The organism is Citrobacter sp. LST-B2, assembly GCF_057983045.1.
In genome coordinates this window covers 2,703,617-3,159,835 of the sequence record NZ_CP192598.1, presented here as the reverse complement: position 1 = coordinate 3,159,835, position 456,219 = coordinate 2,703,617, and the positions used below count along the sequence as shown (strand labels likewise).

The following is a 456,219-nucleotide window of genomic DNA, read 5'->3' as shown; positions in this document are numbered from 1 at the left end:
CCGCGCAGCAAACGTCCGGCGTCAATGCCGCGATGGCCTACGGTACGGATGGTCCGGTCGCCGCGCTGGGGCTACAGACCTTAAGCGATCCTAAAGGCGTTCAGCCCATTTATGCGCCAGCGCCTGTGGTGCGTGAGGCGGTACTGAAGGAATACCCGCAGATGGCGGAATGGCTGCAACCGGTGTTTGCCAGCCTCGATGAAAAAACGTTGCAACAACTTAATGCCAGCATTGCCGTTGAAGGGTTGGACGCCAAAAAAGTGGCGGCGGACTATCTGAAACAAAAGGGATGGGTGAAGTAAACGGACTGAAAAAGGTTGGGTGACGTGTCAAAAGTCAGTATTCAGCGCGTACTGTTGCTGCTGGTTATTCTTTCAGCCGCTGCTGTCGCGCTGCCGTTTGTGAACTATGCGCCGAATCGCCTGGTATCGGGAGAGGGACGCCAGCTCTGGATGCTCTGGCCAGGTTCGGTGTCGATGCTCACCGGCGCGGGTTGCGCCATGTTGACCTTGTGCTTTGTGCCGGGAAGAAAGGGGGCCGTGTGCACGCTGGTGGTGGCGCAACTGCTGGTGATCCTGATGTTGTGGAGCGTCGGCAAGGCGGCGACGTATCTGGCTGAAACCGGGACGCCGCTGGCGCGAACCAGTGTGGGAAGCGGTCTGTGGCTGGGGCTTGCGCTCGGATTGCTCGCCTGCAGCGATGCCATCCGGCGGATCACCGTGCAACCTCTCTGGCGCTGGGCGTTACATACGCAGATAGCGATTGTTCCCGTCCTACTCCTGTTGACGGGAACGTTCGACGATCTCTCGTTACTCAAAGAGTACGCTAACCGCCAGGATGTCTTTGATGATGCACTGGCTCAACATTTGACGCTGTTGTCAGGTACCGTATTGCCCGCGCTGGTGATTGGCATTCCCCTCGGTATCGGATGTTATTTTTTCCCGTCCAGCCAGGGACCGGTGTTTACCGTCCTTAATGTGATCCAGACCGTTCCTTCCGTTGCCCTGTTTGGCTTGTTGATTGCGCCGCTTGCCGGACTGGTAAAAGCGTTCCCCTGGCTTGCCACGGTGGGCGTGGCGGGAACCGGTTTGACCCCGGCGTTGATCGCGCTGGTGCTGTATGCGCTTCTGCCACTGGTTCGTGGCGTGGTGGCCGGGCTGAATCAGGTTCCCCGTGATGTTCTGGAAAGCGCACGCGCGATGGGCATGAGCACCGCTCAGCGTTTCCTTCACGTGCAGTTGCCGCTGTCGTTGCCGGTCTTTTTACGTAGCCTGCGGGTGGTGATGGTACAGACCGTCGGGATGGCCGTCATCGCGGCGCTGATTGGCGCTGGCGGTTTTGGCGCGCTGGTGTTTCAGGGACTGCTCAGCAGTGCCGTCGATCTGGTGCTGCTGGGGGTGATCCCGGTTATCGCGCTGGCGGTACTGATTGATGCGCTGTTTGATTTAGGGATCGCTCTGCTGAAGGTAACCCACCATGATTGAATTTAGCCACGTAAATAAAGCCTTTGGTGAGCACAACGCGGTTAGCAACCTGAACCTGCACATTCAGGAAGGCAGTTTCTCAGTACTGATTGGTACCTCGGGCTCGGGGAAATCCACGACCCTGAAAATGATTAACCGACTGGTGGAGCATGACAGCGGCAGGATCCGCTTTGCAGGCGAAGAAATCCGCAGTCTGCCGGTGCTGGAACTGCGCCGACGGATGGGCTACGCGATTCAGTCGATTGGCCTGTTTCCGCACTGGACGGTGGCGCAGAACATCGCCACCGTGCCACAACTGCTGAAGTGGCCGCGCAAAAAAATTGATGAGCGGGTGGCAGAATTAATGGCGTTGCTCGGGCTGGAAGAGGGATTGCGCGAGCGCTATCCGCACCAGCTTTCCGGTGGGCAGCAGCAGCGCGTGGGCGTGGCGCGGGCGCTGGCCGCCGATCCGCAGGTACTGCTGATGGATGAACCGTTTGGCGCGCTGGATCCCGTCACGCGTGGGGCGTTGCAGCAAGAGATGACCCGTATCCACCGTTTGCTGGGGCGAACCATTGTGCTGGTGACGCACGACATTGATGAAGCGCTGCGACTGGCGGAGCATCTGGTGCTGATGGACGGCGGCGAGATAGTCCAGCAAGGGACACCGTTGGCGATGCTGACGGCCCCGACGAATGACTTTGTGCAACAGTTTTTCGGTCGCAGTGAACTGGGGGTGCGACTGCTGTCACTGCGCACCGTGGCGGACTATGTTCGCCGGGATGAGCGCATTGACGGAGAGACGCTGACGGAAGCGATGACGCTGCGCGATGCGCTTTCAGCGTTTGTCGCGCACGGCCGCGATGTGTTACCGGTGGTCAACCGGCAGGGCATGGTTTGCGGGACGCTGCATTTTCGCGATCTGCTATCGGAGACGCTGACGCATGAAACGACTGCGTGACCCGCTGCTCTGGCTGATCGCACTTTTCCTGCTGATGCTGGCAGGTTTACCGCACAGTCAGGCGATTTTCGCCAGCCTGTTTCCCGAACTTCCACGTCCGGTCTATCAGCAGGAGAGCTTTCTCGCGCTGGCGCTGGCCCATTTCTGGCTGGTGGCCGTGTCAAGCCTGTTTGCGGTGGTGATTGGTGTCGGCGCCGGGATTGTGGTGACCCGACCATGGGGAAGAGAGTTTCGTCCGCTGGTGGAGACCATTGCCGCCGTTGGACAAACCTTCCCGCCCGTCGCGGTATTGGCGATTGCGGTGCCGGTGATGGGGTTTGGTCAGCAACCGGCCATTATTGCGTTGATTCTGTACGGCGTGTTACCCATCCTCCAGGCGACGCTGGCGGGGATAGGATCGATCCCGGAAAGTGTGTGCAGCATTGCCAGTGGCATGGGGATGAGTCCGGGACAACAGTTACGCAAGGTTGAGCTGCCGCTGGCGGCACCGGTGATTCTGGCAGGTGTGCGAACGTCGGTGATTATCAATATTGGCACCGCGACTATCGCGTCGACGGTAGGTGCCAGCACGATCGGTACACCGATTATCATTGGTCTGAGCGGGTTCAATACGGCGTATGTCATTCAGGGGGCGTTGCTGGTTGCGCTGGCGGCGATCATCGTAGACCGCCTGTTCGAACGGTTAGTGCAGCACCTTAGCCGGCACGCAAAATGAAGGTATAGCCTGCAAGCATCACGCCGCCAATACCGCCAATGGCCATGAGTAAAAAGAGGGTGATGACACCGATTTTCGCTACGCTCATGATGTTCTCCTTATGTTAACCCAGAGATTATACAGAGAAGCGTAGCTGTTAATGAATCATTAAATGCCAAGCGGGTAAATATCATGCCCTTCCGCACGCCAGGCATTCAGTTGCTGTTGCTGCGCCGATGTCTGATTTTCACCGCACCACACCAGTAAGGTGCGCCCTTCGAACAGGTCCGGGCGAAACTGGCTCAGCGAATGGGCCAGAACGTCAACCCGCCATCCCTGCTGACTGGCGACCCAGCCTTCCAGCCACAAACGCGTGGTATCGTGAATATTCCAGCCCACCACCAGCGCATCTTTCCCCTGTTTTTTTCTGGCTGAGGCGAGGCAAATGGCGACGTAATTGATCAGTACGCCATCAAGGATCCCCAGTAGCGCCAGTAGCGTCGGCTGTTGGCACTGCAATCGTCGACGTAGCGGAAGAAAAAGATGGGTGGTCAGCGTTTGCGCGGGGAAATCCTGGCCACGCTCTTTCAGCCAGACCCGCAGGTTGTGCAGATTGTTGTTTTGCAGATAGTGCAACAGGATTTCCTGTTGTTCACGCCAGCCGTTTTGCAGGTCTACGTTCTCATTGCTCAACAGCATTTTGACTTTGCTGACCTGCACCCCGTTATCTATCCAGTGCTTGATTTCGCGGATCCTGTCGATATCCGAATCATTGAACAGGCGATGCCCCCCGTCGGTACGCTGGGGTTTCAATAATCCATAACGCCGTTGCCACGCGCGAAGCGTAACGGGGTTAATATCACAAAGCAAAGCCACTTCACCTATGGTGTAAAGCGCCATTATTTTATCCTTGCTCGCGAGGTCCCAGTCTAACTTTAGTCGCTCTTTTTCGAACCAGGTAGTTTTGTCTGTTTTTTGTTCAGGTGAGGGGTGGTTTTATCAGTACACCGGTACTTTTTGTGTGATATCCCTTACTAATTTCTCATTTTATGCAACAGTTCAAAGACAGATCCCGCGAGTCGATGTATGTTACGCGGTTTTAGTTGATGTGTGGTCTGCAGGTATGTACGAGTTTAATCTGGTGTTGTTGCTGCTTCAGCAGATGTGCGTGTTCTTGGTTATCGCATGGCTGATGAGTAAAACTCGTTTATTCATACCATTGATGCAGGTAACCGTTCGTTTGCCGCACAAACTGCTGTGCTACGTAACCTTCTCCATTTTCTGTATCCTCGGCACCTATTTCGGTCTGCATATTGACGACTCTATCGCCAACACACGGGCAATTGGCGCGGTGATGGGCGGTCTGCTTGGCGGGCCGGTCGTGGGTGGACTGGTGGGGCTGACCGGGGGTCTGCACCGCTACTCAATGGGCGGCATGACGGCGCTCAGTTGTATGATCTCCACTATCGTGGAAGGATTGCTGGGTGGCCTGGTGCACAGCGTGCTGACGCGGCGAGGACGCACGGATAAAGTCTTTAATCCGCTGACGGCCGGGGCGATCACATTTGTCGCCGAAATGGTACAGATGCTGATCATTTTGCTGATAGCCCGGCCGTTTGACGATGCTTACCGACTGGTCAGCAATATCGCCGCTCCCATGATGGTCACCAACACCGTCGGTGCGGCGCTGTTTATGCGTATTTTGCTCGACAAGCGGGCGATGTTTGAAAAATATACCTCTGCGTTTTCCGCTACTGCGCTGAAAGTGGCGGCCTCCACCGAGGGGATCTTGCGCCAGGGATTCAACGAAGTGAACAGCATGAAGGTGGCGCAGGTGCTGTACAAAGAACTCGATATCGGCGCGGTGGCAATCACTGACCGCGAGCGGCTGTTAGCCTTTACCGGGATTGGCGACGACCATCACCTGCCGGGCAGGCCGATCTCCTCCGGTTACACGCTGCGGGCCATCGAGACGGGCGAGGTGGTTTACGCTGACGGCAACGAAGTGCCGTATCGCTGTTCGCTGCATCCACAGTGCAAGCTCGGTTCTACGCTGGTCATTCCCTTACGCGGAGAAAACCAACGGGTGATGGGCACCATCAAACTCTATGAAGCGAAAAACCGGTTGTTCAGTTCCATTAACCGAACGCTGGGTGAGGGGATTGCGCAGCTACTTTCCGCACAGATCCTTGCTGGACAATATGAACGTCAGAAAGCGATGTTGACGCAGTCAGAAATTAAGCTGCTGCATGCGCAGGTCAATCCGCATTTTCTGTTTAATGCGCTCAACACCATCAAAGCGGTGGTGCGCCGCGACAGTGAACAGGCGAGCCAACTGGTACAGGATCTCTCTACCTTTTTCCGTAAGAACTTAAAGCGCCCGTCGGAGATCGTCACACTGGCCGACGAAATTGAGCACGTGAATGCCTATCTGCAAATTGAGAAAGCGCGATTCCAGTCGCGGTTGCAGGTGAGTTTAAACGTGCCGGATGCGCTGGCGCATCAACAGTTGCCAGCCTTCACCCTGCAACCCATAGTCGAAAACGCCATTAAGCATGGGACATCGCAACTACTGGGCACGGGGGAGGTGTCCATCACCGCCCGTCAGGAAGGGCAGTATTTGATGCTGGATATTGAAGATAACGCCGGGTTGTATCAGCCCTCCGCGAACGTCAGCGGTCTGGGCATGAATCTGGTGGATAAACGCCTGCGTGAACGGTTTGGCGATGATTATGGTATTAGCGTCGTCTGCGAACCGGATTGCTTTACCCGAATAACCCTACGACTGCCCCTGGAGGAGACGCATGATTAAAGTGCTGATTGTGGATGATGAACCGTTAGCGCGGGAAAATCTGCGGATCCTGTTACAGGAACAAAGTGATATCGAGATCGTTGGCGAGTGCGCCAACGCCGTAGAAGCGATTGGCGCGGTGCATCGACTGCATCCGGACGTGCTGTTTCTGGATATTCAAATGCCGCGTATCAGCGGGCTGGAAATGGTGGGTATGCTCGACCCGGAGCATCGGCCGTATATTGTTTTTCTGACCGCTTTTGACGAATACGCAATTAAAGCCTTTGAAGAACACGCTTTTGATTATCTGCTTAAACCGATAGAAGAGGCGCGGCTGGAGAAAACCCTTAGCCGCCTGCGCCAGGAGCGGAGCAAACAGGACGTATCGGTATTGCCGGAAAACCAACAGTCGCTGAAGTTTATCCCCTGTAGCGGCCATAGCCGGATCTATCTGCTGCAAATGGATGATGTCGCTTTCGTCAGCAGTCGCATGAGCGGTGTTTATGTCACCAGCAGCGACGGCAAAGAAGGCTTTACTGAACTGACGCTCAGAACGCTGGAAAGCCGCACGCCATTGCTGCGCTGTCATCGTCAATATCTGGTTAACATGGCGCAGTTACAGGAAATTCGTCTGGAAGATAACGGTCAGGCGGAACTGATACTGCGTAATGGGTTAACTGTTCCGGTCAGTCGCCGCTATCTGAAAAGTTTGAAAGAGGCGATTGGCCTGTAAAACTGATACACTGCGCGCCATTGCATTATCGACAGTTGAAGGCTCTATGCTAAGTAACGATATTCTTCGTAGCCTGCGCTACGCCCTGAAAGCCAATAATAACGACATGGTGCGCATTCTTGCGCTGGCCGACATGGAATCCACCTCTGCGGGTTTCGACACCTGGATGACCAGGGAAGATGAAGAGGGGTTTGTCCGCTGCCCGGATATTATCCTCTCCGGATTCCTGAACGGCCTGATTTACGAGAAGCGCGGCAAAGATGAGTCTGCGCCTGAACTGGCGCTTGAGCGTCGGGTGAACAACAATACGGTGCTGAAAAAGCTGCGTATCGCTTTTTCACTGAAAACGGATGATATTCAGGCGATTATGACCCAGCAGAACGTTCGCGTTTCAATGCCGGAAATCACCGCCATGATGCGTTCTCCGGATCATAAAAACTACCGCGAGTGTGGTGATCAGTTTATGCGTTATTTCCTGCGCGGATTGACGGCGCGTCTGCACGGCAATAAAGGCTGATAGAAAGCGACGACCCGGCTGGATGCCAGGTCGTCGTCGTTTGATTATTTCACTTCTTTAAAGCCAGCGGTTTCCAGCATTTTCTGGCTCTGTTTCATGCTAATGCCGTTGCTTGGGTCACCCGAGAATTGCGTACCCATCACGCCCTGCAGCTTTTTAAAGTCAACTTTTTCCATGTCAACAGAAACGGTTTCTTCCGCGTAGCCATCCTTATAGGTCAGCTTTTCTTCCACGCCAGGAATGTTTTGATATTTTTCGCTGATCGGATCGAGGATTTTCGCCGCATCTTCTTTGGTTTTTACCCCGATAGAGGCGTAGTTGATTTTGTTCTCTGAGGTCTGCTTAATGACTTTGTCACCCTTGTAGGTATAGGTCATTACGATCTCAGTGCCATTGACGTCCGCTTTGAATGTTTTGCTTTCTTCCTTGTCGCCACATCCTGCCAGAGAGAAAACGAGAACTGACGCAAAAACGACCGAAAAAAACGTATTTAATGCTTTCATGTAAAACTCCATTTTATTAAACGTCTGCTGCTCAAAAATAAACCTTGCAGGGTATGTATACCAGAAATGAGGCAGGAGAGGGGAAAATGGCTACTGAATATGTCTGATAATGATCATTGAAAAATCTGAAATCATGCGAGTTATTGCCTGGATTAATATGACGCAAAAGAAAAAGCGCCGTGAGAGCGGCGCTTTAGAAAAGCTTATTTAACCTGGTGTCCAGGCTTTGCGCCTTCATCCGGGGTCAGCAGGAAGATGTCTGTCCCGCCAGGACCTGCGGCCATCACCATCCCTTCTGAGATGCCAAAGCGCATTTTACGCGGCGCCAGGTTTGCCACCATGACCGTATGACGACCAATCAGCACCTGCGGGTCCGGATAAGCAGAGCGAATGCCGGAGAAGACGTTACGCTTCTCGCCACCCAAATCCAGCGTCAGGCGCAGCAGTTTATCGGAGCCATCAACGAATTCAGCGTTTTCAATCAACGCTACGCGCAGATCGACTTTCGCGAAATCGTCAAAGGTAATGGTTTCCTGAATCGGGAAGTCCGCCAGTGGGCCGGTTACCGGAGCTGCCATAGCTTTCACCTCTTCTTTAGAGGCTTCCACCAGCGCTTCCACCTGCTTCATATCGATACGGTTATACAGAGCTTTGAAAGTATTGACCTTATGGCCCAGAAGCGGTTGCGCAATAGCATCCCAACGCAGTTCGGTGTGCAGGAATGCTTCAACGCGCTCGCTCAGCGTCGGCAGCACCGGCTTCAGGTACGTCATCAGCACGCGGAACAGGTTGATGCCCATCGAGCAGATCGCCTGCAGATCGGCGTCGCGACCTTCCTGTTTCGCCACCACCCACGGCGCCTGTTCATCAACATAACGGTTCGCGACATCCGCCAGCGCCATGATTTCACGGATCGCTTTGCCGAACTCACGGCTTTCCCACGCCTCGCCAATCACAGCCGCTGCATCGGTAAAGGTTTTATACAGCGCAGGGTCAGCCAGTTCAGCCGCCAGTACACCATCGAAACGTTTGTTGATAAAGCCAGCGTTACGGGAGGCGAGGTTAACCACCTTGTTGACGATATCGGCGTTTACGCGCTGGACGAAGTCTTCCAGATTCAGGTCGATATCATCAATGCGCGAAGAGAGCTTCGCAGTGTAGTAGTAACGCAGGCTGTCTGCATCAAAATGGTTCAGCCAGGTGCTGGCCTTAATAAACGTGCCGCGGGATTTGGACATCTTCGCGCCGTTGACCGTGACATAACCATGCACGAACAGGTTCGTCGGTTTACGGAAGTTGCTGCCTTCCAGCATGGCAGGCCAGAACAGGCTATGGAAATAGACGATATCTTTGCCGATGAAGTGATACAGTTCGGCAGTAGAATCTTTCTTCCAGTATTCGTCGAAGCTGACGGTATCGCCGCGCTTATCGCACAGATTTTTGAAAGAGCCCATGTAGCCGATTGGCGCATCCAGCCAGACATAGAAATATTTGCCCGGCGCATTCGGGATTTCAAAACCAAAGTAAGGGGCATCGCGGGAGATATCCCACTGCTGCAGACCGGATTCAAACCATTCCTGCATTTTGTTCGCCACCTGCTCCTGCAGCGCGCCGCTACGGGTCCACGCCTGTAGCATTTCGCTGAAAGAGGGCAGGTCAAAGAAGAAGTGTTCGGAGTCACGCATCACCGGCGTCGCGCCAGAGACCACAGACTTCGGCTCGATCAGCTCCGTCGGGCTATAGGTCGCGCCGCACACTTCGCAGTTGTCGCCATACTGATCCGGTGATTTACATTTCGGGCAGGTGCCTTTCACAAAACGATCCGGCAGGAACATACCTTTTTCCGGATCGTAGAGCTGAGAAATGGTGCGGTTCTTAATAAAACCGTTCTCTTTCAGACGGGTATAGATGAGCTCAGACAACTCCCGGTTCTCGTCGCTGTGCGTGGAGTGGTAGTTGTCATAGCTGATGTTGAACCCGGCGAAATCCGTCTGGTGCTCCTGACTCATTTCACCAATCATCTGCTCCGGAGTGATGCCAAGCTGCTGTGCTTTCAGCATGATCGGCGTGCCGTGGGCGTCGTCGGCGCAGATGAAGTTGACCTCGTGGCCGCGCATTCGTTGGTAACGGACCCAGACATCAGCCTGGATGTGCTCCAGCATATGGCCGAGGTGGATTGAGCCGTTGGCGTACGGCAGCGCGCACGTTACCAGAATTTTCTTCGCGACTTGAGTCATAGTAGATGTTACTTCTTCTCTGTTGAAAGGGGGTTCTGATGTTACCTGAAAGGGAATAACTACGCCAAGAATTAAGGGCATCAAACCACAAATGAATAATTGTTACCGCTGGAGTACACTACCTCACTACAATTGACCTTTTCAGAACAACAAAAAGGAGTCGGGATGAACGCACAATCCCAGGCCAAATCACCAGAAACCCTGCGCGCCATGGTCGCCGGGACGCTGGCGAATTTTCAGCACCCCACCCTGAAGCATAACCTGACGACACTTAAAGCGTTACACCACGTCGCCTGGATGGATGACACGCTGCACGTTGAACTGGTCATGCCGTTCGTCTGGCACAGTGCCTTTGAGGTGTTAAAAGAGCAATGTAGCGCTGATCTGCTGCGAATTACCGGGGCGAAGGCGATCGACTGGAAGCTTTCTCACAACATCGCCACCCTGAAGCGCGTGAAAAATCAGCCGGGTGTGAACGGCGTGAAGAACATTATCGCCGTCAGCTCCGGCAAAGGCGGCGTCGGTAAATCGTCGACTGCGGTAAACCTGGCGCTGGCATTAGCGGCAGAAGGGGCGAAAGTAGGGATTCTGGACGCCGACATTTATGGTCCGTCGATCCCAACTATGCTGGGGGCGGAAAACCAGCGCCCAACCTCGCCGGATGGTACCCATATGGCACCGATCATGTCTCACGGGCTGGCGACGAACTCCATCGGTTATCTGGTCACTGATGATAACGCGATGGTGTGGCGTGGGCCGATGGCCAGTAAAGCGCTGATGCAGATGCTACAAGAGACGCTGTGGCCGGATCTGGATTACCTCGTGCTGGACATGCCGCCGGGTACTGGTGATATCCAGCTGACGCTGGCACAAAACATCCCGGTCACGGGGGCCGTTGTGGTGACCACGCCGCAGGATATTGCGTTGATTGACGCTAAAAAAGGCATTGTCATGTTCGAAAAAGTCGAGGTGCCGGTGCTGGGCATTGTCGAAAACATGAGCATGCATATCTGCAGCAACTGCGGTCATCATGAGCCGATCTTTGGTACCGGTGGCGCGCAAAAACTGGCTGAGCAGTATCACACGCAACTGTTGGGACAAATGCCGTTGCATATTAGTCTGCGTGAAGATCTCGATCGCGGGACGCCAACCGTGGTCAGCCGTCCGGACAGTGATTTCACCGTGATGTATCGCGAACTGGCGGGACGTGTTGCCGCACAGCTTTACTGGCAGGGTGAAGTCATCCCCGGCGAAATTGCCTTTCGCGCCGTCTGATTTCGGCTAATCGGTTTTATTCTTTCTATTCACCGCATTGATTTTATATCGGTGTGGTGAATATCTAATTTGAATAACGCTATCTGAGTTATGCAGAGCCACTGAATAACGTGGGCGTTCTTCTTAAATCTGACCGTCTGTGCGGGGTTATCCTGATGACCTTAACGATAAAATAAGCGTTGGATTCCCCCTCAGCCCGAGGGGGGCGAACCTCAACGATGATAGAAAATCTCGCCGTCGTAAGCTTTAATAATTTTACCGTCAGCGTCATTGATCAGCACATAGGCACCGCCCATGTAGGTCCAGTGTGTCCCGGCATCTGGCGCAGGTAAATTACGCAGATTCCACTGTTTGATGGTGTACTCGTCAGTGCGATACATCTCTGGCACCGTATCGCCAGGCTTGAAGTGGGTAAAGTCGGCGATGAAACCACTGAGTTCATATTGATCAATCCCCTTCGCGGGGACGGCTGTAGCTGGTGCGGCCCAGACCGCGCTGGATGCGAGCAGCAGCGCGCCTACCACCAATTTATTCTTCATACTTCTACGCTCTCCACTGTTAGGACCCTCAAAATCAGTCGTGTATCTTTCCCGGCCTTCATGATAACTGACAAGCGCGGGTTTGTTAGATTCCCGAAAAATTCGTAAAAAATGTAAAATTTATTAGTCTGACATGCACTATAGAAGAAAATCGCCAAATACGGGGAGAGTGGCGATGCCTTTCGGAACACAGGCTAACAGTGGATTAGCCCCATATGCAAAAATGCAGACGTTCAGCGTACATCACGCCTGCAATAAAACCCGCACTGATGATAAGGGTGTGCAGGAAAAAATGAAAAATAATTAACTTCACTATCCGGAGGCTCATTTTTAAATACGTATTACAGACGATGTTGTTGAGAATTGTCTATCTATAACAATTAATTAATGTCAACATATAAACAGATTGAAATAAAACTATGGATCGTTTCTGAATTTCCAATATTGATAAAGATCATGGAAAACCCGCTGAATAGCAATTAAGAATCATCGTTTTGATGACATTAGTCTTTTGTATTTGTTACGTTAATTAATTGCAAATTTGAAGACGGGGAATAACTATTTTCTTCGGATTTATCCTGGTGTCATGCATCCTCTAAGTTATTTGATCTTAATTTCCCTAAATTATATTGACAGATGAAAGCGGCCTAAATATTCTGCGCACTAAATAGTGATATAAAAACACGCTGCTTTTGCAGGGTGATATTATTTTGTTAATTAATGATGGTGATGGCAGTGATGAAACAGTTAACTATAAAAAAGGCGGTATTTTCGCTTTTGGTTGTCAGTATTCTGTCCGGCTGTGTGTCGGAAGAGCAGCGCCTGGCGCGCTGTGAAGCCAAAGGCGTCAGTCGTGATGTCTGCTATCAGGTAGAACAGTCTAATCAACAGATGATTATCAATAACGCGGAGCAAAACGCGTATGTGAATGCACGTGAAGCGGTAAAGCAACACGCTCAGGCGGCAAAGAAAAAAAACATATATCACTTTGAAGGCATGGAAATTAAAAAGGTGAGCACCGGGCTTGATATTGATGGAGCTCATGCTGCAGTTATCGAGAAAGAGGAAAAGGCGACGGTCTATCAACAAGGGTTGCACTATTTTGTCGTGTACACCAACGGACGGTTAGCCGTGCTGAACGAACAGAGACAGTTTTTGGGGTGGGCGAAATGAGAAATTATCTGTTAGCGCTTATTCCGCTAACGTCCTTTTCCGCAGATGCTTCTGATATTGCGCAGGCACAACAAGCCGTTGCTCATGCCCAACCAATGGTTGACGCGGTATAAGAGGATATTGCCGCCGTGCGGGTGGCGGCTTTCACTATTGATGTTCAGGCTGAACAGGTAAATGCAGAGTAGCGAAAGGGTTACAAATCGGGGCAGTGAGGGTATCATCACGCGAGTGACCTGACCGTCACGCAGAAAAATTTCGTTAATGACTCGGGGTGCCCCTTTTCACGAAGGGCTGAGAAATACCCGTACCACCTGATCTGGATAATGCCAGCGTAGGGAAGTCAGACACTGCTCGTGTCCCTTCTTCGCGCGGGCAGGAGCGTAACCATGCAGCCTGACCTGCACAGCCGCGAACATGCGGTTCGTACCTTACAAGATTTTCGTACCCTTTCTCCGTTAACACATTGTATGACCAATGACGTCGTGCAGAGTTTTACCGCCAATACGCTACTGGCGCTGGGGGCTTCTCCGGCGATGGTGATTGAGCCCGAAGAAGCTCGCCAGTTTGCAGCCCTTGCCAGCGCGTTGCTCATCAACGTCGGCACGTTGACACAACCGCGTGCACATGCAATGCGGGCGGCGGTTGAGCAGGCAAACAGCGCCAAAACTCCATGGACACTAGACCCGGTTGCCGTAGGCGCGCTTGAATACCGTCGCCGTTTCTGCCTAGAACTCCTTGCCTTAACACCGGCTGCCATTCGCGGTAACGCCTCTGAGATCCTGGCGTTAGCCGGTGAAAGCGCTGGCGGGCGTGGAGTGGATGCTACCGACCCGGTTGCAACGGCTCTGCCGGCGGCGCAGATTCTGGCACGCCACACCGGCGCTGTTGTGGTAGTCACCGGCGAAGTGGATTACATCACCGACGGCGAGCGCACTCTGAGCGTCACCGGCGGCGATCCGCTGATGACGAAAGTCGTGGGCACTGGCTGTGCGCTTTCTGCCGTGGTCGCCGCCAGCTGCGCGCTACCCGGAAACCGGATCGAAAACATCGCGTCCGCCTGTGGATGGATGAAACTGGCAGGACAGCACGCCAGCAAAATCTGTCACGGACCCGGCAGTTTTGTTCCGGCGTTTCTTGATGCGCTCTACACCCTGGATGCGGAGGTCGCAGCATGAAGCGGGTTAACGCACTGACCATTGCCGGTACCGATCCCAGCGGCGGCGCCGGTATTCAGGCCGATCTGAAAACCTTCTCGGCGCTCGGCGCTTACGGCTGTGCGGTAATTACCGCGCTGGTGGCGCAGAATACACGCGGCGTGCAGTCGGTGTATCGCATTGAACCGGATTTTGTCGCCGCGCAGCTCGATTCGGTGTTCAGCGATGTGCGCATCGATACCACCAAAATCGGTATGCTGGCGGAAACCGATATCGTTGAGGCGGTGGCGGAACGACTGGAACGCCATCAGGTGCAGAATGTCGTACTCGACACAGTCATGCTGGCGAAAAGTGGCGATCCGTTATTGTCGACTTCCGCCGTTGAGACATTGCGCAGGCGACTGTTGCCACAGGTTTCACTCATTACGCCTAATCTGCCCGAAGCGGCAGCGCTGCTGGATTGCCCGCACGCACGAACAGAAAAAGAGATGCTGGAACAGGGGCGAGCGTTGCTGGCGATAGGCTGTGGCGCAGTGTTGATGAAAGGCGGTCATCTGGACGATGAACAAAGTCCTGACTGGCTCTTTACAGCGACCGGTGAACAGCGCTTTACCGCACCGCGGGTGATGACCAAAAACACGCACGGCACCGGATGTACGCTCTCTGCGGCGCTGGCCGCGCTGCGTCCACGACATGCTGACTGGGCCGGGACAGTGCAGGAGGCGAAAGTCTGGCTGTCGGCGGCGCTCGCGCAGGCTGACACGCTGGAGGTTGGACACGGCATCGGGCCGGTTCATCATTTCCACGCGTATTGGTAGCGTATATACTGGCAGCAGACTGGCTGTCAGGAAAAAGACTCATGGAACAAGCGCATACTCAACTTATCGCGCAACTGAACGAACGTATTTCAGCGGTGGATAATACCCCGCTGTATATCAAGTTTGCCGAAACGGTGAAAAATGCCGTGCGCAGTGGTGTGGTTGCGCATGGCAACATTTTGCCTGGCGAACGCGATCTCAGTCAGTTAACGGGCGTTTCGCGCATCACGGTGCGCAAAGCGATGCAGGCGCTGGAAGAAGAAGGCGTGGTGACGCGTGCTCGCGGCTACGGCACGCAGATCAACAACATCTTTGAATATTCGCTGAAAGAGGCGCGTGGGTTTTCTCAACAGGTGGTGCTGCGCGGGAAAAAACCGGACACCTTATGGGTCAACAAACGGGTAGTTAAGTGTCCGGAAGAGGTGGCGCAACAGCTGGCGATTGCCGCCGGCAGCGATGTGTTTCTGCTTAAGCGCATCCGCTACGTTGATGAGGACGCGGTTTCTATCGAGGAGTCGTGGGTGCCCGCGCATCTTATTCATGATGCCGATGAAATTGGTATATCGCTGTACGACTATTTCCGCAGCCAGCATATCCATCCCCAGCGCACGCGCTCACGGGTGAGTGCAAAGATGCCGGATGCTGAATTCCAGTCGCATATCCAGATGGACAGCAAAGTGCCGGTGCTGGTGATCAAACAGGTAGCGCTTGACCAACAGCAGCGGCCCATCGAGTACAGCATCAGCTACTGCCGAAGCGATTTATACGTCTTTGTGTGCGAGGAGTAACTCCTCGCGAAACGGCGCACAGTCACCGCCGCGATGTCCTACCACCCACGATGCCACGGCGTTGCCGAGCAGCACGGCATCCGCCAGCGACCAGCCCGACGCCAGCCCGGCCAGCATGCCGCCCGCGTGGCTGTCACCGGCGCCAATCGTGTCAACGACCGTTGTCGGGAAGGCGGGTACGCATCCGGAAGATTGCGCGCTGAAGTACCAGGCGCCTTCTTTGTCATGGCGCACGATTAACGGCGCAGAAAATTGCTTCACCCATTGCGCACCTAAGTCTTCCACATCCTGGCTGAGACCAAACCGCTCCGCCGCGATTTCGGCTTCCTGACGATTGAGCGACACCAGAGGGCGACAAGCCAGAATGCGTGACATCAGTGCATCAGGAATATCGCCAATGCGCGGGCCAAAATCGATAAACGGCATAACGCGATCCAGCCCTTCCAGCCACTGCACCAACAGCTCGCCGCAGGGTGAGGAGAGTTGATAGCCCGAAAGATAAATCAGGCTGTCAGGTGGGATGGTGAGCTGGGCCAGCCAGTCGGTATTCCACTGGTTCTCCACGCCGCTGAATGACATAAACGTGCGCTCGCCATCCGGTTCGACCAGCGCAAGGCACCAGCCGTTGTCACCTTGTGTGGTCTCGATGAGGCTGTGTAACCCTTCTTTCGCCATCCGGTTACGAATGATCTCGGCCCATACGCCCTGGCCCAGCGGCAGGGCGTTACCGGCATCAATACCCAGCCGTTTCAGCGCCACGGCGATGTTCAGCGCGCAGCCGCCGACGTTAACGCCTTGCTGTTTGAGTTCAATGTCACACCCGCGCCAGGGCAGGGCATAGGCATCAGCGATGACATCGATGACCGCCGCGCCGATAACCGTGACCGGATGGCGGGTCGTTAACCCCGGCAACAGTTCGGCTAAACGTGAAGTGTTCATGACGCCTCCCGACGTTGGCGCAGACGAGCAAGCGCCGTCGCATAGCGGTTGAAATCGAGCTGATTGACCGTATCCAGCTCTTGTTTCCATACCGGGTTGATGGCACCTATACCCTGCAACGCGCCGCAAATGGCCGTTGCCATTGCTCCAATGGTATCGGTATCGCCGCCGAGGTTGGCACACAAAATGGCGCAGCGATTGGGATCCGTTTGCGCCAGTTCGACCATCGCGATGGCGCAGGCCACCGATTCGATCGTGCTGGTTCCGGCGCCAATCACTTGATACAACTGTTCGCTGGCCGCTTCGGCTCCGTCAGCATTGCGCACAATTTTCAGCGCCATCTCCAGACGCGCACAAAGCGATGCGCTGAACGTAGTAATGCGCTTTTGCTGGGCGTGCAGGGCGATGGCGGGAAGCGAGTCAACAATTGCGGCCCAGGAATCACCCTCAATCGCCCGTGAAATCGCCCATGCCACCACCACCGCACCGGCGATAGCCAGATCGGATTTGTGCGTCGGGCTGGAGGCCAGCGCGATATCCTCAATAAACGCATCCAGATCGCGGGCGGGCAGCAGGCATCCCAATGGCGATACGCGCATGGCCGCGCCGTTGGTGACGCCGTTATTCTCCAGTTCTGCTACCGGTTTCCCGTCGCGAATCGCGTTCAGGGCGATTTTCGACGTCGGCCCGAGAACGTTTTTATTGAAGGCGTCAAAGCGCAACGCCCAGTCGAGAATGTTCCGTCCAATCAGGTCCGGGTCGATCTCGCCGTCACGTTCCAGCAGAGCATCCGCCAGACAGAGCGCCATTGAGGTATCGTCGGTAAATTCTGCGCGGCCAAAATAACAGGCCGCATTATTTTCTTTTGGGCCCGGCAGAAAGCGGTCAATCCAGCCAAAGTGTGCTTTGACGCGGGTTCTTGGCCACAGTTCTGACGGCATACCCATCGCATCCCCTAACGCCTGCCCGTAAAGAGCACCGAGAATACGTTCTGCTTTCATTTTACTTCCCCTTGTGTCAACGCAGTCTCGCGAACCTCAATAGCGGTAATTTCTTTGTCCGATTCGCGAAAGAAAATCATGAATAGTACGGCTATCACGGCGATCATCACCGCACCGAATGTCCACATGCCCGCCCAGTTGAAGGTCAGGCCATTGACCGGCTCCGGATAAGCAAACATTTTTTCCATCATCACGCCGCCGAGACGGTAGCCCAGCAGGCTGCCGAAGCCCTGACAGCAGAGCGTAATCAACCCCTGTGCGGCGGTACGCATATGCACTGGCGCTTTTTTATCGACGTAGATGTATGCCGTCACGTAATAGAAGTCATAGCTCACGCCGTGCAGCAAAATACCGAGGAACAGCAGGGCATAGGTGAAATATTCGTCTGCGCTGCCGTAGATGAAAAAGCCGTAGCGGATCGCCGCCGTGATAAGACCAAGTAGCAATACCTTCTTAATACCAAAGCGTTTCGTAAAGAAAGGCAGCGCCAGCATAAAGAAGATTTCGGAGAACTGACCGAGGGTCATCCAGCCGGTGGCGTTTTTCATCCCCACTTCGGTCAGATACCCATTGGCGAAGATGTAATAGAACGCCAGTGGCATCGCGAACAGGAACGAGCAGAAGAAAAAGACGAGGAAGTTTTTATCACGCAGCAGGATCAGCGCATCCAGGCCCAGCATGACTTTGACGTCCATCTTGCCGGTGCTTTTCGGCGGGGTATCCGGCAGAAAGAAGGCAAACACACCCAGCAGCGCAGAGCTGGCCGCCGTCACCAGCAGCGGGATGTTGGTTGGCGAGATGTCATTATAGCCCAGCATCTGTGGCAGAAATCCACAGGCGAGACCAGAGGCAATCCAGCCGATGGTGCCCATTACGCGGATGCGCGGGAAGTCACGCTCCACGTCCGGCACGTTAGCAAACGCGATGCTGTTGGTCAGCGCAATGGTTGGCATATAGGTGAGCGAATAGGCCAGCAGCAGCGGGAAGAATCCACCGAACGTCGTCTGCTGAGCGGCAAAATACATCAGTACCGCACCGGCGAACATCAGTACTGCCAGCACTTTTTGCGCCGAGAAGAAACGGTCGGTCAGCGAGCCCACGAGGATCGGCGACAGAATTGCGGCGATCGCCGTACAGGCATAAGACCAGCCAATCTCACCGGCGGTAAAACCACTTTTACTCAACCAGAGCCAGAGCGGAACAAACCAGGCTCCCCAGATAAACCATTCAACGAACATCATGAACGACAGTTTCACTGTAGTTTTCATCTTTAAATCCTTCATGACAGGTAAGGTACGCCATGACAGTACCACTTAATAATACCTTTTAAATACCTTTAAGGTGAAACCTTGACCGTCTTAACACTTTATCGTCAGTGAATCGTGCCAGCAGATAGCGCTGAAAAATCCCCGAAAGATGGAAAAAATGGCCGGTCGGTACCAGACTTATGGCTGCCCGCAAAACGCGGGTCAGGACAATCCACATTCCGACGCATTCGGAACTTACGGGAGCATAACTATGACTGATATTGCGCAGTTGCTTGGCAAAGACGCCGACAGCCTCTTACAGCATCGTTGCATGACCATACCCTCAGACCAACTCTATCTGCCCGGACATGATTACGTCGACCGCGTGATGGTGGACAACAACCGTCCGCCTGCGGTACTGCGTAACATGCAGACGTTGTATAACACCGGGCGTCTGGGGGGAACGGGTTACCTGTCCATTTTACCGGTCGATCAGGGGGTGGAACACTCGGCAGGGGCGTCGTTTGCCGCCAACCCGCTCTATTTCGACCCGAAAAACATCGTTGAACTGGCGATCGAAGCCGGATGTAACTGTGTGGCCTCAACCTATGGCGTACTGGCTTCCGTCTCGCGTCGTTACGCGCATCGCATTCCGTTTCTGGTGAAACTCAACCATAACGAAACCCTTAGCTATCCGAATACCTACGACCAGACGCTGTATGCCAGCGTAGAGCAAGCGTTCAATCTGGGGGCGGTGGCCGTAGGCGCAACCATCTACTTTGGTTCAGAAGAGTCACGTCGGCAGATTGAAGAGATTTCCGCCGCCTTTGAACGGGCGCATGAGCTGGGTATGGTCACCGTACTGTGGGCCTATCTGCGAAATGCCGCGTTCAAAAAAGAGGGCGTCGATTACCACGTCTCCGCCGACTTAACCGGGCAGGCGAACCATCTGGCGGCAACCATTGGTGCGGATATCGTCAAACAGAAAATGGCGGAAAATAACGGCGGATACAAAGCCGTGAATTATGGCTACACCGACGATCGCGTCTACAGCAAACTGACCACAGAGAACCCGATCGATCTGGTGCGCTATCAACTGGCAAACTGCTATATGGGGCGTGCCGGGTTGATTAACTCCGGCGGCGCGGCAGGCGGCGAAACTGACCTGAGCGACGCGGTACGTACGGCGGTAATCAACAAACGTGCAGGCGGGATGGGGTTGATTCTGGGTCGTAAAGCTTTCAAAAAATCGATGGCTGACGGCGTGAAATTGATCAACGCCGTGCAGGATGTCTATCTCGATAACAAAGTGACGATTGCTTAACGCAGTAGCGGGCAATCTGGCGGCAGTCGACACCGCAACGCGGCGGGCAGGATTTCGATATGAAATTCCTGTCCGCTCAGCGGTTCGCCATCAAGATTAAAGGTAATGTCATGCGGTGCCCGGATATCAAACCAGGCTGAAGCGCCGTCGATGATATTGGGGTTTTCCTCCTGTGGTTTCAGGGTGGAAAATAGCGCGGGCAGGATCTCTTCCCCGGTGAAAATCCGCAGTTGCAGCAAACCGTCGTTGATCAACGCATTCGGACACAACTGCTGACCGCCGCCAGCCTGACGCCCATTACCAATCCCAATCACCAGCGCATCACCCTGCCAGTGGAAGTTCTCACCACGGATTTCGCAACGGTCCGGTTTTAGCGTATCCATGCGCATCAGGCCGTGAATGATGTATGAGACGCCGCCCAGCGCCGCTTTCAGTTTTTCCGGCGTCTCGGTGGTGATACGCGTACCAAAACCACCGGTTGCCATATTGATAAAACAGGTTTTATCGTTAACTTGCACCATATCAATCTCAATGGCGTTACCGACAATCGCCAGCTTCAGCGCCTTATCTAACTCCTCGGGGATCCCGACGCTGGTGGCAAAGTCATTGGCGGTGCCCAGTGGCAGAATGCCCAGTGCGGGAATATCGGCCCCCTCACACTGGATCAGCGCTGTCGATACTTCGTTAATCGTGCCGTCACCGCCGCCGGCGATCACCGTTTCAACGCCCAGACGACGAGCCTCTTCGACATAGCGCTGCGCATCGCCTTTTTCCCAGGTAACGCGAACGTGAATCTCTACTCCTTCGTCACGGAGCAGCCCAATGGCGTCCCGCAGAACGGGGTTATCAGCACTTTTACCATTCAGAATCAATACGCTGGAGGGAAAATGATCCATTCCTTTTTTGCCTGTTTGTTTTTGGAATCTATGAAGAAAGTGTATAGCAGAAACGAAAAGGGGAGGTCAGAACAGGCTTAAAATACGCACACAATATACGATTCAGGCCGCAAAAAAATAAGCCTGCGTAAGGGAGATTACGCAGGCTAAGGAGGTGGTTCCTGGTACAGCTAGCATTTATGGGTTATGTTTTTCAGCGAAACGGATAATACCCTTAATGAACGAAGCGGTATGTGATCGGTTTCTAAGATTCCTCCTGGCGTGAAAAAATAACCCTGATTAACTATTTAGCGTGCGGATTTCGCGTCGATTCGCCGGAAAAATTGCGCATTAACAGTGCATAATCCAGCATCAGATCCTGTGGAACAGGGATCCATACGGTATAACCGTCCCCCGGCGCCACTGGCATTGGCTCGCCTTTGGCGTTTTCCATCTGCGCTAACGTGAAGTTCACGTTGCCCTGTGGGGTCATCAGTTCCAGGCTGTCGCCGACGGAGAATTTATTTTTCACTGCCACGGCCGCGAGGTCGCCATTGCGCTCACCGGTAAACTCACCCACGAACTGCTGACGCTCGGATACCGAGTAACCGTATTCGTAGTTCTGATAATCGTCATGGGTGTGGCGACGCAGAAAACCTTCGGTGTAACCACGGTGCGCCAGACCTTCCAGCGTTTCCAACAACTGCGGATCAAACGGCTTACCGGCAGCGGCGTCGTCAATCGCTTTACGATAAACCTGTGCGGTACGCGCGCAGTAGTAGAAAGATTTGGTACGGCCTTCAATTTTCAGCGAGTGCACGCCCATCTGCGTCAGGCGCTCAACGTGGGCGATGGCACGCAGATCTTTCGAGTTCATGATGTAAGTGCCGTGCTCGTCTTCGAACGCGGTCATGTATTCGCCCGGGCGCTGGGCCTCTTCAATCATAAACACTTTATCGGTTGGCGCGCCGATACCCAGCGTCGGCTCCACGTTTTGTACCGGGATCGGCTCGTATTTGTGGACGATATTACCGACCACATCTTCTTTGCCTTCCTGTACGTTATATTCCCAGCGGCAGGCGTTGGTACAGGTGCCCTGGTTCGGGTCGCGCTTATTGATGTAACCGGAAAGCAGGCAGCGACCAGAATAGGCCATGCACAGTGCGCCGTGAACGAAGATCTCAATCTCCATCTCCGGTACCTGGTTGCGGATCTCTTCAATCTCTTCCAGCGACAGTTCGCGCGACAGAATCACACGGGTCAGCCCCATCGATTGCCAGAATTTTACCGTCGCCCAGTTCACGGCGTTGGCCTGGACCGAGAGGTGAATCGGCATTTCCGGGAAATTCTCACGTACCAGCATGATAAGACCCGGATCGGACATGATCAGGGCATCCGGACCCATTTCCACCACCGGCTTCAAATCGCGGATAAAGGTTTTCAGCTTCGCATTGTGCGGGGCGATGTTGACCACCACATAGAATTTTTTCCCTAGCTCATGGGCTTCATTAATGCCGCGCTGCAGATTCTCGTGGTTGAATTCGTTATTGCGCACGCGCAGCGAGTAGCGCGGCTGGCCCGCATAGACGGCATCTGCGCCATAGGCGAAAGCGTAACGCATATTTTTCAGCGTTCCCGCCGGGGAAAGGAGTTCCGGTTTAAACATAATGTTCTCGTTCTGATGACAGGTCAGATCCGCTTCACCTGATGAAGCGGCTAGAGGAGAGTCCTCACGTTAAGGGCGGGCATTGTAGCGCTGCGGGCAAATGAGGTAAAGGAAAACGCCGGGCCCGATAACGCGGCGTTATCGGGCCACTATTTGCGCTACCGTGTCAGACAATCCGGCAGGCATCCGCTTCCCAGCGATAGCCGACGCCATACACTGCACGGATAAACGACTGCTCTTCGTCAAGCGCTTCCAGCTTGCGACGCAGGTTTTTGATATGACTGTCGATGGTGCGGTCGGTCACCACGCGATAATCATCATAGAGATGATTCAGCAACTGCTCACGGGAAAACACTTTCCCCGGTTCGTGAGACAGCGTTTTCAGCAGGCGGAACTCCGCAGGCGTCAGGTCGAGCATTTTATTACGCCAGGAGGCCTGAAAACGGCTTTCATCGACGATCAGCGGGCTTTCGGCGTCCAGTTGCTGTAATTCACGCTGCGGCTTACAGCGGCGCAGAATGGTCTTCACGCGGGCGACCACTTCGCGCGGACTGTAGGGTTTGCAGATGTAATCATCCGCACCAATTTCCAGTCCCAGCAGGCGGTCGATCTCCTCAATTTTGGCGGTGACCATCACGATTGGCACCTCGGAGAAACGACGGATTTCGCGACACAGGGTCAGGCCATCGGTACCCGGTAGCATCAGATCCAGCAGGATTAAATCCGGCGGCGTCTGGCGCACATAAGGCAGTACCTGATCGCCATGGCTAATCAGCGTCGGGGCATAGCTCGCGGCGCGCAGATAGTCGATAAGTAACTGTCCCAGCTTGGGTTCATCTTCCACAATCAGAATGCGTGGCGTGTTTTCATCAATGGGTAACTCAGTCATACGTCTCTCTGTAAATCGCGTTCCAGCGGTAATTCTACTGTAATGCTTACCCCGCCAAAAGGCGAATGGGCAGCGTGGATGCGGCCATTATGGGCCTCAACGATGTTGACGCAGATCGCCAGTCCCAGTCCGGACCCTCCGCTGGCGCGGTTGCGCGATCCTTCGGCGCGGTAGAATCGCTCGAACAGTTTCTTAAGCTGATCGTCACTGACGCCCGGCGCGGAGTCGGCGAAGGTGATCAGCACGCGTTTGTCGCGCAGCTCTGCGCTGATACGTAAGCTGCCGCCGCTATCGGTGTAACGAAGGCTGTTTTCTAACAGGTTGTTGAATAACTGCATCAGGCGATCGCGATCGCCGAACACGGTAACGCTATCGGGCAGGGAAAACTGTAGCGTCAGATCCCGGCTGGCAAAACGTTCGCGGAATGCGCCGCCCGCCACTTCCAGCAGTGGGATCACGTCGACGGTAGTTTTTTGGTAGGCCAGCGCGCCTTCGTCAGACATCGAAAGCTGGTGCAGATCGTCGACCAGTTTGGTCAGTGTCCCCACTTCCGCCTGTAACGAGGCCACCGATTCCGGCGTGAATTTTCGCACGCCGTCCTGAATCGCTTCCAGTTCACCGCGCAGGACTGCCAGCGGTGTGCGCAGCTCATGCGAGATATCGGCCATAAAATCGCGACGCATCTGCTGATTCTTTTCCAGGGTACTGGCGAGCTGATTAAAGTCCTGCGCCAGTTTGCCCAGCTCATCGGCGCTGGTGGCGGCAACACGGGTGGTGAAATCCCCCGCAGCCAGTTTGTGCGTGCCTTCGACCAGCCGTTTGACCGGGGCCAGCAGTCCGCGCGCGAGTGGAAAGGTCGCCAGCGCCGCCAGCAGGGTTGAGAGCGCCACAATCAGCCAACTGGTGCGCCGCTGCTGTTTATCGAAATTAATGTCGGTGTTACGCGTCAGACGTTCAACAGGGGAGGCAATGACGGCGCCGACCTCCTGACCGTTAACCAGAATGGGCCGCCGCGTACCGTCTGCGGGAACCGGGCCGCGCGGGCCAACCATGACATGCGCATCCTGGTCCACCACCCAGAACTGCGTGCGCCAGCCGTGTGGCGGCATACCAGGGCCTTGTTTATCATCGTCTTTGTCATGTTCAAAGGAGCGGAGGATCTGAAACACAAAGCGGTCATTATTGCGCAAAAAGCGCCAGCTGCCGTGCTGTTGGTACTGTTCACCTAACGCGTCGCTGAGCATGGTCAGACGCTGCTCGTTGCCGTTTTTGATGTAGTCAATGAACCCTCGCTCGAAGCTGATGCGTACCGCCCAATGCATACTGATCAACAACACGATGCAGGTGGCGAAAATCGCCAGAAACAGTTTGCCGGTAATGCCGGGTCGCCAGAGCTTCATCAGGTTCTCCTTTTGCGTCGCGCAATGACGACATTTTTATGGGTATCGTTTGGGACGCGGGCAAAGATCACGGCGGGCAACGCAATGATAAAAGCCATGCACAGCCAGGTGTACATAAAGACGGTATGCGACGTTCCGCTATCCACCGTAAACTGTTGTTGTCCGAACATCCCTAGCAGCAGACCGGCAACGGTGACGCCGATACTCATTGAGAGTTGCATAATCATCGACAGCAGGCTGTTCCCGCTGCTGGCCAACTCATCCGGCAGATCTTTCAGGGTCAGGGTGTTCATGGAGGAGAAACGCGTCGAATTGACCATGCCCTGAACAAACAGCACCAGCGGCAGCACGTAATACCAGCCCAGCAGCGCAGTGGACATAAACAGCAGGGTTACCACCGACAACCCAAGCGTCGTGGCGACCAGCACCCGACGGTAACCAAAGCGGTTAACCACCTGTACAACAATGCGTTTCATGCCCATGCTACCCAGCACCATCGGGATCATCATCAGCCCGGCGTGAAACGGGGAAAAGCCGAGACCAATCTGCAAAAAGACCGGCGTCATGAAAGGCAACATGCCGCTGCCGATGCGTCCGGCAAAGCTGCCGAACAGCCCCAGCGAGAAGGTTGGCGTGCGGAACAGGTGGAGACTGAACAGCGCTCGCGGGTTAGCTTTGGCGTGTTTCAGGTAGAGCAAAATGGCCGCCACACCGCCCACTACCAGCGCGCCGAGCGCGAACGACGACATCCCCATCCCTTTGCTGCCGTCCAGCGCGATGGTCAGAACCGCCATCCCCGTCGCCAGTAGCAGAAAACCCGAGAGATCAAAGCGTCGGGTTTGCATGGTGTAGTTGGGCATCAGCAGCAGCGTGGCGATCGCGCCGACAATACCGACCGGCAAATTAATCAGGAAAATCCAGTGCCAGGAGGCATATTCCACGAGGATCCCGCCCAGCGCCGGGCCCAGCAACGGGCCTATCTGACCTGGCAGCGTGACAAACGTCATCGCCGCCATGTACTGTTCGCGCGGGACAATCTTCATCACCGTCAGCCGGCCGACCGGTACCATCATGGCACCGCCAACGCCCTGTAACACCCGCGCCATGACCAGTTCATTGAGCGTGCCGGAACCGGCACAAAACAGCGAGCCCAGGGTAAACAGCACAATGGCGGTAAAGAAAATATTCCGCACACCGATTTTGTCTGCCAGCCACCCGCTGGCAGGCAGCATGACCGCCACGGTCAGCACATACGAAACCACGACCATGTGCATATGCAGCGGGCTTTCCCCGAGGCTTTTTGCCATCGAGGGAAGCGCGGTATTGACGATGGTGGTATCCAGCGACTGCATAAAGAAGCCGAATGCCACAATCCACAGTTGCCAGCGGGTGCTGTTGGGGAGTTCTGTCATGTCTCAGTTATCGGTTTACGGTGTTTACGCGAAAAACGCAGCCGCAGACGGTCGAAGAAGAGGTACACCACCGGAGTGGTATAGAGTGTTAACAACTGGCTCATCACCAGACCGCCGACAATGGTAATCCCCAGCGGCTGACGCAGTTCAGAACCGTCACCGCCGGAAAGCACCAGCGGCAGCGCGCCAAACAGCGCGGCCAACGTGGTCATCATAATCGGGCGAAAACGCAGCAGACAAGCCTGGAAAATCGCCTGTTCTGGCGTGAGGTTGCCATGCCTTTGCGCCTCCAGCGCAAAATCGACCATCATGATGGCATTTTTCTTCACGATGCCAATTAAGAGCATGATCCCTATCAGGGCGATGAGGCTGAACGGGGCATCGAAAATCTCCAGCGCTAAGAGCGCGCCCACCCCCGCGGAGGGAAGCGTGGAGAGGATGGTTAGCGGGTGGACATAACTTTCATACAGCATGCCAAGCACAATATAGACCGTGGCGATCGCGGCAATAATCAGGATCACCTGGGAATTCATGGTTTCCTGGAAGACCTGCGCGGTCCCGGCAAAACTGCCGCGCACGGTAGACGGCACGCCCAGTTGGGTCATCGCCCGATTAATGGCGTCACTGGCTTCTGACAACGAGGAACCCGTAGGCAGGTTGAAAGAGACGGTGGACGCTGCCGACAGCCCCTGATGATTCACCGACAATGGCGCGTTCGCCGGTTGCCATTTGGCAAACCAGGAGAGCGGAATCGCCTTACCGTCACTGTTAATGACGTACATTTTCTCCAGCGCGCTGATGTCCTGGGTGTAACGCGGGTCGACTTCCATCACCACTTTATATTGGTTCATCGGCTGATAGATGGTGGAGATCTGCCGCTGACCAAAAGCGTTGTTTAACAGGCTGTTTGCCGCCTGCACGTCAATACCCAGGCGCGCCATGGTTTCACGATCGTAGGTAAGATTCATCTCCGCGCCGTTATCCTGTTGATCAGAGTTGACGTCCGCCAGTTGGGGCAGGGCGGCTAAGGCTTTACGAATCTTCGGTTCCCATTCGCGCAGCGCCGCCAGATCGTCTGACAGCAAGGTGTACTGATAGCTGGCATTGGACTGGCGTCCGCCGACACGAATATCCTGCACCGCCATCAGGAACAGATTGGCACCGGGCTCTTTTGCCAGTTTCACCCGCAGACGGTCGATCACCTGCTGCGCGGTCTCCCGGCGTTCATCGCGGGACTTAAGGGTGATAAACATCATCCCGCTGTTGACTCGCGAGCCGCCGGTAAATCCGGTGACATTATCCACTGCCGGATCATCGCGAATAATCTTCATAAAGTCCTGAAGCTTACCGCGCATCGCCTGAAACGAGATGCTCTGGTCAGCCTGAATCCCGCCCATCAGTACGCCGGTGTCCTGTTCCGGGAAGAAGGTTTTCGGAATCGAAATGTAGAGCCAGATATTCAGCGCAATAGTGCCGAGCAGCACCACGCCGACCAGTCGCGTATGGTTGAGCACCCATTTCAGCGACTTACCGTAGCCCTGTTGCAGCGCGACCAGCATGAGGCCAAATCCGCGCAGCCGCTTCTGCTCCCGTGGCTGGCTGGATTTTAGCATCCAGCCGCACATCATCGGGGTGAGCGTGAGCGACACCAGCAGCGAGATACCAATCGCCACCGACAGCGTGACGGCAAATTCACGCAGTAATCGTCCCGGCAGCCCGCCCATCAGCAGCAGCGGCAGGAACACGGCGACCAGTGACAGGCTCATGGACAGCACGGTAAAGCCCACTTCACGCGTGCCCTGAAGCGCGGCCTGCAAAGGTTTCATTCCGGCTTCCAGGTGGCGCGAGATATTTTCCAGCACCACGATGGCGTCATCGACCACAAAGCCGGTGGCGATGGTCAGCGCCATCAGCGACAGGTTATTGAGACTGAATCCGCACAGATACATCGCGGCAAAGGTGCCAATTAACGAAACCGGAACCGCCACGGCGGGGATCAGCGTGGCGCGTCCGGATCGCAGGAACAGAAAGACCACCAGAATGACCAGCGCCACGGAAATGACCAGCGTCTGCTCAACTTCCTCCAGCGAGGCGCGGATGGTCGGCGAGCGATCCTGCGCGATTTGCATATCAATCGACGCCGGGATGGTGGACTGCAACTCCGGGAGTCTGGCCCGAATGCTGTCGACCGTCTGGATAATGTTGGCTTCCGGCAGTTTGCGGATCATCAGCAAAATCGCCGGCTTGGCGTTGGTCATCCCGGCGTTGCGGACATCCTGTACTGAGTCCGTCACCGTGGCGACATCACCCAACCGTACGGCGCCGCCATTATTGTAGTGAATCACCAGTGGTTGATATTCCGCTGCCGTTTTGAGTTCGTCATTGGTCTGGATCTGCCAGCGATGCGTGGAATCTTCCAGCGCCCCTTGCGGTTTGCGCACGTTGGCGTTGCTGATAGCGGTGCGTACCTCATCCAGCGAGACGCCCTGATTAAACAGCGCCTGCGGATTCAACCCGACGCGCACGGCGGGCAGCGAGCTGCCGCCTACGTCGACGTCGCCGACACCGTCGATTTGCGCGATGGTCTGCGCCAGTTGGGTTGAGGCGAAGTCGTAGAGCTCACCTTGTGAGTATGTCTCCGAGGTTAGCGTCAGAATCATGATCGGCGCGTCGGACGGATTGGCTTTGCGGTAAGTTGGGCGGCTTGGCATGCCACTTGGCAGCAGACTTTGCGCCGCATTTATCGCGGCCTGCACATCTCGCGCCGCGCCGTTGATATCGCGATCGAAGTTAAATTGTAAAATGATGCGCGTGCTGCCGAGGGAACTGCTTGAAGTCATCTCACTGACGCCGGCAATGCGCCCCAGTGAGCGCTCCAGCGGCGTTGCGACGGATGACGCCATGGTCTCCGGCGAGGCTCCGGGCAGCGAGGCACTGACCATAATCACCGGAAAATCAACCTGCGGCAGCGGGGCGACAGGCAACAGTCGAAATCCCAGCACGCCGCAGAGCGTGATGGCGAGAGAAATTAAAATCGTCGCCACCGGGCGGTAAATGAAGAGAGCGAAAAACTTCATTTACGCCTCCTCTTCCCGGTGAGAGAAGCGGTTTTTCATATACAGTGACAGGCGGTCAAACAGCAGATAGATAACCGGGGTGGTGAACAGCGTCAGCACCTGGCTGACCAGTAAGCCGCCCACCATACCGATCCCCAGCGGACGGCGCAGTTCTGCCCCCACGCCGGTGCTCAGCATCAACGGTAGTGCGCCCAGCAGTGCCGCAAGCGTGGTCATCAGGATCGGACGAAAACGCAGCAGACAGGCCTGGAAAATCGCCTCGCGCGGCGCCATCCCTTGTTCGCGCTCAGCGGCAAGGGCAAAGTCGATCATCATGATGGCATTCTTCTTCACAATGCCGATCAGCAAAATAATGCCGATAATGGCGATCACGCCGAGTTCACTACCGGCAATCATTAGCGCCAGCAGCGCGCCGACTCCAGCCGTGGGCAGCGTAGAGAGAATGGTGATTGGGTGAATAAAGCTTTCGTACAGCACGCCGAGCACGATATACATCGCCACCACCGCCGCGACAATCAGCCAGATGGTGCTGCTCAGCGCCGCCTGGAAGGCGAGGGTGCTACCCTGGAACTGAGTGGTGATATCCACTGGCAGATTCAGCGTTTTTTCGCTGTCCAGAATCGACTGGACCGCATCGCCCAGCGAATAACCGTCCGGAACGTTGAACGAGATAGTGGTGACCGGGAATTGATCCAGATGGTTAATCGAGAGCGGCGCAAAGCGTTGTTCAACCTTAGCGATCGCGCTGAGCGGCACCATGCCGCCGTCGCTGCTGGTCAGACGGATTGAATCCAGCGCTGCCAGTCCAAGCGTCGTTTCCGTATTGTGTTCCAGCACCACGCGATACTGATTCGCCTGAGTGTAGATCGTGGAAATCAGGCGCTGACCGAAAGCGTTATACAGTGCGTTATCGACATCCGCCATGCTGATCCCCAGCCGACTGGCGCTGTCGCGATCGACATTCACATACGCCACCAGCCCCTGATCCTGCCAGTCGCTGCTGACGTCAGAAAGCTGCGGCAACGCCTGTAGTTTTTCCATCAGTTGCGGCACCCAGGTGCTGAGGGCATCCAGCGAGGTGGCCTGCAGCGTGAACTGATACTGCGTGCGGCTGACCTGTGTATCGATCGTCAGATCCTGCGTCGGTTGCAGATACAAGTCGACGCCCGGCACTCTCGCCACGGCGTCCTGCAAACGGGCGATCACTTTCTGGACGCGGTCATCACGTTCGTCGAGCGGCTTCAGGTTGATTTGCAGACGCGCGCTGTTCAGCGACGGGTTGGTGCCATCGACGCCCACGAAGGAGGTCAGGCTCTCAACCGCCGGATCTTTCAGTATCACGTCCGATACCTGCCGCTGGCGCTGGGCCATACTGGTAAAGGAACTGGACTGCGGTGCCTGCAACGTGCCCTGAATGATGCCGTTATCCTGGATCGGGAAGAAGCCCTTCGGAATAAACACCCACAGCATGATGCTTAACAGCAGGGTGCCGAGCGCCACGCTCAACGTCAGCCACGGATGGTTCAGCACCTTCGCCAGCCAGTGTCCGTAACCGGCAATCACCCGGTCAAACATTTTCTCCGACGCGCGGGAGAAGCGGTTTTGCTTACGCAGTGACTCCTGGCTCAGCATTCTGGCGCACATCATCGGCGTCAGGGTTAACGACACCACGGCAGAGATTAAAATCGCCACTGCCAGCGTCACAGCAAATTCGCGGAACAGACGTCCGACGATATCGCCCATGAACAGCAGCGGGATCAGGACCGCAATCAGCGAGAAGGTCAAGGAGATGATGGTAAAACCGATTTCTCCGGCTCCTTTCAGCGCGGCTGTCAGCGGCTTTTCCCCTTTTTCGATATAGCGCGAAATGTTTTCGATCACCACAATCGCATCATCCACCACAAAGCCGGTGGCAATGGTCAGCGCCATAAGCGTCAGGTTGTTGATGGAGAAATCGAGAAACACCATTACCGCAAACGTGCCGATCAGCGACAGCGGGACGGCGACGCCCGGAATAATGGTGGCGGGAATATTGCGCAGGAACAGATAGATAATCATCACAACCAGCGCAATAGCCAGCATGAGCTCAAACTGCGTGTCGCTGACCGAGGCGCGGATGTTAGTCGTGCGGTCAGACAGTACCGTCACGTTTACCGATTTTGGCAGGCTCTCTTTAAGCTGTGGCAACATCTGATGAATGCTGTCCGCCGTTGAGATGATGTTCGCGCCAGGCTGGCGCTGGACGTTCATCACAATAGCCTGTTCTTTATTTGCCCATGCGCCGAGCCAGCTGTTTTCCGCCCCTTGTTCTACGGTCGCGACATCGCCCAGACGAACCGGCGCGCCGTTCTGGTAAGCAATAATGAGCTGACGGTATTCGTCGGCAGACTGCATCTGATCGTTCGCCGAGAGCGTCACCGCGCGGGTGGGGCCATCAAGGCTACCTTTGGCGGAGTTGACGTTTGCGCCGGTAATCGCCGTGCGGACGGTTTCACTGGTCAGGCCCAGCGCGGCAATGGCCTGTGCATTGAGCTTCACGCGGACCGCCGGACGTTGACCGCCGGAGAGCGTCACTAACCCGACGCCGGAGACCTGGGAGATTTTCTGCGCCACGCGGGTTTCGACCATGTCTTCGACCTGGGTCATCGGCATGGCGGTAGAGGTCACCGCCAGCGTCATGATCGGCGGATCGGCAGGGTTGACCTTGCTGTAGACCGGCGGGTTCGGCAGGTCGCTCGGCAGCAGGTTGGTGGCGGCGTTAATGGCCGCCTGAACTTCCTGTTCGGCCACATCCAGCGGCAGGGTCAACTGGAACTGGAGCGTCACCACCGACGCGCCGCCGGAGCTTTGCGACGACATCTGTTTCAGCCCGGACATCTGGCCGAACTGCCGTTCCAGCGGCGCGGTGACCGCAGAGGTCATCACATCCGGGCTGGCGCCAGGATACAACGTCACCACCTGAATGGTGGGATAGTCCACCTCCGGCAGCGCGGAGACGGGCAGAAAACGATAGCCGATGATCCCGGCGAGGAGAATCGCCACCATCAGCAGCGTGGTGGCGACAGGACGCATAATAAACAGGCGCGACGGGCCGCCTGTGCTGCTCGGAGGTAACACCTGCATCAGGAGCGCGCTCCTTTCTGACCGTATTCACGGCTGGTGGCTTTTGTATCGGTGGTGACGGCGGCTTGCGCTTCCACCACTTCCACTTTCGCCCCTTCCGTCAGGCGGTCAATCCCGTCGGTGACGACGCGGTCACCGGCCGAAATCCCGGCGCTGATCACCACCTTCTGACTGTCCTGAATGCCCGTTTTGACCAGATGCTTACTGACTTTGTTTTCATCGTTCAGCACCCAGACGAAGTGTCCTTCGTTGCCCATTTGTAGAGCGGCTGTCGGGATCACCACGGCGTTTTGTTCCGTGTCGACCAGCATGCGGGCATTCACAAACTGATTCGGGAACAGCGCGTCATCCTGGTTATCAAAGCGAGCTTTTACTTTGATCGTCCCGGTCGTGACGTCGATCTGGTTGTCCAGACTCAGCAATACGCCCGCGCTGAGCTTTTTCGAATTGGTGCGATCCCAGGCTTCAACAACCAGCGGTTGTCCGCTTTTTTGCGCCTGCACGACGGTGGCGATATCGCTTTCCGGTAGGGTGAAAATCAGGTCGATGGGATGTGTCTGGGTGATCACCACAATACCGTTGGTATCACCACTGGAAATCTGATTGCCGACATCTACCTGTTTCAGACCAACCCGACCATCAACCGGTGCGGTGATGCGGCTCCAGTCGAGTTGTAGCTGCGCGCTGGCGACGCTGGCCTCATCGGCCTTAATCGTGCCTTCGGATTCGCTCACCAGCGCCTGCTGGGCGTCCAGCTCCTGGCGGGAGACTAAGTTGCTTTTGACCAGTTGCTGGTAACGAGCCAGATCGCGACGCGCGTTAGCGAGGGTGGCTTTGTCTTTCGCAAGGACGCCCTGCGCCTGTGCCAGTGCCACTTTAAACTGGCTGGGATCGATCTCCGCCAGCAGGTCACCGGCTTTAACCTGTTGACCCTCCTGGAAATGAAGCGCCAGTAGTTGTCCATCCACGCGGCTACGTACGGTGACGGTGTTGGCTGCGGTCATCGTGCCCAGACCGGTGAGATAACGCGGAACGGCCTGCTCCGTGGCGGTCGCGGCCTGTACCGGCGCGAGTGGACCTGAGCGCATACCACGACGACCTGCGCCAGCCGTGGGTTTCGTTTGTCCGGTTGCGCCGGGCGCGCTGCTCTGCGGTTCGCTCCGGTTCTGCCAGAACCCGTATGCGGCGATGGCGGCGATGACCACCACGATGGTGATTACCCAGCGGGATTTGTGACTGCCTTTCATCGTTATGAGTTTCTCATCCTGAAACGTTTCGCGGAATGATACTAGTTTAGCCAGCCATCAAGGGAGAAAAATGGAGGAATTATGAAACCCTGTACGGATTCATCCGAATGGCGGCGCGCTTTGCGAGGCGTTACGCAACAATCATCGCTGAAAAAGGCGCATGAAAAATTGTGCGCTACAGTGGCGGCACGGCAAAAAGGAGGTAAGCCACGGATTTCAGCAGGACGCTGAAACGGGAAAGCCCCTCCCGAGGAAGGGGCCAAAATAAGGAAAGGGTTATGATGAAGGTAGTCATCATACTGGTGATACTCTTAGTCATTAGCTTACCGGCTTACTAAGACACCAGGGGGAGGGGAAACCCTCCCTTACCCTCACTCCTGAAACTAAGCCACATGAACCTTAATGTCAATCCATCCGCGTTCAGCTTGCGAGGCGTTTAGCGGAATACCACTTCAGCCCAGCGGGCCAGACCGGCGGTGACGGAGCCGAAGTCATCGCCACCGGCAATGGGAATACCCGGCAGTTTGGCGGCCAGCGCTTTTTTGATCAGCGGCGAGCGTGCGCTGCCACCGGTCAGATAGATGACGTCTGGCTTTTCCTGGGCGTTATCCAGCGCCAGTTGCACCTGTTCCAGTATCCGGGAAAGCGGCTGATCCAGCGCGCGCTCCAGCCCCTGTTGGCTGATGACGGCGGCCAGATCGTCGCGGATAAACGGGAGCACTGCATTAACTTCGGCTTGTGCAGACAGCGTAATTTTGCTCTCTTCGGCGCTGCGGACCAGCCGATAACCGAGACGCTGACGCCAGACTTTCAGCAGCAGCGCCACCTGCTCCGGTTCGCGGGCATCGCGTACCAGGTCGTTCAGCAGACGCCCCGTGGCGCTGCTGTAGAAATCGCTTTGTGCCGGAACGTCGTTGATCGCCACCGCGTTCCACCACGGCAGCACCGGTAGGGCGATCCCTTTCTCGGTTTCGCCCCCCATCCCCAGCAGCGGCATCAGGTGTTTAAACGCCAGCGCGATATCCAGATCGTTCCCGCCAACGCGACAGCCGCTGTGACCCAGCAGGCTGGATTCGCGGTCAGCGCGGTGATGCCATTGTGGCCCCATCAGCAGTAACGAACAGTCGGTGGTCCCCCCGCCGATATCCACCACCAGGACACGTTTCTCTTCCTGTAATGTCGCTTCGTAATCCAGTCCCGCCGCCACCGGCTCATACTGGAAAATGACATCCTGAAAGCCAGCTCGTTTTGCCGCTCGTTCCAGAATACCCTGCGCCTGGCTGTTCGCCTCATCGCCGCCTAATCCCTGGAAGTTAATGGGACGTCCGATCACGGCCTGGGTGATGGCTTCGGGGAGCTGGTTTTGTGCCTGTTGACGAATGTGCAGCATCATTGCGCAGACTAAATCTTCGAACAGCGCGACCTGTTGCGGTTTTAGTCCGCTGGCGCCGAGGAAGGATTTCGGCGACTTAACGAAGTACACCTCTTCCGGGTCGTCAATATAGTGTCCAAGCGATGACAGGCCAAACTGTACGCTGCTGGCGTGAACGTCAATGTCCTCGTCGCGATTGAAGCGAATGGCCCGACGCAACAGCGCCTGCGTTTCATCGTCTGGTGTCGGAACATCATGATGGCGGTAGAGCCATTCGCTCACCGATTCACGCGTCGGCGCGCAAAGCATGGAAGGCAGCAGCGTACTGCCATTTTCCATTTTCAGCAGTTGCGGCTTGCCGTCGCGCATGATGGCGACAGAACAGTTAGCGGTACCGTAATCAAATCCAATAAACACCTTGAAAATCCCCATGCCAGTGAAGAAGGGGCGTGACTTTAGCGAAATGTCGTCGTCGCGACAACTGGAATATGAAAGCAAAGCACAACGCCTGAATAGCGATTATGCTGAAGGTTTGCAGAAAAAGGAGAGGATGATGTTTACCCTGAACTGGCAACCGCCTTATGACTGGTCATGGATTCTGGGTTTCCTTGCCGCCCGTGCGGTCGACGGGGTGGAAACCGTCGAGGCGTTACGCTACACGCGAAGCCTGGCGATAGGACAACATAAGGGAATCATCGCCGCCGTTCCCGACACCGCGACGAACACGCTTCAGGTAACGCTGAGTGAAGGGCTGTTGCCGGTCGCGGATATCTGCCTTGAAAAAATGGAGCGACTGTTTGATTTGCGCTGTAAACCACAGCAGATCAGCCATGCGTTAGGTGAACTGGGCGCAGCGCGTCCGGGACTGCGCCTGCCCGGTTCGGTGGACGCCTTTGAGCAGGGCGTCCGGGCGATTCTGGGCCAACTGGTGAGCGTGGCGATGGCGGCAAAGCTGACGTCGAAGGTTGCACGATGGTATGGCGACGTGTTAGCGGACAGCCCGGAGTACGTCTGTTTCCCAACGCCTGAACAGCTAGCCGCAGCCGATCCGCTGGAACTGAAAGCGTTGGGCATGCCGCTGATGCGCGCCAACGCGCTTATCTATCTGGCGCAGGCCGCCCGGGATGGAATACTGGTAACCCAGCCGCCGGAAGATATTGAACAGGGAATCAAAATGCTACAGGGATTTCCGGGGATTGGTCGCTGGACGGCAAACTATTTTGCCCTGCGCGGCTGGCAGGCGAAGGACGTGTTTTTGCCTGACGACTATCTGATCAAACAACGTTTCCCGGGGATGACTCCCGCGCAGATCCGTCGCTATGCGGAGCGCTGGAAACCCTGGCGCTCCTACGCGTTATTGCACATCTGGTATACCGAGGGATGGCAGCCGTCAGTTGATCGCGAAATAACTGGTGTTGAGTAGCAGATCCAGCGGTTGCGCTTCGGCGATGATATCGCCATAAATCTGGTCGATACCAATACCTGACAGCGTATCCATGACGATCGGCGTTTGCACCGGCCCGGCAATGGTTTTCATCCCCAGGCGCTGGGCGTGGCCCTGGATGATCGACACCAGCATTTCATCCATCATGTTGCCGTGAATGCTGGCGCTCAACTCACTGTCGAGCAGCAGGTAATCCGCCAAACTTTTGGTCATCAGATTGAAGATCTGCAGATCGCGGCCAATCTGGCTCACAATGATGTGACACCCTGCCTGGCGTAATGTCTGAATTGCTTTGGTGCTCTCCTGTGGGTTCAGTAACAGCGCTTCCGCAGGCACAATCAGATGTAGCAGGCGTCCCGGCAGAGTGCTCTGCTCCAGTTGAGCCAGAAGTTCGTCAATCAGCGTTGTGCTGATTAATCCCGCCACCGAAAGCGGCAGGGCGACGCTGAGTCCTTTGCTGGCAACCGCCGGCGCTGCATGATGGAAAAATTCATGGAGCACGCGGCGATCCAGCGCATGGCTGAGCGCCGGATCGGCTAAGCTTGCCCGAAAGGCCTGCTCTTCCATGACTTCTCCTTCACTGGTCCACAGTCGCAGCGAGATCAGCCAGAAATTACGTGCTTCGGGAATGCGTGGTGACGCAACGCCGCGGGCGACCATCAGCAAGTGGTTATCTTTAATCATCCGCCATTGCTCATCCAGCGACATCATCGCGCGCTCGTGATGCGCCTGCTCTTGTTGTGGTTCATACACGGTCACCTGGCCGCGCCCGCCATTTTTAGAGGCATAGCAGGCGATATCTGCCTGCGACATCACCTCAACCGCCTGGCAATTGTTCTCGTCGATGAGCGTGATCCCGGCGCTGGCACCAATGCGATGCAGGCGGCCTTCCCACATAAAGTGGTAATCATTGACGGCGTTAACGATCCGCGTGGCGATAAAGCGCGCGCTTTCAATATTACACTCCGGCAACAGCAGGCCGAACTCATCACCGCCCAGACGCGCCAGCACGTCGCTGGAACGCAACATGCTGAGCATCAGTTGCGCCAGTTCGCGCAGCAGCGCATCGCCCGCCGCGTGACCGGCGCTGTCATTTACCGCTTTAAAACGATCAAGATCGATAAAGACCAGCGCGTGGCGCTGATGCGCACTGCGGACGGTTTGCAGCAGCAGTTTCAGCTTGTTTTCAAAACTAGCCCGATTGGTCAGGTGGGTGAGGGCGTCGTGGGTGGCGCTGTAGCTTAGCTGGCGCAACATCTTACGTGACTCGGTGACATCCTGAATCACCAGCACTGAACCGATATTTCCACCGTCCAGGGTGCTAAGCGGGGTTATGCTGTAGTGAATGTCGTAACTGCCGCCGTTGCGACAATGGAGAACCACATCCTGTTCGATGGCGGAGCGGGACATATCAGCACTGTAGATGTTCTCCATCAGCGGGCCGTTATCGCCAAAGGTGATGCGCAGTACCGTCAACAGCGGTACGCCAATGGCATTCTCCTGCTGCCAGCCGCTCATCTTCTCGGCGACCGGGTTCATAAAGGTAACTTTCAGATCAACGTCAATACACACCACCGCTTCCCCGATGGAGTCGAGAGTAATGTGCAAACGCTCTTTTTCCTGAAACAGCGCTTCATTCAACTGCTTCACTTCGGTCATGTCCATATTGATACCGAGCAGTCGTTCGACTTCGCCATCTTTATTTAACACCCGATTCGCCAGCGAGCGGATATGGCGGACGCCGTCTTTCACCGCAATGCGGAATTCCATCTTAAAAGGCAGGCGCGCGGCTAAGGAGTCACGAACCACCTTTTCTGCATACTCGCGGTCTTCCGGGATAACGCAGTCGTACCAGAGCGACCAGGTGGGCTTAACATGAGCGGGAACCTCATACAGTTCGAACATACGCTTATCCCAACTGATGACGTCGGGTTGCAGTTCCCATTCCCAGATCCCAATGCCGCCAGCTTCGTTTGCCAGCGTGATGCGTTCCATCAGCCGTTTGTTAACCCATTCGGTATGTTTGAGATCGTTGATATCTTCAATTTGGGCAATAAAGTAAAGCGGCGTGCCGTCAGAATGGCGGACCAGCGAGACGGTCAGCAGCGCCCAGACGATCTCGCCCGTACGGGTGTAATAGCGTTTCTCCATCGAATAGCTATTAATGTCGCCGCTCACCAGCATGGTGAGTTGCTCCAGATCTTTATGCAGGTCTTCCGGCCAGGTGAGCTGCTGAAAGGTCAGCGCGCGTAACTCATCCTGGTTATAGCCGAGAAACTGGCATAACGCTTTGTTGGCCTGCAGCCATTGCCCTTCTGTACCGACCAGCGCCATACCGATCGCTGAATACTCCATCGCGTTGCGAAAACGTTCTTCGCTTTCCGTAATGTGCTTACGTTCGGCGCGAAAGGCGTACATCACCATGGTCATGATGTTCGCGGGTAAGAGAATCATTAAGAACGGCAGCCACGGCAGGTTGTTCATGACATGCACTTTGGGGGTGACCAACAGTGACGGGTCGGCCGCCATCATCAGCGATACCATCATGACGGTAGCGAGGAAGATGAGAAAGGCTTCCATCCGTGGCAACCGCACGGCGCTCCACATCAGCAGTACGATCACTAACGTAAAGGGCCATGGAACATACTTCATGGCGAACCAGCTCAGAACCAGGGTAACGACTAGCGTCAGCAATGTTTCCAGGAGCAGACGCGGGTTGCGGTGGCGCAACAGGTAGTGTGGTTTGAACAATAATCCCAACGGTACCAGCGCCAGCGCGCCGATGGATTCCGACAGCACCCAAATCAGAAACGCTTTCAACGGCGTTTCATTCGGCGACATAATCCACACCAGAATACCGCCCAACAGCGGCGGGATAACCGCACTGCCGAAGGCAAGACGTAGCCAGTCATTGAGATTCTGTAACGGGTTGTACCAGGGTAACAGCTTACGTAACAGCATGGCACCGACGACGGCTTCAATGATGTTGATCGCGGTGTAGGTAAAATTCAGCGCGCTGGGCGGGAACAAGACCAGCGATGCGCCGATGCTCCCTAACGAACAGGCGAGCGCAATTCCGGGCCACATCCGTCCGGCGTGACGGTAAAAGGCCACCATCATGATCGACGTCGGGAACCAGAGCGGGGCGAGTTGGGTGCCAAACTGGGATAATTCCAGTGAGAAAAGGGTAAAAATAAAAGCCGTCAGCCCTAAACTGACGAAGCGCAGCAGAGGATGCGGCAAGGTAACTAAAACATGTTGGGATGGTTTACTCATTACCCTGTATCCGAGTGGCCGGAACGTCGCGGAACGCCCGGACGCATCGTGATATTCTCTGTTTATGCTAGTACAAACAATTTACAATTTATATCCCGGTTGCTCATTATTTGACATTATATGGCGATTAATTACTGCGAAACCGGGTTAATTCCGCGGGGTGCTCTAAATCTGAACAAATAAATTTGCGACAGGGAAACGTTGGGCGCGAAATACACTCCCTGCTATCTCGACTGGTATCGCACGCCCGAAATCCCTATAATTGCCGCGTTTGACGCCCATGCGGTGTCGTCCTTCCTAACCAGGTTATTCAGGTCGCTAAATTTATGACTGATCAGTCCCATCAGTGCGTCATTATCGGTATTGCTGGCGCATCGGCTTCCGGCAAGAGTCTTATTGCCAGTACCCTTTATCGCGAGTTGCGTGAACAAGTCGGTGACGAACATATCGGCGTTATTCCCGAAGACAGCTATTACAAAGATCAAAGCCATCTGTCGATGGAAGAACGCGTTAAAACTAACTACGACCATCCGAATGCGATGGATCACAGCCTCCTGTTTCAGCACCTGCAGGCCCTCAAACGGGGTTCGGCGATTGAACTACCGGTATACAGCTACGTCGAACACACCCGCATGAAAGAGACGGTTCGTGTTGAGCCAAAGAAAGTCATCATTCTTGAAGGGATTTTGCTGCTGACCGACGCGCGTTTACGCGAAGAGATGAACTTCTCTATTTTTGTCGATACCCCGCTGGATATCTGCCTGATGCGCCGTATCAAGCGTGATGTTAACGAACGTGGTCGTTCAATGGATTCCGTGATGGCGCAGTATCAGAAGACCGTGCGTCCGATGTTCCTGCAATTTATTGAACCATCTAAACAATACGCCGATATTATCGTGCCGCGCGGTGGGAAAAATCGCATCGCCATTGATATTCTGAAAGCGAAAATCAGTCAGTTCTTTGAATAAGCCCGGCGAATTGTGTACCGTTCAGTGATAACCTGGTTTGCCCTTAATGCACAATGCGTTAAGCGCCCGATGCACGAAAGGAGAAAGTGCCATGCGTCTGTGTGACCGAGATATTGAAGCCTGGCTTGATGAAGGCCGTTTGTCGATCAACCCGCGTCCGCCCGTTGAGCGCATTAATGGCGCAACTGTGGATGTGCGCCTGGGCAATAAATTTCGTACATTTAGTGGACATACCGCTGCCTTTATCGATTTAAGTGGACCGAAGGCAGAAGTGAGCGCTGCGCTGGATCGCGTTATGAGCGATGAGATCGTCCTGGCGGAAGGGGATGCATTTTACCTGCATCCTGGCGAACTGGCGCTGGCAGTGACCTATGAGTCGGTGACCCTGCCGGCGGATCTGGTGGGGTGGCTGGACGGTCGCTCTTCACTGGCGCGCCTGGGTCTGATGGTTCATGTGACCGCGCACCGTATCGATCCGGGCTGGTCTGGCTGTATCGTGCTGGAATTCTATAATTCCGGTAAATTGCCGCTGGCTCTGCGCCCAGGGATGCTGATCGGCGCGTTGAGTTTCGAGCCGCTATCGGGGCCTGCGCTTCGACCTTACAACCGTCGTGAAGATGCGAAGTATCGCGATCAGCAGGGCGCTGTCGCCAGCCGGATTGATAAAGACTGAGTCTACTCCATTGAGGATAGCATGAGACGATTTCTGACGACGCTGATGATTTTGCTGGTCGTGTTGGGGGCCGGCTTCTCCGCGTTAGTATTGTTAGTCAATCCGAATGATTTCCGCGCTTATATGGTGCAACAGGTAGCTGCGCGAAGCGGTTATCAACTGCAACTGGACGGCCCACTGCGCTGGCACGTCTGGCCGCAACTCAGCATCCTCTCCGGGCGTATGGTGTTAACGGCAGAAGGGGCCGCTGAACCCCTGGTTCGTGCGGATAATATGCGTCTGGATGTCGCACTGTGGCCGCTGCTGAGCCATCAGCTCAGTGTCAAACAGGTGATGCTCAAAGGCGCAGTGATTCAGCTAACGCCGCAAACGGAAGCGGTACGCCGTGAAAACGCCCCGGTGGCCCCGAAAGACAACACCTTGCCAGATGTTGCCGAAGATCGCGGTTGGTCGTTTGATGTCGCCAGTCTGCGTGTAGCGGACAGCGTACTGGTCTTTCAGCATGAAGATGATGAACAGGTAACCGTTCGCGATATTCGTCTGCAGATGGAGCAGGATGCACAGCATCGCGGCACCTTCGAATTTTCAGGCCGGGTGAATCGCGACCAGCGCGACCTTACCCTTGCTTTCAACGGTACCGTTGACGCTTCCGACTATCCGCATAACTTCACCGCGGGTATTCAACAGTTAAGCTGGCAGTTGCAGGGCGCCGATCTGCCGAAACAGGGCATCCAGGGGCAGGGACAACTGCAGGCGCAGTGGCAGGAAGAGAAGAAAACGCTCACCTTCAGCCAACTCAATGTGACGGCGAACGACAGCGCCCTGACCGGAAACGTGCAGGTGACGCTGAAGGAACAACCGGCATGGCTCGTCAACCTGCAATTTGCCCGCCTGAATCTGGATAACCTGTTAGCGCCGCCCGAAAATGCCAGCAGCGCCAACGGCGCGGTGGCGCAGGGGGGAAGTCAGCCGCCGCTGGCGCGTCCGGTGATTTCAAGTCGTGTGGATGAACCCGCCTATCAGGGGCTGAAAGGCTTTAGTGCCGATATCGCGCTGAAAGCGGATAACGTGACCTGGCGTGGGATGAATTTTACCGACGTCAGTAGCCGTATGACGAATCAGTCCGATGTGCTGACGATCGCTGAACTGCAAGGCAAACTCGATGGCGGGATGATATCGCTGCCGGGGACGCTGGATACGCGTGCGCAAACGCCACAAGTGGTATTCCAGCCGCGTCTGGACGACGTTGAAATCGGTACGATCCTCAAGGCATTCAACTATCCGATTGCCCTGACCGGCAAGATGTCGCTGGCGGGAGATTTTTCCGGTGTGGATATCGATGCCCAGTCATTCCGTCACAGCTGGCAGGGGAAAGCCCATGTTGACATGCGCGACACGCGGATGGAGGGCATGAACTTCCAGCAGTTGATTCAGCAGGCCGTGGAACGCAGCGGCGGCGATGTACAGTCGATGCAAAGCGTTGATAACGCGACGCGTCTGGCCCGCTTTGTCACGGACCTGACGCTGGATCACGGTAAACTGACGCTGGATAACATGGCAGGCGAGTCCGCAATGTTGTCCCTGACGGGGCAGGGGACGCTCGACCTGGTCGGGCAAACCTGTGACACGCAGTTTAACGTGCGGGTGCTGGATGGCTGGAAGGGAGAAAGCAAGCTGATCGATTTCCTGAAGGCGACTCCGGTTCCGCTGCGAGTTTACGGTAACTGGCAGGCGCTGAATTACAATCTGCAGGTGGATCAGTTACTGCGTAAGCATATGCAGGATGAAGCGAAGCGTCGTCTGAACGACTGGGCGGAGCGAAATAAAGATTCCCGCAACGGCAAAGATGTGAAGAAGCTGCTGGATAAACTCTGATTCGGTAGGGCGTGTGTACCGGATGGCGACGCTTCGCGTCTTAATCCGGCCTGGAAACGGATAATGGCCATATGCCGGGCGGCACATTCGTCACCCGGCATTGTTTCATATTAAACCTCGTAATCCATCTCATCCTCATTGCGTAAAGGCATAATTTGAACCTTCTGTACGCGATGGCTTTCCACCTGCAACGTTTTGAGCAGGAAATCGCCCACCTGGACTTCTTCTCCCGGCTTCGGCACGCGCTGCAATTCTTCCATCAGCAGACCCGCAATGGTGTGATATTCCCGTTTTTCATCAAGCGGCAGCGGGACATATTGCACCAGATCTTCCAGCGGCATGTGGCCGTTGACGGTCCATGAGCCGTCCGGGTTTTTCTGGATGTCATGGCGGGCATCTATCTCTTCCGCCTCGTTCGGCAGATTACCGGCTATGGTTTCCGTGACGTCACTGAGCGTCACGATCCCTTCCACTGAGCCGAATTCATCAACGACAAAAGCAAAGTGCGTTCGCGCATTGCGGAACTGCTCCAGCGCCGGAAGCAGAGGTAGCGTTTCCGGGAACACCAGCGGCTGACGAATCAATACCCGCAGGTTCAGAGGTTCACCGCGCAGCGACTGTTGTAGCAGGTCAATCACGTGCACCACGCCCAGCAGATCTTCCTCATCGTGACCACCGGTCACCACCAGGCGCGTATGCTGGTTTTTTTCCAGCAGCGAGCGAATCTCTTCTTCCGGCGCGGTGAGGTCGATATGCTCGATGTCATGGCGCGAGGTCATAATACTGCTGACCGTGCGCTGATTGAGGTTGAGTACGCGCTCAATCATTCGACGCTCTTGCGGGTTGAAAATCTGGCTGTCGTCATGGTCAACCAGCAGCGAGGCGGTTTCCGCATCCAGTTCGGCTTCTTCTTTCTGGCCGCTCAACAGACGCATTACCGCCTCGGTCGTCCGTTGGCGCAGGGTGTGATTGGCCGACAGGAAACGACGACGGTTAAAGATAGCCAACTGGTTCAACGCTTCGATCATCACCGAGAAGCCAATGGCGGCGTACAGATACCCTTTCGGGATCCGGAAGCCGAAGCCTTCCGCCACCAGACTGAAGCCGATCATCAGCAGGAAGCTGAGACAGAGGATGACAATGGTCGGGTGGCTGTTCACAAAGCGGGTGAGCGACTTACTCGCCAGTAGCATCAGGCTGATGGCAATAATCACCGCCGCCATCATCACCGCCAGGTGATCCACCATACCGACGGCGGTGATCACGGAGTCGAGCGAGAAGATGGCATCCAGCACCACAATTTGCGCCACCACACCCCAGAATTTCGCCCCTTTACGCTGAGTGGGGTTGTTGCTGTCTTTCCCTTCGAGCCGTTCGTTCAGCTCCATTGTGGCTTTAAACAGCAGGAAGAAGCCCCCAAACAACATGATCAAATCGCGGGCGCTAAAGCTCAGACCGTGCACGCTAAACAGCGGTTTGGTCAGCGTGACCAGCCACGAGATTGATGCCAGCAGCAGCAGACGCATCAGCATTGCCAGGATAAGCCCGGTCACGCGCGCACGGTCGCGCTGCGCAGGCGGCAGTTTCTCTGCGAGGATGGCAATAAAGACTAGGTTATCAATGCCGAGGACTAATTCGATCACGACCAGCGTGACCAGTCCGGCCCAGATTGACGGATCGGCGATCCATTCCATAGTAAATGTAATACCTTTCGTTATATGACAATTGTCACAATTCGATCATGGATAAAGCGGACGGAAAATGCAATGGCGAGAGGGGATTTCTCATGTATTCACCTTGCTGATTGCGCTGAAAATAACCATAAAGTTTCTGTCGGGAATAATTAAATATGGCAAAAAGCTATTTAGGAAATATCGCAGGGTGAATAGAGGAAATAGATTCTGTCAATATCAAGTAATTCCTAAAATCTGGCCAATATATCGCTTAATATTAATCTTAAAAACAGAGAATAGCAGGCGTGTTACCTTGCCTGCAATTACGTTAGCTGTAACAATTCTTCCAGCGTTAATGATGGACGAGTAAATATATTACGTGGGGTTCCGGTTCATTAATGGCTGACATTCAGAATGCCTTAACATTTTCTCTGTTACGACAAACAGTGAAATAACAAGGCTTATAAAAACATAACCTAATCAGTGTATTGGTAGCTAAAAAGCCAGGGGCGGTAGCGTGCCTGAACGCCTGATGACGAGTCTGCATTATTCTGTCAATAGCTTACGGATGAATTCAATTTTTTTAGGACTGATGCCAGTTAAATTTCTTTTCAATTAACTGCAATGTAAATGTGTACGGCGAAGTCGCTATTTAAATTGCACAGGATAATTACTCTGCCAAAGTGATAAATAATCAATGATGAAATCCAAAATGAAATTGATGCCATTATTGGTGTCGGTAACCTTGATAAGCGGTTGCACAGTACTTCCGGGCAGCAATATGTCTACGATGGGCAAAGACGTGATTAAACAGCAAGACGCTGACTTTGATCTCGACCGGATGGTGAACGTGTATCCACTCACGCCACGACTGGTAGAACAATTACGCCCGCGCCCGAATGTCGCCCAGCCGAATATGTCGCTGGACCAGGAGCTCGCCAGCTATGAGTACCGTGTCGGGGCAGGGGATGTGCTGAGCGTGACCGTCTGGGATCACCCGGAACTCACTACGCCTGCGGGCCAATACCGTAGCTCCAGCGATACCGGTAACTGGGTTCAGCCCGATGGCACCATGTTTTACCCGTACATCGGCAAGGTCAGCGTAGTCGGAAAAACCCTGGCAGAAATCCGTAGTGATATTACCGGGCGCTTAGCGAAGTACATTGCTGACCCGCAGGTGGACGTTAATATCGCCGCTTTCCGTTCGCAAAAAGCCTACATCTCCGGGCAGGTGAATAAATCCGGGCAGCAGGCGATCACCAACGTGCCGTTGACCGTGCTGGACGCCATTAACGCCGCCGGCGGCCTGACGGAAGTGGCTGACTGGCGCAATGTGGTGCTGACGCACAAAGGCAAAGAACAACGCATTTCACTGCAGGCGCTGATGCAAAACGGCGATCTCAGCCAGAACCGTCTGCTTTATCCCGGCGATATTCTCTATGTGCCGCGCAATGACGACCTGAAAGTGTTCGTGATGGGTGAAGTGAAAAAACAGAGCACCCTCAAAATGGACTTCAGCGGCATGACGCTGACCGAAGCGCTGGGTAACGCCGAAGGCATCGATCTGACCACCTCCAACGCCAGCGGCATCTTCGTGATCCGTCCGCTGAAAGGCAAAGGCCCTGGCGGCAAGATTGCCAACATCTATCAGCTCGATATGTCTGATGCGACCTCTCTGGTCATGGCGACGGAATTCCGTCTGCAGCCGTATGACGTGGTGTATGTCACCACCGCACCGGTCGCGCGCTGGAACCGTCTGATCAATCAGTTGCTGCCGACCATCAGCGGTGTCCGTTACATGACGGATACGGCCAGCGACCTTCATAACTGGTAATCGTCATGTTTAACAAAATATTAGTGGTTTGCGTGGGGAACATTTGTCGTTCCCCGACGGCAGAGCGTTTGCTTAAACAATATCACCCGCAGATAACGGTGGAATCCGCCGGTCTGGGCGCGCTGGTGGGAAAAGGCGCTGACGCTTCAGCGGTGAGCGTGGCGGCAAGTCATGATCTTTCTCTGGAAGGACACTGCGCGCGTCAGGTCACCGGGCGGCTGTGCCGGGACTATGACCTGATCCTGGCGATGGAAAAAAGACATATCGCCTCTCTGCACGAACTGGCGCCCGAGATGCGTGGCAAGGTCATGCTTTTCGGGCACTGGGACGATGAACGCGAAATTCCCGACCCGTATCGTAAAAGCCGTGAGGCGTTTGAAGCGGTGTACGCCTTACTTGAACGGTCTGCTCGCCAGTGGGCGCAGGCATTGAACGCAGAGCAGGTAAAATAATGACAGAAAAAGTAAAACAGTCTGCCGCACCGGTAACGGGCAATGATGAGATCGATATCGGTCGTCTGGTGGGAACCGTTATTGAAGCGCGCTGGTGGGTGCTGGGCATTACGGCGGTCTTTGCGTTATGCGCGGTGATTTACACACTCTTCGCCACGCCGATCTACAGTGCGGATGCGCTGGTACAGATTGAACAAAACACCGGCAACTCGCTGGTGCAGGATATCGGCTCTGCGTTATCCAACAAGCCGCCGGCTTCGGAAGCGGAAATTCAGCTCATCCAGTCGCGTCTGGTATTAGGCAAAACGGTGGACGATCTGGATCTGGATATTTCGGTCACCAAAAACACCTTCCCGCTGTTCGGCGCGGGCTGGGAACGGCTGATGGGGCGACAGAATGAATCGGCAAAAGTCACCACCTTTACCCTGCCGAAAGGGATGAACGAGCAGACCTTCACCCTGACGGTGCTAAGTGACAAAGACTACCAACTGACCAGCGACGGCGGCTTCAGCGCGCGCGGACAGGTCGGGCGGACGCTGAGCAAAGACGGCGTCACGATAGTAGTCAGTGAAATTCATGCTCGACCGGACACGGAATTTACTGTCACCAAATTCTCCACGCTGGGGATGATCAATAACCTGCAAAACAACCTGACGGTAGTCGAAAACGGCAAAGATACCGGCGTGCTCAGCCTGAGCTTTACTGGCGAAGACCGCGATCAGATCCGCGACATTCTCAACAGCATTACCCGAAATTATCTGGAACAGAACGTTGAGCGCAAATCTGCCGAGGCGGCGAAAAGCCTGGCCTTCCTGGCGAAACAGCTGCCGGAAGTGCGCCAGCATCTGGACGTGGCAGAGAATAAACTCAATGCGTTTCGTCAGGATAAAGACTCCGTCGATTTGCCGCTGGAAGCGAAAGCCGTGCTGGACTCAATGGTTAACATTGATGCGCAGCTTAACGAACTGACCTTTAAAGAAGCGGAAATATCGAAACTCTTCACCAAAGCGCACCCGGCGTACCGCACGCTGCTGGAAAAACGTCAGGCGCTGGAAGATGAAAAAGCCAAACTGAACGGGCGCGTGACGGCGATGCCGAAAACGCAGCAGGAGATTGTGCGCCTGACGCGTGACGTTGAGTCGGGTCAGCAGGTCTATATGCAATTGCTGAACAAACAGCAGGAGCTGAAGATCACCGAGGCCAGCACCGTGGGTGACGTGCGGATCGTTGACCCGGCCATTGCCCAGCCTGGCGTGCTGAAGCCGAAGAAAGCGCTGATCATTCTCGGCAGCATCATTCTGGGCCTGATGCTCTCTATCGTTGGCGTGCTGCTGCGTTCACTGCTCAACCGCGGTATCGAAAGCCCGCAGGTGCTGGAAGAGAATGGCATCAGCGTATACGCCAGCATTCCGCTGTCGGAATGGCAGAAAGCGCGGGATAGCGTCAAGACCATTAAGGGTGTTAAGCGTTACAAGCAGAGCCAACTGCTGGCAGTGGGTAACCCGACCGATCTGGCGATTGAAGCCGTGCGCAGCCTGCGCACCAGCCTCCACTTCGCCATGATGCAGGCACAAAACAATGTCCTGATGCTCACCGGGGTTAGCCCGTCTATCGGGAAGACCTTTGTCTGCGCCAACCTTGCGGCGGTGATCAGCCAGACCAACAAGCGTGTACTGCTGATCGACTGCGATATGCGTAAAGGCTATACCCACGAACTGCTCGGCACCAATAACGTCAACGGTCTGTCCGAGATTCTGGTCGGCAAAGGGGATATCGCCTCCTGTGCGAAACCGACGTCCATTCCTAATTTTGACCTTGTACCGCGCGGTCAGGTACCGCCAAACCCGTCTGAGCTGCTGATGAGCGAACGCTTTGCTGAACTGCTGCGTTGGGCGAGTAGCCACTATGACCTGGTGCTGATCGATACGCCGCCAATCCTGGCCGTCACCGACGCCGCGATTGTCGGACGTCACGCAGGCACGACGTTGATGGTCGCTCGCTATGCCGTCAATACCCTGAAAGAGGTGGAAACCAGCCTGAGCCGTTTTGAGCAAAACGGCATTCAGGTGAAAGGGGTGATCCTCAACTCCATCTTCCGGCGCGCCACCGGGTATCAGGATTACGGGTACTACGAGTACGAATACAAGTCCGACACAAAATAAAAAATCGTGAGTGGCCTACACGTTGGGCCCTCCGGCATCACTTCCTGGGAAAAGAGCATGAATACAGAAAATCCGCTGATCTCCATTTATATGCCAACCTGGAACCGGCAGCAGCTCGCCATTCGGGCAATTAAATCGGTGCTGCGTCAGGACTATCCCCACTGGGAGATGATCATTGTTGATGATTGCTCTTCCTCTTATGAACAGCTACAGCAGTTTGTTGAGGGATTAAACGACCCGCGCGTACGTTACACCCATAATGAGATCAACTCTGGCGCCTGCGCGGTGCGTAATCAGGCCATCGTCCAGGCGCAAGGGCATTACATCACCGGTATTGATGATGATGATGAGTGGACGCCAAACCGTTTGAGCGTGTTCCTTGCCCATAAACATCAACTGGTGACTCACGCTTTTTTGTACGCCAACGATTATGTCTGCGAAGGCGAAGTTTACTCGCAGCCGGCGAGCCTGCCGCTGTATCCGAAATCCCCTTACTCGCGCCACCTGTTCTATAAACGCAACATCATAGGCAATCAGGTCTTTACCTGGGCGTGGCGGTTTAAAGAGTGCCTGTTCGATACCGAACTGAAAGCCGCGCAGGATTACGACATCTTTCTGCGGATGGTGGTGGAGTATGGCGAACCGTGGAAGGTGGAGGAGGCGACGCAGATCCTGCACGTTAATCATGGCGAAATGCAGATCACCTCGTCACCGAAGAAATTCTCTGGCTACTTCCATTTTTACCGCAAGCATAAAGATAAATTTGACCGCGCCAGTAAGAAATATCAGCTGTTTACGCTCTACCAGATCCGCAATAAGCGCATGACCTGGCGCACGTTGCTGACGCTGTTTTCACTGCGCAACGGCAAGCGTCTGGCTGACGGGCTGCGAGGACGTTAAGCATGCTGGAAGATATTCGCGCGAACAGCTGGAGCCTGCGCCCGTGCTGCATGGTGCTGGCCTACCGGGTTGCTCATTTCTGCTCCGTCTGGCGCAAAAAAAACGTGCTGAACAATCTGTGGGCCGCGCCGGTGCTGGTGCTATATCGGCTGATAACCGAATGCCTGTTCGGCTATGAAATCCAGGCGGCGGCCACCATCGGACGACGCTTCACCATTCATCATGGTTACGCCGTGGTGATTAACAAAAACGTGGTGGCCGGTGACGATTTCACGGTTCGTCATGGCGTCACTATCGGCAATCGTGGTGCTGACAGCCTGGCCTGTCCGGTGATAGGCAACGGCGTCGAACTGGGTGCCAACGTGATCGTGCTGGGTGACATCCGCATCGGAAATAACGTGACGATTGGCGCAGGCAGCGTGGTGCTCGACAGCATCCCGGACAATGCGCTGGTGGTGGGCGAGAAGGCCCGGGTGAAGGTAATTAAATGAATATTGTGCAATTTAATGTGCGACTGGCGGAAGGCGGTGCGGCTGGAGTGGCATTAGATCTGCATCAGCGCGCACTGCAAAAAGGGCTGACTTCGCAATTTATTTACGGCTACGGCAAGGGCGGGAAAAAGAGCGTCAGCCATAGCCACTATCCTCATGTCATCAAACAGACGCCGCGTCTGACGTCAGTGGCTAATATCGCCCTGTTTCGCCTGTTCAATCGCGATCTGTTTGGCAATCTGAACAATCTCTACCGTACCGTGACCCGCACGTCAGGCCCGCTGGTGCTGCATTTTCACGTTCTGCATAGCTACTGGTTGAATCTGGCTGACGTGGTAGCGTTCTGCGAAAAGGTGAAAAACCACAAGCCGGACGTCACGCTGGTCTGGACACTGCACGATCACTGGAGTGTGACCGGGCGCTGCGCCTTTACCGACGGCTGCGAGGGGTGGAAAACCGGCTGCCAGAAATGCCCAACGCTGAGTAATTATCCGCCGGTGAAAGTTGACCGCGCGCATAACCTGGTCGATGGAAAACGCCAACTGTTCCGCCAGATGCTGGCGCTGGGTTGCCAGTTTATCTCTCCAAGCCAACACGTTGCCGATGCGTTTAACAGCCTGTACGGCGTGGGGCGCTGCCGCATTATCAATAATGGGATCGATGTGGCGACCGAAGCGATTCTGGCAGAATTGTCTCCGGTCAATGAGACCCCGGGGAAACCGAAAATTGCGATTGTGGCCCATGACCTGCGCTATGACGGAAAAACTAATCAGCGTCTGGTGCGCGACATGATAGCGCTGGGCGATAAGGTTGAACTGCATACCTTTGGCAAATTCTCGCCGTTTGACGGGGCAAACGTGGTGAATCACGGCTTCGAAACTGACAAACGCAAACTGATGAGCGCGCTCAACCAGATGGACGCGCTGGTGTTCAGCTCCCGCGTGGATAACTATCCACTGATTTTATGTGAAGCGTTGTCAATCGGCGTGCCGGTGATCGCCACCCACAGCGACGCGGCGCAGGAAGTGCTGCGCAAGGCGGGCGGAAAAACGTTTGCCGCTGAAGAGGTGCTGTCACTGGTGCAGATGAACAAAACTGACATCGCGCAGACGGTTTTTGGTACCTCGCTCAGCGCCTTCCGCGAGCGCAGTCGTGCGGCGTACAGTGGTCAACAGATGCTGGAGGAATATGTCTCGTTCTATCAGAATCTGTAGCTATCTGCTGCTGCCGCTGATCTACCTGCTGGTCAACGTCAAAATTGCCCAACTGGGCGAAAGTTTCCCCATCACTATTGTCACTTTTTTACCCGTTTTACTGCTGCTGTACGTTGAACGAATCAGCATTAAGAAACTGATGATTGCATTAGGGATTGGAGCAGGGCTGACGGCGTTTAACTATCTGTTCGGTCAGTCTCTGGACGCCAGCAAATACGTCACCTCAACGATGCTGTTTGTCTATATCGTGATCATTATCGGTATGGTCTGGAGCATTCGCTTCAAAACCATCTCACCGCATAACTACCGTAAGATCCTGCGCTTTTTCTATCTGGTGGTGGCGCTGGTGGTGGTGCTGGCGGCGGCGGAAATGGCGCAAATTATCCTGACCGGCGGCAGTAGCCTGATGGAAAGCATTTCGAAGTACCTTATTTACAGCAATAGCTATGTGTTGAATTTTATTAAATTTGGCGGCAAGCGAACCACCGCGCTCTATTTCGAACCGGCATTTTTTGCTCTGGCCTTAATCTCAATTTGGCTCAGCATCAAACAGTTTGGTATCAAAACGCCTAAAACCGATGCTATGATTCTGGCAGGGATAATATTATCAGGATCGTTTTCAGGGGTAATGACATTTATCCTGTTTTACCTGCTGGAATGGGCGTTCCAGTATCTGAATAAGGATGCGATAAAGAAAAAACTGCCGCTGGCGATAATCTCATTAGCCGTGTTTTTAGTAGGGGTGATATTTGCATTTCCTTATATCTCCACACGTCTTGGAGATTTAGGAACGGAAGGGTCGTCTTCTTATTATCGTATTGTCGGCCCGTTAGTGATGGTCGGTTATTCTTTAACCCATATCGATGGCGTCGTCAGATTTGGCTCACTTTATGAATATGTCGCATCATTCGGAATCTTTAACGGTGCAGATGTCGGGAAAACAATAGACAATGGTTTGTATCTGCTGATTATTTATTTTTCCTGGTTCGCGGTGTTAATGACGCTGTGGTACATGTGGAAAATCTTAAAAATGACGTTAAATGCATTTGGCGATAATCGGAATTTTCGGGTGCAACTTTATCTTTTTACACCGGTGTCACTGTTTTTTACCGGTTCAATATTTAGCCCGGAATATGCATTTTTAATCGTTTGTCCGTTTATTTTGCGCAAGGCGCTGAATATGACAAAAGTATGATGAGGTTAATTCTATGCTGCTCAGTATTATCACCGTCGCGTTTCGCAATCTGGACGGCATCGTCAAAACCCATGCGTCGCTGGCGCATCTGGCGAAGGCGACCGACATCCGCTTTGAGTGGATCGTGGTGGACGGCGGTTCAAATGACGGTACGCAAGAATTTCTGGAAAACCTCTGCGGTAACTACCACTTACGTTTTGTCAGCGAACCGGATAACGGCATCTATGATGCGATGAACAAGGGCATTGAAATGGCGCGTGGCAAGTTCGCGCTGTTCCTTAACTCCGGCGATATCTTTCATCCGGATGTCGCCCACGTTGTACGTCAGTTACAGACACAAAAAGATGACGTGATGATTACCGGTGATGCGCTGCTCGATTTTGGCGATGGTCATAAAACGAAGCGTAGCGCGAAACCCGGTTGGTATATCTATCACAGCCTGCCGGCCAGCCATCAGGCAATCTTTTTCCCGCTGGCGGGACTAAAAGTCTGGCACTACGACCTGCAATATAAAGTGTCATCGGATTATGCGCTGGCCGCCAGATTGTATAAAGAAGGTTATGACTTTAAAAAACTGGACGGTCTGGTCTCTGAATTTTCAATGGGCGGTGTGTCAACGACGAATAATCTGGAATTATGCGAAGACGCCAAAAAAGTGCAGCGTCAGATATTACGCGTGCCGGGTTTTTGGGCTGAATTATCGAAGCTATTACGCTTACGTACGACAGGTAAAACGAAAGCCTTATATAACAAAGCCTGAAATATAAGGATTAATGATGCAGGATTTACGTGGTTTCTCCGTACCGAAAGGATTTCGCGGCGGAAATGTAATTAAAGTGCAATTGTGGTGGGCCGTACAGGCAACATTATTTTCCTGGTCACCGCAGGTGTTATATCGCTGGCGCGCTTTTTTGCTCCGTCTGTTTGGCGCGAAAATAGGAAAAAACGTAGTCATTCGACCGTCGGTGAAAATTACCTATCCGTGGAAATTAACCATTGGTGATTATGCCTGGGTAGGGGATGACGTCAATTTATATACGCTCGGCGATATTACGATTGGTGCCCATGCGGTGGTTTCGCAGAAAAGCTATTTGTGTACCGGCAGTCACGATCATACCAGCGCGCATTTTGATATTAACGCCACCCCGATTGTGATTGGCGATAAATGCTGGCTGGCAACGGATGTGTTTGTGGCGCCAGGCGTAACGATAGGCGATGGCACTGTCGTCGGTGCGCGCAGCAGTGTTTTTAAATCGCTACCGGCAAATATGATTTGCCGTGGCAATCCCGCAGTTGTGATACGCGAACGCGTTGAAAAGTAATCAGTTTCCCCGTCATGTTTCGGGCTGTAGCAGTGTTGGCTTTCCTTGATTATCCGGTCACTTACTTCTGTAAGCTCCTGGATAAGCGGCGTCACCGCCTTGCTATAACCCGAACGATTTAGGGGATAATTAAGAGGTAATAAAATGTCTAAAGTCGCTCTCATTACCGGCGTTACCGGGCAGGATGGTTCTTACCTGGCAGAACTTCTGCTGGAAAAAGGTTATGAGGTTCACGGTATTAAGCGTCGTGCGTCTTCATTTAACACCGAGCGCGTGGATCACATCTATCAGGATCCCCATGCGAGCAACCCGAAATTCCATCTGCACTACGGTGACCTGACGGACTCCTCCAACCTGACGCGTATTCTGCAGGAAGTGCAGCCGGATGAAGTCTACAACCTGGGTGCGATGAGCCACGTTGCGGTTTCCTTCGAATCGCCGGAATACACCGCCGATGTGGATGCGATGGGAACGCTGCGTCTGCTGGAAGCCATCCGCTTCCTCGGTCTGGAAAAGAAAACCCGTTTCTATCAGGCATCGACCTCTGAGCTGTACGGTCTGGTGCAGGAAATCCCGCAAAAAGAGACCACGCCATTCTACCCGCGCTCGCCGTATGCGGTCGCCAAACTTTACGCCTACTGGATCACCGTCAACTACCGTGAATCCTATGGTATCTACGCCTGTAACGGCATCCTGTTTAACCATGAATCGCCGCGTCGTGGCGAAACCTTCGTCACCCGTAAAATCACCCGCGCGATTGCTAACATCGCTCAGGGGCTGGAGTCCTGCCTGTATCTCGGCAACATGGATTCCCTGCGTGACTGGGGCCATGCGAAAGACTACGTCAAAATGCAGTGGATGATGCTGCAACAGGAACAGCCGGAAGACTTCGTGATCGCGACCGGCGTGCAGTACTCCGTGCGTCAGTTCGTCGAAATGGCGGCGGCCCAGCTGGGGATCAAACTGCGCTTTGAAGGCGAAGGCGTGGAAGAGAAAGGGATTGTGGTTTCTGTCACCGGTCATGACGCGCCAGGCGTGAAACCGGGTGATGTGATTGTGGCCGTTGATCCGCGCTACTTCCGTCCGGCAGAAGTGGAAACTCTGCTGGGTGACCCGAGCAAAGCGCATGAGAAACTGGGCTGGAAACCGGAAATTACGTTGCAGGAAATGGTCTCCGAGATGGTCGCTAAAGATCTGGAAGCGGCGAAGAAACACTCCCTGCTGAAATCTCATGGCTACGAGGTTGCCATCGCGCTGGAGTCCTGAGAATGAGCAAACAACGTATTTTTATTGCTGGTCATCGCGGAATGGTGGGTTCCGCGATTGCCCGCCAGCTTGCGCAGCGTGGTGATGTGGAGCTGGTGCTGCGCACCCGCGATGAGCTGAACCTGCTGGACAGCAAGGCAGTGCTGGATTTCTTTGCCACTGAGCGTATCGATCAGGTTTATCTGGCGGCGGCGAAGGTAGGCGGTATTGTTGCCAATAACACGTATCCGGCCGATTTCATCTTTGAAAATATGATGATGGAAAGCAACATCATTCACGCCGCGCATCTGCATAACGTGAATAAGCTACTGTTCCTCGGTTCGTCCTGTATCTATCCCAAACTGGCAAAACAGCCGATGGCGGAGAGTGAACTGTTGCAGGGCACGCTGGAACCAACCAACGAGCCGTATGCCATTGCCAAGATTGCCGGTATCAAACTGTGCGAGTCATACAACCGCCAGTACGGGCGCGACTATCGTTCCGTGATGCCGACCAACCTGTATGGTCCACATGACAACTTCCATCCGAGCAATTCGCACGTGATCCCGGCGTTGCTGCGTCGTTTCCACGAAGCGACCATGCAGAATGCGGCGGACGTGGTGGTGTGGGGCAGCGGGACGCCGATGCGTGAGTTTCTGCACGTCGATGATATGGCCGCCGCCAGCATCCATGTGATGGAACTGGACAGCGAAGTCTGGCAGGAGAACACCCAGCCGATGCTGTCGCACATTAACGTCGGTACGGGCGTGGATTGCACCATTCGCGAACTGGCGCAGACCATCGCTCAGGTTGTGGGCTACAAGGGCCGCGTGGTATTTGACGCGACGAAGCCGGACGGTACGCCGCGAAAACTGCTGGATGTGACCCGTTTGCATCAGCTGGGCTGGTATCACGAGATCTCACTGGAAGCGGGCCTTGCCAGCACATATCAGTGGTTCCTTGAGAATCAGCATCGGTTCCGGGGGTAAACATGTTTTTACGTCAGGAAGATTTTGCTACCGTCGTGCGTTCCACGCCGCTTGTCTCCCTCGATTTGATCGTGGAAAACGCGCAGGGGGAATTTCTGCTGGGTAAACGACTGAACCGACCGGCGCAGGGCTTCTGGTTCGTGCCCGGTGGCCGGGTGCAAAAAGATGAGCCGCTGAGTGCGGCCTTCGAACGCCTGACCGAAGCCGAACTGGGGCTACGTTTGCCGCTGTCTGCCGGGGAGTTTTATGGCGTCTGGCAGCATTTCTATGACGACAACTTTTCCGGTGAAGACTTCTCAACGCATTACATCGTGCTCGGTTTCCGACTGCGGGTGCAGGCGCATGATTTGCCTCTGCCTGACGCGCAGCACGGCGCTTACTGCTGGCTGACGCCCGCGGCGTTGCTGGCTAGCGACAACGTCCATGACAACAGTCGGGCGTATTTTTTGCCGGAATGTCAGGCTAAGGCGCTGGGATTATGAGGATCCTTGTGTATGGCATCAACTACTCACCGGAGTTAACCGGCATCGGTAAATACACCGGTGAAATGGTGGAGTGGATGGCGCGCGAAGGCCATGATGTGCGGGTTATCACCGCGCCGCCATATTACCCGCAGTGGAAAGTGGGCGAGCGCTATTCAGCCTGGCGCTATCGCCGGGAAGAGGGGGATGCCACTGTCTGGCGCTGCCCACTGTATGTGCCAAAGCAGCCGTCAACACTGAAACGATTACTGCATCTGGGCAGCTTCGCCCTCAGCAGCTTTTTCCCGCTGATGGCGCAGCGTCGCTGGAAGCCGGATCGCATTATTGGCGTGGTGCCCACGCTGTTTTGTACGCCGGGAATGCGGCTGCTGGCGAAACTCTCAGGCGCCCGCACGCTGCTGCACATTCAGGATTATGAAGTCGATGCGATGCTGGGGCTCGGTCTGGCAGGCAACGGTAAAACCGGCAAAGTGGCACAGCTGGCGACCGCTTTCGAGCGTAGCGGTCTGCATAACGTCGACAATGTCTCCACCATCTCCCGCTCAATGATGAATAAAGCCCAGGCGAAAGGGGTGGCGGCAGAGAAAGTGATCTTCTTCCCTAACTGGTCAGAAGTCGCCCGTTTTCAGAATGTTAACGATGACGAGGTTATCAGCCTCCGCCAACAGCTTGGTTTGCCGGATGACAAAAAAATCATTCTTTACTCCGGCAATATCGGCGAGAAGCAAGGGCTGGAAAACGTGATTGCGGCGGCGGAACAACTGCGTGAGCAGCCGCTGGTTTTCGCTATCGTCGGGCAGGGCGGCGGCAAAGCGCGTCTGGAGAAAATGGCCCGCGAGCGCGGTCTGCGCAACGTTCTGTTTTTCCCGTTGCAGCCTTACGAGGCGCTGCCTGCGCTATTGAAGATGGGCGATTGCCACCTGGTGGTGCAAAAACGCGGGGCGGCGGATGCCGTTCTGCCCTCCAAGCTGACCAATATTCTGGCGGTGGGCGGCAATGCGGTGATTACCGCAGAACCTGAGACGGAACTCGGCCAGCTTTGCGACCGCTATGCAGGCATTGCGGTGTGCGTTGAGCCGGAATCGGTCGATGCGCTGGTGGCAGGGATAACGATGGCGCTCACCATGCCAAAAAACAACACGGTGGCACGTGAATATGCCGAACGCACGCTCGATAAAGAGAATGTGCTACGTCAATTTATGAATGATATTCGGGATTAAATTATGAGTCAGACAACACTCTATCCGGTTGTGATGGCCGGTGGCTCCGGTAGCCGCTTATGGCCGCTTTCCCGTGTACTTTATCCTAAGCAGTTCCTGTGCCTGAAAGGCGATCTCACCATGCTGCAAACGACCATTTGTCGTCTTAACGGCGTGGAGTGCGAAAGTCCGGTGGTGATCTGCAACGAGCAGCATCGTTTTATCGTCGCGGAGCAATTGCGTCAGCTTAATAAACTGACGGAGAACATTATTCTTGAACCGGCGGGACGTAATACCGCGCCGGCCATTGCATTAGCGGCGCTGGCGGCAAAACGTCACAGTCCGGACTGCGACCCGCTGATGCTGGTGTTGGCGGCAGACCACGTGATTGCCAACGAAGAGGCCTTCCGCGACGCGGTGCGCAACGCGATGCCGTACGCCGAAGCCGGAAAGCTGGTCACGTTTGGTATCGTTCCGGATCTGCCGGAAACGGGCTACGGCTATATCCGTCGTGGCGATGTCACCCCCGGCGTTAACGATGCCGTGGCGTTTGACGTTGCGCAGTTTGTGGAAAAACCGAGTCTGGAAACAGCGCAGGCCTATGTCGCCAGCGGTGATTATTACTGGAACAGCGGGATGTTTCTGTTCCGCGCCGGACGCTATCTGGAAGAGCTGAAAAAATACCGTCCCGATATCCTGGAAGCCTGCGAAAACGCGATGAGCGTGGTCGATCCGGATCTCGATTTCATTCGCGTGGATGAAGCATCATTCCTGGCGTGTCCGGAAGAATCTGTCGATTACGCAGTAATGGAACGCACGGCGGATGCGGTGGTGATGCCGATGGATGCGGGCTGGAGCGATGTCGGCTCCTGGTCCTCGCTGTGGGAAATCAGCGCCCATACCGCCGAGGGAAACGTCCATCACGGCGACGTCATCAGCCATAAAACCGAAAACAGCTACGTCTATGCCGAATCGGGACTGGTGACCACCGTCGGCGTGAAAGACCTGGTGGTGGTGCAGACCAAAGACGCGGTGCTGATTGCCGACCGTAACGCGGTGCAGGACGTAAAAAAAGTGGTTGAACAAATCAAAGCCGATGGCCGCCACGAACACCATATTCACCGCGAAGTGTACCGTCCGTGGGGGAAATATGATTCCATCGACGCCGGTGACCGCTATCAGGTCAAACGCATCACCGTGAAACCAGGGGAAGGGCTGTCGGTACAGATGCACCACCACCGCGCCGAACACTGGGTGGTGGTGGCGGGTACCGCTAAAGTCACCATTGACGGTGAGATCAAACTGCTCGGTGAAAACGAGTCTGTCTACATTCCGCTGGGAGCCACCCACTGTCTGGAAAACCCAGGGAAAATTCCACTCGATCTGATTGAAGTGCGCTCAGGTTCTTACCTCGAAGAGGATGATGTAGTGCGGTTTGAGGATCGCTACGGCCGGGTGTGACGCCCTAACCATCATCTTTCGCGCCGCAGATGCGTTGGCTTCCTTTACGCACCCCGGTCACTTCGTTGACTAAGCTCCCGGGGATACGCGCAATCGCCGCCTTCCTGCAACGCGAAATCTAATGGTTATGTACTTTACAAAAAATATCTCCAGTCCGGAGAGGGACAACTGTTGCCTGAATAAGGGTAAAAACATGACAAAATTAACCTGTTTCAAAGCCTACGATATTCGCGGCAGGCTGGGCGAAGAGCTGAATGAAGAGATTGCGTGGCGGATTGGTCGCGCTTACGGCGAATTTCTGAAGCCGAAAACCATTGTGCTGGGCGGCGACGTGCGTCTGACCAGTGAGGCGCTGAAGCTGGCGCTGGCAAAAGGGTTGCAGGATGCCGGCGTTGACGTGCTGGATATCGGCCTGTCGGGCACCGAAGAGATCTACTTCGCGACTTTCCACCTTGGCGTGGACGGCGGGATTGAAGTCACCGCCAGCCACAACCCGATGGACTACAACGGCATGAAGCTGGTGCGCGAAGGCGCGCGTCCCATCAGTGGCGATACCGGTCTGCGTGACGTGCAGCGTCTGGCCGAGGCCAACGACTTCCCGCCGGTGAACCCCGCGCAGCGCGGAAGCTATAAGCAAATCTCCCTGCGTGATGCCTATATCGACCATCTGTTCGGCTACATCAATGTTAAAAACCTCACCCCGCTGAAGCTGGTGATCAACTCCGGTAACGGCGCGGCAGGCCCGGTGGTGGACGCCATCGACGCGCGCTTTCAGGCGCTGGGCGTGCCGGTAGAATTGATCAAAGTGCATAACACCCCGGACGGCAACTTCCCGAACGGCATTCCTAATCCGCTGTTGCCGGAGTGTCGCGCCGATACCCGCAATGCGGTGATTGAACATGGCGCGGACATGGGGATTGCCTTTGACGGTGATTTCGACCGCTGCTTCCTGTTCGACGAGAAAGGCCAGTTCATCGAGGGTTACTACATTGTCGGCCTGCTGGCGGAAGCGTTCCTCGAAAAACAGCCGGGCGCCAAAATCATTCACGACCCGCGTCTGTCCTGGAACACGGTGGATGTGGTGAAAGCGGCGGGCGGCACGCCGGTGATGTCGAAAACCGGTCACGCTTTCATTAAAGAGCGGATGCGCCACGAAGACGCCATCTACGGCGGCGAGATGAGCGCCCACCACTATTTCCGTGATTTTGCTTACTGCGACAGCGGAATGATCCCGTGGTTGCTGGTGGCGGAACTGGTGTGTCTGAAGGGACAGTCACTGGGTGAACTGGTACGAGACCGGATGGCGGCATTCCCGGCGAGCGGCGAAATCAACAGCAAGCTGGAGGAACCGGCGGCAGCGATTTCTCGGGTGGAACAACACTTTGCCAGCGAGGCGCTGGCGGTGGACAGAACCGACGGCATCAGCATGTCGTTCGTCGACTGGCGTTTCAACCTGCGCTCCTCCAACACCGAACCGGTGGTACGCCTGAACGTGGAGTCACGCGGCGATATTCCGCTGATGGAAGCGCGAACGCGCACTCTGCTGGCGTTACTGAATCAGTAAGGTCAGATCTTCCCTTACCCGCTGGCGGGTAAGGGGCTAATAACAGGAACAACGATGACAAATCTAAAAAAGCGCGAACGGGCCAAAACCAATGCATCGTTAATCTCTATGGTGCAACGCTTTTCAGATATCACCATCATGTTTGGCGGGCTGTGGGTTGTCTGCGAAGTCAGTGGACTGCCTTTCCTGTATATGCACCTGTTGGTGGCGCTGATCACGTTGGTTGTTTTCCAGATGCTGGGTGGCATAACCGATTTCTATCGCTCATGGCGCGGCGTCAAAATTTCCACTGAACTGACTCTCCTGCTGCAAAACTGGACGCTGAGCCTCGTCTTTAGCGCCGGTCTGGTGGCATTCAATCAGGATTTCGATAACCGCCTCGCGGTCTGGCTGGCGTGGTATCTGCTGACCAGCGTCGGACTGGTCTTCTGCCGATCGTTTATTCGCATCGGTGCAGGATGGCTACGCAACCGTGGCTACAACACGCGTCGGGTGGCCGTCGCGGGCGATCTGCCTGCCGGACGGGCGCTGCTCGATAGCTTCCGCAACGAACCGTGGTTAGGTTTTGAGGTAGTTGGCGTTTATCACGATCCGAAACCGGGCGGCGTTACCTCTGACTGGGCAGGTAACCTCGAACAACTGGTTGAAGACGCGAAAGCGTCACGCATCCATAACGTCTACATTGCGATGGCGATGTGCGACGGCGCGCGGGTGAAAAAACTGGTGCGCGAACTGGCGGATACCACCTGTTCGGTGATTCTCATTCCGGACGTGTTTACCTTCAACATTCTGCATTCCCGCATCGAAGAGGTGAGTGGCGTGCCGGTGGTGCCGCTGTATGACACGCCGCTGTCGGGTATCAACCGTCTGCTTAAGCGTGCGGAAGATATCGTGCTGGCGTCGCTGATCCTGCTGCTGATCTCACCGGTGTTGTGCTGCATTGCGCTGGCGGTGAAGCTGAGTTCGCCGGGGCCGATCATCTTCCGTCAGACCCGTTATGGCATGGACGGTAAACCGATCAACGTGTGGAAATTCCGCTCAATGAAGGTGATGGAAAACGACAAGGTCGTCACACAGGCGACGCAGAACGATCCGCGCGTCACCCGAGTGGGGAATTTCCTGCGTCGTACCTCGCTGGATGAACTACCGCAGTTTATTAATGTGCTGACCGGTGGCATGTCTATCGTCGGGCCGCGTCCGCATGCGGTGGCGCATAACGAACAGTATCGTCAACTGATTGAAGGCTACATGCTACGCCACAAGGTGAAGCCGGGGATCACCGGTTGGGCGCAAATCAACGGCTGGCGCGGTGAAACTGACACGCTGGAGAAAATGGAAAAACGCGTGGAGTACGATCTGGAGTACATCCGCGAGTGGAGCGTGTGGTTCGACATCAAGATCGTTTTTCTGACGGTGTTTAAGGGCTTTGTTAACAAAGCGGCGTACTGAGGAACGGTCATGAGCTTACGTGAAAAAACCATCAGCGGCGCGAAGTGGTCGGCGATTGCCACGGTGATCATTATCAGCCTTGGGCTTATCCAGATGACGGTACTGGCGCGGATCGTCGATAACCACCAGTTCGGCCTGCTGACCGTGTCGCTGGTGATCATTGCGCTGGCCGATACGCTGTCTGACTTCGGTATTGCCAACTCCATTATTCAGCGCAAGGCGATAAGCCATCTTGAGCTGACCACGCTGTACTGGCTGAACGTCGGGTTGGGAATCATCGTCTGTGTGGCGGTCTTCCTGCTTAGCGATGTGATTAGCAATGTGCTGCATAACCCGGATCTGGTGCCGCTGATTAAAACGCTGTCGCTGGCGTTTGTGGTGATCCCGCACGGGCAGCAGTTCCGCGCGCTGATGCAGAAAGAGCTGGAGTTCAACAAGATTGGGATGATTGAAACCAGCGCTGTACTGGCAGGTTTTACATTTACCGTTGTCAGCGCGCATTTCTGGCCGCTGGCGATGACGGCCATACTCGGTTACCTGGTAAATAGCGCGGTGCGCACGCTGTTGTTTGGCTATTTTGGCCGCAAGATCTACCGTCCGGGTCTGCACTTTTCGCTGGCGTCCGTTTCGTCGAATTTGCGCTTTGGTGCGTGGCTGACGGCGGACAGCATCATCAACTACGTCAACACCAACCTTTCCACGCTGGTGCTGGCGCGTATTCTCGGTGCCGGCGTCGCAGGGGGCTATAACCTGGCGTATAACGTGGCAGTGGTGCCGCCGATGAAGCTCAACCCCATCATCACCCGCGTGCTGTTTCCGGCATTTGCCAAAATTCAGGACGACACCCAGAAGCTGCGCGTGAACTTCTACAAACTGCTTTCCGTGGTGGGCATTATCAACTTCCCGGCATTGCTGGGCCTGATGGTGGTTGCTAATAATTTTGTGCCGCTGGTCTTTGGCGAGAAGTGGAACAGCATCATTCCTGTGCTGCAACTGCTGTGCGTGGTGGGGTTGCTGCGCTCGGTTGGTAATCCGATTGGTTCGCTGTTGATGGCGAAAGCGCGGGTAGACATCAGCTTTAAATTCAATGTGTTTAAAACGTTCCTGTTCATCCCGGCGATTATTGTCGGCGGGCAGATGGCGGGCGCAATTGGCGTGACGCTGGGCTTCCTGCTGGTGCAAATTATCAACACCATTCTGAGCTATTTCGTGATGATCAAACCGGTGCTGGGTTCCAGCTACCGCCAGTACATTCTGAGCCTGTGGCTGCCGTTCTATCTCTCATTGCCGACGCTGGCGGTGAGCTACGGTCTGGGTATCGCGTTACAGGGACATCTGTCGCTCGGTGTGCTGCTGGCGACGCAGATTGCCGCCGGTGCGCTGGCGTTCGCGGTGATGATCGTGCTCTCACGCCATCCGCTGGTGGTGGAGATGAAGCGCCAGTTTTGTCGCAGCGAAAAAATGAAAACCTTGCTTCGTGCAGGATAAGTTTTGCCGGATGGCAACGATTTTAAGAGGGTGAAATGAAATTATTGATTCTGGGCAACCATACCTGCGGCAACCGTGGCGACAGTGCGATTTTACGTGGTCTGCTGGACGCCATTCACCGCCTCGAGCCTGACGCGGAAGTGGATGTGATGAGCCGCTACCCGGTGAGTTCGTCCTGGCTTTTGAACCGTCCGGTGATGGGCGATCCGCTCTTTTTACAGATGAAACAGCACAACAGCGCGGCTGGCGTAGTGGGGCGGGTGAAAAAAATCCTCCGTCGTCGCTATCAGCATCAGGTGCTGCTTTCCCGCGTTACCGATACCGGCAAGCTGCGTAATATCGCGATTGCTCAGGGTTTTACCGATTTCGTGCGTTTGCTTGCGGGTTATGACGCTATCGTTCAGGTGGGTGGTTCGTTCTTCGTCGACTTGTACGGTGTTCCGCAGTTTGAACACGCGCTGTGTACCTTTATGGCGAAAAAACCACTGTACATGGTCGGTCACAGCGTCGGTCCGTTCCAGGATCCGCAATTTAATCAACTGGCTAACTATGTTTTCGGCCACTGTGATGCACTGATCCTGCGGGAGTCGGTCAGCCTGGAGCTGATGAAACGCAGTGACATCACCACTGAAAAAGTGGAGCACGGCGTGGATACCGCCTGGTTGGTGGATCATCACGATGAAGATTTTACGCCGGGCTATGCCGTTCAACACTGGCTGAGCGTAGCGGCGCAGCAGAAAACGGTGGCAATTACCCTGCGAGAACTGGCGCCGTTTGATAAACGCCTGGGCACCACGCAGGAGGCTTATGAGAAAGCCTTCGCTGGTGTGGTCAACCGCATTCTGGATGAGGGCTATCAGGTTATCGCACTGTCTACCTGTACCGGCATTGACAGCTATAACAAAGATGACCGCATGGTGGCGCTGAATCTGCGCCAGTACGTCAGCGACCCGGCGCGTTACCACGTGGTGATGGATGAACTCAATGATCTGGAGATGGGCAAGATCCTCGGCGCATGCGACCTGACGGTTGGCACACGCCTGCATTCCGCCATTATCTCGATGAACTTCGCGACGCCTGCTATTGCGATTAATTACGAGCACAAATCGGCGGGCATCATGCAGCAACTGGGGATGCCGGAGATGGCGATAGATATCCGTCATCTGCTGGATGGCAGTCTGCAAGCGATGGTGGCGGATACGCTCGGACAGTTGCCGCAGATCAATGAGCGTCTTGCGCAGGCGGTGCGTCGCGAGCGTGAACAGGGATACCGTATGGTGGAGTCGGTGTTAACGCGCATCGGGGAGGGGAAATGAAGGTCAGCTTTTTTTTACTGAAATTTCCGCTGTCGTCGGAAACCTTCGTCCTCAACCAGATTACCGCGTTTATCGACATGGGTTTTGACGTTGAGATTGTCGCCCTGCAAAAAGGTGACACGCAAAATACGCATGCCGCCTGGGAAAAATATGGCCTGGCGGCCAGAACGCGCTGGCTACAGGACGAGCCGCCGGGACGTCTGGCAAAGCTGCGCACTCGGGCAGTGAAAACGCTGTCAGGACTGCACCGGGCGACGACGTGGAAATCGCTCAACTTCTCTCGCTACGGCGATGAATCACGTAACCTGATCCTCTCTTCAATCTGTGCGCAGATAAGTCAACCCCTGCGTGCGGATGTCTTTATCGCCCACTTTGGTCCGGCCGGCGTAACGGCGGCGAAGCTGCGAGAGCTGGGCGTTATTCAGGGCAAGATTGCGACGATTTTTCACGGTATTGATATTTCCAGTCGGGAAGTTCTTAACCATTACACGCCGGAGTACCAGCAATTGTTCCGTCGTGGCGATCTGATGTTGCCGATTAGCGATCTCTGGGCTGGAAGGCTGAAAAGCATGGGCTGTCCGCCGGAGAAGATTGCCGTTTCACGGATGGGCGTGGATATGACACGCTTTACGCACCGGCCAGCGAAAGCCCCCGGTACGCCGCTGGAGATTATCTCTGTTGCGCGACTGACTGAGAAAAAAGGACTGCATGTGGCGATAGAGGCCTGCCGCCAGTTGAAGGAGCAGGGTGTGGCGTTTCGTTATCGCATTCTGGGTATGGGTCCCTGGGAGCGGCGATTGCGCACGTTGATTGAGCAGTATCAGCTTGATGACGTGATTGAGATGCCGGGATTTAAGCCCAGCCATGAAGTGAAAACGATGCTGGATAACGCGGATGTCTTTCTGTTGCCGTCGATTACCGGCACGGATGGCGACATGGAAGGCATTCCCGTTGCGTTGATGGAAGCGATGGCGGTGGGGATCCCGGTGGTCTCTACCGTTCACAGTGGGATCCCGGAGCTGGTGGATGCCGGGGAATCCGGCTGGCTGGTACCGGAAAACGACGCCCATGCGCTGGCGCAACAGATCGCGTTGTTCAGCCAACTTGATCACCAGACGCTGGAACCCATCATCCAGCGCGCGCGTGAAAAAGTTGAACATGATTTTAATCAGCAGGTGATCAATCGTCAGTTGGCCAGCCTGCTGCAAACGATGTAAACCGAGGTTGTATGCCAGAGAAAACACTCTCCCGACGTACCTTCCTGACGGCAAGCTCCGCGCTTGCCGTACTTCCTGTCCTCCATTCACCTTTTGCCCGCGCTGTTGCGTCCCGCAAAACCGTCAATATTCAGGATTACAATGCGAAAGACTGGATTGCCTCCTTTCGACAGGCCTTCAGCGACGCAGAGACCGTGGTGGTGCCAGCGGGACTGGTGTGCGAGAACATCAATACCGGCATTTTTATCCCACCGGGAAAAACGCTGCATGTGCTGGGCCGCCTGAGCGGTAATGGGCGTGGTCGCTTTGTGTTGCTGGAGGGATGTCAGGTCACTGGCGAGAAGGGGGGGAGCCTGCACAATATTACGCTGGATGTACGCGGTTCCGATTGTGTGATTAACGGCCTTGCGATGAGCGGTTTTGGGCCGGTGACGCAGATTTATATTGGTGGGAAAAAGCCGCGCGTGATGCGCAATCTGGTCATCGATAATCTCACCGTGACCCAGGCCAACTATGCGATTCTGCGTCAGGGATTCCACAATCAGGTCGATGGCGCGCGTATTACCCACTGCCGTTTCAGCGACTTGCAGGGTGACGCCATCGAATGGAATGTCGCTATTAACGATCGCAATATCCTGATTTCTGACCACGTCATTGAACGGATCAACTGTACCAACGGCAAGATTAACTGGGGGATTGGCATTGGGCTTGCGGGGAGCACCTACGACAACACCTATCCGGAGCAGCAGACGGTTAAAAATTTTGTGGTCGCCAACATTACCGGATCAGATTGTCGGCAACTGGTGCATGTCGAGAACGGCAAACATTTTGTGATTCGCAATGTGAAGGCGAAGAACATCACCCCGGATTTCAGCAAAAAGGCAGGCATCGACAACGCGACGGTTGCCATTTACGGTTGCGATAATTTTGTGATTGATAATGTCGATATGGTTAACAGTGCCGGGATGCTCATTGGCTATGGCGTGGTCAAAGGGAAATATCTCTCCATCCCGCAAAATTTCAAACTCAACCATATCTCCCTTGATAACACGCAGCTTGAATATAAATTGCGCGGCATTCAAATTTCCTCCGGTAATGCCACCTCCTTCGTTGCACTGACCAACATCGAGATGAAGCGGGCGACGCTGGAGTTGCATAATCAGCCGCAGCATCTTTTTCTGCGCAATATCAAGGTGATGCAAGAGTCAGCAACGGGACCGGCGCTGAAGATGCACTTTGATCTGCGCAAAGACGTGCGCGGTAAGTTTATGGCGAAAGATGACACGCTGCTGTCGTTGGCAAACGTACATGCGGTGAATGAGAAGGGGCAAAGCTCAGTGGATATAGACCGCATAAACCATCATGTGGTGAACGTTGATGCGATCAACTTCCGCTTACCGGTGGGGAGGGGGTGAATTTGCGACCATTCCTGGCGAAATCGGTCCATACTTAAGATTATAGCTACTGCAATTTATCAGTGACCGGCGTAGCATCAGTGACAAAGCAGCGATGATTTCCTCTAACTAATTCATGCTGGCTAAAACGAGTCAAAAGGCTATAATTCAGCAACCATTTTACAGGTGGATGAAATAATGAGTAATTTGAAAGCAGTTATACCGGTAGCGGGTCTGGGTATGCACATGTTGCCTGCCACCAAGGCAATTCCCAAAGAGATGCTACCGATCGTCGACAAACCCATGATTCAGTATATCGTTGACGAAATCGTAGCTGCAGGGATCAAAGAAATCCTCCTGGTCACACACGCGTCTAAAAACGCCGTTGAGAACCATTTCGACACCTCTTATGAACTTGAGTCACTCCTTGAGCAACGCGTGAAGCGTCAGTTGCTGGCGGAAGTGCAGTCCATTTGTCCTCCGGGCGTGACCATTATGAACGTGCGCCAGGCGCAGCCGCTGGGGCTGGGTCACTCCATTCTTTGCGCGCGTCCGGCGATTGGCGATAATCCTTTTGTGGTGGTATTGCCTGATATCGTTATTGATACCGCCAGTGCCGATCCGCTGCGCTATAACCTTGCGGCAATGGTTGCGCGTTTTGAAGAAACTGGCCGTAGTCAGGTTCTGGCGAAACGTATGCCGGGTGACCTTTCCGAGTACTCCGTCATCCAGACGAAAGATCCGCTGGATAATGAAGGCAAGGTGAGTCGCATTGTTGAGTTTATTGAGAAACCGGATCAGCCGCAAACGCTGGATTCCGATCTGATGGCGGTAGGGCGTTATGTCCTCTCAGCGGATATCTGGGCCGAACTCGAAAGAACCGAACCGGGCGCCTGGGGCCGTATCCAGTTGACCGATGCAATTGCAGCACTGGCGAAAAAACAATCCGTTGACGCCATGCTAATGACCGGCGACAGCTACGACTGCGGTAAGAAATTGGGCTACATGCAGGCGTTTGTGAAGTACGGACTGCGCAATCTGAAAGAAGGGCCTAAGTTCCGTAAAGGTATTGAGAAGTTGCTTAGCGAGTAAGTTTAAAGAATCGACGGTCCGTCAGATCGTAAAAACACATAACGGTAGTTAACATTCGACGCGGTGATGCAGATATGCCCGGAATGTTGCTACCGTTTTTTCATCTTCGAAAAATATTTATGATTTCATTGGGTTAACTACAAAATTTAGCACCGCTTTTTATAAGATTTCTTCTTGTTTCTGACATCAATTGGTAAGACAATTAGGGTTTGAGTTTAGCAGCTTTGCGCGAGAGAAAGCAGAGCTCAACACGTCTGTGAGAGTACGCAGTGCACTGGTAGCTGTAAAGCCAGGGGCGGTAGCGTGCCTCACATTACGTATTATGTAAGCTTAAATCGGCATTTTAATGCTGATATCATCGAATATCTGGATTAATAAAAGTGAAAATACTTGTTACCGGTGGGGCAGGTTTTATTGGATCTGCTGTCGTTCGGCATATTATAAATAATACTCAAGACAGCGTAATTAATGTCGATAAATTAACGTACGCAGGTAACCTCGAGTCACTGACTGAAATTGAGAATAGCGAGCGTTATTCATTCGAACATGCTGATATTTGTGATTCAAATGTAGTGGCGCGTATTTTTGAAACTCATCAACCGGATGCCGTCATGCATCTTGCTGCTGAGAGCCATGTGGATCGTTCTATTACCGGCCCTGCAGCATTTATTGAAACGAATATCGTTGGCACCTATATTCTTCTCGAAGCGGCTCGCCGGTATTGGTCCGGGTTGGACGATGTAAAAAAAGCTAAATTCCGTTTTCATCACATTTCTACTGACGAAGTCTATGGCGACCTGCCTCATCCGGATGAAGTAGCGCAGGGGAGTATTCTTCCTCTCTTTACTGAACAAACCGCCTATGCGCCGAGTAGCCCGTATTCGGCTTCAAAAGCCTCCAGCGACCATCTTGTTCGCGCCTGGTTGCGTACATACGGTCTACCGACAATGGTGACAAATTGTTCGAATAACTATGGCCCATACCACTTCCCTGAAAAGTTGATTCCCTTGGTTATTCTCAATGCTCTCGAAGGAAAATCGTTGCCTATTTATGGTAAAGGCGATCAGATTCGTGACTGGCTCTATGTTGAAGATCATGCCCGTGCGTTATATACCGTGGTGACGAAAGGAATCCCTGGTGAGACCTACAACATCGGTGGCCATAACGAGAAGAAAAATATCGATGTTGTGCATACCATCTGTGACTTGTTGGATGAGATCGTACCTAAAACGGCGTCATACCGAGAACAAATCGCCTATGTTGCCGATCGTCCAGGCCATGACCGTCGGTACGCGATCGATGCGGATAAAATCAGCCGTGAACTCGGTTGGAAACCGCAAGAGACGTTCGAAAGTGGGATTCGAAAAACGGTTGAATGGTATCTGGCAAACACCTCATGGGTTGAAAATATCAAAAGTGGGGCGTACCAAACCTGGATTGAGCAGAACTATGGGGAACGCCAGTAATGAACATTCTTTTGTTTGGCAAAACAGGGCAGGTCGGTTGGGAATTACAACGCTCGCTTGCTCCGCTTGGTAATGTGATTGCGCTGGATGTCCATTCAACGGATTACTGTGGAGATTTCAGCAATCCTCAGGGGGTTGCTGAAACGGTCCGTCGCATTCGACCAGACGTTATCGTAAACGCAGCAGCCCATACGGCAGTGGACAAAGCTGAATCTGAAATTGAATTTGCTCAATTGCTCAATGCAATCAGCGTTGAAGCTATTGCTAAAGAAGCCGCTGAAGTAGGGGCATGGGTCGTTCATTATTCGACAGATTACGTTTTCCCCGGGACAGGGACGACGGCCTGGAGAGAAACGGATGAAACATCACCATTGAATGTCTATGGCGAGACTAAACTTGCTGGTGAAAAGGCTCTGCAGCAACATTGTCAAAAGCATCTGATATTCAGGACCAGCTGGGTTTATGCGGGTAAAGGGAATAATTTTGCGAAGACCATGCTGCGTCTGGCAAAAGATCGTACAGAGATGTCCGTTATCAACGATCAGTATGGCGCGCCGACAGGGGCTGAGTTGCTTGCTGATTGTACAGCACATGCTATTCGTGTCGCGCTGAACAAACCTGATGTCGCTGGCCTCTATCACTTAGTGGCTGGTGGCACGACGACCTGGTATGACTTCGCCTCTCTGGTTTTTGCTGAAGCTCGCAATGCAGGTATTGACTTAGCGCTGACTGATCTTAAGGCTGTTCCAACCAGCGCTTACCCTACACCCGCGCGCCGCCCAGGCAACTCACGATTAAATACTGAAAAATTTCAGCATAATTTTGGCCTTGTCTTGCCGCAGTGGGAAAATGGTGTCAAACGTATGTTAAATGAGTTGTTTACAACTACAGCTATCTGATTCTGGTTTTAATGCCCGCAACAGGGCATTTTGTATTTAAGAGATAATGATATGAAAACGCGTAAAGGGATTATTCTTGCCGGCGGTTCCGGCACTCGTTTGTACCCTGTGACGATGGCAGTGAGTAAACAGTTACTGCCCATTTATGATAAGCCGATGATTTACTACCCGCTGTCGACACTGATGCTGGCGGGAATTCGGGATATTCTTATTATCAGCACCCCGCAGGATACACCGCGCTTTGAGCAGTTACTCGGTGACGGAAGCCAGTGGGGGCTTAACCTTCAATATAAAGTTCAGCCAAGTCCGGATGGGTTAGCCCAGGCCTTTATTATTGGTGAAGAGTTCATCGGTAATGATGATTGTGCATTAGTGCTCGGCGATAACATCTTTTATGGACATGATTTACCAAAACTAATGGATACTGCCGTTAATAAAGAAAATGGGGCTACGGTATTCGCATACCATGTGAACGATCCTGAACGCTACGGTGTAGTTGAGTTTGATAAGAATGGGACCGCGGTTAGTCTGGAAGAGAAACCCCAGGAACCCAAAAGTAACTATGCCGTGACAGGTCTTTATTTTTACGACAATAGCGTCGTTGATATGGCAAAGAATCTCAAGCCTTCGGCGCGTGGTGAACTGGAAATCACGGATATTAACCGTATCTATATGGAACAAGGGCGTCTGTCTGTCGCCATGATGGGGCGCGGGTATGCATGGTTGGATACGGGGACGCATCAAAGTTTGATTGAGGCCAGTAACTTTATTGCTACGATTGAAGAGCGACAGGGGTTGAAGGTCTCTTGCCCGGAAGAAATTGCCTACCGCAAAGGGTTTATTGATGCAGCACAGGTAAAAAAATTGGCTGAACCGCTCAAAAAAAATGCTTATGGTCAATATCTACAGAAAATGGTTAAAGGTTATTAATTGATGGAAATTATTAAAACTGATATTCCAGACTTATTGATTATTAAGCCAAAAGTATTTGGCGATGAGCGGGGTTACTTTTATGAAAGTTATAATCAAAAGATTTTTGAGGAGGCAATAGGACGTAAAGTTGATTTTGTTCAAGATAATCATTCTAAATCAACGAAGGGCGTACTACGAGGGCTTCATTATCAATTAGAACCTTATGCTCAAGGAAAATTAGTTCGCTGTGTCGCTGGGGAAGTCTTTGACGTCGCTGTTGATATCCGTAAAACGTCTCCAACTTTTGGCCATTGGGTCGGAATCAACCTGTCTGCTGAGAATAAGTGCCAACTTTGGATTCCTGAAGGATTTGCACATGGCTTTCAGGTGCTGAGTGAAAGTGCTGAGTTTGTTTATAAAACGACTAATTACTATAGCCCAGGCAATGAAAGAGGTATTTTTTGGAATGATCCAGAGTTGAAGATAAACTGGAAAGAAACAGAAGCGATGACCCTTTCGGAAAAAGATAAAATATTACCCCTTTTTAGCAGCATCAGATAGCTTTCAATGAAAACGCAATCAGTCAAAAGTGGATTTGTATGGAGTGCAATTGATCGCATTTTCACTCAGGTAGTGCAGTTAGCTATCATGTTGGTTTTGGCCAGGAGATTAGGGCCCGAGGCATTCGGTTTAATCGGCATGCTGGCGGTATTTATTGCAATAAGCCAGGTGTTTGTTGATAGTGGGTTCAGTTCAGCGATTATCAGGAAAACGGACAGAAATGAATCTGACTACTCAACTGTATTCATTTTCAATGGAGTCATAGCACTAATATGTTATGGGATTTTGTGGACTGCGGCGCCACTAATTTCTGAATTCTATGATAAACCCGAATTAACTTCATTAATGCGCTGGTTGGGACTTGTTGTACCCATCAATTCGCTAGGTGTTGTGCAGAGGGTTAGACTTAGCGTCTTGCTCAATTTCAAAGCGCAGGCAAAGGCATCAATTACAGCTGCTTCTATAAGTGGCGCTTGTGCAATTCTTTTGGCATATTTTTTTGATTTTGGTGTATGGGCATTAGTATCGCAAACACTGCTGCTTTCAATAATTAATGTACTAATATTGAATTTATTAAACCCATGGATACCAAAGACAGGGTTTTCTGCCGATTCATTTAAAACGTTATTTAATTTCGGGTATAAGTTATTACTTTCTTCGCTACTAGAGTCAATATACGCGAATATCTATCCGCTAATAATTGGCAAATGGTATGATGCAACTAAGCTAGGATTCTATACTCAAGCAAATCAGCTATCAAGTGTGCCGGCGATGACAATGACGAATATTATACAGCGGGTATCATATCCGCTGTTAAGCAATATTCAAAATAACGTTGAGGAACTTGAGGGAAAATATTTAATCATCATCAGATTATCATGTCTTGTCGTATTTCCAGTCATGGCTAGTTTGGCAATAATTGCAACGCCATTATTGACTTTTCTGGTTGGCGAACAATGGCGATCTGCCGGAATACTGGTTTCAGTTTTGTGTGCAGGATATTTACTTTACCCATTACATGCCATAAATCTAAATTTACTCCAGGTAAAGGGCAGATCTGATTTATTTTTGAAACTTGAAATTATCAAAAAAATAATGAACACAATAATATTGCTTGTAAGTTTACCATATGGTGTAACTGCATTATGCTATGGGATCGCTATAAATTCATATTTTGCACTTTTAATAAATTCATATTATACAGGAAAGTTATCGTCAATTGGTTTTAAGGTTCAGGTAAAAACAATCTTTCCATCATGGATGATATGTTTTTCTTTTATTATGCTCTTGGTTTTTTTTAATAGCGCGTCTTTAACGATTATGAAGAATGTCACTATTTTGTTAGCTTTTTTATTTAGTTATACTACATATTTGATACTTTATCAGAAAGAAAATATTAAAGCCATAATGGCTCTTAAAAAACAAAGATTTTGATAATCTAAATTAATGTTAGGAGTTACAATGTCAAAGCAAATTCCGGTGACAAAACCATTTTTACCTGAGCTTAGTGAGTTTGTACCTTATCTTGAAAAAATATGGGAAAATCAATGGTTGACTAACAACGGTCCATTTCATCAGCAACTAGAAACTGAATTATGTAAGTACCTGGGTGTCAAGTATATATCTCTATTCAACAATGCTACTATTGCCCTTGTAACCGCACTGCAAGCATTGCGAATTTCAGGAGAGGTTATTACAACGCCCTTTTCATTTGTAGCAACAAGTCATTCCATTATCTGGAACTCACTCAAGCCTGTTTTTGTCGATATTGATGAGGAAAATTTCAATATTGATCCAGACAAAATAGAACAGGCCATAACTCCTGAAACAACAGCAATTATGCCGGTACATTGCTACGGAAATCCGTGCGATGTGGAGCGAATTCAAAAAATAGCAGATAATTATGGTTTGCGTGTCATCTATGATGCCGCGCATGCCTTTGGAATTAACTATAATGGCGACAGTCTTTTGAATTTCGGAGATTTATCCATTTTAAGTTTCCATGCAACAAAAGTTTTTAACACCTTTGAAGGTGGAGCTATCATATCGCATGACATCAAAACTAAAGAACGAATAGACCGATTAAAAAACTTTGGTATTGCCGATGAAGTAACGGTTACAGCACCAGGAATAAATGGCAAAATGAGCGAAGTAAATGCAGCATTTGGCTTGTTACAGCTCAAGCATATTTCAGAAGCAATGGCTGAACGGAAAAAAATAGACTCAAGGTATCGAAGCGAGCTTATAAGCTTAAAGGGAATAAAGATACCAAAACTTTCTACTTTATCAAATAGCAATCATTCTTATTTTCCTATTATCATTCAGGATGGTTTTTCTAAATCGCGAGATGAGCTCTATGCTCATTTGAAAAATCATGGTGTATTATCTCGCAGATATTTCTATCCGCTAATAAGCAACATGCCAATGTATCGCGGTATTAAGTCCTCAGCGATTCAAAATCTACAAGTGGCAAATTATATCTCAGATCGAGTATTGTGTTTGCCAATTTTTGCGGGCATGACTTCTGAAGAACAAAGCCTAATTATTGAGTTACTGAAGGACTAATATGGGATTTTACTCTGAATCTGAACTTAGTTCCCTGGGGTTCAAATCGATAGGTAGCAATGTGAAGCTTTCGAAAAAAGCATCCATTTACAGGTCTCAGAATATATCGCTTGGTGATAATGTAAGAATCGATGATTTTTGTGTTCTATCTGCAGGGGATGGTGGAATAGAAATAGGAAGGAATGTTCATGTTGCAGTCTATACTTCACTGATCGGTGTAGGGAAAATAGTTTTATCGGATTACTGTAATATTTCTTCTCGAGTATCAATCTATTCAAGTAGTGATGATTTTACTGGGGCATTTATGTCTAATCCTACGGTTCCCTGTGAGTACACTAATGTTTATTCGGCATCGGTGACACTTCATGAGCATGTATTAATTGGGGCCGGGAGCGTTATTCTACCGGGCATTACGCTTGGAAAAGGCGTAGCAGTTGGTGCTCTATCTCTAGTCAAGAATGATATGCCGGAATTTGTAATATGCGCAGGTCAACCAGCGAAAATTATTAAAAATCGCAAGCGAGATCTCCTGATTTTTCAGGCGAAAATGGAAGCTAATGGATAGTCTTATCACATTACATATTGTACCGGATGATAAATTTTCAAACATGGTACATCGTGATTTTGAACGATTTGGGAAGAATAACAGATATATCTGTTTCAATAACTCCGCGTGTCTAAAATATATCAACGGATGGAAGCCTGATAGAATCACTAAAGGAAAATTAAATAAATATATTGCAGCGAATAATATCAGCATCATAGTTTTCCATTCTTTGTTAGACAAATATATTGTAACAAGTCTATCCAGTCATTTAGTTGTAGTATGGTGTGGGTGGGGGTATGACTATTATTCATATCTATTATCGAAATATTATCCACAAGGAATGATACTAGAGCATACAAAATCAATCTTTGATAATTCCAGAAAGCAAAAAAAAATCACTTTCATGGATTTTTTAAAAGGAGGATATAGAGTTGCAAGAAGGAAAATATTGAATAAAATATATCCTCCGCAAAAGGTCGTTGCTCATATTGATTTTTTTATACCTGTTATTGATACAGAATTTAAGTTAGTGAAGAAACTGAACCCATGGTTTTCATCTCAATATATACCCTGGAACTATGGTACATTAGAAGAAGATTATACAGTTGATAATTATAGTTTATCTGATTCCGGAAATATCTTGGTCGGCAATAGTGCAACCCCCGAAAATAATCATATCGAAGCTTTTGAGTTTATTTTTCTGCACATTGATTGGAAATCCCATAAAATATACTGTCCACTCAGTTATGGAGATTTGGAGTATGCACAAAGAATAAAAAATATTGGCATCGAATTTTTTGGGGATAACTTTATTCCGTTGATGAATTTTTTGGATAAGGTGGAGTATAACAAAATTTTATCTTCATGTAGGATAATGGTGTTTAATCATGTGAGGCAGCAAGCACTTGGCAATATTATTAGTGGATTGGCAATGGAGAAAGTAATTCTTCTTAATAAAAGAAATCCTCTTTGCGAATGGCTTGATGAAAATAAGATAAGCTATCTAACTCTTGATAGTAAAAATAATAATATAGATCTTACGGCGATAGATACTGCCAAGAATAAGAAGCAAATCATGAGTATTTGGTCAAGAACTGTTATTGCTGAGAAAACGATGAAAATGATTGAAATTACTCATGATGCGGCAAAGCGAAAAAAACATGGAGAATAGTATGAAATTATCTGATAAGAAAGTAGCTATCATTGGTTTGGGTTATGTAGGGTTACCTTTAGCCGTTGAGTTTGGAAAGTTATACGAAACCAGTGGCTTTGATATCGACACCAATCGCGTTAGTGAGTTAAAAAATTTTGTTGATGTAACAAATGAATGTACCTCTGAAGAATTAAGGCAAGCGTCTAAGTTAAAATTCACTACTGAATTGGATGATATACGTTTGGCTGATATATATATTGTAACAGTGCCTACTCCTGTTGACAGACATTTTAAGCCAGATTTAAGTCCATTAATTAAGGCAAGTCAGATGCTAGGCAAGGTAATTGCGCCTGGCAATATTGTTATATATGAATCAACCGTTTATCCTGGGGCCACTGAGGATGATTGTATTCCTGAGATTGAGCGTGTATCAGGATTAAAATACAATGAAGATTTTTTTGCTGGCTATAGTCCTGAGAGAATTAATCCTGGCGATAAGATTAATCGCTTAACAACAATAAAAAAAGTTACCTCGGGTTCAACTAAAGAAGTGGCCAAAATCGTTGATGACCTTTACAACACGATAATTTCAGCTGGTACATTTCCTGCAACGTCCATTCGTGTTGCAGAAGCTGCTAAAGTTATCGAAAACACCCAGCGAGATGTAAATATTGCGCTGATGAACGAATTTGCAATGATGTTTAATAAAATGAACATTAGCACTTTTGATGTGTTAGAAGCAGCGGGGACTAAGTGGAACTTTATAAAACTGCAACCGGGATTGGTTGGTGGTCATTGCATTGGTGTTGACCCATATTACTTACTTCAGAAAGCAAATGAATATAATTATGCTCCTGATATGATGCGGTCTGCTCGCGAAATAAACAACAGCATGGCGGGGTTTGTTTGCTCACAGATAATTGATCAAATGGCACTCAATTCAATTGATGTTCCTAAATCAAAGGTTCTGATTCTGGGGGCTTCGTTTAAAGAGGATTGCCCTGACATCAGGAACACAAAAGTAGTTGAGCTTGTAAAAGCACTACAAAAATATAACATCACTGTTGATATTTATGATCCACTTATTGATGCTAATGAATTTTTTAAAGAATACCATGTTAATGTGCTTTCAGCTAAAACTAACGATATCTATGATGTAGTTGCTTTGATTGTTCCTCACAAAATTTTCTTGAATGATAAATCAATAATTACGAATATTAAACCAAATGGTTTTGTTTATGATTTAAAGTCAAGACTCGCTGAACTTGATGGAATTAAAATTGTTACTCTGTAGCTTTATGTGATGCTACTAAAGGTAGCATCATTTATTTTAGAGACCCAAGATGATCAATATACTTTACATTCCTTATCGTGATTTATATTTTTGGCATGACTTTGGTTCTGCAGTTCGTGATCTTCAGTTCCTTGAAATAGTAGCAAGTTTTGAATCAGTAAATAAGTTAACCGTTATAAACAGACCCGTAAGTATCTATGAACGTTTTTTAAATAAAAGGAAAAAAGTAAAAGAGTATCCAGATATTAATATCATTGATAAAACAAGTTTTGATCTGATTGGTCCATTGAAAAAAAGAGCCTGGACTGTTGGATGTTATACCGATATTATAAATGATTACATTAACAGATATTTGGAAGATCCTGACGCATTACCTCTGTTGGTTATCGATTTCACCCCAATGGCCATTGTTCCTGTGATAAAGAATAAAAAGGTCTATTATTGGTATGACATGATTGATAATTTTACAAAACACAACTGCTATAGTACTTTGGATAAAAAGTTAGTTGAGCAAAAATATAAATATGTAGCCCAGAATTATGATTTTATGACTTCTGTGACTCCAGAAGCTGGATTGTCAATAATCAAACATGGCAATATTGAATCTACAGTAATTACAAATGGTGTTTTTACCAGTAAATTTACAGATAATATAAAGCAAAATTTAACCAGAAACCAGGTATATGATTTTGGTTTTGTTGGTTTTATAACAGATAAATTTGATGTTGATTTTGTCCGTGAATTGTCGAAAAAATACACTGTAATAGTCTATGGTGAAGTATACAATAAATCAGTTATTGACGATCTCTCCAACTGTGGGGTAGTCTTCAAAGGTAAATTTAAATATTCTGAGTTACCTCAGCTCATTGGAACTTTTAGAGTGGGTCTCCTGCCATATTTAGTGGAAAAAAGTCATGATGGGTCGCCTCTTAAAATGTACGAATATCTTAAAAACGATAAACCATGTTTGACTTCCATCGATTATGAGTTTTCATGTGAGTATGTTGTAAACTACAATTCAAACCGAAATTTGGATGAAAATATAAGAAAGTTAATTCAGAGCTCTGGAAGTAATGATATTCATCAGACCTTACCTGATAATACTTTCTTGCAGAATAAAATTTCCGCTGCATTTGATTCATTTATCAAACGGATTAATTAAATGGTAACTGTGCAGAAGTTATATTCGCGTATCTTTCTTGTATGTTTCTTTATTTCAATTGCAGCGCCTATATTCCCCGGAGTGACTGGCGGGATGATGTATCATGTCCTGCTTATTAGTCTGATACCATCAGTAATGCTGCCGTGGGTTCTTAAGATGAAAATGAATTTTGTCTTAGGCTTCATGTTGTCTTTTTTTGTCATTTTTGTAATGACCTGTGCGTCGCTATATAATGAAGAAAATGTTAATATTTCTTCTGCATTATCTTCACTGAAAATACTATATTTTGGTATATATACATTGATGGGTTATGCTTATGTTTCATGCTCATCTCTCAATATCGAATTATTTAGCAGAACATATTTTTGGTTGGTAATAGTCGCATTCATTGTCGGTATTATAGAACTTACTATGCCTTCGGTAAGTTACTTATTGTATAAAAGAGAATCAATGGAAATTCTCGATGATAAGCTTTCTTCTATTTTTAATACTACTTATCATTTGGCTTTTTTTCTATTCTTTGGGTACTTGTGCTATCTCCAGTATTTCATCCGCTCATTGCAAAATCATGCAAGTTCCAGTGCATTATCGGCTTTCATAATGCTCCTGATTATTATGTCATTTATCCTCCTTACTCAAAGTAGAATGTTTGTGATGATGGCTGTTTTAATATCTGTGCTTCTGATTTCGATTCTCTTACTTAAAAGAATAAACAAGCCAAATATATTACTTTCAGTAACCATTATGTTTATCACTATACTGGGTGCAATCTTTACTTTTTGGGATGTTTTGGCGGAAAAATTTTACTATATTGTTTACGGTGTTGATTTTTTACTTTCAGGACAACTAGACTTCTCTGGTGATGGTATTGGATCCTTTAATACCAGAATTAACCAGATTTTATTTAGTATTGAACAGATTCATAATAATCCTTTTATCGGCGTTGGTTCCGGTAAGGATATTTATCTTGAATCATTGTACGCATATTTGCTTTACAAGTATGCTGTTCCTGGTGTGGTTTTCTATTTTATTATATTGTACTTTTTAGTCAAAAAAATCAATGTTATCCTTAAGGGAAATAATTCTTTTAAAGAACAAGTCTTTTTTAATGCTTGCTATTGGTTTTTTATTTTGTCACCGTTCTATTTTTTGAGTGGTCCCTTGTTTGAAGTCCCAAAATTATCATTATTCTTTTTTGTATTAATTGGTGTTGTGTATGGCTATGATAAAGTGGAAAAGTAAAATGGAAGATAAATCTAGCCCTAAATATGCTGTTGTTGGAGTAGTAGGCGTTCCAGCTAACTATGGTGGCTTTGAAACATTGGTTGAGAATTTAGTTTCAGACGGCGATGTTTTATCAGGGAATAGAACCGAAAAAGATTTCTTGGTTTTCTGTTCTGGTAAGGCTTATAGTGAAAAAAAAGATTCATATAAAAATGCAAAACTTGTTTATATTCCGGTTTATGCTAATGGGATATATAGCGTCCTTTATGATATTTTATGTTTAATAATGTGCATTTTTTATCGACCCAAAACAATATTGGTGTTAGGTGTCTCGGGCGCTATATTCATACCTGTGCTTAAATTGTTCTTCTATGGCAAAATTGTAGCTAATATTGATGGGCTGGAATGGCGCCGTGCTAAATGGGGGCGGATTGCGAAACGATTTCTCAAGTTATCAGAATCTATAGCAGTAAAGTTTTCAGACATTGTCATTTCCGATAATAAAGCAATCGCTGATTATGTTCGAGAGGAGTATGATAAAGATAGTTTAGTCATTGCTTATGGTGGAGATCATGCAGTTTCTCTTTGCCATGATGATATCGCCGTTAAAGATAATGCTTTTTCACTTTGTCGTATTGAACCTGAAAATAATGTACATCTTATTCTTGAGTCTTTCTCTCAAACAGATGTGAAGCTTACATTTGTAGGCAATTGGGATTCAAGCGAATATGGTAGAATGTTGAAAGATAAATACTCAGCATTCAAAAATATAACTATTCTTGATCCGATATATGATATCCACAAATTGTTTGCACTACGTAGCGCATGTCGTTTTTATGTCCATGGACATTCTGCTGGAGGCACAAATCCGTCATTGGTTGAAATGATGCATTTTTCAAAGCCAATATTATGTTTTGACTGTGCATATAACAGAGCTACAACCGAAGAACAGGCCCTCTATTTTCAAGATGTACATTCTCTCCTTCACATTATTTCTGATGCTCGTTTTCCTGATGATATGGGCGAAAAGATGCTTGAAATTGCGACCAGAAGATATCGATGGAGTATTGTTCGACAACAATATCTGGATGCTATGAAATAAGTGTTGGGTGTTCGTGCTTAAGTGCTACCTATCTACATTTTCATGAGTTAACATCTGCAATACATTCAAGCCGCGCATACGTCGCGCGGTGACCACACCTGACAGGAGTATGTAATGTCCAAGCAACAGATCGGCGTCGTCGGTATGGCAGTGATGGGGCGCAACCTGGCGCTCAACATCGAGAGCCGTGGTTATACCGTCTCCGTGTTCAACCGCTCCCGTGAAAAGACCGAAGAAGTGATTGCCGAGAACCCGGGCAAGAAACTTGTGCCTTACTACATGGTGAAAGAGTTTGTTGAATCCCTCGAAACGCCTCGTCGTATCCTGTTAATGGTGAAAGCAGGCGCGGGTACCGATGCAGCCATTGATTCTCTGAAACCGTATCTGGATAAAGGCGATATCATCATTGATGGTGGTAATACTTTCTTCCAGGACACCATTCGTCGTAACCGTGAACTTTCTGCTGAAGGTTTCAACTTCATCGGCACCGGTGTTTCCGGTGGTGAGGAAGGTGCGCTGAAAGGGCCGTCTATCATGCCGGGTGGGCAGAAAGAAGCCTACGAACTGGTGGCTCCGATTCTGACGAAGATCGCTGCAGTCGCTGAAGATGGCGAGCCTTGCGTGACCTATATCGGTGCTGATGGCGCAGGCCATTACGTGAAAATGGTTCACAACGGTATCGAATATGGCGATATGCAGCTCATCGCTGAAGCCTATTCTCTGCTGAAAGGCGGCCTGAATCTCTCTAATGAAGAGCTGGCCAGCACCTTTACGGAATGGAACAACGGCGAGCTTAGCAGCTACCTGATTGACATCACTAAAGACATCTTCACCAAAAAAGATGAAGAGGGTAAATACCTCGTTGATGTCATTCTGGACGAAGCGGCAAACAAAGGTACCGGTAAGTGGACAAGCCAAAGTTCTCTGGATCTCGGCGAACCGCTATCTTTGATCACTGAATCCGTTTTTGCGCGTTACATCTCCTCGCTGAAAGACCAGCGTGTTGCGGCTTCTAAGGTCCTGACCGGTCCGAAAGCGCAACCTGCAGGTGATAAAGTTGAGTTTATTGAGAAAGTTCGTCGTGCGCTGTACCTTGGTAAAATCGTTTCCTATGCGCAGGGCTTCTCTCAACTGCGTGCGGCGTCCGATGAGTACAACTGGGATCTGAATTACGGTGAAATTGCGAAGATTTTCCGTGCAGGTTGCATTATTCGTGCGCAGTTCCTGCAGAAGATCACGGACGCCTACGCGAAGAATGCAGGCATTGCCAATCTGCTGTTAGATCCGTACTTCAAGAACATCGCTGATGAATATCAGCAGGCGCTGCGTGATGTTGTTGCCTACGCTGTTCAGAATGGCATCCCGGTACCGACCTTCTCTGCGGCCGTTGCCTACTATGACAGCTATCGTGCTGAAGTACTGCCAGCTAACCTGATCCAGGCACAACGTGATTACTTCGGTGCGCATACCTATAAGCGTACTGATAAAGAAGGCGTTTTCCATACCGAATGGATGGATTAAATACATTGTCTGTCAGAAGCCCGGTCTAAAGACCGGGCTTTTTTTTATCCTGATTCTTATTGCATAATCTTCATCGCTTAATATTAACTTAATATTGTCCCTTTAGGATGATAAAGATAATCCTAATTGTATTAGGCTTCGTTGACACATTATTCGCTCAGACGCTAAAACAATAATAACGTGTCAGGATGTGAATACATCATGATGTCTAATTAAGTTAATTCTGAGAGTATGCAATGAAAATCACCATCTCCGGTACCGGATATGTCGGGCTGTCCAACGGTCTGCTAATCGCACAGCATCATGATGTGGTTGCGTTAGACATCATCCCCTCTCGTGTTGAAATGTTGAATGATCGGATATCTCCGATTGTCGACAAAGAAATTCAGCAGTTCCTGACGTCGGAGAAAATTAATTTCAAAGCCACACTGGATAAGCATGACGCTTATCGAAACGCAGATTATGTTATTATTGCGACGCCGACTGATTATGATCCGAAGACCAATTACTTCAATACTTCAAGCGTCGAGTCTGTCATTCAGGATGTGATAGCGATTAATCCAAATGCGGTAATGATAATTAAGTCTACCGTCCCGGTTGGGTTTACCGCTGCGATGGGTAAGAAATTTAAAACGCAAAATATTATTTTTTCCCCGGAATTTTTGCGTGAAGGTAAGGCGCTCTATGACAACTTATATCCATCGCGTATTGTCATCGGCGAGCGCTCTGAACGGGCAGAGCGGTTTGCCGCTTTGCTTCAGGAAGGGGCGGTGAAGCAAGATATTCCTACGCTGTTTACGGATTCTACTGAAGCAGAAGCGATCAAGCTTTTTGCTAACACCTATCTGGCGATGCGCGTGGCCTATTTTAACGAACTCGATAGCTACGCTGAAAGTTTAGGTTTAAATACCCGCCAGATCATCGAGGGGGTTTGTCTGGATCCGCGTATTGGAAATCACTACAACAATCCCTCATTTGGTTACGGCGGTTATTGCCTGCCAAAGGATACCAAGCAGCTTCTGGCTAATTATCAGTCAGTCCCGAATAACATTATTTCAGCGATCGTTGATGCCAACCGCACCCGTAAAGACTTTATCGCTGATGCCATTCTCGCCAGAAAACCAAAGGTTGTAGGGATATATCGTCTGATCATGAAAAGCGGCTCGGATAACTTCCGCGCATCGTCCATTCAGGGGATCATGAAGCGCATTAAAGCCAAAGGTGTTGAAGTGGTGATTTATGAACCTGTGATGCAGGAAGAGATGTTTTTCAACTCGCGTATTGAGCGTGATTTGACACAGTTTAAACAACAGGCTGACGTCATTATCTCGAACCGGATGGCTGAAGAACTCAAAGATGTATTCGAGAAAGTCTATACCCGTGATCTTTTTGGCAGTGATTGATTAGTCAACTGAGGGGAAGGGAGTCCCTGATAATGGGTTAAAGACCTACCAGAATTTTCGCAATCCTGTCAAATTTCCTATGGCATAAATTACGTTTCCCGATAAACTGTGGCGAGTTTAGAGCTTTCTTGTTTAGGGCAATGATGACAGTGGAAAATAACAACCTATCCGGACGCAGCAACGAACCGGAACAGATTGATTTAATTGACTTAGTGATTCAGATTTGGCACGGCAAAGTGACAATAATCATCTGCATTATTGTGGCTATTGCTCTGGCTGTAGGCTACCTGGCGGTGGCGAAAGAAAAATGGACCTCAACGGCGATTATTACTCAACCTGACGCTGGCCAGTTGGCAACGTATACCAATGCCATGAGTATCCTTTACGGTCAGGATGCGCCAAAAGTGAACGACGTTCAGTCCAGTGCTATTGGGCGTTTTAACTCGGCATTTTCCGCCCTTTCTGAAACGCTCGATAATCAGGAAGAACCAGAGAAGCTGACCATCGACCCGTCTGTAAAAGGCCAGCCTCTTCCGTTGAAAGTTTCCTATCAGGCAACCTCGGCTGAATCCGCGCAAAAAACGCTGGCGCAGTACATTCAACAGGTTGATGAAGCGGTCTCCAAAGAAATTAATACTGACCTCGCGATGAGCATTAAAACACGTGCTTCTGACTTAGAGCATTCGCTCGTAGCGCAGGAAAAGGTCGCTCAGGAACAAAAAGCACTGCGCATTGCCCAGATCAACCAGGCGCTTTCCGTCGCGAAACAGGCCAACATCAAGCTGCCGCAGGTTCAGCAGGCCGATCAGGTCTCCCAGGACACTATGTTTATGCTGGGGAGCGATGCGCTTTCATCGATGGTGAATAACGAAGCGACCCGACCGTTAACGTTTTCTGATAACTACTACCAGACCCGTCAGAACCTGCTTGCCGTTAAGGCGCTGAAAGTGCAGCCTGACAGTATTCATGCTTATCGCTACGTGATGAAGCCGACGTTGCCGATTCGTCGCGATAGCCCGAAAAAAGCGATCACTCTGATACTGGCGACACTGCTCGGTGGAATGATTGGTGCCGGCGTGGTGCTGGGGCGTAACGCGCTGCGTAACTACAAACCCAAAGCGCAGTAATATTACCCCCTCAAGAAAAACCGGGCCAGTTCAACTGGCCCGGTTTTTTTACGCCTTACGATCACTGATGGCGCTTGCGCAGATTCTCAATGACCGTCGTCAGGTCGAGATCCTGATCCTGCAGCAGGACCAACAGGTGATACATCAAATCCGATGCTTCGTTGGTCAGTTCGGATTTGTCATGTACCGTGGCTGCCAGCGCGGTTTCGACACCTTCTTCACCCACTTTTTGTGCAATGCGCTTGGTGCCGCTGGCATACAGTTTCGCGGTATAGGAACTTGCCGGGTCGGCTGTTTTGCGTTCAGCGAGTAGCTGTTCAAGTTGATACAAGAACAGCCACTGATGACTGGTCTCGTCGAAGCAGCTACTGGTGCCTTTGTGACAGGTGGGTCCGACAGGATTTACCAGTACCAGCAAAGTATCGTTATCACAGTCTGGCGCAATGCTGACCACGTTCAGAAAGTTGCCCGACGTCTCGCCTTTGGTCCACAGGCGCTGTTTGCTGCGTGAGAAAAAGGTGACTTTGCCGGTTGCAAGGGTTTTATCCAGCGCGTCCGGGTTCATATAGCCCAGCATCAACACTTCACCCGATACCGCGTGTTGTACGATGGCGGGCATCAGTCCGTCGGTCTTTTCCCAGTCCAGTTGGCTGCGTTGTTGCTCTGTTAACATATCCTGATCTCCACGCCCTGCGTTGCCAGGTACGCTTTTAATTCACCAATATTGATTATCTGTTTGTGGAAGACGGAGGCGGCAAGCGCGCCATCGACATCAGCATCGCGGAAAGCCTCGAGGAAGTGTTCCATGGTTCCCGCACCGCCGGACGCGATCAGCGGTACGCGGCAAACGTCACGTACCTTTTTCAACTGTTCGAGGTCGTAACCGTTACGCACGCCGTCCTGGTTCATCATGTTGAGGACGATTTCTCCGGCACCGCGCTTTTGCACTTCCTGTACCCAGTCAAGAGTTTCCCAGGTGGTAACGCGGGTGCGGCTTTCGTCGCCGGTATACTGATTGACATGGTACTTACCGGTTTCAGCGTCGTACCAGGTATCAATACCCACCACAATACACTGTACGCCAAAGCGATCTGCCAGACGGGTAATCAGCGTCGGGTCAGCTAGGGCTGGCGAATTGATGGAGATTTTGTCTGCACCAAACGAGAGAATTTTGGCCGCGTCGTCAACCGACTTGATCCCGCCCGCCACGCAGAAAGGAATGTCGATCACTTCCGCGACGCGCGAAACCCAGCTTTTATCGACCACACGACCATCGCTGGACGCGGTAATATCGTAAAACACTAGTTCATCGGCACCTTCATCGGCGTAGCGTTTCGCCAGCGGGACGATGTCGCCGATGATTTCGTGATTACGGAACTGCACGCCTTTCACGACCTGACCATCGCGAACGTCGAGGCAAGGGATTATACGTTTTGCCAGCATTGGATCGCCTCCTTAACGGTGAATTTGCCTTCCAGCAGCGCACGCCCGACGATCACGCCGCGCACGCCGGTTCCGCGCAGGGCCGCAACGTCATTGATGTCGCCAATGCCACCGGAGGATTGAAAGGCAATTTGCGGGTATTTTGCACAGACTTCTTCATACAAGGAGACATTCGAGCCCGCCAGCGTGCCATCGCGAGAAATATCCGTACAGAGCACATGTTTCAGGCCCACTGGCAGATAGGTTTCGACCAGTTCTTCGAGCGAAACGCCGGAGTTTTCCTGCCAGCCGCTCACCGCCACCTGTTTGTTTCCTTGCTCATCTATGCGGACATCGAGCGCCAACACCAGGGCATCAGCGCCAAAACGCGCGAACCAGCCTTTCACCATGTCTGGCGACTTTACCGCCGTGGAGCCAACCACCACACGAGCGACACCCGCTGCCAGCAGGGCCGCAACGTCGTCTTCAGTACGTACGCCGCCGCCGACCTGGACTGGTACGTTCACGCCAGCTACCAGGGTTTTTATCAGCGGGATCTGTCGTTTCGCCGGATCTTTCGCGCCGGTTAAGTCAACCAGGTGTAACACCTCGGCACCCTGCGCTGCGTAATCCTGTAAACGCGGTAGTGGGTCGGTGCCATAATCGCGCTGCTGTGCATAATCGCCCTGATGGAGACGCACGACGGTGCCGTCGATCAAATCTAAAGCCGGAATAATCATCACATCTCCAGAAAGTTTTTCAGCAACTGTGCGCCAGCGGCACCCGAACGCTCCGGGTGGAACTGCACGCCAAAGAAGTTATCTTTTTGTACGGCGGCGGTGAACGGTTCGCCGTAGTGGCATTGGGCGATGGTCCACGGATTGACCGGCATGGCATAGCTGTGCACAAAATAGAAATACGCGCCGTCTTCAATGCCCTGGAATAACCGGTTGCCTGCCTGCGGGTAGACGCGGTTCCAGCCCATATGCGGCAGCGGTAAACCGAAATCGGTCATCTTCGGTACGTCCTGATCGACGATGCCCAGCAGGTCGACGCCGTTCGTCTCCTCACTTCGTCGCCCCAGAATTTGCATTCCGAGGCAAATGCCCAGCACTGGCTGCGTGCAAGCTTTTATCAGCTCGATCAGTTCGCGCTCGCGTAACTGGTCCATTGCCGCCTGTGCCGTACCGACGCCGGGGAGAAAAAGTTTATCGGCCATTAACACCACGTCCGGGTCGCGGCTGACCACCGGATCATAACCGTGACGCGCGACTGCGGATTTCACCGAGTTCAGGTTGGCGCAGCCGGTGTCGAGGATCACCACGTTCATCACAGCACTCCTTTGGAGGAGGGAAGGGTATCACCCTCAACGCGAATGGCCTGGCGCAGGGTACGGCCGAAAGCTTTGAACAGACTCTCCACGCGATGATGGTCGTTTTTACCTTTCGTTTTCAGATGCAGCGTCACGCCCATGGTGTAGGAGAGTGATCGGAAGAAGTGTTCGATCATCTCGGTACTCAGATCGCCGACGCGCTGATAGGTGAACTCGGCACGGTATTCGAGGTGCGGACGCCCGGAGATATCCAGCGCACAGCGCGCCAGGCATTCGTCCATCGGTAGCACAAAGCCAAAACGGTTGATACCGCGCTTATCACCGAGCGCCAGTTTTAACGCTTCGCCCAGCGCCAGACCAGTGTCTTCCACGGTGTGGTGATCGTCGATGTAAAGATCGCCTTTGACGGTGATCTCCATGCGGAACCCGCCGTGTGTCGCAATTTGATCGAGCATATGGTCGAAGAAGCCGACGCCGGTGTTAATTTTGCTGCCGCCTTCACGGTCCAGCCACACTTTGACGTCAATCTGCGTCTCTTTGGTGACGCGCTCAACGTGGGCGTAGCGATCGCGTTTCGTCAGTTGCTCGCCGATTGCCGTCCAGTTCAGCGTCTCACGATGGTAACGGAGCCCGGTAATCCCCATGTTTTCAGCCAACTGGATATCAGTAGCGCGATCGCCAATCACGTAGCTGTTGGCGCTGTCCATCGCCTGCTCAGCGAGATAGCGTTCGACCAGCTTCACTTTCGGCTTACGGCAGTCGCACTCATCTGCAGGCAAGTGTGGGCAGATCAGCACTTCATCAAACTGCACGCCCTGAGAGGTCAGGATTTGCATCATCAGATTATGCGGGCCGTCGAAATCGGCTTGCGGGAAGCTTTGCGTTCCCAGACCGTCCTGATTAGTGATCATCACCAGCTTAAAGCCCGCGTTTTGCAGCTTCAGCAGCACCGGCACTACGTCGGGCTCGAAGGCGAGTTTGTCAAAGCGATCCACCTGGAAATCGCTCGGCGGTTCGGAAATCAGGGTTCCATCACGATCGATAAAGAGATACTTCTGGCTCATACTTGCTCCGCACGTAAAGCGTCAATGACGCGCTGGCTTTCTTCACGGGTACCAACAGTAATACGCAGACAGCCGCTTAAAGAAGGTTGCTTGTTCTGGTCTCGTAAGATAATGCCCTGATCCCACAAAGATTTAAATACGCTACTGGAGGCGGTAAAGCGCGCCAGAATGTAGTTGGTTTCGGAGTCAAAAACCTGTTCAACGCAGGCAATCTCTTTAAGCGCTTTCACCAGGTACTGACGCTCAAGCAGGATCTGCGCCACGCGTTCGCGCATAGCATTGACGCCTTGCGGGCTCAGCGCTTGTTCGGCAATGTCGGCAACAGGGGTAGAAAGCGGGTAGGGAGCGATCACTTTCAACAACAGGTTAATCACCTCCTCATTCGCCAGCGTAAAGCCGCAGCGCAGACCAGCGAGGGCAAACGCCTTGGACAGCGTGCGCAGAATGACGAGGTTAGGATACTCAGAAAGCCAACCCGCCAGCGTTGCCTGCGGGCAAAACTCGATATAGGCCTCGTCGGCGACCACAATGGCTTTGTCGCGCGTCAGTTCCAGCAGCGTGCGCAGATCCTGCGGGTTAATCAGTTGTCCGGTGGGGTTATTGGGACTGCACACGTAAACCACCTTCACGCCATCCAGATTGTCAGAAATGGCCTGCATATCCAGTTGCCAGTCGGCGAGCGCCGGTACGGTACGGCATTCGACGCCAATGGTTTCGGCGCTGACGCTATACATCCCATAGGTGGGCGGGCAGAAGAGAATCGCGTCTTTCCCCGGTTCGCAGAAGGCGCGGATAAGCAGCTCAATGCCTTCATCTGCGCCACGACTGACCAGTACCTGCTCCGGTTTAACTCCGGCGTACTGCGCATAATTTTCAATCACCGCTTTCGGCTGGCATTCCGGGTAACGGTTCAACGTTTGTCGGGTGAGTTGATATTCAACCGCTGTCGGGAATTCGTTGGCATTGAGCCAGACGTCGCCGTTGCCGCCCAGACGACGAGCAGATTGATACGGCGTCAGATTGCGGACGTTTTCACGGGCTAAGTCGGTGACGCTGAACGTGTTTTCAGTGCTCATGCTTGCTCCTTCAGGGCGTTAACGCGCAGGGTGACGGCATTTTTGTGAGCGGTCAGGCGTTCCGCCGCCGCCAGTGTCTCGATGGTTGAAGCCAGCGCGGAGAATCCCGCTTTCGACAGTTCCTGAACTGTCATGCGCTTCTGAAAATCCGCAAGCCCGAGGCTGGAACAGGTGGCGGTATAGCCGTAGGTCGGCAGCACGTGGTTAGTCCCGGAGGCGTAATCACCCGCTGACTCCGGCGACCAGTCGCCGAGGAACACCGAACCGGCACTGGTGATGTCATCAACCAGCTCGCGGGCATGACGGGTTTGAATAATCAGGTGCTCAGGTCCATAGAGGTTAGAGATGGCAATACACTGCGCCAAATCTTTCGTCACGATTAATCGACTGGCGCTGAGCGCCTGACGCGCCGTTTCTGCGCGCGGGAGTTCAGCCAGTTGACGTTCAACGGCTTCGGCAACGCGACGGGCGATGTCGGCATCCGGGGTCAGCAGAATGACCTGGGAATCCGGACCGTGTTCCGCTTGCGAAAGCAGATCGGAGGCGACGAAATCCGGCGTGGCGCCGCTGTCGGCAATCAACAGTACTTCGGACGGTCCGGCTGGCATATCAATCGCCGCGCCGTCAAGACGCTGGCTCACCTGACGCTTCGCTTCGGTCACAAATGCGTTTCCAGGGCCAAAAATTTTGTCTACTTTCGGCACGGATTCGCTGCCAAACGCCAGCGCGGCAATGGCCTGTGCACCGCCAACATTAAAGACTTCCTGCACACCGCACAGCTGCGCCGCGTAGAGAATTTCATCGGCAATCGGCGGCGGGGAACACAGCACCACCTTCTTACAGCCCGCAATACGTGCCGGGGTGGCGAGCATCAGCACGGTAGAAAAGAGCGGGGCGGATCCGCCGGGAATATACAAACCGACGGACGCCACCGGACGCGTCACCTGCTGGCAGCGGACGCCTGGCTGGGTTTCCACATCAACGATCGGTAATTGTTGCGCGTTGTGGAAGGTTTCAATGTTTTGCACCGCGACAGCCATCGCCTGTTTGAGATCGTCGCTCAGTCGTGCGCTGGCGGCGGCTATCTCTGCTGGGGTCACCTTCAGCGCCGCAACCTCGGTTTTATCAAACTTCGCGCTGTACTCGCGCAAGGCGTCATCGCCACGGTTTTTGACGTTATTCAGAATCTCGCTCACGGTGCGGGTGATGCTGTCAGACGCGGAAATCGCCGGGCGCGTCAGTAATTCACGCTGCTGCTCAGGGGAACAGTCGTTCCAGTTAATGATTGTGCTAAAGCTCATGGCCATCACTCCATCATCTTCTCAATCGGCAGCACCAGAATCGAGCTGGCGCCGAGCGCTTTCAGTTTTTCCATCGTCTCCCAGAACAGGGTTTCGCTGCTGACCATGTGCATCGCCACGCGTTGCTGATCGCCAGCCAGCGGCAGAATAGTTGGGCGTTCGGCGCCTGGCAGCAGCGCGATGACCTCTTCCAGACGCTCGCTTGGCGCGTGCATCATGATGTATTTCGATTCGCGAGCCTGGATAACGCCCTGAATACGGGTCAGCAGCTTATCGACCAGTTGCTGCTTGGCGTCGGTCATCTCACCGTCACGCTGGATCAGACAGGCTTTAGAACGGTAAATCACTTCGACTTCGCGCAGCCCGTTGGCTTCCAGGGTCGCGCCGGTCGAGACCAGATCGCAGATGGCATCGGCGAGGCCCGCGCGCGGAGCCACTTCCACAGAACCGTTCAGCAAGCAGGATTTAAAAGAGACGCCTTTCTGGTCGAGATAACGTTTGAGCAGGTGCGGATAAGAGGTGGCGATGCGCTTGCCATCCAGCGCGGCGGGGCCATCCCAGGCTTCATCCACTGGCGTTGCCAGGGAAAGGCGGCAACCGCCAAAGTCGAGACGACGCAGCGTAAAGTAGCGAGGATCTTCACCCTGGGCGCGGCGGTTCAGCAGTTCTTCTTCCAGAACGTTCTCACCGATGATGCCCAGGTCAACCACGCCGTCCATCACCAGACCGGGGATATCGTCGTCACGCACACGCAGAATATCAATTGGCATATTCTCTGCCATCGCAATCAGGCGCTGAGTGTGTAAATTAATTTTAATCCCACAGCGGGCGAGTAATTCGCGTGAGTCATCGCTCAAACGACCTGATTTCTGAATAGCTATGCGTAAACGGCTGTTGTCTAACATTCTCTTTTCCTCTTTATCCTGTCTGAACCTGTCTGAACCTGTCTGAACCTGTCTGAATTTCGCGCCAAAAAAAAAGCCCCCGGAAGATGATCTTCCGGGGGCTTTCTCATGCGTTCATGCACCACTGGAAGATCTGAATGTCTCCCAGCACACATCGCCTGAAAGACTAGTCAGGATGATGGTGATGATGGTGATGTTTAAATTGAACGCGTGTCATAAAATTCTCGATGAATGCTTATTCATGTGATGCCTTTTAAGCTAAACCACTTTAACGTCTTAAAGCAAGCGCTTTTTTTAATTCCTATTTATAGTATGAATTGTCAGTCTTAAAGCGCTGGCGTAGCCTTATAGACATAGTGCTGGAGTCAGGAGAAAACGGATGAAAAAGGTCGCAGTTGTCGGTTTAGGATGGTTAGGCATGCCGCTGGCGATGTCGCTCGCTGCCAGAGGCTGGCAGGTGACGGGGAGCAAAACCACCCAGGATGGCGTGGAAGCGGCCAGAATGAGCGGGATCGAAGGATATCCGCTACGGCTCGAGCCTGAATTGGTGTGTGAAACAGACGATCTGGATGCGCTGATGGATGTCGATGCCCTGGTGATTACCTTACCGGCTCGACGCAGCGGTCCGGGAGAGGACTTCTATTTGCAGGCGATGCAGGAGCTGGTGGACAGCGCGCTGGCGTATCGTATTCCGCGCATTATCTTTACCAGTTCGACCTCCGTCTATGGTGATGTCCAGGGGACGGTAAAAGAGGGAACCCCGCGCAATCCGGTCACCGCCAGCGGTCGTGTGTTAAAAGAGCTGGAAGACTGGCTGCATAATTTACCGGGTACCTCAGTTGATATCTTGCGACTGGCCGGGTTGGTAGGGCCGGGGCGTCATCCAGGTCGCTTCTTCGCGGGCAAAACCGCGCCTGACGGCGAACACGGCGTCAATCTGGTGCATCTGGAAGATGTGATTGCCGCCATTACGCTGCTGTTACAGGCACCGAAAGGGGGACACATCTATAATATATGTGCGCCTTCGCATCCTGCACGCAATGTGTTTTATCCGCAGATGGCGCGTCTGTTGGGAATGGAGCCGCCGCAGTTCCGCGATTCTGCGGATAACGGTAAAGGTAAAATTATCGATGGCAGCCGGATTTGTAATGAGCTTGGGTTTGAATACCAGTATCCCGATCCGCTGGTGATGCCGTTGGAGTAATGCATACCGCCAGCAGTTAGTCGCCATACAACGCAAGGGGGCGTGTATGAAACCACTGCTGGACGTGCTCATCATCCTTGATGCCCTTGAGAAAGAGGGCAGCTTCGCGGCGGCGTCCGCCAAACTGTATAAGACGCCGTCAGCTCTCAGCTATACCGTCCATCGTCTGGAAAGCGACCTCAACATTCAGATCCTCGATCGCAGTGGCCATCGCGCCCGGTTCACGCGCACGGGGCAAATGCTGTTAGAGAAAGGGCGAGAAGTTCTGCATACCGTGCGGGAACTGGAAAAGCAGGCGATAAAACTCCACGAAGGCTGGGAAAATGAACTGGTGATCGGCGTGGACGATACCTTTCCTTTTTCCCTGCTCGCCCCCCTGATTGAATCCTTTTATCAGCACCACAGCGTCACGCGCCTGAAATTCATTAACGGCGTGTTGGGGGGATCGTGGGATGCGCTGATCCAGGGCAGGGCGGATATTATTGTTGGCGCGATGCATGAACCTCCTTCATCCAGCGACTTTAGCGTTGCGCGCCTGGGTGAGCTGGAACAGATTTTCGCCGTTGCGCCACACCATCCGCTGGCTGAAGAAGCCGAGCCGCTGAGCCGCAGTACCATCAAACGCTATCGCGCGATTGTGGTCGGCGACAGTTCGCCTCTCGCTGCTGCAACGGCGACGCAACTGCTTGACGATCAAGAGGCCATCACCGTCTTCGATTTTAAAACCAAACTGGAACTGCAAATCAGCGGTCTGGGATGCGGTTATCTTCCGCGTTATCTGGCGCAGCGCTTCCTGGAAAGTGGGGCGCTGATCGAGAAAAAAGTGGCGGCGCAAATTCTCTTTGAACCAGTATGGATGGGGTGGAATGAGCAGACGGCGGGGCTCGCCAGCGCCTGGTGGCGGGACGCGATTTTAGCAAATAGTGCTATTGCGGGGATCTATAAAAAAGACGATAGCGAAAAATCAAACATTTAAGAAAAAATAGTTCGCGACAAGCTACTCATTCTCTTGTCTTTTCGCCTCATTTTAGTGCACAATGCGCCGCTTGCAAAAAATGACATTAACCGACGTTTTAATACGCGTCGGTTATTTTTTTGCATCAAACCAATCATTCATACAAAGAGGCCGGGCTTCGTACCGGATAGATATTTACTAAAAACCGACAGTTGTTGTCGCTGAGGAATCCAGAAGATGGGGCAATTTTTTGCTTACGCGACGGCATTCGCCGTAAAGGGGAATGACCATGTCGCATAACGCTACTCCAAAAACCTCTCGCGTGGAATTGCGTAAAACGCTTACGCTGATTCCGGTTGTCATGATGGGCCTTGCCTATATGCAGCCAATGACGCTGTTCGATACGTTTGGTATCGTTTCAGGCCTCACTGACGGTCACGTTGCAACGGCGTATGCCTTTGCGCTGGTCGCTATTCTTTTTACTGCGTTGAGCTACGGTAAACTGGTTCGCCGTTTCCCGTCCGCTGGCTCAGCGTATACCTACGCCCAGAAATCCATTAGTCCGACCGTCGGCTTTATGGTTGGTTGGTCATCTCTGCTGGACTACCTGTTCATGCCGATGATCAACATCCTGTTGGCAAAAATTTATTTTGAAGCGCTGGTGCCGTCCGTACCGTCGTGGATCTTTGTTGTCGCGCTGGTGGCCTTTATGACCATTTCCAACCTGCGCAGCATCAAGACCGTGGCAAACTTCAATACCCTGATTGTGATCCTGCAGATGGGCATTGTGGCGGTGATTGTTGGCCTGATCATCTACGGCGTTTCGAACGGTGAAGGCGCTGGTACGCTGACCAGCACGCGTCCGTTCTGGTCGGAAGGTGCGCACGTCGTGCCAATGATTACCGGAGCAACGATTCTGTGCTTCTCGTTCCTGGGCTTTGACGGTATCTCTTCGCTGTCTGAAGAGACCAAAGATGCAGAGCGCGTGATCCCGAAGGCTATCTTCCTGACGGCGCTGATTGGCGGCCTGGTATTCATCGGTGCCTCTTACTTCCTGCAACTGTACTTCCCGGATATCTCTCGCTTTAAGGATCCAGATGCCTCTCAGCCTGAAATCATGCTGTATGTGGCGGGTAAAACCTTCCAGTGGGGCGTGCTGATTTTCTCCAGCGTGACCGTTCTGGCGTCCGGTATGGCGGCACACGCAGGCGTCTCTCGTCTGATGTACGTGATGGGCCGTGACGGCGTATTCCCGACGCGCTTCTTTGGTTACATTCATCCGAAGTGGCGTACCCCGGCATGGAACGTGCTGCTGGTGGGGGCAATTGCGCTGATGGCGATTAAATTTGACCTGGTGACGGCGACGGCGCTGATCAACTTCGGTGCGCTGGTGGCGTTTACCTTCGTGAACCTGTCTGTGATTTCACAGTTCTGGATCCGCGAAAAACGCAACAAGACGCTGAAAGACCACTTCAACTATCTGGTGCTGCCGGTATGTGGCGCGCTGACTGTTGGGGCGCTGTGGATCAACCTGGAAGAGAGCTCTATGGTTCTGGGGCTGATCTGGGCCGGTATTGGTCTGGTGTATCTGGCCTGCGTGACCAAAAGTTTCCGCAACCCGGTTCCGCAGTACGAAGATATCGCCCAGTAATTCATAAGGTTTGTAGACCCGGTAAGCGAAGCGACACCGGGCAGGAAGCCGGAGTTAACCACTCCGGCTTTTTTTATGTCGCTGGTTTATTTCCCGTCATTATTCATAACCATTAGTTCTAAATTAGAGAATTTCGTTATTGGTTCCCGGCCGCATGCTCAGGAATAATTTCCTGATTGATATTCTTCAGGCTAATGAATTTATGTTTTCAATGATTTTAAGCGGGGTTATCTGCGGCGCGCTGTTGGGCTTTGTGATGCAACGTGGTCGATTCTGCCTGACCGGCGGTTTCCGCGACATGTATATCGCTAAAAACAACCGTATGTTTTATGCGCTGCTGATTGCGATTTCCGTGCAGAGTGTCGGTGCCTTTGCGCTGATTCAGGCGGGAGTGATTCGTTACGATGCGGGCGCGTTCCCGTGGCTCGGTACCGTTGTTGGCGGTTATATCTTCGGGATTGGAATTGTCTATGCGGGCGGATGTGCCACCGGAACCTGGTATCGTGCGGGTGAGGGGCTGATCGGCAGCTGGATAGCACTGGCGACCTACATGGTGATGAGCGCGGTAATGCGTTCGCCCCATGCCAGCGGTTTAAACCAGACGTTAAAAACGTACAGCACGGAGCACAACTCCATTGCTGACACGCTGAACCTTTCCGTCTGGCCGCTGATCGCCGTTCTGCTGGTGGTGACGCTCTGGGTAGTCAGTAAAGAACTGAAAAAGCCAAAGCTGAAAGTCGCCTCTTTGCCGCCGCGTCGTACCGGGCTTGCACATATTTTGTTTGAAAAACGCTGGCATCCGTTCGTGACGGCGGTACTGATTGGTCTTATCGCGCTGCTGGCCTGGCCGCTGAGTGAAGCTACCGGGCGTATGTTTGGGCTCGGGATCACCTCGCCGACGGCTAACATTCTGCAGTTCCTGGTGGCGGGAGACAGCAAATTCCTTAACTGGGGCGTTTTCCTGGTGTTGGGGATTTTCCTTGGTTCGTTCATCGCGGCGAAAGCCAGTCGTGAATTCCGCGTGCGGGCTGCCGATGCGGCAACCACGCTGCGCAGCGGCTTCGGCGGGATCCTGATGGGATTTGGCGCCAGTATTGCCGGTGGTTGCTCTATCGGTAACGGTCTGGTGATGACGGCGATGATGACCTGGCAGGGCTGGATTGGCCTGGTATTTATGATCCTTGGCGTCTGGACCGCGTCATGGATTGTGTTTGTTCGACCGCAGCGTAAAGCCCGTCTGGCAACCGCTGCGACAAATTAAGCGTAAGGATTAATGATGGCGATTAAAAAACTGGACGTGGTCACACAGGTTTGCCCGTTCCCACTGATTGAAGCAAAAGCCGCGCTGGCTGAAATGGTGAGCGGTGACGAACTGGTAATTGAGTTTGACTGCACACAGGCGACAGAAGCGATCCCACAGTGGGCTGCTGAAGAAGGGCATGCGATTACAGATTATCAGCAGGTTGGCGATGCCGCCTGGAGCATCACCGTCCAGAAAGCGTGATAACAGGCCCTCCGCCGTGGCGCGGAGGGCGATTCTCAGACGATCTCTTCAGCGTACTGCCACAGCGCCTTCAGCAGTACCTGCTTCTCTTTATCATCCGCATATTCCTGATACAACATCTGCAACTCGTCGGCGTAGCGCTGCAAATATTCCGGCGTAAAGACCTGACGACGGTGCTCCAGCCAGCGCTGTTGCTCCGCTTCATCCAGCGTGCCGGGGAAATTACGCGCCCGATAGTTGAACAGCAGTTTCTCAATACGTGGATCGACAAAGGTGATGTCCAGTGCCGGCAGGTTTTGCGGGTCGGTTTCCAGCACAATTTTCATTGCCGCACGGTCAGCATCGCTAAAGAAACCATTATAAAGCTGGGCATCGACGTTGTCAGACGGCGTGAACGGCTCGGCTTCGGCAAAGATGGCGACCACTTTGTCACGCACCTGCGGATTTTCACGCAGGACTTTCAGATTATCGAGACAGTGCTGGCGATTAATCCCCAGACGGTCGGCATCTTCCGGGCGCAGCGTGTTCGCCTGCGCCAGCACCGGGCATTTGTTGATGTGCACCAGCTTCAGCGGCACGGCGGCGGTATCGCCCAGATCGGCTTTGGCGGTGTACAGACGTTCGCGCAGGGTGTCGCTGTCCAGCTCCAGCAACGGCGAAATATCACCGGCCAGGTCGACCATGATCACCGCATTACGGTTATCCGGATGCCAGGCCAGCGGTGCAACCCAACTGGTGTTGCCGCGCCATGCGCCAAACATGCCGGAAACATGCACCAGCGGTTTCATTTGCGGCACGTCAATCAGCGCGGCCAGCTTGTGCTTATTGCGGTGCGTATAGAGATACTCAAACAGACGTGGCTGCCGTGACTTCACCAGTTGCGCCATCGCAATGGTGGCATAGACATCCGCCATCGCATCGTGCGCGTTGCTGTGCTCAATACCGTTTGCTTTCGTCAGATGCTCCAGGCGAAAGCTGGGGAGGCCGTCGTCATTTTCCGGCCAGTTGATGCCTTCCGGGCGCAGGGCGTAGCAAGCGCGCATCACGTCCAGCAGATCCCAGCGCGAATTATCATGCTGCCAGCTCCAGGCGTAGGGATCGTAGAAGTTACGGTACAGCACGTTGCGCGTAACCTCGTCGTCGAAGCGCACGTTGTTGTAGCCAATAATGCAGGTTTTCGGCACCGTAAACAGGGCGTGGATCCGCGCGGCAAACGCAGCTTCATTATCACCTTTCTCTCGTGCTTCCTGCGGGGTGATTCCGGTGACCATCACCGCGCCCGGCTGGGGCAAATAGTCATCCGCCGGTTTGCAGTAAAAAACCTCAGGTTCACCGATGATGTTGAATTCGCTATCGGTACGCAGAGCGGCAAATTGCGCAGGTCTGTCGAGCGCCGGATGAATGCCAAAGGTTTCGTAATCGTGGAAGAGAAAGGTGGGTTGTTGCTTGCCGTCATTCATAAATAAGTGGGTTCCGTGACTTCTGGTTGCGCGCTGCCTGGACTGCACAGAGTACCAAAATTCGGCGTGGTAATCAGCCTGACTCACAGAGAAGAAAGACAGAAAGCGGCTGGAGATTAGGTGCAACGGATCAATCAAACAGGGATCAATGTGCGATAAGTCACATTTTCTTGCAATTATTCCCTGTTCGTTTATCAGAATTTCCGTAAAAAGGACGGCTCTTTTGAAACGTCTGAGGACATGCTGTTGAAACCCCGTCTGTTTATTACCGCTTCTTTACTCGCGATGCATCTCTCTTCTGCACTTGCTGCCGGTACGGCTGACTTTGCGCCACCGCCACCTGGCATTGAAGCCGGTTCATGGGTGCTTATGGATTACACCACGGGGCAAATTCTCACGGCGGGTAATGAACATCAACAGCGCAATCCTGCCAGCCTGACCAAGCTGATGACCGGTTACGTGGTTGACCGCGCCATTGACAGCCAGCGCATTACCCCGGACGACATTGTCACCGTGGGACGCGACGCGTGGGCGAAGGACAACCCGGTGTTCGCCGGATCCTCATTGATGTTCCTCAAAGAAGGGGACCGGGTGTCCGTGCGCGATTTAAGCCGTGGGTTGATTGTTGATTCCGGTAACGACGCCTGCGTAGCGCTGGCAGATTACATCGCTGGTGGGCAACCGCAGTTTGTCGCGATGATGAACAATTACGTCAAGAAGCTCAATTTGCGGGACACCCATTTTGAGACGGTGCACGGACTGGATGCCCCTGGTCAGCACAGTTCAGCTTACGATCTGGCGGTGTTGTCCCGGGCAATCATTCATGGTGAGCCGACGTTTTATCACATGTACAGTGAGAAAAGCCTCACCTGGAACGGTATTACCCAGCAAAACCGTAACGGACTGCTGTGGGATAAAACCATGAACGTTGATGGCCTGAAAACCGGGCACACCTCAGGCGCGGGGTTCAATTTGATTGCTTCTGCGGTGGACGGTCAGCGCCGACTGATTGCCGTGGTGATGGGCGCGAATAGCCCAAAAGGGCGTGAGGAGCAGGCACGTAAACTGCTGCACTGGGGACAACAAAATTTCGACACGGTGCAGATCCTGCGTAGAGGTAAGCAGGTCGGAACGGAGCGTATCTGGTACGGTGATAAAGAGAAAATCGCGTTAGGTACCGAACACGATTTCTGGATGGCGCTGCCAAAGGCGGAAATCCCGCACATCAAAGCGAAGTACATCCTGGATAAGAAGGAACTGGAAGCGCCGCTTGCCGCCCATCAACGGGTCGGGGAAATCGAACTCTACGACCGCGACAAACTGGTCGCTCACTGGCCTCTGGTCACGCTGGAAGCCGTCGGTAAGGGAGGCGTCTTCTCCCGTCTGAGTGATTATTTCCACCACAAAGTCTGAATCGTACTGACAGAGACTGGCAGGAGTTCGGTTCCGCTCACATAATAACCACAAAGTGCTTGTGACGGCGGTTTAGTCTTCGTTATGCTGTATATAAATACAGTGTAACGATGGAGGCAACATGAATTACGAGATCAGAAACGCTGATAAGCGCACCGTTGCAGGTTTCCACCTGGTGGGACCGTGGGAGCAAACGGTGAAACAAGGCTTTGACCAGTTGATGATGTGGGTCGATGGCAAGCAGGTTGTAGCGCAGGAGTGGATCGCCGTTTACTTCGACAATCCGGATGAAGTGCCCGCCGAAAAACTGCGCTGTAGTACAGTCGTTTCCGTGCCTGCTGATTTTGTCATCCCGGAAAACAGCGAAGGCGTGACGCTCAGCGAAATCGACGGCGGTCAATATGCGACGGCAGTTGCACGCGTCGATAATAATGATTTTGCCACGCCGTGGTATCAGTTCTTCAATAGCCTGATGCAGGACAAGGCATATGAAATGGCATGCAAACCCTGCTTTGAAGTCTATCTGAATAACGGTTGCGAAGACGGTTACTGGGATATCGAGATGTATATCGCGGTGCAACCAGCCACGAAGTAAGTCTAAAACCAGGCGGACCGGCGCGGAGCGACTACGCTTAGCGAGATGTCCTGTCCGCCACAGTGAACTTCTGCGCGTAAAAACAGGTACAATCATTTTTTGCTTTTCCTGATGGAGTGCATGAGTGCGTGCCGACAAGTCACTGAGTCCATTTGAAATCCGCCTGTATCGCCATTACCGCATTGTGCATGGTATTCGCATTGCACTGGCCTTCATCCTGACTTTTTTGCTTGTTCGTTTATTTAACATTCCGGAAGGGACATGGCCCTTGATTACGCTGGTGGTGATTATGGGGCCGATCTCGTTCTGGGGAAACGTGGTTCCCCGTGCCTGGGAGCGGATTGGTGGTACGATCCTCGGATCGGTGCTGGGTCTGGTGGCGTTGCGTCTTGAACTATTCTCATTGCCACTGATGCTGTTCTGGTGTGCGGCAGCTATGTTCCTGTGTGGATGGCTCGCGTTAGGAAAAAAACCGTATCAGGCGCTCTTGATTGGCATCACGCTTGCTGTCGTCGTGGGTGCGCCCGCTGGCGATATGGAGACCGCACTCTGGCGCGGCGGCGATGTCATTCTGGGGGCGCTCCTCGCCATGCTGTTCACCGGAATCTGGCCGCAGCGCGCCTTCATTCACTGGCGCATCCAACTGGCGCACTGCGTGACGGCCTATAACCGGGTGTATCAGGCCGCGCTGTCGCCTAATCTGTTAGAACGTCCCCGTCTGGATAAACATCTGCAACAGCTATTAGGTGACGTGGTAAAAATGCGCGGACTTATTACGCCGGCGAGCAAAGAGACGCGCATCCAGAAATCTATTTTTGAAGCCATTCAGACCGTCAATCGTAATCTGGTTTGCATGCTCGAATTGCAGATCAATGCCCTGTGGGCGACCCGTGAAAGCCATTTCGTCATGCTCAATGCCCATACGCTGCGGGAAACGCAGCAAATGACCCAGCAGGCGCTGTTGACGATTGCCCATGCCTTGTTCGAAGGTAATCCGCAGCCGATTCTCGCCAACAGCGAAAAACTGAACGAGACCGTTAACGAATTGCGCACGCTGATCCGTCAGCACGATGAACATCATGTGGCTGAAACGCCGATTCATGGCTATGTCTGGCTAAGCCTGGAAACCGCCCGTCAACTGGAGCTGCTGTCGCATCTTATCTGTCGCGCACTGCGCAAATAAAAAGCAGGTAAGGGGAATGCTGCCCTGGCTGCTTCGATTCAGCAAGGAATAAGGGTATGATGGAAACCAGAATGAAGCCATTGTCATTTGCGGCTGCGAAAAGTAATGTTAGCCCTATCGTTTAAACGAATCCGACTCTCACATTATCAGGGGTGTAAAAATGGAAACTACCAAGCCATCTTTCCAGGACGTGCTGGAATTTGTCCGTCTGTTCCGTCGTAAAAACAAACTGCAGCGTGAAATCCAGGACGTTGAGAAAAAGATCCGTGACAACCAGAAACGTGTTCTGCTGCTGGACAACCTGAGCGATTACATCAAGCCGGGGATGAGTGTTGAAGCTATTCAGGGCATCATCGCCAGCATGAAAAGCGACTATGAAGATCGCGTTGATGACTACATCATCAAAAATGCAGAGATCTCCAAAGAACGTCGCGACATCTCTAAAAAGCTGAAGGCGATGGGTGAAATGAAAAACGGCGACGCGAAAGCGGAGTAACGTTTTGCCAGCAGTGAGGATCCGTCAGGCGATCCTCACTGTCGTTTTACGCCACCGCTGACCATTCGCAATAAATGCTGTTCCGGCCAGTGCTCAGTCAGTCTGTTCCTTGCCAGTAACCACTTAACGTAATCAACATCGTGTCGCTGTCTGTCGAGCATCAGTCCGACGACGCTGCCGCTGTGCGCCACGTTCACGCCGTATAAACCACACTCTTCAACCAGCGACAATAGCGCGTCGAAATCTGGTTTTGGCAACAGCATCTGGCTGGCAATAGCGCTCAGCGTCGCCGCTTCTCCCATACGATAAGGATTTTGCTGCGCACAGGCTTCCTGTACTTTTTCCCATGCCCGCTTCAGCGCCGGTGCGCCCGCATGTAAACCTGCCTGCCGGGGAATGCGATGATAATCCGCGGTGCGTAAAGTTTGCGGACTCTCCAGTACGAGAAGATCCAGCGCCGGTTGAGCATCGCAGGGGATTTGCGTCGATGCGTCGTTGTGGTCAAACAGCGTCAGTTGCTGAAAAACGGTGCTGTCCGTCGGTTCCAGCGAGACGCATAGTTGCGCGAGGGTGGACTCATCCAGCTGATGGCCCAGATGCTGCGCGGTGGCGACAGCGGTTGCGGCAATATCCGCCGTACTGCTGGCCATGCCTTTGGCAATCGGGATAGTTGAATGGATCGAAACACGGATATCCTGACTCAGGTGAGCAGGGTAGTCCCAGTGTTCAAGAAGTCGGTTGACCATCGCCCGCGAAAGAGGGCGCTCATCCGCCAGAGGGGAACCGGTGCTGACCTCGACGGTGCTGTACCAGTCAACCGGACAGGAGATCAGTTTCTCGCTGCCCATTATCCAGCCCTGAATAAGTTCACCGCACGACGCGGGGCACTGCGCAACAGCCACGTTATCACCTTTCTGATCTGTAATCCTCGGCGCATAGTGTCATGGCGATTGCGCTATTACCATGATTTGCCGCAATTTGCGCGGCGCGAACTCAGGCCGACACGGCGATACTTTCTGATTCTGCGAGAGCAATCCGCATCACATCCTGGGCTATCATCAGCTCTTCGTTGGTGTTGATGACCGCCACTTTAACCATGGCGTTTTCCGCCTGAATAAAGGTCGCATTACGCTGATTCTTTTCTTCGTCTACAATCAGACCCAGGAAGTGCAGATTCTGGCAGATTGCCGCTCTGGCGCGCGCTGAGTTTTCCCCGATACCTCCGGTAAACACCAGCGCATCCAGACCACCCATTTGCATGATATAGCTGCCAATCGTGGCGCGAATACGCTCTGCAAACAGTGACAGGGCGAGCGCGGCGCGGGGATTTCCGCCGTCAGCAGCCTGCTCAACGTCACGATAATCATGCGAGACGCCTGAAACGCCAAGCAGCCCGGATTCATTGTTCAACAGGTGGTTAAGTTGCTGTGGCGTTTTGCCTTCACGTTGCGCAACCCATGGCAAGATGGACGGGTCGATATCCCCGCTGCGGGTACCCATCATCACGCCGGACTGTGGGGTGAAGCCCATCGAAGTATTAACCGACTTACCGCCTTTAATCGCGCAAATACTGCTGCCATTGCCCAGATGGCAACACACGACCCGCAGCGCGCTAAGCGGGACGCCAAGTTTTTCGGCGAGCGTCGCGCTGACGTACTTATGGCTGGTTCCATGAAAACCGTAGCGACGGATGCCAAACTCTGCGTAATACCGCCACGGAAGCGGATAGATATAGGCTGGCTCTTCCAGCGTTTGATGAAACGCGGTATCAAACACGGCAACCGAAGGCACGTTGGGCAGCAACTGGCGAAACACGTTGATGCCGAGCAGGTTAACCGGGTTGTGCAAGGGCGCCAGTTCGGCAAGGCGTTCAATTTCCGCCAGTGATTCATCGGTCACGCGCGCAGAATCTTTAAACGATTCCCCGCCATGCGCCACACGATGGCCGACCCCCTCGATGTCCTGCAGGCTGGTAATAATGCCGTGGCTGATCAGCATTTCGAGAAGCAGGGTCACCGCCTCGCGATGGTCGGCAACCGGGGTGGTCTGCTGCCATTTTTGATCCTGCGCTTTCAGGGTGATCCGGGCATCCGGCAGGCCGATACGTTCAATCAGCCCCTGACACAGCAAATCACCCTGCGGCATGTCCAGTAACTGAAATTTAAGGGACGAGCTGCCCGCGTTGATCGCCATTATTTTGTGAGACATGAAGATTCCTTTTGGTTCAGAAAGGCAAACAGTTCATCGAGTCCGGAATGGTTGACGGCGCTGGTCACGAACACACGTTCTGCGCCAGCCTGTTCCAGCCAACCTGTGACCTGCGCAATTTTCTGCGGGTCCGCTAAATCTGATTTGGTCACAACGCCGAACGCCGGTCTGTTCATTGGTGCCGTAAAACCGGGGGAAAAAGGTGACCACTGCGCATCGCTGTTGAGCACAAGCGCAATGACATCCGCCTCGCAGGCACTCGCCAGCAGCGCGCTGTAAAGACAGCGGTTTTCCAGATATTCGCCAGGCGTGTCGATGGTTTCGGCAGACCAGACAATCGCCTGCGTTTTCTGATACGCGAGAGCCTCGCCGCGCAGACACTGCGTCAGCGAGGTCTTACCGCACTGGCTGGGGCCAATTAACATCATGCGCTGCATTACGCTATGTCCGCGTGATGGAACAGGTTGTAAAGCGCATCATTTCGCCGAGCGTGCGCGTAACCTGTTTGAGGGCGTATTCCACCGCCGAGACGTCGCCGGTTAACACCACCGCACCCGTGAAGCGGTCAAGAAAGCCGATCTCGACTGCGCCGGATTTCGTCGCGATATCGCAGGCAATAATGGATGCTTCACTTGGCGTGATGGTGAGAATGCCAATCGCCGAGACGCTGTCCTGCAACCCCAGCTTCTTGAACAGGTCTTTGCCGGGATTCGCAATCAGATGCGCCAGCGTGACCTGTTTGCCGGGTACGTACTCCTGGATCATGCGATCCGTGGTCGGTTGCCTTTCCATCATCCCTCCACCATCTGACGCCACATCGCTTCGTGCGGGCGAGGGATCACTGAACGATAAACCAGCAGGCCTTTTTCACCCGCGCTCTCACTGGCAACCGCGACCGCGTTGTTGACATCGGAGACATCACCCGCGACCACCATGTAGCATTTACCTCCGATACCGAACGCCATATGAACGCGCACGAGCGTAACGTTGGACGCCTTCACCGCCCGGTCAGCCGCGCTGATACAGGCTGCTACGCTCCAGGTTTCAACAATCCCCACCGCCTGACGTTTGTCCACGCTGTTCAGTCCGCTAATCGCGGGAAGCACGCTGGCATGAATATTGGGTAACACCAGACTGTCGACCAACATCTCGCCAGCGAGCGCATTTCCGGTCTCGATCGCCTGTTGTACTGCGCCGACGTCGCCGCCCAGCATGAGCAAAAACTTACCCGGACAAATGGTTTTGCTGACCAGCAGATCCACATTGGCGCTTTTCAGCATGGCATCGCCTGCTTCCATCCCTTTGGCAATGCTGGTGAGTTCTAAAATACCTATGGCCTGAGACATGGTTAACCTCTTACAACGATGATGGCCTGATCTGTTACCTCACAGACAATGCCGTCAATACTGGCGTGAACAGGCGCGCCGAGCGCACCTTGCGGAATTTCAGCGACGCACTGACCACGCGCGACACGCTCGCCTTTCTGAACGCAGGGCACCGCGCTGGCGCCGATGTGCTGGCGCAACAGCAGCGTCGTTCTCTCAACAACGGGCTCGCTGTCGATTAATGGCGCTTCCCGATACCACGGTGTCAGCCCCAGTTTGGCGATGAGTCGTTTTACCGGCACCAGACGGTATTTCGCCATCTCATCGGCCGGGTTGAGCGGCCCCTCGTAGCGCTGATTCTGTGCACGTAGCTCGCGCTTCAGCATCCGGTTAATCCGCATAGGTGAAATACCTACCGGGCAGGCCACACTTTCACAGACGTTACATTCAGAACAGGTGAGGGCGCTGAGCAACAGCTGTGGCGTGGCGGCCTGATGGAAATTAACTGCGCGCACCAGCAGATGCGGAGAGAGCTCGTGACCGATGAGATGCCTCGGGCAGAGATCGGTACACAGGCGACACTGTTCACAGACTGTTCTCGCCACCGACAGTACGGTGCGCTCATCCTGCATACGTCGCTGAATCAGTGGATGTGTTTTCGGCAAAACCAGCAGTCCGCCGGTGGTTTTCGTGACCGGCGCGTCCAGTGACGTCACCAGGCTTCCCATCATCGGTCCGCCGTTGATAAACCCGGGATCGTCGATGGTCGCGCCGCCAGCCATCTCCAGCACGTCGCGTAAGGACATACCGATGGGGACGGTCACGGTCTGTGGACGAGCAACGGCGCCGTTGATAGTGAGCGTGCGGCGCGTCACCGGATAGTGCTGTTCGACCGCGCGGGCGATATTCAGTACGGTTTGTACGTTATTGACCACCACGCCCACGCTGACCGGCAGCGCAGCGGGGGGAACGCGGCGACCCGTCGCCATCCAGATGGTCAGTACTTCATCGCCTGCCGGATAAACATCAGGCAGAATGTGCAGTCTGATCGCCGGAGGTAAAAGCGGCGTCAGGGCGGTAATCGCTGGCTGGTACTTCTCTTTCAGGGCGATGATCCCTTCGCAGGCGCCGGTGGCCTTCATTGCATACTGTACGCCGCGAATCAGACGCGCTGCCTGCTGCGCCATGAGTTGCTGATCGACTTTCAGCATCGGCTCGCATTCGGCTGCATTGACGAGGAAAATTTCCACCTGAGCCTGGAGTTTGACATACGTCGGAAAACCGGCACCACCAGCCCCCACAATGCCTGCCGCACGAACGCGTTCAACGAGAGTCGGCGCATCCAGGACGTCTGGTTTATCATTCAGGGCGGTATTCATAACAATTCCTCAAGCAGTTCCTGAATGGCCCCGACATCCGCCGCTCTGGGGTTGGTTTTCAGCGTCACGTCTGCCAGCGCGGCTTGAACCATTGCCGGAATGCGCGCTGACCAGTTCTGTTTCTGTTCTTTAAGCGCCACGGCAAGGGTTGGGATAGCACACGCTTTTTTCAGTTGCTCGATGTGCTGCACCAGCGCGTTCACGCTCGCCGTTTCATTGGCGCTGTCAGTACATAAATGACAGGCCTTCGCGAACCGGGCGTAACGTTTAGCCGCTCGCGGATCGTGCGCGTTGAAGCGGATCACCGACGCCAGCAGCAGGGCATTCGCCAGACCGTGCGGTAAATGGAACTGACCGCCTAACTGGTGGGCGATGGCGTGGTTCAGTCCCAGTCCAGCCTGGCTGAAGGCCATCCCTGCCAGCGTAGAGGCGTTGTGCATTTTGCCGCGTGTAGCGAGGCAGTCGCCTTTACGAACCGCGACAGGCAGATACTGAAAGACTATCTGAGCGGCTTTTTCCGCGAGTGCGTCGGTAAAGTCACTGGCGCGCGTGGACACATAGGCTTCCAGCGCGTGCGTCAACACATCCATTCCGGTATTGGCGGTAATGGCGGGTGGGACGCTGACGACCAGCATCGGATCAAGGATCGCCATGTCCGGGTAGAGCGCGTTATTGAACAGCGGATATTTAATGCCTTTCTCCGGATCGCTTATCACGCAGGCGCTGGTCACTTCCGATCCGGTTCCGCTGGTGGTTGGGATCGCCACACAGGTTTCAATATCAATATCAAATTGACGACTGAACCAGACAATGGCTTTCGCGGCATCCAGCGCGGAGCCGCCGCCGAAACCAATCACCACGTCGGGGCGCAGGGACTGCATTTGTGCAATCCCCTGAACGACGGTTCCGATAGTGGGGTCGGGCGTAATCTCACTGAAGATGCTGATCCGGTTATCTGCCGGTATCGCCTCGCGAAGCGTATCAATCAGCGGCGAACGGGCGAGAAAACCATCGCAGATAATCCAGATGTGCTTGTTCGTAAAGCGGCCAAGCACTTTCAGGCTTCCAGGGCCGCTGTACAAACGGGTTTGTAGTGAAAAAGTATTCATCACAACCTCATTAGCGGATTGAGAAACCGTTAGTCAGCACACAGCGACGGGAGCGGGCAAACGTGCGTGCCGATGTTGTCCCTTCACCCGTCGGCGTGGCGATGGTGAAGGTGGTAAACCCTTCGCCGCCGACGCCAATCCCCGCATAGGAGGGGCCGTTTTTAACGAAAATGGAGGTCTGCAGCGTTCGCGCCGCAAGGTTCAGGCGAGAGACATTCTGCGAATGCATAATGGCGGTGTGGTGTAATCCTTCTTCCACTTTCAGCGCCAGCGACAACGCGGCGTCAAAATCTTTCACCTTCACCACGGGCAGCATCGGCATTAACTGCTCGCTGGTTACCCAACTGTCGTCGGCGCTGACGACGCCAATCAGCAGGCGCGGCGCTTTTGCCGGGAGCGGAATACCGGCGGCTTCAAGCATAGCGCAAGGGCTTTTACCCACCAGTTTTTTATTGGCTACCCCCTCTGGCAGACAGGTTGCACGCAGCTTCTCTGTCTCGGCTGGACTCAACAACAGCGCGCCGAAACTTTGCATCTGCTGAATCAGTTGTTCAGCGACGGATTCCACCACTATCAGGCTTTTTTCCGCGATGCACGGCAGGTTGTAGTCAAACGACGCGCCGTTGATAATATCTTCCGCCGCTTTCACCAGATCGGCCGTCTCATCGACGATGCAAGGAGGATTCCCCGCGCCTGCACCAATCACTTTTTTTCCGCTCTTCATACCCATTGCCACAATGCCCGGACCGCCGGTAATCGCCAGCACGGCAATTTTCGGGTGCGCCATCATCTGCTGGGTGGCTTCAAACGTCGGTTCGGCAACGGTCACCACCAGATTGCGAATGCCGCAGCGACGAAACGCAATATCTTCAATCATGGCGATAAGTTTCAGTGACACGGCCTTCGCACCCGGATGCGGGCTGAAATAGACGCTGTTGCCCGCCGCCAGCATGCTGATGCTGTTGTTAATAATGGTTTCTGTCGGGTTAGTGCTGGGCGCAACGGAACCAATCACGCCGAACGGCGAATACTCAAACAGCACCATGCCGCCGTCGCCGGTGAGTGCCGTGGTGGTCAAATCTTCAATACCCGGCGTATTGTCCAGCGCCGCTTTGTTTTTGAGGAATTTGTCCTCTTTGTTACCCATTCCGGTTTCTGCAGCGCTCTCTGCCGCCAGCGTAGCCAGTTGTGGCGCCAGCTCTTCCCGGATAGCGCTAATAATGGCGCTGCGCGTTTTTAATGGTGATTGCTGATAACGCAAGAACGCCTGGTGGGCAGCATCGACAGCTTCACCAACAGACTGAAAGATGCCGTTCCCTTTGATTTCAGTTTTTGCGGGAGCCAGTTGCTCGCTCAAAATAGTGCGGATGAGGGTTTCCAGTTCGGTCGTATTCATTGATGTGTTCTCACGTTTATTGCCGCAATGGCAGCCTGTGCAATGTCCATGTCCTGTTCAACGCTTCCACCGCTGATACCAAGACCCCCAATAAGCAATCCATCACGCCATAGCGCGTAGCCGCCGCCAAAAGTGACGACTTTTCCCTGCATATGACTTTCCAGCCCATATAGCGGCGCGCCGGGCTGAACTACTGACGCAAGTTCGTGCGTCGCGGTTTTCATCGCCACCGCGGTCCAGGCTTTTTTCGGCGCCAGTTCACTGCTGACCAGCAGGGCATCCGGCATCCGCCAGATGACGGCTTCGGTGCCGTTAGCATCAACAATGCTGATGACCACCGGGACGTTTAAGACTTGCGCTCGCTCGACGGCGGCGCGTGTTAACTGGTGAAGATCGCCAAAGGAGAGCGACATCGTAGATTCCTTTTTGACAGGGGCGTGACCCGCTGCCAGATAGCGCTTCGTCACTTCCCGGATAATGGTGTCCTGATGGGCGTCGTGATCTTCCGCGCGCGCCAGTGCATACAAGCAGTCTGACAGGCGGTTGATATAGCGCATCAGCACATGCCTGACGGTGACCTCGGCCGCGAGTTCCACCAGACGGCGTTCGGCCCGGCGCGCCAGAGTGCGGGCAAAATGCAGGCGGCTTGCGGCTTCGCAACGGCCAGGCAAAATGAAACTGTGCAAGGGGGCAACGCGTTCCATCGCGGTGTCGATAGCCGCTTCCAGTGCGGCAATTTCCTCAGAGCTGATATAGCGCTGATCCGCAGACGGCTGCTCGCTTTCGCTGGCAAGTTCAGCGCTGAACCAGAAAATTTGTAGCTGAATGGCCTCCAGTAGCGCGCGATGCTGCGCGCTATGGGTGGCGCAGACGCACAGGCTCAGCGCGGCGTTAAGCTCATCGAGCGTGCCATACGCTTCCACGCGGGGGTGCGTTTTACTGACGCGCTGTCCGGTAAAGAGCGCGGTTGTGCCTGCATCACCTGTGCGGGTATAAATCGCCATAACACCCCCTTACCGAGAAAGCGTGTCGACAATGCCGACAACGGCCAGATCGATGGCCTCATTCGGCCCGGAAAAAACATGTCTGGCGCTGGAGCCACTACTCAGGAGCACCAGTTCGCCAACGCCTGCGCCGACGGAGTCAACGGCGACTTCATCGCCTGCCGTTGGGTTCGTCGGCAATTCGCCGTCGGCACTCACGCGGCGTACCAGCAGAAGTTTTTTTCCGACCAACGAGGGCGATTTTTGCGTGGATACCACCGCGCCTGTAACACGTGCCAGATGCATGGTTCACTCCTGCTTCATCAATTGGATGTGGCGCGAGCTCGCGGTCTCGCGAGCCAGCGCGGTAACAACACATTTGCGATGCAGCACCAGCAACCCTGCAGGTAACGGGGCAACATCGGCATAACTTAACAGTCGGGTGGGGTGCAGCATGATAGGCTGCCCCTGTTCGTCACAGAGAATCAGCGGCAGTCGGGCCAGTTTTTTTACCGGCACGGCGGGCAGTAACCGACGTTGCACTGAGAGTTGCACCCGCAGGCCAAATGCCAGCGCCTCATGGATCATGACGGCGGCGGCATGTGACGAATCGTTGTTGGCGATCTGCTCCAGCAGGGGCAGATCGACCTGTAAAATATGCACAGAGGCATACTGAGAAAACAGGGCGCGGGACGGAGTTTCCCGCAGTTGCGCGACGCTCAGCGTGACGGTGCTTTGCGCACGACGTTGCAGGCGGGAGACCACCTCCTCGACGATTCGCTGCAACAGATCGCCGTTCATCGCTCAGTCACCAGTGTGACGAAAGCATTGGGATCATCTGCCCCGGCGGCATTGGCCTCGTCCGTATCAATATGCATCTCCAGACGCATGTCGGGGGAAACGCGTACCGCAACGTTATCGAAGATCAGCCGACGATCGGTGCCCTCAATGGCGACACTGACGCTATCGCCGTGAGCAACGCGCAGGATCAGCGCATCCAGCGGCGACATATGAATGTGGCGCTGGGCGACGATCACCCCGGAGGTGAGTTCGAGTTCGCCAAAGGGACTCACGAGGCGAATACCCGGCGTACCTTTGAGATTTCCGGACATCCGCAACGGCGCGGCGATGCCCAGCGTTCTGGCATCCGTGCGCGAAATCTCCACCTGGCTGGTGCTACGCAGCGGCCCCAGCAGGCGGACATTTTTCAGTTGACCTTTGGGTCCCACTAACGTGACGGTTTGCTCAGCCGCATACTGTCCCGGTTGTAGAAGCCCTTTTTTCTCACTAATAGGATGTCCCGGAAATAGACGGGCATAATCCTCAGCGTTAAGGTGGATATGACGGTTGGAAACGCCCAGTGGAATGGGGCGATCCCGTAATTCATTCAGCACTTTGCTGACCGTCGTTTCCAGAAGTTGCTTATCCATTACGCTTAACCTCGTTTACCTGAATGCAGGCAGAGCGACCGGGGTTCGCCTTTCTGGCGCTTACAGGCCGGGTCCAGACACAAATTGCAGCTGATGATCCCGTCTTCAGGCGCCGCTTCCGGTGCTGACTCTTCTACAACGACTTCAGTTTCAGGTTCTTCGATGGGGGCTGGCACGGATTCCGGTGCAGACACCGTTGCGGGTGCAGGCACAGGTGCCGGAGTGGCAGCCATCGCGCGAGAAAGAATGCCCTCGCCAGGTCTGGCGATCACTTTATGCGCGACCAGGCCATCTTGCTGTTCAGCGAGATGAGCACCGGTGATAATGGCAGACTGTACTGATGCCACATCACCGGTGATCTTGATCACCGTCCAGCCTGAACCGTTGGTTTTTTCAAGGCCAACCAGCGTGATGGAAGCCGCTTTCGCCATGGCATCTGCGCAACAGATGGCTAATGCCAGACCACTAACTTCGAGTAATCCCAGTGATTGCTTCACGCTGTGCTCCTTTTCGATAATGCTCAGGCCGATTTCGGTAAAATAGCCTCAACGTCGCTGTGCGGACGCGGGATAACGTGGCTGGATTTCACCTCACCCACGACGCTTGCTGCCGCGCAGCCTGCATCAACGGCGGCTTTAACGGCGCCGACGTCACCGCGAACCATGACGGTCACCAGGCCGGAGCCGATTTTTTCGTAACCGACCAGTTGCACGTTGGCGGATTTCACCATGGCATCTGCGGCTTCAATCGCGCCGACCAACCCTTTTGTTTCAACCAGACCCAGTGCGTTATTCATACTGCAATTCTCCTGTGGATTAAGCATTGAGATCCCGGAAGGGGATCCCTTTGACTAACCTTGCCGCGTTGTTTCCAGTACTTCGCCGGTCAAGGCTGTTTTGGCGATACGTCAGCGTAAAAAGCGGCGCTGAAGTGGGTAAATTCTTGTAGTGCACGACCAGGGTTTCTTCATTGCAGGCGATGCCGACCAGCAGCGGAGACTGGCGGGCCGCCTGCCATGCGCTCTGAACGACTTCTCCCGCCGCCTGGTTTTGAATCACAAACGGAATGCCTTCTTCTTCAATGCCGAGCAGCACCTCTTTCCAGACTGAAAGGCAGTCGCCGATAGTCGAAATCACAATGGCAGGCGTGGTGACGCTACTGTCCATGGGCAAACTCCTTATGCCAGGAGAGGATGAGCCCCGTCGCAACCGCGTTTCGCGGGCCTTCGGTGCCGCGAATGTTTCCGCGTCCGGCCACCAGGCGATAATGCGCCAGGGCGTCCGTCACCAGTTGCGGCACTTCAAAGTCCAGCGAGGAGCCACCGACCAGAACGACAAACGGAATATCGCGGATATTGCCCGTCGGGCTAACCTGTCGCAGTGCGCGCAGGGCGTTGGTGACAAACACGCGCTCTTTGGCGCTGCGGCGAATGGCGCGAACTTTCTCCAGCGCGAGATCGCCGGGCAGGGGCACCAGTTCATCCGGCTTGACCACACAGACGCGGGCAAACACCGCAGGGGGAAGTGGCGTCGGGAAGAATTGAACGCTACCGTCTTCGTGGCGCAGATGGAAAAGGCTTTCGACTTTGGCTAACGGATACTTTTTGATCTCTTCCGCCAGATAGCGGTCATCAAGTCCCAGCTCCCGGGCGATGATCATGGTAACCATGTCGCCAGCCCCGGCGAGGTGGGTGGCGATAATTTCGCCTTTGGGATTGATAATGGAGGCGTCGGTCGAGCCCGCACCTAAGTCCAGAATCGCCAGCGGACGCGTGGTACCTGGCGTGGTGAGCGCGCCCAGAATTGCCGCTTCGGCTTCTGCACCGCCAACCTGTACATCCACGTTCAGCTTTTCTTTGATTTCGCTGGCGATCATTGCCATCTGCAGACGGTCTGATTTCACCATCGAGGCGATACCGACAGCCTGCTCAAGAGAAAACTCACCGGCCAGTCCACCGGTGACACTGACCGGAACGGAGGTATCTACGGCCAGTAAATCCTGGATAAAAATTTCGTTGCTTGGCTTATTGGTCAGTTCAGCCATTGTCTGGCGAACGTGTTCCAGCATACCGCCAATATTGGTGCCCGCTTCACCGGTAACGTTGTCCAGTTTCGGGCATTCGCCAACTGCTTTCATAATGGCATCGGCGCCTGCAGCGACATCAACGCGTAGCGTGCGCCCTTGGGACTGCAGTTCAATGTTTCCGGCAGGAATGGCACGTGCTTTAACATCGCCTGACGGGGTTTTCACCACCACGGCGGAACGGTTGCCAATCAGCGCTCGCGCCATCGGGACAATGTTTTTGGTCTCGTCCGCATTGAGATTAAACACCGTCGCGATGCCATAAGGATTTGACAGCGTTTCGATGACTTTACCGGGCACGGCGACCTCAATGGCGGCCAGCATTCCGAGCGGGATACGGTCGATGTACAGCACTTCGTCAACGATGGGCAGGGGTTTTTCCAGTCGGTTACTGACCAGAACGCCATCGTCCTGTTGCAAAATGACACCGGTTAACTGGTAACCGGCACGGACAGAGGCGTTAATCATGGTGGCGACATCAGCGAAATCGAAAGCAGATGACACCACCAGAATTAACGGGGTATCCGCCGGTCGGGTGAGTAACTCTTCCGGCGTGATAGTGATCCCCACACCCAGACCGACGCCGCCCGGTGTTTTCGGGTTATGACCGATCATGGTGGATTCGGTGATGATGGTTTCCGTGATGGTTTCCATCGCGACATCACCAATCACCGGGGTGGCTTCGTTGATACGGATAAGCCAGATATCGCTGACATTGATGCCTGCACGGTTAGCCGCAAGCGTGAGCGCCTCCTGAATCCCAAACACATTACGCAATGTGCCTTTTATCCCGGTGGTTTCTGCCAGCGCGCTACCGGTAATGGTGAGCGCGCCAGTGTCATCCAACGTCGCCAGCGCGACTTCTGTGGATGAGTTGCCGATATCAATGCCAGCTATATATCTCATGACCTTTCCTTAGTCGTCGCCTTTCAGCTTCTTACGCTCGACGTACAACACCGCCGCTTCACGAACAAACGCGGCGCAGATTTTGGCCTGATAGCGGTTTTCAAGATCGTCCGCGATCGCGAGCAGTTCTTCTTTCGTTGAACGATAAGGACGCAGGGCGTTATAGATCTCGAGAATGCGATCGTCCGGCACCGCCGTCAGTTCTGCGGCGCGCTCAAAGTTCATCGCCAGGCGGTCACGTCCGGCATCTTTGGCAATAGCCGCCTGAATGCGCAGCGTTTCCGGTGTGATACGCATATCCTGTGCGGTCACTTTGTTGCTCAGAACGTTTTCGAGGGTGAACTCATCCAGCGTTTTGTTGGTGGCCGTTTTAACCCACTCAGGGTGCTTACTGGCGAGCGGATAGTCAGTCACTTTGGCGGTCTGGGTCGTAGTGCCCGAAGCCGCTGCCGGGGCAGATGTGTCGCCCTGCAGGCTGTTCATGCGGCTCAACACATCCCGAACCATCGATTCAATTGCATCGGTATTCATAAAGGGATCCTTATTAAAGCGCCACGCGCAGTTCCTGCGGGTTTTTGCCCGTCACGACGTACTTCGTCTCTTTAATGTGCAAGATGGCGGATTTAGCCTGATATTTCGGGCGCGCCATCTGGTCGTTCAGCGTCGGGACCGGCTGCGGTGATTCACGCTTGGCATAACGCGCGGCGTTTTTCCCAATCTGGCGATAGGTTTCCAGCGTCAGCAGCGGAGCCTGCGGGAACAGCTCCAGGTTGGACAGCGGCGGCAGTCCCTGTTGATGGATGACCGTCGTGCCTTTTGACTGGATGCCGATAGAGATGCCGGAACCACTCAGACGGTTACCCTCAACGGCAACGAAGGCCACGTCGGATGATTTAAAGCAGCGAATTACACGCGCTTTAATACCTTCCTCTTCAATCCCGGCAATCACTTCGCGCAGAATGTTTTTATGCGGTAGACCGACGATGTTAACGGTCTGAGAGAGACCAAACGCCGGGCCGACCGCAATAATCACTTCGTCCTGTTGCGTGCCCTGTTTCGCCTCGCCAATTTCCGTCAGGAAACTGTCACCGGCCGGTGCAGCAGGCGCGGTTGACGTTCCCGGTGCACGAAATGAGACGGGCTTATCGCTGGTCTGCATTTCGGACAGCACGTCTTCGATAATCTGGCGCAGCAATTTTTCATTAATTTCCATTGTTCACCCCTTAGCCAAGCTCGTTGGGATCAAGTGCGCCAGGGATGTTTTTAATTTCTTCCCAGCGTTCGCCTTGCAGGCGATAACCTGTTGCCGGACCGGCATAATCGTTGACGTCATTGACGGCAGAGAGCACTTGTCCATCGCCGACGATGATGGCGGAGGTATGCAGATAGTCCCCGGTTAACTTGGCCTTCTGGATGTTGAGCATGTCCTGCGCGACATCGGTAAAGCCGCCCTGAGCCAGCGCTTTCACCACTTCCAGACCGTTGCGGTTCTTATTGATGATTTCCTGCGCAAACTTGATGTCCTCAACGATGTTACGTTCAGGCATATCTTTCGAACCGTGGGCGTAGGTTGCGGCTTCAACTTCTTCATCCGTAATGGGCGGCAGCCCCATGCCAGCGAAAACCGCCTGCAGAGCGCGCGCTGCTTTGTTACGAATGGCGATAACGTCTTCTTCACGTACCGGACGCAGACCACCGTCCACTTTCAGGTCGCGCTGGATAACGTTGTAGTCATCAAAGTCTTCCGCATCTTCGTTGGAGCCCGCGAACATGTTGTCGTAGTTCGGCACGGCGGAATAACCGGAAGAGATAAAGTCTGTCCCCGGCAGGAACTGCATCAGCAGACGCGCGGTACGACGCATATCGGAGTGGGTAAAGGTCTGGTCGTTACTGGAGGCGCATTCCAGATCCAGCGAGGAACAGATCAGGTTTTCTGCCAGTACCGCACGAATTCCTGATGGCACTGCGGACGGAACGCCGATGCAGCTTACGGAGCCGTTTTGCAGACCCTGTACGCCTGCCGCTTTGGTGATGTAAATGCAGCGCGCTTCGAGATACAGCATGGATTTGCCCTCGGCATAACCCATCTGTACTTCAGAACCTGAACCGGAAGTGAAGCGCATTTTCAACCCACGCGAAGCGTAAGAAGAGGCGAGGAAACCTTTTGACCACGGCGTGTCGTCGCCGTCAGTAAAGACCGGTTCGGTACCGTAGACGGAAATGGTTTCGGCGTAGCAGGTGTGTCCCAGCATACCGAGCTTCAGTTCGGTTGCCTCTTCCAGTGAACACTGGGTTAACACGCCGGGGCGGCCCACCTGGGAACCGACGAGCAGTGCAATGGCGTTGAACGGAGCATAACGCGCCACGGCTACTGTGGTCTCTTGCTCGTCAAATCCGCGCCATGCGCCTTCTGCGGCGTCGGCCGCAATCTGTACCGGGTTATCTTTGACGTTGGTGACGTGCGCCTGTTGGGATGGCGTGCGACGCGCGCGCATCTTTTGCATCGCCATCATCATCTCAACCACGTTCATGTGCGAAACCACTTCGACAATTTTTGCCGGGGTCATCGCCGTGGTCAGTGGCACAATGTCGCGACGTTTTACGTTAGGATCGCACAGCATGTTAGCGAGTTTAACGGAGTCCATCGCCATCACTTCTTCTGCGCGCGCCAGGTTGATGCCGTAACGGGCAATGAAGTGGTCAATCAGGTCAAACTGGCTGACCGATTTGCCATCGAGTTCGGTGACGGCGCCGTTAACGATTTTAATCGACGGCTTGGGATCGTTCGGGCTTTCCATCGCAATGAAGCCTTCTTCGATCCACTCCTTAACGAATCCGTCCTGATTGACAGGGCGTTTCGCCAGTGCTTCAAATCTTTTCGATCTCATGAATGAGCCTCACGGAGTTCAGATATAGGACGGGCGATCGTTTTTCGGTTCAGCACCGAGGGTCGCAAGAACGGTTTTACCGATTTCTCGCGCTGAGATAACCGCCTGACGCACTGCGCCAGAATCGCCGGAGATCACCAGGATCGCTTCGTTACTGAAGCTGGTGCCATGTGCCGGAGAGCTGTAGGCCACAACTTCAACGTTCGCGGCTTTCAGGGCGGTATCTGCCATTAACACGCCGACGGAAGCCGGAGCACCCACAATCACGCCGCAGGCACGGCCAACCGGCGCACCAAACGCTTTTTCCAGCGCGTAACTGGCGCGAGCGGTGTACTGCAGTTCGATATGTCCGGCTTCGTTGCCATACACATCACCAAAGGTGCGATCGAGTTCTTTCAGCGCCACTTCAATTCCGCGCTTAACGTCGGAAACGTCGTTACCGCCGATAATGATGAGAGAACCGTGACCCGCGCCGCCTTTGGTATCGCGAGGGAGTTCAATGCTTACCACTTCGGTATTGGTGGCTTTGACCGCTTCGTCTGCCGCCATAATGTGCGGACCCGCGCCGGTACGCGCGCCCAGGATGCCAATGGAGCGATAGCGCTTCTCAAGCTTCATTGCTTCCAACAGGGCACTGTCTACGTTTGCAATCACCAGACCTACGGTGTCGCCAATCGCGGTGCCAACAAATTCCGTTAAACTGCAGCTCTTCTCTGCCATAGCCGTCTCTCGTTTTGGATGGGTTTTATCAGGGATACCCGCTTGATCAGGCGTTGCCACACGGGCAATGACCTGCGCCATGATCTGTTCAACCAGTTCATTGCTGCTCATGGGTTAATTCCCTTCGGTAAGATTTTTTCAACATCGGTATGAGGGCGTGGAATCACGTGTACGGCTTTCACTTCTCCCACGTTGCGCGCAGCAGCAGCACCAGCATCGGTCGCCGCTTTTACGGCACCGACATCACCGCGAACGATGACGGTTACCAGCCCTGAGCCAATTTTTTCGTAGCCGACCAACATGACATTGGCTGACTTCACCATTGCATCTGCGGCCTCTATGGCTGCAGTTAAGCCTTTGGTTTCTACCATTCCTAATGCTTCTTGTTGCATAAAGACCTCGCCTGGGTTGTCCCGATATTCATGACTATAAAAAGAAGCGAGGAAAAAGAATGGCTGACTTGAAAGTCTGGGTGAAAAATTAGTGGGCTGTGAATGTGACAAACTTGCTATGTTTTATTTTATCTATTTGTTTTTATTGTTTTTGTTATTTTTTATTAATGTGATATTTTGGCTTTTGCTATTCCATATTTACATTTTTGAGGGTGACATGGTTAATTTAATTTGCTATGCGGAAAATCCAATTTGTGACATTGATTGGAAAAGGAAAATCTTCAAATAACCAATTTTTGCTATCACGAATCGTCCTGGTTAATTACATTCAGGCACTCTACACGCTGCCTTTGAATAAATAGATGGCAAGAAATTGCTATAACAACACGATTTTTCCAGGTCTGAGAATGCGCAGTTTGCCAACAATTTTCAGCGGCCTCTTCCTATAGTAGTGCCGTTGTACTCTACGACCAGCAAGGGTCCGCTGGTAAGGACACGAACGCTTCTAAGAAGGTGTCACAATGAATGATTCACTGAAAGCGCAATGCATTGCCGAGTTTTTGGGTACCGGATTGTTTTTGTTTTTTGGTATCGGCTGCCTTAGCGCACTGAAAGTCGCAGGCGCCAGTCTGGGTCTCTGGGAAATTTGTATTATTTGGGGTCTGGGTATTTCGCTTGCGGTTTATCTGACGGCGGGAATTTCCGGAGCGCATCTGAACCCGGCCATCACAGTCGCACTCTGGCTGTTTGCCTGCTTCCCGGGACGCAAAGTTCTGCCTTACATCATCGCGCAGGTCGCGGGAGCGTTTGGCGGTGCGGTGCTGGCTTATCTGCTTTACGGCAATTTATTCACCGAGTATGAAACTGCCCACAACATGGTTCGCGGCAGTGTCGATAGCCTCTATCTGGCCAGTATTTTCAGTACCTATCCGGCGGCTGCGCTAAGCGTGTGGCAGGCGGCAGGGGTCGAAATCGTCATCACCTCAATCCTGATGGGGCTGATTATGGCGCTGACCGACGATGGTAACGGTGTGCCTAAAGGGGCACTGGCGCCACTGCTGATCGGTATTCTGGTGGCGGTGATTGGGGCATCCACAGGCCCGTTAACCGGCTTTGCCATGAACCCGGCGCGTGATTTTGGTCCTAAGCTGTTCGCCTGGATGGCAGGTTGGGGAGATATTGCGATGACTGGTGGACGCGATATTCCGTACTTTATTGTGCCGATTATTGCGCCATTGATTGGTGCGTGTGCGGGCGCGGCTATCTATAAGTACCTTATCGGTAAAAATTTGCCCTGTAATACGTGTAAAATCGAAGAGACGGACGCGTAATTTTGGCTGGCGTGGCTAATATCACGTCTTTAATTTCTTTTTCGTGATCTGCTTTCACGAACTGACTAAAAAGTCTCCCCACCCAGGGAGACTTTTGTTATTGTCCCTTGTACTTTCTGTCATTTACATACAAGGATGGGGATGATAAGAAGTAAATGTAAAATTTATGTTTTCATTATAACAATGGATTAACTGAGGGATTTTATCATGATTTCTGCGAGCACCCTGAACTCAGAACTCATTAATAAAATCGCACAGGATTTTGCGCAAGCGACCAGCCTGGCTGTTGTGGTTGTCAATATTCACGGTGATGAGATTTCTGAGCTGTTTAATTTCACACCTTTTTGCCAACTGATGCGTCAGCATCCGCAACACAGTACCCGGTGTCGTATGAGCGATCGCTGTGGGGGACTGGAAGCGTCAAAATCGGATCAACCCTGTATCTATCGCTGCCATGCCGGGCTTACCGATTTCTCTATTCCTCTCGTGATCGCAGGCCATCTTGTTGGATTCGTTCTGTGCGGCCAGGTGCGTTTACGTAACGATGATGGTGCCGATCTGCTCGATATCATGAAGGTTGACGATCGCTGGCAGGCCGATCCTGAACTGCTCAATGAGTTCAGTAATGTCCCGGAAATGGACTATTCTCGCGTGATGGCCTCGGCGGATCTGCTCAAACTCATTGTTGAAAACTGCCTCAAGAAGCAACTCAATTTCGTGGTGATCAAAGACAGCACGCAACCTGCTGAGCCTTCACGCCCGACCCGCGCCGCCAGCCCTCATGACAGCAAAATGAAAAAAGCGTTACGCTATATTGATGCCCACTTGTCAGACGATCTTCGCCTTGAAGATGTGGCCTCGCACGTATATCTGAGTCCATACTACTTCAGCAAACTGTTCAAAAAATATCAGGGCATTGGTTTTAACGCGTGGGTCAATCAACAGCGCATGGCCAGTGCCAGAGAGCTGCTTTGTCACAGTGACTGGAGCATTGCCAGTATTGCCCGCAATTTAGGTTTTTCGCAAACCAGCTATTTTTGCAAAGTGTTCCGTCAGACTTATCAGGTTACGCCGCAGGCCTATCGGCAAAAAATAAATGAAAACTTGCCTGCTGAATCGGCATAAATAGCAATATTTTGCTATTGCCGATTTTTGATATTCCCGCGTAATCCGGTCATTTATAATGGTTAAGTGTTTTTAGTACAGCAATAAATTGTCATAGCGCAATAAAATATCGCTCTTTACGGAATAAACTTCACCAGTTTTTATTTCTGTGATGAGATACAGTGTCATTGTTAAGAGGTTTCATTATTCTCTTGCACGACATTTCATTCAGAATCGTTTTATTGCGGCGTTTTTTGTTGATAAAAAATGCGTAACGAATAAGTAACGAAAAGTATTGTTGTGATGAGGAGAATTCATTCTGTTCATCATTTAAGCCGACAGGTTTGACACATTTGTGTCTGGGAAGGGGGTGAAAATCCCCCGCAGCCCCCGCTGCTGTGATGCTGACAACCCCGTGAAGACCACTGATCGCAAGATTGGGAAGGACGGGCGAGGACGACGCTAAGCCAGAAGACCAGCCTGTCGGATACTACCAACAACTTCGGTGGGAAGTGGGTTGCTCAGATGCGTACAGTCGGAAGACTGGGTGTCGGTACATCCCTACCACCCTGAACAGGATCAGGGTCATGGCGGCAAAGCAGTACGCGTTTGTTCTGGCAGGTACCGGTAGCGGCTGTGGTAAAACCACAGTGACGCTGGGCTTGCTGAACGTGATGAAACAACGTGGTTTACGCGTCCAGCCCTGCAAAGTCGGCCCTGATTACCTTGACACCGCCTGGCATACGGCCATCAGCGGTACCGCCTCCCGCAACCTCGACAGTTTTATGCTCCCCGAGCCGGTGCTTAATGCGCTGTTCCGCGAACAGATGCAGGATGCAGATATTGCAGTGATCGAAGGGGTGATGGGGCTGTACGACGGTTACGGTACAGATCCTGATTATTGCAGTACCGCCGCGATGGCCAAGCAGTTGGGCTGTCCGGTCATTCTGCTGGTTGACGGGAAAGCCGTTTCTACTTCCATTGCCGCCACGGTGATGGGCTTCCAGCATTTCGACCCGACGCTGAACATTGCCGGCGTCATCGTTAACCGCGTCAACAGTGAGTCCCATTTCCAGTTGCTGAAAACCGCTATCGAGCACTACTGCGCTGTGCCGGTGCTGGGTTACGTCCCGCGCGTTGACGGCGTCGCGCTACCCGAACGGCATCTGGGATTGGTGACCGCGCGTGAGTCCGTCGTCAATCAACAATCGTGGCAGGATTTCGCCGCCCGGCTGGAAAGTACACTGGATATCGATCGGTTGCTGGCGTTAAGCCACCTTCAGGCATTGCCGCCAGGCGAATGGCCTGAACGTCCTGCGCCCAACGCCGGAGAAGGACTGACGCTGGCGATGGCTGATGATGAGGCCTTTAATTTTTATTATCCCGATAACGTGGCGCTGCTGGCGCGTACCGGCGTCAACATTGTGCGCTTCAGCCCGCTCCACGATCGCGAATTACCCGATTGTCAAATGGTCTGGCTGGGCGGCGGTTATCCGGAACTGCACGCGTCCGCGCTGGCGGCCAATACTACTATGCTGACAAGCCTGCGCGAGGCGCATCAGCGCGGTGTCGCCATTTATGCCGAATGCGGCGGATTGATGTACCTCGGCAGCCTGCTGGAAGATGCCGACGGGGTTGAGCATCGCATGGCCGATATCCTTCCCGGTCGCAGCAAAATGGGTAAACGGCTAACCCGCTTTGGCTATTGTGAAGCGCAGGCTTTGCAGCCCACGCTGCTGGCCGCGGAAGGCGATGTGCTGCGCGGTCATGAATTCCATTACTCCGATTTTTCCCCTGAAACCCCCGCTGTGCTGGCTTGCCGTAAAGTCCGTGACGGTCAGACGGTGCAGGCGTGGTCCGGTGGCTGGCGAACGGGCAACACCTTCGCCAGCTACCTGCACGTTCACTTTGCTCAGCGTCCATTAATGCTTAATCACTGGCTGAATGCCGCGCGGGAGGCGTTATGACGCTACTGGCATGGTGTGTGGCCTGGCTTCTCGATGTCGTGATTGGCGACCCACCAGACTGGCCGCATCCGGTGCGCTGGATAGGCAATCTGATCACTGCCGTGCAGCGGATTATTCGCCGCTACTGCCACAGCGACCGGGCGTTACGCATTGGTGGTGGGGTGATGTGGCTGGTGGTTGTCGGCTTGACGTGGGCGGTTGCCTGGGGCGTGTTACACCTGGCGGCGTGGATTCATCCATGGCTCGGTTGGGTCGTTGAAGTCTGGATGATTTTCACCGTGCTGGCGGGGCGCTGTCTGGCAACGGCGGCGCAAGAGGTTGAGCGCCCGCTGCGCGAAGGTAACCTTGCACAAAGCCGCGAAAAGCTCTCGTGGATTGTGGGGCGCGACACATCGCAACTTCAGCCAGAACAGATCAACCGGGCGGTCGTGGAAACCGTGGCGGAGAATACGGTTGACGGCATTATCGCGCCGCTGTTCTTCCTCTTAATTGGCGGCGCGCCGATGGCGATGGCCTACAAAGCGGTGAACACCCTGGATTCCATGGTGGGTTATAAACACGAAAAATACCGGGCGATTGGCATGGTCAGTGCTCGCCTGGACGACGTCGCGAACTACATTCCTGCACGGCTGAGCTGGCTGCTGCTGAGCGCGGCAGCGGTGTTGTGCCGTCGTGACGGCGCCCGGGCGCTCTGTGTGGGCTGGCGGGATCGCTATAACCACAGCAGCCCGAACTGTGCCTGGGCGGAGGCTTCCGTTGCCGGTGCGTTGGGCATTCGACTGGGCGGCCCGAATGATTACTTTGGCGAGCGCGTTGAAAAACCGTGGATCGGCGACGCGCAGCGCACTATTTCCATAGATGACATTTCCCAAACGATTCGACTGATGTGGGTTGCCTCAACGCTGGCTCTGGTGCTGTTCCTTGTGACGCGCTGGCTGGTAATGGGTGTGGCCTGAGGATAAATGACAATGCAATACATCCAGCAACCCCAGGCGATTGAAGCCAAAAGTTTTGACATCATTGGCGAGATCATTCATGAAACGCGCCCGGAGTACCAGTTTGCCAGTCCGCTACATGAAGCCATCATCAAACGGGTGATTCATACCACCGCTGACTTCGACTGGCTGGATATTCTCTGGTTTTCGGATGATGCGCTGGAACAACTTTGTGCAGCGCTAAGTCGCCCATCGGTTATCTATACCGACACCACCATGGCGCTGTCGGGGATCAATAAAACCCTGCTGGCGAAGACGGGGGGCGAGTGTCGCTGCTATATCAGCGATCCGCGCGTGGTAGCGCAAGCGAAAGCGCAGGGTATCACTCGCTCAATGGCGGCTGTCGACATTGCCGTGACGGAAGAAGGCGAAAAAGTGTTTGTCTTTGGCAACGCGCCCACTGCGCTGTTTCGCCTGTTGGAAAAAGATGTAGCGGTAAGCGGCGTCGTCGGCGTGCCGGTGGGATTTGTCGGCGCGGCGGAATCCAAAGAGGCGCTGACGCACAGCCAGTTGCCCGCCATTGCCGCCCTCGGACGCAAAGGCGGCAGTAACGTTGCGGCGGCGATCGTGAACGCCATGCTGTATTACATGCAGGGGGCGCGATGAGCGATCAGACTTTCGACGCGCCCGTCTGGCATAACGGCAAAGCGCTGCGCAAAGGTTATACCACTGGATCGTGCGCCACGGCGGCGGCAAAAGTCGCCGCGCTGATGGTGTTGCGTCAGCATCTGATCCATCAGGTATCGATTGTCACACCTTCCGGCGTCACTCTGTGTCTGAACGTGGAATCTCCACACATTGAAGGACAGCAGGCCATTGCCGCGATCCGTAAAGATGGCGGCGATGATGTCGACGCCACCCACGGGATGTTGATTTTCGCCCGCGTCACGCTGAATGACAGCGGTGAAATTGTCCTGTCCGGGGGCGAAGGCGTCGGCACCGTCACCCGCAAGGGGATTGGTCTGCCTGTCGGCAGCGCGGCAATTAATCGCACCCCGCGTCACACCATTGAGTCCGCCGTGCGTGAGGCGATAGGCCCGGTACGCGGGGCGGAAATCGAAATATTTGCCCCGGAAGGCGAAGAACGAGCGCAAAAAACCTACAACTCGCGTCTCGGTATTCTTGGCGGAATTTCCATTATTGGCACCACCGGTATTGTGACCCCCATGTCCGAAGAGAGCTGGAAGCGGTCGTTATCGCTGGAGCTGGAAATCAAACGTGCCGCCGGACTGGAGCGGGTAGTTCTGGTGCCGGGTAATCATGGTGAGCGTTTCGTCCGCGAACAGATGGGCATCGATACCAACGTGGTGGTCACCATGAGCAACTTTGTCGGCTACATGATTGAAGAGGCGGTGCGGCTGGGATTTCGCCAGGTCGTGCTCGTCGGTCATCCTGGGAAATTGATCAAAATTGCTGCCGGGATCTTCCATACCCACAGCCACATAGCCGATGCGCGAATGGAAACGCTGGTGGCGCATCTGGCGCTGCTCGGCGCGCCGCGGGAGTTGCTGACGCTGGTAAGCGATTGCGACACCACTGAAGCGGCAATGGAGCACATCGACGCGTTCGGCTTTCAGCACCTCTACAACCATCTTGCTGAACGCATCTGTCAGCGCGTGATGCAGATGCTGCGCTTTACCAAAACCCCGCCGACCTGCGACGCGATCATGTTTTCGTTTGATAACCAGGTTCTGGGTAGCAACCGCCCCGTCGACGCTATCGCCCGGGAGATGCAATGCTGACGGTCGTGGGGATGGGGCCAGCCGGTCTGCACCTGATGACGCCGGCGGCGCGCGCGGCGGTTGATGAGGCCGATGTGCTGGTCGGCGGTAAGCGCCATTTGCAGCAGTTCCCGGACTTTCGCGGCGAGCAGTTTGCGCTGGGCGCCAACATTCCCGAACTGCTGGCATGGATTGCGGCGCATCAGGATAAGCGGGTGGTGGTTCTGGCTTCCGGCGATCCGCTGTTTTACGGCATCGGTACGCGGATGGTGGCGCATTTTGGCGTTGCGCAGGTACGCATCATTCCAGGTATCAGTGCGGTGCAGTATCTGTGCGCGCAGTCGGGAATCGACATGAATGACATGTGGCTCACCAGTAGCCACGGGCGCAGCGTCTGTTTCGATACGCTGGCGCAGCATAACAAGGTGGCAATGGTCACCGACGGTCAGTGCGGGCCGCGTGACATTGCTGCACAACTGGTTGCACGAGGAAAGGGCGATCGCTGGATGGTGATTGGCGAAAACCTGGCGATGGAAAACGAACGGATCCACTGGCTGCGCGTCAGCGAGGTCCATGCCGAATATGAGATGAATGCAGTGGTGATCCTTGATGAAAGATGAGCTTTTCCTGCGTGGTGAGAAGGTGCCGATGACCAAAGAAGCGGTACGTGCGCTCGCTCTCGCAAAACTTGAACTGCACCGGGCCAGTCACCTGATTGATATCGGGGCCGGAACCGGCAGTGTGTCCATCGAAGCCGCGCTACAGTTTCCGTCGCTACACATCACGGCTATCGAGCGCAATCCGGCGGCGCTGCGTTTACTCGACGAAAACCGTCAGCATTTCGCCTGCGCGAATATCGATATTCTGCCGGGTGAAGCGCCAATGATGATGACCGAGAAAGCCGATGCCGTCTTTATGGGTGGCAGTGGGGGACATCTTACAGAACTGATCGACTGGTCTATGCGCCAGTTGCACGCTGGTGGACGCCTGGTGATGACCTTCATCCTACAGGAAAACCTCAACACCGCGCTGGCACATCTGCAACAGCGCGGCGTGCAGGACGTGGACTGCCTGCAAATGCAGATTTCGTCGCTGACCACGCTGGGCGCGGGTCACTATTTCAAACCGAACAACCCCGTTTTTGTCATCGCCTGCCAGAAGGAAGAACGCCATGTCTGAGACATTTGATCCCCGTTGTGTGTGGTTTGTCGGCGCAGGTCCGGGTGACCGGGAGCTGATTACGCTTAAGGGTTACCGGCTGTTGCAACAGGCGCAGGTGGTGATTTATGCCGGATCGCTGATTAACACTGAGTTGCTGGAGTATTGCCCGGAGGGCGCGGAGTGCCACGACAGTGCGGAACTGCACCTTGAGCAAATCCTCACCCTGATGGAAGAGGGGGTGAAGGCCGGAAAAACGGTAGTGCGCCTGCAAACCGGCGACGTGTCGCTGTATGGCTCGGTGCGCGAACAGGGGGAAGAGCTGACCAAACGTGGTATCCCCTGGCAGGTGGTGCCGGGGGTCAGCGCTTTCCTCGGCGCGGCGGCGGAGCTGGGGGTTGAGTACACCGTGCCGGAAGTCTCGCAAAGCCTGATTATTACGCGACTCGAAGGCCGCACGCCGGTGCCAGAACGTGAACAACTGGAATCGTTCGCCAGCCACCAGACCTCAATGGCGATTTATCTCTCCGTCCAGCGTATCAACCGGGTTGCGGAACGGTTGATTGAGGGCGGTTACCCGGCGACCACACCGGTGGCCGTGATCTACAAAGCGACCTGGCCGGAAAGTCAAACCGTGCGTGGCACGCTGGCGGATATCGCCGATAAAGTGCGCGACGCCGGGATCCGCAAAACGGCGCTCATCCTGGTCGGGAATTTCCTCGGAGATGAGTATCACTACTCCAGACTCTATGCCGCGGACTTTAGCCATGAATACCGTAAAGCCTGAATCAATCGCGCTGTTTTGCCTGACGCCCGGCGGTGTAATGCTGGCTAAACGGCTGGCAGCGATGTTACCGCTGACCTGTTTTACCAGTGAAAAATTGCTGGATGACGGTTTCTTACCGTTCGACGGCGGGTTCGCCCACGCCGCGCGCGACGCGTTTTCGAACTATTCCGCGCTGATTTTTATCGGGGCGACCGGCATCGCGGTGCGCGTGCTGGCCCCGCTGGTGAATGACAAGTTCAGCGATCCGGCGGTGGTGGTGATCGACGAGCGCGGCCAGCATGTGATCAGCCTGCTTTCGGGCCATGCGGGCGGCGCGAACGCGCTGACCCGTTATCTCGCCGGCATGCTGGGCGCCGATCCGGTGATTACCACTGCCACCGATGTCAATGAGATGGCGGCACTGGACACCCTCGCGTTTCAGCTCAACGCCCGTATGACCGACTTTCGCACCGCAGTAAAAGCGGTGAATCAGATGCTGGTGAGCAACCAGCGCGTGGGACTGTGGTGGGATGAAGAACTGGATGAAGACGTCCGCCACTGCGATCGCCGTGGGTTCATTACCGTTACCGATCTACAGCAGTTGCCTGAACTGGATGCGCTGGTGTGCGTCACGTTACGTAACGAATTGCCGGATATTCCGGTTCAACACTGGAAACTGGTGCCACAACGGGTGGTCGCTGGCATTGGCTGTCGTCGCGATACGCCGTTCCCACTACTGGCTGCGCTGCTGGCGCGTCAGCTTGAAGCGCAGCGCTTTGATCCGCTGGCGCTGAAAGCCATCGGCAGCGTGTCGCTCAAGAAAGACGAAGAGGGGCTGATCCAGCTTGCCTCCTGCTGGCGTGTGCCGTTTGAAACCTTTAGCGCTGACGCGCTGCGTGAACATGAACATCACTTTCCGGCTTCGCCGTTTGTTCGCCAGACGGTCGGCGTCGGAAGCGTCTCGGGTCCGGCAGCATGGCTGCTGAGTCATGGGCAATTGACCGGCGAAACCTTGCGTGAGCAGGGCGTCACTATCACTTTGGGAGTTTCACACTGATGTTAACCGTAATCGGAATCGGCCCCGGCTCACAGGCCATGATGACCATGGAAGCCGTTGAGGCCCTGCAGGCGGCAGAAATTATTGTGGGTTACAAAACCTACACTCACCTCGTCAAAGCGTTTACCGGTGACAAGCAGGTGATCAAAACCGGCATGTGCAAAGAGATCGAGCGCTGCCATGCGGCGATTGAACTGGCGCAGGCCGGACACAACGTGGCGCTGATCAGCAGCGGTGACGCCGGTATTTACGGTATGGCGGGGCTGGTGCTGGAGCTGGTCAGCAAACAGAAACTGGACGTTGAAGTGCGCCTGATCCCGGGGATGACTGCCAGTATCGCGGCGGCGTCGCTGCTCGGCGCACCGCTGATGCACGATTTTTGTCACATCAGTTTAAGCGATTTACTTACGCCGTGGCCGGTTATCGAAAAACGTATTATCGCCGCCGGAGAAGCGGACTTCGTCATCTGCTTCTACAACCCGCGCAGCCGGGGCCGTGAGGGACATCTGGCGCGCGCATTTGAACTGCTTTCCGCCAGTAAGAGCGGGCAAACGCCGGTGGGAGTGGTGAAATCTGCCGGGCGTAAAAAGCAGGAGAAATGGCTGACTACGCTGGGCGAGATGGATTTTGAACCGGTGGATATGACCAGTCTGGTGATCGTCGGTAACAAAGCGACTTATGTGCAGGACGGTCTGATGATCACGCCACGAGGTTACGTGCTGTGAGTTTTGGTGAGGTTCTGGTCATGGGCGGCACCAGCGATGCCCGTGCGCTGTGCCAGCAACTGGATGCCGCTAATGTGGCCTACACCCTGTCGGTGGCGACGCCGACCGGGAAACAACTGGCTGGCGATATCAAGGGGCAGGTGCGCTGTGGTCGGCTCGAGCAGGATGAAATGGTGAACTGGCTGAAGGAGAACGGAACGCGATGGGTGATCGATGCTTCGCACCCGTATGCCGAAGTGGTGAGCCGCAATATTCTGTGCGCCTGCGAACGGGCTGGAGTACTGCTCAGTCGTTACCAGCGCCCGGAACAGCTTAGTGAACTGACGCATCCGCTGCTCTTTACCGTACAGAGCATTGCCGAGGCGTGCGACGTTGCACGACGTTTTGGCGAGCGCGTACTGCTGACTACCGGGAGTAAAGATCTGGCGATATGGCGCACAGGTTTACCGGAAAAAACGCTGCTCGCCCGCGTGTTGCCCGTCCCCGAGGTGATTCAACAGTGCGCCGATCTGGGCTTTGGCGTAGGCGAGACGTTCGCGCTGTGCGGGCCGTTCAGCGCTGAATTTAACGCTGCGTTTTATCGTCAGTGTCAGGCTGACGTCGTGATAACCAAGGCTTCTGGCGCAGAGGGCGGTTATCAGGAAAAGGTTCAACCCTGTCTGGATGCAGGTATTCCCTGCATCGTGATTACCCGCCCGGCGCCGCTGGTGACGGGAGATGAGTTACTGGAAAGTCAGGCCGCATTTGCGCAACGTTTGGCGCGCTGGCTGGCCGCTGCTTAAGGAATCAGAAAATGAAAAAAGCGCTTCTGGTGGTTAGCTTTGGCACCAGCTATCACGATACCTGCGAGAAGAACATTGTGGCCTGCGAGCGCGATCTGGCCGCCAGCTGTCCTGACCGCACCCTGTTCCGTGCCTTTACCTCTGGAATGATTATTCGCAAGCTCAAACAGCGTGATGGTATTGAGATAGATACCCCGCTGCAGGCGCTGCAAAAGCTTGCTGATCAGGGATATCAGGATGTGGCGATTCAGTCGCTGCACATCATTAACGGCGACGAATATGAAAAAATTGTCCGTGAAGTGCAGACTCTGCGTCCGCTGTTTGCCCGCCTGACGCTGGGCGTGCCGCTGTTGAGCAGCCATGACGATTACGCGCAGTTAATGCTCGCCCTGAAACAGCAGATGCCTGTCCCCGCCGCCAATGAGAAAGTGGTATTCATGGGCCACGGCGCCAGCCATCACGCGTTTGCCGCTTATGCCTGCCTCGACCACATGATGATGGCGCAGGGCTTCCCGGCGCGCGTCGGCGCGGTGGAGAGCTATCCGGAAGTCGATATTCTGATTGAGAGCCTGAGCAAAGAGGGGGTCAAAGCCGTCCATCTGATGCCGCTGATGCTGGTGGCAGGGGATCACGCCATCAATGATATGGCTTCGGACGACGATGATTCGTGGAAAACGCTGTTTACGGCGGCGGGGATCACGGCAACGCCGTGGCTGAGCGGTCTTGGCGAAAATCCGGCGGTGCGGGCGATGTTCGTCGCGCATTTGCAACAAGCGCTGAGCGTGGCGATGGAGGAAGCGGCATGAGCGGCAAACTGTACGCCCTGAGCACTGGCCCGGGAGCAGCCGATCTGATTACCGTTCGCGCCTCACGTATTCTGGGTTCACTGGATATTCTCTATGCCCCGGCGGGACGTAAGGGTGGCGACAGCCTCGCGCTTTCCATCGTGCGGGAGTACATCGGCACGAACACAGAAATTCGTTGCTGCCATTTCCCCATGAGCGCAGACAGCGCGGAAAAAGAGGCGGTCTGGGATGAAGTGACCGCAGCGTTGGTTAAGGAAGTGGAGGCAGGCAAACAGGTGGGATTTATCACCCTGGGTGACGCCATGTTGTTCAGCACCTGGGTCTTTTTACTACAGCGCATCGGGTGTCCTGACTGGCTGGAGATCGTGCCTGGCGTGACGTCGTTTGCCGCCATTGCCGCCCGATCCAAAACGCCGCTGGCGATGGAACAGCAGTCGCTGGCGGTGATCTCCTGTACCGCACCGGAAGCGGAGATCGCCCAGGCGCTACGTCAACACGACAGTCTGGTACTGATGAAGGTCTATGGTCGCTTTGCGCGGATTAAAGCGCTGCTGGATCAGGCCGGATTACTGGATTGTGCACTGATGATGTCCGAGGCCACGCTCCCTGGAGAGCAGTGCTGGCGGCATCTCAACGAGGTCAGCGACGATCAGCCGTTGCCTTATTTCTCGACCATCCTGGTCAACAAACAGTGGGAGTATGCAGAATGAAACTCGAACAACAGCTGAAACAGCTGTCATTCAGTGGTCTGGCTGCGGCGCTATTGCTGATGATTGTGCCGGAGCAGGCGTTCGCCATGCACATCATGGAGGGATTTTTACCGCCGATGTGGGCGCTGGCCTGGTGGTCGCTGTTTTTACCGTGCCTGTGGTACGGACTGGTGCGCCTGCGACATATCGTGATGGATGACAGCCATCAGAAAGTGCTACTGGCGCTGTGCGGGGCGTTTATTTTTGTGCTGTCGGCACTGAAGATCCCGTCGGTTACCGGTAGCTGCTCACATCCGACAGGCGTCGGGCTGGCGGTGATCCTGTTTGGTCCGGGCGTGGTGGCGGTTCTCGGCGCTATCGTACTGCTGTTCCAGGCGCTGCTGCTGGCGCACGGTGGCTTGACCACCCTGGGCGCTAACGGCATGTCGATGGCGGTGATTGGCCCGGTTGTCGGCTATATGGTGTGGAAGATGGCCTGTCGCGCCGGGATCCGTCGTGATGTTGGCGTCTTCCTCTGCGCCATGCTGGCGGATCTGGTGACTTACTTTGTGACATCTGTACAGCTTGGCGTGGCCTTCCCGGATCCCGAAGCGGGTGCGACAGGGTCTGTCGTCAAGTTTATGGGGATTTTCTGCCTGACGCAGATCCCGATTGCTATCGCCGAAGGCTTGCTGACCGTGATGATCTACGACCAGCTGACGAAACGGCAACTGATAACCGCGCAAGGACATTAACATGAAAAAGACGCTGATATTGTTAGCCATGGTGATTGCTTTGGTCGTGTTGCCGTTCTTTATCAATCACGGTGGTGAATACGGTGGCTCGGACGGTGAAGCGGAAAGCCAGATTCAGGTGGTTGCTCCGCATTATGAGCCGTGGTTCCAGCCGCTGTATGAACCGGCGAGCGGAGAAATTGAAAGCCTGTTGTTTACGTTGCAAGGCTCGCTTGGCGCGGCGGTGATTTTCTATATTCTGGGCTACACCAAAGGCAGACAACGCCGTGATGACCGGGCTTGATCGACTGAGCTATCAGAGCCGCTGGTTTCACGTCGCACCAGAGCGTAAGTTCCTGTTCTGGCTGCTGCTGATGACTCTGGCGTTTACCCTGCCCGCCTGGGGGCAGGGTATCGAGCTGGCGCTGATTGCCGGGCTGACCTGCTGGCTGCTGCGCATCTCCCTGCGCCGTTGGTGTCGCTGGATGGCGCTGCCGTTTGGTTTTCTGGTGGTGGGGGTGGTGACGATTCTGTTCAGCGTCAGCCGCGACCCACAAACGCTGTTGGTCAGTTTTCCGCTTGGCAGTTACTGGCTGGGGGTCACGGCGTCTGGGCTGCACACCGCGAACGAGACGTTCTGGCGGAGTCTGGCCGCGCTGGCCGCCACGTTCTGGCTGGTGCTTAACCTGCCGTTTCCGCAGCTGATTTTACTGCTCAAACGGGCGCGGATACCGCGTCTGCTGACGGAACAGATCCTGCTGACCTGGCGCTTTATTTTTATTCTGTTAGATGAAGCGATGGCGATTCATCGCGCGCAGACGCTGCGTTTTGGCTATCGTAGTCTGCCGATTGGCTATCGCTCGCTGGCGATGCTGGTGGGCGTTTTGTTTACCCGGGTGCTGATTCGCTATCAGCAAATGGCGGCGACGTTAGATATCAAATTGTATCAGGGCGATTTTCACCTGTAAGGAAAAGCATGCTTGCCACCACCGAACTCTGGTTTCGTTATCAGGATGCGCAGGTACTTAAAGGGCTGACGCTGGATTTTTCACAGCATGCCGTCACCGGACTGGTGGGAGCCAACGGCTGTGGGAAATCCACCCTATTTATGAATCTGAGCGGATTACTGCGACCGCAACAGGGCGCGGTATTGTGGCAGGGAAAACCGCTGGACTACAGTAAGCGTGGCCTGCTGGCGCTGCGTCAGCAGGTCGCGACGGTGTTTCAGGATCCCGATCAGCAAATTTTCTACACCGATATCGACAGCGATATCGCCTTCAGCCTGCGCAATCTTGGCGTGGAGGAGGGAGAAATTGCCCGACGAGTCGACGAGGCGTTGACGCTGGTAGATGCGCAACATTTTCGCCAGCAGCCGATTCAGTGCTTAAGCCACGGACAAAAGAAGCGGGTGGCCATCGCCGGTGCGCTGGTGCTACGGGCAAAATACCTGTTACTGGATGAACCCACGGCGGGGCTTGATCCTTCAGGACGTAGCCAGATGATCGACATCATCAAACGGATTGTGGCGCAGGGAAATCACGTGGTGATCTCCAGCCATGATATTGATCTGATTTATGAAGTCAGCAATGCCGTCTACGTTTTACGTCATGGCGAAGTGCTGGCGCACGGTGAGCCGGGTGAGGTTTTTGCCCGTACAGAACTGATTGAAGAGGCCGGGTTAACGCAACCCTGGCTGGTGAAACTGCACGCAGAGCTAGGTATGCCGCTGTGCAAAACCGAAGATGAATTTTTCCGTTGTATGCGACAACGCGCAATCAAGGAGGCGTCATGACGCAGGCCATTATGTTGCAGGGAACGGCGTCTGACGTCGGCAAGAGTGTTCTGGTGGCGGGACTGTGCCGCATTTTTTATCAGGATGGTCGGCGGACCGCACCGTTTAAGTCGCAGAATATGGCGCTCAACTCCGGCATCACGCCGGAGGGGAAAGAGATGGGCCGCGCGCAGATTTTCCAGGCCGAAGCGGCGGGCATTGTGCCAGATGTCCGCATGAATCCGGTGCTGTTGAAACCGACCAGCGATCGCAAGGCGCAGGTGGTGCTGATGGGACAGGTGGCGACCGATATGGATGCGGTCAGCTATCACGAATACAAGCCGCGTCTGCGCGAGCAGATCCTTTCCGTTTACACCAGTCTGGCGCAGGAGTTTGATGTACTGGTGCTGGAAGGGGCGGGTAGTCCGGCGGAGATCAACCTGCGTGACCGCGACATCGTCAATATGGGGATGGCCGAGATGGCGCAATGCCCGGTGATCCTGGTCGCCGATATCGATCGCGGCGGGGTGTTTGCCTCAATCTACGGTACGCTGGCGCTGCTGCATGAACACGAGCGTGCGCGGGTGAAAGGGGTGATCATCAATAAGTTTCGTGGTGATGTGGCGTTGCTTAATCCCGGTATTGAGCAGATTGAAAGCCTGACCGGCGTTCCCGTGCTGGGCGTGATGCCGTGGCTGGATGTCGATCTCGAAGATGAAGATGGCGTGGCGCTGCAAAAAGGGAAATACCTGCGCACGGAAAAACGCGACATCAACATTGCCGTGGTGCAGATCCCGCATATCTCCAATTTCACCGATTTTAACGCGCTGGCCGCGCAGCCCGATGTGCGCGTGCGCTATGTGCGTCATCCGCAAGAACTGGTGGACGTTGACCTGGTGATCCTGCCGGGCAGTAAAAATACGCTCGGCGATCTGGTGTGGCTACGTGAAAGCGGCATGGCCCACGCGGTGTTGCAGGCGCACCAACAAAACATCCCCATTGTCGGGATCTGTGGTGGCTACCAGATGTTGGGCGAGACCATTATCGATGAGGTCGAGTCAGGGCTGGGAACGCTACCGGGTCTGGGGCTGCTCGATACGGTAACGCATTTTGCCCAGCGGAAAACCACGACCCAGGTAACGGCGACGATGTCGTCGACATTGCCGGACTGGTTGTCTGCGGCGTCTGGGTTGCCAGTGCGCGGTTATGAAATTCACATGGGCGAAACGACGCTGAACGGCGATTGCCAGTCGGTGATGCAACTGCAGAAGCACGGCGAAAACGTCGCGGATGGTGCCGTCACCGCCGACGGACGAGCGTTTGGGACTTATCTGCATGGCTTGTTCGACAGTGATGATTTTACGCGAGCGCTGGTCAATGGCCTGCGCGTGCGTAAGGGGCTGACTCCCCTGGATCCCACCTTCCAATACGCGCAATATAAATCGCAGCAGTTTGATCTGCTGGCGGATGCGATGCGGCAACACATCGATATTGAGAAAATATATACCATCATGCAGCAACATCGGGAGTCAGTATGATGATTCTGGTCACTGGCGGCGCACGCAGCGGTAAGAGTCGTCATGCCGAAGCCCTGATCGCTGATTTCCCGCAGGTGCTGTACATCGCGACATCGCAGATTTTTGATGACGAAATGGCAGCTCGCATTCAGCATCATCGTGATGGACGTCCAGCGCACTGGCGTACCGCCGAGCGCTGGCAGCATCTTGATGCGCTGATCACTGCGGATAACGCGCCGGATGAAGCCATTCTACTGGAGTGCATCACCACGATGGTCACTAACCTGCTGTTTGCTTTGGGCGGCGACAGTGACCCCGATAGCTGGGATTACGCCGCGCTGGAAACGGCGATTGAGGCGGAGATCCAGACGCTGATCGCGGCCTGTCAGCGATGTCCGGCCAGGGTGGTGCTAGTGACCAACGAAGTCGGGATGGGGATCGTGCCGGAAAACCGTCTGGCGCGGCACTTTCGGGATATCGCCGGGCGTGTGAATCAGCGTCTGGCGGCAGCGGCGGATGAGGTCTGGCTGGTGGTATCTGGTATTGGAGTCAAAATTAAATGAGTAAGTTGTTCTGGGCAATGCTCTCTTTTATTACGCGTTTGCCCGTTCCGGGTCGCTGGTCGCAGGGACTGGAATTCGATCAGTATTCTCGCGGTATTGTGACTTTCCCGCTCATCGGTCTGCTACTCGGTGCGTTGAGTGGGCTGGTGTTTATGCTCTTTCAGCCCTGGTGCGGCGCACCACTGGCGGCGCTCTTTACCGTGTTAGCGCTGGCGCTGATGACCGGGGGCTTTCACCTCGACGGTCTGGCTGATACCTGCGATGGCGTTTTCTCCGCCCGCAGCCGCGAACGTATGCTGGAGATTATGCGCGACAGCCGACTGGGAACGCACGGCGGTCTGGCGCTCATTTTTGTCTTGCTAGCGAAAGTGCTGGTGATCAGTGAACTGTCGCTACGCGGCACTCCTGTGCTGGCCGCGCTGGCAGCCGCCTGTGCCGTTGGGCGTGGGACAGCCGTGTTGTTGATGTATCGCCACCGCTACGCCCGTGAAGAGGGATTAGGCAACGTGTTTATCGGTCATGTCACCGGGACGCAAACCTGTTTTACCCTTGGTCTGGCCGCGATTCTGGCGGCGGTTCTGTTGCCTGGAATGCAGGGGGTGGCGGCACTGGTCGTGACGATGGTGTCTGTCTTCCTGCTGGGACAACTGTTAAAACGGACGTTGGGTGGGCAAACCGGCGATACGCTGGGTGCGGCAATAGAACTTGGCGAGTTGATATTCCTGCTGGCTCTGCTGTGAGTCAGCCAACACAATGAGAACGCATATGCAAACGTTAACCTCTTTACTCCGCGAAATTCCGCCGCCAGACCGTGGCGCGATGACACGCGCGCAACAGCATATTGATGGCCTGCTTAAACCGCCCGGTAGCCTGGGTCGGCTGGAGGCGCTGGCGGTACAGCTGGCCGGTATGCCAGGTCTACACGGTGTACCGCGTGTCGGTGAAAAAGCGATACTGGTGATGTGCGCCGATCACGGTGTCTGGGATGAAGGGGTTGCCGTTTCGCCTAAAGTGGTGACCGCCATTCAGGCGGCAAATATGACGCGCGGCACGACGGGCGTTTGTGTGCTTGCCGCTCATGCCGGTGCAAAGGTTCATGTGATCGACGTGGGGATTGATGCTGAACTCATTCCCGGCGTAGTGAACATGCGCGTCGCACGAGGGTGTGGAAACATCGCCACTGGCCCAGCGATGAGCCGTACGCAGGCGGAAGAGCTACTGCTGGAAGTCATTCGCTACACACGCGAACAGGCGCAGCGCGGCGTGACGCTGTTTGGCGTTGGCGAGTTGGGGATGGCGAATACCACGCCTGCTGCGGCGATTGTTAGCGTCCTGACAGGCAGTGAGGCTGAAGCGGTGGTGGGAATTGGCGCTAACCTGCCGCTTTCCCGTGTAGGCAATAAAGTGGAGGTGGTTCGCCGGGCGATTGCCGTCAACCAGCCCAATCCGCATGATGGGGTGGATGTGCTGGCGAAAGTCGGTGGATTTGACCTGGTGGGCATGGCGGGAGTTATCCTGGGCGCCGCGTCCTGCGGTTTACCGGTGTTGCTGGATGGCTTCCTGTCCTATTCCGCTGCGCTGGCCGCCTGTCAGATTGCGCCGGAGATCAAACCGTATCTGATCCCATCACATTTCTCCGCCGAAAAGGGCGCACGGATTGCGCTGGAGCACCTGGAGCTTGAGCCTTATCTCAACATGGGAATGCGCCTGGGGGAGGGGAGCGGTGCTGCACTGGCGATGCCGATTGTGGAAGCGGCCTGCGCGATGTACAGCAACATGGGAGAACTGGCGGCCAGCAATATCGTGCTGCCGGATGGCAAAGAAGCGTAATAAAGTGACCTTGCCTGGCCGGTAAACCGCGCAGTTTGCTGGTCAGCGTGAGAGAAGAGGTTAATCGCCTTTAAAAACGCTATAATTTGCCCACATCTGCCGCGACTGAGGAAAGGGAAATGTTGCCTCGTGTAAAATTGTTTTGTTCATTATTTATGCTGCTTGCAAGCCAGAGCGCGCTGGCTGTCAGCTATCCACTGCCACCTGAAGGAAGTCGTCTGGTTGGAAATCCGCTGACGATTACCGTTCCCGACAAGAATACGCAACCGCTTGAAGCATTTGCCGCTCAGTATGGGCAGGGGCTGAGTAATATGCTGGAAGCGAATCCGGATGTGGATGTGTTCCTTCCGAAGTCGGGTTCAACGCTGATTGTGCCGCAGCAAATCATTCTGCCTGCTACCGTTCGTCAGGGCATTGTTGTGAACGTGGCGGAGATGCGTCTTTACTACTATCCAAACGGTAGCAACACGGTTGAAATTTTCCCGATTGGTATTGGCCAGGCAGGACGAGAAACGCCGCGTAACTGGGTGACGAGAGTCGAGCGTAAGCAAGAGGCGCCGAGCTGGACACCGACGGCGAATACCCGCCGTGAATACGCAAGCAGGGGAGAAAGCCTGCCCGCCTTCGTTCCTGCGGGGCCGGATAACCCGATGGGGCTGTACGCCATCTATATCGGCAAGCTGTACGCTATTCATGGCACCAACGCAAATTTCGGCATTGGTCTGCGCGTGAGCCAGGACTGCATTCGTTTACGCAATGATGATATCGAACATCTTTTCCAGAACGTGCCCGTCGGCACCCGCGTGCAGATTATCGATCAGCCGGTGAAAACCACGACGGAACCTGACGGTAGCCGCTGGATAGAAGTGCATGAACCACTGTCCCGCAACCGCGCGGAATATGAATCTGACAGAAAAGTCCCGCTGCCAATCACACCTGTGATGCGTAGCTTTATGAGCGCTGAGGGTGTGGATGCGAACCGTGTCAGCGAAGCGCTCGAACGCCGTTCGGGGATGCCCGTCAACATCAGCCACGGACAAACCCGCATTTAATGACGCCGGAATGGTGTTCTGAAAAGCAAAAAGCCCGCTAAAAAGCGGGCTTCTTAAATCTGGCTCCTCTGACTGGACTCGAACCAGTGACATACGGATTAACAGTCCGCCGTTCTACCGACTGAACTACAGAGGAATCGTGTGAACGGGGCGCATATTAGCGACGCCCACTGCCGTTGTCAAAGCCTGAATGCACCATCGCGATCGTTTGTCGAAATATTCCTCATTTCGTTGTTTATTCAGACGCAACGGGGGATTTTGTCAGCTTTTGATGTACCGGGCGCGGGTATTTCCATAGCCAACGTCCGCTAACCATACGCCAGTAAAACAGCGCTGCACGTACCGCCCAGTCGAAGAACATTCCCATCCAGACCCCGACAACACCCCAGCCAAGTACAATCCCCAGCGTATAACCAGCAACCACTCGACAGCCCCACATTCCCAGCATCGATACCCACATGGCAAAACGTGCATCGCGCGCGCCTTTAAACCCTGAAGGTAAAACCCAGGATGCAGCCCAGATCGGCATAAACGCCGCGTTGAGCCAAATCAGGATGACAACCACGTCTTTTACCTCCTGATCGCGGGTGTAAAACGATGCCATCAGCCCGGCAAACGGCGCGCTCAGCCAGGCGATGGCGGTCAGGCCAATCGTGGAAAGCCAGAACACGTGGCGTAATTGAATCTCTGCCTGGGCAATCTGTCCGTTTCCAAGACGTCTTCCGGTAATAATGGTGGATGCCGACCCCAGCGCGTTTCCTGGCAGGTTAATTAGCGCGGCAATGGAGAATGCGATGAAATTACCGGCAATGACGCTGGTGCCCATCCCGGCGACAAACATCTGCGTTAATAACTTGCCGCCGTTGAACAGTACCGATTCAATGCTGGCCGGGATACCAATCCCCATCACTTCCCAGATAATGGCGAAGTTCAGCGGTTTAAAATAACTTTTCAGCGGAATGCGCAGCGCCGGGTTAAAGCCAATCATCAGCACCCAGATAATGGCAACCGCGCCGATATAGCGCGAAATAGTCAGGCCCAGTCCTGCGCCGACAAAGCCGAGCCCTTGCCAGGAAAAAACACCGTAAATCAGGATGCTACTGATAATGATATTAAGGATATTCATCCCACCATTTATCAGCAGCGGAATTTTCGTATTGCCCGCGCCGCGCAACGCGCCGCTACCAATCAGAGCAATCGCGGCGGCAGGATAACTAAGGACCGTTAATTCCAGGTAAGTCAGCGCCAGCGCCTTCACTTCCGCTGTCGCTTCGCCTGCCACTACATTGATAATCTGCGCGCCAAAGTAATGAATCACCGCCGCCAGGATCACGGCAAACAGCGTCATAATCACCAGAGATTGTCGGGCCGCAGCACGGGCGCGTCGGCGGTCACGTTTACCGAGGCTAAAGGCCACCACCACCGTCGTCCCCAGATCGATAGCGGCAAAAAAGGCCATAATTACCATGTTGAAGCTGTCAGCGAGACCGACGCCCGCCATCGCTTCTTTACCCAACCAACTGACCAGGAACGTACTGAGTACGCCCATCAGCAAAACGCAGGTATTCTCCAGAAAAATAGGCACAGCAAGTGGGGTAATTTCGCGCCAGAAAAGTACCTTATAGCTCTTGCGTTTGGCATACCAGGGCGTGCGGGTGACGGCCTGACGTAGGGCAGCGGAGACGTTCAAAATGGACCTTAGAGAAGAAAGTTGAAACCTCATTTCAAATGATGAGGGAGAAACGGAAAAGCTGCAAAGTTTTTTGCCGATTAAATCTCCGCAATTGCAACAAATTGTTGAGAGAAGCGCCAATTAACCGTGCATGTCTGAAATGGGGTTTGACAAAAGATTTTTCGCCGCTAAGATAAGCCTCCACAACGATTCCTCTGTAGTTCAGTCGGTAGAACGGCGGACTGTTAATCCGTATGTCACTGGTTCGAGTCCAGTCAGAGGAGCCAAATTTAAAAAGCCCGCTTTTTAGCGGGCTTTTTGCTTTCTGCCTCTGGTTCTTCTTAACGGAATGGTGGCTCGTTGAAGGTGCGCAGTTTGCGGGAGTGCAGACGGTCGCCTTCAGCACGCAGCAGGTCAATGGCGCGAATACCAATCTGCAGGTGTTCGGAAATGGCCCCCTCGTAGAAACGGTTTGCCTGACCGGGCAGTTTGATCTCACCGTGCAGCGGTTTATCCGAAACGCACAACAAGGTGCCATAGGGCACTCGGAATCGGTAACCTTGTGCGGCGATGGTGGCGCTTTCCATATCAATTGCCACGGCGCGACTCAGGTTAAAACGTAGCGCTGAGGCGGAGTAGCGCAATTCCCAGTTGCGATCGGAAGTGGTCACCACCGTTCCGGTACGCAGACGCTGTTTGACTTCTTCACCGGGCATGCCGCTGACCATCTTCGTCGCGTCATACAGGGCGCGCTGTACCTCTGCAATGCTAGGAATCGGGATATCCGGCGGCAGTACCGCATCCAGCACCTGATCATCTCGCAGATAGGCATGAGCAAGTACATAATCGCCAATCGCCTGGCTTTCACGCAGGCCGCCGCAGTGACCAATCATCAACCAGACATCAGGGCGCAGAACCGCCAGATGGTCGCAAATTGTTTTGGCGTTAGACGGGCCTACGCCAATATTTACCAGCGTGATCCCCTGACCGTCGGCAGTGATCAGATGCCAGGCGGGCATCTGGTGTTTCTTCCAGGCCAGATCGGAAATGGCTTCTTCGGGCGCTTCCGTCTCAGCGGTGATCCAGATGCCTCCGGCGCAGGAAAGCGCAATATATGGGCTGTCCGGATCGAGAATTTGACTGCATCCCCAGCGCACAAACTCATCCACATAGCGGGTGTAGTTGGTGAACAACACGAACGGCTGAAAATGTTCCACCGGCGTGCCGGTATAGTGACGTAACCGGGCGAGTGAGAAATCGACCCGTCGTGCGTCAAAGTGCGACAGGGGAGAATACTCGACGGGATGATAGATGCCATCTGCGGTTTCATCACCAATTTGCGCCAGTTCGGTGGTTGGGAAATGGCGGGTTAGCCCAGCGCTCATTGAGCGGTCAAGTGTGAGCTCAGAACCGTCAATCACGTACGGATAGGGGATCTCATGCTGTGATGGCTCGACGGTGATCTGCGCGTCGTAGTCCTGATACAACAGCGTGAGCTGTTCTTCCAGATAGGGGCGGAACAGTCCCGGACGAGTGATGGTCGTGGTATAGCAACCTGCATGAGTAAAACGCCCATAAGCACGGGTTTTCGGGGGATTGGTGGCATTGCCATCCCAGGTAACAGAAAGCGATGGATAAACAAAAAGACCTTTACTCCGGGCGGTGAGATCGGGAAGTTCCCCCGTTTCAATGTACTTGCCAATGGCACTGCGTAGCGCCTGAACCGACTGCTCGTAGAGTGCATCAAGTTTTTCCAGCGCTTGTGCAGGCGTCAGGCTGGAGCCCTTACTCTTCATCTGTGTCTCCTTGTTCTACAGGTGTACTGCTCACCCGATAGTATGTCACCGGAATGTGAAACAAAAGTCAGAGTTTTAGAGAAGAGGCGAGAGCCGAATGGCCCTCGCAGAGAACTCAGGCGTGTTGCTTATCTTTCATCAGCAATGCGGTGGCGGCCGAAATCAGGCAGCCTGCCAGCAGGTATATAGCCACGCTGTGCCAGTCGCCACCGGAGAAGGTAACCAGCGCCGCGGCGATGAAGGGGGTGAATCCGCCGCCCACCACGCTGGCAACCTGATAACCCACGCCAGCCCCACTGTAGCGATATCCTGCACCGAACATGCCGGTGAACATCGGTTGCTGCACACAGACCACCATGTCATGAGCAATGTTAGCAAGCATGATCGAGAAGAACACAATCCAGAAAATCGACTGTGATTCGAGAGCCATAAAGAACGGAAATGCGCTTAGCGTGCCAATCAACGCACCGGTAATATAGACGCGCCGACGGCCAAAGCGGTCTGCCAGCCAGGCAAAGCAGGGGATGGTCAGGCAGCTTAACCCACCGACCAACAGGCCGATATTCAGAAAGAGCTCACGCGGCAGGCCGAGGTTTTGCGTCGAGTAATTCAGGGCGAATGCGGTAACGATGTACATAGTCAGCAGTTCGCACAGACGGAGCGCAATAATCTTTAAAAAGGCACCCGGATGGCGTACGAGCGCTTCCATCACCGGCAGGCGCTTTTTCTCTTCAGGCGCCTGCTGTTTCTGCTGTTCAAATTCTGCTGACTCTTCCATCCCGTTTCGCACCCATAACGCACCAAGCACCAGGACGATGCTGAACAGGAACGGAATACGCCAGCCCCAGCTCAGGAACTGCTCGTCGTTCGTCAGATAACTGATCAATGACACAAGACCTGTGGAAAGCAGCAGACCGACGCCGTAGCCCACTTGTACACCACTGCTATAGAACGCTTTTTTGTTTTCTGGCGCGCTTTCTACGGAGAGTAATGCGGCACCGCCCCATTCACCGCCGACCGCAAATCCCTGAATCGCGCGCAGCAGTACTAACAGTACCGGCGCCCACCAACCAATAGCGGCGAATGAAGGAAGAATGCCAATCAATGCTGTGGCAATACCCATCATCCAGACGGTGAGCATCAGCATCCGCTTACGGCCTAAGCGATCGCCGAAGTGGCCGAAGATCACGCCGCCCAGCGGACGGAACAGGAAACCGACACCAAAGGTGGCAAATGCGGCAAGCGTACCCATTGCCGGGCTGACCTGCGGGAAAAACTCACGGTTAAAGACCAGTGCGGCGGTAATGCCATAAAGCAGAAAATCGTACCAGTCGACGACGGCACCGGCAAAGCTGCCCAGCGCGGCACGTCTGGCGCGATTAAGCGATGGGGTTTCCTCTACGGAGGGGGTGGAGATGAGGGTGGAATCCATAGTAATCCTGTCTGTACTGATTTTATTATTAGTATGGGAATAAGAGTCACACACATTGCGGCCAACCTATAAGTGGTTGTTATGAGACTACCGCGACAGACAGGAAGAGAAAACGATTTTTAATCCACAAAGGGCAGAACAGGAAAATGAAGCGGATATGGCGTCCGAAAAAGCAAAAAGCCCGCTAAAAAGCGGGCTCTTCAAAATTTGGCTCCTCTGACTGGACTCGAACCAGTGACATACGGATTAACAGTCCGCCGTTCTACCGACTGAACTACAGAGGAATCGTGTGAACGAGGCGCATATTAGCGACGACGATTGGGGTTGTCAAAGGGGGAAATGCGATTGTGCGTCTGTTTGCTGACAAAACCAGCAAAGCGGTGAACTTTCGGTCTCCGGTGGGCTTTGCCCCATTCTGGTGCGTGTCTACCCCGGATGGGGCAGATCGGAAACCGCTGACGAGAATCGATATTACCGATAACAATCATAAATGCTTATTTTACGGCGATTTAACACCAATTCCTCCTCTTATCCGAAACTGGCAAGCATCTTGCAATTCTCTCCTGACATCACTGCCAGCATGGGTTCTGGCATTCCGGACAGGAGGCAAAATGAACTTCAGACGATTGAAATATTTCGTGAAAATTGTCGATATTGGTAGCCTGACACAGGCCGCTGAAGTATTGCATATCGCACAGCCCGCGCTGAGTCAGCAGGTTGCCACTCTTGAAGGCGAGCTCAATCAGCAATTGCTCATTCGCACTAAACGAGGGGTGACGCCGACTGAAGCGGGAAAAATCCTCTACACCCATGCGCGGACGATCCTTCGTCAGTGTGAACAGGCGCAGTTAGCTGTCTGTAATGTTGGGCAAACCTTAACGGGACAGGTGTCGATCGGTCTTGCGCCGGGTACTGCCGCGTCCTCGGTCACCATGCCGCTGCTACAGGCGGTGCGCGCAGAACTGCCCGAGGTACTGGTATATCTGCATGAAAACAGTGGGGCCGTACTGAACGATAAATTATTGAGTGGTCACCTGGATATGGCGGTGCTCTACGAGCGTTCTCCGCAGGCAGGCATTACCAGCCAACCTCTGCTCAAAGAAGACCTCTTCCTTGTCGGTACCCGCGATTGCCCTGGGCAGAGCGTAGACCTTACCGCTGTTGCACAGATGAATCTTTTTCTCCCTCGTGACTACAGCGCAGTCCGGTTGCGGGTTGATGAAGCCTTCTCACTGCGCCGTTTAACGGCGAAAGTAATCGGCGAGATTGAGTCGATAGCCACGCTGACTGCCGCGATTGCCAGCGGCATGGGCGTGACGGTGCTACCGGAATCCGCCGCGCGTTCTCTGTGCGGTGCGGCAAATGGCTGGATGGCACGCATTACTTCGCCGTCGATGAGCCTGTCGCTGTCGCTGAATATGTCAGCAAGAGGGAGTTTGTCACCGCAGGCACAGGCGGTGAAAGAGATCCTGATGTCGCTGGTGAGCAGTCCGGCACTGGATAACCGCGAGTTGCAGTTGGTTAGTTAAACGTTATTCCATGACGGAATAAGATGCAGGTTTTTATTATTTGTTATGCCGGACATCTGACTTTAACAATAGCGGCATGTCTGATGTATCCGGAGCAACAAGTGAATTTCCAGCAGCTAAAAATTATCCGTGAGGCAGCCCGTCAGGATTACAACCTGACGGAAGTCGCCAATATGCTCTTTACCTCACAGTCAGGGGTGAGTCGGCATATTCGCGAGTTAGAAGATGAGCTTGGGATCGAGATATTTATCCGTCGGGGCAAGCGTCTGCTTGGCATGACCGAGCCAGGTAAGGCGTTATTGGTTATCGCCGAGCGCATTTTAAATGAAGCCAGTAACGTACGCCGACTGGCGGATTTGTTCACTAATGACACCTCGGGCGTGTTAACTATCGCCACGACGCATACGCAAGCGCGATACAGTCTGCCGGGGGTGATCAAAGCCTTCCGCGAATTATTCCCGGAAGTTCGTCTGGAATTAATTCAGGGAACGCCGCAGGAAATAGAGACGTTATTACAAAATGGCGGGGCGGATATTGGTATTGCCAGTGAACGGCTGAGCAACGATCCTCTTTTGGTTGCTTTCCCCTGGTTTCGCTGGCATCACAGCCTGTTAGTGCCGAATAATCATCCATTGACCCTGGTTTCGCCGCTTACGCTGGAGTCGATTGCCCACTGGCCGCTGATCACTTATCGGCAAGGGATCACCGGGCGTTCCCGCATTGATGAAGCTTTTGCCCGTAAAGGTCTGCTGCCGGATATTGTTCTCAGCGCGCAGGATTCCGATGTGATTAAAACCTATGTCGCGTTAGGACTGGGGATTGGTCTGGTGGCGGAACAGTCCAGCGGTGAACAGGAAGAGGGGGCGCTGACGCGACTGGAGACCCGGCATCTGTTTGACGCCAATACTGTCTGGCTAGGACTGAAGCGCGGGCAACTCCAGCGCAACTACGTCTGGCGATTTATCGAACTGTGTAATGCGGGATTGTCCGTGGAGGATATCAAGCGGCAGGTGATGGAGCCTGATGACGTGGCGATTGATTATCAGATATAAAGCAAAAAGCCCGCTAAAAAGCGGGCTTTTTAAATTTGGCTCCTCTGACTGGACTCGAACCAGTGACATACGGATTAACAGTCCGCCGTTCTACCGACTGAACTACAGAGGAATCGTGTGAACGAGGCGCATAATACTGACCTCGCTACGGCGTGTCAACAGTAAAATTAGCACGCTTTTTCAAGTGGTTAATTAATCCCCAAAATGGAGGATCAGTGAACCTGCGCAGGGTCAAATGGGTCATCGTCTTCGTTATCACGAAGGCGTTGCAGAGGGTCCTGCTGATAGAACTGGCAGAAACGTTGCCACAGCGCGGGGAACCGTGGCGCAAAGAGTTCCGGGGCGCTGAAGAAATATTCTGACAGGACCGCAAAACATTCCGCCGGATCGCTCGCCGCATAGGCATCAATGCTCGATGCCGTTTCACCCACCAGATCAATTTCATCCTGAATATTGTTCATTGCGGCGTGCAGGTCATGCTCCCAACTGGCGACTTCCCGCAGAGGAATCAGCGGGATGCCGCTGGCGCGATCGCCATTACGCATGTCCAGCTTATGGGCAACTTCATGAATAATCAGGTTAAACCCGGAGGCGTCGAAGGAGTCCTGAATATCCAGCCAGTTCAGGATGATTGGTCCTTGCTGCCAGCTTTGTCCGGACTGAACAACGCGCTGGTTGTGGACCAGACCAATATCATCTTCCCATTCGTCATCGACGACAAAGGGCGCAGGGTAGATCAGCACTTCATGGAAGCCATCCAGCCATTCGATACCCAGTTCCAGAACCGGCAGACAGAAAAGCAGGGCGATGCGCGCGCTTTTCAGCGAGTCGAGTTCGAAACCCTGAAGGGCGACCAGCCTTTTTTGTTGCAGGAATCGCTCTGCCAGCGCAATGAGTCTGGCTTGTTCTTGCGCGGTCAGGGTCACAAGCAGGGGGATTGCAAGGGCTTCCTCCCACTGAGCAGACTCATTTTGTGCGGTGTCTTGTGCTTTCCAGGGCCACTTAATCATCGATTTGCTCGCAAACTCGTCACTTGAACAAAATTGAAGGGACAGGGTCTGTTAAAATGCCAAATTACCTGGCATGATGGCAACCATCAAAACGGAGAGATGCCGGAGCGGCTGAACGGACCGGTCTCGAAAACCGGAGTAGGGGCAACTCTACCGGGGGTTCAAATCCCCCTCTCTCCGCCACTATTCAAGCACTTACCCTTCCTGTTGTCAGTGACACACATCCCGTTGAGAAAAAATGAGAAAATCCAGTGAGAAAAAATAGCGCCAGAGTAATGTCTGACGCTACGGTGTAAATCACATTTTTCTGTTCAGGGTAGGGCTTATTTTTACCTTCCTGTCGTAAACGAGAACCTGAGATTCTGTTTTGTGCCCACTGAATTTCTGTTTATCTCGTCCCGTACCTTCGTAGTCAGAAATGCCTTTAGCCTTCAGATCATGAAATGTGCAATCCAGAGGTCTTCCAAGATAGTTGGCTGCCGCTGTTCTTGCTTTTCGCCATGCCTCGTTAAACCCCTTGTAAGAGTAACGCTCTCCATACATGGTTTTAATTACTGACCCCGTTTCCCCCCACGATCTGCAAATATCAACTGCCGCGCGCAGGCGATCAGTCCACGCCTTGATCTGCTTAACTCCCGTCTTGCCCTGCTGAATAAAAATTCCTTTATCCATTATCTGCGGCCAGTCCATTTTCAGGACATCGGATACCCTCGCTGCACATAAATAAGCTATTTCCATTGCGGCTTTAACCGGCTCACTGGCGTGTTCATAAATCGCCAGGTATTCTTCGTCTGTGATATAGCGATCACGCTGTGGTTTGGGAAACTTGTCCACTCCTACACATGGATTTCCAGGAACGAAGCCGCGTTGATAACCCCAGCGATAAACGCGAGACATCGAGCTATGTTCATGGTTGGCCTGGACACGGCTTTTCTTTCCTCTGGCATCCATGTATCGTCTGACATGTTCTGGCTTAATGGCTTTAGCCTCAGCCTCACCGAAAACGGCCAGCAGATATTTTTCATGTGACAGATAGTCTTTCTGTGTTCGCGGGGCCAGATCTGCATAATCCGTGCTGTTGAGGAATTTCTTCCACAATTGGGAGAAGGTAAGAATATTTTTCCTGCCTTCAACCACCTTCTCGAAAGCGATCCATACCTCTGATTTTGAGGCGCCAGCAGGTGCCAGTTTTTCTGTTGTTCCACCTGGTTTCCAGTAGTAACCAGAAGGGCGAAAGAAAACGCCCTTTGGCATCCACTCGTTACCGGGTGCGCGTTTGCGACCCATAATTTCACTCTATTGCGTTAAAGTTCATGCCCGGAATGGGCAGGGACCCTGCTGGTGGATTTAACCTGAATGGATGATTTATATGATACCAGGTCGTTTTAACTGCACCGTCCCGGCGTTCAATAAAATAAATACCATTCTGGGTTAAGACTTCTTTTTGCCGAGCCTTCTGTGGTGATCCAGTAGCTTCAGCAAGTTCGTCATCAGTCAGGAAGCGATCGCTCATGAGTCGTTCTCCACTTAGCCCGGCTGCACCCGGGCTGTAACATCATATATTAGTGCTGGTGGTTATATATATAATTACTATTGCTAAATTTATTTTTTCATTACCTTTTCAGCTACTCCAGCAATTGCTTCAAGTCCATCAAACATTGCAGGTATATTATTTTCATTTGTTTGTATTGGACTAAAAATCAGTGCATCAAAAGAATCCAAAACTTTCTCTATAGCAATGTTATTTTTTCTTCTATACTCAACATAACCATCAATGAAAGCGCATAAACTGAGTCTTAAATCGATCTGCATTAATTGAGTTCTCAGAGCTTTTGCTTCCAAGTATGATAGTCTAAAAAAATAAATTATCGCCATCTCGATTGTAAGGAATGGCAGTATTATAAAAATGGCTGAATAATCTTCCGGGTATAATTTAGGAAAGCAGAAGTGTAGTATTACAGCTATTACTGGAGCAATAAAAATGGTGCCGAATAAGTTTTTATAACTCATTTCAGTTGATGATAGTTCTTTTTCTTTTTTTCTCTTAATTCTGTCAAAACCATTACTTAGCCCAACGAAATTATATTCTGATTTCAGGTTTTTAACGCGTTCTTCTAAGGCTTTAATTTCGATTATTGATTCTTTAATATAATCTAAATTCGAGTCTGCCTCCTGTTTACCATCAATGATGGTTTTTTTAATATCATCATAATTATCTGATATCAACTGTAAAGATGCTTCTGAACTTTTGTTAATCTGGCGAATTGCTACGGTACTGTTTTCTGATATATCATTTAATAATTTTTCTTTACTTGAATCTAGTTCGGATATGAAGTTTCGTGCGCCAAGAAAATCATCATTATTCAACAACCATTTCATTAGGGCTATAGGTAATTTATCACGAATCCAAGAAAACTGTGCATTTGGATTATTTTCTGCAAAAGCATTATCAAGTGATGTCAGTGTGCTGTCAGATATATGAATGTTATTGAAGGTGGAAGTTGTCCCAGTCCAGAAATAATACTCATATAATAACCTTAATAAATTTGATAAAAAAACAACCCTATTTGATTTGTAATCTGATAATTTGAACTCAATTAAAGTAGCGATACTTTCCTGATTAAATCGAGTGTTTTCGTCTAAATGTCGAGGGTTGTTGTTAATAATTGCAATGAAATTTGACCATGCGTTGTTTAAGGTGCGATATAATAAAGCGTAATTTTTACGCCTAGTATTTGATGATGACTTGGTTATTTTCTCAAGTCTTATCAGGTCACTATTTATAGTGGCATTAGTTTCTATTATATTGTTTTTGATAGTTGTATCTGTGTATAAACCCATTTTGCATACCTTTGCTTTGAATTATGTTAGGTTTTTTTGAAGTTTGGATCTTACAATAGAACGCAAATTTATGCTTTAAAAATCCCCGCGGCGCCGGGGATTTAATGCTGAGCAATTACGCTTTAAAGTTACCGATGAAGGTTTCGACTGATTCACCGTCGAATTTACTGATCAGCAGATCGCGAAACTCGTTGGCGATCGCTTCTTCCTGGGCTTCCAGTTGGACGATACGCAGAACAAAGCTCGGCTCATCACCAGTCAGCAGGCTGTTACGCAGACTAAAGTGGCGCTCGCCAAGCCCTTCATACGGCACACACTTGAACTCGAACGCCACCGGCATGACATCTTTGCTGCTGGCTTCGACGCTTTGCATGAGCGAACGTTTACCTGCAAAGTCACCTGTTTCATGATCCTGCTGGGTTGCCTGCTGGATAGTGATACGCCGTACAGCCTGGGCGGCCTGGGAAATCTGCATCGTATTGCCATCAGCATCAAACGCCAGCAGGTAATCGCTCCAGTCTTCCAGCCATTCGGCGATTTGCTTTTGCTTCAGACGTTGACCATCGATCTGCAGCAGCGCGCGGAACGGGGCTGTTTTCTTCAGGGTGATTGCGGCAACGTTATCGGCATGTCCAGGATTGTTCAGGGAGCCGATATTGAATACCGAGCGGGCGGTCATGTTGTCAGCATCAATAAAGCAACGGGCGGGTTCGGCGGCGCTGGCGTAGCCCTTCGAGTATCGAGCGAAGTCATCAATGCTGGTCGTGGTCATTGCGCCACGAAAGCGGAAACGCTCAAGAGAAAAACGCTCGAGGCTTTCAACGTTGGTTCCTTGAGGTAACAATGCGGTTGGACATGCCAGACCCTGAATATCATCCAGATGGTAGCCAGAAAGAACCAGGTCTTTTACCTGTTGAAATGTGCCGTTGTCTAACTGAGACATAGAAATTCCTTATTAACTGATGATCGAAGTGGTATCAGTGAATTTGTTGCTGCGGATCACTGAGCCGCTTTAAGCTTTCCGTCCACCGCGCCGGTGATCCCGAACAGTTGCCCCTGATCCTCCTGGAGGATGGTGAGCTTCCCGCCTTTGTTGACCCACATAGGGGTTTCGGTTGTGTCCTCTTCAGACGCTTTACCGCGCGGCGTCGGGGTGCTGTAGTTCAGCTTGTGCTTGATCTTGACGCGCTTCTCTTCGACGGAGTTACCCATACGCTCAAAATCAAAGGTGAGGACTACCTTGCCTTTGTTGCCGTTGTTCAGAACGCCGAGCGCGGTAGTATTCAGCGCTGCGGCGATCTTGTTCATGAACACGCCGGCATCCAGTTCGCCCAGGAAATCGGGCACTACGGTCATGCGGTCATTACTCATCGTCTTAACCCTCGAGTTGGCGGTCGCAACCGCCAGTTAGTTTCTCCACAAAACAGACAAGAGCACCTGCGGCTGCAACCGCCCGGGTGGATTGGGTTATGAGCCCGTCGCCCGGTGATGCCCTTGTCTGTTTCGTAAAAAGGGCGGTACCGAGGTAGAACATTATCTTCGTCCCCCTTTTGTCAGGTTGAAGACCCTGGTACCGCCAAGACTACTCACAGCTTTCTTACTTCCTGGTACCACGCTGGCTACGTGATTTGGTTGTGGCGCCAGATGCTTATCTTCTGGTTACCTCTAAGGGCTGCACTTCACCACAACTGCAAGCGCACTCCGCCGTTTCACACCTGTCACCCATAACTGGTAAGTGAAGGAGTGCGCTTGCATGTTGTGCCCTGAAAAGGCTGGCGGTTGCCGGAAATACACGGGAAAACACCGGGCCGCCAGAACAGGGATGTACTTCTTATTGCTTTGGCCTGCTTTTATCCACATCAGGCGCGGTGTTAGGTATCTTCGGGCGGGGTGCCAGTGACTAGCTGGCAACCCTACGGTGTTTCATAGCTGGTGCCAGTGGGTTGGACTGGACCGTGTTCACCAGGTGAGCGCGCTGGATTGGTAGTCACTCCAAACCGCAACCCCTCCCGAAGATACCTGTCAGCGAATCATCAGGTCATTCATACGCCACCGGCGGCTACTTCGTGGGCGTCCTACTTGTTCGCTGTCATTGAAATGATATTGCTACTTAAAGTAGTAAAAATCAACTACAAAAAGTAGAAATATCAGGTAAACTAAACCTATTTCACTTAACTAACTGAATTAAAAGATAAAATATTATATTTTGAGTTTGTGGTATGATTAAAAAACACCAGGCGGGGGATAAGAAATGGGTTACGGTGAGGATAAGGCAGGATTGATAGTCAACGCATTGGGTTTGGCCGTGGTTGATCTGATAGCAGCAGGAGTACCGATCACGAAAGATAACTTAGTCGAACAACTTGTGCGTAACCAGCAAGATGCCACCAAAGTGATAGAGAAGAAGACAAACAGGGATGCTGCTGAACTGGTGAGAAAAGGGCAATAAAACCCGGCAAGGTGACCGGGTTAACAAATTATTCGGTGAGCAGTAGGATGCGATCGGCTAATTTGTCGAACTGATAAGCAAATTGATCGCGGCTTTCACGCATAGTATTTAGTGCATGTCCAAATTGACCAGCTTCAGCAATTTGTTGGTTCGTTAATGAAAATACTGGTGTTGATAAACGTTGGCTAATTGCTATCAATGAGTTGAAGTCTGAGATTTGAGCCAGATTATACGCAGATAATTCAGAGTCAGTCTTAGTTAATGCCTCTTGAACTTCCTCTCTTGGCATTACACAATTTAATTCTAATAACTGAGGGACGAGGGTTTTATCCACTGCCTGACTAATATTATCAATCCACTTCTCAAAGGACTTCGCTGGAGAACCGTTACGAGGTCGATATCTTTGTTGGATCGTTCCTAGGAATTTAGGGCTATTTCCAATCGACCTAGCAGCGCTTGCATGAGATTCATTTTGCTCTTTAAAATTCCGTATCTCACGATACCATTTCAAAATATTAGTTGACAATGAACTCACTGCTTGCCAACAGAAAAAGTCAGGTGCGGTTGGGACAATAAAGAAATCGCTCGACATGAGCATAACTTCATTTAAACCCCCAACGTTAGGACTTAAATCGTATAAAATATAATCAACTTCATTATGAGCCGCTACAAGTTGTAGCAGTTTGGGGAGGTTACCAGGAATATTTCGTGTCGCAGGAATACCAGCTGCAATTTTAAGAGAAACGCTGATTTGGGAGTCTAAATCAGACACGCTTAAGTGTCCCGGCAACAAAAAAAGATTATCATTTAATGTAGAAGTTAACTTTCCTTTATCTTGTGATAGATAAGTCTCAGGCTGACCACCATTGATGAGGTAATCAACAATTGGACCCATTGTTAAATTTTCTCGGCTCTCGTAAAAATTCTCAAGACCTTCGTCCATCTTTTCAAAGCCGAGAACCATACCGCTTAGGTTGCATTGAGAATCCAGATCAACCATTAAGACTTTCTTACCTTTGCTGGCAATACTCCATCCTAAATTGAAGGTAGTAGTAGTTTTACTTACTCCTCCTTTATGATTGAAAAAACAAATTGACTTAGGCAAAGTCACATCTCCAGAAGTACGCTGTGTAGTCATAATAAAGTCCTTAATTATATCACTAAATAATGTTATTTTCAGATGAAGCTGGTTTTGTGTTTAAAATAACTTCAGAATTCAATTGGTTATAACATCTTATCGGTTGTTAGTTCTGGCGTTATTAGTAGCTTTCTCCTACTGGGTTCATTATCACTCTCCATTATTTCTAATGCGGCCTTTCTTGCATTCTCATACTGTTCGTCCAGCTCTTTCAGGCGAATGGCGAAGATTCAATGGCAAATCACACTAAAGCTCGCAGAGTGCATACCAGGCTGTCACACATGACAAAGTAACGAGGATACCTGACCTCATAGCGCTCAAAGAGACATGCCGATAATGGCATTAACTATACTGGACGCCATAAACACGCCGCCAACGATGAAACTCGCTTGGTTTTTCCTGGTAGCACCAAGAGTTAGCAGAACCACTGAAAGGGCAAAGAAAGGTATCGCGATTATGCTGAACGTATTCATGCTGTTTCGTCCTATAGGCGATTGTATTTGATGGACTCGTGTATCAACGCCTTACCCATTACATAAAGCTGATCCTGTGATTTCTCATCGATATACCACTTCTCGTATGCAGGGTTATCAGACAGAACGGCCAACTTATTACCCTGCATTTGAAGGCGTTTAACGTGGAAAGTCTTACCGTATATGAAAGAGTAAACGCCGTCGGTCTGGAAGTGACGAACTGAGATATCGACGAACAGGCGATCACCCGAAACGAGGGTAGGGGACATACTGTCGCCGTTAACGGTCATGACCTTCACATCTTCTGGATCGCGATTTCCAAAAAGTACTCTGGCATGTTCAGTAGTGAACTCGATGGCGTAGAGCACTTCAACATGATCCGAAAGCATGTAGGTACCTGGGCCGGCACTAACCGCTAGATCCAAAACCTCTACGCGGTATACGTTAAGATTTTCAGGTGAGCTTTTGCTCTCCATCTTCTTACCATCTCCCTTATCGCCAACACCATACTCTAGATATGAAGCTGATGATCCCAGCGCCATAGCAAGCTTATTCATTACTTTAGCACGAGGTTTTGCCGCACCGATTGTGTACCGGCGCACCATCTCATATGTCACGCCAGTTAGACCCGTGAGCTGAGTAACAGATATACCTCTGTCAGCCATTAACTCACTCAGTCGTTTAGCGAAATCAGGGTGTTTTTGTTCTTCTACCATAGGTAGAAGATTACGCACATAACACGAAGTAGTCATTTCTATTTTAAGTAGTTGCTATTTGCTACTTTAGGTAGCATTATTCCTCTACACTTTAGAGGAGCCGTATATGTCATCTCAAAATCTCACCGAGAAAGCTGTTAAAGCAGCGGGGAAATCTCTATCTGAGGTAGCCCGGCGCTTTGGTTTCAAATCAACACAATCCGTCGCTAATTGGGTGATTAATAATCAAGTTCCATCTGAAAGAGTTTTACAACTCTGTGAGCTTGGTTGCTGGTCAGTGACCCCTCATGAATTGAGACCAGATATTTACCCAAATCCTAGCGATGGTCTTCCTGAAGAACCCTTAAAAACTAACGTGTCGGCTGCATAAGAGTAACCACATAAAAATGGGGGTAACCGTGGGTAAAGAACCTGAATGGAAAGTCGAACGTCAGCCTAGTTGGCTGGTGGCCGCAATTAAAAAGACCATTACCGATCTGCCTGGTGGTTATGCTGAGGCGGCAGAGTGGTTGGGGGTAACAGAGAACGCGCTATTTAACCGCCTACGCGTAGATGGCGATCAGATCTTCCCTATGGGCTGGGCGATGGTGTTACAGAAAGCTGCAGGTGTTAGCTACATAGCTGATGCGTTTTCTCGTCAAACAGATAACGGGATCCACATCCCAGGTGCAGCGCCAGAGATAGAGAACGAGGAGATTGGTTTAAAGCTGGCTGAGCTGGTGGGAAGACTCGGGGACCTGGTCAACGCATATCGCCGATACATCGATGATGGTGTGGTTGATAAAGGGGAATGGGACAGTCTGAACGAAATAGCCTACCAGTTCCGGGTAACGCTTATGACGTTTCTGAACCTGATTTCACGTGTTTATTGTCTTCCAGAAAAGAGTGACGCCCGCGAGTGTGCAGCTCCGGGCGCCTTGGCGTGTCGTATCAGTGGAGAAACTAACGCATGAACAGTTTAACGGTAAAGAACCGCATACCGCAACTACGTGCATTCCCTGTTCGGGGTTACATCATGTTTCGGTATGAGCGCATGGTATCAGGCCGCTGGGTTCCCTGTAACCACAGTCGGGCGATGGCAATTGTGGGGGTATGGCGCCGTAGAGGGGAATCCTTATGCGAGAACTTAACCGCTGGTTCAAAGACCACTACGGTATCCCCGTCCGCGTTATCCGATGGGAACCGGAAACTCGCCGCGTTATTTACCTGCGTAAAGGCTATGAGCATGAGTGCTTCAGCCCGCTTGAGCAGTTCCAGCGCAAGTTTACTGAGATAAAGGACGATCATGAGCCAGATATTTGAAATCGTTCAGTCGCTGTCGGGCCAGCGCAACGCAATAACAATCCCGGTCCCTTACCTTGATTTTTTTTCCGGTGATCAGCAGGCGCATGCTTTGGGGGCAGTTCTCAACCAGTTGGTCTTCTGGTCCGGGAAATCAGACCTGAAGGATGGCTGGTTCTACAAAGAGCACAGTGAGTTAGCTGCGGAAATTCGTGGAGTCAGTGAAGACCAGGTACAGCGGCTGGTAAACAAGATTTGCACTCGCTGGTTACCTGGAATTGTTGATAAAGCGCAAAAGCAGGTAAACGGTACGAAAAAGACGCACTACCGTATAGACGGGGATGCATTAATCGAGGCTTTATTCCCTACAACACTGGATTCCGCAGAATCGCGGAACGGGAAACGCGAAGTCGCGGAACCTATTCCGCAGAATCACGGAACCGAAAACGCAGAATCGCGGAACCATAACCGCGAAGTCGCGGAACCTATTCTCTATACAGATCATTACTCAGATCACCACAAACAGATCATAAAACCTTCTTGTCCGGTTGCGTTGCAACCAGACCCTGAAGTTGCGATCACCGATAACGCCATTCTGGTTTTAACCCATTTGAACCAGGTCAGCGGTTCCCGTTATCAGAAATCAAAAACCTCGCTGGAAAATATTCGTGCTCGTCTGCGTGAAGGTTACAGCGTCGCTGATCTGCAACTGGTTATCGACCTGAAACACGAGCACTGGAACGGCAACGATGAGCAGTACCAGTACATGCGCCCTGAAACATTGTTTGGCCCGAAAAAATTTGAGGGGTATCTGCAAAGCGGGATCCGCTGGGACAAGAAGGGGCGTCCGCCACGTGAATGCTGGGGCGAAAAGAAACATGACCCAATGAAGTTCGGTCCAGTTGATACCAAAATTCCAAAGGGGTTCAGGGGATAATGACAAACAAATATTGCCAGGCGCTGGCGGAACTGCGCAGCAAACCAGCCCACGAACTGAAAGAGGTTGGCGATCAATGGCGTACTCCGGATCTGTTGTTTTGGGGGATCAACGCAATATTTGGGCCGTTGGTTCTGGATCTGTTTGCTGACGACGATAACGCGAAATGCCCGGTATGGTACACCGCCGAAGATAATGCGCTGACGCAGGACTGGTCTGAACGGCTGGAGGAACTGGGCGGTGCCGCGTTTGCGAATCCACCATATAGCCGCTCTCAGTACCATGAAAAGCAAGCGATCACTGGCATGACCCACATCATGAATTACACAATGGTGATGCGTGAAAAAGGAGGGAGATATATCTACCTCATTAAGTCAGCCACAAGTGAAACATGGTGGCCGGAAGATGCCGATCACATCATGTTCATTCGAGGCCGTATTGGTTTCGACCTGCCATCATGGTTCGTTCCTTTGGACGATAAGCAAAAGCCCACCAGCGCATTTTTTGCTGGTGCAATCGCCGTGTTCGATAAGTCCTGGCGCGGCGAGCGTTTCAGCTACATCTGCCGTACCGATCTGGAGGAAAAAGGGAAGGCGTTTATGTTGCTGGCCACATTTGCCGCTGGCAAGGCCCAGCAGGCAGAAGCAGTACAGCCAACTACGCCGCTGACATTGCCAGAAGTTGAATCGCGTATCTGGCCTCTCGAGGTTAGTCTGGTGTTTAACCAGGTGGATGGGGTTGACGCCCTGACTGAGTCACAGCAGAACAAGCTGAAAGGCAATATCAATCAGCTATGGCTTGAACGTATGCCCACCAACGAGATTATTGCCGTTGCCTCTGGTCTTGCCAGCAGCATGCAGGGGGTGGCTCATGCGTGAGATTATCGTTGATAACTTTGCTGGTGGCGGTGGCGCATCAACCGGTATTGAAATGGCGATTGGTCGTAGTGTTGATATCGCGATCAACCATGACGAGAACGCGATCGCGATGCACAAGACGAGCCACCCGGACACACTTCACTACTGTGAATCCGTATTTGAAGTGGATCCGCGTGCGGCGACGGGAGGCTTACCGGTTGCCCTGGCATGGTTCAGTCCTGATTGTCGCCATTTTTCGAAAGCCAAAGGTGCGAAGCCAGTAGAAAAAGCGATTCGTGGTCTGGCCTGGGTTGTTCTGCGCTGGGCACTCGATGTTAAACCGCGTGTGATGAAGCTGGAGAACGTTGAAGAGTTCAGAACGTGGGGACCGCTTCTCGCTGGTGAAATGCGTCCGGATCCTGCCCGTGCTGGCGAGACTTTCGAGGCGTTTATCGACATGCTGACTACCGGCATTCCTGCAAATCATCCGGCGCTGGTGGAGTGCTGTGAATTCCTGGGTATTCCTCTCGGCAGCGAGGACGCCGCCAGACTGGTAAAAGGTCTGGGTTATGTCGTTGAGTATCGCGAACTGCGCGCCTGTGATTACGGTGCGCCGACGATCAGAAAACGCTTCTTCATGGTTATGCGCTGTGACGGGAAACCGATAGTGTGGCCGGAACCAACACACGGGGATCCGAAATCACCGGCGGTTCAGGCTGGCAAGCTGGCGCCGTGGCGCACCGCTGCGGAGTGTATCGACTGGGCTATTCCTGCGCTGTCGATCTTCGACCGCAAAAAGCCCCTGGCAGTGAATACGCTCAAGCGCATCGCGCGCGGTATTCAGCGTTTCGTTATCGACAGCGCGTCGCCGTTTATCGTGAAGTGCAACCATACCAGTACCAAAACGCATTACGACTGCTTCCGGGGCCAGTCGCTGGAAGAACCGCTGCAGACAATCACCAAAACCCACGGCTACGCAGTCGCGGTACCGCACCTGACGAAATTCAGAACAGGCGCGACAGGGCAGGATGTCACACAACCAGTCCCGACAATCACCGCCGGCACATCGCGGCGCCCGGGCGGGAATGGTCATGCCCTCGGCATCGTTGAGGCCGCGCTTACACCGTTCCTGGCTGGTAACGGTGGCAGTGAGTACCAGGCAAAGCCGCGCCCGCTGGATAAACCCGCTCACACCATCCTGAAACAGTCTCGTGCCTGTCTGGTTGCGCCGGTTATCGCTCGCCAGTTTGGGGCCAGCATCGGTCACCGGGCAGACGAACCGAGCGCGACGATTACGGCGGGCGGCGGCGGTCATTCACAGCTGGTGACGCCAACGTTGATCCAGATGGGTTATGGCGAAAGACCGGGGCAGGACCCGCGCGTGTTGCAGCTTGAAAAGCCGCTGGGGACAGTAACCGCTGGTGGTAACAAGTTCGCCGTGGCCAGCGCATTTCTGGCGAAGCACTACGGTGGCAACTATACGGGGCCGGGCGTCGGGCTGGATGAACCAGTCCACTCGGTGACGACGGTTGATCATCATGCTGTTGTGGCTTCTCACCTGGTAAAACTGCGCGGCACCTGTCGCGACGGTCAACCCACGAGTGAACCAATGCCGACAGTTACGGCCGGCGGCCTGCATGTCGGGGAAGTCAAAACCACTCTGGCGGTCGAAGACTACGACGAACACCGCGCACAGCAGGCGCTGGCGTTCCTGCGTGAATACTGCGGCGAGGAATGCACCGGGATGGTCGACATCGATGGGATAACGTACCGCATCGTCGATATCGGTATGCGTATGCTTCAGCCGCACGAGCTCTACCGGGCGCAGGGCTTCCCTGACTGGTACATCATCGATCAGGATTATCGCGGCAAGCGCTACGCCAAAGATAAACAAGTGGCCCGCTGCGGCAATGCAGTCCCGCCACCGTTCGCTGAAGCGCTGGTGCGCGCCAATCTGCCAGAGCTATGTGTGAGCAAGGAGGAACAGGCAGCATGATGAACTTAACGGCTCGCCAGCAGCATGTACTGGATACCCTGATCAGCTTTCAACGCGAGCATGGCTATCCTCCAACCAATACAGAACTTTCGGGGCTGCTGGGATGCAGCTCCCCAAATGCCGCTGCGGATCATCTGCGCGCGCTGGAGAGGAAAGGGGCTATCACCCTGACGCGTGGTGTTTCGCGGGGAATAGCCATCAACGATCCGGAGAACGTTGCTGATGCAGATTCCCTGCTGCATGCGCTTGTGAATGGTGAGGATGGTGCGAAGGACCGCGCAATCGCCTATCTCAAAAACAAGGGGATCCGGGTATGAAACTGGTGCTGCCGTTTCCTCCAAGTGTGAACACGTACTGGCGCGCCCCGAATAAGGGGCCGCTGGCGGGGCGTCACCTGATTAGTGCCAAAGGTCGCCAGTTCCAGTCGTCAGCATGTGCGGCAATCATTGAACAACTGCGCATGCTCCCTAAGCCGTCATCGTCACCGGCGGCTGTCGAAATAATCCTGTTCCCGCCGGACAACCGGATCCGGGATCTGGATAACTACAACAAAGCGCTGTTTGACGCTCTTACCCATGCGGGGATCTGGGAGGACGACAGCCAGGTAAAAAGAATGCTGGTGGAGTGGGGGCCGATTATCCCGAAGGGGAAAGTGGAAATCACTATCACCAAATTTGAACCGGGGGCGGGTGCAGCCGCCTGATAAGTGGAGAGCAATTATGAATCAGTTAGCAACCGCGGCGTTAACCATGTCCAGCAGTGATATCGCTAATTTAGTGGAATCACGTCATGACCACGTTAAGCGCTCGATTGAACGGCTGGCAGAGCGCGGGGTTATTAAACTCCCCCCGATGGGGGAAGTTAAAAATCACCTCAATCAGTCTGTAGCCGTCTACCTGATAGGAAAGCGGGACAGTTATGTGGTTGTGGCTCAGTTGTCGCCTGAGTTCACTGCGCGGCTTGTTGATCGATGGCAGGAACTGGAGCAGGCGCAACAGCAGGCGATACCCCAGTCATTCTCTGAAGCACTGCGGCTTGCCGCTGATCTGGCGGAGCAAAAGCAGAAACTAGCCACTGAACTGGCTGCCGCGGCGCCAAAGGTGGAATTTGTCGATCGCTACTGCTCTGCCAGTGGGTCAATGTCGTTCCGGCAGGTGGCAAAATTACTTAAGGCAAAGGAAAACGAGTTCCGCCTGTTTCTGATTGATCGCGGCATCCTTTACCGCCTGGGTGGTACGCTTACACCGATGGCGGCGCACATTGATGCGGGGCGATTTGAGGTTAAGACGGGGACCTCTGTCACTTCAAACCACGCGTTCAGCCAGGCGCGGTTTACTGCTAAAGGGGTGCGCTGGATCGGCGGTCTATGGGCGGAACATATTGCTAAGGGGCAGGCAGCGTGAGGGCTTTGCTGACACCCGAAATAGCTCATCGAATGGGGATTGTACTTTTCCGGCCTGGTGCTGACCTGATGCCGCTATTTATGCGCGGTCGGGTTTTACTCGAGCCAGAACCTGAAAGCATGGCCTCTTATGCGACTGGCATTGTGCCGGCAGCGGTTCAACCACTGGCAGACGATCCGGTAATGAGCGAGATATTCGAGGATCATCGCGTTATACAGCGCGCTGGCGGATTGTCTTCGCTTGATACCTGGCTAAATGAAAAGTTCGAATGCCAGTGGCCCCATTCAACATGGCACGACAAGAATTTCACGATCATGCGGCATAAGCCCGGAAGAATCCGGTTGTGCTGGCACTGCGACCACACCCTCGCTGGACAATACACGGAACAGCTTGCAGGTATAGCCAGCAAAAACCTGGTATCCTGGATCATGTCAGTCATCCGTACGGATTTAGGTTTTCCAGAGTCGCATGTACTGACCCTCCCGGAGCTGTGCTGGTGGATGGTCAGAAATGATCTGGGTGACGTGATCCCGGAAAGCGTTGCACATAAAGCGCTGCGACTACCGGGTGAAGAGCCGAAATCCATCATGCGAGAAAGCGATATTGTGCCCTCGTTACCGGCCACCAGCATTGTGCAGGAGAAGGTGAAGAAGGTACTGACGCTCAGGATTGATCCGGAATCGCCGGAAAGCTTCATGCTACGCCCGAAGCGCCGACGCTGGGAAAATGAGAAATACACGCGATGGGTGAAGGCCCAACCGTGCGCCTGCTGTGGTAAGCAGGCAGATGATCCGCACCACCTGATAGGTCACGGTCAGGGCGGCATGGGGACAAAAGCGCATGACCTCTGGGTGTTGCCTTTGTGCAGAAAGCATCACGACGAGTTACATGCGGATACCGTGGCATTCGAAGAGAAATACGGCTCGCAGCTGGAGTTGATATTTCGTTTTATCGATCGCGCGCTTGCAATTGGTGTGCTGGCGTAAGTGGAGTGGAGAAGAATAATGCGTGATATGTATGAATTGATGGATTTATGGGGGGCATGGGCAGCATCGGATAACAGCGGCGTTGATTGGCAGCCGATCGCCGCAGGATTTAAAGGTCTGTTCCCTCATGGTAAGAAATGCCGTCTACAGTGCAATGATGATGAAGGCATCATGATTGACGGTTGTGTGGCGCGATTGAGGAAGTATAAGCCAGAAGAGCATGAACTTATTATCGCCCATTTCGTGATTGGAATTTCACTGAGAACGATAGCCAAAAAGCGGAAATGTTCTGATGGGACCATAAGGAAGGAGTTGCAGACTGCGATGGGATTTATTGATGGGTGCTTGTGCATGATTGATTAATTTGTAAGAGATGCCGTCAATATAATGTTTACGGCATCTTTTTTATTTAAAAATCTTTATGTTTTGGATTTAGCTTTGGTTTTTCATCATGCATTTTGTCTATCATGAAATACATTCCAAGAATGGTTGTGCATATAATATTTGCAACTATAAATAGATAAATCCAAACGAATATTATTTTCACACATGCTATCTTTATCCATTGTGTATGGCTGAGTGTTGGTGATAATAGTTGGATTCCACCGCCGATTAGATACATGATAATACTAATAAAAGCTAGGTATCCAAATAGGTATGTGAGAAATTTTCTTCTCGTTAGATCCCTACCTTTAAGGGTCGGTGGTGAGCCATCCATAACGGTATCCATCCCTGATTTTTGGAAAGTAGCAACCGCAGCCATTGATGCAATATAAAAACCAGATAGAATTTGCAAAATCCCATTTATGACGGAAATTAAACCATCTTTAGAAATGATTGGGATTGGTCTGTCGAGATAGAATATGAACCCTGTAATGCAGACGGATACAATTAAAGGAATGAAAATATCAAACACTCTTTTTTCAGGGTGCTTGATACGGATGTAGTCTATAGGAGTCAATATTTTTCTAAATGCGCTCATATATAACTCCTCCTTTAAGCTAAATATCTATTTTAGCAGTAATGCTTTCATTTTTCCAGCGAGTTGTGTATGTATACTTTTTTCGCACATCTCGATTTGTTTGCTTAATATAATTTTTTCTTTTTCAGCGAATATAGTATCTGCTATATCTTCAATGGATTTTTCATAAGAGACATCAATTTCATCACTATGAGTACGTCTATTTTTATCTTTACGAGTTATTTTTAAATCAGAGTATTCCATACCTCTAACAATATCGCTGGTCTTTTTTACTAAATCTAATGCTTTCTGCCCAGTCGTCTTTTTAAATGACAAGACCATTGATTCCTGAACAATATTGATATCACCGTCATCGTCTAGTTGCCTATTATTTTTATATCTTACTGCGGTCATGCCTGTAAGCATCCCAGTTGAAAGAGACTCCTTTAATGTCTTAGATGCGTACGGAGAAATATTAATAATTGGGCGGCATTGAATTTCTCTTGGTTTTTTCCCTTCATCACGCATAAAAGTATAATCAGTTGACTCATCAATCATCCATGTCAAGGCGCTAGCCATTAAACTTTTAGTAAGACCAGGAACTTCCTCAACCAAAACCTTGTAGAGATCAGGGAAAAGATTTTTATCTCTAGGAGTATGTTTAATACAGAGGTGAGACGTGACAGCCGGAGCCTCATCTACATCTCTGTTTGCTTTCCTGGAAACCCCAGTTTTTTTGTTTGCAAAATGAGGGTCCGATGCGTTTGCATTAGCGTATTGGAGCAATATTGTTGTATACCCCTCATCCTCATTTATAGCCATATCAACGATACGAACAGTAGATTTACCATTCTCTATCGAATAGATGGCTTTTTTACTGATAAAGAGTTTTTTTACAGCCTTTAGGGTATCCAAAACAGGCATAGATGGTGCATCTTTTGGTGCGCGCACTAACTCCATTTCACATTCGACTACGTAACGATCATAATCCCCTAACAACATAGCACGACCTTGAAAAAGAAAAATAAATAGGAAGATACACCAAAATTTCTAACGCGTACGCAAAAACTTTTGTAATCTGTTAAGAGTGGTTACTTCGACACGAACTTAGAGCCTCGGTCTTGCGAGTTTTTCTTATTGTGAAAATGGGCGGCTGGTGGGTGTTGTAGCACCCGTCCAGCCATCAGCTCATGCTTTCAGGTCACAAGCTAACCAAAGCCCACTGCTTTAGCGAAAAAGCATAGTGAGCCTATCAGAGTTACGCTTACTGATCTATGGAAAATACTGTAAAAATAAACAGTGTTGAGTTAATCAACGTTGACTCCCTGCATTACATCGTTTCTCTCCCTAATAACTCCATTGACCTTATCGTTACGGATCCACCTTACTTCAGGGTGAAACCTGAAGGATGGGACAACCAGTGGAAAGGGGACGAGGATTTTTTACGCTGGCTTGATGGATACCTGGCTGAGTTCTGGCGCGTTCTGAAACCCGCCGGTAGCCTTTACCTGTTCTGTGGGCATCGCCTTGCGTCTGATATTGAAATCATGATGCGGGATCGGTTCAGTGTCCTTAATCACATCATCTGGGCAAAACCTTCCGGTCGCTGGAACGGCTGCAACAAAGAAAGCCTGCGGTCATATTTCCCGGCGACTGAGCGCATTCTCTTCGCTGAACATTATCAGGGCCCATATAAGCCCAAGAGTGATGGATACGCAGAGAAAAGCAACGAGCTCAAACAGCATGTGCTGACGCCGCTGATTTCGTATTTCCGTGACGCGCGTGAATCGCTGGGGGTTTCCTCTAAGCAGATCGCCGATGCGACCGGGAAAAAGAATATGGTGTCCCACTGGTTCGGCGCATCTCAATGGCAACTGCCAGGCGAAGCGGATTACCAGAAACTACAGGACCTGTTCACCCAGGTTGCATTCGAGAAGCATCGAAACAATGAGCTCGACACACCACACCACCAGCTGGTGGCCACGTGGCATTCGTTGAACCGGAAGTATTCAGAATTGCTGGAAGAGTATAAGTCTCTCCGGCGATTCTTTTCTGTTTCAGTCACTGTCCCTTTCACCGATGTCTGGACGCATAAGCCGGTTCAGTTCTACCCCGGCAAACACCCATGCGAAAAACCAGCAGACATGTTGCAGCAGATCATCAACGCCAGCAGCAGGCCGGGTGATGTTGTGGCTGATTTCTTCATGGGATCTGGCTCAACCATTAAAGCGGCTATGGCGCTGGGGCGACGGGCAATCGGTGTTGAACTGGAAACAGAAAGGTTTATTCAGACTGTGGAAGAAATCCGCGAACTGAATAAGACATAACGATCATCACGTCATACCGCTGTGGTGATCATCATCTTCAGGCTCCGGGAATCACCTTCTTTTTTCAATTTTACAAAAGAGCCCGGAAGCCTGATCTCTTTCAATCACACACAGCGCCATCCGAACTATCGGAGGTGAGGCCTATGAAAATGCCATACAAACAAGATTTCATCGCTGCGCTACTTGCCGCTAAGGAGCAGGGTATTGGTGCAATGCTGGCTTTTATTATGGCGTACCTGCGTGGTCGCTATAACGGTGGCGCCAAGATGAAGACGCTAATTGATGCGCTGATGTGCGCGATGATCGCCTGGTTTATTCGTGACCTGCTCGACTTCTCCGGATTGAGTAGCAACCTCGCATACATTGCCAGCGTCTTTATTGGATACATCGGCACCGATTCGATCGGCAATCTGATTAAGAAATTCGCAGCCAAAAAGGCGGGAGTTGACGATGCAAACCAGTAACGATCCACGCTGGCTGGTGGAAGGCCGTAAATACATTGGGCAGATGGAAATTAAAGGCCCGCGACACAATCCGTTAATCCTCCAGTTCTGGAAGGATATTAAACGAGGTGGAATTAAAGATGATGAAACGCCCTGGTGTGCCGCTTACGTCGGGTCTATGCTTGAGCGCGTCGGAATCAAATCCACCCGTTTCGAGTCTGCAAAATCCTATCTCAACTGGGGCGTCGAACTTCGCGAGCCAGCCTATGGCTGTGTGGTGGTATTCAGTCGCGACGGCGGCGGCCATGTCGGATTTGTGGTCGGGCAGCATCAGAACGGTGACCTGATGGTCCTCGGTGGTAACCAGTCTGACACTATCAATATTCGTGCATTCTCACGTTCCCGCGTGACGGGTTATCGCTGGCCGGTTAACGAGCCGAGGGATAGCCGCCTGTTACCGCTGATGAATGGCACCAGTTCGGTGAAAGAATCATGATTGAAGCTCTACTGGCATCACTGAAAACGTCATGGCGCTGGTGGCTGGCAATTATCGCGGTGGTTATTGTCGTTGCCGCTGTCGCTATTCTCGGTGTTCTGCTGGCAAACAGCCAGGCTGACCTGAGCACAGCGCAAAGCGATAAGCGCGTTCTGGAGCATGATAACGCACTACAGGGGCAGGTCATCGCGGTGCAGGCTTTCAACTTTAACCGCTTCAATCAGGTGGCTGAGAATGCCAGCCGCCTCAATTCGTTGATCGATGCAGGTACCGAAAAGACTGTTATCGAATATCGGGAGATTCTTCGACGTGAAAAGACCTGTGATCTGCCTGTTCCTGTTGATGTCGCTGGTGGGCTGCTCGACTACGCGAACCGTTTACGTACCGGGGCAATGCACACCGATTCCGGGAACGCTGACCCAGCCAGTGATAGCGCCGCTTCCACCGGCACGCTGACATATTGCCAAGCCGTTCTCTGGATTAAGCCGTTGCTGGCCGCTATTGAAAAAGCGAATAATCAATTGTCAAGTATCCGAGAGATTGAGAAAACCAGGTCATCACAATAAAGATCGAAGTTGTTCAGACTCTTCTTCTGATGGCGCGAATGGAGGTTCTGTTATCCAGACCTTAGTTATTTCCTTATTAGCATCGATCTTTGCTTCAAAAGTCAAAGAGCTAAAATTATTTAAATAAAATTCAGTATTGCTGTCCGTTAGGTCTTGAGTGTTAAGTATATTCTTAAATAAATATTTAAACTTATGAACCGGCAAAGTAATTCTTATTTCATCCCCCGACCGTAGAGGAACGAGGTTTATTTGGTTGGATTTGGCATCGCGGTAACATTTGCCAACAAGGCGCATAATCAGTTTTATGTCTTTGTTATTAACAGCTTTGGCGTGGACACCTTTTAGAGAGTAATCTCCTGACGGTATATCTATGGGCATAAATCCTCCTAATAGGTTTTAAACACGGAAATAAGGAAAGACACTAACCAGGTTTATCGTTAGAGGCAAGGTGGTAATTACTGCAGGTATTCACTGAGTACCTGCGATAACGCATGATTCATGGAGGTTACTGATGAACAACGCTGTTGAAATTGGTGAAAAGGGCGTAACGGTTCACCTTGCTGGTGGTGGGCGTGTTGTCGTTGGTGCATGGGGTAACGACACCAGTGCGGCGGCAAATCCATTACCACCTCTAACACCAGATGAAGAAAAATATGGACGTGGTCTTTACCTTCTGCCCACTGGTTGGGAGGAGCTTAGTGCTGGTGAACACTGGCAAAACCACCTAAGCGATCCTTTGCGTCAGTTGTGGCCATCGTTCAACAGAGAACAGAAAATGGCTATAGCCTACACCATCAGTGAACTGTCTGATGAACTGACCAACATCGCATACGAACACTCCTGGTAGTAACACCGAAGCGCATCGCACGCGCACATCAAAGAGAGTCTTTCAGTAGTGAGCCTGGGTAAACCGTTACCTCTTGGCGGCTTTACCGTGCGACAGGCTCACATCTAAAAGGAAACGTATCATGAGTAATAAAACCATTACGCTATCTGGCGCTGCTACAGACGTGCTCTATGCGCTGTTTTACCGTGGTGCATTGCTATCTGGTGACCTGCCGTCCAAGTCAGGTGCCGCCGAACTTCGCGGTCTGGGCTTTGCTGAAACCAGGCGCACAGTGACGGAATACCAGGGAGAAAACCACTTCACCTTCCTGACAGCGGAAGGGCAGGAGTTTGCCGTTAACCACCTGGTAAACACACAGTTTGGCAAAGGGTTCAAAATTGATTGCAGCGGTAAAGTATTCATCAATGACGCATTCATCATCCACTCAACGTCTCCCGAAGCACCTCTGCCGGTGACCAATATCTACAACATCAACTTTGGTGTCAGTCGCAATAAATCAGAAAAGGCAGACTTTAGCGACAATGGAATTGATATCCATGTAAATGTTGAAGACCTTCTGCGGAATGCTCTGGCTGCCCACGAAGAAATCGAGCGCTTACGCAAGGCTGGCGATGTCGCAGAGAAAGTGGCAGCAGACACGAAAGCAATGGATGAACTGGCAGACCACGTCCGCAAGGCCATCATGCAGGAGTGTTCTCCTGGTGGAATCATCCGGAGTCTTTTATCACGTTAGAAAATCTTAAAGTGAAATTGATTTTCATTATCATTTAAATGCTCGTGATAGTGACCTCATTATAGAAAATGATAATCATTATCGCTTGCGGGTCCTTTCCGGCGATCCGGGCTGTTACGGGGCGGCGTCCGCGCAGATTCTCGCTATTTATGAAAATTTTCGGGTTTTTGCCGTTTCCGTTCTTCTTCTCGTTAATCTATTGTTTTAAAAGAAAACACCCCCTCAAAAGAAAGGAAACGTTAAGCCAGAAAAATGGGTAAAAAACCCGAGATCGTTTCCGTTCTCTGTTTTTGCGCACGGAGTGAGCTATGGAGGTCAACAAAAAGCGGCTTTCTGACATCTTCGGTGTCAGTGTGCGCACGATCCAGAACTGGCAGGATCAGGGGATGCCGGTTGCGCGCGGTGGTGGAAAAGGTAACGAAGTACTCTATGACTCAGCCGCAGCTATCGAGTGGTATTCCGCGCGCGACGCGGAGATTGAGAATGAGAAATTACGGAAAGAGGTAGAGGATCTTCGCATTGCTTCGGAATCCGACCTCCAGCCAGGCACGATTGAATATGAGCGGCACCGGCTTACCCGAGCACAGGCTGACGCCCAGGAGCTAAAAAATGCCAAAGATACCGCTGAGGTGGTGGAGACCGCATTCTGCACGTTCGTGCTGTCACGGATCGCCGGTGAAATAGCCAGTATTCTCGATGGGATCCCTCTGTCGGTTCAGCGGCGTTTTCCGGAACTGGAAAACCGACATATTGATTTCCTCAAAAAGGACATCATCAAAGCCATGAACAAAGCAGCTGCGCTGGATGAAATCATACCGGGGTTGCTGAGTGAATATATCGAACAGTCAGGTTAAGGGGCTGCAGCACTCTGCGCGCGCGGGGCTTCATTCTCTGTACAGGCCAGAGCCGCAGACGGCAGTTGAGTGGGCAGACACCCATTATTATCTCCCGAAAGAATCTGCTTATCAGGAAGGGCGCTGGGAAACATTGCCTTTTCAGCGCGCGATCATGAATGCGATGGGAAACGACTATATCCGCGAGGTGAACGTCGTTAAATCTGCCCGTGTTGGCTATTCAAAAATGTTGCTCGGGGTTTATGCATATTTTATTGAGCACAAACAGCGAAACTCCCTGATCTGGCTTCCTACCGACGGCGACGCCGAAAACTTCATGAAGTCGCATGTTGAGCCGACTATCCGGGATATTCCTTCACTGCTTTCACTGGCACCGTGGTACGGCAAAAAGCACCGTGACAACACGCTCAGTATGAAGCGTTTTTCTAACGGTCGCGGCTTCTGGTGCCTGGGCGGAAAGGCGGCAAAAAACTACCGTGAAAAATCGGTGGATATTGCCGGATACGATGAACTCGCGGCGTTCGACGACGATATTGAAAAAGAGGGATCTCCGACCTTTCTCGGTGATAAGCGTATTGAGGGATCGGTGTGGCCCAAATCAATCCGCGGATCCACGCCCAAAGAGAAAGGAACATGCCAGATTGAGCGGGCGGCAAAAGAGTCAGAACACTTCATGCGTTTCCACGTTGCCTGCCCGCACTGCGGTGAGGAGCAATATCTCAAGTTTGGTGATAAAGAAACGCCATTCGGGCTGAAGTGGACGCCCGGCGAACCGGCCAGTGTTTTTTACCTTTGCGAACATAACGCCTGCGTGATTAAGCAGCAGGAACTGGACTTTACTGAGGCCAGGTACATCTGTGATACCACAGGGATCTGGACGCGGGACGGTTTATCCTGGTTTTCGTCAACAGGCGCAGAAATTGACCCGCCGGACAGCGTGACGTTTCACATCTGGACGGCATACAGCCCGTTCACTACCTGGGTACAGATCGTCAAGGACTGGATCAAAACGAAGGGGGATACCGGAAAGCGCAAAACCTTCGTGAATACAACGCTGGGTGAAACGTGGGAGCCGAAAATAGGTGAACGGCCTGACGCGGATGTGATGGCTGAGCGTAAGGAACACTTTGAAGCCTCAGTCCCTGATCGGGTTGCCTATCTGACCGCCGGGATCGACTCCCAGCTTGACCGATACGAAATGCGCGTCTGGGGATGGGGACCTGGCGAAGAAAGTTGGCTCATTGACCGGCAGATCATAATGGGCCGTCATGATGATGAGGCGACGCTTCTCAGGGTTGATGAGGCGCTCAACAAAACATATCCCCGACAGAATGGCGTTGAAATGTCGATATCCCGTATCTGCTGGGATATTGGCGGTATTGATCCCACCATTGTCTACAACCGCTCGAAAAAGCATGGTCTGTTCCGCGTGATCCCGATAAAAGGGGCATCCGTTTACGGTAAGCCCGTCGCGAATATGCCGCGCAAGCGCAACAAGAACGGTGTCTATCTGACTGAAGTCGGTACTGATACCGCAAAAGAGCAGATTTACAACCGTTTCACCCTGGTAGCCGAAGGTGATGAACCGTTGCCGGGGGCCGTTCACTTCCCCAACAATCCAGATATTTACGATCTGACTGAGGCACAGCAACTGACCGCCGAGGAACAGGTTGAGAAATGGGTGGACGGGCGGAAGAAAATAGTCTGGGACAGCAAAAAACGACGCAATGAGGCACTCGACTGCTTTGTGTATGCGCTGGCGGCACTGCGGATCAGTATTTCCCGCTGGCAGTTGAACCTTGATTCTCTTCTGGCAAGCCTGCTGGAGGAAGAAGGGGCGCGTAAACCGAAAAAGACCGTGGCAGATTACGCCAGGGCATTATCTGGAGATGAGTAATGGCGTCACAATCCGATCTCGACAGCGCCCGCGCCGCACTGCATGACCTGATGACGGGAAAGCGGGTGGCGACGGTACAAAAGGACGGTCGCCGGGTGGAGTTTACGGTGACTTCGGTGAGCGACCTTAAAAAATACATTGCTGATCTGGAGGTTCAGGTCGGTATCACTCAACGTCGCCGGGGGCCGGCAGGATTTTACGTATGAAAACACCTGCACTTTTGGGGCCGGACGGCAGGACGTCGTTACGGGAATACGCCGGTTATCACGGCGGTGGTCATGGTTTTGGTGGGCAACTCAGGGGGTGGCAACCGCAGAGCGAAAGCCCTGATGCGGCGTTACTGCCCAATTTTGCGCGCGGTAACGCCCGCGCAGATGATCTGGTCAGGAATAACGGCTATGCCGCAAATGCGATACAGCTGCACCAGGATCATATCGTCGGCTCATTCTTTCGCCTGAGCCACCGTCCGAGCTGGCGTTTTCTTGGCATTTCTGAAGAGGATGCCCGGGCTTTCTCCCGCGAGGTGGAAGCCGCATGGAAAGAGTTTGCCGAAGACGACAACTGCTTTATCGATGCGGAGCGCAAACGCACTTTCACGATGATGATCCGTGAAGGCGTGGCAATGCACTCCTTTAATGGTGAATTGTGTGTGCAGCCCGCGTGGGACAGCAGCCCCGGACGCCTTTTCCGTACACAGTTCAAAATGGTCAGTCCGAAGCGTATCAGTAACCCGAATAACACGGGCGACACGCGAAACTGTCGCGCCGGTGTGGCGGTGAACAACACCGGGGCAGCGGTGGGGTATTACGTCAGCGATGATGGTTATCCTGGCTGGATGCCGCAGAAATGGACGTATATCCCGCGTGAACTGGCTGGTGGGCGCACTTCATTTATACACATTTTTGAACCGCTTGAGGACGGTCAGACCCGAGGCGCCAACCAGTTTTACAGCGTCATGGAGCAAATGAAGATGCTCGATACGTTGCAGAACACACAGTTGCAGAGCGCTATCGTGAAGGCAATGTATGCCGCCACTATCGAGAGCGAACTCGATACCCAGACCGCGATGGATTTTATTCTCGGCGCTGATAATAAAGAGCAGCAGAACAAATTCACGGGCTGGCTGGCGGAAATGGCGTCGTACTACTCTGCGGCGCCGGTTCGCCTGGGTGGGGCTAAAGTACCGCACCTTATGCCGGGTGATTCCCTGAATCTCCAGTCGCCACCGAACGCGGATAACGGCTATTCGGTCTTCGAACAGTCGCTGTTGAGGTATATCTCTGCCGGGCTTGGTGTTTCGTTTGAACAACTGTCCCGGAATTACTCCCAGATGAGTTACTCCACCGCCCGCGCCAGCGCCAATGAATCATGGGCGTTTTTTATGGGGCGCCGGAAATTCGTGGCGTCCCGTCAGGCGTGCATGATGTTTCTCTGCTGGCTGGAGGAGGCAATTATCCGTCGGGTTGTGACATTGCCTTCCCGGGCGAGGTTCAGCTTTCAGGAAGCGCGAAGCGCCTGGGGAAACTGCGACTGGATTGGTTCCGGGCGTATGGCTATTGACGGACTGAAAGAGGTTCAGGAAGCGGTCATGCTGATCGAAGCGGGCCTCAGTACTTATGAAAAAGAGTGCGCCAAACGCGGTGAAGATTATCAGGAAATTTTCGCGCAGCAGGTTCGCGAAACGATGGAGCGCCGCGCCGCCGGGCTCAAACCGCCTTCATGGGCTGCTGCTGCCTTCCAGTCCGGGTTAGAGAATTCCACTAAGGAGGAGAAAGATGACGCCCGAGCTGCGTAATCTCCCGCATATTGCCAGCCTGGCTTTTAATGAGCCACTGCTACTAGAACCCGCCTATGCGCGGGTTTTCTTTTGCGCGCTGGCGGGCCAGTTGGGTATTACCCGTCTGACAGATACCGTTTCAGGCGTCACTCTCAGCGGTGAACAGATTGCTGAACCCCTTGCGCTGTTTGGTGACGATGAAGAGATGGGGCCGCGCCCGTCACGCAGTTACCAGGTGATCGACGGTATCGCGGTTTTGCCGGTTTCCGGCACGCTGGTGAGTAAAACCCGTTCGCTGCAACCGTATTCAGGTATGACGGGTTACAACGGCATTATTGCCCGCTTGCAACAGGCTGTCAGTGATCCCGGCGTGGACGGCATTCTTCTGGATATGGATACACCTGGCGGCATGGTATCCGGTGCTTTTGACTGCGCTGACATTATTGCCCGTCTGCGGGATATCAAACCGGTCTGGGCGCTGGCGAACGACATGAACTGTAGCGCCGGGCAGCTTATCGCCAGCGCGGCATCTCGTCGTCTTGTTACCCAGACCGCCAGAACCGGTTCGATCGGCGTCATGATGGCGCACAGCAACTACGGTGCTGCACTCAAGACCAGCGGCGTCGAAGTCACGCTCATCTACAGCGGCGATCACAAGGTCGACGGAAACCCTTACGAAAAGTTGCCGAAGGATGTGCGTGCTGATTTTCAGGCACGTATTGATGCCACCCGACAGATGTTTGCTGAGAAGGTGGCCGGGTACACCGGCCTGACGGTTCAGGCGGTACTGGATACCGAAGCGGCGGTTTTCACCGGACAGGAATCCATTGAGAACGGAATCGCAGACGAACTCGTCAATAACACCGACGCGCTCAGTGTGATGCGCGATGCACTTGATAAACGAAAGAAAATAACCCTCGGAGGAAATATGAAAACTACCACTGCATCCGCTGAAACAACTCAGCCTGTAGCGGACGCGTCAGTCGGAGTCACTGTCGACGCTGCGACGCCTGCCGCGACGGTAAATACTGCATCAGCCGATATCAGCGCGCAGGTTTCAGCGGCGGTAAATGCCGAAAACAGCCGAATCATGGGGATCCTGAACTGTGAAGAGGCGAAGGGCCGCGAATCGCAGGCGCGGGTGCTCGCGGCAACACCGGGTATGACGGTTGAAAATGCGCAACTGATCCTCGCCGCAGCGCCAGCGAGCGCGCAGGTCAGAACGGATACCGCACTTGATCGCCTGATGGACACCGCGCCTGGTGCTGTCAGTGCCGCCAGCCAGGCATCTGATACCGATGACCTGATGAACACACCTGTATAAGAGGTTCCAATGCCAAACGAAGAATTTAAGCATTATCAGCCGCTGGGTAACAGTGACCCGGCACATACCGCATCCGCACCCGGTGCCTTAACGGACAGTGTTTCGGCGATGACGCCGCTGATGCTTGATCCCGCTGCCGGAAAGCTGGTTGTCTGGGACGGTGCTGCCGCTGGCACAGCGACAGGCATTCTCGCGATTGACGCCGATCAGAACAGTGATCAACTGACGTTCTTTAAAACGGGCTCTTTCCGGATTGAAGATGTGTTGTGGCCTGCTGCTGCGGCAACCGATAACGTCAGACGCAACGCCTTCGCCGGTACCTCCATCAGTATTGTGTGACCCCTTAACCAGCCAGTTATCTCCATCCATAAAGGCCGCATGAGCGGCCTTTTTTCTACGGGAAAAAACTATGTCTATGTATACCACTGCCCAGTTGCTGGCGGTTACCGAGAAAAAATTCAAATTCGATCCGCTGTTTCTGCGTATCTTCTTTCGTGAAAGCTATCCGTTTTCCACCGAAAAAGTTTACCTTTCTCAGATCCCCGGCCTGGTGAATATGGCGCTGTATGTGTCGCCGATTGTCTCCGGCAATGTGATCCGCTCACGCGGCGGTAACACTTCCGAATTCACGCCGGGTTATGTGAAACCGAAGCACGAAGTAAACCCGCAAATGACGCTTCGTCGCCTGCCTGACGAAGATCCGCAGAATCTCGCCGATCCGGCATACCGCCGTCGCCGCATCATCCTCCAGAACATGAAAGATGAAGAGCTGGCGATTGCACAGATTGAAGAGATGCAGGCGGTTTCGGCTGTGCTCTACGGTAAATACACCATGACAGGGGATAAGTTTGACCCGGTTGAGGTGGATATGGGGCGCAGTGCCGTCAACAACATCATCCAGGCTGGCGGGGCTGCATGGTCCGGCAAAGACAAAGAAACATATGACCCGACGGAGGACATCGAAGCGTATGCGCTTAATGCCAGCGGCGTGGTCAATATTATTGTTTTTGACCCGAAAGGCTGGGCACTGTTCCGTTCTTTCAAGGCAGTAAGAGAGAAACTGGATACCCGTCGTGGCTCAAACTCCGAGCTGGAAACCGCGCTCAAGGACCTGGGCAAGGCGGTGTCTTACAAGGGCATGTACGGCGATGTCGCGATTGTGGTTTACGCCGGGCAGTACATTGAAGGCGACGCAAAAAAGAACTACCTGCCGGATCTTTCTATGGTGCTGGGCAACACTCTGGCACGCGGTCTGCGTACCTATGGCGCAATTCAGGACGTTGATGCACTGAATGCCGGTATCAACTCCTCCACGCGTTATCCGAAAAACTGGATCCAGACCGGCGATCCGGCGCGTGAGTTTACGATGGTCCAGTCTGCGCCATTGATGCTGCTGGCCGATCCTGATGAATTTGTGTCGGTAAAACTCGCGTAATTACTCTCGTATGGCCCTCCGGGGCCATTTCTCTGGAGCACTATGCATGACAGCAAAAGAAAAACTGGTTGAGCGCCTGAAAGCGCTTGGCGCACAACTTGGGCGTGATGTGAACGTTACCGGCACTATCGAAGAACTGACGATGCGGGTTGCAGAGCTTGAGGAAGAGCTTGACGACGGTAACGATGACGAACAGTCCGGTGATAACGAGATTAACGCGCAGGAAAACGCCACGGACAATCCTGATGATGATCAGGTGCAGGAGAAACCCGCGGTAACGGATGCCGGGCTGGTGACGGTTATTACGCGTGCCACCCTGCACATCAATGCGCTGCATGAAACAGAAAATACGCCTGTCGCCATCGCCGTGACAGGGATGTCGATCCGTGTTCTGCCGCATGAAGCCGAAGCATTGATTGCTGGTGGGCTTGCCAGCGAAAAATAACCGGGGGCGACGTGGCTGATTTCGACAACATTTTCGATGCTGCTCTGTCCTGTGCTGATGATGTTATTCGTTGCGCTATGGGGGTGGAAGCCTCAGTGACTTCCGGTGAAATGGCGGGGCAAACGGTGTGTGGTGTTTTTGATGATCCCGAGAGTGTCGCGTATGCGGGCAGTGGTGTCCGGGTGGAAGGTACAAGCCCGTCACTGTTCGTGGAGACATCTTCTGTCAGCGGGTTGCGGCGCCCCGATACCCTGGTGATCAACGGTTCGTCTTACTGGGTTGATCGTATCGGGCCGGATGATTGCGGAAGCTGTCATGTTTTCCTTGGTAAAGGTTCGCCACCGGGATCAAACCGACGGCGTTAAGGGGGAGGCATGTCCATTAAAGGGCTGGAACAGGCAATCGCAAACCTGAACAGTATCAGTACTACCGCTGTGCCGCGTGCTTCTGCGCAGGCGGTTAACCGTGTTGCGACACGCGCAGTCAATAAAAGCGTCTCCGTCGTATCGAAAGACACCCGGGTGCCACGAAAACTGGTTAAACAGCGCGCCAGGATAAGGCGTGCCACGGTGAAGAAGCCACGGGCGCTTATCCGTGTAAACCGGGGTAACCTGCCGGCGATCAAACTCGGTACAGCCAGTGTCAGACTTTCCCGCCGTAAACGTGACAGGCGAGGGGCAAACAGTGTGTTGCGCATTGGTCCGTTTCGTTTTCCGGGCGCATTTATTCAGCAACTGAAAAACGGTCGCTGGCATGTTATGCGGCGAACGGCAAAACCCCGCTACCCGATTGAGGTCGTCAGCATCCCGCTGGCGGTGCCACTGACAACGACGTTTAAGGATGAACTGCCAAAACTGATGGAAACCGATATGCCCAAAGAGCTACGGGCATCCCTTAAAAACCAACTCAGGCTGATTCTGAAACGATGAAACACAGTGATATCCGACAGGCGATTATCGATGCCCTTGAAGGGACTATCGGTCATGACGCGATTTATTTTGACGGCCGGCCGGTGGCATTTGAAGAAAATGAATTTCCGGCAGTGGCTGTTTTTCTGACGGACGCAGAACCAACAGATGCTGTCCTTGATGCAAATGAATGGCAGGCCACCCTGCATATCGAAGTTTTTCTGCCTGCCCAGGTCCCTGATTCCGAACTGGATGAGTGGGTGGAGTCCCGTGTTTACCCGGCTCTGGCAGATATTCCGGCGCTGGAGGGGATCGTTACGCTCATGAATGTCCAGGGGTATGACTACCAGCGCGATGAGGATCTGGCGCTGTGGAGTTCCGCCGACCTTAAATATTCCATTACTTACGAAATGTGAGGATGCTATGCCAACACCAAACCCGCTTGAGCCTGTAAAAGGTGCAGGCACCACGCTGTGGATTTATACCGGCACGGGGAATCCGTTCGCCAACCCGCTTTCGGATATCGACTGGAGCCGCCTGGCGAAAATCAAGGATCTGACGCCGGGAGAAATGACGGCTGAATCGTATGATGATACCTATCTCGACGATGAAGATGCAGACTGGAGTGCAACGGCTCAGGGGGAAAAATCAGCCGGGGATACGTCCTTTACGCTTGCCTGGAAGCCGGGTGAAGCCGGTCAGAAAGACCTGGTAACCTGGTTTAATGATGGCTCGGTTCGCGCTTACAAAATCAAATACCCGAACGGTGCCGTTGATGTGTTCCGCGGCTGGTGCAGCAGTCTCGGCAAGGGGATCCCTGCCAAAGAAGTCATCACCCGCACAGCAAAAGTCACCAACACCGGCAAACCTGGACTGGCAGAAGAAAGCGGCGCGCCGGTTGTTCCGGTAACCGGCGTCACGCTGGATAAAGAGACTGCAGCGGTGGGTATTGGTGACACGACCACCGTGGTCGTCGGGATTACTCCTGCAGGAGCATCAGATAAAACCTTCCGACTTTCCTCATCCGATCCGTCAGTCGCGACAGCAACTGCCAGTGATGACACCGTCACGATTACGGGGGCGGCGGCAGGTACCGCAGATATTGTGGTCATGACCAATGATGGACTTTTCGTGGCGATCTGCCGCGTAACCGTTTCCTGAATACCGGGGCTTCGGCCCCGTCCCGGAGTAAACCATGTTTCTGAAAAGCGAACCGCTAAAGCATAACGGTGCGAGCGTTACGTTGTATGAGCTGTCGGCGCTGCAGCGTATTGAGCATCTTGAATACCTGAAAAAAATTGAAGCCGTTGAAGAAGGGGATATCCAGACAGCCATGGAAACCACTGTGCGCGGCAGCGCATTTGTGGTGGCGATGTCACTATGGCACGCCCATGCACTGAAAGGCACGCTGCCAGGTGGTGCCGCCGAAGAGGTTAAGAAAATACAGGATGAGGTGCTGTCTACCTGGCCTCTCGAGGTGGTGGCACTGGCTGAATACAGGATAAAAATCCTGTCCGGTATGTTACCGCCGCCAGAAGACATTCCTGAACCTGAAAGCGACATTCAGGCAGAGCCGGTCACCGCGGAAAAGTCCTCGCCAGCGAGCTGACGTTCGTCATGAAGCTGGCGCGTGAGTTCAGTCGTCCTGACTGGCGCGCAATGCTGGCTGGCATGTCCTCCACGGAATACAGCGACTGGCGTATTTTCTACCGGGACAACTATTTTCATGACGTGCAACTTGATGCTCACTTTTCAGGTTTGCTCTACACCCTTTCATCGATGTTTTTCCGTGACCCGGATTTGACTCCTGCCATCTTCAGCATACTGACACCGACTTCCGACGATTTGCCGCCGGAAGAGCCTGATGACGATATGTTGATGGCGAAGGCGTCAGGAATGACAGGAGGCGTTCGCTATGGCCCAGACGGCAGTCGGGGATCTGGTTGTTAACCTTGACGTTAACTCGACAAAATTTAATGAACAGATAACCCACGTTAAGCGACAGTTCAGACAAACAGGGGACGCGGCTAATGATACGGAGTTACGTATCCGGCAGGCGTTCTCGCGTCAGGAAATTGCGGCAAAAAAAGCCGGTCTTTCCGTGGGGCAGTACTCGAATGCGATGCGTATGCTGCCCGCACAATTTACGGATATTGCGACGCAGCTGGCGGGCGGGCAGAGTCCGTGGCTCATTATGCTGCAGCAGGGCGGGCAGGTTAAAGACTCATTCGGCGGGATTATTCCCACGTTCCGGGCTCTGACGGGGGCCATATCTCCGCTGATGGTGGGTGTTGGTGCATTGTCAGTGGCAACGGGGGCGTTATTTTATTCGTGGTACCAGGGCTCATCCACGCTTTCAGATTTCAATAAAACGCTCGTTCTTTCAGGTAATTCAGCAGGCCTGACGGCAGACAGAATGCTGGTTCTGGCAAGAAACGGACAGACTGCCGGGCTGACGTTCAGCCAGACGAGCGAGGCGCTGACGGAACTGGTTAATGCCGGCGTGCGCGCCGGGGCGAATTTTGATGCGATGAGCCAGTCAGTTTCCCGCTTTACCGAAGCGTCCGGCGTTCCGGTTGATAAGGTTGCAGCAGCGTTTGGCAAACTGACGAATGACCCAACTTCCGGTCTTATTGCGATGGCCCAGCAGTTCCATAATGTGACGGCTGAGCAGATTGCGTATGTTGCGCAACTGCAACGTGCCGGTGATGAGGCTGCTGCCCTGCAGGCGGCTAATGATGCGGCAACCAGCGGGTTTAACGAACAGACAAAATCCCTGCGCGATAATATGGGGACCATTGAGTCTGCAGCGGATTCCCTGAAGCGCGCTTTTAAATCGATGTGGGATGCGGCGCTGGACGTCGGGCGACCGGATACGGCGCAGGAGATGGTCAGTAAGGCAGAAGCAGCGTTTAAACGCGCGGATGAAATCTGGAACCTGCGTAAAAATGACGGTTACGTGAACAGCGAAGCGCGTGACCGGTTCTGGAATGACAGGGAAACAGCCAGACTGGCGCTGGAAATGGCACAGCAACAGGCGGGTGTTGCAAGGGCGAATGAGGAGAATGCTTCCCGTGAAGCGGTTGCTGAGTCTGACAGGCAGAAATATGCCGCACAGGCACAGGCAAACTATGCAAAAACGCAGTCTGCACTTGAGAAGTACACGCAAAGGCAGAATGAGCTGAATAAGGCGCTGAAAGAGGGGCGCATTCTTCAGGCCGATTACAACATTAATATGTCGGCAGCGAAAAAGGAGTACGAGGATTCACTGAAAAAACCGGGCAAGGCTCCGGCGGTGAAAACGCCCTCCGGCGTCAGGGCCGTCGATACCGCCAGCGCACAGACGATTGAACTGCAGGCGCAACTGAGAACACTTCAGGAGCATCGCAGTATTACTGACACCATCAGCCAGCAGCGGCAGGAGCTCTGGCGCCAGCAGTCACGGTTTACTGTCCTTGAGGAAGCCGCAAAAACACGAACCCTTTCCACTCAGGAAAAATCCTTACTGGCCAGCAAGGATGAAGTCCTTTCCCGCGCAGAGGTTAACGCGCGTCTCGGTGATCAGATCATGGCGCAGGAGCGCCTGAACCGACTGCAGGATACTTCCCGGAAATACGTCACGCAGATCGGCGAGAAAACGCGGGCGCTGGTTGCTGGTGGTGTGATGAGCAGCCGGGCGGCGCAACGTCAGAATGAAGAGGCACAGCTTCGTCAGGGATGGCTCAATGCGGGAGGCACTGATACCGATCAGGGCTACCAGAATGAACTGGCCGCACTGAAAAACTACTACGAAGAGCAGGACAATCTGCGCAATGACTGGCAGTCCGGTGCAAAATCCGCCTGGGCCGACTACGTTGATTCTGCATCAGATGCTTATGGTCAGGTTAAATCTGCTGCAACAAGCACACTGGATGGCATCAGTAAGAACATGGCCGATATGCTGACAACCGGGAAAGCTAACTGGGCTGACTTTACACGCTCCACGCTGTCAATGCTGACTCAAATCCTGATGAAACAGGCCATGGTTGGTCTTGTCGACTCGGCAACAACGGCTATGGGGTTTGCGGGCGGTGGTTTTACTGGTTCAGGTGGGAAGTATGAGCCCGCCGGGGTGGTTCACCGTGGTGAATTTGTTTTCACCAAAGAGGCTACCAGCCGGATCGGCGTCGGCAACCTGTACCGGATGATGAAGGGCTATGCCTCTGGTGGTCTGGTAGGTGGTGGCACTGCTGGTCCGGCGGCACCCTTTGGTGTCAGTGTCTATGCGCCGGTGACGGTTGAAAATCCCTCCTCCGGTACACAGCAGCAGAACAACGGGGAAGCGCTGGGACGAGCCTATCAGCAGGTGATTAATAAATCGGTGCATGAAGGGATTGCCAAAGCGATCCAGCCAGGCGGTCTAATCTGGAATGCGACAAAAGGCAGGTAGGTTTTATGGCAATAGAAACTTTTACCTGGCGTATCCAGGCGGCAAGTCAGCCGACAACGGGCAGCAGGGATGCTGTCCGGAAGGTGCAGTTTGGTGACGGGTATACGCAGATCAGCGGATCGGGACTGAATGATGAAGTGCTCACCTATGAGTTTTCATATACAGGAAACCCGGATACAGCGCTGGAAATCTACGCGTTTTTACGCCGGCATAAAACGAAGTCCTTTATTTTTACGCCCCCTTACGAGGATAAAAATCTGTGGCGGGTTGAGGCTGACAGCCTCAGGAAGGTGGTCAAAAACAAAAAGGTTATGACCATTACAGCAACATTCGAGCAGGCATTTGCACCATGACATTACACACAGATTATCAGAAGCTTGAGCCTGGCAATCCGGTGCGGCTTTTTGAAGTCGACGGAACCGCGTTTGGTGTGTCTGAAGTGATGCATTTTCACGCGCATAACGTCGCGTATACACCGGAGGAAATTGACGCTGCCGGCGGTGATGAAAGTAAACTTCCGGCAAAGTCGATCTGGTGGCAGGGGAATGAATATAAAGCCTGGCCATGTCAGATCGAAGGCATTGAAGCAACTACTGACGGCACCAGCCCACAACCCAAGCTCAGCGTAGCCAATCTCGATAGTTCGATTACTGCCCTGTGTCTTGCTTATGATGATCTTCTGCAGGCGAAAGTGTCTGTCCACGACACCCTGGCGAAGTATCTTGATGCCAGAAATTTTACTGGCGGTAACCCGACAGCCGATCCGACGCAGGAGAAGCTGAAGGTTTTCTACATTGACGCTAAAAGCAGCGAGACCAACGAGGTTGTTGAATTTACGCTGACCAGCCCGATGGACCTGCAGGGGCTGATGATCCCGACGCGCCAGTTGCATTCTCTGTGTACCTGGTGCATTCGCAATAAGTATCGCTCTGGCGATGGTTGTGATTACGCCGGCACGCGCTATTTCGACAAAAACAACAAGCCCGTCAGTGATCCTTCCCTGGATGAATGCAACGGTACTCTGACAGCATGCAAACTGCGACATGGTGAAAGTAACGAGTTGCCGTTTGGCGGGTTCCCCGGTACCTCTTTGATCAGGAGTTAATATGCGGCAAAAAACCATTAGTGCCATTATGGCGCATGCCGCTGCCGTGTATCCCAGGGAATCCTGCGGCGTGGTGGCGCAGAAAAGCCGTGTTGAGCGTTACTTTCCGTGCCGCAATCTGGCAGCAGAACCGACAGAGCATTTTCATCTTTCAGCGGAGGATTATGCGAGCGCAGAAGACTGGGGGACGGTGATCGCCATCGTTCACAGCCATCCGGACGCAACAACGCAACCGAGTGAACTGGATAAGGCTCAGTGTGACGCAACACTTCTCCCCTGGCATATTGTCAGCTGGCCGGAAGGTGATTTACGGACCATTCAGCCTCGCGGGGAGTTACCGTTGCTTGAGCGACCGTTTGTTCTGGGTCACTTCGATTGCTGGGGGCTGGTGATGAGCTACTTCCGGCAAACACACGGGATAGAACTTCACGATTACCGCGTTGATTATCCGTGGTGGGAAGATCAGTATCCGGATAACTTTTATCAGGAGTGCTGGTTTGAATGCGGATTCCGGGAGTTCGACGGTGCGCCACAACCAGGCGATATGGTGATCATGCAGGTACAGGCGAATAAGTGGAACCATGCCGGGATCCTGCTGGAAGGTAACATGCTGCTGCATCACCTTTACGGACACTTGAGCCAGCGTGTCCCGTATGGTGGATACTGGCAAGATAGGACAATTTTAGTAGTTCGTCATGTCGGTCTATTTGATGGATAATGGCAAGATGATTAATCATCACAAAGGCAATTTAATTAAAATGATAGCTAATGTCTTATATTATGTAAAAATAGCATTAATTGTTTTGTTAATAGTCGCTGGAATTTTGCTGTGTGCTAATGAAATATTAGGCTGTAAAGTTAATTTATGGACAGGGGGGAGCTATATCTTAGCGGGTGTTGGGGGGGCGGCAGCTGTGGAACGCATATTTAGCAGAGAATTGAATTTAGATACAACTAATATTATTGTAGGCGCTATTTTTATTTTAGGAGTTATAGGGATTGTAAATCAGTCAACAGCACTGGATATCAAGCATATTGATCTTCGTAGCGACCTTACTATTGCTTTTAACAATGCTTCCGATAAGTGCGGTGATAAATCAGTTATTTTTAATAACGCGGCAAAAACTTGCGCTTTAGGACCTGTTTACACTAGCTCTGAGTTAATCTATCAATTATCACTTGCTCAACATCTAAACTCTTCTCTTACAGTGATTGATGGTATAGCTCACTCTTTTGATAAGGTAAAGGTTGATCCGTGTATATATAATTACTATAAATATGCAGGCCAATGTCCAGATAGTTTTGGTACGATTAAGGAGAAATATAAGGAGTTTTCTCTTGAACATATTGAAGTGTGTGAAAAATTTCTCCCTGGGTTGTATATGAAGTTTTTTAATTGAATCTGTTTTAACGTTGATGTTTTTATTGAGGGTAAGTATGTATGAGAGCTATTCTTCTATTTGTTGCTGTTTTGGGATTGATTGGGTGTGCTCGTCCATATGGTCCAGCCGAGAAAATTTTAAATCAAGAGTTAGTGACACCTAATAACAATAAAGAGCAAACGAAAATTACCATTACCAGGAATAAACAATTTATTGGCGGTGGCAGTGGGGGAATGTGTAAATTTTTAATTGCAATCGATGATAGAGATTTAGCTCTTATCCGTCAAAATCAGTTCGTAACCGCCTATTTAGATAAAGGTCCTCATAAGTTACGAGTAAGTAATGATTGCGCAACCCTCAGTATGGGTATGCGTAAGACGCTTGATATCATTGCTGATGGGGCTGAACAGGAATACATTACTGAACAAGGAGTGTGGGGCCAATATAGGATGTGGCGAACCAAGTAATATATTGTATTTTAGGCCGAAAAATTCCGGCCTTTTTATTGGGGGTTTCGAATACATGACTATGATTACTATTGTGCTTGGCGGAACTTTAGGTAAAACTTTCGGTAAATCACATAATCGTGTTGTTACAACTACTGCAGAAGCTATTAGAGCTTTATGTTGTACTATAAATGGCTTTGAAAATTACCTGAACACCAGTAAGCAAAGAGGGATAACTTATGCTGTTTTTCGAGGCAAAAAAAATTTAAGTAAAGAGGATTTAGCATTTCCTGTAACAAACGAAATAATTCGTATTGTACCTGTGGTAATAGGAAGCAAAAAATCAGGAGTTCTACAAACAATACTTGGAGCTGTGTTAGTCGTTGTAGGTGTCGTATTAAGTTTTACTCCAGCAGCTGCAGCTGCACCATGGTTTTATGGTACAGGAGCATCAATGATGCTCGGTGGGGTTATACAAATGCTTTCTCCGCAACCAGCTGGTCTCGCCAGCAAGCAGGATGCAGCTAATCAGGCCAGTTACGCTTTCGGTGGCGTGACGAATACCGCCGCACAGGGTTACCCAGTTCCCCTTTTATACGGAAAGCGTCGCATCGGTGGCGCAATCATCTCCGCCGGCATCTACGTCGAAGATCAGCAATAAAAAATCACTTTCCTCCAGGCCACCTTAGGGTGGCTTTTTTTATGGGTACGATATGGCAACTGCAACCGCTATTAAGGGCCGCAAGGGCGGCAGTTCAAAGACTCGCACGCCAACCGAACAACCCGATGATCTGCAGTCTGTTGCAAAAGCAAAAATCCTGATTGCGTTGGGTGAAGGCGAATTTGCAGGCCAGTTGACCGGGAAAGACATCTACCTTGACGGAACGCCCATTGAAAACTCTGACGGTTCGAAAAACTTCGGTGGAGTGGCCTGGGAATTTCGTCCTGGTACTCAGGCGCAAAAATATATTCAGGGGATACCGGGCACCGAAAATGAAATTAATGTGGGTACGGCGATCTCCAGCAGTACGGCATGGACTCACACCTTTACAAATACCCAGCTTTCAGCCATTCGCCTGCGTCTGAAATGGCCCTCACTTTTCAGGCAGGAAGACGACGGCGACCTGGTCGGATACTCGATTAACTATGCGATCGATCTGCAGACCGACGGTGGCGCATGGCAGACAGTGATCAACACGCGTGTGACCGGGAAAACCACATCAGGCTATGAACGCAGCCATCGCATTGCTCTACCGCAGGCAGGAACGACATGGACAGTGCGACTTCGCAAAATCACCGCTGATGCCAATAGTGCAAAAATTGGTGATGCGATGACGCTTCAAAGCTACACCGAGGTGATCGATGCCAAGTTGCGCTATCCGAACACCGCTTTGCTCTACATTGAATTTGACTCCAGTCAGTTTAATGGCTCCATTCCGCAGATTTCCTGTGAGCCGCGCGGGCGCGTAATTCGTGTTCCGGATAATTACAACCCCGAAACCCGGACCTATGGTGGTACATGGACCGGCGCGTTTAAATGGGCGTGGACAGACAACCCTGCGTGGATTTTTTACGATCTCGTTGTGACGGATCGTTTTGGTCTGGGTAATCGCCTGACGGCAGCAAACATTGATAAATGGACCTTGTACCAGGTGGCGCAGTATTGCGATCAGCCGGTGCCGGACGGAAAGGGTGGCAGTGGTACCGAACCCCGTTATATCTGCAACGTTTACGTGCAGAACCGGAATGAGGCATACACCGTGCTGCGGGATTTCGCAGCCATATTCCGAGGGATGACTTACTGGGGCGGCGATCAGATAGTGGCGTTGGCGGACATGCCCCGCGATATCGATTACACCTATACACGCGCCAACGTCATTGACGGGCAGTTTGTCTATTCAAGCAGCACGACAAAAACCCGCTATACAACTGCGCTGGTCTCCTGGTCCGATCCGGATAATGCTTACGCGGATGCGATGGAGCCGGTGTTCGAGCGGTCTCTTGTTGCCCGGTACGACTTCAATCAACTCGAGCTCACTGCGATCGGCTGCACCCGGCAATCGGAGGCAAACCGTAAGGGGCGCTGGGGGATCCTGACCAATAACAAAGATCGGGTAGTTACTTTCTCTGTTGGTCTGGACGGTAACATCCCGCAACCAGGTTACGTCATTGCGGTCGCTGATGAAATGCTGTCGGGGAAAGTCACCGGCGGTCGTATCAGTTCTGTGAATGGCAGGGTCATCACCCTTGATCGCGTGGCGGATATCACACCCGGTAACCGTCTTATTATGAACCTGCCGTCCGGTGTGTCGCAGGCCAGAACAGTCCAGGCGGTGAACGGCAGGGCCATTACAGTCACGACAGCCTACGGAGAAACACCGCAGGCCGAATGTGTATGGGTTGCTGAATCAGATGAGCTCTATGCGCAGCAGTACCGCGTTGTGAGTGTGGCCGATAATAACGATGGCACATTCACGATTTCCGGGGCTTTTCATGATCCGGATAAATATGCCCGTATTGATACTGGCGCCATCATTGATCAGCGGCCTGTCAGCGTCGTTCCTCCGGGTAATCAGCATGCGCCGGAAAACATCATTATCAGTTCGTTTTCCGTTGTTCAGCAGGGTATCAGCGTCGAGACGATGCGTGCCAGCTGGGACCAGGCGCCCAATGCTATCGCTTATGAAGCGCAGTGGCGCCGCAATGATGGCAACTGGGTAAACGTACCACGCAGCTCCACCACATCTTTCGACATTCCGGGGATTTATGCCGGGCGCTATCTGGTGCGTGTGCGTGCCATTAACGCCGCGGAAATCTCCTCCGGATGGGGTTACTCGGAAGAGAAAACACTGACGGGTAAGGTGGGCAACCCGCCGAAGCCGGTTGGTTTTATGGCAACGGGTATCAACTGGGGTATTCGTCTGAACTGGGGGTTCCCGGCAAACACTGCGGATACGCTGAAAACGGAGATTCAGTATACCGCGAACAGTGATTTTTCGGATCCGTTGCTGCTTTCTGATGTGCCGTATCCTTCGTCGGAATATACACAACTCGGACTGAGAGCCGGGCAGGAATTCTGGTACCGCGCGCAACTGGTGGATAAGACCGGAAACGAATCGGGATATACCGACTGGATCCGCGGCATGTCCAACGATAACGCCGATGACTATCTCGGCGATATTGCGGGTGGTTTCCTGACTTCCGAAGATGGCGATCGCCTGACCGGAGACATTGACACCAGTCTGGAAGCCGCCCTGCAAAATGCTCTGGCGAATCATGCGACCGTTGAGCATCAGTGGGCACAGTTGGGTGAGGTCCGTGCGGATATCCTGATTGTTAAAACAACCATCGCTGATGTTGATAAAGCTATGGCTGAACTGTCCACGCAGGTTCAGGCGCAGATCGAGGATGTGACCGCCACGCTGGAGGACAAACTCACTGCGGTAGTTGATGCGGACGGGGCGACGGCAATTCATACGCTGAAGGCTGGTGTGCGAATCAACGGCGTGATGTACAACGCCGGGATGTCGATTGCTGTGCTGGCGCAGGCTGGTCAGCCTGTGATTACCCGCGTCGGTTTTAACGCCAACCAGTTTGTGCTGATGAGTGGCAGTGGAACGACTCAGTATTCACCATTTGCCGTTGTAAACGGCCAGGTGTTTATCAGTTCGGCGTTTATCCAGGACGGAACGATCACTAATGCCAAAATTGCAAACTATATCCGCTCGAATAATTTCCTCGCCGGAACACGTGGCTGGAATATAGATAAGAGTGGTGACTGTGAATTTCACGGGAAGTTTTATGCTGACAGTGGTCAGTTTGCTTTTAATGGTGTTAATAATACGGTCGTTATTAACGGCAATGGAATTACTGTCAATCTGTCTGGTGGCGGGCGAGTCGTTGTTGGTAAATGGTAGGTGAATTATGCCGGAAGGTATTCTGATTGATTATAACGATGGTCGGCCAGTGATGGCGATTACAGCGGGGCTTCGTGCCCCGTCGTTTTGCACGAACTTTTCGGGACGCGGAACGGCTGGTAATCAAATGACAATAAGCACCCCGCTAACACCAGGGTCACAGGTGATTGTCGTACCAACGAAGCCGGTCGAAGTACAGGATATCGTCGATAACCAGGTATTTCTTCAGATCCCCGTATCGATGGCGTCAGTTGCACGAAATGGAAATAGCGGAGTAATCATCAACGGCGGTCCCCAGTTCGGATACAACCTGACTCCGCGGGACTGGAGCGGTACGATTCTTGAGATATTGCCGGCAGGAACATTTAACACAGGCCTGCTGGTGGCTGACTCAACCGATTTCACCGCTATATCGAACAACGCAAAATTAATGACATGCGCATGGGTTGGGCAGTGGGTTGTGAATGGGTCTCGTGCTCTTCCTGTTAGCGGGATACCCTTCGCCCGCTGGGATAACGGAGGTGTATCAGTAGGATTCGACGGCACCAATATTATCGTGCGGGATACTAATTACACCGGGTCTGATGACGTAACGGGGAGCGTTACATTAGACCTGGTTATATTCAACAATACCGCTCCGGTTGGAGGGGACGGTATCACCATGACCAACGCAGCGGGGCAGGTGACATTTTCCACACTTAAACGACCATTTATTTACGAACGCCTTCTTACCGTGTCCGACAGTAACCAGGCAGTCGGAACCAGCTTTACGCAATTATGTTTTGTCGGGTCAAATAGTCGCAAGATTGGTGACTACGATAATGTGCGCTTTAAGGGCATGATTCGGTCCGGGAATAATATCCGCGCAGGGCTTAGTCGGGTTGTTGGTAATTATTATAACCAGGGGTTTAACAATAATTTTAACCAGAACATCGCAATGCCAATTCTTGTCCTTCCCCCCATGTATTGAGGAAATAATATGTCAGCAGGAACGTTAACCCTGACCAATAACTCAGATTTGGTCTCCGGGGCAGGCACCTCATTTTCCACGGAACTGACCGCCGGTGATTTCGTTGTTGCTACCGTTGGGGGTGTAACTTATACGCTGCCGGTTAAGTCCGTTGAAGGTGATACTGAAATCACCCTCATCAGCAAATATCCCGGACCGACACAACAAGGTTCTGCGTGGAATGCAGTACCACGTGCCACACAGAACCAGGTTACGGCGGCGCTGGTGGTGCAGAGCACCGAGGCATTGCGTGGGCTGAACTACGACAAACAAAACTGGCAGGCTGTATTCAGTGTGGACGGTCATATCACCGTCATGTTACCGGATGGCTCCTCCTTCACTGGCCCCTCGTGGTTAAGTATTGCAAACATTCTGAACACACTGGATGTTGAGTATCTCGATCAACTTGCTGCACAAATCAAACAGGATGCGCAGCAGGTTGAAGCCGATAAAAACACGGTCGTTGACACTGCTCAGCAGGTATCAACTGATGCGCAGACTGCATCCACTGCTGCAACCGGCGCGCAAGGCTCAGCCACTGAGGCTGCCCAGAGCGAAACGAATGCTGAAGGCTATAAGGAGCTGGCTCGAAAATATGCGCTTAATCCGGAGGATAGCCCGGTAACAGGTAACGAATATTCGTCGTTTCACTATTCGGAGAAAGCGAAGAAATCTGCAGCAGAAGCAGCCTCACATAACCCTGCAGAAGCTCTCGTTAAATCGCTGAACCTGTCCGACCTGGCGGACCGTGCCGCCGCCTGGCTTAACGTGCGCCCTCTCGGGTCTACTCCGCTTGCAGGCGACCCCGTAAACCCTTACGACGCAACTACAATGCGTTGGGTTGAGAACTACGTGTCTGGCGGTGGTGGAACAGGGCCGACCATGAACGGGGTACAAAACTTCGGCGTGGGTATGCCGATTTTGTGGACCAGTCGCGCCTTTACTCCGGCGTGGGCGGTGGTGTCGGACGGGCAGATCCTGAACCGTGCCGACTGGCCTGAACTATGGGTGCACGCGCAAATGCACACGCCGATCGACGATGCCGATTGGTTGGCTAACCCTGGGAAGCGAGGCAACTACTCAAACGGCGATGGATCGACTACTTTCAGGGTGCCAGACTTTAACGGTGTACAAAGCGGGTCAATTCCTGGGCTATTTGGTCGGGGCGATCAGGGTGGGTTATTGCCAGCGGGTAACGTTTACGAAAGTGCCGCGCCTAACATATCAGGGCGTATTGGTGCTGTTGATGCAGCCGGGAGGGCGGTAGCATCCAGCGGGACAGGTGCCTTTAGTGTTCGCGAGACTGATCTCACAAACGGATTTGTTACGTCATCGGCTACCGGCACACCAAACCGATACACTTATGTGTATTTTGATGCTAATTCTTATAACCCTGTATATGGGCGTAGCGCTAACCAGGTATGGCCTAACTCTTTTGTCGGTGTCTGGATCATCCGCGCATCCGGCGGGTTTACGGCGGCTAACACGCTATGGACAGTTACTAACGCGGACGCCTCTTTGCCGGGTTCTGGAACATTAGTAAAAGGCGGGGAAGTAAAATCCGTCTATCGCGCCGATGAGAAAACGGTGCACGAAATGGCTATGCAGTCCGGCTATACGGTTGGAAACAACTTAGCCGAAGGCAATATTACACAATCACGGTATGACGCATCCGGAGTTCTTGTTGAGGCGGAATCATATGGATTCAGGTCTAACGGCCTGGGTGGCTCAGTGATAACGCACATACCAGGACAGACAAACAGTTTTGGCAACTGGCAGAAACTTATCTCAACGCAAAGGACATATTTCTTAACTGGCGACACCGATACCCCGACCGGTGGTGTCGTGTTCGGGTTCAGTACCGGGCATGCTATAGCGGCGGCGGGGCAGTACGGACTTCAGGTATGCGGGCGGAATAGCGGTATGTGGTTCCGTTCAGTAGAGGGTGGCAATTTCCAGGGCTGGCAGAAGGTAACATCAGCAGCCGTATGTGATGCCACGCTTAAGGATGAGATCACTGATACAGACGGCACGTTATCGCTGGAAAACATCAAAGCGATGGAGTTAAAAACATTCGTCTATAAGGATGATGATAAGCGACGTGTACGGCGCGGGGTGATTGCCCAGCAGATCCGCAACATTGATCCGTGCTACGTCAAGGAAGTGCACAACGGTGACGAAGTAAACCTGGTGCTGGACAGCAACCCGTTATTGCTGGATGCCATTTCCGCCGTTAAGGTTCTGGCGCGGCAGGTGGAAGAGTTGCAGGCTGAAATAAAGGCGCTGAAAGGCGAGTAAAAGAAGGGGGCCAGTAGGCCCCTTTTTTTGGGTTCAGTCTCTGAACAGTGATCTATGAGTTTAAAGATCAGCAAGATACTCAGCGTTAAATATTGATAGTTTCCGCCTGTATTAAACTGTGTCGAACCGGGCATGATAGTCCATTTCGGCATACTAAAACCTGTAATGTTTGCGTATCCGAAGGCTGGTAATCATTATAAAAATTTAGCTCAATTTAGGTAACTAGTGGATATCGTCTATCAGTCTGTAGTAAACAATATAGAAGGATTTTCTTGCGTAAAATGAGGGGAGAGGGATTTGCTTACGTTTTATGAGATTGCATCAATCAACCATAGATTACTGGATATCAGTGATACATGGGCCGATTTGTGGGTGTGCCTTCACTATTTACCAGTTGGTATCGGAAGGGTAAGAATGCTTCGCTATACTAACTTGGTTGGTAGTAATTTGACCTTTGAGCAAAGAGGAAGATTGAAGGAAATAAATATAATAGCTCCTTCGCCGGTTCGAAACATAATTTTACTCAGAAGGGAAATTTATCCTGATGATGTTTATGTTTTCCAGAGTCATTCTAATCGAGTTAAAGCAGAGGAAAAACCCGTGACAGTTGTTGCATTTAACCGGGCGCTTAAGCTCGCCTCTTCGGGGGTTACGACAAAGAATGTCACCAGTAAATGCGCCTGAAAAAAGTTGCCGTTGTTCGTCGTATGCAGGAACGGACGGCGGCTGGCGATCGTTCGATAGTGCGAGTATTGAATGATTGCCAGCCGGTGCGGATTCTACATATGCAATATGACAAAACAATGCTCTTATTCTGACACCAGCCACATATCAGATTCTTCAAACATTTCCTCAAGCATGCGGTTCAGCCGTTCTTTCTCAGTTTTGGTGCAGTCGCTGTTTAAGGCGTTAGCCTGCATTGGCTTTACCCTCACCTCAGCATCGGGAAAAATCCGGTGCACCCGCTTCGTCAATTCGGCCAGAATGATGTTACTTGCACCTGGCAACCCGGCAACGTTTCTCTTGTCATAAACCAGCTCAACAAACATTTTTATCTTCTCCCTTTACTGGTTGGATATACAGTATTTATACTGTGTTTTTATACAGTGTCAATAGTAGATAGAGGTAACTATGGGCTTCCCTTCTCCGGCAGCGGACTACGTTGAGCGGCACATATCGCTAGACGAGAAATTTATTGAGCATCCATCAGCCACATACTTCATGAGAGCAGGGCAGACATACTGGAGAGAAGGCATCATGAATGGTGCCTTGTTAGTGGTAGATAGCTCCCTGATACCTTGCGATGGCTCTCTGCTCATCTGTAGGTTAGATGGTGAGCTAAAGATAAAACGCTTCCGCGTGCACCCAAGACCTCACCTGGTGAATCTGGAGAACGGTAAGCGCGAAGAGATACCAGACTCAACGGGTGACTACAATGTGACTTCGCCAGTATTTGGGGTGATCACTTACATCATCAATGATGCACGATCGGGAGAGTTTGATAGCTGCCCTGTCATCTAATATGACGGTGGTTTCACCCCCATTTCACCCCAGTTTCACCCCGTACAAATTTCAGGCATAAAAAAACCAGCCGTAAAAGGCTGGTTCTTAAGGAGTATTTTGGTCGGCACGAGAGGATTTGAACCTCCGACCCCCGACACCCCATGTCGGAGTGCTACTGTCTTGAAGACTGCTATGTGCCATGAGCGGACATTCATATCTTAGTATTGAGAGCCTTAAACAGCTTTGCTAATGAGGACAAGCGATCTGTGCCCAACACACAATGCGACTTCCATACCTCGTTCAGCTCTGAAACTCACCAAAGCCAACGTCTCCTAGGTTCTTGCCAGGCCCCCTGCCACAGGTCAAAACGTGTGAGTGGTTCAAGTTTTTTTAGAATAGCAGCTTCACCCACTGATGAGAGACTTCGCTCCGAAATGGAAATACCGGAAAGGCCTTCAGCGACCGGAAATATTTCACATTCTGACGTCAGCGATCCCAATGCTTTTTCTATCTTGCTACGTTCTGCTTTGATAATTAACTGAAGCCCCATCAGCTTTTAAACTCCACAATGGCTACTTGCTCAAGCGCTTGCCTGACCTGGGCCTGAACCTGATCAGGGATGGATTGCCCTCTGATGTCATAGACGACCCGGCAAGTGTGAATGTGCGGTGGAAGCTGCGATAGTCCCCAGCCTATTCTGGCAATATTGTATGCAATACTGAGTCTTATCGATTCCGGTGATGCCAGGCTGTGGTTGGCCACAAGGAGAAACTCGCCGCGGTCTTCATTTATAAACTCCGGGGTAAACATTATTCCTCCCTTCCATTATCTTCGCCAATTTCTGGCAATTGAATGCTTTTTCATCAATGCCTTATCTTAGCAGGAATCCTGTTCGAGTCACGATGTCCGCTTGGCGTTCAGAACGGATCTTAAACGTCGTTATCCGTCAGCTCTTCGCTCATAGCAGACCTCGCCACGTTCGGGCGGTCCGCTACGTGCCAGGAATGGACTCAATGTAATGCTATCCATTAAATCCTTATTCGATGCGTTCCACATTTGGATGACGCTCGGTTGCGGCTTCGTGGAAAATGTCACCCAGCCAGCCGGCAATCTCGCTTTCTGTCATATCGTCTGGAATAGCGATGTCATAGAGTCGAGAAAACTTTCTCTCCGTCAGGTCGGCACGAAATACCAGCCACCGCTCATTCTTACGTTGAACGCCAATATGCCGCCCAAAAACGTTATATATCAGCATATGTAATCTCCGATCATGCTAATGAGTCCCTGAATCTATGATATATACGTCAGGGCAGGCGAGCGAGTAAATCGTACATATATGAAGAGCCAGCGTCCGCTCCTCGCTCACAGCAGACATTTATCCCTCGAGAAATTCAGAAGGTTCATTGATGATGATTGTCCGGTGATCTGACATCCATTTACATCAGGAAAGTTCTCTAGTCATATCTTAATACTTTAAAAAAATGATGAGAAAATGACATAGATGATTAACGTAACTCCCTGAAAAAAAAGAGTACAAACAGTAAACAATTTTCTCGATTTTAGAGGTAAGTTTATGAGTTATATATAGATCAGGACGGTCTCGAAAACCGGAGTAGGGGCAACTCTACCGGGGGTTCAAATCCCCCTCTCTCCGCCACTATTCAAGCACTTACCCTTCCTGTTGTCAGTGACACACGTCCCGTTGAGAAAAACGAACAGAGATATAACGCCGAAGTTCCCTTCAGCGCCATTATGTTCGTCACATTTTCAATGACTATCACGAACAGCCAGGAAGCCTGGAATCACAGATTGCCGGTTCCACCATCTACCAGTAGTTCCGTACCTACGGTATAACCCGACTCATCAGATGCCAGATAGAGCGCGGCCTTCGCCAGTTCCGTTGGCGTACCCATGCGTCCCAGAGGCACCAGGCTGGCAATGTCACTTTGCAGCGTGCGCTGCGCTTCTTCACTAAGTCCCAGCTTATTGAGCGCGGGTGTGGCAACCGGGCCTGGACTTAAGCCATTAACGCGTATTCCTCGGGGTAAGAGTTCTGCCGATAGTGTGCGTGCGAGCGATAATAATCCGGCCTTACTGGCGGCATAAACGCTGCTGGTTGGCAGACCAATATGCGCGCTGACCGAGCCGCAAAGGATCACGGAAGAGGGATTACTCAGAAGTGGCAGCAGTGCCTGCAGCAAAAAGAAAGGCCCCTTTAGATTGATTTGCATCAGGCGGTCCCACTTTGCCTCATCCCACTCTTCGATCAGTCCGTGCGTGACGTCACCCGCATTGACGAAAACGGCATCCAGCCCCGGCCAACGCGAAGCGAGGGTTTCTGCCAGCCCTTTTTGTGCCTGAATATCCCCGGCATCGGTGGCAATCACCCATGCGCTGTCACCCAGAATGCGTTGGGCCTGAGCGAGCGTGCCGGGATTGCGTCCTGTGACAGCGACATGCGCGCCTTCGGCAATAAACTCCTGCGCAGTTGCCAGACCAATACCACTGGTCCCGCCTGTAATGAGCGTATATTTACCTGTTAAGCGACCCATTTTACTTCTCCTGAATTGTCTCTGGAGAATGCAATATAGAAACGTTAGTATCTAAAGGAAACCAGGTACCAAATGGATACTAAAGAGGCAAGAGGTGTGCTATGGCGGAATCAGCCGACGGTGTAACGGAGAAAAATTTTCAGCATCAACCCTGTCCGATGACTCGCTTCGTCAGTCTGGTCTCCGGGAAGTGGGCAATACCGATTTTGTACCGTCTGATCGTACTGAATGCCCCGGTGCGTTTCGGCGAGTTATTGCGGGCTGCAGCCCCCATTACGCAAAAAGAACTGACAAAACAGCTGCGTTTATTTGAGTTACGCGGACTGGTGTCACGTACAGTTTATCCGGAAATTCCACCGCGCGTTGAGTATCAGATAACGCCATTGGGATTGACCATGCATAGCGCGCTGGCGCCTCTGGCTGACTGGATGCGGGAAAATGGCGACAAGCTCAATACTGAGTGACATTTCAGGCACAAAAAAGCCCGCCGGAAGCGGGCCTGGAATTATTCTGGCGATTAGAACTGATACACTAAGCCCACAGCAACGATGTCATCGGTCGCGATGCCATTGTCTGCATAGAAGTGGTCATCGTTATCCAGCAGGTTGATTTTGTAATCAACGTAGGTGGACATGTTTTTGTTGAAGTAGTAAGTCATACCTACATCAACATATTTCACCAGATCTTTGTCGGTGTAGCGTGGGTTACCATCACCATCATGATCCTGACCACCCAGTTCCTTCCCTTTAGATACCAGGTAGGCGATAGAAGGGCGCAGACCGAAATCGAACTGGTACTGTGCAACCGCTTCAAAGTTTTTGGTCTGGTTGGCAATACCGCCATTGGTTTCACCTTTACCGCCGCCGTAATAGGTCATGTTGCGGGTTTCGGCATACATCGTGGCCAGATAGATATTGTTCGCGTCATATTTCGCGCCAATGGTCCAGGCTTCAGCTGTTTCACCACCGGCGTAGTTGTTGGCACGAGAACGATCGCCATATCCGCGAGAAACCTGATCATCCGTGCGGTCAGATGAAGAATAGGCAGCACCCAGGCTTAAACCGAAGTCAAAGTCATAAGAGGTGGACATACCGAAACCGTCGCCGTTTTCCTGGGCCAGTTTACGATTTGTGCTATTGCCCGAGCCTTCCTGGCCAAAACTTGCGCCTTCATTGTTGCCCTGATACTGCAGCGCGAAGTTCAGGCCATCAACCTGACCAAAAAAGCCTTTGTTACGGTAGGTGGCTACGCCGTTAGTACGACCCAGCATATAGACGTCGGTCTGGGTGTAGGAGTCACCACCAAATTCCGGCAGCATATCGGTCCACGCTTCGACGTCATAAACCACGCCGTAGTTACGACCATAGTCGAAGGTACCATTCTGACCGAAACCTAAACCCGCGAAGCCCAGACGCGTTGCGGAATCGCCTTTGTCACCTTCGGTACCGCTTGCGTTAATGTTATATTCCCACTGACCGTAACCAGTCAGTTGATCCATGATCTGGGTTTCACCCTTGAAGCCCAGACGCACATAGGACATGTCGCCATCACTGTCAGTGTTGTCTGAGAAGTAGTGCAGTCCATCCACTTTCCCATAGAGGTCCAGTTTATTGCCGTCTTTATTATAGACTTCAGCAGAATGGGCTGCGCCAGCAATCAATAATGCTGGAACGAGCATTGCCAATACTTTTCTTTTCATTATGTATTCCCTTATGATAATAATCTTCATGAATAAGTGCTGCTTTCCAGAAGAGCACGTCTGGATACTATTCCAGGAGTTCATTTTATTTTAAAAATAACATGTAACAATTGTATTTTAAATATTTCTAAATGTTTCAATGTGGGTATTTATAATTCATATTGTATGATAAATATAAAACAAATTCATGATCTTTATGGTTTAATATCAAGTATTTATGCTTTTTTGTTTTGATATTGATGACTTGGATGTTTTCCAGATGACAATCGTACCCATTTGCCGAATGTGATAATTAAAAAAAACCGGCATAAATGCCGGTTATAAAAAAATGATTAAATGATAAAAAGGCTAATAACACGTTTATAGTGCCATGATTAATATAAAACAAAAACCAGATTGATGGGTTGGCGTTTTATTTGTTTATGATATGAGTAAATAAACAGGAGTCTGGATATTTTTGAAAATAAATGGAAATAACAGAGTGTTTTGTGACATAACTAAAATTGCCCTGGATCAATACATCTGCAAAATCAATGATTCGTGACTATATTGTGACGCACAGAACAGAAAAATGTGACTATAATCACAAAAAAAGAGCAAAAAAATCTCTCGAGTTACGTCACAAAAATGGAGTTTCCTTTGAGCAGTATGGAAGAAAGAGCAACGCGGAGTCTGGGCGGTAAACTGGCATTGTGGGTGTTTTACGCTTTCTGCGTCTATTTTGTCTGGGCCATGCTTCGTTATGCCTGGGTGATCAGCCACATCCAGTCAATTCCGGTTGCCGGATTTGAAAGTTCGCTTGGTTCAACCAGCGGAAAATGGATGGGGGCTTTGCTGGGGTTTCTGGTACTTGGGCTGGTGGGGCTGATTCTTGGCGGCATCGCCTGGTATACGCGCCCGCGTCGTCAGCCAACGTGAAGCTGCCGGAGAAACTTGCTACTGTAGCCTTTCTTAACGTACGGGAGGCACTGTGGATCTTCAGCACTGGCAATCACAATTTGAAGCATGGCTATGCCATCATCACACCCGGCAGGACGCCGCGCATGATATTTTTCACTTCCGCCGCGTCTGGGCGACATCCCGACAGTTGATGGAGGGACAGACGGTCGATGAGCTGGTTGTGCTGACCGCGTGTTATTTTCATGACATTGTCAGCCTTGCCAAAAATCATCCGGATCGTCATCGCTCGTCGGTCCTGGCGGCGGCAGAAACCCGCCGTCTCCTCATCCGTGATTTTCCTGCTTTCCCCGAGTCGCAACTGGCGTCGGTTTGCCATGCGATTGAAGCCCACAGTTTTAGCGCAAATATTGCCCCCCTCACGTTGGAAGCGAAAATTGTTCAGGATGCCGACAGACTTGAAGCGCTGGGCGCGATTGGGCTGGCGCGTGTTTTTGCGGTTTCCGGCGCGTTAGGCGTGGCGCTTTTTGATGGCGAAGACCCCTTCGCCGAGCGGCGAGCGCTCAACGATAAACAGTTTGCCCTTGATCACTTCCAGACCAAATTACTGGCGTTGCCCGACACCATGCAAACCGAGCGTGGCCGGGAACTCGCCCGGCATAATGCCGGCTTCCTGGTGAACTACATGGCAAAACTGAGCGCGGAGCTAAAAGGGGAATACGAATCTGTCGATCCGGCGGTGATCCGCACGTTTAGTCCCAGCCACTCGTGAGGCCAATTTTATGTTAACCTGACGCCACTCTTTTTTGGTCGGTTAACGATATGCAGCAAAATCTTTCAGTAACAGGTTCGCTGGTTCCCGCAACAGACAGCAATGCAGACGTTGCGCAGGCGTTATTGGCGAAATTGTTGGAAATTTATGATGTTAAAACGCTGGTGGCTCATCTGAATGGAATCGGCGAGAACCACTGGAGTCCGGCCATTTTAAAGCGCGTGGTGGCGAATGCCTCCGCCTGGCACCGATTAAGCGAACGAGAGTCGGGGTTTTTGCGTACCCTGTTGCCCACGCCGCCAGCGCACCATCCGCACTATGCCTTCCGCTTTATCGATCTCTTTGCCGGTATTGGCGGTATTCGTCGCGGATTTGAGGCGATAGGCGGCCAGTGCGTGTTTACCAGCGAGTGGAACAAACATGCGGTGCGTACCTATAAAGCTAACTATTACTGCGACCCGGCCAGCCACCACTTTAATGAAGACATTCGCGACATCACGCTCAGCCATCGCGAAGGTGTCAGCGACAGTCAGGCGGCGGACCATATTCGTCAGCATGTGCCGCAACATGATGTCCTGCTGGCAGGCTTTCCGTGCCAGCCGTTTTCCCTTGCCGGGGTGTCGAAGAAAAATGCGCTGGGACGCGCCCACGGTTTTGCCTGCGATACTCAGGGAACTCTGTTCTTTGACGTTGTGCGAATCATCGATGCCCGCCGTCCACCGATTTTTGTTCTGGAAAACGTGAAAAACCTGAAGAGCCACGATCAGGGCAAAACGTTCCGCATTATTATGCAGACGCTGGACGCTCTGGGTTACGACGTTGCCGATGCAGAGGATAATGGCCCGGACGATCCGAAAATTATCGACGGCAAACATTTTTTGCCGCAGCACCGGGAACGCATCGTGCTGGTCGGGTTTCGTCGCGATCTGAACCTGAAGCGCGACTTTACCCTGCGTAACATCAGCACACGTTACCCGCCGCGGCGGACGACGCTGGCGGAATTACTGGAACCAGTGGTTGAAGCCAAATATGTGTTGACGCCTGTACTGTGGAAATATCTCTACCGCTACGCGAAAAAACATCAGGCGAAAGGTAACGGTTTTGGCTACGGCATGGTCGATCCCGCGAATCCGAATAGCGTGACGCGAACGCTTTCCGCGCGCTATTACAAAGATGGTGCTGAAATTCTGATCGACCGCGGTTGGGATTTCGCCACCGGGGAAGTGAATTTCGACGATCCGCAAAATCAACAGCATCGTCCACGTCGCCTGACGCCGAGAGAGTGCGCACGACTAATGGGCTTCGAGTCGCCGCAGGGATACCAGTTCCGTATCCCTGTTTCTGACACCCAGGCCTATCGCCAGTTTGGAAACTCGGTGGTCGTGCCCGCGTTCGCCGCCGTGGCGAAATTGCTGGAAGAGAACATTAATGCGGCGGTCGCGTTACGGCAGCAAGAGAGCGCTCATGGCGGACGTTCACGATAAGGCAACGCGCAGTAAAAACATGCGGGCCATTGCAACCCGCGATACGGCTATCGAAAAACGACTGGCGGGGCTGCTGACGGAGCAGGGGCTCGACTATCGCGTTCAGGATGCTTCACTACCCGGTCGTCCTGATTTTGTGGTGGATGAGTATCGCTGTGTCATTTTTACCCACGGCTGTTTCTGGCACCACCATCACTGTTATCTGTTCAAAGTGCCCGCGACGCGCACCGATTTCTGGCTGGATAAGATTGGTAAAAACGTGGCGCGCGATCGCCGCGATATCCAGCATTTACAGGAACTGGGCTGGCGGGTGCTGATCGTCTGGGAATGTGCGCTACGCGGACGGGAAAAGCTTAGCGACGCTGCGCTGTCAGAACGTCTTGAAGAGTGGATCTGTGGCGGCGGCGCGCCCGCGCAGATCGACACTCAGGGGATGCATTTACTGTAACGTTTTTTTGTTTTCCATCGCGTCAGGCATCGGTTTGGCCGGGAAAAGGTATTTCCCCAACGTGACCAGAACGACCGCAAAGACAATGACCCCCAGCGCCAGCCATTCAATCGGCGCCAGACGTTCACCTCCCAGTCCCGTCCCCAGTAACACCGCAACGACCGGATTCACATAGGCATAACTGGTTGCCAGCGCGGGGCTGACGTTACGGATCAAATACATATAGGCATTGATGGCAATGATGGAACCAAACAACGCCAGGTAGCCGACCGCCAGCAAGCCTGACAGCGACGGCAGCGCGGTCAGTTTTTCACCGCTGAGCAGTGAGGCACACATCAGTACGATCCCGGCGGCGAGCATCTCTATTGCGCCGGCCATCATCCCCACCGGTAGCGTAATACGCGAACCGTAGACGGAGCCAAACGCCCAACTGATCGAACCGATCAGAATTAATATCGCCCCCCACGGATTGCCGCTCAGATTACCACCGCTGTTGAGCATCACGATCCCCGCCAGCCCAATCGCAATCCCCAGCCATTCGAGCCTGCGGGTTTTAATGCCAAAGAAATGGCTAAAGCACAGAGTGAATAGCGGCACCGTCGCCACCACGACCGCCGCGATCCCGGAAGGGACGTTTTGATGCTCCGCCACGGTAACCAGACCGTTGCCGACGGCCAGCAGTAAAATACCAATCAGCGCCGCGTTAAGCAGAGGACGAAGCGGCGGCAGTTTATGGCCGCGCAGTAGTAAAAAGGCGGTTAACAGTCCCCCGGCGGCGAGAAAGCGCACGCCAGCCATCATCAGCGGCGGCCAACTTTCCACACCGATACGGATGACGAAATAGGTGGAACCCCAGATGATATACAGCGCGAACAGCGCGCTGAAAAGCGGTAACAACTGCCTGAAACGCATAATCCCTCACGTGAAAAACGCTAACAAGCGACATAGTAAACGCGAAAACTATCAGGCTGGCGAGTGATATAATTCATGTGTCTTGTTAAAAAAATGTTGACGAATAACACCAGTTTCGGCCTCGCGTGTTTTACTCCATACTTAACGCTTCAAGAATAAAAAAATGAGGGAATAATTTTGGCAGGAAGTAGCTTACTGACCTTACTCGATGATATCGCCACGCTGTTGGATGACATCTCGATGATGGGCAAACTGGCCGCGAAGAAAACCGCTGGTGTACTGGGGGATGACCTGTCGCTTAACGCGCAGCAGGTGACGGGGGTAAGAGCAAACCGCGAGTTGCCGGTGGTCTGGAGCGTTGCGAAAGGCTCGCTGGTTAACAAAGTGATCCTGGTGCCGCTGGCGCTGCTCATCAGCGCCTTTATTCCCTGGGCGATTACGCCGTTGTTGATGATTGGCGGCGCCTTCCTCTGTTTTGAGGGCGTGGAGAAAGTCCTGCACACCTTCGAATCGCGAAAACACAAAGAAGATCCGGCTGAGCGACAGCGGCGGCTGGAAGCGCTGGCGGCGCAGGATCCGCTGGCGTTTGAGAAAGATAAAATCAAAGGCGCAGTGCGAACCGACTTTATTCTTTCAGCAGAGATCGTGGCGATTACGCTCGGGATTGTGGCCGAGGCGCCGTTGCTCAACCAGGTGCTGGTTTTGTCAGGCATCGCGCTGGTGGTGACCATTGGCGTTTATGGCCTGGTTGGTCTCATCGTTAAGCTGGATGATATGGGGTACTGGCTGGCAGAAAAAACCAGCGTGCTGGCGCAGACATTAGGGAAAGGGCTGCTGGTTGTCGCGCCGTGGCTGATGAAATCACTGTCGGTGGTGGGTACGCTGGCCATGTTCCTGGTGGGCGGGGGAATTGTGGTACACGGTATTGTGCCGTTGCATCATGCCATTGAACAGTTTGCCCAGCAGCAAAATGCTGTGGTGGCGTTGATTTTACCGACGCTGCTGAATCTGGTATTGGGGTTTATCATCGGTGCCATCGTTGTGCTGCTGGTGAAAGCCGTTGCCAGAATGCGCGGGGTTGCGCACTAAAAGTCTTCCTCAGAATGAGGCAAAACCGGACATCCTCGTCTAAGGTGAAAACGTTCACTGGATACAGGAGGTAACATGGTTTTTTTGGTCAGTGAGGAAGTGACTGTGAAAGAGGGCGGTCCGCGTATGATTGTCACCGGCTATTCCAGCGGTATGGTGGAGTGTCGGTGGTATGATGGGTTTGGCGTCAAGCGAGAGGCATTCCATGAGTATGAACTCGTCGCTGGCGCTACCTGTAGACGGTGTGATGAAGCCTGATGACAAAACGCCCGGCGGATGTCGGGCGTTTTCTTAAAAAATGCGTGACGGCAACAATACGTAACGTACTGCGTTATGCCAGGATTAGGAAAGCAACAGCGAGTAGGGAGTGGGCAGAGTGCCGCACGAAGCAACGATGGAAAACGGGGGCTGGCTGAAAACGTTGGCGCGGCGACTCGGCCCTGGCCACGTCGTGAATCTCTGCTTTCTGATTGTCATGTTTTTTTCGACTCTTCTGACCTGGCGGGAAGTGGTCGTCCTGGAAGACGCCTATATCTCCAGCCAGCGTAATCATCTGGAAAATGTCGCCAACTCGCTCGACAAGCAGTTGCAATTCAATGTGGATAAGCTGCTGTTTCTGCGTGACGGGATGCATGAGGCGCTGATCACCCCGCTGGGGTTTTCGGTCTTAAGAGATGCGGTTACCCATTTTGAGCAGTTGCGTCATTCACGCGTCTGGCAGCTTGAGCTGGATAAGCGACGGACGCTGCCGCTGAATGGCGTTTCTGATGCGTTTGTAAGTCAAACTCAGTTGCTCTCGCGTGACGATCAATCGCTGAATAATGAGCTGACCGCCGCGCTGGAAGTCGGCTATTTGTTGCGTTTAGCGATCATCCGTACATCGATGTCGCAACAGGCGATGTATGTCTCGCGCGCGGGCTTTTACGTCTCCACGTTACCGACATCGCTGTCCAGCGATATTACTACCCGATATTACCACTACGTGATCCAACCCTGGTTTACCGAGCAGTCGCAGCGAAAAAACCGCATGCGCGGCGTACGCTGGTTCACCACGCCGTCACCCGATCTCTCTTACGAGCAGCAGCGCGTGACCGTTAGCGTACCGCTGGATTATCACTTTTACTGGCTTGGCGTGCTGGCGATGACCATCCCCGTGTCGGCAGTCGAACGGTTTATGGATGAAGCCATCGATAAGGACGTGGAGGGGGTGTATCAACTCTATGACAGCAAACTGAAGCTGCTGGCCGGTTCCTCGGCGGAATTGAGAAACGCGAACACCTTTGATGAGCGCGAACTGGCGATGCTCGCGCACGATATCGAACAGGATACCGTAGGCGGTTTGCGCATGGGGAGCCGCTACATCAGTTGGCAACGTCTGGATCATTTCGATGGCGTACTGGTGCGGGTACATACCTTAAGCGAAGGGGTACACGGCGATTTCGGCAGCATCAGTATTGCGCTGGCGTTACTGTGGGCGCTGTTCACCGCGATGCTGATCATCTCCTGGGTGGTCATCCGTCAAATGGTCAGCAATATGTTTGTGCTGCAAAGTTCACTCCAGTGGCAGGCCTGGCACGATACGCTGACCCGCTTGTATAACCGCGGCGCGCTCTTTGAAAAAGCTAAGCACTTGACTCAGCGTTGCCGAACGCAAAAACAACCGCTGTCGGTTATTCAGATCGATCTGGACCACTTCAAAAGTATTAATGATCGCTTTGGTCATCAGGCCGGGGATCGGGTGTTAACGCATGCCGCAGGCTTAATCAGCCGGACGTTGCGTACTTATGATGTTGCAGGGCGAGTCGGCGGGGAGGAGTTCTGTGTGGTCCTGCCGGAAACGTCTCTGGCGCAGGCGGAGCAGATAGCTGAGCGCATCCGCCTGCGGCTGAATGAGAAAGAGATTCTGGTGGCGAAAAGCGCCACGTTGTGGATTAGCGCCTCACTCGGGGTGAGCAGCACCCAGGAGACCGGAGACTATGATTTTGAGCAGCTCCAGTCACTGGCGGACCGTAGACTCTACCTGGCAAAACAGGCAGGCCGTAACCGGGTCTGTGTCTCGGATAAAGGCTAAGGCGTGGCGAAAAAATGGGTCATGCCTTCGTCCCAGCCTTCCGGCCCCTCTCGCTGCGTGCGGTAAACCTGCACGGTGCTGTCGGGGCGTAAAATTACCCCTTCGCGACTTAAGCCTTTCACGATGACGGCGTAATCCATCGCCTCCAGCAGTGGCGCGTCATTCGGGCCATCACCCAGTCCGACGGTGACCGGACGTCGCTTCCACTGGCGCTGATAGAGATCAATCAGCCCGTTTGCAGCCTGATCTTTTCCAGCGCTGGCATCCAGGACATGCCAGAATCGCGCGCCCTGAACAAACTGTAATCCCAGGTCGTTTAGCTGTCGGGTGAAGTCGGCCATTCGATCATCGCTGTCGCGCCAGATCAGCGTGACTGAAGCTTCATGCAGGCGCGTTAAGCTGGCCTGGGCATGTGTCAGGCCAGTCCACTCGGCGATGGTGGATTCATCGACATCATCAAACGTCGTAAATTTAAACGAGGATCGGGTACGAAGTTTGTTAATCACGGCGCTAATTTCAGCATGTGAAGCACCGGCTATCTGTCGCGGGAAGTCAGGATGCGTCTGCCAACGGCTGTCCAGTTCAACCACGGCGCCATTCTCAGCAATCAGCGGCAATCCCTGTAAGCCGAGTAACTTCTGGATGTGCAGCATTTCCGCCGCCGTTTTGCTGCTGCACAGGATCAGCGGAATATTTTTCTCACGCAGTCGGGCGAGCCAGGCGGCGGCAGGCTGCCAGTCATAAGTGTGACTGTCCAGCAGCGTGCCATCCAGATCGGTAAAAATCAGCAATGGAGCGTCGAGTGAAAGCATGTTTATTCCTGTCACGTGGGTTGCCGTATTCTGGATAAATCCTAAAAACAGGGTGTTTGGCCTGAAGGGGAAATGGGATCGATCCCGTCATCAGGCGCGCTGGCAGCCGGTCCGTTCCAACCATTAGAAGGATTAATCATTTGTCTGAAAAATATTTGCTTGTCATACAAAAAAATTGCGGATAAGGTTTAGCGTACATCAGATTTCCTGGTGTAACGAATTTTCAAGTGCTTCTTGCATAAGCAAGTTTCATCCCGACCCGTCAGGGTCGGGATTTTTTTCGCTGCAGCTCATCGATTAATTTCCGTCACGCTAAAATCATGGATGTCGAGCTCAAATGCCTCGGCCAATTCATGCCATGTATGATACTCACGGCCATCCACACTGACTCTGTCCGGGTCGTTTCCGCTACGATGGATCTCACTCTCGCTGATTTCATTAATCGCCGCCAGCAACGCGTCAACATCGACGCTGACTTCACGTTTTGCGGTATCGCTGTACTCTTTCGCGGTCTTCATTTCAACCTCGTCATTCACCGTGCCACAGACTAAGTATAGACCGTTGAGAAAACCCGCAATCGAACCGCTCAGACGCTGTCAGTCAGCGGTTTTTGTTCTACACTGGCACAAAGCCACAGGAGGATAATGATGAAGGTGAATGATCGGGTCACAGTCAAAACGGACGGCGGTTCTCGTCGTCCTGGCGTGGTACTGGCAGTGGAAGAGTTTAGTGAAGGCACAATGTACCTGGTTTCGCTGGAAGACTACCCGCTCGGCATCTGGTTCTTTAATGAGTCAGGGCATCAGGATGGTATCTTTGTGGAGAAGGCAGAGTAGGATTGCGACAGCCGATGTAAACCCGGCTGGTGGGACATCCACCAGTCGGGACGTCTCATCGCATGTTAACAAAGATACCGTTGGTCACGTTATCGGTTAGTCTGACGACATGATAGATAACCTGTTTGTTATGCGTCTTTATCTTTCGTTTTATATTCCCCTTATGGGATGACACCGTTTTTGCCTTGATATTCATTTGATCCGAAATTTGAATTGTTCCCTGGCCTTCCATCCACATGCGCAGCATGCTGGACTCAGTACGACTTAATGATAACGTCGGTAAATTTATTACACTGGCGGAATCCGTCTCTTTTTTCAGAATATCGCCAAGGAGATCGTCCAGGGATTCTGGCTTTATTGACTTTGAACTGATCAATAAGTTTTTTCTGACTAACAGATATTCATCAAAATGCACATTGGCAATTGCCATAAAAACAATAAATAACGTATTGGGATGTTGATTAATGATTTGCTTTATATGCTGACTGTTGGCTGGGTCATGGATAAAACAGTCTTCATTAATAAACACCACAGAAGGTTGGTGTGTATCACAAGCGATGTCGAGTTCGTCAACGGTCTCGATGTCGTTGATTTCCCTTTTTTTCACCCCTCTGCTTACCAGATACCCGGTCAAACCTAGCCGGGTGTAACTGCATAGATCCATAATAATCGTTGACATGGCTTACCCTCACTCAATGCGTAACGATAATTCCCCTTGCCCGAATATCTCACACAACTTAACGGAACCGAATGCTTCACCTAATGAGACGCGTTTGCGGTTTTCAGGCGGACTTACTATCCCGTAAAGTTACGTATAATTTGCCTGGAATTGTCTTAAAGTAAAGTAAATGTTGCGTTATGTGAGTGAGATAAAAACAAATAAAGCGCGTGAGAGTTATCCTGGTAGATGTTTTTACTGAATGACTTTAGGATAATCCTTAGAATAACAAGATAAACATTATGGACTATTATTAACGGGCAATTCACTAACAATATCAGCTAATAAATTGAAAATTTCGCTAAATAGGTGTTCACAAAACGGCGCAATCAACGGCATTAATGCCGCGATTAACGCGATGCCCACGGTCAGGGTAAGCGGAAAACCAATCACAAATACGGATAATTGCGGTGCCATACGATTTAGTAATCCCAGTGCCAGGTTCAGCGTTAGCAGCATGGTGATGACCGGCAGCGCCAGCATCAACCCGTTGAGGAAGATCAGGCTGCCCGCTCTGGCCAGCGCCAGAAACGCGTTGCTGTTCACCGGATTACCGCCAATGGGCAGGGTGTGGAACGTGTCGACCAACAGCGAAATCAGCCACAGATGACCGTCAAAGGTCAGGAACAGCAGCATCGCCAGCATATCAATGATTCTGGCAAGCACCGGCATATTCAGATGGCTTGCCGGATCGACAAAGGTGGCAAAGGAAAGCCCCATCTGCAGACCGATAATCTCACCCGCTGTACGCACCGCCGCAAAGGCAAACTGCATGGTAAAGCCGAGCGCGATGCCGATCAGAATTTGCTGCATCGCCAGCCATAGCGCATTAAACGAAAAAATCGGCACGTCGTTAGGCGGCAACGAAGGGGCAATGACGAGGGTAATGATGATCCCCAACCCCAGTTTCACCCGTTTGGGGACGGCACGTTCACTGAGGATCGGAGCGGTAGTAATCAGCGCCAGTACGCGCAGCAGCGGCCAGAAATAGAGGCTCAGCCACTGCAGCCATTGATCGCTGGTTACCTGCAACATCCGTCGTCTTACCCGATGATGTATGGCAGGTTGGTGAACAGCGTGCGCACGTAATCCAGCAGCAAATTCAGCATCCACGGACCGGCCACGATAATCGCCGTAAACACCGCCACGATTTTCGGGATAAACGACAGTGTCATTTCGTTAATCTGTGTGGCGGCCTGTAAAATACTGATGATAAGCCCCGTCACCAGCGCGACCAGCAGCAGGGGGGCGGCAAGCGCCAGGGCAACTTTCATGGCCTCGGTGCCAATCATCATGACCGATTCGGGTGTCATTTTTCGCCTCTAACTGTAGAAACTTTGTGCAAGCGAACCCACCAGCAGTTGCCAGCCATCAACCAGCACGAACAACATCAGTTTGAACGGGAGGGCAATGGTTGCCGGGGGAACCATCATCATCCCCAGCGCCATCAGCACGCTGGCGATCACCAGGTCGATAATCAGGAAAGGAATGAAAATCGTAAAGCCGATCTGGAACGCGGTTTTCAGCTCGCTGGTCACATAGGCGGGAAGCAAAATGCGCATCGGTACCGCTTCTGGCCCCTGAAGCGGACCGCTGTTTGCCAGACGGGCGAACAGGGCCAGATCGGCTTCGCGGGTCTGGCGCAGCATAAATTCACGTAGCGGCTGTGCGCCTTTGTCCAGCGCTTCCTGCATCGAGATTTTCTCTTCGCTGAACGGTTGATAGGCCTCAACATAAATCTTGTCGATGACCGGCGACATGATGAAAAAGGTCAGGAACAGCGCCAGTCCCAGCAGCACCTGGTTTGGCGGTGCGGACGGTGTACCGAGCGCATTACGCAACAGACCGAAGACGATGATGATGCGGGTGAAGCTGGTCATCATCAGCAAAATAGCCGGAATAAAGGTCAGCGAGGTGATGAAGACCAGCGTCTGTACGGGGAGCGACCAGCTTTGTCCACCGCCGGGCAGCGGTTGGCTCACCAGTCCAGGAAGTTGCGCCAGTGCGGCGGGGCTGATTAGCCATAGACCGGTCAGCGTAAGGGATAACAAACGGCGCATCAGGATCTCCCGGAACGCTTAAGCAAACTCTTCATCATGGCCTGAAAATCGGCAGGAGCAGACGGCGTCTCTTCTGGCACGACAGGGGCTGGGGGGAGGGTATGCAGCACATTGATGGTTGACGCCGTGACGCCAAGCACCAGCCGTGCATCCTCAACATCCACAATCACCACCCGCTCGCGCGGACCCAATGAGGTACTGGCGGAGACTTTCAGGCTGCGCGTACTGCCGCCTTTCGGCGCAAAACCCAGGCGCTTGATTACCCAGGCGGCTACCAGGATCAACAGGATGATCCCCAACAGCGCGCCGCTTACCTGCATCAAAGGCGAGCCCGGTACGGCAGAAGGCTGTTGAACGGTGGCCTGGGTTTTCATGATTAACGACTCAGACGACGCATACGCTCGGACGGGGTGATGATGTCGGTAATGCGTACACCGTATTTATCGGCCACGACCACCACTTCACCCTGGGCGATCAGATAGCCGTTGATCAGGATATCCAGCGGTTCACCCGCCAGGCCGTCCAGCGCCACCACGGAACCCTGCGTCAGACGCAGCAGCTCCTTAATGGTCATCCGCGTGCGGCCCAATTCAACGGTCAGTTTGACCGGAATATCCATGATTAGATCGATATCCTGTAGCGTGCCGCTGACATCGCCACCGCCAAGCTGCTGGAAAACGGCGTCGGCCGCACTTTTGCTGGTCGTGGTTTTTTGCTCGTTTAACGCGTCAGCCCACAGATCGTCCAATGCGCCAGTGTTCTCATCAGACGGATTATTCATGTCACTCATTTGGGCTGTTCCTCATTCAGTGAATTCAAAATCGGGTTAATCAAATGTTCCACGCGTAACGCATACTGGCCGTTAACCGTGCCGTATTGGCTGGTCAGTACAGGTACACCGTCCACATGAGCAATAATGCGGTCTGGTTTTTCTATTGGCAGCACATCGCCGGGTTGCAGTTTTAATATCTGAGAAAGGCGCAGCGGAATATCGGCAAAGTTCGCTACCAGCTCCAGCTCGGAGTGTTGAACCTGACGCACCAGATTGTCGCGCCAGTTCTGATCTTCATTGCGGGAGTTTTCCAGCGGCGGGTTCACCAGCAGTTCGCGCAGCGGTTCAATCATGCTGAACGGCAAACAGATGTTGAACTCACCGGTCAGGTTGCCAATCTCGACATGGAAAGGGGTATTGACCACGATATCGTTCGGTGACGTGGTGATGTTGGTAAACTTCACCTGCATTTCAGAACGCACGTATTCCACTTCCAGCGGATTGATCGCCTTCCAGGCGTCGCTATAACCTTCCAGCGCCAGTTTCAGCATGCGGTTGATGACGCGCTGTTCGGTGTGGGTAAACTCGCGGCCTTCCACTTTCGTCGGGAAGCGGCCATCACCGCCAAACAGGTTGTCGACGGCGATAAACACCAGGCTCGGCGAGAACACTACCAGACCCGTACCGCGCAGCGGCTTCAGGTGGATCAGGTTCAGGTTGGTCGGTACCGGCAGGTTACGAGCAAACTCGTGATACGGCTGAATGCGGATCGCGCCGACGGTGATATCCGGACTACGACGCAACAGGTTAAACAACCCCATCCGGAACTGACGGGCAAAACGTTCGTTGATGATCTCCAGCGCCTGCAGACGCTCGCGCACTACGCGACGCTGGGTATTGGGATCGTACGGGCGAATTTCGCTGTCGCCCGCGATACCCGGAGTCGGCTCGTCTTTCGTGTCGCTGTCGCCATTCAACAGCGCATCGATTTCAGCCTGAGAAAGAATACTGTCGCCCATGTCTTTACCGCAGAATGAAAGCTGTATACAGCACGTCGGTGACGTCCTGTTTGGGTTGTCCGGCAACGAGCGGAGGGGAAAGCGTCTCTTTAATCGCCGCGATCAATTTTTGCTTACCTTCTTCGGTAGACAGTGCGTTGGCGTCCTGACGAGAGAACAGCAATAGCAGACGGCTACGGACTTCTGGCAAATATTCGTTCAGGCGCGTGCGCGTGGCTTCATCCTTCAGACGCAGCGTCACGCCGATATACAGAACGCGATCCGCATCGCCCAGATTGACGGTAAACGTATCCAGGGCGAAGAACACCGGTGCAGGCGGCGGCGGTGGTTCATTGGCCGCCGGAGTGGGATGCTGCTGCATACGCCAGTAGCTATAGCCTGCGGTGGCGCAAGCGGCAAGGGTAATGATTACCAGCAGCGGGATCCAAATTGAGCGTTTGCTCTTTTTGCTAATCGCGGAATCAGTCATCTGATACGGGCTTCCTGTTTCGGTACAGCTTATCGGCTGATTATCCCGTGTCCTGACCACGACAAAGCGTGGAAAAGACGCGGATAATCGTGCTACCTCTGGCGTTAGGCGAAGATATCGACGGCGCCATTACCGCGTGCGGCGGACTGGAGCGAAGCGGGAACCGCCAGCTCGCTCTCGTCATCAACCATGAGCCGATCCTGTCCCTGCGTGCGAGCCGTCTGCTGCTGTTGGGATGAGGCGTGCTGCTGGTCGGCGAAACTCTCGCTGCTAATGCTGCTTTGTCCCAGTTGAATGCCACTTTCCGCCAGTTGCGTGCGCAGCGTCGGCAGGGCGGCTTCCAGCGCCGCGCGAACGTGACTATGGGCTGAGACCATCTGCAATTGTGCCTGGTTATCATCAAGTTTAAGCGAGATTTGTACCTGACCCAGATCTTCCGGATGCAGACGCAGTTCCGCGCTCTGCTGACCCTGACGGGTAAACAGCGTGATGTGTTGACTCAGGGATTGCTGCCACTCATGGCTACCCAACGGTGCGCTCAGAACCGGTGCGGCGCTGGTGGGCAGCGGCTGTGAGGCGGAATGCGGGGTTGTGGTCATCGCGATGCCTGGCGTCACAGGTGAAGGCGTACTGTCGATCTCCGCGTTGACGGCAGCGGCAGCCACCACAGGCGTAGTGACCGGCTGACCTTTAGCGCTTTCCGCAGCGATCACCGGCGTGGCATTGTCCATTTTGTTTTTTTTCGCATCGTCATGGGTCAACGGACTGGTCGCGGCCTGCGCGAGCGAACGGGGATCGGTGCTCAACGTGGTGCTCAGCACACGCCCTTTTTCACCGGTAGTTACCGGCGGTGTCGTCATTCCCGGTTGACCCGGCAGCATGGCGAAAAGGGCGCTGAGGTTGGCGAGATCGTCATCGCTGAGAGCCGTGGCACCTTCATCTTTCTGCGCGGACTGGCGCAGGGCCGCGAGCGCACTGCTCTTTTGTGTGGGCGTCAGGGCGGACAGCAGGGCCTGCGCATCGCTCAGTCCTTTTTGCAACTCTTCAGACTGTCCTTCTTTGGCCGCTAACAGGTCGGCCAGTTTCACGGTCTGCGAAGCGTCACCGTCCTGTGCCAGCAGGCCTTTTTGCAGTTTGCCGCTGGCGGCCTGTAAATCGGCTAACGTCAGCGGCGCGTCTTTACTCTGTGCGTCGCCTGCGCCTAATGCGCCTGCCAGCAGGGTCAGAAAATCCTGGGCGGAATCCGTCGCCTTACCGGACGACAAGCCGGTAATAAGGTCAGTGTCCGTGGTGACCCGTTGGGGTAAAGTGATCATTCTGGTTTCCTCATTGCTGCACGCTGCGCAAATTCATCCATTTTTTTCTGATCCAGGCGGTTTTCAGCCAGTAAGGCCGCCGCGTTCTGTCTGTCTTGTAAGGTTTGCCAGGCCTGAAGCCGTTGTTTTTTTTCACGCCAGCTGTTCAGCGCCATATCTACTTTTTGCGTCCACTGCGTTAACTGCTGGCGGTGTTGTTCCACCGCTTTTTCCAGGGTCTGAATAAATTGCTGATAGTTAATCCAGCGATTACTGGCAATCCCCTGACTCATATCGTTGTTGAGGTTGCTGCGATATTCATTCTGGTAGTCAAGCAGCATCGTGAGCTGTTCTTCCGCCTGCTGAAAACCGCGGCGCATTTCACCTAACAGCAGCGCCGCGTCATCCACCTCTTTTTCGGCGAGATCTTTGAGTGTTGCCAGTGCACCATGTTCAGCCATGACCATTACCCTCTTGCTTCATCACACCGTCGGGAAAATCAGATCGAGCGCCGACAGAGAATCCTCCCAGTCAGCGCGTTCGAAAATACCTTGCTGCAAAAACGCCTCCAGTTGTGGCCACAGCGCGATGGCTTTATCGAGCATCGGATCGCTGCCTTTGGCATAGGCGCCGACGCTGACGAGATCGCGGTTGCGCTGGAAGCTCGATAGCAACTGCTTGAAGTGACGCACTTTGGCGTAGTGTTGTTCCGTTATCAGCGCCGTCATCGCACGGCTGATCGATGCTTCAATGTCGATAGCGGGGTAGTGTCCGGCCTCCGCCAGACGTCGCGACAGCACAATGTGACCATCAAGGATGGCTCGCGCCGAGTCGGCAATCGGGTCCTGCTGATCGTCGCCTTCGGTCAGTACCGTATAAAAGGCGGTGATGGAACCGCCGCCGTGGATCCCGTTACCTGCGCGTTCAACCAGCGCCGGAAGTTTGGCGAAGACCGACGGCGGATAGCCTTTGGTGGCCGGTGGTTCACCGATCGCCAGCGCGATTTCACGCTGGGCCATGGCATAACGGGTCAGGGAATCCATGATCAGCAGCACGTGCTGACCGCGATCGCGGAAATCCTCGGCGATACGGGTGGCATAAGCGGCACCCTGCATGCGCAGTAAGGGCGACACGTCCGCCGGCGCGGCGATCACGACCGAACGCGCGCGTCCGTCGGCACCGAGAATGTTTTCGATGAAATCCTTCACTTCGCGGCCACGTTCGCCAATCAGTCCAACGACGATGACGTCGGCGCGGGTATAGCGCGCCATCATGCCAAGCAGCACGCTTTTCCCGACGCCGGAACCGGCGAACAGCCCCATACGCTGGCCGCGACCGACGGTTAACAGGGCGTTGATCGGGCGCACGCCGGTATCCAGCACATGCTCAATCGGCGTACGCTGCAACGGGTTAAACGGCTGGGTAATCAGCGCTCCGGTTTCCGTGGTGTCGGGGGAGGGAAGGCCGTCAAGCGGTTTGCCGCTGCCGTCGAGCACGCGACCTAACAGCGCCGGACCCAGCGGCAACTGTTTACCGCTTTGCAACCCTTCACCGGCGATGTTTTTGGCGTAGACACGCGCGCCGGGCAGAATGCCTTCGACCTCTTCGAGCGGCATCAGAAACAGGCGCTGACCGTTAAAGCCCACCACTTCACTTTCCACTTCGCGGGTTTCCGTTCCGTCCTGGCGTTCAATCACGCAGGTCGCGCCGAGCGGCAACTGCAACCCGGTGGCCTCCAGAACCAGGCCGGTGGCGCGGGTCAGTCGTCCGTAACGACGAACGGCCGGAAGCTGCGCCATTTTGGCTTCGAAATTATCCAGCGTCGTCAACCAGCGAGTCAGGCGTGAGGTCATCAGATCACTCCCGGCGCGGCCAGACGACACAGTTCTTGCCAGCGGGTCGCCACGCTGGCGTCGAGATCGCCTTCATCCGCAGAAACTTTGCAGCCGCCATGGTGCAGGGTCGGATCGCCACGCAAACGCCAGCCGTGCAGGCTGAGGGTGGCACCGAGCATCTCTTCAACGCGCTGTAAATCATCCGGATGGACGCGCAGCTGCGGTTTGCCGCTGAACAGGGGCTCCTGTTGTAAGAGCTGTTGGATCTGCTTGATTAAGGCGGAATTATCCACCGCGGGCGTCTGACCAATGACCTGACGCGCGGCTTCCAGCGCCATCTGCATCAGACGCGAAGCGATCACGCTGTCCAGCGCGTCCAGCGTGTGCTGGAATTCGCTGACCAGTTGTTGCATCCGCGCATGAAGCGGGGCCTGCTGGGTGCGCGCCTGCACCTGGCCCTGTTCAAGCCCTTGTGCCAACCCTTCCTGATAGCCTTGTTCATGACCGGACTTCCGTCCTTCCGCCAGTCCCGCGTTGTAACCTTGCTCGTGGGCCTGAATTTTCAGCTGGGCTAACTGTTGCTCAAGCTGTTGTTCCGCACTGATCTCGGGTTCGTCCTCTTCAGACACGGGGTCATCGTCGTGCTCCATGGGCACAAATTCAGCCAGCGGCGGCGCGAGATCGTCCGGGGTCCAGATTTTCCACGGCAGCTCGTTAGACATAAGTATCCTCGCCGCTGCCAATCATCATCTCGCCGGTCTCGGCCAGACGACGCACAATCAACAGAATGGCCTTCTGTTCGTTTTCCACTTGCGACAAACGCACCGGGCCACGGTTGGCGAGGTCGTCGCGCAGGATATCTGCCGCACGTTGCGACATATTGCGCAGGAACTTCTCGCGCAGCGGCTGTTCCGCGCCTTTCAGGGCGATCAGCAGCGACTCGGAATCCACTTCCTGTAGTAAACGCTGGATGCTGCGGTCGTCCACATCGACCAGGTTTTCGAACAGGAACATCTCGTCGATAATTTTTTGTGCCAGCTCGCCGTCGAATTCGCGCACAGCGGTAATAACCGCTTCTTCTTGCTGCGTTTTCATCAGGTTGATAATTTCTGCCGCCGTTCTCACGCCGCCCATTTTGCTGCGCTTGAGGTTCTGACCGTCGAGCAGGCCGTTGAGCACTTCGGTCAGTTCCGCCAGCGCGGCAGGCTGTACGCCGCCGAAGGTGGCGATACGCAGCATGACATCGTGACGCAGACGTTCGTCGAACAGCGCCAGGATATCCGCCGCCTGACCGCGTTTGAGGTGCACGAGGATGGTGGCGATAATCTGCGGGTGTTCGTCGCGGATAAGGTCGGCGGCGCTTTGCGGCTCCATAAAGTTGAGCGTTTCAATGCCGCTGGCGGTATCACGGGTTTCAAGAATATCTTCCAGCAGGCTGGAGGCTCGCTCTTCGCCCAGCGCCTTCACCAGTACCGAACGCAGATATTCGTTGGCATTGATGTTCAGGGCGGCGAACTGCTCGGCTTCCTGCTCAAACTCCGCCAGCACGTCGGTCAGCTGTTTGTTGGAGATCTGGCGGACGTTCGCCATAGCGGCGCTCAGGGTCTGCACTTCGCGCTGGGAGAGGTGTTTGAACACTTCCGCCGCGCGATCTTCGCCAATGGTCATCAACAGGATGACGCTTTTATCGGTACCGGAAAGAGCATTACTCATGATCGTTATTCATCCACTGGCGAATGACCAGCGCCACGACGCGCGGATCGTTATCTGACATTTCGCGAATGCGCTGGCTCATCACTTCGGCGCCCAGGCGCTGATTTGCACGACGCTGCTGAGTCTGCTCATCTTTACTGAGGCGAACCTCAACGGCTTCTTCGGTCTCCTGACGGAGTTGCTCGCGTTCCTGCGCGGCTTTCGCCTCTTCAGCGCGACGGGTCAACTGCGGACGAATCGCTTTGCGCCACAGGATCCATGCCACCAACAGCACCAGCAACCAACGTCCGGCCGAGATCAACTGTTCGATAAACAACGGCTGTTTCCAGAACGGCAGTTCGCCAGCGTTGTCATCGGTAGCGCTGAACGGTGAGTTGACCACGTTCAGGGTATCGCCGCGCTTGTCCGAGAAGCCCATTGCTTCACGGGTCAAATCTTCAATCTGCTTCATTTGATCGGCAGTGAGCGGCAGCGGTTTGCCATCCGGCAACGTTTTGTAGTTCACGACCACGGCGACGGAGAGTCGCTGTATATCGCCAACGTTCATTTTTGTGTGGCGAATGGTGCGGTCAACTTCATAGTTGCTGGTTTCGTTGCGTTGGGTATTACGTGGACCAGCACTGGCACTGGTGGCCGTCTGCTGCTGCGCGTTCTGTCCATTTTGTGCATTCTGCGCATTTTGCTGATTCGCGGGCGGCGTGGTGATCGGCGCCGTATTGGCTGGGGCAGGCTGGTTGGACAGCGCACCCGGTACGCCACCGGGCAGACCGGAGCCAATTTGCTCGCTTTCATTCAGTTGACGCGAACGCAGCACGGCCTGAGAGGCATCGCCGTTTGGCCGATACTGTTCTTCTGTCTGCTCTTTATTGGCGAAATCCAGCTGCGCGGTGACCTGCGCGTGGACATTCCCGTTACCGACAATCGGTGACAGGATCGATTCGATACGGCGCTGGACACGGCCTTCCACGTCGCTGGCGTATTTCAGCTGTGCGTCGTTCAGATCGCGACTGCTGGTATTCGACTGCGTGAGCAGATGACCAGCCTGATCGACCAGCGTTACATTGCCCGGCGGCAGACCGGCTACCGCGCTGGAAACCAGATGGACGACCGCAGTGATTTGGCCTTCATCCAGCGCACGCCCCGGTTCCAGATTGACGGTCACCGAGGCTGAAGGGGATTTCTGTTCACGCACGAACAGAGACGGCTTGGGCATTGCCAGATGTACGCGGGCGCGCTTAACCGGGCCAAGGGTTTCGATGGTGCGTGCCAGTTCGCCTTCCAGCGCACGCTGGTAGTTAACCTGCTCGCTAAACTGGCTGATGCCGAACTTTTCCTGATCCAACAGCTCAAAGCCCACCGCCCCCCCTTTCGGCAGTCCTTGTTGGGCAAGACGCAGGCGCAGTTCATGGACTTTGTCGGCGGGAACTTCAATCGCGCCACTGCCTTCCGAGAAGCGGTACGGGATGTTCATCTGGGTCAACTGGGTGACGATCGCGCCGCCATCCTGATCGGATAAATTGCTGAATAACGTACGATAATCAGGCGCTTTAGCCCACAACACCATCGCCACAATAATGGCGACGGCCGCAGAGCCTGCAACAATCAGAGGAATTTTGGGATTCGCACGCAGGCGATTAAGCCACTCGAGAGGTTTAGATTGGGTTGCAGCCGATGCAGTCGCGTTCATCTCGCACCTCGTGACTGCTCGTGGACGGCTTTATTTGCAAAGTGGAACAAGACTCACTCCCGGGTCAGCAAAATCGAAAAATTGACGGTCTCATTATTTGCGGTTTCGTTTTTTTCTATGCGGCAAAAACCGGGGTTTTTTATCGTTATTTAGCGCCTTTATCTTATTGACAAACTGGTAATCTCTGCTGCGTAGAAAACCATCCAGAGGATTATCATGTCAGCGATTCAGGGGATTGAAGGGGTTATCAGCCAGCTCCAGGCGACGGCGATGAGCGCCAGGGCGCAGGAGACACTGCCGCAACCGACCGTGAGTTTTGCCGGTCAATTGCACGCGGCGCTGGACCGCATCAGCGATACGCAAACTGCTGCCCGCGTACAGGCGGAAAAATTCACGCTGGGTGAGCCGGGGATTGCGCTCAACGATGTGATGACCGATATGCAAAAAGCCTCAGTTTCCATGCAGATGGGAATTCAGGTGCGCAACAAACTGGTGTCGGCCTATCAGGAAGTGATGTCCATGCAGGTTTAGGTTTGAGTGCCGGATGGCGCTGGCGCTTATCCGGCCTGTGATTCCCTGTAGACCGGATAAGGGGCCGTTGCCTTCCGGCAATCAGTTACTTCTGAATCAAATAACGAATTGTCGGCCCATCTTGCTGAATATCGAGCACGGTGTAGCCATGGTTGCGCGCATCCAGCGGAATGTTATTGATGGACTGCGGACAGTCGCTGACCACTTCCAGAATTTCCCCTTTCTTCAACTGCGGCATCGCTTCCAGCGTCGCGACGGCAGGGTAAGGGCAGGGCTCGCCGACCATATCAAGGCGATAATCAGGAACAATGTTTTTCATGCGGATTCCTTAGCAGGGGTCAGCCCGGCACGACGGAAGAAATGTTTTTCCCAGCCGATGATTAACATCAGGGCGGCAAACAGCAGCAGATAGGTCACCAGCAGGCCGCCGAGCGGACCGAAGGTATTGAGCAGGTTAATTTTATCCCAGTTGGTGGCCAGCGCAGGGGCGAAGTCATCCCAGTAGTAGGCCAGAATCGTTGAGCCGATGACGTTACCGAGACCCACCCACCAGTAGTGTACCTGGCCTTCCACCGCGCGGTACATCCAGCCGGTTTCACACCCGCCTGCCAGCACGATACCAAAACCAAACAACAGCCCGCCGATTACTGCATTCGGGCCCGCCCACATGATTTTGGCTTCCACGCCCAGTTGTACGTAGCTGAAAATACCGATTGCGCTGACGCCCATCCCGAAGATGATTGCCTTTGCCATATGGGTGCGTCCGGTGATCCACAGATCGCGGAAGGCGGAGGTGAAGCAGATTTGCGCGCGCTCGATCAGCAGACCAAAACCCACGCCGAACAGCATCGCCAGACCCAGCTTCGGCTGGTTCATGGCGGTCAGTAGCGCCCAGCCAATCATGCCGATAAACACCAGCATGCCGAGGCGGAAACGACGGCGCGCCTGATCCGGTTTCTGCGTCAACGGCGACGCAGCGGAGACTTTCTGCATGTTGACCGGAATGCGGAATATTGGCAGCAGGGTAAATCGCGCGCCAAACCAGGAACCGATGGCGGTTGCCAGGGCAAAGAACCAGGCGTGCAGAGAGAATTGAGGAATACCAGTAAAGAATGCCGCCAGGTTGCAGCCCATCGCCATACGCGCGCCGAACCCGGCGATGATCCCGCCCAGCACCGCCTGCATGATGCGGATGCGACTGCGCGGCATGCGTAGTTTGACGTTGTTGGCCCACAACGCTGCCGCGAAGCAACCGCCGAACATACCGAGGATCATCATCCCGTCGATGCGAGTGAGCGGGGTGCCTTCCAGGTGGATCAGCTTGTAGTAGCCCCATTCTTCCGCATGGACGCCAAACAGTTGCAGGATTTGTCCGCCCCAGCGGGTAAATTCACCCGTGACGGCCCAGAAGGTGCCGGTGATGCCAAAATAATACGTAGAGAGAATACCCGCTGCGATGACCGCAGGGATGGGCGCCCAGAATTTAACTAACCAGGCTTGTTTGAATTGTTGCCATGACATGTGTTTTGCCTCTGAACTCAGAAGGTGTGAAACAAGAAAGCGGATAGTACACCACGGCGGCAATTTTGCCTGGTACTATTAAGCGGTAATCCCAAATGGATCAAAGTTCTGCTGGCACCGCGAAAGGCTGGCGACCGCAGGCCTTTAATGCCACAATCCTCTTTTCTTCGCATGCAGGATGAATGATGAAAAAATGTGCAATCGTTGGGGCGTTACTGATGTTAGCGGGATGCGCCGAGGTGGAAAACTACAATGATGTGGTCAAAACGCCTGCGCCCGCCGGGCTGGAAGGGTACTGGCAGACTAACGGGCCGCAGCGCAAACTGGTGAGCCCGGAAGCTATTGCCAGTCTGGTGGTGACCAAAGAGGGCGATACGCTCGATTGTCGCCAGTGGCAGAGGGTTATTGCGCTGCCGGGTAAGCTAACGATGTTGTCCGGTGACTTGACCAACGTGACGGTCAAACGTGAACTTTATGAGATCGAGCGGGAAGGGAACACCCTGGAATATGACGGGATGACCCTGCAACGCGTGGATCGTCCAACGGTGGAGTGTGCCGCCGCGCTGGAGAAATCCCCGCTGCCAACGCCATTACCGTAATCAATTGTCCCCGACAGTTTTCCCTGTCGGGGCGCTTCATCAGATCACCTCTTCAATGACCCATACGCTGACGCTGCCGCCATTGCAGTAAAACGTAGCCTCGCCATTTTCGTCAGTGATGACGATCTCCTCGCGGTTTCCCAGATAGTCGCGCCAGGTTTTATTGCCGTAGTTTTCACCCAGCATAAGCGTTTTTTCACCGTCGTCGCCATTGGATAACACCACCACGCATCCGGGATCGTCGTCCGTTCCGCTACGGCTGAAAGCAATGCAGTTGGGGTGATCAAACCAAAGCGTCTGAATGCCGTGGGCGAAACGCTGGCGGGCAAGAATGAGTTCGGCGAGTTGCTCGATGACAGGCATGTCGATGGTATAGGTTTCCCCGTCGCCTCCGGTATCTTCATAGTGCGCGCCATAGAGATCGGGATAGAAAATCGACGGTACGCCATTTTCCCGCAGCAGGATGAGCGCGTAGGCCAGCGGTTTGAACCATGCTTCAACTGGGGCTTCCAGCGCTTGCAACGGCTGGGTGTCATGGTTGGCGACCAGCGTCACGGCGTGAAACGGATCGGCTTCTACCAGCGTGCCGCTGAAGATCTGGCTCATGTCGTAATCACGTCCCTGACGCGACGCTTCATGAAAATTGAGCTGTAACGGGGCGTCGAACAGCATCGTTTTGCCTTCCACCTGGTCGATATAGGTTTGCAGCTTATCCACTTCGTGCGACCAGTATTCGGCAACGATAAACAGCGGCTTCGGTGCCACCTCCTGAACGTGTTCAATCCACTCTTTATAGAACCAGGCCGGAATGTGTTTTACCGCATCGAGACGAAAGCCATCACACTGTGTTTGTTCCATCACCCAGCGCGCCCAGTATTTAATCTCTTCGGTGACGGCGTGATTACGAAAGTCGATGTTTTCGCCCATCAGGTAATCGAAATTGCCCATTTCATCGTCGACCTGGTCGTTCCAGCCCTCGCCGGTATAGTCGTTGACGATTTTAAAAATGCCGTCTTCGTCAGGGTTTTCGATGTGGTCGATGCCGCTGAAGCATTTGAAATCCCAGATGAACTGCGAGTACTGACCGCCTCGCGCCGGGAAGGTGTAACGCGTCCAGGCTTCGCATTCGATGATCTCATCGGCAATCTGCGTGCGATCGTCTTCGTTGACCCGCTGTACGCGCAGGGGCTCTTTTTCGTCCGCCCCCATTTTGTGATTCACCACCACGTCGAGTAGCACCGCGATGTCGTTTTTTTTCAGCGCGTCGATAGCCGTAAGAAGCTGCGCCTTATCACCATATTTGGTGGCAAGGGAGCCTTTTTGGTCAAACTCGCCGAGATCAAACAGATCGTAAGAGTCATAGCCGACGGAATAGCCGCCTGACGCGCCTTTATAGGCGGGCGGCAACCAGACCATGTTGATACCGATATCATTGAGGCTGTCTGCGCGCTCTGTCACCTCTTGCCAGAGTTTGCCACCTTCAGGGTAATACCAGTGGAAGAACTGCAGTAACGTGGGGTTTTTCATCTTCCGAGCTCCAGAAGTCTTGTAGACGACCTCTGGAGTATGGAAGATTTTTGCTAACGTAGCGGGAATTATTGTGGAGCAGGGGGAGCGTCGGGTACCAGCAGCATGCCAGAAAGATTGCTGTAGGTAGAGGTCAACGTTTTTTGCTGGTTTCCGTTTTGGATAAGCACTCTTAACTCATCCATCCGAATGCTCAGCAACCGCTTAACTTCGTTCTCGTTATCGATAATTGTGTGGAGCAACTCTCTGATCTGACTTTGCGAAGAGGGATCGCCTGGAGGGTTTGGGTCTTGAGCCAGAGACTCGACCAGGCGAATATACTCCATCTCTCCTTCGACCAATTCATCCCATTTGTTTTCACTCGCCAGCCTGAGCATTTGCTGGCTCACAGAACGAAGTAGTAGCCACTGCTGCAAGGATGAAAAGGAAGCGCTCATTATTTTATATCCTGTGCTTTTGAAGACGGATCAATTTCTTTCCATGCTTCTGAAATATTACTCAGTAGGGCATGAACTTCGAGGATGGCTGACGCGTCATTGTGCAAGTTTGCCTGTAATAAACGGCGAGTCATATAGTCATACAGGTTATCGAGGTTGTCGCATAATTCCTGATTGACACTGCGATCAAGTCCGGACTGTAAACCATTCGAAATAATATTAATGGCTTTGGTCAGCGCTTTTCCCTTACCGGGAATATCACCCTGTTCGAGCAAGATCAGCGCTTTTTTTAAGGCGCTGAGCGCGCCATCAAAAAGCATGTTTACCAGTTGATAAGGGGAGGCGCTCATTACAGCGCTCTCCACTTCGATTTGCGCATAGGCGCTAATACCTGCACGGCTATACATGCAAAAATCCTTACGACGATGAAGACATAGCGGTAAATTGTTGACTCAAATAACTGCCGGTATTGTTCAGCTTGTTTACCAGCGTATCGAGTTGCGTAAACTGCTTTTTATAACGCTCGATGGTGTTATTGATGCTGAGCGTGGTGTCATCAATGCGCGTTTTTAATTTTTTTAGCGAATTATTGATACCGTCCGTTGCGCTCTGAACCGCACCGTCATCGGCCAAAAATTGCTTCAGCAGGGCGCTGGTTTGTACGCCGAATCCGGTTTTTTCACCGTCACCGACAAAGAATTCAGTCACGCTACCAGGTTTATCATTCAACGCCTTATCCAGTTTTGTGCTGTCAACGGTCAGTTTACCGTTGACATCCTGGGTGATCCCCATGGATGACAGCGTGGCGTAGTCAGAAGGCTGCGCGCTAATCACCATGGAACGCAGGCGCGTCTGAATGTTGCGCAGCGTGCCGTCTCCCATCAGATCGCCATTGCTTGAATCCTGGCTGTCACTGCCCTGATCGACGGCGGTGTATTTCGTTTGTGACGAAATGGTCGTCTGCAATGAGTTATAAGCATCGACAAAAGACTGAATCGCCGCTTTCATCGCTGTGTTATCACGGGTAATTGTGAGCTGTTCTGGCTTATCGGCTTCTGTTTCTTTCAGCAGCGTCAGCGTCAGACCTTCCGGCGCATCTTTGATCGTATTGCTGCTGCGCGTGATGGTGATATCGTTAATTTTAACTTCGGCGTCAGATGCCTGAACCGTCTGCTTTAGTCCATTACCCGACGTTGCGCTCGGATCATAAGCCAGTTTCTGCTTCAGGGTATCGTCACCCGTCACTGTCACGGTCATAGCATTACTCACACCCGTCTCTTTGGATGTCAGTGACAAATAATAAGAGTCATCGTCTGCTTTGATAATCGTGGCGGTGACGCTGCCATTTTGCTTATTAATTGCGTCGCGAATCCCGGTCAGCGAGGTTTGATCGTCTGTTAACGTGACGGTCATCGGTTCTTTTTGACCCGGCTGACTAATGGTAATGGTGCGAGAGTCCGATCCCGTTGTGCCGCCAATTTTATCTTTATTGCTGGAGAATTCCTGGGATGTCAGCGTCTGAGACTGCGCCATCTTGAGAACTTCAACCGTGTAATTCCCTGCTGGCACGCCACCATCCACAGTGGCGCTAAAGGCGGTGTTTTTACTGGTTACCGCACTGGTTGCGATCTTATCCGCTTTGACCAACGCATCAGATGCCGTCTGCACTTTTTGCAGTGCGCTTTTTACCACGCCCCAGGCCGTCAGCTGTGCTTTATAAGACGTCTGCTGAGTGGTTAACGGTGTGAGTCTTTGCTGCTCCGCGGCATTTAATTTATCCAGCAGAGCACTCAGATCCAGATTCGAACCGACGCCAAGAGAACTAACACTCGCCATTACATTTTCCTTTTGAATAAGAACCAATGGAGAGGGTATCGGCACTTAACGCGAGAAGTTTAGCGAAAAGATAGCGGTGGCAATTGCATAATAAAGAGGCTTTTTAGGAAGGTATTCTGCTTCTCGGTAAAATAAGCCAGAGACAGGGATGAAGATTTATTTGAAATTGTTCAGGTGATAAAAAAGCGGCAAAAAAAGAGTGATAAAAATTGCTAAAGGTTCGTTTGAGGCTGTCGATAATCTGAATAACGGCGCAGGAGCCGTAGGCCAGAGGCCTGAAACTAAACACTTTATGAAGGAAACTCAATTATGGCAGTAATCAATACTAACAGCCTGTCGCTGATGACGCAGAACAACCTGAACAAATCTCAGTCTGCTCTGGGTACCGCTATTGAGCGTTTGTCTTCTGGTCTGCGTATCAACAGCGCTAAAGACGACGCCGCTGGTCAGGCCATCGCCAACCGTTTCACCTCTAACATCAACGGTCTGACCGTTGCTGCACGTAACGCCAACGACGGTATCTCTCTGTCTCAGACCGCTGAAGGCGCGCTGAGCGAAATCAACAACAACCTGCAGCGCGTTCGTGACCTGACCGTTCAGGCGCAGAACAGCTCTAACTCTGCATCCGATATCGACTCCATCCAGTCTGAAGTTAACCAGCGTATGGAAGAGATCAACCGCGTCACCAAACAAACCGACTTTAACGGTATCAAAGTTCTGGATAACCGTACTGGTGCCGCGCAGAGCTACGACTTCCAGGTTGGCTCTAAAGATAACGAGCAGATTAGCATTGAAATTGGTTCAAGTTCTGGCTGGAACCTGGCAACCGCGGGTACTGATAATACCTCCTCAACAACTTTAAACAAAGATACTGGTATTGCTAAGGCTAAAGCTGATTATTTGGTTGCTGTTGGGGTAGAAAACGCTGGAGGTACTCAGATTTCTGATGCCGTAACTGCATTTGCAACAGATGCAGATGCTGCAACTGATGCGGCTGGCATGCAAACGGCCCTCGAAACTATGCTGACTGCAGTTGGCTTAAAAGATACTACAAGTTTGGGTTCTGCATTTAGCTCACTGAAAGCTGGTGATCCAGTGACTGCTGCGCAACAAACTGCACTGACAGATGCGATCAAATCTGCTGCAGAAAAGAGTGATAACTTAGTAGCTGCCGCTACGGTGATTGATACTGCCAAAGCTGCAGCAAAAGATGCTGGAGCTATGGTTAACGGTAATTTCCGTAGTGTAAATGCGACTGGCTTTGATGTTCTGAAAGGTAAAGTGACTGGCGGTGATACTGGCACAGCGACCGGTACTACTCCGCTGGAAGATATTGATGCTGCTCTGAAAGCGGTTGATACTCAGCGCAGCATCCTGGGTGCTTCCCAGAACCGTTTTGAATCTACAGTAACTAACCTGAACAACACCGTTAACAACCTGACCGATGCCCGTAGCCGTATTCAGGATTCTGACTACGCGACCGAAGTGTCCAACATGTCTCGCGCGCAGATCCTGCAGCAGGCTGGCTCTTCCGTACTGGCCCAAGCCAACCAGGTTCCGCAGACCATGCTGTCTCTGCTGCGTTAATTTACGCTTCTTGCGCAAACCCCGCTCCGGCGGGGTTTTTTCGTTCTGGCTTTACCGGTAACCCCTAAATAACCCCTCATTTCACCCACTATTCACCCGATTAAAACCCCTGCAGAAACGGATAATCATGCCGATAACTCATTTAACGCAGGGCTGTTTATCGTGAATTCACTGTATACCGCTGAAGGTGTAATGGATAAACACTCGCTGTGGCAGCGTTATGTACCGCTGGTGCGTCACGAAGCGTTGCGCCTGCAGGTGCGTTTGCCCGCGAGCGTAGAACTGGACGATCTGCTACAGGCGGGCGGTATCGGGTTATTGAATGCAGTTGACCGATATGACGCTCTGCAAGGAACGGCATTTACCACTTACGCAGTGCAGCGTATTCGTGGGGCGATGCTGGATGAACTACGCAGCCGCGACTGGGTGCCGCGTAGCGTTCGGCGCAATGCCCGCGAAGTGGCACAGGCGATGGGGCAACTGGAACAGGAATTAGGGCGCAACGCGACGGAAACTGAGGTGGCGGAGCGGCTGGCGATTCCTGTAGAAGAATATCGTCAGATGTTGCTTGATACCAACAACAGCCAACTCTTCTCCTATGACGAGTGGCGGGAAGAGCATGGCGATAGTATCGAGCTGGTGACAGAAGAACATCAGCAGGAAAACCCGTTACAACAGCTCCTTGAGAGCAATTTGCGCCAGCGCGTGATGGATGCCATTGAAGCCCTTCCGGAACGCGAACAACTGGTGCTCACGCTCTATTACCAGGAAGAACTCAATCTCAAAGAGATTGGCGCGGTTCTGGAAGTAGGAGAGTCACGGGTCAGCCAGTTGCACAGTCAGGCCATAAAACGGTTACGCACGAAGCTGGGTAAGTTATAGCGAACGACGTTGTCGGCGCTGAAAAATGCCGCACAACGTATTGACTACCAGGAGTTCTCATGACGGTGCAGCAATCAAAAAGACGGCCTCTAAGCCGCTACCTCAAAGACTTTAAACACAGCCAGACGCATTGCGCCCATTGCCACAAGTTACTGGATCGCATCACGCTGGTGCGCAAAGGGCAGATCGTCAATAAAATCGCCATTTCCCGCCTCGATACACTCATGGATGAAGCCGCCTGGCAGCAGGAGCAGAAAGAGTGGGTGGCGCTATGCCGTTTCTGCGGCGATCTGCACTGCAAGACGCAGAGCGATTTCTTCGACATCATTGGTTTTAAACAATTCCTGTTTGAACAGACCGAAATGAGCCACGGGACCGTACGCGAGTATGTTGTCCGTCTGCGCCGTCTCGGTAATCATCTCAGCGAGCAGAAAATTTCTCACGATCTGCTCCAGGACGGTTACCTTGATGAAAACCTGGCGCCGTGGCTGCCGGAGACCAGCACCAACAACTATCGCATCGCGCTGCGTAAGTACGCACAATATAAAGCGCATGCTCGCCCCGAGCAGCAACAGAATTCCTCCCTCCGGATGACTTCTGATATATATTAAAAATGAATAAGATGTAGCAGAGTGATTTATGTCGTTACCCATAAACGCTCTACACTACGGGCATTCATAACAACATTCGGGGTAAATATGAAATTAGCACTTCTGGGGCGCCAGGCGCTGATGGGCGTGATGGCTGTGGCGCTTGTCGCGGGAATGAGCGCAAAAACGTTTGCAGATGAAGGTCTGTTGAAGAAGGTTAAAGATCGCGGCACGCTGCTGGTGGGGCTGGAAGGCACCTATCCGCCGTTCAGTTTCCAGGGCGATGACGGTAAATTGACCGGCTTTGAAGTGGAATTTGCCGAAGCGCTCGCGAAGCATCTGGGCGTGAAAGCCACGCTGAAACCGACCAAATGGGACGGGATGCTGGCCTCTCTGGATTCTAAACGCATCGATGTGGTGATCAATCAGGTCACCATCTCCGACGAGCGGAAGAAGAAATATGATTTCTCTACCCCTTATACCGTCTCCGGTATCCAGGCGCTGGTGAAAAAAGGCAATGAAGGCGCGATTAAAACCGCAGCCGATCTGAAAGATAAGAAAGTGGGCGTGGGTCTGGGTACTAACTATGAAGAGTGGTTACGTCAGAACGTCCAGGGCGTTGATATCCGGACTTATGATGATGACCCGACGAAATATCAGGATCTGCGCGTAGGCCGTATCGACGCCATTCTGGTGGATCGTCTGGCGGCGTTGGATCTGGTTAAAAAGACCAAAGATACGCTGGCGGTCACCGGTGAAGCCTTCTCCCGTCAGGAGTCAGGCGTTGCGCTGCGTAAAGGCAATGAAGATCTGCTGAAGGCGGTGGACGCAGCGATTGCTGAAATGCAGAAAGACGGCTCGCTGAAGGCGCTTTCTGAGAAGTGGTTTGGCGCGGATATCACCAAATAGTCCGAACGATATGAAAAAAAAGGCGCTTTAATCAGCGCCTTTTTTATTTCATGCGTTTGAACGTGCATAATAAAAAGAACATCACAACAACGAATAATCGGAGGCTTTATGCCACTGCACAACCTGACACGCTTTCCGCGCCTGGAATTTATCGGTGCGCCGACGCCGCTGGAATACCTGCCGCGCTTTTCTGACTACCTGGGACGGGATATCTTCATCAAACGCGATGACGTCACACCGATGGCGATGGGCGGAAATAAGCTGCGCAAGCTTGAGTTCCTGGCCGCAGATGCGCTGCGTGAAGGCGCTGATACGCTGATCACGGCAGGCGCGATTCAGTCTAACCACGTGCGTCAGACGGCGGCGGTCGCCGCGAAGCTGGGACTGCACTGCGTGGCGCTGCTGGAAAACCCCATTGGCACCACGGCGGAAAACTATCTCACCAATGGCAACCGACTGCTGCTGGATCTGTTCAACGTACAGGTTGAGATGTGCGATGCGCTACATGCACCGGATGCCCAATTGCAAGAACTGGCCACCCGAATCGAAGCGCAGGGCTTTCGTCCCTACATTATACCGGTCGGTGGTTCAAACGCGTTGGGGGCATTAGGCTATGTTGAAAGCGCGCTGGAAATCGCTCAGCAGTGTGAAGGCGCGGTGCAGCTCTCTTCGGTGGTGGTAGCATCTGGCAGTGCAGGAACGCACGCCGGGCTGGCGGTTGGGCTGGAACAACTGATGCCGGATGTGGATCTGATTGGCGTAACCGTTTCACGCAGCGTAGCCGATCAAAAACCGAAAGTGGTGGCGCTGCAACAGGCTGTTGCCAGAGAACTGGAACTGACAGTGGCGGCGGAGATTTTGTTGTGGGATGACTACTATGCCCCAGGCTATGGCACGCCAAATGAAGAGGGGATGGAAGCCGTGAAGTTGTTGGCGCGTCTGGAAGGGATCCTTCTCGACCCCGTCTATACCGGAAAAGCGATGGCCGGACTGATTGACGGAATCAGCCAGAAACGCTTTAAAGACGAAGGCCCGATTCTCTTTATCCATACTGGTGGGGCGCCTGCGCTGTTTGCCTACCATCCACACGTGTAATTTCGGATAAGCTCATGCAAGAAAGTATCCAACTGGTTATTGATTCCCTGCCGTATCTGCTCAAAGGGGCGGTGTTTACGCTGCAACTCAGTATTGGCGGGATGTTCTTCGGCCTGCTGCTGGGATTTATCCTCGCGCTGATGCGCCTGTCGCCGCTGCTGCCACTGCGCTGGCTGGCGCGTTTCTATATCTCTATTTTTCGCGGTACGCCGCTTATCGCACAACTGTTTATGATCTACTACGGTCTGCCGCAGTTTGGTATTGAGCTGGATCCGGTGCCGTCCGCAATGATTGGCCTGTCGCTCAATACGGCGGCCTATGCCGCGGAAACGCTGCGCGCGGCGATTTCATCGATTGACAAAGGACAGTGGGAAGCGGCTGCCAGTATCGGGATGACGCCGTGGCAGACCATGCGTCGCGCCATTTTACCGCAGGCTGCCAGGGTAGCGCTGCCGCCGCTGAGCAACAGTTTTATCAGTCTGGTGAAAGACACGTCGTTGGCGGCCACCATCCAGGTGCCAGAATTGTTCCGTCAGGCGCAACTGATCACCTCGCGCACGCTGGAGGTATTCACCATGTATCTGGCGGCATCGCTGATCTATTGGATCATGGCAACCGTGCTGTCTTCATTGCAGAACTACTTTGAAAATCAACTGAACCGCCAGGAGAGAGAGCCAAAATGAGTGCGATCGACGTAAAAAACCTGGTCAAGAAATTTCATGGGCAGACGGTGCTGCACGGCATCGATCTGCAAGTGCAGGCGGGAGAGGTGGTCGCGATCATCGGTCCCAGCGGGTCGGGAAAAACGACGCTTCTGCGCAGTATTAACCTGCTGGAACAACCGGAAGCGGGTACGATCACCGTGGGTGATATCACCATTGATACGGCGCGATCGCTCGGTCAGCAACGAACGCTGATTCGCCAGTTGCGCCAGCATGTGGGCTTCGTGTTCCAGAGCTTCAATCTCTTTCCCCATCGCACGGTACTGGAGAATATCATTGAAGGTCCGGTTATCGTGAAAGGCGAGGGCAAAGAAGAGGCGATGGCGCGGGCGCGGGAACTGCTGGCGAAAGTGGGGTTGGCCGGGAAAGAGACCAGCTACCCGCGGCGCTTATCCGGCGGGCAGCAGCAGCGAGTGGCGATTGCCCGTGCGCTGGCCATGCGCCCGGAAGTGATTCTGTTTGATGAACCGACGTCTGCGCTCGATCCTGAGCTGGTGGGCGAGGTGTTGAGCACTATCCGTCAACTGGCGCAGGAAAAACGCACCATGGTGATTGTGACCCATGAAATGAGCTTTGCCCGCGATGTTGCGGACCGGGCGATATTTATGGATCAGGGGCGCATTGTGGAACAGGGGCCAGCCAAAGCGCTATTTGCCAATCCACAGCAACCGAGAACCCGTCAGTTTCTTGAGAAGTTTCTGCTGCAATGATTGGTTTTCTCCACTCGTCCGGGATTATCCCATTTCGGCCGAGTGGAGATGCATAAATAGTAATACCAGACGCATGATGATGAACGTATTTCCCTGGACAAAATACGCGAACTGAAACAACGCTCAAGTAATCTGCTCCCTGACCGATATTTTATACATCTACCGTATGTTTATGTGATAGGTTATTTCTCACATTTAAAATGATTATCACTCTCAAGGGTGCGAATACTAAGTATGCAGGATTTAGATTTCTTTACCTGGCGACGGACGATGCTGTTACGCTTTCACGAAATGACTTGCGCAGAAGACGTCTACAGCGAATTACAGCAGCAGACACTATTGCTGGAATTTGATTATTACGCGCTGTGTGTCAGGCATCCGGTTCCGTTCACGCGTCCTAAAATTTCCCTTCATACCACTTATCCCGATGCGTGGGTTTCGCAATATCAGGCGGAAAACTATTTCGCGATTGATCCTGTGCTGAAGCCGGAAAACTTCATTCAGGGACATCTGCCCTGGAATGACGCATTATTCAGTGACGCGCAGACAATGTGGGATGCTGCCCGTTCACACGGATTACGCAAAGGCGTCACGCAATGTCTCATGCTGCCAAATCGCGCATTAGGCTTTCTCTCGGTCTCACGGTCAAGCCTGCGTAATACGCCGTTTGCGGGCGATGAAGTCGAATTGAAACTGCAGTTGCTGGTGCGCGAAAGCTTAACGGCACTTTCCCGACTCGAAGATGAGATGGTGATGGCGCCGGAAATGCGCTTTAGCAAACGAGAAAAAGAGATTCTGAAATGGACGGCGGAAGGGAAGACTTCAGCTGAAATTGCGATGATTCTGTCGATATCAGAAAATACCGTTAACTTTCACCAGAAGAATATGCAGAAGAAGTTTAACGCGCCGAATAAGACGCAGATTGCGTGCTATGCCGCGGCGACCGGGCTTATCTGAAACAATAAACGTTCTGCGTGGCAGACGATAAACCGGCTGAAAGCACTGCTCTCAGCCGGTTTTTCTTTACTGACGGTAAGCTTGTTTAATTTGCTTAACAGTGCTGGAAAATACTGCAGCCTGCGCGTCGTCTTCGACCAGCGCGATCTGTTTTTCCATTTTAAGAATCACGCGGCCCGCATCCGCCTGGCCCATGGCTTGCAGCATCAGCGTTAACAGCGCCTTCAGGCAGGTGACTTCATTAGCCAGTTCTTGATTATTCTCGGCAGTGGAAAAATCAGGCGTACTCATTTATTTTCCTCGTAATGTTTCAGTAAAAATTTGCGATGATAAATGTTAAGGCCGCGGAGTATACCATAAGCTGAGGGAAAAATAGCAGTGGTTGTTTTTCGATCGGAAATCACACCAGCGGAGTTAAATTAAACAACAACATAAGAAGTCTATATTTTCCTCATTTATTGTTTATTCCGAGTATTTTACTCGTTAATTATTGTTACAAACTTACCTGTCTATTTAGCATTTAGGCGAGAGAAAGCGAGTTTTTGTCACTATTGTGAAACCTCGTTCCCGAAAATAGTGCGTGTAACTGGCTGTTCTTAGCCTAAGTTTCCACAAAGCGTACAGACTAATTTCCGAAAACGAGAGCAAAATCGGTTACCGGACGTTTTTTACGTTTTAAAGTTGAGATAAAACCCGCTAATATAGTGGCGATCCACTATCAGTAGCGTTATCCCTATTCTGGAGATATTCCTTTGATCAACGTTCTTCTTGTTGATGACCACGAACTGGTGCGCGCAGGGATACGACGCATTCTTGAAGATATAAAGGGTATAAAAGTTGTCGGTGAAGCAGGTTGCGGTGAGGATGCCGTTAAATGGTGTCGCGCCAACACCGTCGACGTCGTGTTGATGGACATGAACATGCCCGGTATTGGTGGCCTTGAAGCCACGCGCAAAATTGCGCGTTCAACTGCCGATATTAAAGTGATTATGTTGACCGTTCACACGGAAAATCCGTTGCCGGCAAAAGTGATGCAGGCCGGAGCCGCAGGTTACCTGAGTAAGGGCGCTGCGCCTCAGGAAGTGGTAAGTGCCATCCGCTCGGTTTATTCCGGGCAGCGCTACATTGCTTCTGACATCGCCCAGCAAATGGCATTAAGCCAGATAGAACCCGAAAAAACGGAAACCCCGTTTGCCAGTTTGTCTGAGCGCGAATTGCAGATTATGCTGATGATCACTAAAGGTCAGAAGGTGAATGAGATTTCCGAGCAGTTGAATCTCAGCCCTAAAACGGTGAACAGCTATCGCTACCGTATGTTCAGTAAACTAAACATTCATGGTGATGTAGAGCTGACTCACCTGGCAATTCGCCATGGCCTGTGTAATGCGGAGACGTTAACAAGCCAGTGAGCGATCAGTTTGACGCGAAAGCGTTCCTAAAAACCGTAACCAGTCAACCCGGCGTTTATCGTATGTATGATGCCGGTGGTACGGTTATTTATGTGGGTAAAGCGAAAGACCTGAAAAAACGGCTTTCCAGCTATTTCCGCAGCAACCTGGCTTCGCGTAAGACCGAAGCGCTGGTTGCGCTCATTCAGCAAATCGATGTGACGGTAACGCACACCGAAACGGAAGCGTTGCTGCTCGAGCACAACTATATCAAGCTGTATCAGCCGCGTTACAACGTGCTGTTACGTGATGACAAATCCTATCCCTTTATTTTTCTCAGCGCGGATACGCATCCCCGGCTGGCTATGCACCGTGGCGCGAAACATACCCGAGGCGAATACTTTGGCCCGTTTCCCAACGGCTATGCCGTCCGTGAAACGCTGGCGCTGTTACAGAAAATTTTCCCGATCCGTCAGTGTGAAAACAGCGTTTATCGCAATCGCTCGCGCCCTTGTCTGCAATACCAGATCGGCCGTTGCCTGGGGCCCTGCGTCGAAGGCCTGGTGAGTGAAGAAGAGTATGCGCAGCAGGTTGACTATGTTCGGTTGTTTTTATCCGGTAAAGATGACCAGGTCTTAACTCAACTGATCGCGCGGATGGAGAAAGCCAGTCAAAATCTGGCGTTCGAAGAGGCTGCGCGTATACGCGATCAGATCCAGGCCGTGCGCCGGGTGACGGAGAAACAGTTCGTTTCCAACGCGGGGGACGATCTGGACGTGATCGGCGTTGCGTTTGATGCCGGGATGGCCTGTGTCCATGTGCTCTTTATCCGCCAGGGGAAAGTGCTGGGCAGCCGTAGTTATTTCCCGAAAGTGCCGGGAGGGACTGAACTGGGCGAAGTGGTAGAAACCTTCGTCGGGCAATTCTACCTCCAGGGCAGCCAGATGCGCACGTTGCCTGGCGAGATTCTGCTGGATTTCAATCTGCACGACAAAACGCTGCTGGCCGATTCGCTTTCTGAACTGGCAGGGCGTCGTATTAATGTGCAGACCAAACCCCGCGGCGATCGCGCACGTTATTTGAAACTGGCGCGGACCAATGCCGCCACGGCGCTGACCACGAAACTCTCTCAGCAGTCGACCATTACCCAACGGTTGACGGCGCTGGCAACCGTGCTGAAGCTGCCAGCTGTAAAACGGATGGAATGTTTTGACATCAGCCACACGATGGGCGAACAGACGGTGGCATCGTGCGTGGTCTTTGATGCGAACGGGCCTCTGCGTGCGGAATACCGTCGCTACAATATCACCGGTATCACGCCGGGCGATGACTATGCGGCAATGAATCAGGTACTGCGTCGCCGTTATGGTAAAGCCATCGAAGAAAGTAAGATTCCGGATGTGATCCTGATCGACGGCGGAAAAGGGCAACTGGGGCAGGCGAAGGCCGTTTTCGCCGAGCTGGATGTCCCCTGGGATAAAAACCACCCTCTGCTGTTAGGTGTTGCAAAAGGCGCTGACCGTAAAGCCGGTCTGGAAACGCTGTTCTTTGAACCGGAAGGTGAGGGATTTAGCTTGCCGCCGGATTCGCCGGCATTGCATGTGATTCAGCATATCCGCGATGAGTCCCACGATCATGCCATTGGCGGCCACCGTAAAAAACGGGCGAAAGTGAAAAACACCAGTACGCTGGAGACCATCGAAGGCGTTGGACCGAAACGTCGCCAAATGTTGTTGAAATATATGGGTGGTTTGCAAGGATTACGTAACGCCAGCGTTGAAGAAATTGCAAAAGTGCCGGGTATTTCGCAAGGACTGGCAGAAAAGATCTTCTGGTCGTTGAAACATTGAGTCCGCTGTAGCAACATAGGGGTAAATTCTCTGACAACAGATAGTTACCCGTCACTATGCAATTTAATATTCCAACGTTGCTTACGCTGTTTCGCGTCATACTTATCCCATTCTTTGTCGTGGTGTTTTATCTGCCATTCACCTGGGCGCCGTTCGTTGCTGCGCTGATCTTCTGTATCGCTGCGGTGACCGACTGGTTTGACGGTTTTCTGGCGCGTCGCTGGAACCAGAGTACGCGTTTTGGTGCGTTTCTCGACCCGGTTGCGGATAAAGTGCTGGTGGCAATTGCGATGGTACTGGTGACCGAGCACTATCACAGTTGGTGGGTGACGCTGCCCGCGGCCACGATGATTGCACGTGAAATCATCATTTCCGCGCTGCGTGAATGGATGGCGGAACTGGGTAAGCGCAGCAGCGTGGCGGTCTCCTGGATCGGCAAAGTCAAAACCACCTCGCAAATGGCAGCGCTGGCCTGGCTGCTGTGGCGTCCGAATATCTGGGTGGAGTACGCGGGGATTGCACTGTTCTTCGTCGCTGCGGTCCTGACGCTGTGGTCAATGTTCCAGTATTTGAACGCCGCGCGTGGGGATTTGCTTGATCAGTGATCGTTTCGCCGTAAATTTCAGCAAACGATCCTAAGTGGCGAAAAATATCGTTGACTCATTGCGTCAGGTAAGTAGAATGCAACGCATCGAACGGCAGCACAGATTGCCAGACGATAGTAAAATCAAGTGATTAACGATTTACTTGATGATGCGGGAATAGCTCAGTTGGTAGAGCACGACCTTGCCAAGGTCGGGGTCGCGAGTTCGAGTCTCGTTTCCCGCTCCAGATTAAGACATCGGCAGTTGCGGGTGTCAGTCGCAAGACAAGATTTAAGGCGCGTTAGCAAAGCGGTTATGTAGCGGATTGCAAATCCGTCTAGTCCGGTTCGACTCCGGAACGCGCCTCCACTTTCTTCCCGAGCCCGGATGGTGGAATCGGTAGACACAAGGGATTTAAAATCCCTCGGCGTTCGCGCTGTGCGGGTTCAAGTCCCGCTCCGGGTACCATGGGAAAAGCAGAATAATCAAAGCAATAAGCAGTGTCGTGAAACCACCTACGGGTGGTTTTTTTGTGTCTGAAATTTGCCTCCAGATTGTCTGGTAACCGTCTGTGGGCGTCTTTTCATGGACGAGAGTTCATTGTGTATTGTGCTGAAACCGAACGCGTTTTCTGTATACTGATCTCCAGTCTGGCGATTCGCAGTGAGGCGACATCATGTTAAGCATTGAAGCTAAGCGCAAAAGAGACGCACTTTTCAGGAATTACGCAAGCAATGTAGATTTCGTGCTTAACACGCCTCTTCATGAGCAAAGAAGAGTATGGGAAGAAGGGGCAAAGAATGTTCCGTTACCCGAAAATGTCAGCACAGAAGAAATTGATGAAGAGGGTATTTCAGCGGAGTGGGTGCGACATTCGCAGGCCGAAAAGCGGAAAGTTATTCTGTACCTTCATGGCGGAGGTAACAGTCAGGGATCAAGCATCACACACCGGAAACTGGTTGGACATATTGTCCATTGTGCAAACGTGAATGCCCTCACGCTCAACTATTCATTAGCTCCTGAAAATCCCTTTCCCGCCGGTTTGATGGATGCCAAATATGCGTGGCAGTGGCTATTAGCGCAGGGGTATCGGCCTGATGAGATCATTCTTGGCGGTGACTCAAGCGGTGGAGGGCTGGTTTTATCTCTGCTCCTGCTACTCAAAAGTGAAAATTTTCCGTTGCCGCATTCCGGTTTTTTGTTATCTCCGATGCTTGATTACACCTTATTGGGCGACAGCATCTCTTCCTGTGCAGATAAGGACCCGCTGATCGTTATTGAGGATTTGCGGCAAACCGTCGCATACTATTGTTCTGATGCCGAAACCTCAAATCCGCTGGTTTCTCCTCTTTTTGGCGATCTGACCGGACTTCCCCCTCTCCTGGTTCAGACAGGAAGCGATGAATTACTTCTCGATGACGCGATCCGCCTTGCGAAACAGGCGACAGAGGCGGGTGTTAACGTTCAAATTGAAGTGTGGAAAGGTATGTGGCACGTCTTCCAGTCATCCGCTGGCAAGATACCGGAGGCCAGTCGCGCAATACGCCGAATCGCATCCTTTATTCATTCTTAGCCACCTGAAACATTGTAAATAGGGCGTCAAACAAAGCGCGTCAATATAATACGCAACAGAGATATATTCTGGGCTGTAAAACCAGGAATAATCCCGCCTCTATTTAACAAGTCAATGATAAAAATAAAATGATATTTTCACAAATAAATAGCCCTATACATTTGGCATTTTTCTGGCTATATTTAATACGGGTGATTTCTATTCTTCATCTTTCAGTAGATGAAATCATCTGATGTTACGAGAGTATTTTATCATTTAACATGAAGGCCATTATTCTGAAACGTACAGTTTTGGTGGCTTTCTGTGCATCTAATTTTATATTCTACCGGCTTTTATATGATGCCTGAAAAGTAATATTTCTTTTAAAAACAAAGAGAATTCTTATCAGGAGTATTGGTTTTTAATAAATCGGAATAATGGGAATTGGATGCTAATTATCTTAATTAGCAAGGTTATACGCTGTTATTAAGAACCTGGTATTGATGAAATATATCGTAGTGAGGAGATAGTGTTATTGTTTTATTTAAAATCATTAGCCGGGAAATTTTCTTTCTGGGGAAAAACGTTATCGCAGCGACACTGGCAATGAAAATGCTTATCAGGAGGACAGACAAATGATTCAAGGGATATTGAAAAAGATATTATTAGCAGCTTCAGGTTGTACCGTTATAGTTGCTTTTCCTGTCTACACGGAAGAATTAGTCAGCCGGAATTACACCACCGGCATAAACCAGATTGCTTCGGGTGATCATACCGTAACGGCGGGTGATGTGTTGCTGGATGCCAGCGGATATACCGGAATGTTTTATTACCAGCGTTCAATACTTAATACGACTAATGGCAGGATGAATATTGACATTGCTCAGGGCAAGACATTGAGCATTATAGGGTTTAATAATAATCCCGTTGATAACAGTTCTGCGGTTTATGCCTGGAAAAGAGGAACACTTAGCGGAACGATGACCTTTACCGGAGGCAATGTTGTTGTCAGCAATGTTGTTAAAGACAGCTATTCCGATATCTATGGCCTCTTCGCCGGGCCTGGAGGGGTACTAAATTTTGAGAGCGATGGTGAAAATAAAATCAATCTCTCAGTGCTCGTGCCTCTGGCCGATGAGGTTTCTACGCACCGCCATGGTATTGGTCTTTATGGGGGAGAGTTGAATTTTAACGGAGGGCTGTTTTACATCAATGTTGATGGCGATCCGGGGAGTTACTCGATTGACAGACGCATCGGGATATTAATAGCCGGGGGCAGTTCAGTGAACGTCAGGGCGGATAACATTCTGATTGATACAAATGAATCTGCAATCATGGCCGGGAGAGATGCAGGATCGGCTAATTACCCGATGGCCAATAATGTCGTCAACAGCGTGAATCTGGAAGCAAATTTCATCCATCTGAAAAGCAGCCAGGGTATTTTATCCAGAGTGAGTAGCGATTACCTCACCCGCTCGCGTTTCACCTTCACCGGCACTACGCTCATTGAAGCCATTGTCCATGGAGATATAGACAATCTTTTTGGTGACAATGTTGGGGGGGACATTCTTTCTGCTAACTCGACAGATTTTGTCTTTAACAGCGACACGACCCTGATTGGTGAAAACCTGACGCCACTCGGTACGCGTGGTGAATATGAACACGAATATCTTGGATGGTTAGATGGGCACTGGCTTAGAGGCGTCGCGCTGATGGATACCTCATCATTAATCGCCAATGCGGATTTCAAACTCCAGAGCAACGGGGGATATTACAACACGGGACTCTACCTGTGGGAAAGTCAGGCCCTCTTCAAAGGGAGAACGTCTATTTCCGTATTAAACGGCGTGGATACAACTCGGGGTGTCTATCTTTATGGCAGTCCCGAAGAAACGACTTATGCTGAATTTCAGGATGACCTGACGGTTTCCACTTCAGGTTCTCAGGCGGAGTATATTTCCGGGATTGAAGTTCTTGCCGGAGGCAAAGCGGACATTCAGAAAGGGTTATTTATCAATGATAATCCTGCGATAACCTGGTCGCTGTTCTCATCAGGCGATGGAAGCCTGATTGATGTGAACACATCAGAAACCGGAACCGTTCAGATTGACGGCGATATTGGGGCGACAAACGGCGGTACGCTGAATATGACCCTCAATAATGCCAACTCCTGGTTAACCGCGGCCAGTTATACCGCAACAACAACGTCGACCAGCCAGGGTGTCGTAGACATGAATATCACTAACGGCGCGGTATGGAACATGACTGGCAATTCGCATGTCACTAACCTGTCGCTGTCGGGCGGGCGAGTGAATATGCTGGCGCCGGGCAATACTGGCGCGTTTAAGTCTTTGACTGTGGAAGGCGATTATACCGGCGGTGGCACCCTGATGATGAACACGGTACTCGGAGGGGATAACTCCGCAACGGACAAACTCATCGTAGAGGGAAATACCTCCGGCCACACGTTGGTGGCAATCAATAATATTGGTGGCATGGGCGCGCAGACGGTCGAAGGGATTGAAATTGTCAATGTTGCAGGAAACTCCAGTGGGACTTTCGAGAAAGAGAGTCGCATTGTTGCCGGTGCGTATGATTACAATGTGATCCGGCGCGGCAGCAACTGGTATTTAAGCAGCACTGGGGGGCTGAGTGACCCCGTTGACCCGGGCGTGCCAGCTTCGCCAGAAATCCCGCAGGCACCGGTTCACCCTGGTGGTCCTTCACAGATTCGCCCGGAATTTGGCAGTTATCTGGCTAATAACCTGGCTGCCAATACCCTGTTCATTTCGCGGCTTCACGATCGTCTTGGCGAAACGCAGTATACCGATGCGCTAACTGGTGAGAGTAAAACTACCAGCATGTGGATACGCAACGTGGGAAGTCATACGCGCTTTAACGACGATAGCGAACAGTTAAAAACCCAGAGCAATAGTTATGTGCTGCAACTTGGCGGCGATCTGGCGCAGTGGAGTTCAGATGGTCTGGACCGCTGGCATCTTGGGCTAATGGCGGGTTATGCCAACAGCCGTAGCCGCACCACATCAGCGTTAAATAACCATCATTCCCGTGGTTCGGTCGACGGTTACAGTGTGGGTCTGTATGGTACCTGGTATGCCAACGAACCTGATCAATCCGGAAGCTATGTGGACACCTGGATGCTCTATAACTGGTTTGATAACACCGTCAATGGTCAGTATCAGGCAAGTGAAACGTATAAATCCAAAGGCATCACGGCTGCGGTTGAGGCGGGTTACAGCCTGAAGGTTGCAGAAAGTCAGCAATTGACCTACTGGATCCAGCCCAAAGCTCAGATCGTCTGGATGGATGTGCAGGCGGACGATCATCGGGAACGTAATGGCACGCCGGTGAAGGCGGATAGCACTGGTAATCTGATGACCAGTCTGGGTGTCAGAGCATACGTCAATCGTAAACCCACCGTCGAAGAGGACAAGATGGCAGGCATCCAGCCATTTGTTGAAGCGAACTGGATCCACAACTCACACAGCCCGCGAGTGACCATGGGTGAGATGCCAAATGACGTCCAGGGAGTAAAAGATTTGGCAGAACTGAAAATTGGTGTGGAAGGACAACTCTCCTCTCGCTTGACGGTCTGGGGAAATATCTCCGGGCAAGTGGGGAGCGACCACTACAGCAATGCCCAGGGCATGGTGGGTGTGAAATACAACTGGTAAGCATGGGACTGGATATTCCATGAGAAGGGTGAGGGGCAGGGTAAAATCTGCTCCTTTTTTATTCGGGCCTGAGTCGAGTCTGTTCCAGCTAATTACAAAAGATGGGTCGTCTGTCTTCGTTTCAGAGGGTATCTTGAGAGAATCGATGTTTATCTCCCTCCATGACCATGAGAAAACGACCATGAAAAAAGACGTTCATCAGGTGAAGCAGTACCGTCGTGTGATACCTGATGTTGAAATACTGTCGTTATATTCAGCGCGCGCGTTCCCTCGTCACTCTCATGATCAATTCGGCATTGGGGTTTTCATCCAGGGAAGCCATCGCTCATGGAGTAATATCGGCAATGTAAATGCGGTAACAGGGGATATCATCATGGTCAATCCCGGCGAAATTCACGACGGGATCCCCGCTACGGGTCCGCGGGGCTGGCACATGTTGTACATCAATCCTGACGTCTTTATAAAAGAATGGAATACCGACATACCCACAGGTGATTTAACCCTGAAGCCTGTGGCTAGCGATCCTACTCTTGGTCTGATGATTAGGCAGTTTCTTCATCAGCTGGCTGCCGATGATCCTGATGCTATGGCGATTGAAGAGATGATCATGCGTTGCCTTATGCGGGCTGGACGGCACCACACCCTTTCTGCCGCACCGCGTATTCTGCCTTCTCCGACAGTACGACGGGTAAAAGAGTTCATTGATGATGCCCCGGAGGAGAACATGACATTGACAAGATTAGCCAGTCTGTGTGACATCTCCCGATTCCAGCTCATTCGCCGTTTTTCCAGGGAGGTGGGGATGACGCCGCATGCTTATCTTTTACAGTCCAGAGTTCGGCTGGCAAAAAAACTCTTGGCACAGGGCAAGAGAACGGTTGATGTTGCATTAATGGCTGGTTTTTCCGATCAAAGCCATCTGACTCATGCATTTCAGAAACAGACAGGCATCACGCCGGGGCAATATCGTTCCGCGATGGTGGATTAACCGTCTGCAATTTTCTACAAGATCTGCAGGGGTATCCTGATAAACACTGCCTCTCCTGTTTTGTGTTTACCAGAGATAACGCCATGCTAATCAGTATCGAATTCTTATTAACCTCTTTGATTGTGATTATTTCGCCGGGAACCGGTGCTATCTACACCATCGCGATGGGGCTGTCGCGGGGGACAGCGATGAGTTTGCTGGCTGCCGTGGGATGTACATTGGGGATTGTTCCGCATATGTTGGCCGCCATCACGGGATTAGCCGCCATTTTCTACTCCAATGAAATGGCGTTTACCGTCATCAAATATGCCGGGGTCGTGTGGCTGTTATATATGGCGTGGAATATCATAAAAGAGAAATCAACATTACAACCGGATGATTGCGACATTTCTCAGTCAAGGGTAAAAGTGATCCTGCACGCGATATTTATCAATCTGTTAAATCCCAAGTTGTCACTGTTCTTTTTGGCCTTCCTTCCTCAATTCATTCAAACCACATCAACCGCACCGGCAACCGATATGTTAATACTGAGTCTGATCTTCATGTTAATGACGCTGCTCGTGTTCATGTTGTATGGTGTTTTTTCATCCTTTATGCGCACGAAGGTATTAAACCACCCGATGATTTTGTCGGGACTACGGATCCTGTTTTCATGTGGTTTTGTGAGTCTGGCGGTGAATTTATTGTTAACCCAGCGTGGGTAGCGCGAGTCAGGTCTATGGCATACTATGTCTGTGGGAAGGTTATTCCTGAGAATTGCTCTTGCGGTGAGTTTATTCATTACGCCGCAAGAACGCTCTGTAATAGGATGGGATATTATCGGCAAGCAATGGCGTCAAGTTGAAACAACATTCCTGATGTGCCTCCGCGATGAGCAAATTCAGTCTGAATGGATTTTCTGGCCGGAAATTGGCCATCAAAGCGCTGCTTCATGACGTTCTCCATCACCGGAATATCCCACACGTCGCGGAACAGCGCATCAATTTTCACGACTGACTGCAGCGTCAGGCCGATAGTGCTTAGCCTTTCACTCAGATTATCAAACGCGCCATTGATTTGTGCCTCAATGGGTTGTCCGATATTTCCAACACAGTAACTCACAAAGATAAAACCGCCAGCCTCAACCATTCCGGCAAGCGCCCAGTCTTCATTTATTTCATGCCTTGTAATCGTCGTCATAATGTAAGTCATTATCCTTTGGTTTTACATGGGGTCGTTTCTGTCACCATACTAGCCTCAGACATTCTCATGATAAAGGGATATTTCAAAGATGAGAAATAAAAAAGGTCAAATGTCCTTAAAGATTTTTTTATCATTTTTTATAAATACTCCGACGTGGTTAATGCGTTTCTCCAGAGGGGAGGCTTCTCGATCCAGGTAAGAAAATAACATTATTTTTAGTAAGTAACATTCGGTGTAAAGAATGAGTAACGTATTTAAACTTCTTATGGTCAGTGAGAAACTCAGGCTGCTTATCCCGGCGTCATTGCATGAGACGGGTGATCTCAGGACTGCATCACTCATCAATATTCCTTTAATATGATTTTATTGTGTGCTGACAGTTTAATGTTTTTGTTTTATCTTATTGTAAATCATACGGTTACAAACATGATTTTTACTTGAGATGTCTGATGTTCTTCATTTAAGGTCGTTTAAGGCTATTTAAAATGACAGTTTAAGATATTTACAGCAATAATCAATATCATAAAGACGGTAGTTGTCTTTATTGTGGTTTTGTTTGAATTTTTCAATTAATTTTCAGGAATGTATCGCCAGGCGAAATGAATCGACTCTGTGGAAACGGTAAAAATATAATGTTGTAATAGATGAATTTAGCATGCAATTTCAAATCCTGGAAATATCGCTGTTACAAGTGGAGTTAACGAATAATGCATATATTTTCACATGATCAGTACTTTATTGCTGGTCTGCAGCAAATACTGTTCTTTACTGGTCTTGATAAATCACCTGAGATTGTTGTTTTTGATCCAGGAGGTGGTACTGTTTATATTACAAACAGTATTGAATGTCTGCGTGCGGATACAATGGATACGTTAACGCATTTTACACAACTACGATGCTATTCATTGACCCGAAATGCGCCTTTAACGGAGTACTTTTACGTACTGGATCAGCTAAAGCAGAATAAGCGGATCCCTCTGCATACCCGATCATTGTCGAACAGGGAACGGATAATCATTGAATATTATCTGGCGGGACTCGGAAAGCGCGCCATTGCACGAAACATGCTGCTCAGCGAGGGAGCTATCAGCAATAGTCAGTTAAGAGCGTTGCGGAAAATGAATATGAAGAATATTGCATTGTTTCTTCAGGTTATGCGCAACTGGTGCGTCTTCAGAGCCAAATATTCCTGTGAACGCAGTATCACATTTTTGCCATAGGCTTTAAGAATTATCGATTATTCCATTGGGCAACATGTCCAGGGGACGACACGGTGATGAAGAACCATTTTAGGGGGATAACGGGAATTATCCAAAGGACATCGCGATGATATTGTACTTAATTAATGGAACAGTAGAGTTCAATCCGCAGACCAGAAGCCTGAAAAATCAATCAACTGGAGAGGTTGTTTATTTACAGCAACCCGCCACGGCATGTTTCCTTTATCTTATTTTGAATCAGGGTAGGGTCATCGCGCAAAAAGAACTGGTAAACGAAGGCTGGAAAGCGCGTGATGTTGTGACCCTGCCCAATACGTTTTATCAGACTATTTTAACATTACGTAAGACACTGGAAGAGATAGGATTACCAAGACATATGGTAAAAACTATTTCCCGTCAAGGACTAACATTATCATCAGATATTGTGATTGAACCGTTTCCTCTTCAGAATCTTGCTATTTCTGAAAATTCAGCAATCAAAACGCTAACCAGTGAAAAAGAATGCACCGCAAGCATTCTACCGAACAAATCCCGCGGGCTACGCATTGGAATATCCTTTTTCTTTATTGTGACGATAATAAACTGCATGTTTATGTATCAGAATCGATTGAAAATGCCATTTCAGAATTTTGTGGCCCTGCACATGGATAAGAAAAATGATAATCGCTGCCATGTCTATTATGAAGTGACGCAGTCGGTCACTGATAATTACGCTGCGCTGATAAAAAAATATTCGAACTTTTGCCAGGACAACAATTATATCTTTCTCTCTGACTACGCCAACACCGGACGTGCTGTGGCTTTTGTGTGCAACAAAGATGTTCGATCTGACACTGAGGCATTTTGTTCATCTCATTTTTTCTGGAATTTACTCCAATGAGTAAAAATACGGTTGTATTACTCCTGATTTGGTTGTTCAGCACATCGGTGATTTCCGGTGTTTACCTGTTATATCTGCTATTCAAACCGTCATACCTGGATTGTATTGGTGATGCTGACTGGAATGTTGGTGATGCCCGTTTCGTTGGCGTGGTTTCCTATCAGATGCACAAGCGAGAAGGGCTGGCCGTCATTACGGGTAAAGTGGATGGCGAGACAAAGATTAATGTCAATCGGCTGGTCTATTTTAACTATACCCAGCAGTTCAGAACGCGGATTTTACATACAGTACGCATTGTCAAAACCTTTTCCGATACCGTGACGGATGAAAAACTCGAAAAGATATTATCTCCATTCTTTTTGAAGAAAGGTGGTGAATTGACCCTGACCGTGGATGAGTATCAATCTGCGTATGTCTTTTCAAACGCCAATGTGCCGTATCTGTTTTGCAGAAAGAAATGATGAGGAGAATGGATGCCCATGTGAGGTGTCCCACGCGGCAATCAGTATCCGTTTCCTCGTTCGCCATGTAAGATAGCCGCTGGCGAGAGTGTTTACCGAGGACAAGTATGATGAAAACGGGACCGTTGAACGAAAGTGAACTGGAGTGGCTGGATGATGTGCTGACCAAGTACAACACCGAACATGCCATTCTTGACGTGGCAGAACTGGATGGACTGCTGACGGCTGTACTCAGTTCACCACGTGAAATTGAGCCAGAGCAGTGGCTGGTTGCCGTATGGGGTGGGGCGCAATATGTGCCGCGCTGGTCCTCTGAAAAAGAGATGACGCGTTTTATGAATCTCGCTTTCCAGCATATGGCGGACACCGCTGACCGGTTGAATGATTTCCCGGAACAGTTTGAACCGCTGTTTGGTCTGCGCGAAATTGAAGGGCGCGAGATTACCATTGTGGAAGAGTGGTGCTTCGGCTACATGCGCGGCGTTGCGCTTTCCGACTGGTCCGCGCTACCGGATACACTGAAACCCGCTCTTGACGCCATTGCGTTGCACGGTACAGAAGAGAATTTCGAGGTGGTTGAGAAACTCACCCCGGAAGCGTTTGAAGAAAGCGTTGAGGCGATCCGCCTGGCAGCGTTGGATCTCCATGCATACTGGATGGCGCACCCGCAGGAAACGCCAGTGCAGGTGCCAGTGAAAGCGGAAGTGAAAGTCGGCCGCAACGATCCATGCCCGTGTGGAAGCGGTAAAAAATACAAGCAGTGCTGTCTGCACTGAAAAGAAAGGGGCTGACGCCCCTTTTCTTTATCCCACTTCGGGCAGCAGTCCGGCGGCAATCAGAAATTGTACGCCGATCACCACAATGCCACAGGTAAACACCAGTGCCAGCGCGGGGCGTCCGCCCAGTACGCGATAGCCCGCCTGCGGATTCTGTTTACGACTCTGCCATGCCAGCAGTGAAGGGATGATCAGCGCCAGCACTGCCAGCGCGACGCCGGCGTAGCCCAGCGCCATCACAAAACCACGTGGATAGAAGAGGGCGAAAGCCAGCGGTGGCAGAAAGGTGATTGCACCCGTTTGCAACCGGCCAGCGGCTGTATTGCGGCGCTGAAACAGATCGGCCAGATAATCGAACAGCCCCAGTGCGACGCCGAGGAAAGAGGTTGCCAGCGCTAAGTCAGCAAAAAGGTGCACCGCCAGCTCAACGTGCGGCGAGGCAACGACCTCCCGTAACGCCTGCAACAAACCATTCAACCCGGCATGATTTGCCAGCAGTCCCATAAACGTTGTGGAGTTGATGCTACCGAGCGTCGCCAGTTGCCAGAAAATGTAGGCCACTAACGGAATCGCGCTGCCGATAATAAATACCCACCGCAGTTTGCGGATGTTGCCTTCCATGTAACTCACGATGCTGGGGACGCTGCCGTGAAAGCCGAAAGAGGTGAAAATGACCGGGATAGCCGAAAGCGCCAGCCCCTGCTCAAGCGGCAGGGTCAGAAGATTGACTTTATGAATGTGCGGCATCAGCAGCGCCAGCATCACGACCAGAAAAATAATCTTGGCGCTAAAGAGAAAGCGGTTAAACAAATCGACCAGCGAGGTGCCCACGCAGACGACGCCACCGGCAACAAAGGTGAACAGTAATACGCCAGCGGTGGGGGACATTTCGCTTCCGGTCCAGTCGCTGATACTGGAGGCGAGTAACTCACCCGCGCCGCTGATATAGGCAGCGGTCAGCGCATACATCAGGAACATCATACTGAAGCCGGTTATCCACTGACCATAGCGTCCCAGATAGCGCTTAGCCAGCGTCCCTAAACCGGTGTCAGCCGGGACGTGCTGATACACTTCAAGCAGCAACAGCGCGGTGTAGCACATCAATGCCCACAACCCAATCAATAACGCTAAAGTGACGCCAAAACCGACCCCGGCGGCCGCCAAAGGCATCGCCAGCATCCCTGCGCCAATCGTGGTGCCTGCCACGATGAAAACACTTCCCAGAGTTCTATTCTTCACGCTTTACACTGTCCCAGAGAAAAACAACGGTTAGATCTGCGGCGCAGGGTAAGGCAAAACGCTATTTTCGTCAAATGACCGTTACATCGACTGTATAAGAATATTTACACCCTAAATGAGCGCAACCTGCGTTGGCGCAAAGCAGCGGATGCCGTTTCGCCGTAGGCTACGCACTTTATTGAGGAGGAATGATGGATTCTGTTCACGGTCACGAAGTGTTGAATATGATGATTGAGTCAGGCGAGAACTATTCTACGGCTAGCCTCGAAGCTGCGATTAAGGCGCGGTTTGGCGAAGCGGCGCGTTTTCATACTTGCTCAGCGTCGGGCATGACGGCGGGAGAGCTGGTGGCGTTTCTGGCGGCGAAAGGGAAATTTATCGCTCAGGATGACGGTTTCTCTACGCACGAAAGCAAGATATGCCGTCATTAAGAAAACGGTGAGGAATTTCCTCACCGTTTTATGATTAATTTGCGGTATCGAGCGTCGACAGCTCTTTATCGATAAAATACAAACCTTCGCCGCTTTTTCCTGCCAGCGTTAATTTATCAATCACCGATTTAAACAATTTCTCTTCTTCATGCTGTTCGGCAACATACCATTGCAGGAAATTAAAGGTCGGATAATCCTGACTGGTCATTGCGGCATGCGCCAGCTCGTTAATTTTCTGGGTGATCAACTGTTCGTGTTCGTAAGTCACACGGAATAACTCATCCAGCGATGCATATTCAGCAAAAGGCGATGAGACGGTATTAATGCGCGGCAGGCTGCCGGTATCGGTCAGATAGTCAAACAGACGCTGCATGTGCGTCATCTCTTCCTGCGCGTGGCGACGCAGGAACGCGGCGGCACCTTCAAAGCTGTGGTAGCTACACCAGGCGCTCATCTGCTGATAGAGCAGGGAGGAATATAATTCCAGGTTCATTTGCTCATTCAGTTTGTCGATCATTTCTGTTTTCAGCATGACTTCGCTCCACAAAATTCATAAATATGTTGATGTGGCGTCACTATAATTTGTTATTTAAATATTTGCAAAAGGTAAAATAATAAATTTAATTATTAAAAATACGAATGGGAATAAAACGCATTTGCGCTATAAAATAATTAGCGCGGGATAAATCAGGCCAGTTAATACTGGCCCGTAAATTAATAATAATGAGGTGCTGCTTGCGATATGGCGATGCCCTGACATTGCCAGGAGAGTGTAATTTTCGTGTTCATACACAGGGAGCCTGCATAAACACTGCAGGTGCTGACGGGTTGACCGAATGGCAGGGCGCTGGCATAGCCTAGTTGCTGACACGCGCGTGTGGCGGTGCCCTGGGCGATATAGTCGTCGGTATAGGCGTTTTGCAGCATCGCCTGATCGTAACTCAATCGCACAACGCCGGTTGTCGCGCTGGCATCACTCACCTGTGCCTGTCTGTTGATCGCGCATCCCGTCAGGAGTATCAGTGAGAGGGCAATAAAAAGAGTCTTCATGGTATCGCTCTGAATGTTCGGTGATACGCTATCCTAATTCACACATCAGCGTTTCAATGGCCTGAATAACTTATAGATCAGCAACGACTAATTCACACGACGACGGTCATTTTGCGGTCACCTGAAGAAAATGTGAAATTATCCATCATTTTTAAAACCATCTTTCATAAAATTTGAAAGTATGTTTGCTAAGTAGTACTGTGCGGTATCGTGATGACTCAAGGCGGGACTTCCCGCATCGCATTCAGGAGAAGACAGAATGAAAATTGCACTGATGATGGAAAACAGCCAGGCGGGTAAAAACGCCATCATTCACCGCGAGCTCAAAGCGGTGGCGGATGAAAAGGGTTTTCCGGTATTCAACGTCGGGATGAGCGACGAGAATGACCACCACCTGACCTATATCCATCTTGGCATCATGGCGAGCATTCTGCTGAATTCAAAAGCGGTTGATTTTGTGGTGACCGGCTGTGGTACAGGCCAGGGCGCGTTGATGTCACTGAATATTCATCCGGGCGTGGTGTGTGGCTACTGCATTGATCCGGCGGATGCCTTCCTGTTCGCGCAGATTAACAACGGTAATGCGCTGTCTCTGCCGTTTGCGAAAGGGTTTGGCTGGGGAGCGGAACTGAACGTGCGCTTTATCTTCGAGAAAGCCTTTACGGGGCGCAATGGCGAAGGTTACCCGCCAGAGCGTAAAGAACCGCAGGTGCGTAACGCCGGGATCCTTAACCAGGTCAAAGCGGCGGTCGTTAAAGACAACTATCTTGATACGCTGCGTGCAATCGATCCGGAACTGATGAAGACGGCAGTTTCTGGGCAGCGTTTCCAGCAATGCTTCTTTGAAAATGGCCAGAGCAAAGAGATTGAAGCGTTCGTTCGCGAAATCCTCGGCTAATTTTTGCTGACAAGCCGGAGGGCGTAATGCGCATCCGGCTTTCCACTTTACTTCCTGGCAGACACCGCGCTGCCCGCCTCTTTCACCAGTCGTAACGTCTCCACCATGCCAGTCAGGCAGATAAGCGCGATGACCACAAAAACCAGACGAAAGCTGATGCCGCTAAACTGAATCCCGAGGTACAGCACCAGCAAAATAAGCCAGACAGGCGTGCTGAAGGTGATCTGGGTGGCAGAAGAGATACCTCGTTTGCTTTCTGTGGTTCGAGCTTCTTGCACCGTGCACTTGCCATTCAAAAAAAACGATAAAAATTCACCAGAACTGATATTGCTGTAGGTAATTGATTTATCGGTGAAAGAGTCGTAAATGCAAAGAATATGTTAAGTATAAAACGTGATGCAAATCACAAAGCAGTTGATTTTTGTGATGACGGTCATACTATATGCGCATAGACGATAACACCTGCATAACAAAATAGTTGGAGTCATGGCATGAAACTGCGCAAAATCCTGAAAAGCATGTTTGAAAATTATTGCAAAACGTTTAAAGACGTACCGCCGGGCGATATGTTCCGCTGATAAAAAACCTGCTTCGGCAGGTTTTTTTATACCCGTCGTCCGCGGCGTCAGGTGTGGCTATCGTTTCGGCCTCTGAATCGGTACTATGACGGTCTTTCATCACTAACAGGAACGCCTGCTATGTCCCAACCGCTGAATGCCGATCAGGAACTGGTCTCTGACGTTGTCGCCTGCCAGCTCGTCATCAAACAAATTCTCGATGTTCTCGACGTGATTGCTCCCGTTGAAGTTCGCGAAAAAATGACCAGCCAGCTGAAAAACATTGATTTTTCAACGCATCCCGCAGCTGCCGATCCCGTCACGCGGCGCGCTATCCAGAAAGCGATCGCACTGATTGAACTGAAATTCACGCCGCAGGGCGAAGCGCACTAAAATAAGCCGTTGTTTTATATTATAGAAATACTTTTTGCAATGCCTCCCAAAGTGGAGGCATCAGGCTGAAAAGGCTTTGCGAATTGGCCTGCCGGGGAGTGAAATGCAGGCCAATAGCGTGGTCAATTAATGCTGTTGATAATTGACGACGTTGAGCACGTGCTGATCGGTCTGCTCCGGGCACAGTCCCGCGCGTTTGGCGCTACGCACTTCCTCAAGAATTGTTTGTAACAACAGCCCATCTTGCTGCTGTTCTTTTTCCAGAGCGTGGAGAAAATTCAGGGTAGGCGCATCGTTCAGGGCTTCCGCTTCGTTGGTGAGCTGCGAAAGCGTGCTGGCGCGTTGCTCATAATCTTCCATTGTTTTCTGAAACAGTTCTTCCAGCGAATGTAAGTCTTCGCCTGGTACATCAATGGCCTTAACGACCGGATTCGCCCCGGCATTTTTCATGAAGTTAAAGACGCGCATCATTTGGGTGACGTTACTCTGGGCTTGAGTACGTAAGAAAGTCGCAGTACCCATCAGACGGTGTTCAGAACACCACTCACTCAGATGGAGGTAGAGATTGGAAGCATAAAACTCAAGATTCATTTGATTATTGAGTTTGTTTACCATTCCAACTGCAGCCATATCAATATCCTTATTTCCTGATAGAAGGGATGTGCAGCGCTAATCTGCACAACTTACTGTTAGCAGAATACGTCCATTCTGCCAGTCCATTATGTGATCGAAGAGTCAATTCCATCGCGAATCGAAAATAAGCATACCTGCATCAATGGAATAAGAAAATCCTTAAGTGGCATTGTTTATGATTTTTTACACATTACTGAAGTTAATACATCACCCCGTATTTGGTAAACATAATGTGAAATTATATATCTGATTGATTTTGTTGAATCTTGAATGGTTTTATAATTTTGAAGTGATGTTTTAAGTCACAAAAGTGGATAGTTTAGCGTGGTAATATCAGAATATTGATAATCTTTACCGTCCCTGCCGCGATAATAATCCTGTGAAACCATTCTGGCAGAAATAATGCCAGTTTGTCTCTTACTAAAAATCAGGGCGGCGACATCTTGTTCAATTATAACCGAATGATTAATTCGTCATTTTCGGTGTTATCAGCCTGTAATAAATGAGGAAAGGTGAATGAAAAGAGTGGCCGTCTTGCTGGCATCGGGTTTCGAGGAAGCGGAAGCGATCGTTACTATTGATATCTTGCGTCGTCTGAATATTGACGTCGATACCCTGGCCTGCGCGGAATCTCGCGCCGTCGTGAGCTACCACAATGTCCCAATGGTCACCGATTACACGCTGGCGGGGCAGCAGGAGCGCCTGTATGACGCGGTGGTGCTGCCGGGCGGCCCACAAGGGAGCGTAAACCTGGCGGCGAATCCACAGGTTATTGAGTTTGTCTCGCGCCATGATGCCGCCGGAAAATTAATTTGTCCCATTTGTTCAGCGGCCGCTCGTGTATTAGGCGGCAACGGCTTACTGAAGGGGCGTCGTTATGTCTGCTCAGGCGATCTCTATAAAACGGTGACTGATGGCGTTTATGTTGATGCGCCGGTTGTGGAGGATGGGCATCTCCTGAGTGGTAAAGGATTAGGCCATATTTTTGATTTTGCCCTGACGCTGTCAGCCCGTTTGTTAGGCAATGAACAACCCGTTCGTGAACATGCTGAACATATCTATTATCCGTGGTAATTCGTTCGTACCCGAATACAGGGGGATTCGGGTACAAGGATTTGTGAGCTGACCTTATGGATTAATGTGCTACGCTACTTTTTATTTGTCTGACAATTACCCCATTTCTTATGTCATTTTCCGCTGAATTTATGTACGCAATTACTGTAATTCTGCGGTGTGATGCCGCTCTCCTATGGAGAATCAATTTCCCGCTACAACTATTCCAGCACTGGCACTTATCTTGAGTTCTTTTGGTAATGCCTTGTTTTTCGTCTGAATTACATAAAGTCGTTGAATATTACCCTACATAAAATGACGCTAAAGCTGGAGTTAACCATGCACAAATTCACTAAAGCGCTGGCAGCCATCGGTCTGGCTGCCGTTATGTCACAATCCGCTATGGCAGAATCGATGAAACTGGGTTTTCTGGTGAAACAACCGGAAGAACCCTGGTTCCAGACGGAGTGGAAATTTGCCGATAAAGCCGGGAAAGATTTGGGCTTTGAAGTGATTAAAATTGCGGTGCCGGACGGCGAGAAGACGCTGAATGCGATTGATAGCCTGGCGGCGAGCGGGGCGAAGGGATTTGTTATTTGTACCCCGGATCCAAAACTGGGTTCCGCTATTGTCGCGAAGGCGCGCGGCTACGACATGAAAGTGATCGCCGTGGACGATCAGTTCGTCAATGCCAAAGGCAAACCGATGGATACCGTCCCGTTGGTGATGATGGCGGCAACCAAAATCGGCGAACGTCAGGGCCAGGAACTGTATAAAGAGATGCAGAAACGGGGTTGGGACGTCAAAGACACCGCGGTTATGGCGATTACGGCCAACGAACTGGATACCGCACGTCGTCGTACCGGCGGCTCGATGGAAGCGCTGAAAGCCGCCGGTTTCCCGGAAAAACAGATCTACCAGGTTCCTACCAAATCTAACGATATCCCCGGCGCATTTGATGCCGCCAACTCCATGCTGGTTCAGCACCCTGAAGTTAAACACTGGTTGATTGTCGGCATGAACGATAACACGGTACTCGGCGGCGTGCGCGCCACTGAAGGCCAGGGCTTTAAGGCGGCGGACGTGATCGGCATTGGTATCAATGGCGTTGACGCAGTGAGCGAACTGTCGAAAGGGCAGGCGACCGGCTTCTACGGCTCACTGCTGCCAAGCCCGGACGTTCACGGTTATAAATCCAGCGAAATGCTCTACAACTGGGTGACTAAAGGCGCAGAACCTCCGGCATTCACCGAAGTGACTGACGTGGTGCTGATCACCCGTGACAACTTCAAAGAAGAGCTGGCGAAAAAAGGGTTAGGCGGTAAGTAAGACGACAGCAAATGAAAAGCTGGATGGCATCGCTCATGTCGCCATCCGGCAACCGGTTAGAACGATACTGACTCACGGAGACGTTATGCAACAGTCTACCCCGTATCTCTCATTTCGCGGCATTGGTAAAACCTTCCCCGGCGTTAAAGCGCTTACGGATATCAGTTTTGACTGTTACGCCGGTCAGGTGCATGCGCTGATGGGTGAAAATGGCGCCGGGAAATCAACGCTTTTAAAAATTCTCAGCGGTAACTATGCGCCAACCACGGGCTCTTTGGCGATTCGCGAGCAGGAAATGAGCTTCGCGGATACCACCGCCGCGCTGAATGCCGGCGTTGCCATTATTTACCAGGAATTACATCTCGTGCCGGAGATGACCGTTGCCGAGAATATCTATCTCGGGCAACTGCCACACAAAGGCGGCATTGTGAACCGCACTCTGCTTAATTATGAAGCGGGTTTACAACTTAAACATCTGGGGATGGATATCGATCCTGCGACCCCTCTGAAATATCTCTCCATCGGCCAGTGGCAGATGGTGGAAATTGCCAAAGCACTGGCGCGCAACGCCAAGATTATTGCCTTCGATGAACCGACCAGTTCGCTCTCTGCAAGGGAGATCGAAAACCTGTTCCGGGTGATCCGCGAACTGCGTAAAGAAGGGCGCGTCATTCTGTATGTTTCGCACCGCATGGAAGAGATTTTCGCGCTCAGTGATGCGATTACCGTGTTTAAAGATGGCCGTTACGTGAAAACCTTTACCGACATGCAGCAGGTCAACCACGATGCGCTGGTGCAGGCGATGGTTGGGCGCGATCTGGGCGATATTTACGGCTGGCAGCCACGTCCCTATGGCGCAGAACGCCTGCGCTTGCATGCCGTAAAAGCGCAGGGCGTACGCACACCCATCAGCCTTACGGTACGCAGCGGCGAAATCGTTGGGCTGTTTGGGCTGGTAGGCGCGGGCCGCAGTGAGTTAATGAAAGGCTTATTTGGCGGCACCCGTATCAGCGAAGGGCAGGTGTACATCGACGAAAAACCGATTGATATCCGCAAGCCGGCGAATGCTATCGCGGCAGGCATGATGCTGTGCCCGGAAGACCGGAAAGCGGAGGGGATCATCCCGGTGCATTCGGTACGTGACAACATCAACATCAGCGCCCGGCGTAAGCATGTGCTGGGGGGATGTGTGATCAACAACGGATGGGAAGAAACCAATGCTGACCAACACATTCGCTCGCTGAATATCAAAACCCCCAGTGCCGAACAGTTAATTATGAATCTCTCCGGTGGTAACCAGCAAAAGGCGATTCTCGGTCGCTGGCTATCGGAAGAGATGAAAGTGATTTTGCTCGACGAACCGACACGCGGCATTGATGTTGGCGCGAAGCACGAAATTTATAACGTTATTTATGCCCTGGCCGCACGCGGCGTTGCCGTGCTGTTCGCCTCCAGTGACCTGCCGGAAGTCCTCGGCGTGGCTGACCGCATTGTGGTGATGCGGGAAGGAGAGATCGCCGGGGAATTACTTCACGAACAGGCGGATGAGCGCCAGGCGCTAAGCCTTGCGATGCCTAAAGTTAGCCAGGCTGTCGCCTGAGAAAGGAGAGAATGATGTCTTCCGTAACAACTTCCGGATCGGGCGCACCAAAGTCGCCATCACCCTTTAGCCTGGGACGTATCTGGGACCAGTATGGCATGCTGGTGGTCTTCGCCGTCCTGTTCCTCGCCTGCGCTATTTTTGTGCCGAACTTCGCAACATTCATCAACATGAAAGGGCTGGGGCTGGCGATCTCCATGTCGGGCATGGTGGCCTGCGGCATGTTGTTCTGCCTGGCATCAGGAGATTTTGACCTGTCCGTGGCGTCGGTGATTGCCTGTGCCGGGGTGACCACGGCGGTGGTCATCAACATGACCGAAAGTCTGTGGATTGGCGTGGGGGCGGGTCTGTTGCTGGGGGTGCTGTGCGGGCTGGTTAACGGCTTCGTGATTGCACAACTCAAGATCAACGCGCTGATCACCACGCTGGCAACGATGCAAATCGTCCGTGGTCTGGCATACATCATTTCCGACGGTAAAGCGGTGGGGATTGAAGACGAGCGCTTCTTTACCCTCGGCTACGCCAACTGGTTCGGCTTACCGGCACCGATCTGGCTCACGGTAGGCTGCCTGATTATCTTTGGCTTGTTGTTGAACAAAACCACTTTCGGGCGCAACACGCTGGCGATTGGGGGCAACGAAGAGGCAGCGCGTCTGGCCGGGGTGCCGGTGGTGCGTACCAAAATCATTATTTTCGTGCTCTCCGGTCTGGTCTCTGCGGCGGCCGGGATTATCCTCGCCTCGCGTATGACAAGTGGACAGCCGATGACCTCCATTGGCTATGAACTGATCGTCATCTCCGCCTGCGTGTTAGGCGGCGTTTCCCTGAAGGGCGGCATCGGAAAAATCTCATATGTGGTGGCGGGTGTCCTGATCCTGGGGACCGTGGAGAATGCGATGAACCTGCTGAACATTTCGCCCTTCGCCCAGTACGTCGTACGCGGCTTGATCCTGCTGGCAGCAGTGATCTTCGACCGTTACAAACAAAAAGCCAAGCGTACGGTCTGATAAAAAAGTCTAACTTTTGAGTCTAGTTCCTCTCCTTTGCCAGCCGCTACACCCGGCTGGCAATTGTCTTTGCAAATGGCGAGCATCGTCACACTGTCTATACTTACGGTTGCTTATGAGGCGCGATTCGCGCGGCTCAGATATAACAATAAGGAGGAGTACCGGGTGGCAGAACCGTTAACCGTAACCCCTGAACAGTCCGTGCACTATGCTTATTTTTTTGATCTCGATGGAACCCTTGCGGAGTTAAAGCCGCATCCAGACCAGGTGGTGATTCCTCCCACGATCCTTCAGATGCTCCACCACCTTGCAGAACGCAACGCAGGGGCTTTGGCATTGATTTCAGGGCGCTCAATGGTTGAACTTGACGCGTTGGCTCACCCCTGGCGCTTTCCGCTGGCAGGGGTGCATGGGGCTGAACGCCGTGACATCAATGGGAAAATGCATATTGTGCATCTCCCTTCGGCAATAGAACGCGATATTAGCGTGCAGTTACATACGGCGCTGGCGAAACTGCCGGGGACGGAGATGGAAACCAAAGGGATGGCGTTTGCGCTGCACTATCGACAGGCGCCAGAACATGAAGCTGCGCTGCAGGCGCTGGCACTGCGTATTACGCAAACCTGGCCGCAGCTTGCGCTCCAGCAAGGGAAGTGCGTTGTCGAAATTAAGCCGAAAGGCACCAATAAAGGTGAAGCGATAGCCGCGTTTATGCGTGAAGCGCCGTTTGCCGGGCGGGTCCCTGTTTTTCTGGGTGACGATCTGACCGATGAGACCGGGTTTCGCGTGGTGAACGAGGCGGGTGGTATTTCAGTGAAGGTGGGAGAGGGGGAGACGCAGGCGCAATGGCGATTAGCCGGGGTGCCAGACGTCTGGCGCTGGCTGGAGTCTGTTTACACTGCACAACAAGAAACAACCATGAATGACAGGAGAGATGGCCATGAGTCGTTTAGTCGTAGTATCTAATCGAATTGCGCCCCCCGATAACAAAACCAGTGCAGGCGGCCTGGCCGTTGGTGTGCTGGGCGCGCTGAAAGCGGCGGGGGGACTGTGGTTCGGTTGGAGTGGCGAGCTGGGTAACGAGGATCAGCCATTAAAAAAGGTCACCCGGGGCAATATCACCTGGGCGTCGTTTAACCTGAGCGAAAAAGACCACGAGGAGTATTACAACCAGTTCTCTAATGCCGTGTTGTGGCCCGCCTTTCACTACCGTTTAGATCTGGTGAATTTTCAGCGCACCGCCTGGGAAGGCTATCTGCGGGTGAACGCGCTGCTGGCAGATAAGCTGCTGCCGTTACTGAAAAAAGATGACATCCTCTGGATTCATGATTATCACCTTTTGCCGTTCGCCAGCGAACTGCGTAAACGTGGCGTGAATAATCGTATTGGTTTCTTCTTACACATTCCTTTCCCAACGCCGGAAATCTTTAACGCGTTGCCGTCATCGGAAGAGTTGCTTGAGCAGTTATGCGATTTTGACCTGCTGGGATTCCAGACGGAAAACGACAGGCTGGCCTTCCTTGACTGTCTCTCCAGCCTGACGAGAGTCACGACTCACGATACGCACAGCCACACGGCCTGGGGAAAATCGTTCAGCACCGAGGTGTATCCCATCGGAATCGAGCCGCAGGAGATTGCCCAGCAGGCTTCTGGTCCACTGCCGCCAAAACTGGCGCAGCTGAAAGCGGAGTTGAAGAATCTAAAGAATATCTTTTCCGTTGAGCGACTGGATTACTCAAAAGGGTTGCCAGAGCGTTTTCAGGCCTACGAGGCGTTGCTGGAGAAATACCCTCAGCATCACGGAAAAATCCGTTATACGCAGATTGCGCCCACTTCACGTGGCGATGTGCAGGCGTATCAGGATATCCGTCACCAGCTTGAGACAGAAGCCGGGCGCATTAACGGTAAATACGGGCAACTAGGCTGGACGCCACTGTTCTATCTCAACCAACATTTCGACCGCAAATTACTGATGAAAGTGTTTCGCTATTCAGATGTAGGGCTGGTCACGCCGCTGCGAGATGGTATGAATCTGGTGGCGAAGGAATTCGTTGCTGCCCAGGATCCCGCCAATCCAGGCGTTCTGGTGTTGTCTCAGTTCGCCGGTGCGGCAAATGAGCTGACCTCAGCGCTGATCGTTAATCCTTACGATCGCGATGAAGTCGCGGCGGCGCTGGATCGTGCACTCACAATGCCGCTTTCCGAGCGTATTTCGCGGCATGCTGAGATGCTGGAAGTGATTGTCAAAAACGACATCAACCACTGGCAGGAGCAGTTTATCTGCGATCTAAAGACGATCACCCCGCGCAGCGCTGAAACTCTTCAGCAACGGAAAGTCGCGACGTTTCCAAAGCTTGCCTGAGCGAGGTTTTTGGGGATCAATCTCCTTCAAGCGGGACCAGCAGGACATCCACCAGGCTTGAACTCACCACACTTTTCGCCGAGCAGGAGGCTCGCGAAAAGAAGCTATGGTTGTGGTTGCCACAGATGACCAGATCCACGTCGTGTTTGCGGCACACGTCCAGAATATGCTCGCTTAACTCGCCGTAGGTAATGAACGTCTGCGCGATCGGATAGCCCGCCTCTTTCCCCAGTTTTTCAAGAAAATCAGTGGTCTCCTCATGCATTACCGCGCGTAAATCCTCCAGCATGGGGGCGGCAAATTGATTGTATAACTCGGGGTCGGAGGCGAGGGTGATGAGGCTGATTCGTGCGTTGACGGGACGGGCAATGGAGACGGCTTTCGCCAGGAGTTGTTGGCTTTCCGGGGTGACTGCCACGGCGACAAGAATGTGGGTGTAGCTCATAACTCGCTCCTTATTGCAAGAATATGAGGTGGTTCTTCAGCATTACTCCGATTTGCTGACAACTGCAATGCCTCTATATGACAATAATGTGAACGCTATCATAATTATTCATTAATATTCCTTATAGGTGTAACTCAGGAATAACTAAAAAAGTTAACCAAATCGATTGACTTAAATTAAATCAGCGAGTCAATCAAAATTTGGTTTAACAAATTCATGTTCGTGATTAATCGCAATCTAATCATAAGCTCTGCGTATTCATAAAAAATAAGTAACAATTAACATGTTGTTTCACAAGCATAAAAATAATTTTTCTTGCGCAGGCGGATAAATACATTTCAATTATTTTACTTACGTGATATTAACGCTGGTTTCGTAAAATCTTTCGCCGCCCCTGACGCTTGATTTAATACCCGTGAGAATATAATGGTGTTTTGCTGATTAATTTCCCAGCAAAATAAAAGCCCAACTGATGGATTTATGTTAACGATTAAGTTAATTTATGTGATGTGTATCACATATTTTCCAAATTCGCAGCGTGGATTTGTTGTATGTCTCGGGTGTGACGAGTACAGTTGCGTCGAATTAGGAAAAATCTTAGGCATTTGTAAGAATTCATGTGCTCGCGTTACAACCAGGCAAGATGCCAGCGTGACGCGCGCATTGATGTTTTAAGCGCCTGAGTCGAAGGTATGTGTTTGACCTATTTGCTTTTTTTACCGGGAATTCCCGGCGACATCACGGGGTGCGGTTTTTCCGCATAAAAATAAAAGTTGGTTATTCTGGATGGGAATAATGCATACATCCGAGTTGCTGAAACACATTTATGACATCAATTTGTCATATTTACTCCTTGCACAGCGTCTAATCGTTCAGGACAAAGCGTCCGCCATGTTTCGTCTCGGAATCAATGAGGAAATGGCGACCTCTCTGGGGGCGCTGACCCTTCCGCAAATGGTAAAACTGGCAGAAACGAATCAGCTTGTGTGTCATTTCCGTTTCGACAGTCATCAAACCATTACGCGTCTGACTCAGGATTCCAGAGTAGACGATCTCCAGCAAATTCACACCGGTATCATGCTGTCCACGCGTCTGTTAAGTGATGTCAATCAGGCTGATGAAACCGCGCGTAAGAAAAGGGCCTGATGATGAGTGAAAAAAGCATTGTTCAGGAAGCTCGTGATATCCAGTTAGCGATGGAATTGATCACACTGGGTGCCCGTTTGCAAATGCTGGAAAGCGAAACGCAGATAAGCCGCGGTCGCCTCATCAAGCTGTACAAAGAACTTCGCGGCAGTCCCCCGCCAAAAGGCATGCTGCCGTTTTCCACTGACTGGTTTATGACCTGGGAGCAAAATATACATGCTTCCATGTTCTGTAATGCCTGGCAGTTCTTACTTAAAACGGGCCTGTGTAGCGGTGTTGATGCCGTCATTAAGGCGTATCGACTGTACCTGGAACAGTGTCCGCAGGGTGAAGATGGGCCGCTGTTGGCGTTGACTCGCGCGTGGACGCTGGTGCGTTTTGTTGAAAGCGGCTTGCTTCAGTTATCAAGCTGTAACTGCTGTGGTGGTAATTTCATTACCCACGCTCACCAACCTGCGGGCAGTTTTGCCTGCAGTTTATGCCAGCCGCCTTCCCGTGCGGTAAAAAGACGTAAACTTTCCCAGGATGCTGCCGATATTATTCCACAACTGCTGGATGAACAGATCGAACAGGCTGTTTAACCGATACGGTGTGGACGAAACACTCCAGCAGCGGTAAGTCATTACCGCTGCTTTTTTTTTGCCTCGCCAACGCGTTAACGCCCCGACTGCACATCCTGTCATAGTCAACAGCAGAAGGATGATGTCGTGCTTATCTTATTAGGTTACCTGGTGGTTATTGGTACAGTTTTCGGCGGTTACATGATGACTGGTGGAAACCTGGGGGCACTCTATCAACCGGCTGAATTTGTCATCATCGGTGGCGCGGGAATAGGGGCATTTATCGTGGGTAACAACGGTAAAGCCATCAAGGGGACACTGAAAGCGCTGCCGTTACTGTTTCGTCGTTCGAAATACACCAAAGCGATGTATATGGATCTGCTGGCACTGCTCTATCGCCTGATGGCTAAGTCTCGCCAGCAGGGGATGTTCTCGCTTGAACGAGACATTGAGAACCCGAAAGAGAGCGAAATTTTTGCCAGCTATCCCCGTATTCTGGCCGACTCGGTGATGCTGGAATTCATCGTCGATTACCTGCGCCTGATCATCAGCGGCAACATGAATACCTTCGAGATCGAAGCGCTGATGGATGAAGAGATTGAAACGCACGAAAGTGAATCGGAAGTCCCGGCCAACAGCCTGGCACTGATGGGGGATTCACTGCCGGCGTTTGGTATCGTTGCGGCGGTGATGGGGGTTGTACACGCCCTCGCGTCAGCGGATCGACCGGCTGCAGAACTGGGCTCACTGATTGCCCATGCGATGGTCGGTACATTCCTCGGTATTCTGCTGGCCTACGGTTTTATTTCACCGCTTGCCAGCGTCCTGCGTCAGAAGAGCGCGGAAACCAGCAAAATGATGCAGTGCGTGAAAATCACGTTGCTGTCAAATCTGAACGGTTACGCCCCGCCGATCGCCGTCGAGTTTGGGCGTAAAACGTTGTATTCCAGCGAGCGCCCGTCATTCATTGAACTGGAAGAACATGTTCGCGCTGTGAAAAACCCGAACCAACAGCAGCAGACGACGACTGAGGGCGCATGAAGAATCGGTCTCATCCTATCGTCGTGGTTAAACGGCGCAAACATAAGGGGCATGGCGGCGGCGCACACGGATCGTGGAAGATTGCTTACGCTGACTTTATGACCGCCATGATGGCCTTTTTTCTGGTGATGTGGCTCATTTCCATCTCCAGCCCTAAAGAACTGATTCAGATTGCCGAATACTTCCGTACCCCACTGGCGACGGCGGTGACGGGAGGGAATCGCATTTCCAATAGCCAGAGCGCGATTCCTGGCGGTGGCGATGACTTTACCCAGCAACAGGGTGAAGTGAATAAGCAGCCGAACCTCGATGAACTGAAAAAACGTATGGAACAAAATCGCCTGAGCAAACTGCGTGGCGACCTCGATCAGCTTATCGAATCGGATCCCAAACTGCGGGCGCTGCGTCCGCATCTGAAGATTGACCTGGTGCAGGAAGGGCTGCGTATTCAGATTATCGACAGCCAGAATCGCCCGATGTTTAAAACCGGTAGCGCCGAGGTTGAGCCTTATATGCGTGACATCCTGCGGGCAATCGCCCCGGTGCTGAACGGTATTCCCAACCGTATCAGCCTGTCCGGGCATACGGATGATTTCCCTTACGCGAACGGTGAAAAAGGCTATAGCAACTGGGAGCTCTCTGCCGATCGCGCCAATGCTTCGCGGCGTGAACTGGTACAGGGCGGTCTGGATGACGGAAAAGTATTACGGGTGGTCGGCATGGCCGCCACGATGCGTATGAGCGATCGCGGTCCGGATGACGCCATCAACCGCCGAATCAGTCTGTTGGTGCTGAACAAACAGTCCGAACAGGCCATTTTGCATGAAAACGCTGAAAGCCAGAACGAGCCGGTAAGTGTATTACAACAGCCTGAGGCCAGTCCGCAGGTAAGCGTTCCCACATCGCCACCAGCCAATCCGAGGTGATAGCGTGAGCATGGATATAAGCGATTTTTATCAGACTTTTTTTGATGAAGCTGACGAGTTGTTGGCTGACATGGAGCAACATCTGCTCGATCTGGCGCCCGAAGCGCCGGATGCCGAGCAACTGAATGCCATATTTCGTGCAGCGCACTCCATCAAAGGGGGCGCCGGCACGTTCGGCTTTACCGTTTTGCAGGAAACCACGCATCTGATGGAGAACCTGCTGGATGATGCGCGTCGCGGTGAGATGCAGCTCAATACCGCCATTATCAACCTGTTTTTGGAAACGAAAGATATTATGCAGGAACAGCTCGATGCCTATAAAAGTTCGCAGGAGCCGGATGCCGCCAGTTTCGAATACATCTGCACGGCATTACGCCAGTTAGCGCTGGAAGCAAAAGGTGAAACCGCGCCAGCGGTGGTGGCGAATGCCCGACTGAGCGTGGTCGACAACACGACACCTGACGACGTGGTCGTGGCAGAAGAAGCGAAATTACGCATCTTTCTCTCGCGCCTGAAGGCCAGTGAAGTGGCCTTGCTGGAAGAAGAGCTGGGCAATCTGTCCACCCTGTCTGATGTCGTCAAGGGCGAAGACAGCCTGGCGGCCACGCTTGATGGCGACATTGCAGAGGATGACGTCATTGCCGTGCTGTGCTTTGTGATTGAAGCCGACCAGATTGCCTTTGAGAAAGTGGTGACAGCGACGGCACCCGCGGTCCAGCCGGAAGTGGCTGAAGTGGTTGCGGTCGAACAGCCTGTCGTCGCCGTCCCAGCGGTGAAAGCGGTTGGCAGAGAAGCGCAAACCGGACGCGTAGAGCGGGAAAAACCGGCACGCGCCAGTGAATCCACCAGCATTCGCGTGGCGGTGGAGAAGGTAGATCAGCTGATCAACCTGGTCGGTGAGCTGGTGATTACCCAGTCAATGCTGGCCCAGCGTTCGAACGAACTCGACCCGGTCAATCATGGCGATCTCATCACCAGCATGGGGCAGTTACAACGTAACGCCCGCGATCTGCAGGAATCGGTGATGTCGATTCGTATGATGCCCATGGAATACGTATTCAGCCGCTTCCCGCGTCTGGTGCGCGACCTGGCGGGCAAGCTTGGTAAACAGGTTGAACTGACGCTGGTCGGCAGCTCGACGGAACTCGACAAGAGCCTGATTGAACGCATTATCGACCCGCTAACGCACCTGGTGCGTAACAGCCTCGACCACGGAATCGAACTGCCGGAAAAACGCATGGAATCCGGTAAGAATGTGGTGGGCAATCTGATTTTGTCGGCGGAACATCAGGGCGGCAACATCTGCATCGAAGTGACCGATGACGGGGCTGGACTGAACCGCGAGCGCATTCTGGCGAAGGCGATCTCCCAGGGGATGGCGGTCAATGAAAACATGACCGATGACGAAGTGGGGATGCTGATTTTTGCCCCAGGCTTCTCGACGGCCGAGCAGGTGACCGACGTTTCCGGACGCGGCGTGGGTATGGATGTGGTGAAACGGAATATCCAGGAGATGGGCGGCCACGTTGAAATCCAGTCGAAGCAAGGGACCGGCACCACCATTCGTATTTTGCTGCCGCTGACGCTGGCGATCCTCGACGGCATGTCCGTGCGCGTCGCCGACGAAGTCTTCATTCTGCCGCTGAATGCGGTGATGGAATCCCTGCAACCACGTGACGATGATCTGCATCCGCTGGCCGGGGGCGAGCGTGTGCTGGAAGTACGCGGCGAATATCTGCCGCTGGTTGAGTTGTGGAAAGTCTTTGAAGTGGAAGGGGCGAAAACCGAAGCCACCCAGGGCATCGTGGTGATCCTGCAAAGCGGCGGTCGCCGTTACGCGCTGTTGGTCGATCAGTTGATCGGTCAGCACCAGGTGGTGGTTAAAAACCTGGAGAGTAATTATCGCAAAGTGCCGGGTATTTCAGCCGCCACTATTCTTGGCGATGGCAGCGTCGCGCTGATTGTGGATGTCTCCGCCCTGCAGGGTTTAAATCGCGAACAACGTATGGCGATCACCGCCGCCTGATTGAGTAAGAAAGGGTAAAATATGACCGGTATGACTAATGTAAGCAAACTGGCCGGCGAGCCGTCAGGTCAGGAATTCCTGGTGTTTACGCTGGGAGATGAAGAGTACGGTATCGACATCCTGAAAGTGCAGGAGATCCGTGGTTACGATCAGGTCACGCGCATTGCCAACACGCCTGCCTTCATCAAAGGGGTGACCAACCTGCGCGGCGTGATTGTGCCGATTGTCGATCTGCGCGTGAAGTTCTGCCAGGGTGATGTTGATTACAACGATAACACCGTGGTGATTGTGCTGAATCTGGGACAGCGCGTGGTGGGGATCGTTGTCGATGGCGTGTCTGATGTGCTGTCGCTGACCGCAGAGCAAATCCGTCCTGCACCGGAATTTGCCGTAACGCTGTCAACGGAATACCTGACCGGACTCGGTGCGCTGGGCGACCGGATGTTGATTCTGGTGAACATTGAGAAACTGCTGAACAGTGACGAAATGGCGCTGTTAGATATGGCCGCCTCTCACGTCGCCTAATCGCATGATCAGATGACGGCGTAAACGCCTTATCCGGCCTACCACCTCAACGTAGGCCGGATAAGCGAAGCGCTATCTGACAGTCAACCGTTATGCTCCGACCTGCTGTGACACCGCCTCCTCACTCTCTTCCAGTAAACCTTCGTTTTGTGCCAGCATCGCCGTCGCAATACCGTTACCTAACACGTTAATGGCGGAACGGCCCATGTCGAGAAAATGGTCGATACCCATCAGAAGCAAAATGCCGGCGACCGGAATGTTAAAGCTCGGAATCGTTGCCGCCAGCACCACTAACGCGGAACGCGGAACGCCGGCAATACCTTTTGACGCCAGCATCAGCGTGAGCATCAGGACGCTAATCTCAGCAAACGACAGATGAATGTTGTAGGCCTGCGCGATAAACATCGACGCAAAAGAGCAGTAAACCATTGAACCGACCAGGTTGAACGAGTAACCAATGGGCAGCACGAAAGAGACGATGTTGCGCGAGCAGCCAAATGTCGTCAGTTGCTCCAGCGTTTTCGGATAGGCCGCTTCAGAACTGCTGGTGGTAAAGGCCACCAGAACCGGATCCTTGAGCATACCAAGCAGGCGAAACACCTCTTTTTTCAGTACCAGATATCCCACTGCCAGCAACACCAGACAGGTCATCAGAATTGCCACGTAATAACCGCCAATGAACGAGGCGTAGTTGAGCAAAATGCCCAATCCTTCGGTGGCGATCACCGAGGAGATGGCGGCAAAAATGGCCAGCGGGGCGACGTACATCACGTAGCCGGTCACTTTCAACATAATGTGGGAAACCACGTCCAGCGCCGCCACCAGCGGGGTATTGAATTTTTCGCCCAACGACGCGCCGCCGATCCCGAAGAACATTGAGAACACCACAATCTGCAAAATTTCGTTATTGGCCATCGCACCGGCAATGCTGGTAGGAATGGTATGTGACAGGAAACCTTTCAGGCTCATCCCGCCGATGGCGAGACCGGTATCCACGGCTTCTTTCGGGATAGCCAGATTGAGTCCGCTGCCGGGTTGTTCCAGGGTGACAATAAAAAGGCCCACCAGAATGGAAAGAATAGAAGAGCTGATGAACCAGATCATCGCTTTGCCGCCCACACGTCCGATGGTGGACGTCTCGCCAAGACGCATAATGCCCACAGTCAGAGTGCTGAACACCAGGGGGGCGATAACCATCTTAATCAAACGTAAGAAGATGTCGGTGAGGAGGGTGATGTTATCCGACCAGGCGGCAATGACGCTTTCGGATGTATACGAGTGAATAACCGCACCTGACACAATACCTGCCAGCATGAAAATCACGATGAATATCGTGAGTTTATTTGCATTTGCCACTAAAAATCCCTCGGGCTGAATTTAACAATTTTTTATCAGCGATACATATGTTTTATGTATTTAATTACGCCAAATCATTTCCTACCTAACCTGGAGTAATTCGTCGTGGGTTACAACTTTTTTTTATTATTTGCTTATTTTGTTGTATTCATGACCGCGTACTTTTTAGCACGGGATAGCATAAACGTCTGTGACTGCCAGCCACGCGTCTGCCATCTCAGTGACAGGGTGGAGTGGATATCGCCTTCTGACCTGGATTTCCCTTTCGCAAACGTAAAGTTCTTATCAAGGGTGCCGATAACGTTGTTAACTCGTTTTCAGGAAGGTGCCTTATGTTTAACCGTATCCGCGTTGTCACAATGCTGATGATGGTGCTGGGGGTTTTCGCACTGCTACAGCTTGTCTCTGGTGGTTTGCTGTTTTCGTCTTTACAGCAGAATCAAAAAAGTTTTGTTATTTCCAACGATCTACGCCAACAGCAGAGTGAACTGACCTCGACATGGGATCTGATGCTGCAAACACGTATCAACCTCAGCCGTTCCTCTGCACGCATGATGATGGACGCCAACAATCAGCAGAGTAGCGCAAAAAACGATCTGCTGAAGAGCGCGAAAAATTCCCTCGCTCAGGCGGCAGAGCACTACGCCAGATTTAAAGCTATCGATCCGCTGCCAGAGATGGTGGAGGTCAGCAACAATGTGGACGAAAAATACCAGAACTATTTTGCCGGTTTAACCGAACTGGTGCAGTTCCTGGAAAGCGGCAACATGGATGCCTTTTTCGCGCAACCGACGCAGGGAATGCAAAACGGGCTCGGCGACGCGAAGAGCAAGTACGCCAGCGTCAGCGAAAAACTCTATCGCCAGGCGTTTGATGAAAGCGCGCGCGACTACCAGTTTGCGCAGTGGCAACTCGCCATTCTGGCGGTGGTGCTGGTGCTGATCCTGGTGGTGGTGTGGTACGGCATTCGTCACACCCTGCTCAACCCGCTTGCCAGCGTCATCGCTCATATTCGTGAAATCGCCGGCGGTAACCTGACCAACACGCTGACCGTTGCCGGTCGTAATGAAATTGGCGAACTGGCTGGTAGCGTCGATCACATGCAGCGCTCGCTGGTAGACACCGTCACCCAGGTGCGCGAAGGCTCCGATGCCATTTACGCCGGTACCACGGAAATCGCCACCGGTAACACCGATCTTTCATCGCGGACCGAACAACAGGCGTCGGCGCTGGAAGAGACGGCGGCCAGCATGGAAGAGTTAACCGCGACGGTGAAACAGAACGCCGACAATGCCCGACAAGCGTCGCAACTGGCGCAGAGCGCCTCGGAAACCGCGCAGCACGGCGGCAAAGTGGTGGATAACGTCGTTAAAACGATGCATGAAATTGCCGGTAGCTCGAAGAAAATTGCCGACATTATCAGCGTTATCGACGGTATTGCCTTCCAGACCAATATCCTGGCACTGAACGCCGCGGTGGAAGCCGCGCGAGCAGGTGAGCAGGGGCGTGGCTTTGCGGTGGTCGCCGGTGAGGTACGTAATCTGGCCAGTCGCAGTGCGCAGGCGGCAAAAGAGATCAAAGCGCTGATTGAAGATTCCGTTTCGCGCGTGGATACCGGCTCCGTGCTGGTCGAAAGCGCGGGCGAGACCATGAACGATATCGTCAATGCGGTGACCCGCGTGACCGACATTATGGGCGAAATTGCCTCGGCTTCTGATGAACAAAGCCGTGGCATCGATCAGGTGGCGCTGGCGGTTTCTGAAATGGACCGCGTGACGCAGCAAAACGCCTCGCTGGTCCAGGAATCCGCAGCCGCCGCGGCCGCGCTGGAAGAACAGGCCAGCCGACTGACGATGGCGGTGTCCGCATTTCGTCTTGCCGCGCGTCCTTATGCGGTAAAAACCAAAGAAGAACGGACTTCTGCAGACGCGCCCCGCAGCGCGCAGAAGCCCTCGTTAAGCATGGAGCACGATACTAACTGGGAAACATTTTGACCGAAATTTAACACTGCGGCCGTTGCCGCCTGATGGGAGCGTTGATGTTTAATCGTATTCGAATCTCGACCACGCTGTTTTTGATTTTGATCCTCTGCGGTGTATTGCAGATTGGCAGTAATGGCTTGTCTTTCTGGGCATTTCGGGACGGTTTTCAGAGCCTTAATCAGGTCGAGCAGAGTAATCAGCAACGCGCGGCGCTGGCACAAACGCGCGCCGTTTTATTACAGGCGAGTACCGCCCTCAACAAGGCCGGGACATTAACGGCGCTGAGCTATCCGCCCGATGACATCAAAAGCCTGATGGTTATCGCGCGCGAAAGCCTGGCGCAGTCCGCCACGTTGTTCAATGGCTTCAAGGCTATCGAGGCGAATACGGAATCGGGCAAAGCGCTGCAGGACGCAACGGAGAAAAGCTTCACCCAGTGGCACAGCGATCTGGAACATCAGGCCACCTGGCTTGAAAACAACCAGTTGTCAGACTTTCTGACCGCGCCAGTGCAGGCGTCACAGGATGCCTTTGATGTGAACTTTAACGCCTGGCAGCAGAACATTAACCATGTGCTGGTGGTGGCTGGGCAACAGAGCAAAAACAACTATCACATGTCGGCAGCGATCTTTATCAGCATGGTCATTATTGCCGCGCTGTTAACCACCGGAGCGCTGTACTGGTCGCGCAAAATGATCGTCCAGCCGCTGGCGATTATCGGCAGTCATTTTGACAGCATTGCCGAGGGCAACCTGGCGCGGCCGATTGCGGTTTACGGGCGTAATGAGATTTCGGCGATCTTTGCCAGCCTGAAAGCGATGCAACAGGCGCTGCGGGAAACCGTCAGCGACGTGCGTCAGGGCAGTCTGGCGATGCACACCGGGATTTCTGAAATCGCGATGGGTAATAACGATCTCTCCTCACGCACCGAGCAGCAGGCGGCGTCATTGGCGCAGACGGCGGCCAGCATGGAGCAGTTAACGGCTACCGTCGGTCAAAACGCCGACAATGCGCGCCAGGCTTCCGGGCTGGCAAAAAGCGCCGCCGATACGGCGAAAACCGGCGGCGAACAGACCACCAAAGTCGCCAGTACGATGCAGGCGATTGCCGCCAGTTCGCAAAAGATTGGCGACATTATCGGGGTGATAGACGGTATCGCCTTCCAGACCAATATTCTGGCGCTCAACGCGGCGGTCGAAGCGGCGCGTGCTGGTGAGCAGGGGCGTGGATTTGCTGTGGTTGCCGGAGAAGTACGAAACCTGGCGAGCCGCAGCGCCCAGGCAGCAAAAGAGATTAAAGGGTTAATTGAAGAGTCGGTGAACCGCGTCCACCAGGGATCGCAACTCGTCGATACGGCTGCCCGTACCATGACGGAAATCGTCAGCTCGGTCACCCGGGTCAACGACATCATGGGCGAGATTGCCTCGGCGTCAGACGAACAACGCAGAGGAATAGAGCAGGTGGCACAGGCCGTCACCCAGATGGATCAGGTGACACAACAGAACGCCGCGCTGGTGGAAGAAGCCGCCGCCGCGACCGGGCAACTCGCGCATCAGGCCGACACGCTGTCAGCCCGTGTAGCAGTATTCAAACTTGAAGAGCATGTGGTAACACACCAAGAATCGGCACCGCCGCAGGCTGTGCCCGTTGTATCCTGAATGTGATTGAGAAGGCGCTATGACATCATCTCTGCCCAACGGGCAAACGTCATTATTGTTACAGATGACCCAGCGCCTTGCGCTGTCCGACGCGCACTTTCGTCGGATATGTCAATTAATCTACCAGCGTGCGGGGATCGTGCTGGCGGACCACAAGCGGGACATGGTTTACAACCGCCTGGTCCGTCGTCTGCGTACGCTGGGAATGGATGATTTTGGTCACTATCTCAGCGTGCTGGAAGCGAATCAAAGCAGCGCAGAGTGGCAGGCTTTTATCAACTCGTTGACCACTAACCTGACCGCTTTTTTCCGCGAAGGGCACCATTTCCCGGTATTGGCGGAAAGCGCGCGTCGTCACAGCGGCGAATACCGGGTCTGGAGCGCCGCGGCATCGACCGGTGAAGAGCCGTACAGTATCGCCATTACGTTGGCCGATACGCTGGGCATGGCGCCAGGGCGCTGGAAGGTGTTCGCCAGCGATATTGATACCGAAGTGCTGGAAAAGGCCCGTAGCGGGATCTATCGCCTGGACGAACTGAAGACCCTGTCGCCGCAGCAGCTCCAGCGTTATTTCATGCGCGGAACCGGTCCTCATGATGGGCTGGTGCGTGTACGTCAGGAACTGGCAAGCCACGTCGAGTTTTCCGTGATTAACCTGCTCGATAAGCAGTACAACGTGCCGGGACCGTTCGACGCCATTTTCTGCCGCAATGTGATGATCTATTTCGATAAAACGACGCAGCAGGACATTCTGCGCCGTTTTGTCCCTCTTCTTAAGCCTGATGGTCTGCTGTTTGCCGGGCATTCAGAGAACTTTAGTAACCTCGTGCGCGACTTTAGCCTGCGCGGTCAAACGGTTTATGCGCTAAGTAAGGGTAAAGCATGAGTAAAATCAGGGTGTTGTCGGTCGATGATTCTGCATTGATGCGCCAAATCATGACCGAAATTATTAACAGCTATAGCGACATGGAGATGGTGGCAACCGCACCCGATCCGCTCGTCGCCCGGGATTTGATCAAGAAATATAACCCTGACGTGCTGACGCTGGACGTCGAAATGCCGCGGATGGACGGCCTCGATTTTCTTGAAAAGCTGATGCGACTGCGTCCGATGCCGGTGGTGATGGTGTCGTCGCTGACGGGGAAAGGCTCGGAAGTGACGCTGCGGGCGCTGGAACTGGGGGCGATCGATTTTGTCACCAAGCCGCAGTTGGGGATCCGCGAAGGGATGCTGGCCTACAGCGAGATGATTGCGGAGAAAGTGCGCACGGCGTCACGCGCACGTCTGACAGCCCATAAACCGCTTGCGGCGCCGGTCACCTTAAAGGCGGGACCGCTGCTCAGTTCGGAAAAACTGATTGCGATTGGCGCCTCGACGGGGGGCACCGAGGCAATTCGCCATGTGCTGCAACCGCTGCCACTCTCCAGTCCGGCGGTCATTATTACGCAGCATATGCCGCCCGGTTTTACCCGCTCGTTTGCTGAACGTCTGAACAAGCTGTGTCAGATAACCGTGAAAGAGGCGGAGGACGGCGAGCGTGTTCTGCCGGGTCATGCCTACATTGCGCCGGGCGATAAACACATGGAACTGGCACGCAGCGGGGCAAACTATCAAATAAAAATTCATGACGGTCCGCCGGTTAACCGGCACCGGCCGTCGGTGGATGTGCTGTTTCATTCGGTAGCGATTCATGCGGGGCGCAATGCTGTCGGGGTGATCCTGACGGGAATGGGCAACGACGGTGCCGCCGGAATGTTAGCGATGCACCAGGCGGGCGCCTGGACGATTGCGCAAAATGAAGCAAGTTGTGTGGTGTTCGGCATGCCGCGCGAAGCCATCAATATGGGTGGCGTCAGCGAAGTGGTCGATCTTAGTCAGGTTAGCCAGCAGATGCTGGCGAAAATCAGTGCCGGACAGGCAATACGTATTTGAATCAGGAGTAATTTTTTATGGCGGATAAAGAGCTTAAGTTTTTGGTTGTGGATGACTTTTCCACCATGCGTCGCATCGTGCGTAACCTGCTTAAGGAGTTGGGATTTAACAACGTGGAAGAAGCCGAAGATGGCGCGGATGCGTTGAATAAACTGCAGGCAGGTGGGTTTGGTTTTGTCATTTCCGACTGGAACATGCCGAACATCGACGGTCTCGAGTTGCTGAAAACCATTCGCGCGGACAGCGGAATGTCCTCACTGCCGGTGCTGATGGTCACGGCAGAGGCGAAGAAAGAGAACATCATTGCCGCGGCGCAGGCCGGGGCCAGCGGCTACGTAGTGAAACCGTTCACGGCGGCGACGCTGGAAGAAAAACTCAATAAAATCTTTGAGAAACTGGGCATGTAAGGGGCTGACCATGATGCAACCACAGATTAAACCCGTAGATGAACATTCTGCCGGGGATATCATTGCCCGCATTGGTAGCCTGACCCGTATGCTGCGTGACAGTCTGCGCGAACTGGGACTGGACCAGGCGATTGCCGAAGCGGCAGAAGCCATTCCTGATGCCCGTGACCGTCTGGACTATGTAGTACAGATGACCGCGCAGGCGGCTGAGCGCGCCCTGAACAGCGTTGAGGCTTCTCAGCCGCATCAGGACGAGATGGAGAAAGGGGCGAAGGCGCTGAGCAAGCGTTGGGACGAGTGGTTTGAAAACCCGATTGAGCTCTCTGACGCCCGTGAGCTGGTGACAGACACTCGAAAATACCTCGGCGATGTGCCCGGGCATACCAGTTTCACCAACGCACAGTTGCTTGACATCATGATGGCGCAGGACTTCCAGGATCTGACCGGTCAGGTGATTAAACGCATGATGGATGTGATTCAGGAGATTGAACGTCAGCTGCTGATGGTACTACTGGAAAATATTCCAGAGCAGAGTTCTCGACCCAAACGCGAAAGTGAAAGCCTGCTGAATGGTCCGCAGGTCGATGCGACCAAAGCGGGCGTTGTCGCCAGCCAGGACCAGGTGGACGACCTGCTGGATAGTTTAGGCTTTTGAGAACAATGGCCCTCAAGGGCCATTGAGAGTGATGACAAATCTCCTGTTGATACTGGGCGAGCAGATATCGCCCAGTAAAAAATAAGGAAAATCAATTCATTGATTTTCATCTGCTTACTACAAAGAAGGAGAAAACACGCTTTTTCCTTCTTTGTCAGCAGTCTGAATGGCCCGTCGGGGCCATTGTTCACTTTGCAGTTAACGGATATCCATTTTTACCGTGACGTTGCCTTCAAAATGGCCAGCATCGGGTTTATTACTGGTTGTGGCAACCGGTGCGGCGGTCATCTGGATATGACCATCGCCGTTGCCATCTAACACAATGGGGAAGTCCGCACTACCATCCAGCGGTATGCCATTATCATTGCTGTCATACATTCTTACGCCAATGTCGTCTCGTCCTATCATTTTGGCAATGAATCCTGTGCCTGTATCGTTAACGCCCTGATCGGCGGATAGGGTCAGCTTTATTTTGTCGCTATTACTGACAGCGGTACTGTCGCAGTGGAATTTGATATCTACATCACGCAGCGTGAATCCTGAAGGAACGGCTCCAGGCGCAGTAAAATTAGAACTGGCCAGGGTTTCAAAATCGACATTGATCGTACTCCCTGCGTTTATCGTACAACTGAGCGGTGCGTTAATAGCGCCAGAGATGTACATTTCCGACGCGACACTGGCTTTGCTGAAGTTACACGACCCCGAGCCGTAAAAGATGCATACGCTGGTGGACATCAGTAGCTGATTCGGAATGGTTTCTATGCCGAATATCGGGTTAACGATATACAACGAGAGACTTATCTTGTTCCAGTTGAATAAACGCTTAGGATTGCCGGCTACAGGACTGTTTGCGCAAAGTGACTGCGTCGCTTCGCTATTATCGCCTTCGAACAGACTGGTTGTGGGCGACTGATTGGGATAGGTTTCGAGGAGATAAGCGGTACCTCCTCCCGAGACGGTATCGGAGAAGGCTGATATCTGGATATCTAAGTTGTTAGTGAGCTTGCCATATTTAGCCGTTCGGCCGGTAGGCAGTGGCGTGGTACGGTAACTGTAGATCTTCTCGGTGGTTGTACCTGTCACCCCAGGGCACGAACTGCACTGCGCTGCATGCGGATCCGAGGGAAATACAAAGCTTATTGTTGGCTGGATTCTATTCCCGGCGTAGTTATCCTCCGCGCTCAGGTCGTAATTGAGCGGGACATCGACTCTGCCCTTGGTGGGGAAGCAACCACTCAGATAGGTGGTTGCACCGAATGCCTGCAATACGGGAAGTAGCCCGCTCAACAAAATCAGTACGTGCAGACGATGTGGGGTGAAAAGCCAGGCCCATCGAAATTGCTTCATTTAACCTCCTTGCTTGCAAGCCGCCGTCATGCGCTTGATGTCGGCGGCATCCGTATTCTGGGGAATCTCTTCACCGGTTGTAATCGTTGCGATACACCTTTGCCGCTCCTGATTTCCCCATTTTGCCTTGAGCGTGACGGTACCGCTGAGTCCGGCGAGATAGACCACGCCCTGATCATCGGCAATGCCATTGAGCAGACCATCTTCTGAGGTCACCATCGTACCAAAGGGCAGCGGTTGTCCTGATGATTGCACCAGCGTAACCAGCGCGCGATAACCCCGACGAGCACTGAAATGCGCCACGACGGCGGCGTTTCGCGAAGGGACCACTGTTGATGAGGTATTACTGCTGTCGACATCATCTGGCAGCGTAGTGGTATCAATGTTGATGTGATTTTCCTGATAAGCTGAAATGGAAGGAATGATGGCGTTGCCAAACATATCAGTATGGATCCCGCGTTGATTCTGGAAACTGACACCGGGTGCGCCGTCGGCATCGACTATCGCAAACTGGCTACCGAGGGGTTGCGACAGCGTAATGCCACGAGGATGCGCGACCAGTGCGCCATTCGCACCGTAGCTGAGCTGGCGCGAGCCATCTGACGCCGTGTAATAACCGGCATTGAGCCTGCCGTATTGGGCATACCAGGTGCTATATACGCTGCTGCTGTCCTGAGGACTCTGATTACTGCGGCTTTGCTGAAGCGAATAGTTCAGGCGGTTATCGGCCAGTAGCGAACCGTTCAGCCCTACGTTCTGCGTGGTTGCACCGTGCTGATTATTGTTAAGGCTGTAGGTTGCCCAGCTATCAGGTAGCCAGTGGCTTAGGGGAATCGTTAACCCTAAATAAAGTGAACGATCGTCCTCGCTATTGCTGGTTGTGCTCCAGGTGAGAGAGAGATTGTAGCTGATGCCCATCAGGCTGTAACTTGCACCTGCAGAAAGGGAGCTATCACGACGGCTATTATTCCAATAATTTTGCTGATAGCCGTTGATATAAATATTTCCGGCGCCCACCGGTTGGCTGATATTGAGTTGCAGCCGATTACGTTTATGATCCCGCGTTTCATCTGATGAATCTTTCGTCTGGTGTTGATTGGCTTCCACAAAACTGTAATAACCTTCACTTGAGTATCGGTAGCCTGAAAGGGAAAAGTGCGTATTGGTTGGGTTGAAATCCCCAGTGTACAGGACTCGCCATGACTGCCCGCTGCTGATGTTACCTGAATCCAGAACGCTTCGTGCAGCTGTGACATCCGCGGAGATCGCCCCCCAGTTGCCGAGGCTAATGCCCATTCCCGCGTTGACAGCGTTATAGTCTTGTGCGGTAGTTAAACCACCGATCGCCGTGAATGTATTATTGATTCCATAAATGACACTGCCCTGAGCAAATTCGGGTTCTTTGTCGTTGCTGCCATTGTCTGCCCGATAGCGGCCTGCAGTGGCTTCAAAACGCAGGCGAGAAGGGCGCTGCATTAGCGCAATGCTGGAAAAAGGCTGGATGGTGGTACGCACCGAGCCATCCGCTTCCTGTACGCTAAGTTCCAGATCGCCACTGTTGGTGGAGGCTGCCAGATCGTTGATTTCGAAAGCTCCAGGGGCGACGTTTTGTTGATAAATGGTGTAGCCATTTTGTTTGACGGTCACCACGGCATTGGAATAGGCCGTTCCGCGGAGCGTCGGTGCATAGCCTCTTTCGCTGTTTGGCAGCATCTCGTCATCAGAGGCGATGTTAATACCATTGAACTGCAGGCTATCGAAGACTTCTCCACGCGTGCTGCTCTGACCGGCGATAAACTGCGCTTTTAACGTTTGCACATCGTGTTGTATCCACGTGGCAATATTCTGCCAGCCCTGATTATCCGCGGCATTTGACCAGGTGCCATAGTTGCGCAGACGCCATTCCCCCAGATTCGCGCCGCTGCGAAGATTCAAATATTGATTACTGTGCTGTCCCTGAGTGTGTGCGAGATTATCCTGACCGCTAAACGCGTAATCAGCAAACAGCACCGGAACGCCCGCATCCCAGCGTGAGGGATCGACAGCGTTCGCATTCACTTTCTGAACCGCAATCTGGGGGATGCTGAGATGCAGATTCTGTAATTTAAAATCAAAAACAGCACTTGCAGCAGGAATATAAGTTCCCAGATCGTGTTTCAGGGGCTTATCGGCAGGCTCGGATGCCAGTATGGGGTAGTCGTCCACCTTGATTCCCCATTCGCGCAGCATTTTCGGGGTAAGCAGGGGAACCAGGCTTCCGTCTTCGGCGTTGACATAAGCCAGCGTTTTTTCCTGGATTTTTCTGTCGTTGAGCAGAATGTGTGAAGGATAGCTACCTGCGAGCTGAGCCTTCGGGTTGTCGAAAATCGCCAGGTTGGTCGTCTGTGGTGTGTTTTCGCCACCTTCAAGGGAGTTGGGTTGAAAATAAAAATCGCGGGCATAGAGAACAGAACTACTCAAGAACAATAAACCACTCAGCCCGTGCAATAAGGGGGCAAAAGCGCGGCTGGAGGAATGGCTTAGTGGCTGAGCGCGGTTATTCATGGTTTCAACGACGTGGTAAATTTATCGGTCGTTCCGCCATAGTCGTTGATGCAGCGCCATGAAACACTCTGCGCTGCCGTTTTGGCATCGAATGTCAGTGAGACACTGCTTTTAGGGGCAACCATATCTGCTGTCCTTAGCTGTGTGTTTCCTACCAGTACAGAATCAAAAACGCTGTAAAACGCACTACTATTCTCGATTCGTAGTTGATTGCCTGATTGGCTATACCGAAGGTTTTGACACGCTTCTTCTGGCGTCCCGCTCAGACCCGAAGGACGGTAGAACAACTTAATTTGCGTCCTGTAGATAAGGTGGAGAGCGTTAGACTGTTCATCCTTACGGTCACGGGCAGGAATCATTCTGACAATCAGATAGTAAAGTGATTCTCTGTCTGTTGTGGTAATCATTTCACTGCGCATGACTCGCAGGCTTTGTCCGGACTTCGGGTCTAAACGAAACAGTGGTGGTGTGATAATAAAAGGTGCCCGTGTTTTATTATCTGCATTCATAACCCATGACTGAACAAGCCAGGGCAATTCTTTTTCCGTATTGATAAGTGGGAGGGCTGCCTCTTTTTTATTGGCGTCATATACCACGCGTGTACGGCCCAGTTGAATGCCTTCTGCACTACTTCCCAGGGAAAAGAGGGAACTGGATGTCGTTAATAGAATAAGTAACAACGGTGCCTTCATTTTATTTTCTCAACGCATAGCGAAGATAACCTGCCACGGGGCAGGCTATCATCTGATAATTAAAGAGGCGACTTAGCGATACAAAATATTGACTGTCATATCTGCATACGCATTTCCGGGTGTGATGGGCGTCGCATCATAGGATTCATAGCGGGCGACGAAATTTTGGGATATATCGGCTGATGTTGCTTGCAGTGGAATATACACCTGGCCATCCACGCCGGTCAGGTTGAGGTTTGTTGTTGGTGCTGCTTCAGTGCTAACAGAGATGCCGACGCCAGTGGCACCGCCGGCCGTAAGTGCCAGAAGGTCATCGTGTCCGACGATGGTGATGCCTTTAAATGTTAACTGAATACGATCTAATCCTGTGGTTGCCACTGGGCAGCCAGCCAACGTAATGGTAAATGCGGCATCGTCGGATTTACCACCGTTACCGGTAAAAAAGCTGGGCGCGAAAGAACCAAGATATACGGTACTGTCTTTTCCGCTATCGCCCGTTATAGTACAACTTGGATCAACAATTTCACCGGTGAAGTGGATAGTACCTGCATTGTTCTCATCTGCCCTACTCCCCATAGAGGCGAGTGATAATAGCGAAGCTGCTATTAATAGTGGTGTTAAACGCATCGCAATCTCCATATGTTAACGTTCATATCCCGTCACTTTGTTATTAAGCAACACAGTGGGCTTGTTTGTTGACTCTGCCATCGTTTAATGGTTTTTAGGTTACTTAAAATAATCCTTTTGATTGCGCGATGAAATGTGTTTTTTATATTTATAATGTCTATATATAAAGTGGGTTAAGTAAGATGGGGTTATAAAATAAAAACACTGAATTTAATGTGTTGATGTATTTTTTATTTGTAGAAATGAATGTGTTAACCTGTGTTTTTTATTTGTTTTGTATTGTTAGTGTCATGTGTTTTTTTGAGTTTTTATTTTTCTCTTTGAGGGTTTGTCAATCATTATGTTGTCCTCAGCGTCAAAAGATAGATTCCAGATTAAGACTAAATAAATTCTGAAAATACTCTGCTGAGAGGGGTAACAGTCAAAAAAGCGGGGAATCACCCCTTTGTTCTCCGCATTGCTTCGCGCGGGGAAGGGCACAATGAGCCCTATTGTAAATCATCACAGATGCAGGCCGTGGCAGACGAAAACGACAACGACGACAAAACAGAAGCCCCCACACCCCACCGACTTGAGAAAGCGCGGGAAGAGGGGCAGATCCCCCGTTCCAGAGAACTGACCTCACTGCTGATTTTGCTGGTGGGCGTCTGCATTATCTGGATTGGCGGTGAGTCGTTGGCCAGACGGTTATCGGGCATGTTGTCGGCAGGACTGCGTTTTGACCACAGCATGGTCAATGATCCTAATCTGATCCTCGGGCAAATTATTCTGCTGATTAAAGAAGCGATGATCGCGCTGCTGCCGCTGATTACCGGCGTGGTGCTGGTGGCGCTGATCTCGCCGGTTCTGCTTGGCGGTCTGGTCTTCAGCGGTAAATCACTGCAACCCAAATTTTCCAAGCTCAATCCGCTGCCAGGCATCAAACGCATGTTTTCCGCGCAGACCGGGGCGGAATTGTTGAAAGCCATTCTGAAATCCACACTGGTGGGCAGCGTGACGGCGATGTATCTGTGGCATAACTGGCCGGAGATGATGCGCCTGATGGCGGAGTCACCGCGCGCGGCGATGGGCAATGCGCTGGATCTCGTTGGGCTGTGTGCGCTGCTGGTGGTGCTGGGGGTGATCCCGATGGTCGGATTCGACGTGATTTTCCAGATCATGAGCCATTTGAAAAAATTACGCATGTCACGCCAGGATATCCGTGACGAATTTAAACAGAATGAAGGCGACCCTCATGTGAAGGGGCGTATCCGGCAGATGCAGCGCCAGGCGGCGAGTCGACGCATGATGAGTGATGTCCCCAATGCCGATGTCATCGTCACCAACCCGACTCACTATTCGGTGGCGCTGCAATACGACGAAAATAAGATGAGCGCGCCGAAAGTCGTGGCGAAAGGGGCCGGACTTGTGGCCCTGCGCATTCGCGAGATCGGTGCCGAGAACAAAATTCCCACCCTTGAAGCGCCGCCGCTGGCGCGTGCGCTATATCGCCATGCTGAGATTGGTCAGCAGATCCCCGGACAACTGTACGCCGCCGTCGCGGAAGTGCTGGCCTGGGTGTGGCAGCTTAAACGCTGGCGGCTCGCCGGTGGGGAACGTCCACCACAACCTGCAAATCTTCCAGTGCCTGAAGCCCTGGATTTTATGAACGAGAAGACTACCGATGGCTAATCTGGTTGCGATGCTGCGCCTGCCCAACAACATGAAAACCACGCAGTGGCAGATCCTTGCCGGGCCAGTCCTCATTCTGCTGATCCTGTCGATGATGGTCCTGCCGTTGCCGGCGTTCATCCTTGACCTGCTGTTTACCTTTAACATCGCACTGTCGATTATGGTGCTGCTGGTGGCGATGTTCACCCAGCGCACGTTGGAGTTTGCCGCGTTTCCGACCATTCTGTTGTTCACTACGCTGCTGCGTCTGGCGCTGAACGTGGCTTCCACGCGTATTATTTTGATGGAAGGGCACACTGGCGCGGCGGCGGCGGGCAAGGTCGTTGAAGCGTTTGGTCACTTCCTGGTCGGCGGTAACTTTGCTATCGGCATCGTGGTGTTTGTTATTCTCGTCATCATCAACTTTATGGTTATCACCAAAGGTGCCGGGCGTATCGCTGAAGTGGGCGCGCGCTTCGTTCTTGACGGGATGCCGGGTAAACAGATGGCGATTGACGCCGACCTTAATGCCGGTCTTATCGGTGAAGATGAGGCGAAAAAGCGTCGTTCTGAAGTGACTCAGGAAGCCGACTTCTATGGCTCAATGGACGGTGCGAGTAAGTTCGTTCGTGGCGACGCCATCGCCGGTATTCTGATTATGGTGATTAACGTTGTGGGCGGTCTGCTGGTGGGGGTGCTGCAACATGGGATGAGCATGGGGCATGCTGCGGAAAGCTATACCCTGTTGACCATCGGTGATGGTCTGGTGGCGCAGATCCCCGCGCTGGTGATTTCAACCGCGGCGGGCGTCATCGTCACCCGCGTCAGTACCGATCAGGACGTCGGCGAGCAGATGGTCGGGCAACTGTTCAGTAATCCGAGCGTGATGTTGCTGAGCGCCGCGGTTCTGGGTCTGCTGGGCCTGGTGCCGGGCATGCCAAACCTGGTGTTCCTGATGTTTACCGCCGCGCTGCTGGGACTGGCCTGGTGGATCCGGGGACGTGAGCAGAAGGCGCCTGTCGAGCCACAACCGACTAAAGTTGCGGAAAACAACTCAGTGGTGGAAGCCACCTGGAACGATGTGCAACTGGAAGACTCACTCGGCATGGAAGTGGGCTATCGCCTGATCCCGATGGTCGATTTTCAGCAGGACGGTGAACTGCTGGGGCGTATCCGCAGTATCCGTAAAAAGTTTGCCCAGGACATGGGCTTTCTGCCGCCGGTGGTGCACATCCGCGACAACATGGATCTGCAACCTGCGCATTACCGCATCCTGATGAAAGGGGTGGAGATTGGCAGCGGCGACGCCTATCCGGGACGCTGGCTGGCGATAAACCCAGGCACGGCGGCTGGGACATTACCCGGCGAACAGACAGTGGATCCGGCCTTTGGTCTGGACGCTATCTGGATTGAAAGTGCCTTAAAAGAGCAGGCGCAGATTCAGGGCTTTACCGTGGTGGAGGCCAGTACCGTCGTCGCAACCCATCTGAACCATCTGATTGGTCAGTATGCGGCTGAACTGTTCGGTCGCCAGGAGGCGCAGCAGTTGCTGGATCGCGTGTCGCAGGAGATGCCGAAGCTGACCGAAGATTTAGTGCCGGGTGTGGTGACCCTGACCACGCTGCATAAAGTGTTGCAGAATCTGCTGGATGAAAAAGTGCCGATTCGCGATATGCGCACCATTCTGGAAACGCTGGCGGAACATGCGCCATTGCAGAGCGATCCGCATGAACTCACGGCGGTGGTTCGCGTGGCGCTGGGGCGCGCGATCACCCAGCAGTGGTTCCCGGGTAATCATGAAGTTAACGTGATTGGTCTCGACACCGCGCTCGAACGTCTGCTATTGCAGGCACTCCAGGGCGGTGGGGGACTGGAGCCGGGCCTCGCCGATCGACTATTGGCGCAAACTCAGGAGGCGCTGTCCCGCCAGGAAATGCTGGGTGCGCCGCCGGTGCTGCTGGTTAACCATGCGTTGCGTCCTCTGCTGTCGCGCTTCCTGCGCCGCAGCCTGCCGCAACTGGTGGTGCTGTCGAACATGGAGCTGTCCGATAACCGTAACATCCGCATGACGGCAACCATTGGAGGTAAATAATGCGCAAACTGCTTTGGCTGTTACTTTTCCCGCTGGTGGTACAGGCTGCCGGGGAAGGGGCGTGGCAGGCCAGTAGTATCGGCATAACCCTGAATCATCGCGGCGTGGCGGCCTCGTCGTCGCCACTTTCATCCAGCCAGCCCGTCTCCGGTCTGATGACGCTGGTCGCCTGGCGATATGAACTGAATGGCCCGACGCCTGCCGGTTTACGCGTGCGCTTATGTTCACAATCACGCTGTGTAGAGATAGAAGGGCAGAGCGGCACCACGCAGGCATTTAACAACGTGCCTGCCGTTGAACCCCTGCGTTTCATCTGGGAAGTCCCCGGCGGTGGTCGCTTAATTCCCGCATTAAAAGTTCAGAGCAATCAGGTGATTGTGAACTATCGTTAACGGTTATTCTCCTCATCAGGCAGTACGCTAAACTGCTGCCTGACTCGCATTTTTGACCTTGCCTTTTGATTGAAAAGAAACGCTGTTTTATAAATCGGTGACACGCGTTGCCGGTCTCTTTGCGTTTTTGCCATTTCACTCTCACCGGTGGCAAAAACGAAAAGGTATCCCACTTTGTAAGCTCTTACTGTAGCCGTGTAAGAACTCCTTTGGCGCAGCCAACCGGCCGGGAGTCCCCCAACCATTTGCAGGGTTAACGGCAATGAAAACACGTAAAATTGGATTGGTGAATTATTTCGCCTATGGTTCAGGCGATTTTCTGGGAGCAGGCACCACGGCGCTCACGGCAGCCTGGCTGCTCTATTTCTATACGACGTTCTGCGGGCTTTCTCCTATCGAAGCGACCTTCATCTTTGCGGCTGCAAGGGTGCTTGATGCTGTCGTCAGTCCGCTGATGGGCTTTTTGACCGATAACTTCGGTTCCACCTGGCTCGGTAAACGCTTTGGTCGGCGTAAATTCTTTATCTTGCTGGGGATCCCATGTGTATTCAGCTATTCACTGATGTGGGTAGGGGACATGGGATTCTGGTATTACCTGCTGACCTATCTGCTGTTTGATATCGTCTATACCATGATTCTGGTGCCTTACGAAACGCTGGTGCCGGAGATGACCGATGATTTCAAACAGAAAACCAAGTTTTCCGGTGCGCGTATCGGAATGGCGCAAATGTCCGCCATTCTGGCCTCTTTCCTGCCCGGCATTTTGTTAACCGCCTTCGGCAAGGACAACCCCATCTCCTTCTTTTATGCAAGCCTGGTGTTCTCAGTGCTGTGCGCACTGATGCTGACTTTTGTCTGGTTCTTTACCTGGGAACGCCCGCGTGAAGAGTGGACGGAAGCGGCGCTGCGGGCGGAAGAAGAGAAAAAGAGCCTGACGTTCAGCCAGAGCATGAACCGCCTGTTCGTAGAGTTGAGTTCCACACTGCGGATTAAGATTTTCCGTCAACATCTGGGGATGTATCTCGGCGGTTACATCGCGCAGGACGTGTTCAACGCCGTCTTTACCTACTATGTGGTGTTTGTCCTGATGCAGGAAGCGTCAATGGCGTCGAATTTGCTCGGTACGATGGCGATTTTCCAGTTCATTGCGGTTATTGCCATGATCCCGTTGTGCATCCGTTTTGGGCCCGCGCCGTCCTATCGAATGGTCGTGGTGTTGTTCGGTCTGAGCTCGCTCTCTTACGCGGTGCTTTACTACGCGGGATTGAGCGACATCTACTCTCTGTTGCTGCTGGTTTCTGCGGTGGCTGGGCTGGGCCGCGGCGGTATCAACTACGTTCCGTGGAACACTTACACTTACATTGCGGATGTCGATGAAGTCATTACCGGTCAGCGCCGCGAAGGGATCTTCGCCGGGATCATGACCCTGACGCGTAAAGCGTCGCAGGCAGGGGCGGTGATGCTGGTTGGGATTGTCATGCAAATGTCGGGCTTTGTTTCAGGGCAGAGCACGCAGCCTGAAGCGGTCAGCCATACCATTCTGTTGATTCTCAGTTGCGGTACGCTGCTGGTGCTGGCCTGCGGTTTCCTGGTCTCCCTGCGCTTTAAACTGAATTTGCAGACCCACAGCACGCTGCGTGAAGAGACGGTGAAAATGCGCGAATCCGGTCGCACAATGCCGGAAAGTATTACCCCACAGGCACGCGCCACCGTCGAGATGCTTGCCGGGCTGCCGTATGAATCACTTTGGGGTAACAACAATATTGGTTACCTGAATCGTAATAAACCCGCGGCTCCTTCACTGAAGCAGGCTGCGATATGGAATTCGACTTATCACAGAGGGTAAAGATATGAAGGTTTGGCCTGTCAAACATAGCTCGTTACTGCGTCAGCCGGAACGGTTTATCTCACGGGAAGCGCTGAAAGCGTTAATTCAGACGGTGACGACCAATCTGGTGAACATTAAGGACGAGACGGGTCAATTTCTGCTGCGCCTGGACGACGGACGTGTGATAGACACCAAAGGCTGGGCAGGATGGGAATGGACGCACGGCGTTGGGCTGTACGGGATGTACCAGTACTACCAGCAGACCGGCGACGAAACGATACGCGACATCATCGACAACTGGTTTGCTGACCGTTTTGCCGAAGGGACCACCACCAAAAACGTCAACACGATGGCACCATTTCTGACTCTGGCGTATCGCTACGAGGAGACGCGTAATCCCGCTTATCTGCCGTGGCTTGACGCATGGGCGGAATGGGCGATGTATGAGATGCCGCGCACCGATCACGGTGGTATGCAGCACATCACGCTGGCGGAAGAGAACCATCAGCAAATGTGGGATGACACCCTGATGATGACGGTGCTGCCACTGGCGAAAATCGGTAAGTTGCTTAAGCGTCCTGAATATGTGGAAGAGGCGACCTATCAGTTTTTGCTGCACGTACAGAATCTGATGGACCGGGAGACTGGCCTGTGGTTCCACGGCTGGAATTACGACGGGCATCATAACTTTGCCAGTGCCCGTTGGGCACGCGGCAATAGCTGGCTGACCATTGTGATCCCGGACTTCCTCGAACTGGTGGACCTGCCAGAAAATAACGCCGTGCGCCGCTATCTGGTACAGGTGCTGAATGCGCAGATTGCTGCGCTGGCGAACTGTCAGGATGAAAGCGGGTTGTGGCACACGCTGCTTGACGATCCGCACTCCTACCTGGAAGCCTCCGCTACCGCAGGATTTGCCTACGGAATTTTAAAAGCGGTGCGCAAGCGTTATGTCAGTGCGGACTATGCCGAGGTGGCGGAAAAAGCGATTCGTGGAATTGTGCGGAACATTTCACCGCAAGGGGAGTTGCTGCAAACGTCTTTCGGTACGGGCATGGGCCACGATCTCGACTTCTACCGGGCGATTCCGCTGACTTCCATGCCCTATGGCCAGGCGATGGCGATGCTGTGTCTGACGGAGTATTTGCGGAAGTATTTCTGATAGCCTGAAAAAACAAAACCCGGCATTTGCCGGGTTCTGTTTATCGCTTACATGCGTTCTACGGTTTCGATACCCAGAGTATCCAGACCGAGCTTCAACGTTTTCGCCGTCAGCAGCGCCAGTTTCAGGCGGCTGTTACGAACTTCTTCGTTTTCTGCGCTCAGGATTGGGCAGTGTTCGTAGAAGCCTGAGAACAGACCGGCGACGTCATACAGGTAGGCACACATTACGTGCGGCGTCCCTTCACGCGCAACAACGGTTAGCGTTTCTTCAAACTGCAGCAGACGGGCAGCCAGCTGCGCTTCGCGATCTTCGCTGAGCTGTACCTTCGCGTTCGCCAGATCATTTTCATCCAGACCGGATTTACGGAATACCGACAGCACACGAGTGTAGGCATACTGCATGTAAGGCGCGGTATTGCCTTCGAAGGCCAGCATGTTATCCCAGTCGAAGATGTAGTCGGTGGTGCGGTTTTTGGACAAATCGGCGTATTTCACCGCGCCAATCCCGACGGCGTTGGCCAGTTTTTCCAGTTCGTCTGCCGGCATGTCCGGGTTCTTCTCGCTCACCAGACGACGGGCGCGTTCCAGCGCTTCGTCCAGCAGGTCTGCCAGTTTCACCGTACCGCCTGCGCGCGTTTTGAACGGCTTACCGTCTTTGCCCAGCATCATGCCGAACATGTGATGTTCCAGCGGCACGGCGTCAGGCACGTAACCGGCTTTACGCACGATGGTCCACGCTTGCATCAGGTGCTGGTGCTGACGGGAGTCGATGTAATAGAGCACGCGATCGGCATGCAATGTTTCATAACGGTACTTGGCGCAGGCAATATCGGTGGTAGTGTACAAATAGCCGCCATCTTTCTTCTGAATGATGACCCCCATCGGTTCGCCTTCCTTGTTTTTATACTCATCAAGGAATACGACGGTGGCGCCTTCGCTTTCGACGGCCAGACCCTTGGCTTTCAGATCGGCCACGATCCCCGGCAGCATCGGGTTGTACAGGCTTTCGCCCATCACATCGTCGCGGGTCAGGGTTACATTCAAACGGTCATAGGTGATCTGATTCTGGGACATGGTGATGTCGACCAGTTTGCGCCACATCTGCAGGAAGTATTCGTCGCCACCCTGCAGTTTTACCACGTAGCTACGGGCGCGCTCGGCGAAGGCTTCATCTTCGTCGTAATGTTTTTTGGCTTCACGATAGAAACCTTCGAGATCCGCCAGCGCCATTTCACCGGCGTTTTCCTGCTGCTGTTTTTCCAGATACGCGATCAGCATGCCGAACTGAGTGCCCCAGTCGCCGACGTGGTTGGCGCGAATAACGTGGTGGCCGAGGAACTCAAGGGTACGCACGGCGGCGTCACCGATAATGGTGGAGCGCAGGTGGCCGACGTGCATCTCTTTCGCCACGTTTGGCGCGGAGTAATCGACAACTACCGTCTGTTTCGCCGGTTTAGTCACGCCGAGACGATCGGAGGTCAACGCCTGTTCCACATGTTCCGCCAGGAATGCCGGGTCGAGGAAGATATTGATAAAGCCAGGGCCCGCGATTTCAACTTTGCTGGCGATACCGTTCAGATCCAGATGAGTCAGCACCTGCTCAGCCAGTTGTCGTGGAGCCATACCCAGTTTTTTAGCAACTGCCATCATGCCATTGGCCTGATAGTCGCCGAACTGTACTTTTGCTGACTGACGAACCTGCGGTTCGCAATCTGCAGGCGCGCCTGCAGCAATCATGGCCTGACTGACTTTTTCTGAGAGAAGAGCCTGAATATTCACCGGAATACCTTACGTTGATGAAGCGGGTTGATGTTTACCGCACCAGTTTAAGAATTAAGGGCGGGAGTATACTGCAAATGCCCCCCTGCGTCAGCACTGCGCAGCCGTAAGCGCGTACAGAAAATAAGCGTTAAAGGAGTGCATAAGCATGCATACCGCAAATCCTGCAATCTACGGTTGGTTGCGGGAGGTCAACGGAGTAAATTAGCGGCTTTGAACACCGATAAGAGCTCTTATTATGGCGAACTGGCAGACCATTGACGAACTGCATGATATTTCCGCAGATTTACCGCGATTCACTCAGGCGTTCACAGAACTTTCCACTCGCCTCGGTCTGGATGTTGCACCGCTTGAGGCCGATCACATTTCTCTGCGTTGTCATCAGAACGCCACTGCTGAACGCTGGCGTCGAGGATTTGAACAATGCGGCGAGCTGCTGTCGGAAAATACCATCAACGGGCGACCAATTTGTCTGTTCAAACTGCATGAGCCGGTGTGCGTCGCGCACTGGCGCTTGAGCATTGTGGAACTGCCGTGGCCCGGGGAAAAGCGGTATCCTCATGAAGGGTGGGAACACATTGAGATTGTCCTGCCTGGCGCTCCTGAAACCCTGAATGCCCGCGCATTAGCGCTGCTTTCGGATGACGGACTGAGCCAGCCGGGCATTTTTGTGAAAACCAGTTCACCGAAAGGGGAACACGAACGTCTGCCGAACCCGACGCTGGCGGTCACTGACGGGAAGGTCACCGTCAAATTCCACCCGTGGTCGATTGAGGCAATCGTCGCCAGCGAACAGCAACAGGAGTGAATATGACATTGCTGGAAATCTGTTGTTACAGCATGGAGTGCGCGCTTACGGCGCAGCAAAACGGTGCGGACCGCATTGAACTGTGCGCCGCGCCAAAAGAAGGGGGCTTAACGCCATCACTGGGCGTGCTGCGCTCGGTTCGTCAGGCGGTGACGATTCCGGTACATCCGATCATCCGGCCGCGCGGTGGAGATTTTTGTTATACCGACGGTGAGTTCGCGGCGATGCTGGACGATGTACGGACCGTGCGTGAACTGGGTTTTCCCGGACTGGTGACAGGCATTCTTGATCCTGACGGTCATGTCGACATGCCACGCATGCGGCAGATTATGGACGCGGCAGGCCCTCTGGCTGTGACCTTTCACCGCGCGTTCGATATGTGTGCTAATCCGTTAAATGCACTACATAATCTTGCGGAACTGGGTGTCGCCAGAGTGCTGACGTCGGGGCAGAAATCCGATGCAGTGCAAGGTTTAGCAAATATTATTGAACTTATTGCTCACCCCGGTGCTCCAATCATTATGGCCGGAGCGGGGGTTCGCGCAGAAAATCTGCCGCGTTTCCTGGATGCCGGAGTACGGGAAGTACACAGTTCCGCCGGAACCTTGCTGGTTTCACCTATGCGCTATCGCAATCAGGGTCTGTCAATGTCGACAGATAAGCAAGCGGATGAATATTCCCGCTATGCGGTAGACGGCAAGTCGGTTGCTGAAATGAAAGGAATCATTGTTCGCCATCAGGCCAAATGATTTTACCGTTGCATCATGTCGCCCAATATGATGCTTGCTCGTACCAGGCCCCTGCCCATTCAACAGGGGCCTTTTTTTACGCTAAATTTCGCTGATGAATGACGTTGTAGGCCGGGCACGCGAAGCGCCCCCGGCAAAATGCCGGATGCGACTACTGCCTTATCCGGCCTACACCCACAACATCACGGCTTACGCGCAATTAATACGGCACGTAATGGAGCGGGGTAGCCTTCGACCGTTTTGCTGTGATCGTTCGGGTCGAGGAAATCGGCCAGCGATTCGGTGACCATCCATTCGGTACGGCGCTGCTCTTCGGTCGTCGTCACGCAGACATCCGCGATGCGAACATCAACGAAGCCGCATTTCTCCAGCCAGTTTTTCAGCGCCAGCGCGGAAGGGATGAAATAGACGTTGCGCATCTGCGCGTAGCGATCGCCCGGCACCAGCACAGTATTTTCATCGCCTTCCACCACCAGCGTTTCCAGCACCAGTTCGCCGTCTTTCAGCAGTTGATCTTTCAACTGCCAGAGATGCTCCAGCGGGGAGCGGCGATGGTAAAGCACGCCCATCGAAAAGACGGTATCAAACGCATTCAGCGCCGGAAGTTGTTCTATACCCAGCGGCAGCAGATGCGCACGCTGATCGTTCCCCAGCAGCTTTCGCACCGCTTCAAACTGGCACAGGAACAGTTGCGTCGGGTCAATACCAACAGCCAGATGCGCACCCGCGCCAATCATGCGCCACATATGGTAGCCGCTGCCGCAACCCACATCCAGAATCGTGCGACCGGTCAGATCCGACAGATGCGGCAGTACGCGATCCCATTTCCAGTCAGAACGCCATTCAGTATCAATGTTCACGCCATACAGCGAGTATGGCCCTTTACGCCATGGCATCAGATTTCGCATCAGGGTGTCGATACGCTTGATCTGCCCCGGGCTCAGCGGCGCTTCACTTTCCGCCGTCACGCTGTGTAATAAATCCAGACGGTACGGCGTCAGTTCCGGCAGAAATTCCACCGCGTTTGACCACTGCTTAAACAGACCGTGCTGATCGCGCTGCCAGGCGGCAATCTGCGCGGGCAGCGTTTCCAGCCAGTGGGCAAGATGATTTTTGGCAATCAGCTGATAGAAGTTACCAAAGTCGATCATGCGCTTGCCTCAGCTTTCAATGCCACCAGTGAGCCAAAGTTAAAGCACTGGAACCACAGTTCGCTGTGCTCAAAACCGGCCTGACGCAGGCGGGCTTTATGGGTTTCAACTGAATCGGTCAGCATCACGTTTTCCAGCATGCTGCGCTTCTGGCTGATTTCCAGTTCGCTGTAGCCGTTGGCTCGCTTGAAGTCGTGGTGCATGTTGAACAGCAGTTCGCCCACTTTCGCATCTTCGAAGCTGAATTTTTCCGACAGCACCAGCGCGCCGCCCGGATTCAGCCCCTGATAAATCTTATCCAACAACGCCTGGCGCTCCGGCGGCTCAAGGAATTGCAGGGTAAAATTAAGTACCACCATTGAGGCGTTCTCAATGGTGATGGCGCGGATGTCGCCTTCCACAACCTCAACTGGCGTGGGTGCCTTGTAAGCATCGATATGACGGCGGCAGCGTTCGATCATCGCCGGGGAGTTATCAACGGCGATAATTTTGCAGTTTTCATGATGGATATTGCGACGCACCGAGAGCGTCGCCGCACCCAGCGAACAACCCAGATCGTAGACCTGCGTATCCGGCTGCACAAAGCGCTCGGCAAGCATGCCAATCATCGAAATAATATTGGAATAGCCGGGAACAGAACGCTGGATCATATCCGGGAAGACTTCGGCTACCCGTTCATCGAAGGTCCAGTCGCCCAGGCTGGCGATGGGCGCAGAAAAAAGCGTGTCGCGGTGAGACATAACGTAAAAATCCGGGAAAAATAAAGTGGCGTATTGTGCGCTAATGCAGGGAGAAAACCAACTCCCACGGCATATACCAAAGGTTCGCCAGCACCATCAGTAACAATGCACACCAGGTGGCGCTCATGCCGGAGCGACGCCAGCGGAACAGACGGTGATGGAAACCGTAATAATGCATCAGCCGACCCACGAGCAGAATAATGCCGCAAATATGCACCATCCAGGTTTCTGCGCCGTTCATTTCCATAAACAGCAGCAGCACTAACGCGACGGGAATATATTCCACCGCATTACCATGAATGCGGATGGCTGTCTGGAGTTCACTGAAGCCGCCGTCACCATAGGCAACGCGGTATTGCATCCGCAGGCGGACAACGTCAAAAGAAAACTTCATCAACAACAACGCACCCAAAACGGCATACAGCGCGCTTACCATACAAACTCCCTTTAAAATGGCTGATGGCACTGTCTATGATAGGTGGCAATTTCAGAAAAGAGAAGATTGCTGTGGAATGGACGGAGCAGTTCCGATATCCGGTAAAACATCTCGCAAGTCCTGCCACAGGGTATCGACCAGTTCCGGAGCCTGCGCGATATCCGGGGTATGCAAAAAGAGATACGGTGTGGTGGTCTGTTCCCAGAGCGGTAATTTTTTTAGCCAGTCGGCAAAGAACGCCCGGTTTTGTCGCATATCATCGCTGCCGATAAAGCGCACCAGTGGATGGTTCGCGGTCACTACTGCATGTACCGGCAGTTTCGGCTTCTTGCGCTGGGCGTCGCGGATGGCTTCATTATGCGCATGGGCCGCGTGTACTGGACGACTGTCGAGGATAACCCGATTCACTCCGCGCCGATGCAATCCGCTATTGAACTGCTGTTCAGCGTCGCCTTTAGCTAAAAATTCAGGATGACGGACTTCGACGCCGTAGGTAAACATCTGTGGCAGGGCATCGAGAAAATGCCAGAGCGCAGGGAGATCACGTGGGCCAAAGGTGGCGGGCAATTGCAGCCAGTACTGACCGATGCGGCTTTCCAGCGGCGACATTCGGGTCAGGAATTCGTGCAGCAGATCATCGCAATTGCGCAGAGCTGCCTGATGGGAAATGGTCGCTGGAAATTTAAAACAGAAACGAAACGCATCCGTCGTTTGTGCGTACCAGCGTGCCACAATCTCCGCTTTTGGTAGCGCATACAGCGTGGTGTTGCCTTCCACACAGTTAAAGTGGCGGGCGTACTCTTCAAGACCGGTGATGCCAAGACGCACCCATTTTGGGTGCGACCATTGCGGCAGGCCAATGTAGATCATAAGGCGTTGATGATCTCTTCTGTGCTGCGCACCCGCGCAATACGAGGGAAGATGTGCGTCAGGCTGTTCTTATGCTGGTCGGCGCTGGCGGCACTACAGGCGTCTTCGGCAATCACCAGGCTAAAACCCAGCTCCCAGGCGTTACGCGCAGTGGACTCGACGCCGATATTGGTCGAAATCCCGCACAGTACGATGGTGTCGATACCGCGGCGGCGTAACTGAAGCTCAAGATCCGTGCCATAGAATGCGCCCCACTGGCGCTTGGTCACTTCCAGATCGCTGTCGTCTTTGCCCAGCGCAAGCGGATAGGTCCACCAGTTTTCCGGCAGCGCGTTGGCTGGTGCCTGTGCATCTACGGGTTGTTTGAGCGCTTCGGCGTAATCATCAGACCAGCCCACGCGGACCATTACCACCGGGGAGCCGTTAGCACGAAACGTCTGTGCCAGCCGGGCAGCGCGCGCCACCACGTCATTGGCAGAATGAGGGCCGCCGGCGAAGGGCAGGATCCCTTCCTGCAGGTCGATAATGACCAGGGCGGTCGTTTTTGCGTTCAGTTGTAACATGATAACTCCCGTCAAGAATCGAAATTCCGTTACACCTTAATCGCGATTGGGTGTGTAACGAGCGACAATTTTTGTTATTTTTTGTGAGAATACGCAATGCCCGTCCAGGAAACAGGCGTACAGTCAGTACCGGGCTTATCGTGCGGCGGAATTTCCAGTATAATAGCCGCCTTTTTTCATTCAGTTGTGACATACAGTTAAAGCTGCGACATCGTGGCCTGCAAGACAGGCGACAATCCGCCTGCGGCTAATTAAGGGATATCTCATGCGTACAGAATATTGCGGACAGTTGCGTCTGTCCCACGTGGGGCAGCAGGTGACTCTGTGTGGTTGGGTCAACCGTCGTCGTGATCTTGGTAGTCTGATCTTCATCGACATGCGCGATCGCGAAGGTATCGTGCAGGTGTTTTTCGATCCGGATCGTGCGGACGCGTTAAAGCTGGCCTCTGAACTGCGTAATGAGTTCTGCATCCAGGTGACGGGCACCGTGCATGCGCGTGACGAGAAAAACGTTAACAGCGAAATGGCGACTGGCGAAATCGAAGTGCTGGCCTCTTCGCTGACGATCATCAACCGTGCAGAATCACTGCCGCTTGACTCTAACCACGTGAACACCGAAGAAGCGCGTCTGAAATACCGTTATCTGGATCTGCGTCGCCCGGAAATGGCGCAACGCCTGAAAACCCGCGCGAAGATCACAAGCCTGGTACGTCGCTTTATGGACGACCACGGTTTCCTCGATATCGAAACCCCAATGCTGACCAAAGCCACGCCGGAAGGCGCGCGTGACTATCTGGTTCCTTCGCGTGTACACAAAGGCAAATTTTACGCGCTGCCGCAGTCACCTCAGCTGTTTAAACAACTGCTGATGATGTCCGGCTTTGACCGTTACTACCAGATCGTCAAATGCTTCCGCGACGAAGACCTGCGTGCTGACCGTCAGCCTGAATTTACCCAGATCGATGTGGAAACCTCCTTCATGACCGCCGAACAGGTACGTGAAGTGATGGAAGCGCTGGTGCGTAACCTGTGGAATGAGGTGAAAGGTGTGGAACTGGGTGACTTCCCGGTCATGACTTTTGCTGAAGCCGAGCGTCGTTACGGTTCTGACAAACCGGACCTGCGTAACCCGATGGAACTGGTGGACGTTGCCGACCTGCTGAAGGCCGTTGAGTTTGCCGTGTTCTCTGGTCCGGCGAACGATCCGAAAGGTCGCGTTGCTGCGCTGCGTGTACCAGGCGGGGCGAGCTTAAGTCGTAAGCAGATCGACGACTATGGTAACTTCATTAAGATCTACGGCGCGAAAGGTCTGGCTTATATCAAAGTCATCGAGCGAGCGAAAGGTCTGGAAGGTATCAACAGCCCGGTGGCGAAATTCCTCAATGCGGAAATCGTGGAAGCCATCCTTGAGCGCACTGGCGCGCAGGACGGCGATATGATTTTCTTCGGTGCGGACAACAAGAAGGTCGTGGCCGACGCGCTGGGCGCGCTGCGTCTGAAACTGGGTAAAGACCTGGGTCTGACTGACGAAACGAAATGGGCGCCGCTGTGGGTCATCGACTTCCCGATGTTTGAAGACGACGGCGAAGGCGGCCTGACCGCGATGCACCACCCGTTCACCTCACCGAAAGACATGACGGCTGCAGAACTGAAAGCGGCGCCGGAAGACGCGGTGGCGAATGCCTACGATATGGTGATCAACGGCTACGAAGTCGGTGGTGGTTCCGTGCGTATTCACAGCGGTGAAATGCAGCAGACCGTGTTTGGCATTCTGGGCATCAATGAACAGGAACAGCGTGAGAAGTTTGGCTTCCTGCTCGACGCACTGAAATACGGTACGCCGCCGCACGCGGGTCTGGCATTCGGTCTTGACCGTTTGACCATGCTGCTGACCGGCACCGATAATATTCGTGACGTAATCGCCTTCCCGAAAACCACCGCTGCGGCGTGTCTGATGACCGAAGCGCCGAGCATCGCGAACCCGGCAGCACTGGCTGAACTGGGTATCGACGTGGTGAAGAAGGAAGAGAAAAACTGATATGGCTGATATACACGAAATCATTCGCGCTACCTCGCGGCGGCAACGGAGTGAGTTCCCATGATCATAGCTAACACTATGAATGGGATGAGCGAAGGCAGCCAACAACGAGATAGCGTGAAGGATAAAGTGTATAAGCGTCCCGTTTCGGTTCTGGTCGTTATCTACGCGCAGGACTCGAAACGGGTGTTGATGTTACAGCGACGCGACGATCCTGAATTCTGGCAGTCGGTTACCGGCAGTGTGGAAGAGGGAGAGACCGCGTCGCAGGCCGCCATGCGCGAAGTAAAGGAAGAGGTCGCCATTGACGTTGCGGTTGAGCAACTGACCTTAATTGACTGTCAGCGCACGGTGGAGTTCGAGATTTTTTCTCATTTACGTCATCGCTATGCACCGGGTGTGTTGCGCAATACAGAATCCTGGTTCTGCCTTGCGCTGCCGCACGAGCGTCAGATCGTTTTTAGCGAACATCTGGCCTACCAGTGGCTTGATGCGCCAGCTGCGGCGGCGCTCACCAAGTCATGGAGCAACCGGCAGGCGATTGAAGAATTTGTGATTAACATCGCCTGAGAGGGCGTGCTTTTTTGAGGAAATATTTATGGCAGGTCATAGTAAATGGGCCAACACCAGACACCGTAAAGCGGCGCAGGATGCGAAGCGCGGCAAAATCTTCACCAAGATTATTCGTGAGCTGGTGACAGCAGCCAAACTGGGCGGCGGCGATCCGGATGCGAACCCGCGTCTGCGTGCGGCTATCGACAAAGCGCTGGCTAACAACATGACCCGTGACACGCTGAACCGTGCAATCGCCCGCGGCGTGGGTGGTGATGATGATGCGAACATGGAAACCATCATCTATGAAGGTTATGGTCCTGGCGGCACTGCCGTGATGATTGAATGTCTGTCTGACAACCGTAACCGTACCGTTGCCGAAGTGCGTCACGCCTTCAGCAAAACCGGGGGTAACCTGGGCACGGATGGTTCTGTTTCCTATCTGTTCAGCAAAAAAGGCGTCATCTCTTTCGAGAAAGGGGATGAAGACGCCATTATGGAAGCGGCACTGGAAGCGGGTGCGGAAGACGTGGTGACCTTCGATGATGGCGCGATTGATGTCTACACGGCATGGGAAGAGATGGGTAAAGTGCGTGACGCACTGGAAGCCGCCGGTCTGAAAGCCGATAGTTCAGAAGTCTCTATGATCCCGTCGACCAAAGCGGAAATGGATGCGGAAACCGCACCGAAACTGATGCGTCTGATCGACATGCTGGAAGATTGTGACGACGTGCAGGAAGTTTATCACAACGGTGAAATCTCTGATGAGGTTGCCGCTACATTAGAATGATGGGGCTTAATCCCGTTACAACCGGAGGCGCGTGATGTCCATCATTCTCGGTATTGATCCGGGCTCCCGCATCACCGGTTACGGCGTGATACGTCAGGTCGGTAGACAACTGACGTATCTCGGCAGCGGCTGCATTCGTACCAAAGTCGACGATCTTCCGTCACGCCTGAAGCTGATTTATGCCGGCGTGACGGAAATCATCACCCAGTTTCAGCCCGACTACTTTGCCATCGAGCAGGTGTTTATGGCGAAGAACGCCGATTCTGCGCTCAAACTGGGGCAGGCGCGCGGGGTAGCGATTGTGGCGGCGGTCAACCAGGAACTGCCGGTATTTGAGTACGCGGCACGTCAGGTCAAGCAGACGGTGGTTGGCATTGGTAGCGCAGAGAAAAGTCAGGTGCAGCACATGGTGCGAACCTTGCTGAAACTGCCCGCTAATCCGCAGGCGGATGCGGCAGATGCGCTGGCCATCGCCATTACGCACTGCCATGTTAGTCAGAATGCGATGCAAATGAGCGAATCACGCCTCAATCTTGCCCGAGGTCGCTTGCGATAATGACAAATGAGGCTGGATATCTATCCAGCCTTTTTTTATGATACAGCTTTACTTTCGGCCCAACGCAGGAGCGTAACGTGATAGGCAGACTCAGAGGCATCATTCTGGAAAAACAACCCCCGCTGGTGTTACTCGAAGTGGGCGGCGTCGGCTATGAAGTGCATATGCCCATGACCTGTTTTTATGAGCTCCCGGAATCCGGAAAAGAAGCCGTTGTCTTTACCCACTTCGTGGTTCGCGAAGACGCGCAGCTGCTGTACGGTTTTAACAATAAGCAAGAGCGTACGTTGTTTAAAGAACTCATCAAAACCAACGGCGTCGGGCCTAAACTGGCGCTGGCGATCCTCTCCGGGATGTCCGCACAGCAGTTCGTCAATGCTGTCGAACGCGAAGAACTGGGCGCGCTGGTCAAGCTGCCTGGTATTGGCAAAAAAACGGCTGAACGACTGATTGTCGAAATGAAGGACCGTTTCAAGGGTCTGCATGGCGATCTCTTTACGCCAGCCGCCGATCTGGTGCTGACCTCGCCAGCGAGCCCGGCGACGGACGATGCCGAACAGGAAGCGGTTGCGGCGCTGGTGGCGCTGGGCTATAAACCACAGGAAGCCAGCCGCATGGTGAGCAAAATCGCTCGCCCGGATGCCAGCAGTGAAACACTGATCCGCGAAGCCCTGCGCGCCGCGTTATGAGGTAAAGGATGATAGAAGCAGATCGCCTGATTTCGGCAGGTGCCGCACTCACAGAAGATGTCGCCGATCGCGCCATTCGCCCGAAATTACTCGAAGAGTATATCGGTCAACCTCAGGTGCGTTCGCAGATGGAGATTTTCATCCAGGCGGCAAAACTGCGGGGTGATGCGCTCGACCACCTGCTGATTTTTGGTCCTCCCGGACTGGGGAAAACCACGCTTGCCAATATCGTTGCCAATGAAATGGGCGTCAATCTGCGTACCACTTCCGGCCCGGTGCTGGAAAAAGCGGGCGATCTGGCTGCGATGCTGACCAACCTTGAGCCGCACGACGTACTGTTTATCGATGAGATCCATCGACTGTCGCCGGTGGTGGAAGAGGTGCTCTATCCAGCGATGGAAGATTATCAGCTGGATATTATGATCGGCGAAGGGCCGGCGGCGCGTTCAATTAAAATCGATTTGCCGCCGTTTACCCTGATTGGCGCAACGACTCGCGCGGGTTCACTGACCTCTCCTCTGCGCGATCGCTTTGGCATTGTGCAGCGTCTGGAGTTTTATCAGGTGCCGGATCTCCAGCATATCGTTGGGCGCAGCGCGCGCTTTATGGGGCTGGAGATGAGCGAGGAAGGGGCGCTGGAAGTGGCGCGTCGCGCACGCGGTACGCCGCGTATCGCCAACCGGCTACTGCGGCGCGTACGGGATTTTGCCGAAGTGAAGCATGATGGCACCATTTCCGCCGATATAGCTGCTAAGGCGCTGGATATGTTGAACGTGGATGCGGAAGGGTTTGATTACATGGACCGCAAGCTGCTGCTGGCGGTGATCGACAAATTCTTTGGTGGGCCGGTCGGGCTGGATAACCTGGCGGCAGCCATCGGTGAAGAGCGTGAAACCATTGAAGATGTGCTGGAGCCGTATCTGATTCAGCAAGGTTTTTTGCAGCGCACGCCGCGCGGAAGAATGGCGACAGTACGCGCCTGGAACCACTTTGGCATTACGCCACCGGAAATGCCTTAATGCCTGATGGTGCTGCGCTTATCCGGCCTACAAAATCACGTAGGCCGGATAAGACGCGTTAGCGTTGCCATCCGGCAACATACCCGTCAGCTTGCCTGCTTCTTCATCATGCTGAAGATAAACAGCAGTGCGGCGCACAGCACCACTGATGGGCCCGCAGGGGTATCGTAGAAGGCCGAGAAGGTCAGCCCACCTGTAACCGCTATCATTCCAGTTCCTACTGCAACGCCAGCCATCTGTTCCGGCGTCCGCGCAAAACGACGCGCCGTAGCTGCCGGGATAATCAGCAACGAGGTGATGATCAGCGCCCCGACGAACTTCATCGCCACGCCAATGGTTAATGCTGTCACCAGCATCAGTAAAAGCTTCACGCGCTGCAGTTTCACCCCGTCAACAAATGCCAGATCGGGGCTGATGGTCATTGACAGCAGATTGCGCCATTGCCAGAAGAGGATCGCCAGCACGATCACCACGCCCATGGCGATAGAGATCAAATCGTCCGGCGTAACCGCCAGCAGATCGCCAAACAGGTAAGCCATCAGATCCACGCGAATATTCGACATCAGGCTGACCACGACCAGGCCCAGCGACAGCGCACTGTGCGCCATAATGCCAAGCAGCGTATCGATGGCAAGGTGAGGGCGCTTCTCCAGCCAGACCAGGCCTGTCGCCAGCATTAGCGTCACGGCAATGACCGCATAGAAAGGGTTCACATCCAACAACAGGCCAAAAGCGACGCCGAGCAGCGACGCATGTGCCAGCGTATCACCAAAATAAGACATCCGACGCCAGACGACGAATGAACCCAGTGGACCCGCCGCACAGGCCAGCATGATCCCGGCTAACCAGCCAGGCAGTAATAATTCAATCATGATTGACCATTTCCCCGGCGCAATACAATACGACCCTGCAGGTCGTGGCGGTGATTATGATGATGACGGTAAATTCCCAGTTGCTCCGCGCCGCGAGGGCCGAACATCGAGATAAATTCCGGGTGCATGGAAACGATTTCAGGAGTACCTGAACAGCAAATGTGATGATTCAGACACAACACTTCGTCGGTTTTTGCCATCACCAGATGCAGGTCATGGGACACCATCAGCACGGCGCAATCCAGCTCACGACGTAACTGATCGATAAGGTCGTACAGCGCGACCTGGCCGTTGACATCTACGCCCTGAGTGGGTTCGTCAAGCACCAGAAGCTGTGGCTGATTGAGGAGCGCGCGCGCTAACAGGACGCGCTGCGTCTCGCCGCCGGAGAGCTTTTGCATCGGCGCGTCAATCAGATGCCCGGCCTGTACACGTTTCAGGGCCGGCAGGATGTCATCTTTCTTCGTACCGGGGCGCAGGCGTAAGAAACGACTGACGGTAAGCGGCAGGGTGGTATCGAGATACAATTTCTGCGGAACGTAGCCAATTCGCAGCTTACCATTACGCGTGATCACCCCTTCATCCGGGGCGACCAGTCCGAGAACGACGCGAACCAGCGTTGACTTCCCGGCGCCATTTGGGCCGAGTAGCGTTAAAATTTTTCCGGGTCTCAGTTCAAGCGAAACGTCAGAAAGGACGCGGCGCTGGCCGAAAGAGACCGAGACATTTTCCAGTGAAACCAAAGTCGTCATGTCAATTTTAGTCTTGCAGAAGTTATAGAATGTTATAATATCACATTTCTCACATTCATTACGATGATTGGTCGCATTATGTTACATAAAAATACGCTTCTTTTCGCTGCATTATCCGCCGCTCTTTGGGGCAGTGCAACACAGGCGGCAAATGCCGCCGTTGTCGCTTCTCTCAAGCCATTAGGGTTCATTGCTTCTGCCATTGCTGATGGCGTCACGGAGACCCAAGTCTTACTTCCGGATGGGGCATCCGAGCATGATTATTCACTACGTCCATCTGACGTAAAACGCTTACAGGGCGCGGACTTAGTTGTCTGGATTGGGCCGGAAATGGAAGCGTTCATGGAAAAGTCCGTCAGCAACATTCCCGCCGCTAAACAGGTAACGATTGCGCAACTCAAAGACGTGAAACCGTTGCTCATGAAAGGGGCTGACGATGATGGTGATGAGCACGACCACGATCATGACCACGGCGAAAAAGGTGACGCACATCACCATCATGGTGATTACAACATGCATCTTTGGCTCTCCCCAGAGATAGCGCGGGCCTCAGCGGTTGCAATCCATGAAAAATTAGTGGAACTTATGCCGCAAAGTCGAGCCAAACTTGACGCCAACCTGAAGGATTTTGAGGCACAATTAGCCGCAACCGATAAGCAGGTCGGTAACGAGCTCGCACCGCTCAAGGGCAAAGGGTATTTCGTTTTTCATGACGCCTATGGCTATTACGAAAAACACTACGGACTCACTCCATTGGGTCACTTCACCGTCAACCCTGAGATACAACCTGGTGCGCAGCGTTTACATGAAATAAGAACACAGTTGGTTGAGCAAAAAGCAACCTGCGTTTTTGCTGAGCCACAGTTCAGGCCAGCGGTCGTTGAAGCCGTTGCGAGAGGGACATCCGTTCGAATGGGAACGTTGGATCCCCTCGGGACAAACATCAAACTGGGTAAAACGAGCTATTCAGCGTTCTTGAACCAACTAGCGAACCAGTATGCGAGCTGCCTGAAAGGAGATTAATGAGGAAGTGAATACGTGCAACAGATAGCCCGCTCTGTCGCCCTGGCATTTAATAATCTGCCCAGACCCCATCGCGTTATGCTGGGGTCGCTTACTGTTCTGACACTGGCCGTTGCTGTCTGGCGGCCTTACGTTTATCACCCGGAATCTGCCCCCATTGTTAAAACGATCGAACTGGAGAAGAGCGAAATTCGTTCACTGCTCCCGGAGGCCAGCGAGCCTATCGATCAGGCGGCACAAGAAGATGAAGCCATTCCTCAGGATGAGCTGGACGACAAAACCTCGGGAGAAGCGGGCGTTCATGAATATGTCGTTTCGACGGGCGATACCCTCAGCAGCATTCTGAATCAGTACGGCATTGATATGGGTGATATCACCCAGCTTGCCGCGTCCGATAAAGAGCTGCGTAATCTGAAGATTGGTCAACAGCTCTCCTGGACGCTGACCGCGGACGGCGATTTACAGCGTCTGACGTGGGAAATGTCACGTCGCGAAACCCGTACCTATGACCGTACTGCGGCGAACGGCTTTAAAATGAGCGCGGAAACGCAGCAGGGCGATTGGGTAAACAGCCTGATGAAAGGCACCGTTGGCAACAGCTTTGTCGCCAGTGCGAAAGCTGCCGGGCTGACCAGCGCTGAAATTAGCGCGGTGATCAAAGCGATGCAGTGGCAGATGGACTTCCGCAAACTGAAAAAAGGCGATGAGTTCTCTGTGCTGATGTCTCGTGAAATGCTGGACGGCAAGCGTGAGCAGAGCCAGTTGTTGGGCGTGCGTTTGCGTTCAGAAGGTAAAGATTATTACGCTATCCGTGCCGAAGACGGTAAGTTCTACGACCGCAATGGTACCGGGCTGGCGAAAGGCTTCCTGCGTTTCCCGACGGCGAAACAGTTCCGCATTTCGTCTAACTTCAACCCGCGTCGAACCAACCCGGTTACCGGACGTGTCGCGCCGCACAGAGGCGTGGACTTCGCGATGCCGCAGGGGACGCCGGTGCTGTCCGTGGGTGACGGTGAAGTCGTCGTGGCGAAACGCAGCGGTGCGGCTGGCTATTATGTGGCGGTGCGTCACGGTCGTACCTATACCACGCGCTATATGCACCTGCGTAAACTGCTGGTGAAACCGGGACAAAAGGTTAAACGTGGCGATCGTATCGCACTCTCCGGTAACACCGGACGTTCTACTGGCCCGCATCTTCACTATGAAGTCTGGATTAACCAGCAGGCGGTTAACCCGCTGACGGCGAAACTGCCGCGTACCGAAGGACTGACCGGTAAAGATCGTACCGATTACCTGGCGCAGGTCAAAGAGGTTCTGCCGCAGTTACGCTTCGATTAATCACTCATGACCTCAAAGCCGGTACGCAGCGCGTGTGCCGGCTTTTTTATTTTGTGCGCGGCAGGGTGCGCCGCTACACTATCATCAGATTTACTTTTCGCGTCATCAGGCACTGGATAAGCATGGAAACAAAAAAAAATAATAGTGAGTACATCCCTGAGTTTGAGAAATCTTTTCGCCATCCGCGTTACTGGGGCGCATGGCTGGGCGTCGCGGCGATGGCGGGTATCGCCTTAACCCCTGCATCCTTTCGCGACCCGCTGCTGGCAAAACTGGGCCGTTTCGCCGGGCGTCTGGGTAAAAGCTCGCGTCGCCGGGCGTTGATTAACCTGTCATTGTGCTTTCCGGAACGTAGCGAAGCTGAGCGCGAGGCTATCGTCGATGAGATGTTTTCAACTGCGCCGCAGGCCATGGCGATGATGGCGGAACTGGCGATTCGCGGTCCGGAAAAAATTCAGTCACGCGTTGACTGGGAAGGGCTTGAAATCATCGAGGAGATGCACCGCAACAACGAAAAGGTGATCTTCCTGGTGCCGCATGGCTGGGGTGTGGATATTCCGGCAATGTTAATGGCGTCTCAGGGCCAGAAGATGGCGGCAATGTTCCATAATCAGGGAAACCCGGTGTTTGATTACGTCTGGAACACGGTGCGCCGCCGCTTTGGTGGTCGCCTGCATGCGCGTAATGACGGCATCAAGCCGTTCATTCAGTCTGTTCGTCAGGGGTACTGGGGATATTATCTGCCCGATCAGGATCATGGTCCTGAACACAGTGAGTTTGTCGATTTCTTTGCCACCTATAAAGCGACGTTGCCGGCCATTGGTCGACTGATGAAAGTGTGTCGGGCGCGCGTCATTCCGCTGTTCCCGGTATACAACGGCGATACCCACCGGTTGACGATTCAGGTGCGCCCGCCCATGGACGATCTTCTGACCGCAGATGACAACACTATTGCCCGTCGAATGAATGAAGAGGTGGAAATTTTTGTTGGCCCGCATCCCGAGCAATATACCTGGATCCTGAAACTGCTGAAGACCCGCAAACCGGGCGAGATCCAGCCGTATAAGCGCAAAGATCTCTACCCCCTTAAATAAAAAAAGGCCTCTCACATGAGAGGCCTCTTTGTATCAGCCGTCGATTACTCGACGGTCAGAATACGCGTGGTATTGGTTGAGCCAATGGTGCTCATCACGTCGCCCTGCGTCACGATCACCAGATCGCCGGACACCAGGTAGCCTTTGTCACGCAGCAGATTCACCGCTTCGCTTGCTGCGACAACGCCTTCCGCCGCACTGTCGAAATGCACCGGCGTGACGCCACGGTACAGCGACGTCAGGTTCAGCGTACGCTCATGACGGGACATGGCGAAAATCGGCAGGCCGGAGCTGATGCGAGAAGTCATCAGCGCAGTACGACCGGATTCCGTCATGGTAATGATCGCGGTCACCCCTTTCAGGTGGTTTGCCGCGTACATGGCGGACATCGCAATCGCTTCTTCAACATTGTCGAACTGTACGTCCAGACGATGTTTGGAGACATTGATGCTGGGGATTTTTTCTGCACCCAGGCAGACGCGCGCCATCGCCGCGACGGTTTCCGCCGGGTACTGGCCTGCCGCCGTTTCGGCTGACAGCATGACCGCATCAGTACCATCCAGCACGGCGTTCGCGACGTCCATCACTTCCGCACGGGTTGGCATTGGGTTGGTGATCATCGACTCCATCATCTGGGTCGCGGTAATCACCGCGCGGTTCAACTTACGTGCGCGACGAATCAACGTCTTCTGGATGCCGACCAGTTCCGGATCGCCAATCTCAACGCCGAGGTCGCCACGAGCGACCATCACCACGTCAGAAGCCAGAATGATGTCATCCATCGCATTCTGGTCGCAGACCGCTTCCGCACGCTCAACTTTGGCCACAATCTTGGCATCGCAGCCCGCATCACGCGCCAGGCGGCGAGCGTAGTTCAGATCTTCGCCGCAACGCGGGAAGGAGACAGCCAGATAGTCAACGCCAATCTGAGCGGCGGTCACGATATCGGCTTTGTCTTTTTCGGTCAGGGCTTCTGCGGAGAGACCGCCGCCCAGCTTGTTGATGCCTTTGTTGTTGGAGAGCGGGCCGCCCACGGTCACTTCCGTGAACACTTTCATACCCTGAACTTCCAGCACTTTTAACTGCACGCGGCCATCGTCGAGCAGCAGAATGTCGCCAGGTACCACGTCTGCCGGCAGACCTTTGTAGTCAATGCCGACTTTTTCCTTGTCGCCTTCACCTTTACCCAGGTTGGCATCCAGGAGAAATTTGTCACCGATGTTGAGGAATACTTTGCCTTCTTTAAAGGTAGAGACGCGAATTTTTGGCCCCTGGAGATCACCCAGAATGCCTACGTGGCGTCCCAATCTGGCAGCGATCTCACGAACTTTATCCGCGCGCATTTTATGATCTTCTGGCGAACCGTGAGAGAAATTCATCCGCACGACGTTAGCACCAGCAGCGATAATCTTTTCAAGATTGTTATCGCGGTCGGTAGCCGGGCCTAATGTCGTAACGATTTTGGTTCTGCGAAGCCTTCTGGACATGTAATACTCCGTTGACTGAAACAACTAGGTGTTGCGTGAAAATTGATCCGGCAGTTCTGAAAACCTTACACCCGTCATACTTCTGGTTGCCTGTGCGTTGGCCTCCTTGCTCACCCCAGTCACTTACTTCAGTAAGCTCCTGAAGATTCGCTGCGTTGCCGCCTTTCCACAACTCGAATTACGTAGGGTCTACATAGCATAGCGAACAAAACCGGATGACGAATTTAAGTCGTACTTATTATTGCTATTAGCGGTCATTACTCTTGATGAGCAGTTCTTTATCAAAACGCGATTCCTTGAGCGCTTCTTTGACACGCTTCAAGTTATCTCTGAATTTTGCCCCACGGCGCAAAGTAAATCCCGTAGCCAGCACATCTATCACGGTCAACTGCGCAAGTCGAGAGACCATGGGCATATAAATGTCAGTATCTTCCGGCACATCGAGCGTAATTGCCAGCGTGGCTTCACGCGCCAGCGGCGTATCAGCGGAGGTTAACGCGATCACCATGGCATCGTTTTCACGTGCAAGCTGCGCCAGTTCGACCAGACTCTTGGTGCGACCGGTATGCGAAATCAGCACGACCACGTCATCGTCACTACAATTCATACAGCTCATCCGTTGCAAAACGACGTCGTCGGAGTAGATAACCGGAACGTTGAAACGGAAAAACTTGTTCATGGCATCATGGGCGACGGCGGCGGACGACCCCAGGCCAAAGAAAGCGATTTTCTTGGCCTGCGTCAGTAAATCCACCGCGCGGTTGATCGCCGATTTGTCCAGCGACTGGCGAACGTGGTCAAGACTGGCCATCGCGGATTCGAAAATCTTGCCCGTATAGGATTCGACACTGTCATCTTCATCCACATTACGATTAACATAAGGGGTACCATTTGCCAGACTTTGTGCCAGATGCAGTTTAAAATCGGGGAAGCCCCGGGTTTCCATGCTGCGACAAAAACGGTTCACCGTCGGTTCACTGACGTTGGCTTCCTGCGCAAGCGTGGCAATACTGCAATGGATGGTCCGCTCGGGTGAGGCGATGATGACATCGGCGACTTTGCGTTCAGATTTGCTCAAATGTTCCAGTTGAGACTGGATCTTTTCCAGCATATTCATGATGTAGACCCACGGAAATAACGATTTCAGTGATACAAGAAATCGAGAGGCAATTTTGGTAGATAGTACCCCTGCTAATCAGAGAAGGGGGCAAAATGGTCAGCAGAGTTGTTGTTTTTTTTCATAACATGATCAACATCGTGTTTTGACTCAACGTTATGCGTCGCAAACCAACGACAATTTTGACCAATTTGCGCCGTTAAGCGCCAACCGCACGGTGGGTTAAGCGTTTACGGTTTCCGGAATCACGTAAAAGCAGTACAGTGCACTGTAATAAAATTACAAGTAATGCCTGGCAAAGTACCAGGATAGCTAACTAAGGAGAATGACATGGCGGTAACGCAAACAGCCCAGGCATGTGACCTGGTCATTTTCGGCGCGAAAGGCGACCTTGCGCGTCGTAAATTGCTGCCTTCCCTGTATCAACTTGAAAAAGCCGGTCAGCTCAACCCTGAAAGCCGCATTATCGGGGTAGGCCGTGCCGACTGGGATAAAGATGCCTACACGAAGGTGGTGCGCGAAGCGCTCGAAACCTTCATGAAAGAAAAGATAGATGAAGGATTGTGGGACACCCTGAGCGCTCGCCTGGATTTCTGCAATCTGGATGTGAATGATACCGCGGCGTTTACTCGTCTTGGGGCGATGCTCGATCAGAAAAACCGCACCACGATCAACTACTTCGCCATGCCGCCAAGCACGTTTGGCGCAATCTGTAAGGGACTGGGCGAAGCGAAACTGAATGCCAAACCGGCACGCGTGGTGATGGAAAAACCGTTGGGTACCTCACTGGCGACATCTCGCGAGATCAACGATCAGGTTGGCGAATATTTTGAAGAGTGCCAGGTTTACCGCATCGACCACTATCTGGGAAAAGAGACCGTTCTGAACCTGCTGGCGCTGCGTTTTGCCAACTCCCTGTTTGTGAATAACTGGGATAACCGCACGATCGATCATGTGGAAATCACCGTGGCAGAAGAGGTGGGCATTGAAGGGCGTTGGGGTTATTTCGACCAGGCCGGGCAGATGCGCGACATGATCCAGAACCACCTGCTGCAAATTCTGTGCATGATTGCGATGTCGCCGCCGTCGGATCTGAGCGCTGACGCCATTCGTGATGAAAAAGTGAAGGTGCTGAAGTCGCTGCGTCGTATCGATCGTTCAAATGTGCGTGAAAAAACCGTTCGCGGCCAGTACACCACCGGCTTTGCTCAGGGCAAAAAAGTCCCGGGCTATCTGGAAGAAGAGGGTGCGAACAAGAGCAGTAACACCGAAACGTTTGTGGCGATCCGCGTCGACATTGATAACTGGCGCTGGGCGGGCGTGCCGTTCTACCTGCGTACCGGTAAACGTCTGCCGACGAAATGTTCTGAAGTTGTGGTTTACTTCAAAACGCCTGAATTGAACCTGTTTAAAGAGTCCTGGCAGGATCTGCCGCAGAACAAGCTAACCATTCGTCTGCAGCCGGATGAAGGCGTGGATATCCAGGTTCTGAACAAAGTTCCGGGTCTTGACCACAAGCATAACCTGCAAATCACCAAGCTGGATCTGAGCTACTCCGAAACTTTCAATCAAACGCATCTGGCGGATGCTTACGAGCGTCTGCTGCTGGAAACTATGCGCGGCATTCAGGCGCTGTTTGTGCGTCGTGATGAAGTCGAAGAGGCGTGGAAGTGGGTAGACTCCATTACCGAAGCGTGGGCGATGGACAACGATGCGCCGAAACCGTACCAGGCCGGGACCTGGGGGCCGGTTGCTTCGGTGGCGATGATCACCCGTGACGGTCGTTCCTGGAATGAATTCGAGTAAAAAGTGTCTACCACTCCTGTGTTATTTTACCGGTAACATGATCTAACACAGATTGTTGAACAATTTTTGCACTTTTAAGCCTCGTGTGGATTCACCCGCGAGGCTTTTTTTATTACACTGCCTGAAACGATTTTGCCCCTGAGCTCCGGTGAACAAGCGTTTCCTGTATTTATACACGCAGTAAATGAACTTGCCAAACCTGTAGCTCTGACAGATAAATTTCAGGAGCCTCTATGAATCCGAATTTGTTACGCGTAACACAACGTATTGTTGAACGTTCCCGTGAGACCCGTTCTGCCTACCTCGCTCGTATAGAACAGGCTAAATCCTCGACCGTTCACCGCTCACAACTGGCATGCGGGAATCTGGCGCACGGATTCGCGGCTTGTCAGCCAGACGATAAAGCCTCTCTGAAAAGCATGTTGCGTAACAATATCGCGATCATCACTTCCTACAACGACATGCTCTCCGCACATCAACCCTACGAACATTATCCGGACATCATTCGCAAAGCGCTGCATCAAGCCAATGCGGTCGGGCAGGTCGCGGGCGGCGTTCCGGCAATGTGTGACGGCGTCACGCAGGGGCAGGACGGTATGGAGCTTTCGCTGCTGAGCCGCGAAGTGATTGCGATGTCCGCCGCGGTGGGACTCTCTCACAACATGTTCGACGGCGCGCTGTTCCTCGGCGTCTGTGACAAAATCGTCCCGGGTCTGGCGATGGCGGCGCTGTCATTCGGTCATCTGCCTTCCATCTTCGTGCCGTCAGGTCCAATGGCGAGCGGCCTGGCGAATAAAGAGAAAGTCCGCATTCGTCAGCTTTATGCTGAAGGTAAAGTTGATCGTATGGCGCTTCTGGAGTCTGAAGCCGCCTCCTATCATGCGCCGGGCACCTGCACGTTCTACGGTACCGCGAACACCAACCAGATGGTGGTGGAGTTCATGGGGATGCAACTGCCGGGGTCCTCGTTTGTTCACCCGGATGCTCCGCTGCGTGAAGCGCTGACGGCAGCAGCAGCGCGCCAGGTGACGCGCCTGACCGGTAACGGTAACGAATGGATGCCGATCGGCAAAATGATTGATGAAAAAGTGGTGGTGAACGGGATTGTCGCGCTGTTGGCGACCGGCGGTTCAACGAACCATACCATGCACCTGGTGGCGATGGCCCGCGCTGCGGGTATCCAGATTAACTGGGATGACTTCTCTGACCTCTCCGACATCGTGCCGCTGATGGCGCGTCTCTATCCTAACGGCCCGGCGGATATTAACCACTTCCAGGCTGCGGGCGGTGTCCCGGTCCTGATGCGTGAACTGCTGAACGCGGGTCTGCTGCATGAAGACGTCAACACTGTGGCCGGTTACGGCCTGAAGCGCTACACCCTGGAACCGTGGCTGAACAATGGCGAACTCGACTGGCGTGAAGGCGCGGCCAAATCGCTGGACAGCAATGTCATTGCTTCCTTTGACCAGCCGTTCTCTCATCATGGTGGCACTAAAGTGCTGAGTGGTAACCTCGGTCGTGCGGTTATGAAAACGTCCGCCGTACCGGCCGAGAATCAGGTGATTGAAGCGCCGGCCGTTGTTTTTGAAAGTCAGCATGATGTCCTGCCGGCCTTTGAAGCGGGTCTGCTGGACCGTGACTGCGTGGTAGTTGTGCGTCATCAGGGACCAAAAGCGAACGGAATGCCAGAATTACATAAACTCATGCCGCCACTTGGTGTATTATTGGACCGTCGTTTCAAAATTGCGTTGGTTACTGATGGTCGACTTTCCGGTGCGTCCGGTAAAGTGCCTTCAGCCATCCATGTAACCCCGGAGGCCTATGATGGCGGACTGCTGGCAAAAGTACGCGATGGCGACATTATTCGGGTGAACGGACAGACAGGTGAATTGACGCTGTTGGTTGATGAGGCGGAGCTTGCCGCTCGCCAGCCGCATATACCGGATCTGAGCGCATCGCGCATCGGTACGGGGCGTGAAATGTTCGGCGCGCTGCGTGAACAGTTGTCCGGCGCAGAACAGGGCGCAACCTGTATTCATTTTTAAGGCATATTTTGTAATCAGGCGAGAGAAAAACTCTGATGAAAAACTGGAAAACAAGTGCAGAAGCAATCCTGACCACCGGCCCGGTTGTCCCGGTGATCGTAGTGAATAAACTGGAACACGCTGTGCCGATGGCAAAAGCGCTGGTTGCGGGTGGGGTGCGCGTACTGGAAGTGACGTTACGTACCGCCTGCGCGATGGATGCTATCCGCGCTATCGCCAAAGAGGTTCCGGAAGCCATTGTGGGTGCGGGTACGGTGCTGAATCCGCAGCAGCTGGCTGAGGTTACTGCAGCCGGTGCGCAGTTCGCTATCAGCCCAGGTCTGACCGAGCCGCTGCTGAAAGCGGCAACCGAAGGCACGATTCCGTTGATTCCTGGCATCAGCACCGTTTCTGAACTGATGCTGGGTATGGACTACGGCCTGAAAGAGTTCAAATTCTTCCCGGCAGAAGCCAATGGCGGCACTAAAGCGCTGCAGGCCATTGCCGGTCCGTTCTCTCAGGTGCGTTTCTGCCCGACTGGCGGCATCTCTCCCGCTAATTACCGCGATTACCTGGCACTGAAAAGCGTGCTGTGCATCGGCGGCTCCTGGCTGGTGCCGAATGACGCGCTGGAAGCCGGTGACTACGATCGTATCACCAGACTGGCTCGCGAAGCGGTTGAAGGCGCGAAGCAGTAAGCTACCCATGTGTAAGCCGTAGGCCCGATGAGACGCGTTAGCGCCGCCATCGGGTTTTGCCGGATGGTGGCATGACTACCTTATCCGGCCTACGGTTGCTGTTGTTTACCCTGTCACTTTCACCTGCGCGGCGGCGTTCTTCGCGCGTTTAATAGCGTCATCAACGTTGTCTGCCGTTGCCAGCGCCACACCCAGGCGACGCGATCCTTCAATTTCCGGCTTACCGAAGAAACGGACCTGCACACCGGCACCGACGGCGGCCTGAACATTGCCAAACGTCACGTCCTGACTGGTCAGTCGCGGTAAAATCACTGCAGAAGCTGCCGGACCATACTGACGAATGGCCCCCACGGGCAGTCCGAGGAAAGCGCGTACATGCAGGGCAAACTCCGACAGATCCTGAGAGATCAGCGTCACCATGCCGGTATCATGCGGGCGAGGGGAGACCTCGCTGAAGATGACCTCATCCCCGCAAACAAACAGCTCCACGCCAAACAGACCGTGACCACCCAGGGCTAATACCACTTTACGGGCAATGTCCTGAGCGCGTTCCAGCGCCAGTGCGCTCATCTGTTGCGGCTGCCAGGATTCACGATAATCGCCATCTTCCTGGCGATGACCCACCGGTGCACAGAAATGGACGCCATCGACCGCGCTGACGGTGAGCAGGGTGATTTCAAAATCAAACTTCACAACCCCTTCGACGATGACCCGACCGGCACCCGCGCGACCGCCCTGTTGGGCATAGTCCCAGGCTTGTGCCAGCTGCGCTTCGGAACGAATAAAACTCTGCCCCTTGCCGGATGAACTCATCACCGGTTTGACAATGCAGGGATAACCAATTTCAGCCACGGCGTCGCGGAAGGTGGCTTCACTGTCGGCAAAACGGAAGGTTGATGTGGGCAGTGCCAGTTCTTCTGCCGCCAGGCGGCGAATACCTTCACGATTCATCGTGAGTTTTGTCGCGCGCGCGCAGGGCACGACGTTCAACCCTTCCTGTTCCAGCGCCACCAGCATATCCGTGGCAATGGCTTCAATCTCTGGCACGATATAGTGCGGTTTTTCCAGCTCCACTACGCGACGAAGCGCGTCGCCATCCAGCATATTAATGACGTGAGAACGATGTGCGACATGCATGGCCGGTGCGTCGGCATACCGGTCCACCGCGATCACTTCCACGCCGAGACGCTGGCACTCGATGGCCACTTCTTTACCCAGTTCACCAGAACCCAATAACATCACCCGAGTTGCTGCCGGACGCAGCGCTGTGCCTAATATCGTCATGAAAATATCCCCCAACAAATTTGGCCGCAGTATATACGAAAACGTTTGCGTCTGTCTTTATTGCCAGGTTGATTTCAGCGGTGAAATAGAATATACTGTACATAAATACAGTGATATTGAGAGGCTGCAACATGGCGGTTGAAGTTAAATACGTAGTCATTCGGGAAGGTGAGGAAAAAATGTCATTTACCAGCAAAAAGGAAGCCGATGCGTATGACAAGATGCTGGATACGGCGGATCTACTCGACACCTGGCTTGAACAGTCCCCGCTAACGCTGGAAGACGAACAGCGTGAAGCGCTGTCGCTGTGGCTGGCCGAACAAAAAGAGGTGCTGAGCACCATCCTCAAAACCGGCAAGTTGCCTTCTCCGCAGGTGGTTGATAATGACGCCGCTGCCGGGGACGATACGCAGGCGGCCTGAATCTGACTTGCGCTCCTGACGTTTTGTACCATGCTTTTCCCTGTATCACTGTGCTATGGAGAAAGGGAAAAGTATGAAAAGAACGGGCGTGTTAGCCTGCTTGCTGTTGTTATGCACCAGCGTATCGGTGTCTGCGGCAGGTACGGACAGTAAGACGGTTAAATTCCTTAACTGTGAAGGTCTGGATACCGAGGGTATTGCGGCGAGCGTTAAGCGCGATTATCAGCAGAATCGCATTGCGCGTTGGGCCGACGATCAAAAACATGTGGGTCAGGCCGACCCGGTGGCATGGGTTAATCCAAAAGAGATCACCGGTGGAGAGGGTAAGTGGGTAGTACCGCTGACCGTGCGTGGGAAAAGTGCGGATATTCATTATCTGGTGAAGGTCGACTGCAAGGCCGGCACGGCGGAATATCGTTCGCAATAGCACGAACATTTGCGCATCTTTAGCGCTGACAGACATTTCCTGACATCCCCTCGGGTACGCTTTGACAATTCATTGTCAGTACTTGAGGGGCAAAATGGCTAACTGGCTTAATCAATTACACTCTCTTCTCGGGCAAAACGGATCGTCCTCCTCTTCTTCAGGTGAACAGGGATTAAGTAAGCTGCTGGTACCCGGCGCGTTGGGTGGTCTGGCGGGGTTACTGGTCGCTAACAAATCCTCACGCAAACTGCTCAGCAAATATGGCACCAGCGCGCTGCTGGTCGGCGGCGGTGCGGTAGCGGGGACGGTCTTGTGGAACAAGTACAAGGATAAAGTCCGTGCGGCGCATCAGGGTGAACCACAGTTCGGCGCGCAAAGTACGCCGCTGGATGTGCGCACCGAACGGCTGATCCTGGCGCTGGTCTTCGCCGCGAAAAGTGATGGCCATATCGATGCCAACGAGCGGGCGGCAATCGAACAGCAACTGCGTGAAGCCGGCGTAGAAGAGCAGGGGCGCGTTTTCATTGAACAGGCGATTGAGCAGCCGCTCGATCCTCAGCGCCTTGCGCAGGGGATCCGCAACGAAGAAGAGGCGCTGGAGATCTATTTCCTCAGCTGTGCGGCGATTGATATCGATCACTTTATGGAGCGCAGCTACCTGAACGCGCTGGGTGATGCGCTGAAGATCCCACAGGATGTCCGTGATGGTATTGAGCAGGATTTGAAACAGCAAAAACAGGCATTACCTGGCTAACGAAATACCGCGCGCAGCATGTTTCGCTTGCATCATTCGTGACTTTTGCCACCCTTAGAGGATGTATAAAGACGAAAGAAACAGACACATGCTGCCAAAAGCAAATCGTATCCCTTACGCCATGACGGTCCATGGCGACACGCGCATTGATAACTACTACTGGCTGCGGGACGACACGCGCTCGCAGCCCGAGGTGCTTGACTATCTGCAACAGGAAAACTGCTACGGACATCAGGTTATGTCTACGCAGCAAGCCTTGCAGGATCGCGTGCTAAAAGAAATTATCGATCGCATTCCTCCCCGCGACACCTCTGCGCCATACGTGAAGAACGGTTATCGCTATCGCCATCTCTATGAACCCGGGTGTGAGTACGCCATTTATCAACGCCAGTCTGCACTGAGTGAGGAATGGGATGACTGGGAAACGCTGCTTGATGGCAACAAACGGGCGGCACACAGTGAGTTCTACACTCTGGGACGACTGGCGATAACGCCGGATAACACCATTATGGCGCTGGCGGAAGATTATCTTTCGCGCCGCCAGTACGGGATCCGTTTTCGCAATCTGGAAAACGGTAACTGGTATCCGGAGATGCTGGATAATGTGGCTCCCGAATTTGTCTGGGCAAATGATTCCCTGACCTTTTACTACGTCCGTAAACATGCCACGACGCTCTTACCTTATCAGGTCTGGCGTCATACCGTCGGCACGCCCTCAGCCGATGACGAGCTGATTTACGAAGAAAAAGACGACACTTTCTACGTCAGCCTGCACAAAACGACGTCGCAACATTACCTCGTCATTCATCTGGCGAGCGCGACGACCAGCGAGGTTTTACTGCTGGATGCTGAACTGGCTGATGCTGAACCTTTCATATTTCTGCCGCGCCGCAAGGACCACGAATACAGCCTCGATCACTATCAACATAAGTTTTATCTGCGTTCGAACCGCGAGGGTAAAAATTTTGGTCTTTATCGCACCCGTGTGCGCGATGAGAAAAAGTGGGAAACGCTGATCCCGGCCCGTGAAGCAATCATGCTGGAAGGGTTTACGCTTTTTACCGACTGGCTGGTAGTGGAAGAGCGCCAGCGTGGCTTAACCAGCCTGCGGCAGATCAATCGTAAAACTCGCGAGGTGGTGGGGATTGCCTTCGACGATCCGGCTTATGTCACCTGGCTTGCGTACAATCCGGAACCGGAAACCTCACGCCTGCGCTATGGCTACTCCTCGATGACCACGCCGGACACGCTGTTTGAACTGGACATGGATACGGGTGAACGACGGGTAATTAAACAGACAGAGGTACCGGGATTTGACGCCGCCAACTATCGCAGTGAACACCTGTGGATCACCGCCCGTGATGGTGTCGAGGTTCCGGTATCACTGGTCTATCATCAGAAATACTTCCGTAAGGGGCAAAATCCGTTACTGGTTTACGGCTACGGTTCCTACGGCGCCAGCATGGATGCCGATTTCAGCAGCAGCCGGTTAAGTCTGCTGGATCGTGGATTTGTCTATGCCATCGTTCACGTGCGAGGCGGAAGCGAACTGGGGCAGCAGTGGTATGAAGACGGTAAATTCCTGAAAAAGCGCAATACCTTCAACGACTATCTTGATGCCTGTGATGCGTTGATTGCCCAGGGCTACGGCTCGCCCTCTCTCTGTTATGGCATGGGCGGTAGCGCGGGAGGAATGCTGATGGGCGTGGCGATCAACGAGCGTCCCGAACGCTTTCATGGCGTGGTTGCCCAGGTGCCGTTTGTGGATGTGGTGACGACGATGCTGGATGAGTCGATACCCCTGACGACCGGTGAGTTTGAGGAGTGGGGGAATCCGAAAGATCCGCAGTATTACGCTTACATGAAAAGCTACAGTCCGTACGATAACGTCAGGGCGCAGGCTTACCCGCATCTGTTGGTCACCACCGGACTGCATGATTCGCAGGTCCAGTACTGGGAACCGGCAAAATGGGTGGCGAAACTGCGCGAGCTGAAAACTGATGACCATCTGCTGTTACTGTGCACCGATATGGATTCCGGACACGGCGGTAAGTCAGGTCGTTATAAATCCTGGGAAGGCGTGGCGCTGGAATTTGCATTCCTGATTGGTCTGGCACAGGGAACATTGCCCGGTAACGACGCAGTTCAGGCGTTATCCAGATAGTGTTTGAGGGTTAAACGCAGCTCCGGGCTCATGCTGTCGAGGTTGTTAAACAACCAGCGCAAATAGCCCGGATCGCGCTCTGCGACATCGGAAACGGCTTTGCCGCGATACTTACCAAAGGTGAAGGTGGTCAGTAACCCCGGCCGGCCGGTGATATCGACCATCTGCTCCGCCGTCCAGCCGGAAGTATTCATAATATCGATGAGCAGCGCGGCGGTAATATAGCAGTCATAGAGTGCGCGGTGGTGATGCAGACCCGCAGGCGTTTGCACGTTCAGTTTACGTGACTTATAGAGCGCCATATTACTGTACTTAATCCCCGGCCAGAGGCGGCGGGAAAGTTTCATGGTGCAGATCCACTCGCCTGGCATGTCTGGCAGCACACGACGGTCAAAGCTGGCGTTGTGCGCCACATACCATTCGCTGCCGTAATAGTGTGGGATAACCTCTTCAATCCACGGCTTATCTGCCACCATCGCTTCGGTAATGCGATGAATGGCCATCGCCTGTGGCGAGATTGGCCGGTCAGGGCGCACCAGGTGGCTCATAGGATTCACGATCTTACCGTCAACCACGTCAACAGAGGCGATCTCTACAATCCCGCCCTGCAGGCCACAGGTCTCAGTATCGATGATGCGCAGCATGTAAAACTCCTGACCGAAAACGATTAGCGTAATGGAATGATATCACCTTGCCAACCCTGCGTTGTGCGCTGCCCCGTTAATAACAGCGAACCACGGTCGGCGCGGACAATTAATTGCCCGCTTTCATCCCATAATGCGCTACTTCCTCGCGCATTGGCCATCAGTACGGCAATCGAGAATTGATGCGAGAAACGTTGTAACTGCGACGTGGAGGTCAGCAATTCCGGCTCACTGACGCTTTGGCTGGTAGTAAACAGAGAAAACGCCGGATCCATATCGACACCTTCCGGTTGCTCATCCACCACGCTGATGGCTTTCAGGCCCTTACCAAGACACGCACCGTGGCTTTGAGGAAACAGACGCAGTGAGGTTATCCATGGTGCGAAGACGGCAATCCCTTTGACAAAACGGTTGTTATGTTCGACCGGAAGACCGGCAATGATCGTCATGCGGTGCGCGTGGGCGGCCTGAGAGAGCGGTTGTAGCAGACTGATATCGATATCCGGCGGCGCAGGCAGGCACTGCGATTCGTCCATGCAACCGAGTAAGGAGAGGGCGGGAAACACCAACAGTTCGCACTGTTGCCGGGCTGCTGCGTCGATGAAATTCAGGTGATGAGCGATATGTTCACGAACAGATGTTTTTAGCGGTTCATACTGTGCAGCAGCGATTTTCCAGCGTGACATAATGACTTCCTTTTCATAGTGTCTATAATCATCCTTAAATCATAGAATAAGAATGCACTTATACTGTAGCAGGCAATATGTAAGGATATGTAACTTCACGCCGAAAAATTATTTAGGTTTCGGCTCATACGGTAAACGGGACAACGAAACGGACGCCAGACGATGGGCGATCAGACGCTCGCGAAACCAGTCGCGCAGATGTGCAGGTTGCTCACGTTCTACCACTTCAGCGACAACGGGCATGTTGTAGCGCTCTTTAAACGCGACGCCGGCAGCGGCCAGATCTACGTTTACTTTGTCCATTTCAGCCTGTTCAAGCTGAGCCAGATTTTTGTGCATGGGCTTCTCCTTCGATCTTGCGCGCAGAAGTTACTAAGAGTCGACCACAATGGCAAGCCGCAATTGATGATTGTCGACGCGAACATTATAGAAGGTTATCCTCTCAGGATAAGTCATTACAAAAGGGAATAGTTGATATGGTCTCTCCTGCACGTACTTTCCGCTATACGCTCCTTTTTCTGGCAGCCGCTCTGGCAACCCCCACCGTGTGGGCGCATGCGCATCTGACACACCAGTATCCCGCGGCGGATGCCGAGGTGACCGCCGCGCCGCAGGCGCTGACGCTTAATTTCTCTGAAGGTATTGAGCCCGGATTCAGCGGAGCGACAATTACCGGTCCAAAACAAGAGGGAATCAGAACCCGTCCCGCAAAGCGTAACGAACAGGATAAAAAACAGCTCATCGTCCCGCTTGATGAAACGCTGAAGCCGGGCGAATACACGGTGAACTGGCACGTGGTGTCTGTCGATGGACACAAAACCAAAGGGCAGTACACCTTTAGTGTGAAATAAACATGCTGACGCTGACGTGGGTTGTTCTCCGCTTCATCCATTTTACCGCCCTGATGCTGGTGTTTGGCTCTGCGCTCTACAGCGCATGGCTTGCGCCGGCATCGATCCGCCGTCTGATGAGCAGACGCTTCCTGCGCCTGCAACAACATGCTGCGTTATGGGGTTTTGTGAGTGCATTACTGATGCTGGCAGTCCAGGGTGGGCTTATGGGCTCTGGCTGGCAGGATGTTATCTCCGTGTCTGTCTGGGGCGCGGTATTGCAAACTCAGTTTGGCGGTGTGTGGCTCTGGCAAATCGTTCTGGCGCTGGTTACGTTGGTTGTCGCGTTGATTGTGCCGCGTGATTTAGCGCGACTATTACTGCTCTTAACTCTCGCACAGTTTGCCCTGCTGACGGGGGGTGGGCATGCCACACTGCACTCGGGGGTTATTGGTGCGCTCCAGCAGACAAACCATGCAATGCATCTGATTTGCGCTGCAACCTGGTTTGGAGGACTGCTACCGGTGATTTATTGCATGCACATGGCAAAAGGACGCTGGCAGCAACAGGCGGTTTACACCATGATGCGTTTTTCCCGCTATGGGCATCTTGCCGTGGCGGGCGTATTACTCACCGGTATCACCAATCTGCTGTTTATTCAGGGTTTTTCCCTGCCATGGCAGACCGCCTGGGGGCAACTGCTTTTGCTAAAATGTGCACTTGTCCTGCTAATGGTGGCAATCGCACTGGCGAATCGGTATCTTCTCGTACCACGAATGCGGCAGGATAGTCGACGCATCAATCGGTGTTTTATTTGGATGACGAAGATCGAATGGGGAGTTGGCGCCGTCGTGCTGGCAATCGTCAGTGTGTTTGCGACGCTGGAACCGTTCTGAAGGACAGGCAAAATTCATGAAAAAAGTGATTCTCTCTTTGCTGCTTCTGACTAGCTCAGGGGTTGCGCTGGCGGCACCGCAGGTCATCACCGTAAGCCGTTTTGAAATCGGTAAAGATAAATGGGCGTTCAATCGTGAAGAGGTGATGCTGACCTGTCGGCCAGGAAACGCGCTGTATGTGATTAACCCCAGCACGCTTGTTCAGTATCCGTTAAACGATGTTGCACAAGAGCAGGTGGCGAGCGGTAAAACAAATGCGCAGCCCCTGTCGGTGATTCAGATTGACGATCCGGCAAAACCGGGTGAAAAAATGAGTCTGGCACCGTTTATCGAACGAGCGGAAAAGCTCTGCTAGTTACCAAAAGTATCTTTCTGATTTCCAATAAAAAACCGCAAGCCTTTTGTAAAGCGTCTTGCGGTTTTTACATTTCAGCCAGTGATCAGCGCCGTTTTTTTCCAGCCGTGCAAGCCGCAGACTGGAAAACCTGGCGTCGTCATCTATTCTTAAAAGGCAAGGCGACTTAGCCTGCATTAATGCCAACTTTTAGCGCACGGCTCTCTCCCAAGAGCCATTTCCCTGGACCGAATACAGGAATCGTATTCGGTCTCTTTTTATCTGTAGAACGGGTGCTTTTCCTGAGCCTAATGGCATTTCGCACTTATCATTCTGAATAAACCATACCCACACCCGGGCATAAACGTCCAGCGTTTTTTGCTGCTATTGTTAAATTTGTGTTAGGGCGTGACTGAGGACAAAAACTCTCATGAAACAGCCTGAAAAAAGCTACCAAATGATCGAAGGGGCACAGTGGCGACACATCTGGGTGGTCGGGGATATCCACGGCTGTTTTGCGCTGCTGATGGCAAAGCTGCGGGCCTGTCGCTTTGATCCCTGGCAAGATTTACTGGTCTCTGTGGGCGATCTCATCGATCGCGGTCCTGACAGTTTGCGCTGCCTGCAGTTGCTGCATAAGCGCTGGATGGTGGCAGTCAGAGGGAACCATGAACAGATGGCGATAGATACATTGCGTACGTCACAGTGGTCGTTGTGGACGATGAATGGTGGCGGCTGGTTTACGGCGTTGCCTGAGCAGAAACGGCATCATGCAACGCTGGCACTGGAATACTGCCAGCATCTGCCGTGGATCCTGGAATTGCATTGCCGCGAGGCGACCCATGTGGTCGCCCACGCCGATTACCCGGAAGATATTTATCAGTGGCAAAAGCCGGTTAACCTTACGGAGGTGTTGTGGCGACGCGCGCGACTGAGTGCGCATCTGGCAGGAGAAGGGACAGCTATCGCCGGCGCTGACCATTTCTGGTTTGGCCATACGCCGTTGCGTCAACGTGTAGACAGCGACAATCTGCACTACATCGATACGGGAGCGGTATTCGGCGGCGAGTTAACGCTGGTACAACTACAGTGATTAAAAGTCGCTGTATTGCTGGGCGGGCGCCCAGAATCCATCGATAAAATCCTCAACCGGAAAGCAGCCGCCCTGACGAATCCGTTGATCGTCCATATAATACAGGCACTGCCGCTCTGTATCGTAAACATCCACTACGATATCTTCGCAACCGCCATCCAGATAACAGACAAACAGAACCAGTGCGAACATCCTATCCTCATTTTGTACAGCCATAACAAAAGTGTAGGAGGAATTAACGCAAGCGGGAAGGGGGAAATAAATAACCCGCCGGCAGACGGGTTCTTTTTGAATCAGGCAAGACGCATGATCCAGGCATCAGACTTACGATCGTAGTGTTTACGGAAAAGAACCGAATGTTCGCCATTCAGTAGGGCCGGAACGCTGGTTTCGTCGTCCCAGGCATCCAGTTGCATGCATAAATCCGGATCAGATTTACACGGAATGGTTAACGTTCGGTCTCCTGGCGACTCGCCGTGTAACTCGGCATCGTCAATTTCAAAGGCGCCAATGCGCACACTGGTTTTCATCATCGTGCTCTCCGTTAATTCGCTGATTGTGGTACGACCAGTTAGGCCGTCCATTTTTCAGCGTAGTCAACGCAGGCAAAAGCGCCAGTCAAAAAATGCGCAAATTTTCTGATTTCAGACATTACCGGTAAACAATTTGCCATCACGAACCAGTTCACGCGGGTAACTGTTTTTCAGGCGCGAGCCGATCCGTTTGGCAAGGCCAATCGGCTGATGCTGGAAGGTCACCAGCACATCGTCAGTGGCGGGGACGGTCTGCGGGTAGACATCGCGACCGCGATACCACTCTTCGGCTTCCTGCTGAGACAGTTCAAACGCACAGCGATGATTGACATCAGCCAGCGCGATGACCGCTTCGTGCTGCCAGCGATAACCTTTATTATGCGTTTCAGCCAGCTTAATGCCGAGCCGGGAGAAACGGACTTTGCCGATCAGCGGTTCTATCTCCGCCGGGAAAAGCCAGACCTCTTTATCACGCTGCCAGAGGCGCAGGTTTTCGCCCCAGTGCAGACTGAGGGCATTAGCTGCCTGGGTCAGGTTCGCGGCTTCGCGACCTTTGACGGAGGTGAAGGGGAAGTTGCCCACTTTGTACTTCGGTGCTGGCAGTGCGGGAATGGAGGCCGTTTTACGCAGGCGGGCGACGAAGAATCCTTCGCAGTCATAAATCTGCGGGAACACATGCAAGAAACCTTCTGCCGTCAGCGCCTGATTCGCCTCAGGAAAAAGATCGCCCAACGGTAAAAATTCCACCGCCTCCGGCCAGGTCTCTTTCAGCCAGGCCAGCACCGACTCGTTTTCTTCACGATTCAACGTACAGGTTGAATAGACCAGCGTACCGCCAGGGCGCAGGGCGTGAAACGCACTTTCGATCAGTTCGCGCTGGGTTGCGGCAATCTCAAGATTGCTCTCAACGGACCAGTTTTTTAGCGCATCCGGATCCTTACGCACCACACCTTCACCCGAGCAAGGTGCATCAAGCAAAATCGCATCGAACATTTCCGGCAGCGCTGCACCAAATACGCGGCCGTCAAAATGGGTCAGTGCCACGTTACTGATCCCACAGCGACTGATATTGGCATGCAGCACTTTCACCCGACTGGCTGAGTATTCGTTCGCGAGGATCGCGCCCTGATTACCCATGCGCGCAGCGATTTGCGTGGTTTTTGAGCCAGGCGCGGCAGCAACGTCCATCACGCGTTTGGGGGAATTATCGTCGGCAAACAGGGCGGCAACCGGCAACATGGAACTGGCTTCCTGAATATAAAACAGACCACTCAGATGCTCGGCGGTACTGCCGAGCGGCAGCGCATCTTCATCCTCACGCTCAATCCAGAAACCTTCTTCGCACCAGGGAACGGGCGTCAACGACCAGCCATACGGGGCGGTTAAGGTGAGAAAATCGGCCACAGAAATCTTAAGCGTATTCACGCGGATGCTGCGGCGTAATGGGCGCTGGCAAGCGGCGAGAAAATCGTCAAAAGAGAGATGCGCAGGCATTGCCTCGCGCATTTGCGTTAAAAAGGCGTCAGGAAAATAAACAGCGTGTTGAGTCACGGGGGAGTACCACCGGCAGAAAAACAAGCGCGCAGTGTAGCATAAAGGCTCCGGCGCGAGCACGCCGGAGCCGGATATTAACGTGGCAGCGCGGTGCCCCATTCACGCCACTCTTTCGGTTCACTTTCCAGCAGCAGGAAGTGTTTACCCGCCTGCGCTTTCGGCGCCAGCGGAGTGCCAGGGGGCGTGGCGAAGGCGATGCCGCCGCGAATGAACTGATTAAAGGTACCGGTCTTCACTACGCCGCCCGTCAGGCCGAAGTCCAGACTGTAACCGGACGCCAGCCAGAAGACGGAGTTGTTGCGGACCAGGTGCTGGTAGCGTTGACTGATGCGCAAGGCGATCATCACGCGGTCAGACAGAGTGCCGAGCGTCATGCCGGTGACAGTACCAACTTCAATCCCGCGGAACAGTACCGGCGTACCGATCGCCAGCGAGCCAGCTTCGGGAACTTCGAGCACAATACTCAGCCCGTCAAGGTAGCGTGAGTCGGTAATGGTCGCTTCCTGCAGTTCAAAGTCACGGCGCGGATTACCCCGACCCGGCTCGACGTTGATGTAGGGTTGCAGGATCGTGTCGAGATGTTCCACGCCAGCGGCCGAGATTTGCGGCGTAATCACAGAGAAGCGCGTCCCGCCACGGGCGAAGGTCTGCACATATTCCGGATACAATACCGCCTTCGCCTGTACCTCGTTGCGCGAAGTGAGCAGTTCAAGCGTCTGGATCTGTCCGATATCAATACCGAGGTAGCGAATGGGCATTCCTGCCGCCAGTTTCCCGGCATCAAAGGCGTGAAGGGTAATCTGCCCGCCAACCGCACGTGCGGCGGTTTCGGAAGCATACAAAATGCGCTTGTCGCCTTTGCGCTGGCTGGCGCTGGCGCCGCTGAGGTTATCAAAGCTGATCGCCCCCTTCAGCGCACGCGACAGGGGAGAGGCCTGCACGGTCAACCCGCTGCCGTTGAGCTGCACTTTTGCGCCACCTTCGGCCCAGAAGACGCTATTGCTGGTCAGCAGGTTGCGGTACTCCGGTTTGATGTGCAGATCGATGTCAAAGGCGTCGGCGCGCGGGCGTACAGTAATCACTTCACCCACTTCAAATTTACGATACAGCACCACGGAGCCGGCCTGCACGTCCGGCAATGTTTCCGCTCGCAGGCTCAGGGTAGTGGTCGGCAGATCGCTCAGGCTATTCTCTACCGCTTTTTCCAGGTTGGCATACAGCGGATAGCTGGATTTCATTTCCCCTTTGCTGCCGGGCAATATGCGAATACCGCCACTGATCCATTCGCTGGCGCTGGCACCGAGGAACTCCACGCCATCCAGACCTACTTTGACATCCACGCGGCTGTTGACCACGAATTTGCTGTCACCCTGGACCAGGCCACGATGTTGCGGATCGACCGCCACAATAAACTCGACCCCTTTGCTGGTCAGCTTACGTTCGATCACCTGGCCCACCTGGACGCCGTGAAGGATCAGCGGTTGACCTGCATCGATACCGTAGCTTTCGGGCGCGGTCAGGGTAAAGGTCAGGACGTCCGGTTCGTGGAGCAGTGCTTTTTCACCGGGGACGACCACGAACTCGCTGCGCGGTTCACCGGTGCCGGGCACCAGTTCAAAGGTTTTACCCGTCAGTAACGAACTGATATTAGCGTCACTGAGCGAAAGTTTGGGACTGCGCAATTCAATGCGCGTGCCGTCACGTAACAGCGCTACGACGCTGGGGTCAACGGTCATTTCACCGGTGACTTTGCCACCGGATTGTAAATCCAGTTTTGTGAGCTGGCCGACTTCGAGCCCCTGATACATCAGGGGAGTAGAATCAGCCTTCAGTCCTTCGCCGCTCGGCAGTTCAAGTTTAATAATGACGCCGCGCTGACTGTGGGCCAGATCTTTATACAGGCCGAAGGTATCATCTTGCTCTGCCGTTTTTGAATCATCGGGTGAGTCAAAGGCGATTGCACCATTCACCAGGGCCGCCAGACTTTCCAGTTTAACCTTCGCACCACTCAGGCTGACGTCAGCATCCACGCCGGAAACGTTCCAGAAGCGACTGCCTTTTTTCACCAGATTGGTAAAGCGGCGTTCAACCAGCACGTCGATGGTGACGCCCTGTTTGTTCGGGTTAATGCTGTAGTCGTAGACTTTACCGACCGGGATTTTGCGGAAATAAACCAGCGAGCCGCTGTTCAACGATCCGAGGTCTGGTGCGTTGAGATGAATCATCAGATCGCCGTTATCCAGCCGATATTTCGGCTGGGTGTCGAGGGCGACGAAATGATCTTGCTCTTTACCTTTACCGGGCATCATGCCGATATAATTGCCGCCGACCAGCGCATCGAGGCCAGAGACGCCCGCGAGCGACGCTTTAGGCGTCACCAGCCAGAACTGCGTCTCTTCGCGTAGCGCGTCTTTCATGTCGGACTTGATGCTGACCCGCACCTCAATTTTGCGTAAATCCTTGCTGAGGCTGATGTCCTGAACCGTACCCACCTCAACGCCCTGATAGCGAACAGGCGTACGGCCCGGGACAATGCCATCCGCAGACATGAAGTCGATGGTCACAGTGTTACCGCGATCTTCATAGCTGTTCCATATCAGCCATCCCGCAATCATTAATGCGATCAGCGGGAGTAGCCAGAATGGTGAGATACGGCGTTTCGTTTTAATCTGCGCTTCAGTCTGCGAAGCGGGCGTTTCCTGACTCATGTGCATCCCAAAGTAAGCGGCTGTCCAGCCATTCCACTGCAAGAATAGTCAAAATGACCGCTGAGCCGAAATAAAACGCAGCCGGTCCCATAGTAAAAGCAAGAATCTGGTCGCGGTTAATCAGCGACATGGTTAAAGCGATAACAAAAAGATCCAGCATCGACCAGCGACCGATCCACGTGACCAGACGCAAGAGTTGCATTCGCGTGCGTAAACCCTGTTCGCATTTGAACTGAATGCTGAGTAGCAGCGTAAACATGACGATCACTTTAGTGAATGGCACCAGAATACTGGCGATAAAGACCACGGCGGCCACGGCGACATTGCTGTTCGCCAGCGACAGGATACCGGACATGATCGTATCTTCCTGTCGTCCGCCGTTCACGTAGATAACCGAGATAGGCAGAAGGTTAGCAGGCAGCAGCAAAACAATCGATGCCAACAATGCCGCCCAGCATTTTTGGATGCTCTGGTTTCTGCGCTCGCGTAAAGGAATATGGCAGCGCGGGCAGCGGCCACGCGGGTCCGGATAGCCGGTAAAATGGCAGCCGAGACAAACGCGCAACTGCTCATCCGGACGCTTTGCCGGTCTCTGCGGATAAAAACGTTCCCATAGTTGTTCGATGTTCAGGTGCGACAGCGTCAGGATGCTCAGGACCACCAGCGCAATAAAGGCGTAAAGTCCTACGCCCGGCTGCAAAAAAGCGTAATCCTGAACTTTGATCGATGCCACACCAATGCCCACCAGATAGATGTCCAGCATCACCCACTCTTTAAGCCTTTCTAGCATTAGCAGCACCGGGCGCAAATTCATACCGAGAATATTGCCGAACCACAGATACGCAATTGCGGTGACGAGGATCAGCGGCGCGCCCGCGACACAAAACAGCACCATCGCCGCGGTAATGGGATCGCCTTGCTTTGTCATCTGCCAGATCCCCTGCATCACATTGGCATCAATACGGATGCCCAGCAGATAGATGTGCAGCAGCGGCTCGCCCCAGGCGAAGGGCATCAGCAACAGCATGGTGACCGCCATCGCGCCCAGCCGCGTCAGCGACCAGTCGCGGCCATCACGAATTTTCGCCTGGCAGCGGGGACAGTATGCGCTCTGGTGAGAACGCATCTTCGGCAGACTAAACAGCAAATCGCACTGAGGGCAACGCTGATAGTGCGCACGAGGCAGTGCTTCGCTGATGGATCGGATCGCTATTTTTTTTGTCGGCGTGATCTGGGGTGTCTTGAGAGCCATGTATCGCGAATCAAAGTGTTAGATTTATGTAATCTTAACTCATGACGGGAATGATCTTGAGCATTAACGCATTTAATGCTTATTTTAATAGGCTGGCAGTATCAGAGTAAGACAACTAAGTGATTATATAATGAACAAGACAGAGCTATACGCGGAACTGAACCGCGATTTCCAGGCATTAATGGCAGGAGAGACCAGTTTTCTGGCCACGCTGGCGAACACCAGCGCACTGTTATACGAACGTCTTTCGCAAGTGAACTGGGCGGGGTTTTACCTGCTTGAGGGCGATACGCTGGTATTAGGTCCGTTTCAGGGCAAAATTGCCTGTGTACGAATCCCGGTGGGTCGCGGTGTGTGCGGCGCAGCCGTTGCCCACAACCAGGTGCAGCGGGTTGACGACGTTCACGCCTTTGATGGTCACATCGCCTGCGATGCGGCCAGTAATGCGGAAATTGTCCTGCCATTAACCGTCAATGGTCATATTATTGGCGTGCTGGACATCGACAGTACGGCGTTTGGGCGCTTCACCGCTGAGGATGAAGAGGGGCTTCGCCGGCTCGTTGCGCAGCTTGAAACCGTGCTTGCAATGACGGATTACAAAAAATTCTTTGCGAGCGTCGCAGGATAATCAACGGATAACGTAGCAATTACTGATGGCGTCATTATAATGACGCCTGTTCATGCCTGCTGCTTGTTGGCTACGTCCGTTGTAATCAGGAAATTTCATGGAAAATCAACCTAAGTTGAATAGCAGTAAAGAAGTCATCGCGTTTTTGGCCGAGCGTTTTCCGCAGTGTTTTAGTGCGGAAGGCGAAGCGCGCCCACTGAAAATTGGCATTTTTCAGGATCTGGTAGAGCGTATTGAGGGCGAAATGAACCTCAGCAAAACGCAACTTCGTTCCGCTTTACGTCTTTATACTTCAAGCTGGCGTTATCTGTACGGCGTTAAGCCGGGCGCAACGCGTGTCGATCTCGACGGCAACCCGTGCGGTGAGCTGGATGAGCAGCACGTTGAACATGCGCGTAAGCAGCTTGAAGAAGCGAAAGCTCGCGTTCAGGCGCAGCGTGCAGAACAGCAAGCGAAAAAACGTGAAGCTGCCGCTGCTGCAGGGGAAACTGAAGACGCCCCGCGTCGTGAACGTAAGCCGCGTCCTGCACCACGCCGCAAAGAAGCGACTGAGCGTAAACCGCGTGCTGAAAAACCTGCCGCGAAAGCGTCTCGCGCACCTCGTGAAGAGAAATTGACTCCGGTTTCGGATATTTCAGCGCTGAGCGTTGGACAGTCTCTGAAGGTGAAAGCGGGTAACGATGCGATGGATGCCACCGTATTAGAAATCACCAAAGATGGCGTCCGTGTACAGCTGAATTCGGGTATGTCTTTGATTGTACGCGCAGAACACCTGGTGTTCTGAAACGGAGGCCAGGCCTGGCATGAACACATTTTTTAGGCTTACCGCGTTAGCTGGCCTGCTTGCAATAGCAGGCCAGACCTTCGCAGTGGACGACATTACGCGTGCCGATCAGATTCCTGTTCTTAAGGAAGAAACCCAGCACGCGACGGTGAGTGAACGCGTCACGTCGCGTTTTACGCGTTCTCACTACCGTCAGTTCGATCTCGATTCGGCCTTTTCCGCCAAAATTTTCGACCGCTATCTGAATTTACTCGATTACAGCCACAACGTGCTGTTGGCGGGGGATGTCGAACAGTTTGCGAAGAAGAAAGGGCAACTGGGTGACGAATTGCGTTCGGGTAAGCTCGACGTTTTTTACGATCTCTATAATCTGGCGCAAAAACGCCGCTTCGAGCGTTTTCAGTACGCACTGAAAGTGCTGGAACGTCCGATGGACTTCACCGGGACTGACACCTTCAATCTCGATCGCAGCAAAGCACCCTGGCCAAAAGATGAGGCTGAGCTGAATGCGCTGTGGGACGGCAAGGTGAAGTTCGATGAGTTAAGTCTGAAACTGACCGGCAAAGACGATAAAGAAATTCGTGAGACGCTGACGCGTCGTTATAAATCCGCGATCCGTCGTCTGACGCAAACTAACAGTGAAGATGTCTTCTCACTGGCTATGACCGCGTTTGCGCGGGAAATCGATCCGCATACCAACTATCTCTCGCCACGCAATACCGAGCAGTTTAATACCGAGATGAGCCTGTCCCTTGAAGGGATTGGTGCCGTGCTGCAAATGGACGATGACTATACGGTCATTAACTCCATGGTGGCTGGCGGTCCGGCGGCGAAGAGCAAGGCGATTAGCGTCGGCGATCGCATTGTCGGTGTGGGTCAGACCGGTAAGAGCATGGTCGATGTGATCGGCTGGCGCCTGGATGATGTGGTTGCGCTTATCAAAGGGCCAAAAGGCAGCAAGGTTCGTCTTGAAGTTCTGCCTGCCGGCAAAGGCACAAAAACCCGTATTGTCACACTGACGCGTGAGCGTATCCGTCTGGAAGACCGTGCCGTTAAAATGTCTGTGAAGACGGTAGGTAAAGAGAAAGTCGGCGTACTGGATATCCCAGGCTTCTACGTTGGCCTGACTGACGATGTCAAAGTTCAGTTGCAGAAACTGGAAAAACAGAACGTCAGCAGCATCGTCATCGATCTGCGGACCAACGGCGGCGGGGCGCTGACGGAGGCTGTTTCGCTGTCCGGTCTGTTTATTCCTTCCGGTCCGGTGGTTCAGGTTCGTGACAACAACGGTAAAGTCCGTGAGGACAGCGATACCGATGGTGTTGTGTATTACAAAGGCCCGCTGGTGGTTCTGGTCGATCGCTTCAGCGCGTCGGCATCGGAAATTTTCGCCGCGGCCATGCAGGATTACGGTCGTGCGCTGATTGTTGGTGAGCCGACTTTCGGTAAAGGTACCGTGCAGCAGTATCGTTCGCTGAATCGTATTTACGATCAGATGCTCCGTCCAGAATGGCCCGCACTGGGCTCCGTTCAGTACACGATCCAGAAGTTCTATCGTGTGAATGGCGGCAGTACTCAGCGTAAAGGCGTCACGCCGGATATCATCATGCCGACGGGGAATGAAGAGACCGAAACCGGTGAGAAATTTGAAGATAATGCGTTGCCGTGGGATAGCATCGATGCCGCAACGTATGTGAAATCAGACGATCTGACGCCGTTCGGCCCTGAATTACTCAAAGATCATAACGCGCGTATCGCGCAGGATCCTGAGTTCCAGTACATCATGAAGGATATCGCCCGTTTCAATGCGATGAAGGATAAACGCAACATCGTATCTCTGAATTACGCACAGCGTGAAAAAGAGAATAACGAAGATGATGCGCTGCGCCTGGCGCGAATCAATGACCGGTTTAAACGAGAAGGAAAACCGGTTCTGAAGAAACTGGACGACCTGCCAAAAGATTACCAGGAACCGGATCCGTATCTTGATGAAACGGTGAAGATTGCGCTGGATCTGGCGACGCTCGAGAAAGCGAAGCCCGCGGTACAACCGACCGCAACGAAATAACCTCATACAGGCACAAGAAATTGTGCCTGTTTTTTTAACAAGCGCATGAAGTCGTCAGCCTGATGCAGAAAAATGTAAAGTTGTGTCTTTCTGGTGACTTACCGGGCATTGATGCTTGAAAATAGCCGTACGACCCATACGATGTGGGTAATCGCATAGTGCGTTTTGTTAAGTTGAGGTTAAAAGAAAATTATGATGCGAATCGCGCTTTTCCTGTTGACGAACCTGGCCGTCATGGTCGTTTTCGGGCTGGTGCTGAGCCTGACAGGGATTCAGTCGAGCAGCGTTCAGGGCCTGATGATTATGGCGCTGCTGTTCGGTTTCGGTGGTTCCTTCGTTTCACTGCTGATGTCAAAGTGGATGGCCTTACGCTCCGTCGGTGGGGAAGTGATCGAGCAACCGCGTAACGAAAGAGAGCGTTGGTTGATGAATACGGTCGCCACGCAGGCGCGTCAGGCCGGTATCGCCATGCCGCAGGTCGCTATCTACCATGCGCCGGACATTAACGCGTTTGCTACCGGGGCGCGCCGTGATGCCTCTCTGGTTGCGGTCAGTACCGGTCTGCTGCAAAACATGAGCCCGGATGAAGCTGAAGCCGTTATTGCTCACGAAATTAGCCATATCGCGAACGGTGACATGGTTACCATGACGCTGATCCAGGGGGTTGTGAACACCTTTGTTATCTTCATCTCGCGCATTCTGGCGCAGATCGCCGCTGGTTTTCTCGGTGGTAACCGTGATGAAGGCGAAGGCAGCAATGGCAACCCGATGATCTACTTTGCGGTCGCAATGGTACTGGAACTGGTGTTCGGTATTCTGGCGAGCATCATTACCATGTGGTTCTCTCGTCACCGTGAATTCCACGCTGATGCGGGGTCCGCCAAACTGGTCGGCCGTGAAAAGATGATTGCTGCGCTGCAGCGTCTGAAAACCAGCTACGAACCGCAGGAAGCATCCAGCATGATGGCCTTCTGTATCAATGGTAAAGGTAAATCGCTGAGCGAACTGTTTATGACTCACCCGCCGCTGGATAAACGTATCGAAGCGCTGCGCAGTGGGGAATACCTGAAGTAAGCCTGTCGATAAGAAGAGAAAGCGCGTCCATGGACGCGCTTTTTTTACGCCTGTGCCCGGGGCTGTGTGATGCGTAGACCGCTCACCACCGCTGCCACGGTCGCCAGAATCCCTGCCATCAGCAAAGAAACATGCGTGCCGTTATCTCCGAACTGGTTCAACAACAGCGCAACCAACGCCGCACCTGAGCTTTGTCCTAACAGACGGGCGGTGCCCAGCATGCCGCTGGCGCCGCCGCTGCGTTCACGTGGCGCAGAGGTGATGATCGTGTGGTTATTGGGGGATTGAAATAAACCAAACCCGGCACCGCAGAGAATCATCGGCCAGATGATATTCAGTTCGGACGGCACGGCAGGAAGTAATACCAGGGCAAACAGTCCACTTGCCATCACCAGCAGGCCCAGCGCGCCCAGTAAACCGGCATGGACGCGTTCAATCAGATACCCGGCCAGCGGCGCCATGACCATCGTTGCCAGCGGCCAGGGGGTGAGCAACAAACCGGTTTCTACTTCACTCCGCCCCAGTACCGTTTGCAGATAGAAGGGCAGGGAGACCATCGCCAGCATCTGCGCGCAGAAAGAGCAGATTGAGGTGCCAATCGACAGTGAAAAAAGAGGAATACGCAGCAGGTCGACCGGCAATAATGGTACCGGTAATGAAAGCTGACGACGGATAAAGAAATAGCCCACCACCATCATTGCCGCCACTTCGGCCCCGATCAGCGTCATGGGTTGTCCCTGTGCAAAACCACTCAGTGCGGTGATCAACAGACCAAACGTCAGCGCATTCATCACGGCGCTGGGGAGGTCAAAACGCGGTTTATTGCTGCGTGAGCCATTAGGCGGCAGAAAGCGCATTGCCAGGATCAACGCAATAATCCCTAACGGCACATTGATCAGAAACAGCCATTTCCACGAGGCAATTGAGAGGATAGCGGCCGCGATGGTTGGGCCTGCGGCCGCAGAGACGGCAACGATAAAGGAGTTGATACCCATCCCGCGACCCAGATGGCGCTGAGGATAAATCAGACGAATCAACGCCGTGTTGACGCTCATCAGCGCCGCGCCGCCGAAACCCTGAACGACGCGCGCCATCGTCAACATTTGTAGCGAGTCCGCGAGAGCGCAAAACAGTGAGGCCAGCAGAAAAACCACTAGTCCGCATTTGTAGATGCGTCGATAGCCAAACATATCGCCGAGAAACGACAGCGACAGTAACGAGACGACAATGGCGATCTGATAGGCGTTGACGACCCATATTGAGCTGGCGGCTGAAGCGTGTAAGTCAGTGGCTATCGTGGGGAGCGCCACGTTGGCAATGGCGCCGTCCAGTACGGCCATCGAAATACCAATAACGATGGTTAAAATAGCACCATATCGCTGTGGAAGCGGCAGGCCGTCGGCCTGGGATTTATTCATGTGATTGATAGTTTTTGCGAAGAATATGATCAGGGTAGTGATTTTAGCATTGATATTCAGGCTTTATATCGCAGATTTGTAACGAAGTAAGCAAAGATGGATTGCGGGGGCCTGGCCATGAAATTATAATAAAAAATCGTTCTGATTTTTATAAAACACTCGTAATGAGGTGATAGATGGCTAACGCAGATCTGGATAAACAGCCTGATTCTGTATCTTCCGTGCTGAAGGTTTTTGGCATTCTGCAGGCGCTGGGTGAAGAGCGCGAAATAGGGATTACCGAGTTATCACAACGCGTCATGATGTCAAAAAGCACCGTTTATCGCTTTTTACAGACCATGAAAACACTGGGATATGTGTCACAGGAAGGTGAATCCGAGAAGTATTCTCTGACGCTGAAACTGTTTGAACTGGGCGCTCGCGCGCTACAGAATGTTGACCTTATCCGCAGTGCGGACATCCAGATGCGTGAACTCTCTCGTCTGACGAAAGAGACGGTGCACCTCGGCGCGCTGGACGAAGACAGCATCGTCTACATTCATAAGATTGATTCGATGTACAACCTGCGCATGTATTCGCGTGTGGGTCGCCGCAACCCGCTTTACAGCACCGCGATTGGTAAAGTGCTGCTGGCCTGGCGCGATCGTGACGAAGTGAAGCAGATTCTGGACGGCGTTGAGTACAAGCGCAGTACCGGGCGCACTATCACCACCACGGAAGCATTGCTGCCGGTGCTGGATAAAGTCCGCGAACAGGGTTATGGCGAAGATAACGAAGAACAAGAAGAAGGTTTACGCTGCATTGGCGTACCGGTATTCGATCGTTTCGGCGTCGTGATTGCGGGGCTGAGTATCTCCTTCCCCACGCTGCGTTTTTCTGAAGAAAAACTGCATGACTACGTTTCGATGCTGCATACCGCGGCGCGTAAAATCTCTGAGCAGATGGGTTACAACGATTATCCGTTCTGACGATGTCATGCTGTCGATAGTAAAGAAACGGCCGGCATTTTCGCCGGCCGCTTTAATCCTGTGACATTCTGCTTAAGCAATACGCCAGGCGCGACTCACGACGATGGGATATTAACCGTTATCGACGACCACGGTACTCTTGCGCAATATCGGACAATCCGTTAATCCGATGATACCGCTATCGGTATGAACATATTGCGCGGTGGCGGTTCCTCGCGCGGTGAGATACTTGCATTGCAACCCCAGCCCGGCAGCATTCTCCTGACTGCCTATCAGCACACCATACCCACTGAGTAATAATCCAATCCATACAAGCGCAAACAACACGATAGCGCGAATAATCAAACGCATTATGACCTCTTTTCTTCTATAAGTTAGATTGAGCTTAGCGCTTACGCTCATTGATACAAGTAAATGATTCTTAAAAAATCGCGAATGTCTGCTGTAGTTAGTCCTGGTTTAAGATACGCATGATAATTTGGTGGCATAAGATGTTGATGCGGAGAGTGGAGTGAAAAAGTTTCGATGGATAATTCTGGTGGTGGTAGTGCTTGTGTGTCTGCTGCTGTGGGCCCAGGTGTTCAACATCATGTGTGACCAGGATGTACAATTTTTCAGCGGAATTTGCGCCATCAATAAATTTATCCCCTGGTGAGATCATTTTTTCATCCGTTGATTTCCTTCCTGTGGCGCGGTGGTAAAATGGCGCGTCTACATTGAGGTGGTGAAATGAACGAAGTCCTGAATTCCGGCGTGCTTAATTTTGCGTCGTTGATTGTATCGGTGGGGGTTCTGGTTGTTGGGCTGGTGCTGTGGTTCTTTATCAACCGTGCGAGCTCGCGAACCAATGAGCAGATTGAGCTGCTTGAAGCGTTGTTAGACCAGCAGAAGCGACAAAATGCACTATTGCGTCGTCTCTGTGAAGCGAACGAGCCGGAAAAAGTGGCAGAGGCATCGCCTAAGGCTAATGACCCGCAAGAGGATGAGGATATCATCCGTCTGGTCGCAGAACGTTAATCCTCGTGTAACAGGAAGCGAAGGGGCTGGCGTCTCGCCAGTCTTTCCTTCCTGGTTTGTTATCCTGCACCCTATTAGTGCAGTCGCATGCCGCTTCGCTATATCCGTTCCTTCTTGTGTCATTGTGCGAGTTATTGCCAGCACACACGTAATTATATTTTTCCATACGTTAATAATGTGATCTTCCCCGTTTTGTGAGAATGATCGGCTTTATAATAAGCGAAACGTTTCTTTCACTATTTTTGTGCATTGTCATCATTCTTTCATTAAATGAGTGCATAAGAACAGTAGATATCAAGATGGAGCGAAATGTGGCGTTATTATGATATCGGGCCATTTTGCGTTGAAACAAATTATGCATAACAAAGCAGAATTTGTGATAACCGCAGATTGCTACGTTTTGACATCGCAACGATCTGGAAGTCGCGAAATTATTGAGCTATGGTTGAAAAGATCCCGCCGCGCTGCGGGTCTGGTAAGGGCTCAGCGAGCGCGCGGGAATATATCGGCTTGAGGATTGACGCATAACTGTGCAGATACTCTGTATCGACTGGCGAGATTTGTGCGACCGATCGAGACACGTTTAAAAATGGCTTGCCATAATTAACGTTGTATGTGATAACACGTTTTGGGTTAAACGAGGTACAGTTCTGTTTATGTGTGGCATTTTCAGTAAAGAAGTCCTGAGTAAACACGTTGTCGTTGAATACCGCTTCTCTGCCGAGCCTTATATTAGTGCCTCAAGCAGTAATGTCTCAGTTTTATCTATGTTATGCCTGCGGGCGAAGAAAACACTCTAAGGAATTTTGCAAATGGCAAAGATTAAAGGTCAAGTTAAGTGGTTCAACGAGTCTAAAGGTTTTGGCTTTATTACTCCGGCTGATGGCAGCAAAGACGTGTTCGTACACTTCTCCGCTATCCAGGGTAATGGCTTCAAAACTCTGGCTGAAGGCCAGAACGTTGAGTTCGAAATTCAGGACGGCCAGAAAGGTCCGGCTGCTGTTAACGTAACAGCTATCTGATCGACACCACTGATTTGAAGCGCATCTGCGCATCAACCTCAGATTTAAAGCCTCGCTGATGCGGGGCTTTTTCATTCATCTTCCTTCAAAGTATGTCTGAATGCCTCCTCCGTTAGCGCTTTGTTGCAAAGCCGTGATGTTATTAGCATAGTTTTCACCGCTTTCCCGCCGTTATTCCCGTTAAATCAGTCACCTGAATATCATGTTTGCCGGAGAACAGGTGAAAAAGAAAAATGATGGTACGGTGCGAAGTTTCACACCGCTGCGTTTTGCGCTGCTTTGTATCGCCATATTGCTGAGCCTGGGACTGTTGCTAGGGCGCGTTGCCTGGTTGCAGATTGTTGAGCCCGACCGTCTGGTCAAACAAGAAGATATGCGCTCATTGCGTGAAGTCACCACGGCATCGCCGCGTGGAATGATCACCGATCGGCAGGGGCGACCATTGGCGGTCAGCGTACCGGTGAATGCGGTGTGGGCTGACCCCCACACGTTATTGAGCAAAGGAGGCGTAGGCGACAACGAACGCTGGCAGGCGCTGGCCAACACGCTACATCTTTCACTCACGAACCTGGCGGCGCGCGTTAACCACGATCCGTCGGCAAGGTTTATCTATCTTGCGCGTCAGGTCTCTCCTCAACAGGCGCAGTGGATCGATAAGCTGAACCTGCCCGGCATCAATTTGCGCGAAGAGTCCCGGCGCTTTTATCCGGCAGGACATGTCGCGGCGAATCTGATTGGTTTCACCAATATCGACGGGCAGGGCATTGAAGGGGTTGAGAAAAGTTTTAACGCACAGTTAATCGGAAAGCCGGGCTGCCGCCTGGTCCGCAAAGATAAATTCGGTCACGTGATTGAAAACATCACGGAAGTTAATCCTGTGCCGGCGCATGAACTACAACTCAGCATTGATGAGCGGCTGCAGACCGTCACCGAGGATGCGCTGGACAATGCGGTTAGCTGGAACAAAGCGGAATCCGGCGCCGCCGTGCTGGTGAACGTTGCCACTGGCGAGATCCTGGCGATGGCCAGCTTCCCCGATTTTAACCCGAACAATCGTGATGGTGCGGTGCTTGATGATTTTCGCAATCGTGCGATTAGCGATACTTTCGAGCCGGGCTCGACGGTGAAACCGCTGGTTATCATGACGGCGCTTGAGCAAGGGATTGTCCAGCCTGATAGCGTGATCGACACGCATCCGTTTTACCTCGACGGGCATCGGATTCGCGATGTGGGCTTTTATCCGGAACTGACGCTGACCGGCATTTTGCAAAAATCGAGTGACACCGGGGTTTCGCATCTTTCATTAGCAATGCCCGTCCAGCGTGTCGTCGATACCTATCGCCGCTTTGGCTTTGGTCAACCCACGGGGCTGGGACTCACCGGTGAGAGCCAGGGGGTGATGCCGCAACGTCGTTACTGGAGCGATCTGGATCGCGCGACCTTTGCCTTTGGCTACGGCCTGATGGTGACGCCGCTGCAACTGGCGCACGTCTATGCCACGATTGGCAGTTTTGGCCTGTACCGACCACTCTCTATCACGCGCATCGACCCGCCCGTTATCGGCAAGCGTGTCATGTCGGAAGCGCTGGTCAGACAGGTGGCGCACATGATGGAAAGCGTCGCCCTGCCGGGGGGCGGTGGGACGAAGGCGGCGGTCCGGGATTATCGCGTGGCGGTTAAAACCGGGACGGCGAAGAAGATCGGCGCTGACGGTAAATACATTGATAAATATGTGGCTTACACCGCAGGGGTGGCACCGGCAAGCAACCCGAAGTTTGCGCTGGTGGTAGTGATCAACGATCCGCAGAACGGGGCCTACTACGGTGGCGCGGTGTCGGCACCGGTTTTCAGCCAGATAATGGGCGATGTGCTGCGACTGGAAAACGTCAAACCGGATGGGATGCCCGCCGACTCCAGCCATTTGCTGGTGATGCAGAGCAATTCGCCGACACACTCCACGCGCTAAGTGATTCTCCCGGGGCGTAAATCGCGTTACACTTGCGCCCTGAATTTACCTGCCGGAGTTGTTATGTCGTTTTCCTGTCCACTTTGTCACCAGCCCCTTGCGCACGTTAATAACAGTTTTATCTGTCCGCAGCGGCATCAGTTTGATGTGGCAAAAGAGGGATACGTTAACCTGTTGCCGGTACAGCATAAGCGTTCACGCGATCCGGGCGACAGCGCGGAGATGATGCAGGCACGGCGTGCGTTTCTGGATGCCGGACATTATCAACCCTTGCGTGATGCTATTGTTGAGCAGCTTTCCGCGCGTCTCGACGCGTCGGCAACCTCGATTCTTGATATCGGCTGTGGGGAAGGGTATTACACTCATGCCTTTGCCGATGCGTTGCCGACGGTGACCACCTATGGACTGGACGTGGCGAAAGTGGCTATTAAAGCGGCGGCCAGACGATATCCGCAGGTGACATTCTGCGTCGCCTCGAGCCATCGTTTGCCGTTTGCAGATGCAAGCCAGGACGCCATTGTGCGGATTTACGCGCCGTGTAAAGCGCAAGAGCTGGCGCGTGTGGTCAAACCGCAGGGGTGGGTGATGACGGCAACGCCGGGACCGCGCCATTTAATGGAGCTGAAAGGGTTGATTTACGATGAGGTCCGACTCCATGCGCCGCATGCTGAGCAACTGGAAGGGTTCACCCTGCTGGAGGATATCGCACTGGCGTATCCGATGCGCCTGAACGGAAAGGAAGCGGTAGCGCTATTGCAGATGACGCCTTTTGCCTGGCGGGCAAAGCCGGAGGTCTGGGAACGTCTGGCGAGTACAGAAGTGTTTGACTGCCATACTGATTTTCGTCTTCACCTCTGGCAGCGTGCAGATTAACCGTGAAAGTGCGTCCAGAGGATCTGGACGCCGATACCGATCAGTACCACCCCGCCCAGAATTTCAGCCCGTTTGCCAAGCAGCGGGCCAATGAAGCGACCAATCATCATCCCCAGTGTGGACATGATAAGCGTGGCACAGCCAATAGCCAGTGCCGTCGCGATAATATTGACCTGTAAGAACGCCAGACCCACGCCGACCGCCATAGCGTCGAGGCTAGTGGCGATAGCGGTGGTGACCAGTAACCAGAAACCGTGACGGCGCAGTGGTTCATCATCTTCATTATCCGCGCCGCGAAATCCCTCAATAATCATTCGTCCGCCCAGAAAGACCAGCAGGATGAAAGCAATCCAGTGATTCCATTCCAGCACGAATTTGCTGGCTAACATACCGAGCGCCCAACCGATCAGCGGCGTTAATGTTTCAACTGCGCCGAAGATTAAACCGGTACGCAGGGCTTCAGAGAATTTGGGTTTATGCAGGGTCGCGCCTTTGCCAATTGATGCGGCAAAAGCATCCATCGACATGCCAAAAGCGAGAATAATAGTGGCGGTGATATTCATGACAGCGTCCTGACCGGGGTTTCCATAAAACACACCACTGCCCCCAGTAAACATGCACACCTGAACCCGGGGTTCATACAGTATGCATAGCAGTTGATGTGCCTATGGTCTCGCCTGACTGAAAGAGATTTCAGTCCGTACGTGCCACGTTTTGCAACGAGTATGTTGACACGTACATTTCCGGAGTCTGGAAATCGGCTACTCCCCAAATGACGGCGCAACCTTAACATATTTTGAGAATATAAAACAACAACGGAGAAATATTATTTGATCTCTAATTGAAAACGATTTTCATTTGGGTTTATTGGTAGATAGAACGTTAAAATAAATAACATTTGCGCTGTCGTATTATAGCCTTAGCTATGTTTTTAACTGCAAGTAAATTGCGAAAAATAAAGCTCAGGCTATACCTCTAACTTACTGAGAGGAAACGAGAAGTTTATATATCTTTTCCAGATCGTCGATATTCCTCACACGAATTAGCAGACGCCGTTGTTCTAATTGCATCACCAGAACACCATCTTCCGATAAATTCATCGCTTTAATGCGGTTATATTCTATCCAGACGTTGGCGAAGAAAAATCCATCCTGTTTGAAGATGATCTTAGGGACCCGGATCCAGAAAATATAAAACCCCATTAAGGCCAGAGCACATAATAACCAGGTGGTGATGATTGCCCCATGGCTGGTGACATTGTTGTAGATAAGAATTGCGATGAGGCCAATGAAGATGATGCTGTCGACGCGGCTTCGGCGCAGCAGGGGAATCGCAAGCAAAGTCGGGCCATTGCGGCGTGGCATGATGAACTGATCGTAAATGGCGTAAGCCAGTAACGCGGCAATAAAGAAAACCAGCACCAGGTCCGTGATAGTCATTGATCCTTGTTCCTCCAGATAAAAAAAGGGGCCTTATAGGCCCCGGTAGTGTACTACAGTCTTACAGACCCAACAGGCCGAGCGCATAACCCGCGATACCGATGACAAAGAAGCCAACGATAATCCACAGTGGGTTGACTTTCTTACGCAGCAGCCACATACAGGCGAAGGTCAGCAGCAGCGGAACCAGACCCGGCATCAACTGGTCGAGAATGGTCTGTACGGTGGTAACACGTGTCTGCCCATCCTGACCGGTGATAGTTGAAACCACCAGCGGGATGTTTACATGCGTCCACTTGTTCACCAACGCCCCCATGACAAACAGGCCGAGGATTGACGCCCCCTCAGTCAGTTTTTGCAGGAATCCGCCGCCCATATCTTTAACGATATCGACACCTTTGCGATAACCGTAGGCGACACCGTAGTAACGGGTCAGCAGACGGACTGCGTTGAACAGAATGAAGAACAGCAAGGGACCGAGCAGGCTGCCGCTCATCGCGATACCCGCACCTAACGCGGCGAATACCGGACGCACAGTACCCCAGAAAATCGGGTCGCCCACGCCTGCCAACGGGCCCATCAGACCGACTTTGATACCGTTAATGGCACCATCGTCAATTTCTGCGCCGTTAGCACGCTGTTCTTCCATCGCCAGCGTTACGCCGAGCACCGGCGCGGCTACATACGGATGGGTGTTAAAGAATTCCAGGTGACGCTTGATGGCTTGCTTACGCGCATCGTTGTTCTCTGGATACAGGCGACGGATAGCCGGTACCATGGAGAAGCAGAAACCCAGCGCCTGCATACGTTCGAAGTTCCATGAACCCTGAAACAGGTTAGAACGAATGAACACGCCACGAATGTCACTCTGTGTGAGTTTTTTCTCAGTGGTAGTTTTAGTCATATCAACCATTTCGCTCACCTGCTAGTCCAGTTCGTTATCGAGGGAGTTGTCACCCGCAGCCTGTGCTGGTGCACCCGCCACGCGGTTATATTTCGGGCTCAGTTGGATGTAGAGGATGGCCATGACCGCACCAATCACACCCAGAGCAACCAGGTTGAAGTTAGTAAATGCCGCAGTCACGAAGCCGAGGTAGAAGAACGGCATCAGGTAGCCTGCACGCATCATGTTGATAACCATCGCGTAACCGACCACAACGATCATGCCACCGGCGATGTTCAGACCGCCAGTCACCACTTCCGGAATCGCATTCAGCATGCCCTGAACTTCGCTGGTGCCTACGGAAATCGCAACGATAACCGCCGGGATAGCGATACGCATCGCCTGCAGGAACAGGGAAGAGACATGCAGCCAGGAGAGCGCTGTCAGGTTACCGTTTTCCGCCGCTTTATCCGCCGCGTGCTGGAATGCCACGGTGATAGTACGAACGATGATCGTCAGAACCTGGCCTGCTGCAGCCAGCGGAATCGCCAGCGCGATACCGGCACCGATGCTTTGGTGACCCGCAATAACCAGAACGGTAGAGATAATGGACGCCAGTGCGGCATCAGGTGCAACGGCAGCACCGATGTTCATCCAGCCAAGGGCGATCATTTCCAGGGTACCACCGATGATAATACCGGTTTTCATATCCCCGAGAACGGCACCAATCAGCGTACAGGCCACCAGTGGGCGGTGGAACTGAAATTCATCGAGTACCGACTCCATACCCGCGATACATGCGACGATGAACACCAGCACAATCTGAAGAGTGGTAATCTCCATTGTACTTCTCCTATTGCTATAACAGCCTTAAGTGTGAAAGCTCATTCAATGCCAGGGGTTACTTGCCCACTTTGGCAATCAAATCCATCATTTTCAGTTTCTGATCGGTTGACACTTTACGCGCCTCAAGCTCAATACCGCGGGCATTAAGTTTGTTAAAGGCTTCGATGTCTTTCTCATCGACAGAGATGGCGTTGTTGACCTGCGTTTTACCCTGACGGAAAGCCATGCCGCCAATGTTTACGGAGGTGATTTTTACGCCGCCTTCGACAATGCGTTCAACATCGGTCGGATTGGTGAACAGCAGCATTACACGTTCGCCCGCGTATTTCGGGTTGTTGTAAACGCGAATCATCTTGGCAACATCCACCACGTGAGCGGTCACGCCAGGAGGCGCCACCTGCGTCAACAGCGTTTTACGCACGGTGTCTGCCGCCACTTCATCGCTGACTACGATAATGCGGGTCACGTTGGTTTCTTTGGTCCAGCGGGTAGCCACCTGACCATGGATCAAACGGTCATCAATACGGGCAAGACCGATTTGCATATAATCGTTCGGTCCCATTGGTTTTGCCGGGGCCGCGGCTTTGGGGGCCGTTGCGACGGGGGCAGGGGCGGCTTTTTCCACCGGTTTCGCTTTCAGCGCTTTCACGCCTTCGCGACCGGTTTCAACTGCCAGCGCGACCAGTTCATCGAAGCTTGGGTTGTCGTCACGCGCCATCAGCGTTTCGACCAGCATAGGGATGTTCACCCCGGCAATCACTTCATACTGTTCTTTGTCGACGACAATGCGGCTGGCAGCGTTGAACGGACTGCCTCCCCATGTATCGACGAGAAACAGCACGCCGTTACTGGTATCGAGTTTTGCCAACTGAGCGTTGTACTTTTCAATCAGCGTTTCGGCATTTTCGCCGGGCACGAAATCGATCCAGCCGACGTTTTCCTGCTCGCCTAACAGCATTTCTGCTGTCTTGAGTAACTGCTCTGCAGCCCAACCATGTGTGCCTATAACAATAGCAATGGTCACTTGCTACCTCCTTTATTATCGTTAACACATCAACGTGAGAGATGTATTTGAATCGCCGTCCGCAACAGAATCGATTCAGATAAGGGTTACAATGAAAAACATATGATGTCCGTGAATTATTTTAGATATCGAAAAAAATATTTTATGTGATGAAGATCCGTAATTTAGTTTTCGGCAATGAGAAATTTCGTAGAGTAAAATATCCCTGTTACAACACTTTGCAAAGGAAGGTAAATCTTTGCCAAAAACAGGTTGCCTCTGTTATGTTTACGTTCTGTTTAACTAACCAGGAGTATAGGGCACTAGCCCGCTGTATGGATCGTCACCGACGTCATTTCACTTTCAGGCCGCATCGCGCCTGCCAGTCTGGCATGTCTTGCCACACGTTTTATCTGCACTGTGTTTTATCGCCTGTTAACCATTCCTTAAGCAGGAGCTTGTCATGGAATTCTTAATGGACCCCTCGATTTGGGCGGGTTTGCTCACGCTTGTCGTCCTGGAAATTGTCCTGGGTATCGATAACCTGGTTTTTATTGCGATTCTTGCGGATAAGCTGCCGCCGAAGCAGCGTGACAAAGCGCGTCTGATTGGTTTATCCCTGGCGCTCGTGATGCGTCTGGCCTTGCTGTCTATTATTTCGTGGATGGTCACCCTGACCCAACCGCTGTTCACCGTCATGGACTTCACCTTCTCCGGTCGCGATCTGATCATGCTGCTGGGGGGTATCTTCCTGTTGTTTAAAGCCACGACGGAACTTCATGAACGGCTGGAAAACCGCGAACACGATTCCGGGCATGGTAAAGGTTATGCCAGTTTCTGGGTGGTCGTGACGCAGATCGTTATCCTGGATGCGGTATTCTCGCTGGATGCGGTGATTACTGCCGTCGGTATGGTGAACCATCTGCCTGTGATGATGGCGGCGGTTGTGATCGCGATGGCGGTGATGCTGCTGGCGTCCAAGCCGCTGACGCGTTTCGTCAACCAACATCCGACGGTGGTGGTGCTCTGTCTGAGCTTCCTGCTGATGATTGGTCTGAGCCTGGTCGCCGAAGGTTTTGGTTTCCATATTCCGAAAGGCTACCTGTACGCCGCAATTGGCTTCTCGATCATTATCGAAGTGTTTAACCAGATTGCGCGTCGCAACTTTATTCGCCATCAGTCAACACTGCCGCTGCGTGCGCGCACGGCTGACGCGATCCTGCGTCTGATGGGGGGTAAACGTCAGGCGGCAGTAGCGCATGAATCCGACAGCCAGGCCGCCGTTCCGATCCCGGAAGGAGCATTTGCGGAAGAAGAACGCTATATGATTAACGGCGTGCTGACGCTGGCACAGCGCTCGCTGCGCGGCATCATGACTCCGCGCGGTGAAATCAGCTGGGTGGATGCTAATCTGAGCGTTGATGAGATCCGCGAGCAGTTGCTCTCCTCGCCGCACAGTCTGTTTCCGGTGTGTCGTGGCGAACTGGATGAGATCATCGGTATCGTGCGGGCGAAAGAGCTGCTGGTGGCGCTGGAAGAGGGCGTTGACGTCGCGGCTATTGCGTCGGCTACACCGGCTATCGTGGTGCCGGAAACGCTGGACCCTATCAACCTGTTGGGTGTCCTGCGTCGTGCACGCGGTAGCTTTGTTATCGTCACCAACGAATTTGGCGTGGTGCAGGGGCTGGTTACGCCACTGGATGTCCTTGAAGCCATTGCCGGTGAGTTCCCGGATGCTGATGAAACGCCGGAAATTACCGTTGACGGCGAAGGCTGGTTAGTCAAAGGCGGCACCGATCTGCATGCCCTGCAACAGGCGCTGGCGGTGGATAACCTGGTTGATGAAGACGAAGACATCGCCACGGTCGCGGGACTGGTGATTGCGGCTAAGGGTCACATTCCCCGTACGGGCGATGTGATCGAGGTTCCTCCGCTGAGCATTACCATTGTCGACGCTAATGACTACCGCGTGGATCTGGTGCGAATTGTTAAAGAACAACCTGCGCAAGAAGAAGAGGAATAATCCTCTCTAACGCAGGGGCATAACGGGCGCGATGCGTCCGTTATGCCTGGGCGGCGGCGGGTTACTGCCCGCCAGCCACTGCGGAAAATCGCGCAGCGGCATCGGCTTCGCAAATAAAAATCCCTGCAGTAAATCCACACCGTGGCGACGCAGATGCTGCGCCTGCTCCTGCGTTTCAACTCCCTCCGCGACCAGTTCGATATTCAGTCGTTGCCCAAGGGCGATGATGATGTCGGTCACCGTTGAATTGACCGCATCAGTACCAATCGCATGGGTAAAAGACTTATCAATTTTCAGAATGTCAGGGCGCAACTTTTCCAGCCATGACAATGAACTGTTGCCGGTTCCAAAATCATCGATCGCCAGCTTGATGTTTTGCCGTTGCAACGCGTGAACGATTCGGTAATCAACATCCTGCAGCGCATCCCGCTCGGTCAGTTCTATCACCAGTTGCTGAATGGGCTGCTGACTGAACCAGTACTGATCGAGATCTTTTAGCAATTCACCCTGCTGAAAATGGCTGGCAGCGACATTAATACCAATATGAAACTGGCTGCTCATGGGGAAAAAATGACGTTGCCGAATGGTTTCCGCTAGCACATAACGCGTCAGTGGTGCGATCTGGTGATGCTCTTCGGCAATCGGGATAAAGACGTCCGGTGAAATCCACCCCTGACGTGGATTATTCCAGCGCAGCAGGATCTCCACCCCCATGCACTGTCCGGTCCGCCCGTTCAGTAGCGGCTGGCAAAAAAGCTCAAATTCGCGCTGTGCCAGCGCGAGGTTAATCTCCCAGGAAAAACTCATTCGACTGGCGGTGGCCAGCCACGCCAGATAGCCCACCAGCAGACTGAGCAATAATGCCAGCGGCAGCTGCGCGGGCAGGGCTTTGAACGCCAGCGCTTCTGCTGCTGGCCCGGTCACGCTAATAGTAAAGGGATAGTGCTGTGAGGTGAGTTGATAGCGTTGCTCATCGTTGAGCGCAGGCAGGCGCTGTACTACGCCGCTCCCGTAAATTAAATGTCGGTTGCCGACTGTCAGGCTGGCAGCGGTAATCTGCGGCTTACGCGGTTCCAGCAGCAGCCTGGTAAGCAGGTCGATATTGATAATCTCCAGTATTCCGTCCTTTCCGTCGGGAGAGGCCGGGTACCACTGGACGAGAATCGGGCTGCCTTTAATCAGCAGTGGATCGGTGGACAACAGCAGTTGCGCGTTTGCGGTAGGGAGGTCGGGCTGAAGCTGATGAACCGGGATATTGCGATAGCCAAAGACGCTGGAACAGTACAGTATGCCGCGCTGGACCAGGGCAATTGCGCGTACCGTTTGCAGTCTGGCAGCCTGTTTGCGCAGCGGGAGATGCGTAGCGGAGCAGGGAAGGCCAATCAGTGGTAACAGGATATCGCGACCATTCTGCAACGGACGCAGTACTTCATCGAGCGTGGCGACCGCCCTGGAGGCAAAGGTAACGGTGTGGTGGTGATTTAAATTGCGCTGTGAAATAAATCGGACGCCCAGGGTCAGGATGAGCGTAATGAGCGCGCAAAGTATGCACAGGATAAAACGTTTGCGACGATATTTTTTTATGATCCGTTGTGCTGTCTGCATGCGGGCCGCCTGATAACCGTCAGCCACAAAAGCCAACCGTAACAGAGCAAGTGTAGTGGGGAATTGGCGAGCAGACGAGAAAGGGGGCAAAATTTCGCCCATCCGTTGCAGATGGGCGAGGAAAAAGTATTAGCGTCGCTTGCTGAAGTATTTAGTCACACTGAACTTTAATCGCCAGACCACCGCGTGAGGTTTCGCGGTATTTGGCGTTCATATCCTTACCGGTTTCGTACATCGTTTCGATGACTTTATCCAGTGAGACGCGCGGTGCGCTGGTACGACGCATCGCCATCCGTGCGGCATTGATCGCTTTTACAGAGGCAATTGCATTACGTTCAATGCACGGTACCTGCACCTGACCGGCAACCGGGTCGCAGGTCAGCCCCAGGTTATGCTCCATGCCAATTTCAGCGGCGACACACACCTGCTCCGGGCTCGCGCCCAGCAGTTCCGCAAGACCGGCCGCCGCCATTGAGCAAGCCACGCCCACTTCGCCCTGACAGCCGACTTCCGCTCCCGAAATCGAGGCATTCATCTTATACAACGCGCCGATGGCGCCTGCCGCCAGGAAGTAGCGGGTATAAATATCGGGACTGACGGACTCAATAAAGTGATCGTAGTAGGCCAGAACGGCTGGCACGATACCGCACGCGCCATTGGTTGGCGCGGTGACCACCCGACCGCCTGCCGCGTTCTCTTCGTTGACCGCGAGGGCGAACATGTTCACCCAGTCGATCACATTCATCGGGTCGTTAGAGAGCTTATCGCTGGAAACCAACATCCGACGCAGCGCAGAGGCGCGACGCGGAACGCGCAGTGGACCCGGCAACACGCCTTCGGTATTCATACCGCGATCGATACAGGCCTGCATGGTCTGCCAGACGTGACCGAAGTATTCTTCAATCTCTTTTTTGTCGTGCAAGGCCAGTTCGTTCTGCATCGCCAGTCCGGAAAGGGACAGGCCAGTGTTGTTGCAGTACTCCAGCAACTCGGTTGCGGATTTGAACGGATAAGGAACGCTTACCTCATTTGCCGCATCCTGACCAAAATGCTCTTCATCGACGATAAATCCGCCGCCGATGGAGTAGTAGGTTTTGCTGTAAACGACGGCATCGCCGTTATACGCATGGATCTGCATGCCGTTTTCGTGAAGCGGCAGGTTACCGTTATGAAAACGCATGCCGTCGTTTTGGGGGAAATCTACTTCGTGCTGACCGTGCGCCAGCAGCAGGCGACCGCGCGCCTCTACGTCGCGGATGAAACCTGGGATACTATCAATATCCACGGTGGCTGGCTCATTGCCTGCCAGACCCATAATAATGGCGATATCGGTGTGGTGACCTTTACCCGTGAGCGACAGTGAACCATACACGTCGACGGCAACACGAGTAACGCTATCCAGTAATCCTTTTTCGACCAGGTCATCGACGAACTGTTTACCCGCCTTCATAGGCCCTACAGTATGGGAAGATGAGGGACCAATCCCCACCTTAAACATGTCGAATAGACTAATCACGATAATACTCCTGACAGGGTGACTGGAAACTTCCAGAAACGATGTAATAACTGCGCATAGTGTAAGAGGGAACGCGGGGATCGGCTTAACTATTCACATGAATTAAACTAATGGGTAACCGCGTTTTTACTAATGTTGTGACGGGAGTTTCAGGTTGTGTCTTCTGCGCGTAAAGATAAGTATAGTCAGGGCTTCACACCAATTTGTAGCGCCAGTTCACGAATAATTCCGGCGGTCATTCCCCAGACGAAATAATGCTCATACCAGGAAAGCCACACGCGATGCGAATCCCCGCGACGCCAGACATCCAGCGGGTGATAGCGGCCTAAATGCAGCGCCTGCGCCAGCGGCATTTCAAAGACGGCGGAAACCTCGTCTTCGCTGGCGCGGTAAGGCAGATTAGGCGGAATAATGCCCACTACCGGCGTGACCTGGAAGCCGGTCACGCTGTCCACCGGCGGCAGCACGCCGATCACATCAACGGCTTCTGGCGGGATTGCCACTTCTTCTTCGGCTTCACGCAGCGCGGCGGCGATGAGAGAGGCGTCGGTGCTGTCAACCGCGCCGCCGGGGAAGGCCACCTGCCCGGCGTGTTTGCGTAAATGCACCGAACGCTGGGTCAACAGCAGCCCTGGCTGGGGGCGGCGAACCACGGGAATGAGCACGGCGGCCTGGCGCAGGTTCAGCGACTCGCGATTAATCTGCGGGCGCAAAAGTTGGAAGCGCGATAGAAAATCATCCAGCGTCAGGCTCTTGTTCTCCATGTCTCAGTTCTCCAGTTGTTGCAGGATACGATTCACTTTATCAAAGGTTTCCTGATATTCCGCCTGTTCCTCGCTATCGGCGACAATACCGCCGCCAGCGGAACAGTACAGTTGACCGTTCACGGCGGTCAGGGTGCGGATGGTAATGCTGGTATCCATATTGCCGCAGACGCTCAGATAACCGATGCTGCCGCACCAGGCGTTACGGCGGTGGGGTTCCAGCTCATCAATAATTTCCATGGCGCGCACTTTCGGTGCCCCGGTAATCGAGCCGCCCGGAAACGCGGCGCGGAGCAGGTCACTGGCATGCCGCGTGGGGGGTAACCGCGCGATCACGGTGCTGACCAGATGATGCACCGCCGGGAAGGGTTCAACCACGAACAGTTCCGGCACCTTCACCGAGCCCGGTACCGCCACGCGACCAATGTCGTTGCGCATCAGATCGACAATCATTACGTTTTCCGCCCGATCCTTTGCTGAGTTCGCCAGTTTCTGCGCCTGTTTCCGGTCTGCCTCTTCCTGCGGCAATCGCGGCAGGGTGCCCTTAATGGGGCGGGTCTGAATGTCGCCATCAGCCAGAAGAATAAACCGTTCAGGCGACAGGCTCAGAATGGCGCCGTCATCCAGGCGTAAAAACGCGCTGAACGGGGCGCGGTTCGCCTGATTGAGCCGCGCGAAGGCCAGCCACTCATCGCCCTGATAAGACGCCTGAAAACGCTGGGCCAGATTGACCTGATAGCAGTCGCCACTGTGCAGATACGCCTGCACCTGGCGGAATTTTTCGCCGTATTGCTCACGCGTCATGTTCGATTGCCAGTCGGTGGTTAACCTGAACGGCACACGCGCAGGAGGTTGCTGGCTTTCCAGCCAGGCGAGTCTGGCGTGGGCGTCCGTGTGGCTGAGTAAGCTCACGGTCTGGCGCTGATGATCGACAATCAGCGCCCAGTCGTAGAGGCCTATCGCCATGTCCGCCAGCGCGATATCCTGCCGGGCATAGCTGGGCAAAGATTCGAAGCGGCGTCCCAGATCGTAGCCAAATAACCCCAGCGCGCCACCCTGGAACGGTAAATCGGCGTTCACTGGCGGCTGAAGATTCAGCTCGGTCAGTGCGCTTTGCAGTACAGCCAGCGGATCGTCATGAGTAAGACGACAGCCTTGCGCATCGCGAATCTGCGTGGTTTCGCCGTGCGTTTTCACGGTGCAAAGCGGATCGGCTACCACAATGTCAAAACGGCTATGTGGGTGATCCGCGTGACCGGAATGCAGCAGCATTGCCCACGGCAGATGGCTTATTGGCGCGAAATACTGTTCGGCGGCGTCCTGACGCCAGGGGAGCGTGATAATAGCGGGAGATAACGTCTTCATTGATCCTGACTGTGCTGGCTATGTTCCGGGTTGCATGAAATAATTAGCGCAGACAATTTAGCAGGAGTTAACGATGTTTGCAGGTTTACCTTCACTCAGTCACGAACAGCAACAGAAAGCGGTTGAGCGTATTCAGGAACTGATGTCACAGGGTATGAGCAGCGGTCAGGCGATTGCGCTGGTGGCCGAAGAGCTGCGCGCCACCCATACCGGTGAGCGGATTGTGGCGCGTTTTGAAGACGAAGACGAGTAGCCCCGGCTTACACCGCGGCGACGATTTTAATCTCAACTTTATATTTCGGGTTCATTAATCCAGCCTGAACCGTACAGCGTACCGGCGCATGACCGGCCACAACCCAGGCGTCCCAGGCTTTGTTCATCGCTGCGAAATCATGCTTATCGGCAAGGAAAATGGTGGCATCAAGAATGCGTGACTTGTTGCTGCCTTGCTGTTCCAGCGCGGCGTCAATCTGTGCCAGCGTGTTGGCGGTCTGCTCGAAGGCATCGGCATCAAGGTTTGCTGGTACGCCAGTGTAGTAGAGCGTGTTGTTGTGGATCACCACGTCAGACCAACGATCTTCGGCATCAATACGGATGATAGTCATAAAGCCTTCCTCTTTTACGTTCTGCATAAAATGGCAAGACTGCCATATTGTCAGGGCGGCGTCACCTCTTCAACTGGCGTAAGCCGCTGCGGCCTGACATAATCCCTGTTCAAATCAACAGGGGGTAGTGTGACGGACGATTTTGCACCAGAAGGTCAACTGGCTAAAGCGATACCGGGTTTCAAACCGCGCGAACCACAGCGGCAGATGGCGATGGCCGTCGCTCAGTCCATCCAAAAATCACAGCCTCTGGTGGTAGAGGCCGGAACGGGGACAGGGAAAACCTACGCCTATCTGGCACCGGCGCTGCGCGCAAAAAAGAAAGTGATTATCTCGACCGGTTCGAAGGCGTTGCAGGATCAGCTATACAGCCGCGATCTGCCAACGGTGGCTAAAGCGCTGAAGTACACCGGAAGGCTGGCCCTGTTGAAAGGACGTTCAAACTATTTATGCCTGGAGCGCCTTGAACAGCAGGCGCTGGCGGGCGGCGATCTGCCTGTTCAGACCTTAAGCGATGTGATCCTGCTGCGCTCGTGGTCGAATCAGACCGAAGATGGCGACATTAGTACCTGTGTCAGCGTAGCCGAGGATTCTCAGGCCTGGCCGCTGGTCACTAGCACCAACGACAACTGCCTCGGCAGCGACTGCCCGTTGTATAAAGACTGTTTTGTGGTGAAAGCACGTAAAAAGGCGATGGACGCGGACGTGGTAGTGGTGAACCATCACCTGTTTCTGGCCGATATGGTGGTCAAAGAGAGCGGTTTCGGTGAGCTGATCCCGGAGGCGGAGGTGATGATTTTCGATGAAGCTCATCAGCTACCGGACATCGCCAGCCAGTATTTTGGCCAGTCGCTCTCCAGTCGTCAGCTAATGGATTTGGCGAAGGACATCACCATTGCCTATCGTACCGAGCTGAAAGACACCCAGCAGTTACAGAAATGCGCCGACCGTCTGGCGCAAAGCGCGCAGGATTTCCGCTTGCAACTGGGTGAGCCGGGATATCGCGGCAACCTGCGTGAACTGCTGGCCGATCAGCGGGTGCAGCGCGCGTTTTTACTGCTCGATGATACGCTGGAGCTGTGTTACGACGTGGCGAAATTATCCCTTGGACGTTCGGCGTTGCTTGATGCCGCGTTTGAGCGCGCTACGTTGTATCGCGCACGTCTCAAACGGTTGAAAGAGATCAACCAGCCCGGTTATAGCTACTGGTACGAATGTACCTCGCGCAATTTTACCCTCGCGCTGACCCCGCTGACGGTGGCGGACAAGTTCAAAGAGGTGATGGCGCAGAAGCCAGGAAGCTGGATTTTCACCTCGGCAACGCTGTCGGTGAATGATGACCTGCATCACTTTACGGCGCGTCTGGGGATTGAAGAAGCGGAATCAATGCTGTTGCCGAGTCCGTTTGATTACACCCGCCAAGCCCTGCTCTGTGTGCCGCGTAATCTGCCACAAACCAATCAACCGGGCGCGGCGCGACAGCTGGCGGCAATGTTAAGACCGATCATCGAAGCGAACAACGGACGCTGCTTTATGCTCTGTACCTCGCATGCGATGATGCGCGATCTGGCGGAGCAGTTCCGCGCTACCATGACGCTTCCGGTGCTGTTGCAGGGTGAAACCAGCAAAGGCCAACTGCTGCAACAGTTCGTCAGCGCGGGTAACGCATTGCTGGTGGCGACCAGCAGCTTCTGGGAAGGGGTGGACGTGCGCGGCGATACGCTGTCGCTGGTGATCATCGACAAACTGCCGTTTACATCGCCAGACGATCCGCTACTGAAGGCACGGATGGAAGACTGTCGTTTACGTGGCGGCGATCCGTTTGATGAGGTGCAACTGCCCGACGCGGTGATTACGCTGAAGCAGGGCGTCGGTCGTTTGATCCGTGATGCCGATGACCGTGGCGTGTTGGTGATTTGTGACAATCGACTGGTGATGCGACCTTATGGCGCGACGTTTCTTGCCAGCCTGCCGCCGGCGCCGCGCACCCGGGATATCGCCCGTGCTGTGCGATTCCTCGCAATACCATCCTCCGAGTAATTTGTTACGGAGTATGGTAAGATGCGGGCCATTTTATTGATCTAAGCACGAAGACTCATGCGAATTCTGGCTATCGATACCGCCACAGAAGCCTGTTCTGTGGCGCTGTGGAACGACGGTACTCACTCTGCTCATTTTGAGCTTTGCCCACGAGAACATACTCAACGCATCCTGCCGATGGTGCAGGATATCCTTGCCGCTAACGGCACCTCTCTGACTGAACTCAATGCGCTGGCCTACGGGCGCGGGCCGGGCAGTTTTACTGGCGTGCGCATCGGAATTGGCATCGCCCAGGGGCTGGCGTTAGGTGCTGACCTGCCGATGATCGGCGTCTCCACGCTGGCGACAATGGCGCAGGGCGCATGGCGTAAAACCGGCGCGACTCGCGTTCTGGCGGCCATTGATGCGCGAATGGGCGAGGTCTACTGGGCCGAGTATCAGCGTGATGAAAAGGGCGTCTGGCACGGTGAAGAAACCGAGGCCGTGTTGAAGCCTGAGCAGGTCACCGAGCGCTTACAACAGCTTTCCGGCGAATGGGTGACTGTCGGGACGGGCTGGCCTGCCTGGCCTGAACTTGGCAAAGAGAGCGGACTGGCGCTGCGCGACGGTGACGTCCTGCTGCCCGCCGCGGAAGATATGTTGCCGATCGCCTGCCAGATGTTGGCTGACGGTAAAACCGTGGCGGTCGAACACGCGGAACCGGTTTATTTACGTAACAACGTGGCCTGGAAGAAACTTCCCGGAAAAGAGTGAATCTCAGTAGTATGACCCGTAAAACATCGGGTTAGCCGTTTGAGAAAAGGAGTCGCAGTATGGCGGTTCAAAAACAAGTTGTGAAAGGCCTGCTCGCGGGCGCCATTGCCCTCATGTTAAGCGGGTGCGTCACGGTTCCGGAGGCGATTAAGGGCTCCAGCCCCACGCCGCAGGACGATCTGGTGCGGGTGATGAATGCCCCGCAGCTGTATGTCGGACAGGAAGCGCGCTTTGGCGGTAAAGTGGTGGAGATTCAAAACCAGCAGGGAAAAACCCGTCTGGAAATTGCCACTGTTCCGCTCGATAGCGGGGCGCGGCCGATTCTGGGCGAACCGTCGCGTGGTCGTATATACGCCAATGTGAATGGCTTCCTCGACCCGGTTGATTTCCGGGGGCAACTGGTGACCGTCGTTGGGCCAATTACGGGTACCGTTGAAGGTAAAGTGGGTAGCACGCCGTACAAATTCATGACTATGGACGTGACGGGCTACAAACGCTGGCGGCTTGCCCAGCAGGTGGTGATGCCACCACAACCGATCGACCCGTGGTTCTACGGCGGGAGAGGCTGGCCGTATGGCTATGGCGGTTGGGGATGGTACAACCCAGGTCCTGCACAGGTTCAAACGATCGTCACAGAGTAACGCGTTGTATTATCAGTAAAAGAAACAGCGGCTGGTCCGCTGTTTCTGTTTTATTAACGTCATAACAAAAATAAATAGTGACGCGCTTCGCAACCTTTCAGTTGAGTAATTAATAAACTGGTACGCTGAGTTAATATTATGTTAACGACTTGTTTATTATCTGGGGTTGAGATGACGACGAACACTCATTTTAGAGGTGATGCAGTGAAGAAGGTTTGGTTAAACCGTTACCCCGCAGATGTGCCTGCGGAGATCAATCCTGACCGTTATCAATCCCTGGTGGAACTGTTTGAACATGCTGTCGCGCGTTATGCCGATCAGCCCGCGTTTATGAACATGGGGGAGGTAATGACCTTCCGCAAGCTGGAGGAGCGTAGCCGCGCCTTCTCAGCTTACCTGCAACAGGGGCTGGGACTGAAAAAGGGCGATCGCGTCGCGCTGATGATGCCAAACCTGCTGCAATATCCGGTGGCGCTGTTTGGCATTTTGCGTGCCGGGATGATTGTGGTGAACGTCAACCCGCTTTATACCCCGCGTGAACTGGAGCATCAGTTAAACGACAGCGGCGCGGCGGCGATTGTGATTGTCTCCAACTTCGCCCATACCCTGGAAAAAGTGGTTGATAAAACCAGCGTTAAGCACGTCATTCTGACCCGTATGGGCGACCAGCTTTCCACGGCTAAAGGCACGCTGGTGAACTTCGTAGTGAAGTACATCAAACGACTGGTGCCGAAATATCATCTGCCGGATGCGATCTCTTTTCGCAGTGCGCTGCACGCCGGGTACCGTATGCAGTATGTTAAACCGGAAGTGGTTTCTGAGGACCTGGCGTTTTTACAGTACACCGGCGGAACGACCGGAGTGGCGAAAGGGGCGATGCTGACGCATCGCAATATGCTGGCTAACCTGGAGCAGGTGAAAGCCACTTACGGACCGCTTTTGCATCCGGGTAAAGAACTGGTGGTGACCGCGTTGCCGCTGTACCACATTTTTGCCCTGACCATGAACTGCCTGCTGTTTATCGAGCTGGGAGGGCAGAACCTGCTGATCACCAACCCGCGCGACATTCCGGGGCTGGTTAAAGAGCTGGCGAAGTATCCGTTTACCGCGATGACCGGCGTGAACACTTTGTTTAACGCCTTGCTGAACAATAAAGAGTTCCAGCAACTGGATTTCTCTTCGTTGCATCTTTCTGCGGGCGGCGGCATGCCAGTGCAACAGGCGGTGGCAGAACGCTGGGTAAAACTGACAGGACAGTATCTGCTTGAAGGGTATGGCCTGACCGAATGCGCGCCGCTGGTCAGCGTTAACCCGCACGATATTGATTATCACAGCGGCAGCATCGGCCTGCCAGTGCCATCGACCGAAGCCAAACTGGTGGACGATGACGACAACGAAGTGTCGCCGGATCAGCCGGGTGAACTGTGCGTGAAAGGGCCGCAGGTGATGCTGGGCTACTGGCAGCGTCCGGACGCGACCGATGAAATCATCAAAGACGGCTGGCTACACACCGGTGATATCGCAGTCATGGACGATGAAGGCTTCCTGCGCATTGTCGATCGTAAGAAAGATATGATTCTGGTCTCCGGCTTTAACGTTTATCCGAACGAGATCGAAGATGTGGTGATGCAGCATCCGGGCGTGCTGGAAGTGGCTGCCGTCGGTGTTCCGTCCGGCAGCAGCGGCGAAGCGGTGAAGATTTTTGTGGTGAAAAAAGAGGCTTCACTCACCGAAGAGGCGCTGGTCACTTTCTGCCGCCGTCAGCTCACGGGCTATAAAGTCCCGAAACTGGTTGAATTCCGCGATGAACTGCCGAAATCAAACGTCGGCAAAATTTTACGTCGAGAATTACGTGACGAAGCCCGTGCCAAAGTGGACAATAAGGGCTGAGCGTTAAGCAACACGTCAAACGCCGGGTGAATCCGGCGTGAGAGTGATCGCGAACCTTATGCCGATACCGGACAAGCCGAGATCACCTTATTAAAAACCAGGAAAATCAATTTATTGATTTTCGGCTGATAACCACAAAGAAGGAAAAACCACGCTTTTTTCTTCTTTGTCAGCAATCTGACGCCGGGTGAATCCGGCGTTTTTTTTGGCGTAAACCGAAGAGAATGCAATTTGAATTACCAAATGATCACCACTGACGACGCGCTGGCGACCCTGTGCGAAGCGGTCCGTGCGTTTCCTGCGATTGCCCTGGATACCGAATTTGTTCGTACCCGCACCTATTATCCGCAACTGGGCCTGATTCAGCTGTTTGACGGCGAACATGTCGCGCTGATTGATCCGCATGGCATTAGCGACTGGTCGCCGCTGAAAGCGATTCTGCGCGATACCGCCATCACCAAGTTTTTGCACGCGGGCAGTGAAGATCTGGAAGTCTTTCTGAATGCGTTTGGCGAACTGCCGCAGCCGCTGATCGATACCCAAATCCTGGCGGCATTTTGTGGTCGTCCCCTGTCGTGGGGTTTTGCATCAATGGTGGAAGAGTTCACCGGCGTGGCGCTGGATAAGAGCGAGTCACGTACCGACTGGCTGGCGCGTCCACTGACTGAGCGCCAGTGCGAATACGCGGCAGCCGACGTCTGGTATCTGTTACCGATTGCCGGGAAACTGATGGCGGAAACCGAGGCGGCGGGCTGGTTGCCTGCGGCGCTGGATGAGTGTCGTCTGATGCAAACCCGTCGTCAGGAGATCCTGGCACCGGAAGATGCCTGGCGCGAGATCACCAACGCCTGGCAGCTACGCACGCGTCAACTGGCCTGCCTGCAACTGCTTGCCGACTGGCGTCTGCGTAAAGCGCGTGAGCGCGATCTGGCTGTTAACTTCGTGGTTCGCGAAGAGCACCTGTGGTCCGTGGCGCGCTATATGCCCGGCAGCATGGGCGAACTCGACAGCCTGGGGCTTTCTGGCAGTGAAATTCGCTTCCACGGCAAAACGCTGCTCTCGCTGGTTGCCAAAGCGCAGGCGTTGCCGGAAGAGGCGCTGCCGGAACCGCTGCTGAATCTGATGGATATGCCGGGTTATCGCAAAGCGTTTAAGGCGATCAAGGCGCTGGTGACGGAAGTGAGTACGGAACATCACGTCAGCGCAGAGCTGCTGGCGTCACGTCGTCAGATCAACCAGCTGCTCAACTGGCACTGGAAGTTAAAGCCGCAGACAACGGAACCTGAACTCATTTCCGGCTGGCGTGCGGCGTTAATGGCGACGAAGCTCAATACGCTATTACAGGAATACCCGCAATAAGCGGCTGTTGCCGGATGTCATTAGCGGCATCCGGCACGATGGTTTTACGACTCTAACACCTTACAAATGGCATCACCGACCTGCTGCGTCGATGCGCTGCCTTTCAGATCCGGCGTTTTAGGGCCAGTGGCAATGACGTGCTCAATCGCTGCCAGAATTCCGTCATGCGCGGCGGTGTACTTCGCTTCTCCTGCACCGAGGAAATCCAGCATCATCGCCCCCGCCCAGATGGTCGCAATCGGATTGGCGAGGTTTTTGCCATAAATATCCGGTGCGGAACCATGTACCGGTTCGAACAACGAGGGGAAGTTACGCTCAGGGTTCAGGTTAGCCGAGGGGGCAATGCCAATGGTGCCGGTACAGGCCGGGCCGAGATCGGAAAGAATGTCGCCAAACAGATTCGAGGCGACCACCACATCGAAGCGCTCCGGCTGCATCACAAAACGGGCGCAAAGAATATCAATGTGCTGCTTGTCCCAGCGGATATCGGGATAGTGCTGCGCCATGGCTTCTACGCGTGTATCCCAGAACGGCATACTGATTGCCAGACCATTGGATTTGGTCGCCGACGTCAGCGTCTTACGCGGGCGGCTTTGGGCTAATTCAAACGCATAGCGCAGAATACGATCCACGCCTCGACGGGTGAAAACGGACTCCTGGATGACCACTTCATGCTCAGTGCCTGGGTTGATATGTCCGCCCAGTGAAGAGTATTCCCCTTCAGTGTTTTCACGCACGACGTAGAAATCAATATCGCCAGGCTTCTTGCCGGCCAGCGGGCAGGGCACGCCGGGGAAGAGGCGAACCGGGCGCAGGTTCACATACTGATCGAATTCCCGACGGAATTTCAGCAGCGACCCCCACAAGGAAATATGGTCCGGAACCGTCTCCGGCCAGCCGACGGCGCCAAAGTAAATCGCGTCAAAGGAGGATAACTGTTCGCGCCAGTCATCCGGCATCATTTTCCCGTGCTCAAGGTAATAATCGCAACTGGCCCATTCGAACGTCTCAACGCTGAGCGACAGATCCCAACGTCTGGCGGCGGCCTGCAAAACGCGAATGCCTTCTGGCAGCACTTCCTTACCGATGCCATCACCAGCAATGGCGGCAATACGACAGGTTTTTTTCATACCAGTTCTCACTTGTAGGGTAGCAAAATTGACTTCCTCCTTATCTTATAATTGACTGATCCACAGTTAATCTCCCTAACTGGTGAAACATAAAACACAGATCATGAATAATCCTCCTCTGCTGACTGATTTACGCGTCTTTATGCTGGTCGCCCGTCGGGCGGGATTCGCTGCCGTCGCCCAGGAACTGGGGGTCTCACCCGCCTATGTCAGTAAACGCATTGCGCTGCTTGAACAGAACCTGAATGTGGTTCTGCTGCACCGCACCACGCGTCGCGTCACCATTACGGAAGAGGGTGAGCGCATCTATGAATGGGCGCAGCGTATTCTGCATGATGTCGATCAGATGATGGATGAACTCTCTGATGTCCGGCAGGTTCCGCAAGGGATGCTGCGCATCATCAGTAGCTTTGGTTTTGGTCGACAGGTGGTGGCTCCTGCGCTGTCCGCCCTGGCAAGACAGTATCCGCAACTGGAGTTGCGCTTTGATGTGGAAGACCGGCTGGTGGATTTAGCCAATGAAGGTGTCGATCTCGATATCCGTATTGGCGACGACATTGCGCCAAATTTGATCGCCCGCAAGCTGGGAACGAACTACCGAATCCTTTGTGCATCGCCGTCGTTCCTGGCACAGCACGGTACGCCAAAACAGCTTGCCGATCTTGCTACCTGTTCCTGCTTAGTGATCAAAGAGCGTGACCATCCCTTTGGGATCTGGCAATTGCAGAATAAAGAGGGGGAGCACGCCATTAAGGTGACCGGGCCGCTGTCATCGAATCATGGTGAGATTGTGCATCAGTGGTGTCTGGACGGACAGGGGATTGCGCTGCGCTCCTGGTGGGATGTCTGCGATAACATTGCCAGCGGTCATCTGGTGCATGTCCTGCCGGAGTATTACCAACCGGCCAATATCTGGGCGGTGTATGTTTCACGACTGGCGACGTCAGCCAAAGTGCGTATTACGGTGGAATTCTTACGCCACTATTTTGCCGAGCGCTATCCGGCATTCTCACTGAAATAAAGCGGGGGATAAGCGCTTCCCTTGGACTGGTGCATCCGTTAGCATATTGTTTCGCAGTTAAGCGAAAAAGTGGTTTCAGGAAGAAGAGGTTAACGTGTTTGCAGAGTATGGTGTACTGAATTATTGGACTTATCTGGTCGGGGCTATTTTTATTGTCCTGGTTCCGGGACCGAACACGATATTTGTGCTGAAAAACAGCGTCGGACGTGGAATGAAGGGCGGTTACCTTGCGGCAAGCGGGGTATTTATTGGTGACGCGGTGCTCATGTTTCTGGCGTATGCCGGGGTGGCGACGCTGATTAAAACGACGCCAGTGCTGTTTAATATCGTCCGCTATCTCGGTGCCTTTTACCTGCTTTATCTGGGCGCAAAAATCCTCTATGCCACGCTTAAAGCAAAAAGCGGTGAGACAACTGAAGACGCGGTTCCCTTTGGCGCCATCTTTAAACGTGCGCTGGTATTGAGCCTGACGAACCCAAAAGCCATTCTGTTCTACGTCTCCTTTTTTGTGCAGTTTATTGATGTGAATGCGCCGCACGCGGGACTGTCATTCTTTATTTTAGCGATCACGCTTGAAGTGGTGAGCTTCTGCTACCTGAGCTTCCTGATTATCTCGGGCGCCTTTGTCACCCAGTATATTCGTACTAAAAAGAAACTGGCGAAGGTCGGGAATTCGCTGATTGGCCTGATTTTTGTCGGTTTCGCCGCACGGCTGGCGACCCTGCAGTCGTAAGCCATGGAGCCCGCCATCGGCGGGTTTTTTATTGTTCGCTCATATATTCCTCCCATGCTGTGTAAAAATAGATAACTAATAAAAGGTATTTAAAATGCCAGTTATGAGGCGTAACCTTTCTGGAACAGCGGTTTACTCACAATCGCATCCTACCGACTGGAAGAGGGAAGGACATGCTTCAGATTCCACAAAATCATATTCACACACGTGCCACGCCGTTCTGGAACAAAGAAACGGCACCTGCCGGAATTTTCGAACGCCACCTTGATAAAGGAACCCGACCGGGCGTTTATCCCCGTTTGTCGGTGATGCAGGGGGCGGTCAAATATCTCGGATATGCGGATGAACACAGTCCAGAAGCCGAAACAGTGATGATCATTGAAGCGGGCCAGTTTGGTGTGTTCCCACCGGAAAAGTGGCACAACATCGAAGTGATGAGCGATGACACCTATTTCAATATCGACTTTTTCGTCGCGCCAGAGGTACTGATGGAAAGCGCGAATCAACGAAAAGTCATTCATACCGGGAAGAAATAATCATGGGCAAAGCAACCTATACCGTCACTGTGACGAACAACAGTAATGGCGTCTCTGTCGATTACGAAACCGAAGCGCCAATGACTTTACTGGTGCCTGACGTCGCCGCTGAAGTGGTGAAAGATCTCGTCAATACCGTGCGTTCCTACGATACGGAAAATGAGCACGACGTCTGCGGCTGGTAAGTCACGCTATGCAGAGAGGAAACCGGCTGTCATCGCCGGTTTTTTTTCGCTTTCCGGAAATGCTCCCTTATACCAGTCCTGAAACGGCGGACGTCGTCACCCAGCGCAAAAATTTACAAACCGTATATTTGTAGGATCAATAAATGGTTACGCACAATGTGGCGACGCTTTGCGCAGCAGCGTGTTGCCAATGACTTGATCCCTGTCTGAGTTGAAATTACTGTATATAAAAACAGTATTAAAGGTGTGCATTATGACGTTGTACAGACCTGCGGAATGGCATGAAGTCATTACCTTTCCACTTTTCAGCGATCGGGTTCCATGCGGATTCCCCAGTCCGGCGGCCGATTACGTTGAGCAGAGTATCGATCTCAACAAATTACTTGTTCAGCATCCCAGTTCGACTTATTTCGTCAGGGCTGCTGGCGACTCGATGATCGATGCGGGGATCGGCGACGGCGATCTGCTGGTGGTGGACAGTTCACGTACTGCCAGCCACGGAGATATCGTGATTGCGGCGGTGGAGAGGGAATTCACGGTGAAGCGGTTGCAGTTGCGACCTACCGTTCAGCTTAACCCTATGAACAGCGCCTATTCTCCCATCATCATCGGCAGTGAGGACGCCCTGGCGATTTTTGGCGTCGTGACATTTATTGTAAAGGCAGTGAGTTAACTATTGCTGCGTATTGTTCGTCCCCCTGACGTTGCAAACCGTACACGGCTGGTTTCCTTGTGATTCCCCGGTGGCCTTAAGTGGTATCCCAATGGCAGGCAGGTTAATTACTCATTAACCTGCCTATTTTGTGAGCAGACATACCCACTTCGGTTTACGTTGTTACGGAGAGGAACGGAGATATCCGGCTGACGTAGGGATACGGCATGCGAACAAACCTGATTAACAACGTCATGTCACTCACCCACAGGGTTATGCACCGTTTCTGTGGATAACCGACCACTTTTTCAGGCAGAACAATCCACTAAAAAAAGCGCCAGAATTTTGCTTGCAAGTTATAAAATATTTTAAATAATACTGTATATAAATACAGTTTCTATGGGGTGTGACGTGTTTGCGTTATGCGATGTGAATTCATTTTATGCGTCCTGTGAGACGGTATTTCGGCCCGATCTGAAAGGCAAACCGGTTGTTGTGCTGTCAAATAACGATGGTTGCGTGATTTCCTGTAGTCCCGAAGCGAAACCGTGGGTGGTCATGGGAGCGCCCTATTTCAAGCAAAAAGAGGCGTTCCGGCGTCATGGGGGGGTGTGTTTCAGTTCGAATTATGAACTCTACGGTGACATGAGCAATCGGGTCATGTCGACGCTCGAAGCGCTATCACCACGCGTTGAAATTTACAGTATCGACGAGGCCTTTTGCGATTTGACGGGAGTCCGAAACTGTCGGGATCTCACGGATTTTGGCAAAGAGATCCGCGACACGGTCTTAAAGCGGACACATCTGACACTCGGCGTGGGGATTGCACAGACAAAAACGCTGGCCAAGCTGGCCAACCACGCGGCGAAGAAGTGGCCGCAGCAGACGGGTGGCGTTGTGGATCTGTCGAATCTCGAACGGCAGCGAAAACTGATGGCGGCTCTGCCGGTTGATGAGGTGTGGGGCGTTGGTCGTCGTATCAGTAAAAAGCTGACCGCGATGGGCATAGAAACGGTACTCGATCTGGCGGATACGCACATCGCGGTGATACGCAAGCACTTCAATGTCGTACTGGAAAGAACCGTGCGGGAGTTACGCGGTGAGCCTTGCCTGGCGCTTGAGGAGTTTGCGCCCGCGAAGCAGGAGATCGTTTTTAGTCGCTCATTCGGCGAGCGCATTACGGAATACGAACAGATGCGCCAGGCGATTTGTGCTTATGCGACGCGCGCGGCGGAGAAGCTCCGGAGTGAGCATCAGTATTGCCGGTTCATTTCGACATTTGTGAAAACGTCGCCGTTTGCGCCTAATGAAACCTGGTACGGCAATAGCGCGTCCGTAAAACTGCTGACACCGACACAGGACAGCCGGGACATCATCAGCGCAGCCACGCGATGCCTGGACGCTATCTGGAAAGAGGGGCATCGTTATCAGAAGGCTGGAGTTATGCTCGGTGATTTTTTCAGTCAGGGCGTGGCGCAACTCAATCTGTTCGATGATAACGCACCGCGTCCCGGCAGCGAGAAGTTGATGGAAGTTCTGGATACGCTCAATGCCAAACAGGGAAGAGGAACGCTGTACTTTGTCGGGCAGGGGATTCAGCCACCATGGCAGTTAAGACGGCAGATGCTTTCTCCGCGCTACACCACGCGTTTTTCCGATCTGCTGGTGGTCAGGTGATCGTCGCTGCAGGTATGAATCATCGGGAGACAGAAAACACGGTCTCCCTTCACATAATCTGCTCCTACATGGGGAAAGTCAGCGTGAGTCCCACGCCCGTTTCTTTGAGATCCACATAACGGGACAGATGGATTTTTGCGGCAAGATCGGTGCAATGGCTGGGATAAAGCGTAGTAGCCGACAATGCGCTAAGATATTTCCCGGTTTCAGAGAGTAAGGATTCATCAGCATTAAGGAGATGAAAGCCGCCTATAACGGAAGCAATTTTCGATTCTCCAGTGACTGATTTTGCGTGCTCAATAATATTACAAATCCCGGCGTGGGAACATCCGGTGACAATCACCAGTCCATCCTTTGTCTTAATTGCCATTGCACTATCATCAATCACGTAATCAGCCGTTAACTCACCATCATGATTATGTGTGTGGCCTACCGGATTTTGCGCTTCAAAATGGTTAAGGCGGGGGATTTGCCCTAAAAAAGTGATGTCTTCGGATAATTTCAGGGGTTGTGTGGAACTGACGATATTAAAGAAGTAATCAAAACAAAGGGCATTATGGTTCATCCCAATGGGTTTCGACTCATAAAATTTAGGCGTAAATGCGGCGGGGTGGGCGATGATATCGACTTTCTTTGCTGGAGATGATGGAAGTCTGTCGTAATGCTGGAATAAATGGTTTAACCCCCAGGTGTGATCGTTATGTCCATGTGATAATACAATTTTATCAATGTGCGTAAGATCGATATCCAGGATCTGTGCATTTTTTAAAAAAATATCAGAATAGCCAACGTCAAAAAGAAGTTTTAAGCCTGAGCATTCAATGTAATAGCAAACGCCAGGTTCTCCGGTCAAATACCTGTCAATGTAAGTATTGTTATCTACCAGTATGGTTAATTTCATCACTCTGCATCCCATTCGGATTCACTATATCGATTGAGGCCATTATCGAACCTTTTGATTTTCTGACGCAAATCATAACCGCGATCTCTGTCACATAAGCGAGGAGCGGAAACGGCGGACGTCAAAACAAGGGGTAGTCGCACAGCGCAATGTGGTGTATAAACGACCTATACAAAAAGTATAAATTAATACATTATGTATTAGCTATGGAACGCAGGAGAGATGCACATGCACCCGGATATCACATTGAACACAACATCCCATGGGCTTCCTCCCGCTGGACACTACTCGGCGAGCGTGACAGCAGGGGGATTTGTTTTTATCTCAGGGCAACTGCCAATCACCCCGCATGGTGAGAAAAAGGCGGGGGCGTCTTTTGAGGAACAGACCAGACAAGTTCTGGAAAATGTCGATGCCTGTCTGAAGGGGGCCGGTGTATCCCGTCAGCATCTGGTTTCCGTACGTGTCTATGTGACAGATATCAACCAATGGCCGACGTTTAACGACATTTACGCCGAATGGATTGGCGATTTCCGTCCATCTCGTGTCGTTGCTGGGGTGGCAGAACTGCATTATGGTTCAGCCTTAGAAGTAGAAGCACTCGCGCTGGCGCAATAAGCCCGACGCTTAACGCTATACAGGTGAAAAAATGGTTGAGATTACACTCCCGAAATATGCTGATGTTGCCGCCGCCGCAGGGCGTATTGAAGGATATGCAAACAAGACGCCGGTGATGACCTCCCGGACCGTCAATGCGGAATTTGGCGCTGACGTTTTCTTTAAATGTGAAAACCTACAGCGTATGGGAGCCTTTAAGTTTCGTGGGGCGATGAATGCATTACGCCAGTTTACGCCGGAACAACGTGCTGCTGGCGTGGTGACATTTTCTTCCGGAAACCATGCTCAGGCGATAGCGCTGTCAGCTAAATTGCTGGGTGTTCCGGCGACAATCATCATGCCTCATGATGCGCCAGCCGCGAAAGTAGCGGCAACCAAAGGGTATGGTGGCAATGTTGTTATGTACGATCGCTATACGGAAGATCGTGAACAGATTGGCCGTGAACTGGCTGAGAAACAGGGACTGACGCTCATCCCTCCCTACGATCATCCGCATGTTATCGCCGGTCAGGGCACGGCCACCAAAGAGTTAATTGAAGAGGTTGGTCCGCTGGATGTTCTTTTTGTCTGTCTGGGGGGCGGTGGTTTACTTTCAGGTTCAGCACTGGCCGCCCGGCAACTTTCGCCAGATTGCATAATTTATGGCGTGGAGCCTGAAGCCGGTAACGACGGACAGCAGTCTTTTCGAAGCGGAAAAATCGTTCACATCGATACGCCAAAAACGATTGCTGATGGTGCACAGACGCAACATCTGGGGCACTATACGTTCCCTCTGATTCAAAAATACGTCAATGATATTCTGACCGTTTCAGACGATGAATTAATTGCTTCGATGAGGTTTATGGCCGAGCGTATGAAAATCGTCGCAGAACCCACGGGCTGTCTTGGCTTTGCAGCGGCAAGGGCGAGAAAAGCAGAACTCAGCGGGAAAAAAGTCGGCATTATCATCAGCGGCGGCAATGTGGATATCGCGCGCTACGGTGAGTTTCTGGCCGGGAAATCCGTTTCGTGAGGCTGTAAACGGATAGCAATAATGACAACGGGCATCACTGTGGGAGACCGGCATGCCAAAAAACGACGAGAATTCGCTTCTCAGCCAACTTGACACTATCGCGAAGGGATTAAGCGAAACGTTTTCTCCTTTTTGCGAAGTGGTTGTTCATGACCTCAAGGATCCTGAGCATGCGATTATGTCGATACATAATAATTTATCCGGTCGTGAGGCGGGACAACCGGCGACGGAACTCGGGCTGGCAAGGATTGCCTCTCCGGATTTTCCTGAAATTATTGCGAACTACGGCAATCAGTTTGCTGATGGCCGTCCGGTAAAGAGTACGTCTATTGGCATTAAGGATGAAAAGGGTAATTACGTCGCCGCATTATGCCTTAATGTCGATATGACGCTTTTCCGGGGGATGCAAAGCGCGCTGGCGCGTTTTACCGAAACAGAGAGTTCACCGGTGCGTGAACATCTTGACCCCGGGAGCACTGAAGTCATTCGCCAGCGCATTGATGACTTTGCCGCGAAACGCGCCACCACGGCGCGCGCGCTTAAAACGGAAGACAGAAAGGTTCTGATCCAACAGTTACGCAAAGAGGGATTGCTGAATGTGCGTAAATCCATGGATACGGTGGCACAGCATTTAGGGGTGTCACGGGCGACAGCCTACCTCTATGCGCGCCAGTCCGGGTGAATTCGCCGGTGTGCGATATATCATCTCTTATATATTGCCCAGCATGAATAATGAGCAAACGAACGGTAATAATAAGGGAAAGTCATCCACACCTATTGCAGGGGTAATTTGAGTTATGTATTATCTCGCCCGGTTCTGATAATGAGTAGATTCTCAATCGGAAATAAAAACCGGCAGACCGCCATTAGCTCATCTGGAAGAGCGAACGACTTTTGTTGTAGGGAACGGGGTTCGAGGCCTCGATGGCGGCCCAAATTTGAAGGCCCAGACATCTGTCTGGGCCTTTTTGCTTTCTTCGCTTACCCGCCGGGCTCAAAGCCCTTCCGTCACAATCTTTGCAGCGGCGGCCAGAATATCTTTACGCCCTTTGGCGTCCTGCTGTGGCTGTGTAAAGTAGGTGACGAGGATCAGCGGCGCACGATCTTCGGGCCAGATCACCGCGATATCATTGGTTGTACCGTAATCACCGCCTCCAGTTTTATCGCCAACCACCCAGCCTTCAGGGAGTCCGGCACGAATGCTCTGACCGCCGGTCGTATTGCCTTTCAACCATTCGACAAGCTGTGCACGCTGTGCGCCAGCCAGCGCATCGCCCAGCGTCAGTTTGTGCAGGCTTTTCGCCATCGCCAGCGGCGAGGTCGTGTCGCGCTCATCGCCAGGGATGGCGGTGTTCAGCTCGGGTTCTTTCCGGTCCAGACGAAACGTCGTGTCGCCAATTGAGCGGGCAAAAGCCGTGACGTTACTGGTACCGCCCAGGTGCTCAAGTAATTTATTCATTGCCGTATTATCGCTGTATTGCAGCGTGGCAGCGCTTAGCTCCGCTAATGTCATCTCTTTATCGACATATTTTTCCGTCACCGGATTCCAGTTCGTCAGATCGGCTTTTTTGATGACCATTTTCTGCTGCAAAATATCGTGCTGAGTTTCACTCTGTTTTAATACCGCGGCAGCGACCATCGTCTTACTGGTGCTGCACATGGCAAAGCGCTCATCACCGCGATAAAGAATTTGCGAACGATCGGCGGTATTAATCAGCGCAACGCCCAGTCGACCACCCGATTGTTTTTCTAATGCTGCCAGCTTTTCTTGGACCTGTGCGGGATCCCCCTGCGTGCGAGCCAAAAGCGGTGAACTGGCAGTAAAGAAAGCGAGCACGGCGGCAATAAGTACCGTCTGATGACCTCGTTTTTTAAACATAAATAACATCCTTGATAATCAGTAAATTGATCAATGCACGCACTTTATTTTTCCGCTCAAACAGACAAAAGAAGAAAGAGAATTAAAGGCGCATGATGTGTTTGCGATGCAAGAACTATCCGCTCTCTGCGCTTGCTTAACAAGCGAGAAGAATTTACCCTGGGATAAAGAAAATCTTATGAGTCTTTATTATGCGCTCTAATCTTCCGCTTAATGCCCTACGGGCCTTTGAGGCTTCGGCTCGCCATTTGAGTTTTACTCGTGCGGCACTGGAACTTTGTGTCACGCAGGCCGCCGTCAGCCAGCAGGTACGTATCCTGGAAGATCGCCTGAACAGAGTGCTGTTTAAACGTCTGCCCAGAGGGCTTGAGATGACGGATGAGGCGCAGGCACTGTTTGCCGTCCTGAGCGACGCCTTTGGTCAAATCGACACCATTTTTCGTCAGTTTGAGGGTGGGGAATATCGTGAAGTGCTCACGGTTGCTGCGGTTGGTACCTTTGCCGTTGGCTGGTTACTGCCGCGCATTGATCAATTCCGGCAGGCGCATCCGTTCGTTGAGCTACGCCTGCGTACAAATAATAACGTTGTGAATCTGGCGGCTGAGGGACTGGATTTTGCCATCCGCTTTGGCAATGGCTTGTGGCCCACCACCCATAACGAAATGCTGTTTGAGGCTCCGCTGACTGTCCTGTGCACGCCAGAAACGGCCCAACGGCTCAGGCGGCCAGCCGATCTCTTGCAAGAGAATCTTCTGCGTTCATATCGGGTAGATGAGTGGGATAACTGGTTTGCTGCAGCAGGCGTGACGGCAGAGCGGATCAATGGTGCCGTTTTTGACTCCTCACGTCTGATGGTTGAAACGGTTATCCATACCGGCGGTGCGGCACTGGTTCCGGCAGTGATGTTTGCCAGAGAACTGGCGGCCGGACAACTCGTTCGCCCCTTTGACATTGAGATCCAAATGGGCGGTTACTGGCTCACCCATCTGAAGTCGAAACCGATGACGCCCGCGATGGAAATCTTCCGCGACTGGATCGTTAAAATGGCATAAACGGGAGCCCGCAGACTCCCGTTTGCGGCTCAGCGAACGACCAGCACCGGACAGTGCGCGTGACGCACAACGGCGGCGGCGGTAGAACCTAACAGATATGTTGAAATACCGGGCTGGTGTGACGCGATGATCACCAGGTCAGCACTGACGGTATCCGCCAGCTTCAGGATCTGATCCTTCGGGGGGCCGTATACCACATGCGTCTGTACCCGTCCTTCAGGGATATCGAATTGCTTCACAATCTCGTTGAGTTTTTGTAACGCCTTCGTCTGCAGTCCATTTTTATCCGGGAGTTCGCCAGAGTAGGCGAGCCCCAGGGATGCATAAAAGGGGACTGAGGGAATGACTGACAGAAAATGGACTTTTGCCGTTTTGGCGTGGATTTTGACCTGAGGAATAAGCTGCCGGGTGAGATCGGCTTCTGAGATATCAATGGGCACCAGAACAGAACGATACATAGTCATTACCTCCTGTTTTTTGTCTCCGGTTTCAGTATATCGAATCTGGTTTTTGCATAAAAAGTGACCAGATCAAGTTTCCTTCATTTACGCGCAACAGTGTTGAATAAATTTTATTGTTATAATATAACATTTCATCTTGTTCATTTGACTGAGGGTACGACGTTGGCTATTCATTGGAAAAAATTATCTGTTTCTCTGGGAATGTTGTGGTTCAGCAGTTATGCCTTCGCCCATGGCGATCACGCGCATGGTGTGCCGTTGACGGAGATGGAACAGAAAGCAGCGGAAGGCGAATTTGCGGATAGCAATGTTAAGGACAGGGCGCTTACCGACTGGGATGGCATGTGGCAATCCGTTTATCCTTATCTGGTCAGCGGTGAGCTGGATCCGGTTTTCAAACAGAAGGCGGCAAAGGATAAGGGGAAAACGGCGGAAGAGGTGAAAGCCTATTACCGGAAAGGCTATGCGACGGAAGTCGACACCATTGGTATCGAAAATGGCGTGATGGAGTTTCATACCGGTAAGCAGGTGGCTTCCTGTCAGTATGACTATGCCGGGTACAAGATCCTGACCTACACCTCAGGTAAAAAAGGGGTGCGTTATCTGTTTGAATGCAAAGACGCAAACAGTAAAGCGCCGAAGTTTGTGCAGTTCAGCGATCATATTATTGCGCCGCGGGCGTCGAACCACTTCCATATTTTTATGGGCAATACCTCACAGCAGGCGCTACTGGAAGAGATGGATAACTGGCCAACCTACTATCCTTATCAACTCAAGGCGCAGGCCGTGGTAGACGAAATGCTGCACCACTAAATTCAGGCTCAGCCCGTTGCTTGTCAGCGGGCTTCCTGTCGCGCTAAGGTGGCACCTGACATGATGACGGTGAGGCGATGACATTGAAGATTCCGGATACCCTTCGGAAACAACTGGAAAAGGCGACGGCCATCATTGAACGGATCTTTGAAGAGGATCTGTTGGCCATTCACCTGTACGGATCTGCCGTTGAAGGTGGGTTAAAACCTCACAGCGACATTGATTTGCTGGTCACCACGCGTGTGCCGCTGACGACGGCACAGCGAGAAGCGCTGATGCAGGAACTCCTGTCGGTGTCAGCCTGGCCTGGTACGTCGACGCTCTGGCGGGCGCTTGAGGTGACGGTTGTGGTGCATACCGATGTGGTGCCCTGGCGTTTTCCTCCCCGACGGGAAATGCAGTTTGGCGAGTGGTTGCGCGAGGATATTCACGCCGGGAAGTATGAACCCGCACAGCAGGATAGCGATCTGGCGATTTTATTGACTCAGGCGCGTAGTGCCAGCATGGCTTTAACCGGCGAGCGTGCGGATTTGCTTTTTGAGCCGGTCCCGGAAAACGACATTCGGGAGACATTCCGTCAGACGCTGACGCTCTGGCAGGACAACGGTGATTTACAGGGCGACGAGCGCAATATCGTGTTGACCCTGGCGCGCATCTGGTACAGCGTGACGACAGGTGGTTTTACCGCGAAAGACAGCGCGGCAGACTGGTTAATGCCTTATCTCCCGGACGAGCACGCTTCTCTACTTGTAGCCGCGCGGCTCGACTATCTGGGACAGGCAAGCGTTGACTGGGCAGAGATAATGCCCGCTGTTTCGCGCTTTGTCTGCTATGCAAAAGCAAAAATAGCCGAACAGTTATCGCTCGTGGATAAGTGATGCCATATTTCAGGCATCGTGTTGCCGCAACAGAAAAATGGCTGATAATAAAAAAGGCAGATTGCTCTGCCTTTTTTTATCAGGAATTATCTGAGAAGAGCGTTTATTTCAACTCTTCAGCTTCCGGCAATGTAACGTTAAGTTCGAGAATGGAAATATCGCCGTCCTTTTGTTCAAGCTGAACGGTGACCATTTCCGGATCAATTTGTACATACTTACAAATGACCTCAAGAATATCTTTACGCAACTGCGGTAAATAATGCGGCTCAGCGTCACTACGACGACGCTCAGCAACGATAATCTGCAATCGCTCTTTCGCGATGTTCGCTGTACTCTTTTTCCGCGAGAGAAAAAAATCCAGTAATGCCATAACTTATCCTCCGAACAGGCGTTTGAGGAAACCTTTCTTCTCTTCGTCAATGAAGCGGAAAGGACGTTCTTCTCCCAACAGACGATCTACCGTATCGGCATACGCTTTACCTGCGTCTGCATTGATGTCCAGAATGACCGGTTCGCCCTGGTTAGAGGCGCGCAGAACAGACTGATCTTCCGGGATAACTCCGACGAGTTTAATGCGCAGGATCTCCAGCACATCTTCCATACTGAGCATGTCGCCACGGTTAACACGGCCTGGGTTGTAGCGCGTCAACAGCAGATGTTCTTTAATCGGATCTTCACCGTTTTCGGCACGGCGCGATTTAGACGCCAGGATTCCCAGGATACGGTCAGAGTCGCGTACCGAGGAGACTTCCGGGTTGGTGGTGATAATCGCTTCGTCGGCGAAATAGAGCGCCATCAGCGCGCCAGTTTCAATCCCCGCAGGGGAGTCGCAAACGATAAACTCGAAATCCATTGCTTTCAGATCGTCGAGAACCTTTGCCACGCCTTCACGCGTTAATGCGTCTTTATCGCGCGTCTGAGAGGCCGGAAGAATAAAGAGATTCTCAGTGCGCTTGTCCTTGATGAGCGCCTGATTGAGTGAAGCATCACCCTGAATGACGTTGACGAAATCATAAACAACCCGACGCTCACACCCCATGATCAGATCGAGGTTACGCAGGCCGATATCAAAATCAATAACGACAGTTTTCTTTCCCTTCTGGGCCAAACCAGTAGCGATGGCCGCGCTGGAGGTGGTCTTGCCAACGCCCCCTTTACCCGAAGTAACTACAATAATGCGTGCCATAGAAATTCCTTGTTAAAAAGGGATCAATTCAACGGTTGAACTGTCAAAGCGTTATCTGCTAACTGCAGACGTGCCGCTTTGCCATAAAATTCTGCTGGGATTTTATCACTCAGCCAGTAAACACCTGCGATAGACACCAGTTCTGCCGTCAGATGGGTACAAAAAATTTGCGCATCCCGGTCACCACTTGCCCCTGCCAGCGCGCGGCCTCTCATCATGCCATAGACATGAATATTGCCATCGGCGATCAGCTCAGCGCCAGCACTGACGTGACTTGTAACAATCAGATCACATTGTGGTGCATAAATGCGTTGACCGGAACGAACGGGTATATCAATAAATCGCGTTTTTGTGACGGGAGTAGCGTTTTGCACTACAGCGGCGGGAGCAACGGGTTCAGCCGGAGCGGAACGCGCTATTTTCTCTTTACCTTCAGTGAGTAAAGGAAGGCCCATTTTGTCGATTTCAGCTTTGAGCCGGGCATCTTTACAACCGCTGACGCCAACAATACGCAATCCCGTCGACGCCACCACCTTCTGCAACTGCGGCCAGTTTACCGGCGCATCAAGGCTACTGACATTCACTACCACAGGAGCATGTTTTAAAAAAGCAGGAGCCTGAGCGATTTTGTCTTCTAACGCCTGACGAATAACCTCGGGTTCTGCTTCATGTAAATGAACCACTGATAAGGTGAAGCTACTGCCTTTAAGTTCGATGGGCGTGTTTGACATCCTGGCCTTACTCAATTTGCTATTTATCATCCCCGATGTGGAGTGATATTCCGAAGTCCAGAAGGCATGTTATAGTCACTATTATATTGAGGCAAGTCGCCATCCGTTTAATTCAGAGTAAAATGTATGTTTTGTGTGATCTACAGAAGTGCTAAGCGTGACCAGACCTATTTGTATGTCGAAAAAAAAGACGATTTCTCACGTGTGCCTGAAGAACTGATGAAAGGATTTGGTCAACCACAGCTGGCAATGATATTGCCGTTAGATGGTAGCAAAAAGTTAGTCAACGCCTCGCTGGATAAAGTAAAACAAGCCTTAACGGAGCAGGGATATTATTTACAACTGCCTCCGCCACCCGAAGATTTATTGAAGCAACATCGTTTCAACGCCTCACAAAACAATCCAGAAACCGATAAATAAACGGTACCCGGCGTCATACCTGTCGGTGCCATTCCTGAAGTCAACGATGACAAATTAGGGGAAAATGAATGTATCAACATCATAACTGGCAGGGTGCGCTGCTTGACTACCCGGTAAGCAAAGTGGTGTGCGTGGGGAGCAACTACGCCAACCACATCAAGGAAATGGGCAGCGTCACGCCGGATGAGCCGGTGCTGTTTATCAAGCCGGAAACCGCCCTGTGTGATTTGCGCCAGCCGCTGGTCATTCCGACGGATATGGGCTCGGTGCACCATGAAGTCGAACTGGCGGTATTGATCGGCGCAACGCTGCGTCAGGCGACCGAAGAGCATGTTCGTAAGGCTATCGCTGGATATGGCGTGGCGCTCGATCTGACGCTGCGTGATATCCAGGGCAAAATGAAGAAGGCCGGGCAGCCCTGGGAGAAGGCAAAAGGATTTGATAATTCATGCCCGTTATCCGGATTCATTCCGGTCGCAGAATTTAACGGCGATCCGCAGGCGACGCCACTGGGGCTGACGGTCAATGGCGTAGTTCGCCAGCAGGGTACAACGGCGGATATGATCCATAAAATCGTCCCCTTAATCGCCTACATGAGCAAATTCTTTACCCTCAAAGCGGGTGACGTCGTGCTGACCGGCACCCCGGAAGGCGTCGGACCGCTCGCCAGCGGCGACGAGCTGGTGGTCAATTTTAACGGTCACACCCTGACAACCCGCGTCCTGTAACGCCTGCTTGCCGCCTTTTTAGGCGGCAAAACTTGCATCAACGTGCCAGACTGGTTATAAGGTGCAGCTTTATAGCAATGGCGGATACCCTGATGAGCGATTTACCTTTCTGGCAACGTAAAACCCTGGATGAAATGACCGATGCCGAATGGGAGTCGTTATGTGATGGCTGCGGTCAGTGCTGCCTGCATAAGCTGATGGACGAGGATACCGACGAGATTTATTTCACCAACGTCGCCTGCCGCCAGCTCAACATCAAAACCTGCCAGTGTCGCAATTACGAACGTCGGTTCGAGTACGAGCCTGACTGTATCAAGCTAACGCGTGATAACCTGCCCACCTTTGAATGGTTGCCGATGACCTGCGCCTATCGTCTGCTGGCGGAAGGGAAAGGACTGCCTGAATGGCACCCGCTGCTGACGGGATCGAAAGCGGCAATGCACGGCGAGCGAATTTCGGTGCGTCACATTGCGGTAAGAGAGTCAGAAGTCCATGACTGGCAGGACCATATTCTCAACAAACCGTCATGGGCGGACTAAACCGCCCGGTCTGATTTCAGGCTAACGGCAAAAAAAACGCTCCCGGTTGGGAGCGTCAGACTGCTGACAAAGAAGGAAAAGACGTGGTTTTTCCTTCTTTGTGGTTATCAGCCGAAAATCGATGAATTGATTTTCCGGGTTTTTAATGAGGTGATCTTTGCTTGTCCGGTATCGGGATGATGTTTGTCATCACTCTCACGCTCCCGGTTGGGAGCGTCTGAGATTAACGACCGAACAGATCGCGTCTTTTCGGTTTAAGCGGCTGAGCAATCAGCACCAGAACCGCGACGACCAGATAGGCAACGAAAATGCCTAATAGCCATTGCGGCATTTCCAGAGATAAAAATTCCCACTGACGCTCGGCGCAATCACCAGAGGCGACAAACACCTGTGGTAACCATTTGTCCAGTGGCAACCAGGCAGGGAAGCGAGCCATGAAATCACAGGTCATGAACGGGGAAGGGTGTAACTGGATCATGGTATGTTCCCATGTCAGTTGAACCCCACGCCAGGCACTGTAGATCCAGATAATCAACGCCACATAGCGCAACGGTGTTTTAGGCGCAATAGCCCCAACCAGACCGGCCCCCATGACGCCAAACAGCGCACAGCGTTCGTAGATGCACAGTACGCACGGCTTAAGCAGCATAACGTGCTGAAACCACAGCGCGACCAGTTCAAGCGCTAAGGCAGTAAAAGCCATCAATAACCACGCGCCCCGACCCCGTGAGCACTGGTTCAAATATCGCAACATAATAATTTCCCTGCAACATGCGTAGACACGGCAGTGTAAACCAATTCGATTACCGCGCCACCAGGAGAAACTCAAATATTGTGTAATTGGAGAAATATCACGCAAAAAGGCAAACCGGGCAGTGAAATGCCCGGTTAGTTGTTATGAAAGTGTAGCTAACCAACCGGTTTGCATCATCCACTCGGTCATTGGCGTCAGGGTAAACTCGACGCACAGCAGGCCGACCAGCGTCAGCACGATGGTATAGGGCAGCGCCATCCAGACCATCCGACCATAGGAGAGGCGAATCAGCGGTGCCAGTGCGGAGGTGAGCAGGAACAGGAATGCCGCCTGACCGTTCGGCGTCGCCACGGATGGCAGGTTTGTCCCGGTGTTGATCGCAACGGCTAACAGCTCGTATTGTTGCAGGGAGATCGCACCACTTTCCATGGCCGCTTTGGCCTCGTTAATGTAGATAGTACCGACGAAAACATTATCCGAGATCGACGAGAGCAGGCCGTTGAAGAGATAGAACAGCGTCAGTTGCGCGTGCTCTGAGGCTTGCAATACGTACTGAATAATCGGCGAAAAGAGATGCTGGTCGATAATCACCGCGACAATGGAGAAAAAGACCGTCAGCAGCGCGGTGAATGGCAGAGATTCGGTGAACGCCTTGCCAATGGCATGTTCATCCGTCACGCCGGTCAGCGACGTTGCGAGGATAATCACGGAGAGGCCAATCAGTCCCACTTCCGCCAGATGCAGCGCCAGGGCAATCACCAGCCAGACGCCGATAATCGCCTGCACAATCAGTTTTACTCTGTCCTGACGTGAACGCTGATGGCGGCTCTGATCATCAAACTGCTGCAAGACGTCACGCACTTTTTCCGGCAGTGTTTCGCCATAGCCAAACCAGCGCAGTTTCTCAACCAGTACACAGGTGAGCAGGCCGCAAATCAGTACCGGAACGGTAACAGGCGACATCCGCAGGAAGAAGTCGCCAAAGTGCCAGCCAGCGGCTTTGGCGATGATCAGGTTCTGCGGCTCGCCCACCATCGTCATCACGCCGCCCAGAGCGGTACCCACCCCGGCATGCATCATCAGACTGCGCAAAAAGCCGCGGAATTGCTCAAGCACTGTTTTGTAGTGTTGATCAATGTGACTGTCATCCAGGATGTCGCTATCATCGCCGCGGGAAGAGGCCACGCGGTGATAAATGCCGTAGAACCCGACGGCGACGCTGATCACTACCGCTACCACGGTCAGTGCGTCAAGGAAGGCGGAAAGGAAGGCCGCCGCCACACAAAACGCCAGCGACAGCAGCATTTTAGAACGAATGCTCAGCAGCAGCCGGGTAAAAATAAACAGCAACAGCTGCTTCATAAAATAGATGCCCGCGACCATGAACATCAGTAGCAGTAAAACTTCCAGATTGTTTGCCACCTCTTCGCGAACATGCGCGGCGCTGGTCATCCCGATGATAACTGCTTCAATGGCTAACAAACCGCCCGGTAGCAGTGGATAACACTTCAGCGCCATCGCCAGCGTGAAGATGAATTCCGCCACCAACAACCAGCCCGCAACAAACGGGTTGATGATGAAAATCAGTGGATTAACTATCAGGAAGATCAGTAGCGCAAGCTTGTACCAGTCTGGCGACTGGCCTAAAAAGTTGCGCCAGAGCGCGCGGCCCCATGAGAGTTCCATTATGGTTTCCCTTACCTTATTTATTGAAATGATGTTTTTATGGTTAGCGACAAAGAGTAACGGTCAGTCTGAATGCAGGCAAGCCTTTCACCCCAGACAGCCAGCGTTATCAAGAAAATGAAGCCTTGATCCACTTTTTCTTCGTTGTGTCTCCTATCGGGCATGTAACCCGTCTGGTATGATGAGTGTAACTATGTTTTGCTGTGTAATGGAAATCTCACTATGGTCATTAAGGCGCAGAGCCCGGCGGGTTTCGCGGAAGAGTACATCATTGAAAGTATCTGGAATAACCGCTTCCCTCCTGGCACTATCTTGCCTGCAGAACGAGAACTCTCCGAACTGATTGGGGTGACACGTACCACTTTACGTGAAGTGCTGCAGCGCCTGGCGCGAGACGGTTGGTTGACCATTCAGCATGGCAAACCGACGAAGGTGAATAATTTCTGGGAAACCTCCGGACTGAATATTCTTGAAACGCTGGCGCGTCTCGATCACGAAAGCGTCCCGCAGTTGATCGACAATCTGCTGTCGGTGCGGACCAACATCTCCACTATCTTCATTCGTACCGCGTTTCGTCAGCATCCTGACAAAGCGCAGGAAGTGCTGGCGACCGCGCAGGAAGTGGCCGATCACGCCGATGCGTTTGCCGATCTCGATTACAACATTTTCCGTGGTCTGGCATTTGCCTCCGGCAACCCGATTTATGGTCTGATCCTGAACGGCATGAAAGGGTTGTATACCCGCATTGGTCGTCACTATTTTGCCAATCCGGAAGCGCGCAGCCTGGCGCTGGGTTTCTACCATAAGCTGTCGCAACTGTGCCTGCAGGGCGCGCACGATCAGGTGTACGAAACGGTGCGTCGTTACGGTCACGACAGCGGCGAGATCTGGCACCGGATGCAGAAAAACCTGCCCGGCGATTTAGCCATTCAGGGCCGCTAAAAACGAACCCCCTCACGATGAGGGGGTTTTTGTTTACAGGCTGTTCATTCTGGGGGGACAGCGCTCCAGCAGTTCCACGCTTCCGTCCTCGTTTTGCTGTTCCAGCAACACATCAAATCCCCACAGCCGATGCACATGCTTGAGCACCTCTTTGCGGCCTTTATCCAGCGGCGCGCGATTATGCGGAATATAACGCAGGGTGAGCGAACGATCGCCCCGCAGATCCACGTTCCAGACCTGAATATTCGGCTCTACGTTGCTCAGATTATATTGCGACGAGAGGCGGTTGCGGATTTCGCGGTAGCCTTCTTCGTTATGAATGGCAGAGATTTCCAGATAGTTATGCCGATCGTCATCCAGCACCGTAAAGAGGCGAAAATCGCGCATCACCTTCGGCGACAGGAACTGGCTGATGAAGCTCTCATCTTTGAAGTCGCGCATGGCAAAATGCAGCGTTTCCAGCCAGTCGGAACCGGCGATATCCGGGAACCAGTACTTATCTTCTTCCGTCGGCGACTGGCAGATGCGCTTGATGTCCTGGAACATAGCGAAACCCAGTGCGTAAGGGTTTATGCCGCTGTACCACGGGCTGTTATAAGGCGGCTGGAACACCACGTTGGTATGGCTGTGTAAAAACTCCAGCATAAAACGTTCGGTGACTTTCCCCTCGTCATACAGGTGGTTCAGGATGGTGTAATGCCAGAACGTGGCCCAGCCCTCATTCATCACCTGCGTCTGTTTTTGCGGATAAAAATACTGACTGACTTTGCGCACAATGCGCAGGATCTCGCGCTGCCATGACTCCAGCAGCGGGGCATTTTTTTCCATAAAGTAGAGCAGATTTTCCTGCGGTTCTGAGGGATAGCGCCGCGCTTCGGCAATCGTCTTCTCTTCCTCTTTTTTCGGCAGGGTACGCCACAGCATGTTCACCTGGCTTTGCAGATACTCTTCACGACTCTGTTGGCGGGCCTTCTCCTCCTGGAGTGAGATTTTCTGCGGGCGTTTATAGCGATCAACGCCGTAGTTCATCAGCGCGTGGCAGGAGTCGAGCAATCGCTCAACCTCGTCCACGCCGTATCGCTCTTCGCACTGAGTGATGTAATTACGCGCGAAGATCAGGTAATCAACAATGGAGCTGGCATCAGTCCAGCTGCGGAACAGATAGTTATTTTTGAAGAACGAGTTATGTCCGTAACAGGCGTGCGCCATCACCAGCGCCTGCATGGTAATGGTGTTCTCCTCCATCAGGTATGCAATACACGGGTTGGAGTTGATCACAATCTCATAGGCCAGCCCTTGCTGACCGTGCTTATACAGTCGTTCGGTCTCGATGAATTTTTTACCAAACGACCAGTGAGGATAGTTAATCGGCATTCCGACGCTGGAGTATGCATCCATCATCTGCTCGGAGGTGATGACCTCAATCTGGTGCGGGTAGGTATCCAGTCTGTAGAGTTTCGCCACCCGATCTATTTCCGCCAGGTAGACATCCAGCAGATCAAACGTCCAGTCGGGTCCATCGCTCAAGCGTGTGGTGTCCTTGTTCATGGAATCAATCGTAGCCATTCGCGCACCCTCATTGTTGGCGGCACTCTCTGTGTGGAGCACCTCATTTCAAGCATAGAACACCCGGTTAAAAACCGTGTCAGTGAAGAAATATTTTCTTTGCGATTTCCGCTGGTCGACTCGCCAGATTACGGGGTGGTCACGATATTTTCTGCTGGATAAAAATAACCCACAGCAGGAGATACCAAAGCAGAGAGTTCACTGTTCTGCCTGCTATATGTGAGATGTGTCACCATAAAAAAGCCATATGTTGAATAATATTTTCATCTGGGTTATCAAGATGTAATTAGATGATTGTTCTTTTACTGTTACTGTTAACGGAGTGGCTATGCGAGTTGTCATACTGGGAAGTGGCGTCGTTGGCGTGACCAGCGCCTGGTATCTGAGTCAGGCTGGACATGATGTTACCGTCATCGATCGTGAACCCGGCCCGGCGCTGGAGACCAGCGCGGCGAATGCGGGGCAGATCTCTCCGGGCTATGCCGCGCCCTGGGCTGCGCCGGGTGTACCGCTGAAAGCGATTAAATGGATGTTCCAGCGCCATGCGCCGCTGGCCGTTCGTCTTGACGGGACACAGTTCCAGTTAAAGTGGATGTGGCAGATGCTGCGCAACTGCGACACCAGCCACTACATGGAAAACAAAGGGCGGATGGTACGTCTGGCGGAATACAGCCGTGACTGCCTGAAAGCGCTACGTGCGTCGACCGGTATCCAGTATGAAGGGCGGCAGGGCGGGACGCTGCAACTGTTCCGTACCGCGCAGCAGTATGAGAACGCCACGCGCGACATTGCCGTGCTGGAAGACGCCGGTGTGCCGTATCAGTTGCTGGAAGCCAGTCGACTGGCGGAAGTCGAGCCGGCGCTGGCGGAAGTGGCGCACAAACTGACCGGCGGCTTGCGTCTGCCGAATGACGAAACCGGCGACTGCCAGCTCTTTACCCAGCGTCTGGCGCAGATGGCCGAACAGGCGGGCGTCAAATTCCGCTTCAACACACCGGTGGATAAACTGCTCTGCGAAGGCGAACAGATTTACGGCGTGAAATGTGGTGATGAGATCGTTAAAGCTGATGCGTACGTCATGGCGATGGGGTCTTACTCCACGGCGATGCTGAAAGGGATTGTCGATATTCCGGTCTATCCGCTGAAAGGCTATTCGCTGACGATTCCGGTGGCGGAAGAGGACGGCGCGCCGGTTTCGACTATTCTTGATGAAACTTACAAAATCGCCATTACCCGTTTTGACCAGCGCATCCGCGTGGGGGGGATGGCGGAAATTGTCGGTTTCAATACCGAACTGCTCCAGCCGCGTCGGGAAACGCTTGAGATGGTGGTGCGCGATCTCTACCCGCGCGGGGGGCATGTTGAGCAGGCGACATTCTGGACCGGTTTGCGGCCAATGACGCCGGACGGTACGCCCGTTGTGGGACGTACCCGCTTCAAAAATCTGTTGTTAAATACCGGACACGGTACGCTGGGATGGACGATGGCCTGTGGTTCAGGGCAGTTGCTGAGCGATATATTGTCAGGTCGCACGCCCGCCATTCCGTATGACGATTTGAGCGTGGCGCGCTACCACGCAGGCTTTACGCCTTCACGTCCCCAACATCTGCACGGCGCACATAACTAAGAAGGACGAGAGATGACCCGCCCTATACTGGCCAGCCTTGACCTGCAGGCGATGAAACAAAACCTGAGCATTGTGCGTCAGGCCGCACCGGACGCCCGCGTTTGGTCAGTGGTGAAAGCCAATGCTTATGGACACGGCATAGAACGTATCTGGAGTGCGCTGGGCAACACCGACGGTTTTGCCCTGTTGAATCTGGAAGAGGCGGTCACCCTGCGTGAGCGCGGCTGGAAAGGGCCGATCCTGATGCTGGAAGGTTTTTTCCACGCTGAAGATCTGGAACGGTATGACACCTGGCGTCTGACCACCTGCGTGCACAGCAACTGGCAGCTCAAAGCGATCCAGAATGCGAAGCTTAAGGCGCCGCTGGATGTCTATGTGAAGGTTAACAGCGGCATGAACCGCCTGGGATTCCAGCCGGAACGGCTGCAAACCGTCTGGCAGCAACTGCGCGCGATGCCGAACGTCGGTGAAATGACGCTGATGTCGCATTTTTCCGACGCTGAGCACCCTGACGGGATCCACAATGCAATGGCGCGCATCGAGCAGGCTGCGGAAGGGCTGGATTGCCGGCGTTCGCTGTCAAACTCCGCGGCCACGCTGTGGCATCCTGATGCACATTTTGACTGGGTACGCCCGGGCATTATTCTCTATGGCGCTTCGCCGTCAGGTCAGTGGCGCGATATCGCCAATACCGGACTGAAGCCAGTGATGACGCTGAGCAGCGAAATCATTGGTGTACAGACACTAAAAGCGGGAGACCGCGTCGGCTATGGCGGACGTTATACCGCCAGAGGCGAGCAACGCATTGGCATCGTGGCGGCTGGCTATGCGGATGGCTATCCGCGCCATGCGCCTAGCGGCACGCCGGTGCTGGTGGACGGTGTCCGGACCACGACGGTGGGGACAGTGTCAATGGATATGTTGGCGGTGGATTTGACGCCATGCCCGCAGGCGGGCATCGGAACGCCGGTGGAGCTGTGGGGCAAAGAGATCAAAATTGACGACGTGGCGCAATCAGCTGGAACGGTGGGTTATGAGCTGATGTGTTCGCTGGCGTTGCGCGTTCCTGTTGTGACGGTGTAACTTTTATGGTATTGCCGGATGCCGGCGCGATGCGCCTGATCCGGCCTACAGCACACGCTACGCGGCGTCTCAGTAGGCCAGATAAGCGCAGCGCCTTCCGGCAGAGTCACTATTCTTCGTCTTCATCCCCGGCAACGCGGACACCGACTTTGCGCACCTGATTATCCTCTTTTTCGGCAACCGTCCAGATCATCCCGGCAAATTCGACCTGGTCGCCGACGACCGGGGCGGCACCCAGCAGTTGCTGAACAATTTCACCCAGCGTTTGCTGCTTATCGCGGTACTCCGTTCCGTCATCCAGACCATAAATCAGCGCCACATCGGCATACTTAGCGTTGGCTTCGAGAATAAAGTCGCCGAAGAAGCGCTGATCCAGCGCCACCGGCGGCGACTGGCTGAACAGTTTGCCCAGCGCCGGAAGATCGCGTTCACGCCCGATGACGCACAGCACATCGCCTTCACGCAGACGGGTGCTGCCGGTGGGATGAAACAGCACATTGTCACGAAACAGCGCCGCAATGCGCGTTTCCTGAGGCATATGCAGATCGCGCAGCGCCGCGCCGACACACCATTTATCGGCACTGAGCTGATAGACAAACTGCTCCCACGGATTGTCCGGATGAATATCCAGACCCACGCGTGAGACCGGCCAACCGACCGGTGGTACCACCACCTTCGCCTTTTTCGCCGCCCAGGAGAGCGACGTCCCCTGCAAAACCAGTGACACCAGCACTACGAAGAAAGCGACGTTAAAGAACAGACGGGCATTTTCCAGACCCGCCATCATCGGAAAGACGGCAAGAATGATCGGTACCGCACCGCGCAGACCCACCCAGCTAATAAAGACGCGTTCACGCAGATTAAAACCGCGGAACGGCAGCAGTCCGATAAATACAGAGAGTGGACGGGCAATGAAAATCATCCCGGCGGAAAGAATCAGCGCCGGAATAGCAATCGGCAACAGGTCAGAAGGATTCACCAGCAGTCCGAGCACAAGGAACATGCCGATCTGTGCCAGCCAGGCCAGTCCGTCGAAGTTTTGCAAAATGCCGTAGCGGTTGCGGATAGGGCGATTGCCCAGTAAAAAACCGCACAGATAGACCGCCAGGATCCCGCTGCCTTCCAGCGCCGTGGTCAGGGCAAACACCAGAATCCCGCCGCTCAGGGCTAATAGCGGGTAGAGTCCGGCGGGCAGAGAGATACGATTAATCATCTGCTGTAGCAGATAGCCGCCGCCCAGCCCAAGCAGGATGCCCAGACCAAACTGTTGAATAATGTGGACAGCGAACATCCAGCTTAAGCCGGTTTCGTGTTGCTGAATCATCTCGATCAGCGTAATGGTCAGAAATACTGCCATCGGGTCATTACTGCCGGATTCAATTTCCAGCGTCGCGCCGACACGCTCGTTCAGCCCCTTGCCGCCAAGCAGGGAAAAAACCGCCGCCGCATCTGTTGAACCGACAATGGCGCCAATCAACAGACCCTGAATCAGATCGAGATTAAACAGCCAGGCGGCAATCATACCGGTTAACCCGGAGGTGATCAGGACGCCAACGGTCGCCAGAGAAAGCGCCGGGCCCAGCGCGACACGAAACGAACTGGCCTGCGTGCGCATCCCGCCATCGAGCAGAATAATCGCCAGCGCAAGGTTACTGACCATATAGGCGAAGGGATAATTATCGAACGGGATGCCGCCGACGCCATCGACGCCCGCCAGCATGCCAATGGCCAGGAAGATAACCAGAATCGGAATGCCAAGGCGTGATGAAAATGAACTGAGTAAGATACTGCTGGTAACGAGGACGGACCCCAAAATGAAAAGACTGATTATTGCCGCGGCGTCCAACGTTCGATTACTCCTCAATCAGGAATTTTTTGGTGCATTGACATTATCATATTAACGGCTACATCCGGGCGTTACTTAGTCCTGCAGCCGTTTTTTTTTATGATTTCAGAAAGGGATGACCCGAGATCGTCAGTTGCGTACCGTTTTGACTGTTTTGCAATACGGCATGCGCGCCCAACGCCAGCGTAACGGTTCGCGGCTCATGACCAAAATCGAGTCCAGTTATCAGGGGAATAGAGAGGCGTTCACGTAAAAACGCATACACGGTGTTAAGATCGTAACCGGCATCATACTCATTCGGGGTGCTACCGCTGAAACTGCCCAGCACAATGGCGCTCTGCCGGTTCAATATACCGGCGTCAACCAACTGCAATAACATGCGCTCAACGCGAAAAGGGTGCTCGTTAATGTCTTCCAGTACCAGAATGCCGTTTTCTATTTTGGGCATCCACGGGGTACCGATGAGCGAAATCAGCATCGCCAGATTACCGCCCCACAGCGTTCCTTGCGTGTGACAGGCCGGACCGTCGCCTTGCCATTCCACCGTGTACTGCGCGTGACGCAATGCCTGCCAGAAATGGGTTTGCGTAAAGGTATTCAGCTCCGGCGCGCCAACGTTCGCCGCCAGCATTGGACCACTGAAAGTGATGACATTGCCCAGCGCCAGCAGACCGCACTGGATCGCCGTAAAATCACTGTGTCCGCAAATAAGCAGCGGATCCCGCTGTTGTCGGGCGGCAAGGGCCTGCCAGTCGATGTGTTGCAGTAGACGGCTCGCTCCATAGCCACCGCGCACCGGCATGACGATGGTGTCCGGCGCGGTGAGATGCACAAGGTCGTTCACGTCCGCCAGACGCTCCGAATCCGTACCCGCAAAGCGTTGATGGCGACGACTGACCACCGCCGTATTATCGACCTGATGCCCGGCCTCTTTAAGGCGCTGGATACCAAGTAAAGCCGCGTGCTGATTGATGCAGTAGCCCGAGGGGGCAATTAAGTGAAACCGGGACATGGCAATTCCTTGCTACAACAGAAACCAAATGTATATCATGCCGCTTATAGTAGAACGTTTTGCCGGAGGGTGCTTTGCTTATCCGGTTTATAACGGTGGTTTTAGTAACAAAGCGTTCCGGCGATAAGGACAGAAGACGTGAAATTGAGATGGTTTGCTTTTTTAATTCTGCTGCTTGCAGGCTGTAGTTCAAAACAAGATTATAAAAATCCCCCGTGGAACGCGGAAGTGCCGGTAAAACGTGCCATGCAATGGATGCCGATCAGCGAAAAAGCCGGTGCGGCGTGGGGTGTTAGTCCACAATTGATTACGGCGATTATCGCCATTGAGTCAGGCGGGAATCCCAATGCGGTCAGCAAATCGAATGCGATAGGGTTGATGCAATTAAAAGCGTCAACTTCAGGACGCGATGTCTATCGTCGGATGGGCTGGAGCGGCGAGCCTACGACCAGTGAACTGAAAAACCCGGAACGGAATATCTCAATGGGCGCTGCCTACCTGAGTATTCTGGAGACCGGCCCGCTCGCCGGCATTGAGGATCCGCAGGTGATGCAGTACGCGCTGGTCGTCTCCTACGCTAACGGCGCAGGCGCACTGCTACGCACGTTCTCTTCCGACCGGAAAAAAGCAATTAACAAAATCAACGATCTCAGCGCTGATGAGTTCGTTGAACACGTCGCGGATAACCATCCTGCGCCTCAGGCACCGCGCTACATCTATAAATTGCAGCGCGCGCTGGATGCGATGTAATTAGTCGCGCACTTTATTTGATTTTTCGCGCGCTTCGCGCTCAAGGGAAAAGATAATCCGCTGAAGTTCCCGCTCCACCGCCGGGCCGACGTTGAGAAAACGAAAGCTCAGGCGGGGAGTGGAAATGGTCTCGTTTTTGCCGTCAATCACTTTGCGTTCGGTGACGGAAATCAGCTGTGCGTCAAAGTGAAACATTCCCCATTCCCCCATATCCAATGCCACCTGCGAAAAACGCATCCCTTCGGTGAGACCTGACGGTTTCGGGCCTTCCAGCAGAGCACCCATTCCGCCGAGGGAAAGATCGTATAAACGAAAACGTAGGGTGCTGTTATCCGGCATCTGTGCCGTACAACCGTAGGGAGGATGGAGCGGCGCGCAGATGCGGAAGTATTCCCGTCGTTGCACAAACCACAGCGCCGGAGGGAGCGGGGTGATAAAGGCGGGAAGCTGCTGATACTCACCGCTCTGCAACTGCTCAAGAGTAAACTCGACCTTCGCGCCCTGGGTTTCGGCGGTAAAGGTAATATTGCGCGCTTTTTGCACGGCGAGATTTTCTTTTTGCTGACTGCCAAAATCCATCACCAGCCTTTCGGCCGAGACGTCAAGGATCTTGCTGATGAATTGTCCGCCGGACCAGGAGACGCGCAAAGGCACCTGGTTGCTGTTTAAGTCGCGAAGAACCCCCAACACCGCCAACGGATTTTGCTTCAGGAACTGCTCATTGTAATGACTCACGCGGAATGCCTCCTGGCTGCCTGACAGTCTATCGAACGGTTATCGGCAAGACGCAGGAGAACTTAATACAAACGCGTGATTTTTTTTACCAAAGACAAATAATTCAGCCTCGCGGAAACAACGGGGATCAAGGGGTTGCCTATACTTAACGGACAAGCGCAAGAAACGGTTGCGTGTGGTTTCCCTGAAAAGAGGGTCTGAACATGGGAATTATTGCCTGGATTGTATTTGGTTTGATTGCCGGTGTTATCGCCAAATTGATCATGCCGGGACGTGACGGCGGCGGATTCATCCTGACCTGTATACTCGGCATCGTCGGTGCTGTAGTGGGCGGATGGCTGGCGACCATGTTTGGTATTGGCGGCACGATCAGTGGTTTTAACCTTCACAGTTTCCTGGTCGCTGTGGTGGGCGCCATTGTGGTGCTGGTGGTATACCGGCTCGTACGCCGCGATTAATAACAATACGGCTCCTGCGGGAGCCGTGTTTTTAATGGTATTCCCCTTCAATTCCTCTCTTGATTTACCCATTGAAATGAGAATAATTGGCATTCCAATTTAAACTGATAATTATTCTCACTATGACAACTTCTTGTTTTCGACTTTGCGCGCTTTCTGGCTGTATCTCACTGGCTCTGACCACATTGTCATATGCGGCGGACACCAACGAATCGACTATTGTCGTTTCAGCGACAGGTCAGGAGAGCCTGCTGCCTGCCTGGACTAACAGCGCCACCAAATCTGCTGTCCCGGAAAGTAAAACGCCGCAGGTGATTAATACCATCGATAATCACGAGATCGCGTTACGTCATGCGAATTCCGTCAACGAGATCCTGCGCTATGCGCCGGGGGTGTCGACAGAAATGCGCGGCAATACCTCCTACCTGAGCGAGTACAAGATTCGCGGTTTCTCTGTCGATCAGGAGTACTACAACGGCCTGCAGTTGCCGTACAACGTCACTGGCAACACCAAAGCACGTATCGACCCGCTGCTGGTGGAAAGCGTCGATATTCTGAAAGGGCCCGCCTCTGTGCTGTATGGCAGCGGTTCGCCAGGAGGACTGGTGAATATTCAGGGCAAAAAACCGCAGGCTGAACAAAAAACGGAGATCGGCTTTAATACCGGTACACGAAATCTGAAAGAAGGCTATCTGGATTCCACCGGCAAAATCAGCGACAGCGACTGGAATTACCGTCTGCTGGGCAAGGCGACGGAGGGCGACGATCAACCGCGTACGACACGTTATGAAGACTATCTGTTGGCGCCCTCCGTCACCTGGCAACCAGACAGCAAAACGCGCCTGACGCTGGATGCGCTGGTGCAAAATACACCGTCGTTGTCGCCGTCAAACCCGTTACCCATTGCCTATTTGCGCTCGGGGTATGCCGATCGCCGTGATTACGCCGGTGATGAGTGGAGTGGCTTTAAGCAGCGTCAGTGGATGGTGGGTTATCATTTCGAACATGAATTTGACAGCGGTTGGGGATTCAGTCAGCGGGCGCGCTATTTTGATGTTGATACGCACCAGCGCAGCGTCTATTCAACCGGCAATGGCACAAACCCGGTCTGGATGCTGAACCGCTTTGCCTATACCACCGATGAAGATCTGAAAAGTTTCAACATTGACAACCAGGTAACGAAAACGGTCACGCTGGGCGACTGGCAGCACCATATTCTGGCCGGTTTTGATTATCAGAAACTCGACAGCCATTACTTCTACCGTTACGCCAGCGCCACGCCGGGAATCGACATGCGCGACCCGGATTTCCATCAGGTGCATACTGCCGATCTGGGGTTGTACACCGCACAGAAAAACCGCCTTTCTTATCAGCAAAATGGCTACTACTTGCAGGATCAGGTGGCGTTTGGCGGCTTAAATCTGTTGGCCAGTCTGCGTTACGACGACTATCGGTCAACGACGACCGACGCGCTGCAAAATGATGAGAAAACCTGGATCGCCCAGGACCGGGTGACCAAACGTTTTGGCGCGCTTTATGCCTTTGAAAACGGTATTTCACCGTTTATCAGTTATTCCGAAGGCTTCAAACCGATTTCACCGCAGGGCACGCTGACGTCAAAAGAGGTGAAGCCGACAACCAGCAAACAACTGGAAGGCGGGGTGAAATACCTGCTGGCTGATTACGCGACCACGCTGACGGCATCCGTGTTTAACATCCGTCAGAAGAATGTTCTTTCCGCCACACCAACCTGGGATTATCGGCAGACCGGGGAGATCGAATCAAAAGGCGCGGAACTGTCGGTGATTAGCCGACCAGGTGACAACGTCACGTTGATTGCCAACTACGCCTATACTCATGCGATCAATACTGAAGACGAAACATACGAAGGCAAACGCCCGACACAGGTGCCGGAGAATGCGTTTAATCTGTGGGGCGATTACACCTTCGATGCGACCGTACTGCGCGGGCTAACAATGGGCGCAGGGGCGCGCTATACCGGGCCGATGGAAATTGCGCCGGATAACAAGAGCGGTAAGCTCGGAGGCACAACGCAGTACGATCTCGCCGTGTCATATCAGTTAGGCGAGGCGCTGCCTTCATTGCGCGGCGTGACGTTAAAAGCCAGCGCGCAGAATATCACCAACAAAGAAACCTTCAGTTGCTACGATAGCACCAATTGCTGGATTGGTCGTGATCGTACCGTTCAGGTCGGGGCAAGCTACCGTTTCTGATCGCGTGAAGCGAAAACCGGCCTGGTATTTCCAGGCCGGTCAGGCGTTGGCTATTACGGCGTTGCCTGTTTTTGTGTCGGTTCGGTGGAGGTCTGGCGAGTCACAGGACGTTTTTCCGGCACGTTGTCGCATGGATTTTCCTTCGGACAGATCAGGTCGAGCATCTTCAGCGTGACGCCGTTGCTCCAGCCAAAACCATCCTGTAACGGATATTCACCGCCGCCACCGCCGGTTCCGGTGCTGCTGACGTCATATTTTTCCACCAGCTTTTGCTCGCGATCGTAGGTGTGCTGCACGTTGGTCAGAAATCGCCAGCTTACCTCCATTGCCACCTCACTCTGTCCATAGTTCTGTAAGCCCTCGGTGGCGACCCACTGCAACGGCGCCCAGCCGTTTGGCGCATCCCATTGCTGTCCGCTTTTCACCGAGGTGGTGGCAAGCCCGCCCGGCTGCAGCAGATGCGCGCGAGTGGCCACGGCCATTTTGCTGGCGCGATCTTTCGAGGCCGCGTTGACATACAGTGGGAACAGGGCGGCAGCGGTCAGTTGATTACGCACCTGCTTGCTCTTCAGATCGTAATCCGCATACCAGCCTTCTTTGTCATTCCACAGGTAGTGCTCAATCGCTTTCTGTCTGGCGTTCGCCAGCGAATCGTACTGGTTGGCTTTTGCTTCATCCCCCGCGGCTTTGCTGGCGCGCGCGAGGATTTTTTCCATCTTGTACAGCAGCGCGTTAAGATCCACCGGAACGATGCTGGTGGTCCGCAGCGTGCCGAGCTGCTGTGGGTTATCCATCCAGCGCGAACTGAAATCCCAGCCGGATGCCGCCGCAGCGCGCAGATCGCGATAAATGTCGGTGGCCGGACGGTTTGGATTGCTTTTTGCCGTGGCGATATCCTCAACCCAGGATTCCGGTCGTGGCGTATCCCGCTCATCCCAGTAGCGGTTCAAAATGGTGCCATCATCCAGTTTCACCACCCGTTTGTTCTGTTGACCTGCCTGCAGCGTTTCGACGCCTTCCATCCAGTAGAGATACTCTTTTTGCAGCTGCGGCAGGTATTTTGTCAGCGCATCGTCGCCGTCATGCTGCGCCAGCAGTTCCACCATCAGGGAGAAGAAGGGGGGCTGGGAACGGCTCAGATAGTAGGTGCGGTTGCCGTTGGGGATATGACCGAAAGCATCAATCTCCCAGGCAAAGTTCGCCACCATATCGGCAATTTTGTCCCAGTGATCGCTTTCGGCAAGTCCCAACATGGTGAAGTAGCTGTCCCAGTAATAGACTTCCCGGAAGCGCCCGCCGGGTACCACGTAAGGTTCAGGTAGCGGCAGCAACGAATCCCATTTTCCCGCGCTTTCGGTAGAGCGTGTTAATACTGGCCACAGCCCGTCGATATGTTCACGCAGCGATTGTCCTTCCGGCGGAACATATTTTTCTCCCTCTTTTGGCAACGTGAAGTTGACGCTCACAAAGTGGCGTAAATCGAAACTGGATTGATTTTTTTGCATCCGGTAATCCGCAAGGATCATCAGCGGATCGCTGTTTGGCACGGCATCAGCAAAGGTCTTTTGATCGGGGAACAGTCTGGCATTCTGCACATCGTTAAACAGCGGGCCGAGCAAAATATCCGGCGGTTGCGGCGGGGTAACCGGCATCTCTTCTGCGTGCACAGACAGTGAAGAGAAGGACAGAAGGGTGCCGGAAACCGCTAATTTTATGACCCACGACAGCGAACCAGACGTGCAAAAAGCAGGGGTATGCATTGATTCATCTCCTTAGTGCGTACCGAAAAACGGTATCTACCATGAGAAAATCGTAGTCCAGGATCGCCCCCGGCGCGTTGTTACCCTCCTTTTTTTGCGACGTTACAGGGTTTTCCTTTCCCTGACGACGCGATTTTGCGCCACATCAAGGGTCAACCGCTCACCCGTCTGCACATCGTCAAGTGCGTCGCCCTGCTGGCATATCCAGGCGATGCCCATCTCGCGGGCGATCAAGGCGCCATGCGCGAGCGGACTGCCTTCACGCAGGCAAATGCCTTTCACCACGTTCGGGTCGAATTCCGGCACCGTTGAGGGAAACAGATTGTCGGCGACCAGGATGGCAGGCGCGGTGAAATCAGGCAACGTCAGCGGGCTTTGCAGCAAATGACGTAGCGTGCGATGCAGGAGATCGTCGATATCGATGTAGCGCGCCTGCAGATAGGCATCATCCAGTTGCCGATACTGCATGCTGAGGTTGCTCAGCACCTGCTGCCAGGCATATTCCGCCGTACAGTGTTCACTACGCAGGATCCCGCAGGCGGTTTCAAACAGCTCTGGATCGTCCAGCAACATATGGTGACCAGAGAAAATGGCCGCCAGGTTACCAGGCCAGTGTTCTTCCATGCGGGTGAGCAGCGTCATCAGATCGAGCAGGGTGAGATCCAGCGCGTTACGCAGTCGCGCCTGTTCTGCAACGGGACTGAGATCCGAGGCTTGTCGAACCGGCGGCAGCGTCGGGGTGTAACAGAACGCGCTGCCCGTAATCTTCTCCGTCGACGATGCGGTAATTGCGACATCGTCCAGCGATTCACCGAAGTTCTCCGCAGCCAGTTGGCTAAATGCGGCCAGCGCGTCATCCGCCTGCGCTCCGCTTGCCAGCAGACGGATCGTGTCATTACAGCGAACCTGCAACAGCGATATCTGATTAAGGCTATCCGGCGTGACGCACTTGCCATTTTTTTCCAGCAGCAGATCCGCGTCAAAGGCTGACAGCGTTGCCACAAGCCGGGACGACGGACGAATGTGCAAACCGTTAGGGTTTTTGATCACCACGGACACTGATTTTGCCGCTGCGTCCGGTGCGCTAAAAACCGGAGTCATGCGGCGCTCATCAGCAGAAGAGGGTAAACCCAGTTGCTCGCGCTTAGCTTCAAGGGCGTTCGTCGCATCGGCGATGACCTTTTCGATATCCGCGCCCGCGGCGGCGCTCACCGTTGCCGCCAGCGTCCCTTCAACCAGTGGCGCGGCGCACAGTCGCACTTTCCCGGCAATGCTCGGGTCGAGAAGATCCAGCGCCGTTTCCGCACTGAGCAGGGCACTGCCGATGTCCATCATCACCAGCACGTGGTCGGTATCAGCAACAGACTCGATCGCCTCCATCACCTTGATAGGGTCGGTACCGATGGGGTTTTGCGGATCGTCGATACCGGCGGCAACGGCGATTTTACAGTCGCCGCCCATTAACATCTGTTGCGCCAGTTCGCCCACCCCCTCACCGAGGCGGGCGCTGTGAGAGACTATCACCAGGTTTACCATCTTACTGTCCTTACTCTTTTGCTGCGGCTGCCAGCATCTGGATCATAAACATCACCGAGGTTGCGCCCGGATCCTGATGCCCGATGCTGCGCTCGCCCAGATAGCTGGCGCGACCTTTGCGGGCTTGCATCGTAATTGTGCTTTGCGCGGCGGCTTCAGCCTGAACGGCGGCGGCGTCCAGCGCGGCGGTGACGGAGAGGTTCTGTTCGCTCGACTGGCGCAGTGACTCCGCCACCGGCACCCAGACATCGCACATCGTTTTATCACCCGGCTCGGCTTTACCCCGGCTGATCACGCCATCGGCGCCTTCACGCATCATTTGATAGAGTTCATTTAGCGACAAACTCTGGTGCGCCTGAGTGACCTGCGCGGCGCGGATAAAAAAGGTGCCGAACAGCGGGCCGCTGGCTCCCCCGACGTTTGACAGCAGCGTCATCCCGGTATTTTTTAAAATGAACCCAATATCTTTATCCGCAATGGACGGTAATTTTTCGACCACTTTGCTAAAGCCGCGATGCATATTCAAACCGTGGTCGGCATCGCCAATCTCGCGATCCAGCCCGGTGAGATAATCACTCTCTTTGCTGAAAATCTCCCCGCAGCGATAAAGCCAACTCACAATTTGTTCTCTGTTCAGTGACATGACGCTCTCCTTAGTTGCCCCAGTTCAGGCCTGGGGTATGAACCGGTGCGTCCCAGAGTGCCAGCGTCTCGTCATCCACTTTTAACAGGGTGATGGAAAAGCCGGTCATATCCAGTGACGTACAGTACGAACCAATCAAATTACGTTCGATAACGATACCCGCCTGCTGGCAGCGTTCGTCAAGGCGGTTATAGACGCCATACAGTTCAGAAAGCGGCGTGGCGCCGAGGTTATTGACCAGCGCGATGACGCGATCGCCACGCTGCAAAGGCTGTTTGCCTTGCTTATCCTCCTGCCAGACGCCCTGAGCGGGATCCCAGTGGCGCAGCGTGCGGCTATAGGTGCCGTTTTCCAGCAGGGTATCGAACATCTCATCAACGGTCTGATCGAGGGAGACGAAAGCGCGACGGTCGATGCCGGGCTCGCCGTGGATCCCGACGCCGAACTCCATTTCATTGTCGGCAAGGGTGAAAGAGGGCTGACCGGCGGCCGGAACCGTACAGGCAGCGAGGGCGATACCGATCGAATGGCCGTGATTATTAAGTTTACGGCCAAGTTCCGCACACGCTTCCAGGGAATCGCCGCGCTCTGCCGCCGCCCCGACCAGTTTTTCAATCAGCACGGTGTTGGCGACGCCGCGTCGTCCGGCGGTATAGAGACTGTCTTTGACGGCCACGTCGTCATCCACCACCACAGTGGTGACTTTCACGCCACTTTCGTGCAGCAGTTCAGTGGCGGTTTCGAAGTTAAGAATATCGCCGGTGTAGTTTTTCACGATCAGCAGCACGCCTTCGCCGCCGTCAATCTGCATGGCGCATTCAAACATTTTGTCGGGCGTTGGGGAGGTAAAAATTTCGCCGGGGCAGGCGCCAGACAGCATGCCCTGACCAATATAGCCGCAGTGCATGGGTTCATGCCCGCTGCCACCGCCGGAAAGCAGCGCGACTTTGCCCTGAACGGGGGCATCTGCACGGGTCACATACACCGGATCCTGATGCAGGGTCAGCGACGGGTGCGCTTTTGCGAGGCCAGCCAGTTGTTCACTCAGTACGTCTTCCACACGGTTAATCAGCTTTTTCATTCTCTTGCTCCGGGTCTTAGGCTCCAGGGGATCGATGGTGTACAACGCCACGGCGACCGCTCGCTGCCGATAACGTAATTGTGCCCCAGCGCGCGAAAAAGAAAATTCATCGATGTTATGTTCCAAAAGAGAACATTTATTTTGATGAATGTTCCATAACGGAACGTAAAAGCGCGAGATACCGCAGAATTGCGAGCGACCGCACCCTGAAATGAGGGAAAACAGACAGTGAATAACAGCGTGAACATAAGCGATGAATCGAATATCCCTGAATTTATTCGCGACTCGTGGCTACGCTGCGGCAAAATAATGCAGCGTGATTTCTGGGCGCAACCGCACCGGGCACAGGGACTGACGTTTGATTCGATTTGTCGGCGTAAGACGGCGATGCTCACGCTTGGACAGGCGGCGCTGGAGGACGCATGGGAATACATGGCGCCGCGAAAGTGTGCGCTGTTCATTCTGGATGAGAGTGCGTGTGTGCTGAGCCGCTGTGGCGATCCAAAAACGCTCGGGCAACTGGCGGAACTCGGTTTTGTCGACGGCACCTATTGTGCCGAAAGCATCATTGGCAGTTGCGCGCTGTCGCTGGCCTCTGTCGTAGGGCAACCGGTAAAAACGCTGCCCGATCACCATTTTAAACATGCGCTCGGTGCGTGGTGTTTTTGCTCAACGCCTGTTTTCGACAACCATGGACGCCTCTTAGGATCCATTGCGCTGGGCTGTCCGGCAGATCACGCATCGCCTGCCGATCTGCCATTAACCCTGGCGATTGCGCGTGAAGTGGGAAACTCGCTGCTCACCGACAGCCTGCTTGCCGAATCAAACCGTCATCTCAATCAACTGTACGGTTTGCTGGAGAGCATGGATGACGGCGTGATGACCTGGAACGCGCAGGGCAGTCTGCAATTCATCAATGCTCAGGCGGCACGGCTACTGCATCTTGATGTGACGGCTGCCCATGGCAAAAACCTCAATGAACTCCTGACGCTGCCCAGCCTGCTGGTGCGTGCGATCCGCCATCAGCGTCCGCTGCATCATGTTGAGGCGACATTTGAAAGCCAGCATCAGTTCATTGATACCGTGATTACTCTCAAACCGATTGTCGAAACGCAGGGCACCAGTTTTATTCTGCTGCTGCATCCGGTGGAGAAGATGCGCCAGTTGATGACCAGTCAATTGGGTAAAGTAAGCCATACCTTCGCGCAGATGGCGCAGGACGATCCGCAGACCCAGCGTATCGTTCATTTTGGCCGTCAGGCGGCGCGGGGCAGTTTTCCGGTGTTGTTATGCGGCGAAGAGGGCGTGGGTAAAGAGTTGCTGAGTCAGGCTATTCATAATGCCAGCGAACGGGCAGAAGGCCCGTATATTGCGGTGAACTGTCAGCTGTATGCCGATCAGGTACGGGATTTTATCGCCAGTACGGCGGATGACGACAGCGAAGGGCGGTTGAGCCGCCTGGAACTGGCGCACGGCGGTACGCTGTACCTGGAAAAAATTGAGTATCTGGCGCCAGAACTGCAGTCGGCGTTGTTACAGGTGATTAAACAAGGGGTGATCACTCGACTGGACGCGCGGCGGGTGGTGCCAGTTGACGTGAAAGTGATTGCCGCCACAACGGTGGATCTGGCGCGGCTGGTGGAACAAAACCGCTTTAGCCGCCAGCTCTATTACGCGTTGCACGCCTTTGAAATAATGATTCCACCGCTGCGACAGCGGCGTAACAGCATTCCTTCGCTGGTGAATCACCGCCTGCGTCGCCTGGAAAAACGCTTTTCGACCCGCCTGTTTATGGATGACGATGTGCTGACTCCGCTGATTGCCTGCGACTGGCCGGGGAATGACTTCGAGCTCAACAGTGTCATTGAAAATACGGCGCTGAGAAGTGACAACGGGCGTATTCACCTGAACCATCTGCCGGAATATCTCTTTAACGAGCACCGAGCCTCAGAACCCGCGACCGATCGTTTCTCTGCCAGCGTCGCTTTCAGTGATATTGAGAAAGACGCCATTATTCACGCGGCAAGGGTGACCGGTGGGCGGATTCAGGAGATGGCCAGCCTGCTGAAAATTGGCCGCACCACCTTGTGGCGAAAAATGAAGCAATACAATATTAACGCCGCGCATTTTAAGTTGAGTCCCTGATAAGCGGGATTGTTGCAGGAGAGTGAAGGCGATTTTTGTAGGTTGCGGCAAAGGGGACCCATCACGGGTGCCCTTTGCGCGATCTGCAGTCTGGTAACAGGGAGACGGGTCTGTTCTGAACGGTGAGTCCAACGGGTCGATGGACACTATCCCTGATACCCGGCTAAATATGTTTCGTTATAACAACGTGATAAGGTTAAAAACCTGCCATAATGGCAGATTCCTTTCATTCTTAATTAGAGATTTGCAACGTTATGATAGACTTTTTGAACATCATCGTCATCTTCAAGGGCATTAACAAGACCTTCAAAGATTTCTAAATCTTCTGGTGAAAGTTCAACTTCAGATTGAGCAATCATTTCTAATTCTGTTGTTGAGAATTCAGTAATACCTGCTGCTTTTAGCGCTGCAATGCCTTTGTGAAGGTCTGTAGGTTCAGTATAAATAACGATGTTTCCTTCTTCTTCGGTTACATCGCGAACATCAACTTCAGCCTCAAGCAAAATTTCAAAAATATGGTCAGGGTCTGTTCCTTTAAATACAATCACGCCAGTATTGTCAAACATATAGCTTACAGAACCTGCCGCGCCGATATTGCCGCCTTTTTTATTGAAAATTGTGCGGACATTAGCAATCGTACGGTTAACATTCGACGTTAACGTTTCAGCGATAACCATTGCACCATTGGGGCCAAAGCCTTCATAACGCCCTGGCACGAACGTTTCATCTCCGCCACCTTTGGCTTTATCAATGGCTTTATCAATAACGTGTTTTGGGACCTGTGCTTGTTTTGCACGTTCAATAACGAACTTTAAAGATGTGTTTAATTCAGGGTCTGGTTCACCTTGTTTAGCCGCGGCATAAATTTCTACACCGAACTTTGCATATACGTTAGATGTTGCACCGTCTTTAGCCGTTTTTTTAGCAACAATATTGGCCCATTTACGTCCCACTGGAATAGTCCCCTCGAAAATTTAATCACAAAGCATACAGGTTAATAACCTGCGTGCTTTTCCTCGTACATTATATCATGATATGTAAATTCTCGTCTATGAGAAATAAAAATATCCCATTTCATGGAGTGTTGTTTTAATACTATTAATTGTTAATATTATGGATAAACTATATTCGAAATGTTTCTGGTTCTTTTCTATTCTTAATAGTTGAACCGCAGCAATAATACATACGACAAGAGAAACAAAAGTGATTAACCTGGTAAAATACCTTTTTAAAGGCTTTCGATAACGCATTAACTAAACAGCTATAAAAATGCTGGGTCTGGCATTATGCAGGCCACAGGAGAGATCGGATTATGAAGGTTGTCATTTCAAATGGCATTCATGCAAGTACCGCCTTCGCCTTATATAACACGTTCACGTCTGCTGTTGGCTCGCAGAGGATAGACTGGCTGGTCCTCAGGTCTGCTATGAACGATAAACGAAGGTCAGAAGCGCCTGAAAACTCGCTATCAGAAGAAATACTCTTCATTAACTACACCATGAAATACCTTTTGGTGATAGGGTTATATTTCTCATAACAGGAGATAAAACTAATGATTGTAAGAACCTGGCACGGCTGCGTTCCACTTGAACATGCGGATGGCTTTGCTATACATCTGGAGAAAACAGGAGTAGAGCATTCAAAGAGCATCCCAGGAAACATAGGCGCGTTTGTTCGCAGAGAAACGCAGGGTGGTTGGGAACATTTTTTTCTTGCTACCTACTGGCAGGATCTCCAGTCGGTGAAGGCGTTTGCTGGAGAAAACTATCACGTGGCGGTCACCTACCCGGATGACGAAGAATTTGAACTACTTTCTGATCCTTACGTTTTCCAGCATGTTGTTGAGTCCGTCTCACCCCTTTAATCCCATGTCGGGGCAACCTGTCTGTAACCCGGAAGTTGAATAACACCCGTACTAATTACTATCAGCAACGTTCGCTCATGGCACATAGCCGACGTGATATTGATTTCCCCTGGCGACGAGTTTTGCCCAACATTTCAAAGAAAATGTGGGCAGCATGTCGATGGACTACCCTATGCGTTAGCGCATGTTTTTGGCCTGCGATCGTCTGAAAAATACCGAAACATCGTCGTACTGATTGCCAACGCGTTGGATTACGAGTCTGACAGTGCGTTTGGTAAAGTCTTTAAACGTCTGATTGGCTGTTCACCCAGATTGCACCGCCAGGTAAGCGGCAGCAATTAAAAATCCACGCCAGGCGTGGATTTTTGAGGGGGCGAGAGCAGGGGATTAGTGTTCACGCCTTGCCATCAACAGTGCCAGGTCGACGAGGCGGTTGGAGAATCCCCATTCATTGTCATACCACGCCAGAATTTTGACCATATTTCCGCCAATCACCAACGTCGACAGACCGTCGATAATGGAAGAACGTGAGTCACCCTGGTAGTCGCTTGAGACGAGTGGTTCATCGCTGTAACCGAGGATCCCTTTCAGTGGTCCCGCTGCGGCGGCATCACGAAACGCATTATTGACCTCTTCCGTCGTCACATCCCGCTCAAGCGTTACGGTTAGATCGACAATGGAAACCACCGGAACCGGTACGCGCAGCGAGTAACCGGTCAAACGACCATCCAGCTCAGGAATGACTTTACCAAGCGCCTTCGCGGCACCGCTGGAGTAAGGCACAATCGACAGTGCGGCGGCGCGAGCGCCACGAAGGTCTTTTTCCGGCTGGTCATGCAGCGCCTGACTGTTGGTATAGGCGTGGGTGGTGTTCATCAGACCATGCTTAATACCGAAATGCTGGTGCAGAACCTGCGCGGCAGGTGCCAGACCGTTAGTGGTGCAACTACCGTTGCTGACCACGACGTGTTTATCCGGGGAGTAGAGGCCATCGTTAACGCCCATCACGATGGTTAAATCTTCGTTTTTACCGGGGGCGGAGATAATCACGCGCTTTGCGCCACCGCTGTGGATATGCACCGCTGCTTTGTCACGGTCAGTGAAGAAGCCGGTTGCTTCAATAACAATATCAACTTCGCTTTGACGCCATGGGATGTTGGCGGGGTCGCGTTCGCTGAACACGGTAATGGGTTTACCGTCAACGACAAGCTGCCCTTCACCGGCGGTGACGTCGGCATCGAGTTTTCCGAGCAGCGAATCGTATTTCAGCAGATGCGCCAGTGTCTTACTGTCTGTCAGATCGTTGATTGCCACAATCTGAATATCCGGGTTACCCAGCGCTGCACGCAGTACGTTGCGTCCGATACGGCCAAAACCGTTAATACCGACCTTTACCATGATCAACTCCTTATCTGTTGTCTCTGAAGGTAATGTAGGTCGGTCATCAGTTGGCGTAAATGACAAAAAAGGATCACTTTACGCCATTTTACGACAGTGAAAGCGCTGACGATATTCTCCCGGCGTGAGCTGGAGCTGTTTTTCAAACAGTCGCCGTAGGTTAATGCTGCTGCCAAATCCCGTTTGTTCAGCGATACGATCCAGCGTCTCGTTGGTCTGCTCCAGACGCTGTCGTGCAGCAGCCAGACGAGCTTCGGCGACGTAACGGGCCGGCGAAGCGCCGGTTTCCCGGGTAAACACGCGGGTGAAATTACGCGGGCTCATGGCGACTTTTGCCGCCAGTTTATCCACACTGAGGTCGGCGGTGAGGTTTTCGAGCAGCCAGGCCTGTAGATCGCTAATGGGGCCCTGGGTACTGCTCTGCTGAAGGTTGTAGCGGCTAAACTGCAACTGGCCTCCGGGTCGGCGCAGGTACATGACGAAGTCCTGAGCGATGTCGCGTGCCAGACTGAAGCCGTAGTCCTCTTCAACCAGGGCAAGCGTCAGGTCAAAGCCGGAACTGACTCCGCCTGACGTCCAGATGTGTTCGTCCTGAATGTAGAGCGGACCGCCTTCGACGCGCACCTGAAGGAATTCTGCCTGCATGGTTTCCAGTAGCTTCCAGTGGGTGGTGGCTCGTCTGCCGTCCAGCAGTCCGGTTTGCGCCAGCAGCATCGCGCCGCCGCAAATGGATGCAATGCGGCGGGCATGGGGAGCGGCAAGGCGCAGCCAGTCAACCACTGCAATCCCTTCCTGCGGATTTTGACCTCTGCCGGTGATAATGATGGTATCCAGAGGCTCACGAGGGTCAATTTCATGCAGGCGATGATCTGCCAGTAAATTTAAACCAGACTGACCATGGATCACCTGATGCGGTTGAGTTGTTGCTAACTGCACCTGGTAACAGATGTCCGTAGCACCTTCCGGATGCAGGCGATTGGCCTGCATCAGAATGTCGGCAATACCAGCGGATTCAAACAGCATACCGCCATCGGGGACAATGATGAGTATCTTCTTCATGTCCTGAAAAGTAATCTTTTTACAGAATAAGTCAACAGCACAGACGCAGATGGAAGCGGTCTTATCCCTGCCGCAGAGACTGTCCCGCCTCTGACCGCCAGTAAACGGGCGGTGAATCGTGACAATAAGCGGCGAAGAGAGGGTCAATCAATTCATCAGGCTGGCGTAGAGGCATTCGCGGTGGTCCTGACCCCCGACAGAGGCATTACTGACATTGGCGTTTACTCAACGGGCAACCGGCATTGCGGCGCCATGCGCCGGGAGCCTGACCATACTGACGCTTGAAGCTGCGGTTGAATGACTGCTGAGAGTCAAAGCCCAACGCGATCGCCACGTTCAAAATCGGTTCGTCGCTGTGGGTTAAGCGTTCAACCGATTTTCGCAGCTTTTGCGCGCGAATATACCCGGCGATGGGATAACCCGTATGTTCTTTGAAAATGCGCTGAAGGTGCCATTTGGAATAACCGGCTCGTCTGGAAACGGTGTCGATGTCCAGGCGGTTATCAAGGTTGTTATTGATCCAGTCGAGTAAATCGTGAATAAATGCGCCAGTGTTCATCTCGCTTCCCCCGGGCTGCGTATCAAAAAGCATCTTTATCTGTTGCATTTAAAGGTGGCTCCTTTTGAAAATAATTGCAAGTTTTATTGTTACATTTAAATCCCTGCCTGAAACAAGTCTTTTCACATCCGCTCAAATAGCACATAAAGTGCAACAATTATTCTTGCACTTAGTTAAGCGCCTTCCTACAATCGCCGCGATAGTGTATTTGCAACTGTTACAGTTTTGTGGCGATGAACGACACAAATGGCCTTAAGTCAGCTACCGGACAAAGGAGGTGGCGCGGCGTCTCCCGCAGCGTCTTGCCCGGCGGCTACCAATACCGGAATAAAAATAATGAGCCTGCAAAAAACCTGGGGTAACGTTTATCCGAGCGCGCTGGGGGTGATGTTGCTCTCTATGTTGCTTGTCGGATGTGATAACAGCGTCGCGCAAAACGCCGCGCCGCCTGCGCCCGCCGTCAGTGCTGCTGACGTGGTCGTAAAATCCATTAGCCAGTGGGATAGCTTTAACGGTCGGATTGAAGCGGTGGAGAGCGTCCAGCTACGCCCCCGCGTCTCTGGTTACATTGATAAAGTGAATTACACCGACGGTCAGGAAGTGAAAAAGGGCGAGGTGCTGTTCACGATTGATGACCGAACCTATCGCGCGGCGCTGGAACAGGCGCAGGCGAACCTGGCAAGAGCTAAAACGCAGGCAAGCCTGGCGCGAAGTGAGGCGAACCGCACCGATAAACTGGTCAACACGAATGTGGTATCCCGCGAAGAGTGGGAGCAGCGCCGTTCGGCTGCCACCCAGGCGCAGGCCGATATTCGCGCTGCCCAGGCGGCGGTTGACGCCGCGCAGCTGAATCTGGACTTCACCAAAGTCACCGCGCCTATTGACGGTCGCGCCAGCCGGGCGCTGATCACCAGCGGGAACCTGGTGACTGCGGGCGACAGCGCCAGCGTCCTCACTACGGTGGTCTCGCAGAAGACGGTTTACGTCTATTTTGACGTGGACGAGTCAACCTATCTCCACTATCAAAATCTGGCCCGCAGCGGGCAGGGGGCATCCAGCCATCACACGGCGCTGCCGGTTGAGATTGGCCTGACGGGCGAGGAGGGCTATCCCCATCAGGGCAAAGTGGACTTCCTGGATAACCAGCTGACGCCGAGTACCGGCACCATCCGTATGCGCGCGCTGCTGGATAACGCGCAGCGTCAGTTCACACCGGGACTTTTTGCCCGCGTACGCCTGCCGGGCAGCGCGGAGTTCAAAGCCACGCTTATCGACGACAAAGCGGTGCTGACCGATCAGGATCGTAAATACGTCTATATCGTCGATAAAGAGGGGAAAGCACAGCGTCGTGATATTACGCCGGGGCGTCTCGCCGCCGGCTTACGCATCGTGCAGCAGGGACTGAACCCTGGCGACAGAGTCATCGTCGAGGGCTTACAAAAAGTGTTTATGCCGGGTATGCCGGTTAACGCCAAAACCGTTGCCATGACCGCCAGCAGCGCCCTCAACTGATCCCTTGACCTGAGAATCCAACCCATGGACTTTTCCCGCTTTTTCATCGACAGGCCGATTTTTGCCGCCGTCCTGTCGATTCTGATTTTTATCACCGGGTTAATCGCCATCCCGCTGCTGCCGGTGAGCGAATATCCTGACGTCGTGCCGCCAAGCGTGCAGGTGCGCGCGGAATACCCCGGCGCCAACCCGAAAGTGATTGCCGAGACCGTGGCGACGCCGCTGGAAGAGGCGATTAACGGCGTTGAGAACATGATGTACATGAAGTCCGTCGCGGGTTCCGACGGCGTGCTGGTGACCACCGTCACCTTCCGTCCGGGAACCGACCCGGATCAGGCGCAGGTTCAGGTGCAAAACCGCGTTGCGCAGGCCGAAGCGCGTCTGCCGGAAGACGTGCGGCGTTTGGGCATTACCACCCAGAAACAGTCCCCGACGCTGACGCTGGTGGTGCATCTGTTTTCGCCCAACGGTAAGTACGACTCCCTGTATATGCGTAACTACGCCACGCTGAAGGTGAAGGACGAGCTGGCGCGCCTGCCGGGCGTCGGCCAGATCCAGATTTTCGGCTCGGGTGAATACGCGATGCGCATCTGGCTGGATCCCAACAAGGTGGCGGCGCGCGGGCTGACCGCGTCGGATGTGGTGACAGCGATGCAGGAGCAAAACATACAGGTGTCCGCCGGGCAGCTTGGTGCCGAGCCGCTGCCGAAAGAGAGCGATTTTCTGATCTCCATTAACGCCCAGGGCCGTCTGCATACAGAAGAAGAGTTTGGCAATATTGTCCTGAAAACGACGCAGGACGGTACGGTCGTCCGCCTGCGCGACGTGGCGCGTATCGAAATGGGGTCCGGCAGCTATGCGCTGCGTTCCCAGTTGAACAATAAAGACGCGGTCGGGATTGGTATCTTCCAGTCGCCGGGGGCGAACGCCATTGATTTGTCTAACGCGGTACGCGCGAAAATGGACGAACTGTCCACGCGCTTCCCGGCAGATATGAAGTGGGCGGCACCTTACGATCCGACGGTCTTTGTGCGTGATTCGATTCGTGCGGTGGTGCAAACGCTACTGGAAGCGGTGGTGCTGGTGGTGCTGGTGGTGATCCTGTTCCTGCAAACCTGGCGCGCGTCGATTATTCCGCTGATCGCGGTGCCGGTTTCGGTGGTGGGTACTTTCAGCATTCTCTACCTGCTGGGCTTCTCGCTGAATACCCTGAGTTTGTTCGGGTTGGTATTAGCCATCGGTATCGTGGTGGACGACGCCATCGTGGTGGTGGAAAACGTCGAGCGAAACATTGAAGAGGGGCTTGCGCCGCTTGCGGCAGCTCACCAGGCGATGCGAGAAGTGTCCGGGCCGATTATCGCGATTGCGCTGGTGCTGTGTGCGGTGTTTGTGCCGATGGCGTTTCTCTCGGGCGTCACCGGGCAGTTCTACAAGCAGTTTGCGGTGACGATCGCGATTTCCACGGTCATCTCTGCCATTAACTCGCTGACGCTCTCTCCGGCACTGGCGGCACTGCTGTTAAAACCGCACGGCGCGCCGAAAGATTTCCCGACCCGGCTAATCGATCGTCTGTTCGGCTGGATTTTCCGTCCGTTTAACCGCTTTTTCCACCGCAGCTCGAACGGCTATCAGGGGCTGGTGGGTAAAACGCTGGGACGACGCGGCGCGGTATTTGCGGTGTATCTGCTGCTGCTTTGTGCCGCAGGCGTCATGTTTAAAGCGGTGCCCGGCGGGTTTATCCCGACGCAGGATAAGCTGTATCTGATTGGCGGCGTGAAAATGCCGGAAGGTTCGTCGCTGGCGCGCACCGACGCGGTGATCCGCAAAATGAGCGAAATCGGGATGAATACCGAAGGCGTGGACTATGCGGTTGCGTTCCCGGGGCTGAACGCGCTGCAGTTCACCAACACGCCGAATACCGGGACGGTCTTCTTCGGCCTGAAGCCGTTCGATCAGCGTAAACATTCCGCGGCGGAAATTAACGCGGAGATCAACGCGAAAATTGCGCAAATTCAGGAAGGTTTTGGCTTCTCCATTCTGCCGCCGCCGATATTAGGGTTGGGGCAGGGCTCCGGGTATTCGCTGTATATCCAGGATCGCGCAGGTCTGGGTTATGGCGCGCTGCAAAACGCGGTGAATACCATGTCCGGGGCGATTATGCAGACGCCGGGAATGCATTTTCCGATCTCAACTTATCAGGCTAATGTTCCGCAGCTGGATGTACAGGTCGATCGTGATAAAGCGAAAGCGCAGGGCGTGTTGCTGACCGACCTTTTCGGTACGCTGCAAACCTATCTGGGCTCGTCGTACGTGAATGACTTCAACCAGTTTGGCCGTACCTGGCGCGTGATGGCGCAGGCTGACGGGCAGTTCCGCGACAGCGTGGAAGACATAGCCAATTTACGCACCCGTAATAGCCAGGGCGAAATGGTGCCAATTGGCAGTATGGTGAAAATCACGACCACCTACGGGCCGGATCCGGTAATCCGCTACAACGGCTACCCGGCGGCGGATCTGATTGGCGATGCCGACCCGCGCGTGCTCTCGTCTGCGCAGGCGATGACGCAGCTGGACGCGATGTCTAAGCAGATCCTGCCGAACGGGATGAACATTGAATGGACGGATCTGAGCTTCCAGCAGGCCACCCAGGGCAACACGGCGCTGATCGTCTTCCCGGTCGCGGTGCTGCTGGCGTTCCTGGTCCTGGCGGCGCTGTATGAAAGCTGGACGCTGCCGCTGGCGGTGATCCTTATCGTCCCGATGACCATGCTCTCCGCGCTGTTTGGCGTCTGGCTGACCGGTGGCGATAACAACGTGTTCGTGCAGGTGGGGCTGGTGGTGCTGATGGGGCTGGCCTGTAAAAACGCGATTCTTATCGTGGAGTTTGCCCGCGAGCTGGAAATTCAGGGCAAAGGCATTATGGAAGCCGCGCTGGAGGCGTGCCGCCTGCGTTTACGTCCGATTGTGATGACCTCCATCGCCTTTATTGCCGGGACTATTCCGCTGATCCTCGGCCACGGCGCGGGCGCAGAAGTGCGCGGCGTCACCGGTATCACGGTATTTTCCGGCATGTTGGGGGTGACGTTGTTTGGTCTGTTCCTGACACCGGTGTTTTACGTGACGCTGCGAAAGTTCGTTACGCGCGGTAAACCGATAAGGGATGTTTTGCCGGTTTCTTAAAGAATTGCACATAACAAAAAACCGCCTTCACCGTTTAGGCGGTTTTTTTTCAGTCAGGAAATAACTAATGCGCTTTTTTAGACTGGGTATCAATCTCAGGGACCGGATCGCACCCGCTGGTATCGGCTTTTTTGACCTCCTCCAGCGCGCTTGCCACGGTATGGCGAGCTAATACCTCTAACGAAGCTTGCTCCGCTTCATCGGCGATAGATTTGAAGTACCAGCAAGCGTTGGCGCTGACCACGCAGCGAGCCGGTACGTCAGGACGCGATGCCCATAGCTTTTTATCTTCAATAACAGAAAGGTAGATATCACGCAGGGTGATCTCTTCCGCCGGGCGACCAAGATGAATAGAACCGTTGCGGCCAAGCGTTGAGACGATGATACCGTCCCGCGTGAGCGGAACCATTAATTTGCGAATAAAGCTCGGATTTGCTTCCAGACCATAGGCCAGAATTGCACTTGTCGAACGTTCACCCGATTGCTCCGCCATCGCTACGCTGAGAACCATCTGCAAAGCTGTCGGGAAGCGGTAATCTAACATTTTATTGTCCTGGGTTGCGGTGAATCTTGTTCTTTTTGGCACCGCGGAGGTGGATAATCAGTAAGCATCAATATAACAAAAACGGTAATTTTTTTGAAGCAGTCAACATTTGACCTGACATGCCAGACGAACAGCCTGGGATCTCAGTCCAGAGAATCAGACACTGAAACGATGTTATCGAACCAAAGGAGTGAAACCCTGTTTTACACATTGTTATAAACCCAGATGACGTCAGATAAATCAGTGCTGAACGTGGTTTGTATTCGTTATAGCCATACTCATATTTAGTGGTGAGTTTCATTGCCTGAACAATATCGCCGAATCCGTGTTCACTTATAACACCAAATGTACGCTATACGTAGGGGGACAAAATATCATCAATTCAGGTCTTTGGAGTAAAAATATCAGTCTATCCTTTCTGAAACTTTCAATGGATTAAAGCCTGTCGTTTAAGAATAGTGGTGTTTTCTTTTTATCGGCCCACGTTAGTATCAATGTTAACTATTTTTCATGCAATTAATGGAAGTGGGTTGAGGGGGTATCTTTAGATTAATATGGAATCGGTTGTTGTTTTTTTATTCTTTTGTTTCCGGTATGAAATTATGCGATAAAAATTGAGTTGTCTTTTTCAATTAAAAAACAACATGATACGGTTTATTTTACACGCGATTTCCTGTCTCGTTTCACAATGTCAATGTTTTTCTAAGAGAATGGTCACGTTAAAGTCCTCTCCCTTTCTGCCGATAGATACGCTGGCACATGTTTAAAACATGATCAATTTCAATATGTTAGCTTGACTCCGACCTTAAGTCGAACGCTCCCGGCATTGTTCTGGTTTTTTCAACGGGTGGCAGGGAAAAGGTGACTTTTTTGTATGAGATAGCAAATGAAAATAAATGATTTTGGTGTTGGTACCCGAATGGGAGTTGGCTTCAGTATTGTTCTCACCCTTGTCGTTATTATGGCTGTAACGGGGATCGTTAAATTAAATGGCATATTGAAAGAAACCCATGCTATTACGGACAGGTTGTTGGTGCTGGAGCGACTCACGGGGGCGTGGGGGGCGGCAATTGACTATAATGGTGCGATGGGGCTATCTGTACTGACTTCCTCTGATGATGGAATTAAAAAATTTGCCCAGTCAAAGATGAAGGTAATGTCAGAGCGGGTGAGTGCCATTCAGAAGGAACTGGCAGAATTAATTGTCTCTGATACGGGTAAGTCACTCCTGGCGACCGTGGGAGATAAAAGAAAGCTGTACATCGATATCCGCAATGAGGCGATTCGCATCAGTGAACAAGGGAATGGTGATGCCACCAATGCATTTATTCGCCAGAAACTCATTCCCGCCATGGAGGTCTATTCCGGCAGCGTAAAAGCACTGGAAAATTACGATAAAGCACAAATTGATGAAGCCAGTGGGTCCATTCAGGAGAATGGCTCGGCGGCAATTCAGGCTCTGATTGTTCTTGGCGTCATCGCTATTGTCGTCGGCAGTCTGTTAGCGTGGTTTATCACACGTGGGATAACTCGCCCATTGCTGTCAGCCGTTAATGTGGCTCGGGAAGTGGCGTCCGGTAATCTGGGTATCGACGTCAAAGTGGAATCCCGAGACCAGCCTGGACAACTGATGCTCTCCCTGAAGGAAATGACGGAGAGTCTGCGTAATACGGTACGCAAGGTTCGTGAAGGGGCCGACAGCATTGCGTTAGCCGCGGCTGAAATTAATAGTGGTAACACCGATCTGGCCTCTCGCACGGAAGAGCAAGCGGCAGGAGTAGAAGAGACTGCCTCGACGCTGGAAGAGCTGACGGCAACTATTAACAATACTGCAGCAAACACGGCGCAGGCGCATCGTTACGTGAGTGAGACAGCCTCTGTCGTGAAACAGAATGGCGCCGTTATGAGTGAAGTGTCTTCCCGGATGCAGGAAATTTACGATTCCTCATCAAAAATGGCGGACATCATCCAGGTTATTGATGGTATAGCCTTCCAGACCAATATTCTGGCGCTGAATGCAGCAGTAGAAGCTGCGCGAGCGGGTGAATCCGGACGTGGTTTTGCTGTGGTGGCTGGAGAAGTCCGAACACTGGCACAACGCAGTGCGTCAGCTGCCCGTGAAATTAAGGAATTGATCGATGATTCTGTCTCCCGTATTGCCTCTGGCCGCAATCTGGTTGAAAAAGCAGATGCTGGCATGATGGGAATTGTTTCCAACGTTCAGAACATGACTCAACTGATTGAGGAAATCGCACAAGCGAGTCGGGAGCAGAGTGATGGGATTGCCCAAATCAACAGTGCGATGGGACAGATTGATACCACCACACAGCAAAATGCCGCGCTCGTTGAAGAGTCAGCTGCAGCTGCCTCTTCAATGCAGGAGCAGTCTCGTGTACTCCAGGATATGGTGAGCGTGTTCAGTTTGAATGAGGAAGGAATACAACCAGTAAACATGACCTCAGAAAAACGTGTTAGTCGCCAGAGGGAGAGGAATAATGGCGAAAAATACGTGGTGTCCAAAAAGATAGCTTCAGAAACAGACAACTGGGAAACGTTCTGAGCACCCTAATACGAAAAATCCACGCAATTGCGTGGATTTTCTGGTTTTACTTTTGAGTCATGAGATTCAGTGACCTCATGAGACCGCAGATTTTATTTAGACGTTGAACAGGAAGTTCATCACATCGCCATCTTTAACGATGTAATCTTTCCCTTCAGCACGCATTTTACCGGCTTCTTTCGCGCCTTGTTCACCTTTGTAGGTGATGAAGTCGTCAAACGCGATCGTCTGTGCGCGGATAAAGCCTTTCTCAAAATCGGTATGGATTTTACCTGCCGCCTGCGGTGCGGTGGCGCCGACAGGAATGGTCCATGCACGCACTTCCTTCACACCAGCGGTGAAGTAGGTCTGCAGGTTCAGCAGCTTGTAACCAGCACGGATCACGCGGTTCAGGCCCGGTTCTTCCAGCCCCAGTTCCTGCATGAACTCGTCGCGCTCGTCATCGTCGAGTTCAGCGATGTCCGCTTCAACGGCGGCGCACACCGGAACCACGACGGAACCTTCCTTCGCGGCAATTTCACGTACCTGATCGAGATACGGGTTGTTTTCGAAACCGTCTTCGTTCACGTTGGCGATATACATGGTCGGTTTCAGCGTCAGGAAGCTCAGGTAGCGGATCGCCGCTTTATCTTCGTCAGTCAGATCCAGAGAACGCAGCATGCCAGCTTCAGAGAGTTGCGGCAGGCATTTTTCCAGCGCGGCCAGCTCGGCTTTTGCGTCTTTATCGCCGCCTTTGGCTTTCTTCTGTACGCGGTGAATAGCGCGTTCGCAGGTATCGAGATCCGCCAGCGCCAGCTCGGTGTTGATCACGTCGATATCTTCCGCCGGGTTCACTTTGCCCGAAACGTGAATAATGTTGTCGTTTTCAAAGCAGCGCACCACGTGGCCAATCGCTTCGGTTTCACGAATGTTGGTCAGGAACTGGTTACCCAGACCTTCACCTTTGGACGCGCCTTTTACCAGACCGGCAATATCAACAAATTCCATTGTGGTCGGCAGGATACGCTGCGGTTTAACGATCTCAGCCAGCTGCTCCAGACGCGGGTCGGGCATCGGCACGACACCGGTATTCGGCTCAATCGTACAGAATGGGAAGTTTGCCGCTTCAATACCGGCTTTGGTCAGCGCGTTGAACAGGGTAGATTTCCCGACGTTGGGCAAACCGACGATACCGCATTTGAATCCCATGATTTAAATCACCTTAATATCTTAATAATCAACCTGTTGTAGAAAACAGATTGTAGAAATGGAAATAACTTTGCCTATTATACACAGCGTACGGCAAAAATGCCGCACATCACTGCTTATTGCGCTTTAAAGGCGTGCAATCGATTCGTTGCTTTGGTCAAACCGTCTTTGAACCATACCTCAGTGCAACGCGCCGCTTCGTCAATCGCGTCGTCAATTAACTTCTGTTCTGAAACAGGCGGTTTGCCTAATACAAAGCCGACAACTTTATTTTTATCGCCCGGATGACCGATTCCGACACGTAAGCGATGAAAGTTAGGGTTATTGCCGAGCTTGCTGATAATGTCTTTCAGCCCGTTGTGTCCGCCATGACCTCCGCCGAGTTTAAATTTTGCCACGCCAGGGGGAAGATCCAGTTCATCGTGGGCCACTAAAATTTCGTCGGGATTGATGCGATAAAAACTCGCCATTGCGCCGACCGCTTTGCCGCTCAGATTCATAAACGTGGTGGGAACTAATAAACGGACATCTTCACCTTCCAGACTGACTCTGGAGGTGTAGCCAAAGAATTTCGGCTCTTCGCGCAGAGGAGCACGCAACCGCTCTGCCAGTAAATCGACGTACCATGCGCCCGCATTATGTCGGGTGGCTGCATATTCAGCGCCGGGGTTCGCCAGGCCGACAATCAGTTTAATCGTCACGTTTTTATCCTGAGTGTTTCAATAACTGGCGCGTAGTTTACTGTCTGTCGCCCCGCTTGACAAAGCACCGTGTCACTTTACCCGGAAACTGAATAATTTCCTGTATTGATTATTGGAAAGTCAAGGTGTTCAGAGGCTTATTTGTAAAGATTTGTTGAATAATGGGGTGTAATTGTGATCGCAGGCGCACTACCAAAGTGGTGTGTTGTCTATACTTTACACATATGGATTAGGGGTATTCCCTGAAGCAACCCAAATGTTCCGGAGGTGACACATGAAACGCAAAAACGCTTCGTTACTCGGTAATGTGCTCATGGGTTTGGGGTTAGTGGTTATGGTGGTTGGTGTGGGTTACTCCATTTTAAACCAGTTGCCGCAATTTAACCTGCCACAATTTTTCGCACATGGTGCAGTGCTCAGTATTTTCGTCGGTGCCATTTTGTGGCTGGCGGGTGCCCGCGTAGGGGGGCATGAGCAAGTCAGCGACCGCTACTGGTGGGTGCGCCATTACGACAAACGTTGCCGCCGTAACGATAATCGTCGTCACAGTTAACGTTCCCTGCAAGATAATGACCAGCCAGCATCAGGCTGACTGGTCTCGGTTAGCGATTTCTTTCTCGCGTTTAATGTCGTGCGCCTCTTTTCATCCACAGCATCATCCATAATAACGCCAGCATGATGGCGAGATACCCCATGACGTACATTCCCTGATGTTTTCTCGCCGTCAGGTCGGGATCGGCCGCCCAGGTCAGAAAGGCGGTGACATCCCGTGCGTATTGTTCTTCAGTTTGCGCGACATGCGATTCTGACTGCCATTTGATTTCGCCGTCCGCCAGCGGTTTTGGCATGTTAATCACCCCACCAGGATAATAACGATTCGCCTTCAGTTCTGGGTCATCAGGCAGATAACCGGTTAAGAGCGCGAAGAGGTAATCCGCGCCTTGCTCAGTGTAGGGAATAAACGCGTCCAGCAGAAATTGCGGAAAGCCGCGATCGTAGGTTCGGGCGCGAACGATATAACTTAAATCCACGGGCAGGGCGCCGTTATTCAGGTGTCTCGCTTCCTGATCGTTGAGATAAGGCGAAATAAAGCTGTCGTTCAGTGTGCCGTCCCGCTCACCGGGTTGACCGTCATCCTGAATAATCGGAAAGACATAGCCGCTGGCGAGATTTTTCGCGTCTTCTGTCGTTAGTTCCGGGCCGCCGGGTTTGGTCAGCGTGCGAAACGTCAGGTATTTCATGCCGTGACAGGCCCGACACTTCTCTTCATAGACCTGCAAACCGCGTCGCAATTGCGCCTTATCATATTCTCCGGAGAGACCGCTGAAGCTCCACTCCTGGCGCGTGGGAACAGGCTCTTGCGCGAATGTGGGGCTCATCGCGCAGAGTACCACCCACAGCATGCTGCATCTGAGTAATTGTCTCATCATCTTCAGTCCTGCTTTTCCAGAAAACGACGACAGGGCAGCACCAGTAAAAACCAGGCGAAATAGCCGATTGTCGACAGTTGCGAGACCGCGCGGATCCATCCCTCTTCATTACGAATGCCCTCCGTCAGATCGGGGCCAACCAGGGCTTTTGATCCCAGCCACCCAAGAAAACAGACGTTCAGCACCCACAGCCAGAAACCCCATTTCACCCATTTGCTGTAGTGACGAAAACGTGCGCGGGAGGTATCCAGCCACGGCAGAAAATAGAAGATCAGCACCGCGCTGCACATCGCCACCAGCCCGACGAGTTCGTTCGGGAAGCAGCGCAGAATGGAAAAGAAGGGGAGAAAGTACCACTCCGGGGCAACAATCGCCGGAGTCACCGTGGGATCCGCCGGGATGAAGTTATCCGCGCTGCTCAGATAGTGCGGCGCGAAGAACAAAAACCAGGTGAACAGCATCAGGAATAACGTGATTTTAATAGCATCTGCATCCGTGATTCGGTAATCGAAGAGCAGACGACGAGACGCTTTCTCGCTGAAGGCCCGTTTCATCGCGTGAGCAAAGGCCGACTGTACCGTACGGACGTGGAAAATCGTCATCACCACGACCACAACGGGAAGAATAAAGTGCAGGACGTAAAAGCGCCCAAGCGTAGGGGTGCCAGGCGCATAGCCGCCTACCAGCAAGGTATACAACCCGTCGCCCACTACCGGAATAGCGCGGGCGAAACTGGTGATCACCGTCGCTGCCCAGTAGCTCTTTTGCCCCCAAATCAGGCTGTAGCCAAGAAACGCGGTGATCATCAGCAGCACGTACAACGTGACGCTAACCATCCACATCGTCACATACGGTCTGCGGTAGACGCTGTAATACATGCCACGGAAAATATGCAAATAGCAGGCAAAGAAAAACAGCGATGCGCCGATGGCGTGCATATTGCGCAGCAGCTCTCCGTGACTGACCGCGCGCATGATGTGGATGATGGAATCAAACGCCAGCGATGTCGTCGGGACGTAAAACATCGCCAGCACGATACCGGTCAGGATCTGTATTCCCAGCATCACCAGCAGGATCGCACCAACGGCAAACAGCCATACACCGGCGATGGAGCGCGGGAAAGGAATGCGCCAGCGGATCATCTCACACGTCCTTAGCGCCTATACGCACGGTCAGACCATCAGGATGAAAGGCAAACTCAGGAACGGCCAGATTAGTGGTTGCGGGGCCGCGGGTGACCCGTCCGGACGTATCAAACTCCGAACCGTGACACGGGCAAATCCAGCCCTGTCCACCGGGTCTGGTATTGGGAACACAGCCGGCATGCGGACAATACCCCTGAACAACCAGCCACTGCGGATAGTCAGACGCGACCCGTTCGCTGTCCGATTGCGGATCGACAAGCGTGCTGTGGTCACCCGTGCGGGCCGCGACGATCTCTTCCGGCGTGCGATGATGGATGAGGATCAGCTTCCCTTGCCAGATGCGTCTGAGGGTTTGTCCTGCGGCGATCCCCGCCAGCGAGACGTCTATCGGCTCATTTTCTCCGCGCGTTGTTTCGTCCGGCCCTAATGCGGAAATTAACGGCCAGACGGCGGCGGTCACTCCCGCTGCGCCAACAAATTTTGTCAATTTGCACAGGCAGTTGCGTCGTTGCTGCTGAATGTCTTTATCCGGCTGTTTGTTCTCCACCACCACAGCGCTCTCCCTTACTGTTTATCAATACGCGAATAGATATCCTGGAAGCGCTTATTAGCGATCCCGGGGGCCGTAAACGCGCGATAGCTGTCCGGCAGGGTGGCGTTGCCGACTTTAATCAGCATGACCATCCCTTGCGCATAATGCGGGGTGCATTTAATGCCGTAGAAGCCCGCGTTGTCATACTTCACTGCGATCTCCTCATCGATTTTGCCGATAAATCCCGGGTAGCCCGCAGGCGAGAGTTCAGCAATCGAGGCTGCGTTGTGACTCTTATGTTTGCGGATAAATTTCACCGTATCGCCAGGCTGAATCTCCAGGTAGTCTGGCTCATAGACCATGGGGCCTGCTGAACCGCGATTCTTCATCAGTACTTCGTGGGTTTGCGCGAAGGCAGAGGCGGTGAGGAGCAGCAAACACAATACGTTCAGGCTCTTTTTCAGAGAGTTCATGGGGGGCTTCCTTAGGTTTCTTCAGGTCTTTGATAACGAATAAAACAGTTCGCACCATGGCGATCGCGCTCGACGATGGCGTCAATGCCAAACCAGGCGCGGAGATTCTCGCGGGTGAAAATGGTGCAGGGACGGCCCTGCATTTCCAGACGACCGGCGTTCATCACGATGATGCGATCGCAGAACATGGCCGCATGATTGAGATCGTGGAGAGCGGCGACAACCGTCAGTTTTTCGCGTTTCACCAGACTGAGAAGGCCAATCTGATGTTGAATGTCGAGGTGATTAGTGGGCTCGTCCATCAGTAGCAGTTGTGGCTGCTGAGCGAGCGCGCGGGCAATATGCAGGCGTTGTTTTTCGCCGCCGGAAAAGGTGTGCCAGCAGCGATGGCGAAGATGCTGAAGATCGACTTTCTCCAGCATGGTCTGGACGATATCGTCATCGTTGTCCGACCACGGATTCAGTAGGCTCAGCCACGGGGTTCGCCCCAGCGAGACGGCCTGTATCGCGGTCAGGCGCTCACTGGTTTCTGCCTGCTGTTCAACCAGCGCGACCTGCTGCGCCAGTTGACGACGTGAATAGCGATGCAGCGCTTTTTGCTGCAACAGGATGTGACCGGCGGTGGGCTTCAGCAGACCGGCCAGCAATGAAATCAGCGACGTTTTCCCGGAACCATTGGGGCCGATAATGCCGACAAACTCACCCGGCGCCACGCTGAGTGAGACGTCATTGACGATCACTTTGCCTTTCACCTGCCAGTGCAGACTTTTCGCCTGAATTATCGCGTCGCGGATGGCAACCGGAGTCGGTACAGGATTGACGGTCATTTGGTCGGGTTTCCTCTGATCAGGATGATGGAGAACGCGGGCGCACCGACCAGGGCCGTAATAACGCCGATAGGCAGAACTTGTCCGGGGAGAAGCGTGCGGGAGATAACATCGGCGACGATCAGGAAAATGGCGCCGATCAGCGCGCTGACAGGCAGCAAACGATGGTGCTGATGGCCTACCAGCAGACGGGCGGCGTGAGGGATCACCAGTCCCACAAAGCCAATTGCGCCGACGATGGAGACCATAATGGCCGTCATACCCGTTACGGCGGCAATCAGCACGCCACGTGTGCGTTTTACCGGAATCCCCAGTGAGGCGGCGGACTCCGCGCCAAAAGAGAAGGCATCCAGATGGCGGGCATAACAGAAGCATATCGCAACGCCAACTAACGCTGTGGGGATCGCCAGCACCACATCCGGCCAGCGGACGCCGCTCAGATTCCCGAGTAACCAGAACATAATGCCGCGTGCCTGTTCCGCGTTAGCTGAACGGGTGATGATCAGCGAGGTCAGCGCATTGAATAACTGGGAACTGGCAATCCCGGCGAGAATGATTTGCGTCGTCACCCCACCGCCTTGTCTGCCGCCTGCCGCTACCGCCAGAAGGGCCACAAACAAAAAGGCAGTCAGGGCACCGACAAATGCGCCGAACGACATGCTGATCATCCCGGCGCCCAGTCCGGTCAGCGCAACCAGCACCGCACCGGTTGATGCGCCTGCGGAAATGCCCAGCAGATACGGCTCGGCAAGCGCATTGCGCAGTAACGACTGTAAAACCACGCCGGACACGGCCAGGCAGGCGCCACAACTGGCGGAGACCAGCGCACGGGTCAGGCGATAGTTCCAGACAATCCCGGCATCCAGCGCATCAACCGGATAATCGGTATCAAACAGATGGTTTGCCAGCGTGTTGAATACGTGCTGCCAGGGAATAAACGTCTCGCCAATGGCGATCCCTGCCAGCAGGACGCCGCACATCAGCACGCTAACCCAGAGGGCGTGGCCGCAAACATTGACTGCCAGCCGACTAACGGCGTGACGCGTCCTGCGTAAATCGCTCATAGTAACCTGCGTTTGGAGTGCATAACACGCGCCGGCCCCGTCAGGAACTGACGCGAAACGAGGGTTAATGCGCGGCTTGTGGATGCGCTAAACCATACTCAACCAGGGCGTCAGCCAGTTTTTCAACACCGTCAATCGTTCTGATTCCGGCATTCATGGTCTGTACATCAATCACGGGTAAATGATCGGCTTTTACGGCGGGGATCAGCTGGGTGACCGGGTCAGATTTCAAATAATCCATTTTCACCTGCCAGTCATCGGCCGGGAAACGTCGACGACTCATTTCCCCCAGCACTATCACTGTCGGTTGGGCTTTGGCGATGGTTTCCCAACCGACCGTTGGCCACTCCTCTGCGGAATCAATGACGTTTTTGATACCCAGGGTCTGCGCAATCCAGGCAGCAGGCCCTAATTTCCCGGCGACATAAGGATCCAGTTGCAGGTCGGCGCTGGAGAACCAGAAAACGGCAGAGACGCTGTTGTCCATCCCGGCGATTTTGCTTTTCGCTGCCGTTTCACGTGCTTTGAGGCTGGCAATCAGTTCTTCGCCCTTATCCTGAACGTCGAAGATCCTCGATAAGTCGGCCACTTCCTGATAGACCATTGCGATATCAAACATGCCTTTGCGCACGCCGTCACCGCCATCTTCGTTATCTTTCGCGCAGTCTGCCGGTGCGGTATAGACCGGGACTTTCAGTTCGCTGAACTGTTCATAAGACGCCACCGCGCCCGCAGGGCCGATCTGCCATTCGAACTGGCTGGCGACCAGATCCGGTTTTTTGGCAATGATGCCTTCGAAGCTGGGGATGTTCTGCGCAATAACTGCAATCTTGTCATTTGCCGCCTTATACGCGTCGGGAACGGGCCCGAACCACAGCGATGTGCCTACCACGCGATCGGCCAGGCCCAGCGCATACAGGATCTCAGTGCTGTTTTGTCCTACGGTGGCAACACGTTTTGGCGCTGCGTGAAATGTCATATCCCGACCACAGTTTTTTATCGTCAATGGATATTCCGTTTTGGCTGCATGAGAAAGACCTGAGGTGAGAAACAGTGCGGCACCAGCAACAACCAGAAGCATTTTTTTATAAGGTAAAGAGGTAACATTAGCGTGCATTATTATCATCCCGTTCATGCCAGAATCTGAACGTCTGGTCATGGATTATATCGTTCCATATATCGGGAGAGTTCATGACGATAGATGACAGGACATCGTGAAATTTATGCATGACGTTATGCAAATAAAGAAAGTCAGCGGTTCAGTCAAGGATCTGATTCGCTCTTTCACGGTGCCTAATATCAAATAATTCATCACATGGACCATCCCGTCCACTCAATGGGGTATAAATTTGACAGCAGGTCTCCTGACTCACGGTAATCAGAATATCGGCCTTCCCATAAAGATTCGCTTTACAGTGACCTGCAACAAAATATGCTGCACGAGGATATTCTGCATCCGCCTACAGTTGCGGGGGCAGTCATGGAATGGGATTGCAATAATCCGCACCATGTTCCTATTCATTACAATGTTGGTGCAATGAAATACTGTCGAAAAAGACTGTATCGGCATTTGTTAACAAGATCAATCGCAAGGGGAAAGACGAATTTTATTGAGTGGGATAAATTTTAGTTGTTGTTTATCAACGCGTTATGTTTTTTTTGAGGATGAAATTGCGGATGTCGAAATGTAATAATGAAAAGCTAAATGAGAATTGATTGACATTGATCAAGTAATATTCTTATTCATGCGTGATTTACGTGATCTCTCCATATGCACTAATTGCCAGTCATCGTGCATATCCATCACAACCTGAAAATGATTACGTCGCCAGAATGAATAACCTCCCGGTAAAAAATGATGGGTATGTAAGTATAATAAGTTGTACCGCTGCTGCTCGCAGAATGTTTCAGCAAAAGCGAGTAACTGACGTCCAATACCTTTTCTGCGGTAACGTTTGTCCACATAGCAGCGACAAATTTCTGCCGTTTCTGTCAAAATATAGCGTCCGCGAAGTTCGGCTATACGGTCGTCATATTGGCAGACGGCCAGGGTCGCAATGAGTTCCTGCTTTTCGCTCCAGGCGCACAGCAATACATTGCGCTGCTGTTGAATATACTGCTGTTGCAGGTTAAAAACATCCTGTCCGGGAGTAGGGGCAGGTCTGTCAGCCGCAAAAAATTCATTCAGATGTTGAATCAGAAATAACTGAACCGCCGGAATATCTTCTCCGGTCATTTCACGTAGCGTAAATGAAATCACGAGTTGTCACTCTTATTTGCAGAAACTGAAAGCTGATAATAACAACACGGGAGGGGAAAAACAGGGGACAGAGCGGAAAATGTTACCGGCCTGTACAGGAACAGACCGGTAAGCGCAAAAAGATTATAAATCAGCCAGCGCCGCGTCGCGGTTCGGGAAAAAGGCCAGACGACCCGGAATCGGCTTAATGCCAGCGCGCGCCATCGTGCGCAGCGGCTGGAACTCAAGGTTACTTACGCGCAGTTCGCAGCCTTCTGGCAATCTTTTCACAAAGCGCTGGAAGGCATCCAGACCACCTGCGTCCAGCACCGGTACCGCGTCCCATTTCAGTACGACAATGCGTTTTCCTTCGATGCGTGACTCCAGATCGGTAAACAATCCTTCAGCGGCTGCAAAGAACAGTGGGCCGATCACGCGCAGCACCAGTACATCATCGGGGACCTCGACGTTAACCGCTGCCAGTCGCGTCATGCGTGCAATACGGCGCATAAACAGTAACGAGGCCAGCACAATCCCGACGCTGATGGCAATGACCATGTCAAACAGCACTGTCAGTGACATACACATCATCATCACAATGATGTCGTCTTTGGGTGCATGACGCAGCAAATCCACAACTTTGTGCGCTTCACTCATGTTCCAGGCCACCATCAGCAGCAGGGCCGCCATCGCCGACAGCGGCAGCCATGAGAGCAGCGGTGCCAGCGCCAGCAGCGCCATGATCACCAGCAGCGCGTGGATCACGGCGGAAATAGGGGATGTTGCGCCAGCGCGGACGTTTGCCGCCGAACGGGCAATCGCCGCCGTTGCGGTAATCCCACCAAAGAAGGGGGCGACAATATTACCCAGGCCCTGACCAATCAGCTCGCTGTTGGCTTTGTGTTTCGTGCCGGTCATTCCGTCGAGTACCACGGCGCAGAGCAGGGACTCGATTGCCCCCAGCATGGCCATTGAGAAGGCCGCCGGAAGCAGGGCGCGCAGGGAATCCCAACTCAACGTGAAATCAGAATCCGGCAGGTTCCACGGCAGCACCAGTTGCGGCAGCAGTTGCGGTATCCCGTTGCCCTGTGAGCCGTCGGCCAGAATATAGTGGAACTGAGAACCAATGGTGGCAACGTGGCCGCCCAGCAGGTTGACGATCCCCATGACAGCACAGCCAGCGAGTAGGGCGGGCAGGTGGCCCGGCAGGCGAATGCCCAGACGCGGCCACATCATCAGCGTGCCCAGCGTGACCACCCCGATGGCGGCATCGCCCAGGTTAATGCTCGGCAGAGCCATAAATAGCGCGCCGACTTTTTGCAGATAGTGTTCCGGAACGTGGGCCATCTGCAAACCGAGGAAATCTTTGATTTGCATGGTACCAATGGTGATACCAATCCCTGAGGTAAAACCTAAGGTAACTGAGACCGGGATGTACTCAATCAGGCGGCCAAAGCGGGCCAGGCCAAAGAGGATCAGGAAGACCCCGGACATCAGCGTCGCGACAAGCAGGCCTGCCAGCCCAAACTGTTGTGAAACGGGGTAGAGGATCACCACAAACGCGGCGGTCGGGCCTGAGACGCTAAAACGCGAGCCCCCGGTTAAGGCAATAACAATCCCGGCCACAGCGGAGGTATAAAGTCCGTACTGCGGCGCGACACCACTCCCGATAGCCAGTGCCATCGCCAGCGGGATAGCAATAATCCCGACGGTGATCCCGGCAATCACATCACGGGTAAACCGTGAGGCGGTATATTTTTCTTTCCAACAAGCGTCGATGAGGGCGCGGAAAGGCATCACATGTGAGGAAAAAATTCTGTTCACAATAATGTTTCATCCATGAGCGCATCATCTGTCAACTCAATGAAATGGCGGGTTGGCAGGTGAAGGAGGCATAAGTCATACAAATAAAGGTTACAGACAAAAAAACCCGCCGCAGCGGGTCTTTGAGCCGGGTTCGATTAATGCTCGAACATAGCAGAAATCGATTCTTCGTTGCTGATACGACGAATCGCTTCGGCCAGCATACCCGACAGGGTCAACGTACGCACGTTCGGCAGTGCTTTGATTTCGTCGGTCAGCGGAATGGTATCGCAGACAACGACTTCATCAATCACAGAGTTACGCAGGTTGTTTGCCGCATTGCCTGAGAAGATCGGGTGAGTGGCATAAGCAAATACGCGTTTTGCACCACGTTCTTTCAGCGCTTCAGCTGCTTTACACAGCGTACCACCGGTGTCGATCATATCGTCAACCAGCACGCAGTCACGACCCGCTACGTCACCGATGATGTGCATCACCTGAGAGACGTTTGCACGCGGACGGCGTTTGTCGATGATCGCCATATCGGTGTCATTAAGCAGCTTAGCGATAGCGCGGGCACGCACGACGCCACCGATGTCCGGAGAAACCACAATCGGGTTATCCAGATTCAGCTGCAGCATATCTTCTAACAGAATTGGGCTACCAAATACGTTATCAACCGGTACGTCGAAGAAGCCCTGGATCTGTTCAGCATGCAGGTCAACGGTCAGAACGCGGTCAACGCCGACGCTGGACAGGAAGTCAGCGACAACTTTTGCCGTAATCGGCACACGAGCGGAACGTACACGACGATCCTGGCGCGCATAGCCAAAGTAAGGGATAACGGCGGTGATACGGCCTGCGGAAGCACGGCGCAGGGCATCAACCATAACGACCAATTCCATCAGGTTGTCGTTCGTTGGAGCACAAGTGGACTGGATGATGAAAATATCACCACCGCGTACATTTTCGTTAATTTGTACGCTGACTTCGCCGTCGCTAAAGCGACCTACAGCGGCGTCGCCGAGAGAAGTGTACAGGCGGTTGGCAATACGTTGTGCTAGTTCCGGGGTGGCGTTACCAGCAAAAAGCTTCATATCAGGCACGAGAAGAACCTCAGGCATGCGTCCATTGGTGGAAAGAGTTTGCCAAAAACTGTGCGGGCCAGGCAGGACTCTCTCCATGCGGTGTATTAACGAGCGCGATGCAACGTCTGGAACAGGGTGACGTTGTCACCGAAACTCAGCTTGCCCGGCTTACCCGTCATCATTTATGTTTTATGCGCGCTGGGTTCAAGGCCTCACACCAGTCACATACTGATGTATGCGGCTGGCAATTCGTCATCTCGCCAACGTACTGAAACTTCAATGAGTTAGAGTAACGCTCTATGCAGTGGAGAGAGGTTGACACCCTTCGCCACAAAGGCATTGAGCCATTCCGGGGCTTGCTCAAGCACCTGCCGGGCACGAGACTCTGTATCGAATTCAGCAAAGACACAGGCTCCTGTACCAGTCAGGCGCGACGGCGCGTATTCTAACAGCCAGGAAAGCGCCGCATCAACCTCGCGAAAACGTTTTCTTGCGATAACCTCGCAATCATTGCTGAATTCACATTTTAATAACGTTTCTATTGACCTTTTTGGCGTATTACGGGGGAGGTCGGGATCGTTAAAAATCATCGGCGTTGGAATACTGACGCCAGGATGAGCCACCAGGTACCATTTTTCGGCCGGTTCCACCGGGGTCAGGATCTCTCCGACGCCTTCGGCAAAGGCGGCGTGTCCGCGGACAAACACCGGCACGTCAGCCCCGAGCGTTAAACCGAGCTCGGCCAGTTCGTCCAGCGACAGACCACACTGCCAGAGATGGTTTAGCGCGACCAGCACGGTTGCCGCGTTCGACGATCCGCCGCCCAGGCCTCCGCCCATCGGCAGACGCTTTTCGATACGGATATCCGCACCGCTACCGGCTGGCAGCCGACCGCGCTCTGCGGCTGTTTTCATCAGCAGTCGCGCGGCACGGACGATCAGGTTGTCTTCATGTGCCACGCCGTCAACCGGCGTCAGGAGATGAATTTCGCCGTCGCGACGCGGTTCCAGGCTGAGGGTGTCGCCATAATCGAGGAACTGAAACAGTGTTTGCAGCGTGTGATAACCGTCCGCACGTCGTCCGGTGATGTATAAAAACAGATTCAGTTTTGCCGGAGAGGGCCACTGGGTCATCATTTTACAATCCAGTTATCCATTTTCAGCTTGATACGCTGAGCACCGTCGGAGAGTTCCATATTGGCCGGCATTGCCGGGGAGGTTTTGCTGTCGTACGCGCTATAGACCACTTTCCAGTTTTTTCCGTCCTGGCTGTAGTTCACTTCGCTCAGGCGGTACTGGTCGTCGAGTTTATAGTCGGTCGCGTCGCCCGGCAGGCCAAGGATCCACTGACGCAGGCTGTTTAGCGGGATCGGCATACCGGTCAGCTTGCCGATCATCTCTTCGGCATCGTCAGCGGTATAGCGCTGGCCTTTATTGTCCATCAATTGCACGTTACCCGGCTGCGCGTTCAGTTCAAGCTCGGTGCTGCCAAGCGGGTTGGTCAGCAGCAGGCGATAGCGATCCTGGCCGGTCTGCTGCCAGAAAAAGCGCGCATAGACCTTCTGCTCGTCGGAAATATAGGCAAACGCGCCGCGCGTTTGATACTGATTTAACTGGCGAACCTCCTGCTGATGTTGCCGCCATTGAGGAGAGTCCGGACTTTTCCCCGGGCCTTTCGGCGCGTTGATCGTACAGGCGGTCAGAACCAGGGTTGCCAGCGGAAGCAGGCGGATCAGGCGAAAATCAGGCAGGGTCATAATGATGACGAATCCTTGTGATACGTTGCAATAATAACCCTTAATGCTAGCGCCGCGCGGGTATATCGTCTACGTTCACGTTATCTTAATTTAAGCAATAAGCGATTACTCCAAAAGGGGGCACTCTCTTTTATTGATTCCGCGCATCCTGTATGATGCGAGCAGACTAACCATATCAACGCTGGTACTACTCCCGCAGACATGACCCTTTTAGCGCTCGGCATTAACCATAAGACGGCACCTGTATCGCTGCGAGAACGCGTAACGTTTTCGCCAGATACGCTCGATCAGGCGCTGGAAAGCCTGCTTGCGCAGCCAATGGTGCAGGGCGGCGTGGTCTTGTCGACGTGTAATCGCACGGAGCTGTATCTGAGCGTGGAAGAGCAGGATAACCTGCAGGAAGCGCTGATTCGTTGGTTATGTGATTTCCACAATCTTGATGAAGACGATCTGCGCAGCAGTCTCTACTGGCACCAGGATAACGATGCGGTTAGCCATCTGATGCGTGTCGCCAGCGGTCTGGATTCGCTGGTACTCGGTGAACCACAGATCCTCGGCCAGGTGAAAAAAGCGTTTGCGGATTCACAAAAAGGCCACCTGAACGCCAGCGCGCTGGAACGTATGTTCCAGAAATCGTTCTCCGTTGCCAAACGGGTTCGTACCGAAACCGATATCGGCGCCAGCGCCGTGTCCGTTGCGTTTGCCGCCTGTACGCTGGCGCGCCAAATCTTTGAATCACTTTCCACGGTCACTGTGCTGTTGGTCGGCGCGGGCGAAACCATCGAACTGGTGGCGCGCCATTTGCGCGAACACAAAGTGCAGAAGATGATTATCGCCAACCGCACCCGTGAGCGGGCGCAGGTTCTGGCCGATGAAGTGGGTGCTGAAGTGATCGCACTCAGCGACATCGATGAACGTCTGCGGGAAGCTGACATTATCATCAGTTCAACCGCCAGCCCGCTGCCTATCATTGGTAAAGGGATGGTGGAGCGTGCGCTGAAAAGCCGCCGAAATCAGCCGATGTTGCTGGTGGATATCGCCGTTCCGCGCGATGTCGAACCGGAAGTCGGTAAACTGGCTAACGCTTATCTCTATAGCGTTGACGATCTGCAAAGCATCATTTCGCACAACCTGGCGCAGCGCAAAGCTGCGGCAGTGGAAGCCGAAACGATTGTCGCGCAGGAAACCAGCGAGTTTATGGCCTGGCTGCGTGCTCAGGGCGCCAGTGAAACCATTCGTGAATACCGGAGTCAGTCTGAGCATGTACGGGATGAACTGACTGCAAAAGCGCTTGCTGCTCTGGAACAGGGCGGTGACGCGCAGGCCATTATGCAGGATCTGGCATGGAAACTGACCAACCGCCTGATCCATGCACCAACCAAATCTCTTCAGCAGGCCGCCCGTGACGGGGATGACGAACGCCTGAATATCTTGCGCGACAGCCTCGGGCTGGAGTAGCAACACACCCTTCTTTTTACAAGGTGCATTTACGCCTATGAAGCCTTCTATCGTTGCCAAACTGGAAGCCCTGCATGAACGCCATGAAGAAGTTCAGGCGCTGCTGGGTGATGCGGGAACCATCGCAGACCAGGAACGTTTTCGCGCACTGTCGCGCGAGTATGCACAGCTAAGCGATGTTTCTCGCTGTTTTACGGACTGGCAACAGATTCAGGACGATATCGAAACAGCACAAATGATGCTCGACGATCCTGAAATGCGTGAAATGGCGCAGGAAGAACTGCGCGAAGCGAAAGACAAGAGTGAACAACTGGAACAGCAGCTACAGGTATTGTTACTGCCGAAAGATCCGGACGATGAACGCAATGCGTTTCTGGAAGTTCGCGCCGGGACTGGCGGTGATGAAGCGGCCTTATTTGCCGGCGATCTGTTCCGCATGTACAGCCGCTATGCCGAAACACGCCGCTGGCGCGTGGAGATCATGAGCGCCAGCGAAGGCGAGCACGGCGGCTATAAAGAGATTATCGCCAAGATCAGCGGCGACGGCGTCTATGGTCGACTGAAGTTTGAGTCCGGCGGGCATCGTGTGCAGCGCGTACCGGCAACGGAATCGCAGGGCCGAATCCACACCTCTGCCTGTACCGTGGCGGTGATGCCGGAGCTGCCGGAAGCCGAACTGCCGGATATCAACCCGGCCGATCTCCGTATTGATACCTTCCGTTCCTCCGGGGCGGGTGGTCAGCACGTTAACACCACCGACTCCGCGATCCGTATTACTCACCTGCCGACAGGCATTGTGGTGGAGTGTCAGGACGAACGTTCGCAGCACAAGAACAAAGCCAAAGCGCTCTCGGTGCTCGGCGCGCGTATTCGCGCGGCAGAAGTGGCGAAGCGTCAGCAGGCCGAAGCGTCAACGCGTCGTAACCTGCTGGGCAGTGGCGACCGCAGCGACCGCAACCGGACCTACAACTTTCCGCAGGGGCGTGTGACCGATCACCGCATCAACCTGACGCTCTACCGTCTGGATGAAGCAATGGAAGGCAAACTGGATATGCTGATTGAGCCGATCGTGCAGGAATACCAGGCCGATCAGCTGGCGGCGCTGTCCGAGCAGGAATAATGGATTTTCAGCACTGGTTACGTGAGGCGATAAGCCAGCTACAGGAGAGTGAAAGCCCGCGTCGCGATGCCGAGATCTTACTCGAATTCGTGACCGGAAAAGGGCGTACCTGGATACTGGCGTTTGGCGAAACGACGTTGACCGACGCCCAGCAGGCGCAACTGGCGACGCTGCTGGCTCGCCGTCAACGGGGGGAACCGATCGCACATTTAACTGGCGTGCGGGAATTCTGGTCGTTGCCGCTGTTTGTTTCACCGGCCACGTTGATCCCGCGTCCGGATACCGAATGTCTGGTGGAGCAGGCGCTGGCGCGACTGCCAACAACCCCGTGCCGCATTCTCGATCTGGGTACTGGCACCGGTGCGATTGCGCTGGCGCTGGCGTCTGAGCGCCCTGACTGCGAGGTCACGGCGGTTGACAGAATGCCGGATGCCGTTGCGCTGGCGCAGCGTAATGCGGCTCATCTGGCTATCAACAATGTCCATATTCTGCAAAGCGACTGGTTTAGCGCCTTGCCGGGGCAGCAGTTTGCGATGATTGTCAGCAATCCGCCGTATATTGACGAGCAGGATCCGCATCTGGCGCAGGGCGATGTCCGCTTCGAACCGCTGAGCGCCCTGGTCGCCGGTGACTGCGGAATGGCCGACATTGTGCACATCATCGAGCAATCTCGCACGCGGCTGGAAGCGGGCGGTTTTCTGCTGATCGAGCATGGCTGGCAGCAGGGTGCCGCGGTGCGTGACGCCTTTAATCGCGCGGGCTACCAGGCGGTAGAAACCTGTCGCGATTATGGCGACAACGAGCGTCTTACGCTCGGATGCAAGCCCGTATGAACAGCGTTACGCTCCTGTTAGGGGTTCACCTCGCTAGCATTGCGCTTTCCGTTAGTCTGTTTGTGCTGCGTTATGGGTGGCGTGAATGTCATTCTGCGCGGGCTCACGCGCGCTGGACGCGCGTCGTACCGCCGATTGTTGACACCGTTTTGTTGCTCAGTGGTGTGGGGTTGATCGCTAAAACGCACATCCTGCCATTCACGGAGCAGGGGACATGGCTGACTGAGAAGCTGTTTGGAGTTATCATTTACATCGTTTTGGGTTTTATTGCGCTCGATTACCGTCGGGCGCGCAGTCGGCAGGCGCGATTAATCGCGTTCCCGCTGGCGCTGGTGGTGCTGTACATCATCATTAAACTCGCCACCACAAAAATACCGTTACTGGGGTAAGTCATGAGGTCGTTAGCTGATTTCGAATTTAACAAAGCGCCATTGTGCGACGGGATGATCCTGGCATCGGAATCGATCCGCCTGGATTTCCCTTCGCAAACTGTCTATGACGAGCTGGAACGTCTGGTCAGCCTGGCGCAAGAAGAAATTAGCCAGCTTTTGTCTCAGGATGAGCAACTGGAAAAATTGCTGGCACTTTTCTACGGCGAGTGGGGCTTTACTGACACCCGCGGCGTTTACCGCTTGTCCGACGCGCTATGGCTTGACCAGGTACTGAAGAACCGCCAGGGCAGTGCGGTGTCACTGGGGGCAATTTTACTGTGGATTGCCAACCGGTTGTCATTGCCGCTGGTGCCGGTGATATTCCCGACGCAGCTTATTTTGCGTATCGAGTCGCTGGAAGGCGAGATGTGGCTCATCAACCCGTTTAACGGGGAAACGTTGAATGAGCATACGCTGGAAGTGTGGCTGAAGGGGAATATCAGTCCGGTCGCTGAGTTATTTAACGAGGACCTGGATGAAGCGGATAACGCGGAAGTGATTCGCAAGCTGCTGGACACGCTGAAATCTTCCTTAATGGAAGAACAACAGATGGAGCTGGCGCTGCGAGCGAGCGAAGCGTTACTGCAATTTAACCCGGAAGATCCGTATGAAATACGTGACCGGGGCTTAATTTATGCGCAACTGGAATGTGAACATGTCGCGCTGACCGATTTAAGCTATTTCGTTGAGCAGTGTCCGGAAGACCCGATCAGCGAAATGATTCGTGCGCAGATTAATAACATCTCGCATAAGCAAATTGTCCTGCATTAATTTATCGACATTCTTACTCATCATTAAGGCGATCCTATGAAACAAAAAGTGGTTAGCATTGGCGACATCAAGGTAGCAAACGATCTGCCGTTCGTGCTGTTTGGCGGGATGAACGTGCTGGAATCGCGCGATCTGGCGATGCGCATTTGTGAGCACTACGTGACCGTTACCCAGAAACTGGGTATCCCTTACGTGTTCAAGGCCTCTTTTGATAAAGCCAACCGTTCCTCTATCCACTCCTACCGTGGACCGGGCCTGGAAGAAGGGATGAAAATCTTCCAGGAACTGAAGCAGACCTTTGGCGTAAAAGTGATCACCGACGTTCATGAAGCCAGCCAGGCGCAGCCTGTCGCTGACGTTGTAGATGTGATTCAGTTACCGGCGTTCCTCGCGCGTCAGACCGATCTGGTGGAAGCGATGGCGAAAACCGGCGCGGTCATCAACGTGAAGAAACCGCAGTTCGTGAGCCCGGGTCAGATGGGCAATATCGTGGATAAATTCCATGAAGGCGGTAACGACAAGGTGATCCTGTGCGACCGTGGGGCAAACTTCGGTTATGACAACCTCGTTGTCGATATGCTGGGTTTCAGCGTGATGAAGAAAGTTTCTGGCAACAGCCCGGTGATTTTCGACGTGACCCACGCGCTGCAGTGCCGTGACCCGTTTGGCGCAGCGTCTGGTGGCCGTCGTGGTCAGGTGACTGAGCTGGCGCGTGCCGGTATGGCGGTCGGTCTGGCCGGTCTGTTCATTGAAGCGCATCCGGATCCGGACAACGCGAAATGCGACGGCCCATCCGCGCTACCGCTGGCGAAGCTGGAACAGTTCCTGGTGCAGATGAAAGCGGTTGACGATCTGGTGAAAAGCTTCGACGAGCTCGACACTGAGAACTAAGTCACGCAGAAACAGAAAACCCCGCCGCAGCGGGGTTTTTTTCGTCTGAGGGATCAGGCAAAGATCGTCATCAGATAGGCGGCAAACAGCGCCAGATGCGCCGCACCGTTCAGTACGTTAGTGCGCCCCGTTGAGAACGAGATATGGCACAGCACCAGTGACGCCACCATCACCACCATTTCTGGTGCGTCTAAGCCGAACACCAGGTCATTCCCCGTCGCCCACGCAATCAGCGTTACCACTGGTACTGTCAGAGAGATAGTGGCCAGCACTGAACCGAAGAACAGATTCATGGCGCGCTGCACCTGGTTATTCAGCACTGCTTTCAGCGCCCCAAGCCCTTCCGGAGAGAGGATCAGCAACGCGACCAGGAAGCCGGTAAAGGCGACCGGGGCGTTCAGTTCGGTCAGCAGTGTCTCCAGCGGGTTTGCGTTCATCTTGGTGACGGCAATGACCGCAATCAGATGAATCACCAGCCAGACGGCATGCCACACATTACTGTGCGCAGAGGGCTTACCGTGATGCGGGTCGTCGTCGTCGCTGTCATCTTCGTGCTCATAAACAAACAGACTCTGGTGCGTTTTGGTCTGAATGAGCAGGAATACGCCGTACATCGCGGCAGAAATTAAGGCCACCAACAGCGCCTGGCCGGTGGTGAAATTCGCACCGGGCAGCGCCATCGGAAACACCAGCACGATAATTGCCAGCGGAAACAAGGCAATCAGATACTGTTTGATACCGAACAGATTCATATACTGAGTGGCGAACTTACGCCCGCCCAGTAATAACGAAAAGCCCACCAGACCACCAGTGACAATCATGATGATGGAATAGAGCGTGTCGCGCATCAGCGTAGGCGCCGCATCACCGGTCGCCATCAGCGCTGAGATCAGGCTGACTTCAAGAATGACCACTGACAGGCTCAGAATGAGGGAGCCGTAGGGTTCGCCGAGGCGATGAGCCAGTACGTCGGCGTGACGAACAACGCTAAAGGCGCTGCTTAAAATACCAATCAGGGCAAGAAGGTTAATGCCGATTACCGCTGGTAGTGAATGGCTGCCCCCCCACAGGAACAGCACTACCAGCGCCACAACCGGGAAAATAAGCGATGTCTCCTTATGGCGGGTTTTCACCGCCTCATGTGCATGTGTCATGAATGCTCTCCATCTCTGCAGGTCGATTTTAGTTATAAATGTAATAAAGCGTGTAAAAAATAACAGAAAACGCAGGCTTTACGGTGATATTTTACGAAATTTTACGGCATTTCGGCCTTTCACCTTTAAAACGACAGAAAGAGAAACTCTTGTTTATAGAGTGTTTAAATAACAGAAACTTATGCAGGCTGCAGGACGAATAAACCTTATTGTAGTGGCAGAGGCGCTCAGGCTTGACCACACTTAAGGTTTAGCCAAAAAGTGGAGTCAATGATGCCCTATCAAGCAAAAAAAGATCTGCCAGACAGCGTACAACACGTCTTACCCGCCCATGCCCAGGAGATCTACAAAGAGGCGTTCAATAGCGCCTGGGAGCAGTACAAGGACAAAGCCGATCGCCGCGATGATGCCAGTCGGGAAGAGACCGCACATAAGGTGGCGTGGTCAGCAGTGAAAAAAGAGTATGCCAAAGGTGAAGATGAGAAGTGGCATAAGAAATCCTAACCACTTCAATTATAAGGTCTAACGCTATAGCTCCCGTGAACGCGTAGGCGAATCGTGCTACCCGCCCCCGTTGCTGCCTTGCAAGCGGCCCATGAATTGCATATTGTCGTGATATTGGTTTCAAAATGAGCAGTTAAAATGCCCGGAAGGCGTCAAAAAGTTGTCGCAGGGAAGTATGCAGTGGCGGAGGTGTAAGGTGTTAACGCGTGATTTCTTGATGAATGCCGATTGTAAAACGGCATTTGGTGCTATTGAAGAATCACTCTTATGGTCAGCAGAGCAACGTGCTGCGTCCCTTGCGGCGACGCTGGCATGCCGACCAGATGATGGACCGGTGTGGATCTTCGGTTATGGATCGTTGATGTGGAACCCGGCGTTAGAATTTGAGGAGTCATGTACCGGTACGCTGGTGGGATGGCATCGGGCCTTTTGCCTGCGTCTCACGGCAGGGCGCGGAACCGCGTGTCAGCCGGGACGAATGCTTGCACTAAAAGAGGGCGGACGCACCACCGGTGTGGCCTATCGTCTTCCGGATGCCTCGCTTGAACAGGAATTAACGCTGTTGTGGAAGCGCGAAATGATCACCGGCTGCTACCTGCCGACGTGGTGTCAACTGGCGTTGGACGACGGACGAACGGTCAATGCACTGGTATTTATTATGGATCCGCGCCATCCGCTGTATGAGTCGGACACGCGAGCGCAAATTATCGCCCCGTTGATTGCTGCTGCCAGTGGGCCGCTTGGCACGAACGCGCAGTACCTGTTTTCGCTTGAACAGGAGTTGCAGAAACTGGGGATGCAGGATGAGTGTCTTAACGATCTGGTGACTAACGTGCGCGGTTTGTTAGGGGAGTCGCTGCCTGAAGGTGTTATGCGGCCGGGTTTCGCGTGAGGCTTATGTCGGCCCGGCTGCGTAAGCGCGACCGGGCCATTTGCGTATCAGGCGGCGATATAACTGATGGAATGTTCAAGCGACTGGCTATGACTGTCGATCAGGACATTCCAGACGCCGGTATACGGTACGGTCAACCATGCGTTATCACGGTTCTGCACGCTTAATATGTCGGTCTGCGTGTCTTTAACGTGATTTTTTTCGCTCATCAGATGGATGTGGCAACGCTCCGAACAGCGTACGACCACGGTATCCCCACCAAATAACTTCAAACTTGCCTTTACTAATGCCATTTCTCACCCCGTATTGAAAACAACGTACTTCCTTTCGGAAGTGCTGCGTGATGTTGTTCACATTTTACCCATGAGGCATAACACCAAAGAGTTACGCTGTGGATGCTGATTTTGATCAAAAAATGGCATAACGATTAAACAATAGTGACAAAATCCCGGAGAAAAGCGTGATCGGGCGCACTTACTTTTGGTAAAGATACGCCCCAATAAGATTAAATTCGGAAATAACCGGCTGTTTCAGCAAGCTTGCCTGAAAAGGGGGATTAAAAGGTGAGCACTTTGTCGGCGGCCAGCGTCCATTGCGCCAGTTCCACCAGCGTTCCGACTTCCACGCCGTCGATCAGCGGCAGTGTCGTGATCCCGCGCCCGTCCGTGCAGGTCTTGCACAGTTTTACCGGGACGTTCTGGGCAGTAAGGATCTCCAGCATCTGCTGGATGTTGTAGCCTTCTGTGGGCTTCTGACCGCGCAAACCCGCCGTAACGGCATCCGACATCAGAAACAGACGAAGGTCGAGGTCGCTCGCCTGTTCACGTAACGCGATCGCCAGCCGCAGGCTGTTAAATAACGATTCGCTACCGTATGCCGCACCGTTGGCAATGATCACTATCTTTTGCATGTTGACTCCTGTTAGCGGGGAAGTTTGAATTGTCAGTCACTTATGTTACCGCGCAAGCCGGGTGATACCAACGAAAGTCTGAGGAAAAGGAGAGCCTGGCAAGAGTAAGGATATTCCTGAAAGTGTGAGAAAACCTGCAAAACGACGAGGAGTCAGGTAAGCTTTTAAAGGTTAAGTTAACTGAATTCCGTAAGAAGCTATCGTCAATTTGAGTCGTTTTGTATCGCATTCCCTCCCTCTCTGGTTACTCTTGCTGTTAGCAGGCGGTCACGCCAGTGCACAATCCTCCTTTATGCAACAGGCCGAAAATCCCTTTGATAATAACCAGGACGGGTTGCCCGATCTGGGCATGGCTCCCGAATCGCATGAAGGCGAAAAACATTTCGCCGAGATGGTAAAAGCCTTTGGCGAGGCGAGCATGATCGACAACGGTCTGGACACCGGCGAGCAGGCAAAACAATTTGCCTTTGGCCAGGTGCGCGATGCGGTGAGTGAGCAGGTGAATCAACAACTGGAATCTTGGCTGTCGCCATGGGGGAAGGCCAGCGTCAACGTGCAGGTCGATAACGAAGGCAATTTCAACGGTAGTCGCGGAAGCTGGTTTGTCCCCTGGCAGGATAACTCGCGCTACCTCACCTGGGGTCAACTGGGTCTTACTCAGCAGGATGACGGGCTGGTGAGTAATGTGGGTATCGGCCAGCGCTGGGTGCGTGACGGCTGGCTGCTCGGCTATAACACTTTCTACGATAATCTGCTCGATGAAAACCTCCAGCGCGGCGGGCTGGGCGCTGAAGCGTGGGGGGAATACCTGCGGCTGTCGGCCAATTATTACCAGCCGTTTGCCTCATGGCGCGCCCATACGCCGACGCTGGAGCAACGAATGGCGCGCGGTTACGACGTAACGGCGCAAATGCGACTGCCGTTCTACGAATATCTTAATACCAGCGTTAGCGTGGAACAATATTTTGGTGACAGCGTCGATCTGTTCGATTCCGGAACGGGCTATCACAATCCGGTGGCGGTGAAACTGGGGCTGAATTACACCCCGGTCCCGCTGGTCACGGTCACCGCCCAGCACAAGCAGGGGGAGAGCGGTCTCAGCCAGAACAACCTCGGGCTGAACCTGAACTACCGCTTCGGCGTACCGCTGAAAAAACAACTGGCTGCCAGCGAGGTGGCGGAGAGCCAGTCGCTGCGCGGAAGCCGCTACGATCATCCGCAGCGCAACAACCTGCCGACGATGGAGTATCGTCAGCGCAAAACCCTGAGCGTATTTCTGGCAACCCCACCGTGGGATCTGCATCCGGGCGAAACGGTGCCGCTAAAATTGCAGGTACGTAGTCGACATGGCGTTCGTCATCTCACCTGGCAGGGGGATGCGCAGGCGCTGAGCCTGACGGCGGGGGCAAACGCGGAAAGCGTTGAGGGCTGGACGGTGATTATGCCGGCCTGGGACAGCAGCGAAGGCGCGAATAACCGCTGGCAGTTGTCGGTAGTGGTGGAAGATGAGAAGGGGCAGCGTGTCTCTTCCAATGAGATCACGCTCACGCTGACGGAACCCTTTATGGCAATGCCAGGGGACGATCCGCGCTGGAGGTTGCTCCCGGAGGAGTAATCAGAAGATACGTTCCTGATGCACCCACACTGCCGCTTCAACACGTGATTTAAGCTTCATCTTCTTCAGCATATGCTTCACGTGGACTTTCACCGTGCTCTCGGTGATATCCAGGCGGCGGGCAATCATTTTGTTCGGTAGCCCCTGGGCGATAAGCTTCAGAATGTCACGCTCACGCGGGGTGAGTTGGGTGACATCGCGATCGGAGGTGGCGCGGTTGGCGCGCAGGCTGGCAGCCAGCACCGGCGTTAACGCTTCGCTTAAGACCATTTCTCCGGCGGCAGCCTGCTGTAACGACTTAAGCAGATCTTCCGGTTCCATATCCTTCAGCAGATAACCATCAGCCCCGCGCTTGAGCGCCGTCACGACATCTTCCTCATGATTCGACACGCTAAAGACGACGATCCGTCCGGACAGCGCTTTCTCACGTAATTTGTCTAAGGTTTCCAGCCCGTTCATCCCCGGCATGTTCAGGTCGAGCAGGATCAGATCCGGGTCAAGCGATTCGGCCAGTTCGATACCCTGTTCGCCGTTGCTGGCTTCACCGACCACGGTGATATCGGGCGCCATGCTGACAAGCTGTTTGACGCCGGTCCGCAACATCGGATGATCGTCGATGAGCAGGATAGTTGCCGGTTCCTGATTATTCATGGGTATCTCCTTGAACTTCTGTGAAGTATTTTTCGGGAATAAACGTGACAGCGACTTCAGTGCCTCCCGTCTCGCGACGGCGTACCTGGCAATCTCCGCGCAGGCTCTGTGCCCGGTCGCGCATAATGATCATGCCATAGTGGTTACTGCGTTCGGCGTTCTCAGGAACGCCGCAGCCGTTGTCCTCTACAGTCAATTTTACCTGCTTGCCTTTCAGCGCCACGGTGACCACCACATCATCAGCGTGAGAATGCTTAAGCGCATTGCTTAAGGCTTCGCGGGCAATTTGCAGCAGGTGAATCGCCTGATGCGAAGGCACCAGGCGCGGTGGTAACTGGTAATCCAGTTTCACCGTAAAACCAAAACGGGCGCTGTATTCCTGGCAGCTGGCTTCCAGCGCGGGGCGCAGACCGGGTTCCGTCAGCCGTAAGCGAAACGTCGTCAACAGTTCACGCAGTTGCGCCCATGACGCATTCAGCTCGTTGCGGATCTGGCCGAGCAGGTCGCGGCTGCTGTCCGGCAATGTCTCTCCCTGCATTTGCAGGCAACTGACCTGCATCTTCATACAGGACAGTGATTGTGCAATAGAATCATGCAGTTCGCGCGCAATGGTTGCACGCTCTTCCATGACAATCAACTGCTGCTGGCGTTCCTGATTGCGATCCAACGCCAGCGTCGCGGTGAGCTGTTCCACGACGGTATCCACCAGTTGCTGCTGATCGTGACTCAGGTGACGCCCCTGCGGCAGGGTCGCCAGCAAAATGCCGTACTGGGTATGGGTGTCCGTTAAGCGCCATTTCAGCGTCATTCCCCCTTCAATTGGCGGCAGCGACTCGCGGGGACAGAGATGGCACCCTTTATCATCACAGCTGATATCGGACTGGCAGGTAAATTCCTGATGGTTCTCTTCATCTTCCTGGTCATAAACCCGCAGTTCGATGTCATGCATTTGGGTCAGGTTTTGCAGACCGTTCAGCACCGGGGAGAGACGTTCGCAAAGCGGCACTGGCGAATGCAGACGGCGGTTGGCCTGCCAGAGAAAAGAGAGGATCTGGTTTTTCTGCTCCAGCCCGGCTGTTTTTTCTCTGACGCGTTGTTCGAGCACTGAATAGCTTTCTGCCAGTTCGTCGGACATGTTATTAAGCGCGTCGCCGAGCATCGCCATCTCATTACGCCCGCCGATTTGCGCGCGTTGGGTAAAGTCGCGCTGACTGACGGCGCGGGCCATCGACAACAATTGCTTCCACGGCTGAAGCAGTCGCGCCCGCAGCCAGATAATGGTAAAGACCAGCAGCAGCGCCATAAAAATCGCCATCACCCGGTGCACCATCACCACGCGTTCGATGCGCATTTCGGTGGTGTGGTCAAACGCGGAGACGAGCCGATCAAGGCCAGCGACAAACTGGTTGACGTCGGCCGCGACGGCGTCTCTGCTACTGGCTTGCCGCAGGCCGGGGGAGAGTTCGCGATGCCAGTAATCCTGGAGGGCGCGCAGTTGTTCCTGCTGACCGTCGCGTTCTGCTGCGCGGGTCAGTTCCGGGCTGAACGCGGTCTGCTCCATCTCATCAAGCAATTTCTGGTCGTCAGCGCTCAGTGGTACCGCGGCGAGCAGTCGATAGCTTTGCATCCGCAGCGATCCGGTTTTATTAATGGCGTGCGCGCTACCCTGGACGCCCTGAACCAGCCAGCCAGAGACAGCCATACCCGCCACGCCGATCGCGGTTGAGAGCATCACAATAAGCGCCACCTGGTTAACCAGCGTGAGCGGAGAGAGACAACGTTTTAGCATAAAACCTTCTTCCTTCAGGTCTCCGGACAGCGAATGGGGAAACCTCAATGAATGACGAGAGTGCCGGGCAGAATCGGCAGTGGCGTTATTCTCGACCATCCCCTGGAGTATACCCATACCTAAAGCGAGTTACCTCTTAATTGCCGTATCCGGAGGGGATTTGAGGAAGGGGGTAGCTGCGGCAGGCAGCACTGTGAAAAACCACGTATTTTTTGGTGAATTATCCTACTCACTTAGGGTGATCATGATTTTTCTGTTGAGATATCGACAACTTTTCCTTTGATTTATATCAACTTACCTCGCGCTGTAAACCCTAATGTTTCAGGCATCGAATCGAGTATCAGAGGTGTCTATGAGTCACTCATCCGTCCCCGAAAGGGCATCTGGAGCTGTAATCACAGAATGGCGGCCGGAAGATCCGGCATTCTGGGCACAGCGAGGTCATCGTATCGCCAGTCGCAACCTGTGGATTTCTGTCCCCTGTCTGCTGCTGGCGTTTTGCGTCTGGATGTTATTCAGTGCTGTTGCGGTGAATCTGCCGAAAGTCGGTTTCACGTTTACCACTGAACAGTTGTTTATGCTGACGGCGTTACCGTCGGTCTCTGGCGCGTTATTACGTGTGCCTTACTCCTTTATGGTACCGGTCTTCGGCGGTCGTCGCTGGACCGCGTTCAGTACCGGGATCCTGATTATCCCGTGCGTCTGGTTAGGGTTCGCGGTACAGGATACGTCCACACCGTTCAGTACCTTTATCGTGATTTCACTGCTGTGCGGCTTTGCCGGCGCAAACTTTGCCTCCAGTATGGCGAACATCAGCTTCTTCTTTCCAAAGCAGAAGCAGGGCGGTGCGCTGGGGCTGAACGGCGGTCTGGGAAATATGGGCGTCAGCGTGATGCAGCTTGTTGCGCCGCTGGTGGTCTCGCTGTCGATCTTCGCTGTCTTTGGCAGCCACGGCGTTGAGCAACCGGATGGTTCGCAACTGTATCTGGCGAATGCCGCATGGATCTGGGTGCCGTTCCTCGCCTTCTTCACGCTGGCGGCCTGGTTTGGTATGAATGAACTGGCGACCTCAAAAGCATCGTTGAAGGAGCAATTACCGGTTCTCAAGCGCGGTCATCTGTGGATCATGAGCCTGCTTTATCTGGCGACGTTCGGCTCGTTCATAGGGTTTTCCGCAGGTTTTGCGATGCTGTCAAAGACCCAGTTTCCGGAGATTCAGATCCTGTATTATGCATTTTTTGGTCCCCTGGTTGGCGCGCTGGCGCGTTCTGCGGGCGGGGCGATCTCTGACCGATTAGGCGGGACTCGTGTCACGCTGGTGAACTTCGTGCTGATGGCGATTTTCAGCGGTCTGCTGTTCCTGACCTTACCAACCAACGGCGCGGGTGGCAGTTTCATCGCCTTCTTCGCGGTCTTCCTTGCCTTGTTTATGACGGCCGGGCTGGGTAGCGGCTCCACCTTCCAGATGATCTCCGTTATCTTCCGTAAGCTGACGATGGATCGCGTGAAGGCTGAAGGCGGCTCTGAAGAGAAAGCGATGCGCGAAGCGGCGACCGATACGGCAGCAGCGTTAGGCTTTATCTCTGCAATTGGCGCGATTGGCGGCTTCTTTATCCCGAAAGCGTTTGGTACCTCGCTGGCGTTAACCGGCTCACCGGTTGACGCGATGAAAGTCTTCCTGATCTTCTATATCGCCTGTGTGATTATCACCTGGTTGGTATACGGACGACATTCGAAAAAATAAAAACAGCAGTCATGTATTCCCCATTGCGCGGCGTTAGACCGCGCTTTTTTTTGCCTCTAATTAGTTACAACATACTGTTGGTTTTATTGTCACGTCGTTCTGTCAGTTCGTTGCGAAAAGAGGTCAACCAGAGGGGCATACCCCTTAATACCCACTCGTAAAGAATTTAACATTTACGGAAAATACGATTGAAAAAATAATCTTTAAAAACAGATGGATATAGTTAAATGTCCAATCCTCCAAAAGGGGTATTTCAAAAATTACCCTCCGTTTTCATCCCTGTATGCCTTGATCGTTATCAATTCTCACGACCTTTCAGAGCGTTACCTTCGCTCTCAATCAAGCAATGTCGATTTATCAGAGAGCCGTCAGGCTCCACAGGAGAGAACCGATGAGTAAATTCCTGGACCGGTTTCGCTACTTCAAGCAGAAGGGTGAAACCTTTGCCAATGGGCACGGCCAGCTTCTCGAAACCAACCGGGACTGGGAGGATGGATATCGCCAGCGTTGGCAGCACGATAAAGTTGTGCGCTCAACCCACGGGGTTAACTGCACCGGCTCATGTAGCTGGAAAATCTACGTTAAAAACGGTCTGGTGACCTGGGAAACCCAGCAAACCGACTACCCACGTACCCGTCCGGACATGCCAAACCACGAGCCTCGTGGCTGTCCGCGTGGTGCGAGTTACTCCTGGTATCTCTACAGTGCTAACCGACTGAAATACCCGCTGATGCGCAAACGTCTGATGAAGATGTGGCGTGAGGCGAAGACACTGCACAGCGATCCGGTTGACGCCTGGGCGTCCATCATCGAAGACGCCGATAAAGCAAAAAGCTTTAAACAAGCGCGTGGTCGCGGTGGTTTCGTCCGTTCCTCCTGGCAGGAAGTGAATGAGCTGATTGCCGCTTCTAACGTCTATACCGTGAAAACGTACGGCCCGGACCGCGTAGCGGGCTTCTCGCCGATCCCGGCGATGTCGATGGTTTCTTATGCGTCCGGCGCGCGTTATCTCTCCCTGATTGGCGGCACCTGCCTGAGCTTCTACGACTGGTACTGTGACCTGCCACCGGCATCTCCGCAGACCTGGGGTGAGCAGACCGACGTGCCGGAATCCGCTGACTGGTACAACTCCAGCTACATCATCGCCTGGGGATCTAACGTTCCGCAGACCCGTACGCCGGATGCTCACTTCTTTACCGAAGTCCGTTATAAAGGCACCAAAACCGTTGCGGTAACGCCGGACTACGCTGAAATCGCCAAGCTGTGCGACCTCTGGCTGGCGCCGAAGCAGGGCACCGATGCGGCGATGGCGTTGGCAATGGGTCACGTCATGCTGCGTGAATTCCATCTCGACAATCCGAGCCAGTACTTTACCGACTACGTACGTCGCTACACCGACATGCCGATGCTGGTGATGCTGGAAGCGCGTGACGGTTACTATGCCGCGGGCCGTATGCTGCGCGCTGCTGACCTTGTGGATGCGCTGGGCCAGGAAAATAATCCGCAATGGAAAACCGTTGCCATTAACAACAATGGTGACATGGTTGCGCCGAACGGCTCGATCGGTTTCCGCTGGGGTGAAAAAGGCAAATGGAACCTCGAGCAGCGCGATGGTACGACCGGTGCCGAGACAGAACTGCAATTGAGTCTGCTGGGTAGCCAGGACGAGATCGCCGAGGTGGGCTTCCCGTACTTTGGCGGTGAAGGCACCGAGCACTTCAATAAAGTCGAACTGGAAAACGTGCTGCTGCACAAACTGCCGGCTAAACGCCTGCAACTGGCAGACGGCACAACGGCGCTGGTTACCACCGTCTATGACCTGACGATGGCTAACTACGGTCTGGAACGCGGTCTGAACGATGCCAACTGCGCCACCAGTTATGACGACATCAAAGCGTATACCCCGGCGTGGGCAGAACAGATTACCGGCGTACCACGTGCACAGATCACCCGCATCGCGCGTGAGTTTGCCGACAACGCCGATAAGACGCATGGCCGTTCGATGATCATCGTCGGTGCCGGTCTGAACCACTGGTATCACCTCGATATGAACTATCGTGGTCTGATCAACATGCTGGTGTTCTGTGGCTGTATCGGCCAGAGCGGCGGCGGCTGGGCGCACTATGTCGGCCAGGAAAAACTGCGTCCGCAGACCGGCTGGCAGCCGCTGGCGTTTGCCCTTGACTGGCAGCGTCCGGCACGTCACATGAACAGTACGTCGTACTTCTACAACCACTCCAGCCAGTGGCGCTATGAGACCGTTACCGCGCAGGAATTGCTGTCACCACTGGCGGATAAATCGCGCTACAGCGGTCATCTGATTGATTTCAACGTGCGTGCTGAGCGCATGGGCTGGCTGCCGTCCGCACCGCAGCTTGGTACCAACCCGTTGACTATCGCCGAAGACGCGAAGAAAGCCGGGATGACGCCGGTGGATTACACCGTCAAATCACTGAAAGAAGGTTCGATCCGTTTCGCGGCCGAGCAGCCGGAGAACGGGAAAAACCATCCGCGCAACCTGTTCATCTGGCGCTCCAACCTGCTGGGCTCGTCCGGTAAGGGGCATGAATACATGCTGAAATACCTGCTGGGAACTGAACACGGGATCCAGGGGAAAGATCTGGGTCAGCAGGGAGGCGTGAAGCCGGAAGAAGTGGAATGGCAGGACAACGGTCTCGACGGCAAGCTGGACCTGGTCGTGACGCTGGACTTCCGTCTGTCGAGTACCTGTTTGTACTCCGACATCGTGCTGCCAACGGCGACCTGGTATGAAAAAGACGACATGAATACCTCGGATATGCATCCGTTTATTCATCCGCTGTCTGCGGCCGTTGACCCGGCCTGGGAATCGAAAAGCGACTGGGAAATCTACAAGGCTATCGCGAAGAAATTCTCAGAAGTCTGCGTGGGGCATCTCGGGAAAGAGACAGATGTCGTCACGCTGCCGATTCAACACGATTCTGCCGCCGAACTGGCACAGCCGCTGGACGTGAAGGACTGGAAAAAAGGCGAATGCGATCTGATTCCGGGCGTCACCGCGCCGCACATTATGACCGTTGAACGCGATTACCCGGCGACTTATGAACGGTTCACCTCGATCGGCCCGCTGATGGAGAAAATCGGTAACGGCGGTAAAGGGATCGCCTGGAATACTCAGAGCGAAATGGACCTGCTGCGTAAGCTTAACTACACCAAGGCAGACGGCCCGGCAAAAGGCCAACCAATGCTCAACACCGCCATTGACGCGGCAGAGATGATCCTGACCCTGGCGCCGGAAACGAATGGCCACGTGGCGGTAAAAGCCTGGGCCGCGCTCAGCGAGTTTACCGGACGCGACCATACGCATCTGGCGACCAATAAAGAAGAGGAAAAAATCCGCTTCCGCGATATCCAGGCGCAGCCGCGTAAGATCATCTCCAGCCCGACGTGGTCCGGTCTGGAAGACGAACACGTCTCTTACAACGCCGGTTACACCAACGTACATGAGCTGATTCCGTGGCGTACGCTGACCGGTCGTCAGTCGCTGTATCAGGATCACCAGTGGATGCGTGATTTCGGCGAAAGCCTGCTGGTTTACCGTCCGCCTATCAACACCCGTTCGGTGAAATCAGTGATGGGCGAGAAATCCAACGGTAACCCGGAAAAAGCGCTCAACTTCCTGACGCCACACCAGAAATGGGGCATCCACTCTACCTACAGCGACAACCTGCTGATGCTGACCTTGTCACGCGGCGGCCCGATTGTGTGGATGAGTGAAACCGACGCCAAAGATTTGGGCATTGAAGATAACGACTGGATCGAAGTGTTCAACAGTAACGGTGCCCTGACGGCGCGTGCGGTGGTAAGCCAGCGTGTTCCGGCCGGGATGACCATGATGTATCACGCCCAGGAACGTATCGTGAACCTGCCAGGGTCTGAAATTACCCAGCAGCGCGGCGGGATCCACAACTCAGTGACCCGTATTACGCCAAAACCCACTCACATGATTGGTGGCTATGCGCAACTGGCCTACGGCTTTAACTACTACGGCACCGTCGGTTCAAACCGTGATGAATTTGTTGTGGTACGTAAGATGAAGAACATTAACTGGTTGGATGGCGAAGGCAATGACCAGGTACAGGAGAGCGTAAAATGAAAATTCGTTCACAAGTCGGCATGGTGCTGAATCTCGATAAGTGCATCGGCTGCCACACCTGTTCTGTGACCTGTAAAAATGTCTGGACCAGCCGCGAAGGGATGGAATACGCCTGGTTCAATAACGTGGAAAGCAAGCCAGGCGTTGGTTTCCCGAATGACTGGGAAAACCAGGAGAAATGGAAGGGCGGCTGGATCCGTAAAATCAACGGCAGACTGCAGCCGCGTATGGGGAACCGTGCGATGCTGCTCGGTAAAATTTTCGCCAACCCGCATCTGCCGGGAATTGACGACTATTACGAGCCGTTTGACTACGACTACCAGAACCTGCACAACGCGCCGGAAAGTAAGCACCAGCCGATTGCCCGTCCACGCTCGCTGATTACTGGCAAGCGGATGGACAAAATCACCAGCGGTCCGAACTGGGAAGAAATTCTGGGTGGCGAATTTGAAAAACGTGCCAGAGACCAGAACTTCGAAAACATGCAGAAGGCGATGTACGGTCAGTTTGAAAACACCTTCATGATGTATCTGCCGCGCCTGTGCGAGCACTGCCTCAACCCGGCGTGCGTGGCGACCTGCCCGAGCGGCGCTATCTACAAGCGTGAAGAAGACGGCATCGTGCTGATCGACCAGGATAAGTGCCGCGGCTGGCGGATGTGCATCACCGGCTGTCCGTACAAAAAGATCTACTTCAACTGGAAGAGTGGGAAGTCCGAGAAGTGCATCTTCTGTTATCCGCGTATTGAAGCTGGCCAGCCAACCGTCTGTTCCGAAACCTGCGTGGGCCGTATTCGTTATCTCGGCGTACTGCTGTATGACGCAGATGCGATTGAAAGCGCGGCGAGCACCGAACACGAAAAAGATCTGTATCAGCGCCAACTGGATGTCTTCCTCGATCCGAACGACCCGGTGGTCATCGAACAGGCGCTGAAAGACGGTATTCCATTGAGCGTGATTGATGCCGCACAGCAGTCGCCGGTTTATAAAATGGCGATGGACTGGAAGCTGGCACTGCCGCTGCATCCGGAATATCGCACGCTGCCGATGGTATGGTATGTGCCGCCGCTGTCCCCGATTCAGTCGGCGGCGGATGCGGGTGAGCTTGGCAGCAACGGCATTCTGCCGGACGTCGACAGCCTGCGTATTCCGGTTCAGTACCTTGCTAACTTGCTCACCGCAGGCGATACCCAACCGGTGCTGCTGGCGCTGAAACGGATGCTGGCGATGCGTCACTATAAACGTGCGGAAACCGTTGACGGTAAAGTGGATACCCGCGCGCTGGAAGAGGTGGGCTTAAGCGAAGCACAGGCGCAGGAGATGTACCGCTATCTGGCGATTGCCAACTACGAAGATCGTTTTGTCGTACCGAGTAGCCATCGTGAACTGGCGCGTGATGCGTTCCCGGAGAAAAGCGGTTGTGGCTTTACCTTCGGCGACGGTTGCCACGGTTCTGACACCAAATTCAACCTGTTCAACAGCCGCCGCATTGACGCCATCGATGTGACCAGCAAAACGGAGCCGCACCAATGATTGAACTCGTCATTGTTTCGCGTCTGCTCGAGTACCCGGATGCTGCCCTGTGGCAGCATCAGCAGGAACTGTACGATGCACTCGCGTCATCTGAAAATCTTGATAAAGAGGATGCGCATACGCTCAGCGTTTTCCTGCGCGATTTAACCGCGCAGGAGATGCTGGATGTGCAGGCCAACTACAGCGAACTGTTTGACCGCGGTCGGGCAACCTCGCTATTGCTGTTCGAACATGTCCACGGTGAGTCACGCGACCGCGGTCAGGCGATGGTTGATCTGATGGCGCAGTACGAGCAGCACGGTTTACAGCTCGACAGTCGTGAATTGCCGGATCATCTGCCGCTGTATCTGGAATACCTGGCACAGTTGCCGAAGCGCGAGGCGCTGGGCGGGTTGCAGGACATCGCCCCGATTCTGGCGCTACTGAGTGCGCGTCTGCAACAGCGTGAAAGCCGCTATGCGGTGCTGTTCGACCTGCTGCTGAAGCTGGCGAATGCGGCGATCGACAGTGACAAAGTTGCCGAAAAAATTGCCGATGAAGTTCGCGACGATACGCCGCAAGCGCTCGATGCGGTCTGGGAAGAAGAGCAGGTGAAATTCTTTGCCGATCAGGGCTGCGGCGAGTCTGAAATCTCCGCTCACCAGCGTCGTTTTGCCGGAGCCGTTGCGCCGCAATATCTGAATATCACCACCGGAGGACAGCAATAATGCACTTCCTGAATATGTTCTTCTTTGACATCTATCCGTATATCGCCGGGTCTGTGTTTCTGATTGGTAGCTGGCTGCGTTATGACTACGGTCAGTATACCTGGCGCGCCGCGTCCAGCCAGATGCTGGATCGCAAGGGGATGAACATGGCCTCAAACCTGTTCCACTTCGGGATTCTGGGGATCTTCGCCGGTCACTTCCTCGGTATGCTGACGCCGCACTGGATGTATGAAGCGTGGCTGCCTATTGAAGTGAAACAGAAGATGGCAATGATTGGCGGCGGCGCGGCGGGCCTGATGTGTCTCGTGGGCGGCGTGTTGTTGCTCAAACGTCGTCTGTTTAGCCCACGCGTGCGGGCGACCACCACCGGCGCAGACATCCTGATCCTCTCGCTGCTGGTGATCCAGTGTGCGCTGGGACTGTCGACCATTCCGTTCTCCGCCCAGCATATGGACGGCAGCGAAATGATGAAACTGGTGGGATGGGCGCAGTCTGTGGTGACGTTCCACGGGGGGGCATCGGCGCATCTGGAGGGGGTGGCGTTTATCTTCCGTCTGCACCTGGTACTGGGGATGACGCTGTTCCTGCTGTTCCCGTTCTCCCGTCTGGTACACATCTGGAGCGCGCCCGTGGAGTATCTGACGCGCAAATACCAGATTGTTCGCGCCCGTCACTGATGGGTGGCTTTATCAGAAACCTCGCATTTGCGGGGTTTTTTTTCGCCCCAGCCGAGGTTATTTCCTGCCGCCGCAAACAGAATTAACGCGCCGCCTGTCAGTTGTGTGGCGTTAAGTGAATGACCAAACACCACGTTATCGACGACGATCGCCACCACCGGATAAATAAAGGATAACGAACCGGTAACAGGCGTGGGCAATTTCTGAATGGCGCTGTACAGCAACTGGTACATGATGCCGGTATGAACAATCCCCAGCGTCAGTAAGATACCCCACGGGTATGCGTGGATGAGCGCCGGGAACTGGGCAAGCGGCAAGAGCATGACCACCCCCGTCAGCACCTGAATAAAAGCAATATGCTGTGGCGCGATGCTTCTCAGTCTGCGGGTAATGATTGCCGTCAGGGCGTAAAAGAACGCTGCACCAAGTGCGAGGGCCACACCGGTTAACCAGGCTGTAGGATGGCCTCCGGTCAGTTCACCCGATAATAAAATGACCACGCCACCAAAGGCGAGGAACAGCCAGCCCCATTTCACTGCACTGACTCGCTCGCCCATCAGCATTCCCATCATCACCAGCATAAAGGGCTGGGTGTTATACACCACGGTCGACAGACCGATTGAGATGCGCTCGTAGGCGGCAAACAGCAGCAACCAGTTTACGACCAGCGCGATGCCGCCCAGGATTGCCAGCCCCAACGTGACGCTGGTCAGCGGGCTAAACGGTTGTTTGCTGAGACGGATAAAGAGAAATAGCGCGATAGCCCCAATCAGGCAGCGCCAGAACACCACGTCAGTAACCGGCAGGCCGGAAAGAAACACAAACGCGCCGATTGAACCGGAAATCACCATTGCCAGGCTCATTTGCCAGACGCCTTGCTGAAGATCACGCATCACACACCTCCTGATTGAAGGCTCTATTTTCGAAAATGGCTGTTCGCTTTTACAGCGTTGATATAAGGTGAAATGCGTGAATAACTTTTTATTATCAGGAAAAATTGATGAATGACCTTATTGATGAAATCGACCGACGGATAGTAGCGTGTCTGGTAGAAGATGCGCGGATGTCATTAAAGGTATTGAGTGGTCGGGTAGGATTGACTTCACCGAGTACCGCTGAGCGTGTGAAACGCCTGGAAGAGCGCGGCGTCATTCAGGGATATGGCGCGCAGGTAAACCTGACTGCGCTGGGATATACCTTGCAGGCGCTGGTACGGGTTCGGCCTTTACCGGGCCTGCTTCATAAAGTGGATAAATATATTCAGGCGATGCCCGAATGTATTGAAAGCGACAAAGTGACCGGCGAGGATTGTTTCGTTATCCGGCTGGTGGTGCGCACCATCGATCAACTCGATACCTTGCTTGATGGACTTTCCGAGCATGCGCAGTGTAATACATCGATCGTGAAAAGCTCGCCGGTGAAGCGCAGATTGCCACCGATGTAGCGTTTTGCTGGGTGCCGTTCGAATCGAAATTTCCCCGCATGGGCAGAATACAGGGCAACATCAATTGATTTGGCAAAGGGATAACAGGGAAGTGATGGTGGTGGGGGAAGGATTACTCGGCGCGTTGCGCCTCGCCCTTCGGGTCGTTGCCTGCGGCAACGCTTTCTCGCTACGCTCGAATCGAACCTTAATCGAAGCTTCTCATCCTTCCCCGCATGGGCAGAATATAGGGAAACATCAATTGATTTGGCAAAGGGATAACAGGGAAGTGATGGTGGTGGGGGAAGGATTCGAACCTTCGAAGTCGATGACGGCAGATTTACAGTCTGCTCCCTTTGGCCGCTCGGGAACCCCACCAGGGGTAAATATATTGTCAGAACTTACAGCGTGAATGGTGGTGGGGGAAGGATTCGAACCTTCGAAGTCGATGACGGCAGATTTACAGTCTGCTCCCTTTGGCCGCTCGGGAACCCCACCACGGGGTAATGCGTTTTACTGGCCTGCTTCCATTTCGGGAAGCGGGGCGCATCATATCAAATGATGCGCCCCTGTAAAGCATTCCGGCGAGAAAAATAAACTGGTTGCCTGATTTTTACCCGTAAAGGCGTAAAAGCTAACCAATTCATTTCTCAGTCGATTAAAGAATAATCGTCCGGTTGCCGTACACAAACACGCGCTGGGCAAGTACCTGATACAACGCGCGGCTCAGAACGTTCTTTTCGACGTCGCGCCCGGCGCGCATCATGTCTTCGGCCGTGTAGGTGTGATCCACATGGATGACGTCCTGCATGATGATCGGACCTTCGTCCAGATTGTCATTCACGTAGTGTGCCGTCGCGCCGATGATCTTCACCCCGCGCTCATAAGCCTGGTGGTAAGGGCGTGCGCCGATGAACGCCGGCAGGAACGAGTGGTGAATATTAATAATCTGGTTCGGGAAGCGCGCCACAAACTCCGGTGTCAGCACGCGCATATATTTCGCCAGCACCACGTAATCCGGTTGGTGCGCGTCAATCGCGTCCGCCATCTTCTGATCGTGCTCTTCACGGGTTAATCCTTCGTGACTGACCAGCTCGAAAGGAATTTCAAAACGCTCGACCAGCGAACGCAGCGTTTCGTGATTACCAATCACGGCGGCGATATCCACATCCAGACCGCCATAGTTGGCTTTCATTAACAGATCGCCCAGACAATGCGCTTCTTTGGTGACCAGAATCACCACGCGACGGCGCCCGGCAGGATTCAACTCGCGAATGGAGCCTTCCGGTAAGGCGCTATCCAGATCGGCCAGCAGCGTGGCGTCGTTAAAAATGCCTTCCAGTTCGGTGCGCATGAAAAAACGACCGGTGCGGTGGTCTACAAACTCATTGTTCTGCACGATATTCAGTTCATGTTTGTAGCAAATATTCGTAATACGCGCGATAAGCCCCTTCTGGTCAGGGCAGATGGTACGAAGCACTTTTCGTTGTAAAGAATGCATTGCAGCGGTAATCCTGTTGATGATGTTTGCTGAGTGAATACTGTCGGGCAATTGACTAGCCGCAGCATTTTTTAAATTTTTTACCTGAGCCACAAGGGCAGGGGTCGTTGCGTCCAAATTGCGGGCGTGTACCATCGATATAGTACCACTGACCGTTTTCTTTTAAAAAACGAGAGCGTTCAATGATCGCCCCTGGTTTTTCGTGTTCGCGAAAACGGGCGACAAAACTGACGTAACCGGTGTTGTCCGCCTCAGACACGGTGTGTTCGAAAACGGTCAGCCCCAGCCATTCAGTTGTGGCAAATCCGGCACCGATCTCATCCCGGAAACGGGCCGCGTGACAGGCCGAATGCCAGGTCCTGATCAAATAATCTGCGTCTTTCATCACAAAAGCGCAGTAGCGCGAACGCATGAGGTGCAATGGATCGGGTGCGACTTGCTCGCCAGACAGATATCGGTGGCAACATAGGCTATACTCGACTGCGCTACCACAGGGACAAAGCTGAGACACAAAAAACTCCCTGATAAAAAAACGGCGTATAAAAAAGCCTGGGTAGCACTATGTTAACTGAGCGTTGGAGATGTTGCTACGCCCGTAAGCCAGGGGAAGTTTGTTGGTCAAATGAGAAAAATGAAAATAGGTCTGGCGCTGGGCTCAGGTGCTGCGCGAGGCTGGTCCCATATTGGTGTCATCAAAGCCCTCAAACACATGGGCATTGGTGTTGATATCGTCGCTGGGTGCTCCATCGGTTCGCTGGTTGGTGCCGCCTACGCCTGTAACAAATTGCCCGCGCTTGAAGAGTGGGTCTGTTCATTCAGCTATTGGGATGTCCTGCGTCTGATGGATCTCTCCTGGCGTCGGGGCGGACTGTTGCGCGGCGAGCGCGTCTTTAATCAATATCGCAACGTCATGCCCGTGGCTGAAATTGAACAGTGCAGCCGTCGGTTTGCGACGGTGGCGACCAATCTCAGCACGGGGCGTGAATTATGGTTTACGGAGGGCGATCTCCATCTTGCCGTTCGCGCCTCCTGTAGTATTCCCGGCCTGATGTCGCCCGTCGCTCACAATGGCTACTGGCTGGTGGACGGCGGCGTCGTTAATCCGGTTCCCATCTCACTGACCCGCGCGCTGGGCGCGGATATTGTGATTGCCGTCGATCTGCAACACGACGCGCATTTGATGCAACAGGATCTGTTGTCATTGAACGTCAGCGATGACAGCCCGGAGGGGGATAATGACGGACTTTCCTGGCATGCGCGCCTGAAAGAACGGTTGGGCAATATTACCGCCCGCCGTGTGGTGACAGCGCCAACCGCGATGGAAATCATGACCACCTCGATTCAGGTGCTGGAAAATCGTCTCAAGCGTAATCGCATGGCGGGCGACCCGCCGGATATCTTAATTCAACCGTTCTGTCCACAAATCTCCACCCTGGATTTTCATCGCGCCAGCTCTGCCATAGAAGCAGGGCGATTAGCGGTAGAGAAAAAGATGGACGAGCTTTTACCTCTGGTGCGTGCCGGCGTTTGACGCACCATTTTTAACTACACTTAAGCATATTCTGACAGGCGTGTGTGGCAATAGCATGCCACTATTGAGTAAAGCCAGTCAGGGGAGAGAACATGACGCAGCCATTGGTCGGAAAACAGATTCTAATCGTTGAGGACGAGCCGGTTTTCCGCTCGCTTCTGGATTCGTGGTTTTCCTCTTTGGGAGCGACAACAGCACTGGCGGCCGATGGCATAGAAGCACTGGACCGTTTAGCTGATTTCACACCCGATCTCATGATTTGCGATCTTGCAATGCCAAGAATGAACGGCCTCAGTCTGGTGGAGCATTTGCGTAATCGCGGTGACCAGACGCCGATTCTGGTGATCTCGGCGACAGAAAATATGGCGGATATTGCCAAAGCTTTACGTCTTGGCGTAGATGACGTCCTGCTGAAGCCGGTGAAAGACCTGACCCGACTGCGGGAAACGGTGTTTGCCTGCCTGTATCCGAATATGTTTAATTCCCGGGTTGAAGAAGAAGAGCGCCTGTTTCGCGACTGGGATGCGATGGTGGATAATCCTGCCGCCGCGGCAAAATTACTTCAGGAACTTCAGCCTCCGGTGCAGCAGATTATTTCGCATTGCCGGGTCAATTACCGACAACTGGTTTCGGCGGATAAGCCTGGACTGGTGCTGGATATCGCGCCACTTTCGGATAACGATCTCGCATTTTATTGTCTGGACGTTACCCGGGCTGGCGACAACGGTGTGCTGGCGGCGTTACTCCTGCGGGCGTTATTTAATGGTCTGTTACAGGATCAACTTGCACATCAGAATCAGCGTCTGCCGGAACTGGGGGCATTATTGAAACAGGTCAACCATCTGCTTCGCCAGGCCAATTTACCCGGACAGTTTCCGCTATTAGTTGGCTATTATCACAGTGAGCTTAAAAATCTGATTCTGGTTTCTGCCGGACTCAATGCGACATTAAATACCGGATTGCATAATGTGCAGATCAGTAACGGCGTTCCACTGGGAACGTTGGGTAATACTTACCTTAACCAAATTAGCCAACGCTGCGACGCCTGGCAGTGTCAAATTTGGGGGGCAGGAGGTCGGCTACGTCTTATGTTGTCTGCGGAATGAACAATCGAGAGGGCGGATGCAAATTGCCGTATCTGCCTTTCTCTGCGGGTGTTACTATCTGCGCCAGTCTTATACGTATTTATCTTAATTATACGAACACGCATCCTTTTCGGACCTGAGGCTTGTGTCAGTCCTGATATACTCGATGCGATACAGATTGATGAACACGTTCAATACATGAACAGTCCAGGAGAATTTAAATGGCTGCCATTAACACGAAAGTCAAAAAAGCCGTTATCCCGGTAGCGGGATTAGGAACCAGGATGTTACCGGCGACGAAAGCGATCCCGAAAGAGATGTTGCCGCTGGTTGATAAGCCATTAATTCAGTATGTCGTAAACGAGTGTATTGCTGCGGGCATCACTGAAATTGTACTGGTGACGCACTCCTCGAAAAATTCGATCGAAAACCACTTCGATACCAGTTTCGAACTGGAAGCGATGCTGGAAAAACGCGTTAAGCGCCAGCTACTCGAAGAAGTTCAGTCTATTTGTCCCCCACACGTCACGATAATGCAGGTTCGTCAGGGGCTGGCAAAAGGCCTGGGCCATGCGGTATTGTGCGCCCATCCCGTGGTTGGTAATGAACCTGTCGCGGTTATTTTGCCTGACGTTATTCTTGATGAGTTTGAGTCCGATTTATCCCAGGATAATCTGGCTGAAATGATCCGTCGATTTGATGAAACCGGAAATAGCCAGATTATGGTTGAACCGGTCGCGGATGTGACCGCATACGGTGTGGTTGACTGTAAAGGCGTACCGCTGGCACCAGGTGAGAGCGTGCCAATGGTGGGCGTTGTGGAGAAACCGAAAGCCGATGTTGCCCCGTCAAACCTGGCGATTGTTGGCCGCTACGTGTTGAGCGCGGACATCTGGCCTCTGCTGGCGAAAACCCCTCCAGGCGCGGGTGACGAAATTCAGTTGACCGACGCGATTGACATGCTGATCGAAAAAGAGACTGTTGAAGCCTACCATATGAAAGGAAAGAGCCACGACTGCGGCAATAAATTAGGTTATATGCAGGCGTTTGTGGAATATGGCATTCGACATAATTCGCTTGGTAGCGAATTTAAGGCCTGGCTCGAAGAAGAGATGGGTATTAAAAAGTAACCAGACGTTATAATTAACGAACTGAGACGGCGCTGACATCCAGCGCCGTTTTTTTATACCAACGCTTGATGAGAAATCGTCAGATTGCAGGCATAAAAAATCCCGCAGAGCGCGGGATTTTAAGCAAGGAGATTACAGATTATTCCTTAATCAGGAAATCGTCCAGTTGTTTACCTTGCTCTTCCATTGCTTTCTTGATCACTGCCGGAGTACGACCCTGACCAGTCCAGGTTTTAGTTTCACCGTTTTCGTCAACGTAGCTATATTTAGCCGGACGCGCTGCACGTTTAGCTTTGGTACCGGATTTAACCGCCGCCATGCTATTCAGCAGTTCATTCGGATCAATACCGTCAGCAATCAGCATTTCACGATATTGTTGCAGTTTACGAGTGCGCTCTTCAACTTCAGCGGCTGCCGCGCTTTCTTCTTCACGACGTTCGTTAACAACAACTTCTAATTTTTCCAGCATTTCTTCCAGCGTCTCAAGGGTACATTCTCTTGCCTGCGCACGAAGAGTACGGATGTTGTTCAGAATTTTAAGTGCTTCGCTCATTGTAGTAATCTCAAACTTATATTGGGGGTGGTTTGTTGAGCTAATAATAGAGCGTTAAATTCAGATGTGCAATAGCCAGGAATGTAAGGAATTCAAAATTGCCCTTTATTTTTTGCCTGCAATAAATATCCGAACTTAAATTTTTCTTGAAGGAACGCACAAAAAAAGGCTTATTGGCTGAGCGGTTACTCCTTTTTTCAGGCGAGAACATCCGGATTCAGGTCACATTTTCACATGATGAAATAGACATTCATTGTAGTGATTTCAACCTTTTGTATTAGTTTTGTTGATGGGCACAGTCTATTACTTCGCAACAGTTATGTAGAACAGTAACAATAAGTTCAGGGTTTCCATTAGGTCAGCGTTGATAAGCAGCGTTGATGAATATCAAACGCACATTACGACAAGAATGGGAGCCGCCGCGCATTGTTTGTTCAATTGTTAATTCGTATTTTCTGTACATTCGGCCCTACAGATTTTTCTCGCGCCGGGAGGGGGAGGCGGAAGATATAGCCAACGAGAACAGAACCTGGCACCGATAACGATTGAAATTATGCTACACTGCGCCCCGTCTTTATTTCACTTTGGTGAGGGTCTGTGGCCGATGGCACAGCTATATTTCTACTATTCAGCAATGAATGCAGGTAAGTCGACAGCCTTACTGCAATCTTCATACAATTACCAGGAACGCGGGATGCGTACTGTCGTATATACCGCGGAAATAGACGATCGTTATGGTGCGGGGAAAGTGAGTTCGCGTATCGGGTTGTCTTCTCCCGCCAAATTGTTTAACCAGAATTCATCGTTGTATGAAGAGATTGCAGCCGATAATGCGCGTCAACCTATTCATTGCGT

The 456,219-nt window shown here is 52.9% G+C and carries 458 protein-coding genes, 12 tRNA genes, 1 other RNA gene, 4 pseudogenes, 3 riboswitches and 1 other annotated feature (2 of these 479 only partly in view); of the genes and pseudogenes, 284 read left to right on the top strand and 191 right to left on the bottom strand.

What is annotated here, in order from left to right; translation table 11 throughout:
* The 4 genes in view from osmF to ACQ0PY_RS15310 are tightly spaced (at most 15 nt apart) and all read left to right on the top strand, a layout consistent with a single transcriptional unit that may run on beyond the window.
* Positions 1-302, top strand: the 3' portion of a protein-coding gene (gene osmF, locus ACQ0PY_RS15325) for a glycine betaine ABC transporter substrate-binding protein OsmF (protein ID WP_109740400.1). 616 nt of this gene lie to the left of the window's left edge; 302 of the gene's 918 nt are visible here — the last part of the coding sequence; its start codon lies beyond the left edge, outside the window; the stop codon is at positions 300-302.
* A 15-nt stretch (positions 303-317) separates the two neighbouring features.
* Positions 318-1,484 carry an ABC transporter permease gene (locus tag ACQ0PY_RS15320; RefSeq protein WP_109740399.1) on the top strand — a complete coding sequence of 389 codons (1,167 nt, stop codon included), beginning with the start codon at positions 318-320 and terminating at the stop codon, positions 1,482-1,484.
* Entirely contained in the window at positions 1,477-2,424 is a 948-nt protein-coding gene (locus ACQ0PY_RS15315) for an ABC transporter ATP-binding protein (RefSeq protein ID WP_109740398.1), read from the top strand. The genes ACQ0PY_RS15320 and ACQ0PY_RS15315 overlap by 8 nt, the downstream gene beginning before the upstream one ends.
* The gene (locus tag ACQ0PY_RS15310; RefSeq protein ID WP_109740397.1) at positions 2,408-3,139 is read left to right on the top strand and encodes an ABC transporter permease; all 732 of its coding nucleotides are present in this window, start codon (positions 2,408-2,410) and stop codon (positions 3,137-3,139) included. The genes ACQ0PY_RS15315 and ACQ0PY_RS15310 overlap by 17 nt, the downstream gene beginning before the upstream one ends.
* Here ACQ0PY_RS15310 and ACQ0PY_RS15305 read toward each other — a convergent pair.
* Positions 3,120-3,227, bottom strand: a complete 108-nt coding sequence (locus ACQ0PY_RS15305; protein ID WP_042318015.1) for a protein YohO — start codon at positions 3,225-3,227, stop codon at positions 3,120-3,122. The genes ACQ0PY_RS15310 and ACQ0PY_RS15305 overlap by 20 nt on opposite strands.
* 59 nt (positions 3,228-3,286) lie before the next feature.
* A complete protein-coding gene (gene mlrA / locus ACQ0PY_RS15300; RefSeq protein WP_043000151.1) occupies positions 3,287-4,018 on the bottom strand; it encodes an HTH-type transcriptional regulator MlrA in 732 nt (243 codons plus the stop codon).
* 223 nt (positions 4,019-4,241) lie between these two features.
* Between mlrA and ACQ0PY_RS15295 the strand changes: the two genes are divergently transcribed.
* The 3 genes from ACQ0PY_RS15295 to ACQ0PY_RS15285 are packed head-to-tail and all read left to right on the top strand — an operon-like array spanning position 4,242 to position 7,159.
* Positions 4,242-5,930, top strand: a complete 1,689-nt coding sequence (locus ACQ0PY_RS15295) for a sensor histidine kinase (protein ID WP_043000152.1) — start codon at positions 4,242-4,244, stop codon at positions 5,928-5,930.
* Positions 5,923-6,642, top strand: coding sequence for a two-component system response regulator BtsR (gene btsR / locus ACQ0PY_RS15290; protein WP_043000153.1), 720 nt, complete (start codon positions 5,923-5,925; stop codon positions 6,640-6,642). The genes ACQ0PY_RS15295 and btsR overlap by 8 nt, the downstream gene beginning before the upstream one ends.
* Before the next feature lie 46 nt (positions 6,643-6,688).
* Positions 6,689-7,159, top strand: coding sequence for a YehS family protein (locus ACQ0PY_RS15285; protein ID WP_043001885.1), 471 nt, complete (start codon positions 6,689-6,691; stop codon positions 7,157-7,159).
* Positions 7,160-7,203: 44 nt separating this feature from the next.
* Here ACQ0PY_RS15285 and ACQ0PY_RS15280 read toward each other — a convergent pair whose 3' ends face one another.
* Together ACQ0PY_RS15280 and metG are read right to left on the bottom strand one after the other, a co-directional pair.
* Entirely contained in the window at positions 7,204-7,662 is a 459-nt protein-coding gene (locus tag ACQ0PY_RS15280; RefSeq protein ID WP_043000154.1) for a YehR family lipoprotein, read from the bottom strand.
* A gap of 203 nt (positions 7,663-7,865) precedes the next feature.
* Complete coding sequence (gene metG, locus ACQ0PY_RS15275; protein ID WP_043000155.1) at positions 7,866-9,899, bottom strand: methionine--tRNA ligase; 2,034 nt, start codon at positions 9,897-9,899, stop codon at positions 7,866-7,868.
* Between the two features lie 165 nt (positions 9,900-10,064).
* Between metG and apbC the strand changes: the two genes are divergently transcribed.
* Positions 10,065-11,174 (top strand): iron-sulfur cluster carrier protein ApbC, encoded by a 1,110-nt coding sequence (apbC, locus tag ACQ0PY_RS15270; RefSeq protein WP_043000156.1) that lies wholly within the window; start codon positions 10,065-10,067, stop codon positions 11,172-11,174.
* A 212-nt stretch (positions 11,175-11,386) separates the two neighbouring features.
* Here apbC and rcnB read toward each other — a convergent pair whose 3' ends face one another.
* Positions 11,387-11,713: a Ni(II)/Co(II) efflux transporter accessory subunit RcnB gene (gene rcnB / locus ACQ0PY_RS15265; RefSeq protein WP_043000157.1), complete on the bottom strand. Its 327-nt coding sequence runs from the start codon at positions 11,711-11,713 to the stop codon at positions 11,387-11,389.
* Positions 11,714-12,451: 738 nt separating this feature from the next.
* On the opposite strand from rcnB, the gene ACQ0PY_RS15260 reads away from it, so the two are divergent.
* The 4 genes from ACQ0PY_RS15260 to ACQ0PY_RS15245 all read left to right on the top strand — a co-directional run bounded on the left by ACQ0PY_RS15260 (position 12,452) and on the right by ACQ0PY_RS15245 (position 15,646).
* Positions 12,452-12,886 carry a hypothetical protein gene (locus tag ACQ0PY_RS15260; protein ID WP_044258744.1) on the top strand — a complete coding sequence of 145 codons (435 nt, stop codon included), beginning with the start codon at positions 12,452-12,454 and terminating at the stop codon, positions 12,884-12,886.
* Positions 12,887-13,143: 257 nt separating this feature from the next.
* Positions 13,144-13,241, top strand: a riboswitch (TPP riboswitch).
* 31 nt (positions 13,242-13,272) lie between these two features.
* Entirely contained in the window at positions 13,273-14,061 is a 789-nt protein-coding gene (gene thiM, locus ACQ0PY_RS15255; RefSeq protein ID WP_044258675.1) for a hydroxyethylthiazole kinase, read from the top strand.
* Complete coding sequence (gene thiD / locus ACQ0PY_RS15250; protein WP_109740384.1) at positions 14,058-14,858, top strand: bifunctional hydroxymethylpyrimidine kinase/phosphomethylpyrimidine kinase; 801 nt, start codon at positions 14,058-14,060, stop codon at positions 14,856-14,858. Before thiM ends, thiD begins: the two co-directional genes overlap by 4 nt.
* 41 nt (positions 14,859-14,899) lie before the next feature.
* Positions 14,900-15,646 carry a GntR family transcriptional regulator gene (locus ACQ0PY_RS15245; protein ID WP_109740383.1) on the top strand — a complete coding sequence of 249 codons (747 nt, stop codon included), beginning with the start codon at positions 14,900-14,902 and terminating at the stop codon, positions 15,644-15,646.
* Here the strand turns inward: ACQ0PY_RS15245 and ACQ0PY_RS15240 are convergent.
* Genes ACQ0PY_RS15240 through ACQ0PY_RS15230 form a run of 3 tightly spaced genes read right to left on the bottom strand, consistent with a single transcriptional unit; the run spans position 15,620 to position 18,854 of the window.
* Positions 15,620-16,585, bottom strand: a complete 966-nt coding sequence (locus tag ACQ0PY_RS15240; RefSeq protein WP_109740382.1) for a carbohydrate kinase family protein — start codon at positions 16,583-16,585, stop codon at positions 15,620-15,622. The two genes, ACQ0PY_RS15245 and ACQ0PY_RS15240, sit on opposite strands and share 27 nt — an antisense overlap.
* Positions 16,582-17,586: an ADP-ribosylglycohydrolase family protein gene (locus ACQ0PY_RS15235; RefSeq protein ID WP_043000162.1), complete on the bottom strand. Its 1,005-nt coding sequence runs from the start codon at positions 17,584-17,586 to the stop codon at positions 16,582-16,584. Before ACQ0PY_RS15235 ends, ACQ0PY_RS15240 begins: the two co-directional genes overlap by 4 nt.
* On the bottom strand, positions 17,583-18,854 hold the full coding sequence (locus ACQ0PY_RS15230; protein ID WP_044326947.1) for a nucleoside permease: 1,272 nt from the start codon (positions 18,852-18,854) through the stop codon (positions 17,583-17,585). The genes ACQ0PY_RS15235 and ACQ0PY_RS15230 overlap by 4 nt, the downstream gene beginning before the upstream one ends.
* 250 nt (positions 18,855-19,104) lie before the next feature.
* Between ACQ0PY_RS15230 and fbaB the strand changes: the two genes are divergently transcribed.
* A complete protein-coding gene (gene fbaB, locus ACQ0PY_RS15225) occupies positions 19,105-20,157 on the top strand; it encodes a class I fructose-bisphosphate aldolase (protein WP_043000164.1) in 1,053 nt (350 codons plus the stop codon).
* On the opposite strand, the gene yegS is transcribed toward fbaB, so the two are convergent.
* From yegS to ACQ0PY_RS15185, 8 genes are all read right to left on the bottom strand, one after another.
* Positions 20,154-21,053 (bottom strand): lipid kinase YegS, encoded by a 900-nt coding sequence (yegS, locus tag ACQ0PY_RS15220; protein WP_109740381.1) that lies wholly within the window; start codon positions 21,051-21,053, stop codon positions 20,154-20,156. The two genes, fbaB and yegS, sit on opposite strands and share 4 nt — an antisense overlap.
* A 283-nt stretch (positions 21,054-21,336) precedes the next feature.
* Positions 21,337-22,698, bottom strand: a complete 1,362-nt coding sequence (trhP, locus tag ACQ0PY_RS15215) for a prephenate-dependent tRNA uridine(34) hydroxylase TrhP (RefSeq protein ID WP_043000166.1) — start codon at positions 22,696-22,698, stop codon at positions 21,337-21,339.
* Between the two features lie 166 nt (positions 22,699-22,864).
* Complete coding sequence (gene baeR / locus ACQ0PY_RS15210; protein ID WP_044266109.1) at positions 22,865-23,587, bottom strand: envelope stress response regulator BaeR; 723 nt, start codon at positions 23,585-23,587, stop codon at positions 22,865-22,867.
* Positions 23,584-24,987: an envelope stress sensor histidine kinase BaeS gene (gene baeS, locus ACQ0PY_RS15205; RefSeq protein WP_044266106.1), complete on the bottom strand. Its 1,404-nt coding sequence runs from the start codon at positions 24,985-24,987 to the stop codon at positions 23,584-23,586. The genes baeR and baeS overlap by 4 nt, the downstream gene beginning before the upstream one ends.
* Entirely contained in the window at positions 24,987-26,399 is a 1,413-nt protein-coding gene (locus ACQ0PY_RS15200; RefSeq protein WP_044266103.1) for an MFS transporter, read from the bottom strand. The genes baeS and ACQ0PY_RS15200 overlap by 1 nt, the downstream gene beginning before the upstream one ends.
* On the bottom strand, positions 26,396-29,476 hold the full coding sequence (gene mdtC, locus ACQ0PY_RS15195) for a multidrug efflux RND transporter permease subunit MdtC (protein WP_044266099.1): 3,081 nt from the start codon (positions 29,474-29,476) through the stop codon (positions 26,396-26,398). The genes ACQ0PY_RS15200 and mdtC overlap by 4 nt, the downstream gene beginning before the upstream one ends.
* Positions 29,477-32,599 carry a multidrug efflux RND transporter permease subunit MdtB gene (gene mdtB / locus ACQ0PY_RS15190; RefSeq protein WP_109740380.1) on the bottom strand — a complete coding sequence of 1,041 codons (3,123 nt, stop codon included), beginning with the start codon at positions 32,597-32,599 and terminating at the stop codon, positions 29,477-29,479.
* Positions 32,599-33,846, bottom strand: coding sequence for an MdtA/MuxA family multidrug efflux RND transporter periplasmic adaptor subunit (locus ACQ0PY_RS15185; protein WP_044266095.1), 1,248 nt, complete (start codon positions 33,844-33,846; stop codon positions 32,599-32,601). The genes mdtB and ACQ0PY_RS15185 overlap by 1 nt, the downstream gene beginning before the upstream one ends.
* 278 nt (positions 33,847-34,124) lie before the next feature.
* Between ACQ0PY_RS15185 and ACQ0PY_RS15180 the strand changes: the two genes are divergently transcribed.
* Complete coding sequence (locus ACQ0PY_RS15180) at positions 34,125-34,184, top strand: type I toxin-antitoxin system Ibs family toxin (RefSeq protein ID WP_105887528.1); 60 nt, start codon at positions 34,125-34,127, stop codon at positions 34,182-34,184.
* 98 nt (positions 34,185-34,282) lie between these two features.
* On the opposite strand, the gene yegD is transcribed toward ACQ0PY_RS15180, so the two are convergent.
* The gene (yegD, locus tag ACQ0PY_RS15175; protein ID WP_109740642.1) at positions 34,283-35,635 is read right to left on the bottom strand and encodes a molecular chaperone; all 1,353 of its coding nucleotides are present in this window, start codon (positions 35,633-35,635) and stop codon (positions 34,283-34,285) included.
* 136 nt (positions 35,636-35,771) lie between these two features.
* On the opposite strand from yegD, the gene alkA reads away from it, so the two are divergent.
* The gene (alkA, locus tag ACQ0PY_RS15170; protein WP_043001888.1) at positions 35,772-36,641 is read left to right on the top strand and encodes a DNA-3-methyladenine glycosylase 2; all 870 of its coding nucleotides are present in this window, start codon (positions 35,772-35,774) and stop codon (positions 36,639-36,641) included.
* On the opposite strand, the gene ACQ0PY_RS15165 is transcribed toward alkA, so the two are convergent.
* Positions 36,609-39,938 carry a diguanylate cyclase gene (locus tag ACQ0PY_RS15165; RefSeq protein WP_054176021.1) on the bottom strand — a complete coding sequence of 1,110 codons (3,330 nt, stop codon included), beginning with the start codon at positions 39,936-39,938 and terminating at the stop codon, positions 36,609-36,611. The two genes, alkA and ACQ0PY_RS15165, sit on opposite strands and share 33 nt — an antisense overlap.
* A gap of 326 nt (positions 39,939-40,264) precedes the next feature.
* Between ACQ0PY_RS15165 and udk the strand changes: the two genes are divergently transcribed.
* From udk to asmA, 3 genes are all read left to right on the top strand, one after another.
* The gene (gene udk / locus ACQ0PY_RS15160) at positions 40,265-40,906 is read left to right on the top strand and encodes a uridine kinase (RefSeq protein WP_042318055.1); all 642 of its coding nucleotides are present in this window, start codon (positions 40,265-40,267) and stop codon (positions 40,904-40,906) included.
* A gap of 91 nt (positions 40,907-40,997) precedes the next feature.
* Positions 40,998-41,579 carry a dCTP deaminase gene (gene dcd / locus ACQ0PY_RS15155; RefSeq protein ID WP_043000174.1) on the top strand — a complete coding sequence of 194 codons (582 nt, stop codon included), beginning with the start codon at positions 40,998-41,000 and terminating at the stop codon, positions 41,577-41,579.
* A gap of 21 nt (positions 41,580-41,600) precedes the next feature.
* Positions 41,601-43,454 (top strand): outer membrane assembly protein AsmA, encoded by a 1,854-nt coding sequence (gene asmA / locus ACQ0PY_RS15150; protein WP_109740379.1) that lies wholly within the window; start codon positions 41,601-41,603, stop codon positions 43,452-43,454.
* Between the two features lie 110 nt (positions 43,455-43,564).
* On the opposite strand, the gene ACQ0PY_RS15145 is transcribed toward asmA, so the two are convergent.
* Positions 43,565-45,148 carry a TerC family protein gene (locus ACQ0PY_RS15145; protein ID WP_043000176.1) on the bottom strand — a complete coding sequence of 528 codons (1,584 nt, stop codon included), beginning with the start codon at positions 45,146-45,148 and terminating at the stop codon, positions 43,565-43,567.
* A 676-nt stretch (positions 45,149-45,824) separates the two neighbouring features.
* Between ACQ0PY_RS15145 and ACQ0PY_RS15140 the strand changes: the two genes are divergently transcribed.
* The 36 genes from ACQ0PY_RS15140 to wzzB all read left to right on the top strand — a co-directional run bounded on the left by ACQ0PY_RS15140 (position 45,825) and on the right by wzzB (position 86,529).
* Positions 45,825-46,961 carry a polysaccharide export protein gene (locus tag ACQ0PY_RS15140; RefSeq protein ID WP_043000178.1) on the top strand — a complete coding sequence of 379 codons (1,137 nt, stop codon included), beginning with the start codon at positions 45,825-45,827 and terminating at the stop codon, positions 46,959-46,961.
* Positions 46,962-46,966: 5 nt separating this feature from the next.
* Complete coding sequence (gene wzb, locus ACQ0PY_RS15135) at positions 46,967-47,413, top strand: low molecular weight protein-tyrosine-phosphatase Wzb (protein ID WP_043000179.1); 447 nt, start codon at positions 46,967-46,969, stop codon at positions 47,411-47,413.
* Positions 47,413-49,575, top strand: a complete 2,163-nt coding sequence (gene wzc / locus ACQ0PY_RS15130) for a tyrosine-protein kinase Wzc (protein WP_104446701.1) — start codon at positions 47,413-47,415, stop codon at positions 49,573-49,575. Before wzb ends, wzc begins: the two co-directional genes overlap by 1 nt.
* 57 nt (positions 49,576-49,632) lie before the next feature.
* Complete coding sequence (wcaA, locus tag ACQ0PY_RS15125; protein ID WP_044258698.1) at positions 49,633-50,475, top strand: colanic acid biosynthesis glycosyltransferase WcaA; 843 nt, start codon at positions 49,633-49,635, stop codon at positions 50,473-50,475.
* A gap of 2 nt (positions 50,476-50,477) precedes the next feature.
* Positions 50,478-50,966: a colanic acid biosynthesis acetyltransferase WcaB gene (gene wcaB, locus ACQ0PY_RS15120; protein WP_043000182.1), complete on the top strand. Its 489-nt coding sequence runs from the start codon at positions 50,478-50,480 to the stop codon at positions 50,964-50,966.
* Positions 50,963-52,180, top strand: coding sequence for a colanic acid biosynthesis glycosyltransferase WcaC (gene wcaC, locus ACQ0PY_RS15115; RefSeq protein WP_109740378.1), 1,218 nt, complete (start codon positions 50,963-50,965; stop codon positions 52,178-52,180). Before wcaB ends, wcaC begins: the two co-directional genes overlap by 4 nt.
* Positions 52,155-53,375 (top strand): colanic acid polymerase WcaD, encoded by a 1,221-nt coding sequence (gene wcaD, locus ACQ0PY_RS15110; protein ID WP_043000184.1) that lies wholly within the window; start codon positions 52,155-52,157, stop codon positions 53,373-53,375. The genes wcaC and wcaD overlap by 26 nt, the downstream gene beginning before the upstream one ends.
* 13 nt (positions 53,376-53,388) lie before the next feature.
* A complete protein-coding gene (wcaE, locus tag ACQ0PY_RS15105) occupies positions 53,389-54,135 on the top strand; it encodes a colanic acid biosynthesis glycosyltransferase WcaE (protein WP_043000185.1) in 747 nt (248 codons plus the stop codon).
* Between the two features lie 16 nt (positions 54,136-54,151).
* On the top strand, positions 54,152-54,697 hold the full coding sequence (gene wcaF / locus ACQ0PY_RS15100; RefSeq protein WP_043000186.1) for a colanic acid biosynthesis acetyltransferase WcaF: 546 nt from the start codon (positions 54,152-54,154) through the stop codon (positions 54,695-54,697).
* A gap of 144 nt (positions 54,698-54,841) precedes the next feature.
* The gene (gene gmd, locus ACQ0PY_RS15095) at positions 54,842-55,963 is read left to right on the top strand and encodes a GDP-mannose 4,6-dehydratase (protein WP_043000187.1); all 1,122 of its coding nucleotides are present in this window, start codon (positions 54,842-54,844) and stop codon (positions 55,961-55,963) included.
* 2 nt (positions 55,964-55,965) lie between these two features.
* On the top strand, positions 55,966-56,931 hold the full coding sequence (gene fcl / locus ACQ0PY_RS15090; protein ID WP_043000188.1) for a GDP-L-fucose synthase: 966 nt from the start codon (positions 55,966-55,968) through the stop codon (positions 56,929-56,931).
* A 2-nt stretch (positions 56,932-56,933) separates the two neighbouring features.
* Positions 56,934-57,413, top strand: a complete 480-nt coding sequence (locus ACQ0PY_RS15085; protein WP_043000189.1) for a GDP-mannose mannosyl hydrolase — start codon at positions 56,934-56,936, stop codon at positions 57,411-57,413.
* Positions 57,410-58,633, top strand: a complete 1,224-nt coding sequence (gene wcaI / locus ACQ0PY_RS15080) for a colanic acid biosynthesis fucosyltransferase WcaI (RefSeq protein WP_043000190.1) — start codon at positions 57,410-57,412, stop codon at positions 58,631-58,633. The genes ACQ0PY_RS15085 and wcaI overlap by 4 nt, the downstream gene beginning before the upstream one ends.
* 3 nt (positions 58,634-58,636) lie before the next feature.
* Positions 58,637-60,073: a mannose-1-phosphate guanyltransferase gene (cpsB, locus tag ACQ0PY_RS15075; protein WP_043000191.1), complete on the top strand. Its 1,437-nt coding sequence runs from the start codon at positions 58,637-58,639 to the stop codon at positions 60,071-60,073.
* A gap of 193 nt (positions 60,074-60,266) precedes the next feature.
* Positions 60,267-61,637, top strand: coding sequence for a colanic acid biosynthesis phosphomannomutase CpsG (cpsG, locus tag ACQ0PY_RS15070; protein ID WP_043000192.1), 1,371 nt, complete (start codon positions 60,267-60,269; stop codon positions 61,635-61,637).
* Positions 61,638-61,691: 54 nt separating this feature from the next.
* Positions 61,692-63,086 carry an undecaprenyl-phosphate glucose phosphotransferase gene (gene wcaJ / locus ACQ0PY_RS15065; protein ID WP_043000193.1) on the top strand — a complete coding sequence of 465 codons (1,395 nt, stop codon included), beginning with the start codon at positions 61,692-61,694 and terminating at the stop codon, positions 63,084-63,086.
* 9 nt (positions 63,087-63,095) lie between these two features.
* Positions 63,096-64,574 carry a colanic acid undecaprenyl disphosphate flippase WzxC gene (gene wzxC / locus ACQ0PY_RS15060; RefSeq protein ID WP_109740377.1) on the top strand — a complete coding sequence of 493 codons (1,479 nt, stop codon included), beginning with the start codon at positions 63,096-63,098 and terminating at the stop codon, positions 64,572-64,574.
* Between the two features lie 35 nt (positions 64,575-64,609).
* The gene (wcaK, locus tag ACQ0PY_RS15055; RefSeq protein WP_043000195.1) at positions 64,610-65,890 is read left to right on the top strand and encodes a colanic acid biosynthesis pyruvyl transferase WcaK; all 1,281 of its coding nucleotides are present in this window, start codon (positions 64,610-64,612) and stop codon (positions 65,888-65,890) included.
* A complete protein-coding gene (gene wcaL / locus ACQ0PY_RS15050; RefSeq protein WP_109740376.1) occupies positions 65,887-67,107 on the top strand; it encodes a colanic acid biosynthesis glycosyltransferase WcaL in 1,221 nt (406 codons plus the stop codon). Before wcaK ends, wcaL begins: the two co-directional genes overlap by 4 nt.
* Before the next feature lie 11 nt (positions 67,108-67,118).
* Positions 67,119-68,522: a colanic acid biosynthesis protein WcaM gene (gene wcaM / locus ACQ0PY_RS15045; RefSeq protein ID WP_109740375.1), complete on the top strand. Its 1,404-nt coding sequence runs from the start codon at positions 67,119-67,121 to the stop codon at positions 68,520-68,522.
* A gap of 177 nt (positions 68,523-68,699) precedes the next feature.
* Positions 68,700-69,593, top strand: coding sequence for a UTP--glucose-1-phosphate uridylyltransferase GalF (galF, locus tag ACQ0PY_RS15040; RefSeq protein ID WP_044266075.1), 894 nt, complete (start codon positions 68,700-68,702; stop codon positions 69,591-69,593).
* Between the two features lie 380 nt (positions 69,594-69,973).
* Entirely contained in the window at positions 69,974-71,059 is a 1,086-nt protein-coding gene (gene rfbB / locus ACQ0PY_RS15035) for a dTDP-glucose 4,6-dehydratase (RefSeq protein WP_109740374.1), read from the top strand.
* The gene (gene rfbD, locus ACQ0PY_RS15030; RefSeq protein ID WP_090049751.1) at positions 71,059-71,958 is read left to right on the top strand and encodes a dTDP-4-dehydrorhamnose reductase; all 900 of its coding nucleotides are present in this window, start codon (positions 71,059-71,061) and stop codon (positions 71,956-71,958) included. The genes rfbB and rfbD overlap by 1 nt, the downstream gene beginning before the upstream one ends.
* Before the next feature lie 51 nt (positions 71,959-72,009).
* Positions 72,010-72,888, top strand: a complete 879-nt coding sequence (gene rfbA / locus ACQ0PY_RS15025; RefSeq protein ID WP_446894153.1) for a glucose-1-phosphate thymidylyltransferase RfbA — start codon at positions 72,010-72,012, stop codon at positions 72,886-72,888.
* Between the two features lie 3 nt (positions 72,889-72,891).
* Positions 72,892-73,431 (top strand): dTDP-4-dehydrorhamnose 3,5-epimerase, encoded by a 540-nt coding sequence (gene rfbC / locus ACQ0PY_RS15020; RefSeq protein ID WP_090049757.1) that lies wholly within the window; start codon positions 72,892-72,894, stop codon positions 73,429-73,431.
* Positions 73,432-73,437: 6 nt separating this feature from the next.
* On the top strand, positions 73,438-74,865 hold the full coding sequence (locus ACQ0PY_RS15015; protein WP_090049759.1) for a lipopolysaccharide biosynthesis protein: 1,428 nt from the start codon (positions 73,438-73,440) through the stop codon (positions 74,863-74,865).
* A gap of 27 nt (positions 74,866-74,892) precedes the next feature.
* Entirely contained in the window at positions 74,893-75,996 is a 1,104-nt protein-coding gene (gene vioA, locus ACQ0PY_RS15010; protein ID WP_090049761.1) for a dTDP-4-amino-4,6-dideoxy-D-glucose aminotransferase VioA, read from the top strand.
* Between the two features lies 1 nt (position 75,997).
* A complete protein-coding gene (locus ACQ0PY_RS15005) occupies positions 75,998-76,561 on the top strand; it encodes an acyltransferase (RefSeq protein ID WP_090049763.1) in 564 nt (187 codons plus the stop codon).
* Entirely contained in the window at positions 76,554-77,714 is a 1,161-nt protein-coding gene (locus ACQ0PY_RS15000; protein WP_090049765.1) for a TDP-N-acetylfucosamine:lipid II N-acetylfucosaminyltransferase family protein, read from the top strand. The genes ACQ0PY_RS15005 and ACQ0PY_RS15000 overlap by 8 nt, the downstream gene beginning before the upstream one ends.
* Before the next feature lies 1 nt (position 77,715).
* Positions 77,716-78,990, top strand: coding sequence for a nucleotide sugar dehydrogenase (locus ACQ0PY_RS14995; RefSeq protein WP_090049767.1), 1,275 nt, complete (start codon positions 77,716-77,718; stop codon positions 78,988-78,990).
* A 49-nt stretch (positions 78,991-79,039) separates the two neighbouring features.
* Positions 79,040-80,152 (top strand): glycosyltransferase family protein, encoded by a 1,113-nt coding sequence (locus ACQ0PY_RS14990; RefSeq protein ID WP_090049769.1) that lies wholly within the window; start codon positions 79,040-79,042, stop codon positions 80,150-80,152.
* Complete coding sequence (locus ACQ0PY_RS14985) at positions 80,153-81,394, top strand: O-antigen ligase family protein (protein ID WP_090049770.1); 1,242 nt, start codon at positions 80,153-80,155, stop codon at positions 81,392-81,394.
* A 1-nt stretch (position 81,395) separates the two neighbouring features.
* Positions 81,396-82,478, top strand: coding sequence for a DUF1972 domain-containing protein (locus tag ACQ0PY_RS14980; protein ID WP_090049771.1), 1,083 nt, complete (start codon positions 81,396-81,398; stop codon positions 82,476-82,478).
* Positions 82,479-82,592: 114 nt separating this feature from the next.
* The gene (gene gndA / locus ACQ0PY_RS14975; RefSeq protein WP_142765245.1) at positions 82,593-83,999 is read left to right on the top strand and encodes an NADP-dependent phosphogluconate dehydrogenase; all 1,407 of its coding nucleotides are present in this window, start codon (positions 82,593-82,595) and stop codon (positions 83,997-83,999) included.
* Between the two features lie 236 nt (positions 84,000-84,235).
* On the top strand, positions 84,236-85,402 hold the full coding sequence (ugd, locus tag ACQ0PY_RS14970) for a UDP-glucose 6-dehydrogenase (RefSeq protein ID WP_090049773.1): 1,167 nt from the start codon (positions 84,236-84,238) through the stop codon (positions 85,400-85,402).
* Positions 85,403-85,545: 143 nt separating this feature from the next.
* Complete coding sequence (gene wzzB, locus ACQ0PY_RS14965; protein WP_142765499.1) at positions 85,546-86,529, top strand: LPS O-antigen chain length determinant protein WzzB; 984 nt, start codon at positions 85,546-85,548, stop codon at positions 86,527-86,529.
* A gap of 61 nt (positions 86,530-86,590) precedes the next feature.
* Here the strand turns inward: wzzB and hisIE are convergent, their stop codons facing one another.
* From hisIE to hisL, 9 genes are all read right to left on the bottom strand, one after another.
* Entirely contained in the window at positions 86,591-87,202 is a 612-nt protein-coding gene (gene hisIE / locus ACQ0PY_RS14960; RefSeq protein ID WP_090049775.1) for a bifunctional phosphoribosyl-AMP cyclohydrolase/phosphoribosyl-ATP diphosphatase HisIE, read from the bottom strand.
* Entirely contained in the window at positions 87,196-87,972 is a 777-nt protein-coding gene (hisF, locus tag ACQ0PY_RS14955) for an imidazole glycerol phosphate synthase subunit HisF (RefSeq protein WP_043000209.1), read from the bottom strand. Before hisF ends, hisIE begins: the two co-directional genes overlap by 7 nt.
* Positions 87,954-88,691, bottom strand: coding sequence for a 1-(5-phosphoribosyl)-5-[(5-phosphoribosylamino)methylideneamino]imidazole-4-carboxamide isomerase (hisA, locus tag ACQ0PY_RS14950; protein WP_044258718.1), 738 nt, complete (start codon positions 88,689-88,691; stop codon positions 87,954-87,956). The genes hisF and hisA overlap by 19 nt, the downstream gene beginning before the upstream one ends.
* Positions 88,691-89,281 carry an imidazole glycerol phosphate synthase subunit HisH gene (gene hisH / locus ACQ0PY_RS14945; RefSeq protein ID WP_043000211.1) on the bottom strand — a complete coding sequence of 197 codons (591 nt, stop codon included), beginning with the start codon at positions 89,279-89,281 and terminating at the stop codon, positions 88,691-88,693. Before hisH ends, hisA begins: the two co-directional genes overlap by 1 nt.
* The gene (gene hisB / locus ACQ0PY_RS14940; RefSeq protein WP_043000212.1) at positions 89,281-90,348 is read right to left on the bottom strand and encodes a bifunctional histidinol-phosphatase/imidazoleglycerol-phosphate dehydratase HisB; all 1,068 of its coding nucleotides are present in this window, start codon (positions 90,346-90,348) and stop codon (positions 89,281-89,283) included. Before hisB ends, hisH begins: the two co-directional genes overlap by 1 nt.
* Positions 90,345-91,424, bottom strand: coding sequence for a histidinol-phosphate transaminase (gene hisC, locus ACQ0PY_RS14935; protein WP_044267042.1), 1,080 nt, complete (start codon positions 91,422-91,424; stop codon positions 90,345-90,347). Before hisC ends, hisB begins: the two co-directional genes overlap by 4 nt.
* Positions 91,421-92,725 (bottom strand): histidinol dehydrogenase, encoded by a 1,305-nt coding sequence (gene hisD, locus ACQ0PY_RS14930; protein ID WP_109740640.1) that lies wholly within the window; start codon positions 92,723-92,725, stop codon positions 91,421-91,423. The genes hisC and hisD overlap by 4 nt, the downstream gene beginning before the upstream one ends.
* A 5-nt stretch (positions 92,726-92,730) precedes the next feature.
* Positions 92,731-93,630, bottom strand: coding sequence for an ATP phosphoribosyltransferase (gene hisG / locus ACQ0PY_RS14925; protein ID WP_043000214.1), 900 nt, complete (start codon positions 93,628-93,630; stop codon positions 92,731-92,733).
* A gap of 67 nt (positions 93,631-93,697) precedes the next feature.
* Positions 93,698-93,821, bottom strand: a sequence feature (His leader region).
* Positions 93,797-93,847, bottom strand: coding sequence for a his operon leader peptide (gene hisL, locus ACQ0PY_RS14920; RefSeq protein WP_001364200.1), 51 nt, complete (start codon positions 93,845-93,847; stop codon positions 93,797-93,799). It overlaps the preceding feature by 25 nt.
* Positions 93,848-94,009: 162 nt before the next feature.
* Here hisL and ACQ0PY_RS14915 point away from each other — a divergent pair, with 162 nt between their 5' ends.
* The 6 genes from ACQ0PY_RS14915 to tsuB all read left to right on the top strand — a co-directional run bounded on the left by ACQ0PY_RS14915 (position 94,010) and on the right by tsuB (position 98,944).
* Positions 94,010-94,834: an SDR family oxidoreductase gene (locus ACQ0PY_RS14915; protein WP_043000216.1), complete on the top strand. Its 825-nt coding sequence runs from the start codon at positions 94,010-94,012 to the stop codon at positions 94,832-94,834.
* Positions 94,835-94,880: 46 nt separating this feature from the next.
* Positions 94,881-95,810 (top strand): LysR family transcriptional regulator, encoded by a 930-nt coding sequence (locus ACQ0PY_RS14910; protein WP_043000217.1) that lies wholly within the window; start codon positions 94,881-94,883, stop codon positions 95,808-95,810.
* A 216-nt stretch (positions 95,811-96,026) separates the two neighbouring features.
* Positions 96,027-96,089 (top strand): membrane protein YoeI, encoded by a 63-nt coding sequence (gene yoeI, locus ACQ0PY_RS14905; protein ID WP_099433339.1) that lies wholly within the window; start codon positions 96,027-96,029, stop codon positions 96,087-96,089.
* On the top strand, positions 96,079-97,440 hold the full coding sequence (locus ACQ0PY_RS14900; protein ID WP_044258725.1) for an APC family permease: 1,362 nt from the start codon (positions 96,079-96,081) through the stop codon (positions 97,438-97,440). Before yoeI ends, ACQ0PY_RS14900 begins: the two co-directional genes overlap by 11 nt.
* 202 nt (positions 97,441-97,642) lie before the next feature.
* Positions 97,643-98,701, top strand: coding sequence for a thiosulfate utilization transporter TsuA/YeeE (gene tsuA, locus ACQ0PY_RS14895; RefSeq protein ID WP_109740639.1), 1,059 nt, complete (start codon positions 97,643-97,645; stop codon positions 98,699-98,701).
* A 15-nt stretch (positions 98,702-98,716) separates the two neighbouring features.
* On the top strand, positions 98,717-98,944 hold the full coding sequence (gene tsuB / locus ACQ0PY_RS14890) for a thiosulfate utilization sulfurtransferase TsuB/YeeD (protein WP_054176336.1): 228 nt from the start codon (positions 98,717-98,719) through the stop codon (positions 98,942-98,944).
* Positions 98,945-98,979: 35 nt separating this feature from the next.
* Here tsuB and sbcB read toward each other — a convergent pair whose 3' ends face one another.
* Positions 98,980-100,404: an exodeoxyribonuclease I gene (sbcB, locus tag ACQ0PY_RS14885; RefSeq protein ID WP_043000219.1), complete on the bottom strand. Its 1,425-nt coding sequence runs from the start codon at positions 100,402-100,404 to the stop codon at positions 98,980-98,982.
* Positions 100,405-100,644: 240 nt separating this feature from the next.
* Here sbcB and dacD point away from each other — a divergent pair, with 240 nt between their 5' ends.
* From dacD to ACQ0PY_RS14865, 4 genes are all read left to right on the top strand, one after another.
* Positions 100,645-101,817, top strand: coding sequence for a serine-type D-Ala-D-Ala carboxypeptidase DacD (gene dacD, locus ACQ0PY_RS14880; RefSeq protein WP_109740356.1), 1,173 nt, complete (start codon positions 100,645-100,647; stop codon positions 101,815-101,817).
* A 121-nt stretch (positions 101,818-101,938) separates the two neighbouring features.
* Positions 101,939-102,412: a DNA gyrase inhibitor SbmC gene (gene sbmC / locus ACQ0PY_RS14875; protein ID WP_043000221.1), complete on the top strand. Its 474-nt coding sequence runs from the start codon at positions 101,939-101,941 to the stop codon at positions 102,410-102,412.
* Between the two features lie 124 nt (positions 102,413-102,536).
* Positions 102,537-103,595, top strand: coding sequence for an FUSC family protein (locus tag ACQ0PY_RS14870; protein WP_109740355.1), 1,059 nt, complete (start codon positions 102,537-102,539; stop codon positions 103,593-103,595).
* A gap of 160 nt (positions 103,596-103,755) precedes the next feature.
* Complete coding sequence (locus tag ACQ0PY_RS14865; RefSeq protein ID WP_042318175.1) at positions 103,756-104,091, top strand: DUF496 family protein; 336 nt, start codon at positions 103,756-103,758, stop codon at positions 104,089-104,091.
* 35 nt (positions 104,092-104,126) lie between these two features.
* Here ACQ0PY_RS14865 and ACQ0PY_RS14860 read toward each other — a convergent pair whose 3' ends face one another.
* The 21 genes from ACQ0PY_RS14860 to pduA form a co-directional block, all read right to left on the bottom strand.
* Entirely contained in the window at positions 104,127-104,993 is an 867-nt protein-coding gene (locus ACQ0PY_RS14860; RefSeq protein WP_109740354.1) for a GHMP family kinase ATP-binding protein, read from the bottom strand.
* A 91-nt stretch (positions 104,994-105,084) separates the two neighbouring features.
* On the bottom strand, positions 105,085-106,299 hold the full coding sequence (locus ACQ0PY_RS14855; protein ID WP_044257561.1) for an acetate/propionate family kinase: 1,215 nt from the start codon (positions 106,297-106,299) through the stop codon (positions 105,085-105,087).
* Positions 106,284-106,736 (bottom strand): EutP/PduV family microcompartment system protein, encoded by a 453-nt coding sequence (pduV, locus tag ACQ0PY_RS14850; protein ID WP_044257562.1) that lies wholly within the window; start codon positions 106,734-106,736, stop codon positions 106,284-106,286. Before pduV ends, ACQ0PY_RS14855 begins: the two co-directional genes overlap by 16 nt.
* Positions 106,737-106,740: 4 nt before the next feature.
* A complete protein-coding gene (gene pduU, locus ACQ0PY_RS14845; protein WP_042318179.1) occupies positions 106,741-107,091 on the bottom strand; it encodes a propanediol utilization microcompartment protein PduU in 351 nt (116 codons plus the stop codon).
* Entirely contained in the window at positions 107,091-107,645 is a 555-nt protein-coding gene (gene pduT / locus ACQ0PY_RS14840; RefSeq protein ID WP_043000226.1) for a propanediol utilization microcompartment protein PduT, read from the bottom strand. The genes pduU and pduT overlap by 1 nt, the downstream gene beginning before the upstream one ends.
* A gap of 2 nt (positions 107,646-107,647) precedes the next feature.
* Entirely contained in the window at positions 107,648-109,003 is a 1,356-nt protein-coding gene (locus ACQ0PY_RS14835; RefSeq protein ID WP_044267056.1) for a 4Fe-4S dicluster domain-containing protein, read from the bottom strand.
* A complete protein-coding gene (locus ACQ0PY_RS14830) occupies positions 109,000-110,112 on the bottom strand; it encodes a 1-propanol dehydrogenase PduQ (protein WP_109740353.1) in 1,113 nt (370 codons plus the stop codon). The genes ACQ0PY_RS14835 and ACQ0PY_RS14830 overlap by 4 nt, the downstream gene beginning before the upstream one ends.
* A gap of 10 nt (positions 110,113-110,122) precedes the next feature.
* The gene (pduP, locus tag ACQ0PY_RS14825; RefSeq protein WP_044267059.1) at positions 110,123-111,508 is read right to left on the bottom strand and encodes a CoA-acylating propionaldehyde dehydrogenase PduP; all 1,386 of its coding nucleotides are present in this window, start codon (positions 111,506-111,508) and stop codon (positions 110,123-110,125) included.
* Positions 111,505-112,512, bottom strand: a complete 1,008-nt coding sequence (pduO, locus tag ACQ0PY_RS14820; RefSeq protein ID WP_109740352.1) for a two-domain cob(I)yrinic acid a,c-diamide adenosyltransferase PduO — start codon at positions 112,510-112,512, stop codon at positions 111,505-111,507. The genes pduP and pduO overlap by 4 nt, the downstream gene beginning before the upstream one ends.
* 9 nt (positions 112,513-112,521) lie before the next feature.
* Positions 112,522-112,797 (bottom strand): propanediol utilization microcompartment protein PduN, encoded by a 276-nt coding sequence (gene pduN, locus ACQ0PY_RS14815; RefSeq protein ID WP_109740351.1) that lies wholly within the window; start codon positions 112,795-112,797, stop codon positions 112,522-112,524.
* A 3-nt stretch (positions 112,798-112,800) separates the two neighbouring features.
* The gene (gene pduM / locus ACQ0PY_RS14810; protein WP_044327502.1) at positions 112,801-113,292 is read right to left on the bottom strand and encodes a microcompartment protein PduM; all 492 of its coding nucleotides are present in this window, start codon (positions 113,290-113,292) and stop codon (positions 112,801-112,803) included.
* On the bottom strand, positions 113,289-113,921 hold the full coding sequence (locus ACQ0PY_RS14805; RefSeq protein ID WP_043000232.1) for a phosphate propanoyltransferase: 633 nt from the start codon (positions 113,919-113,921) through the stop codon (positions 113,289-113,291). Before ACQ0PY_RS14805 ends, pduM begins: the two co-directional genes overlap by 4 nt.
* Before the next feature lie 5 nt (positions 113,922-113,926).
* Positions 113,927-114,418, bottom strand: a complete 492-nt coding sequence (locus ACQ0PY_RS14800; protein ID WP_044257567.1) for a BMC domain-containing protein — start codon at positions 114,416-114,418, stop codon at positions 113,927-113,929.
* Between the two features lie 23 nt (positions 114,419-114,441).
* Positions 114,442-114,717: a propanediol utilization microcompartment protein PduJ gene (pduJ, locus tag ACQ0PY_RS14795; protein ID WP_042318188.1), complete on the bottom strand. Its 276-nt coding sequence runs from the start codon at positions 114,715-114,717 to the stop codon at positions 114,442-114,444.
* A 19-nt stretch (positions 114,718-114,736) separates the two neighbouring features.
* The gene (locus ACQ0PY_RS14790; RefSeq protein WP_043000234.1) at positions 114,737-115,087 is read right to left on the bottom strand and encodes a glycerol dehydratase reactivase beta/small subunit family protein; all 351 of its coding nucleotides are present in this window, start codon (positions 115,085-115,087) and stop codon (positions 114,737-114,739) included.
* Positions 115,077-116,909, bottom strand: coding sequence for a diol dehydratase reactivase subunit alpha (locus ACQ0PY_RS14785; RefSeq protein ID WP_446894152.1), 1,833 nt, complete (start codon positions 116,907-116,909; stop codon positions 115,077-115,079). The genes ACQ0PY_RS14790 and ACQ0PY_RS14785 overlap by 11 nt, the downstream gene beginning before the upstream one ends.
* A 9-nt stretch (positions 116,910-116,918) precedes the next feature.
* Positions 116,919-117,440, bottom strand: coding sequence for a propanediol dehydratase small subunit PduE (gene pduE / locus ACQ0PY_RS14780; RefSeq protein ID WP_043000236.1), 522 nt, complete (start codon positions 117,438-117,440; stop codon positions 116,919-116,921).
* A 13-nt stretch (positions 117,441-117,453) separates the two neighbouring features.
* Positions 117,454-118,122, bottom strand: a complete 669-nt coding sequence (gene pduD, locus ACQ0PY_RS14775; protein ID WP_043000237.1) for a propanediol dehydratase medium subunit PduD — start codon at positions 118,120-118,122, stop codon at positions 117,454-117,456.
* 10 nt (positions 118,123-118,132) lie between these two features.
* Entirely contained in the window at positions 118,133-119,797 is a 1,665-nt protein-coding gene (pduC, locus tag ACQ0PY_RS14770; RefSeq protein ID WP_042318193.1) for a propanediol dehydratase large subunit PduC, read from the bottom strand.
* Between the two features lie 18 nt (positions 119,798-119,815).
* Positions 119,816-120,628 carry a propanediol utilization microcompartment protein PduB gene (pduB, locus tag ACQ0PY_RS14765; protein WP_043000238.1) on the bottom strand — a complete coding sequence of 271 codons (813 nt, stop codon included), beginning with the start codon at positions 120,626-120,628 and terminating at the stop codon, positions 119,816-119,818.
* A complete protein-coding gene (gene pduA / locus ACQ0PY_RS14760; protein ID WP_012906330.1) occupies positions 120,625-120,909 on the bottom strand; it encodes a propanediol utilization microcompartment protein PduA in 285 nt (94 codons plus the stop codon). The genes pduB and pduA overlap by 4 nt, the downstream gene beginning before the upstream one ends.
* A gap of 521 nt (positions 120,910-121,430) precedes the next feature.
* Between pduA and pduF the strand changes: the two genes are divergently transcribed.
* From pduF to ldtA, 23 genes are all read left to right on the top strand, one after another.
* Positions 121,431-122,240 (top strand): propanediol diffusion facilitator PduF, encoded by an 810-nt coding sequence (gene pduF / locus ACQ0PY_RS14755; protein ID WP_043000239.1) that lies wholly within the window; start codon positions 121,431-121,433, stop codon positions 122,238-122,240.
* A 207-nt stretch (positions 122,241-122,447) separates the two neighbouring features.
* Positions 122,448-123,365, top strand: coding sequence for a transcriptional regulator PocR (gene pocR, locus ACQ0PY_RS14750; protein WP_043000240.1), 918 nt, complete (start codon positions 122,448-122,450; stop codon positions 123,363-123,365).
* A gap of 302 nt (positions 123,366-123,667) precedes the next feature.
* Positions 123,668-123,842, top strand: a riboswitch (cobalamin riboswitch).
* Between the two features lie 89 nt (positions 123,843-123,931).
* Positions 123,932-125,311 (top strand): cobyrinic acid a,c-diamide synthase CobB, encoded by a 1,380-nt coding sequence (locus tag ACQ0PY_RS14745; protein WP_043000241.1) that lies wholly within the window; start codon positions 123,932-123,934, stop codon positions 125,309-125,311.
* Positions 125,308-126,267 carry an adenosylcobinamide-phosphate synthase CbiB gene (gene cbiB / locus ACQ0PY_RS14740; RefSeq protein WP_109740350.1) on the top strand — a complete coding sequence of 320 codons (960 nt, stop codon included), beginning with the start codon at positions 125,308-125,310 and terminating at the stop codon, positions 126,265-126,267. Before ACQ0PY_RS14745 ends, cbiB begins: the two co-directional genes overlap by 4 nt.
* Before the next feature lie 12 nt (positions 126,268-126,279).
* Positions 126,280-126,912, top strand: coding sequence for a cobalt-precorrin-8 methylmutase (locus ACQ0PY_RS14735; protein WP_043000243.1), 633 nt, complete (start codon positions 126,280-126,282; stop codon positions 126,910-126,912).
* On the top strand, positions 126,909-128,048 hold the full coding sequence (cbiD, locus tag ACQ0PY_RS14730; RefSeq protein ID WP_044257571.1) for a cobalt-precorrin-5B (C(1))-methyltransferase CbiD: 1,140 nt from the start codon (positions 126,909-126,911) through the stop codon (positions 128,046-128,048). Before ACQ0PY_RS14735 ends, cbiD begins: the two co-directional genes overlap by 4 nt.
* A complete protein-coding gene (locus ACQ0PY_RS14725; RefSeq protein WP_043000245.1) occupies positions 128,042-128,647 on the top strand; it encodes a cobalt-precorrin-7 (C(5))-methyltransferase in 606 nt (201 codons plus the stop codon). Before cbiD ends, ACQ0PY_RS14725 begins: the two co-directional genes overlap by 7 nt.
* Positions 128,637-129,206 (top strand): decarboxylating cobalt-precorrin-6B (C(15))-methyltransferase, encoded by a 570-nt coding sequence (locus tag ACQ0PY_RS14720; RefSeq protein WP_054176325.1) that lies wholly within the window; start codon positions 128,637-128,639, stop codon positions 129,204-129,206. The genes ACQ0PY_RS14725 and ACQ0PY_RS14720 overlap by 11 nt, the downstream gene beginning before the upstream one ends.
* Complete coding sequence (locus ACQ0PY_RS14715; protein ID WP_043000247.1) at positions 129,199-129,972, top strand: cobalt-precorrin-4 methyltransferase; 774 nt, start codon at positions 129,199-129,201, stop codon at positions 129,970-129,972. Before ACQ0PY_RS14720 ends, ACQ0PY_RS14715 begins: the two co-directional genes overlap by 8 nt.
* Entirely contained in the window at positions 129,953-131,008 is a 1,056-nt protein-coding gene (gene cbiG, locus ACQ0PY_RS14710) for a cobalt-precorrin 5A hydrolase (RefSeq protein ID WP_109740349.1), read from the top strand. Before ACQ0PY_RS14715 ends, cbiG begins: the two co-directional genes overlap by 20 nt.
* Positions 131,008-131,733, top strand: coding sequence for a precorrin-3B C(17)-methyltransferase (locus ACQ0PY_RS14705; RefSeq protein ID WP_042318211.1), 726 nt, complete (start codon positions 131,008-131,010; stop codon positions 131,731-131,733). Before cbiG ends, ACQ0PY_RS14705 begins: the two co-directional genes overlap by 1 nt.
* Positions 131,730-132,515 (top strand): cobalt-precorrin-6A reductase, encoded by a 786-nt coding sequence (locus ACQ0PY_RS14700; RefSeq protein WP_044266784.1) that lies wholly within the window; start codon positions 131,730-131,732, stop codon positions 132,513-132,515. Before ACQ0PY_RS14705 ends, ACQ0PY_RS14700 begins: the two co-directional genes overlap by 4 nt.
* Positions 132,516-132,526: 11 nt before the next feature.
* Positions 132,527-133,321 (top strand): sirohydrochlorin cobaltochelatase, encoded by a 795-nt coding sequence (cbiK, locus tag ACQ0PY_RS14695; RefSeq protein ID WP_043000251.1) that lies wholly within the window; start codon positions 132,527-132,529, stop codon positions 133,319-133,321.
* Positions 133,318-134,031, top strand: a complete 714-nt coding sequence (locus tag ACQ0PY_RS14690; RefSeq protein ID WP_043000252.1) for a cobalt-factor II C(20)-methyltransferase — start codon at positions 133,318-133,320, stop codon at positions 134,029-134,031. The genes cbiK and ACQ0PY_RS14690 overlap by 4 nt, the downstream gene beginning before the upstream one ends.
* Positions 134,028-134,765: a cobalt ECF transporter S component CbiM gene (cbiM, locus tag ACQ0PY_RS14685; RefSeq protein ID WP_109740348.1), complete on the top strand. Its 738-nt coding sequence runs from the start codon at positions 134,028-134,030 to the stop codon at positions 134,763-134,765. Before ACQ0PY_RS14690 ends, cbiM begins: the two co-directional genes overlap by 4 nt.
* 1 nt (position 134,766) lies before the next feature.
* Complete coding sequence (locus ACQ0PY_RS14680; protein ID WP_043000254.1) at positions 134,767-135,048, top strand: energy-coupling factor ABC transporter substrate-binding protein; 282 nt, start codon at positions 134,767-134,769, stop codon at positions 135,046-135,048.
* The gene (locus tag ACQ0PY_RS14675; RefSeq protein ID WP_043000255.1) at positions 135,035-135,712 is read left to right on the top strand and encodes an energy-coupling factor ABC transporter transmembrane protein; all 678 of its coding nucleotides are present in this window, start codon (positions 135,035-135,037) and stop codon (positions 135,710-135,712) included. Before ACQ0PY_RS14680 ends, ACQ0PY_RS14675 begins: the two co-directional genes overlap by 14 nt.
* Before the next feature lie 8 nt (positions 135,713-135,720).
* Positions 135,721-136,536, top strand: coding sequence for an energy-coupling factor ABC transporter ATP-binding protein (locus ACQ0PY_RS14670; protein WP_043000256.1), 816 nt, complete (start codon positions 135,721-135,723; stop codon positions 136,534-136,536).
* Positions 136,533-138,053 (top strand): cobyric acid synthase, encoded by a 1,521-nt coding sequence (locus ACQ0PY_RS14665; protein ID WP_109740347.1) that lies wholly within the window; start codon positions 136,533-136,535, stop codon positions 138,051-138,053. The genes ACQ0PY_RS14670 and ACQ0PY_RS14665 overlap by 4 nt, the downstream gene beginning before the upstream one ends.
* Positions 138,050-138,595 (top strand): bifunctional adenosylcobinamide kinase/adenosylcobinamide-phosphate guanylyltransferase, encoded by a 546-nt coding sequence (cobU, locus tag ACQ0PY_RS14660; protein ID WP_043000258.1) that lies wholly within the window; start codon positions 138,050-138,052, stop codon positions 138,593-138,595. The genes ACQ0PY_RS14665 and cobU overlap by 4 nt, the downstream gene beginning before the upstream one ends.
* Positions 138,592-139,335: an adenosylcobinamide-GDP ribazoletransferase gene (gene cobS / locus ACQ0PY_RS14655; RefSeq protein WP_044257577.1), complete on the top strand. Its 744-nt coding sequence runs from the start codon at positions 138,592-138,594 to the stop codon at positions 139,333-139,335. Before cobU ends, cobS begins: the two co-directional genes overlap by 4 nt.
* A 25-nt stretch (positions 139,336-139,360) precedes the next feature.
* Positions 139,361-140,425 (top strand): nicotinate-nucleotide--dimethylbenzimidazole phosphoribosyltransferase, encoded by a 1,065-nt coding sequence (gene cobT, locus ACQ0PY_RS14650; RefSeq protein WP_043000260.1) that lies wholly within the window; start codon positions 139,361-139,363, stop codon positions 140,423-140,425.
* A 119-nt stretch (positions 140,426-140,544) separates the two neighbouring features.
* Positions 140,545-141,477: a L,D-transpeptidase gene (gene ldtA / locus ACQ0PY_RS14645; protein ID WP_166444226.1), complete on the top strand. Its 933-nt coding sequence runs from the start codon at positions 140,545-140,547 to the stop codon at positions 141,475-141,477.
* Between the two features lie 60 nt (positions 141,478-141,537).
* Here the strand turns inward: ldtA and ACQ0PY_RS14640 are convergent.
* The 3 genes from ACQ0PY_RS14640 to ACQ0PY_RS14630 all read right to left on the bottom strand — a co-directional run bounded on the left by ACQ0PY_RS14640 (position 141,538) and on the right by ACQ0PY_RS14630 (position 143,354).
* Positions 141,538-141,613 (bottom strand) — tRNA-Asn (locus tag ACQ0PY_RS14640).
* Positions 141,614-141,712: 99 nt separating this feature from the next.
* The gene (locus ACQ0PY_RS14635; RefSeq protein WP_043000264.1) at positions 141,713-143,200 is read right to left on the bottom strand and encodes an EmmdR/YeeO family multidrug/toxin efflux MATE transporter; all 1,488 of its coding nucleotides are present in this window, start codon (positions 143,198-143,200) and stop codon (positions 141,713-141,715) included.
* Between the two features lies 1 nt (position 143,201).
* Entirely contained in the window at positions 143,202-143,354 is a 153-nt protein-coding gene (locus tag ACQ0PY_RS14630) for a DUF5951 family protein (RefSeq protein WP_220132970.1), read from the bottom strand.
* A gap of 6 nt (positions 143,355-143,360) precedes the next feature.
* Here ACQ0PY_RS14630 and ACQ0PY_RS14625 point away from each other — a divergent pair.
* Positions 143,361-143,436: transfer RNA gene (locus ACQ0PY_RS14625), tRNA-Asn, on the top strand.
* 54 nt (positions 143,437-143,490) lie between these two features.
* Here ACQ0PY_RS14625 and ACQ0PY_RS14620 read toward each other — a convergent pair.
* From ACQ0PY_RS14620 to ACQ0PY_RS14610, 3 genes are all read right to left on the bottom strand, one after another.
* Positions 143,491-144,945 (bottom strand): AMP nucleosidase, encoded by a 1,455-nt coding sequence (locus tag ACQ0PY_RS14620; RefSeq protein ID WP_043000265.1) that lies wholly within the window; start codon positions 144,943-144,945, stop codon positions 143,491-143,493.
* Positions 144,946-145,060: 115 nt separating this feature from the next.
* Positions 145,061-146,377 (bottom strand): shikimate transporter, encoded by a 1,317-nt coding sequence (gene shiA / locus ACQ0PY_RS14615; protein ID WP_043000266.1) that lies wholly within the window; start codon positions 146,375-146,377, stop codon positions 145,061-145,063.
* A gap of 208 nt (positions 146,378-146,585) precedes the next feature.
* Positions 146,586-146,661: transfer RNA gene (locus tag ACQ0PY_RS14610), tRNA-Asn, on the bottom strand.
* A gap of 327 nt (positions 146,662-146,988) precedes the next feature.
* Here ACQ0PY_RS14610 and nac point away from each other — a divergent pair.
* Positions 146,989-147,906, top strand: a complete 918-nt coding sequence (nac, locus tag ACQ0PY_RS14605) for a nitrogen assimilation transcriptional regulator NAC (RefSeq protein WP_061069981.1) — start codon at positions 146,989-146,991, stop codon at positions 147,904-147,906.
* Positions 147,907-148,007: 101 nt separating this feature from the next.
* Positions 148,008-148,958, top strand: a complete 951-nt coding sequence (cbl, locus tag ACQ0PY_RS14600; protein ID WP_044266975.1) for an HTH-type transcriptional regulator Cbl — start codon at positions 148,008-148,010, stop codon at positions 148,956-148,958.
* Positions 148,959-148,994: 36 nt separating this feature from the next.
* Here the strand turns inward: cbl and ACQ0PY_RS14595 are convergent.
* Positions 148,995-149,070 (bottom strand) — tRNA-Asn (locus tag ACQ0PY_RS14595).
* Between the two features lie 100 nt (positions 149,071-149,170).
* Complete coding sequence (gene mtfA, locus ACQ0PY_RS14590) at positions 149,171-149,968, bottom strand: DgsA anti-repressor MtfA (protein ID WP_043000268.1); 798 nt, start codon at positions 149,966-149,968, stop codon at positions 149,171-149,173.
* Between the two features lie 93 nt (positions 149,969-150,061).
* On the opposite strand from mtfA, the gene ACQ0PY_RS14585 reads away from it, so the two are divergent.
* Positions 150,062-150,151: transfer RNA gene (locus tag ACQ0PY_RS14585), tRNA-Ser, on the top strand.
* A 114-nt stretch (positions 150,152-150,265) separates the two neighbouring features.
* Here the strand turns inward: ACQ0PY_RS14585 and ACQ0PY_RS14580 are convergent.
* From ACQ0PY_RS14580 to ACQ0PY_RS14560, 5 genes are all read right to left on the bottom strand, one after another.
* Entirely contained in the window at positions 150,266-151,255 is a 990-nt protein-coding gene (locus tag ACQ0PY_RS14580) for a tyrosine-type recombinase/integrase (protein ID WP_156594910.1), read from the bottom strand.
* A 4-nt stretch (positions 151,256-151,259) separates the two neighbouring features.
* On the bottom strand, positions 151,260-151,481 hold the full coding sequence (locus tag ACQ0PY_RS14575; RefSeq protein WP_090049473.1) for a DUF4224 domain-containing protein: 222 nt from the start codon (positions 151,479-151,481) through the stop codon (positions 151,260-151,262).
* Positions 151,482-151,570: 89 nt separating this feature from the next.
* On the bottom strand, positions 151,571-152,809 hold the full coding sequence (locus tag ACQ0PY_RS14570) for a hypothetical protein (RefSeq protein ID WP_090049472.1): 1,239 nt from the start codon (positions 152,807-152,809) through the stop codon (positions 151,571-151,573).
* A gap of 115 nt (positions 152,810-152,924) precedes the next feature.
* Positions 152,925-153,752, bottom strand: a complete 828-nt coding sequence (locus tag ACQ0PY_RS14565; RefSeq protein ID WP_434158421.1) for a YfdQ family protein — start codon at positions 153,750-153,752, stop codon at positions 152,925-152,927.
* Positions 153,753-153,808: 56 nt separating this feature from the next.
* Entirely contained in the window at positions 153,809-154,180 is a 372-nt protein-coding gene (locus tag ACQ0PY_RS14560; RefSeq protein ID WP_001515608.1) for a hypothetical protein, read from the bottom strand.
* 880 nt (positions 154,181-155,060) lie between these two features.
* Between ACQ0PY_RS14560 and ACQ0PY_RS14555 the strand changes: the two genes are divergently transcribed.
* Complete coding sequence (locus tag ACQ0PY_RS14555; protein ID WP_090049468.1) at positions 155,061-155,258, top strand: hypothetical protein; 198 nt, start codon at positions 155,061-155,063, stop codon at positions 155,256-155,258.
* A gap of 28 nt (positions 155,259-155,286) precedes the next feature.
* Here ACQ0PY_RS14555 and ACQ0PY_RS14550 read toward each other — a convergent pair whose 3' ends face one another.
* Both ACQ0PY_RS14550 and ACQ0PY_RS14545 read right to left on the bottom strand, forming a co-directional pair.
* Positions 155,287-156,396 carry a ParA family protein gene (locus ACQ0PY_RS14550; RefSeq protein WP_326286976.1) on the bottom strand — a complete coding sequence of 370 codons (1,110 nt, stop codon included), beginning with the start codon at positions 156,394-156,396 and terminating at the stop codon, positions 155,287-155,289.
* Between the two features lie 484 nt (positions 156,397-156,880).
* Positions 156,881-157,585 carry an XRE family transcriptional regulator gene (locus ACQ0PY_RS14545; protein WP_090049461.1) on the bottom strand — a complete coding sequence of 235 codons (705 nt, stop codon included), beginning with the start codon at positions 157,583-157,585 and terminating at the stop codon, positions 156,881-156,883.
* Between the two features lie 106 nt (positions 157,586-157,691).
* Here ACQ0PY_RS14545 and ACQ0PY_RS14540 point away from each other — a divergent pair, with 106 nt between their 5' ends.
* The 11 genes from ACQ0PY_RS14540 to ACQ0PY_RS14490 all read left to right on the top strand — a co-directional run bounded on the left by ACQ0PY_RS14540 (position 157,692) and on the right by ACQ0PY_RS14490 (position 165,408).
* Complete coding sequence (locus ACQ0PY_RS14540) at positions 157,692-157,955, top strand: transcriptional regulator (protein WP_090049459.1); 264 nt, start codon at positions 157,692-157,694, stop codon at positions 157,953-157,955.
* Positions 157,956-157,983: 28 nt separating this feature from the next.
* Entirely contained in the window at positions 157,984-158,538 is a 555-nt protein-coding gene (locus tag ACQ0PY_RS14535) for a YmfL family putative regulatory protein (protein ID WP_156594902.1), read from the top strand.
* A 163-nt stretch (positions 158,539-158,701) separates the two neighbouring features.
* Positions 158,702-158,887: a DUF4222 domain-containing protein gene (locus ACQ0PY_RS14530; RefSeq protein WP_326286974.1), complete on the top strand. Its 186-nt coding sequence runs from the start codon at positions 158,702-158,704 to the stop codon at positions 158,885-158,887.
* On the top strand, positions 158,871-159,803 hold the full coding sequence (locus ACQ0PY_RS14525; RefSeq protein WP_428169356.1) for a conserved phage C-terminal domain-containing protein: 933 nt from the start codon (positions 158,871-158,873) through the stop codon (positions 159,801-159,803). Before ACQ0PY_RS14530 ends, ACQ0PY_RS14525 begins: the two co-directional genes overlap by 17 nt.
* Positions 159,803-160,681 (top strand): phage N-6-adenine-methyltransferase, encoded by an 879-nt coding sequence (locus ACQ0PY_RS14520; RefSeq protein WP_434158422.1) that lies wholly within the window; start codon positions 159,803-159,805, stop codon positions 160,679-160,681. The genes ACQ0PY_RS14525 and ACQ0PY_RS14520 overlap by 1 nt, the downstream gene beginning before the upstream one ends.
* Positions 160,674-162,656, top strand: a complete 1,983-nt coding sequence (locus ACQ0PY_RS14515) for a DNA cytosine methyltransferase (protein WP_446894151.1) — start codon at positions 160,674-160,676, stop codon at positions 162,654-162,656. Before ACQ0PY_RS14520 ends, ACQ0PY_RS14515 begins: the two co-directional genes overlap by 8 nt.
* Positions 162,653-162,973, top strand: a complete 321-nt coding sequence (locus tag ACQ0PY_RS14510; RefSeq protein WP_313900287.1) for a LexA family protein — start codon at positions 162,653-162,655, stop codon at positions 162,971-162,973. The genes ACQ0PY_RS14515 and ACQ0PY_RS14510 overlap by 4 nt, the downstream gene beginning before the upstream one ends.
* Positions 162,970-163,359, top strand: a complete 390-nt coding sequence (locus ACQ0PY_RS14505; protein ID WP_046401832.1) for a RusA family crossover junction endodeoxyribonuclease — start codon at positions 162,970-162,972, stop codon at positions 163,357-163,359. The genes ACQ0PY_RS14510 and ACQ0PY_RS14505 overlap by 4 nt, the downstream gene beginning before the upstream one ends.
* Before the next feature lie 16 nt (positions 163,360-163,375).
* Entirely contained in the window at positions 163,376-164,059 is a 684-nt protein-coding gene (locus ACQ0PY_RS14500) for a phage antirepressor KilAC domain-containing protein (RefSeq protein WP_434158425.1), read from the top strand.
* Complete coding sequence (locus tag ACQ0PY_RS14495; RefSeq protein ID WP_434158427.1) at positions 164,056-165,045, top strand: DUF968 domain-containing protein; 990 nt, start codon at positions 164,056-164,058, stop codon at positions 165,043-165,045. Before ACQ0PY_RS14500 ends, ACQ0PY_RS14495 begins: the two co-directional genes overlap by 4 nt.
* Before the next feature lie 18 nt (positions 165,046-165,063).
* Positions 165,064-165,408 carry an antiterminator Q family protein gene (locus tag ACQ0PY_RS14490; protein WP_434158428.1) on the top strand — a complete coding sequence of 115 codons (345 nt, stop codon included), beginning with the start codon at positions 165,064-165,066 and terminating at the stop codon, positions 165,406-165,408.
* A gap of 46 nt (positions 165,409-165,454) precedes the next feature.
* Here ACQ0PY_RS14490 and ACQ0PY_RS14485 read toward each other — a convergent pair whose 3' ends face one another.
* Entirely contained in the window at positions 165,455-166,027 is a 573-nt protein-coding gene (locus ACQ0PY_RS14485; RefSeq protein ID WP_434158429.1) for a hypothetical protein, read from the bottom strand.
* 27 nt (positions 166,028-166,054) lie between these two features.
* Positions 166,055-167,008 carry a hypothetical protein gene (locus tag ACQ0PY_RS14480; protein WP_434158431.1) on the bottom strand — a complete coding sequence of 318 codons (954 nt, stop codon included), beginning with the start codon at positions 167,006-167,008 and terminating at the stop codon, positions 166,055-166,057.
* Between the two features lie 272 nt (positions 167,009-167,280).
* Between ACQ0PY_RS14480 and ACQ0PY_RS14475 the strand changes: the two genes are divergently transcribed.
* The 4 genes from ACQ0PY_RS14475 to ACQ0PY_RS14460 all read left to right on the top strand — a co-directional run bounded on the left by ACQ0PY_RS14475 (position 167,281) and on the right by ACQ0PY_RS14460 (position 169,838).
* A complete protein-coding gene (locus ACQ0PY_RS14475) occupies positions 167,281-168,333 on the top strand; it encodes a DNA-methyltransferase (protein ID WP_434158433.1) in 1,053 nt (350 codons plus the stop codon).
* 143 nt (positions 168,334-168,476) lie between these two features.
* The gene (locus ACQ0PY_RS14470; protein ID WP_200040039.1) at positions 168,477-168,797 is read left to right on the top strand and encodes a phage holin, lambda family; all 321 of its coding nucleotides are present in this window, start codon (positions 168,477-168,479) and stop codon (positions 168,795-168,797) included.
* Complete coding sequence (locus ACQ0PY_RS14465) at positions 168,784-169,272, top strand: TIGR02594 family protein (protein WP_313900283.1); 489 nt, start codon at positions 168,784-168,786, stop codon at positions 169,270-169,272. The genes ACQ0PY_RS14470 and ACQ0PY_RS14465 overlap by 14 nt, the downstream gene beginning before the upstream one ends.
* Positions 169,269-169,838 (top strand): hypothetical protein, encoded by a 570-nt coding sequence (locus tag ACQ0PY_RS14460; protein WP_072011082.1) that lies wholly within the window; start codon positions 169,269-169,271, stop codon positions 169,836-169,838. The genes ACQ0PY_RS14465 and ACQ0PY_RS14460 overlap by 4 nt, the downstream gene beginning before the upstream one ends.
* Here the strand turns inward: ACQ0PY_RS14460 and ACQ0PY_RS14455 are convergent.
* On the bottom strand, positions 169,830-170,216 hold the full coding sequence (locus ACQ0PY_RS14455; RefSeq protein WP_044266863.1) for a hypothetical protein: 387 nt from the start codon (positions 170,214-170,216) through the stop codon (positions 169,830-169,832). The two genes, ACQ0PY_RS14460 and ACQ0PY_RS14455, sit on opposite strands and share 9 nt — an antisense overlap.
* 133 nt (positions 170,217-170,349) lie before the next feature.
* Between ACQ0PY_RS14455 and ACQ0PY_RS14450 the strand changes: the two genes are divergently transcribed.
* From ACQ0PY_RS14450 to ACQ0PY_RS14320, 27 genes and pseudogenes are all read left to right on the top strand, one after another.
* Complete coding sequence (locus tag ACQ0PY_RS14450) at positions 170,350-170,685, top strand: ATP-binding protein (RefSeq protein ID WP_044266865.1); 336 nt, start codon at positions 170,350-170,352, stop codon at positions 170,683-170,685.
* Positions 170,686-170,806: 121 nt separating this feature from the next.
* Positions 170,807-171,418 carry a hypothetical protein gene (locus tag ACQ0PY_RS14445; protein ID WP_044266867.1) on the top strand — a complete coding sequence of 204 codons (612 nt, stop codon included), beginning with the start codon at positions 170,807-170,809 and terminating at the stop codon, positions 171,416-171,418.
* A gap of 308 nt (positions 171,419-171,726) precedes the next feature.
* Positions 171,727-172,272: a terminase small subunit gene (locus ACQ0PY_RS14440; protein WP_043001122.1), complete on the top strand. Its 546-nt coding sequence runs from the start codon at positions 171,727-171,729 to the stop codon at positions 172,270-172,272.
* Entirely contained in the window at positions 172,247-174,169 is a 1,923-nt protein-coding gene (locus ACQ0PY_RS14435) for a phage terminase large subunit family protein (RefSeq protein ID WP_354653846.1), read from the top strand. Before ACQ0PY_RS14440 ends, ACQ0PY_RS14435 begins: the two co-directional genes overlap by 26 nt.
* The gene (locus tag ACQ0PY_RS14430; RefSeq protein ID WP_043001120.1) at positions 174,169-174,375 is read left to right on the top strand and encodes a phage head-tail joining protein; all 207 of its coding nucleotides are present in this window, start codon (positions 174,169-174,171) and stop codon (positions 174,373-174,375) included. Before ACQ0PY_RS14435 ends, ACQ0PY_RS14430 begins: the two co-directional genes overlap by 1 nt.
* Positions 174,372-175,964 carry a phage portal protein gene (locus ACQ0PY_RS14425; RefSeq protein WP_044257426.1) on the top strand — a complete coding sequence of 531 codons (1,593 nt, stop codon included), beginning with the start codon at positions 174,372-174,374 and terminating at the stop codon, positions 175,962-175,964. Before ACQ0PY_RS14430 ends, ACQ0PY_RS14425 begins: the two co-directional genes overlap by 4 nt.
* Positions 175,945-177,270 carry a S49 family peptidase gene (locus ACQ0PY_RS14420; RefSeq protein WP_434158435.1) on the top strand — a complete coding sequence of 442 codons (1,326 nt, stop codon included), beginning with the start codon at positions 175,945-175,947 and terminating at the stop codon, positions 177,268-177,270. The genes ACQ0PY_RS14425 and ACQ0PY_RS14420 overlap by 20 nt, the downstream gene beginning before the upstream one ends.
* Before the next feature lie 9 nt (positions 177,271-177,279).
* On the top strand, positions 177,280-177,609 hold the full coding sequence (locus tag ACQ0PY_RS14415; protein ID WP_181628325.1) for a head decoration protein: 330 nt from the start codon (positions 177,280-177,282) through the stop codon (positions 177,607-177,609).
* Between the two features lie 70 nt (positions 177,610-177,679).
* Complete coding sequence (locus ACQ0PY_RS14410) at positions 177,680-178,705, top strand: major capsid protein (RefSeq protein WP_446894150.1); 1,026 nt, start codon at positions 177,680-177,682, stop codon at positions 178,703-178,705.
* Positions 178,706-178,751: 46 nt separating this feature from the next.
* Positions 178,752-179,150, top strand: a complete 399-nt coding sequence (gene gpFI / locus ACQ0PY_RS14405; RefSeq protein ID WP_156594888.1) for a DNA-packaging protein FI — start codon at positions 178,752-178,754, stop codon at positions 179,148-179,150.
* A gap of 11 nt (positions 179,151-179,161) precedes the next feature.
* Positions 179,162-179,515 (top strand): head-tail joining protein, encoded by a 354-nt coding sequence (locus ACQ0PY_RS14400; RefSeq protein ID WP_156594887.1) that lies wholly within the window; start codon positions 179,162-179,164, stop codon positions 179,513-179,515.
* 9 nt (positions 179,516-179,524) lie between these two features.
* Entirely contained in the window at positions 179,525-180,079 is a 555-nt protein-coding gene (locus ACQ0PY_RS14395; RefSeq protein ID WP_434158614.1) for a phage tail protein, read from the top strand.
* A complete protein-coding gene (locus ACQ0PY_RS14390; RefSeq protein ID WP_156594885.1) occupies positions 180,076-180,474 on the top strand; it encodes a phage minor tail U family protein in 399 nt (132 codons plus the stop codon). The genes ACQ0PY_RS14395 and ACQ0PY_RS14390 overlap by 4 nt, the downstream gene beginning before the upstream one ends.
* Positions 180,475-180,481: 7 nt before the next feature.
* Positions 180,482-181,219: a phage tail protein gene (locus ACQ0PY_RS14385; RefSeq protein ID WP_434158616.1), complete on the top strand. Its 738-nt coding sequence runs from the start codon at positions 180,482-180,484 to the stop codon at positions 181,217-181,219.
* Positions 181,220-181,253: 34 nt separating this feature from the next.
* Positions 181,254-181,667, top strand: coding sequence for a phage tail assembly chaperone G (gpG, locus tag ACQ0PY_RS14380; RefSeq protein ID WP_043001110.1), 414 nt, complete (start codon positions 181,254-181,256; stop codon positions 181,665-181,667).
* Between the two features lie 8 nt (positions 181,668-181,675).
* Positions 181,676-181,990: pseudogene (locus ACQ0PY_RS14375) on the top strand (phage tail assembly protein T); the annotation flags it as partial.
* Complete coding sequence (locus tag ACQ0PY_RS14370) at positions 181,974-184,487, top strand: phage tail tape measure protein (protein WP_156594882.1); 2,514 nt, start codon at positions 181,974-181,976, stop codon at positions 184,485-184,487. The pseudogene ACQ0PY_RS14375 and the gene ACQ0PY_RS14370, both read left to right, overlap by 17 nt.
* Positions 184,488-184,492: 5 nt before the next feature.
* Positions 184,493-184,840, top strand: a complete 348-nt coding sequence (locus ACQ0PY_RS14365) for a phage tail protein (protein ID WP_156594881.1) — start codon at positions 184,493-184,495, stop codon at positions 184,838-184,840.
* The gene (locus ACQ0PY_RS14360; protein ID WP_141227562.1) at positions 184,837-185,592 is read left to right on the top strand and encodes a phage minor tail protein L; all 756 of its coding nucleotides are present in this window, start codon (positions 184,837-184,839) and stop codon (positions 185,590-185,592) included. Before ACQ0PY_RS14365 ends, ACQ0PY_RS14360 begins: the two co-directional genes overlap by 4 nt.
* A gap of 1 nt (position 185,593) precedes the next feature.
* Positions 185,594-186,310 carry a C40 family peptidase gene (locus ACQ0PY_RS14355; RefSeq protein WP_156594880.1) on the top strand — a complete coding sequence of 239 codons (717 nt, stop codon included), beginning with the start codon at positions 185,594-185,596 and terminating at the stop codon, positions 186,308-186,310.
* Positions 186,311-186,317: 7 nt separating this feature from the next.
* Positions 186,318-186,992: a hypothetical protein gene (locus ACQ0PY_RS14350; RefSeq protein ID WP_156594879.1), complete on the top strand. Its 675-nt coding sequence runs from the start codon at positions 186,318-186,320 to the stop codon at positions 186,990-186,992.
* A gap of 41 nt (positions 186,993-187,033) precedes the next feature.
* Complete coding sequence (locus ACQ0PY_RS14345; protein ID WP_156594878.1) at positions 187,034-187,441, top strand: hypothetical protein; 408 nt, start codon at positions 187,034-187,036, stop codon at positions 187,439-187,441.
* A gap of 55 nt (positions 187,442-187,496) precedes the next feature.
* Positions 187,497-188,081, top strand: a complete 585-nt coding sequence (locus ACQ0PY_RS14340) for a tail assembly protein (RefSeq protein ID WP_354652091.1) — start codon at positions 187,497-187,499, stop codon at positions 188,079-188,081.
* Between the two features lie 52 nt (positions 188,082-188,133).
* Positions 188,134-191,337: a TipJ family phage tail tip protein gene (locus ACQ0PY_RS14335; RefSeq protein ID WP_434158617.1), complete on the top strand. Its 3,204-nt coding sequence runs from the start codon at positions 188,134-188,136 to the stop codon at positions 191,335-191,337.
* A gap of 7 nt (positions 191,338-191,344) precedes the next feature.
* Positions 191,345-192,307 (top strand): DUF6453 family protein, encoded by a 963-nt coding sequence (locus ACQ0PY_RS14330; protein WP_434158618.1) that lies wholly within the window; start codon positions 191,345-191,347, stop codon positions 192,305-192,307.
* A gap of 9 nt (positions 192,308-192,316) precedes the next feature.
* Positions 192,317-192,724 (top strand): annotated as a pseudogene (locus ACQ0PY_RS14325) (phage tail fiber protein); the annotation flags it as partial.
* A 453-nt stretch (positions 192,725-193,177) separates the two neighbouring features.
* Positions 193,178-194,644, top strand: a complete 1,467-nt coding sequence (locus ACQ0PY_RS14320; RefSeq protein ID WP_446894206.1) for a tail fiber domain-containing protein — start codon at positions 193,178-193,180, stop codon at positions 194,642-194,644.
* 809 nt (positions 194,645-195,453) lie between these two features.
* Here the strand turns inward: ACQ0PY_RS14320 and ACQ0PY_RS14315 are convergent.
* Positions 195,454-195,693, bottom strand: coding sequence for a DinI family protein (locus ACQ0PY_RS14315; RefSeq protein WP_104446768.1), 240 nt, complete (start codon positions 195,691-195,693; stop codon positions 195,454-195,456).
* Positions 195,694-195,775: 82 nt separating this feature from the next.
* Here ACQ0PY_RS14315 and ACQ0PY_RS14310 point away from each other — a divergent pair, with 82 nt between their 5' ends.
* Positions 195,776-196,165, top strand: a complete 390-nt coding sequence (locus tag ACQ0PY_RS14310) for a HumD family translesion DNA polymerase (protein WP_230324067.1) — start codon at positions 195,776-195,778, stop codon at positions 196,163-196,165.
* Positions 196,166-196,265: 100 nt separating this feature from the next.
* Here ACQ0PY_RS14310 and ACQ0PY_RS14305 read toward each other — a convergent pair.
* From ACQ0PY_RS14305 to ACQ0PY_RS14285, 5 genes are all read right to left on the bottom strand, one after another.
* Positions 196,266-196,347 (bottom strand) — tRNA-Pro (locus tag ACQ0PY_RS14305).
* A 113-nt stretch (positions 196,348-196,460) separates the two neighbouring features.
* A complete protein-coding gene (locus ACQ0PY_RS14300) occupies positions 196,461-196,697 on the bottom strand; it encodes a hypothetical protein (RefSeq protein ID WP_072057683.1) in 237 nt (78 codons plus the stop codon).
* A complete protein-coding gene (locus tag ACQ0PY_RS14295) occupies positions 196,697-196,957 on the bottom strand; it encodes a hypothetical protein (protein ID WP_047074799.1) in 261 nt (86 codons plus the stop codon). The genes ACQ0PY_RS14300 and ACQ0PY_RS14295 overlap by 1 nt, the downstream gene beginning before the upstream one ends.
* A 226-nt stretch (positions 196,958-197,183) precedes the next feature.
* Positions 197,184-197,402 carry a DUF7661 family protein gene (locus tag ACQ0PY_RS14290; protein ID WP_086512949.1) on the bottom strand — a complete coding sequence of 73 codons (219 nt, stop codon included), beginning with the start codon at positions 197,400-197,402 and terminating at the stop codon, positions 197,184-197,186.
* A gap of 547 nt (positions 197,403-197,949) precedes the next feature.
* Positions 197,950-198,699, bottom strand: a complete 750-nt coding sequence (locus ACQ0PY_RS14285) for an SDR family oxidoreductase (RefSeq protein ID WP_109740346.1) — start codon at positions 198,697-198,699, stop codon at positions 197,950-197,952.
* Between the two features lie 101 nt (positions 198,700-198,800).
* On the opposite strand from ACQ0PY_RS14285, the gene ACQ0PY_RS14280 reads away from it, so the two are divergent.
* Positions 198,801-199,163 (top strand): winged helix-turn-helix transcriptional regulator, encoded by a 363-nt coding sequence (locus ACQ0PY_RS14280; RefSeq protein WP_109740345.1) that lies wholly within the window; start codon positions 198,801-198,803, stop codon positions 199,161-199,163.
* A gap of 53 nt (positions 199,164-199,216) precedes the next feature.
* Here ACQ0PY_RS14280 and ompC read toward each other — a convergent pair whose 3' ends face one another.
* Positions 199,217-200,398 carry a porin OmpC gene (gene ompC / locus ACQ0PY_RS14275; RefSeq protein WP_044257584.1) on the bottom strand — a complete coding sequence of 394 codons (1,182 nt, stop codon included), beginning with the start codon at positions 200,396-200,398 and terminating at the stop codon, positions 199,217-199,219.
* A gap of 648 nt (positions 200,399-201,046) precedes the next feature.
* Here ompC and drpB point away from each other — a divergent pair.
* Genes drpB through ACQ0PY_RS14255 form a run of 4 tightly spaced genes read left to right on the top strand, consistent with a single transcriptional unit; the run spans position 201,047 to position 203,999 of the window.
* Positions 201,047-201,316: a cell division protein DrpB gene (gene drpB / locus ACQ0PY_RS14270; protein ID WP_072200637.1), complete on the top strand. Its 270-nt coding sequence runs from the start codon at positions 201,047-201,049 to the stop codon at positions 201,314-201,316.
* Positions 201,317-201,368: 52 nt separating this feature from the next.
* The gene (locus ACQ0PY_RS14265; protein ID WP_043000273.1) at positions 201,369-202,067 is read left to right on the top strand and encodes a phosphohydrolase; all 699 of its coding nucleotides are present in this window, start codon (positions 201,369-201,371) and stop codon (positions 202,065-202,067) included.
* 50 nt (positions 202,068-202,117) lie between these two features.
* The gene (locus tag ACQ0PY_RS14260) at positions 202,118-203,551 is read left to right on the top strand and encodes a DNA cytosine methyltransferase (RefSeq protein ID WP_044266920.1); all 1,434 of its coding nucleotides are present in this window, start codon (positions 202,118-202,120) and stop codon (positions 203,549-203,551) included.
* Entirely contained in the window at positions 203,532-203,999 is a 468-nt protein-coding gene (locus ACQ0PY_RS14255) for a very short patch repair endonuclease (RefSeq protein WP_044257588.1), read from the top strand. Before ACQ0PY_RS14260 ends, ACQ0PY_RS14255 begins: the two co-directional genes overlap by 20 nt.
* Here ACQ0PY_RS14255 and yedA read toward each other — a convergent pair.
* Positions 203,991-204,911, bottom strand: a complete 921-nt coding sequence (gene yedA, locus ACQ0PY_RS14250; protein ID WP_109740344.1) for a drug/metabolite exporter YedA — start codon at positions 204,909-204,911, stop codon at positions 203,991-203,993. The genes ACQ0PY_RS14255 and yedA overlap by 9 nt on opposite strands.
* A 171-nt stretch (positions 204,912-205,082) precedes the next feature.
* Between yedA and ACQ0PY_RS14245 the strand changes: the two genes are divergently transcribed.
* The 3 genes from ACQ0PY_RS14245 to dgcQ all read left to right on the top strand — a co-directional run bounded on the left by ACQ0PY_RS14245 (position 205,083) and on the right by dgcQ (position 208,071).
* Complete coding sequence (locus ACQ0PY_RS14245; protein ID WP_109740343.1) at positions 205,083-206,000, top strand: DUF808 domain-containing protein; 918 nt, start codon at positions 205,083-205,085, stop codon at positions 205,998-206,000.
* A 75-nt stretch (positions 206,001-206,075) separates the two neighbouring features.
* Positions 206,076-206,258: a YodC family protein gene (locus ACQ0PY_RS14240; protein ID WP_043000278.1), complete on the top strand. Its 183-nt coding sequence runs from the start codon at positions 206,076-206,078 to the stop codon at positions 206,256-206,258.
* 118 nt (positions 206,259-206,376) lie between these two features.
* Entirely contained in the window at positions 206,377-208,071 is a 1,695-nt protein-coding gene (dgcQ, locus tag ACQ0PY_RS14235; protein ID WP_109740342.1) for a cellulose biosynthesis regulator diguanylate cyclase DgcQ, read from the top strand.
* Here dgcQ and ACQ0PY_RS14230 read toward each other — a convergent pair.
* Both ACQ0PY_RS14230 and yodD read right to left on the bottom strand, forming a co-directional pair.
* Positions 208,068-208,883, bottom strand: coding sequence for a mannosyl-3-phosphoglycerate phosphatase-related protein (locus ACQ0PY_RS14230; RefSeq protein ID WP_044266928.1), 816 nt, complete (start codon positions 208,881-208,883; stop codon positions 208,068-208,070). The genes dgcQ and ACQ0PY_RS14230 overlap by 4 nt on opposite strands.
* A gap of 290 nt (positions 208,884-209,173) precedes the next feature.
* Positions 209,174-209,401 carry a YodD family peroxide/acid resistance protein gene (gene yodD, locus ACQ0PY_RS14225; RefSeq protein ID WP_042318260.1) on the bottom strand — a complete coding sequence of 76 codons (228 nt, stop codon included), beginning with the start codon at positions 209,399-209,401 and terminating at the stop codon, positions 209,174-209,176.
* A gap of 129 nt (positions 209,402-209,530) precedes the next feature.
* On the opposite strand from yodD, the gene dsrB reads away from it, so the two are divergent.
* Positions 209,531-209,719 carry a protein DsrB gene (gene dsrB / locus ACQ0PY_RS14220; RefSeq protein WP_042318262.1) on the top strand — a complete coding sequence of 63 codons (189 nt, stop codon included), beginning with the start codon at positions 209,531-209,533 and terminating at the stop codon, positions 209,717-209,719.
* 55 nt (positions 209,720-209,774) lie between these two features.
* On the opposite strand, the gene rcsA is transcribed toward dsrB, so the two are convergent.
* The 14 genes from rcsA to fliF form a co-directional block, all read right to left on the bottom strand.
* Positions 209,775-210,398 (bottom strand): transcriptional regulator RcsA, encoded by a 624-nt coding sequence (rcsA, locus tag ACQ0PY_RS14215; RefSeq protein ID WP_043000281.1) that lies wholly within the window; start codon positions 210,396-210,398, stop codon positions 209,775-209,777.
* 279 nt (positions 210,399-210,677) lie between these two features.
* On the bottom strand, positions 210,678-211,472 hold the full coding sequence (gene fliR / locus ACQ0PY_RS14210) for a flagellar biosynthetic protein FliR (RefSeq protein WP_043000282.1): 795 nt from the start codon (positions 211,470-211,472) through the stop codon (positions 210,678-210,680).
* Positions 211,473-211,480: 8 nt separating this feature from the next.
* Positions 211,481-211,750 carry a flagellar biosynthesis protein FliQ gene (gene fliQ, locus ACQ0PY_RS14205; protein ID WP_044257593.1) on the bottom strand — a complete coding sequence of 90 codons (270 nt, stop codon included), beginning with the start codon at positions 211,748-211,750 and terminating at the stop codon, positions 211,481-211,483.
* A 9-nt stretch (positions 211,751-211,759) separates the two neighbouring features.
* Positions 211,760-212,497, bottom strand: coding sequence for a flagellar type III secretion system pore protein FliP (gene fliP, locus ACQ0PY_RS14200; protein WP_043000284.1), 738 nt, complete (start codon positions 212,495-212,497; stop codon positions 211,760-211,762).
* A complete protein-coding gene (gene fliO, locus ACQ0PY_RS14195) occupies positions 212,497-212,874 on the bottom strand; it encodes a flagellar biosynthetic protein FliO (protein ID WP_080721833.1) in 378 nt (125 codons plus the stop codon). The genes fliP and fliO overlap by 1 nt, the downstream gene beginning before the upstream one ends.
* Positions 212,874-213,287, bottom strand: a complete 414-nt coding sequence (fliN, locus tag ACQ0PY_RS14190; protein ID WP_042318274.1) for a flagellar motor switch protein FliN — start codon at positions 213,285-213,287, stop codon at positions 212,874-212,876. The genes fliO and fliN overlap by 1 nt, the downstream gene beginning before the upstream one ends.
* On the bottom strand, positions 213,284-214,288 hold the full coding sequence (gene fliM, locus ACQ0PY_RS14185) for a flagellar motor switch protein FliM (RefSeq protein ID WP_104446666.1): 1,005 nt from the start codon (positions 214,286-214,288) through the stop codon (positions 213,284-213,286). The genes fliN and fliM overlap by 4 nt, the downstream gene beginning before the upstream one ends.
* Positions 214,289-214,292: 4 nt before the next feature.
* Positions 214,293-214,757 carry a flagellar basal body-associated protein FliL gene (gene fliL, locus ACQ0PY_RS14180; protein ID WP_043000286.1) on the bottom strand — a complete coding sequence of 155 codons (465 nt, stop codon included), beginning with the start codon at positions 214,755-214,757 and terminating at the stop codon, positions 214,293-214,295.
* 104 nt (positions 214,758-214,861) lie between these two features.
* Positions 214,862-216,073: a flagellar hook length control protein FliK gene (gene fliK, locus ACQ0PY_RS14175; protein WP_109740341.1), complete on the bottom strand. Its 1,212-nt coding sequence runs from the start codon at positions 216,071-216,073 to the stop codon at positions 214,862-214,864.
* Positions 216,070-216,513, bottom strand: coding sequence for a flagellar export protein FliJ (gene fliJ / locus ACQ0PY_RS14170; protein WP_043001895.1), 444 nt, complete (start codon positions 216,511-216,513; stop codon positions 216,070-216,072). Before fliJ ends, fliK begins: the two co-directional genes overlap by 4 nt.
* Before the next feature lie 21 nt (positions 216,514-216,534).
* Positions 216,535-217,905, bottom strand: a complete 1,371-nt coding sequence (fliI, locus tag ACQ0PY_RS14165; protein ID WP_043000288.1) for a flagellar protein export ATPase FliI — start codon at positions 217,903-217,905, stop codon at positions 216,535-216,537.
* Positions 217,905-218,609, bottom strand: coding sequence for a flagellar assembly protein FliH (gene fliH, locus ACQ0PY_RS14160; protein WP_043000289.1), 705 nt, complete (start codon positions 218,607-218,609; stop codon positions 217,905-217,907). The genes fliI and fliH overlap by 1 nt, the downstream gene beginning before the upstream one ends.
* Complete coding sequence (gene fliG / locus ACQ0PY_RS14155) at positions 218,602-219,600, bottom strand: flagellar motor switch protein FliG (protein WP_042318283.1); 999 nt, start codon at positions 219,598-219,600, stop codon at positions 218,602-218,604. Before fliG ends, fliH begins: the two co-directional genes overlap by 8 nt.
* Positions 219,593-221,287 (bottom strand): flagellar basal-body MS-ring/collar protein FliF, encoded by a 1,695-nt coding sequence (gene fliF, locus ACQ0PY_RS14150; RefSeq protein WP_043000290.1) that lies wholly within the window; start codon positions 221,285-221,287, stop codon positions 219,593-219,595. The genes fliG and fliF overlap by 8 nt, the downstream gene beginning before the upstream one ends.
* Before the next feature lie 216 nt (positions 221,288-221,503).
* Between fliF and fliE the strand changes: the two genes are divergently transcribed.
* On the top strand, positions 221,504-221,818 hold the full coding sequence (fliE, locus tag ACQ0PY_RS14145; RefSeq protein ID WP_043000291.1) for a flagellar hook-basal body complex protein FliE: 315 nt from the start codon (positions 221,504-221,506) through the stop codon (positions 221,816-221,818).
* Positions 221,819-221,903: 85 nt separating this feature from the next.
* Here fliE and yedF read toward each other — a convergent pair whose 3' ends face one another.
* Positions 221,904-222,137, bottom strand: a complete 234-nt coding sequence (gene yedF / locus ACQ0PY_RS14140) for a sulfurtransferase-like selenium metabolism protein YedF (protein ID WP_000790504.1) — start codon at positions 222,135-222,137, stop codon at positions 221,904-221,906.
* A complete protein-coding gene (gene yedE, locus ACQ0PY_RS14135) occupies positions 222,134-223,339 on the bottom strand; it encodes a selenium metabolism membrane protein YedE/FdhT (RefSeq protein ID WP_044257596.1) in 1,206 nt (401 codons plus the stop codon). Before yedE ends, yedF begins: the two co-directional genes overlap by 4 nt.
* Before the next feature lie 185 nt (positions 223,340-223,524).
* Here yedE and yedD point away from each other — a divergent pair, with 185 nt between their 5' ends.
* On the top strand, positions 223,525-223,938 hold the full coding sequence (gene yedD, locus ACQ0PY_RS14130) for a lipoprotein YedD (RefSeq protein WP_043000294.1): 414 nt from the start codon (positions 223,525-223,527) through the stop codon (positions 223,936-223,938).
* 39 nt (positions 223,939-223,977) lie between these two features.
* Here yedD and amyA read toward each other — a convergent pair whose 3' ends face one another.
* The 4 genes from amyA to fliD all read right to left on the bottom strand — a co-directional run bounded on the left by amyA (position 223,978) and on the right by fliD (position 227,738).
* Positions 223,978-225,465, bottom strand: coding sequence for an alpha-amylase (gene amyA / locus ACQ0PY_RS14125; protein WP_044266958.1), 1,488 nt, complete (start codon positions 225,463-225,465; stop codon positions 223,978-223,980).
* A 68-nt stretch (positions 225,466-225,533) separates the two neighbouring features.
* Complete coding sequence (gene fliT, locus ACQ0PY_RS14120; protein ID WP_109740340.1) at positions 225,534-225,902, bottom strand: flagella biosynthesis regulatory protein FliT; 369 nt, start codon at positions 225,900-225,902, stop codon at positions 225,534-225,536.
* Positions 225,902-226,309, bottom strand: coding sequence for a flagellar export chaperone FliS (gene fliS / locus ACQ0PY_RS14115; RefSeq protein ID WP_046481243.1), 408 nt, complete (start codon positions 226,307-226,309; stop codon positions 225,902-225,904). The genes fliT and fliS overlap by 1 nt, the downstream gene beginning before the upstream one ends.
* Positions 226,310-226,319: 10 nt before the next feature.
* On the bottom strand, positions 226,320-227,738 hold the full coding sequence (gene fliD / locus ACQ0PY_RS14110) for a flagellar filament capping protein FliD (RefSeq protein ID WP_109740339.1): 1,419 nt from the start codon (positions 227,736-227,738) through the stop codon (positions 226,320-226,322).
* A 309-nt stretch (positions 227,739-228,047) separates the two neighbouring features.
* On the opposite strand from fliD, the gene ACQ0PY_RS14105 reads away from it, so the two are divergent.
* From ACQ0PY_RS14105 to sdiA, 8 genes are all read left to right on the top strand, one after another.
* Complete coding sequence (locus tag ACQ0PY_RS14105) at positions 228,048-229,325, top strand: FliC/FljB family flagellin (RefSeq protein ID WP_109740338.1); 1,278 nt, start codon at positions 228,048-228,050, stop codon at positions 229,323-229,325.
* Positions 229,326-229,487: 162 nt separating this feature from the next.
* Positions 229,488-230,207, top strand: a complete 720-nt coding sequence (gene fliA, locus ACQ0PY_RS14100; protein ID WP_044257600.1) for an RNA polymerase sigma factor FliA — start codon at positions 229,488-229,490, stop codon at positions 230,205-230,207.
* 59 nt (positions 230,208-230,266) lie between these two features.
* The gene (gene fliZ / locus ACQ0PY_RS14095) at positions 230,267-230,818 is read left to right on the top strand and encodes a flagella biosynthesis regulatory protein FliZ (RefSeq protein WP_043000300.1); all 552 of its coding nucleotides are present in this window, start codon (positions 230,267-230,269) and stop codon (positions 230,816-230,818) included.
* A gap of 87 nt (positions 230,819-230,905) precedes the next feature.
* Positions 230,906-231,706: a cystine ABC transporter substrate-binding protein gene (tcyJ, locus tag ACQ0PY_RS14090; protein WP_043000301.1), complete on the top strand. Its 801-nt coding sequence runs from the start codon at positions 230,906-230,908 to the stop codon at positions 231,704-231,706.
* Between the two features lie 108 nt (positions 231,707-231,814).
* The gene (dcyD, locus tag ACQ0PY_RS14085; RefSeq protein WP_109740337.1) at positions 231,815-232,801 is read left to right on the top strand and encodes a D-cysteine desulfhydrase; all 987 of its coding nucleotides are present in this window, start codon (positions 231,815-231,817) and stop codon (positions 232,799-232,801) included.
* Positions 232,802-232,815: 14 nt separating this feature from the next.
* Positions 232,816-233,484 (top strand): cystine ABC transporter permease, encoded by a 669-nt coding sequence (gene tcyL / locus ACQ0PY_RS14080; protein WP_042318310.1) that lies wholly within the window; start codon positions 232,816-232,818, stop codon positions 233,482-233,484.
* On the top strand, positions 233,481-234,233 hold the full coding sequence (gene tcyN, locus ACQ0PY_RS14075) for an L-cystine ABC transporter ATP-binding protein TcyN (protein WP_043000303.1): 753 nt from the start codon (positions 233,481-233,483) through the stop codon (positions 234,231-234,233). Before tcyL ends, tcyN begins: the two co-directional genes overlap by 4 nt.
* A gap of 234 nt (positions 234,234-234,467) precedes the next feature.
* Positions 234,468-235,190 carry a quorum-sensing transcriptional regulator SdiA gene (gene sdiA / locus ACQ0PY_RS14070; protein WP_043000304.1) on the top strand — a complete coding sequence of 241 codons (723 nt, stop codon included), beginning with the start codon at positions 234,468-234,470 and terminating at the stop codon, positions 235,188-235,190.
* Between the two features lie 66 nt (positions 235,191-235,256).
* On the opposite strand, the gene ACQ0PY_RS14065 is transcribed toward sdiA, so the two are convergent.
* Positions 235,257-235,481: a DUF2594 family protein gene (locus tag ACQ0PY_RS14065; protein ID WP_042318315.1), complete on the bottom strand. Its 225-nt coding sequence runs from the start codon at positions 235,479-235,481 to the stop codon at positions 235,257-235,259.
* A 19-nt stretch (positions 235,482-235,500) separates the two neighbouring features.
* Complete coding sequence (locus ACQ0PY_RS14060) at positions 235,501-235,548, bottom strand: hypothetical protein (protein WP_418219740.1); 48 nt, start codon at positions 235,546-235,548, stop codon at positions 235,501-235,503.
* A 394-nt stretch (positions 235,549-235,942) separates the two neighbouring features.
* On the opposite strand from ACQ0PY_RS14060, the gene uvrY reads away from it, so the two are divergent.
* The 10 genes from uvrY (at position 235,943) to ACQ0PY_RS14010 (ending at position 245,951) form a co-directional block, all read left to right on the top strand.
* Positions 235,943-236,599, top strand: coding sequence for a UvrY/SirA/GacA family response regulator transcription factor (uvrY, locus tag ACQ0PY_RS14055; RefSeq protein WP_043000305.1), 657 nt, complete (start codon positions 235,943-235,945; stop codon positions 236,597-236,599).
* Positions 236,596-238,428: an excinuclease ABC subunit UvrC gene (uvrC, locus tag ACQ0PY_RS14050; RefSeq protein ID WP_043000306.1), complete on the top strand. Its 1,833-nt coding sequence runs from the start codon at positions 236,596-236,598 to the stop codon at positions 238,426-238,428. The genes uvrY and uvrC overlap by 4 nt, the downstream gene beginning before the upstream one ends.
* 56 nt (positions 238,429-238,484) lie before the next feature.
* A complete protein-coding gene (pgsA, locus tag ACQ0PY_RS14045; protein ID WP_042318323.1) occupies positions 238,485-239,033 on the top strand; it encodes a CDP-diacylglycerol--glycerol-3-phosphate 3-phosphatidyltransferase in 549 nt (182 codons plus the stop codon).
* 150 nt (positions 239,034-239,183) lie between these two features.
* Positions 239,184-239,259 (top strand) — tRNA-Gly (locus tag ACQ0PY_RS14040).
* 48 nt (positions 239,260-239,307) lie between these two features.
* Positions 239,308-239,381: transfer RNA gene (locus ACQ0PY_RS14035), tRNA-Cys, on the top strand.
* A gap of 12 nt (positions 239,382-239,393) precedes the next feature.
* Positions 239,394-239,480 (top strand) — tRNA-Leu (locus ACQ0PY_RS14030).
* A gap of 208 nt (positions 239,481-239,688) precedes the next feature.
* Positions 239,689-240,585, top strand: coding sequence for an alpha/beta hydrolase fold domain-containing protein (locus ACQ0PY_RS14025; RefSeq protein WP_109740335.1), 897 nt, complete (start codon positions 239,689-239,691; stop codon positions 240,583-240,585).
* Between the two features lie 614 nt (positions 240,586-241,199).
* Complete coding sequence (locus ACQ0PY_RS14020) at positions 241,200-244,259, top strand: autotransporter outer membrane beta-barrel domain-containing protein (protein ID WP_231912838.1); 3,060 nt, start codon at positions 241,200-241,202, stop codon at positions 244,257-244,259.
* 181 nt (positions 244,260-244,440) lie between these two features.
* On the top strand, positions 244,441-245,247 hold the full coding sequence (locus ACQ0PY_RS14015) for an AraC family transcriptional regulator (RefSeq protein WP_446894149.1): 807 nt from the start codon (positions 244,441-244,443) through the stop codon (positions 245,245-245,247).
* A gap of 83 nt (positions 245,248-245,330) precedes the next feature.
* Positions 245,331-245,951: a LysE family translocator gene (locus ACQ0PY_RS14010; protein WP_109740334.1), complete on the top strand. Its 621-nt coding sequence runs from the start codon at positions 245,331-245,333 to the stop codon at positions 245,949-245,951.
* 112 nt (positions 245,952-246,063) lie between these two features.
* On the opposite strand, the gene ACQ0PY_RS14005 is transcribed toward ACQ0PY_RS14010, so the two are convergent.
* Positions 246,064-246,426, bottom strand: a complete 363-nt coding sequence (locus ACQ0PY_RS14005) for a RidA family protein (RefSeq protein ID WP_043001899.1) — start codon at positions 246,424-246,426, stop codon at positions 246,064-246,066.
* Positions 246,427-247,136: 710 nt separating this feature from the next.
* Here ACQ0PY_RS14005 and ACQ0PY_RS14000 point away from each other — a divergent pair.
* The 4 genes from ACQ0PY_RS14000 (at position 247,137) to ACQ0PY_RS13985 (ending at position 249,766) form a co-directional block, all read left to right on the top strand.
* On the top strand, positions 247,137-247,649 hold the full coding sequence (locus tag ACQ0PY_RS14000) for a LuxR C-terminal-related transcriptional regulator (RefSeq protein ID WP_043000311.1): 513 nt from the start codon (positions 247,137-247,139) through the stop codon (positions 247,647-247,649).
* Between the two features lie 106 nt (positions 247,650-247,755).
* Complete coding sequence (locus ACQ0PY_RS13995; protein WP_109740333.1) at positions 247,756-248,529, top strand: winged helix-turn-helix domain-containing protein; 774 nt, start codon at positions 247,756-247,758, stop codon at positions 248,527-248,529.
* Positions 248,526-248,990, top strand: a complete 465-nt coding sequence (locus ACQ0PY_RS13990; protein WP_061069997.1) for a hypothetical protein — start codon at positions 248,526-248,528, stop codon at positions 248,988-248,990. The genes ACQ0PY_RS13995 and ACQ0PY_RS13990 overlap by 4 nt, the downstream gene beginning before the upstream one ends.
* A 110-nt stretch (positions 248,991-249,100) precedes the next feature.
* Entirely contained in the window at positions 249,101-249,766 is a 666-nt protein-coding gene (locus ACQ0PY_RS13985) for a YecA/YgfB family protein (RefSeq protein WP_043000313.1), read from the top strand.
* A 27-nt stretch (positions 249,767-249,793) separates the two neighbouring features.
* Here the strand turns inward: ACQ0PY_RS13985 and tyrP are convergent, their stop codons facing one another.
* Positions 249,794-251,005 carry a tyrosine transporter TyrP gene (gene tyrP / locus ACQ0PY_RS13980; RefSeq protein WP_043000314.1) on the bottom strand — a complete coding sequence of 404 codons (1,212 nt, stop codon included), beginning with the start codon at positions 251,003-251,005 and terminating at the stop codon, positions 249,794-249,796.
* Positions 251,006-251,196: 191 nt separating this feature from the next.
* Between tyrP and ACQ0PY_RS13975 the strand changes: the two genes are divergently transcribed.
* Positions 251,197-251,436, top strand: a complete 240-nt coding sequence (locus tag ACQ0PY_RS13975; protein ID WP_043000315.1) for a YecH family metal-binding protein — start codon at positions 251,197-251,199, stop codon at positions 251,434-251,436.
* Between the two features lie 34 nt (positions 251,437-251,470).
* Here ACQ0PY_RS13975 and ftnA read toward each other — a convergent pair whose 3' ends face one another.
* Positions 251,471-251,968 (bottom strand): non-heme ferritin, encoded by a 498-nt coding sequence (gene ftnA / locus ACQ0PY_RS13970; protein WP_042318344.1) that lies wholly within the window; start codon positions 251,966-251,968, stop codon positions 251,471-251,473.
* Positions 251,969-252,150: 182 nt separating this feature from the next.
* Complete coding sequence (locus ACQ0PY_RS13965) at positions 252,151-252,486, bottom strand: YecR-like family lipoprotein (RefSeq protein WP_043000316.1); 336 nt, start codon at positions 252,484-252,486, stop codon at positions 252,151-252,153.
* A 259-nt stretch (positions 252,487-252,745) separates the two neighbouring features.
* On the opposite strand from ACQ0PY_RS13965, the gene ACQ0PY_RS13960 reads away from it, so the two are divergent.
* Positions 252,746-253,384, top strand: coding sequence for an RpiB/LacA/LacB family sugar-phosphate isomerase (locus ACQ0PY_RS13960; protein ID WP_109740775.1), 639 nt, complete (start codon positions 252,746-252,748; stop codon positions 253,382-253,384).
* Positions 253,385-253,431: 47 nt separating this feature from the next.
* Here the strand turns inward: ACQ0PY_RS13960 and ACQ0PY_RS13955 are convergent, their stop codons facing one another.
* Positions 253,432-253,662, bottom strand: coding sequence for a hypothetical protein (locus ACQ0PY_RS13955; protein WP_109740331.1), 231 nt, complete (start codon positions 253,660-253,662; stop codon positions 253,432-253,434).
* A 213-nt stretch (positions 253,663-253,875) separates the two neighbouring features.
* On the opposite strand from ACQ0PY_RS13955, the gene azuC reads away from it, so the two are divergent.
* Positions 253,876-253,962, top strand: coding sequence for a stress response protein AzuC (gene azuC, locus ACQ0PY_RS13950; RefSeq protein ID WP_086513008.1), 87 nt, complete (start codon positions 253,876-253,878; stop codon positions 253,960-253,962).
* Between the two features lie 120 nt (positions 253,963-254,082).
* A complete protein-coding gene (locus ACQ0PY_RS13945; protein ID WP_043000319.1) occupies positions 254,083-254,334 on the top strand; it encodes a DUF2766 family protein in 252 nt (83 codons plus the stop codon).
* 126 nt (positions 254,335-254,460) lie between these two features.
* Here the strand turns inward: ACQ0PY_RS13945 and ACQ0PY_RS13940 are convergent, their stop codons facing one another.
* Positions 254,461-254,964, bottom strand: coding sequence for a non-heme ferritin-like protein (locus ACQ0PY_RS13940; protein WP_043000320.1), 504 nt, complete (start codon positions 254,962-254,964; stop codon positions 254,461-254,463).
* A gap of 519 nt (positions 254,965-255,483) precedes the next feature.
* On the opposite strand from ACQ0PY_RS13940, the gene ACQ0PY_RS13935 reads away from it, so the two are divergent.
* From ACQ0PY_RS13935 to otsA, 6 genes are all read left to right on the top strand, one after another.
* Positions 255,484-256,041 carry a DJ-1/PfpI family protein gene (locus ACQ0PY_RS13935; protein ID WP_054176303.1) on the top strand — a complete coding sequence of 186 codons (558 nt, stop codon included), beginning with the start codon at positions 255,484-255,486 and terminating at the stop codon, positions 256,039-256,041.
* Positions 256,042-256,359: 318 nt separating this feature from the next.
* A complete protein-coding gene (araF, locus tag ACQ0PY_RS13930; RefSeq protein WP_043000322.1) occupies positions 256,360-257,349 on the top strand; it encodes an arabinose ABC transporter substrate-binding protein AraF in 990 nt (329 codons plus the stop codon).
* 85 nt (positions 257,350-257,434) lie between these two features.
* Positions 257,435-258,949 carry an arabinose ABC transporter ATP-binding protein AraG gene (araG, locus tag ACQ0PY_RS13925; protein WP_043000323.1) on the top strand — a complete coding sequence of 505 codons (1,515 nt, stop codon included), beginning with the start codon at positions 257,435-257,437 and terminating at the stop codon, positions 258,947-258,949.
* 14 nt (positions 258,950-258,963) lie between these two features.
* Positions 258,964-259,956: an arabinose ABC transporter permease AraH gene (gene araH, locus ACQ0PY_RS13920; RefSeq protein ID WP_043000324.1), complete on the top strand. Its 993-nt coding sequence runs from the start codon at positions 258,964-258,966 to the stop codon at positions 259,954-259,956.
* A gap of 165 nt (positions 259,957-260,121) precedes the next feature.
* Positions 260,122-260,922 (top strand): trehalose-phosphatase, encoded by an 801-nt coding sequence (gene otsB, locus ACQ0PY_RS13915; protein ID WP_043000325.1) that lies wholly within the window; start codon positions 260,122-260,124, stop codon positions 260,920-260,922.
* Positions 260,897-262,318, top strand: a complete 1,422-nt coding sequence (otsA, locus tag ACQ0PY_RS13910; protein ID WP_044264801.1) for an alpha,alpha-trehalose-phosphate synthase — start codon at positions 260,897-260,899, stop codon at positions 262,316-262,318. Before otsB ends, otsA begins: the two co-directional genes overlap by 26 nt.
* Before the next feature lie 16 nt (positions 262,319-262,334).
* Here otsA and uspC read toward each other — a convergent pair whose 3' ends face one another.
* On the bottom strand, positions 262,335-262,763 hold the full coding sequence (gene uspC / locus ACQ0PY_RS13905; RefSeq protein WP_043000327.1) for a universal stress protein UspC: 429 nt from the start codon (positions 262,761-262,763) through the stop codon (positions 262,335-262,337).
* 795 nt (positions 262,764-263,558) lie between these two features.
* Here uspC and flhD point away from each other — a divergent pair.
* The 6 genes from flhD (at position 263,559) to cheW (ending at position 268,987) form a co-directional block, all read left to right on the top strand.
* Positions 263,559-263,909 (top strand): flagellar transcriptional regulator FlhD, encoded by a 351-nt coding sequence (gene flhD / locus ACQ0PY_RS13900; RefSeq protein ID WP_043000328.1) that lies wholly within the window; start codon positions 263,559-263,561, stop codon positions 263,907-263,909.
* Between the two features lie 2 nt (positions 263,910-263,911).
* The gene (flhC, locus tag ACQ0PY_RS13895) at positions 263,912-264,490 is read left to right on the top strand and encodes a flagellar transcriptional regulator FlhC (protein ID WP_446894205.1); all 579 of its coding nucleotides are present in this window, start codon (positions 263,912-263,914) and stop codon (positions 264,488-264,490) included.
* Between the two features lie 126 nt (positions 264,491-264,616).
* Complete coding sequence (gene motA / locus ACQ0PY_RS13890) at positions 264,617-265,510, top strand: flagellar motor stator protein MotA (RefSeq protein ID WP_043000329.1); 894 nt, start codon at positions 264,617-264,619, stop codon at positions 265,508-265,510.
* Positions 265,507-266,436, top strand: coding sequence for a flagellar motor protein MotB (gene motB / locus ACQ0PY_RS13885; RefSeq protein ID WP_043000330.1), 930 nt, complete (start codon positions 265,507-265,509; stop codon positions 266,434-266,436). The genes motA and motB overlap by 4 nt, the downstream gene beginning before the upstream one ends.
* A 4-nt stretch (positions 266,437-266,440) precedes the next feature.
* A complete protein-coding gene (gene cheA, locus ACQ0PY_RS13880) occupies positions 266,441-268,462 on the top strand; it encodes a chemotaxis protein CheA (protein WP_043000331.1) in 2,022 nt (673 codons plus the stop codon).
* Positions 268,463-268,483: 21 nt separating this feature from the next.
* Positions 268,484-268,987 (top strand): chemotaxis protein CheW, encoded by a 504-nt coding sequence (cheW, locus tag ACQ0PY_RS13875; RefSeq protein WP_043000332.1) that lies wholly within the window; start codon positions 268,484-268,486, stop codon positions 268,985-268,987.
* A gap of 90 nt (positions 268,988-269,077) precedes the next feature.
* Here the strand turns inward: cheW and ACQ0PY_RS13870 are convergent, their stop codons facing one another.
* A complete protein-coding gene (locus ACQ0PY_RS13870; protein WP_109740330.1) occupies positions 269,078-270,343 on the bottom strand; it encodes a dicarboxylate/amino acid:cation symporter in 1,266 nt (421 codons plus the stop codon).
* Positions 270,344-270,675: 332 nt separating this feature from the next.
* On the opposite strand from ACQ0PY_RS13870, the gene tar reads away from it, so the two are divergent.
* Genes tar through cheZ form a run of 6 tightly spaced genes read left to right on the top strand, consistent with a single transcriptional unit; the run spans position 270,676 to position 276,977 of the window.
* On the top strand, positions 270,676-272,337 hold the full coding sequence (gene tar, locus ACQ0PY_RS13865; protein WP_044264796.1) for a methyl-accepting chemotaxis protein II: 1,662 nt from the start codon (positions 270,676-270,678) through the stop codon (positions 272,335-272,337).
* A gap of 44 nt (positions 272,338-272,381) precedes the next feature.
* Positions 272,382-273,983 (top strand): methyl-accepting chemotaxis protein IV, encoded by a 1,602-nt coding sequence (tap, locus tag ACQ0PY_RS13860; protein WP_043000335.1) that lies wholly within the window; start codon positions 272,382-272,384, stop codon positions 273,981-273,983.
* 19 nt (positions 273,984-274,002) lie between these two features.
* A complete protein-coding gene (cheR, locus tag ACQ0PY_RS13855; RefSeq protein WP_043000336.1) occupies positions 274,003-274,869 on the top strand; it encodes a protein-glutamate O-methyltransferase CheR in 867 nt (288 codons plus the stop codon).
* Entirely contained in the window at positions 274,866-275,915 is a 1,050-nt protein-coding gene (locus ACQ0PY_RS13850) for a protein-glutamate methylesterase/protein-glutamine glutaminase (RefSeq protein WP_043000337.1), read from the top strand. The genes cheR and ACQ0PY_RS13850 overlap by 4 nt, the downstream gene beginning before the upstream one ends.
* 17 nt (positions 275,916-275,932) lie before the next feature.
* Positions 275,933-276,322, top strand: coding sequence for a chemotaxis response regulator CheY (cheY, locus tag ACQ0PY_RS13845; protein ID WP_043000338.1), 390 nt, complete (start codon positions 275,933-275,935; stop codon positions 276,320-276,322).
* Positions 276,323-276,332: 10 nt separating this feature from the next.
* Positions 276,333-276,977: a protein phosphatase CheZ gene (gene cheZ, locus ACQ0PY_RS13840; protein ID WP_043000339.1), complete on the top strand. Its 645-nt coding sequence runs from the start codon at positions 276,333-276,335 to the stop codon at positions 276,975-276,977.
* Positions 276,978-277,175: 198 nt separating this feature from the next.
* Here the strand turns inward: cheZ and ACQ0PY_RS13835 are convergent, their stop codons facing one another.
* The 4 genes from ACQ0PY_RS13835 to ACQ0PY_RS13820 all read right to left on the bottom strand — a co-directional run bounded on the left by ACQ0PY_RS13835 (position 277,176) and on the right by ACQ0PY_RS13820 (position 282,187).
* Positions 277,176-278,324 carry a fimbrial protein gene (locus ACQ0PY_RS13835; RefSeq protein WP_061069999.1) on the bottom strand — a complete coding sequence of 383 codons (1,149 nt, stop codon included), beginning with the start codon at positions 278,322-278,324 and terminating at the stop codon, positions 277,176-277,178.
* Entirely contained in the window at positions 278,325-280,784 is a 2,460-nt protein-coding gene (locus ACQ0PY_RS13830) for a fimbria/pilus outer membrane usher protein (protein WP_224788357.1), read from the bottom strand. It lies immediately after the preceding gene.
* 80 nt (positions 280,785-280,864) lie between these two features.
* Positions 280,865-281,560: a fimbrial biogenesis chaperone gene (locus ACQ0PY_RS13825; protein WP_052517379.1), complete on the bottom strand. Its 696-nt coding sequence runs from the start codon at positions 281,558-281,560 to the stop codon at positions 280,865-280,867.
* Positions 281,561-281,632: 72 nt separating this feature from the next.
* The gene (locus tag ACQ0PY_RS13820; RefSeq protein ID WP_109740328.1) at positions 281,633-282,187 is read right to left on the bottom strand and encodes a fimbrial protein; all 555 of its coding nucleotides are present in this window, start codon (positions 282,185-282,187) and stop codon (positions 281,633-281,635) included.
* Between the two features lie 516 nt (positions 282,188-282,703).
* On the opposite strand from ACQ0PY_RS13820, the gene flhB reads away from it, so the two are divergent.
* The 5 genes from flhB (at position 282,704) to bglB (ending at position 289,311) form a co-directional block, all read left to right on the top strand.
* Positions 282,704-283,858 carry a flagellar biosynthesis protein FlhB gene (gene flhB, locus ACQ0PY_RS13815; protein ID WP_043000344.1) on the top strand — a complete coding sequence of 385 codons (1,155 nt, stop codon included), beginning with the start codon at positions 282,704-282,706 and terminating at the stop codon, positions 283,856-283,858.
* A complete protein-coding gene (gene flhA, locus ACQ0PY_RS13810; RefSeq protein ID WP_109740327.1) occupies positions 283,851-285,929 on the top strand; it encodes a flagellar biosynthesis protein FlhA in 2,079 nt (692 codons plus the stop codon). The genes flhB and flhA overlap by 8 nt, the downstream gene beginning before the upstream one ends.
* On the top strand, positions 285,929-286,321 hold the full coding sequence (gene flhE / locus ACQ0PY_RS13805) for a flagellar protein FlhE (RefSeq protein ID WP_043000346.1): 393 nt from the start codon (positions 285,929-285,931) through the stop codon (positions 286,319-286,321). Before flhA ends, flhE begins: the two co-directional genes overlap by 1 nt.
* Before the next feature lie 262 nt (positions 286,322-286,583).
* Positions 286,584-288,167 carry an MFS transporter gene (locus tag ACQ0PY_RS13800; protein ID WP_043000347.1) on the top strand — a complete coding sequence of 528 codons (1,584 nt, stop codon included), beginning with the start codon at positions 286,584-286,586 and terminating at the stop codon, positions 288,165-288,167.
* A 4-nt stretch (positions 288,168-288,171) separates the two neighbouring features.
* The gene (gene bglB, locus ACQ0PY_RS13795) at positions 288,172-289,311 is read left to right on the top strand and encodes a beta-galactosidase BglB (protein ID WP_054176297.1); all 1,140 of its coding nucleotides are present in this window, start codon (positions 288,172-288,174) and stop codon (positions 289,309-289,311) included.
* Positions 289,312-289,358: 47 nt separating this feature from the next.
* Here the strand turns inward: bglB and argS are convergent, their stop codons facing one another.
* Entirely contained in the window at positions 289,359-291,092 is a 1,734-nt protein-coding gene (gene argS, locus ACQ0PY_RS13790) for an arginine--tRNA ligase (protein ID WP_044257623.1), read from the bottom strand.
* Positions 291,093-291,330: 238 nt separating this feature from the next.
* Here argS and ACQ0PY_RS13785 point away from each other — a divergent pair, with 238 nt between their 5' ends.
* Both ACQ0PY_RS13785 and cutC read left to right on the top strand, forming a co-directional pair.
* Complete coding sequence (locus ACQ0PY_RS13785) at positions 291,331-291,900, top strand: VOC family protein (RefSeq protein ID WP_044257624.1); 570 nt, start codon at positions 291,331-291,333, stop codon at positions 291,898-291,900.
* Between the two features lie 2 nt (positions 291,901-291,902).
* Entirely contained in the window at positions 291,903-292,649 is a 747-nt protein-coding gene (cutC, locus tag ACQ0PY_RS13780; protein ID WP_043000351.1) for a copper homeostasis protein CutC, read from the top strand.
* A gap of 182 nt (positions 292,650-292,831) precedes the next feature.
* On the opposite strand, the gene cmoB is transcribed toward cutC, so the two are convergent.
* From cmoB to ACQ0PY_RS13755, 5 genes are read right to left on the bottom strand one after another with little or no spacing between them, the layout of a single operon-like run.
* Positions 292,832-293,800 carry a tRNA 5-methoxyuridine(34)/uridine 5-oxyacetic acid(34) synthase CmoB gene (gene cmoB / locus ACQ0PY_RS13775; RefSeq protein WP_044257625.1) on the bottom strand — a complete coding sequence of 323 codons (969 nt, stop codon included), beginning with the start codon at positions 293,798-293,800 and terminating at the stop codon, positions 292,832-292,834.
* Complete coding sequence (gene cmoA, locus ACQ0PY_RS13770) at positions 293,797-294,540, bottom strand: carboxy-S-adenosyl-L-methionine synthase CmoA (RefSeq protein WP_043000353.1); 744 nt, start codon at positions 294,538-294,540, stop codon at positions 293,797-293,799. The genes cmoB and cmoA overlap by 4 nt, the downstream gene beginning before the upstream one ends.
* A 40-nt stretch (positions 294,541-294,580) precedes the next feature.
* Positions 294,581-294,976, bottom strand: coding sequence for an MAPEG family protein (locus ACQ0PY_RS13765; RefSeq protein ID WP_042318401.1), 396 nt, complete (start codon positions 294,974-294,976; stop codon positions 294,581-294,583).
* A 51-nt stretch (positions 294,977-295,027) separates the two neighbouring features.
* Positions 295,028-295,846 carry a DUF72 domain-containing protein gene (locus ACQ0PY_RS13760; protein ID WP_044264780.1) on the bottom strand — a complete coding sequence of 273 codons (819 nt, stop codon included), beginning with the start codon at positions 295,844-295,846 and terminating at the stop codon, positions 295,028-295,030.
* On the bottom strand, positions 295,843-296,409 hold the full coding sequence (locus ACQ0PY_RS13755) for a hydrolase (RefSeq protein WP_044264778.1): 567 nt from the start codon (positions 296,407-296,409) through the stop codon (positions 295,843-295,845). The genes ACQ0PY_RS13760 and ACQ0PY_RS13755 overlap by 4 nt, the downstream gene beginning before the upstream one ends.
* Before the next feature lie 265 nt (positions 296,410-296,674).
* Here ACQ0PY_RS13755 and aspS point away from each other — a divergent pair, with 265 nt between their 5' ends.
* From aspS to ruvB, 6 genes are all read left to right on the top strand, one after another.
* A complete protein-coding gene (aspS, locus tag ACQ0PY_RS13750; protein WP_109740324.1) occupies positions 296,675-298,447 on the top strand; it encodes an aspartate--tRNA ligase in 1,773 nt (590 codons plus the stop codon).
* Positions 298,448-298,564: 117 nt separating this feature from the next.
* Positions 298,565-299,017, top strand: coding sequence for a dihydroneopterin triphosphate diphosphatase (gene nudB / locus ACQ0PY_RS13745; protein ID WP_043001901.1), 453 nt, complete (start codon positions 298,565-298,567; stop codon positions 299,015-299,017).
* Between the two features lie 28 nt (positions 299,018-299,045).
* Positions 299,046-299,789 (top strand): YebC/PmpR family DNA-binding transcriptional regulator, encoded by a 744-nt coding sequence (locus tag ACQ0PY_RS13740; RefSeq protein ID WP_043000357.1) that lies wholly within the window; start codon positions 299,046-299,048, stop codon positions 299,787-299,789.
* A gap of 34 nt (positions 299,790-299,823) precedes the next feature.
* Positions 299,824-300,345: a crossover junction endodeoxyribonuclease RuvC gene (ruvC, locus tag ACQ0PY_RS13735; protein WP_000022509.1), complete on the top strand. Its 522-nt coding sequence runs from the start codon at positions 299,824-299,826 to the stop codon at positions 300,343-300,345.
* 77 nt (positions 300,346-300,422) lie between these two features.
* Positions 300,423-301,034, top strand: coding sequence for a Holliday junction branch migration protein RuvA (gene ruvA / locus ACQ0PY_RS13730; RefSeq protein ID WP_043000358.1), 612 nt, complete (start codon positions 300,423-300,425; stop codon positions 301,032-301,034).
* 8 nt (positions 301,035-301,042) lie between these two features.
* Entirely contained in the window at positions 301,043-302,053 is a 1,011-nt protein-coding gene (ruvB, locus tag ACQ0PY_RS13725) for a Holliday junction branch migration DNA helicase RuvB (protein WP_043000359.1), read from the top strand.
* Between the two features lie 86 nt (positions 302,054-302,139).
* Here ruvB and znuB read toward each other — a convergent pair whose 3' ends face one another.
* The gene (gene znuB / locus ACQ0PY_RS13720; protein WP_044257629.1) at positions 302,140-302,925 is read right to left on the bottom strand and encodes a zinc ABC transporter permease subunit ZnuB; all 786 of its coding nucleotides are present in this window, start codon (positions 302,923-302,925) and stop codon (positions 302,140-302,142) included.
* Positions 302,922-303,677, bottom strand: coding sequence for a zinc ABC transporter ATP-binding protein ZnuC (gene znuC / locus ACQ0PY_RS13715; protein ID WP_044257630.1), 756 nt, complete (start codon positions 303,675-303,677; stop codon positions 302,922-302,924). Before znuC ends, znuB begins: the two co-directional genes overlap by 4 nt.
* A 78-nt stretch (positions 303,678-303,755) precedes the next feature.
* Between znuC and znuA the strand changes: the two genes are divergently transcribed.
* From znuA to lpxM, 3 genes are all read left to right on the top strand, one after another.
* Positions 303,756-304,700, top strand: a complete 945-nt coding sequence (znuA, locus tag ACQ0PY_RS13710; protein ID WP_150547144.1) for a zinc ABC transporter substrate-binding protein ZnuA — start codon at positions 303,756-303,758, stop codon at positions 304,698-304,700.
* Positions 304,701-304,715: 15 nt separating this feature from the next.
* Entirely contained in the window at positions 304,716-306,038 is a 1,323-nt protein-coding gene (mepM, locus tag ACQ0PY_RS13705; RefSeq protein WP_043000363.1) for a murein DD-endopeptidase MepM, read from the top strand.
* 122 nt (positions 306,039-306,160) lie between these two features.
* Positions 306,161-307,132: a lauroyl-Kdo(2)-lipid IV(A) myristoyltransferase gene (lpxM, locus tag ACQ0PY_RS13700; RefSeq protein WP_043000364.1), complete on the top strand. Its 972-nt coding sequence runs from the start codon at positions 306,161-306,163 to the stop codon at positions 307,130-307,132.
* Between the two features lie 44 nt (positions 307,133-307,176).
* Here lpxM and pyk read toward each other — a convergent pair whose 3' ends face one another.
* Both pyk and ACQ0PY_RS13690 read right to left on the bottom strand, forming a co-directional pair.
* Complete coding sequence (gene pyk / locus ACQ0PY_RS13695; protein WP_043000365.1) at positions 307,177-308,619, bottom strand: pyruvate kinase; 1,443 nt, start codon at positions 308,617-308,619, stop codon at positions 307,177-307,179.
* A 247-nt stretch (positions 308,620-308,866) separates the two neighbouring features.
* Positions 308,867-309,736, bottom strand: coding sequence for a MurR/RpiR family transcriptional regulator (locus ACQ0PY_RS13690; RefSeq protein WP_043000366.1), 870 nt, complete (start codon positions 309,734-309,736; stop codon positions 308,867-308,869).
* A gap of 330 nt (positions 309,737-310,066) precedes the next feature.
* Between ACQ0PY_RS13690 and zwf the strand changes: the two genes are divergently transcribed.
* The 3 genes from zwf to kdgA all read left to right on the top strand — a co-directional run bounded on the left by zwf (position 310,067) and on the right by kdgA (position 314,264).
* Positions 310,067-311,542: a glucose-6-phosphate dehydrogenase gene (gene zwf / locus ACQ0PY_RS13685; RefSeq protein WP_109740322.1), complete on the top strand. Its 1,476-nt coding sequence runs from the start codon at positions 310,067-310,069 to the stop codon at positions 311,540-311,542.
* 233 nt (positions 311,543-311,775) lie between these two features.
* Positions 311,776-313,587, top strand: coding sequence for a phosphogluconate dehydratase (gene edd / locus ACQ0PY_RS13680; RefSeq protein ID WP_044257635.1), 1,812 nt, complete (start codon positions 311,776-311,778; stop codon positions 313,585-313,587).
* A gap of 35 nt (positions 313,588-313,622) precedes the next feature.
* The gene (kdgA, locus tag ACQ0PY_RS13675) at positions 313,623-314,264 is read left to right on the top strand and encodes a bifunctional 4-hydroxy-2-oxoglutarate aldolase/2-dehydro-3-deoxy-phosphogluconate aldolase (protein WP_043000369.1); all 642 of its coding nucleotides are present in this window, start codon (positions 313,623-313,625) and stop codon (positions 314,262-314,264) included.
* A 105-nt stretch (positions 314,265-314,369) separates the two neighbouring features.
* Here the strand turns inward: kdgA and purT are convergent, their stop codons facing one another.
* Positions 314,370-315,548: a formate-dependent phosphoribosylglycinamide formyltransferase gene (purT, locus tag ACQ0PY_RS13670; RefSeq protein WP_109740321.1), complete on the bottom strand. Its 1,179-nt coding sequence runs from the start codon at positions 315,546-315,548 to the stop codon at positions 314,370-314,372.
* A 131-nt stretch (positions 315,549-315,679) separates the two neighbouring features.
* Here purT and yebG point away from each other — a divergent pair, with 131 nt between their 5' ends.
* The 4 genes from yebG (at position 315,680) to ptrB (ending at position 319,315) form a co-directional block, all read left to right on the top strand.
* Positions 315,680-315,970, top strand: a complete 291-nt coding sequence (gene yebG / locus ACQ0PY_RS13665) for a DNA damage-inducible protein YebG (RefSeq protein ID WP_043000371.1) — start codon at positions 315,680-315,682, stop codon at positions 315,968-315,970.
* Positions 315,971-316,043: 73 nt separating this feature from the next.
* Entirely contained in the window at positions 316,044-316,397 is a 354-nt protein-coding gene (yebF, locus tag ACQ0PY_RS13660) for a protein YebF (protein WP_043000372.1), read from the top strand.
* 94 nt (positions 316,398-316,491) lie between these two features.
* Entirely contained in the window at positions 316,492-317,151 is a 660-nt protein-coding gene (locus ACQ0PY_RS13655; RefSeq protein ID WP_061070010.1) for a tellurite resistance TerB family protein, read from the top strand.
* An 88-nt stretch (positions 317,152-317,239) separates the two neighbouring features.
* On the top strand, positions 317,240-319,315 hold the full coding sequence (gene ptrB, locus ACQ0PY_RS13650; RefSeq protein ID WP_043000374.1) for an oligopeptidase B: 2,076 nt from the start codon (positions 317,240-317,242) through the stop codon (positions 319,313-319,315).
* Here the strand turns inward: ptrB and exoX are convergent.
* The 3 genes from exoX to ACQ0PY_RS13635 all read right to left on the bottom strand — a co-directional run bounded on the left by exoX (position 319,297) and on the right by ACQ0PY_RS13635 (position 320,984).
* A complete protein-coding gene (exoX, locus tag ACQ0PY_RS13645; protein ID WP_043000375.1) occupies positions 319,297-319,959 on the bottom strand; it encodes an exodeoxyribonuclease X in 663 nt (220 codons plus the stop codon). The two genes, ptrB and exoX, sit on opposite strands and share 19 nt — an antisense overlap.
* A 23-nt stretch (positions 319,960-319,982) precedes the next feature.
* Positions 319,983-320,645, bottom strand: coding sequence for a carbon-nitrogen hydrolase family protein (locus ACQ0PY_RS13640; protein ID WP_109740320.1), 663 nt, complete (start codon positions 320,643-320,645; stop codon positions 319,983-319,985).
* A 108-nt stretch (positions 320,646-320,753) separates the two neighbouring features.
* On the bottom strand, positions 320,754-320,984 hold the full coding sequence (locus ACQ0PY_RS13635) for a DNA polymerase III subunit theta (RefSeq protein WP_042318454.1): 231 nt from the start codon (positions 320,982-320,984) through the stop codon (positions 320,754-320,756).
* A gap of 137 nt (positions 320,985-321,121) precedes the next feature.
* Between ACQ0PY_RS13635 and yobA the strand changes: the two genes are divergently transcribed.
* The 4 genes from yobA to pphA all read left to right on the top strand — a co-directional run bounded on the left by yobA (position 321,122) and on the right by pphA (position 323,798).
* Positions 321,122-321,496: a CopC domain-containing protein YobA gene (gene yobA, locus ACQ0PY_RS13630; protein WP_043000377.1), complete on the top strand. Its 375-nt coding sequence runs from the start codon at positions 321,122-321,124 to the stop codon at positions 321,494-321,496.
* A gap of 2 nt (positions 321,497-321,498) precedes the next feature.
* Positions 321,499-322,371: a copper homeostasis membrane protein CopD gene (gene copD, locus ACQ0PY_RS13625; protein ID WP_090049236.1), complete on the top strand. Its 873-nt coding sequence runs from the start codon at positions 321,499-321,501 to the stop codon at positions 322,369-322,371.
* Positions 322,372-322,387: 16 nt separating this feature from the next.
* Positions 322,388-322,726 carry a YebY family protein gene (locus ACQ0PY_RS13620; RefSeq protein WP_043000379.1) on the top strand — a complete coding sequence of 113 codons (339 nt, stop codon included), beginning with the start codon at positions 322,388-322,390 and terminating at the stop codon, positions 322,724-322,726.
* A gap of 409 nt (positions 322,727-323,135) precedes the next feature.
* Entirely contained in the window at positions 323,136-323,798 is a 663-nt protein-coding gene (gene pphA / locus ACQ0PY_RS13615) for a protein-serine/threonine phosphatase (RefSeq protein ID WP_109740319.1), read from the top strand.
* Here pphA and ACQ0PY_RS13610 read toward each other — a convergent pair whose 3' ends face one another.
* From ACQ0PY_RS13610 to yebS, 5 genes are all read right to left on the bottom strand, one after another.
* On the bottom strand, positions 323,799-323,990 hold the full coding sequence (locus ACQ0PY_RS13610; RefSeq protein WP_043000391.1) for a YdfD/YebW family protein: 192 nt from the start codon (positions 323,988-323,990) through the stop codon (positions 323,799-323,801).
* A 101-nt stretch (positions 323,991-324,091) separates the two neighbouring features.
* A complete protein-coding gene (locus ACQ0PY_RS13605) occupies positions 324,092-324,328 on the bottom strand; it encodes a YebV family protein (RefSeq protein ID WP_161215572.1) in 237 nt (78 codons plus the stop codon).
* 114 nt (positions 324,329-324,442) lie between these two features.
* Positions 324,443-325,882, bottom strand: a complete 1,440-nt coding sequence (rsmF, locus tag ACQ0PY_RS13600; RefSeq protein ID WP_109740636.1) for a 16S rRNA (cytosine(1407)-C(5))-methyltransferase RsmF — start codon at positions 325,880-325,882, stop codon at positions 324,443-324,445.
* A 77-nt stretch (positions 325,883-325,959) separates the two neighbouring features.
* A complete protein-coding gene (locus ACQ0PY_RS13595; RefSeq protein WP_043000394.1) occupies positions 325,960-328,593 on the bottom strand; it encodes a PqiB family protein in 2,634 nt (877 codons plus the stop codon).
* Positions 328,562-329,845: a membrane integrity lipid transport subunit YebS gene (yebS, locus tag ACQ0PY_RS13590; protein WP_043000395.1), complete on the bottom strand. Its 1,284-nt coding sequence runs from the start codon at positions 329,843-329,845 to the stop codon at positions 328,562-328,564. The genes ACQ0PY_RS13595 and yebS overlap by 32 nt, the downstream gene beginning before the upstream one ends.
* Positions 329,846-329,975: 130 nt before the next feature.
* Here yebS and ACQ0PY_RS13585 point away from each other — a divergent pair, with 130 nt between their 5' ends.
* From ACQ0PY_RS13585 to htpX, 4 genes are all read left to right on the top strand, one after another.
* Positions 329,976-330,473, top strand: coding sequence for a GAF domain-containing protein (locus ACQ0PY_RS13585; protein WP_043000396.1), 498 nt, complete (start codon positions 329,976-329,978; stop codon positions 330,471-330,473).
* Between the two features lie 97 nt (positions 330,474-330,570).
* Positions 330,571-331,257, top strand: coding sequence for an RNA chaperone ProQ (gene proQ, locus ACQ0PY_RS13580; protein WP_054176286.1), 687 nt, complete (start codon positions 330,571-330,573; stop codon positions 331,255-331,257).
* Between the two features lie 19 nt (positions 331,258-331,276).
* A complete protein-coding gene (gene prc / locus ACQ0PY_RS13575; RefSeq protein WP_043000398.1) occupies positions 331,277-333,325 on the top strand; it encodes a carboxy terminal-processing peptidase in 2,049 nt (682 codons plus the stop codon).
* A 192-nt stretch (positions 333,326-333,517) separates the two neighbouring features.
* Positions 333,518-334,399, top strand: coding sequence for a protease HtpX (gene htpX, locus ACQ0PY_RS13570; protein ID WP_042318474.1), 882 nt, complete (start codon positions 333,518-333,520; stop codon positions 334,397-334,399).
* A 44-nt stretch (positions 334,400-334,443) separates the two neighbouring features.
* Here the strand turns inward: htpX and ACQ0PY_RS13565 are convergent, their stop codons facing one another.
* Entirely contained in the window at positions 334,444-335,817 is a 1,374-nt protein-coding gene (locus tag ACQ0PY_RS13565) for an MFS transporter (RefSeq protein ID WP_109740318.1), read from the bottom strand.
* Between the two features lie 176 nt (positions 335,818-335,993).
* Between ACQ0PY_RS13565 and kdgR the strand changes: the two genes are divergently transcribed.
* Entirely contained in the window at positions 335,994-336,785 is a 792-nt protein-coding gene (gene kdgR / locus ACQ0PY_RS13560) for a DNA-binding transcriptional regulator KdgR (RefSeq protein ID WP_043000400.1), read from the top strand.
* Positions 336,786-336,896: 111 nt separating this feature from the next.
* Here kdgR and ACQ0PY_RS13555 read toward each other — a convergent pair whose 3' ends face one another.
* A complete protein-coding gene (locus ACQ0PY_RS13555) occupies positions 336,897-337,136 on the bottom strand; it encodes a YobH family protein (protein ID WP_043001907.1) in 240 nt (79 codons plus the stop codon).
* A 160-nt stretch (positions 337,137-337,296) separates the two neighbouring features.
* Between ACQ0PY_RS13555 and mgrB the strand changes: the two genes are divergently transcribed.
* The 6 genes from mgrB (at position 337,297) to rlmA (ending at position 341,663) form a co-directional block, all read left to right on the top strand.
* Complete coding sequence (gene mgrB, locus ACQ0PY_RS13550) at positions 337,297-337,440, top strand: PhoP/PhoQ regulatory lipoprotein MgrB (protein ID WP_042318479.1); 144 nt, start codon at positions 337,297-337,299, stop codon at positions 337,438-337,440.
* Between the two features lie 74 nt (positions 337,441-337,514).
* The gene (locus ACQ0PY_RS13545) at positions 337,515-337,802 is read left to right on the top strand and encodes a YebO family protein (RefSeq protein ID WP_043000401.1); all 288 of its coding nucleotides are present in this window, start codon (positions 337,515-337,517) and stop codon (positions 337,800-337,802) included.
* A 656-nt stretch (positions 337,803-338,458) separates the two neighbouring features.
* Positions 338,459-338,602, top strand: a complete 144-nt coding sequence (locus ACQ0PY_RS13540) for a DUF2627 domain-containing protein (RefSeq protein WP_043000402.1) — start codon at positions 338,459-338,461, stop codon at positions 338,600-338,602.
* A gap of 12 nt (positions 338,603-338,614) precedes the next feature.
* Positions 338,615-338,824 (top strand): transcription antiterminator/RNA stability regulator CspE, encoded by a 210-nt coding sequence (gene cspE, locus ACQ0PY_RS13535; protein ID WP_001062678.1) that lies wholly within the window; start codon positions 338,615-338,617, stop codon positions 338,822-338,824.
* Between the two features lie 220 nt (positions 338,825-339,044).
* Positions 339,045-340,790 (top strand): peptidoglycan glycosyltransferase FtsI, encoded by a 1,746-nt coding sequence (ftsI, locus tag ACQ0PY_RS13530; protein ID WP_109740317.1) that lies wholly within the window; start codon positions 339,045-339,047, stop codon positions 340,788-340,790.
* A 63-nt stretch (positions 340,791-340,853) separates the two neighbouring features.
* A complete protein-coding gene (rlmA, locus tag ACQ0PY_RS13525; protein ID WP_109740316.1) occupies positions 340,854-341,663 on the top strand; it encodes a 23S rRNA (guanine(745)-N(1))-methyltransferase in 810 nt (269 codons plus the stop codon).
* Here rlmA and mntP read toward each other — a convergent pair.
* From mntP to manX, 5 genes are all read right to left on the bottom strand, one after another.
* Complete coding sequence (gene mntP, locus ACQ0PY_RS13520; RefSeq protein ID WP_044264752.1) at positions 341,660-342,226, bottom strand: manganese efflux pump MntP; 567 nt, start codon at positions 342,224-342,226, stop codon at positions 341,660-341,662. The genes rlmA and mntP overlap by 4 nt on opposite strands.
* A gap of 417 nt (positions 342,227-342,643) precedes the next feature.
* Positions 342,644-343,102 (bottom strand): DUF986 family protein, encoded by a 459-nt coding sequence (locus ACQ0PY_RS13515; RefSeq protein WP_044264750.1) that lies wholly within the window; start codon positions 343,100-343,102, stop codon positions 342,644-342,646.
* Positions 343,103-343,163: 61 nt separating this feature from the next.
* Entirely contained in the window at positions 343,164-344,015 is an 852-nt protein-coding gene (locus ACQ0PY_RS13510) for a PTS mannose transporter subunit IID (RefSeq protein WP_043000405.1), read from the bottom strand.
* Positions 344,016-344,027: 12 nt separating this feature from the next.
* Positions 344,028-344,828, bottom strand: a complete 801-nt coding sequence (locus tag ACQ0PY_RS13505) for a PTS mannose/fructose/sorbose transporter subunit IIC (RefSeq protein WP_042318487.1) — start codon at positions 344,826-344,828, stop codon at positions 344,028-344,030.
* 58 nt (positions 344,829-344,886) lie between these two features.
* On the bottom strand, positions 344,887-345,855 hold the full coding sequence (manX, locus tag ACQ0PY_RS13500) for a PTS mannose transporter subunit IIAB (protein ID WP_043000406.1): 969 nt from the start codon (positions 345,853-345,855) through the stop codon (positions 344,887-344,889).
* A 149-nt stretch (positions 345,856-346,004) separates the two neighbouring features.
* Between manX and ACQ0PY_RS13495 the strand changes: the two genes are divergently transcribed.
* Together ACQ0PY_RS13495 and yoaE are read left to right on the top strand one after the other, a co-directional pair.
* A complete protein-coding gene (locus ACQ0PY_RS13495) occupies positions 346,005-346,310 on the top strand; it encodes a protein YoaL (RefSeq protein ID WP_371415068.1) in 306 nt (101 codons plus the stop codon).
* Positions 346,298-347,857, top strand: a complete 1,560-nt coding sequence (gene yoaE, locus ACQ0PY_RS13490) for a CNNM family cation transport protein YoaE (protein ID WP_043000408.1) — start codon at positions 346,298-346,300, stop codon at positions 347,855-347,857. The genes ACQ0PY_RS13495 and yoaE overlap by 13 nt, the downstream gene beginning before the upstream one ends.
* Positions 347,858-347,863: 6 nt before the next feature.
* Here yoaE and ACQ0PY_RS13485 read toward each other — a convergent pair whose 3' ends face one another.
* The 4 genes from ACQ0PY_RS13485 to pabB all read right to left on the bottom strand — a co-directional run bounded on the left by ACQ0PY_RS13485 (position 347,864) and on the right by pabB (position 353,107).
* Complete coding sequence (locus ACQ0PY_RS13485; RefSeq protein ID WP_150547018.1) at positions 347,864-349,462, bottom strand: EAL domain-containing protein; 1,599 nt, start codon at positions 349,460-349,462, stop codon at positions 347,864-347,866.
* 151 nt (positions 349,463-349,613) lie between these two features.
* Entirely contained in the window at positions 349,614-350,978 is a 1,365-nt protein-coding gene (sdaA, locus tag ACQ0PY_RS13480; RefSeq protein ID WP_044257644.1) for an L-serine ammonia-lyase, read from the bottom strand.
* Between the two features lie 185 nt (positions 350,979-351,163).
* Complete coding sequence (locus ACQ0PY_RS13475; protein WP_043000411.1) at positions 351,164-351,742, bottom strand: CoA pyrophosphatase; 579 nt, start codon at positions 351,740-351,742, stop codon at positions 351,164-351,166.
* 3 nt (positions 351,743-351,745) lie between these two features.
* The gene (pabB, locus tag ACQ0PY_RS13470; protein ID WP_090049221.1) at positions 351,746-353,107 is read right to left on the bottom strand and encodes an aminodeoxychorismate synthase component 1; all 1,362 of its coding nucleotides are present in this window, start codon (positions 353,105-353,107) and stop codon (positions 351,746-351,748) included.
* A gap of 73 nt (positions 353,108-353,180) precedes the next feature.
* Here pabB and ACQ0PY_RS13465 point away from each other — a divergent pair, with 73 nt between their 5' ends.
* Positions 353,181-353,360, top strand: a complete 180-nt coding sequence (locus tag ACQ0PY_RS13465; protein WP_043000413.1) for a YoaH family protein — start codon at positions 353,181-353,183, stop codon at positions 353,358-353,360.
* Between the two features lie 7 nt (positions 353,361-353,367).
* Here ACQ0PY_RS13465 and ACQ0PY_RS13460 read toward each other — a convergent pair whose 3' ends face one another.
* Positions 353,368-353,712, bottom strand: a complete 345-nt coding sequence (locus tag ACQ0PY_RS13460) for a RidA family protein (protein WP_043000414.1) — start codon at positions 353,710-353,712, stop codon at positions 353,368-353,370.
* A 129-nt stretch (positions 353,713-353,841) separates the two neighbouring features.
* Here ACQ0PY_RS13460 and yoaA point away from each other — a divergent pair, with 129 nt between their 5' ends.
* The 5 genes from yoaA (at position 353,842) to rnd (ending at position 360,395) form a co-directional block, all read left to right on the top strand.
* Positions 353,842-355,752 carry a DNA repair helicase YoaA gene (gene yoaA, locus ACQ0PY_RS13455; RefSeq protein WP_044257647.1) on the top strand — a complete coding sequence of 637 codons (1,911 nt, stop codon included), beginning with the start codon at positions 353,842-353,844 and terminating at the stop codon, positions 355,750-355,752.
* A 57-nt stretch (positions 355,753-355,809) separates the two neighbouring features.
* Positions 355,810-356,505 (top strand): tRNA (adenosine(37)-N6)-threonylcarbamoyltransferase complex dimerization subunit type 1 TsaB, encoded by a 696-nt coding sequence (gene tsaB / locus ACQ0PY_RS13450; RefSeq protein ID WP_044257648.1) that lies wholly within the window; start codon positions 355,810-355,812, stop codon positions 356,503-356,505.
* 59 nt (positions 356,506-356,564) lie between these two features.
* Positions 356,565-357,146 carry a Slp/YeaY family lipoprotein gene (locus ACQ0PY_RS13445; RefSeq protein WP_044264737.1) on the top strand — a complete coding sequence of 194 codons (582 nt, stop codon included), beginning with the start codon at positions 356,565-356,567 and terminating at the stop codon, positions 357,144-357,146.
* Positions 357,147-357,350: 204 nt separating this feature from the next.
* Positions 357,351-359,036 carry a long-chain-fatty-acid--CoA ligase FadD gene (gene fadD / locus ACQ0PY_RS13440; protein ID WP_061070023.1) on the top strand — a complete coding sequence of 562 codons (1,686 nt, stop codon included), beginning with the start codon at positions 357,351-357,353 and terminating at the stop codon, positions 359,034-359,036.
* A 231-nt stretch (positions 359,037-359,267) separates the two neighbouring features.
* Complete coding sequence (gene rnd / locus ACQ0PY_RS13435; protein WP_082010091.1) at positions 359,268-360,395, top strand: ribonuclease D; 1,128 nt, start codon at positions 359,268-359,270, stop codon at positions 360,393-360,395.
* 44 nt (positions 360,396-360,439) lie between these two features.
* Here the strand turns inward: rnd and ACQ0PY_RS13430 are convergent, their stop codons facing one another.
* Positions 360,440-361,525, bottom strand: coding sequence for a tartrate dehydrogenase (locus tag ACQ0PY_RS13430; protein ID WP_043000420.1), 1,086 nt, complete (start codon positions 361,523-361,525; stop codon positions 360,440-360,442).
* Between the two features lie 103 nt (positions 361,526-361,628).
* Between ACQ0PY_RS13430 and ACQ0PY_RS13425 the strand changes: the two genes are divergently transcribed.
* From ACQ0PY_RS13425 to ACQ0PY_RS13400, 6 genes are all read left to right on the top strand, one after another.
* Positions 361,629-362,546, top strand: a complete 918-nt coding sequence (locus ACQ0PY_RS13425; protein WP_044257651.1) for a LysR substrate-binding domain-containing protein — start codon at positions 361,629-361,631, stop codon at positions 362,544-362,546.
* A gap of 94 nt (positions 362,547-362,640) precedes the next feature.
* Positions 362,641-363,279, top strand: a complete 639-nt coding sequence (gene leuE / locus ACQ0PY_RS13420; protein WP_044327136.1) for a leucine efflux protein LeuE — start codon at positions 362,641-362,643, stop codon at positions 363,277-363,279.
* A gap of 173 nt (positions 363,280-363,452) precedes the next feature.
* Positions 363,453-363,815: a DUF1971 domain-containing protein YeaR gene (gene yeaR, locus ACQ0PY_RS13415; RefSeq protein ID WP_043000424.1), complete on the top strand. Its 363-nt coding sequence runs from the start codon at positions 363,453-363,455 to the stop codon at positions 363,813-363,815.
* Positions 363,816-363,817: 2 nt separating this feature from the next.
* Positions 363,818-364,000 (top strand): DUF1869 domain-containing protein, encoded by a 183-nt coding sequence (locus ACQ0PY_RS13410; RefSeq protein ID WP_012132688.1) that lies wholly within the window; start codon positions 363,818-363,820, stop codon positions 363,998-364,000.
* A 253-nt stretch (positions 364,001-364,253) separates the two neighbouring features.
* Positions 364,254-364,673: a translesion error-prone DNA polymerase V autoproteolytic subunit gene (locus ACQ0PY_RS13405; RefSeq protein WP_043000425.1), complete on the top strand. Its 420-nt coding sequence runs from the start codon at positions 364,254-364,256 to the stop codon at positions 364,671-364,673.
* Between the two features lie 390 nt (positions 364,674-365,063).
* Complete coding sequence (locus tag ACQ0PY_RS13400) at positions 365,064-366,329, top strand: Y-family DNA polymerase (RefSeq protein ID WP_109740314.1); 1,266 nt, start codon at positions 365,064-365,066, stop codon at positions 366,327-366,329.
* Positions 366,330-366,393: 64 nt separating this feature from the next.
* Here ACQ0PY_RS13400 and ACQ0PY_RS13395 read toward each other — a convergent pair whose 3' ends face one another.
* Positions 366,394-367,230: an MBL fold metallo-hydrolase gene (locus tag ACQ0PY_RS13395; RefSeq protein WP_044257654.1), complete on the bottom strand. Its 837-nt coding sequence runs from the start codon at positions 367,228-367,230 to the stop codon at positions 366,394-366,396.
* 228 nt (positions 367,231-367,458) lie between these two features.
* Between ACQ0PY_RS13395 and ACQ0PY_RS13390 the strand changes: the two genes are divergently transcribed.
* The 4 genes from ACQ0PY_RS13390 to ACQ0PY_RS13375 all read left to right on the top strand — a co-directional run bounded on the left by ACQ0PY_RS13390 (position 367,459) and on the right by ACQ0PY_RS13375 (position 369,795).
* On the top strand, positions 367,459-367,848 hold the full coding sequence (locus ACQ0PY_RS13390) for a RidA family protein (protein WP_043000428.1): 390 nt from the start codon (positions 367,459-367,461) through the stop codon (positions 367,846-367,848).
* Between the two features lie 31 nt (positions 367,849-367,879).
* A complete protein-coding gene (locus ACQ0PY_RS13385) occupies positions 367,880-368,860 on the top strand; it encodes a threo-3-hydroxy-L-aspartate ammonia-lyase (RefSeq protein WP_109740313.1) in 981 nt (326 codons plus the stop codon).
* 52 nt (positions 368,861-368,912) lie between these two features.
* The gene (locus tag ACQ0PY_RS13380; protein WP_043000430.1) at positions 368,913-369,542 is read left to right on the top strand and encodes a helix-turn-helix transcriptional regulator; all 630 of its coding nucleotides are present in this window, start codon (positions 368,913-368,915) and stop codon (positions 369,540-369,542) included.
* Between the two features lie 178 nt (positions 369,543-369,720).
* Positions 369,721-369,795, top strand: a tRNA-OTHER gene (locus tag ACQ0PY_RS13375).
* Positions 369,796-369,854: 59 nt separating this feature from the next.
* Here the strand turns inward: ACQ0PY_RS13375 and cdiA are convergent.
* The gene (gene cdiA / locus ACQ0PY_RS13370) at positions 369,855-370,739 is read right to left on the bottom strand and encodes a CdiA family class A beta-lactamase (RefSeq protein WP_044263728.1); all 885 of its coding nucleotides are present in this window, start codon (positions 370,737-370,739) and stop codon (positions 369,855-369,857) included.
* 191 nt (positions 370,740-370,930) lie between these two features.
* Between cdiA and sedR the strand changes: the two genes are divergently transcribed.
* On the top strand, positions 370,931-371,791 hold the full coding sequence (sedR, locus tag ACQ0PY_RS13365) for a beta-lactamase transcriptional regulator SedR (RefSeq protein WP_109740312.1): 861 nt from the start codon (positions 370,931-370,933) through the stop codon (positions 371,789-371,791).
* Between the two features lie 29 nt (positions 371,792-371,820).
* On the opposite strand, the gene uspF is transcribed toward sedR, so the two are convergent.
* Entirely contained in the window at positions 371,821-372,249 is a 429-nt protein-coding gene (gene uspF / locus ACQ0PY_RS13360) for a universal stress protein UspF (protein WP_043000433.1), read from the bottom strand.
* A gap of 204 nt (positions 372,250-372,453) precedes the next feature.
* Between uspF and zinT the strand changes: the two genes are divergently transcribed.
* Together zinT and ant(3'')-Ic are read left to right on the top strand one after the other, a co-directional pair.
* A complete protein-coding gene (gene zinT / locus ACQ0PY_RS13355; RefSeq protein WP_229233548.1) occupies positions 372,454-373,065 on the top strand; it encodes a metal-binding protein ZinT in 612 nt (203 codons plus the stop codon).
* A gap of 77 nt (positions 373,066-373,142) precedes the next feature.
* Positions 373,143-373,943, top strand: a complete 801-nt coding sequence (gene ant(3'')-Ic / locus ACQ0PY_RS13350; protein ID WP_109740311.1) for an aminoglycoside nucleotidyltransferase ANT(3'')-Ic — start codon at positions 373,143-373,145, stop codon at positions 373,941-373,943.
* A 103-nt stretch (positions 373,944-374,046) separates the two neighbouring features.
* On the opposite strand, the gene minE is transcribed toward ant(3'')-Ic, so the two are convergent.
* The 3 genes from minE to minC are packed head-to-tail and all read right to left on the bottom strand — an operon-like array spanning position 374,047 to position 375,860.
* Positions 374,047-374,313, bottom strand: coding sequence for a cell division topological specificity factor MinE (gene minE, locus ACQ0PY_RS13345; protein WP_043000436.1), 267 nt, complete (start codon positions 374,311-374,313; stop codon positions 374,047-374,049).
* Positions 374,314-374,316: 3 nt separating this feature from the next.
* On the bottom strand, positions 374,317-375,129 hold the full coding sequence (gene minD, locus ACQ0PY_RS13340; RefSeq protein ID WP_043000437.1) for a septum site-determining protein MinD: 813 nt from the start codon (positions 375,127-375,129) through the stop codon (positions 374,317-374,319).
* A gap of 23 nt (positions 375,130-375,152) precedes the next feature.
* A complete protein-coding gene (gene minC / locus ACQ0PY_RS13335; RefSeq protein WP_109740310.1) occupies positions 375,153-375,860 on the bottom strand; it encodes a septum site-determining protein MinC in 708 nt (235 codons plus the stop codon).
* Between the two features lie 126 nt (positions 375,861-375,986).
* Between minC and ACQ0PY_RS13330 the strand changes: the two genes are divergently transcribed.
* From ACQ0PY_RS13330 to ycgN, 3 genes are all read left to right on the top strand, one after another.
* Positions 375,987-376,280, top strand: a complete 294-nt coding sequence (locus tag ACQ0PY_RS13330; RefSeq protein WP_043000439.1) for a YcgL domain-containing protein — start codon at positions 375,987-375,989, stop codon at positions 376,278-376,280.
* A 68-nt stretch (positions 376,281-376,348) separates the two neighbouring features.
* On the top strand, positions 376,349-377,008 hold the full coding sequence (locus ACQ0PY_RS13325; RefSeq protein WP_109740309.1) for a fumarylacetoacetate hydrolase family protein: 660 nt from the start codon (positions 376,349-376,351) through the stop codon (positions 377,006-377,008).
* 92 nt (positions 377,009-377,100) lie between these two features.
* A complete protein-coding gene (gene ycgN / locus ACQ0PY_RS13320) occupies positions 377,101-377,547 on the top strand; it encodes a cysteine cluster protein YcgN (RefSeq protein WP_042318693.1) in 447 nt (148 codons plus the stop codon).
* Positions 377,548-377,770: 223 nt separating this feature from the next.
* Here the strand turns inward: ycgN and dsbB are convergent, their stop codons facing one another.
* On the bottom strand, positions 377,771-378,301 hold the full coding sequence (dsbB, locus tag ACQ0PY_RS13315) for a disulfide bond formation protein DsbB (RefSeq protein WP_043000441.1): 531 nt from the start codon (positions 378,299-378,301) through the stop codon (positions 377,771-377,773).
* A gap of 141 nt (positions 378,302-378,442) precedes the next feature.
* On the bottom strand, positions 378,443-379,987 hold the full coding sequence (gene nhaB, locus ACQ0PY_RS13310) for a Na(+)/H(+) antiporter NhaB (RefSeq protein ID WP_043000442.1): 1,545 nt from the start codon (positions 379,985-379,987) through the stop codon (positions 378,443-378,445).
* A gap of 222 nt (positions 379,988-380,209) precedes the next feature.
* On the opposite strand from nhaB, the gene fadR reads away from it, so the two are divergent.
* Positions 380,210-380,929, top strand: coding sequence for a fatty acid metabolism transcriptional regulator FadR (fadR, locus tag ACQ0PY_RS13305; protein ID WP_042318544.1), 720 nt, complete (start codon positions 380,210-380,212; stop codon positions 380,927-380,929).
* Positions 380,930-380,962: 33 nt separating this feature from the next.
* Here the strand turns inward: fadR and ACQ0PY_RS13300 are convergent, their stop codons facing one another.
* On the bottom strand, positions 380,963-382,495 hold the full coding sequence (locus tag ACQ0PY_RS13300) for a SpoVR family protein (protein ID WP_043000443.1): 1,533 nt from the start codon (positions 382,493-382,495) through the stop codon (positions 380,963-380,965).
* A 328-nt stretch (positions 382,496-382,823) separates the two neighbouring features.
* Here ACQ0PY_RS13300 and ACQ0PY_RS13295 point away from each other — a divergent pair, with 328 nt between their 5' ends.
* The 3 genes and pseudogenes from ACQ0PY_RS13295 to ACQ0PY_RS13285 all read left to right on the top strand — a co-directional run.
* Positions 382,824-384,122: a D-amino acid dehydrogenase gene (locus ACQ0PY_RS13295; protein ID WP_044257663.1), complete on the top strand. Its 1,299-nt coding sequence runs from the start codon at positions 382,824-382,826 to the stop codon at positions 384,120-384,122.
* A gap of 12 nt (positions 384,123-384,134) precedes the next feature.
* Entirely contained in the window at positions 384,135-385,205 is a 1,071-nt protein-coding gene (gene dadX, locus ACQ0PY_RS13290; protein ID WP_061070032.1) for a catabolic alanine racemase DadX, read from the top strand.
* A 124-nt stretch (positions 385,206-385,329) separates the two neighbouring features.
* Positions 385,330-385,377 (top strand): annotated as a pseudogene (locus ACQ0PY_RS13285) (hypothetical protein); the annotation flags it as partial.
* A 3-nt stretch (positions 385,378-385,380) separates the two neighbouring features.
* On the opposite strand, the pseudogene ACQ0PY_RS13280 reads toward ACQ0PY_RS13285, so the two are convergent.
* Positions 385,381-387,018, bottom strand: a pseudogene (locus ACQ0PY_RS13280) (potassium/proton antiporter); the annotation flags it as partial.
* Positions 387,019-387,148: 130 nt separating this feature from the next.
* Entirely contained in the window at positions 387,149-388,063 is a 915-nt protein-coding gene (gene ldcA / locus ACQ0PY_RS13275) for a muramoyltetrapeptide carboxypeptidase (protein WP_043000447.1), read from the bottom strand.
* Between the two features lie 138 nt (positions 388,064-388,201).
* On the opposite strand from ldcA, the gene emtA reads away from it, so the two are divergent.
* Positions 388,202-388,813 carry a membrane-bound lytic murein transglycosylase EmtA gene (gene emtA / locus ACQ0PY_RS13270; protein ID WP_109740308.1) on the top strand — a complete coding sequence of 204 codons (612 nt, stop codon included), beginning with the start codon at positions 388,202-388,204 and terminating at the stop codon, positions 388,811-388,813.
* Here the strand turns inward: emtA and ycgR are convergent, their stop codons facing one another.
* Positions 388,814-389,548 carry a flagellar brake protein YcgR gene (gene ycgR / locus ACQ0PY_RS13265; protein WP_043000448.1) on the bottom strand — a complete coding sequence of 245 codons (735 nt, stop codon included), beginning with the start codon at positions 389,546-389,548 and terminating at the stop codon, positions 388,814-388,816.
* Between the two features lie 203 nt (positions 389,549-389,751).
* Here ycgR and ACQ0PY_RS13260 point away from each other — a divergent pair, with 203 nt between their 5' ends.
* Together ACQ0PY_RS13260 and ACQ0PY_RS13255 are read left to right on the top strand one after the other, a co-directional pair.
* On the top strand, positions 389,752-390,006 hold the full coding sequence (locus ACQ0PY_RS13260; protein ID WP_043000449.1) for a GlsB/YeaQ/YmgE family stress response membrane protein: 255 nt from the start codon (positions 389,752-389,754) through the stop codon (positions 390,004-390,006).
* Between the two features lie 122 nt (positions 390,007-390,128).
* Positions 390,129-392,240 carry a TonB-dependent siderophore receptor gene (locus ACQ0PY_RS13255; protein WP_109740635.1) on the top strand — a complete coding sequence of 704 codons (2,112 nt, stop codon included), beginning with the start codon at positions 390,129-390,131 and terminating at the stop codon, positions 392,238-392,240.
* Between the two features lie 53 nt (positions 392,241-392,293).
* On the opposite strand, the gene ACQ0PY_RS13250 is transcribed toward ACQ0PY_RS13255, so the two are convergent.
* The 4 genes from ACQ0PY_RS13250 to dhaK form a co-directional block, all read right to left on the bottom strand.
* Complete coding sequence (locus tag ACQ0PY_RS13250) at positions 392,294-394,000, bottom strand: alpha,alpha-trehalase (RefSeq protein WP_109740307.1); 1,707 nt, start codon at positions 393,998-394,000, stop codon at positions 392,294-392,296.
* A gap of 102 nt (positions 394,001-394,102) precedes the next feature.
* Complete coding sequence (dhaM, locus tag ACQ0PY_RS13245) at positions 394,103-395,536, bottom strand: dihydroxyacetone kinase phosphoryl donor subunit DhaM (protein WP_109740306.1); 1,434 nt, start codon at positions 395,534-395,536, stop codon at positions 394,103-394,105.
* Positions 395,537-395,546: 10 nt separating this feature from the next.
* Positions 395,547-396,179 (bottom strand): dihydroxyacetone kinase subunit DhaL, encoded by a 633-nt coding sequence (dhaL, locus tag ACQ0PY_RS13240; RefSeq protein ID WP_043000453.1) that lies wholly within the window; start codon positions 396,177-396,179, stop codon positions 395,547-395,549.
* Between the two features lie 10 nt (positions 396,180-396,189).
* Positions 396,190-397,260 carry a dihydroxyacetone kinase subunit DhaK gene (gene dhaK / locus ACQ0PY_RS13235; protein ID WP_043000454.1) on the bottom strand — a complete coding sequence of 357 codons (1,071 nt, stop codon included), beginning with the start codon at positions 397,258-397,260 and terminating at the stop codon, positions 396,190-396,192.
* A gap of 240 nt (positions 397,261-397,500) precedes the next feature.
* On the opposite strand from dhaK, the gene dhaR reads away from it, so the two are divergent.
* Positions 397,501-399,405, top strand: coding sequence for a dihydroxyacetone kinase operon transcriptional regulator DhaR (dhaR, locus tag ACQ0PY_RS13230; protein WP_109740634.1), 1,905 nt, complete (start codon positions 397,501-397,503; stop codon positions 399,403-399,405).
* Between the two features lie 236 nt (positions 399,406-399,641).
* Here the strand turns inward: dhaR and ACQ0PY_RS13225 are convergent, their stop codons facing one another.
* Entirely contained in the window at positions 399,642-400,358 is a 717-nt protein-coding gene (locus ACQ0PY_RS13225; RefSeq protein ID WP_043000457.1) for a YebC/PmpR family DNA-binding transcriptional regulator, read from the bottom strand.
* Between the two features lie 599 nt (positions 400,359-400,957).
* Here ACQ0PY_RS13225 and ACQ0PY_RS13220 point away from each other — a divergent pair.
* Positions 400,958-401,269, top strand: coding sequence for a hypothetical protein (locus tag ACQ0PY_RS13220; RefSeq protein WP_109740304.1), 312 nt, complete (start codon positions 400,958-400,960; stop codon positions 401,267-401,269).
* A gap of 387 nt (positions 401,270-401,656) precedes the next feature.
* Here ACQ0PY_RS13220 and gap read toward each other — a convergent pair whose 3' ends face one another.
* The 3 genes from gap to ACQ0PY_RS13205 all read right to left on the bottom strand — a co-directional run bounded on the left by gap (position 401,657) and on the right by ACQ0PY_RS13205 (position 404,285).
* Complete coding sequence (gene gap / locus ACQ0PY_RS13215; protein WP_109740303.1) at positions 401,657-402,667, bottom strand: type I glyceraldehyde-3-phosphate dehydrogenase; 1,011 nt, start codon at positions 402,665-402,667, stop codon at positions 401,657-401,659.
* A 78-nt stretch (positions 402,668-402,745) separates the two neighbouring features.
* Positions 402,746-403,726 carry a GlxA family transcriptional regulator gene (locus tag ACQ0PY_RS13210; protein ID WP_446894148.1) on the bottom strand — a complete coding sequence of 327 codons (981 nt, stop codon included), beginning with the start codon at positions 403,724-403,726 and terminating at the stop codon, positions 402,746-402,748.
* 205 nt (positions 403,727-403,931) lie between these two features.
* A complete protein-coding gene (locus tag ACQ0PY_RS13205; protein ID WP_043001911.1) occupies positions 403,932-404,285 on the bottom strand; it encodes a helix-turn-helix domain-containing protein in 354 nt (117 codons plus the stop codon).
* 336 nt (positions 404,286-404,621) lie between these two features.
* On the opposite strand from ACQ0PY_RS13205, the gene oqxA reads away from it, so the two are divergent.
* The gene (gene oqxA, locus ACQ0PY_RS13200) at positions 404,622-405,797 is read left to right on the top strand and encodes a multidrug efflux RND transporter periplasmic adaptor subunit OqxA (RefSeq protein ID WP_044257676.1); all 1,176 of its coding nucleotides are present in this window, start codon (positions 404,622-404,624) and stop codon (positions 405,795-405,797) included.
* A gap of 24 nt (positions 405,798-405,821) precedes the next feature.
* On the top strand, positions 405,822-408,977 hold the full coding sequence (oqxB, locus tag ACQ0PY_RS13195; protein WP_109740302.1) for a multidrug efflux RND transporter permease subunit OqxB: 3,156 nt from the start codon (positions 405,822-405,824) through the stop codon (positions 408,975-408,977).
* A gap of 64 nt (positions 408,978-409,041) precedes the next feature.
* On the opposite strand, the gene oqxR is transcribed toward oqxB, so the two are convergent.
* Positions 409,042-409,521, bottom strand: a complete 480-nt coding sequence (oqxR, locus tag ACQ0PY_RS13190) for an efflux pump transcriptional repressor OqxR (RefSeq protein ID WP_043000464.1) — start codon at positions 409,519-409,521, stop codon at positions 409,042-409,044.
* 886 nt (positions 409,522-410,407) lie between these two features.
* On the opposite strand from oqxR, the gene ACQ0PY_RS13185 reads away from it, so the two are divergent.
* Positions 410,408-412,081 (top strand): methyl-accepting chemotaxis protein, encoded by a 1,674-nt coding sequence (locus ACQ0PY_RS13185; protein WP_109740301.1) that lies wholly within the window; start codon positions 410,408-410,410, stop codon positions 412,079-412,081.
* A 96-nt stretch (positions 412,082-412,177) separates the two neighbouring features.
* On the opposite strand, the gene ychF is transcribed toward ACQ0PY_RS13185, so the two are convergent.
* Positions 412,178-413,269, bottom strand: a complete 1,092-nt coding sequence (ychF, locus tag ACQ0PY_RS13180; protein WP_043000470.1) for a redox-regulated ATPase YchF — start codon at positions 413,267-413,269, stop codon at positions 412,178-412,180.
* Between the two features lie 116 nt (positions 413,270-413,385).
* Positions 413,386-413,970: an aminoacyl-tRNA hydrolase gene (pth, locus tag ACQ0PY_RS13175; protein WP_043000471.1), complete on the bottom strand. Its 585-nt coding sequence runs from the start codon at positions 413,968-413,970 to the stop codon at positions 413,386-413,388.
* A gap of 274 nt (positions 413,971-414,244) precedes the next feature.
* On the opposite strand from pth, the gene ychH reads away from it, so the two are divergent.
* The gene (gene ychH / locus ACQ0PY_RS13170) at positions 414,245-414,523 is read left to right on the top strand and encodes a stress-induced protein YchH (RefSeq protein ID WP_012132144.1); all 279 of its coding nucleotides are present in this window, start codon (positions 414,245-414,247) and stop codon (positions 414,521-414,523) included.
* Positions 414,524-414,593: 70 nt separating this feature from the next.
* Here the strand turns inward: ychH and ACQ0PY_RS13165 are convergent, their stop codons facing one another.
* From ACQ0PY_RS13165 to lolB, 12 genes are all read right to left on the bottom strand, one after another.
* Positions 414,594-415,397 (bottom strand): cytochrome c1, encoded by an 804-nt coding sequence (locus ACQ0PY_RS13165; RefSeq protein ID WP_109740633.1) that lies wholly within the window; start codon positions 415,395-415,397, stop codon positions 414,594-414,596.
* 5 nt (positions 415,398-415,402) lie between these two features.
* Positions 415,403-416,542, bottom strand: coding sequence for a cytochrome b (locus ACQ0PY_RS13160; protein ID WP_150547017.1), 1,140 nt, complete (start codon positions 416,540-416,542; stop codon positions 415,403-415,405).
* 1 nt (position 416,543) lies between these two features.
* Positions 416,544-417,095, bottom strand: coding sequence for a ubiquinol-cytochrome c reductase iron-sulfur subunit (petA, locus tag ACQ0PY_RS13155; protein WP_044257819.1), 552 nt, complete (start codon positions 417,093-417,095; stop codon positions 416,544-416,546).
* A gap of 14 nt (positions 417,096-417,109) precedes the next feature.
* Positions 417,110-417,550 carry a pseudoazurin gene (locus tag ACQ0PY_RS13150; RefSeq protein ID WP_044267213.1) on the bottom strand — a complete coding sequence of 147 codons (441 nt, stop codon included), beginning with the start codon at positions 417,548-417,550 and terminating at the stop codon, positions 417,110-417,112.
* A gap of 11 nt (positions 417,551-417,561) precedes the next feature.
* The gene (locus ACQ0PY_RS13145; protein WP_044257681.1) at positions 417,562-418,377 is read right to left on the bottom strand and encodes an ABC transporter ATP-binding protein; all 816 of its coding nucleotides are present in this window, start codon (positions 418,375-418,377) and stop codon (positions 417,562-417,564) included.
* Positions 418,374-419,441: a FecCD family ABC transporter permease gene (locus tag ACQ0PY_RS13140; protein WP_099433069.1), complete on the bottom strand. Its 1,068-nt coding sequence runs from the start codon at positions 419,439-419,441 to the stop codon at positions 418,374-418,376. The genes ACQ0PY_RS13145 and ACQ0PY_RS13140 overlap by 4 nt, the downstream gene beginning before the upstream one ends.
* Positions 419,442-419,505: 64 nt before the next feature.
* Positions 419,506-420,558, bottom strand: coding sequence for an ABC transporter substrate-binding protein (locus ACQ0PY_RS13135; RefSeq protein WP_109740299.1), 1,053 nt, complete (start codon positions 420,556-420,558; stop codon positions 419,506-419,508).
* A gap of 220 nt (positions 420,559-420,778) precedes the next feature.
* Positions 420,779-421,006, bottom strand: a riboswitch (cobalamin riboswitch).
* A 161-nt stretch (positions 421,007-421,167) separates the two neighbouring features.
* The gene (locus ACQ0PY_RS13130) at positions 421,168-421,677 is read right to left on the bottom strand and encodes a GNAT family N-acetyltransferase (protein ID WP_043001918.1); all 510 of its coding nucleotides are present in this window, start codon (positions 421,675-421,677) and stop codon (positions 421,168-421,170) included.
* Positions 421,678-421,824: 147 nt separating this feature from the next.
* Positions 421,825-423,477, bottom strand: coding sequence for a C4-dicarboxylic acid transporter DauA (gene dauA, locus ACQ0PY_RS13125; protein WP_043000477.1), 1,653 nt, complete (start codon positions 423,475-423,477; stop codon positions 421,825-421,827).
* Positions 423,478-423,641: 164 nt separating this feature from the next.
* On the bottom strand, positions 423,642-424,589 hold the full coding sequence (gene prs / locus ACQ0PY_RS13120) for a ribose-phosphate diphosphokinase (protein ID WP_001518537.1): 948 nt from the start codon (positions 424,587-424,589) through the stop codon (positions 423,642-423,644).
* Positions 424,590-424,855: 266 nt separating this feature from the next.
* Complete coding sequence (gene ispE / locus ACQ0PY_RS13115) at positions 424,856-425,707, bottom strand: 4-(cytidine 5'-diphospho)-2-C-methyl-D-erythritol kinase (RefSeq protein WP_043000478.1); 852 nt, start codon at positions 425,705-425,707, stop codon at positions 424,856-424,858.
* Positions 425,704-426,327, bottom strand: a complete 624-nt coding sequence (gene lolB, locus ACQ0PY_RS13110; protein ID WP_044328030.1) for a lipoprotein insertase outer membrane protein LolB — start codon at positions 426,325-426,327, stop codon at positions 425,704-425,706. Before lolB ends, ispE begins: the two co-directional genes overlap by 4 nt.
* A 201-nt stretch (positions 426,328-426,528) precedes the next feature.
* On the opposite strand from lolB, the gene hemA reads away from it, so the two are divergent.
* From hemA to kdsA, 6 genes are read left to right on the top strand one after another with little or no spacing between them, the layout of a single operon-like run.
* Positions 426,529-427,785: a glutamyl-tRNA reductase gene (hemA, locus tag ACQ0PY_RS13105; RefSeq protein WP_043000480.1), complete on the top strand. Its 1,257-nt coding sequence runs from the start codon at positions 426,529-426,531 to the stop codon at positions 427,783-427,785.
* 37 nt (positions 427,786-427,822) lie between these two features.
* Positions 427,823-428,905 (top strand): peptide chain release factor 1, encoded by a 1,083-nt coding sequence (prfA, locus tag ACQ0PY_RS13100; protein WP_044257688.1) that lies wholly within the window; start codon positions 427,823-427,825, stop codon positions 428,903-428,905.
* Positions 428,905-429,738, top strand: a complete 834-nt coding sequence (prmC, locus tag ACQ0PY_RS13095; RefSeq protein WP_109740298.1) for a peptide chain release factor N(5)-glutamine methyltransferase — start codon at positions 428,905-428,907, stop codon at positions 429,736-429,738. The genes prfA and prmC overlap by 1 nt, the downstream gene beginning before the upstream one ends.
* Positions 429,735-430,127, top strand: coding sequence for an invasion regulator SirB2 (gene sirB2, locus ACQ0PY_RS13090; protein ID WP_044328038.1), 393 nt, complete (start codon positions 429,735-429,737; stop codon positions 430,125-430,127). Before prmC ends, sirB2 begins: the two co-directional genes overlap by 4 nt.
* A 3-nt stretch (positions 430,128-430,130) precedes the next feature.
* Positions 430,131-430,940, top strand: coding sequence for an invasion regulator SirB1 (sirB1, locus tag ACQ0PY_RS13085; RefSeq protein ID WP_043000484.1), 810 nt, complete (start codon positions 430,131-430,133; stop codon positions 430,938-430,940).
* A 36-nt stretch (positions 430,941-430,976) separates the two neighbouring features.
* On the top strand, positions 430,977-431,831 hold the full coding sequence (gene kdsA, locus ACQ0PY_RS13080) for a 3-deoxy-8-phosphooctulonate synthase (RefSeq protein ID WP_043000485.1): 855 nt from the start codon (positions 430,977-430,979) through the stop codon (positions 431,829-431,831).
* Between the two features lie 53 nt (positions 431,832-431,884).
* Here the strand turns inward: kdsA and chaA are convergent, their stop codons facing one another.
* Positions 431,885-432,985 (bottom strand): sodium-potassium/proton antiporter ChaA, encoded by a 1,101-nt coding sequence (gene chaA / locus ACQ0PY_RS13075; protein ID WP_043000486.1) that lies wholly within the window; start codon positions 432,983-432,985, stop codon positions 431,885-431,887.
* Between the two features lie 273 nt (positions 432,986-433,258).
* Between chaA and chaB the strand changes: the two genes are divergently transcribed.
* Positions 433,259-433,489 (top strand): putative cation transport regulator ChaB, encoded by a 231-nt coding sequence (gene chaB, locus ACQ0PY_RS13070; RefSeq protein ID WP_043000487.1) that lies wholly within the window; start codon positions 433,259-433,261, stop codon positions 433,487-433,489.
* Positions 433,490-433,685: 196 nt separating this feature from the next.
* Positions 433,686-434,381, top strand: coding sequence for a gamma-glutamylcyclotransferase (locus tag ACQ0PY_RS13065; protein WP_043000488.1), 696 nt, complete (start codon positions 433,686-433,688; stop codon positions 434,379-434,381).
* 47 nt (positions 434,382-434,428) lie between these two features.
* On the opposite strand, the gene ACQ0PY_RS13060 is transcribed toward ACQ0PY_RS13065, so the two are convergent.
* A complete protein-coding gene (locus tag ACQ0PY_RS13060; protein WP_042318612.1) occupies positions 434,429-434,674 on the bottom strand; it encodes a DUF1883 domain-containing protein in 246 nt (81 codons plus the stop codon).
* 263 nt (positions 434,675-434,937) lie between these two features.
* Positions 434,938-435,291, bottom strand: coding sequence for a DsrE/DsrF/TusD sulfur relay family protein (locus tag ACQ0PY_RS13055; protein WP_043000489.1), 354 nt, complete (start codon positions 435,289-435,291; stop codon positions 434,938-434,940).
* 208 nt (positions 435,292-435,499) lie between these two features.
* On the opposite strand from ACQ0PY_RS13055, the gene ACQ0PY_RS13050 reads away from it, so the two are divergent.
* On the top strand, positions 435,500-436,906 hold the full coding sequence (locus tag ACQ0PY_RS13050) for a YchO/YchP family invasin (protein WP_061070045.1): 1,407 nt from the start codon (positions 435,500-435,502) through the stop codon (positions 436,904-436,906).
* Here the strand turns inward: ACQ0PY_RS13050 and narL are convergent, their stop codons facing one another.
* On the bottom strand, positions 436,907-437,557 hold the full coding sequence (narL, locus tag ACQ0PY_RS13045) for a two-component system response regulator NarL (protein ID WP_042318615.1): 651 nt from the start codon (positions 437,555-437,557) through the stop codon (positions 436,907-436,909).
* Positions 437,550-439,346: a nitrate/nitrite two-component system sensor histidine kinase NarX gene (narX, locus tag ACQ0PY_RS13040; protein WP_109740296.1), complete on the bottom strand. Its 1,797-nt coding sequence runs from the start codon at positions 439,344-439,346 to the stop codon at positions 437,550-437,552. Before narX ends, narL begins: the two co-directional genes overlap by 8 nt.
* A gap of 352 nt (positions 439,347-439,698) precedes the next feature.
* On the opposite strand from narX, the gene ACQ0PY_RS13035 reads away from it, so the two are divergent.
* From ACQ0PY_RS13035 to narI, 5 genes are all read left to right on the top strand, one after another.
* Positions 439,699-441,090, top strand: a complete 1,392-nt coding sequence (locus ACQ0PY_RS13035; protein WP_109740295.1) for a NarK family nitrate/nitrite MFS transporter — start codon at positions 439,699-439,701, stop codon at positions 441,088-441,090.
* A gap of 391 nt (positions 441,091-441,481) precedes the next feature.
* Positions 441,482-445,225, top strand: a complete 3,744-nt coding sequence (locus ACQ0PY_RS13030; RefSeq protein WP_109740776.1) for a nitrate reductase subunit alpha — start codon at positions 441,482-441,484, stop codon at positions 445,223-445,225.
* Positions 445,222-446,757, top strand: a complete 1,536-nt coding sequence (gene narH, locus ACQ0PY_RS13025) for a nitrate reductase subunit beta (protein WP_109740293.1) — start codon at positions 445,222-445,224, stop codon at positions 446,755-446,757. Before ACQ0PY_RS13030 ends, narH begins: the two co-directional genes overlap by 4 nt.
* On the top strand, positions 446,754-447,464 hold the full coding sequence (gene narJ, locus ACQ0PY_RS13020; protein ID WP_044327859.1) for a nitrate reductase molybdenum cofactor assembly chaperone: 711 nt from the start codon (positions 446,754-446,756) through the stop codon (positions 447,462-447,464). Before narH ends, narJ begins: the two co-directional genes overlap by 4 nt.
* Positions 447,464-448,141: a respiratory nitrate reductase subunit gamma gene (gene narI, locus ACQ0PY_RS13015; RefSeq protein ID WP_044257700.1), complete on the top strand. Its 678-nt coding sequence runs from the start codon at positions 447,464-447,466 to the stop codon at positions 448,139-448,141. The genes narJ and narI overlap by 1 nt, the downstream gene beginning before the upstream one ends.
* Here narI and ACQ0PY_RS13010 read toward each other — a convergent pair.
* Positions 448,135-449,034 (bottom strand): DMT family transporter, encoded by a 900-nt coding sequence (locus tag ACQ0PY_RS13010; protein WP_109740292.1) that lies wholly within the window; start codon positions 449,032-449,034, stop codon positions 448,135-448,137. The two genes, narI and ACQ0PY_RS13010, sit on opposite strands and share 7 nt — an antisense overlap.
* Positions 449,035-449,141: 107 nt before the next feature.
* Between ACQ0PY_RS13010 and ACQ0PY_RS13005 the strand changes: the two genes are divergently transcribed.
* The gene (locus ACQ0PY_RS13005; protein WP_044257703.1) at positions 449,142-449,585 is read left to right on the top strand and encodes an Lrp/AsnC family transcriptional regulator; all 444 of its coding nucleotides are present in this window, start codon (positions 449,142-449,144) and stop codon (positions 449,583-449,585) included.
* A gap of 95 nt (positions 449,586-449,680) precedes the next feature.
* On the opposite strand, the gene ACQ0PY_RS13000 is transcribed toward ACQ0PY_RS13005, so the two are convergent.
* The 5 genes from ACQ0PY_RS13000 to ACQ0PY_RS12980 all read right to left on the bottom strand — a co-directional run bounded on the left by ACQ0PY_RS13000 (position 449,681) and on the right by ACQ0PY_RS12980 (position 451,576).
* Positions 449,681-449,811: non-coding RNA, RtT sRNA (locus ACQ0PY_RS13000), on the bottom strand.
* A 46-nt stretch (positions 449,812-449,857) separates the two neighbouring features.
* Positions 449,858-449,942: transfer RNA gene (locus ACQ0PY_RS12995), tRNA-Tyr, on the bottom strand.
* A gap of 35 nt (positions 449,943-449,977) precedes the next feature.
* Positions 449,978-450,062: transfer RNA gene (locus ACQ0PY_RS12990), tRNA-Tyr, on the bottom strand.
* Between the two features lie 160 nt (positions 450,063-450,222).
* A complete protein-coding gene (gene purU / locus ACQ0PY_RS12985; protein WP_043000499.1) occupies positions 450,223-451,065 on the bottom strand; it encodes a formyltetrahydrofolate deformylase in 843 nt (280 codons plus the stop codon).
* 55 nt (positions 451,066-451,120) lie between these two features.
* Complete coding sequence (locus ACQ0PY_RS12980; protein WP_109740291.1) at positions 451,121-451,576, bottom strand: YchJ family protein; 456 nt, start codon at positions 451,574-451,576, stop codon at positions 451,121-451,123.
* 111 nt (positions 451,577-451,687) lie between these two features.
* Between ACQ0PY_RS12980 and rssA the strand changes: the two genes are divergently transcribed.
* From rssA to galU, 3 genes are all read left to right on the top strand, one after another.
* A complete protein-coding gene (rssA, locus tag ACQ0PY_RS12975; RefSeq protein WP_109740290.1) occupies positions 451,688-452,596 on the top strand; it encodes a patatin-like phospholipase RssA in 909 nt (302 codons plus the stop codon).
* Between the two features lie 92 nt (positions 452,597-452,688).
* Positions 452,689-453,702: a two-component system response regulator RssB gene (gene rssB, locus ACQ0PY_RS12970; RefSeq protein WP_043000502.1), complete on the top strand. Its 1,014-nt coding sequence runs from the start codon at positions 452,689-452,691 to the stop codon at positions 453,700-453,702.
* Between the two features lie 200 nt (positions 453,703-453,902).
* Complete coding sequence (gene galU, locus ACQ0PY_RS12965) at positions 453,903-454,811, top strand: UTP--glucose-1-phosphate uridylyltransferase GalU (protein WP_043000503.1); 909 nt, start codon at positions 453,903-453,905, stop codon at positions 454,809-454,811.
* Positions 454,812-454,950: 139 nt separating this feature from the next.
* Here the strand turns inward: galU and hns are convergent, their stop codons facing one another.
* Positions 454,951-455,364 carry a histone-like nucleoid-structuring protein H-NS gene (hns, locus tag ACQ0PY_RS12960; protein WP_042318627.1) on the bottom strand — a complete coding sequence of 138 codons (414 nt, stop codon included), beginning with the start codon at positions 455,362-455,364 and terminating at the stop codon, positions 454,951-454,953.
* Positions 455,365-455,968: 604 nt separating this feature from the next.
* On the opposite strand from hns, the gene tdk reads away from it, so the two are divergent.
* Positions 455,969-456,219: the beginning of a thymidine kinase gene (gene tdk / locus ACQ0PY_RS12955; RefSeq protein ID WP_044257707.1), read on the top strand. Its footprint extends 367 nt past the window's final position; only the first 251 of its 618 coding nucleotides appear in the window; its start codon is at positions 455,969-455,971; its stop codon lies beyond the right edge, outside the window.

Bases quoted from the DNA above. Each gene is read 5' to 3' on its own strand.
- ACQ0PY_RS15315 (WP_109740398.1), top strand. From the start codon at position 1,477: ATGATTGAATTTAGCCACGTAAATAAAGCCTTTGGTGAGCACAACGCG.
- ACQ0PY_RS15310 (WP_109740397.1), top strand. From the start codon at position 2,408: ATGAAACGACTGCGTGACCCGCTGCTCTGGCTGATCGCACTTTTCCTG.
- ACQ0PY_RS15305 (WP_042318015.1), bottom strand. From the start codon at position 3,227: ATGAGCGTAGCGAAAATCGGTGTCATCACCCTCTTTTTACTCATGGCC.
- mlrA (WP_043000151.1), bottom strand. From the start codon at position 4,018: ATGGCGCTTTACACCATAGGTGAAGTGGCTTTGCTTTGTGATATTAAC.
- ACQ0PY_RS15295 (WP_043000152.1), top strand. From the start codon at position 4,242: ATGTACGAGTTTAATCTGGTGTTGTTGCTGCTTCAGCAGATGTGCGTG.
- btsR (WP_043000153.1), top strand. From the start codon at position 5,923: ATGATTAAAGTGCTGATTGTGGATGATGAACCGTTAGCGCGGGAAAAT.
- ACQ0PY_RS15285 (WP_043001885.1), top strand. From the start codon at position 6,689: ATGCTAAGTAACGATATTCTTCGTAGCCTGCGCTACGCCCTGAAAGCC.
- ACQ0PY_RS15280 (WP_043000154.1), bottom strand. From the start codon at position 7,662: ATGAAAGCATTAAATACGTTTTTTTCGGTCGTTTTTGCGTCAGTTCTC.
- metG (WP_043000155.1), bottom strand. From the start codon at position 9,899: ATGACTCAAGTCGCGAAGAAAATTCTGGTAACGTGCGCGCTGCCGTAC.
- apbC (WP_043000156.1), top strand. From the start codon at position 10,065: ATGAACGCACAATCCCAGGCCAAATCACCAGAAACCCTGCGCGCCATG.
- rcnB (WP_043000157.1), bottom strand. From the start codon at position 11,713: ATGAAGAATAAATTGGTGGTAGGCGCGCTGCTGCTCGCATCCAGCGCG.
- ACQ0PY_RS15260 (WP_044258744.1), top strand. From the start codon at position 12,452: ATGAAACAGTTAACTATAAAAAAGGCGGTATTTTCGCTTTTGGTTGTC.
- thiM (WP_044258675.1), top strand. From the start codon at position 13,273: ATGCAGCCTGACCTGCACAGCCGCGAACATGCGGTTCGTACCTTACAA.
- thiD (WP_109740384.1), top strand. From the start codon at position 14,058: ATGAAGCGGGTTAACGCACTGACCATTGCCGGTACCGATCCCAGCGGC.
- ACQ0PY_RS15245 (WP_109740383.1), top strand. From the start codon at position 14,900: ATGGAACAAGCGCATACTCAACTTATCGCGCAACTGAACGAACGTATT.
- ACQ0PY_RS15240 (WP_109740382.1), bottom strand. From the start codon at position 16,585: ATGAACACTTCACGTTTAGCCGAACTGTTGCCGGGGTTAACGACCCGC.
- ACQ0PY_RS15235 (WP_043000162.1), bottom strand. From the start codon at position 17,586: ATGAAAGCAGAACGTATTCTCGGTGCTCTTTACGGGCAGGCGTTAGGG.
- ACQ0PY_RS15230 (WP_044326947.1), bottom strand. From the start codon at position 18,854: ATGAAAACTACAGTGAAACTGTCGTTCATGATGTTCGTTGAATGGTTT.
- fbaB (WP_043000164.1), top strand. From the start codon at position 19,105: ATGACTGATATTGCGCAGTTGCTTGGCAAAGACGCCGACAGCCTCTTA.
- yegS (WP_109740381.1), bottom strand. From the start codon at position 21,053: ATGGATCATTTTCCCTCCAGCGTATTGATTCTGAATGGTAAAAGTGCT.
- trhP (WP_043000166.1), bottom strand. From the start codon at position 22,698: ATGTTTAAACCGGAACTCCTTTCCCCGGCGGGAACGCTGAAAAATATG.
- baeR (WP_044266109.1), bottom strand. From the start codon at position 23,587: ATGACTGAGTTACCCATTGATGAAAACACGCCACGCATTCTGATTGTG.
- baeS (WP_044266106.1), bottom strand. From the start codon at position 24,987: ATGAAGCTCTGGCGACCCGGCATTACCGGCAAACTGTTTCTGGCGATT.
- ACQ0PY_RS15200 (WP_044266103.1), bottom strand. From the start codon at position 26,399: ATGACAGAACTCCCCAACAGCACCCGCTGGCAACTGTGGATTGTGGCA.
- mdtC (WP_044266099.1), bottom strand. From the start codon at position 29,476: ATGAAGTTTTTCGCTCTCTTCATTTACCGCCCGGTGGCGACGATTTTA.
- mdtB (WP_109740380.1), bottom strand. From the start codon at position 32,599: ATGCAGGTGTTACCTCCGAGCAGCACAGGCGGCCCGTCGCGCCTGTTT.
- ACQ0PY_RS15185 (WP_044266095.1), bottom strand. From the start codon at position 33,846: ATGAAAGGCAGTCACAAATCCCGCTGGGTAATCACCATCGTGGTGGTC.
- alkA (WP_043001888.1), top strand. From the start codon at position 35,772: ATGTTTACCCTGAACTGGCAACCGCCTTATGACTGGTCATGGATTCTG.
- ACQ0PY_RS15165 (WP_054176021.1), bottom strand. From the start codon at position 39,938: ATGAGTAAACCATCCCAACATGTTTTAGTTACCTTGCCGCATCCTCTG.
- udk (WP_042318055.1), top strand. From the start codon at position 40,265: ATGACTGATCAGTCCCATCAGTGCGTCATTATCGGTATTGCTGGCGCA.
- dcd (WP_043000174.1), top strand. From the start codon at position 40,998: ATGCGTCTGTGTGACCGAGATATTGAAGCCTGGCTTGATGAAGGCCGT.
- asmA (WP_109740379.1), top strand. From the start codon at position 41,601: ATGAGACGATTTCTGACGACGCTGATGATTTTGCTGGTCGTGTTGGGG.
- ACQ0PY_RS15145 (WP_043000176.1), bottom strand. From the start codon at position 45,148: ATGGAATGGATCGCCGATCCGTCAATCTGGGCCGGACTGGTCACGCTG.
- ACQ0PY_RS15140 (WP_043000178.1), top strand. From the start codon at position 45,825: ATGATGAAATCCAAAATGAAATTGATGCCATTATTGGTGTCGGTAACC.
- wzb (WP_043000179.1), top strand. From the start codon at position 46,967: ATGTTTAACAAAATATTAGTGGTTTGCGTGGGGAACATTTGTCGTTCC.
- wzc (WP_104446701.1), top strand. From the start codon at position 47,413: ATGACAGAAAAAGTAAAACAGTCTGCCGCACCGGTAACGGGCAATGAT.
- wcaA (WP_044258698.1), top strand. From the start codon at position 49,633: ATGAATACAGAAAATCCGCTGATCTCCATTTATATGCCAACCTGGAAC.
- wcaB (WP_043000182.1), top strand. From the start codon at position 50,478: ATGCTGGAAGATATTCGCGCGAACAGCTGGAGCCTGCGCCCGTGCTGC.
- wcaC (WP_109740378.1), top strand. From the start codon at position 50,963: ATGAATATTGTGCAATTTAATGTGCGACTGGCGGAAGGCGGTGCGGCT.
- wcaD (WP_043000184.1), top strand. From the start codon at position 52,155: ATGTCTCGTTCTATCAGAATCTGTAGCTATCTGCTGCTGCCGCTGATC.
- wcaE (WP_043000185.1), top strand. From the start codon at position 53,389: ATGCTGCTCAGTATTATCACCGTCGCGTTTCGCAATCTGGACGGCATC.
- wcaF (WP_043000186.1), top strand. From the start codon at position 54,152: ATGCAGGATTTACGTGGTTTCTCCGTACCGAAAGGATTTCGCGGCGGA.
- gmd (WP_043000187.1), top strand. From the start codon at position 54,842: ATGTCTAAAGTCGCTCTCATTACCGGCGTTACCGGGCAGGATGGTTCT.
- fcl (WP_043000188.1), top strand. From the start codon at position 55,966: ATGAGCAAACAACGTATTTTTATTGCTGGTCATCGCGGAATGGTGGGT.
- ACQ0PY_RS15085 (WP_043000189.1), top strand. From the start codon at position 56,934: ATGTTTTTACGTCAGGAAGATTTTGCTACCGTCGTGCGTTCCACGCCG.
- wcaI (WP_043000190.1), top strand. From the start codon at position 57,410: ATGAGGATCCTTGTGTATGGCATCAACTACTCACCGGAGTTAACCGGC.
- cpsB (WP_043000191.1), top strand. From the start codon at position 58,637: ATGAGTCAGACAACACTCTATCCGGTTGTGATGGCCGGTGGCTCCGGT.
- cpsG (WP_043000192.1), top strand. From the start codon at position 60,267: ATGACAAAATTAACCTGTTTCAAAGCCTACGATATTCGCGGCAGGCTG.
- wcaJ (WP_043000193.1), top strand. From the start codon at position 61,692: ATGACAAATCTAAAAAAGCGCGAACGGGCCAAAACCAATGCATCGTTA.
- wzxC (WP_109740377.1), top strand. From the start codon at position 63,096: ATGAGCTTACGTGAAAAAACCATCAGCGGCGCGAAGTGGTCGGCGATT.
- wcaK (WP_043000195.1), top strand. From the start codon at position 64,610: ATGAAATTATTGATTCTGGGCAACCATACCTGCGGCAACCGTGGCGAC.
- wcaL (WP_109740376.1), top strand. From the start codon at position 65,887: ATGAAGGTCAGCTTTTTTTTACTGAAATTTCCGCTGTCGTCGGAAACC.
- wcaM (WP_109740375.1), top strand. From the start codon at position 67,119: ATGCCAGAGAAAACACTCTCCCGACGTACCTTCCTGACGGCAAGCTCC.
- galF (WP_044266075.1), top strand. From the start codon at position 68,700: ATGAGTAATTTGAAAGCAGTTATACCGGTAGCGGGTCTGGGTATGCAC.
- rfbD (WP_090049751.1), top strand. From the start codon at position 71,059: ATGAACATTCTTTTGTTTGGCAAAACAGGGCAGGTCGGTTGGGAATTA.
- rfbA (WP_446894153.1), top strand. From the start codon at position 72,010: ATGAAAACGCGTAAAGGGATTATTCTTGCCGGCGGTTCCGGCACTCGT.
- rfbC (WP_090049757.1), top strand. From the start codon at position 72,892: ATGGAAATTATTAAAACTGATATTCCAGACTTATTGATTATTAAGCCA.
- ACQ0PY_RS15015 (WP_090049759.1), top strand. From the start codon at position 73,438: ATGAAAACGCAATCAGTCAAAAGTGGATTTGTATGGAGTGCAATTGAT.
- vioA (WP_090049761.1), top strand. From the start codon at position 74,893: ATGTCAAAGCAAATTCCGGTGACAAAACCATTTTTACCTGAGCTTAGT.
- ACQ0PY_RS15005 (WP_090049763.1), top strand. From the start codon at position 75,998: ATGGGATTTTACTCTGAATCTGAACTTAGTTCCCTGGGGTTCAAATCG.
- ACQ0PY_RS15000 (WP_090049765.1), top strand. From the start codon at position 76,554: ATGGATAGTCTTATCACATTACATATTGTACCGGATGATAAATTTTCA.
- ACQ0PY_RS14995 (WP_090049767.1), top strand. From the start codon at position 77,716: ATGAAATTATCTGATAAGAAAGTAGCTATCATTGGTTTGGGTTATGTA.
- ACQ0PY_RS14990 (WP_090049769.1), top strand. From the start codon at position 79,040: ATGATCAATATACTTTACATTCCTTATCGTGATTTATATTTTTGGCAT.
- ACQ0PY_RS14985 (WP_090049770.1), top strand. From the start codon at position 80,153: ATGGTAACTGTGCAGAAGTTATATTCGCGTATCTTTCTTGTATGTTTC.
- ACQ0PY_RS14980 (WP_090049771.1), top strand. From the start codon at position 81,396: ATGGAAGATAAATCTAGCCCTAAATATGCTGTTGTTGGAGTAGTAGGC.
- gndA (WP_142765245.1), top strand. From the start codon at position 82,593: ATGTCCAAGCAACAGATCGGCGTCGTCGGTATGGCAGTGATGGGGCGC.
- ugd (WP_090049773.1), top strand. From the start codon at position 84,236: ATGAAAATCACCATCTCCGGTACCGGATATGTCGGGCTGTCCAACGGT.
- wzzB (WP_142765499.1), top strand. From the start codon at position 85,546: ATGACAGTGGAAAATAACAACCTATCCGGACGCAGCAACGAACCGGAA.
- hisIE (WP_090049775.1), bottom strand. From the start codon at position 87,202: ATGTTAACAGAGCAACAACGCAGCCAACTGGACTGGGAAAAGACCGAC.
- hisF (WP_043000209.1), bottom strand. From the start codon at position 87,972: ATGCTGGCAAAACGTATAATCCCTTGCCTCGACGTTCGCGATGGTCAG.
- hisA (WP_044258718.1), bottom strand. From the start codon at position 88,691: ATGATTATTCCGGCTTTAGATTTGATCGACGGCACCGTCGTGCGTCTC.
- hisH (WP_043000211.1), bottom strand. From the start codon at position 89,281: ATGAACGTGGTGATCCTCGACACCGGCTGCGCCAACCTGAACTCGGTG.
- hisB (WP_043000212.1), bottom strand. From the start codon at position 90,348: ATGAGCCAGAAGTATCTCTTTATCGATCGTGATGGAACCCTGATTTCC.
- hisC (WP_044267042.1), bottom strand. From the start codon at position 91,424: ATGAGCACTGAAAACACGTTCAGCGTCACCGACTTAGCCCGTGAAAAC.
- hisD (WP_109740640.1), bottom strand. From the start codon at position 92,725: ATGAGCTTTAGCACAATCATTAACTGGAACGACTGTTCCCCTGAGCAG.
- hisG (WP_043000214.1), bottom strand. From the start codon at position 93,630: ATGTTAGACAACAGCCGTTTACGCATAGCTATTCAGAAATCAGGTCGT.
- ACQ0PY_RS14915 (WP_043000216.1), top strand. From the start codon at position 94,010: ATGAAAAAGGTCGCAGTTGTCGGTTTAGGATGGTTAGGCATGCCGCTG.
- ACQ0PY_RS14910 (WP_043000217.1), top strand. From the start codon at position 94,881: ATGAAACCACTGCTGGACGTGCTCATCATCCTTGATGCCCTTGAGAAA.
- ACQ0PY_RS14900 (WP_044258725.1), top strand. From the start codon at position 96,079: ATGTCGCATAACGCTACTCCAAAAACCTCTCGCGTGGAATTGCGTAAA.
- tsuA (WP_109740639.1), top strand. From the start codon at position 97,643: ATGTTTTCAATGATTTTAAGCGGGGTTATCTGCGGCGCGCTGTTGGGC.
- tsuB (WP_054176336.1), top strand. From the start codon at position 98,717: ATGGCGATTAAAAAACTGGACGTGGTCACACAGGTTTGCCCGTTCCCA.
- sbcB (WP_043000219.1), bottom strand. From the start codon at position 100,404: ATGAATGACGGCAAGCAACAACCCACCTTTCTCTTCCACGATTACGAA.
- dacD (WP_109740356.1), top strand. From the start codon at position 100,645: ATGCTGTTGAAACCCCGTCTGTTTATTACCGCTTCTTTACTCGCGATG.
- sbmC (WP_043000221.1), top strand. From the start codon at position 101,939: ATGAATTACGAGATCAGAAACGCTGATAAGCGCACCGTTGCAGGTTTC.
- ACQ0PY_RS14865 (WP_042318175.1), top strand. From the start codon at position 103,756: ATGGAAACTACCAAGCCATCTTTCCAGGACGTGCTGGAATTTGTCCGT.
- ACQ0PY_RS14855 (WP_044257561.1), bottom strand. From the start codon at position 106,299: ATGTCTCACAAAATAATGGCGATCAACGCGGGCAGCTCGTCCCTTAAA.
- pduV (WP_044257562.1), bottom strand. From the start codon at position 106,736: ATGCAGCGCATGATGTTAATTGGCCCCAGCCAGTGCGGTAAGACCTCG.
- pduU (WP_042318179.1), bottom strand. From the start codon at position 107,091: ATGGAAAGGCAACCGACCACGGATCGCATGATCCAGGAGTACGTACCC.
- pduT (WP_043000226.1), bottom strand. From the start codon at position 107,645: ATGTCTCAGGCCATAGGTATTTTAGAACTCACCAGCATTGCCAAAGGG.
- ACQ0PY_RS14835 (WP_044267056.1), bottom strand. From the start codon at position 109,003: ATGAATACCGCCCTGAATGATAAACCAGACGTCCTGGATGCGCCGACT.
- ACQ0PY_RS14830 (WP_109740353.1), bottom strand. From the start codon at position 110,112: ATGAATACTTTTTCACTACAAACCCGTTTGTACAGCGGCCCTGGAAGC.
- pduP (WP_044267059.1), bottom strand. From the start codon at position 111,508: ATGAATACGACCGAACTGGAAACCCTCATCCGCACTATTTTGAGCGAG.
- pduO (WP_109740352.1), bottom strand. From the start codon at position 112,512: ATGGCGATTTATACCCGCACAGGTGATGCAGGCACAACCGCGCTCTTT.
- pduN (WP_109740351.1), bottom strand. From the start codon at position 112,797: ATGCATCTGGCACGTGTTACAGGCGCGGTGGTATCCACGCAAAAATCG.
- pduM (WP_044327502.1), bottom strand. From the start codon at position 113,292: ATGAACGGCGATCTGTTGCAGCGAATCGTCGAGGAGGTGGTCTCCCGC.
- ACQ0PY_RS14805 (WP_043000232.1), bottom strand. From the start codon at position 113,921: ATGGATAAGCAACTTCTGGAAACGACGGTCAGCAAAGTGCTGAATGAA.
- pduJ (WP_042318188.1), bottom strand. From the start codon at position 114,717: ATGAATAACGCACTGGGTCTGGTTGAAACAAAAGGGTTGGTCGGCGCG.
- ACQ0PY_RS14790 (WP_043000234.1), bottom strand. From the start codon at position 115,087: ATGGACAGTAGCGTCACCACGCCTGCCATTGTGATTTCGACTATCGGC.
- ACQ0PY_RS14785 (WP_446894152.1), bottom strand. From the start codon at position 116,909: ATGAGATATATAGCTGGCATTGATATCGGCAACTCATCCACAGAAGTC.
- pduE (WP_043000236.1), bottom strand. From the start codon at position 117,440: ATGAATACCGATGCAATTGAATCGATGGTTCGGGATGTGTTGAGCCGC.
- pduD (WP_043000237.1), bottom strand. From the start codon at position 118,122: ATGGAAATTAATGAAAAATTGCTGCGCCAGATTATCGAAGACGTGCTG.
- pduC (WP_042318193.1), bottom strand. From the start codon at position 119,797: ATGAGATCGAAAAGATTTGAAGCACTGGCGAAACGCCCTGTCAATCAG.
- pduB (WP_043000238.1), bottom strand. From the start codon at position 120,628: ATGAGCAGCAATGAACTGGTTGAACAGATCATGGCGCAGGTCATTGCC.
- pduA (WP_012906330.1), bottom strand. From the start codon at position 120,909: ATGCAACAAGAAGCATTAGGAATGGTAGAAACCAAAGGCTTAACTGCA.
- pduF (WP_043000239.1), top strand. From the start codon at position 121,431: ATGAATGATTCACTGAAAGCGCAATGCATTGCCGAGTTTTTGGGTACC.
- pocR (WP_043000240.1), top strand. From the start codon at position 122,448: ATGATTTCTGCGAGCACCCTGAACTCAGAACTCATTAATAAAATCGCA.
- ACQ0PY_RS14745 (WP_043000241.1), top strand. From the start codon at position 123,932: ATGGCGGCAAAGCAGTACGCGTTTGTTCTGGCAGGTACCGGTAGCGGC.
- cbiB (WP_109740350.1), top strand. From the start codon at position 125,308: ATGACGCTACTGGCATGGTGTGTGGCCTGGCTTCTCGATGTCGTGATT.
- ACQ0PY_RS14735 (WP_043000243.1), top strand. From the start codon at position 126,280: ATGCAATACATCCAGCAACCCCAGGCGATTGAAGCCAAAAGTTTTGAC.
- cbiD (WP_044257571.1), top strand. From the start codon at position 126,909: ATGAGCGATCAGACTTTCGACGCGCCCGTCTGGCATAACGGCAAAGCG.
- ACQ0PY_RS14725 (WP_043000245.1), top strand. From the start codon at position 128,042: ATGCTGACGGTCGTGGGGATGGGGCCAGCCGGTCTGCACCTGATGACG.
- ACQ0PY_RS14720 (WP_054176325.1), top strand. From the start codon at position 128,637: ATGAAAGATGAGCTTTTCCTGCGTGGTGAGAAGGTGCCGATGACCAAA.
- ACQ0PY_RS14715 (WP_043000247.1), top strand. From the start codon at position 129,199: ATGTCTGAGACATTTGATCCCCGTTGTGTGTGGTTTGTCGGCGCAGGT.
- cbiG (WP_109740349.1), top strand. From the start codon at position 129,953: ATGAATACCGTAAAGCCTGAATCAATCGCGCTGTTTTGCCTGACGCCC.
- ACQ0PY_RS14705 (WP_042318211.1), top strand. From the start codon at position 131,008: ATGTTAACCGTAATCGGAATCGGCCCCGGCTCACAGGCCATGATGACC.
- cbiK (WP_043000251.1), top strand. From the start codon at position 132,527: ATGAAAAAAGCGCTTCTGGTGGTTAGCTTTGGCACCAGCTATCACGAT.
- ACQ0PY_RS14690 (WP_043000252.1), top strand. From the start codon at position 133,318: ATGAGCGGCAAACTGTACGCCCTGAGCACTGGCCCGGGAGCAGCCGAT.
- cbiM (WP_109740348.1), top strand. From the start codon at position 134,028: ATGAAACTCGAACAACAGCTGAAACAGCTGTCATTCAGTGGTCTGGCT.
- ACQ0PY_RS14680 (WP_043000254.1), top strand. From the start codon at position 134,767: ATGAAAAAGACGCTGATATTGTTAGCCATGGTGATTGCTTTGGTCGTG.
- ACQ0PY_RS14675 (WP_043000255.1), top strand. From the start codon at position 135,035: ATGACCGGGCTTGATCGACTGAGCTATCAGAGCCGCTGGTTTCACGTC.
- ACQ0PY_RS14670 (WP_043000256.1), top strand. From the start codon at position 135,721: ATGCTTGCCACCACCGAACTCTGGTTTCGTTATCAGGATGCGCAGGTA.
- ACQ0PY_RS14665 (WP_109740347.1), top strand. From the start codon at position 136,533: ATGACGCAGGCCATTATGTTGCAGGGAACGGCGTCTGACGTCGGCAAG.
- cobU (WP_043000258.1), top strand. From the start codon at position 138,050: ATGATGATTCTGGTCACTGGCGGCGCACGCAGCGGTAAGAGTCGTCAT.
- cobS (WP_044257577.1), top strand. From the start codon at position 138,592: ATGAGTAAGTTGTTCTGGGCAATGCTCTCTTTTATTACGCGTTTGCCC.
- cobT (WP_043000260.1), top strand. From the start codon at position 139,361: ATGCAAACGTTAACCTCTTTACTCCGCGAAATTCCGCCGCCAGACCGT.
- ldtA (WP_166444226.1), top strand. From the start codon at position 140,545: ATGTTGCCTCGTGTAAAATTGTTTTGTTCATTATTTATGCTGCTTGCA.
- ACQ0PY_RS14635 (WP_043000264.1), bottom strand. From the start codon at position 143,200: ATGAGGTTTCAACTTTCTTCTCTAAGGTCCATTTTGAACGTCTCCGCT.
- ACQ0PY_RS14620 (WP_043000265.1), bottom strand. From the start codon at position 144,945: ATGAAGAGTAAGGGCTCCAGCCTGACGCCTGCACAAGCGCTGGAAAAA.
- shiA (WP_043000266.1), bottom strand. From the start codon at position 146,377: ATGGATTCCACCCTCATCTCCACCCCCTCCGTAGAGGAAACCCCATCG.
- nac (WP_061069981.1), top strand. From the start codon at position 146,989: ATGAACTTCAGACGATTGAAATATTTCGTGAAAATTGTCGATATTGGT.
- mtfA (WP_043000268.1), bottom strand. From the start codon at position 149,968: ATGATTAAGTGGCCCTGGAAAGCACAAGACACCGCACAAAATGAGTCT.
- ACQ0PY_RS14580 (WP_156594910.1), bottom strand. From the start codon at position 151,255: ATGGGTCGCAAACGCGCACCCGGTAACGAGTGGATGCCAAAGGGCGTT.
- ACQ0PY_RS14575 (WP_090049473.1), bottom strand. From the start codon at position 151,481: ATGAGCGATCGCTTCCTGACTGATGACGAACTTGCTGAAGCTACTGGA.
- ACQ0PY_RS14570 (WP_090049472.1), bottom strand. From the start codon at position 152,809: ATGGGTTTATACACAGATACAACTATCAAAAACAATATAATAGAAACT.
- ACQ0PY_RS14565 (WP_434158421.1), bottom strand. From the start codon at position 153,752: ATGTCTCAGTTAGACAACGGCACATTTCAACAGGTAAAAGACCTGGTT.
- ACQ0PY_RS14560 (WP_001515608.1), bottom strand. From the start codon at position 154,180: ATGAGTAATGACCGCATGACCGTAGTGCCCGATTTCCTGGGCGAACTG.
- ACQ0PY_RS14555 (WP_090049468.1), top strand. From the start codon at position 155,061: ATGGGTTACGGTGAGGATAAGGCAGGATTGATAGTCAACGCATTGGGT.
- ACQ0PY_RS14550 (WP_326286976.1), bottom strand. From the start codon at position 156,396: ATGACTACACAGCGTACTTCTGGAGATGTGACTTTGCCTAAGTCAATT.
- ACQ0PY_RS14545 (WP_090049461.1), bottom strand. From the start codon at position 157,585: ATGGTAGAAGAACAAAAACACCCTGATTTCGCTAAACGACTGAGTGAG.
- ACQ0PY_RS14540 (WP_090049459.1), top strand. From the start codon at position 157,692: ATGTCATCTCAAAATCTCACCGAGAAAGCTGTTAAAGCAGCGGGGAAA.
- ACQ0PY_RS14530 (WP_326286974.1), top strand. From the start codon at position 158,702: ATGCGAGAACTTAACCGCTGGTTCAAAGACCACTACGGTATCCCCGTC.
- ACQ0PY_RS14525 (WP_428169356.1), top strand. From the start codon at position 158,871: ATGAGCCAGATATTTGAAATCGTTCAGTCGCTGTCGGGCCAGCGCAAC.
- ACQ0PY_RS14520 (WP_434158422.1), top strand. From the start codon at position 159,803: ATGACAAACAAATATTGCCAGGCGCTGGCGGAACTGCGCAGCAAACCA.
- ACQ0PY_RS14515 (WP_446894151.1), top strand. From the start codon at position 160,674: ATGCGTGAGATTATCGTTGATAACTTTGCTGGTGGCGGTGGCGCATCA.
- ACQ0PY_RS14510 (WP_313900287.1), top strand. From the start codon at position 162,653: ATGATGAACTTAACGGCTCGCCAGCAGCATGTACTGGATACCCTGATC.
- ACQ0PY_RS14505 (WP_046401832.1), top strand. From the start codon at position 162,970: ATGAAACTGGTGCTGCCGTTTCCTCCAAGTGTGAACACGTACTGGCGC.
- ACQ0PY_RS14500 (WP_434158425.1), top strand. From the start codon at position 163,376: ATGAATCAGTTAGCAACCGCGGCGTTAACCATGTCCAGCAGTGATATC.
- ACQ0PY_RS14490 (WP_434158428.1), top strand. From the start codon at position 165,064: ATGCGTGATATGTATGAATTGATGGATTTATGGGGGGCATGGGCAGCA.
- ACQ0PY_RS14485 (WP_434158429.1), bottom strand. From the start codon at position 166,027: ATGAGCGCATTTAGAAAAATATTGACTCCTATAGACTACATCCGTATC.
- ACQ0PY_RS14480 (WP_434158431.1), bottom strand. From the start codon at position 167,008: ATGTTGTTAGGGGATTATGATCGTTACGTAGTCGAATGTGAAATGGAG.
- ACQ0PY_RS14475 (WP_434158433.1), top strand. From the start codon at position 167,281: ATGGAAAATACTGTAAAAATAAACAGTGTTGAGTTAATCAACGTTGAC.
- ACQ0PY_RS14470 (WP_200040039.1), top strand. From the start codon at position 168,477: ATGAAAATGCCATACAAACAAGATTTCATCGCTGCGCTACTTGCCGCT.
- ACQ0PY_RS14465 (WP_313900283.1), top strand. From the start codon at position 168,784: ATGCAAACCAGTAACGATCCACGCTGGCTGGTGGAAGGCCGTAAATAC.
- ACQ0PY_RS14460 (WP_072011082.1), top strand. From the start codon at position 169,269: ATGATTGAAGCTCTACTGGCATCACTGAAAACGTCATGGCGCTGGTGG.
- ACQ0PY_RS14455 (WP_044266863.1), bottom strand. From the start codon at position 170,216: ATGCCCATAGATATACCGTCAGGAGATTACTCTCTAAAAGGTGTCCAC.
- ACQ0PY_RS14450 (WP_044266865.1), top strand. From the start codon at position 170,350: ATGAACAACGCTGTTGAAATTGGTGAAAAGGGCGTAACGGTTCACCTT.
- ACQ0PY_RS14445 (WP_044266867.1), top strand. From the start codon at position 170,807: ATGAGTAATAAAACCATTACGCTATCTGGCGCTGCTACAGACGTGCTC.
- ACQ0PY_RS14440 (WP_043001122.1), top strand. From the start codon at position 171,727: ATGGAGGTCAACAAAAAGCGGCTTTCTGACATCTTCGGTGTCAGTGTG.
- ACQ0PY_RS14430 (WP_043001120.1), top strand. From the start codon at position 174,169: ATGGCGTCACAATCCGATCTCGACAGCGCCCGCGCCGCACTGCATGAC.
- ACQ0PY_RS14425 (WP_044257426.1), top strand. From the start codon at position 174,372: ATGAAAACACCTGCACTTTTGGGGCCGGACGGCAGGACGTCGTTACGG.
- ACQ0PY_RS14420 (WP_434158435.1), top strand. From the start codon at position 175,945: ATGACGCCCGAGCTGCGTAATCTCCCGCATATTGCCAGCCTGGCTTTT.
- ACQ0PY_RS14415 (WP_181628325.1), top strand. From the start codon at position 177,280: ATGCCAAACGAAGAATTTAAGCATTATCAGCCGCTGGGTAACAGTGAC.
- ACQ0PY_RS14410 (WP_446894150.1), top strand. From the start codon at position 177,680: ATGTCTATGTATACCACTGCCCAGTTGCTGGCGGTTACCGAGAAAAAA.
- gpFI (WP_156594888.1), top strand. From the start codon at position 178,752: ATGACAGCAAAAGAAAAACTGGTTGAGCGCCTGAAAGCGCTTGGCGCA.
- ACQ0PY_RS14395 (WP_434158614.1), top strand. From the start codon at position 179,525: ATGTCCATTAAAGGGCTGGAACAGGCAATCGCAAACCTGAACAGTATC.
- ACQ0PY_RS14390 (WP_156594885.1), top strand. From the start codon at position 180,076: ATGAAACACAGTGATATCCGACAGGCGATTATCGATGCCCTTGAAGGG.
- ACQ0PY_RS14385 (WP_434158616.1), top strand. From the start codon at position 180,482: ATGCCAACACCAAACCCGCTTGAGCCTGTAAAAGGTGCAGGCACCACG.
- gpG (WP_043001110.1), top strand. From the start codon at position 181,254: ATGTTTCTGAAAAGCGAACCGCTAAAGCATAACGGTGCGAGCGTTACG.
- ACQ0PY_RS14370 (WP_156594882.1), top strand. From the start codon at position 181,974: ATGGCCCAGACGGCAGTCGGGGATCTGGTTGTTAACCTTGACGTTAAC.
- ACQ0PY_RS14365 (WP_156594881.1), top strand. From the start codon at position 184,493: ATGGCAATAGAAACTTTTACCTGGCGTATCCAGGCGGCAAGTCAGCCG.
- ACQ0PY_RS14360 (WP_141227562.1), top strand. From the start codon at position 184,837: ATGACATTACACACAGATTATCAGAAGCTTGAGCCTGGCAATCCGGTG.
- ACQ0PY_RS14355 (WP_156594880.1), top strand. From the start codon at position 185,594: ATGCGGCAAAAAACCATTAGTGCCATTATGGCGCATGCCGCTGCCGTG.
- ACQ0PY_RS14350 (WP_156594879.1), top strand. From the start codon at position 186,318: ATGATTAATCATCACAAAGGCAATTTAATTAAAATGATAGCTAATGTC.
- ACQ0PY_RS14345 (WP_156594878.1), top strand. From the start codon at position 187,034: ATGAGAGCTATTCTTCTATTTGTTGCTGTTTTGGGATTGATTGGGTGT.
- ACQ0PY_RS14340 (WP_354652091.1), top strand. From the start codon at position 187,497: ATGACTATGATTACTATTGTGCTTGGCGGAACTTTAGGTAAAACTTTC.
- ACQ0PY_RS14335 (WP_434158617.1), top strand. From the start codon at position 188,134: ATGGCAACTGCAACCGCTATTAAGGGCCGCAAGGGCGGCAGTTCAAAG.
- ACQ0PY_RS14330 (WP_434158618.1), top strand. From the start codon at position 191,345: ATGCCGGAAGGTATTCTGATTGATTATAACGATGGTCGGCCAGTGATG.
- ACQ0PY_RS14320 (WP_446894206.1), top strand. From the start codon at position 193,178: ATGCGTTGGGTTGAGAACTACGTGTCTGGCGGTGGTGGAACAGGGCCG.
- ACQ0PY_RS14315 (WP_104446768.1), bottom strand. From the start codon at position 195,693: ATGTTTGTTGAGCTGGTTTATGACAAGAGAAACGTTGCCGGGTTGCCA.
- ACQ0PY_RS14310 (WP_230324067.1), top strand. From the start codon at position 195,776: ATGGGCTTCCCTTCTCCGGCAGCGGACTACGTTGAGCGGCACATATCG.
- ACQ0PY_RS14300 (WP_072057683.1), bottom strand. From the start codon at position 196,697: ATGGGGCTTCAGTTAATTATCAAAGCAGAACGTAGCAAGATAGAAAAA.
- ACQ0PY_RS14295 (WP_047074799.1), bottom strand. From the start codon at position 196,957: ATGTTTACCCCGGAGTTTATAAATGAAGACCGCGGCGAGTTTCTCCTT.
- ACQ0PY_RS14290 (WP_086512949.1), bottom strand. From the start codon at position 197,402: ATGCTGATATATAACGTTTTTGGGCGGCATATTGGCGTTCAACGTAAG.
- ACQ0PY_RS14285 (WP_109740346.1), bottom strand. From the start codon at position 198,699: ATGGGTCGCTTAACAGGTAAATATACGCTCATTACAGGCGGGACCAGT.
- ACQ0PY_RS14280 (WP_109740345.1), top strand. From the start codon at position 198,801: ATGGCGGAATCAGCCGACGGTGTAACGGAGAAAAATTTTCAGCATCAA.
- ompC (WP_044257584.1), bottom strand. From the start codon at position 200,398: ATGAAAAGAAAAGTATTGGCAATGCTCGTTCCAGCATTATTGATTGCT.
- drpB (WP_072200637.1), top strand. From the start codon at position 201,047: ATGGAAGAAAGAGCAACGCGGAGTCTGGGCGGTAAACTGGCATTGTGG.
- ACQ0PY_RS14260 (WP_044266920.1), top strand. From the start codon at position 202,118: ATGCAGCAAAATCTTTCAGTAACAGGTTCGCTGGTTCCCGCAACAGAC.
- ACQ0PY_RS14255 (WP_044257588.1), top strand. From the start codon at position 203,532: ATGGCGGACGTTCACGATAAGGCAACGCGCAGTAAAAACATGCGGGCC.
- yedA (WP_109740344.1), bottom strand. From the start codon at position 204,911: ATGCGTTTCAGGCAGTTGTTACCGCTTTTCAGCGCGCTGTTCGCGCTG.
- ACQ0PY_RS14240 (WP_043000278.1), top strand. From the start codon at position 206,076: ATGGTTTTTTTGGTCAGTGAGGAAGTGACTGTGAAAGAGGGCGGTCCG.
- ACQ0PY_RS14230 (WP_044266928.1), bottom strand. From the start codon at position 208,883: ATGCTTTCACTCGACGCTCCATTGCTGATTTTTACCGATCTGGATGGC.
- yodD (WP_042318260.1), bottom strand. From the start codon at position 209,401: ATGAAGACCGCGAAAGAGTACAGCGATACCGCAAAACGTGAAGTCAGC.
- dsrB (WP_042318262.1), top strand. From the start codon at position 209,531: ATGAAGGTGAATGATCGGGTCACAGTCAAAACGGACGGCGGTTCTCGT.
- rcsA (WP_043000281.1), bottom strand. From the start codon at position 210,398: ATGTCAACGATTATTATGGATCTATGCAGTTACACCCGGCTAGGTTTG.
- fliR (WP_043000282.1), bottom strand. From the start codon at position 211,472: ATGTTGCAGGTAACCAGCGATCAATGGCTGCAGTGGCTGAGCCTCTAT.
- fliQ (WP_044257593.1), bottom strand. From the start codon at position 211,750: ATGACACCCGAATCGGTCATGATGATTGGCACCGAGGCCATGAAAGTT.
- fliP (WP_043000284.1), bottom strand. From the start codon at position 212,497: ATGCGCCGTTTGTTATCCCTTACGCTGACCGGTCTATGGCTAATCAGC.
- fliN (WP_042318274.1), bottom strand. From the start codon at position 213,287: ATGAGTGACATGAATAATCCGTCTGATGAGAACACTGGCGCATTGGAC.
- fliM (WP_104446666.1), bottom strand. From the start codon at position 214,288: ATGGGCGACAGTATTCTTTCTCAGGCTGAAATCGATGCGCTGTTGAAT.
- fliL (WP_043000286.1), bottom strand. From the start codon at position 214,757: ATGACTGATTCCGCGATTAGCAAAAAGAGCAAACGCTCAATTTGGATC.
- fliK (WP_109740341.1), bottom strand. From the start codon at position 216,073: ATGATCACTTTACCCCAACGGGTCACCACGGACACTGACCTTATTACC.
- fliJ (WP_043001895.1), bottom strand. From the start codon at position 216,513: ATGGCTGAACATGGTGCACTGGCAACACTCAAAGATCTCGCCGAAAAA.
- fliI (WP_043000288.1), bottom strand. From the start codon at position 217,905: ATGACCTCACGCCTGACTCGCTGGTTGACGACGCTGGATAATTTCGAA.
- fliH (WP_043000289.1), bottom strand. From the start codon at position 218,609: ATGTCTAACGAGCTGCCGTGGAAAATCTGGACCCCGGACGATCTCGCG.
- fliG (WP_042318283.1), bottom strand. From the start codon at position 219,600: ATGAGTAATGCTCTTTCCGGTACCGATAAAAGCGTCATCCTGTTGATG.
- fliF (WP_043000290.1), bottom strand. From the start codon at position 221,287: ATGAACGCGACTGCATCGGCTGCAACCCAATCTAAACCTCTCGAGTGG.
- fliE (WP_043000291.1), top strand. From the start codon at position 221,504: ATGTCAGCGATTCAGGGGATTGAAGGGGTTATCAGCCAGCTCCAGGCG.
- yedF (WP_000790504.1), bottom strand. From the start codon at position 222,137: ATGAAAAACATTGTTCCTGATTATCGCCTTGATATGGTCGGCGAGCCC.
- yedE (WP_044257596.1), bottom strand. From the start codon at position 223,339: ATGTCATGGCAACAATTCAAACAAGCCTGGTTAGTTAAATTCTGGGCG.
- yedD (WP_043000294.1), top strand. From the start codon at position 223,525: ATGAAAAAATGTGCAATCGTTGGGGCGTTACTGATGTTAGCGGGATGC.
- amyA (WP_044266958.1), bottom strand. From the start codon at position 225,465: ATGAAAAACCCCACGTTACTGCAGTTCTTCCACTGGTATTACCCTGAA.
- fliT (WP_109740340.1), bottom strand. From the start codon at position 225,902: ATGAGCGCTTCCTTTTCATCCTTGCAGCAGTGGCTACTACTTCGTTCT.
- fliS (WP_046481243.1), bottom strand. From the start codon at position 226,309: ATGTATAGCCGTGCAGGTATTAGCGCCTATGCGCAAATCGAAGTGGAG.
- fliD (WP_109740339.1), bottom strand. From the start codon at position 227,738: ATGGCGAGTGTTAGTTCTCTTGGCGTCGGTTCGAATCTGGATCTGAGT.
- ACQ0PY_RS14105 (WP_109740338.1), top strand. From the start codon at position 228,048: ATGGCAGTAATCAATACTAACAGCCTGTCGCTGATGACGCAGAACAAC.
- fliZ (WP_043000300.1), top strand. From the start codon at position 230,267: ATGACGGTGCAGCAATCAAAAAGACGGCCTCTAAGCCGCTACCTCAAA.
- tcyJ (WP_043000301.1), top strand. From the start codon at position 230,906: ATGAAATTAGCACTTCTGGGGCGCCAGGCGCTGATGGGCGTGATGGCT.
- dcyD (WP_109740337.1), top strand. From the start codon at position 231,815: ATGCCACTGCACAACCTGACACGCTTTCCGCGCCTGGAATTTATCGGT.
- tcyL (WP_042318310.1), top strand. From the start codon at position 232,816: ATGCAAGAAAGTATCCAACTGGTTATTGATTCCCTGCCGTATCTGCTC.
- tcyN (WP_043000303.1), top strand. From the start codon at position 233,481: ATGAGTGCGATCGACGTAAAAAACCTGGTCAAGAAATTTCATGGGCAG.
- sdiA (WP_043000304.1), top strand. From the start codon at position 234,468: ATGCAGGATTTAGATTTCTTTACCTGGCGACGGACGATGCTGTTACGC.
- ACQ0PY_RS14065 (WP_042318315.1), bottom strand. From the start codon at position 235,481: ATGAGTACGCCTGATTTTTCCACTGCCGAGAATAATCAAGAACTGGCT.
- pgsA (WP_042318323.1), top strand. From the start codon at position 238,485: ATGCAATTTAATATTCCAACGTTGCTTACGCTGTTTCGCGTCATACTT.
- ACQ0PY_RS14025 (WP_109740335.1), top strand. From the start codon at position 239,689: ATGTTAAGCATTGAAGCTAAGCGCAAAAGAGACGCACTTTTCAGGAAT.
- ACQ0PY_RS14020 (WP_231912838.1), top strand. From the start codon at position 241,200: ATGATTCAAGGGATATTGAAAAAGATATTATTAGCAGCTTCAGGTTGT.
- ACQ0PY_RS14015 (WP_446894149.1), top strand. From the start codon at position 244,441: ATGAAAAAAGACGTTCATCAGGTGAAGCAGTACCGTCGTGTGATACCT.
- ACQ0PY_RS14010 (WP_109740334.1), top strand. From the start codon at position 245,331: ATGCTAATCAGTATCGAATTCTTATTAACCTCTTTGATTGTGATTATT.
- ACQ0PY_RS14005 (WP_043001899.1), bottom strand. From the start codon at position 246,426: ATGACGACGATTACAAGGCATGAAATAAATGAAGACTGGGCGCTTGCC.
- ACQ0PY_RS14000 (WP_043000311.1), top strand. From the start codon at position 247,137: ATGCATATATTTTCACATGATCAGTACTTTATTGCTGGTCTGCAGCAA.
- ACQ0PY_RS13995 (WP_109740333.1), top strand. From the start codon at position 247,756: ATGATATTGTACTTAATTAATGGAACAGTAGAGTTCAATCCGCAGACC.
- ACQ0PY_RS13990 (WP_061069997.1), top strand. From the start codon at position 248,526: ATGAGTAAAAATACGGTTGTATTACTCCTGATTTGGTTGTTCAGCACA.
- ACQ0PY_RS13985 (WP_043000313.1), top strand. From the start codon at position 249,101: ATGAAAACGGGACCGTTGAACGAAAGTGAACTGGAGTGGCTGGATGAT.
- ACQ0PY_RS13975 (WP_043000315.1), top strand. From the start codon at position 251,197: ATGGATTCTGTTCACGGTCACGAAGTGTTGAATATGATGATTGAGTCA.
- ftnA (WP_042318344.1), bottom strand. From the start codon at position 251,968: ATGCTGAAAACAGAAATGATCGACAAACTGAATGAGCAAATGAACCTG.
- ACQ0PY_RS13965 (WP_043000316.1), bottom strand. From the start codon at position 252,486: ATGAAGACTCTTTTTATTGCCCTCTCACTGATACTCCTGACGGGATGC.
- ACQ0PY_RS13960 (WP_109740775.1), top strand. From the start codon at position 252,746: ATGAAAATTGCACTGATGATGGAAAACAGCCAGGCGGGTAAAAACGCC.
- azuC (WP_086513008.1), top strand. From the start codon at position 253,876: ATGAAACTGCGCAAAATCCTGAAAAGCATGTTTGAAAATTATTGCAAA.
- ACQ0PY_RS13945 (WP_043000319.1), top strand. From the start codon at position 254,083: ATGTCCCAACCGCTGAATGCCGATCAGGAACTGGTCTCTGACGTTGTC.
- ACQ0PY_RS13940 (WP_043000320.1), bottom strand. From the start codon at position 254,964: ATGGCTGCAGTTGGAATGGTAAACAAACTCAATAATCAAATGAATCTT.
- ACQ0PY_RS13935 (WP_054176303.1), top strand. From the start codon at position 255,484: ATGAAAAGAGTGGCCGTCTTGCTGGCATCGGGTTTCGAGGAAGCGGAA.
- araF (WP_043000322.1), top strand. From the start codon at position 256,360: ATGCACAAATTCACTAAAGCGCTGGCAGCCATCGGTCTGGCTGCCGTT.
- araG (WP_043000323.1), top strand. From the start codon at position 257,435: ATGCAACAGTCTACCCCGTATCTCTCATTTCGCGGCATTGGTAAAACC.
- araH (WP_043000324.1), top strand. From the start codon at position 258,964: ATGTCTTCCGTAACAACTTCCGGATCGGGCGCACCAAAGTCGCCATCA.
- otsA (WP_044264801.1), top strand. From the start codon at position 260,897: ATGAGTCGTTTAGTCGTAGTATCTAATCGAATTGCGCCCCCCGATAAC.
- uspC (WP_043000327.1), bottom strand. From the start codon at position 262,763: ATGAGCTACACCCACATTCTTGTCGCCGTGGCAGTCACCCCGGAAAGC.
- flhD (WP_043000328.1), top strand. From the start codon at position 263,559: ATGCATACATCCGAGTTGCTGAAACACATTTATGACATCAATTTGTCA.
- flhC (WP_446894205.1), top strand. From the start codon at position 263,912: ATGAGTGAAAAAAGCATTGTTCAGGAAGCTCGTGATATCCAGTTAGCG.
- motB (WP_043000330.1), top strand. From the start codon at position 265,507: ATGAAGAATCGGTCTCATCCTATCGTCGTGGTTAAACGGCGCAAACAT.
- cheW (WP_043000332.1), top strand. From the start codon at position 268,484: ATGACCGGTATGACTAATGTAAGCAAACTGGCCGGCGAGCCGTCAGGT.
- tar (WP_044264796.1), top strand. From the start codon at position 270,676: ATGTTTAACCGTATCCGCGTTGTCACAATGCTGATGATGGTGCTGGGG.
- tap (WP_043000335.1), top strand. From the start codon at position 272,382: ATGTTTAATCGTATTCGAATCTCGACCACGCTGTTTTTGATTTTGATC.
- cheR (WP_043000336.1), top strand. From the start codon at position 274,003: ATGACATCATCTCTGCCCAACGGGCAAACGTCATTATTGTTACAGATG.
- ACQ0PY_RS13850 (WP_043000337.1), top strand. From the start codon at position 274,866: ATGAGTAAAATCAGGGTGTTGTCGGTCGATGATTCTGCATTGATGCGC.
- cheY (WP_043000338.1), top strand. From the start codon at position 275,933: ATGGCGGATAAAGAGCTTAAGTTTTTGGTTGTGGATGACTTTTCCACC.
- cheZ (WP_043000339.1), top strand. From the start codon at position 276,333: ATGATGCAACCACAGATTAAACCCGTAGATGAACATTCTGCCGGGGAT.
- ACQ0PY_RS13835 (WP_061069999.1), bottom strand. From the start codon at position 278,324: ATGAAGCAATTTCGATGGGCCTGGCTTTTCACCCCACATCGTCTGCAC.
- ACQ0PY_RS13825 (WP_052517379.1), bottom strand. From the start codon at position 281,560: ATGAAGGCACCGTTGTTACTTATTCTATTAACGACATCCAGTTCCCTC.
- ACQ0PY_RS13820 (WP_109740328.1), bottom strand. From the start codon at position 282,187: ATGCGTTTAACACCACTATTAATAGCAGCTTCGCTATTATCACTCGCC.
- flhA (WP_109740327.1), top strand. From the start codon at position 283,851: ATGGCTAATCTGGTTGCGATGCTGCGCCTGCCCAACAACATGAAAACC.
- flhE (WP_043000346.1), top strand. From the start codon at position 285,929: ATGCGCAAACTGCTTTGGCTGTTACTTTTCCCGCTGGTGGTACAGGCT.
- ACQ0PY_RS13800 (WP_043000347.1), top strand. From the start codon at position 286,584: ATGAAAACACGTAAAATTGGATTGGTGAATTATTTCGCCTATGGTTCA.
- bglB (WP_054176297.1), top strand. From the start codon at position 288,172: ATGAAGGTTTGGCCTGTCAAACATAGCTCGTTACTGCGTCAGCCGGAA.
- ACQ0PY_RS13785 (WP_044257624.1), top strand. From the start codon at position 291,331: ATGGCGAACTGGCAGACCATTGACGAACTGCATGATATTTCCGCAGAT.
- cutC (WP_043000351.1), top strand. From the start codon at position 291,903: ATGACATTGCTGGAAATCTGTTGTTACAGCATGGAGTGCGCGCTTACG.
- cmoB (WP_044257625.1), bottom strand. From the start codon at position 293,800: ATGATCGACTTTGGTAACTTCTATCAGCTGATTGCCAAAAATCATCTT.
- cmoA (WP_043000353.1), bottom strand. From the start codon at position 294,540: ATGTCTCACCGCGACACGCTTTTTTCTGCGCCCATCGCCAGCCTGGGC.
- ACQ0PY_RS13765 (WP_042318401.1), bottom strand. From the start codon at position 294,976: ATGGTAAGCGCGCTGTATGCCGTTTTGGGTGCGTTGTTGTTGATGAAG.
- ACQ0PY_RS13760 (WP_044264780.1), bottom strand. From the start codon at position 295,846: ATGATCTACATTGGCCTGCCGCAATGGTCGCACCCAAAATGGGTGCGT.
- ACQ0PY_RS13755 (WP_044264778.1), bottom strand. From the start codon at position 296,409: ATGTTACAACTGAACGCAAAAACGACCGCCCTGGTCATTATCGACCTG.
- aspS (WP_109740324.1), top strand. From the start codon at position 296,675: ATGCGTACAGAATATTGCGGACAGTTGCGTCTGTCCCACGTGGGGCAG.
- ACQ0PY_RS13740 (WP_043000357.1), top strand. From the start codon at position 299,046: ATGGCAGGTCATAGTAAATGGGCCAACACCAGACACCGTAAAGCGGCG.
- ruvC (WP_000022509.1), top strand. From the start codon at position 299,824: ATGTCCATCATTCTCGGTATTGATCCGGGCTCCCGCATCACCGGTTAC.
- ruvB (WP_043000359.1), top strand. From the start codon at position 301,043: ATGATAGAAGCAGATCGCCTGATTTCGGCAGGTGCCGCACTCACAGAA.
- znuB (WP_044257629.1), bottom strand. From the start codon at position 302,925: ATGATTGAATTATTACTGCCTGGCTGGTTAGCCGGGATCATGCTGGCC.
- znuC (WP_044257630.1), bottom strand. From the start codon at position 303,677: ATGACGACTTTGGTTTCACTGGAAAATGTCTCGGTCTCTTTCGGCCAG.
- znuA (WP_150547144.1), top strand. From the start codon at position 303,756: ATGTTACATAAAAATACGCTTCTTTTCGCTGCATTATCCGCCGCTCTT.
- lpxM (WP_043000364.1), top strand. From the start codon at position 306,161: ATGGAAACAAAAAAAAATAATAGTGAGTACATCCCTGAGTTTGAGAAA.
- pyk (WP_043000365.1), bottom strand. From the start codon at position 308,619: ATGTCCAGAAGGCTTCGCAGAACCAAAATCGTTACGACATTAGGCCCG.
- ACQ0PY_RS13690 (WP_043000366.1), bottom strand. From the start codon at position 309,736: ATGAATATGCTGGAAAAGATCCAGTCTCAACTGGAACATTTGAGCAAA.
- zwf (WP_109740322.1), top strand. From the start codon at position 310,067: ATGGCGGTAACGCAAACAGCCCAGGCATGTGACCTGGTCATTTTCGGC.
- edd (WP_044257635.1), top strand. From the start codon at position 311,776: ATGAATCCGAATTTGTTACGCGTAACACAACGTATTGTTGAACGTTCC.
- kdgA (WP_043000369.1), top strand. From the start codon at position 313,623: ATGAAAAACTGGAAAACAAGTGCAGAAGCAATCCTGACCACCGGCCCG.
- purT (WP_109740321.1), bottom strand. From the start codon at position 315,548: ATGACGATATTAGGCACAGCGCTGCGTCCGGCAGCAACTCGGGTGATG.
- yebG (WP_043000371.1), top strand. From the start codon at position 315,680: ATGGCGGTTGAAGTTAAATACGTAGTCATTCGGGAAGGTGAGGAAAAA.
- yebF (WP_043000372.1), top strand. From the start codon at position 316,044: ATGAAAAGAACGGGCGTGTTAGCCTGCTTGCTGTTGTTATGCACCAGC.
- ACQ0PY_RS13655 (WP_061070010.1), top strand. From the start codon at position 316,492: ATGGCTAACTGGCTTAATCAATTACACTCTCTTCTCGGGCAAAACGGA.
- ptrB (WP_043000374.1), top strand. From the start codon at position 317,240: ATGCTGCCAAAAGCAAATCGTATCCCTTACGCCATGACGGTCCATGGC.
- exoX (WP_043000375.1), bottom strand. From the start codon at position 319,959: ATGCTGCGCATCATCGATACTGAGACCTGTGGCCTGCAGGGCGGGATT.
- ACQ0PY_RS13640 (WP_109740320.1), bottom strand. From the start codon at position 320,645: ATGTCACGCTGGAAAATCGCTGCTGCACAGTATGAACCGCTAAAAACA.
- ACQ0PY_RS13635 (WP_042318454.1), bottom strand. From the start codon at position 320,984: ATGCACAAAAATCTGGCTCAGCTTGAACAGGCTGAAATGGACAAAGTA.
- yobA (WP_043000377.1), top strand. From the start codon at position 321,122: ATGGTCTCTCCTGCACGTACTTTCCGCTATACGCTCCTTTTTCTGGCA.
- copD (WP_090049236.1), top strand. From the start codon at position 321,499: ATGCTGACGCTGACGTGGGTTGTTCTCCGCTTCATCCATTTTACCGCC.
- ACQ0PY_RS13620 (WP_043000379.1), top strand. From the start codon at position 322,388: ATGAAAAAAGTGATTCTCTCTTTGCTGCTTCTGACTAGCTCAGGGGTT.
- pphA (WP_109740319.1), top strand. From the start codon at position 323,136: ATGAAACAGCCTGAAAAAAGCTACCAAATGATCGAAGGGGCACAGTGG.
- ACQ0PY_RS13610 (WP_043000391.1), bottom strand. From the start codon at position 323,990: ATGTTCGCACTGGTTCTGTTTGTCTGTTATCTGGATGGCGGTTGCGAA.
- ACQ0PY_RS13605 (WP_161215572.1), bottom strand. From the start codon at position 324,328: ATGAAAACCAGTGTGCGCATTGGCGCCTTTGAAATTGACGATGCCGAG.
- ACQ0PY_RS13595 (WP_043000394.1), bottom strand. From the start codon at position 328,593: ATGAGTCAGGAAACGCCCGCTTCGCAGACTGAAGCGCAGATTAAAACG.
- yebS (WP_043000395.1), bottom strand. From the start codon at position 329,845: ATGGCTCTCAAGACACCCCAGATCACGCCGACAAAAAAAATAGCGATC.
- ACQ0PY_RS13585 (WP_043000396.1), top strand. From the start codon at position 329,976: ATGAACAAGACAGAGCTATACGCGGAACTGAACCGCGATTTCCAGGCA.
- proQ (WP_054176286.1), top strand. From the start codon at position 330,571: ATGGAAAATCAACCTAAGTTGAATAGCAGTAAAGAAGTCATCGCGTTT.
- prc (WP_043000398.1), top strand. From the start codon at position 331,277: ATGAACACATTTTTTAGGCTTACCGCGTTAGCTGGCCTGCTTGCAATA.
- htpX (WP_042318474.1), top strand. From the start codon at position 333,518: ATGATGCGAATCGCGCTTTTCCTGTTGACGAACCTGGCCGTCATGGTC.
- ACQ0PY_RS13565 (WP_109740318.1), bottom strand. From the start codon at position 335,817: ATGAATAAATCCCAGGCCGACGGCCTGCCGCTTCCACAGCGATATGGT.
- kdgR (WP_043000400.1), top strand. From the start codon at position 335,994: ATGGCTAACGCAGATCTGGATAAACAGCCTGATTCTGTATCTTCCGTG.
- ACQ0PY_RS13555 (WP_043001907.1), bottom strand. From the start codon at position 337,136: ATGCGTTTGATTATTCGCGCTATCGTGTTGTTTGCGCTTGTATGGATT.
- ACQ0PY_RS13545 (WP_043000401.1), top strand. From the start codon at position 337,515: ATGAACGAAGTCCTGAATTCCGGCGTGCTTAATTTTGCGTCGTTGATT.
- ACQ0PY_RS13540 (WP_043000402.1), top strand. From the start codon at position 338,459: ATGTGTGGCATTTTCAGTAAAGAAGTCCTGAGTAAACACGTTGTCGTT.
- cspE (WP_001062678.1), top strand. From the start codon at position 338,615: ATGGCAAAGATTAAAGGTCAAGTTAAGTGGTTCAACGAGTCTAAAGGT.
- rlmA (WP_109740316.1), top strand. From the start codon at position 340,854: ATGTCGTTTTCCTGTCCACTTTGTCACCAGCCCCTTGCGCACGTTAAT.
- mntP (WP_044264752.1), bottom strand. From the start codon at position 342,226: ATGAATATCACCGCCACTATTATTCTCGCTTTTGGCATGTCGATGGAT.
- ACQ0PY_RS13515 (WP_044264750.1), bottom strand. From the start codon at position 343,102: ATGACTATCACGGACCTGGTGCTGGTTTTCTTTATTGCCGCGTTACTG.
- ACQ0PY_RS13510 (WP_043000405.1), bottom strand. From the start codon at position 344,015: ATGGTTGATATGACTAAAACTACCACTGAGAAAAAACTCACACAGAGT.
- ACQ0PY_RS13505 (WP_042318487.1), bottom strand. From the start codon at position 344,828: ATGGAGATTACCACTCTTCAGATTGTGCTGGTGTTCATCGTCGCATGT.
- ACQ0PY_RS13495 (WP_371415068.1), top strand. From the start codon at position 346,005: ATGAAGATCCGTAATTTAGTTTTCGGCAATGAGAAATTTCGTAGAGTA.
- yoaE (WP_043000408.1), top strand. From the start codon at position 346,298: ATGGAATTCTTAATGGACCCCTCGATTTGGGCGGGTTTGCTCACGCTT.
- ACQ0PY_RS13485 (WP_150547018.1), bottom strand. From the start codon at position 349,462: ATGCAGACAGCACAACGGATCATAAAAAAATATCGTCGCAAACGTTTT.
- ACQ0PY_RS13475 (WP_043000411.1), bottom strand. From the start codon at position 351,742: ATGGAGAACAAGAGCCTGACGCTGGATGATTTTCTATCGCGCTTCCAA.
- pabB (WP_090049221.1), bottom strand. From the start codon at position 353,107: ATGAAGACGTTATCTCCCGCTATTATCACGCTCCCCTGGCGTCAGGAC.
- ACQ0PY_RS13465 (WP_043000413.1), top strand. From the start codon at position 353,181: ATGTTTGCAGGTTTACCTTCACTCAGTCACGAACAGCAACAGAAAGCG.
- ACQ0PY_RS13460 (WP_043000414.1), bottom strand. From the start codon at position 353,712: ATGACTATCATCCGTATTGATGCCGAAGATCGTTGGTCTGACGTGGTG.
- tsaB (WP_044257648.1), top strand. From the start codon at position 355,810: ATGCGAATTCTGGCTATCGATACCGCCACAGAAGCCTGTTCTGTGGCG.
- ACQ0PY_RS13445 (WP_044264737.1), top strand. From the start codon at position 356,565: ATGGCGGTTCAAAAACAAGTTGTGAAAGGCCTGCTCGCGGGCGCCATT.
- ACQ0PY_RS13430 (WP_043000420.1), bottom strand. From the start codon at position 361,525: ATGAAAAAAACCTGTCGTATTGCCGCCATTGCTGGTGATGGCATCGGT.
- ACQ0PY_RS13425 (WP_044257651.1), top strand. From the start codon at position 361,629: ATGAATAATCCTCCTCTGCTGACTGATTTACGCGTCTTTATGCTGGTC.
- yeaR (WP_043000424.1), top strand. From the start codon at position 363,453: ATGCTTCAGATTCCACAAAATCATATTCACACACGTGCCACGCCGTTC.
- ACQ0PY_RS13410 (WP_012132688.1), top strand. From the start codon at position 363,818: ATGGGCAAAGCAACCTATACCGTCACTGTGACGAACAACAGTAATGGC.
- ACQ0PY_RS13405 (WP_043000425.1), top strand. From the start codon at position 364,254: ATGACGTTGTACAGACCTGCGGAATGGCATGAAGTCATTACCTTTCCA.
- ACQ0PY_RS13395 (WP_044257654.1), bottom strand. From the start codon at position 367,230: ATGAAATTAACCATACTGGTAGATAACAATACTTACATTGACAGGTAT.
- ACQ0PY_RS13390 (WP_043000428.1), top strand. From the start codon at position 367,459: ATGCACCCGGATATCACATTGAACACAACATCCCATGGGCTTCCTCCC.
- ACQ0PY_RS13385 (WP_109740313.1), top strand. From the start codon at position 367,880: ATGGTTGAGATTACACTCCCGAAATATGCTGATGTTGCCGCCGCCGCA.
- ACQ0PY_RS13380 (WP_043000430.1), top strand. From the start codon at position 368,913: ATGCCAAAAAACGACGAGAATTCGCTTCTCAGCCAACTTGACACTATC.
- cdiA (WP_044263728.1), bottom strand. From the start codon at position 370,739: ATGTTTAAAAAACGAGGTCATCAGACGGTACTTATTGCCGCCGTGCTC.
- sedR (WP_109740312.1), top strand. From the start codon at position 370,931: ATGCGCTCTAATCTTCCGCTTAATGCCCTACGGGCCTTTGAGGCTTCG.
- uspF (WP_043000433.1), bottom strand. From the start codon at position 372,249: ATGTATCGTTCTGTTCTGGTGCCCATTGATATCTCAGAAGCCGATCTC.
- zinT (WP_229233548.1), top strand. From the start codon at position 372,454: ATGTTGTGGTTCAGCAGTTATGCCTTCGCCCATGGCGATCACGCGCAT.
- minE (WP_043000436.1), bottom strand. From the start codon at position 374,313: ATGGCATTACTGGATTTTTTTCTCTCGCGGAAAAAGAGTACAGCGAAC.
- minD (WP_043000437.1), bottom strand. From the start codon at position 375,129: ATGGCACGCATTATTGTAGTTACTTCGGGTAAAGGGGGCGTTGGCAAG.
- minC (WP_109740310.1), bottom strand. From the start codon at position 375,860: ATGTCAAACACGCCCATCGAACTTAAAGGCAGTAGCTTCACCTTATCA.
- ACQ0PY_RS13330 (WP_043000439.1), top strand. From the start codon at position 375,987: ATGTTTTGTGTGATCTACAGAAGTGCTAAGCGTGACCAGACCTATTTG.
- ACQ0PY_RS13325 (WP_109740309.1), top strand. From the start codon at position 376,349: ATGTATCAACATCATAACTGGCAGGGTGCGCTGCTTGACTACCCGGTA.
- ycgN (WP_042318693.1), top strand. From the start codon at position 377,101: ATGAGCGATTTACCTTTCTGGCAACGTAAAACCCTGGATGAAATGACC.
- dsbB (WP_043000441.1), bottom strand. From the start codon at position 378,301: ATGTTGCGATATTTGAACCAGTGCTCACGGGGTCGGGGCGCGTGGTTA.
- nhaB (WP_043000442.1), bottom strand. From the start codon at position 379,987: ATGGAACTCTCATGGGGCCGCGCGCTCTGGCGCAACTTTTTAGGCCAG.
- fadR (WP_042318544.1), top strand. From the start codon at position 380,210: ATGGTCATTAAGGCGCAGAGCCCGGCGGGTTTCGCGGAAGAGTACATC.
- ACQ0PY_RS13300 (WP_043000443.1), bottom strand. From the start codon at position 382,495: ATGGCTACGATTGATTCCATGAACAAGGACACCACACGCTTGAGCGAT.
- ACQ0PY_RS13295 (WP_044257663.1), top strand. From the start codon at position 382,824: ATGCGAGTTGTCATACTGGGAAGTGGCGTCGTTGGCGTGACCAGCGCC.
- dadX (WP_061070032.1), top strand. From the start codon at position 384,135: ATGACCCGCCCTATACTGGCCAGCCTTGACCTGCAGGCGATGAAACAA.
- ldcA (WP_043000447.1), bottom strand. From the start codon at position 388,063: ATGTCCCGGTTTCACTTAATTGCCCCCTCGGGCTACTGCATCAATCAG.
- ACQ0PY_RS13260 (WP_043000449.1), top strand. From the start codon at position 389,752: ATGGGAATTATTGCCTGGATTGTATTTGGTTTGATTGCCGGTGTTATC.
- ACQ0PY_RS13255 (WP_109740635.1), top strand. From the start codon at position 390,129: ATGACAACTTCTTGTTTTCGACTTTGCGCGCTTTCTGGCTGTATCTCA.
- ACQ0PY_RS13250 (WP_109740307.1), bottom strand. From the start codon at position 394,000: ATGCATACCCCTGCTTTTTGCACGTCTGGTTCGCTGTCGTGGGTCATA.
- dhaM (WP_109740306.1), bottom strand. From the start codon at position 395,536: ATGGTAAACCTGGTGATAGTCTCTCACAGCGCCCGCCTCGGTGAGGGG.
- dhaL (WP_043000453.1), bottom strand. From the start codon at position 396,179: ATGTCACTGAACAGAGAACAAATTGTGAGTTGGCTTTATCGCTGCGGG.
- dhaK (WP_043000454.1), bottom strand. From the start codon at position 397,260: ATGAAAAAGCTGATTAACCGTGTGGAAGACGTACTGAGTGAACAACTG.
- ACQ0PY_RS13220 (WP_109740304.1), top strand. From the start codon at position 400,958: ATGATTGTAAGAACCTGGCACGGCTGCGTTCCACTTGAACATGCGGAT.
- gap (WP_109740303.1), bottom strand. From the start codon at position 402,667: ATGGTAAAGGTCGGTATTAACGGTTTTGGCCGTATCGGACGCAACGTA.
- ACQ0PY_RS13210 (WP_446894148.1), bottom strand. From the start codon at position 403,726: ATGAAGAAGATACTCATCATTGTCCCCGATGGCGGTATGCTGTTTGAA.
- ACQ0PY_RS13205 (WP_043001911.1), bottom strand. From the start codon at position 404,285: ATGAACACTGGCGCATTTATTCACGATTTACTCGACTGGATCAATAAC.
- oqxA (WP_044257676.1), top strand. From the start codon at position 404,622: ATGAGCCTGCAAAAAACCTGGGGTAACGTTTATCCGAGCGCGCTGGGG.
- oqxB (WP_109740302.1), top strand. From the start codon at position 405,822: ATGGACTTTTCCCGCTTTTTCATCGACAGGCCGATTTTTGCCGCCGTC.
- oqxR (WP_043000464.1), bottom strand. From the start codon at position 409,521: ATGTTAGATTACCGCTTCCCGACAGCTTTGCAGATGGTTCTCAGCGTA.
- ACQ0PY_RS13185 (WP_109740301.1), top strand. From the start codon at position 410,408: ATGAAAATAAATGATTTTGGTGTTGGTACCCGAATGGGAGTTGGCTTC.
- ychF (WP_043000470.1), bottom strand. From the start codon at position 413,269: ATGGGATTCAAATGCGGTATCGTCGGTTTGCCCAACGTCGGGAAATCT.
- ychH (WP_012132144.1), top strand. From the start codon at position 414,245: ATGAAACGCAAAAACGCTTCGTTACTCGGTAATGTGCTCATGGGTTTG.
- ACQ0PY_RS13165 (WP_109740633.1), bottom strand. From the start codon at position 415,397: ATGAGACAATTACTCAGATGCAGCATGCTGTGGGTGGTACTCTGCGCG.
- ACQ0PY_RS13160 (WP_150547017.1), bottom strand. From the start codon at position 416,542: ATGATCCGCTGGCGCATTCCTTTCCCGCGCTCCATCGCCGGTGTATGG.
- ACQ0PY_RS13150 (WP_044267213.1), bottom strand. From the start codon at position 417,550: ATGAACTCTCTGAAAAAGAGCCTGAACGTATTGTGTTTGCTGCTCCTC.
- ACQ0PY_RS13145 (WP_044257681.1), bottom strand. From the start codon at position 418,377: ATGACCGTCAATCCTGTACCGACTCCGGTTGCCATCCGCGACGCGATA.
- ACQ0PY_RS13140 (WP_099433069.1), bottom strand. From the start codon at position 419,441: ATGAGCGATTTACGCAGGACGCGTCACGCCGTTAGTCGGCTGGCAGTC.
- ACQ0PY_RS13135 (WP_109740299.1), bottom strand. From the start codon at position 420,558: ATGCACGCTAATGTTACCTCTTTACCTTATAAAAAAATGCTTCTGGTT.
- ACQ0PY_RS13130 (WP_043001918.1), bottom strand. From the start codon at position 421,677: ATGACCGGAGAAGATATTCCGGCGGTTCAGTTATTTCTGATTCAACAT.
- dauA (WP_043000477.1), bottom strand. From the start codon at position 423,477: ATGCCTTTCCGCGCCCTCATCGACGCTTGTTGGAAAGAAAAATATACC.
- ispE (WP_043000478.1), bottom strand. From the start codon at position 425,707: ATGATGACCCAGTGGCCCTCTCCGGCAAAACTGAATCTGTTTTTATAC.
- lolB (WP_044328030.1), bottom strand. From the start codon at position 426,327: ATGACCCTGCCTGATTTTCGCCTGATCCGCCTGCTTCCGCTGGCAACC.
- hemA (WP_043000480.1), top strand. From the start codon at position 426,529: ATGACCCTTTTAGCGCTCGGCATTAACCATAAGACGGCACCTGTATCG.
- prfA (WP_044257688.1), top strand. From the start codon at position 427,823: ATGAAGCCTTCTATCGTTGCCAAACTGGAAGCCCTGCATGAACGCCAT.
- prmC (WP_109740298.1), top strand. From the start codon at position 428,905: ATGGATTTTCAGCACTGGTTACGTGAGGCGATAAGCCAGCTACAGGAG.
- sirB2 (WP_044328038.1), top strand. From the start codon at position 429,735: ATGAACAGCGTTACGCTCCTGTTAGGGGTTCACCTCGCTAGCATTGCG.
- sirB1 (WP_043000484.1), top strand. From the start codon at position 430,131: ATGAGGTCGTTAGCTGATTTCGAATTTAACAAAGCGCCATTGTGCGAC.
- kdsA (WP_043000485.1), top strand. From the start codon at position 430,977: ATGAAACAAAAAGTGGTTAGCATTGGCGACATCAAGGTAGCAAACGAT.
- chaA (WP_043000486.1), bottom strand. From the start codon at position 432,985: ATGACACATGCACATGAGGCGGTGAAAACCCGCCATAAGGAGACATCG.
- chaB (WP_043000487.1), top strand. From the start codon at position 433,259: ATGCCCTATCAAGCAAAAAAAGATCTGCCAGACAGCGTACAACACGTC.
- ACQ0PY_RS13060 (WP_042318612.1), bottom strand. From the start codon at position 434,674: ATGGCATTAGTAAAGGCAAGTTTGAAGTTATTTGGTGGGGATACCGTG.
- ACQ0PY_RS13055 (WP_043000489.1), bottom strand. From the start codon at position 435,291: ATGCAAAAGATAGTGATCATTGCCAACGGTGCGGCATACGGTAGCGAA.
- narL (WP_042318615.1), bottom strand. From the start codon at position 437,557: ATGAATAATCAGGAACCGGCAACTATCCTGCTCATCGACGATCATCCG.
- narX (WP_109740296.1), bottom strand. From the start codon at position 439,346: ATGCTAAAACGTTGTCTCTCTCCGCTCACGCTGGTTAACCAGGTGGCG.
- ACQ0PY_RS13035 (WP_109740295.1), top strand. From the start codon at position 439,699: ATGAGTCACTCATCCGTCCCCGAAAGGGCATCTGGAGCTGTAATCACA.
- ACQ0PY_RS13030 (WP_109740776.1), top strand. From the start codon at position 441,482: ATGAGTAAATTCCTGGACCGGTTTCGCTACTTCAAGCAGAAGGGTGAA.
- narH (WP_109740293.1), top strand. From the start codon at position 445,222: ATGAAAATTCGTTCACAAGTCGGCATGGTGCTGAATCTCGATAAGTGC.
- narJ (WP_044327859.1), top strand. From the start codon at position 446,754: ATGATTGAACTCGTCATTGTTTCGCGTCTGCTCGAGTACCCGGATGCT.
- narI (WP_044257700.1), top strand. From the start codon at position 447,464: ATGCACTTCCTGAATATGTTCTTCTTTGACATCTATCCGTATATCGCC.
- ACQ0PY_RS13010 (WP_109740292.1), bottom strand. From the start codon at position 449,034: ATGCGTGATCTTCAGCAAGGCGTCTGGCAAATGAGCCTGGCAATGGTG.
- ACQ0PY_RS13005 (WP_044257703.1), top strand. From the start codon at position 449,142: ATGAATGACCTTATTGATGAAATCGACCGACGGATAGTAGCGTGTCTG.
- purU (WP_043000499.1), bottom strand. From the start codon at position 451,065: ATGCATTCTTTACAACGAAAAGTGCTTCGTACCATCTGCCCTGACCAG.
- rssA (WP_109740290.1), top strand. From the start codon at position 451,688: ATGAGAAAAATGAAAATAGGTCTGGCGCTGGGCTCAGGTGCTGCGCGA.
- rssB (WP_043000502.1), top strand. From the start codon at position 452,689: ATGACGCAGCCATTGGTCGGAAAACAGATTCTAATCGTTGAGGACGAG.
- galU (WP_043000503.1), top strand. From the start codon at position 453,903: ATGGCTGCCATTAACACGAAAGTCAAAAAAGCCGTTATCCCGGTAGCG.
- hns (WP_042318627.1), bottom strand. From the start codon at position 455,364: ATGAGCGAAGCACTTAAAATTCTGAACAACATCCGTACTCTTCGTGCG.